Source organism: Pseudonocardia sp. P1 (genome assembly GCF_000178675.2).
GTDB lineage: Bacteria > Actinomycetota > Actinomycetes > Mycobacteriales > Pseudonocardiaceae > Pseudonocardia.
Genome location: NZ_ADUJ02000001.1, coordinates 6,009,388 through 6,363,865 on the forward strand (window position 1 = coordinate 6,009,388; position 354,478 = coordinate 6,363,865).

Below are 354,478 nucleotides of genomic sequence, written 5' to 3' on the forward strand. Positions count from 1 at the left end.
GCCACGACGCGGTGGCCGGCGCCCGGTTCACGCGCCGCCCACCAGCGCGGCGAACCGGTCGAGGTCCACGTTGCCCCCGGAGATCGTGACGCCCACCCGGGCCCCCGCGAACCGCTGCGGGTCCGCGGCGACGGCCGCCCGCAGCCCGGCGAGCGCCAGCGCCCCGGTCGGCTCGACCAGCACCTTGTACCGCGACGCGAACAGCGCCATCGTCTCGACCAGCGCCGCGTCCGGCACGGTCACGACGTCCTCGACGTGCTTGGCGATGATCGGGAAGGTGCGGTCGCCGAGGAACCGGGTCGCGGCGCCGTCGGCGATCGTGCGGGGCTGCTCGATCGTCACGATCCGCCCCGCCCGCAGGGACTGCCTGCCGTCGTCGCCGGCCTCGGGCTCGACACCGAACACCGCACAGCCCGGCGAGAGCGCCTGCGCCGCGAGCAGCGACCCGGACAGCAGCCCGCCGCCGCCGAGGCAGACGAACAGCGCGTCGAGCGGGCCGTGGTCCGCGAGCAGCTCCAGCACCGCGGTGCCCTGCCCGGCGATGACGTGCGGGTGGTCGTAGGGCGGCACCAGGGTGAGCCCCTGCCGCCCGGCGAGGTCGGCGGCGATCGCGGCGCGGTCCTCGGTGTAGCGGTCGTAGGCGACGATCTCGGCGCCGTAGCCGCGGGTCGCGGCCATCTTCGACGCCGGTGCGTCGGTGGGCATGACGATCGTCGCCGGGACGTCGAGCAGCTGCGCCGCCAGTGCGACCGCCTGGGCGTGGTTGCCCGAGGAGTACGCGACGACGCCCGCGCGCCGCTCGTCCGGCCCGAGCCGGGACAGCGTGTGGAACGCGCCGCGGAACTTGAAGCTCCCCGTGCGCTGCAGGTTCTCCGCCTTCACCAGCACCGTCGTGCCGAGCTCGGCGTCGGTCAGCCGCGACGTCAGCACGGGGGTGCGGTGCGCAGTCCCGCGGAGGACCTCCGCGGCGGCGTGCACGTCGTCCGGGGTGGGCAGGTCGGTCGGGTCCGGGGTCACCCGGACAGCTTCCGGCCCCCGATCCTGTCCGATCAAGCCCGTTACGGTCCGTCCCCGAACGGGTGTAACGAGTCACTTGTCCGGATCGCTGTAGGGGACAGGCTCCCCCCTTCCCCGAGAGGACCCCCGATGCGCCTGCGCACCCTCCCCGCCGCAGCACTGCTCGCCGTCGCCGCCACCGTGCCGATGGCCGGTGCCGCCTTCGCCCAGGACCGCGACTGCGCCGACTTCGCGAGCCAGGCCGACGCCCAGGCCGCGCTGCAGCCCGGCGACCCGGAGCGGCTGGACCAGAACGACAACGGAGTCGCCTGCGAGTCCCACGACTACGGCTCGGCGGCCACCGCCACGGCCGCCTCGACCGGCTCCGGCGACACGCCGTCGCAGGTCACCGCCACCCCGGTCGGCGGGGTGGAGGCCGGTGGCGGCCCGGCGGACCTGCTACCGCTCGCGTTCGGTGCGGTCGCCGCGGGCGGGATCGGGGCCGTCGCGGTGCGGCGGGTCGCGAGCCGGCGTGGCTGAACCGCGCCCCCGCGGACCGGGACGCGTCGGACCGGGATCCGCCGGAGCGCGACCCGCAGGACCGCGGACACCGTCGCGCGGCGCGGCGGCGTGAGCACCCGCCACCCGCCCGCCGCACGGCGACCGGCCGTGCCCGGCGCCGCCGCGGGCCGGGCCCGGGTGCCGATGCGCCCGGCCCGGGGGCGGCGCCGGCGGTCGGCCGTCCGCGTCGCGGGCGTGACCACGCTGCTCGGGCTCGCGATGCTCGTCGCGGATCCGGCCGGCGCGCCGGAACCGGCGGCGTCGGAGCAGGTCGGCGGTCCGGCCGCACCGCCGTCGGCGGGGGACCGGCCACCGGCCGGGCTGCTGCCGGCGGGCGCGGAGCCGCGGGCGGAGTCGGCGCCGGTGCGCCTGCGGGTCGACCGGCTCGGCCTGGACACCGGGCCGGTGCCGCTCGGCCTGCTCGGCGACGGATCGCTGGAGGTCCCGGCCGATGCCGGGACGGTCGGCTGGTACACCGGCGGGCCCACACCCGGCGAGCGCGGACCGGCCGTGCTCGCCGCGCACGTCGACTGGAAGGGACTCCCGGGCGCGTTCGCGGAGCTGCACACGCTGGTGCCCGGGGACCGGATCCGGGTCGACCGCGCCGACGGGAGCACGGTGACGTTCGCCGTCCGGCACACCGGGCAGTACCCCAAGGACGCGTTCCCGACCGGGGAGGTCTACGGCGACCTGGACCATGCCGCGCTCCGGTTGATCACCTGCGGCGGCGCGTTCGACCGGTCGGCCGACAGCTACACCGACAACGTCGTCGTGTTCGCCGACCTGGTGTCCTGACCCGGCCTCAGCGACGCCGCCCGGTGCCCCGGCCGGGCGGCGCCGTGAGCGGGTCCTCCGGCCAGGCGTGCTTCGGGTAGCGGCCGCGCAGCTCGGCCCTGACCTGCGGGTACCCGGTCGCCCAGAACGACGACAGGTCCGCCGTCACCGCCGCCGGGCGCCCGGCGGGGGAGAGCAGGTGCAGCACCACCGGCACCCGTCCGCCCGCGACGGCGGGGGAGCCGGTCCAGCCGAAGACCTCCTGCACCTTCACCGGCAGCGCAGGCGCCTCGCCCGAGTAGTCGAGCGCGATCCGGGACCCGGACGGCACGAGGAGGCGTTCCGGGGCGAGCTCGTCGATGCGTCCGGCGAGCGCACCCACCCGGCCGGCCGCGTACGCCCGCAACGCCTGCCCGGCGTCGACCCTGGCCAGGTCGGCGCGCCGCCGCGCGGTCGCGAGCGGGCCCGCGAGCCAGCCGGCGGGATCGGCGGCGGAGTCGAGCAGCGCGTCCTCGGCGACGTCCGGCCAGGGCTCGCCCAGGGTGCGGTGCAGGAAGCCGAGCCGTTCGGCCAGCGACCGCGCGGCCGCCCCCCAGCGCAGCAGTCCGGTGCCCTCGGCGCGCAGGCCCGCGACCAGCGCCGCGCGCACCGCGCCGGCGTCCGGCCGCGGGTCCGGGCGCTCCTCCAGCACGATCGCGCCGAGCCGACGGACCGTCCTGGCCCGGACGTCGCCCGACTCCCACACCACCTCCGCCCCGTCGACGAGCAGCGCGGTCCCGGCCCGTTCGGCGGTCTCGCGGTCGGTCGCCGCGGCCAGCCGGACGCGACCGTGCACCTGCCCCGGGCGCCGGTCCGCGACGGCGACGGCGAGCCACTCCGCGTCGCGCAGCGGACCGGACGGCACCTCGGCCGCGGTGCCACCGGCCATCAGGTACACCCCGGACCCGGCCTCCCGGCGGCGGGCGAGACGCTCGGGATGGGCGAACCCGGTCACCAGCGCGACCGGGTCCCCGTGGTCCGCAGCGGGCCGCCGGCGGTTCCCGCCGGTGCCCGCGTCATCGTCACCGGAGCCGTTGCGCCCCGTGCGGCGCAGGGACCGGGCCAGCCGGTCCCGCTCGCCGCGCCAGCGCCGTGCACCCGGCGCGTCCGCGGAGCGCAACCGGGACAGCGCGGTGACGAGGTCGGGCTCGCGGCCGGCCAGGGTGTCGTCGTCGAGCACCGCGACGATGCCCGCCACCTCGCGCGGGTCGATCCCGGCGGCCGCACCGTCGAGCAGCGCGCGGGCCAGCCGCGGGTGCAGGCCCTGTGCCGCGATCCGGCGGCCCCGGGCGGTGACCGACCCGGCGGCGTCGAGAGCCCCGAGCGCGGTCAGCACGTCCCGGCCGGCGGCGAGCGGGCCGGACGGCGGCGCGTCCCACCACCGCAGGCCGGCCCCGTCCGGGGTGCCCCAGACGGCGAGGTCCAGCGCGAGCGCGGTGAGGTCCGCGATCCGGATCTCCGGATCGGGGGCGTCGGCGAGCACCTCGCCCTCGGGCCAGCAGCGGTAGGCGTGCCCGGGAGCCTCCCGCCCGGCGCGCCCCGCCCGCTGGACCGCGACCGCCCGTGACACCCGCCGGGTGACCAGCCCGGACAGCCCGCGCCGGTGGTCGGTGTGCGGCACCCGCGCCAAACCCGAGTCGACGACGGCGCGCACCCCCGGCACGGTCAGGCTCGACTCGGCGACGGCGGTGGCCAGGACGACCCGGGCCCGCGGGCCCTCCCGCAGCGCCGCGTCCTGCTCGGCCGCGGGCAGCCGCCCGTGCAGCGGGAGGACGTCGGCGTCGAGGTCGTCCAGCCCGCGCAGTGCCGAGGCGACCCGGTCGATCTCGGCGACCCCGGGCAGGAACGCGAGCACCGACCCGTGCACGCGCGCCCGCCGCACCGCACGGACGACGGTGGCCTCGGTCCGCTCGTCGCGGACCGGTGGGACATGGGTGACGTCGACGTCGAACGTGCGCGCCGCGACCTCCAGCACCGGGGCCGGCCGGTCGCCGTCGCCGAGCAGTGCGGCGGGGCGGGCTGCGGCGAGGGTGGCCGAGGTGGCGAGCAGCCGCAGGTCCGGGCGCAGCCCGTCGCGGGCGTCGAGCAGCAGGGTGAGCAGGAGGTCGGCGTCGAGGTGCCGCTCGTGCACCTCGTCCAGCACCACCGCCGACACCCCCGCCAGCTCCGGGTCGGCGGCGAGGCGGCGCAGCAGCAGCCCCGAGGTCACGACCTCGACCCTCGTGTCGGGCCCGGACCGGGCGTCGCCGCGGACGCGGTAGCCGACCGGCCCGCCGACCTCGGTCCCGAGCAGCGACGACATGCGGGCGGCCGCGGCGCGGGCCGCCACCCGGCGCGGTTCGGCGACCACGACCCGGCCCGGCGGTGCCGGGCCGGAGCCGGTCAGACCGGCCAGCGCGAGCGGGACCAGCGTCGTCTTGCCGGTACCGGGCGGCGCGACCAGCACACCCGCCCCGCGGTCGTCGAGGGTGCGGACCAGCTCGTCGAGGACGGCGGTGACGGGCAGGTCGGGCAGCGGGGAGGCCATCACCGGCCAGTATCCCCGGACCGCGTGATCAGCCCGCGAAGAGCGGCACGGTGCGGCCGGTCGAGCGCCCGTCCGGGTGCAGCAGCCGGCCCATCCGCTTGCGGGTCCGCAGGATCACCGAGGTGTCGACGATCTCCGCCGCCGGGACCGCGTGCTCGATCGCCGACTGCATCCCGACCAGCTCCGGCAGCGTGTGCGTCCAGGCGGTGACCAGGAAGTTGGCCGGGCCGGTCAGCGACAGGCACAGCCGGACGCGGGGATCGCCGCGGATCCGGCGGACCGCGTCGGCGACGTCGTCGGTGGGCAGCCGGATCCACCAGGTCACGCAGATCGGCCAGCGGGTCAGCAGCTGCGCGACCTCGCAGCGGAACACCAGTGACCCGGACCGGACCAGTGCGGCGAGCTGGCGGCGCACCGTGGACGCCGGGCGCCCGATACGGGCGGCGATCTCGGCGGCACCGGCGCGGCCGTCGGCCCCCAGCTCCCGCACGATCGGCCGGTGCACCGGGCCGAGCAGGTCGACCGGTTCGCCGGCATCCCGCCCGTCGGCCTGCCGCAGCTCCCGCACGGCGTCGATCTGGGCCGCGTCCAGAGCGTCGAGCCGCCAGCGGCTGCCCTCGAGATGGACGCCGGCGGCCAGGTGCGTCCGTGTCGACGCGACCCCCGGGACCCGGGCGAGCCGGTCCAGCACCAGCCCGGACAGCTCCGCGAACGACGGCGCGTTCACGGTCAGCAGCAGGTCCCGGCCGCGGGCCGCGTGCTCGATCGTCATCACCGGCGGCTCCTCCTGGAGGGCCGCCACCACCTCGTCGAGCCGTCCCGGCGCGCAGTCGATCTCGACGAGCGCGACCTGCATGACGTCCTCGCGCACGACCGGGTAGCCGGTCACCCAGGCCAGACCCGCCTCCCGCAGGCGCTCCCAGCGCCGGGCCAGCGTGACCGGTGCGGCGTCGAGGACCGGGGCGAGCCCGCTCCAGCTCGCGCGCGGATGGAGCTGGAGGGCGTGCACGAGCGCGAAGTCGTCCTCGGACAGCTGGTGGTGCACGGATCCCTCGCAGTCGCCGGCTTCGAGATCGGATCCGTCGATGGTACGAGGCCGGACGAGCGCGCCCGCAGACTTCGCGGACCGGCGGCCGGGCGACGGGGCCAGGCCGCGAGGACACGAGGGGATCGCATGGATCTGTCCGACGACGCCCGATCGCTGCACCCGGACCTGGTGGCGCTGCGCCGCGCGCTGCACCGCGAGCCCGAGATCGGCCTGGAGCTGCCGCGCACCCGTGACCGGGTGCTCACCGCACTGCAGGGACTCCCGCTGGAGATCACCGAGGGGACGGCGACGACGTCGGTGACCGCCGTCCTGCGCGGCACCGCGACCCGTGACGGCGCCGGCCCGGTCGTGCTCCTGCGCGGCGACATGGACGGTCTGCCGGTCGCCGAGAACAGCGGCGAGGACTTCGCGGCCGGCACCGGCACCATGCACGCCTGCGGCCACGACCTGCACACCAGCGCCCTCGTGGGGGCCGCGCAGCTGCTCTGCGCGCACCGCGACCGGCTGGCGGGCGACGTCGTGTTCATGTTCCAGCCCGGCGAGGAGGGCTGGGACGGCGCCGGCCGGATGATCGACGAGGGCGTGCTCACCGCCGCAGGCCGCCGGGCCGACCACGCGTACGGGCTGCACGTCTTCGCGAACCGGCTGCCCGCGGGCGTCGTCACGACCCGGCCGGGGGTGTTCCTGTCCGCCTCGCACGGTCTCGACGTCACCGTGCACGGCGCCGGCGGGCACGGGTCCAACCCGCACACCGCGCGCGACCCGATCGCCGCCGCCGCGGAGATGATCACCTCGCTGCAGACGATGGTGACCCGGCGCTTCGACATGTTCGACCCGGTGGTGCTGACCGTCGGCGTCGTGCGGGCCGGGACCCGGCGCAACGTCATCCCGGAGACCGCGCGGTTCGAGGCGACCGTGCGCAGCTTCTCCGACGCGCACGCCCGGCTGCTCCCGCAGCTGGTCCGCGAGGTGTGCGACGGCGTCGCCGCCGCACACGGCGTCCGCGCCGAGGTCGGGTGGACCGACGAGTACCCGCGCACCGTCAACGACGCCGGCGAGGTCGGTTTCGCCGCGGAGGTCTGCGCCGGGCTGCTCGGCGAGGAGCGCTTCGCCATCGCCACCGACCCGGTGAGCGGGTCGGAGGACTTCTCCCGGGTCCTCGACGCGATCCCCGGTGCGTTCCTCGGGATGGGCGCCTGCCCGACCGGGACGGACCCGGCGGGCGCGCCGATGAACCACTCGCCGCTGGCCCGGTTCGACGACGCCGTGCTCGGCGACGCCGCCGCCCTGCACGCCTCGCTCGCCGCGGCCCGGCTGGGGGTGCCCGCATGAGCACCCGGGACTCCGAGCGCACCGACCGGCGTCGCACCATCCTCGGGATCGGTACCGGCAACGCCATGGAGTGGTTCGACTGGAACGTCTACGCGACGTTCTCGGCGTTCTTCGCCCCGCAGTTCTTCGCCGGTGACGATCCCGGCGCGGCGCTGCTCAAGACGCTCGCCGTGTTCGCCGTCGGCTTCGTCGCGCGGCCGTTCGGCGGGTGGGTGTTCGGCGCGATCGCCGACCGCCGCGGCCGGAAGCTGTCGATGGCGCTGTGCGTCGCGACCGCCGCCGTCGGCAGCCTGGTGATCGGCCTGACCCCGACCTACGCGACGATCGGGCTCGCCGCGCCGCTCGTGCTGCTGGTCGCCCGGCTGGCCCAGGGCCTCGCCCACGGCGGCGAGCTGCCCGCCGCGCAGACCTATCTGGCCGAGATGGCACCCCGGCAGCGGCGCGGCCTGTGGTCGAGCCTGATCTACGTCTCCGGCACGGTCGGGATCCTCGCCGGCACCGTCCTCGGGGCGGTGCTGGCCGGCACGCTGACGGCCGGGCAGATGGCCGCCTGGGGATGGCGGGTGCCGTTCGTCCTCGGTGGCGTGTTCGGGTTGTACGCCCTGGTCATGCGCCTGCGGATGCGCGAGTCCGACACCTACGTGGAGGAGAGCTCCCGGGAGGCAGGCACCACCGGGGGACCGTCGTTGCTGCGCCGGGTGTTCTCCCGGCCGAAGGCGCTGGCCCGGGTGGTGTTCCTGACCAGCGGGATCACCGTCGTCTACTACGTCTGGTCGGTGGCCGCCCCGGCGTACGCGATCACCGCCCGTGGGGTGGCCCCGGCCGCGTCGTTGTGGGCGGGTGCCGCCGCGCTGACGATCTTCATGCTGCTGCTGCCCGCGTGGGGTGCGGCGTCGGACCGGTTCGGCCGCCGCCGCACCCTGCTCGTCCCCGGGGCGTTGCTGGTCGTCCTGCTGTTCCCGCTGGACGCGATGATCTCCGACGGCCCGACGCTGTTCGTCGCGATGACGGTCGCGCTCGTCCTGATCGGCGCGCCCTGCGCGATCGCCCCCGCGCTCTACGCCGAGCTCTTCCCGACCGGGATCCGGGCGGCCGGGCTCGGTGTGCCGTACTCGGTGTCGGTCGCGCTGTTCGGCGGGACGGCGCCGTACCTGCAGACGCTGTTCGCGGAGATCGGCAGGCCGGGCCTCTTCCTCGCCTACTCGGCCGGGTTGCTGGTGGTCTCCGGGGTGGCCGTGTACCTGCTGCCGGAGACGCGCGGCATCGACCTCGCCTCGGCCGGTGCGGAGGAACCGGCCGAGGCGACGCGCTGATCCCGTTCCGGTCAGTTCCCGGCGGTGCCGGTGGCCGACGACGGGGCCGGTGTGACCGCGTCCGAGGACTCCGTGACCGGGTACTCCGCGGACGGGTCGCCCGTCGCGTCCGGGACGACGGTGCCGGGAACGTCCGTGAGGCCGATGGGCGTCTCGACCGGCTGGACCGTGGACCCGTCGAGCACGAAGCCGCCGCCCGACCACGTCCAGGTCCAGGTCTGGCTCCCGGTCGGGCCGCCGGTCGCGGTGTCGGTCGCCTCGAAGACCCGGACGCCGGTCGTCAGCGACCCGGTGCCCAGGGCGAACGACGACGCGTCGAACTCCGGGGTGCCGGTGCTGCCGGTCGGCGGGGCCGGGACGGGCAGCTCGGCGAGGACGGAGCCGGTGTCGTCGAGCAGCTGGACCGACTGCTGCGTGGCGTCGCCGGAACCGCACTCGAGGAGGACGGCGGTCTCGGCCCGGCCGTCGCCGTCGACGTCGCCGGTGGTGACGGCGGCCAGCTCGGCCGGGCTGCCGTCGGACGCGCTGCCGCGTCCGCCGGAGAGAGTCACGGTCCCGCACGGGACGGTGTGGGTGCCGTCGGCCGGGTCGAACGGGGTGGTGCTCCCGGTACCGGCCTCGGTCCCGGTGTCGGTGCCGGCCTCGGTCGCGGTGTCGGTGCCCGGGGTGCCCGGGGTGCCCGGGGCGGGAGAGGTGCCGTTCCCGGCGGGCGGGGTGGAGCCGGAGCCACCCGGGGCGGGGACGGCGGCGTCGCCGTCACGGTCGCCGTGCGAGGTCGCGGGCCGCGAGAACGGACGGTGCCGCCACGGGTCGACCAGCGTGTAGTTCCGGATCTCGACGCTGCTGGTCAGCACGACCGACACGTTCGTCTCCGAGAACGACACCCAGGTCGGTCCGGTGTAGACGGCGCCGTAGAACGTCGGTGCGGCTGACAGCGGGTTGCCGCACGAGCAGCGCACCACCGGCACGCCCCACCGGTCGACGAACACGGCGGTGCCGGCCTGCAGCACCGACGGGAACGGGGTCGCGACGCCGTTCACGTAGCCGTGGTTGGTGACCAGGGTGTCGGCCCGCAGCACGACCGGGGTGAGGCCTGCGACGTAGCCGTCGATCTGCGAGGTGCCCAGGCCGAGCGCCCCCGCCCAGGCGGTGGCCTTGCCCGGGTCGTCCCGCAGGTACCCGGTGAGCGACGCGGCGTCGCAGGTCCCGTCGCTGCGTGTCCCGCCGTAGAGGCCCGCGGTGTCACCGGCGACGCTCCCGCCGGAACCGGCCGGGGCGACCACCCCGGTGGCGTCGGCACCGACGGCGGGCATGAACGGGTTGGCGCCCGCGGTGCCCACCGGCTCCCGCACGACCTGGGCGTAGGCCGGACCGGCCAGGGAGACGAACAGGGCGCCGGCGACGGTCAGCGCCAGCGCGGCGGCGACGACCAGGACGGCCCAGGTCGGGACGCCGCGGCGGCGCGGCCCGGCGGCGGGGTACGGGTGGTGGAACAGGGCGGGTCCCGGGTGGGGACGGTGCTGCGGCGGCATCGGTCGGGTCATGTCCGGCTCTCTCTGCGGCGAGGGTGGGTCGGGCGGTCGGGCGGTCGTCACCGCGGCCGGACCAGGCGGGTGCACCGGTCGGGCGCCCGGGGTGTCGCAGGCGGAGTAACGGCCGTTAGCCCCGTTAGTCGAAATTGGGGACCGGGGCCGATGACCTAGATTCGTGAGCGACCGCAACGACGCCGTCCAGCCAGTCCTCGGAGGTGCGATGAGTTCCCCGCCCACGACCGACACCGACACCGACACCGAACGGGTCGCCGACGCCACCCGTGCCGTCGTCGCCGCACACGATCCGCGCACCGCACCCCGAGCGGAGCTGTTCGGGGCCCTCTACGACGCCGGCCTGGCCTGGGTGCACCACCCGGAGGGGCTCGGTGGTCTCGGCCTGTCCCGCGGACTGCAGGCGGTGGTCGACGGGATCGTCACCGACGCGGGCGGCCCGCGGATGTTCGCCGTCAACCCGATCGGCTACGGGATGGGCGCGCCCACCGTCGTCGAGTACGCACCGGACCGCGAGCAGGCCGCCGCGTGGCTCCGGCCGATGGCCACCTGCGAGGAGATCTGGTGCCAGCTGTTCAGCGAGCCGGGCGCCGGGTCCGACGTCGCCGGGCTCGCGACCTCCGCCGTCCGTGACGGCGACGAGTGGGTGCTCAACGGGCAGAAGGTGTGGACCACGCTCGCGCACGTGGCGCGGTGGGGGATGGTCGTCGCCCGTACCGACCCGGACCGCCCGAAGCACCGCGGCCTGACCTACTTCGTGATCGACATGGAGCAGCCGGGCGTGGAGGTGCGCCCGCTGCGGCAGATGACCGGGCAGGCCGAGTTCAACGAGGTCTACCTGCACGACGCCCGGGTCCCGGACGCGCACCGGCTCGGCGAGGTCGGCGCCGGCTGGCGGGTCGCGATCACGACCCTGATGAACGAGCGCACCGCGATCGGCGGGGTCACCGGCAGGCGGGGCAGCGGCGTGATCGCCGAGGCGCTCGGGCTCTGGGCCGAGCACCCCGACCGGCACACCCCGGTGCTGCGCGACCGGCTGGCCCGGCTCTGGACCCGCGCCGAGGCGCACCGGCTGACGCTGGCCCGGGCCCGGCGCACCGCCACCGCGGGGCAGCCCGGCCCCGAGGGGTCGGTGTCCAAGCTGGTCGGGGCCGAGCTGAACCAGGAGGTCTACGAGTTCTGCATGGACCTGCTCGGCCCGGACGCCCTGCTCTACGACGACTGGACGATGCACCGCGCGGACGGCGGCGGCCGGGTGCACGCCGATCCCGGCTCCACCCTGCAGCAGCGGTTCCTGCGCTCGCGCGCGAACACCATCGAGGGCGGGACCTCGGAGGTCATGCGCAACATCCTCGGCGAGCGGGTCCTCGGCCTGCCCGGCGAGCCGCGGTCGGACTCCGACCGCCCGTGGAAGGAGGTCCCCCGTGGCTGAGCCGCAGGAGTTCGACGTCACCGACGAGCAGCAGGAGCTGCGGGCCGGCCTGCGCCGGTTCGCCGAGCGGGCACACGACGAGACGGTGCTGCGCGCGCTGATCGACACCGGCGAGGGCTACGACCGTGCCCTGTGGGCCCGGCTCGGCGGGGAGCTGGGGGCACTCGCCCTCGCCGTCCCCGAGGAGCTCGGCGGGGCCGGCGGCACCTGCGTCGACCAGGCGGTCGCGGCCGAGGAGCTCGGCGCGGCGCTGGTCACCGGACCGCTGCTGGGCACCGTCGGGCTGGCCGTCCCGGCCCTGGTCGCCGCGCCGGCGTCGGCGGCACGGGACGCGCTGCTGCCCGAGCTGGCCGAGGGCACCCGGACCGCCGCCCTGGTCGCGCCCCTGACGGTGCCCTACGACGCCGCGACCGCGGCCGCCGTCTCCGCCGACGACGGGCGGCTCACCGGCACCGTCGACCACGTGCCGGACGCGGCTGCCGCCGACGTCCTGCTCGTCGCCGCGGCCGGGCCCGACGGCCCGGTGCTGGCCGCCGTCGACCAGGGCACCGCCGGGGTGACGGTCACGCCGCGCGGCTCGCTCGACCTCACCCGCCGGATCGCCCGGGTCGACCTCGACGGGGCGCCGGCCACGGTGCTCGCCACCGGCGACGACGCCGACCGCGCCCTGCGGCACGCGTTCCGCACCGCCGGGGCACTGCTCGCCGCCGAACAGACCGGCATCGCGCAGCGGCTGCTCGACCTCACCGTCGGCTACGCGAAGGAACGGCTCCAGTTCGGCCGTCCGATCGGGTCCTTCCAGGCGGTGAAGCACCGGTGCGCGGACATGCTCGTCGGCGTCGAGCACGCCCGCACCACCGCACTGCACGCGGCCTGGTCCGTCGCGTCCGGTGTGGACGACCCCGATCTCGCGGTGTCGATCGCCCAGGCCACCTGCTCGGAGGTCTGCTACCGGGTCGCCGCGGACACCGTGCAGCTGCACGGCGGGATCGGGTTCACCTGGGAGCACCCGGCGCACCTGTACTACAAGCGCGCCGTCGCCGACGCGGCCCTGCTCGGGTCCGCCGAGGCGCACCGGGAGCGGATCGCCGCCGCGGTGCTCGACGCCCTGGACGCCGACGCGGTGCCCGCACCGAAGGTCGCCACCGGCTGAGGGCCGCCGGGGCCCGGGCTCACAGCGCGTGCAGCCCGGGTTCCCGGTCCGGCACCACGAACGACGCCGCCGTGCCGACCGGGGCGTCCCGCTCCGACACCCTCTCCACGGTCCGGAAGTCGGCGCGCAGCTGCTGCGGCTCGAACCGGGCGAGGACGTAGCCGCGCCGGTCGGCGCGGAAACGCAGGTGCGGGTCGTCCCCGCCGTCGCCGTCGTCCTCGCCGCCACCGTCCCCGTCGTCCCCGCCGTCACTGCCGTCGCCGCCGGAGGTCACCGAGGTGGTGACCAGCTCGGTCCCGACGACGGGGCCGTCCGGCTCGTCGGGGTCGGCGGGCAGCTCGTTGGCGTGGTGCACGTGCTCGTCCCCGGTGAGGACGACGGCGTTGCGCACCCCGGCGTCCACCCACCCCTGCTGGATGCGCCCCCGGGACTCCGGGTGCTCGTCCCACGTCTGGCGCTTGCCGCCGCCGGAGCGGGGCGCGAAGAAGACCTGCTGGCCCAGCACGTCCCAGCCCGCGGTGGAGGCGCGGAAGCCGTCGAGCAGCCAGCGCTCCTGTTCCGCGCCGGTGATGGAACCGCCCTTCATCCGGTACTGCCGGGTGTCGAGCATGTGGAAGGTCGCGAGCGAGCCCCACCCGATGCGGCGGTACAGCTGCAGGTCCGGCCCGCGCGGCACCGACGCCCGGCGCAGCGGCATGTGCTCCCAGTACGCGCGGAACGCCGCGGCCCTGCGGTCGGGGGAGACGCTCCCGTCGCCACCCGCCCAGTTGTTGACGACCTCGTGGTCGTCCCACACGACGACCCAGGGCGCGACGGCGTGCGCGGCCAGCAGGTCGGGATCGGACTTCTGGTGGGCGTGGGTCCGCCGGTAGCCGGCGAGGTCGGTCGGTTCCGGGCCACCGGTGTCGCGGACGTCGCCGTCGTCGGCCTCGTAGAAGTAGTCGCCGAGGTGCAGGACGAGGTCGGGCTCGTCGGCGGCGAGCGCCCGGTAGGCGGTGAAGTACCCGGCCCCGAACTTCGCGCAGGACGCCGTCGCGACCGTGAGGGCCGGTACGGCCGCGTCCGGCGCCGGCGCGGTCCGGGTGCGCGCGGCGGGGGACAGGTGCGTCCCGGTGCGGAACCGGTAGAAGTACTCCCGCCCCGGGGCGAGGCCGCCCGGCTCGGCGTGGACGGTGTGCGCCTCCTGCGCCGTCGCGGTCTCGGTGCCGCGCCGGACGACCCGGGTGAAGCCCTCGTCCTCGGCCAGCTCCCACTCGACGTCGACCGCCCGGTCCGGCATCCCGCCGCGGCCGTCCTCGGCGTCGGGCCGGGGCGCGAGCCGGGTCCAGAGGACCACCCCGTCCGGCGCCGGGTCGCCGGACGCGACGCCGAGGGTGAACGGGTCGGGGAGCGCGGGTGCGCGCGGCACGACACCGGGGAGTGCGCCGGACAGCGCACCGCCGAGCGCGCCGAGCAGCACCGTTCGGCGTGGTAGCCGGGGCACGGGATCTCCTTCCGTCGCGTCGACCCATGATCCGTGCCCGGGTGCCGGGGGCCCGCGCGCACGCGCCGCACGGGGCGACCTCGGTCGGATGAACAAGTGTGAACCAGATCACATTACGGGCGAAGCCGAACCGTCTGCGTGGCCGGCGGCGAACGGTAGGGCACGGATCGCGCGACGGGGTGTCGCGACAGGGTGTCGCGGCATCCGGCACCACCCTCGCGCCCGGCCGGCGTCCGTCTCCGATGGTCGTCGATGTCGGGTAAATGCGATGAGGGGTAACACAGAGGAAACCTGCGACGAATTCGACCGGCAGAGACGGGTTCCGCTCGGGGGGAGGTACCGGGGATGCCGATTCGGCAGGCCGCGGAACGGATCATCGTTTCCCGTCCGGGGACGGATCCGGAACTGGACGTCGAGAACGAGATCTGCGCCCTCATCGGTGAAATGACCGGTTTCCCGGTGGCGCCGACCGATCATTTCTTCGCCGACGCCGGAGCGGACTCCATGCTGCTCGCCCGCTTCTGTGCGCGGGTCCGCGGACGGCCGGGGATGCCGCACGTGTCGATGACCGACGTCTACACGCACCCGACGGCCCGGGGGCTCGCGACGGCCCTGGCCGGGGCGGGGCGGGCAGGCGGGCCGGACGCGGCGGGCGTCGTGCAGGAGGGCTACCGGGCGATCCTCGCCGACCTGCTGAAGGCGGAGGTGCGGGTGGACGCGGACGTGTTCACCGACCTCGGCGCGGACTCGATGACGATGACCCGGTTCTGCGCCCGGGTGCGGCACCGCGACGACCTGCCCGACGTGTCGATGACCGACGTCTACGCGCACCCGACCCCGGCCGGTCTGGCCGCTGCGCTCGCCCGGGAGGGCGCCGGCCCCGAACCGCCCACGACGGCGGTGCGGCCCGATCCGGCGCCGCCCGTCTCGTCCGTGGCCTACGTGCTGTGCGGCGCCGCCCAGCTCTTGACCTTCGTGCTCTTCACCGTGGCCTACGGGACGGTGCTCGGCACGGCCTACCTGTGGATCGCGCAGGGGGCCGGGCTCGTGGACTTCTACCTCCGCTCGCTGGTCGCCGTCTCGCTCGCCTTCGCGGTGTTCGCGGTGCTGCCGATCGTCGCCAAGTGGCTGCTCGTCGGCCGGTGGACCGAGCGGGAGATCCGGCTGTGGAGCGCAGGCTACTTCCGGTTCTGGCTGGCCAGGTCGCTGGTCCGCACCAACCCGCTGCTCCTGGTCGCCGCGGGTTCGCCCCTGCTGCCGCTCTACCTGCGGCTGCTGGGTGCCCGGATCGGCCCGGGGGTCGTGATGCTGTCCCGGTTCGTGCCGGCCTGTCCCGACCTGCTGACCATCGGTGCGGGCACCGTGCTCCGCAAGGACTCGGTGCTCACCTGCTACCGCGCCGAACCGGGGATCATCCGGACGGGCCGCGTCGTGCTCGGTGCCGACGTGGTCGTCGGCGAGGCCGCCGTCGTCGACATCGGCAGCGAGATCGGCGACGGCGGCAGGCTCGCCCACTCGTCGTCGCTCCACACCGGCCAGCGGATCCCGGCGGGCGAGACCTGGTGGGGCACTCCGGGACGGCAGGGTGGTGGCGACCCGGGCGGTCCGGCGACGACGCCGAGCGGGTCGCTGCGCCGCGGCGCCTACGCGGCCGGTCAGCTGCTGACGCTGGTACTGGTCTGGCTGCCGCTGAGCACCGGGGTCGTCGACGCGGCGCTGCTGCGCATCCCGACGTTCGACACGGTCCTCGGGGTGGCGACGGTCCCGCACGACACGCTGCTGTTCTACCTGGAGGTGCTCGCGCTGTCGGGGGTCCTGATGCTCGTCGGCATCGTCGCCGGCCTCGTCAGCGCGACGGTGCTCGCCCGGCTGCTCACGGCCGGCACCGTCGAGGGGCGGATCCACCGGCTCTACGGGTTCCGCTACACCCTGCACCGGATGGTGATCCGGACGACCAACATCAGGTTCTTCACGTACCTGCTGGGCGACAGTTCCTACATCGTCGGGTATCTGCGGCTGATCGGTCACGACCTCCGGCTGCGACCCCAGACGGGAACCAATTTCGGAACGGCGGTCAAGCACGAGACCCCGTTCGCGAGTTCGATCGGGACCGGGACGATGGTCGCCGACGGCCTGTCCATCGTCAATGCGGACTATTCGTCGACCGCATTCGTGGTCTCGCGCACCCGGCTGGGCGCGAACAGCTTCCTCGGCAACAGGATCGTCTATCCGGCCGGCGCCCGGGTGGGCGACGACTGCCTCATCGCGACCAAGACCCTCGTCCCGACGGACGGGCCGGTCCGCAGCGGCGTCGGCCTGCTCGGCTCACCGCCCTTCGAGATCCCGCGCACCGTGCGCCGGGACTCCGCGTTCGGTCACCTGGAGAGCGGGCTCGACCTGCACGAGCGGCTGCGCCGCAAGAACCGCTACAACCGGCGCACCATCGGCGTCGCCCTGCTGTTCCGCTGGGGCGGCCTGTTCGGGATCACCTTGCTGACGTTGCTGCTCGCCGACGTCCTCGTGCCGCTCGGGCCGGTCGCGGTCGGCATCCTGATGGTCGTCTCGCTGCTGTTCACGATGGTCTACACCGTCGCGGTCGAGCGGCTGGCGACCGTGTTCCACCCGCTGCGTCCCCGTTTCTGCTCGGTCTACGACCCGTACTTCTGGTGGCACGAGCGCTACTGGAAGCTCGTGGTCCAGGGCTGGGACCGGATGCTCGCCGGTACCCCGTTCAAGAACGTCGTGTCCCGCGCCCTCGGCGTCCGCATCGGCCGGCGGGTGTTCGACGACGGGTGCGCCCTGACGGAGCGGACCCTGGTCACGATCGGCGACGAGGCGGTGCTCAACGCCGGATCCGTCATCCAGTGCCACTCCCAGGAGGACGGCACGTTCAAGTCGGAGCGCATCACCGTCGGCAACGGCGCCTGCCTCGACGTCGGCGCCTTCCTGCACTACGGCTCCGTCGTCGGCGACGGCGCCCGGATCGGCTGCGACGCCTTCCTCATGAAGGGCGAGGAGGTGCCGGCCGGGGACGTCTGGGAGGGCAACCCGGCCCGCGCCGTCCGTCCCACCCGCCACGCACCCGCTCCCGGACCCGCACCGCTCCCCGCAGGACCGAACCACCACCACATGGGGGGAGAACGATGACCGGATCACTGCTGGGGGTGCGACTGCACCCCGGACACCCGCCCGTCCTGGCCTCCGGCTCCGCGGGCGACGCGAGCGACTGGTGCGAACGGAACGGCGACGCCCTGGGCGACCTCGTCGACGAACACGGCGCCGTCGTGGTCCGGGGCCTCGGCCTGCGGACGGTCGCCGACGTCGCCGGCGTCGCCGCCCGGCTCGGCGGCGCCGCCTACACCGAGCGCGAGGCGGTCGCCGCCCGCACCCTGCTCGCCGACGGTGTCCACTCGTCCACGCCGTGGCCCGCGCGGCAGCCCATGTGCCCGCACCACGAGCTGTCCTACGTGCTCGAGACGCCGGCCACGCTGATGTTCGCCTGCCTGCGGGCACCGGCGTCGGGTGGCGCGACCCCGCTGGTCGACACCGCACGGGTCGTCGACGAGCTGCCGGGCGCGCTGGTCGACCGGATCCAGCGCGACGGCTGGCTGCTCGTCCGCAACTACGGCGACCAGATCGGGGCGTCCTGGACGCAGGCGTTCGGCACCACCGACCGGGACGAGGTCGAGCGCTACTGCCGGGCGAACGCGATCGCGACCGAGTGGACGACGGGCGGCGGTCTGCGCACCCGGCAGCGCCGGCACGGCGTGCTGGTCCACCCGGCCACCGGGGAACGCGTCTTCTTCAACCAGATCGCGTTCCTGTCGGAGTACGCCATGGACCCGGAGGTGCGCGAGTTCCTCGTCGAGCTGCACGGTCCGGACGGGCTGCCGTTCACGACCCGGTTCGGCGACGGCTCACCCGTCCCGCCCGACGTCGTCGACGTGATCAACGACGCCCACGAGCGGCACACTGTGCGCGAGCCCTGGCAGGACGGCGACCTGCTCGTCGTCGACAACCTGCGGGTCGCGCACGGCCGCGATCCCTACACCGGCGTGCGGGACGTCGTGGTCGCGATGGCCGACGGCGTCACCGTCCCCGCCCGGGACGACCGGTGACGCGTGTCGTGGCCGCGACGTCGCCCACGACCCGAGCCGGCACCGCCGAGCGGCACACCCCCTGAGAGAGGTCGACGATGACCGTCATCTCCGCCCCCGAACAGTTCAACACCGACGACCTGTACGTCGACCTGGCCGGATCGCTGGGCCGCTCCCTCTACCTGAAGTGCGAGGGATTCAACTTCGCGGGCTCGGTCAAGCTCAAGGCCGCGCTCGGCATGGTGACCGCGGCCGAGCGCTCCGGGCGGCTGACCCCGTGGTCGGTGCTGGTCGAGTCGTCGTCGGGGAACCTCGGCGTCGCCCTCGCCATGATCGCGGCCAGCCGCGGCTACCGCTTCGTGTGCGTCACCGACCCGCGGTGCAACCCGGCGACCCACCGGATCATGGAGGCGCTGGGTGCCGAGGTCCGTGTGGTCGACCTCCCGGACGCCGCCGGTGGCTACCTCGCCACGAGGCTCTCGCTCGTCCGGTCCATGGTGGAGTCCGACGACCGGTACGTCTGGCTGGACCAGTACGCGAACCCGGAGAACTGGGGCTCGCACCTCACCAGCACCGGCCCCCAGATCGAGTCGGCGTTCCCCGGGATCGACGTGCTGTTCGTCGGCGCCGGCACGACGGGGACGCTCATGGGCTGCGCCCGGTACTTCCGTTCCCGGCCCGGCCGCGTGCGGGTGGTCGCGGTCGACGCCGTCGGGTCGATCACCTTCGGGGACCGGCCCGCGCCGCGGATGATCCCCGGCCTGGGCACGAGCGTCCGGCCCCCGCTGCTCGACGAGGCCTACGTGGACGACGTGGTCCACGTGGCGGAACCGGACACCCTGGAGATCTGCCACCGGCTGGCGCGGCGCGGGTTCCTGTTCGGCGGGTCGACCGGGACCGTCGTGGCCGGGGCGCTGGCCTGGCTGTCGCGGCACGGTGACGAGAGCGTGACCGCCGTCGCGCTGGCCCCTGACCTGGGGGAGCGCTACCTCGACACCGTCTACCGGACGTCCTGGCTGCGGGAACACTTCGGTGAGCGGATCTCCGCCGGTGCCGGGAACGCGCAGCCGCAGCCGGCCTGGGCGGGCACCGGTGCCGGGCCGGGCGCGCTCGACGGGGCGATGCCGATGGGGACGTTCTGATGGCACGCACCGTGCGTGCGCCCGGGGTGCCGGTGGGACCGACGCCCGGGGCGACGCCGGATCCTCCCCGGGACCCCGCGCAGCGTCCGTCGCCGGAGCGGTCGCCGGACCCGTCGGCCGGTGCTGCCGGAGCCGGGCCCGACCGGTCCGAGGCGCCGGTCGCGGGCGCGGGGAGCCTGCCGCGGCCCGGCCCCGTCCCGCGACCGTCCCCGGCCCGCCGGCCGTCCCCGGTCCCGCGGGGGGCCACCGGTCCGGCGGACGGGGGGACGGGTCGAGCGCCCGCGGTGCCGGCGCAGGCCGGGCCCCCGGGCCCGGAGCCCGGTGACCTCCCCCGTCCGCCGGTTCCGCGTCGTGGGCTGCGGTCCCCGATGCAGGTCCCGAGACCACCGGACAGTGCCGGTCCGGACGGCTCGGTACCGGACGGCCCAGGTCTGCACGGCGTGCAGGCCCCCGCGGACGTCGCCGCGACCCCGGGGAGCGTTCCGCGGAACGCCACGGCGAACGGCACGGCGAACGGCACGGCGAACGGCACCGCGAACGGCACCGCGAACGGCACCGCGAAGGGCACCGCGAAGGGCACCGCGAACGTTCCGCGGAACGCGCCGGCGGCGGGCGGTGCGGTGGACGTTCCGCGGAACGCGACGGTGGCGGACGACGCGGTGGACGTTCCGCGGAACGCGCCGGCGGCGGACGACGCGGTGGACGTTCCGCGGAACGCGCTGGTGAAGGACCCGGGGAGCGGCCCCGGGGACCGCGCCGTCGACGGGGTCGCGAACGGCGCGGTGAACGGTTCCGCCCCACTCCTCGCCGTCGCGCCCGGCCGGGTCGCGGCCGGTCCGGGGGTCCGCGTCCCGGTGGGGCGCGGGAACGGCCCGCTGCGTGAGGCCGGAGCCGTCCTGGCCCGCCGGCGTGGACGGGTCGTCCTGCTCGGAGTGCTCGCCGCGGGCACCGCCGCCGTGCTGGCCGTGCTCGTCCCGCCCCCCACCGTGGCGACGGCGACGCTCCAGGTCGCGACGGTGGGGTCGGCCGATCCTGCCGCGGCCACCGCCCGCGCGCTCGGCGCCGCGGCGACGACCGCGTTCACCGACCGCGTCGCCGAGCCCGCGGGGGCCGTGCCGGAGGTCACCTCGCCGGCGCCCGGGACGATCGAGGTCCGCGCCACCGGTCCCGACGCGGCGGCCGCCACCGCCGCCGTCGACGGGGCCGTCACCGCACTGACGGAGCAGGTCGCCGCCGTCGACGCGGCCGTCGACGCGGCGGGCACCGGCCCGGTCCGCGCCGAGCTCGACCGGCGCGCCGCGGCGGCGGCGTCCGACAGCGGCGGCACCGCGCCCGATCCCGTCGCGGACCAGCTCGGCCGGGTGCTGGCGGACCGCACGGGGCAGGCGACCGTCGTCGTCCCCGGGGCGGCCGCGGTCGCCGGGCCCGCGGTCCCGCTCGGCTGGTGGGTCACCGGGGCCGTGCTGCTCGGCGGGCTGGCCGTGCCGGTCCTGGTCGGCGTGGGCGTCCCCGCGGTCCGGCGGGGCAGGCGTCTGCTGCCGGAGGCAGACCCGGCCGCGGCACTGCGCGACCGGATCGACCCGCCGGTGCTCGCGCCGGGCCGGGCACCCGGGGCGGTGCCGGTGCTGGCCGACGCCTACCGCCGGTGGCTGAGCGGGTTCCCACAGGTCACCGTCGTGCAGCTCACCGCGGAGCCGGCCTGCGACATCGCCGGCGAGCTGGTGAAGGCCGCGACGCTGGTGGGGGACCGGCGGGTGTACGCCGATCTCACGCCGGGGGCGCCGGCCGGTGATCCCGGGGCGGGGGTGCCGGTCGTCCGGGCGCTGCGGTCCCCGCGGCTCCGCCAGGAGGACCTGCGTGCGCTGCGCGACGGCGGGCCGACGGTGCTCGCGGTGCAGACCGCCGGGACGCGGGCGTCCGACGTGGAGCTCGCGGTCGCCGCCCTGCGTGCGGTCGGTGCCCCACCGGTGCTCTGTCTGGTGTGGCCCGGCCGGTTGCCGCGGGACCCGGCGCGGGTACCGCTGCCGCGCGACGCCAGGACCCGATCGGTCCCCGTCTGACCGTCACGCGCGTGACGGGGGGTACACCGTGCCCGGGAAGGAAGCGGGCACACCGGGCGTTGTGGGACCACGTGCGGGGACGTGGACTGGTGATGGTGCGCAGACGGGTGATCGACCTGTGCCGGCGCATGGTGTCGGGCTGTCCGGCGTGACCCGGCCCCGGCAACCGTCACCACCGCACCCCGAAGGATCCCCATCGTGTCACTCGTCGTCCGTGCGGCCCGCGCCTGGCGCAGGCCCCGCGTGTTCGCCGTCCTCACCCTCGCCGGTCTCGTACTCGGCGCCCTGCTCGGGCTGACCGCCCGGCTCACCGGGGCCGACTGGCTGGCCTCCACACTGGACACCGTCGGTAGCCTGTTCACCGGGCTGCTGCAGTTCACCGTCGTGCCGCTGGTCTTCCTCGCGGTCGTCGTCGGCATCGTCAGCCTGCGCGACCTCGGCGGTGGCCGGACGGCCGCCCGGCTCGGCGGCCGCACCGTCGCCTGGTTCGCCGGCACCTCGTTGATCGCCGTCCTGATCGGTCTGGCCATCGGCATCGTCGGCCGCCCGGGCGCGGGGATCTCGGTCGCCGCGGACCCCGAGGCCGTCCAGGAGGTCGGGGAGAAGACGGTCGGGTCGTGGCAGGCCCTGCTCACGGGGATCATCCCGGCGAACCCGGTCGCCGCGTTCGCCGAGGACAACGTCCTGCAGGTGGTCCTCGCCGCGCTGCTGGTCGGCGCAGCGGCCTACGCGCTGGGTGAGAAGGCCGAGCCGTTCGTCGCGTTCTCCCGGTCGGCGTTCGAGATCGTCCTGACGATCATCGGATGGATCATCGTGCTCGCACCGGTCGGCGTGCTCGGCCTGATCGGCAACGCGTTCGCCACCTACGGCAGCGGCTTCGTCGGCTCGCTGCTCGGCCTGATCGTCACGGTCTACCTGGGCTGCGCGATCGTGCTGTTCGGGGTGTACCCGCTGCTGCTGCGCGTCGTCGCCGGCATCGGCCCGCGCCGCTTCTTCTCGGTGACCTGGCCGGTGCTGCAGTTCGCGTTCGTGTCGCGCTCCTCGGGCGCGTCGCTGCCCCAGTCCCGGCAGGCCGCGATCGACCTGGGCGTCGACCGGAACTACGCCGGCTTCGCCGTGCCGCTCGCCACGACGACCAAGATGGACGGGTGCGCCGCCGTCTACCCGGCCCTCGCGACGATCTTCATCGCGCACATCTCCGGGATCGAGCTGGCCGTGTGGCAGTACCTGGTGATCGTGGCCGTCGCGGTGTTCGGTGCGCTGGCCACCGCCGGGACGACCGGCTGGTTCACCATGCTGACCCTGACCCTCGCCGCCGTCGGCCTCCCGCCCGAGGTCATCGCCGCCGGGATCGCGGTCGTCATCGGCATCGACCCGATCCTCGACATGATGCGGACGGCGACCAACGTGGCCGGTCAGATCACCGTCCCGACGGTCGTCGCGGCCCAGGAGGGCATCCTCGGCCGGGACGACGCGGCGGCCGACGCCGGTGGCGGGGTCCCGGACGCCGGTGACGAGGCGTCGGAGTCCCGGGACGGGACCCCGGCGACCGGCGACGGGCAGCAGGCGACCGGGGACGACGACCGGACCGGCGCCCCCGCTCGCGCCGGGAGCGCCGGGGCCTGAACCCCGGCCCCGAGCCGCCTCAGCGCTCCGCGTCGACGATCGCGGCGTGGGTGACCATGCCCGCGGCCGGTCCGGACGGCACCCGGCCCAGCTCGGCGCCGAGGTCGCCGATCCCGCGGCCGCGGGCCCGCCAGCCGTGCCCGCGCAGGACGTCCACGGCGGCCGGTCGCCGGCGGGTGTCCCAGAGCTCGGCCAGGTCGCACCCGGTCGCGGCCCCGAGCTCGCGCACCGCCGACGAGTGGATCCACCCGTCGGCGGCGGCCTGGTCGAGGGTCTCGACGGCGATCCGGCTGCCCGGGGCCGACAGCTCGGTGATGCGGGCGAACAGGTCTGCCTCGGCGTCCGGCGGCAGGTAGGGCAGCAGGCCCTCCACCAGCCACGCCGTCGGTGCCGCCGGGTCGAACCCGGAGTCGCGCAGCGCGGTGGGCCAGTCCTCCCGCAGGTCGCACGCGACCGGGCGGTACCGGCCGTGCGGCACGGCCCCGGCCGCGTCGAGGACGTGCTGCTTGAACGACAGCACCTCCGCCTGGTCGATCTCGTGCACGGTGACGCCCGACGGCCAGGGCAGCCGGTACGCCCGGGCGTCCAGCCCGGCCGCCGGGACGACGACCTGGCGGATCCCGGCGCCTGCGGCGGCGAGCATCAGGTCGTCGAGCACCCGGGTGCGGATCGCCATCATGTCGACGAGCGCGTCCCAGGCGAGCCCGCCCGCGGACGTCAGGGGCGCCGCGGGCTCGGCGGCCCGCACGAATCCCGCGGCGAACCGGTCGGTGGCCAGTGCGTCGGGACGCTCGGCCTCCGCGGCGCGGGCCGCGGCGACGGCGAGCGCGGTGAGCCCGACGCTGCGGGTCACGCCCCAGCCGCCGGCGACCGTGTTGCCCCCGGCGGGGACGTTGCCGTGCTCGGTGGTGGACATCGGACCTCCTCCTCGTGAGGGATGCTCACCATCCACGTTGCACGACGGAACGATCAGGTGCGAGCGGCGGGCGGCACCGGATGGCGTGGATCACCCGCGGATCGTGCCGCCCGGCCCGCGGGGCGCTCGCCCGCACCGGGACCCGGGAACGGCGGCCCGTCCCGTGGAGTTGAGCGGGGGTGACCCCGGAACCCGCCCCCGGCCGTCGTGACGCACTCGTCGTGCCGGTGCGCGCCGCGATCGTGCTCTGCGTGCTCGCCGCGCTCGTACTGGTCGAGCTGACCTCGCGCAGCGGCGTGACGTGGCGGCTGACGACCTTCACCTACCAGGTCAACGTCCTCGCGGCGGCGTTCTACGCCTGGATGCTGGTCGCGCCCCGGGCACGGCGTGCCACCGGACTGCGGGCCGCGGTCGTGGTGTACCTGCTGGTCGCGGGCGTCGTCTGGCTGCTGTTCCTCACCGGCCGCAGCATGGGCTGGACGCCGGCCAACGTGCTGCTGCACGTCGTCGTCCCGCTCCTCGCGCTGATGGACTGGACGCTGGTCCGGCGGGCCGGGCCGCCGGTCCCGTGGTGGCGCCCGCTGGTCTGGCTCCTGTTCCCCGCCGCCTACCTCGCGCTCGCCCTCCTCGTGCTGAACGGGACGGGCCGGCGGGCGCCGTACTACTTCCTGGATCCCGACGCCGTCGGTGCGGGTGGGCTGGCCTGGAACATCGTCCGGCTCGCCGCCGGGTTCCTCCTGCTCGGCTGGGCCGTGCTCGGACTGGGCCGGCTGGCGGACCGGATCCGGGCGTGACGCGGCTCGCACGACCGCCAGGCAGTCAGTCCTGACTGTTTCCTGCTACCGTCGCCGTCGAGAACGGCGCCCGGTGGCGCCGGAACCCGTCGCGAAGGAGCGTGGGACGTGCGAGACGCAGTCATCGTCGAAGCGGTGCGCAGCCCGGTCGGCAAGCGCAAGGGCGGTCTGGCCGGGGTGCACCCGACCGATCTGTCGGCCCACGTGCTGCGGAGCGTGGCGGAACGGTCGGGTGTCGACCCGGCCGAGATCGAGGACGTGATCTGGGGCTGCGTGTCCCAGGCCGGTGAGCAGACCCTGGACATCGCCCGCAACGCGGCGCTGGCGGCCGGGTTCCCGGAGTCGGTGACGGGTGTGACGGTCGACCGGCAGTGCGGGTCGAGCCAGCAGTCGGTGCACTTCGCCGCGGCCGGGCTGATCGCAGGCCAGTACGACGTCGTCGTCGCCGGTGGCGTCGAGTCGATGACCCGGGTGCCCATGGGCTCCTCCAGCCAGGGCCAGGACCCGCTCGGTGCCGACTTCGCCGCCCGCTACGGGGTGTCGCCGAACCAGGGCGTCGGCGCGGAGATGATCGCCGAGAAGTGGGGCTTCTCCCGCACGCAGCTCGACGAGTTCGCCCTCCTGTCCCACGAGCGTGCCGCGGCCGCGCAGGACGCCGGCCGGTTCGACGCGCAGATCGCCCCGTTGGCCGGGGTGGAGGCCGACGAGGGTGTGCGGCGTGGGGGCACGCTGGAGGGTCTGGCGCAGCTGAAGACGGTGTTCAAGGAGGCCGACCAGGGCGGGGTGATCCATGCGGGGAACTCGTCGCAGATCTCCGACGGGTCGGCGGCGTTGCTGATGACGACCTCGGAGAAGGCTGCGGAGCTGGGGTTGCGTCCGGTGGCGCGGGTGCACACCGCGGTGCTGGCGGGTGCGGATCCGGTGATCATGTTGACGGCGCCGATCCCGGCGACGGAGAAGGCGCTGGCGAAGTCGGGGCTGGGTCTGTCGGACATCGGGGCGTTCGAGGTGAACGAGGCGTTCGCGCCGGTGCCGCTGGCGTGGCTGGCCGACATCGGCGGGGACGACGCGGGTGTGGCGCAGCGGTTGAACCCGAACGGTGGGGCGATCGCGCTGGGGCACCCGCTGGGTGGTTCGGGTGCGCGGATCATGACGACGCTGGTGCACCACATGCGGGACAACGGCATCCGTTACGGCCTGCAGACCATGTGCGAGGGCGGCGGGCAGGCGAACGCCACCATCCTCGAACTCCTCTGACACCTACCTCCACACGTTCCCCACGGAAAGGACCGCTACAGACATGGACATCAACGGTTCCGTCGCCGTCGTCACCGGTGGGGCCTCCGGCCTCGGCCTGGCCACCACCGAGAAGCTCGTCGAGCAGGGCGGCAAGGTCGTGATCATCGATCTGCCGTCGTCGCAGGGCGAGGCGGTCGCCGACAAGCTCGGTGACGCGGTGCGCTTCGTGCCGGCCGACGTCACCGACGAGGCCCAGGTCGGCGCCGCGCTCGACGCCGCCGAGGAGCTCGGCACGGTGCGCATCGCCGTGAACTGCGCGGGCATCGGCAACGCCGCCAAGACCTACGGCAAGAAGGGCGCCTTCCCGCTGGACGGGTTCACGAAGGTGATCAACGTGAACCTGATCGGCACGTTCAACGTGATCCGGCTGGCTGCGGAGCGGATCGCGACGGCCGAGCCGGTCGACGGGGACCGCGGCGTGGTGATCAACACGGCGTCGGTGGCGGCGTTCGAGGGTCAGATCGGGCAGGCGGCATACTCGGCGTCGAAGGGTGGCATCGTCGGGATGACGCTGCCGATCGCGCGTGACCTGGCCGACCTGGGGATCCGGGTGTGCACGATCGCGCCGGGGCTGTTCGAGACCCCGCTGCTCGGGGCGCTGCCCGAGGACGTGAAGGCGTCGCTGGGCAAGCAGGTGCCGCACCCGTCGCGGCTGGGACAGCCCGCGGAGTACGCGAAGCTGGCCGCGCACATCGTCGAGAACCCGATGCTCAACGGCGAGACGATCCGCCTCGACGGCGCGATCCGGATGCAGCCGCGCTAGTCCGCACACCCACCGAGGGGAGGCGCCCGCGATGAGGCGCACGCTCTACGAGTCCGACCACGAGGACTTCCGGTCCGCCTTCCGGGCCTTCGTGGAGAAGGAGATCGTGCCGCACGAGGAGCAGTGGGAGCGCGACGGCATCGTCGCGCGCGAGCTGTTCACCACGGCCGGCGCGAACGGTTTCCTGGGCATCGACGTGCCCGAGTCCTACGGCGGGGGAGGCGTGCCGGACTTCCGGTTCAACGCCGTCATCGCCGAGGAGCTCATGCGGTCCGGGGCCGCGGCGTCCGGGCTGGGCCTGACCCTGCACAACGACATCGTGCTGCCCTACCTGCTCGCCTACTGCACCGAGGAGCAGAAGCAGCGCTGGCTCCCCGGCGTCGTGGACGGGACCCTGATCCTCGGTATCGCGATGACCGAGCCGGGCATCGGCTCGGACCTCGCCTCGATGTCGACGACCGCGGTCCGCGAGGGTGACCAGTACGTCGTCAACGGGTCCAAGACGTTCATCACGAACGGCATCAACGCCGACCTGATGGTCGTGGCGGTGAAGACCGACCCGTCGCAGAAGCACAAGGGCATGAGCCTGCTGGTGCTCGAGCGCGGGATGGAGGGGTTCGAGCGCGGCCGGAACCTGGACAAGCTGGGCCAGCACGCGCAGGACACCGCCGAGCTGTCGTTCACCGACGTCCGGGTCCCGGTGGAGAACCTGCTCGGGCCCGACGAGGGCCAGGGCTTCACCCAGCTCGTCACCAACCTGCCCCAGGAACGGCTGTCGATCGCGGTCGCGGGCGTCGCCGCGGCCCGCACCGCCCTGACGCAGACCCTGGAGTACGTGAAGGAGCGCAAGGCGTTCGGCTCGCCGATCGGCTCGTTCCAGAACTCGAAGTTCGTGCTGGCCGAGCTGGACACCGAGATCGACATCGCCGAGCACTACGTCGACGACTGCGTGCGCGCCCTCAACGCGGGCGAGCTGACCGCGGTCGACGCGTCGAAGGCGAAGTACTGGTGCACCGAGCTGCAGGGCCGGGTCGTCGACAAGTGCCTGCAGCTGCACGGCGGCTACGGCTACATGAGCGAGTACCCGATCTCCAAGGCCTACGCCGACGCACGGATCACCCGGATCTACGGCGGCACGACCGAGATCATGAAGGAGGTCATCGGCCGGGGTCTGGGACTCTAGTCCGATCATGACCACCGAGCGGACACACGGCACGAGGACCCGGGCGCAGCGGTCGGAGGACAGCCGCGCCCGGATCCTCGACGCCGCCGTCGCCTGCCTGATCGACGGCGGCTACTCCGGCGCGACGACGCTGACCATCCAGTCCGCGGCCGACGTGTCCCGCGGCCGGCTGCTGCACCACTTCCCCTCACGGGACCGGCTGCTCGTCGCCGCGGCCCAGCACCTCGCCGTCAAGCGGGTCGCCGACACCGAGGATCGGGTGCGGCGGGTCGTCGAGGAGAACCCGCCCGCCGACGCCTTCGACCGGGCCGACCGGGTCATCGAGCTGCTCTGGGAGAGCTTCTCCGAGCCGCACTTCTGGGCCTCGATCGAGCTCTGGACGGCGGCCCGGGCGAACGGCGAGATCGCCGACGCGCTGCGGCCGGAGGAGCGGCGCCTCGGCGCGGCCATCCGGGCGTCGATGGCCCGCATGTTCGGTGACGAGCTGGCGTCGCGCCCGCGCTTCAAGCAGGTGCGGGACCTGCTGCTGACCTCCATGCGGGGTGCGGCCATGACCTACACCTTCGATCCGCGCGACCCGCGGGACGACTCGATGCTCGCGCAGTGGAAGGACCTGGTCCGGGCCCTGCTGGCCGGGTGAGCTCAGGTCCCGAAGCTCAGTCCGAACGGCGGGGCCGCGGGCTCGCCCTGCGGCGCGGGTTCGGAGTGCCGGACCCGGACCTGGTTCCGGCCGGCGCGCTTGGCCTCGTACAGCGCCGCGTCGGCGGCCGCGAGCAGGGTGTCGAGATCGTCGCCGTGGTCGGGGGACGCCGCGACACCGACCGACACCGACAGACCGCTGATGCGGCCGGCCGTCGAGGTCGGCACGTCGAGCGCGGCGACGCTGCGCCGGATCCGCTCGGCGACCTCGCGGGCCCGGCCGAACACCACGTCGTCCGGGCGCAGGCCGCCCAGCGCGACGACGAACTCCTCGCCGCCGAACCGGCCGGCCAGGTCGTGGTCGCGGATCTCGGCGGTGAGGACCCCGGCGACGGCCTGCAGCACGTCGTCGCCCGCGAGGTGCCCGTACCGGTCGTTGACGCCCTTGAAGTGGTCGAGATCGAGGATCAGCACGGCTGCGGCGCGGTCCGTGCGACGACATCGCTCCAGCAGCCGCCGGCCGCGCCAGCGCCAGGCGGCCGGGTTGAGCAGACCGGTCTTCGCGTCGGTGTCCACCTGCGTCTCGAGCTGGCGGACGAGCGTCGTCTGCTCCAGCACGGCCAGCGGGAGGACGGCGAGCAGGACCAGCCACGGCGAGGTGTGGGCGATGATGACCGCCACCAGACCGCCCAGCGAGAGCGTGGCCAGCTCCAGCAGGATCTCCCCGCCGAGCAGCAGCGGCAGGAAGCGCGAGCCCGGCCGGGTCAGCCGCAGCACCGACACGACCAGCAGGGTGTTCACGCACGCGTAGACCGGCAGGGCGACGAGGACGACGACCGCCTCCCGCACGCCGGTGGCGGGTCCGGCGGGGACGAGCAGGCTCACCACCGCCACGGCGTGGACGGCGAGGACCACGGTGGTGGTGCTGAACAGGTGCCGGTGCACCGGTGTCCCCGCGGGGTGCGAGACGCGCAGGAAGAGATGGGTGTAGACGGCGAGGACCACGGCCGTCGCGACCGGCGCCGGTAGCAGCAGGGCGGCCGAGAACGTCCAGACCGAGGTCATGTTGACGAACCGCGTCTCGGCGATCCGCCGGCGCAGGCGCTCGGCGTTGCGCGACAGCTCGGTGTGCGCGCCGGCGACGACGGTGAGCAGCGCGGCGAGCAGCAGGTCGGCACCGTCCGGCACGGGCGCGGCGAGCACCCCCGCGACGACCGTACCGACCGCCACCGCCTCGGCGGCGAGCACGAACACCACGGCCCCGGCCGGCAGCTCGAGCAGCGTCCACCGCCCGGACGGCCACCAGCGGCGCCGCGCGCGCGGTACCGCCTGGTGCGAGGTCACGTCGGGGATCCGTCCGTCAGTTGCCGGGACAAGTAAGCCTCACATTACCCACGGGTACGGCCCGGTTCCCGGCATGGACGGCACCGTCACCGGGGTCCGCGGTGAACGGCACACCACGCACGGTGAACGCCTCAGAGGAACCTCAAATCGGTGACGCTGCGTCGTCGAATCGTTACACTGGTGGATCGTGTCACTCGACAGAGATCACCCATGAGGGTGTGACGGTGGCCCGGAGACCGCCGCCGGTGAGCGGCGGCGACTCGAACGAGGGGGGTTTCGTCGTGCGCAACTGGGAGTGGTGAGCACCGCGCGTCGCGCGCGGCGCCACGGCATGCGTCCAGGGTCCGTTCCCGCCGTCGGCGGGGCGGGCCCTTCCGTGTTCGCGGCTCCATCGTCCAGGGTGCGTGGGCCAGGTCATGTCCGCGCGCCCGCCCCTCTCCGGCGGTCCCGGAAGGCATGACCCTCTCGTCAATGACGACGATCCGCGAATGCGATTCAGGACACGCCCGTACGGCCCTGAGTGGACGGTCTGTCATTACGGCCATTCGGGTGACATGCGGGTCACGTCATGATGCTGACCTGCGATGACGATCGTGTTACGCGGCCCCCGGAGGATCACCCCCTAGGCGGGACGTACGACTCCGTGTTGCAGTTAGCCTCGCCTTATCTGAGGCGTGCCGATGCAACGAAAGGACAGTGATGGCCACTCCTTCGAACGCGGATCCCCACTCCGATCAGGAGATTCTCGATGTCGTGGGGGTCGGGTTCGGACCGTCGAACCTCGGCGTGGCCATCGCGCTCCTCGAGCACAATGCTTCGGTACCCGCCTCACGCAGGATGACCGCGCGGTTCGTCGAGCGCCAGGAGCGCTTCGGCTGGCACCGCGGGATGCTGCTGGAGGACGCCACGATGCAGGTGTCCTACCTCAAGGACCTCGTGACGCTCCGCAACCCGACCAGCAGCTTCTCCTTCCTCTCGTACCTGCACGACCGGGACCGGCTGGCCGACTTCATCAACTACGGGTCCAGCTTCCCGACCCGGCGCGAGTTCCACGACTACCTGGAGTGGGCCGCCGCGCGGGTGGGGGAGATCGGCGCCGGTGCCGGCGGGAACGTCGGGGTCGGTTACGGCCGCGAGGTCGTCGAGGTCGTCCCGGTGCGCGGCGAGGGCTCCACCGTGGACGCCGTCGACGTCGTCGTCCGGACGGCGGGCGGGACGGTCGAGCGCCTCCGCGCGCGCAACGTCATCCTCGCCTGTGGTCTCACCCCGGCCATGCCGGACGGCGTCCGCACCGGCGGCCGCATCTGGCACAACCGTGACCTGCTGTTCCGCACCGGCGAGCTCGACGGCACCGAGCCCACCCGGTTCGCGGTCGTCGGCGCGGGCCAGAGCGCCGCGGAGACCGTCGCGCACCTGCACCGGACCTTCCCCCGCGCCGAGGTGCACGCGGTGTTCGCGCGCTACGGCTACAGCCCTGCCGACGACACGTCGTTCGCCAACCGGATCTTCGACCCGGCCGCGGTGGACGACTTCTACTCCGCCCCCGACGAGGTCAAGGAGCGGATCCTCGGCTACCACGCGAACACGAACTACTCCGTGGTCGACCCGGAGCTGATCGAGGAGCTCTACCGCACCCACTACCACGAGCGGGTCGCCGGGACCGAGCGTCTGCGGTTCCGCAACGTGTCCCGGGTGGCCGACGTGGTCGAGGTCGCGGACCGGGTGGAGCTGGCGGTCGAGTCCCTCATCGACGGCTCCCGCGAGGTCATCGCGGCCGACGCCGTCGTCTACGCGACCGGATACCAGGCCACCGACCCGCTGTGGCTGCTCGGCGGCGGGCTCCCCGGGGCCTGCGGCCGGGATGGCTCCGGCCGGCTCGACGTCCGCCGCGACTACAAGGTCGGCACCACCGAGCTGGCCGACGGCACCGCCGTCCGTGCCGGGATCTACCTGCAGGGGCCGACCGAGCACACGCACGGCATCACCTCGACGCTGCTGTCCAACATCGCCGTCCGCTCCGGCGAGGTCGTCGCCTCGCTGGCCGGGCTCGGCGCCCCCGGCGGGACCGAGGTCCCGGCCGGCGCAGGCGCCCCCGCCGCGGTCTGAGCCGCACCTCCACGACCACCGCCGACCTGGGAGAACCGTGTCCACCAACCCCTTCGACGACCCCGACGGCACCTTCTACGCCCTGGTGAACGACGAGGGCCAGTACTCGCTCTGGCCGGCGTTCGCCGAGGTCCCGGCCGGCTGGACGGTCAGCCACGGGCCGGCCGCCAAGCCGGACTGCCTGGAGCACGTCGAGCAGCACTGGACCGACCTGCGCCCGCGCAGCCTGCGCGAGCGCACCGGCTGACCGCACCGGACGGGCGTGGCCGGACCGGGGGAGACCCCGCGCACCGGCCGCGCCCGTTCGCCGTGCCCGCCCCCGACACCGCCGCCCGAGACACCGCGCCGAGCAGGAGCCCGACCGTGACCCGCACGCTGCCGTCCCCGTCCGAGAGCCCGTCGGACGATCTCGCCACCTGGCCGGAGCTGTTCGCGGAACGGGTGGCCGCGGACCCGGACGCCGTCGCCGTCGTCTGCCGCGACTCCTCCCTCACCTACGCCGAGCTGGACGAGCGGACCGCGCGCCTGGCGTCGGTGCTGGTCGCGCGGGGGGCCGGCCCGGAGACCCTGGTCGCGCTGGCGGTGCCGCGCGGGATCGAGCTGGTCGTCGCGCAGGTGGCGATCCTCCGGTCCGGTGCCGCCTACCTGCCGGTGGACCCGGACCAGCCGTCCGCGCGCACCGGGCTGGTGCTCGACGACGCCCGGCCCGCCCTGCTGCTCAGCACCCGCGAGGTCGCCGCCGACCTGCCCGGCGACCTGCCCGCGGTGCTGCTCGACGACGACGCCCACCGGGCCGAGATCGCCGCCGCCCCTCCCGTGGCGCCGCCGGTGACCGACGTCCGGTCCGCCGCCTACGTGATCCACACGTCCGGCTCGACCGGCCGGCCCAAGGGCGTGGTGCTGACCCACGCCGGCGTCGCGCAGCTCGTCGCCACCCAGACCGAGCGGCTCGGCGTCGGCGCGTCCGACCGGGTCCTCGGGTTCGCCTCGACCGGATTCGACGTCGCGTTCTGGGAGCTGTGCATGGCGCTGCTCTCCGGCGGGCGGCTGGTGCTGGTGCCCTCGGAGCTGCGGCTCCCCGGGGCGGAGCTGGCGGACTACGCCCGTGACCACGGCGTCACGGTGATGGCGCTGCCGCCGGCACTGCTGGCCGCGCTGCCGCCGGACGTCGACCTGCCGCGCGCCACCCTGCTCGCCGGCACCGAGCGGGTCTCGCCCGAGCTGGTGGCGCGCTGGGGCCGGGGACGCCGGATGGTCAACGCCTACGGCCCGACCGAGGCGACCGTGAACTCCACCCTCGGCGAGTGCGACCCGGCCCGGACCGGGACCACCGTGCCGATCGGCGTGCCGGACCCGATGACCACCGTGCACGTGCTCGGCCCTGACCTGCGCCCGGTCGGCGACGGCGAGCCCGGCGAGCTCTACCTCGGCGGCCCCGGCCTGGCCCGCGGCTACCTGAACCGGCCGGGGCAGACCGCCGACCGGTTCGTCGCCGACCCGTTCGGTGGGCCGGGGGAACGGCTCTACCGCACCGGTGACCTGGTCCGCCGGGACGCGCTCGGCGAGCTGGAGTTCCTCGGCCGCGCCGACGACCAGCTGAAGGTCCGCGGCTACCGGATCGAGCCGGGCGAGATCGAGTCGGTGCTGCGGGCGCACCCGCACGTCGCCGACGCCGTCGTCGGGGTGCACGAGCCCGCCCCCGGTGACCGGCGGCTCGCCGCGTGGGCGGTGCCCGCGCTGGACGCCGGCGACGGCACCGACCAGGTCACCGCCTGGAAGGACGTCCACGAGCTGCTCTACGCGGCCACCTCGGCCCCGGACGGCGACCCGACCGGCTACGAGGGCGGGTTCGCCGGCTGGAACTCCACCTACGACGGCACCGCCATCCCGCGCGACGACATGCGGGCCTGGCGGGACGCCACCGTCGACCGGATCCGCGCGCTCGGCCCCGGCCGGGTGCTGGAGCTGGGCGTCGGCAACGGGCTGCTGCTCGCCGAGCTCGCCGGCGGCGCGGGCTGCCCCCGCTACGTCGGCACCGACCTGTCCGCCGAGGCGGTCGCCGCGCTCGACCGCTGGGTGCAGGGTCGGCCGGAGCTGCGCGACGTCGTCGAGCTGCACGCCGCGGCGGCGCACGAGCTGGACGACCTCACCGGGCCGTTCGACACCATCGTGATCAACTCGGTGGCCCAGTACTTCCCGGGGCCGGAGTACCTGACCGACGTGCTGCACCGCGCCGCCGCGCTGCTCGCCCCCGGCGGGGCGCTGTTCGTCGGCGACGTCCGGCACGCCGGGCTGCTGCGGACGTTCCGGGCCGGGGTGCTGGGCGCCCGGAACCCGGACGCCGACCCGGCCGGCCTGCGCCGCGACCTCGACGCGGCGGTGGCGTGGGAGGGCGAGCTGCTCTGCCACCCGGACTTCTTCACCGGACTCGACGGGTTCGCCGGGACCGAGGTCAGGATCAAGCGCGCCGACGCGCACGACGAGCTGTCCCGCTACCGCTACGACGTCGTCCTGCGCGTGCCCGGTGGCCCCGCGCCGGCGGGCGAGGGGCCCCGTCCCGTGGAAATCGGCTGGGCGGAGGCCGGCGGGAGCGCGTCCGCGCTCGCCGACGCCGTCCGGTCCGCACTCGGTGCGGGGCCGGACGCACTGCGCGTCACCGGCGTCCCGGACCTGCGCTCGGCGGCGGACCGGGCGACCCGGGCCCGGATCGACGGCGAGCCCGGCGTGGCGGACGGCGCCGACCCGGAGGAGCTGCTGCGGCTCGGCGAGTCCCTCGGCTACACCGCCGAGGGCACCTGGGGCCCGGAGCCGACGGTGGAGCTGGTCTTCACCCGGCCCGGGGTGGCCGCCGGGCCGCTGTACCGGCCGGTGGGGACCGACGTGCCGGTGCACCGCCCGGCCCCGTTCCGCGACGTCGACGTGCTGGTCGGCGTGCTGCGCGAGCACCTGCGCGAGCGGCTGCCGGAGTGGATGGTCCCGGCCGCCGTCGTGCCGGTGCCGGCGATCCCGGTGCTGGCCAACGGCAAGACCGACCGGGCCGCGCTGCCCGCCCCGGACCTGTCCGCGCAGGTGCGTGGCACGCGGCCGGGGACCCCGCGCGAGGAGCTGCTCTGCACGCTGGCGTCCGAGGTGCTCGGGGTGCCCGGGATCGGCGTCGACGACGACTTCTTCGCCCTCGGCGGCGACTCGGTGCTGTCGATCCGGCTGGTCGTCCGGGCCCGCGAGGCCGGGCTGGCGATCACCCCGCGGCAGGTGTTCACGCACCGCACGCCGGGCGAGCTGGCACCGGTCTGCTCCGCGTACCTCGGTGCGGCGGAGGCCGCCCCGGCCGTCGAGCTGGACGACGCCGCGCGCGCGACGCTCGGCGCCCTGGACGGGATCACCGCCGTCGGGCCGGTGTCCCCGCTGCAGGAGGGCTTCTTCTTCCACGCGGCGCTGGACCCGGCCGACACGTCCTACGTCGTGCAGGAGGTCCTCGACCTCGGCGGGCCCGGGCTCGACCCGGCCGCCCTCCGGGACGCCGTGCAGGACCTCCTCGACCGGCACCCGCAGCTGCGCGCCGGGTTCGCCCAGCGCGCCGACGGGCGCGTCGTGCAGGCCGTCGCCGGCCGGGCCACGCTGCCCTGGACCGAGCACGACCTCGTCGACGAGCGCGGCGACGGTGCCGCCGCCACCGCGGTCCTGGACGCCGAGCGGGCCCGCCCGTTCGACCTCGCGCGCCCCCCGCTGCTGCGCGCCGCCCTGCTGCACACCGGCCCCGGCCGGGCCCGGCTCGCACTGACCTTCCAGCACGCCGTGCTCGACGGCTGGTCGGTCGCGCTGCTGGTCGGTGAGCTGCGGGAGGCCTACGCGGTCCGCCGCGCGGGCGTCGCCCCGGAGCCGGACCCGGCCCCGGACGCCCGGCTGCGCGCGTGGTTCGACCACCTCGCGGGCCTCGACACACCCGGGGCGAGGACCGCCGCCCGCGAGGTGTGGGACGCCGAGCTGGCGGGCGCCGAGCCGGTCCGCCTGCTCGACGCCCTGCCCGCCCCGGCCGGCCCCGCGGCACCGTCCGGCGGCCCGCACCACACGCGGACCGCCACGCTCGACCGCACCGCGACCGCCGCACTGGACCGGGCCGCGCGGGCACTCGACGTCACGCCGTCGACGCTGCTGCACACCGCGTGGGCGCTGGTCGTCGGCGACCTCACCGGCTCGCCGGACGTGCTCATCGGGAGCACCGTCTCCGGCCGCGACGCCGCCGTCGACGGGATCGGCGAGGCCGTCGGCCTGTTCGTGAACACCGTCCCGGTGCGGCTGCGGCGCAGCCCCGGCGAGCCGCTGTCGGCGGCGCTGCGCCGGATGCAGACCGGCCGGACGGCGGTGCTCGATCACCCGCAGGTGCGGCTGGCCGACCTGCAACGCGGCCGTGGGGAGCTGTTCGACTCGATCGTCGTCGTGGAGAACTTCCCGGCCCCGGACGCCGGTCCCGGCGACCTGGAGATCGGCGACGTCGAGGTGCGGGACGCCGTGCACTACCCGGTCGCGCTCGTCGTCGGGGTGGGGCGGGAGACCACGATCGTGCTCAAGCACGATCCGCGGCGGGTCGACCCCGCCACCGCGGACCTGCTGGTCGGGCTGCTGCGTGACCGCATCGACGCGCTGGTCGGCACGCCGGGGCGGGCGCTCGGCTCGCTCCCGCTGCGCACCGGCGACGAACCGGCGGCGGGGGAGACCCGCCCGCCCGACACCCGCACGCTGGCCGAGCGGGTCGCCGACGGCCTGGCCCGGGACCCGGGGGCGACCGCCGTCGTCGCCCCGGAAGGGCGGCTGACCGCCGCCGAGCTGGACCGCCGCTCGGCGGCGCTGGCCGGGGCGCTGCGCGAGCGTGGCGCCGGTGGCCCGGGCGCCGTCGTCGGTGTTGCCGTGCCGCGGTCGGCCGAGCTGCTCGTCGCGCTGCTGGGCATCGTCCGGGCGGGGGCGGCGTACCTGCCGCTGGACCCGGAGCACCCGGCGGAGCGGCTCGCGCACGTCGCCGGGGACGCCGGCGTCGGCACCGTCCTCGTCGGGGCGGGGGACGACCCGCTGCCGGAGCTGCCCGGCGTCACCCGGCTCGCGGTCGCGGACCTCGCCGACGGCCCGGTGCCTGCCGACCTGCCGTTCCCGCACCCGGAGGACGCCGCCTACCTGATCTACACCTCCGGCTCGACCGGGCGGCCGAAGGGCGTGGTCGTCAGCCACCGCGCGATCGGCAACCGGCTCGACTGGATGCAGGAGGCCTATCCGCTGGGCCCCGACGACCGGGTGCTGCAGAAGACCCCCGCCGGGTTCGACGTGTCGGTGTGGGAGTTCTTCTGGGGCCCCGCACAGGGCGCGACGACCGTGCTCGCCCGGCCCGGCGGGCACCGCGACCCGGAGTACCTCGCCGATCTCGTCCGCGACGAGCGGGTCACCACGATGCACTTCGTGCCCTCGATGCTGGAGGGCTTCCTGGCCGCCGAGCGGGTCACCGCCGACCCGGGGTGGGCGGCACCGCTGCGCCGCGTGTTCTGCTCCGGCGAGGCGCTGCCCGCCGCCGCGGCCCGGCGCTGGCACGAGCTGACCGGCGTCGCGCTGCACAACCTGTACGGCCCGACCGAGGCCGCCGTCGACGTCACCGCGTACGCCGTCCCCGCCGACCCGGGCGCGACCGTCCCGATCGGACGGCCGGTGGCCAACACCCGCACCCACGTGCTCGACCCCGCGCTGCGCCCGGTCCCGGACGGCGTCCCCGGCGAGCTCTACCTGGCGGGAGTGCAGCTGGCCCGCGGCTACCACGCCCGCCCCGGGCTGACCGCCGACCGGTTCGTCGCCGACCCGTTCGGCAACCCGGGCGAGCGGCTCTACCGCACCGGCGACGTCGTGCGCCGCACCGGCGGCGAGCTGGAGTACCTGGGCCGCGAGGACGGCCAGGTCAAGATCCGCGGGCAGCGGATCGAGCTGGGCGAGATCGAGGCCGAGCTGGACGCCCTGGACGGCGTCGAGCGCGCCACCGTCGTCGTCCGCCGGGACGGCCCGGCGCCGGCACTCGTCGGGTACGCCGTCGGCCCGGCCGACGGGACCGCGCTGCGGGACGAGCTGGCCCGCCGGCTGCCGGAGGCGATGGTGCCGGTCGCCGTCGTCGTTCTCGACGACCTGCCGCTCACCCCGAACGGCAAGCTCGACCGCGCGGCGCTGCCCGCCCCCGGCGCGTCCGCGGCCGGTCCCGCCCGCGAGCCCGCCACGGACGCCGAGCGCACCCTGTGCGCCGCGTTCGCCGAGGTCCTCGGCCGGGAGACGGTCGGCCCGGACGACGACTTCCTCGCACTCGGCGGGGACTCGATCACCTCCATCGCCGTCTCGTCCCGGGCCCGCCGGGCCGGGCTGGACGTCGGCCCGGCCGACGTCCTCACCGGCCGCACCCCTGCCGCCGTCGCGGCCGGGGCGGGGGAGACCGCGGACGCGCTCCCGCCGCTGCCGGCGCCGGAGCCCGGCGTGGCCGAGCGGGTCCGCGCGGTCGCGGGTGGCGAGGTCGCCGAGGTGTGGCCGCTGTCCCCGCTGCAGGAAGGCCTGTACTTCCACGCCACGCTCGACGGCTCCGAGCACGACGTCTACACCGTCCAGGAGACCGTCGAGCTCGACCACGAGCTGGACCTCGACCGGTTCCGGGCGGCCGTCGCGACGATGCTGGAGCAGCACGCCGCGCTGCGCGCCGGGTTCACCGACGACGGCCTCGACGAGCCCGTCCAGTTCGTCGCGGAGTCCCTGGCACCGCCGGTCGAGCTGGTGGAGGTCGGCTCGGCCGCGGAGCTCGACCGGCGCACCGCGGCCGACCGGGCCGCCCCGATCGACCTCGCCGTGCCGCCGCTGTTCCGGATCACCGTCCTGCGTCACGACGGCCGGGACCGGGTGCTGGTCCACCGCCACCTGCTGATCTGGGACGGCTGGTCGGCCTGGCTGTTCCTGGAGAACCTGTTCGCCGCCTACGACGGCGAGATCCGCCCGGAACCGGGCGGCAGCTACCGCGACCTGCTGGCCTGGCTCGCCGCCCGCGACCCGGAGCCGGGCCGCGAGGCCTGGCGGACCGCGCTCGCCGGGCTGGACGAGCCCACCCTGGCCGGGCCGCCGCCGGGCACCGCGCCCGGGCCGGTCACCGAGACCCACCTCGACCTCGACGCCGCCACCTCGGACCGGCTGCGCGCTCTGGCCCGGGAGCGCGGCGTCACCCCGAACACCGTGCTGTCCACCGTCTGGGCGCTCGCGCTGGCCGCCGGGACCGGGCGGACCGACGTCGTGTTCGGCACCTCGGTGGCGGGCCGTCCTGCGGCGGTGCCGGACGTGGAGAACGTGATCGGGCTGTTCCTCAACACCGTTCCCGCCCGGGTGGTGCTGCAGCCCGGGGAGACCGCGGGCGCGCTGCTGTCCCGGGTGCAGGACGAGCGGCTCGCGCTGCTGCCGCACGAGACCGTCGGGCTGGGGGAGATCCAGCGCCTGGCCGGGCACCGGACCCTGTTCGACACGCTCTACGTCTACCGGCCGGAGGGCGGCGAGCAGCGCATCGCCGAGCTCGGCGAGCGGCACGGGATCACCGGCCTGCACAACGCCGACGCCACCCACTACCCGCTCACGCTGATCGTCACTCCCGGCGAGCGGTTCCGGATCACGCTGTCGCACACCGTCGGCGACGAGGCGGCCGCGGCGTGGACGGGCCGCGTCGAGCGGCTGCTGTCCGGGCTGCTGGACGCCCCGGACGAGCCGGTCGCGACGCTCGACCCGCTGTCCGGCGACGAGCGCGCGGCCGTCACCCGGACCCGGGACGGCGGCACCGTCGACCTCGGCGACGACACGATCGCCGACCTGCTCGCCGGCCGGGCCGCGGTCGCCGCGGACGACCTCGCGCTGGTCTCGGGAACCGACCGGCTCACCTACGCCGAGCTGGACGCCGCGGTGAACCGCACCGCGCGGCTGCTGCTGGCGCGCGGCGCCGGACCGGAGACCGTCGTCGCGCTGGGTCTGCCGCGCTCGCACGAGACCGTGATCGCGCTGTTCGCGATCCTGCGGACCGGGGCGGCGTACCTGCCGCTGGAGCTGGACCACCCGGCCGCCCGGCTGGTCGAGACGATGCGCGACGCCCGCCCGGTCGCGCTGCTCAGCACCACCGCCGTCGCGCCGACCCTGTCCGGCGCCGGGGTGCCCGCTGTCCTGCTCGACGACCCCGCCACCGCCGCCGAGCGGGCGGCGCTGGACGGCGGCCCGCTGTCCGGCGGCGAGCTGGGCGCGTTCGCCCCCGGCACCCCGGGCCGGCTCGACGTGCCCGCCTACGTCATCTACACCTCCGGCTCCACCGGGAAGCCGAAGGGCGTCGTCACCCCGTACCGGGGCCTGACGAACATGCAGCTCAACCACCGCGCGGAGATCTTCGACCCGGTCGTCGCCGACGTCCGGTCCCGGCGCGGCCCGGACGCCCGGCTGCGCGTGGCGCACACCGTGTCGTTCGCCTTCGACATGAGCTGGGAGGAGCTGCTCTGGCTGGTCGAGGGGCACGAGGTGCACGTCGCGGACGAGGAGCTGCGCCGCGACGCCGAACGCCTGGTCGCCTACTGCGACGCGAACGAGGTCGACGTCGTCAACGTGACCCCGACCTACGCCGCGGCGCTGCTCGACACCGGGCTGCTCGCGCAGCGGCCGATGCCGCTGGTGCTGCTCGGCGGCGAGGCGGTGTCCGACGCCGTCTGGACCGCACTGCGCGACGCCGACGGGGTGCTCGGCTACAACCTCTACGGCCCCACCGAGTACACGATCAACACCCTCGGGGCGGGGACCGCCGACTCGGACACCCCCGCGGTCGGACGGCCGATCACCAACACCACCGCGCACGTCCTGGACGCCTGGCTGCGGCCGGTCCCGGACGGGGTGCCCGGCGAGCTCTACATCGCCGGTGACGGTCTGGCCCGCGGCTACCTGGGCCGCTACGGCCTGACCGCGGACCGGTTCGTCGCGGACCCGTGGTCGCCGGGCGGCCGGATGTACCGCACCGGTGACCTGGTGCGGCGCCGGCCCGGGCCGGACGGGGACGGGATCCTCGACTTCCTCGGCCGCACCGACGACCAGGTCAAGATCCGCGGGCACCGGGTCGAGCCCGGTGAGGTCGCCGCGCTGCTCGACGCCGACCCGGCCGTCGCGCGGGCCGCGGTCGTCGCCGACCGTTCGGGCCCGGGTGGGATCGCCCGGCTCGTCGGCTACGTCGTGGCCGGCGGAGACGGCGGAGACGGCAGAGACGGCGGAGACGGCGGAGGAACCGACACCGCCGCCGAGCTGCCGCGCCGGCTGCGCGACGACCTGCGGGACCGGCTGCCGGACCACCTCGTGCCGGCCGCGGTCGTCGTGGTGGAGGACCTTCCGCTGACGGTCAACGGCAAGCTCGACACCGGCGCGCTCCCGGCCCCCGACCTGGCCCCGGCCGGGCAGGGCCGCCCGCCCGCGACGCCGGCCGAGGAGACGCTGTGCGCTCTGTTCGCGCAGGTCCTCGAACTGGACCGGGTCGGGCCGACCGACGACTTCTTCGACCTCGGCGGGCACTCGCTGCTCGCCACCCGGCTGCTGTCCCGGGCACGGACCGCGCTCGGCGCCGACCTCGTGCTGCGCGACCTGTTCGCCGCACCCACCCCGGAGCTGCTCGCGGACCGGTCGGGTGCCGCGGGCCCGCAGCAGGCCCGGCCGGAGCTGGTCGCCCGGGACCACGGCGACACGCTGCCGCTGTCCGCGGCGCAGTCCCGGCTCTGGCTGGTCGCCCAGCACGGCGGTGGGGCGGCGTACAACTTCCCGCTGACCCTGCGCCTGCGGGGCGAGCTCGACACCGGGGCGCTGTCCGCCGCGCTGGACGACGTCGTCGCCCGGCACGAGGCGCTGCGCACCGTCGTCGAGGAGGCGGGACCGCGGCAGCGGATCCTCCCCGCGCCGCACGTGCCCGTCACCGTGACCGACGTGGACGAGGACGAGATCGCCGGCCTGGTCGCGGCGGAGATCGACCGGCCCTTCGACCTCGCCCGGGACATCCCGATCCGGGCCACGGTCCTGCGGACCGGGCCGCGCGAGCAGGTGCTGGCACTGATGCTCCACCACATCGCCACCGACGAGTGGTCGGACCGCCCCCTGCTCGACGACATCGCCACCGCCTACACCGCCCGCGCCGGGGGCGCGGCACCGTCGTGGGAGCCGCTGCCGGTGCAGTACGGCGACCACACGCTCTGGCAGGCCGAGCTGCTCGGCGACCCGGACGACCCGGCGTCGCTCGCGCACGACCGGCTCGCCTGGTGGGACGACACCCTGGCCGGTGCGCCCGAGGAGATCGAGCTGCCCGCCGACCGGCCCCGCCCGGCCCGGCCGACGTTCGCCGGCGGGCTCGTCGAGCAGCCGCTCCCGGCCGCGGTCCGGGACGGCGTGCACGCTCTGGCCCGCACCCACGGCGCCAGCCCGTTCCTGGTGCTGCACGCCGCCGTCGCGGCGCTGCTGACCCGGCTCGGGGCCGGCACCGACCTGCCGCTCGGTGCGCCCGTCACGGGCCGCACCGACGAGCGGCTGGAGGACCTCGTCGGGTTCTTCGTCGACACCGTCGTGCTCCGCACCGACACCGCGGGCGACCCGACCCCGGCCGAGCTCGTCGCCCGGGTGCGGGACGCCGACCTGGCCGCGTTCGCCCACGCGGAGGTGCCGTTCGACGCCGTCGTCGAGCGGGTCAACCCGCCCCGGGAGCCGGGCCGCAACCCGCTGTTCCAGGTGATGGTGGCGCACCACGCCCGGCCCGGCGGCGAGATCATCGACCTCCCCGGGATCACCGCGTCTGAGGAGCCCGTCGAGGCGACGACCGCGAAGTTCGACCTCGTCTTCTCCTTCGTCGAGACGGCCGGCTCCCTCGACCTGCACCTGGAGTACTCGGCCGAGCGGTTCGACCGCGCCACCGCGGAGGCACTGGCCGCCCGGTTCGCGGCGGTGGCCGCCGCCTTCACCACCGCGCCGGACGCCCCGGTCGGCAGGATCGACCTGCTCACCGCCGACGAGCACCGCGCGCTGACCGACCGTTCCGGTGACCGGACCGGCGGCGGGATCTTCCCGGGTGCGCTGTCCACGGTGACCGCGGGCTGGGCCGACGCGACCCCGGACGCCGTCGCGGTGACCGACGCGTCCGGCGACCTGTCCTACGCCGGGCTGGAGGACCGTGCCGCCGGGGCCGCCGCGCACCTGGCCGCGGCCGGGATCGGGCGGGGCGACGTCGTCGCCGTCGCGGTCGGGCGGGACGCCGGGCTGGTCGCGACCGTGCTGGGACTGTGGCGGCTCGGTGCCGTGTGGCTGCCGCTGGACCCGGCGCACCCGGACGAGCGGCTCACCTTCCAGCTCACCGACTCCGGCGCGGGCGCGCTGGTCGTGACCGGCGAGCTGGACGACCGGATCCCGCACGTCGAGGGGATCGACCGGCTGCGGCCGGGCACCGCGCCCGACGCGCCCCCGCCGCTCGACCTCGGCCCGGACGACCCCGCGTACCTGATCTACACCTCCGGCTCCACCGGCCGTCCGAAGGCGGTGCTCGTGCCGCACGACGGCGTCGGGGTGCTGGCGGAGCTGGCCGCGGAGCGGTTCGGCGCCGACACCGGCTCGCGGGTGCTGCAGTTCGCCTCCGCCGGGTTCGACGTCGTCGTGTTCGAGCTGGCGATGGCGCTCGGCGCCGGCGGCCGGCTGGTCGTCGCCCCCGACGACGTCCGCACCGCCGGGCCGGAGCTGCCGGAGTTCCTGACCCGGCACGGCGTCACGCACGCCGCGATCCCGCCCGCGCTGCTCGGCGCGTTCGGCCCCGCTACGGAGCTGCCCGCGGGCATGCACGTGCTGGTCGGCACCGAGGCGGTCCCGCCGGACCTGGTCGCCCGCTGGGCCGGCCGGGTCTCGCTGGTGGTCTGCTACGGCCTCACCGAGGCGACCGTGAACTCCACCCTCTGGACGGCGCACGCCGGCACCGACGGCCCCGTCCCGATCGGCGTCCCGGACCCGGGCACCGTCGTCCGGCTGCTCGACGAGCGCCTCCGGCCCGTCCCGGACGGCGTCGCGGGCGAGCTGTACGTCGGCGGTCGCGGCCTCGCGCTCGGCTACCGCGGCCGGGCCGGGCTCACCGCGGACCGGTTCGTCGCCGACCCGTGGGGCCCGCCGGGGGCGCGGCTCTACCGGACCGGCGATCGGGCCCGGTGGCACCACGGCGACCTGCACTTCCTCGGCCGCACCGACGAGCAGGTCAAGGTCCGCGGGCACCGGGTGGAGCCCGGCGAGATCGCTGCCGTGCTCACCGACCACGACGACGTGCGGCAGGCCGTCGTGCTGCCGCGCGGCGACGGCCTGGCCGCCTACGTGGTGCCCGAACCGGGCGCCACCGCGGAACAGGCGGAGCTGCGCGCGCACGCCGCGGACCGGCTGCCGGACGCGCTGGTGCCGGGCGCCGTCGTCGTGCTGGACGGGCCGCTGCCGCTCACGCCGAACGGCAAGCTCGACCGGCGCGCCCTGGACCGGCTCCCGCTGCCGGGGGCCGCGGGATCCGGGGGCGGCGGCACGCCGGAGCAGCGCCGCCTCGCGGACCTGGTCGGCGAGGTGCTCGGCCTCGACCCCGACACGGTCGGGCCGGAGGACGACTTCTTCGCACTCGGCGGGCACTCGATGGCCGCGATGCGGCTGATCGGCCGGGTGCGGGCCCGTACCGGCGCGGACCTGTCCGTGCGCGACGTGTTCGACGCCCCGACCGTCGCCGCGCTGGCCGGGCTGCTGGCGCGGCGGCCGTCGGACCGGCCGGAGCTCGTCGCGGGCCCGCCCGCGTCGCCGGACGGGGAGCCGCTGGCGCCCGCGCAGGAGTGGCGCTGGGCCCGGCACCGGATCGACCCGCGGCCGGACCACGCGCTGGTGCTGCGCCCGGACACCCCCTACGAGGTCGCGGCGCTCGCGGCGGCGGTGGACGACGTCGTCGCCCGGCACGAGCCGTTGCGCTCGGTGGTCGTGCCGCACGACGACGGCGCGCGACGCCTGGTACACGACGCGGGCACCGGACTGGTGGAGAGCGGCCGGCCGGCGTCGGAGCTGGCCCGCGAGCCGTTCGACCTGACCGGCGAGCCGCCGTTCCGCGCGGTGCTCACCACCGGGCCGGACGGCGGGCACGAGCTGGTCCTCGTGCTGCACTACCTCGGCGTCGACGAGTGGTCGGTGGTGCCGCTGCTGCGTGACCTCGCCACCGCCTACGACGCCCGCCGGTCCGGCCGGGCACCGGAGTTCACCCCACTGCCGGTCACCGCGACCGACCACGCCCGCTGGGCCCGCGCCCTCGCGGAGGGCGACCGGTACGCCCGGTCGATCGCGCACTGGCGGGCCGCGCTGGCCGGGGTGCCTGCGCCGGTCGACGCGGACACCCCCGACGGCTGCGCGCGGCGCACCGCCGACGCGTCCGTGCCCGCCGGCGACCCGGCCGACCCGGCCGCCCCGGCCGCGGCCGGGACCGTCGTCACCGAGCTCGACCCGGAGCTGCGGGCCGACGTCGAGGGGCTGGCCCGCCGGGAGCGGGCCGGGCTGTTCACCGTCGTGCAGTCGGCGCTGGCCGTGGTCCTGGCCCGGCGCGGCGTGCCGGCACCCGTACCGACGGCGTCGTTCGTGGCCGGGCGCACCGAGGCCGCGCTGACCGACCTCGTCGGCGGCGTCGCGGACGTGGCCGTGCTGCCGGTGCACCCCGGGTACCGTGGCCTGGACGCCGGCCTGCTGCGCGCCACCCGTGCCGACGACCTCGCGGGCTACGACCACACCGCGGTCGGGTTCGCCGCCGTCGTCCGGGAGGTGTGGGGCGCCGATCCCGCGCTGGCGCGGCCGTCGGTGCTGCTCGTGCCGCACGAGGACACCGGGCTGTCCGGCGAGCAGCGGGTCCTCGGCACACTGGACGCGCTCGACGTCGGCGGCGCGACCGCCGACCTGACCGTGAGCATCGCGGAACCGCAGGGGGAGGGCCCGATCGTGCTGGAGCTGACCCACCGGCTCACCGCCTGGGAGACCGGCGCCGTCCGGGAGCTGGCCGGTGAGCTCGTCGACGAGCTGCGTGCGGCGGTACGCCGGTGACCCGGGTGGTGCGGGCCGGCAGGACCGGGCCGCCCGTGCTCACACCACCGTCGGCCGGGGAGGCGCAGCAGGCGCTGCTGCGGGACCTCCTGCGCGACACGCACGCCGAGCCGGTGCCGGGGCCGATGCTGGTCCCGCTGCCGTCGGTCGGGATGAGCGTGGTCGCCGACGTCGCGGAGGTGTCCCCGGTCGGGACGCACCGGTTCGCCCGGATCGCCCTCGGCACGTCCGACGGCGGCCTGGAGCCCGACCCCGACCCGGACGAGCTGGCCGCGGCGCTGACCACGGAGCTGGCGGCCCGCTCCGGACCGACCGGCGCCACCCGTGCGGCGCCGCCCGGTGCCGGACTCCCCGGGGACGCCCCGCGGGACCCGGTCGCCGCGGTCGGACCCGCGCTGGCAGCGCTCCGGCAGCACCTGTCGCACGCCACGAACGGCGCCGCTGCCAGGGCCCGGGACGCCTGCGCCGCGGTCCTGCTCGACGGCCTGCTCCCGCGGGTCGCCGCCGGTGCCCCCGGCGCGGAGACCGAGCGGGCCCGGCTGGATGCGCTGACCGGACGGCTCGTGGGCGCCCGGGACGACGAGGCCCCCGGCCCGGTCCGGGACGCGCTCGGCTCCTGGCTGTCCGAGCCGTACCTGCCGCGCCGCCCGGTGCTGCACCCGTCGGCGTGGCAGCGGGTCCGGAACCCGCTGGTCCCGGTGGGGCCGGTGGCGGTGGCCGACCCGCCGGTGCCGGAACGGGCCGGCCGGTTCCGGCTGCGCCGCGCCACCCCCGGCGGCGCCGACCTGGACACCCTGGCCGGCTGGATGCGCCGGCCCGAGGTGATCCGGTTCTTCGGCCAGCCGTGGCCGGACCGGCGCTGGGCCCGTGAGCTCGCCGGGCACGGCCCGGGCAGCGGCACGGCCGCCGTCCTGGTCGACGACACCACCGATCCCGGTGCGGGTCCGGTCGCCTACCTGGAGCTCTACCGCCCGGTCCGGCACGCGCTGGCCCGCGGGTTCCCGGCCGGCCCGGACGATCTCGGGGTGCACGTCTGCGTCGGTGCGGCGCACCGGCGGGGGACCGGTGGTGCGCTGCTGGGCGCGGTCGCCGACGCCCTGCTGGCGGCGGAGCCGGGCTGCCCGCGGGTGCTCGCCGAACCGGACGCCCGCAACGACGCCGCGCTCGGCGCGTTCCGCCGGGGCGGGTTCACCCACGCCGAGACGGTCGCGCTCCCGCACAAGGACGCGGCGATCGTCGTGCGGGAGCGCCGGGCGGGCGCCTAGCTCGACGCCTCCCGCTCCAGCCGGAGCAGCTCGAGGTGCTGCTCGTACTGGTCGAGGAGGTCGTCGACGAGCTGGCCGTAGCTGTACCCCATGACGGTGTAGCCCTGGCCGCCGCCCTGCAGGTGCACCTCGACGCGGTGGTGGTCCGTCCAGGACGCCGCCTCGGCCGTCTCGATCCCGGCCGGGGCGGGGAGCGCGCTCCCGGCGGCACCGGTGAAGCGGGGCAGGCCGGTCACCCGGGGCACCAGCCGGTAGACGAACGGCAGCGTCTCGTGCACGTCGGCCACCAGCTCCAGGGGCTGCATCCCCTCCGGACGGTCCTCGCCGGGCTCGACCTCCGGGGCGTCGGTGTCGTCGCAGCGCTGCACCCGTGTCGGGACGCCCTGCGCGCGCAGCTCGGCCGCGACGTCGTCGAGCACGGTGGTCGCGGTCCCGGCCAGGAACTCGTCGGCACCGTGCGAGTCGGCGTGGTCCATCGTGCGGCGCAGCCGCTGCCGCCAGTCCTTGCCCGCGTCCGGGTCGGGCCCGCCCGGCCGGCTCCGCCCGGACAGCAGGGCGGGCAGGCTGGACCGCCTGCTCTCCGACCGGTAACGCTCCAGCCGGAGCGCCTTGTAGAGCCCGAGCATCACCAGGACCATCACGAACGCGAACGGCAGCCCCATGATCACGGTCGCGTTCTGCAGCGTGGTGATCCCGCCGACGAACAGCATGCCGAGGGTGAGCAGGCCGGTCGCGGCGGCCCAGAAGATCCGGTTGGCGGCCGTGGCGTCGTCGCGGGGGGTCTTCCGGTAGGAGGTCAGGTTGGCCATGACCAGCGCGCCGGAGTCCGCGGACGTCACGTAGAAGAGCAGGCCGGTCAGGGTGGCGAGACCGGCCAGGAAGCCGGCCCACGGGTAGTCGGCGAGCAACGCGTAGAAACCCTGCTCCGGCTGGTTGACCGCCAGGTCGGCGAGCTCGGAGTCACCGGAGCGGACGGCGTCCAGCGCGGCGTTCCCGAAGATCGAGATCCAGAACAGGATGTAGAGGAACGGGATCACCAGGGTGCCGACGACGAACTGCCGGATCGTGCGGCCACGCGAGATCCGGGCCAGGAACAGCCCGACGAACGACGCCCAGGCGATCCACCAGGCCCAGAAGAACAGCGTCCACAGGTTGAGCCACTCGCCGACGGCGGGGTCCGCCTGGTCGAACGCGAAGGTCTCCATGGTCAGCGCGGGGAAGCTCGACAGGTAGTCGCCCAGGTTGGTGACCAGGGCGTTGAGCAGGAACGACGTGTTCCCGGTGACCAGGATGAACAGGGCCAGCGCCAGCGCCGCGATCACGTTCAGCTCGGAGAGCCGCTTGATGCCCTTGTCCACCCCGGACACCGCCGACACGGTCGCGATGACCACCGCGACGACGACGAGCGCGGTCTGCGCGCCGAGTCCCTGCGGGACGCCGAACATCACGTTCAGCCCGACGTTGAGCAGCACCACGGCGATGCCGAGCGACGTCGCGATCCCGAAGATCGTGCCGAGGACGGCGGCGAGGTCGATCGCGTGCCCGACCCGGCCGAACACCCGCTTGCCGATCAGCGGGTAGAGCGCGGAGCGGATCGACAGCGGCAGCTCGCGGCGGTACGCGAAGTAGGCCAGCGCGATGCCCATCAGCGCGTACATGCCCCAGCCGGTGAGGCCGTAGTGGAACAGCGTCCACACGGTCGCCTCGCGGGCCGCCTCGACCGTGCCGCCCTCACCGACCGGGGGTGCGGTGAACTGGGTGACCGGCTCGGCGACCGAGAAGAACATCAGGTCGGTGCCGATCCCGGCGGCGAACAGCATCGCCGCCCAGGACAGGTTCGAGTAGTCCGGCTGCGAGTGGTCGGGCCCGAGCTTGATCGAGCCGTACCGGGACAGCGCCAGGAACAGCACGAACGCCAGGACGACGGTCGCGACCACGACGTAGAACCAGCCGAAGCCGCCGGCGATGAACTCGACGAGGAGTCTGATGACGGTGTCGGCGTTCTCCGGCAGGAGGATCGCCCAGGCCGCGACGAGCAGCACGCCGATCGCGGAGCCGTAGAAGACCGGCTTGTTGAGCCGGACCGCCGGCTCGTCGGGGACGCCGTCGTCCACCGGTCCGGACTGTGTCGTGCGGGACGGGCCGTCGCTCATCCGCTCGGACCTCCTCGGGATCGCGGTCGGGGTCGTACGCGACCGGGACCACCCGGCCAAACGGGACGACCCTATGCAGACCGCAACGCCCGCGCCAGCACCGCCGCGGAGGTCGTGATCACCTGTTCACGACGGGTGTGACGGTCGGCGGTCGGCCGGTAGCAGTGCGTGCAGCGCGTGGTAACCGACGAGCACGACGATCGTGCCGAGCGAGATACCGGAGAGCTCGAACCCGCCGACCGACAGGCTCGCGTCGCCGATCCCGATGATGAGCCCCGCGGCCAGCGGGACCAGGTTCGCCGGGTGCCCGAGATCCACCCCGGCCCGGACCCAGATCGTGGCGCCGAGCAGGCCGACCATGCCGTAGAGCACCACGGTCAGGCCGCCGAGCACTCCGCCCGGGACGGCCACGATCAACGCGCCGAACTTCGGGCAGAACCCGAGCAGCACCGCGACGGCCGCGGCGACCCAGTAGGCGGCGGTCGAGTAGACGCGGGTCGCGGCCATGACGCCGATGTTCTCGGCGTAGGTCGTGGTGGGGGAGCCGCCGACGGTGCCGGCGAGCGTGGTGCCCAGGCCGTCGGCGGCGAGCGCCCGGCCGAGGTAGGGGTCGAGGTCGGCGCCGGTCATGCCCTGCACCGCCTTGACGTGGCCGGTGTTCTCCGCGACCAGCGCGATGACCGAGGGCAGGACGAGCAGGGCGAACGTCAGCGAGAACGTCGGCAGGTGCCAGCCGGCGATCTCCATGCCGTCCGGGCCGGGCATCGTCGCGGGCGGCAGCCCGACCCAGCCGGCCTCCCCGACACCGGACAGGTCCACCCGCATCCGGGTCACGACGTCGCCGTTCGCGTCCGGTGAGGTGACGGGCCCGGTGGTGAGATCGAGCAGCCAGGAGAACGCGAACCCGGCGACCAGGCCGATCAGCACGCCGATCCGGCCCCAGAAGCCGGGCAGCAGCACCGCCGCGGCCATCACCACGACCATCGTGACCAGGGCGGCCCACTGGTCCTGCGGCCAGTAGACGGTGCCGGCCACCCCGGCCAGGTTGAACCCGATCAGCATGACGACGGCGCCGGTCACCGCGGGCGGGAGCACCCGGGTCACCCAGCCCGCGCCGAGCCGGTGCACGACCAGCCCGATCACGAGCAGCGCCACCCCGGCGACGACGATCGCGCCGGTCACCGCGGCCGAGTCGCCGCCCTGCGCGCGGATCGCCGCGACCCCGCCGACGAACGACGCCGACGAGCCCAGGTAGCTGGGGATCCGACCCTTCGTGATCAGCAGGAACAGCGCCGTGGCGACACCGCTCATCAGGATCGCGATGTTCGGGTTCAGGCCCATGAGGACCGGGAAGACGAACGTCGCCCCGAACATCGCGACGACGTGCTGCCCGCCCAGCCCGATCGTGCGGGGCCAGGACAGCCGCTCGTCCGGTGCGACGACCTCGCCGGGCGGCGGGGTCCGCCCGCCGTGCACCACGGTCCAGCCGCGCCACCGCTCGCGTGTTCCCGTCACCTGATCCCCCCACGTCCGTCCGGGCCGCGATCACCCTCGTCCCGGGTCGCCTCGCGGGCAAGGGGATCCGGCCCGGCCGTGACGTGACGTTCACTCCACCGCCGGACCCGGGGTGTCAGGCGGGCAGGGCCCGCAGCACGGCGTCGCGCAGCCGGACGCCGCGCCGGGCCTGCGCCACCCGGTGCACGACGCGTGCGGTACCGGCCAGCCGCTGGGTCCGGCGCCGCCGCTCCCGGTCGTAGCGCCGCAGGGCGGCGGGCAGCGGCTCCCCGGACGTGACCGCGGAGGCCAGGGCGACGCCGTCGAGCAGGGCCTGGCAGGCGCCCTGCCCGAGATCCGGGGTCATCGCGTGGGCGGCGTCCCCGAGCACGGCCACCCGGTGACCGTCGGTGTAGCTGCGCAGCCGGGGGTGCAGGTCGGCGAGATGGTGGCGCAGGTGGCCGTCGGCGGCGATCCGGTCGAGCACCCGGGGCACCGGGTCGTGCCAGTCCCCGAACCGCTCGCGGAGCAGGGCGAGATCGACCTCCGGGTCGTGCCCGGCGGGGACGTCCGCCGCGGGCAGCACGGCGTACCAGTTGACCCGGTCCCCGGCCGGGCCGTGCGGGAGCACCCCGAACCGGGCCGCGCGTCCCCAGGTCTCGCTGCCGGCGTCGACCCGCAGGGTGGCGACGCCCCGGTAGGCGACGGTCCCGGTGCGCCGCGGCCGGACGCCCGCACCACCGGGCAGGAGCGCGCGGACCACCGATCCCACACCGTCCGCGCCGACGACGAGGTCGGCACCGGCGTGGAGCCCCGCCGGGCCGGTCACCGGGTCGTCGTACCGGACCGTCCCGCCCGGGATCCGCGCGGCCAGCAGCGCCATGAGGTCCGGGCGGGCGACCAGCAGCACCTCCCCGGTCCGCGACGCGTCGATCGTGGCGAGCCGGGTGCCGTCCGGGCGGCGCAGCGTCCCGGACGACTGCGGCCGGGACACCGCCCGCAGGTCGTCGCCCGCGCCGAGCCCGTCCAGCGCGCGGACCGCGGCCGGCCAGATCCCGAGGGCGGTACCGTCGGTGACGGGCCCGGCCGCCCGCTCCCGCACGACGACCTCCCAGCCCGCCGCGTGCAGCCCCGCCGCGACGGTCAGCCCGCCGATCCCCGCCCCCACCACCGTCGCCCGCATGACGGTGAAAGTACTACGGATGTAGTGCCGAGTCACTACGGTTGTAGTGTGGGCTCGTGTCGGAACGGCGGGAACGGGTGCTGGACGCGGCGATCACCGTCCTGGGGGCGGGTGGGTCGCGGGCGTTGACGCACCGCGCGGTGGACGCGGCGGCGGGCCTGCCGCCGGGGTCGGCGTCGAACGTGGCGCGCACCCGGTCGGAGCTGGTCGCCGGCGTGCTGGACCGGCTGCTGGAACGGGAGGTCGCCGCCTGGGAGCTGCTCGCCGGCGGCCGGCCGGTCGCCGCCGGTGGGACGGCCGAGGAGCGGACCGTGCGGGCGCTGGCCGGGACGGTCCGCGAGCTCGCGGGTCCCGGCCGGGAGCTGACCCTGGCCCGGCACGCGATCTTCGTCGAGGCGGCTCTGGACCCGGCGCTGCAGGAGCGGATAGCGGCGGCACGGACCCGGATCGAACGGTGGGGCGCGGACTGGCTGGACCGGCTGGGCACCCCGCGCGACGCCGACGGCGTCCGGGCGGTGCTCGCCGTCGTCGAGGGGTGGCTGGTGCTCGCGGTCTCCGCACCCACCGCCGCACCGGACCCGGAGCCGCTGCTGCGCCGGGCGCTCGGCGGGTCCTGAACGACCGGCGGCCCCGCGACGCTGCTGCGTCACGGGGCCGCCGGTGCTGCGGGGAGCCGGACCGGATCAGGTGCCCGGCGCCTCGCCCTTCAGCGCGCCGTCGAGCAGCGGGTTGACGGTGTCGATCGCGTACGGCAGCGACAGCGGGCTGGAGTAGCCCAGCGCCCCGCCGAACTCCGAGCCGAAGGCCGGGAGGAAGGCCACCCGGCCCTCACGGACCGCCGGGATCGCGGCGAACACCGGGTCGGCCATGGCCTCCGCCTTGGTCCGCCCGATGACGACGATGACGTCGTTGTCCAGCTGGCCCTGCTGCTCCAGCGACAGCGTGGGCGAGTCGGCCCGCACCTGGAACCCGAGGCCCGCGAACAGCTGGGCGCGCAGGTCGTCGGTGCCGAGGTTGTACGGCTCCCCCTCGACGTAGAACGCCATGCTCAGCTTCTTGCCTGCGAAGTCGGGGTGCTGCTGCTTCGCCTCGTCGAACTTCTGCTGCGTCGCGGCGATGACCTCGTCGGCCTGCTCGGTGCGGCCGAGCGCCTGGCCGGTCACCCGGGTCTGCACGTCCCAGGTCGAGGCGTTGGTGCCGTCCTCGGTCGGCTGGGCGACCGTCGGCGCGATCTTGGAGAGCGCGTCGTAGGTGCCGCGGTCGATGAACGAGTACACGCCGAGGATGAGGTCCGGCTGCAGCGCGGCGATCTGCTCGATCGGCAGGTTGCTGGCGTCGAGGACCTCGGGGGTCGGCCCGAGCGGCGGCTGCGGCAGCCACGGCCGCTGCTGGAACGGGAAGTCGCCGATGACCTGGCGCTCGGCGACCGGCTGCACGCCGAGCGCCATCACGAAGTCGGCCTCGTTGTAGCCGATCGCGACGACGCGCTGCGGCTGCTGCGGGATCGTCGTCGAGCCGAAGGCGTGCTGGAGCGTGACGGGGAACGCCCCGGCCGGGGCCTCCGCACCGGACGGCGCGGCCTGCTCGCCACCACCGCCGGACGAGCAACCTGCCAGCGCGAGGAGCAGGACCGCGCAGGCGGCGATCGTGCGCAGGAGAGGACGGGGCATTTCTGATCCTTTCCGGTGGACCCGCAGGTCGCGGATCACGTGTGTGTCCCGGCCCGCGAGGGCCCGGTCTCGGTGGGTTCCGGGGCTCCGCCGCCGCGGGCGCCGGACCAGGCGGCCCACAGCCGGGCGTAGCGCCCGCCCGCGGCGACGAGCTCGTCGTGCGGGCCCTGCTCGACCACCCGGCCGGCCTCCAGCACCACGACGCGGTCGGCCGCCGCGGCCTGGGTGAGCCGGTGCGCGACGACGAGGCCGGTGCGCCCGGCCAGCGCGGCCTCGGCGGACTCCTCCAGCGCGCGGGCACCGGCGCTGCCGGCCTCCGCGGTCGCCTCGTCGAGCACCAGCACCGCCGGGTCGGTGAGCACGACCCGGGCCAGCGCCAGCTGCTGGGCGGCGACGACCGGGAGCCGGTGCCCGCCGTCGCCGACGACGGTGTCCAGGCCGCCGGGGAGGGCACGGGCCCAGTCCCCGGCCCCGACCCGGTCGAGCGCGGCGAGCAGCGCGTCGTCGCCGGCGTCCGGGCGGGCCAGCCGCAGGTCCTCGGCCAGGGTGCCGGCGAACACGTGCGACTCCTGGGTCACCAGGGCCACCGCGTCCCGACGGGCGTCCGCGCCCAGGTCCGCCAGCGCCGCGCCGCCGATCTCCACGGTCCCGGCGCCGGGGGAGTGCACCCCCGCCACGATCCCGGCCAGCGTCGACTTCCCGGCACCGCTGGCGCCGACCAGCGCGACCCGCTCACCGGCGGCCACGTCGAGATCGACGCCGGCGAGCACCGGGTGGCCGTCGACGTAGCTGTGTCCGAGGCCGCGCACCCGCAGCCCGGCTCCGGCGGCCGCGGCGCCGGCGCCGGCGGCGTCGTCGCCGTGCTCGAGGTCGGCGACCCCGACGATCCGGCGCAGCCCGGCCAGCGCGGTCTGCGCCGCGTCCAGCTGGAACAGCACGATGTTGATCGGGGTGAAGAGGTTGACGAAGTACAGCGCGGCCGCGCTCGCGGTGCCGATGCTCGTCGCGCCGGACCCGACCAGCCAGAACCCGGTGACCAGCACCGCGCCGAGCCCGATGAACTCGGCCAGGTTGAGCCGGCCGAACAGCCGGGTGTGCATCCGGACGACGGCGACGACGAGCCGGGCGACCTCGGCCGCGCGCCCGGCGATCGTCGTCGCGTGGCTCTCGTGCAGCCGGAACGCGCGCACCGTGGACAGCCCGGACGCCGTGTCGAGGAGCTGCTGCTGCTGGGCGCCGCCGGCGATCCGCTGCGCCGTGTAGAGCGGCGTGGACCGGCCGAGGAACGACCGTGCCGTCCAGACCTGCACCGGGACGGCCAGGAGCGCCGCGAGCAGGAAGCGCCAGTCCAGCACCGCCAGCCCGACGCCGGTCAGCGCGACCAGCAGGGCGGCCCGGGCCAGCTCCGGCACGGCCTCGCGCACGGCCTCGCCGACGACCGCGACGTCGTCGGTGACCCGGGAGGTGAGGTCGCCCGCACCGGCCGCCTCCACCCGGGCCTGCGGCAGGTGCAGCGCGCGGTCCACGAACCGCTCGCGCAACCCGGCCAGCAGGGTCTCGCAGAACCGGGCCGCGAGGGCGACGCCGAGCGCGCCCAGCAGGCCCTGCACCACGGCGATCCCGGCCAGACCGAGCACCGGCGGCCAGACGGCGTCCGCGCCCCGGCCCTGGGCGACCCGGTCGACGATGTCGCCGAGCAGCGGTGCGGCCAGCAGGCTCACCGCGGCCCCGCCGACGAGCACCAGCAGTGCGACGACGGCGGTCCCGCGGGCCGGGCGGCCCAGCTCGCCGAGCAGGGCGCGGATCCGCGCCGTGGACGCGATCGGCAGCAGCACGGTCGGGGCGGTCATGCGGTCACCACCGCGCGGTAGTCGGGGTCGTCCATCAGCTCGGCGTGCCGGCCGCGGGACCGGACCCGGCCCCCGACGACGAACAGCACCTCGCCCGCCCGGTCCAGCAGCACCGGGCTCGTGGTCACCAGCAGGGTGCTGCGACCGGCCCGGAAGCGGGCCAGGCCCTCGGCGACCCGGACCTCGGTGACGGCGTCGACCGCCGTCGTCGGGTCGTGCAGGACGAGCACCGGGGCGTCCGCGGCCAGCGCACGGGCCAGCGCGATCCGTTGCCGTTGCCCGCCGGACAGCGACCGGCCCCGTGCGGAGACGTCGGTGTCGGCGCCCGCCGGCAGGGTCGTCGCGACCTGGTCGGCGGCCGCGGCGGCCATCGCCGGTTCCGGGTCCGTGTCGTCCGGGGCGCCGGCCAGCACGTTCTCGCGCAGCGTGCCGGTGAACAGGTGGGCGTCGTGCGCGGCGACCAGCACGGCGCCGCGGGCGACGTCGGCCGGCCACGCGTCGAGCGCGACGCCGTCGAGCGCGATCCGGCCGCCGTCCGGTTCGGTCTCCCGGGCCAGGCAGGCCAGCAGCACGGCCGCGTCCTCCGGGTCGGCGGTCACGACGGCGGCGGGCGGGCCCGGCGTCACGGTCAGGTCGAGGCCCTCGTCGCCGCCGAGGCGGCCGTGGCGCAGCCCGCGCACCGCCAGCTCGGCCGGCCCGGCGCCCGGGGTGCCGGCGAGCTCGTCCGGGCCGGAGCCGACGGCCGGTCCGGCCGAGAGCACGGTCGCGATCCGGGCCGCCGACGCCCGTCCCTGGGCGAGCCGGGCACTGACGAAGCCGAACATCTGCAGGGGACCGACCAGGAACTGGGCCAGGCCGACCGCGGACACCAGCCCGCCGACGGTGATCGAGCCGTTCGCGGCCAGCATGCCGCCGACCAGCGCGATCACCGCGAGGAACAGGCCGTTGGCCAGCTGGACCGAGCCCAGGAACCCGGCCTCGGCGCGGGTGGCGCGCAGGGTCGCGCCGAGCGCGTCCCGGCTGCGGACCCGGTACCGGCGGACGGCGGCCGGGCGTGCGCCGATGCCGTTGAGCACCCGCAGCCCGGCGACCAGGTCGGCCGCGGTCCCGGCGGCCTGGGCGGCGTGCTCCTGCTCCGGCCCCGACCGCTTCTGCAGCGGCTTGACCACCAGCTGCACCAGCCAGAGCAGCGGCGGGGTGCCGAGCAGGATCAGCAGGCCCAGCGTCGGCGAGATGGTCAGCAGCGAGACCGCGGCGACCGCGACGGCCGCGACCGCGGCGAACCCGAACGGGACGGCGACGTTGAGCTCGGCGACCCGCTTGGCGTCGGACACCGCGATCCCGGAGAGCTCGCCGGGCAGCCGGCCGGCCTCCCCGCCGCCCCGCGGGTGCAGCAGCCGGGCGGCGACCAGGCGGCGCAGCCGGGCGTCCGCCCATGCCTCCGCCGACCAGGCCCGCCGGGCACCGAACCGGTAGGAGTACGACAGCACCAGGAAGTCCAGTGCGAGGACCGCGAGCCACCCGGCCAGCGCGACGGGGTCCCCGGTCGCGACGGCGCGGTCGATGATCACACCGACCAGCACGGGCACCAGCGCCTCGCCGGCCTGGTGGCTGCAGAACAACGCCGCCGCGGCGGCGATCCGGCCGCGGAACGCGCCGAGCGAGCCACGCAGGACGTCCCGCCCGGACACCTCCCCGAGCGGTGCCGGCTCAGCGGACCCTGTCATGCAGCGAGGGTAACCTTACCTACCCGGGAAGATCACTACCGGCCTGCGAGAATCGTCCAGAGATCGTCGAGCTGCCCGGTTCCGGTCGCCGGGTTGCCGAACGCCACCCGGATCACCGGCCGCCCGTCGACGTCGGTGCCGGAGAGCAGGACCCGGCCGGTCGCGTTCGCCGCGTCCAGCAGCGACCGGGTGGCCTCGTCGTCGCCCTCGTCCGATCCGGTGCCGGTCACGCGCAGGCAGACCAGGGCGAGCACGGGCTCGGCGGCCAGGTCGAGGCCGTCGTGACCGCGGACGCGTTCGGCCAGCTCGGCGGCCAGCGCGACGTGCCCCCGCAGGTGCGCGCGCAGCCCGGACAGCCCCTGGCCGTGCAGCACCGCCCACAGCTTCAGCGCGCGGAACCGGCGCCCGAGCGGCACCTGCCAGTCCCGGTAGTCGACGACCGCGCCGGAGTCCGACGCCGCGTCCCGCAGGTACGGCGCCGCGATCGAGAGGGCCGCGGGCAGCGCGGACGCGTCCCGGACCCAGAGCAGCGACGCGTCGAACGCGGTGAGCAGCCACTTGTGTGCGTCGGTGCAGAACGAGTCCGCCCGGTCGACGCCGTCGACCACCCAGCGGTGCTCCTCGCACAGCGCCGCGACGCCCGCCCAGGCGGCGTCGACGTGCACCCACGCCCGGTGCTCGGCCGCGACGGCGGCGACCGGGCCGACGGGGTCCGACGCGCCGGTCGAGGTGGTGCCGACGGTCGCGCACACCATGACGGGGAGCAGGCCCGCGGCCGCGTCCTCGGCCATCGCCACGCGCAGCGCCTCGGGATCCATCGACGCCGTGCCGGTCGTGCAGGGCACGGTGCGCAGGCCACGCGCACCCAGTCCGGCCGTGCGGACCGCCTTGGCCAGCGAGGAGTGCGTCTCGGCGGTCACGTACACGCGCTCGCGGCCGGTGACGCCGCGTGCCCGCCAGCCGTCGTCCGGGCCGGGTGCGGCGCGGTGCAGCGCCGCCAGCAGCGCGACCAGCGACGCCGACGACGCCGAGTCCTGGATGACGCCGCCACCGCCGCCGTCGTGGGTGAACTCCTCGGCGAGGCCGAGTGCGCGGGCCAGCTGGTCGGTGATCGCCTGCTCGACCTCGGTGCACGCCGGCGAGGTCGACCAGAGCATCCCCTGCGCCCCCGCGGAGCCGGACAGGAGCTCGCCGAGCAGCGAGGTCAGCGACGCGTTGGCCGGGAAGAACGCGTGGAAGCCGGGATGCTGCCAGCGGGTCTCGGCGTCGCCGGTGACGGTCTCGACCAGCGAGGGGAACGCGGCCAGCGGGGACGGGGCCTCGGCCGCGTGGTCGTCGAACCGGGCGCGCACGGTGCCCGGCTCGACGACGTCGCGGACCGGCCGCCGGTGCAGCCCGGCCCGGGAGTCGGCGACCGCGTCGACGAACAGGTGGCCGAGGGCGCGGAACTCGTCCGGAGTCAGGTCGGGCACGGAGCGTGACGCTACTCGGGGGCCGTTGCCCCGTGCACCGGGTGCGGATCGGTGAGGTCCCACCCGGGCAGCGGATCGGGCAGCGTCCGCCACGAGTCCGGGCCGGCGAGCAGCTCGCCGTCGGTGAGCAGCGCCGGGTCCAGCCGGGCCGCGACACCGGCCGCCGTCACCCCGAGCCCGATGAACACGATCTCCTGGCCGCGCGGACCGCCGGTCTCCGTCCAGTGCGCGGCCGGGTCCAGTGCCACGTTGGGCCCGGCCTGCGACCAGAGCCCGGCGAGGTCGGGGCGGGAGGCGATCCAGCAGAAGCCCTTGCTGCGGAGCAGCCCGGGCCACTCGGCGAGCGCGTCGAGGAGCCGGGCGGGGTGGAACGGGCGGGACGCCCGCCACGTCACCGACGCGATCCCGTACTCCTCGGTCTCCGGGGTGTGCGTGCCCTCCAGCTCCTGCGCCCAGCCGGGGGTGCGGGCCGCGCCCACCGGGTCGTACCGGTGGGTGTCGAGCAGCTCCGCGACCGGCACGTCCCCGCGGACCGCCCGCCGGATCGGGGCGCCGGGGTTCATCCGGCGCAGCAGCGCCTCGATCCGGCCGAGCCGGTGCGGCGGGACGAGGTCGGTCTTGTTGAGTACCAGGAGGTCGGCGAACTCGACCTGGTCGGCGACCAGGTCCGCCAGGGTGCGCTCGTCGCCGTCGGCGGCCTGCAGCCCGCGGTCGGCCAGCGCCTCCCCGGTGGTCAGGAGCGTCTCGAACGCGGACGCGTCGACCACCGTGATCATGGTGTCGAGCCGGGCCCGGTCGGAGAGGGCGGTGCCGTCGTCGAAGGTCCACTCGAAGGTCGCCGCCACCGGCATCGGCTCGGAGATCCCGGTCGACTCGACGACGACGTGGTCGTAGCGGCCTTCGGCGGCGAGCTCGCCGACGGTGGTCAGCAGGTCCTCGCGCAGCGTGCAGCAGATGCAGCCGTTGGTCAGCTCGACGAGCCGTTCCTCGGTGCGGTGCAGCGTGCCCTGCCCGGCGACCAGCGCGGCGTCGATGTTGACCTCGCTCATGTCGTTCACGACGACCGCGATCCGGCGGCCCTCCCGGTTCGCCAGCAGGTGGTCGAGCAGGGTCGTCTTCCCGGCCCCCAGGAAGCCGGACAGGATCGTGACGGGCACGCGCGGATCGGCCATACCGATAACGGTAACAGTTGTCTATAAAGCTCTTCGGGTCAGCTGCGGGTGCGGCGCTCGACCTGCGCGCGGACGCCGGGGAGCAGGTCGTCACCGGCCGCGAGCAGGCCGGGGAGCAGCTCGGGTTCGGTGAGCAGCGCCCGGAACGCGGTGCCGATCGTGACGCCGTGCCCCGGCCGGTGCTCGACGGTCACCGGGTCCCCGGCGTGGACCTCGCCGGGCTCGACGACGCTCAGGTAGGCGCCGGGGCGGGCGGCCCGGGTGAAGGTCCGCACCCAGCCCCCGCGCTCCAGCCACGCCGCGAACGTCCGGCACGGGATCCGCGGCACCGTGACCTGCAACAGCACCGCACCGACCCGCCACCGCTCGCCGAGCTCGGCGCCCGTCACGTCGACCCCGCGGGTGGTGAGGTTCTCGCCGAACGTCCCGGCCCGCAGCGGGCCCAGCTCGGGCTCCCAGCCGTCGAGGTCCTCGCGGGCGTAGGCGTAGACGGCCTGGTCCGGGCCGCCGTGGTGGTCGGTGTCGCAGATCGGGTCGCCGTCGAGACCGCTCTCCCCGGGCCCGGGGACCTGCACGGTGACCGGCCCGGTGGCCGGGAGCTTGTCGATGCCGGACGCACCGGTCTTGGCGAGCACCGCGCGCACGATGCCGACGTTCACCGACTCCACGACTCCCACGGGGCCGACGGTAGGCCCTTCGCGGGTCAGGCGGGCTGTGCGGCGCCGTACGCCGAGCGCAGGGTCGTCTTCAGCACCTTGCCGGACGGGTTGCGGGGCAGCTCCGCCACGACCTCGACGCGGGTCGGGCGCTTGTAGCGGGCCAGCCGGTCGGCGCAGTACTCCGTGATCTCGTCGAGCGTCGGGGGATCGCCGGGGTCGGCCGGGACGACGACCGCCAGCGGCGTCTCGCCCCACCGTTCGTCGGGCACCCCGATCAGCGCCACGTCGGCGACCTTCGGGTGCCCGGCCAGCACGTTCTCGACCTCGGCGCAGTAGACGTTCTCGCCGCCGCTGATCACCATGTCCTTCTTGCGGTCGACGACGTAGAGGAAGCCGTCCGGGTCCTCGCGCACCAGGTCGCCGGAGTGGAACCAGCCGCCGCGGAACGCCTCGGCCGTCTCCTCGGGCCGGTTCCAGTACCCGCGCATCACGGTGGGGCCGCGGTAGACGATCTCGCCGACGTCGCCGGGCCGGACGTCGGCCATGTCCTCGTCGACCACCCGGACCTCGACGTTGACCATCGGGGTCCCGATCGAGCCGATCTTGCGGATCGCGTCCTCACCGCGCAGCGTGCAGGTCACCGGGCTGCACTCGGTCTGGCCGAAGGCGGTCACCACGCTCGCCTGCGGGAACGTGTCGATCATCGTGCGGATCAGCGTCGTCGACGCCGGTGCCGCGCCCCAGGAGATCCGTCGCAGCGCCGACAGGTCGCGCGACGCGAGGTCCGGCACCGCGCAGATCGCCTGCCACTGCGCGGGCACGAAGAAGCACGACGACACCCGTTCGCGCTCCAGCAGCGCCACCGTCTCCACCGGGTCGAACCCGCCGGACGGCGGTACGATCGTCCGCCCGCCGGAGATCAGCGACGGCACCATCCCGGCGAGCCCGGCGATGTGGAACAGCGGCGCCCCGGACAGCCAGACCCGGTCCTCGCTGGTGATCCCGAGGTGTGTGATCTGGGAGAACGCGTGCAGCAGCAGGTTGCGGTGGGTGAGCACCGCGCCCTTCGGCCGTCCGGTGGTCCCCGAGGTGTACATGATGTAGGCGGCCTCGTCGTCGGAGGCGTCGTCGTCCCACCGGTCCTCCACCGGTGGGAGGCCCTCGGTGTCCGCGCCGATCACGAGCACCGCCCGCACCGCGGGGGTGTCGGCGCGCGCGTCCGCCACCGTCGCGGCGAACGCCTCGTCGCACACCACGGCCGTCGCGCCGCAGTCGGCGAGCTGGTAGCCGATCTCGCCCGCGGTGAGCCGGAAGTTCAGCGGGACGCAGATCGCGCCGCGACGCAGCACCGCGAGGTACGCCTCGACCAGCTCGACCGAGTTCAGCCCGAGGACGGCGACCCGGTCACCGCGGGCGACCCCGCGGTCGGCGAGCCCGCCCGCGAGCCGGGACACCCGGTCGTCGACCTCGGCGTAGCTGCGTGCGGTCCGTGGATCGGCCAGTGCCGGCTCGTCCGGCCGGGTGCGGGCGTGCCGCGCCAGCAGGTCCGCCATCGTCATCCCGCGCCCGGTCACCGTCACCGCTGCCTCCCACCGTCGGGCCCCGCCGGGCCACTGTGGTCCAGGACACCCGGGTGAGGCAAGATCGCCGCCCACGGGGCAGGGTGCACAGGTGTCCACCACCCCCGGCGACGACGGCGTCCCCGACGGTCCGCGCAGGCTCCGGCTGCTGCAACTGGCCTCGCTGATCAGCACCTGCGACCGGTTCGCGATCGCGCCGTTGCTGGTGCCGATCGCGGTCTCCTTCGGTGCCCCGCTCTCCGCCGCGGCGGGTGCGGCCGGCGGCTACTTCCTGGCCTACGGGCTCATGCAGGTCGTGTGGGGTGTCCTGTCGGACCGGGTCGGCCGGGTCCGGGTGATGCGGCTGGCGCTGGTCGGGTCGGTGCTCGGCGGCATCGCGTCGGTGCTCGCGCCGAGCCTCCCGCTGCTGATCGGCGCCCGGGTCGTCACGGGTGCGTGCACCGCGGCACTGATCCCGGCCGCGCTGGTCTACGTCGGCGACACCTGGCCCACCGCGGTGCGGCAGCGGCCGCTGTCGGACCTCCTCGCCGCCACCGCGCTCGGCACGGCGGTCGCGACGGCCGGCGCCGGCCTGCTGGCCGACCTCGCGGGCTGGCGGCTCGTCTTCGGGGTGTCCGCGGCGGCGTGCGCGGTGCTGTTCGTGGCGCTGCGGGCGCTGCCCGAGCCGGACGTCGCCGGTGCCGCGCCCGCCGCCGACCGGGCCGGGGTGCGGGGCTCGGTCGTCCGCCCGCTCGCGGCGGTGTGCGGGAACGGCTGGGCGCTGGTCGTCCTGCTGCTGGCGTTCGTCGAGGGCGCGGTGGTGCTGGGCGTGCTCACCTACCTCGCGCCCGCGCTGCAGGCCGGGGGCAGCTCGGCGGCCCTGGCCGGGCTCGCCGCCGGCGGCTACGGCGTCGGCGCGGTGGTGTTCTCCCGCGTCGTACGACGGCTGGTGGGCCGGTGGAGCCCGGCCGGGCTCGCCACGGCCGGGGGCGTGTTCCTCGTCGTGGCGTGGGTGTTCCCGCTGGTCACGGTGCATCCGGTGACGATCGCGGCGGCCGGGCTGTGCCTGGGCGGGGCGTGGGCGTTCCTGCACTCGACCCTGCAGACGTGGGCGACCGAGGTCGTCCCGCAGGCCAGGGCGACGGCCGTCGCGCTGTTCGCGACGCTGCTGTTCCTGGGCAGCTCGGCCGGCACCGCGCTGGGCGCCCCGCTCGCCGACGCGGGCGCGTTCGGCACGCTGTTCCTCGCCGCGCTGCTGGTGTCGGTCCCGCTCGGTGCGGGCGCGGCGCTCGCCCGCCGGCGGTACTCCGCCGGCTGAGCGGGACGCCGGCCGGGATCACACGTACCGGTCGCGCAGCTCCCGCTTCACGAGCTTGCCGGTGGGGGTGCGCGGCAGGAAGTCGGTGAAGTCCACCGACGACGGCGCCTTGTAGTGCGCGATCCGCTCCCGCACGAAGTCGATCAGCTCCCGCTCCAGCTCCGGCCCGGTCTCCACACCCTCCGGGGTCTGGACGACGGCCTTGACCGCCTCGCCCATCTCCTCGTCCGGCACGCCGATCACCGCGACGTCGAGCACCTTCGGGTGCAGGGCGAGTGCGTCCTCGACCTCCTGCGGGTAGATGTTCACCCCACCGGAGATGATCATGAACGCCTTGCGGTCGGTGAGGAACAGGAAGCCGTCGGAGTCGACGTAGCCGAGGTCGCCGGTGGTCGTCCAGCTCTCGTGCACCGGGTGCTGCGCGGACAGCGTCTTGCCCGGGTCGTTGTGGTACTCGAAGGGCCGCTCGTCACGCTCGAAGTAGACGGTGCCGATCTCGCCCGGGCCGAGCTCCGTGCCCTCGTCGTCACAGACCCGGATCGTGCCCAGGCCCGCCCGGCCGACCGAGCCGGGGCGCTCGGCCCACTGAGCCGAGTCGATGAACGTGATGCCGTTGGCCTCGGTCGCGGCGTAGTACTCGTGGAGCACCGGGCCCCACCAGTCGATCATCGCCTGCTTGACCTCGACCGGGCACGGGGCGGCGGCGTGGATCGCGACCTCCAGCGACGACACGTCGTAGCGCGTCCGCACCGCCTCGGGCAGCTTCAGCATCCGCACGAACATCGTCGGCACCCACTGCGAGTGGGTGACGCGGTGCTGCTCGATCAGCGCGAGCGCCTTCTCCGGGTCGAACCGCTCCATGACGACGACGGTGCCGCCGAGCGCCTGCACCGTGGCGGTGAACCGCAGCGGCGCGGCGTGGTAGAGCGGCGCGGGGGAGAGGTAGACGGTGCCGGGGCCGAACCCGTACATCGGCCCGAACAGCGCCTGGTAGGTGTCGCCGGGCTCGTCGACCTGACGGTCGGGCAGGGTCGGCTTGATCCCCTTGGGCCGCCCGGTGGTGCCCGAGCTGTAGAGCATGTCGGCGCCGCGCGGCTGGTCGGCCGGCGGCTCGGCGGACACCGTGGCCAGCGCGGCGTCGTAGTCCTCGTACGACGACGCACCCGGGATCTCCCCGCCGAAGGCCAGCCGGACCGGCACGTCGACGTGGTCCTCGACGGCGGCGGCCAGCCCGGCGACCCCGGCCGAGACGACGAGCGCCTTCGCACCGCAGTCCCGGACGATGTACGCGGCCTCGGGCGCCGACAGGTGGTGGTTCACCGCGGTGACGTAGAGGCCGGACCGCTGCGCGGCCCAGTAGACCTCGTAGACGCGGGCGGCGTTGTCCGAGACCAGCGCGACGACGTCGCCGCGGCGCAGACCGGCGGCGTGGAAGTGGTTCGCCAGCCGCGCCGAGCCCTCCTCGAGCTCACGGAACGTGAGGGTGTCGCCCGAACCGCCCATGATCACGGCCGGCTTGTCGGGCGTGGTGGCGGCGTGCGTGCCTGGGTACATCTCGGCCTCTCGTCGACGGCGGCGCGGCGCGGACGCGACCTCGGGGCCGGGTGCCGCACGGAATCTCCGCCGCAGATCCTGCCATCCGCGCGCCGCGCGCCGGTACGCGCCGGACTAGGAGTGCGCGTTCTGATAGGCCTCGAGAACGGACGAGGGGATACGCCCGCGCTCCGAGATCTTCATGCCCTGCGCGATCGCCCATTCCCGGACGGCCCGGTTCGCGGCCCGTTCCGAGGCGCTCGATCCGTTCGACGAGGTCGACGCGGGCCCGCTGCCGCGGCGGCCCCCGCCCGACCGGCGGGCCGCCGAGACGTACGGCGCCAGGGATTCCCGCAGCCGCTCGGCATTCGCGGAGGACAGGTCGATCTCGTACGACCGGCCGTCGACGGCGAACTCCACCTGCTCGTCGGCCTCCGAACCGTCCAGGTCGTCGACCAGCGTGATCGTCGTCTGCTGTGCCACGTCGTCATTCCTTCCGGGGGAATCTCGGGCGTCCGAGCGGAGGAATCGGCACCGCTGCGGGAAGCCGATATCCCCTCGGGAACGACCTGGAAGCGAACGGTGAACCTATTCCGGAGAGGACGATAAGGTATGCCGATGTTCCGTGTCGAACCCCTCCGGAAAAAGCGTCGGAGTCGTGATGCGGCACGATGTCGGCCCCGGCCGCGGGGCCGGGCCAGAACTGCGGATGCGGCGTACGGGTGACGGGGAATCGGCGGAAAGGCGCAGTTCGGGGCCGGATTCAGCGGGGCGCGGGCCACCACGGTTCGGCCGGGACGGCCGCGCGGGCCCCGTCGGTCGTCGAGATCCCGGTCAGGTCGATCCGCCGGCCGGGCCGCGGCAGGGCGAGGACGACGTCCTGGGCGGCCGCCGCCTTGCGGGCCCGCTCCACCGGCTCGTCCCACGGGTGGAAGCCGAGGTTGAAGGTCGCCCAGTGGATCGGCAGCATCACCCGGCCGCCGAGCTCGCGGTGCGCCGTGACGGCCTGCTCGGGATCGAGGTGGATGTCCGGCCACAGCTCGGCGTAGGCCCCGACGGGCAGCAGCGTGAGGTCGAACGGGCCGTGCTCGGCCCCGGTCCGGGCGTGCACCCGGCTCGGTCCGGAGTCCCCGCCGACGTAGACCGAGTGGTCCGGGCCCGCGACCTTCCAGGCCGCCCACTGGGTGGTGTTGCGGCGGAGCCCGCGCCCGGAGAAGTGCCGGGTCTCCAGACAGGTCAGGGTGAGACCGGCGACGTGCACGACGCCGTCCCAGTCCCGCTCCACGACCCGGTGCCCCGGCACGCCCCACGACCGCAGGTGCGCGCCCACCCCGACCGGGCAGACGAACACCGCGGAGGTGTCGCGGGCCAGCCGCAGCACGGTCGGCCGGTCCAGGTGGTCGTAGTGGTCGTGGCTGAGAAGCACGACGTCGGAGTCGGAGAACGTCGCGAGCGGCGCGACCGGCGGGTGCAGCCGTCGCGGACCGGTGAAGGGGACGGGCGAGGCGTACTCGGACCACACCGGGTCGACCAGCACCCGGCGGCCGTCGACCTCGAGCAGCGCACCCGCGTGCCCCAGCCACGTGACGGCGAGCCCGGCGGGCACCCGCGGGACGTCCGGCCGGGCCAGCGGCACCGGACCGGGCGGCACGCCGCGGCCCGCCCGGCTGCGCAGCATGTTGAGCAGCATCCGCAGCGAGGCCCGGACCCGTGGCAGGCCGGGCTCGGTGTTGGCGAACGTGCCGCCGACCGCGTTCTCCGACGCCGCGGCCACCCGGCGCAGCTCGGCGTCGCGCGCGCCCATGTTGCGGCGGACGTGCAGGCCGAGACCGGCCAGCGCGAGCAGGGGGGAGGCGAGCGCGGCGCGGGAGGAGCAGCGGGTCAGGCGGGGCACGATCTCCACAGTACGAACGCCGGGCCCGGCGCTCCCACCTACGCTCTCGATCGTGACGGACGTTATGCGGGCACGGGTCGAGACCGAGAAGCACGGGCACGTGCTGCTGGTGCGGATGACGCGCCCGGACAAGCGCAACGCGGTGGACGCCGCGATGACCGCGGCCCTCGACGAGGCGCTGAACCGGCTCGACGACGATCCCGACCTCTGGTGCGGGGTGCTCGCCGGCGACGTGTCCGCGTTCAGCGCCGGGACCGACCTGGCGGGCGGGTCCGGCGGGCCGACGCCGCGGGGCGGGAACTACGGCGTCGTCCGGCGGGACCGGCGGCGCCCGCTGATCGCGGCGGTGGAGGGCGCGGCCCTCGGCGGAGGCTTCGAGATCGTGCTGGCCTGCGACCTGGTCGTCGCCTCCCGCACGGCCCGGTTCGGGTTGCCGGAGGTCGCCCGCGGGCTCGTCGCGAACTGCGGTGCGCTGTTCCGGGCGCCGCGGCCGCTCCCGCTGAACGTGGCCAAGCAGATGCTGGTGACGGGCCGCCCGCTCGACGCGGAACGCGCGCACGCCCTGGGCCTGGTGAACGAGCTCGTCGAGCCGGGGGAGGCGGAGGCCGCCGCGCTGGAGCTGGCCGGGCAGGTCTGCGCGAACTCGCCGCTCGCCGTCTCGCTGTCGTTGCGCGCGCTCGAGCGGGTCGTCGCCGAGCCCGACGAGCGGGGCTGGGCGGCGACCGAGATCGCGTCGGCCGAGGTGAAGCGCTCCGCGGACGCGGAGGAGGGCGTCGCGGCGTTCCTGGAGAAGCGGGAACCGCGCTGGACCGGGCGCTGAGCCCGACCGGATAGGCTCACGCCATGGGAGGCGGGACGGCGCGCGAGGACCTGGTCGCGCTGCTTCAGGACTACGCGGGCGAGGCCGAGCTGCTCGGGCAGGCCTTCGCCGGCCGGCACGGCCTGCACCCGACGGACCTGCACGCGCTGCTGGCCGTCATGCGGGCCGACGCCGCGGGGGAGCCGCTGACCCCGGGCCTGCTGGGTTCCCGGCTGGGCCTGTCGACCGGGGCGACGACCGCGCTCGTCGACCGGCTGGAGCGGGCCGGGCACGTGCGCCGCACCCGGGAGTCGGCCGACCGGCGGCGGGTGACGCTGCACCAGGCGGAGAACGCGGCCCGGGTCGGTGGGGCGTTCTTCGGCCCGCTCGGCCACCGGATGGACGCCGCCCTCGCCGACTTCGACGAGGCCGAGCTCACCGCCGCCGCCCGCTTCCTCACCCGGATGAACGCGCTCGTCGCGGACTACCGCGCCGACCTGGCGGCCGAGAACCCCGCGTCGTGAGGTCCCGGCCGCCCGGGCCGGTTCAGGCGTCGGCGGTGGCGGTCTCCAGGTACTCGGCGAACTTGGCCCGGGCCGCCCCGGTCCGGGTCGGGACGTGCTCGGTCGGCACCTCGACCGGCGTGTAGCCGCGCAGGATCCGCCGGGCGACGGACTCCTTGTGCACCTCGTCCGGCCCGTCGTAGATCCTGGCCGCCCGCGCCGCGCGGTACATCTGCTCCAGCGGCAGGTCCCCGGAGAAGCCGAGCGAGCCGTGCACCTGGATCGCGCGGTCGATCACGTCGTGCAGCACCCGGGCACCCCAGTACTTGATCATCCCGATCTCGACCCTGGCGTTGGAGGCGCCGACCCGGTCCATCGTCCAGGCCGCCTGCAGGGTGAGCAGCCGGGCGGCCTGCATCTCGGCCGCCGACGTGGCGATCATGTCCTGCACCATCTGCTTGTCGGCCAGCCGGGAGCCGCTCGCGGTGCGGCTCACCGCCCGCTCGCACAACATGTCGAACGCCCGTTGGGACTGGCCGAGCCAGCGCATCGCGTGGTGGATCCGGCCCGGCCCCAGCCGCTGCTGGGCGAGCCGGAAGCCGTCGCCCTCGTTCCCGACGAGGTTCTCCGCCGGCACCCGGACGCCGCGGTAGAACACCTCCGCGTGCCCGCCGTAGAGCTCGCCGCCGACCTCGGGGTGGTCCATCACCGGGATGTCCCGCGCGACGTCGACGCCCGGGGTGTCCGTCGGCACGACGATCATCGACGCCCGCTGGTAGGGCGGCGCGTCCGGATCGGTCACGACCATCACGATCAGGAAGTCCGAGGCCGTGGCGTTCGACGAGAACCACTTGTGGCCGTCGATCACGTACTCGTCGCCGTCGCGGACGGCGCGGGTCGTCAGCATCGTCGGGTCGGCGCCGGCGCCCGGCTCGGTCATGGAGAAGCAGGACCGCAGCTCCCCGCGCAGCAGCGGGTGCATCCAGCGCTCCTTCTGCTCGGCGGTGCCGCCGAGGGCGAGGAGCTCCGCGTTGCCCGAGTCCGGGGCCTGGTTGCCGAAGATCCCCGGCGCGTACCGGCAGCGGCCGAGGATCTCGTGCATCAGCCCGAGCGAGACCTGGCCGAACCCGCCGCCGCCGAGCTCGGGCGGCAGGTGCGCGGCCCAGAGCCCCTGTTCACGGACCTGCTCCTTGAGCGGCGCGGTGATCCGGTCGAACGTCGGCCGGTCCAGGTCGAGGGTCTCCAGCGGGATGATCTCGTCGCGGACGAACTCCCGCATCCACTTCAGCTTCTCCTCGAACTCCGGGTCGGTGCTGAAGTCCCAGGCCATGTCGAGCCGCCCTCCGTCGCGCGTTCGTTGCCACTGCGAACCTAACCGCTCGGTCCGCCGACGGGAACGCGTGCGGGCGGACCGGCCCGTTGCGGTGATCGCGGCCGGGCGGGAGGCTGCGGGGATGAGCCACGTGGACCTGACGGGCCTGTCGTACGAACCGCTGACGCCGACGTCGTACCTCGACCGGGCCGCGGCGGCGCACGGCGACCGGGTGGCCGTCGTCGACGGTGACCTGCGGTTCACCTACGCCGAGCTGCACGAGCGGTGCCGCAAGCTCGCCGGCGGGCTCGCCGCGATCCACTCCGGACGGCCGGTGGCGGTGCTCGTCCCGAACACGCACGTCGGCCTGGAGGCGGCCTACGGGGTGCCGTGGTCGGGCGTGCCGCTGGTCGCGGTCAACACCCGGCTCTCCGCGGGCGAGGTGGCCTACATCTTGGAGCACTGCCGGGCGTCGGTGCTGGTCCACGACCCGGTGTTCGACGAGCTCGTCGCCGACGTGCTGGGCCGTCTCGACGACCCGCCCCGGGCCGTCCGGGTCGGGGACGACTACGAGCGGCTGATCACCTGGGGCGAGCCGACCGCCGTCACCCCCGACGACGAGCGCGCGCTGCTCTCGATCAACTACACGTCCGGGACGACCGGGCGTCCCAAGGGCGTGATGTACCACCACCGCGGCGCCTACCTGCAGGCACTGGCCATGGTGGGGCACACCGGGCTGACGCCCTCGTCGGTGCACCTCTGGACGCTCCCGATGTTCCACTGCAACGGCTGGTGCTTCCCGTGGGCGGTCACCGCCGCCGCGGCGACGCACGTCTGCCTGCCCCGGGTCGAGCCCGCCCGGATCTGGGAGCTGGTCCGCGACCAGGGCGTCACCCACCTCAACGGCGCGCCCACCGTGCTGTCGATGATCGCCCACGCCCCGGAGGCCGGGCCGGTGGCGACGACGGTGCGGGTCGCGACCGGTGGCGCTCCGCCCAGCCCCGCGATCCTGCGCCGGATGGCGGAGCTCGGCTTCGAGGTCACCCACCTCTACGGCCTCACCGAGACGTTCGGGCCCGCGATGATCTGCGACTGGCGACCCGAGTGGAACGCGCTCGACGGCGAGGCGCAGGCCCGGATGAAGGCCCGCCAGGGCGTCGGGAACATGATCGCCTGCGCGGTCCGGGTGATCACCGACGACGGCGGCGACGCCCCGGCCGACGGCACCACGACCGGGCAGATCGCGCTGCGCGGCAACAACGTCATGCTCGGGTACCTCGACGACGAGCAGGCCACCCGGGAGGCCGCACCGGACGGCTGGTTCCGGACCGGGGACATCGGCGTCATGCACCCGGACGGCTACGTCGAGCTCCGCGACCGCTCGAAGGACGTGATCGTCTCCGGCGGGGAGAACATTGCGAGCGTCGAGGTGGAGCAGGCGATCGCCGACCACCCGGACGTCCTGGAGGTCGCGGTGATCGCCGTCCCCGACGAGCGCTGGGGCGAGGTCCCCGCCGCCTACGTGACCCTGCGCGACGGCGCGACGGTCACCGAGGAGGAGATCGTCGAGCACGTGCGGACCCGGCTGGCCCGGTTCAAGGCGCCGAAGCGCGTGGTGTTCACCGAGCTCCCGAAGACCTCCACCGGCAAGATCCAGAAGTTCGTGCTGCGCGACGAGGCGTGGGCCGGCCAGGACCGCCGGATCAGGTGAGGGCGCTCATCGACGTCCACTCGTCCCACGGGACGGTCCAGTCGTAGAAGTCGCCGTCCTGCTGCGTCAGCGGCTCCGAGCTGCCCGTGACCTCGACCGGGTCGCCGAAGGTCGCCATCGCGAAGAACGCCTTGCCGTCCTTCGTGGACAGGTTGACGCAGCCGTGGCTGACGTTGCGGTTGCCCTGCGCGTACGACGACGACGGGTTGGCGTGGATGAACTCGCCGTTGTTGGAGATCCGGACCGCCCAGTACTGCGGCTCGTCGACGTAGCCGTACGCCTCGTTGGTCATGAGGACCTTCTCCGACTTGCCCATCACCACGTGCGTGCCGGAGCGGGTGACCCGGTTCGGGTCGGACTCCATGCCGTAGGACGCGTCGTAGCGGGCGATCTCCTTCCCGTCCCGGACGACGACGATCTGGTGGCTCCGGGTGTCGGCCTTCACGATCTGGCTCCGGCCGACGGTGAAGGTGCGGTCGACGTCCTCGGTGGCCCAGGTGCCGTCACCGAGGTCGGTCCCGCGCAGCGCGCCGTGCACCCGCACCGTCGTGTGCGCGGGCCAGTAGGTCCTCGGCCGGTAGTGCACCCGCGAGCCCTCGGCGGTGTCGGGCAGCCACGCCCACGCGCCCTCGACCGGCTTCGACGTCTCCACCCGCAGCGTCCGTTCGACGGCCGCCTTCGCCGCGTCGGACAGCTCGCCGGGGAAGCGCAGCACGATCGGGGCGCCGACGCCGACCTCGCCGCCGTCCCGGACGTTCATCGTCGCGTCGAGGGTGTCGGCGGGATCGACGGTGGTGAAGGGGTCCGCGGCCAGCGGCCGCCGGTCGTCGCCGGTCACGACCCACGAACCGGACCAGCGGTAGGTCGTGCCGAACTCCAGCGGATCGGTGCTGGTCCAGCGGCGACCGTCGGGCGAGAGCCGGCCGGCGACGGGGCCGTCGTCGCCGGTCAGGGCGACGTTCTCCAGGCGGCCGGTGCTGACCTCGGCCGTCGCCGGGTCGCGGGGTGCGACCGGCGGGCCCGGGCGCGGGGAGGTGGAGAGGACGACCGGGACCGGTGGTGCCTCCGGCTCCGGGGCCAGGCCGAACCGGTCGAACACCCCGGCCAGGTCGCGTGCCACGGTGCCGCCGATCCGGCCCTCGGCGACGGCGGCCGTCCCGCCCGCGACGAGCGCGACGAGTGCCACCAGCCCGACGGTGAACAGCGCGAGGCTGCGGCGGTGCAGCGAGCGACGACGACCGCGCGGCGTGTGCCGCCCGCGCGACCGCTCCCAGGACCTGGACATGGTGAGATCTTGACGCTTGTGTCACCCACACGGGGGGAACGACACGTCACCATCGGGTCACGGGTGTGCGGACGGATGACACGCTGACCCCATGAGCTACGACGTCGCCGCCGTCCGCAGCCGCTTCCCCGCGTTGCGGGCCGGGATGGCGCACTTCGACGGCCCCGGCGGCTCGCAGGTGCCCGACGCCGTCGCCGGAGCGGTCGCCGGAGCGCTCACCTCGCCGCTGGCCAACCGCGGGACGATCACCAGCGGGGAGCGGGCGTCGGACGGGATCGTGCACGGCGCGCGGGCCGCCGTGGCCGACCTCCTCGGCGCCGACCCGCGGGGGATCGTGTTCGGGCGCAGCATGACCGCGCTGACCTTCGACCTGGCCCGCACGCTGGCCGCGACGTGGTCGCCGGGTGACGAGATCGTCGTGACCCGGCTCGACCACGACGCCAACATCCGGCCCTGGGTGATCGCGGCGGAGGCCGCCGGCGTGACCGTGCGGTGGCTCGACTTCGACCCGGGGACCGGCGAGCTCGACGACGTCGCACCGCTGCTGTCCGGCCGCACCCGCCTGGTCGCGGTGACGGGTGCGTCGAACCTGATCGGGACCCGGCCCGACGTCCCCGCGATCGCCGCGGCGGTGCACGCCGCCGGTGCGCTGCTCATGGTCGACGGGGTGCACCTGACCGCGCACGCCGCCGTCGACGTCCGGGAGCTGGGCGCCGACTTCTACGCCTGCTCGCCGTACAAGTTCCTGGGCCCGCACTGCGGGGTGCTCGCCGCCGACCCGGCGCTGCTGGAGACGCTGCGCCCGGCCAAGCTGCTGCCGTCGACCGACGCGGTGCCCGAGCGGTTCGAGCTCGGCACCCTGCCCTACGAGCTGCTGGCCGGCACCACCGCCGCGGTCGACTTCCTCGCGGCGCTCGACGGCGGGACGGGCGATCGGCGGACGCGGCTGCGGGCCTCGCTCGCCGCGGTGCACGCCCACGAGGAGCCGCTGCGGGAGCGGATCGAGGCCCACCTCGCCACGCTGCCCGGGGTGACGGTCCGGTCCCGGGCGGCGTCGCGCACGCCGACGCTGCTCGTGACCTTCGACGACCGCGACCCGGCCGACGCCTACCGCTGGCTCGCGGAGCGTCGGATCGCGGCGCCGTCGTCGTCGTTCTACGCGCTGGAGTGCTCGCGGCGGCTCGGCCTGGGGGACACCGGATCCCTGCGGATCGGCCTGGCCTGCTACAACGACGACGGCGACGTCGACCGCCTCCTGGAGGCGCTGTCCGGCTTCGTCGGGGCGTGATCCGTCGTATGTGAGACTGTTCAGGTGATTCGCCTTCGGTGGCTCGCCGCCGTGCTCGTCCCGCTCGCGCTGCTCGCCGGGTGCTCGGCGCCCGTCGCCGACCCGCCACCGGCCGGGTGCGTCCCGGGGGCACCGGCCCCGACCGGCGACGTGCCGTTCGCGCACGCGTCCAACGTGGAGATCACGGGGGAGGACGGCTACCGCCTGCTGACGGTCCGGCAGCCGTACCCGGGCGGGCCGCTGCAGTCGGTCGTGCTGGTCGGGTGCGGGGAGCCGGACCCGGTGCTGCCGGCGGACCTGGCCGGGGCCCCGGTCGTGCGGACGCCGGTGCAGGGGATCTTCGCCGCCTCCACGACCCAGCTGCCGATGATCACCGAGCTGGGCCTGCTCGACCGGCTGACCGGCGTCGGGAGTCTGGCCGCCGTCAGCGACCCGCAGGTGCGGGCGCACGTCGAGTCGGGCGCGGCGGTGGAGTTCGCGCCGGGCTCGACCGTCGACGGGGAGCGGGTGGTCGCCGACGCCCCGCCGGTGGTGCTGTCCGGCGGCACCGATGATCCCGCGTTCCCGGCGCTGCGCGCAGCCGGCGTCCCGGTCGTCGGGTGGGCCGACTACCTGGAGTCCGGCCCGCTCGGCCAGGCCGAGTGGATCAAGGTCATGGGCGCGCTGACCGGGACCGACGCGCAGGCCGCAGCCGCCTTCGACGGGATCGCGCAGCGCTACACCGAGCTCGCCGGGCGGGTGCGCGGCGCCCCGCCGGTGCCGATCGTCGCGGGCCAGCCGTACCAGGGCAGCTGGAGCGTCCCGGGCGCCGACTCGACCGCGGGCATGCTGTTCCGTGACGCGGGCGCGAGCTGGTCGGGTCTCGGCATCCGCTCCACCGGAACCAGCCCGCAGACCCTGGAGAGCGTGCTCGCCGCGGACGGCGGCGCCGGGATCTGGCTGGCCGACGGGCCGTGGGCCACCACCGCGGACATCGCGGGCACCGACCCGCGGCTCACCGCGGTCGCGGCCGCCGGGCCCGGCGGGCAGGTCTGGACCCGCGACGCGTTCCTCGGCCCGGACGGCGGCAACCAGATCTACGAGCGCGGGGTGCTGCACCCCGACGAGATCCTCGGCGACCTCGTCGCGATCCTGCACCCCGGCCTGCTGCCCGGCCACGAGTTCGTCTACTACCGGCAGGTGCCCTCCGGATGACGGGCACGGAGCCGGGCGTGGCCCTGCGGGACCGGCCCGGCCGGTCGGCGGAGCGTTCCGGCGGGCGGGCACCGCTCGTCCTCGCCGCGCTCGGGGCGGGTGTGCTGGTGCTGTTCGCCCTCGCCGTCTCGACCGGTTCGGTGGTGATCCCACTCGGCCGGACGGTCACCGCGCTGCTCGGTGTGGGTGCCCCGGACGCCCGGCTGGACCTGCTGGTCACCGACCTGCGGGTGCCGCGGGCGGTGACCGCGCTGCTGGCCGGGGCCGGGCTCGGCGCGGCCGGACTGCTCACCCAGACCCTGTTCCGCAACCCGCTCGCCGAGCCCTACGTGCTGGGCGTCAGCGCCGGGGCGGGCCTCGGCGTCGCCCTGGTGACGACGGCCGGTGCCGCGGGGACCGCCACGGTCTTCGCGACCGGCGGGCTGGGCGCGGTGCCCGTCGCGGGCGGGCGCCTGGCGACCGTGGCGGCTGCCGCCGCCGGGGCCGGTGTGGTGCTCGGCCTGGTGCTGCTGCTGTCCCGGTTCGCCCGCTCGGTCACGGCGCTGCTGGTGATCGGCGTGATGCTCGGATCGGTGGTCACCTCGGTGGTCGGCCTGCTGCTGGTCTGGACCGACCCGCGGACCGCGCAGCAGTTCCTGATGTGGGGCCTGGGGAGCGTCGACGGCGTCGCCCGGGGTGAGCTGCCGGTGCTCGCGGTGGTCGTCGCCGCCGGTCTCGTCGTGGTCGTCCTGCTCGCCAAACCGCTGGACGGCCTGCTGCTCGGCGACGACTACGCCCACACCGCCGGCGTCGACGTCGCCCGGGTGCGGGTCGTCGTCCTGCTCGTCGCGGCGGTGCTGGCGGGGGCGGTCACGGCGTTCTGCGGGCCGATCGGGTTCGTCGGGATCGCCGTGCCGCACCTGGCCCGGGCCGCCGTCGGGACCTCCCGGCACCGGGTCCTGGTCCCCGCCACCGCGCTCACCGGTGCGCTGGTCGGGCTGGCCTGCGCCGTCGTCGCGCACCCGCCGGGCGCCGGGACGGTGATCCCGCTGAACGTGGTGACCTCGCTGGTCGGGGCACCGGTGGTGATCGCGGTGCTGCTGCGGTCGCGGCGGCTCGGCGGTCGCGCGTGGTGACGGCGCCCGTCGCGGGGGAGGACGGGGCCGGGCTGCGGCTGTCCGGGCTGACCGCCGGGCACCGGGCGGACGGGGCCCTGCGCGGCCGCCGGGCCGTGCCGGTCCTGTCCGGGGTGTCGGCCGTCGCGGGGCGGGGGGAGCTCACGGTCCTCCTCGGCCCGAACGGTGCGGGAAAGTCCACGCTGCTGCGGACCCTCGCGGGGCTGCAGCCCGCGCTCGGCGGCACGGCGGCGCTCGACGGCGAGGACCTGGCGGGACTGCGGGCGCCCGCCCGGGCGCGCCGGATCGGGGTCGTGCTCACCGAACGGCCGGATCCCGGCCTGCTGACCGGGCGCGACGTCGTCGAGCTGGGGCGGCTGCCGCACACCGGCTCGGCGGGCGTCCTCGGCCCGGCCGACGACGCCGCCGTCGACGCCGCGATCGACGCCGTCCGGGCCGGGGCGCTGGCCGGACGCCCGCTGGCCCGGCTGTCCGACGGCGAGCGCCAGCGGCTGATGATCGCCCGCGCGCTGGCCCAGGAACCGTCGCTGCTGCTGCTCGACGAGCCGAGCGCGTTCCTCGACGTCGCCGCCCGGGTCGCGCTGCTCGGCCTGCTGCGGCGGCTGGCCCGGGAACAGGGGCTCTGCGTGCTGCTGTCGACCCACGACCTGGAGCTCGCGCTGCGGCTCGCCGACCGGGCCTGGCTGCTCGACGGCGCCGGGGGCGTCCGGACCGGGACGCCCGCCGAGCTCGCCGGCGCGGGTGCGATCGGCGCCGCGTTCGACACCGACGAGCTGGCCTTCGAACCGGCGACGGGCACCTTCCGGCTGCGCACCGGGACGGCGTGACCGTCTCCGCAGGTGCGGGCACCGCACGGGGCGTCCGTCCGGCGTCGCGGGGTCGCGGGCATCGGTGACCGACATCACCTGATCGGCGGTACGGCGGAGCGGATGCGGCGTACTCGCGCGGTTCCGGGCGCGGCCTCGGACCTGCGCTCCGATCATCTCCGCAGCACCGTCGCACCGGGCGGGTGCGGAGGGCGGCGCCGGCCCGCGGGAGTCACTAGGTTCGGCTCCGACGCGACCGCCGCCGGCCCCGTGCCCGCGCGGTCCCCTGAACCACCTCCGAGGAGACCCGATGTCCGATGCCGCGAGCGCGGCCGAGCTCGAGTCGCTGCTGCTGTCCCGGTCGCTCGACGACCCGGAACTCGCGGCGGCCACCGAGCGCACGCCCGACACCCCCGTCCTGCCCGACGTGTCGGTGGTCAAGGTCGGCGGCCAGAGCTTCGTCGACCGGGGCCGCGAGGCGGTGTTCCCGCTGGTCGAGGAGCTCCTGGAGGCGCGGTCCTCGCACCGGATGCTGATCGGCACCGGCGGCGGCACCCGGGCCCGGCACGCCTACGCGCTCGCCGCCGAGCTGGGCCTGCCCACCGGCGTGCTGAGCTCGTTCGGCAGCGCCGTCGCCGGGCAGAACGCCACGATGCTCGGCTACCTCATGGCCAAGCACGGGGTCCCGGTCGTCTCCGGCGGCGGGTTCGAGGCGCTGCCGCTGTACCTGTCGGAGTCGCGCGCGGCGATCTTCGCCGGGATGCCGCCGTACGCGATGTGGCAGCCGCTGCCCGACGAGGGCGTCATCCCGCCCTACCGCACCGACGCCGGCTGTTACCTCGTCGCCGAGACCTACGGCTGCAAGAACATGATCTTCGTCAAGGACGAGGACGGCCTCTACACCGCCAACCCGAAGACCGACCCGAGTGCCACGCTGATCCCCGAGATCACGGTCGAGGAGCTGATCGAGCGGGACCTGCCCGACCTCGTGATCGAGCGCCCGGTGCTGGAACTGATGACGCGGGCGAAGCGCGTCCGCAGCGTCCAGATCGTCAACGGGCTCAAGCCCGGCAACCTCACCCGCGCCCTCGCCGGCGAGCACGTCGGCACGATCATCACCGCCGGAGACGCCCGATGAGCACCACGTACACCAAGGACGTCGAGTCCGCACTGGCCCGCCAGACCCTGATGGACCGCGAGCAGGTCCGCCCGGTCGACCAGCAGCAGCCGGTCATCCGGATGCTGCCGACGCTGCGGGTCGTCGTGCTCGGCGGGCGGTCCGTCATCGACCGCGGCCGGGACGTGCTGCTGCCGCTGGTCGACGAGATCCGCGCCGCCCTCGACGGGGACCCGCTTCTGCTCGCCACGGGCGCCGGCATCCGCGCCCGGCACGCACTCGGCGTCGGCCTCGACCTCGGCCTGCCCACCGGCGCGCTCGCCGAGCTCGCCGGCCGCGAGGCCGAGCAGAACGGTCACCTGGTGGCGGCGCTGCTGGCCGACCGCGGCGTCGCCTACCTGGGCCACGACACCGTCGCGCACCAGCTGCCGGTGCACCTGGCCGCGTCGAACGCGGCCGTCACCAACGGCTTCCCGCCCTTCGGTGTGCACGAGTTCCCGGCCGCGACCGGGAAGATCCCGCCGCACCGCACCGACACCGGTGCGCTGCTGCTCGCCGACGCGTGGGGCGCGGCGTCGCTGACCTACGTCCGCGACGTCCCGGGCGTGCTCGACGGCGACGACGTCGTCGGGTCGGTGACGGCCGCCGAACTGCTCGCCGACCCCGCCCGCGGCCTGCCGGTCGACCGGGAGGCGCTGGTGACGCTGCAGCGGGCCAAGCACGTCCGGTCGTTCCAGGTGGTCGACGGGACCGTGCCGGGCACCCTGACCCGGGCGCTGGCCGGGGAGCACGTCGGGACCGTCGTCTCCGCCTGACGGAGCGGACGGGGGCGGACCGGAGCGGACCGCGGCGGACCGGGCCCTAGCCGGTGGGTGCCGCCGGGGCGGGCTCGTCCGCGGGGACCGCCACCGGGCCCTCCGCCGCGGGCCGCCGTCGCCGGGCGACGACCGCACCGATCGTCAGGACCACCAGCCCGGCGACGGCCAGCAGGAACGGCACGGAGCCGGGGTCGCCTCCGTAGGCCCCGATCGTCACGAACGCCACGGCCGACGGCAGCACCCCGACGACCGACCCCACCAGGTAGTCGCGCATCCGGATCGCGGTCAGGCCGCAGGCGTAGCTGAGGACCGGGAACGGGATGACGGGGAGCAGCCGCCCGCCCGCCACCGTCCAGAGCCCGCCGCGGCGCAGCCGCTCGTCGAGCCGGCGGATCCGGGCGTTGCCGAGTCCGGCGATCACCTCGCGCCCCAGCACCCGGGACACGACGAACCCGGCCAGCGACCCGGTGGCGACGGCGACCATCGTCGTGGCCAGCCCGACCGGCAGCCCGAACAGGACACCGGCCGCGATCCCCATCAGCGTCGCCGGGGCCGGGACCAGCGTGAACGCCGCGAACAGCAGGGTGAACAGCACCGGGGCCGCCCAGCCGGCGCCGAGCGTCACCGCACGGATGCCGTCCAGGGTCGGCAGGCCGGTCACGAGCAGCACGGCCGAGCCGGCCGCGACCAGCAGGACCAGCAGCGCCGGGCGCCACCATCGGGCCACCGTCGTCCACCTCCACACACGACTCACGGGGGATCTCACCCGGACCTACGACGCGCGTCGCGCCGCCGGTTCGGGCGTTCCCCCCGCGGTGGCGGTGAGCGGGTCACGGGCTGCGGTGTGCGGTGGCTCTGCCAGACTCGGCGCGCGATGATCCCGACTCAGCGCCGCGGCCGCCGGCGCACGCTGCTCAGCTGGTTCGCCGCCGTCTTCGTGGCGGTCTGGATCGGCGGCGTCGCCGTGCTGATCGCGTCGACCGGTGACCGGGGCGCCGACGACCCGGCGTCGCTGGTGGAGCGGGCCACCGCCGTGCTGCGGGCCGGCGACGGGGACGGCCTGCACGAGCTGCTGCTCGACGCCCCGGAGTCGTCGTTCTCCGAGGACTACGCCGCCCGGGTCCGGGCGGCCGGGACGGCCGAGCTGACGAGCAGCGGCCCGGACGGCGTCGAGATCCGGTCCGGGGCGGTGCACACCACGCTGTCGGTCACCGAGGAGGGCGGGCGCTGGTACCTCAGCCTGCTGCCGCCCGGGAGCCCGGCGGACTAGGCACGCAGGCCCAGCAGGTCGCTCGCGTCGGCGCGGAACTGCATCGACCGGTACGGCCAGTTCGTCGCGGTGTTCCACTGGCTGACGACGAGGTGCAGGTCGTCGAGCGTCGAGCCGGGGACGACGTAGCCGCCGTACAGCTGGGCGACGCGGCCGGTGCCGTGGTCCTCGTCGTCCCAGCCGCAGCCCTGCAGCAGCGTGGTGCGCGGCGCCCGGTGCAGGTCGGCGTTCGGCCGGTCGAGCAGCATCGCGTCGATCCGGTAGTTGCCGGCGTCGAAGAAGGTCAGCAGGAGGTGCTCGCGGCCGTCCGGGCCGGGGACCCGGCGCAGGTTCAGCTCACCGAGGGCACCCGGGATCGTCAGGGTCGGCGGGTTCCCCCAGTCCCAGCGCTCGCCGGCGAACCCCCAGGGCTCCCAGGCGTCGGCGTCGGTGATCCGGTCGGCGGGCACCCGGTGCAGCAGCAGGCCGTCCCGGCGCTGGAAGCCGGTGGTGTAGGCGTAGACGTACCCGTCGTCGTCGAGGTACCAGGTCAGCTGCTGGAACAGGCCGTCGTGGTGGTTCCCGGGCCACGAGCAGCCGGTGCGCTCCCACGTCACGCCGTTGTCGGTGGAGGCGAGGATCTCGGTGTAGAGCACGTTGCCGAGGCCTTTGTTGGCCATGACGTGCAGGTACATCGTGTCGCCGACGGTGATCACGTCGGCGGGCAGGATCGTGGTGACCCGGCGCTGCAGGCGGAACCAGTTCGTCGCGGGCTTGGCGACGAGCCGGCAGGCGTAGTCGGCGGTGTCGCCGCCGGAACCCGTCCAGGTCAGCCCGGACCGGAAGCCGGACGGTTCGGCGAACAGCACGACCGGCGAGCGCCAGCCGGGGCCGCCGACCCCGGCCCGGTCGAACGTGTCGCCGAAGACGGCGACGAGGCGCCCGTCCGGTGCGGTCTCGACGATTCCCAGGTCGGTGCCGCCGATCCCGTAGGCGTCGGTGAGCCCGGGACCGGTCAGGTCCGCGATCTTCGTGGTGACGGCCATGCCCCGAGCCTAGGGATTCCGGTAGGCCCGCAGCGCGTCGCGGGTCGCGGGCGCGGCGAACACCTCCGCGAACACGTCGACGCTGGCCGTCACCGAGTCGCCGATCCCGGTCTCGCGCCAGGTCTCGAACAGTCCCTTCTGCGCGGCGACCACCTCCCGGGTGGGGGCGGCGACCGTCGCGGCCAGCGCGGCGACGGCGTCGTCGAGCTCCGCGGGGGTGCCGACGAGCCGGTTGACGAGGCGGTCCGCGCCGAGCTCGTCGAGCCCGTAGAGGTCGCCGGTGAGGATCAGCTCCTGCGCGAGCGACGCGCCGAGATAGTGCGGCAGGAGCGCGGCGTCCACGACGGACGGGATGCCGAGCTTCACCTCGGGCAGCCCCACCCGGACGCCGGCGTGCGCGACCCGCAGGTCGCAGGCCAGCGCCAGCTCGAAGGCGGCGCCGATGCAGACGCCGTTGAGCCGCGCGATCGTCGGGACCGGGGCGGTGCGGACGGTCCGCAGACAGTCCGCGAGCCGGGAGATGATCGCCCGGCCGTCACCCGGTTCTGCGCCGGTGAAGACGTCGAGGTGCATCCCCGCGCCGAAGGCCCGCTCCCCGGCACCGGTCAGCACCACCACGCGGATGTCCGGCCCGATGTCCCGCACCGCGGCGCCGATCGCGTCGACGTCCTCCAGGTGCAGGGCGTTCGCGTGGTCCGGACGGTCCAGCGTGATCGTGCGGACCGGTCCGTCGTCGTGCACCCGAGGCAGTCCCATGGGGCGATCGTCGCACCGGGTCACCGGGCGGCGACCACGGCGGCGGCGAACGTCGCCGGTGCCTCCACCGGGACGAAGTGCCCGGTCCCGTCGACCGGGACGACGGTGACGTCGGTGAAGAACTCGCCGACCCGGTCCGACCACTCCCGCGGGAACAGCGGGTCGTGGTCGGGCCACAGGAACGTGGTGGGGACGGTGATCCGCTCCTCCGGTGTGGGGGCGGTCTCGGCGAGCGACCGGGCGACCGCGCCGCCACCGGAGCGGTACCAGCCGATCGACGCGACGAACGCGCCCGGCGGGGAGTACACGCCGGTCAGGTGGTCGAGCCGGTCGTCGTCGGGTGTGTGGTCCGGCCCGGACCAGTGCGACCAGAAGTGCCGCAGGTACGCGCGGGTGGCGCGGGCGTCGCCGTCGACGAGCTCCTGCGCGAGATCCAGCTGGTGGAACGCCTGGTACCAGAACTCGCGCACCGCGTCCGGGTCCAGGATCCGCCGGCCGACGCCCGGCGCCGGCGGTGTGACGACGAGCGCGCGCAGCAGGTCGGGCCGGTCCGTCGCGAGCTGCTGGCCGACCCGGCTGCCGACGTCGTACCCGCCGGCGACGACGCCGGACAGCCCGAGCTCGTCGAGCAGGGCGGCGACGCTCGCCGCCTGGCCCGCGGCACCGTAGGCGGCGACGGGGTCGCGGTCGTGCTTGTCCGACTCCCCGAACCCGCGCAGGTCGGGGACGACGACGTCGTGGGTCCCGGCGAGCTCCGCCGCCACCGCCGCGTGGTCCGTGCGGTCGCCGGGCCAGCCGTGCAGCAGCAGGACGGGCGGCGCGCCGGGTGTGCCGTGGCGGTCGTAGGCGAGCCGGAAGCCGTCGACGGGGGTGGACAGTGGCATGCGGATCTCCTCCGGGGCGTACGTCGCTGCGGCTCCCGACCCCATCACGACCGGTGCGTCACGGCGACCCGGTCGGGCTTTCGGAACGGAACGGACGTGGTTACGCTTCGTCGACTTGCCGGTCATTCGCTTGGGGGTACCGTGACCAGCTCTCCGACCGCAGGGTCCACGGAACGTCACCGGCTCCCGGTGCGCACGCTGGTCGCGGCGTCGATCGGCAACGCCGTCGAGTGGTACGACTGGACGATCTACGCGACGTTCTCGATCTACTTCGCGACCCAGATCTTCCCGCCGGACAATGCGGCGCTCGCCCTCATCTCGACGCTGGCCACCTATGCGCTGGCGTTCTTCTTCCGGCCGCTCGGCGGGCTGCTCCTCGGCCGCTTCGCCGATCTCCGGGGCCGCCGCACGGCGATGCTCGTGACCATCCTGCTGATGGCGGGCGGTTCCGTCGTGATCGGCCTGCTGCCGACGTACGAGATGGTCGGCTGGCTCGCCCCGGTCCTGCTGCTGCTGGCCAGGATCGCGCAGGGGATGTCGCTCGGCGGGGAGGTGTCGAACGCGTCGGCGTACCTGGCGGAGATCGCGCCGGCGGACCGACGGGGGCGCTACTCGTCGTTCTTCTACATCTCCACCGGCACCGCGGTGCTCATCGCCTCGCTGATGGGCTTCGGGCTGTCGGCCGCGCTCACCGAGGACCAGCTGGCGTCGTGGGGCTGGCGGATCCCGTTCATCATCGGCGGCGTGCTCGGCCTGATCGGCATGTGGATGCGGCGTCAGATGGCCGAGACCGAGCAGTTCGAGCAGAACAAGGAGACCGCGGCCCGGATCCGGAACCCGCTCATGCTGACGCTGCGCGAGCACCCGAGGGCGGTCGCACAGCTCGTCGGCTTCACCGTGCTGAACACGCTCTGCTACTACACGTTCTTCTCCGCGCTCACGCCGTTCGCGACGAAGTCCCGCGGCGCGGACGCGACGGAGGTCTTCCTCGCCCTGTCGATCGCGACGGCGATCTTCGTACTGCTGCAGTACCCCATGGGTGCCGCCGCCGACCGGTACGGGCGCAGACCGCAGCTGCTGATCTGGTCCGCGGCGACGGCGATCCTCGTCGTGCCGCTGTCGTTCCTCATCGGACCCGGCTTCTGGAACATGCTCGTGGTCTTCGTCGTGGGCCTCGGGCTCTACACGATGATGACCTCGATCGCCCCGGCGATCATGAGCGAGCTGTTCCCGACGTCGGTCCGCGGTCTGGGCATCGGTGCCTGGTACAACCTGACCGTCGCCGTGTTCGGCGGGACCGCGCCGCTCGTCGTGCAGTCGTTGCAGGCGGCCGGCCTGGCGATCCTGTTCTTCGTCTACGTCGCCGTCGGTGCGGTCATCGCGTTCGTCGCGGTCCTGACGCTGCCGGAGACCAAGGGGTCGGTGCTGCGCTGAGCGGGGCCTTCCCCGTGCCCGGGCTGCCACTCGCCCGGGCCGCAGGGGGAGGGGGTGCGTGGAATCGCTTCCCCAGGCAGCGATTCCACGCAGAGGCTCCTTCAGCCGAAGCTCATGCACATCACGGTCGCGTGTGCGGTCTCCTGGCGCTGGTTCGCGACGATCCGGCCGCTCGCGTCGGTGATCGTGCACTCGAGGTAGGTGTCACCTCGTGAGGACATCGTGTATGCGGTGAGCGACGGACGGGCATCGGCTCCCCAATTCGAGATGTCGAAGCTCGTGGTCCACGGAGCCTGCGTCTCGCCGGCCGTGACCTGGTCGCCGTTCGCGTCCGTGTAGATCAGGTTGACGGGGTAGTTGCTGTCCACCGCATAGGTGTAACCGTCCGCGCCGGACGCCGGTAGCGCCGACGCCCCGGGGGACTCCGCCGACGGGACCGCCGGAGCTGCCTGTGCGGAACCGGCCGGCGCGGGGGTGGCCGCTGCGGCCGCAGCGGGCTCGGCCGGCGACGAGGGGGCACTCAGGCGACCGATGCCCACTCCCGCGACGACCGCGACGACCAGCGCCGCGATTCCTGCACCGACGAGGAGCGCAGTCCGGTTCCGGCGCGGGCGAACCGGAACGGCGTGCAGCGGGCCCGGCGTCGGGACCGCCGCGGGCCAGGACCGGGTCGCCGGCGGGCCGGTAGCCGCAGTAACAGCGGCAGCTGCGAACTCGCGGGCCGAGCCGAACCGTTGAGCCGGATCCTTCGCCATCCCGCGCGCGATCACGTCGTCCAGCGCGGGCGGGACGTCCGAACGCTCCCGCGACGGGCGGGGAGGTGGTTCGACGAGGTGGGCCTTCATCAGGGACGCCGGGCCGGTGCCGTCGAACGGCCGGCGTCCGAGCAGGCACTCGGCCAGGACACACGCCAGCGAGTACACGTCGGAGCGCTGGTCGACCGGGCCCTGGTCGAACCGTTCCGGCGCCATGTAGGCCCAGGTACCGATCGTCATGCCGGTGGCGGTGAGACCCGGCTCGGGACCGTCCGGGCGGTAGGCGATCCCGAAATCGACCACGTATGTGAAGTCCGACTGCGTGATCAGGATGTTCGACGGTTTGACGTCCCGGTGGAGTACTCCGTGCTCGTGTGCGTGCCCGAGCCCCTCGGCGACCTGCCCCACGATCGCGACGGCACGGCCCACCGGCAGCGGGCCCTGCGCGAGGACGGAGTCGAGCCCCGCGCCCCGGACGAGCCGCATGTCGATGAAGAGGCGACCGTCGATCTCTCCGAAGTCGTGGATCGGCACGATGTGCGGGTTCTCGAGCCCGGCCGTCGTCGCGGCCTCCCGGCGGAACCGCTCACGGAACTCGACATCGGTGGGGAGATCCTCCCGGAGGATCTTCAGCGCGACGGGACGTGACCGCCGGGTGTCCGTGGCGCGGTGGACCTCGCCCATGCCTCCTCGCCCGAGGAGCCCGTCCAGCCGGTAGTCACCGAGTCGTTCGCCGATCGTCATTGCTGCCTCGCGTCCCAGGCGCCGGTCGCCCGTCCGAAGATCGCCCGACGGCGGTGAGCCGTTACCGCATTCGTCCCGTCGGTCCGGATTTCGCGGCAGGCGGTGCGGACGCGGTCCGATCTCATGGATCCGCTGGTCGACGCGCTATTGACAGCGGACTCCCGCGCCCTGCACGGTGTTGCGGTAAGCACCTCGACGTTGCGCATCATGCAACACACGCGGTCGGATCGATGGTGGCCGCCGGCTCATCCCGTGTGTAGGCACCCCACTCCCGTGGGGCGTCGACCCCTGCGCAACGACGGATTCGTCGCTCCGCCCCCGGGCGGACGGGTTCGCCGCTGGAGTCCCGCATGGTGTCCACCTCCCCACGCATCGTCATCATCGGAGCCGGCGTCGTCGGCTGCGCCCTCGCCGATCAGCTGACCCGGCGCGGGCATCGCGCCGTGACCGTCCTCGACCGGGGGGCGCTGTACGGCGCGGCCGGTGCCACCGCGCACGATCCGGGGCTCGTCCTGCAGGTCTCGTCGAGCCGGGCGACGAGCCGGCTCGCGTCCGCGACACTGCGGGCGTACGCGGGGCTGCGCGAGAACGGCCTGCCGCTCCTGATCCGGTCCGGGAGCCTGGAGGTCGCGACCACCCCCGACCGTCTCGACGAGCTCCGCCGGCGGCACGGCTGGGCCGCGGCCGCCGGGATCGACAGCCGCATCCTCGAACCGGGGGAGTCCGCGACCGTGCACCCCCTGCTGGACGCCGACCGCGTCGTCGGCGGGCTGCACGTCCGCGGCGACGGCACGGTCGATCCCGTCGCCGTCGCCCGGGTGCAGGCCCGCGCTGCCGCCGCGCGGGGCGCCGTCCTCCTGGAGCACCGGACCGTCACCCGGGTCGAACGCGCGGGAGGCCGGGTCACCGCCGTCCACTGCGGCGACGAGCGTCATCCGGCCGACGTCGTGGTGTGCTGCGCCGGCGCGTGGAGCCCGGCGGTCGGCGCGCTCGCGGGCGTCGGGATCCCGCTGACCCCGGTCGTGCGGCAGTACGCCACGACCGACGCCCTCGGTCCGCTGGAGACGATCCACGCGCTGGAGGCGGCGTCGGGCCGGGCCGATCCCGCCCTGCCCGTGCTGGGGAGCGCCGGGGTGCGCGTCCGTGCCCACGGGCACCGCATCGGGATCGGTGCCGCGCCCGCGCGGCAACGGGGCGTCGAGCCCGGTCCGACCTCCCCGGCCGGGCTGCGGTTCACCCCGGACGACTTCGACGACGCCTGGGACGCGGCCGCGGACCTGCTGCCGCTCCTCGGCGACTCCAAGGTCGCGGAGGGGACCGACCTCGTCGTCGCCGGTACCCCGGACGGCCGGCCGCTGGTCGGCGAGCACCCCGACCTGGCCGGATTCTGGACGGCCGCCGCCGTGCGCACCGCACACTCGGCGGGGATCGCCGAGGCGCTCGCCGAGTGGATCACCACCGGCCGTCCCTCGCTCGGCGGTCAGCCGATCGACCTCTCCGGCCTGCACGTCGGCCGGTTCGACCCCGACGCGACCGGGACCGGGCCGTTCCGGTCCCGGCACGTCGAGCTGCGTGCGGTGTCCGGCGCGGACGGCACCGACCGGCGTCCACTGTGGTTCGACGCCAACGGGGCGCTGCCCGAGGTCTGCGAGATCTCGCGGCGGGAGGGCCGGGCGGCGCGGGACTGGTCGCCGGTCGCGGGGGCGGAGGCGCTCGTCGTCCGCCGTGCCGCGGGCATGGTCGACCTCTCCGCCGAGCGCCGGGTCGAGGTGACCGGCCCGCACGCGGCGGAGTTCCTGCAGCGGCTGGTCTGCAGCGACGTCGACGGGCCGGCCGGGCACGTCGTCGAGACCCTGATGCTGGACGCCGACGGCGGGGTGCTCGCCGCCCCGACCGTCGCGCGGCTCGGGCCGCAGCGGTTCCTCGTCGTCCTCGCCGAGCGCCGCGACGTCGCGGCACTGCGCCGTTACGCCCGGACCGGCGTCGAGATCACCGACGTCAGCACGACGACCGCCTGCCTGGGGCTCTGGGGCCCGGCGGTCGGCGAGGTCCTGCGCGGGCTGTCCCCGGACGACGTCGTGCGCTCGGAGCCGCTCCGGGTCGTCCGGTTCGTCGTCGGGGGCGTCCCGGTGACGGGGCTGCGGATCTCCCGGATCGGCGAGGACGGCTGGGAGTTCGTCTGCGCCACCGCCGACGCCGAGCGGCTGTGGGACACGGTGCACGCCGCGGGGGCGCGGTACGGACTGGTCCCCGTCGGGCGGCTCGCGTTCGACGCGCTGCGCATCGAGGCGGGCGACCCGACGCGGGGCTCCGAGCTCTCCGCCGAGCACGGCCCGGACGCCGTCGGTCTCGGGGCGCTCGTCGATCCGGGCAAGGGGCCGTTCGTCGGACGCGCCGCCGTGCACGCGCTGCGCGCCGCCGGCGGGCCGGCCGAGACGCTCGTGACGCTCGTCGTGGACCGGCCCGGGGTCGTGCTGCGCGGGCAGGAGCCGGTGTACGACCTCCCCGAATCCCGCCGGTACTCCCGCGACCCGGTGCCGATGGACCCGCCGCCCGACCTGCGCCGGGGCCCGGTGATCGGTCGGGTGACGGTCGCCGCCACCGGTCACTCCACGGGGACCTCGATCGCCCGCGCCTGGGTCCCGGCGGAGCGCGCCGTCCCGGGGACGCGGGTGGAGATCGAGCTGTCCGGGCAGCGGCTCACCGCCGCCGTGGCAGTGGGGCCGCCGCACCACGTGTCGTCCCCGGTGCCGGGCTGACGTCGTGCGGCGGCAGCGGTAACGTCCATCGAAACGTCCCCGTTTCGATGGAGAGGCCATGACCACGACCGCCCCCGCCGACACCCTCCGCTACCTCGAGCACGGCGCCACGATCGACGAGGCGCTGGCCTTCTTCGACGGGCTGCCCGCGGTCACCGTCGGCGACCTGCTGGGGGAGTGGGCGGGTGGCGAGGTCCCCACCGGCAACCCGATGGACGGCCTGCTGGAGCGCTTCGGCTGGCACGGGAAGCGGTTCGACGGCCCCGACGACGTCCACCCGCTGGTCATGGACCACCCCCGCGGCGGCCGGTTCAGCCTGAACCCCGCCCTGGTGCCGCTGCCGACACTCCTGCGGTACCCCGCCGCGCTGCGCAACGCGGCCGTCGCCCGGATCGCCGCGCAGGCGGGTCCCGCGCTGGCCACCCGGGCGCCGAAGGCGCGGCTGCGGATGACCGAGTACCGCGGGGTCCTCAGCGCCACCATGTGTTACGACGACCTGCCGATCCACGACGTCTTCCGCCGCGTCGACGACGACACCGTCCTCGGTCTCATGGACATGCGCGGCCTGGACCGGCCGTTCGTGTTCTACCTGCGCCGGGAGTGACCAGCCGGTTCCCCGCGGACCGGCGGCGGGAGGTGCTCGCCGCGGCCCGGCGGCTCGTCGCCGAGCGGGGGTTCGAGGAGACGACCGTCGAGGCGATCGCCGCCGCGACCCGCACCAGCAAGGCGACGCTGTACCGGCAGTGGGGCGACAAGGCGTCGCTGGTGGTGGACGCGGTCTCGGCGGGCAGCGGGATCGCGATCGGCACGATCGACACCGGGACGCTCCCCGGTGACCTGCACGCGGTCGCGGACATGCTGGCCGAGCGGGCGTCGGTGAACGTGCCGCTCGTGCTCGGCATCGCCCGGGCCGGGCAGGACGACCCGGCCCTGCTCGGTGCGCTCTCGGCCCGGCTGCTGCCCGAGGTCGCGGCGCTGCGCGCGGTCGTCGCCCGTGCGGTCGGGCGTGGGGAGCTGGCCGCGGAGCCGCCGGCCGCGCGGTGGCTGCAGCACCTGTTCGCCGGGGCGGTGCTCACGCCGTCGCTGACGGGTGGGCCGGGCCGGGTGCCCGGCGCCACCGACCTGCGGGACTACGTCGACGCCGTCGTCCTGCCCGCGCTCGGGGTGCGCTGACCGCTCAGATCGCGTCGCCCGCCAGGATCCCGTCCATGCACCGCTCCACGACGGCCGCGATCGTCCACGACGGATTCGTGCTGCCGGTCGAGCCGGGGATCAGTGCACCGTCCACGACGTGCAGGCCGGGGTGACCCTCGACCCGCCCGCGGTCGTCGGTCACCTTCCCGAGCACCGCACCGCCGAGCGGGTGCCAGGTGATCGGGTCGAGGGTCCCCAGGTCGACCACCCCGCCGGGTGCGTCCGCAGCGCGCGCGGCGAGTCCGGACAGGCCGTCCGGCAGCCGTCCGGCCACGTCGGACACCAGCTGTCCCAGTCCGGCGCCCGCCGGGTTGTCCGGCGCGATCAGCTGCCGGGTGAGGTCGCGGACGGTGCGCTGGGCGTCGGCGTCGCCGTCGGGCGCCCAGTGCAGGGTCGCGTCGCCGGTCGCGGCGTCGAACCGGAACTCGCCGACCGGATCGCAGGCGCCGAACCCCGGCAGCGACATGACGCGGGCGTCGAACGGCAGCGGCGCCGGTCCGAACGTCAGCGTCACGGCCTCGGCGCGGTCGTCCGTGGCGGGCCGGATCCCGGCCGCCATCGGCCCGGCCTGCGGCCCGCCCGCCGGGTCGGGGACACCGGCGCGCAGCTGGATCCGGTCGCCGTTGTTGCCCCAGTACCGCCCGGCGTCGGGCGTGAGGTCGGGCAGGGTGCCCGTCTCGCGGGCCCGCACCAGCAGCCGGGACGTCCCGGTCGAACCGGCACCCAGGAACACCGCCCCGCTGGTGACGGCGATGCGTTCCCGGACGACGCCGTCGGTGTCGATCCGCTCGACGTCGATCCGGTACCGGCCGCCGGCCAGGGCGTGGATGTCGACGACCCGGTGCAGGGGTGCGACCTCGACCAGGCCGGATGCCTCGGCGTCGCGCAGGTAGTTCTTGTCCGCCGACAGCCGCGCCCCGGAGTTGACGCCGGAGAAGTACTCGCCGACCGACATGGACGGCGTGGCGCGTCCGGCGAGCTCGTCACGGACCACGTCCCAGTCGGTCGCGTTCGGCAGCAGCTCGGCCCGGTGACCCGCGCGCCGGGCCTGTTCGAGGAACAGCCGGGTCCCGACGTGCGCGGGATGCGCGAGGACGTCGTCGGGGATCGGGGAGACGCCGACCCGCCGGGCGGCGCGCGGGTAGTGGTCGGTGGCGAGCTCGTCGTGGTCGATGCCGGGGATCGCGGCGGAGAACACCGCGGCCTCCGGCTTGATCCAGACACCGGCGTAGACCAGCGTCGAGCCGCCCACGCCCGCTCCGCACAGGACACTCATCCCACGCCCGCCGACCTTCTCGAACAGGCCGGTGTAGGGCCGGTAGAGCGTCGGCGGCTGGCCGGGGAAGACCGGTGCGGGTGTGAGCCACGACGACCGCCGGTCCGGGCGGAGGAAGGTCGGGAAGGTGTCGGTGGCCGGGGTCGGCCAGCGGCGGCCGCGCTCGAGCACCAGCGTCGGGACGCCGGCCTCGGCGAGCCGGGCGGCCGCGATCGACCCGCCGAGCCCGCTGCCGATCACGACGGCCCGGGCCTCGATCTCGGTGACGTCGCGGCGGAGCAGCTGCGGGGCGGCCGCCGTCGCCGTGCCCGTGGCGCCGAGCGCGGCGGCGCCGAGCAGGGCGCCGGTGAGGAACCCGCGCCGGCTCGTCGGCCGCACGTCAGCCACCGATCCGGATGTCGGCGACGATCTCGCGGACGAGTCCGTCCTGGAAGCGGAACGTCTCGTGCACCCGCGCCGTCGTCAGTCCCACCGGCCCGGCGCCCACGTCCAGGGTGAACCCGGCCTCGACCACGCCGTCGTCGCGGACCCGGTAGGTCTCGTCGGAGATCCCGCGGATCACCCGGTACTGCGGGCCGTACCGCAGGTCGGCCCGCATCTGGTCGCCGGAGAACCCGGTCGGGAGCCCGGCCTCGACCCGGGTGGCGTCGGGATGGAACGGCACCCCGGACGGGTCGTGGCTCGCCAGGGCCGCGACGTAGGCGCGGGCGCCGTCCGTCCGGCACGCGTCGTCGCAGCCGGGTCCGGCCTGCGCGACACCCGCCACGGTCCCGAGCAGGAGCAGGGACAGGATCGCGAGAACCGCGGCACGGTGTCGTCGCACGGGGCCTCCGGTGCGTCGTCGGGGGAGCGGAGGGTGTCCGGTCGACCGGACCCGAGCGGAGGTTATCCGACAAGTGTCGGAGAGCGTCGATCAGGGCGTCGTCTCGGAGCGCGTTGCGGGCTCGGCGTGCTGTTCTCGCCGATCCGCCCGGAGGGCGACGACGGTGCCGACGAGCCGACGAGCCGACGAGCCGACGAGCCGACGAGCCGACGAGCCGACGAGCCGACGAGCCGACGAGCCGACGAGCCGACGAGCCGACGAGCCGACGAGCCGACGAGCCGACGAGCCGACGAGCCGACGAGCCGACGAGCCGACGAGCCGACGAGCCGACGAGCCGACGAGCCGACGAGCCGACGAGCCGACGAGCCGACGGACCGACGAGCCGACGGACCGACGAGCCGACGGACCGACGAGCCGACGGACCGACGAGCCGACGGACCGACGAGCCGACGGACCGACGCACCGGCAGAGAGGGATCCGGTCATCCGGGTGCGAGGTAGGTGTGTCCGGTCGGGGTGGTGGTGCGGACCTGTCCGTCCGGCCCGCGGGCCACCCGCCACCCGGCCTGTTCCCGGACGTGGTTGTGGAACTCGCACACCCCTCGACCGTTGTCGAGCTCGGTCGCCCCGCCCTCGGCATCCCGGCGGATGTGATCAATATGGCGGACCGGGGCATCGCAGTACGGCTCCGTGCACCGGTTCCCCGCCCGAGCCCGCACCAGGCGCGCCAGCAGCCCGGTGAAGGTGCGCTGCCGCGAGTCACCGCCGACCACGACACCGTCGGAGGTGATCAGGCGGCGCAGGGTCTTCCTCCCCTCGCCCGTGGCCAGGAGGTCGACCGGGACGGGGCCGTGGCCGGGGATCTCCGCCGGGAGTGGTGAGTTCGGGTCGAGCAGCGCCTCGATCGGCACCACGACCTGGACCTCGACGCCCACATCGGTCGCCATGGCTTGTCCGGTGAGGCGCTCGACGAGGGTGTCGGCCATGACCTGACCGCGGGTCCGGGTCAGGGGTGCCGGGTTCACCGACACCTCGGTGAAGGCCTTGTTCAGGGCGGCCAGACATGCCACACCCTGCTCCACCGGCAGATACGCGGTCAGATACGTCATCGCGTCCGGTGCCGGGCGCAGGGTCACGCGCCGCTCGGCACGGGCCGACTCGACCCGGGCGCGGAACTTCCCCGGCGCCACCTCGGCGGCGAACTTGCGTACGAGGTCCTGCAACCGCCGGATCCCGAGCCGGGTCAGATCGTGGGCGGCCAGACGCAGGTCCACCGCGGCGCGTTCGGCGCGGTCGAGATCCGAGCAGGCGCTCACCACCGCCGTCACCTTCAGCGCCGACAGCTCCCCGGCGGCGAACAGCCCACGGACGTGATCGAGACCGTCGTGCAGATCCCGGGCCGTACCCACCCGGCGGCGGGCCTCGGTCGGCGAGACCCGGCAGGCCAATCCGACCTGCGCGACCACCCCACGTTGCAGCCGATCCGGGTCGGTCCGTCCGGCCGCGATGCCGTTCTCCACGTGGAGCCGGGCGAACGCCCGCACCCGGGTGGCCTGCAGCGCCGCGAGGGAGTGCTGCACCGACTCCAGCTGCTGGATCTGATCGATCAACTCCGCCTCGGAGACACCGGACAGGTCGTCGAGCGCGGCCTGCTCCACCGCCAGCTGCACCAGCGCCAGATCGACCTGAGGGAACCCCGGATCCCCGGCAGGGAGGCCGGTGCGTGGAGGTTCCTGGACCGCGGTCATAGGGCCGAGTCTACTCGACCATATGTTCGAATCGCTAGTAACCGTTCACACCCGCACGGCCGCTGAGCAGCGAGGAGCCGACAGGGCAGCGAGGAGGTCGGCAGGACAGGCGGACACATCAGGTCGCGGTGCCGGCCGCGGCTGTGCCGCCGACGAACCGCCCCGAGCCCCCTGCCGGCGCCACGGACCCGAAGGCGTGGCCGGACGGGGTGGCCGGTCGGAGTGGCCGAACGGAGTGACCACAGTGGGCTGGGCCCGCCGGCCGAGGCCCGCGGATGACGCTGGGACCCCGCTGCTGGCCCCGCGTGGACCCCGGGGCCACATGCCACCCACGACGCCAGTCGCCCGCAAACTCCCCGATCTCCCCGATCTCCCCGATCTCCCCGAGGCCGGCGTCGACCCGCTCCTGCTCCTCCCCGTCGAGCACGACGCCGGCCAGCTCCTCCCGGTACTCCGCGACCGCCGCGCTCTCGCCGAGCGCCACCCCCAGTCCGACGAGGTGCGCGAGCAGGAGCGCCCGCTCCACGGCCGACGCCGACCCGCGGTGCCGGCGCAGGGCCGAGCGCAGGCTCCGGTAGGCGGCCCGGTCGTCGTTCTTGAAGTCGCGCAGGACCCGGGCGTTGTCGAGGGCCCTCGCGGGCCCGGCCGGCTCCGGGGAGCCGCCGTGGTCGAGGGTGTCCGGCTCCTCCCGCGCCACGACGATGATCGTGTTGCCGGACGGGTCGACGAGCGAGAACCGCGTGGCCCCGGGCCGGAGCCGGGTGATCCGCGGGCGCCCGCGCCCCAGCACCCGGCCGTGGGTCGCGCGCATCGCCGCGACGTAGCCGGAGTGGTAGGGCGCGACCTCGTCGACGGAGACCACCGCCCCGCCGCTCGACTCGTCGGCCGGGTCGAGGCCCGCCGGCGCCTTCCCGAAGTGCAGGGCGATCGCGCCCTGCTCCACGACGAGGTAGGCGTAGGGCCGCTTCTGGCAGTAGGTCGTGCGGAAGCCGATGCTCTCGTAGAACTCGCGGGTCTCGTCGACGTCGGTGCAGGGCAGGATCGGTGCGACGGTCTCGTTCGCCACGGTGTCCTCTCGTCCGGGGTGCGGAGCGGCGACGCCAGCCAGGGGCCGGATCCGGCCGCCTATGACTCCACCCGTCCGGAGCAACCGGGTGCGCCGGGGCCGCCGGTACCCACCCGGCGGTCGCGGCCGGGACACCGTTCGCGACGATGGGGAGGTGACAGGCACGGCACCCCCGGACACCCGGCAGCACCGCTCCATCAACCAGCGCATCGCCGACGAGCTCGGCGCCCGGCCGGACCAGGTCGGGTCCGCGGTGGCCCTGCTGGACGAGGGCTCGACGGTCCCGTTCGTCGCCCGGTACCGCAAGGAGGCCACCGGCGGCCTCGACGACGCCCAGCTGCGCACGCTGGAGGAGCGGCTCCGCTACCTCCGCGAGCTGGAGGAACGCCGGGCGACGGTGCTCGACTCCATCCGCTCGCAGGGCAAGCTCGACGAGGCCCTGGAGGCCACGATCTGGGCGGCGGAGTCGAAGGCCCGGCTCGAGGACATCTACCTCCCCTACAAGCCGAAGCGCCGCACCAAGGCGATGATCGCCCGCGAGCAGGGCCTGGAGCCGCTCGCCGACGCGCTGATCACCGACCCCTCCCTGGACCCGCACACCGAGGCGGCGGCCTTCGTCACCGACGAGGTCGCCGACGCCGGTGCCGCGCTCGAGGGCGCCCGCTCGATCCTCGTCGAGCGGATCGGGGAGAACGCCGACCTCGTCGGCGGGCTGCGCGAGCGCATGTGGGAGAACGGCCGGCTGGTCACGAAGGTCCGCGAGGGCAAGGAGAACGACCAGGCCGCGGCCAAGTTCTCGGACTACTTCGAGTTCTCCGAGAAGTTCACGACGCTGCCCTCGCACCGGATCCTCGCCGTGTTCCGCGGCGAGACCGAGGAGGCGCTCGACGTCACCCTCGACCCGGGTGCGTCCGACGAGGAGCCGACCCCCTACGAGCGCGCGATCGCCGCCGAGTACGGCGTCGCCGACCGGGGCCGCCCCGCGGACGGCTGGCTGCTCGGCGTCGTCCGCTGGGCCTGGCGCACCCGGCTGCAGACGGCGCTCGGCATCGACATCCGGGTCCGGCTGCGCAGCGCCGCCGAGGACGGCGCGATCGGCGTGTTCGCCGCCAACCTGCGCGACCTGCTGCTCGCCGCGCCGGCCGGTACCCGGAGCACCATCGGCCTCGACCCGGGCCTGCGCACCGGGGTGAAGGTGGCCGTCGTCGACGCCACCGGCAAGGTCGTCGACACCGCCGTGATCCACCCGCACGAGCCGCGCAACGACAAGGCCGGCGCGCTGAAGACCCTCTCCGCGCTCTGCGCGAAGCACGCGGTCGAGCTGGTCGCGATCGGCAACGGCACCGCGTCCCGGGAGACCGACGCGCTCGCCGGCGAGCTGATCGCGCAGAACCCCGGCCTGAAGCTGACCAAGGTGATGGTGTCGGAGGCGGGTGCGTCGGTGTACTCGGCGTCGGCCTACGCGACCACGGAGCTGCCCGACCTCGACGTGACGCTGCGCGGCGCGGTGTCCATCGCCCGCCGCCTGCAGGACCCGCTCGCCGAGCTCGTCAAGATCGACCCGAAGTCGATCGGGGTCGGGCAGTACCAGCACGACCTGCCCGAGTCGTCGCTGTCGCGGTCGCTGGACTCCGTCGTCGAGGACTGTGTGAACGCGGTCGGGGTGGACCTGAACTCGGCGTCCGCGCCGCTGCTGCGCCGGGTGTCGGGCATCTCCGAGTCGCTCGCGGGCGCGATCGTCGCGCACCGCGACGCCCACGGCCCCTTCCGGTCCCGCACCTCGCTCACCGACGTGCCGCGGCTCGGCCCGAAGGCGTTCGAGCAGTGCGCCGGCTTCCTGCGGATCCGCGGTGGCGACGAGCCGCTCGACGTGACCGGCGTGCACCCGGAGTCCTACCCGGTCGTCCGGCGGATGGTGGAGCGCACGAAGATCGACGTCGCCGCGCTCATGGGCAACGCGGCGCGACTGCACCAGATCAAGCCCAAGGAGTACGTCGACGCCGGCGTCGGGCTCCCGACGGTCACCGACATCCTCACCGAGCTGGAGAAGCCGGGCCGCGACCCGCGTCCCGCGTTCCGGACGGCGACGTTCGCCGAGGGCGTCCACAAGATCTCCGACCTGCGGCCGGGGATGCTGCTCGAGGGCGTGGTGACGAACGTGGCCGCGTTCGGCGCGTTCGTCGACGTCGGGGTGCACCAGGACGGCCTGGTCCACGTCTCCGCGATGAGCAAGGACTTCGTGTCCGACCCGCGCGAGGTCGCCAAGTCCGGGGACGTCGTGAAGGTGAAGGTCCTCGACGTCGACGAGGCCCGCAAGCGGATCTCGCTGACCCTGCGTCTCGACGACGAGCCGGGCGCCGGTGGATCGCGCGGCGGCGGCGACCGCGGCCGGCGGGGCGGCGACGAGAGCGGCGGCGAGCGCGGCGACCGTGGTGGTCGTGGCGGTGGCGCGCGCGGTGGCGGGCGCCCGCAGAACGACCGCGGTGGCAAGGGCGGCAAGGGCGGTGGCGGCCGCGGCGGTCAGGGTGGCGGCCGCGGTGGTCAGAGCGGTGGTCAGGGCGGCGGGGGTGGCGGCCGGTCCGGTCCCGCCAACGACGCGATGGCCGAGGCGATGCGCCGCGCCGGGTTCGGCAAGGGCTGAGCGACGCACGGCGGCGGCCGCCCCGGACCTCCGGGACGGCCGCCGCCGAACGTGGTCAGACCGGCAGGTCCGGCTCCAGCAGGCGTTCGGCCAGGCGGCGCAGGTCGCCGTCGGTCACCCCGGCCTCCCGCAGCCGGCCCAGGACGCCGTCGGTGTGGGCGTCCATGTCGTCCAGCACCGCCTCCAGTGCGGCCGCGTCGACGCCGAGCAGCGCGTCGTGCCCCGGCTCCGGCTGGCCCCACTGCCGCAGCCGCGCCCACAGGGTGCGCAGGTTCTCGTTCGTGCGCAGGTAGTCCTCGACGATCGTCGCGCGCGGCACGCCGAGCACGGCGAGCAGCACGCCGACGACCAGGCCCGTCCGGTCCTTCCCGGCGGCACAGTGCACCAGGACGGGTGCGGGGGCGTCGGCGACGATCCGCACGATCCGGGCCAGCTCGCCGCCCGCCTCGGCGGCGAGCAGCCGGTAGGCCCAGGCGAGCCCGTCCTGGCCGGCGGACGCGTCGGCGACCCGCTCCGGGGTGAGCGACACCCCGAGCGGGACCGGACGGACGTCCGCGACGTCGCCCAGCGGGTGCGGGGCCGCCGTCTCGGCGGCCGAGCGGAGGTCGATCACCGTCGCGGGCGGCCACGACGATCCCTCGGGGAGGTCGACGTGCCGGGCCGTGCGGGGGTCACCGGGCTGCGGGGCGTCCGACCGGTAGAGGACTCCGTGGCGGACCCGGTACCCGTCGTCGGTGCGGGTCCCTCCGAGGTCACGCAGGTTCGCCGGACGCCCGGTCGCGGCGTCGGTCAGGAAAGCGGTCACCCGATCAGGGTCCGCGATCACCTCCCCGCACGGCCAACGCGCGTGACCAGGGGCATCGGTGGCCTCGATCACGCGGGACCCGGCGGACGCATCCGGCCGGGGCGTGGAAGAATGGTCGTCCGGCGGCCGGCGACGACGCGCGGCCGCGAGCCCCGGAGGTCTGGGTTCACCGGCACCACGAACGAGTTGCCGCACGCGGGCCTGGCGGGCTGGGAGCGGGCGAGAGTCGCCCGACGACACCAGCGCAATCCCCCCTGCGCGAGCCTTGAGGACCGAGTGAACACCCTGCTGGATCAGCACCCCGACCTGGACTCCGCCGACATCGAGGCGGACCCGACCCCCGAGACCCCCGACACCCCCGAGACCCCCGCCGGCCCGACCTTCGCGGACCTGGGCCTCGCCCCGACGCTGCTGGCCGCACTGGACGGGCTGGGCTACGAGACCCCGAGCCCGATCCAGGCCGCCGCGATCGGCCCGCTCATCGCCGGCCGCGACCTGCTCGGGCAGGCCGCCACCGGCACCGGCAAGACCGCCGCGTTCGCGCTGCCGATGCTGCAGCGGCTCGCCGACGGCCGCGTCTCCCGCGACCGCGGCCCGAAGCCCTTCGGCATCGTGCTCGCCCCGACCCGTGAGCTGGCCATGCAGGTCGGCGAGGCCGTCACCAAGTACGGCGCCGAGCTCGGCGCGCGCGTCGCCTGTGTGTTCGGTGGTGCGCCGATCGGCCCGCAGCTGGGCCAGCTGCGCCGCGGCGTCGACGTCGTCGTCGCCACCCCCGGCCGCGCCATCGACCTGATCAACCGCGGTGCGCTGTCGCTGGACGCGATCGAGGTCGCCGTCCTGGACGAGGCCGACGAGATGCTCGACATGGGCTTCGTCGAGGACATCGAGACCATCCTCGGCTCGACCCCCGAGGGCCGGCAGACGGTGCTGTTCTCGGCGACCATGCCGGGCCGCATCCAGAGCCTGGCGCGCACGCACCTGAGCGACCCGGCCGACATCCGCATCAAGCGGGAGGCGACGCCGGAGGGTGAGGCCCCGAAGGTCCGCCAGACCGCGTACCACGTGCCGCGCAGCCACGTGACCGTCGCGCTGGGCCGGGTGCTCGAGATGGAGCAGCCGACCGCGGCGATCGTGTTCTGCCGCACCCGCGCCGACGTCGACGCCGTCACCGAGACCCTCACCGCGCGCGGCCTGCGCGCGGAGGCGCTGCACGGCGGCATGGACCAGGAGCACCGGACCCGCGTCGTCGAGCGACTGCGTGCCGGGCGGACCGAGCTGCTGGTCGCGACCGACGTCGCGGCCCGCGGTCTCGACATCGACTCGCTGACCCACGTGGTCAACCACGACGTCCCGTCGTCGCCGGAGTCCTACGTGCACCGGATCGGCCGGGTCGGCCGCGCCGGGCGCGAGGGCGTCGCGATCACCCTGGTGACCCCGGGGTCGGTGCGGCACCTGCGCAACATCGAGCGGCTGATCGGCGGCTCGGTGCCCAGCGCGCCGGTGCCGTCGCCCGCGGACCTGCGCACCGTGCGGCTGGCCCGCACCGCGCTGGCCCTGCGCGAGCAGATCGGCACCGACGGCGACGCACAGCCGTCCGACGGCGTCGACGAGCTGGTGCTCGACCTGGCCCGCGACAACGACCTCGCCTCGATCGCCGCCGCCGCGATCCGCATCGCCCGGGCCGGCACCTCGGTCCCGGACGACGAGATCGAGATCCCCGAGGTCCGCTCGCGCGGCGGCCGCGACCGCGGTCCGGCCGACCGTGGCCCGCGCCGCGACCGTGACGGCCGTCCGGGCGCCGGGCGCGGCCAGGGCGCCCGTCCGCCGAAGGCGGGCACCACCCGGCTGTTCGTCTCCGCCGGCCGGGCGTCGGGCATCCGTCCGCAGGACATCGTGGGCGCGCTGGCGAACGAGTCCCGGCTGTCCGGCCGCGACATCGGTGCCATCCAGATCCACGAGCGGCACGCGCTGGTCGAGGTCCCGGAGCACGCCGCCGACGACGTGCTGCGCTCGCTGCGTGGCGCGACCACGCTGAAGGGCCGCAAGGCCAACGTCCGTCGTGACCGGGACGGTGCGGCCGCCGGCTGACGACCACCCGTACGACACGAGGGCCCCGCGCGGACGATCGCGCGGGGCCCTCGGCGTGTGCGGGGTGGGGTGCGGGTCAGCGCACCTCGACCCGGTCACCCTGGTCGAGCTTGCCGAAGAACACCGTCGCGTCCTTGCCCTTGAGCTTCACGCAGCCGGCCGACGTCGAGTTCCGGTCGCCCTCGTGGAAGGCGACGCCACCGGGGGCGAAGAACACCGACCACGGCATCGGGGCGCCGTCGAACTCCGCGGAGTGGTGGTCCTGGTCCTTGTCGTAGACCTCGAAGTCGCCGGTGGGGGTCTCGGTGCCCTGCCCGCCGTGGTTGACGCGGACCGGGCCGTAGCTGACGGCGCCGTCGTCGAGGATCCAGGCCTGGTCGCTCGCGAGGTCCACGCACGCCCGCGCGGCCGCGGAGCAGGGCGTGCCGGCGACGCCCCCCGGCTCCGGGACGGCGAGCGCGGTACCCGCGGCACCCAGTCCGATCACCAGCCCGGCGGCCGTGACGGCGATGGCCCGCCGGCGGCGGGTGCGACGCGTACTGCGGGGAACGTTCGTGTGCGCCATGGGTGCGACGGTGTCCTCTCACGGGTGAACGGCAGGCCTGCCATGAAGATCAACGGTGACGGGGCGCAACAGTTACGGCCGATCGGGGTACCGATCTCGGTGAGTGCCCGGCCCGTGCCGTCGTTCTGCGAGAGGATCGGGCGACGCCGGACGACGCAGACGAGGAGCGCGTGATGACCACCACGGGACCCACCGCCACACGCAAGCCGCGCAGCCACCAGGTCACCGACGGGCTGGGGGCCACCGCCGCCCGCTCGATGCTGCGGGCCGTCGGCATGCGCGACGACGACTTCGCCAAACCCCAGATCGGGATCGCGTCGTCCTGGAACGAGATCACCCCGTGCAACCTGTCGCTGCAACGGCTGGCGATGGCGGCCAAGGAGGGCGTCCACGCCGCGGGCGGCTACCCGCTGGAGTTCGGCACGATCTCGGTGTCCGACGCCATCTCCATGGGCCACCGCGGCATGCACTACTCCCTGGTCAGCCGGGAGATCATCGCCGACTCCGTGGAGACGGTCGTGGAGGCGGAACGGCTCGACGGCACCGTCCTGCTGGCCGGCTGCGACAAGTCGCTGCCCGGGATGCTGATGGCCGCGGCCCGGCTCGACCTCGCCGGGGTGTTCGTCTACGCCGGATCGATCATGCCGGGCCGGGTGGGCGACCGGGAGGTCAACATCGGCGACGCGTTCGAGGCCATCGGCGCGTGCGCCCGCGGCCTGATCACCCCCGACGAGGTCGACGCCCTGGAGCGGTCGATGTGCCCGGGGGAGGGTGCCTGCGGCGGCTTCTACACGGCCAACACCATGGCGGCCGCGGCCGAGGCGCTCGGGATGGCACTGCCCGGCTCGGCGAGCCCGCCTGCCGTCGACCGGCGCCGGGACGGCGTCGCCCGCGCGTCCGGCGAGGCGTCGGTGGGCATGATCGACCGCGGACTCACGGCCCGGTCGATCCTGACCCAGCACGCGTTCGAGAACGCGATCGCCGTCGTCATGGCGTTCGGCGGGTCCACCAACGCGGTGCTGCACCTGCTCGCGATCGCCCGCGAGGCCGGCGTCGACCTGACCCTCGACGACTTCAACCGGGTCGGTGACCGGGTGCCGCACCTCGCGGACGTGAAGCCGTTCGGCAAGCACCTCATGTACGCCGTCGACCAGGTCGGCGGCGTCCCCGTCGTGATGAAGGCGCTGCTCGACGCCGGACTGATCCACGGCGACGCGCTCACCGTCACCGGGCGGACCGTCGCGGAGAACCTCGACGACCTCGCGCCCCCCGGGCTCGACGGCTCCGTCATCCACGACCTGGCGAACCCGATCCATCCCACCGGCGGGCTCACCATCCTGCGCGGCTCGCTCGCGCCGGAGGGCGCCGTGGTCAAGTCCGCCGGCTTCGACGCGGCGACCTTCACCGGCACCGCCCGGGTGTTCGACGGCGAGCAGGGCGCCCTCGACGCCGTCGACGCCGGCGAGATCGAGCCCGGCACGATCATGCTGATCCGCTACGAGGGGCCGCGGGGCGGCCCGGGGATGCGGGAGATGCTCGCCGTCACCGGCCGGATCAAGGGCGCCGGTCTCGGCAAGGACGTGCTCCTGGTGACCGACGGCCGGTTCTCCGGCGCGACGACCGGCCTGTGCGTCGGGCACGTGGCCCCGGAGGCCGCCGACGGCGGGCCGATCGCCCTGGTCCACGACGGCGACACGATCACCCTGGACATGAAGGGCCGCACGATCGAGATCGGGATCGACGACGCCGAGCTGGAGCGCCGGCGGGCGGCGTGGGTCCGGCCGGAACCCACCAACCGGCGCGGTGTGCTGGGCAAGTACGCCAAGCTGGTGTCGTCGGCCGCCGACGGCGCGGTCTGCGGCTGAGTCCCCTGCCCCCGGGTGCCGCGTTCGGCGCAACGCACCGACCGGCCGGCGCGACCCCCGGTGCGACGCCTCGGCCCGGGATGGCATCCTTCGCCCCGGGACGATCGAGAACGGGCACGCACCCCACGGCCTCCGGCGGGCGTCCTAACCCTTCTGAAACCGCCGTGACCTCCTCTGGAAACGGCGGGCGGTGATCGTGTGGGTGTGGAGGCCGGCATGGGTGATCAGCTGTTCCCGGAGACCGTCGTCGGATCGGGCGTCGGTGTCGTGGTGCCCTACGACTTCGCGCAGGACCGCGAGATGTGGCGCTGGGTCCCGGAGCCGACGTCGCTGCACGTCACCCGGACCCCGTACCTGACCGTCCCGGCCGACGCCGGCCAGGCCCGGATCATCTCCGCGCCGGAGATCGTGCGGCAGGCCGTGCAGAACGTGCTGCTGCCCGAGCCGGGTGTCGTCGCGTACTCCTGCACGTCGGGCAGCTTCGTCGACGGCGCCGACGGCGAGCGGGCGCTGCGCCGGGTCCTCCTCGATGCCGGTGCCCCGCAGGCCGTCACGACCGCCGGGTCGCTGGTCGACGCCTGCGCCGCGCTCGGGGTGGACCGGCTCGCGCTCGCGACCCCCTACGTCGACGACCTCACCGCGAAGCTCGAGGGCTTCCTCGCCGCGCACGGCGTCACCAGTGTCAACCGGCACGGCCTCGGACTCCTCGGCCGGATCTGGCACGTGACGCCCGACGAGGTGGTCCGGGCGGTCCGCGCCGCCGACCACCCGGACGCCGAGGCCGTCTTCGTCTCCTGCACCAACCTGCCGACCTACGACGTGATCGCCGTCCTGGAACGCGAGCTCGGCAAGCCCGTGCTGACGGCCAACCAGGTCACGATGTGGGCTGCCCTCGGCGCGATCGGGCTGGACGCCGTCGGCCCCGGGCAGGCGCTGATCGAGTGCCGCACGCCGGGTGACCGTCCGGTCCTGCGCGTGGTGCCGGAGGTCCCCGCCGAGGCGGCGGCCGGGAGTCCCCGGGAAGGGGACGGGACCGGGCTGCCGTCGCTGCACAAGGTCCGTGTCCGGCTGCCCGACGAGTCCGGGGCACTGGCCCGGCTCACCGCCGCCGTCGCGGAGGTCGGGGGCAACATCCTGTCGCTCTCGGTCCACGGTGGTGACTCCCGCTCGGTCGTCGACGAGATGATGGTCGGTGGCGTCGTGAGCGCCGCCCGGCTGACCCGGGTGATCCGCAGGCGGCTGCGCTCCGCGGCCCCGGACGCCGTCCAGGTCGTCGCCGCGGACCCGCACGAGCTCGTCGACGCCCCGACCCGGGCGCTCGACCTGGCCGGCCGGGTGCGGACCCCCGACGACGTGCTGCACGGGCTCCTGGAGCTGCTGCACGCGGACGAGATCGCCGTCGAGCCCACCGGGCCGGACCCCGCGGAGACCCACGCGCTCGGCCTGCCCTCGCCGTTCGGCGGGCACGTCGTCGCCCGCCGGGAGTGGGCGCCCTTCACCGTGACCGAACGCGCCCGCGCCGAGGCGTTCCTGCGGGTGACGGCCGCCCGCCCGGCCGGCGCCGTGCACGAGGTTCTGCTGCCCGGCGGCGGGCAGGTCGTCGCGAGCGCGGCGACCGGCGACGAGGTGACCGAGCTCGACGCGTTGCTGCGTGCCTGCCTGTCCGGTGCGGACGGCGCCGACGACGACTGGACGGCGGCCGACCTCCGTGCCGTGCTGCTGCCGTCGACGGGGCGGTGCCTGGTGGTGCGGTCCGCGGACGGCACGCTCGTCGCGCTCGCCTCCCGGATGGACGCCGACGAGCTCGACCCGGCCGCGGAGCCGGTCGTGCTGGTGCACCCGGACTACCGCGGGCAGCGGCTGGGCGGCTGGCTGCGGGACAAGCTCGCCGCCGTGTCCGCGGCCTAGGCTGGGGGCATGCAGCGCGACCTCCCTGACGACTGGACGGCCTGGAAGGACCGGGTCGATCTCGGCTCCTACGACGCCCGGTGGGCGGCGATGGCCGAGGCGGGGGAGAACCCGCACGGCGAGGCCGATCTCGTGCAGGCGCTGCTGGACCGCGGCCCGGTGCTCGACGGCGGCTGCGGTACCGGGCGGGTCGGGATCGAGCTGGACCGTCGGGGGATCGACGTCGTCGGGGTCGATCCGGACGCGGACATGATCGCCGCGGCCCGGGCCAAGGCCCCGGGTCTCCGGTGGCTGGTGTCCGGTCTGGAGTCGCTCGACCTGGCCGAGGAGTTCGGGCTGGTCGTGCTGGCGGGCAACGTGATCCCGTACGCGACCGACCGGCCGGGTGTGCTGGCCGGATGCGCCCGGCACCTGCGCCCGGGCGGGTTGCTGCTGGCCGGGTACACGCTGCGGCCGGACTGGCCGACGGTCGGCGACGTCGACGGCTGGTGCGCCGCCGCCGGGCTGGAGCCGGTCGAGCGGTGGTCGACCTGGGACCGCGCCCCGTGGGACGGCGGCGACTACGCCGTCACCCTGCACGCCCGCCGGTAGCGGCCGGGCGGGTCAGCACACGTCGTCGCCGGGGGTGCGCGGTGCCGCCCCGAGCGGCTGGATGTAGGAGTCACCGCCCGCCGCACGCAGCGCCGTGCAGGCACGGTCGCGGCTCGGGAACGGCCCGAGGTAGACGGCGTAGATGAGGTTCCCGTCCGGGGTGCGCGGCCGGAACGACGAGCAGCTCCGCAGCGACAGCAGGTAGTCCGACCCCGGGTGCCGGTCCAGGTGCATCGTGACGTCCTCGACGTAGCGGGCCGGATCGACCGCCGCCCCGACGACGACCACGTCCTGCCCGGAGCAGCCGAGCCGGCTCACCGGGCGGTCCAGGCCGAGGTCGCCGTCACCGGCCGGGACCACGGGTGCCGACGTCGTACCCGCGGGCTGCAGCGGACCCGGGTCGGCGGCGGGCTCCGGCGTCTCGAACGACGGGACGACGACCGGCGGCTCGGCGCCGCCGCGGGGCACGACCGCCCACACCGCGGCGACCAGCACGGCGGCCACCAGCGTGGCCGCACCGATGACGGTCGCGAGCACCCGGCGGCCGTGGCGCGGCGGGGTGTCCCGGCCCGGGGGACCGTCCGGCTCGCCGGGGACGATCCAGGGGTCCCGGTCGTCGTCGCGCAGGGTCGGTGGTGGGACCTCCGGCCGGGTCGGCGGGGGAGCCACGGGTGCGGCCTCCACCAGCGCCTGCACCTGCGCGGCGAGTGCCCCGGCGGTGGCGGGGCGGTCGCCGGGGTCCTTCGCCATCCCGCGGGCCACCACCTCGTCCCAGCCGGGGGCGAGGTCGGGGCGCAGCGCGGTGACCCGCGGCGGCGGCGTGACCAGGTGCGCGGACAGGACGGCGGCCGGGTCGGTGCCGGGGAACGGCTGCCGCCCGGTGAGCATCTCGAACAGCACGCAGGTCAGCGAGTAGACGTCGGCCCGGCCGTCGACCGCCGCGTCGGACGAGCGGAGCCGTTCCGGTGCGAGGTAGCCGAGCGTGCCGACGGTCGCGCCGGTGGCGGTGAGCGCGGTCGGCGCCGTCGGCTCGGGCCCGACGACCCGGGCGATCCCGAAGTCGACGAGGTAGGTGAAGTCGTCGCGTGCCTCGACGACCAGCAGGTTCGCCGGCTTGACGTCGCGGTGCACCAGCCCGGCGGCGTGCGCGGCGTCGAGCGCGTGCGCGGCCTGGCGGACGATCCCGGCGGCACGGGCGGCGGGCAGCGGCGCCCGCCGCGCCAGCAGCCGCGCCAGGTCCTCGCCGTCGATCAGGCGCATCGACAGGTACAGCCGCCCGTCGATCTCCCCGTAGCCGTGTACCGGGACGACGTGCGGGTCGCGCAGCTCGAACGCCGCACGGGCCTCCCGCCGGAACCGCTCGACGGTGACGCGGTCGCCCGCGAGGTGCGCGGACAGCACCTTCAGCGCGACCTCGCCGCCGTGCCGGTGGTCGAAGGCCCGGAAGACCTCGCCCATCCCACCCGCACCGAGCCGTCCGCGGATCTCGAAGTCGCCGAACACCGTCCCGGCCGTGAACGCGCCGTCCATGCCCACCCCCACCCCTCGCCGACGGTGATACCAGATCGAGGGCCCCGGGACGGGCGAACCGGTCAGATCCGGCAGAGCACCTCGCCGTGCGGGATCAGGAACCAGCCGTCGGGATGTGCCGCCCACTCGCGCCAGGCCTGCGAGATGCCGTCCAGCTCGGGCTCCTCGGCGAGCCCCCGCTCGACGGCCATCCGCCCCACGCCCGTGTGGATCCGGTCCGCCCACATGCCGCCCCAGGCGGCGCGCTCGTCCGGTGTCGCGTAGCACCAGACCGAGGCCGACGGCGTCACCTCGGCGAACCCGGCGGCGTGCGCCCAGCCGAGCAGCCGGCGTCCGGCGTCGGGCTCGGCGTCGTTGCCGTGGGCCACCGCCCGGTACAGCTCCAGCCAGCGGTCCAGCCGCGGGTCGTGCGGCCACCACTGGAACCCGGCGTAGTCGGCGTCGCGGGCGGCGACGAGGCCGCCGGGGCGGGCGACCCGGCGCATCTCGCGCAGCACCGCGACCGGGTCCGAGACGTGCTGCAGCACCTGGTGGGCGTGCACGACGTCCCAGGTGTCGTCGGGATCGGAGAGGGCGTAGCCGTCGTCGACGGCGAACTCGACGGTCACACCACGCTCGGCGGCACCGGCCCTGGCCTGGTCGAGCGTGTCCGCGACGACCTCGATCCCGCGGACCCGGCCGGGCGCGACCCGCGCGGCGAGGTCGGCGGTGATGCTGCCCGGCCCGCAGCCGACGTCGAGCAGGTCGGTGCCGGGTGCGAGGTGCGGCAGCAGGTAGCCGCAGGAGTTCTCCGCGGTGCGCGCCGCGTGCGAGCGGACGACGACCTCGGGGTGGCCGTGGGTGTAGGTGTCGCGGGGCATGCGTCCCAGCCTGCCCGAGGTCACCGCGCCCGGCGGATCCGGATCGCGCCGCGCGCCGTCGACGGGTCGACGACCGCACCCTTCTGGACGATCTCGACGGTGCCGGCGTCGACCAGCCGGCGGGCGGCCATCCGGGCCGGTTCCATGAGGTCCCGCCAGCCGTCGGGGGCGACGTCGCGGGCCGCCTCGGACGGGCAGATCGTCGCCCCGGCCCGCCCGCCGTCGAGCAGGCGGGTGATCGCGTCCTCCAGGTCGCGGTCGACCCGGGTCACCCCGCGGCGCCGGCAGCCCGCCGAGCAGTACCGCACCTGGTCCCAGTCGCGCGCCCACTTCCGGCGCCACTCGATCCGGCGCCCGCAGACGGCACAGGTCTTCTCCGCCACGCCTCCCATGGTCCGGGATCAGCCCCGGGCGAGCACCGCGGCGTCGAGGGCACCGCGCATCGCCGCCTCCGGCCCCGGACGCCCGGTCATGAGCTCGACCTGCGCGATCGCCTGCCGCAGCAGCATCTCCAGGCCGGAGACGATCGTCGCCCCGGCCGCGGCGGCACCACCCGCGACGACCGTCGGCCAGGGCGCGTAGACCGAGTCCAGCAGGACGGTGCCCGGCCGCCAGCGGGCCCCCGCCAGCGCGTCCGCCACACCGGCGGGCAGCGTCGAGACGACGACGTCGGCGCCGTCGAGCAGCCGGGCGGCGGCGGCCGCGTCGGTGAGGACGGCGTGCACCTCCGGCTCGACGTCGAGCCGGTCGGCGGTCTCGCGCAGCGCGCCGGCCCGCCCGGCGTCGCGGACCAGGACGTCGACGTGGTCGACCTCCAGGTCGTGCAGCGCGGCGACGGCGGCCTGCGCCGTCCCGCCCGCCCCGAGGACGACCGCCCGCCCGGTGCCCGCCCCGGCCGCGCGCAGCGACTCCGCGATGCCGGTGACGTCGGTGTTGTGCGCGACGGCGCCCTGCGGCCCGAACACGAGGGTGTTCCCCGCGCCGATCGCCGCCGCGCCCGGCGCGACCCGGTCGGCCACGTCGAGCAGCACCCGCTTGAGCGGCATCGTCAGCGACAGGCCCGCCCACTCCGGGCCGAGCCCCCCGACGAACCCGGCCAGCCCCGCCTCGTCGATCTCGAACCGGTCGTAGTGCCAGCCGTCCAGGCCGAGCGCGGCGTAGGCCGCGTTGTGCAGTGCGGGGGACAGCGAGTGCGCGATCGGGGAGCCGAGGACGGCGGCGCGGCGGACGGGGGTGCTCACCCCCGCAGTATGCGGGGGACCGCTCAGCCCGCCCGGGACGGCTCCCGTCCGGCGGTGTCCACGGTGCGCCGGGACCGCGCCCAGCTCCACCAGCCGTGCACCACCAGCCCGGCGAACACGACGTAGACGGCGGCCGAGAACCAGAGACCGGACGCCATCTGCAGCGGCACCCCGATCGCGTCCACCAGCAGCCAGATCGCCCAGAACTCGATCAGCCGCAGCCCCTGGGCGAGGAACGCGACGGCCGTCCCGACGAAGATCGCCGCGTCCGGCCAGGGGGCCCAGGAGGCGCCCAGCGCGTCGAGGACCAGCGCCATCGCGACGGTGCCGCCGACCAGCAGCCCGGCCAGCCCGAGCCGCTGCCGCCACGTCCCGTGCCGCACGGCGAGCCCGTAGACGGGGTCGCGCTGGCGCATCCACGCGACCAGCCCGAACACCGAGATCGCGAACACGATCACCTGGCGGAACGCCAATCCGCCCAGGTGCGCGGACGCGTAGACCGCGAACAGCAGCGCGCACGCCGCCATCTGCACCGGCCAGGTCGCGAGGCTGCGGCGCCGGGCGAGGAACACCACGGCGAGCGCGCCGATCTGGCCGATCATCTCGGCCCAGGACACGAACTGGCCGAACAGGGTCGGTCCGTGGTGCAGCAGCAGGTCCACGCGGGCGTCCTTCCTCCCGGGACGCCGGAGTGCACGTCCCCCGTGCCAGGGGACAACGGCGGGACCGCACCCGCCCATCCCGGGGGCCCCGTCTGTGAGCGGACGCACACGGGGGCACCGGGTGCCTCCGGTCAGCCGAGCGCGGAGCGGCGGACCTGGGTGACGGCCCGCCCGTCCACCAGGACGAGCAGCGGGTCACGCGACCGGACGCCGGCGGCGTCGAGCCGGGCGGCGGCCGCGTCGACGGTCTCCCCGTGCCCGACGGTCGCGGGCGGCGGCCCGGCGTGCGTGCCGACGTGGTCGTCGGCGGCGAGCCCGGCCAGGTCACCGGTCCGCACACAGCCGATGACGTCCGGGGCCGACCACGTCGTCCCGTCGGTCTCGCGCGGGTGCACGACGGGGACGGCGTCGGGAACGGGGCCGGCGTCCAGCACCTCGCGCAGCTCGGCGACGGTCGCGGTCGCCGGGACCACGCGCAGGCCGGGCTCGTACGGGCCGACCGCGTCGCGGACCCGTGGCCCGGCGTCCGCGTCGAGGAAGCCGAGGGTGGTCAGCCAGGTGTCGTCGAAGTACTTCGACAGGTAGATCCGGCCCGAGTCCGGCAGCACGGCGACGACCAGGCCGTCCGGGCCGGCCGTCGCGGAGACCCGCAGCGCCGCCGCGACGGCCAGCCCGGCGGAGCCGCCGGCCAGCATCCCCTCCTCGCGGGCCAGGCGGCGCACGGTGCGCAGCGACTCGCCGTCGCCGATCCGCTCGGTCCGGTGCGGGACGGCGGTGTCGTAGACGGCGGGCCAGCCGTCGGTGCCGGTCAGCGGGTGCAGGTAGTGCCCGACGGCCTCGACGTAGTAGGGGCTGCCGTCGCCGCCGCCGTAGCGGGAGGTCCACGGGTCGGCCGCGACGATCTCCACGCCGTGCCCGGCCAGGTACCGGCCGGCGCCGGTGACGGTCCCGCCGGTCCCGGCCCCGGCGACGAGGTGGGTGATCCGGCCACCGGTCTGCGCCCAGATCTCCGGCCCGGTGGTGCGCTCGTGGACGTCCGGGTTGGCCGGGTTGCCGTACTGGTCGGCGAGCCAGCCGCCGGGCGTCTCCCGCGCGATCCGGGCCGCCAGCTGCTGGACGTGCCGCGGGTCCTCGCGCGGCACCAGCCCGGGGGTCGTCACGACCTCGGCGCCGTAGGCCCGCAGCAGCGCGATCTTCTCCGTCGTCGTGCGGTCCGGGACGACGAGCACCGCCCGGTGCCCGCGGGCGGCCGCCACCATCGCCAGGCCGATGCCGGTGTTGCCGGAGGTGCCCTCGACGATCGTGCCGCCCGGCGGCAGCGCGCCGGTCGCCTCGGCGTCGAGCACCATCGCCAGCGCCGCGCGGTCCTTCACCGAGCCGCCGGGGTTCGCCCACTCGGTCTTCACCCACACCGGCGCGCCGCCCTCCGGTACGACCCGGTTGAGCCGCACCAGCGGGGTCGCGCCGATCCCGTCGAGCACCGAGTCGTGGACCGGTCCCGTTCCCATGGGGGCAGATCCTGCCCCGCCCGGCGGGTGGGAGGCTGCGCGGGTGAGCGGAACGGTGCTGGTGCTGGGCGGGCGGAGCGAGATCGGGGTGGCGGTCGCCGAGCGGCTGGCCGGGGACGACGCGGGGACGGTCGTGCTGGCCGCGCGCCGTCCCGCGGAGCTCGACGCGGAACGTGCCCGGGTGAGTGCGGCGGGCGCGGAGGTCGACACCGTCGCGTTCGACGCCGACGACCTCGCCGGGCACCGCCCGCTGCTCGACGACGTCCTCGCCCGGCACGGCCGGATCGACGTCGCCGTCGTCGCGTTCGGGATCCTCGGCGACCAGGACCGCGCGGAGACCGACGCCGCGCACGCCGCCGCGATCGTGCACACCGACTACCTCGCCCAGGTGCACCTGCTCACCGAGCTCGCCCGGGTGCTGCGTGCGCAGGGGAGCGGGACGCTCGTCGTCTACTCGTCGGTCGCGGGGGTGCGGGTGCGCCGCGCCAACTACGTCTACGGCAGCGCCAAGGCCGGTCTCGACGGGTTCGCGTCCGGCCTCGCCGACGCGCTCCACGGCTCGGGGGTCCGTCTCGTGCTGATCCGGCCGGGCTTCGTGGTCGGCCGGATGACCGAGGGCATGAACCCGGCCCCGCTGTCGTCCACACCGGAGCAGGTCGCCGACGCGACCGTGCGGGCCGTCCGACGTGGCCGCGGCAACGCCGACGTCTGGGTCCCCGGCACACTCCGGCTGCTCTTCCTCGGGCTGCGCCTGCTGCCGCGCGCCGTGTGGCGGCGGATGCCCCGCTAATCGTCTACAGATCTCCGGTCGGCGGCAATCGGCGTGTGGCACTTCCGCTCGGGTGAGCCGGGTCATATCGTCGCGTGCGCATCCCCAGAATCGACGACGACGTCCAGGAGGAGCAGTGGGACACACCCGCGGAGCCGTGGTCCGGAGCGTGCCGGGCAAGTTCGAGGTCGTGGATCTGGAGCTCGACGACCCCCGCGCGGGCGAGATCGAGGTGAAGATGGTGGCGTCGGGCCTGTGCCACTCCGACGACCACATCGCGACCGGTGACATCCCGGTCGGGGTCTACCCGTTCGCCGGCGGCCACGAGGGCTCCGGCATCGTCACCCGTGCCGGCGCGAACAAGAAGGGCCTCAAGGAGGGCGACCACGTCGTCTTCTCCTTCCTCCCGTCCTGTGGGCACTGTCGCTGGTGTGCCAGCGGCATGCAGAACCTGTGCGACCTCGGTGCGGGCCTGCTGGCCGGCACGCGCTGGGGCGAGGACTCCACCCGGATCAAGCTGGCCGACGACGGCACCCCCGTCGGCCAGATGTGCGGCATCTCGACGTTCTGCGAGACCACGGTGGTCTCGGAGGACTCCTGCGTGAAGATCCCCGACGACATCCCGCTCGAGGTCGCCTGCCTGGTCGGCTGCGGCGTCGGCACCGGCTGGGGCTCGGCGGTCAACGCCGGCGGTGTCCAGCCGGGCAACACCACGATCGTCATGGGCATCGGTGGCATCGGCATCAACGCCGTGCAGGGCGCCTCGCACGCCGGCGCCTCCAACATCATCGCCGTCGACCCGGTGGCGCTGAAGCGGGAGAAGGCCCAGCAGCTCGGCGCGACGCACGCGGTCGAGTCCATGGAGGAGGCCACCGAGCTCGCCCAGCAGTTCACCAACGGGCAGGGCGCCGACCAGACGATCATCACCGTCGGCGTGGTGAAGCCGGAGCACGTCGGACAGGCGATGGCGTCGATCCGCAAGGCGGGCACCGTCGTCGTCACCGCGCTCGGGGACATCAACTCCACCGAGCAGCTGCCGGTCTCGCTGGCCGACGTCACCCTGTTCCAGAAGCGGATCCAGGGCGCGATGTTCGGCATGTCCAACCCGAACTGGGACATCCTGCGGCAGCTGGACCTCTACCGCTCCGGCGCGCTGAAGCTCGACGAGCTGGTCACCAAGACCTACTCGCTCGACCAGGTCGCGAACGCCTACGAGGACATGCACGCCGGCGCGAACATCCGGGGCGTCATCCGCTTCTGATCCCCGCGACGACACGGAACCCGGGGCCCGGGGCGCGACGCAGCGCCCCGGGGCCCGGCGCATACTGCGGCCGTGGACGATCTCCTGCTGCTCGACGGGCACAACGACCTGCCGTGGGCGCTGCGGACGCTGGACGGGCCCGGACCCGATCTCGCCGCCGGTGACCCGCGGCTGCACACCGACCTGCCCCGGCTGCGTGCCGGCCGGGTGGGTGCCCAGTTCTGGTCGGTCTACGTGCCCGGCGAGTTCGCCGCCGACGACGCCGTCACCGCCGTCCTGCAGCAGGTCGACCAGGTGTACCGGCTGGTCGCGCAGCACGGCGACGCACTCGCGTTCGCGGGGTCCGCCGACGAGGTGGAGCAGGTCGTCGCCGGCGGCAGGCTCGCGTCGCTCATGGGTGCCGAGGGCGGGCACTGCATCGCGAACTCGCTCGCGGTGCTGCGGATGCTCCGCACGCTCGGGGTCCGCTACCTGACGCTCACCCACAACCTGAACAACGACTGGGCCGACTCCGCGACCGACACCCCGGTGCACGGCGGGCTGACGGCGTTCGGCCGCGAGGTCGTCGCCGAGATGAACCGGATCGGCATGATCGTCGACCTGTCGCACGTCGCCGACACGACGATGCGCGACGCGCTGGCCGTCACCGACCGGCCGGTGCTGTTCACCCACTCCGGCGCCCGCGCGGTCACCGACCACCCGCGCAACGTGCCCGCCGACGTCCTGGAGTCGCTGCGCGGCAACGGCGGCGTCTGCATGGCGACGTTCGTCCCGCGGTTCGTGTCGGCCGCCGTCACCGCGTGGGACGAGCGCCTCCTCGACGCGATGACCGCCGCCGGACTCGACCACCGCGACCTCGACGCGCGGGCGCGGTTCGCCGCGGCCTGGGACGGGCCGCCGGCGCCGCGGGCGACCCTGGACGACGTCGTCGCGCACGTCGAGCACCTGCGCGAGGCCGCGGGGATCGACCACGTCGGCATCGGTGGCGACTTCGACGGCACCGCCGACCTGCCCGACGGCCTGGCTGACGTCGCCGCCTACCCGCGCCTGTTCGACGCGCTCGCCGACCGCGGCTGGTCCCGGGAGGACCTGGACAAGCTGGCGGGGCGCAACGCGTTGCGGGTGCTGCGGGCCGCCGACGACGCGGGAGTGTCCTCCTAGCGGATGGACACGACGCTCACCCCGAGGTCCGGTCCGGACCACGCGGAGTCGGCGGTGACCGCGGGTCCGCCGAGGCGTGCGGCCGGCGCCAGGCAGCATCGGTCGCCGAGCGACAAGCCGGCCGGGCGGGTGGCAGGCCACAGCTTCGCCGCCGCGAGGTAGGTCTCGACGACGTCGCTGCCGGGCTCGGCGCGCAGCCAGGCCAGCACGGCTGGCGCATCGAGGACCGCGCGGCGGGGCGGGGATCCGTGGCCGGATCCGGTGGGGTCGTGCCCGGTCACGAGGAGGCGTCCTCGGCCGCGGCCTCGGCGCGGCGCTCGGCGATCAGCTCGTCGGCGGCCGAGGTCTGCGATCCGCCCTGCCAGGACTCGTCGATCTCCCTCCGCATCCGCGCGACCAGCTGGGCTCGGGACTCCATCACCACCCGGCCGTCCTCGACCGACAGCAACAGCGTCGACCCTGCAGCGAGGCCCAGGTCGCGACGGACCTGGGCGGGAATCAGTACCCGGCCGTCACGATTGACGACCACTTCCGACGAATCGGTGTCCCCGCCGTGACCTGACATATCGCAAGTCTGGTACACGACGGATCCACGATCTGTCAGATACCCGCTACATCTGACAGACAGTGAATGCTGGTTGCGCGGGTCAGTCGCCGTCACCCGGCTGCGTCTCGCGGGACACCGCGAGCGCCCCGGCGGCCGAGGCCGCCAGCCGCAGCGACCCGACCGCCGTCGGGTGGAAGGGATCGGGCCGGTCGAGGCCCTGCACGTCGGGACCCATCCCGTCGCTCGACGGCGCGCACAGCGGGGTCAGGTTCGGAGCCGCCGTGGTGAACCCGAAACGGGCCGCACCGTCGGCGAGGACGTCGTTGAGCCGCCGGTTCCGCTCGGCCAGCAGGTCGATCTTGGCCTGGTCGAGGCCGGGTGCCCCGGCCGGGCCGCGCATGTCCGGGCACGAGGCGTCGAACCGGCCCGGGAACGGGTCGTAGGACAGCGTGACGACGACCCGCGGTTGTCCGGGCAGCGAGTCGAGGTCGGTGAACAGGGCCCCGACGTCACGCGCGAACGTCGCCAGCCGGGACTCGAACTCGCCGTCGGAGAGGCGGTCGTCGCAGGTGGGGAGGCCGTAGCAGTACAGGAGGAAGTCCGACCAGGCCAGGTCGTTCGGGCCGATCTCGACGACCACCCACTGCAGCCCCTGGACCTGCTTGAGCCGTCCGACCTGCGGCGGCACGGTGACGCCCGCGCGCGCCTGCGGTCCGCGCAGCCCGGCCGCCACGCTGGCCCCGGCACAGGCCAGGTTGAGGACGTCCTCGCCGCGCAGCAGCGACAGCTGGGCGGCGGTGGAGTCGATGCTGCGGGCGCACGCGTCGTCGTCGGGGTCGACGGTCCCGTCGGGCCGCTGCCGGACGTCGCCGCCGACCCGGGCGGCCCGCGAGTCCCCGATGACGGCGCCGGTCACCCCGGTGACCGGCGGCCCGGCGGGGGAGGGGCTGACCTGCGTCGCCCCGACCAGGTCGGTGACCGAGGTGATCGAGCCGAGCCCGGTCGTCGTGCCGTGCAGGGCGGCGACCCCGGCACCGCCCCAGAGCAGCACCGACGCGGCGACCGCGATCGTCGTCATCCGGCCGATCGGGCCGGCGTGGTCGTCCCAGTGCACCGGCTGCCGGTCGGCGCCCCGGGCCTTGCGCAACGCGAGCACCAGGCGTGCCCAGGCCGTGAGCGCGCTGCCCAGCAGCGCGACCAGCACCATCCCGGCCGCGCCCCACAGGTACCAGGTGGTGAAGCCCTCGGTGAGGGTGCGGACGGCGTCCCCGGCGCCGTCGACCGTCTGCGGGCCGAGCACCGGTCCGTTGTCGGCCGGGCGCTTCAGCGGGCCGATCGACAGCCGCGGGCGGATCGGGCCGTAGACCTCGACGCGGGTCAGGTCGAACTCGGCGTTGCCGAGCTGGACGATCTGCGCGGGGCCGGACAACGACAGCGGGGGGACGCGGGCCCCGACGCCGACGTCCTGCCCGAACACCTCGACGTGCTTCTCCGGCGTCACCATGATCACCAGGGGGACGCCGACGACCGCGATCAGTGCCAGCAGCAGGATCGTGGGGAGCGACCGGGCCTCGCGCAGCAGCGCGCGGACCCGGACCGGGAGCGAGCGGCGCTCGGGCATGGCCGCCATCGTGCACGCACGCGGCACCGCGCGTCACGGCCGAACCGCCCGGATCCGGTGTGCCTCAGCCCACCGCCCGGTCGCGCAGGTGCGGCCGCAGCCGGGCCTCGTCGACGGCGGCCGCACCGTCCCGCTCGATGTCGTCGGCCAGCGCGTCGGCGTGCGCGGTGACGCCGTCCAGGTCCAGCGCGGCCGGCGCGGGCATCCCCATCACCCGCCACAGCCGGATGCCCTCGGCGCCGCGCCGTAGCAGCGAGACCGCACCGCGGGCGTTGCCCCGCTGGGCGTGGGTCAGACCGACGGCGAGCTGGGCCAGCGCCCGCCAGAGGTCGCGGGTCGCGTCGCCGGCGTCCTTCCAGGTGCCCTCCAGGATCTCGTGGGCCTGGAAGGGCAGTCCCTCGTCGAGCAGCCGCTGGGCCTCGGCGACGGCCTCGTCCGGCGGGAGCACCAGGTCCTCCGGGACCCGTTCGACGCCGGCCGTCCCGTGCGGGAGCGGGCGACCGGCGGCGTCGCGTGGGCGGGCGTTGCGGGCCCTGCCCTGGTCGTCGCGGTCACGGGAACGCGTCATGGGCCCGACGATGCCAGGTGACCGGCCGGTGCGCGCCACACGGACACGCGCTCAGCCCGACTCGAGCGGCCCGAGCTCGGCGCTGAAGCGGTCGAGGTAGGCGAACCAGTCGTCGATCGGGGCGGAGGGGCGCACGACGAACTTGGTCATCCCGCTGTCGACGTGCCTGCGGATCAGCTCGGCGGTGCCCTCCCAGCCGACGCCGACGAGCTCCCGGGGATCGGTGTCGGGGCGCTGGAACGCCGCCCGCTCCAGCGCGGCGTCGACGTCGGTGCCGGGCTCGGCGAGCCAGATGTTGGTGCCGTAGTGGTCGTCGTCGATCCTGCGGCCGGCGTCGCGGGCGGCGTTCTCCACGACGGACCGGCCGCGGGCCGTCTCGGCCGGGGTGAGGAAGCTGGCGAGCCAGCCGTCGGCGAACCGGCCGGCGCGGCGCAGGCCGGCGTCGGCACGGCCGCCGAGCCACAGGTCGAGCGGCTGCGGCGGGCGGGGGAGGACCGTCGCGTCGTCCAGGGTGAAGAAGTCGCCGTGATGGGTCACCGACTCCTCGGTGAGCAACCGGCGGAGCACGACGAGCGACTCCTCGAAGACCGCGGGCAGCCGGCCCGGGACGGGATGCAGCTGGCGGTCCTCCGGGGACGCCGCGCGGATCCCGAACACCGGCAGGATCCGCTTCGGTGCGAGCGTCGCGAGCGACGCCAGCTCGGCGGCGAGGAGCATCGGGTTGCGCCCCGGCAGCACCGTGACGCCGGTGCCGACCTTGAGCCGTCGCGTCCGCGCCGCGGCCCAGGTGCTCCCTACCAGCGGGTCGATCACCGACTTCGAGGCCAGGTCGGCCAGCCACAACGAGTCCACGGCGGACTTGTCGAGGGCGTCGACGAGCTCGTCGAACTCCGGGCCCAGCTCGGGGAGGCTGCGGGCCCCCACCAGGCCGACGCCGATCCGGACCTTGCCGTGCGGGGAGGTGACCACTCACAGCACGTTACGCGGCGGTCACTGCCCGGTCACGAGCTCCAGCGCGGATCACGTCCGCTGAACCCGAGTGCCCGCTCGAACGCCGGCGCGTCCGCCGGGACCGCGACGACCGGCCCGAACAGCCCCGCGCGCGACTCCTCCCCGCCCGGCGCGGACATCGACTCGGTGAAACCGAGTACGACGGCCACGGCGTCACCGTCCGGCGTGAAGTCCTGCCCGGTGGCGACGGCGAGGTCCCAGCCGTGCAGCACCAGCTCGTCGAGCGCGACGGTCCCGGCGATCTCGCCGGGCAGCTCCAGACCGCCGGCGGCGGTCGTGCCGGTCCAGGCGTCCGGGTCGCGCCAGGCGGCGGCGAGTGCGTCGAGCCGGGCCGGGATCGCCGTCCGCCAGTCGGTGGCGAGGTGCGCCGCGTCCGCGCTCGGGGCGGTGCCGGCTGCCTCGGGCGACTTCTCGGCGGCGACGCGGAACGCCCACGCCAGGCCGTGCAGGTGGTCGAGGAGCGCGGCGACGACCATGTCGTCGCACGGGGTGGGTCGTTGCAGCTGGTCGTCCCCGATCCCGGCGACGACGGCGGCCACGGCGCGGGCGGTGGGGGTGAGATCGGTCGGCACGGGGTCCTCCCGGGTCGGTGGGACGGGCGGGCTGAGAGGTCCGACCGCGCCCGCCGCCGGAACTCATCTGTGCGGCCCCGGCCGTGTCTTTCGACACCCGGTAGAAGTTCGGTGGGCGGATGCGGCAGAGTGGACGGTGGCACCGTCCCCCGCACCCGCTCCGAGGAGCCGCCCGTCATGAACGACCCCGCCATCGTCGCCCGCGCGTTCCGGGTGGTCGCGATCGCCGAGGCCCTGTCCTGGACCGGGCTGCTGATCGGGATGTTCGTGAAGTGGGTGCTGGGCACGAGCGAGATCGGGGTGCAGGTCTTCGGGCCGATCCACGGCGCGCTGTTCGTCGCCTACGTGGTCGTCACGCTCTGGACGGCGCGGCTGTTCCGGTGGGACCTGCGGACGACGATCGTCGGGCTGCTCGCCAGCATCCCGCCCCTGACGACGATCTGGTTCGAGCGGCACGCCGCGCGGACCGGACGTCTCGGTGCGGTCACCGGACGCGCGATCGCCGGTTGACACGCACTCCGAGCTGCAGCGACGCCCGCCGCTTGACGACTGAGGTAAGCCTAGGCTAATTTCTACCTCGTCGCTTCGTGGTGGGAGCGGCGCGTCAGTTCGGGAACGAAGGCCCGGCCGCCCTGATCACAGCGGCCGGGCCTTCCCGCGTTCCCGGGGTCACTCGACGGGATCCGCCCGCTCGCGCTCGCTGTCGCCGTCGCTGTCGCCGGAGTGCAGTCGGCGGCGCAGCAGCAGGGCTGCTCCCATCATCACGGCGAACATCGCACCCCAGGTCAGCGTGCCGACCAGATCGTTGCCGACGAACCAGTAGACGAGCATTCCGAGCGGGACCGTGACCGGCAGGAGCAGCAGCGTCCGGGTCGCGTCCGCCCGCTTGGCCTCCGGCGAGTCGGCCTCGCCGTGCCTGCCCCGCGCGACCATCATCGCGACTCCGCCGCTCACCAGGGCGCCGACGGCCACGGCCAGCACCGCTCCCACCGGTCGCGGCGCCGCGAACGAGGCGCCCTCGCCCGCGGCGCCCCATCCGATGATCAGTATCAGGCCGCCGTAGCCGGTCCAGAGCATCGTGCGCAGCACGATCCGCTCCTTGCGCAGCGCGATCAGCTCGGCCCGCTCGTCGCGTTCCCGACGCAGCTCGGCGTTGGCGTCCCGCAGGACCGTCCACGGTGCTCGCATCCGGTGCCTCCTCACTCGTCGTCCCGGCGGGCACGGAGATCGGCGACCTCTCCGTCGGCGAGCGCGAACAGCTCCCCGACGGGCGTCTCCAGCACGACCGCCATCCGCAGCGCGACCGCGGTGGACGGGTTGTACCCGCCCGCCTCGATCTCGACGACGGTCTGCCGGCTCACCCCGACCAGCTCGCCCAGTCGCTTCTGGGTCAGGCCCGCCCGTCGCCGTGCGGCGGCGACGTCCGAGTGCACATCGGCGGTCACGCGACCCATGGGTCAACTCTACCCGACACATGTCAGGTCTACCCGACCTCGTGCTGCGATCGAGTGATGCGCCGCACGTCGCTTGACGGTCGACCAAGGTAAGGCTTACCTTAATCATGTCGCTTCGTGGTGGGAGCGGCGCGTCAGTTCGGGAACGAGGGCCCGGCCGGTTCGATCGGAACGGCCGGGCCCTTCCCGTCGTCGCCCGCGCTCACGCCTCCGGGCGGGTCATGGCCCGGTAGACCGGTCGCAGCACGTCGGTCAGCCGCTCCCGGCCGGCCCGCAGCGGCGGCTCGGGCACCTGGTCGAGCACGGCGTCCGGTTCGGTCTCCGGCGGGCTCGGGGGAGCGGCGCCCCCGGCCGGGGCCGTCCAGAAGCCGTCGAGCAGGTCCGCGAGTGCCGCGGGCCCGGACGGCGCGGCCGCCCCCGCGGCCCGGTCACGCTCCTCGCGCAGCCGTTCCAGCAGCGCGGTGCGGTCGCGGCCGCGCAGCGTGAGCAGGGTGAAGGGATCGGTGTCGCACCGCTCGGCCAGTACGTAGAACACGGCGGCCAGGTGCTTGCAGGGCACCGTCGCGTCGGGGCAGGAGCAGTCCTGGGACAGGTCGGTGCCCGCCGCCGGGAACAGCGACAGGCCGAGCCCGTCGAGCAGCTCCTCGATCTCGGGCGGCACCGTCCCGGCGAGCAGTGCCGCCGCGTACCAGGCGTCGCCGGCGAGGGCCTCCTCCACCCGCCGCCACTCCGGCTTGTCCCAGACCCGCAGCCCGATCCGGACCCGGTACGGCTGCGGCCGGGTGCCCTGCACCAGTGCGACGACCGCGCCGGCGTCGACGTCGACCGACACGATCTGCCCGGACCGGGCGTAGGTCTTCCCGCGGCTCAACCGCCCGCCGACGCCGAGCTGCTCCAGCACCGCGATGAACCGGGCCGACCACCAGGTGCGGGCCACCGGGCCCTTCGCACCGTGGATCCGGATGCCGCCCTCGACCCGGATGGGGCGGCCGCCGGTGTACTCGTCGGACGCCCAGAACGGCCGGTCACTCATCGTTCTCCCCCGCGTCGTCGGCGACGGCGTCCGAGCCGAGCGCGAACACCTCACGCAGCTCGGTGACCGACAGCGACGTCAGCCAGTCCTCCCCGTCGGTCACGACGAGGTCCGACAGCGACCGCTTCGACGCCACCAGGGTGTCGATCCGCTCCTCCACGGTGCCCGGGCAGACGAACTTCCGGACCTGCACCGAGCGCTTCTGCCCGATCCGGAACGCGCGGTCCGTCGCCTGGTCCTCCACGGCGGGGTTCCACCAGCGGTCGAGGTGGATCACGTGGTTGGCCGCGGTCAGCGTGAGCCCGGTGCCGCCCGCCTTGAGCGACAGCAGGAACACCGACGGGCCGCCGTCGCCCTGGAACCGGGCCACCATCTCGTCGCGACGCTTCTTCGGCGTGCCGCCGTGCAGGTAGAGCACCTCGGTGTCGAACCGCGCCGACAGGTGCGGCCGCAGCATGGCGGCGAACTCGGTGTACTGGGTGAACAGCAGCACCTTGTCCCCGGCGGCGAGCACCGACTCGAGGATCTCCTCCAGCCGGGCGACCTTGCCGGAGCGGTGCGCGCCCCCGGCCCGGTGGATCGGGGAGCCGTCGTGCAGCAGCTGGGCGGGGTGGTTGCAGACCTGCTTGAGCTTGCTCATCGCGGCCAGGACGTTGCCGCGGCGCTCGATGCCGTCGCTGCCCTCGATCTTCTCCATCATGTCGTCGACGACGGTCCGGTACAGCGACGCCTGCTCACGGGTGAGCCGGTGGTCCTGCACGATCTCGATCTTCTCCGGCAGGTCGTCGATCACCAGTGGGTCGGTCTTGACCCGGCGGAGCAGGTACGGCCGGGTGATCCGGCGCAGCGTGCGGGCGGCCCCGGCGTCGCCGTGGCGCTCGACCGGGACGGCGAACCGCTGCCGGAACACCTCGGGGGAGCCGAGGATCCCGGGATTGAGGAAGTCCATCACCGACCAGAGCTCGGCCAGCCGGTTCTCCATCGGCGTGCCGGTGAGCGCGATCCGGTGCGCGGCGTCGAGCGACCGCGCGGTCCGCGAGGCCGCAGCGTGCGAGTTCTTGATCATCTGGGCCTCGTCGAGCACGAGCCGGTGGAACCGCCAGGACCGCAGGTCCTCGGCGTCGCGGGTCGCGGTCGCGTAGGTGGTGACGACCAGGTCCACCCCGTCGAGTACCTCGTGCAGGGCGTCGCCGCGCGGGCGGGACGGACCGTGGTGGGCGTGCACCCGCAGGTCCGGCGCGAACCGCCCGGCCTCCCGCTGCCACGTCCCGACCATCGACATCGGACAGACGATCAACGTCGGCGCCGTCGCCCCCGCCGCGCGGTCGTGCGCCTCCAGCGCGAGGAGCTGCACCGTCTTCCCGAGTCCCATGTCGTCGGCGAGGCAGGCGCCCAGGCCCAGCGTGGACAGGAACGCCAGCCACGCCACGCCCCGCTCCTGGTAGGGCCGCAGGGTCGCGGTGAACCCGGGTGGTGCGCCCAGCGGCTCCAGCTCGCGGTCCGCGGTGCCGTCGAGCAGGGCGCCCAGCCGCCCCCGGGCGGTGACGTCGGTGACGGGCAGCGGCGCGTCGACGTCGCCCCGGGCCGCGGCCAGCACGTCCGGCACGGTCGGGGTGCGGTCCCGCGAGCGGCGCAGGAAGTCGAGCCCGCGGGCCAGCGCGTCGGCGTCGACGGCGACCCAGCGCCCCCGCAGCCGCACCAGCGGCGCCTTCGCCGCGACGAGCGCGGCGATCTCGTCCTCGCCCAGCTCGTCGTCGCCGACGGCGAGCGACCAGCGGAAGTGCGCGAGCTCGTCGCGGCCGAGCCCCCCGCGGGTCACCGCGCCCGGGGCCGGCGCCGAGGACGCCGACAGCTTCAGCCCGAGCGCGCGCTGCCCGTCCCACCCGCGCGGCAGCGCCACCTCGAACCCGGCCGCGAGCAGGGCCGCCGCGTCGCGGGTCAGGAAGCGGTGCGCCCCGGCGACGTCGAGCGGCAGGGCGGTGGGGCGGGCGTCGCGGAGCGCCCGGACGAGGTCGGGCAGCACCTGCGCGGCCCGGCCCAGCTCGGCGAGCAGCACGTCCTGTGCGCCGTCGACCAGCTGGTCCGCCCCGCCGGACCAGACCTCACCGGCCTCCAGCTGCAGGCTCGGGTCCTCCGTGGACTGCAGGGCGAACCGCAGCTCCCACCGGGTCCCGTCGCCGGTCTGGTCCAGCGGGTCCGGTCCGGGATCGGCCGGGTCGTGCATCGACGAGACCTCGGTCAGCCGGAACAGCGCCGTGCCCGCGCCGGGTTGCTCGCGGCCGACGTCGTCCCACGCGGTGAGGGCCTCGCGCAGGGCCGACAGACCGTCGCCGGTCACCGGGATCTCCGGCGACGGCCCCGTCAGGGCGTGCAGCAGCCCCGCGGCCGCGTCGGGCCGGGCCGGGAGCGGCACCGGCATCCCCGCCGCGCGGCCCAGCCGCTCGCGGACCGCGGCGTCGGTGAACCGGGCGAGCGCGGCGTCGACCACCTCGTCCGGGTCCCGGCCTGCGACGTCGCCGGGGCGCCGCTGCTCGGCACGGGCCACCGGAGGCAGCCTGCGGACCAGCCCGGTGCGGGCGACGGCGTCGAGCCCCTGCACGACCGGCCGCCACCGGGCGGCGGGCCGCCCGGCCTCGCTGACCACGACGGGCAGCACGCGGCCGCGGGAGGCCAGCTCGTCGGCGAACCGGACCAGCTCGGCGAGGTGCGTGAAGCCCTCGCCGTACCGCACGTCGGGATACGGGTCGGTCAGCTCCGAGGGGTCGACCAGCACCGCGGGCACCGTCCACGGGGCGAGTGCCGGTGCGCTGCGGGCCGCCGCCCGCGGCCGCTCGCGCACCAGCCCTGGCGAGTCCTGCGGGCCCGAGCCGTGCGACGGCAGCAGCAGCGTCACCGACGCGGGCTTGCCCGGGTGGACGGCCGCCAGCTCGTCCGCGGGCACCGCGAACGGGTGCGGACGCGCCGTCCGCAGCGAGCGGCGGTCGGACCGGGCCGGGCGCTCCCCGTCCTCGGCCCAGAGCAGGACGCCCCGGCCGGGGGAGTGGAGAGCGTGGACGACCAGCACGCCCCCACGCTAGAGGGCACCCCCGACAGGATGCGGGGGCGCTCAGCCCTCGGCGAGGAGCTCGTCGAGCTGTTCGAAGCCCTCGTTGACGCCGACCTCCATCCCGGAGGCCAGCATCGCGTCCCGCGCCTCGATCGAGTCGACGACCGAGACGCCGACGATGCGGGTCCGGCCACCGGGCAGCGCGGTGAAGGTCATCGTCTCCAGGGAGACGCCCTCCGGGAAGCCCTCCCAGGTGAAGGTCTGCACGATCCGCTCGGCCGGCCGGACCTCGTGGAACGAGCCGTAGAAGCGGTACTCGCCGTCGTCGTCGGCGTGGGTGTAGCGGTAGCCGCCACCGGTCTCGGCGTCCCACCGGTCGATGGTCATCCGCAGCCGGCGCGGCCCGAGCCAGCGCCGGACCTTCTCCGGGTCGACGTGCGCGTCGAACACGCGCTCCGGCGGCGCGTCGAACTCCCGGGTGATCCGGACGATCGGCAGGTCCGGGACGGCCTCGATGGTGGTCTCGCGGGTGGTGGTGCTCATGACGCTGCTCCCTCGTTCGTGCCGGTGACATCGGTGCTGCCGGTGCTCTCCTCGGCGAGCAGGTCGTCGAGGCGCCGGTAGCGCTCCTCGACCTGTCGCCGGTACCGCTCGATCCAGGCCGTCATCAGGTCGAACACCTCCGCCTCGAGGTGCACCGGACGCCGCTGGGCCTCCCGGCTGCGCCGGACCAGCCCCGCGTCGGCCAGCACCTTGATGTGCTTGGACACGGCCTGGAGGGACACGTCGTAGGGCTCGGCGAGCTCGTTGACGGTCGCGTCGTCGGCGGCCAGCCGGGCCACCATGTCGCGCCGGATCGGGTCCGCCAGCGCGGCGAACACCTTCGAGAGCCGGTCCTCCACGTTCCCCTCCTCGTTCAACCTCTCGGTTGAACAAAAAGGTAGCGGAGGGACGGCTCGTAATCAACCCCGAAGTTGAACTAGCGGAACGATCCGGGCAGCGAGCCGTGCGGTGTCCAGTCCGCCGGGACGACGCCGAGGCGTCCCCGCTGGTAGTCCTCGAACGCGGTGTGCACCTCGTCCTTCGTGTTCATGACGAACGGGCCGGCCCAGGCGATCGGCTCGCGGATGGGGAGGCCGCCGAGCACGACGACGTCCAGTGCCGGGTGGCGCGACTCCTGGGAGACGTTGCCGCTCACCGTGATCGCGTCGCCCGGACCGAACAGCGCGAGCTGGCCGGTGCGGATCGGGCGTCCGTCGGCACCGACCGTGCCGGCCCCGTTCAGGACGTAGACGAGCGCGTTGTACGACCGCGGCCACGGCAGCCGCAGCTCCGCGCCGGGGGAGACCGTCGCGTGCACCATCGCCATCGGGGTGTGCGTCGCCCCCGGCCCGGAGACGCCCGCGACGTCACCGGCGATCACGCGCAGCAGCGTGCCGCCGTCCGGCGTCGTGGCCAGCGCGGACTCGCCGCCGCGCAGGTCCTGGTACTTCGGCGGGAGCCACTTGTCGGCCTTCGGCAGGTTCACCCACAGCTGCAGGCCGTGGAAGAGGCCCCCGCTGCGGACCAGGGCCTCCGGCGGGCGCTCGATGTGCAGCAGGCCGGATCCGGCGGTCATCCACTGGGTGTCGCCGTCGGTGATGGTGCCGCCGCCCCCGTGCGAGTCACCGTGCTCGAAGGTGCCGTCGATGATGTAGGTGACGGTCTCGAAGCCCCGGTGCGGGTGCCACGACGTGCCCTTCGGCTCCCCGGGCGCGTACTCGACCTCGCCCATCTGGTCCATGTGCAGGAACGGGTCGAGGTCGCGCAGGTCGACGCCCTGGAACGCGCGGCGGACCGGGAAGCCCTCGCCCTCGTACCCGGCCGGTGCGGTGGTGACCGAGCGGACGCCGCGGTCCAGTTCGGTCGGACCGGGGACGGGCACGCGCGGCAGGGTGGCGGTGTCGGAGACGGTGACGGCGGGCATCGGGTCCTCCTCGGATCCAGAGTTGTTGCACGCTCAACCACTACGGTAGCGGCTATGTTCCCGGGTGCCACCCCCGAGTCGACGAGGACGGAGCAGGGACATGGCGGAGACGCCGGGAGAACCGCAGCCGGTACTGACCGGGATGTCGTTCCTGGAGGGGCCGCGCTGGCGCGACGGCCGGATCTGGGTCAGCGACTTCTACACCCACCGGGTGCTCTCCGCCCGGGCCGACGGGTCGGACGTGCGCACCGAGGCGGAGGTGCCGCAACAGCCGTCCGGCCTGGGGTGGCTGCCCGACGGTCGGCTGCTGATCGTGTCCATGCGGGACCGGCGGATCCTGCGCCGCGAGAGCGACGGCGCGCTCGCCGTCCACGCCGACCTGTCCGGTCGTTCCGCGCACGTGCTCAACGACATGATCGTCGACGCCGGCGGGCGGGCCTGGGTCGGCAGTTTCGGCTTCGATCTCATGAACGGCGCGCCGCGGGCCGCCGCGCCGCTGCTGCGGGTGGACCCGGACGGCACGGTGACGACGGCGACCGAGCCGCTGCACTTCGCGAACGGGCCGGCGCTGACCGGCGGCGAGCTCGTCGTCGCCGAGACCTTCGGGAACCGGCTGTCCGCCTTCCCCGTCGGGCCGGACGGGACGCTGGGGGAGCGCCGGGACTGGGCCCGGTTCGGCGAGGTGCCGGTCGAGGAGGACCCGCTCGCGGCGATCGCCCGGCTGACCGTCGCACCGGACGGGATCTCCGCGCCCGACGCCGAGGGCGCGATCTGGGTGGCCGACGCCGCCGGGAACCGCGCGATCCGGGTCCGGCCGGGCGGGGAGATCGCGGACGAGGTCTCCACCGGCGAGGTCGGCACCTACGCCTGCCAGCTCGGCGGCGAGGACGGGCGCACCCTGTTCCTCTGCACCGCGCCCGGCTTCGCCGAGCACGAGCGCCGCGACACCCGGGTGGCCGAGCTGCTGGCCGTCCGGGTGCCGGTTCCGGCAGCCTGAGGAGCCGATGCCCTCCCTCGACGACACCGCGGCCCGCTCGCTGCTCGGCTCCGCGCGGGTCGCGCGGCTGGCCACGATCCGCGCCGCCGACGGCAGCCCGCGCCTGGTGCCGATCACGTTCGCCCTGGTCGACGGCCTCGTCGTGTCGGCCGTCGACCGGGTCAAGCCGAAGCGGCACACGAGGCTGGCCCGGCTGCGCGACATCGACGCCGACCCGCGGGTGGGCCTGCTCGCCGACCACTACGACGACGACTGGTCGCAGCTGTGGTGGGTCCGCCTCGACGGGACGGCGTCGGTGCACGAGACCGGCGACCTGCGCGCCCGGGCGATCGACGCGCTGGTGGCGAAGTACGAGCCGTACCGGGCCGAGCCGCCGGACGGCCCGGTCGTGGTCCTCACGCCGGACCGGTGGACGGGGTGGTCGGCGCGGTGATCGCCGAGCCGCTCGGATGCCGGGCATCCGGTCCGCCGGACCGCGCCGGTCGCGCCGGGCCGATGGGTCGCCAGGTCGCCCGGGTCGCCGGGCCGTTTGGCCGCCGGGCCGCTTGGTCGCTTGGTCACCGGGCCGCTTGGCCGCCGGGCCACCGGGGTCTCTGTTGCCGAATCGCTGCCTCAGGCAGCGATCTCGCGAGAAGGTCCACCCGGGGCCGCGGCGCCGCCGTGACGCTTCGGGGTCGGTGTCGCCCGTGGGAACCGGAGGCGGCGGTGCCGCTCGGTGGGCCCGGACGGCCGCGGCCCTCGGGAAGGCCCGGAGCCGCGCCGCCTCAGCGCAGGCCGGCGAGGAACCCGGTGATCGCCCCGGCGGTCTCGTCGGGCAGCTCCAGGTGCGGTGCGTGCCCGCAGTGCAGCTCCGTCACCGTCACCGGGCCCGCCGCCCGCTCGGCGACCGACCGGACGTGCACGATGCTGCCGTACGGGTCGTCGTCGCCCTGGATGCCCAGCACCGGGGCCGTGATCCCCGGCAGGCGGTCGCGGACGTCCCACCCGCGGAAGTCCGTGGCGAGCCACATGTCGTTCCAGCCGCGGAAGGCGGCGTCGGGGTCGTCGTGGTGGCGGGCCATCCGGGTGCGGAGGTCGCCCTCGTCGAACGCGGAGCGGGCCGACCGGATCGCAGCCAGTGCGAAGTCCTCGACCAGGACGTGCGGCGCCAGCACGACGACCCCGGTCACCTGCATCGACGCCGCGGCCAGCAGCGCGATCGTCCCGCCGTCCGAGTGCCCGACGAGCACCGGCCGGTCCAGGCCGAGTGCGGAGCACAGCGCGGGGACGACGGTCGCCGCCTCGGTCGCCATGAACGACGTCGTGGGCGCGGTGTCCGGCCGGTCCGACCGCCCGTGCCCGAGCCGGGAGTAGGCGACCGTCCGCCGTCCGGTCTCCGCGGCGATCCGGTGGTGGAACCCGCGCCAGAGCCCGACCGAGCCGAGTCCCTCGTGCAGGAACAGCAGGGGGGCGCGGTCGGCGGCGCCCGGGACGTCGTCGTACTCGTAGCGCGGGCCGTCCGGTTCCAGCCGGATCGTCACGGGAGCGGGCACAGCAGCGGGCACGGAGGAAGATCGTAGTCCGTCCGGTTGCACCGTCACCGCCCGTGATGGAAGCTTCGTCCGTGATCGTGGACCCCCGGCTGGTGACGCGCCTGCACGTCGACCTGTGCCGGATGTGCTCGTCCGCCTGTCGCTGAGACCGGGTCGGCAGACCCCTCCGCGCTCACCGCGACCGTCGTCGTGATCCGGCGCGCCGGCTCGGCGGCGCCGATCGCGCACCCACCCCGAGAGGACGTGCCCGCGTGGCCGATCCGCCACATCGCGTCGTACCCGCCGCCGGACGACGACGACCGCACCGGACCGCCCGGCTGGTCACCGCCCTGGTGGCCGTGCTGGTCACCGCGACGGGCTGTGCCGCGTCCGGTTCGGACGGCCCGACCGTGCGGCTCACGCAGTTCCCGTGGAGCGCGGCGAAGGTGACCAACGCGATCCTCGCCGAGGTCGTCGCGGGGCACCCGGAGCTCGGGGTCGGCGAGCTGAAGACCATCCAGGTCGGACCGGCCACCGCCTGGGCGGGGGCGCAGCGCGGCGACGTCGACGCCCTCACCGAGGTCGCGATGCCCAACCAGTCCGAACTCGCGGCGAAGGCCGAGGACCGGGTCGGCCTGGTCCACCCGACCTACGACGGCGCCGAGCAGGGCTGGTACGTCCCTAGCTACGCGCTCGAACCGGGCGGTCCGCTCGCCGGTCTGACGAGCGTCTCCCAGCTGAACGACTACGCGGACGCCCTCGGCAACCGGCTCGTCGACTCGGACCCGAGCTTCCTCACCACCGAGTACAACACCAAGCGGCTCGCCGGGTACGGGCTGAACCTGGAGCAGGTCACCTCCAGCGAGGCCGCGCAGATCGCCGAGCTGCGCCGGGCCTACGAGCGGCGGCAGCCGATCCTGGTCTACCTCTACCGGCCGCACTACGTCTTCGAGGAGATGGAGCTGACCCGGCTGAGCGAACCGAACCCGCCGCGCGACGACTGCTACACCACCGGCGACGGCGCCTGCGCCATGCCGGACTACTCCGCGTGGACCGCCGCGGCCGGTGACCTGGGCGCGACGGCACCGCGGTTCGACGCCCTGCTGCGCCGGTTCGAGCTCCCGCTCGACGACGTCGAGAAGATGCTCAAGCGGGTGGACGTGGACAACGCCGACGTCGAGACGGTCGCGCGCGACTACGTCGCCGCGAACCCCGACCGGGTACGGGAATGGGTGGGAACGCCGTGAGCGACACGATGATCGAGGTCAAGAACCTCACCAAGGTGTTCGGCGACGCCGTCGACGACGCGGTCGCGCTGGCCCGCGAGGGTGTGGGGCGCAGCGAGATCCAGAAGCGCACCGGCGCCACGCTGGCCGTGCACGACGTGTCGTTCGACATCGCCCAGGGCGAGCTGTTCGTGATCATGGGCCTGTCCGGGTCGGGCAAGTCGACGCTCGTGCGGCTGCTGAACCGGCTGATCGAGCCCACCTCCGGCAGCATCGGCGTCGACGGCCGCGATCTCGGGTCGCTCGGCGACGCCGAGCTGCGGACGCTGCGCAACGAGCGGATCGCGATGGTGTTCCAGCACTTCGCGCTGCTGCCGCACCGCACGATCCGGCAGAACGCCGAGTACGGCCTGCAGATCCGCGGCGTCGATGCCGGCGAGCGCCGCCGCAAGGCGGAGTGGGCGCTGGAGCAGGTCGGGCTGGCCGAGCGGGCCGAGGCCTACCCCAGCCAGCTCTCGGGCGGCATGCAGCAGCGGGTCGGGCTGGCCCGCGCGCTGGCCAGCGACACCGACGTCCTGCTGATGGACGAGCCGTACTCGGCGCTGGACCCGCTGATCCGCCGGGACATGCAGCAGCTGCTGGTCCGCCTGCAGAAGGACCTGCGCAAGACGATCGTGTTCATCACGCACGACCTCAACGAGGCGATGCTGCTGGGCGACCGGATCCTGCTGCTCAAGGACGGCCGGCTGGTCCAGGTCGGCACCGGGCCGGAGATCCTCGAGTCCCCGGCCGACGACTACGTCGCCGAGTTCGTCTCCGACGTCGACCGCAGCCGGGTGCTGACCGCCGCCGACGTGATCCGGGAGCCCCGGATCACCGTGCGGCTCGACGAGCGCCCGTCCGAGGTGCTCGTCCGGCTGGGCCGGGCCGAGGCCACCGGCGCCTACGTCGTCGACGACGAGCACCGCATCCTCGGCGTCGTCCGCGACGACTGGCTGGGCCACGCCGCGGGCCGCCAGGCCGCGCGCATCGACGAGTCGGCGCTGGTCGACGAGTACCGCACCACCGAGCCCGACCGTCCGCTGATCGACCTGCTGCACCAGGTCGGCCGGAACCCGGTGCCGCTCGCAGTCGTCGACGAGGGGCGGCTCACCGGCGTCGTGCCCCGCGGCGCGGTGCTGGCGGCACTCTCCTCGCACCCCGACTCCACCCACGACGACGCGAACGGGACCGTCTGATGCCCAGGATCGAGCTCGGTAGCTACGTCGAGGCGTTCATCCTCTGGCTGCTGCAGAACGCGGCCGGCCTGCTGGACGGCATCGGCGCCGTGATCACCGCCGTGGTCGAGGCGGTGACGGCGCTGTTCACGACGCCGCCGTGGTGGGTGTGGCTGGTGCTCCTGGTCGCGCTCGCGCTGCTCGTGCGGGGCTGGGGCTTCGCGGTGTTCACGCTGCTCGGCTTCGCACTGGTCTCGTCGTTCGACCTCTGGACCGAGACGATGGAGACGTTCGGCCTGGTGCTGGTCGCGGCGCTGATCGCGGTCGCGATCGGCGTCCCGCTGGGCATCTGGGCCGCGCGCAGCCGGGCGGCCAGCCGGGTACTGCGCCCGGTGCTCGACACCATGCAGACGATCCCGGCCTTCGTCTACCTGATCCCGGTGGTGCTGCTGTTCGGCATCGGGGTGGTCCCCGGCATCGTCGCGACGATCGTGTTCTCGATCGCTCCGGCGGTGCGGCTGACCGAGCTCGGCATCCGCGGTGTCGACTCCGAGGTGGTGGAGGCCGCCCACGCGTTCGGCGCGCACCCCCGTCAGATCCTGCGCGAGGTGCAGCTGCCGATGGCACTGCCCTCGATCATGGCCGGTGTCAACCAGGTGATCATGCTGGCGCTGTCGATGGTCGTCGTCGCCGGTCTGGCCGGTGCGGACGGGCTCGGGACCGTCGTGGTGTCGGCGGTGACCCAGCTCGACATCGCGTCGGGCATCGAGGGCGGGCTCGCCGTCGTCATCGTGGCGATCTTCCTCGACCGGTTCACCTCGGCGCTGGCCGAGCGGCCGGGGTCGAGCCTGCTGACGAAGCTCCGCGCCCGCCGGGCGGCGGCGCCCGCGTCGGCGCCGCAGCCGTCGGCCGGTGTCGCGGCGGGGGCCGGCGCGGGGGCCTGACCGGGTCTCAGACGCCGTCGAGCTCGGCGAGCCGCCGTTTCGGGGCGACGCAGCGGTAGGCGTCGGTGACGATGCCGGTGATCTCGTCGAGCTCGGCGGCGTCGTCACCGGTGCCGTCGAGCACGACGCCCAGCCAGCCCCGGTGCCCGACGTAGGCGGGCCGGAAGAACCGGGCCGGGTCGGTGTCGACCAGGTCCTCCTGCACGCCGGGCGGTGCCGCACACCAGAACGCGACGTGCGGGTGCCCGTGGTGGTGGTCGGCGTAGGTCACGAACATCCGCTGCACGAACCACGACGGCGACCCGTGGCTGACCTTCTCCGTCACCCCGGGCAGCGCCCGGCAGATCTCCCGCAGCCAGGGCAGCGGGTCGGCCGGGTCGGGGTGACGCGGGAGGCCGGTCACGTGCCCATCCGGTAGGTCCCCAGCGACCACACGTTGCCCTCCGCGTCGGTGACGGCGAACTCCCGGGAACCGTAGTCCTGGTCGGTGAGGCCCATGACGACCGTGGCGCCGGCCGCGACCGCCCTGTCGTGCAGTGCGTCGGGATCGTCGCAGGTCAGGTAGGTGACGGCGCGTCCGGTGTCGAACGGGTCGTCCACCCGGCGGGTGCCGAGTGCGAGTACGCCGGTGTCGCCGTGGTCGTCCCAGGCGAGCTCGGCGTGGGCGATCCGGCCGGCGTCGTCGGTGTGGCACCGCAGCTCGCGGAAGCCGAGCGCGCCGGTGAGGAAGTCGATGGCGGCCCGCGGGTCGTCGTAGCGCAGCGTGGTGTGGATGCTCATGGCGCACGATCCTGCACCGGTCCGGCCACGGTGTCGTGGACGAACGGGAACTCCCACTCCCTGCGGTACGCCGACGGCGTCGTCCCGGCCAGCGCCCGGAACTCCCGGCTCAGGTGGGGCTGGTCGGCGTAGCCGCAGGCCGCGGCGACCTCGGCCAGCGGCGTCGTGGACCCGCCGACGAGCCGGGCGGCGCCCGCGAACCGCAGCACCCGCCCCGCGGTGCGCGGGGTCAGCCCGATCTGGGTGCCGAACCGGTCCTGCAGGTGCCGGCGGCTCCAGCCGGTCTCCGCGGCGAGCGCGCGGACGGTGACCGCGCCGCGGGTGCGGTGCAGCCGGCCCCAGGCGTGCGCGACCTCGGGAGCCGGACGGCGGGCCCGCCCGTCGAGCAGCCGTCCCGCCAGCACCCCGGTCACCAGGGCGAACCGCGCCGACCAGGTGGGCAGCTCGGCGAGCCTGCCGGGGAGCGCGGCCAGCACCGGGTCGTCGAGCTCGTCGAGCGCGGGGACCGCGCCACCCGCGACCGGACGACCGCCGAGCACGGTGAACATCCCCAGCGGTGTGAGGTCGACCTGGACCCCGGCCTGGGGGCCGGTGAACTCGGTGAGCACCCAGGTGTCGCTGAGCCCTCCCACGAACGCCGCCGCACTCCCCGCACCGACCGCCGGGCCGGACAGGGCCAGCGGATGGAAGCCGAGGATCAGCGCGACCGCGTCGGCCGGGGCCTGCCTGCGGCGCAGCGGGCGGGACGCGTGCTCGCGGTAGCCGAGGTAGCGGGTGACGTACGGGCGCAGCGCGGCGGGCGGCCGCGCCGGCACGAACACGGCCGGTTCCCGACCGGCATCGTCCACGACGGCATCGTGCCAGGCCGGGCCCGGTCAGGTCAGGGCCAGACCGGCGGCGAGCCCCAGCATCACGGTGGCCACGACGCCGTCGAGCACCCGCCAGGCCACCGGTCGCGCGAACAGCCCGGCCAGCCGGGCGGCCCCGAACCCGAGCCCGGCGAACCAGGTCAGGCTGGCCGCCATCACCCCGGCGGCGAAGGCCCACCGTCCGTCGTCGCCGTGCGCGGCGGCCAGTGAGCCGAGGACCAGCAGGTCGAGCAGCATGTGCGGGTTGAGGAAGGTCAGGGCCGCCGCGCTGCCGAGCACCGGGGCGAGGCGCCGCGCCCCGCCGCGGGCGTCGGCCGTGAGCGTGCCCGGCCGCACCGCCCGCCGGGCGGCGAGCAGCCCGTACCCGACCAGGTAGACGACCCCGCCCCAGCGCACCACCTCGGCCAGCCCCGGCACACCCGACAGCGCCAGACCGACACCCGCCACCGCCGCCGTCACCAGCACCAGGTCGGCCAGGACGCAGAACACCACGACCGCCGGGACGTGCTCGCGGCGCAGGCCCTGGCGCAGCACGAACGCGTTCTGCGCGCCGATCGCCGCGATCAGGGACAACCCGGTACCGAACCCCACCACCACACTCACCGGGCGACCGTAGGCAGGGACCAGCCGGATCCACGATCTCGTTCAGGATCGGTCAGGAACTTAAGCTGTGCTCATGTACGACCGGGACCGGCTCGCGACGCTCAGCGCCGTCGTCGAGGAGGGCAGCTTCGAGGCGGCCGCCGAGCTGATGTCGATCACGCCGTCCGCGGTGTCGCAACGGATCAAGGCGCTGGAGCGCCAGACCCGCCAGGTCCTGGTGCGACGGTCGCGCCCGTGCGTCCCCACGGAGGCGGGCCGCACCCTCCTGCGGCTCGCCCGGCAGGTCGCGGTGCTGGAGGGCGAGGTGTCCCGGTCGTTCGGCGACGACGCAGGCGGGGGCGTGCACCTCCCGATCGCGGTGAACGCCGACTCGCTCACGCACTGGTTCCTGCACGCCGTGGTGCCCCTCGCGCAGCGCCACGGCATGCGGCTCGACCTGCACGTCGACGACGAGGAGCACACCGCGGAGCTCCTGCGGGAGGGCGCGGTCGTCGGGGCGGTGACGACGTCGGCGACCCCGGTCCAGGGCTGCGCGGTCCGTCCGATCGGTGCCACCCGGTACCGCCCGGTCGCCGCCCGCCCGGTCTACGACCGGTGGTTCGCCGGGCGCGACCCGGCCGAGGCGTTCCCGGTTGCGCCGCGTGTCGACTTCGGTCCGAAGGACCGGCTGCAGACCCGCTTCGTGCGCCGGCTGACCCATCGCCCGTGCACCGGGCCGGCGCACCGGGTGCCGGCCGCCGACGGCTACCACGACGCCGTGCGGGCCGGCCTGGGCTGGGGCATGTTCACCGACGCCCCGGCGCGGGCGGCCGCCGACGCCGGACGCCTCGTCCTGCTCGACCGGGAACGCCATCTCGACGTGCCGCTCTACTGGCAGCACTGGAAGCTGAGCACCGAGGTGCTCGACGCCCTGACGGCCGCGGTGCAGGAGGTGGCGGCGCGGACACTGGTACCGCCGTCGTGAGCCGGCCCGGTCAGATGCCGGAACGCCAGGGCCGCCCGAGCCGGATGTCGCAGGTGATCTCGCCCGGGTCGACGCCGGTCAGGTCGGCGATCAGGTCGCGGACCGCGTCCTCCGCCGCGCGGGGGTCGTCGACGGTGGTGGACGCCTCGATCCCGGGCACGTAGAGGGTGAGCCTGCGGTCCGCCCGCCAGGCCACCACCTCGAAGTGATGGTGTCCGGTCACGGATCCACGGTAGCCCGGTCACGGAGGTCCGGGCAGGCTCCGTCACGGTGCCGTGCGCCTCGCCCTGCCTGCCCCGCCTCGCCGCCGGTCAGCCGAAGGTGGGTTCGCCGTCCCGGCCGGCGTCCTCGCCGGGACGGCTGTCGCCGTCGGACCCGAACAGCGGGTCCACCGTCTGCTCCGGGGTGCTGGTCGGCTCCGGGGGCGGCGCCTCCTGGACCGGTGGCGGCGGCGCCTGCTCCTGCGGCTCCGGAGTCGGCGACGGCGGCGCGCTGCTGCTGGTCGGTGCGGGCGTCGGGGTGGCGGTCGGCTCGTTCGGGGCCAGCTCCGACGGCTCGTCGCCGAGAGCGCGGAAGGTCGGGAAGTCGACGACCTCGGTGCTGCGCACCGCGCTCGCCATGAACTCCTGCCACATCGAGCCGGGCAGGTCCTTGCCGCTGATCGGTGCGCCGGTGGCGTCCTGGATCGGGTCGTTGCGGTCCGTCCCGACCCAGACCGACGTGGCGAGCTCGGGGGTGAAGCCGGCGAACCAGGCGTCGTTGTTCTGGCCCTCGAAGCGGGACTGGACGGTCCCCGTCTTCGCGGCCGCCTGCTGGCCGCCCGGCAGCGTGAGGTCGTCGTTGGAGACGACGTCCATCATGGCCTCGGAGACGTTGCGGGCGACCTGCTCGGGGAAGCGCTGCTCGCCCTCGCCGGGGGAGTACTCGTAGAGGACGCGGCCGTCGGAGTCGACGACCCGCGACACCAGGTGCGGCGCGTGCCAGACCCCGCCGGCGGCGATCGTCGCGTACGCCGACGCCAGCTGGACCGGGGTCACCTCCTTGTTGCCGAGCGGCAGCCGGGCGTCCGGGTTCTCCAGGGGGGCGGTGATCCCGGCGAGCCGGGCCGCGTCGGCGACCTTCTGCGGGCCGACCTCACCGGCGAGCTTGGTGAAGACGACGTTGTTGGAGATCGTCATGGCCTGCTTGAGGTCGCAGCGCGGGCAGTTCGCCCCGTCGGCGTTGCGCAGGCCCGGTTGCTCGGAGCCGTCGAACTGGGTGCCGAGGCCGACCGGCGGGTCCTCCAGCAGCCCGGCGAGCACCGCGAACGGCTTGAACGTCGAGCCCGGCTGCTTCATGACCTGGGCGTAGTCGAGACCGGCGCCGTTGGCGCCACCGTAGTAGCCGACGATGCCGCCGGTGCGCGGGTCGATCGCGACCGCGCCGGACCGCAGCACCTCGGGCTGGCCCTCCATCCGGGCGCGGACCGCGTCGGTGAGCTGCTGCTGGCGTTGCGGGTCGATCGTCGTCGTGACCTGCAGGCCGCCCTGCGCGAACGCCTGCTCGGAGATGCCCAGCGAGCCCAGCTCGGAGCGGACGGCGTTGAGGACGTGCCCGCGCTCGTCGGTCAGCGACGACGAGCGCGACGTGTTCTCCGCCGGGATCGTCTCCGGGAAGACGGCCGCCTGCCGGTCGGCCCGGGAGATCCAGCCCTGCTGGGCCATGCCGTCGAGCACGAAGTTCCAGCGCGACTCCGCCTTCTCCCGGGAGTTCTCCGGGTCCCAATTCGACGGCGACTGGATGATCCCGGCGAGCAGCGCGCCCTCGCTGGGGGTCAGCTGGGCGGCGGGCTTGCCGTAGTAGGCGAGGCTGGCGGACTCGATGCCGTAGGCGCCGCGTCCGAAGTAGATCGCGTTCAGGTAGTCGTTGAGGATCTCGTCCTTCGACTTCTGCCCGGACACCTTCAGCGAGACGATCAGTTCCTTGTACTTCCGCCAGTACGTCGCGTCGTTGCCGACCAGCGTGTTCTTGACGTACTGCTGGGTGATCGTCGATCCGCCGCCCGCACCGCCGAGGACCTGGTTGAGCGCCGCCCGCAGGATGCCGGTGATGTCGAACCCGGGGTTCGAGTAGAAGCTCCGGTCCTCCGCGGCGAGCACGGCCTCCCGGACGTGCGGCGGGATCGCGTCCATCCCGACCTTGATCCGGTTGCCCTGCTCGGGGACCAGCCGGGCGAGCTGGCCGCCGTCGGCGTAGGACACGGTCGCGATCTGGTTCTGGACGGCCTCGTCGGTGGTGGGGATCGGGAAGACCAGCCAGCCGATCCCCAGCACCAGCAGCGGCAGCAGCACGACCGACGCGGCGGTGCCGATCAGCGACCAGCGGACCTGCGTGCGGCGGCGGGTGCGGCGCTCCTCCGGGGTGAGCGCGGCGCGCTGCTCGGAGTCGAGGATGCCGAGCCGGCGGCGCACGGTGTCGACCCGCGGCCCGACGACCGCGAGCGCCTTCTCCAGCGGTCCGGCCGGTTCGGCGCGGCGACGGCGGCGCGGCGCGCCGGGGAGGACGTCGGCGGCGACGAGCGCCGTCGCGTCGTCCCCGTCGCGCCGGTGGTCCGGCTCGTCCCGGTCGTGCGGAACCCGGTCGTGCGGAACCCGGTCGTGCGGAACCCGGTCGTGCGGAACCCGGTCGTGCGGAACCCGGTCGTGCGGAACCCGGTCGTCGCCGGGGGTGGCCTCGGGCTCGGGACGGCGGCGGCGTCCGGTGCGCGGGGCGGGGGGCTCGGCCGGGGCGCCCGCGCCGGGCACCACTGCTCCGGTGCCGGACGCACCGGGACCGGGCGTGCCCGGGCCGGGCGCACCGTGGCCGGGTCGGCCGGGGGCGGGCGCGGACGGTCCGCCGGGTCCGCCAGGTGTCTGCGGTGCCCCGGGAACGGGCGGTGCGGGGGCCGCCGCGCCACGGGTGACCGGGCCGGACGGTGCGGTACCGGGTGCCGGCGGACCGCCGCGGGGGACCGGGCCGCTGCCGTGGCGTCCGGTGTCCGGGGCGGCGGGGTCGCGGCGCTCGGGGGCACGGGGGCGCCGGGCGTGCGCGGGCCGCGCGCGGGTGCCGGACCGGCGCCCGCCGGACCGGTGGGTGCGGGACCGGTGGGTGCGGGACCGGTGGGTGCGGGTCCGGTGGGCGCGGGACCGGCCGGCGCAGCGGGGCCCGCTGCGGTCGGACCGGGCCGGCCGGGCGGCGGCGCGGCGGGACCGGGCGGCGCTGTCGCCGGGCGGCGGACCGGCCCCGATCCCTGGCCGGGCGCGGGCGGCGGCGGGGACGCGGTACCCGGGTCACGCGGCACCGTCCCGCCGCGCACCCGCAGGCCCACCTTGGTCGTACCGCTGGTGCCGGAGGTCGGAGCGGCTCCGTCGGCCGCGCCGGTCCGCGCCGGTGCGCCGTCGGGTCCGTCGCCGTCGGGACGGCGGCGGGACGTCCGCGCGGAGTCCGCCGCGCCCGCGCCGGCCGGGCCCTCGTCGGTACGGGGGGCGGGGCGGTCGCCCGCCGCGCGCCGCCCGGAGCCGTTCCCGTCGCCGCGCACGACGTCCTCGAAGGACTGCGGCCCCTCGGACGGACGCCCGTGCCGCCCGGCGCCACCGGACGTGGGCCCGCCGGACGGTGCAGGGGGACCGTGCCGGGGCGGGCGGCCCGAGTCCTCCCGGGCGACCTGGTCACTGCCGTGCCGTCCTCCCGGGCGTTCCTCGGTGCGGACGGATCGGGCGAAACCGTACGGATCGGACTCGTCGGCGGAGCGTCGGGACCGCGGGGGCGGGGGCGGGCCTGCGGTCAACCGCCTCTCCTCTCACGGTTCCGGCCGGTGGGGGCCGTCGGTCACGGGGTCCGGGCACGTGCGTGCTCGCCGGGTGAACGAGTTACCGGCGGGTTGCGATGTGCCCACCTGATCGACGTCACTCGAATGTCGGCACGTCATCAGGGTGGTGCGGCAGCGCGTGACCGAACGCCTCGGCCGGTGTCCGCCGCTCGCACCATCGTGCCTGCGCCGGGTGGACCAGGACGACGCCGCCGATCACTCCGTCGGGCAACGGACGTCTGACTGCGACGACGCGCCGGGCCCCGCGGGCCGGACGGCCGCGCACGCACGCGGCCACCGGACCACCGGGCGTCCGGACACGGTGAGCTGCACCCGGCGCCGGACTCGCACGGTCACCCGCCGAGGAGCGGGCCCATCCGGTCACGCAGCGCCTCGGCGGCGGACAGCGGCCGGACCAGGACGGTGAGCTCCCGGACGCGGCCGTCGTCGTCGAACCGGAGGAGATCGACGCCCTGCACCTCGCGGTCGCCCACGGTCGCGGCGAACTCGAGGACGTGCCCGTCCTCGCCGGCGAACTCCCCGACGTAGTGGAAGCCCTCGAACACCGTGACGACCGCGCCGAGGACGGCGCGCAGCGGCGCGCGACCCCGGTAGGGACGGTGGACGACGGGGGAGCGGAACTCGACGTCGTCGGTGCACAGGTCCACGGCGGCGTCCGGGTCACCGGCCTCGATCGCGGACCGGAACCGGGCGGCGGTGTCGGTCATGGGCCCGATGATGCCGTGCTCACGCCGCGGTCGTGGCCCCCGGCACGCCGACGGCGTCGGCCAGCAGTTCGTAGGACCGCAGCCGGTCCTCGCCGCGGTAGGTCGCCGTCGTCACCATCAGCTCGTCGACGCCGGTGCGCGACACCAGCTCCTCGACCCCGGCCCGCACCGTCGCCGGGTCCCCGATGATCTGGTCGGCCTGCCGCTGCTCGACGAACGCGCGCGCCGCGTCCGTCCACTCGAAGGCGGCGACCTCCTCGGGGCCGGGCAGCTCGCGCGGGTCACCGAGCCGCAGGTGCAGGAACTGCAGCGCGGAGGGCAGGGCGAGCTCGCGGGCGGCGTCGCCGGTCGGGGCGCAGAACACCGATGCGGCGATCATCGAGTACGGCTCGGACAGCATCGCCGAGGGCCGGAAGTGCTCCCGGTACAGCTCGAGTGCCGGCATCGTGTTGCGGGCCGAGAAGTGGTGCGCGAACGCGAACGGCAGCCCCAGCATGCCCGCGACCTTCGCCGAGTAGCCGGAGGAGCCGAGCAGCCACAGCGACGGCGCGTTGCCCTTCGCGGGCACCGCGAGCACGTCGGCGTCGCCCCGGAAGTACGAGGCCAGCTCGACGAGCTGGTCGGGGAAGTCGTCGGGGGCGTTCAGCTGCGCGGCGTCGATCCCGCGCAGCGCCGCGGCCGTCGCCGGGTCGGTGCCCGGCGCGCGCCCGAGACCGAGGTCGATGCGGTCCGGGTGCAGCGCCTCCAGCGTCCCGAACTGCTCGGCGACGACGAGGGGCCGGTGGTTGGGCAGCATCACCCCGCCCGAGCCGACCCGGATCCGCTCGGTCGCCCCGGCCAGGTGCGCGATCAGGACCGGTGGCGACGAGCTCGCGATCCCCGGCATCGCGTGGTGCTCGGCCACCCAGTAGCGCGTGAAGCCGAGCTCCTCGGCACGCTGCACCAGCCGGGTGCTGTGGGCCAGCGCGTCGGTGGCGGACGAGCCGTCGGACACGGGGACGAGATCGAGCACGGAGAGGGGGACCACGGTCGGCCCAACGCCACCCGCGCCGTGCGTCTTCCCGGGGGACCGCTCCCGCCGAACGTCACCGCCCGCGGAACCCGGTCGCAGCGCCCTACTAGCATCGACGCCACTCCACCGGGCTCCCCGGGGAGCCCACCGATCGTGACAGCCCTGGAGGCCGCACCGTGTCCGCACCGCCCGCCCCGCCCGCGTCCGCCCCGATCCGGGTGCCGGCCGGGACGACCGCCGGTGCGCGCATCCGGGAGGGCGGGCTGCCGACCAGCGGCCCGGAGGCGATCGTCGTCGTCCGCGACGCCGGCGGGACCCTGCGCGACCTGGCCTGGGCACCCGAGGCCGACACCGAGGTCGTCGCGGTCGCGGCGAACACCGACGAGGGCCGCAGCGTCATCCGGCACTCGGCGGCGCACGTGCTGGCCCAGGCCGTCCAGCAGCTGTTCCCGAAGGCCCGGCTGGGCATCGGCCCGCCGGTCACCGACGGCTTCTACTACGACTTCGACGTCGACACCCCCTTCACCCCCGAGGATCTGAAGAAGATCGAGTCGGCGATGAAGAAGATCGTGAAGGCGGGGCAGAAGTTCTCCCGGCGCCGGTTCGCCGACCGGGACGAGGCCCGTGCCGAGCTGGCGGACGAGCCCTACAAGCTGGAGCTGGTCGACCTCAAGGGCAGCGACGACTCCGAGGTCATGGAGGTCGACTCCTCGGGCGAGCTGACCGTCTACGACAACGTGCACGCCCACACCGGCGACGTCGTCTGGTCCGACCTGTGCCGCGGCCCGCACCTGCCGACCACGAAGTTCGTCCCGGCCTTCACCCTCACCCGGTCCGCGGCCGCGTACTGGCGCGGGGACCAGCGCAACGCGCAGCTGCAGCGCATCTACGGCACCGCGTGGGAGTCGCAGGAGGCGCAGGACGCCTACCTGGAGCGGGTCGCCGAGGCCGAGCGCCGCGACCACCGGCGCCTCGGCTCCGAGCTGGACCTGTTCAGCTTCCCGGACGAGATCGGCTCGGGCCTGCCGGTCTTCCACCCGAAGGGCGGCGTCGTCCGCAAGGAGCTGGAGGACCTCTCCCGGGAGCGGCACGCGGCGGCGGGCTACGAGTTCGTCTACACCCCGCACGCCACCAAGGGACAGCTGTTCGAGCTGTCCGGGCACCTCGACTGGTACGCCGACGGCATGTACCCGCCCATGCAGCTCGACGCCGAGTACGACGCCGAGGGGCAGCTCAAGCGGCCGGCGGTCGACTACTACCTCAAGCCGATGAACTGCCCGATGCACAACCTGATCTTCGCGTCGCGCGGGCGGTCGTACCGGGAGCTGCCGCTGCGGCTGTTCGAGTTCGGCACCGTCTACCGCTACGAGAAGTCCGGCGTCGTGCACGGCCTCACCCGGGCCCGCGGCTTCACCCAGGACGACGCGCACATCTACTGCACCCGCGACCAGATGCAGGACGAGATCCGCTCGCTGCTGCAGTTCGTGCTGGACCTGCTGCGCGACTACGGCCTCGACGACTTCTACCTCGAGCTCTCCACCCGCAACCCGGAGAAGTCGATCGGCTCCGACGAGCTCTGGGAGGAGGCCACCGACGCGCTGCGGGAGGCCGCCGGGAACTTCGGGCTGGAGCTCCGCGACGACCCGGGCGGCGCCGCGTTCTACGCGCCGAAGATCTCCGTGCAGGCCCGCGACGCGATCGGCCGCTACTGGCAGATGTCGACCATCCAGGTCGACCTGATGCTGCCGGACCGGTTCGAGCTGGAGTACACCGCAGGCGACGGATCCCGGCAGCGCCCGGTCATGATCCACCGTGCGCTGTTCGGCTCGATCGAGCGGTTCTTCGGCGTGCTCACCGAGCACTACGCCGGCGCGTTCCCGGCCTGGCTGGCCCCGGTGCAGGTCGTCGGCATCCCGGTGACCGACACCCAGGAGGACTACGTCCGCGAGATCGCGGCGCGGCTGCGTGCGGAGGGCATCCGGATCGACGTCGACGCCGGCGACGACCGCATGCAGAAGAAGATCCGCACCCACACCCTGCAGAAGGTGCCGTTCCTGCTCCTCGCGGGCGGCCGCGACGTGGAGGCGGGCGCGGTCAGCTTCCGGTTCCGCGACGGCTCGCAGACCAACGGCGTGCCGGTCGACGACGCCGTCCGGTCGATCGTCGCGTGGGTGCGGTCGCGGACCAACACCTCGCCCGGCGCGGAGTCCTTCCAGCCCGCCTGAACCCCCGCCCGAACCCCGGACCGCGTCCCGGCCACCGCCCCATAGGATCGGCCCATGGAGCAGGAGTGGGTCCCGCAGGAGGGGGTCGGGACGCCCGACGGGTTCGCCCGGCTCTGGACCCCGCACCGGCTGGCCTACATCAAGGGCGCCTCGGACACCGGCTGTCCGTTCTGCCGGATCGGCCGGGGCGAGACGATCGGTGAGCCCGGCGACGGCGCCGGGACCGGCACGGAGGCCGACGCGGACGCGGACAACCTCGTCGTCGCCCGCGGTGCCGAGGTGTTCGCGCTGCTCAACCTGCACCCGTACAACCCGGGGCACCTGATGGTGCTGCCGTACCGGCACGTCGCGGATCTGGAGGAGCTCACCGACTCCGAGACGGCGGAGCTGATGGACTTCACCCGCCAGGCCGTGGTGACGATGAAGAAGGTCGCGGCGCCGCACGCGTTCAACGTCGGGCTGAACCTCGGCCACGTGGCGGGCGGGTCGCTCGCCGAGCACATCCACCAGCACGTCGTGCCGCGGTGGGGCGGCGACGCGAACTTCATCGCGGTCGTCGGTCAGACGAAGGTGATCCCGCAGCTGCTCGCGGAGACCCGGTCGCAGCTCGCCGCGGCGTGGGAACCACCACGGCGCGCGACCCCCGGGGCCGACTAGGCTGGTCGCATCGGCCCGTCCGTGAGGGAGTACGTCGCCCACGATGCTCAATCTGTTCGCCCGCGGGCACGTCAACCGGCTCACCGACCCGGTGGGGCGCGCACTCGTCGCGCGTGGCGTCAGCCCGGACACGGTGACGGTGCTCGGCACCGTCGGCGCCGTCGCGTGCTCGGTGGGGTTCCTGCCCGCCGGATGGCTCGTCATCGGATCGGTGCTGGTCACGCTGTTCGTGCTGACCGACCTGATCGACGGGGCGATGGCCCGCGCACGCGGCCACGGCACCCCGTTCGGGGCCGTGCTCGACTCCACCTGTGACCGGATGGTCGACGGTGCCCTCTTCGCGGGACTCGCCTGGTGGGCGCTGACCGCGGGGGACGAGCCGATCGCGGCGGGTGCCGCGCTGGTCGCCCTCGTCGGCGGGCAGATCGTGTCGTACGTGAAGGCCCGCGCCGAGTCGGTCGGGCTCACCGCCGAGGGTGGGCTGGTCGAGCGGGCGGAGCGGCTGATCCTCGGACTGCTCGGCGCGTTCCTGGCCGGGCTGGGTGTGCCGTACGCGCTGACCGTCGCGCTGGTCGTGCTGGCGATCGGGACGGTGGTGACCCTGGGCCAGCGGATCCTGGCCGTGCGGCGGAGCTCCCGCGAGGTGCCGCGTGCCTGACGCCGCCGATCCCGGCGCGGTCGAGCGGGTCCGGGAGGCGCTGGCGGGGGCCGGGTACGCGGCGGGCTGGGCGGTGGCCGGGCGGCTGCCGGCCGGCGTCGTCGAGTGGGTGTCCGACGCCGCCGCCGACCTCGCGACCCGGCGCGACGGCCCGGGGGTGCGACGGCTGCGGCAGAACCTGGCCAGGGTCCGCCCCGGTGCGACCCCCGCCGAGCTCGACGACCTGGTCGCCAGGGGGATGCGGAGCTACGCCCGTTACTGGCGGGAGGCGTTCGCGCTGCCGTCGCTCGACCCGGACGCGGTGCACGACGCGATGCACCCCCACGTGCACGGCATCGGGCCCTCGCTGGAGACGCTGCGGGCCGGTCGCGGCGTGCTCTACGCGCTGCCGCACTCCGGCAACTGGGACGTCGCGGGCGTCTACATGGTGCGCGAGCTCGCCCGGCTCGGGCTGGAGCCCGCCATCACGACGGTCGTGCAGCGGCTGCGCCCCGAGTCGCTGTTCCGGCGGTTCCTCGACTACCGCCACTCGCTCGGCTTCGAGGTGGTGACGGCGGACGACCCGCGGACGGCGCACCGGGCGCTGACCGCGCGCCTGCGCTCGGGCGGCGTCGTGTGCCTGGTCGCCGACCGCGACCTGTCCGGGACCGGCGTCGAGGTCTCGTTCCTCGGCCGCCCCGCCCGCCTCCCCGCCGGGCCGGCCCGGCTGGCCCGCGCGACCGGCGCCGCCCTGCACCCGGCGTACGCGGTGTTCGCGGGTGACGCGTGGGGCGTGCACGTCGGCCCCGAGATCCCGGTCCCCGACCGGGCCGCCGAGGCGAAGGCGGTGCAGGCACTGGCGGACGCGTTCGGTGAGCTGATCGCCCGGCGCCCGGAGGACTGGCACATGCTCCAGCCGATCCGGGGCGTGCGGGCATGACGGCGCTGCGGATCGGAATGGTCTGCCCGTACTCCCTGGACGTGCCCGGGGGAGTGCAGCACCACGTCCTCGACCTCGCGGCCGCGCTGCGGACCAGGGGGCACCGGGTGCACGTGCTGGCGCCGTCGGCCGGCCCGGCGCCGGAGTTCGTGACCACGGTGGGCCGGGCGCTGGGCGTCCCCTACAACGGCTCGGTCGCCCGCGTCACGTTCGGCCCGCGCACCCACCTGCGCGCCCGGCGCTGGCTGGCCGAGCACGACTTCGACGTCCTGCACCTGCACGAACCCACGACGATCTCGGTGTCGGTGCTCGCCCTGCTCGCCGCCCGCGGCCCCATCGTCGCGACCTTCCACACCTCCACCGAGCGCTCCCGCGCGCTGGCCGCGTTCGGCGGGCTCCTGCGCCCCCTGATGGAGAAGGTGACGGCCCGGATCGCGGTGTCGGCCACCGCGCGGCGGGTGCAGGTCGAGCACCTCGGCGGCGACGCGACGGAGATCCCCAACGGCGTCGACGTCGCCCGGTTCGCCGACGGCCCCGCCCTCGACGACCTCGTCCCCGGCCTCCCGCCCGGCCGCCGGATCGGGTTCGTCGGGCGCTACGACGAGCCCCGCAAGGGCATGCCGGTGCTGCTCGACGCCCTGCGCCCGCTGGCCGCGGACCGGCCCGGTCTGCGGCTGCTCGTCGTCGGGCGCGGCGACGGCGACGCCCTGCTCCGCGCCGCCGGGCCCGGTCTGGCCGACCGCATCGACCTGCTCGGCCCCGTCGACGAGACCACCAAGGCGGCGGCGCTGCGCGCGTCGGAGGTGTTCTGCGCGCCGCACCGGGGCGGGGAGAGCTTCGGCATGGTGCTCACCGAGGCGATGGCCGCGGGCACCCCGGTCGTCGCCGGCGACATCGAGTCGTTCCGCCCGGTGCTCGGAGGCGCCGGCCGGCTCGTCCCGGCCGGGGACGCGGCCGCCCTCGGCCGTGCACTGGCCGGCCTCCTCGACGACGACGCGGCCCGCGCCGCGTCGGCCGCCGCCGGACGGTCCCGGGCCGCGCGGTACGACTGGGGCGTGGTCACGCAGGACGTGCTGCGGGTGTACCGGGCGGCGCTCGCCGCAGCGCCGCCCGCGCCGGACGGCGGCGGCCGGTCCGTCCCGGCCCGGTGGGGGAGCGCGCCGTCATGAGCCCGCTGCTGTGGACGCTGGTGGTCGCGACGGTGCTGGTCGTGGCGGCCCTCACCGTGTGGTGCCGGACACGCGTCGCCCGGCTGCACCGGCTGCACGTCCGCGTCGACGCCGCCCGGGCCGGGCTCGGCACGGCCCTCGACGGACGCGCGGCGGTCGCGCTGCGGGTCGCCGACGCACTCGGGCCGGCCGCGCCCCCCGGGTTGCGCCACGCCGCGACGGCCGCTGCGGCGGGCTCCGCCCCGGCCGCCGACGGCCGCGACCCCGCCGGGAGCCGGGTCGCCCGCGAGACGGCGGAGAACACGCTGACCAGGCAACTCGCCGTCGTCGGGGCGGGGCGGCTGGCGCCGGCGCTGGAGGCGGAGCTCGGCGACGCCCAGCAGCTGGTGATCCTGGCGCGCCGGGTGCACAACGACGCCGTCCGCGACACCCGGGCACTGCGGTCGCGCCGGATGGTGCGCCGGCTGCGCCTGTACGGGACCGCTCCGGAGCCGGTGTACTTCGAGATCGCCGACCCGGAACCGGCGGCCGGTCCGCACGTCTCTGACGTAGACTCGGCGCGTTACCCGACTGTCATGTGAGGAGCTCCGATCACCCGTGTCCGCAGCCGATAACACCTTGGACGACGCCGGTCCGCAGCACGGCACCGCGCGGGTCAAGCGCGGTATGGCCGAGATGCTCAAGGGCGGCGTGATCATGGACGTGGTCACCCCGGAGCAGGCGAAGATCGCCGAGGACGCCGGCGCGGTGGCCGTGATGGCCCTCGAGCGCGTTCCCGCCGACATCCGCGCGAACGGCGGCGTCGCCCGCATGTCCGACCCGGACATGATCTCCGGCATCGTCGAGGCGGTGTCCATCCCGGTCATGGCCAAGGCGCGGATCGGGCACTTCGTCGAGGCGCAGGTCATCCAGTCGCTGGGTGTCGACTACATCGACGAGTCCGAGGTCCTCACGCCCGCCGACGAGGCGCACCACATCGACAAGTGGGCCTACACGGTGCCGTTCGTCTGCGGCGCCACCAACCTCGGTGAGGCGCTGCGCCGGATCTCCGAGGGCGCGGCGATGATCCGCTCGAAGGGCGAGGCCGGCACCGGCAACGTCGTCGAGGCGACCCGGCACATGCGGTCCATCCGCGCCGAGATCGGCCGGCTCGCGTCGCTGGACGCCGCCGAGCTCTACATCGCGGCCAAGGAGCTGCGCGCCCCGGTCGAGCTGGTCGCCGAGGTCGCGCGTTCCGGCAAGCTGCCGGTCGTGCTGTTCACCGCGGGCGGCATCGCCACCCCGGCCGACGCGGCGATGATGATGCAGCTCGGCGCCGAGGGCGTGTTCGTGGGCTCGGGCATCTTCAAGTCCGGCAACCCGTCGCAGCGTGCGTCGGCGATCGTGAAGGCCACGACCTTCCACGACGACCCGGACATGATCGCCAAGGTCTCCCGCGGCCTGGGCGAGGCGATGGTCGGCATCAACATCCCGGACATCCCGGAGGACCAGCGCTACGCCTCCCGCGGCTGGTAGCCCTCCGCACCGTCTCGACGAGCCCCGTCCGGCACCACGCCGGGCGGGGCTCTCGTCGTTCCCGGGGCGTCTCTCCCGGCGGATCCGAGCCCGCTCCGACCTGACCGTTGCGGGGTGAACACCCGGCCGAGTGAACAACTCCGTCACTCGGTCGCGGGGTGTGTCCGATTCGGGCACGTTCTGCACTCACTCGCGGGCAGGGTTGCCTACTCGATGTGATGACCTCGGGGCGCGTGGTGACTGTGTGGCGATTACGTTCCTATGCGAATCACGAGACCACTGGGGCGGAGGAGCCTGATGGGACGCTCTGTGCGAGTCGCGGCGGTCGCCGCCGCGATGATGATCAGTATCCCGGCCGCGGCGTTCGCCGACACCGGGACGACCGATCGACCGGGCGCGACGCCGGCGGCCGTGGAGTGCCCCGCCCCGGGCGGTGCGCCCGGATCGGGCGGCTCGGGATCGGGGGACCCGGGGTCGGGCGGATCCGGATCGGGGAGCTCCGGTTCCGGTTCTGGTTCCGGGGACGACGGGGGCGCCGGGTCGGGGAAGCCCGGCGCCCCCGGGTCCGGGGACGACTCCGGTTCCGGCGGTTCCGGCGGTGACTCAGGCTCCGGGGGCTCCGGTGGGGACTCGGCTCAGGGGGGCTCCGGCGGTGACGGCGGCTCGGGTGGCGACGGCGGCTCGGGTGGTGACAGCGGCTCGGGTGGTAACAGCAGCTCGGGGGATGACGGCGGCTCGGGTGGTGGCTCCGGGTCCGGTGAGGGCGCCGCTGCCGGTGGTGCGTCGCCGGTCGCGCCGGGTGCGCCCGCCGGCGGTCCCGGAGCTCCCGCGGCGGGAGAGGGGCCCGGACGGGTCGCTCCCGGCGCCGCGGTTCCCGGCGCTGCTCCCGGTCCGGCCGGCTCGGCTGCTGCGCCCGAGGTGTCCGCGCCCGGTGCCTCCGCTCCCGGCGCGCCGGCCCGGCCCGAGGCGGACGGTCCGGACGGCGACGACTCCGGCGGCGACGGCGGCGGTTCGGGTGGCGACCAGGGCTCGGGCGGCGACAGCGGTGGCGACAGCGGTTCCGGTGGCGACAGTGGTTCCGGCGGGGACAGTGGTTCCGGCGGTGACAGCGGTTCGAGTGGCGACGGCGGCTCGGGCGGCGACCAGGGCTCGGGCGGCGACCAGGCTTCCGGTGGGGACAGTGGCTCCGGCGGGGACGGCGCTTCCGGTGACGACGGCGGCGCGGGCGGCGATCAGGGCTCGGGCGGCGGTGACCAGGCCTCCGGCGGCGACAGCGGTTCGGGCGGCGACCAGGGAGCCCCGGCCGACCAGAAGTCCGGTGACCAGGGCGGCGACGACCAGGCCGGCTCCGATCCCGCCGACTGCGGGACCGGTGGCGCCGCGGCCGCTCCGGCGGCTCCGCCCGCACCGGCGGCCCCGCCCGCCCCGGCCGACCCGAACGCCCCTCCGGCTGCGGCGTTCCCGGGTGCCGAGAGCAGCGCGGCCGTCGCACGGAACTGGGGACAGCCGAACAAGGTCGACGACTTCGACGGCGACACCATCCAGGGCTGGAACATGTACGACGGCGAGGGGCACGGCGGCGAGGGCCGTCGCTCCCCGGAGGCGGCGTCGGTGAAGGACGGCATCCTCACCATCAACGGCGACGCCGAGGGCACCACCGGCGGGATGGCCTGGTCCGAGGGCAGCCAGAAGTACGGCCGCTGGGAGGGCCGGGTGCGGGCTCCCGCGTCGGACCCGTCGTACAACGCGTTGCTCCTGCTCTGGCCGACCGCCGAGAACTTCCCGGTCGGTGGCGAGGTCGACTTCATGGAGATGACCGACCACACCCGGCAGAAGACCGAGCTGTTCCTGCACTACGGCGAGGACAACAGCCAGGTGCAGGGCTCGGTCGACATCGACGCGACGCAGTGGCACAACTGGGCGGTCGAGTGGCGGCCGGACGGGATCACCGCGTTCGTCGACGGCAAGGAGTGGTGGCACACCGACGACACGTCGATCCTGCCGCCCGGCCCGATGCACCTGACCATCCAGCTCGACTGGTTCCCGAAGGGCGGCGGCGGCGACGTCAAGCCGTCGCTGATGGAGGTCGACTGGGTCCGTCAGTACCCGCTGCCCGAGACCGAGCCCGGCGGGGGTGCCCCGGGCAACGACGAGGGGCTCGTCGACGGTCTGCTGAACCGGATCACCGAGGGGACCCCGGACCGGGCGCCCGGGGCGGCGACCCGCGGCCCGAGCGGGACCTGATCACCGGTACTCCATGACCAGGACGGCGGCCGCCCCCTCGGTCAGGGCGCGGTAGCCGTGGGGCCGGTCGGCGGGGAAGGTGACGTAGTCACCGGGGTCGAGCTCGACCTCCTCGCCGGCCGGCCCGACGTGCCACCGGCCCGCGGAGACGATCAGGTGCTCGACCGTCCCGGGGGAGTGGGCGTGCGCCTCGCGGGGCTCACCCGGCCCGGACGTGACCACGTGCAGGTCCCGCCGGGCGCCCGGTGGGCAGGGCGACAGCAGGGCCGCGGCGAACGGCGAGTCCTCAGAGCGGATCAGGCGCCGCTCGCCGGACCGGACCACCCGCACCGGCGACGACGGTGGCTCCACCAGCGTGCTGAACGGCACCCCGGCGACGACGGCGATCGCCCACAGCGTCTCCACGCTCGGGTTCCCCGTCCCCGCCTCGAGCTGCGACAACGTCGACTTCGCGATCCCGGCGCGGCGCGCGAGCTCGGCCGAGGAGATCCCCAGGCGCTCGCGTTCCCGGCGGATGGCGGCGGCGATCGCCGCCAGTGGTGGCGTTCGTTCCATCGGTCCTCACGTTCGGCTTGACGAACGACGTGCAGTGCGTTCACTGTAGCGGCCATGCGTTCGGTGCAGCGAACACGGCGCGCGGAGTCCCGGTCGGACCTCCGCGACGCCGTCACGATCTCGGTCGCGGTCGGCGTCGTCGGGGTGTCGTTCGGTGCGCTCGCCCCGGCGGCGGGCCTGTCGCCCGCCATGACGATGGCGATGTCGGCCCTGGTCTTCGCCGGTGGCGCGCAGCTGCTGGTCACCGGGGTGCTGGCGGCCGGGGGCGGGATCTGGGCGGCCGTCGCGGCCGGGCTCGTGCTGAACCTGCGGCACCTGCCGTTCGGGCTGGCGCTGGCCCGCCACGTCGGCGGCGGCTGGTCCCGCGTCCCGGCCGCGCACGTGATCACCGACGAGTCGACGGCGTTCGTCCTGGCCCGGACCACGGGATCCGAGGGGCGGGCACGCCGGGCGTTCTGGACGCTCGGTGTGATCAAGTACGGGTGCTGGCAGCTCGGCACCGCCGGTGGCCTGCTGCTGGGGGCCGTGGTGCCGGACCCGTCGGCGTTCGGCCTGGACGCGGCGTTCCCGGCGGCGCTGCTCGCGATGCTCGTCCCGATGCTGCGCCGGATCGACGCCGTACGGGTCGCGGGTGCCGCCGCGGCCGTCTCGCTGGCGTGCGCGCCGTTCCTGCCGGCGGGTGTCCCGGTGCTCGCCGGGCTGCTCGGGGCCGGGGCGGCCGGGCGTCCGGCCGAGGAGCCCGTCCCCGGTGGTGGGCGATGACCGCGCCCGCGCTGCTCGTCCTGGCCGGTGGCACCTTCGCGATGCGGCTGCTCCCGCTGCTGCTCCACGGCCGGGTCGGCTTCTCCGGCCGGACGGTCCGGCTCGTCGAGCTCGGCGCCGTGGCGCTGCTGGTCGCGCTCGTCGCGACCGGCACCTGGTTCGAGGGCGCGGAGTTCGCCGGCTGGGCCCGGCCCGCCGGCGCCGCGGTGGCCGCCGTCGCGATCTGGCGCCGGGTGCCGTTCGTGCTGGTCGTGGTGCTCGCCGCCGGGACGACGGCCGCCCTCCGCCTCGCCGGCCTGCCCTGAGCGGGCCACCGGTGCGGCCCCACCGCGCGCGGTGGGCCTGCTGCGGCGAGGATCGTCGGCATGCACGTCCTCGTCGTCGGCGCCACCGGCTACATCGGTTCGCGTCTCGTCCCGCGCCTGCTCGACGCCGGTCACGACGTCCGCGTCCTGGCCCGCACCCCGGGCCGGGTCGCGGCGCACCCGTGGGCCGGGCGGGTCGACGTCGTCCCGGGGGACGCCCAGGACCCCGCCGACGTGACCCGTGCCTGCACGGGGACCGACGCCGTCGTCCACCTGGTGCACGCCATGGACGGCCCCGGCTACGCCGACCGCGACCGGGCGGCGGCGCACGCGCTGGCCGACGGCGCCGCCGCCGCGGGCGTCCGCCGGATCGTGTACCTGGGCGGGCTGCAGCCCGATGACGACGCCCGCCGCGTCTCGACGCACCTGCGGTCCCGCCGCGAGGTCGGCGACATCCTGCTGGCCGGACCGGTGCCCGCGGCCGTCCTGCGGGCCGGGATCGTGGTCGGCACCGGGTCGGCGAGCTTCGAGATGATCCGCCACCTCACCGAGACCGCGATGGGCGGCCCGCCGGTGCTGCCGCTGCCGGACCGGGCGTGGAACCGGATCCAGCCGGTCGCCGTCGACGACGTGCTGCACGCCCTCGCCGGCTGCCTCGACCTGCCGGACGACGTGGACCGTGCCTTCGACATCGGTGGACCGGACGTCCTCACCTACCGCGGCCTCATGAGCGGCTACGCCGCCGAGGCCGGGCTGGTGCGGCCGTTCCCGCTGCCGGTGCCGCTGTCCGCGCCGCGGCTCACCGCCCGTGCCGTCGCCGCGCTCACCCCGGTCGCCCGCGGGCTCGCCGAGCCGCTCGTCGAGTCCATGCGGCACGAGCTCGTTGCCGACCCCGGCGACATCGCCGCCCTCGACGCCCTGATCGGCCCGCCGCCCGGTGGTCACACGCCGTACCGGACGGCGGTCCGCCGCGCGCTCGACGGCGTCGGCGACGCCGGTCCCGGCCCCGCCGACGCCCCCGGCAGCGGGCCGGTGTCCTGGGAGACGACCGACACCCAGGAGGTCGACGCCCCGGCCGCGGCGGTGTGGTCGGTCGTCGAGACCCTGGGCGGCGAGCACGGCTGGTACACCGTCCCCGGCACGGCGACCCTGACCGGGGTCCTCGACGTGCTCGCGGGCGGGCCGGGGAACCTGCCGCGCCGGCACTCCACCGGCCCGCCCCGCCTGGTCACCGGGGAACCGCTGGACCGCTGGGTGATCGAGACCGTCGAGCCCGGCACCCGGCTGGTGCTGCGCGCGGCGTCCCGGCTGCCGGGCACCGCACACCTGGAGCTGCGGGTCCGCCCGACCGGACGCCTGACCAGCCGCTACGAGCAGACCCTCCGGTTCCGCCCGCACGGGCTCGCCGGACGGCTGGCGTGGCTGGCGGCGTACCCGACCCAGCGGTTCGTGTTCGCGGTGATGGCGCAGACGCTGACCGGTGTCGCCGGAACCCGCTACCGCCGGACCGTCCGCGCCCTCTGACCCGTCAGGAGGCCTCGCCCCGGGCCTGGGCCACCTGCTCCGCGCGGTCCTCGGCCGCGATCCGGGTCAGCTCGGCACCGGCGTCGGAGTCGCGGGTGAGGTTCTCGCCGGACTCCGGGTCGAACACGTGGATCTTCCGCGCGTCCAGCCAGAACTCGGCCTCCCGGCCCTCCCGGATCCGGCTCGTCGAGTCGATCGACACGATCGCCTGGGTCCGCAGCTGGTCGGAGTCGAGCTCGCGGGACAGCTCCTTGAGCTTCGCGTCGACCTCGGCGGGCGCCTCGTACGGGATGTAGGCGAACTGCGAGTCGCCCAGCCACTCGGTGACGTCGACCTTCGCGGTGAAGGTCGAGCCGACGTGCTTCTTGGCGTCGTCGACCAGCGACGCGTCCTCGAAGTACTCCGGCCGGATCCCCACCAGCACCAGCTCCTTGCCCTGCACCTTCCCGGCGCGGGCGGCGTCGAGCTCGATCGGCCCGAACGGTGTCTCCAGGGTGTTCCCGGAGACCGTCGCGGGGAGGAAGTTCATCGGGGGCGACCCGATGAAGCCGGCGACGAACAGGTTGACCGGCTGCTCGTAGAGCTCGCGCGGCGAGGCGACCTGCTGGATGACGCCCTTGCGCAGCACGCAGACCCGGTCGCCGAGGGTCATCGCCTCGGTCTGGTCGTGCGTGACGTAGACCGTGGTGATGCCGAGGCGGCGCTGCAGCCGGGCGATCTCGGTCCGCATCTGGCCGCGCAGCTTGGCGTCCAGGTTGGACAGCGGCTCGTCGAAGAGGAACGCGTCCGCGTCCCGGACGATCGCGCGGCCCATCGCGACGCGCTGGCGCTGGCCGCCGGACAGGTTGGCCGGCTTGCGCTGCAGGTGCTCGTGCAGCTCCAGGACGCCCGCGGCGTCGTTCACCTTCTTCTGCACCTCGTCCTCGGGCGCCTTGGCCAGGCGCAGCGGGAACGCGATGTTCTCGAAGACCGACAGGTGCGGGTAGAGCGCGTAGTTCTGGAACACCATCGACAGGTTCCGGTCGCGCGGGGCCTTCTCGTTGACCCGGGTGCCGTTGATGACCATGTCCCCGGAGCTGATGTCCTCCAGGCCCACGATCATGCGGAGCAGGGTCGACTTCCCGCAGCCGGACGGGCCGACGAGGATCATGAACTCGCCGTCGGCGATGTCCATGCTCACGTCGTTCACGGCCGGGAAGCCGTCCCCGTACTTCTTGACGATGTTCTTCATCTCGATCGACGCCATGGCCGGTCGGTTCCTTTCTCCTGAGTACGGGGTTCTCAGCCCTTGACGGCGCCGTTGGTCAGACCGGCGACGATCCGCCGCTGGAAGATCAGGACGAGGACGACGACGGGGATGGTCACGATCACCGCCGCGGCCGCGATCGGGCCGTTCGGCGACTCGAACTGGGAGGCGCCGGAGAACAGCCCCAGTGCCGCGGGCACGGGGCGGGACGCGCTGGTGGAGGTCAGCGAGATCCCGTAGGCGAAGTCGTTCCAGGCGATGAAGAACGCGATGATCGCCGTCGTGAACACGCCGGGTGTCGCCAGCGGGACGATCACCTTCCGGAACGCCTGCCAGGTCGTCGCCCCGTCCACCTGCGCGGCCTGCTCCATCTCCCACGGGATCTCGCGGAAGAACGCCGACATCGTCCAGATCGACAGCGGCAGGGTCAGCGACAGGTAGGGGATGATCAGGCCGGGCCAGGTGTCGTAGAGCCCGATCTGGCGCCACAGGTTGAACAGCGGCGTGACGATCGAGATGACCGGGAAGATCGCCACCGCGAGTGCGGTGGAGAGGATCAGCTTCTTGCCGCTGAAGTCGAGCCGGGCGATCGCGTAGGCGGCGAACATCGACAGCACGCAGGCGATGAACGTCGCGATCAGCACGATGCCGAACGAGTTCCGCAGCGCGGGCAGGAACAGCTCGGCGGCGTCACCGACCAGGATCTGCTCGTAGTTCTCCCAGGACAGCGCCGTCGGGAGGAACTGGCCGTTCGCGATGTCGTCGGACGACTTCAGCGACAGCGACACGATCCAGCCCACCGGGAACAGCGCGTAGATCACGATCGCGACACCGGCGACGATCCACAGGACCTTCTCGCGGGTGGACATCACTTCTCCCCTCGGGCCTGGGACAGGTCGACCTTGAAGCCCTTGATGAATCCGACGCAGATGACGACCACCGACAGGAACAGCAGCACCGACACCGCGGAGCCGAGCCCGATCTCCACCCGGGCGATCGTCTGCCGGTACGCCAGGAACGAGACCGTCTCGGTGTCGTTGGCGCCGTTCGTCATCACGAAGACCGTGTCGAACACCCGGAACGCGTCCAGGGTGCGGAACAGCAGGGCCACCATGATGGCGGCCTTCATGTTCGGGATGGTCACCTTCCACATCCGCTGCCACCAGGTCGCGCCGTCGACGCGGGCGGCCTCCTGCAGGACGTCCGGCACCTGGGCGAGGCCGGCCAGCAGCAGCAGCGAGATGAAGGGCGTCGTCTTCCAGATCTCCGCCAGGCAGATCACGAACAGCGACGAGAACGTCCCGCCGAACCAGTCGGTGTCCGCGGCGACGCCGGGCACCCAGTCGAACCACGAGTTCACGAACCCGGAGTCCAGCGAGAACGCGTACTGCCAGGCGAACGCCGAGACGACCGTGATCACGGCGTACGGGATGAGGATCGCGGCCCGCAGCACCGGCCGGATGGCCTTGAGCGCGTTCATCATCACCAGGGCGAGGGCGAAGCCCAGCACCAGCTCGACCGCGACCGTGACCACGGTGATGAACACGGTGACGCCGAACGAGATCCACCAGATCTCGTCGGTCAGGATCACCGCGTAGTTGTTCAGCCCGACGAACGAGATGTTGTCCGGGTCGGTCAGCCGGTAGTCGAACAGCGAGTACCAGACCGCCTGCACGATCGGGTACGCGGTGACCAGCAGCATGACGGCGAACGCGGGGCCGGCCAGCATCCAGCCGAGCCGCTGCTCGGACCGGGCCCGGTCGCTCGGGTCGCGACCGGCCGGGGAGGCCGCGGTGTCCCCGGTGCCGGGCTTCACCGACGTCGTGGTCACAGCAGTTCCTCCTTCGCCAGGACCGCCTTGATCAGGGCGGCGGTCGCCGGGCCGACGCCGGGCGGGTCGATGCCCGCGGTCGGGTGGTAGTTGCGCTGGATCGACTCCGAGACCTCGCTGTAGTACGCGGTCTGCGGGCGGGGCTTCGCCTGCTGCAGCGACTGCGCGATCACCGGCGCCATCGGGAACTCCTCCACGACCTCGGGGTCGGTGAACACCGACGTCTTGGCCGCGGGGTTGCCGTTGGTGAGGAAGTACTGCTTCTGGTTCTCCTCGGACACGATGCACTCGGTGGCGTCGTAGGCCAGGTCGGCGTGCGGGCTGAACGCGCCGACGCCCAGGTTGATCCCGCCGTACGGCGGGGCGGCCGGGGTGCCGGCGGTGACCTGCGGGTAGATCGCCCACCCGAAGTCGTCCAGTGTGGCCTGGTCGACGGTGCCGTCCTCGACGGCGCTCTTCACCTTGCCCCAGACGAACGGCCAGTTCACCTGGAACATCGCGTCACCGGCCTGGAACGCGTTGGAGTTCTCGTCCTCCGACGCGGTCGAGAAGCCCGGCCCGCCGACGGCGGAGACGTTCTTCATGATCTCGGCGGCCTTCGTCGCGGCCGGCGAGTCCAGCCCCAGCTCGACCCCCTCGGGGTCCTCAGGGGACGGGTTGGTGACGATCTCCCCGCCGCCCGACTCCACCAGCGCGTTCAGCCACACGGTGAGCGACTCGGCGCGGATGCCCTGCGCGGCGATCGTCGAGTTCTGCCGCTGCGCCGCGGCGATCACCTGGTCCCAGGTGACGGGCTTCGACATGTCGAGACCGGTGGCCGCGACCTGCGACGTGCGGTACCAGAGCAGCTGGGTGTTGGCCCAGAACGGGACCGTCACGAGCTCGCCGTTCCAGCTCGCGCCCTCCTTCGCCGAGTTCACGACGCCTGCCGTGGTGCGCTGCGCGACGTCCTGCGGGACGGGGGCGAGGAAGCCGGCCTCGGCGAACTCGGGGATGTAGGGCGGGTCGATCGACATGATGTCGATCGAGCTGTCGTTGGCGGCGAGCCGCCGGATCAGCTGCTGCCGTTGCTCGGAGGACTGGCGCGGCAGGGTCGAGACCTCGATCCGGTACGCCCCGTTCGACGCCGCGGTGCAGGCGGCCGCGATCTCGGCCTGCCCGCCGTCGTCGGGGTTGATGTACCAGTTCAGGACGGGTGGGCCCGCGGGTGCACCCCCGCAGCCGGCCAGGCCGACGAGTGCGGCTGCGGCCACACCGGCGGCCAGCACCCTTCTCCACCGTGCGTGACGCATGGTCAACTCCGAACTCCTGTGTTCGTACCGCGATGCCGCCGACGGCGTTGGAAGCGTTTGCAAACAGACTGTGCGCCAGTGACACGATCGTGTCAAGGGTCACACCGTTGCCGCAGGTCGGTGCCCGATCCTGGCCGACGGGTCTGATTCGGTCCAGCTCGGACCGGTAACATCCGGGCTTGCAATCGCTTGCAGTATTCGTCATACATGTCCGGTGTCCGGACCGGTCAACCTGGCCGACGTGGCCCGGCTGGCAGGCGTGTCGCCGGCGACCGCGTCGCGCGCGCTCAGCGACCACCCGCACGTCGCCGAGGCCACTCGGGCCCGCGTGTGGGCGGCCGCCCGCGCCCTGGAGTACGTCGTGTCACCGGAGGCGTCCGGACTCGCGCGCGGCCGCACCGGGCGGATCGCGGTCGTCGTCCCGCACCTGGCGCGGTGGTGGTTCGGCGCCGCGCTGGAGGGACTGTCCGAGGTGGCCCGCGCCGCCGCGACCGACGTCCTGCTCTACCGGCTCGGGGACACGGAGTCGCGGCGCGCGTTCTTCGACGAGCTGCCGGCCCGCCGGCGGGCCGACGCCGTCGTCCTGCTCGGGTTCGGTGTGGACGAGCGCGAGCGCGGCCGGCTGGACCGGATCGGCGTCGGGATCGTCTCGGCGGGCACCCGGATCGGCAGCCATCCCTCGGTGTCGATCGACGAGTACGCGGCGGGCCGGCAGGCCGTGGACCACCTGCTGCACCTCGGGCACCGGCGGATCGGGATGATCGTGACGACCGATCCGGAGCTGGACCCGGTCCAGCCGGCGGGGCGCTCGTCGGCGTACCGGCGGGCGCTCGCCGACGCGGGTGTCCCGGCCGACCCGGGGCTGGTCGCGACGGTGCCCTGGAGCCCGGAGGGAGGTGCCCGCGCGATGGGGGAGCTGCTGGGCCTGCCCGAGCCGCCGACGGCCGTCTACGCCCACTCCGACGAGGTGGCCCTCGGCGCCGTCGGCACGCTGCGGCGGGCCGGCCTGCGCGTGCCCGAGGACGTCTCGGTGATCGGTATCGACGACCACCCGCTCGCCGCGCTCACGGACCTGTCCACGGTGGCCCAGCCGGCCGCCGAGCAGGGCGCCGTGGCCGCGCGGTCGGCGCTCGCCGGGATCGCGGGCGAGCCGGTCGAGCAGGCCGTCACGGTCCCGACCCGGCTGGTCATCCGGGGATCGACGGCGCCGCCCGCGGACCGGCGCCCGGCCCGGGGGGTGTCCTGAATGGCCCGCCCCGGCGCGGAGCGGCCGCCCGAGGTGGTGCTGCGCACCCCCGGTCCCGGGCTGATCGGGCTGCCCTGGGAGCTCCCGCTCGCGGAGTGGGACGAGACCGAGGTCCCGTTGCGCGACATCGAGGTCGGCACCAGCCGGCACCTGGTCCGCTTCGTCGAGGCCGACGGGGCGCTGTGGGCGCTGAAGGACCTCCCCGAGCGGATCGCGCGCCGGGAGTACGAGGTGCTGCGCCGCCTGGAGGACGAGTGCCTGCCCGCGGTGAAGCCGGCCGGGTTCGTGAACCAGCCCGCGCACGAGACCGCGATCCTCGTGACCCGCTACCTCACCGGTTCCTGGCAGTACCGGCGGCTGATCATGCGGCTGCCACCGAACCGGCCCCGGCACCGCGCCCGGCTGTTCGACGCGATGATCTCGCTGCTCGTCGACCTGCACCGGCACGGCGTGTTCTGGGGCGACTGCTCGCTGAACAACACGCTCTTCGTCCGGGACGGCCAGACCCTGCAGGCCTCCCTGGTCGACGCCGAGACCAGCGAGGTGCACCCGACCGGCCTGTCGGACGGGCAGCGCGAGCTCGACCTGTCGATCCTCGTCGAGAACGTCGCCGCCGGGATGATCGATCTCGCGGAGTCCCTGGACCGCCCGCCGGAGATCGTCCCGCAGCTGATCGACGAGGCCACCGCACTGCCGGACCGCTACCGGCAGCTGTGGGACGCGCTGCACACCACCCCGGTGTTCGCCTTCGGTGACCGCTACCGGATCGAAGGCGTGATCCGCGAGCTCAACGACCTCGGGTTCGCCGTCGACGAGGTCTCGCTGCGCCCGGTCGGCGACGGCCGGTCCCGGCTGCAGGTCTCCGTCGGCGACCGGACCTTCCACTGCACGCTGCTGCGCCGGCTCACCGGCGTCGAGGTGGGGGAGGGGCAGGCCCGGATCCTGCTCGGCGACCTCAACGCGCACCGGGAGTGGATGCGCGGGCGGACCGGGCAGGACGTCTCCGAGCGGGTCGCCGCGCGCAGCTGGGCCGACCACTGCCTGGAGCCGGGGATGCGGGCCGCGCACGAGGCGCTGGGCGGGGTCGGCTCCGAGGTGCAGGCCTACTGCGACCTGCTCGAGGTGCGCTGGCTCCTGTCCGAGAGGGCCGGGGCCGACGTCGGCAACGAGGCCGCGCTCGCGGCGCTCGGCGGGCGGGCGCCGACCGACTCCGCGGCGAAGATGGCGGTCGCCGACACGCGGGACGACCAGCTTCCGCGCAGCACCGACTGAACCGGCCGGTCAGGCCGGGCGCTCGGCCCAGCGTGCGAACGCCCGCGTCACCGTCGCGGCGCCGGAGGTGAGCGCGCGCAGGTCGACCGCGTGCCGCAGGAGCTCGGTGCGCGGGACCTCCGCACGGACGAGGGTGTGCCCGGCCCCGTCCGGATCGGTGCCGAGCACCTTGCCCCGGCGCGCCGCGAGGTCGCCGAGGACGGCACCCAGGCGCTCGTCGTTGATCCGGATCCGCACCTCGTCGATCGGTTCGAGCACGCGCAGCCCGCAGCTCTCCGCCGCGGCGCGCAGTGCCAGGGCCCCGGCGGTCTGGAACGCGGCGTCGGAGGAGTCCACGCTGTGCGCCTTGCCGTCGGCCAGCGTCGCCCGGAAGTCGACGACCGGGTGCGTCGCGCCGCCGTCGCCCACCGGCAGGCCGCGCTCCGCCTGGGCCCGGATGCCCTTCTCCACGCTCGACACGTACTGCGTGGGGACGGCGCCGCCGACGACCGCCGAGGTGAACCCGATCCCGGAGCCGGCGGGCAGCGGCGCGACGTCGACGTGGCACACCGCGTACTGGCCGTGCCCGCCGGACTGCTTGACGTGCCGGCCCGTCACCCGCGCGGCCCGGGCGAAGGTCACCCGGAACGCCACCCGGACCTCCTCGACGTCGACGTCGGCCCCGGCGTCGCGGAGCCGGCCGAGGGCCACGTCGGCGTGCGCCTCGCCGGTGCACCACAGCACGGTCTGGTGCGTCTCGGGATCGCGCTCCAGGCGCAGCCCCGGATCGGTCGCGACCAGCCGGGCGAGACCGCGGGCGACGGCGTCCTCGTCCGCGCGGGTGTGGGGGACCAGCCCCACCGGCAGCAGCGGCGCCGGCCGTTCCCAGGGCGTCAGGTGGATCGGGTCCGCGGGGTCCGACAGCGTGTCGCCGACCGCGGCCTCCAGCCGGGTCAGTGCGCACAGGTCGCCGGCGACGCAGGCGGAGGTCTCCTGCAGCGCGGCGCCCAGCGGGGAGTACACGTGACCGATCCGCTCGTCGGGCTCGTGGCCGGGCGCCGGGCCGGTGCCCGGGCCCGGCGCGGGGCTCCCGACGTGGACCGTCGACTCCGGACGGAGCGTCCCGGAGAACACCCGGACCAGGCAGACCCGCCCGACGTAGGGATCGGCCCCGGTGTGCACGACCTCCGCCGCGAGCGGGCCGGACGGGTCGGCGGTGAGGGTGGGCCCGCCCGGTTCGACGACCGCGGGCGGTGTCCGCTCCGGAGGTGCCGGGAAACCCCGGGTGAGGATCTCCAGCAGCGACCCGAGCCCGGTGCCGGCCGTCGCGCAGACCGGGACGACGGGGTGGAGCGTGCCGCGGGCGACCGCGGTCTCCAGGTCGTCGATCAGCGTCGCGACGTCGAGGTCCGCCCCGCCGACGTAGCGGTCCATCAGGTCCTCGTCCTCGGACTGTTCGATGATCGCCTCGATCAGGGTGGTCCTGGCGTCGTCCGCACCGGGCGGGGCCGCGCCACCCGGCTCGCCGGAGAGCACCCCGTACAGGCCCGTCATCGCCCCGCCGGCGTCACGCAGCGGGAGGTGGCACGGCAGCACACCCTCGCCGAACGAGCTCCGGCAGGCCGCCACGGTGGCCTCGACGTCGGAGCGGGCGGTGTCGCAGCGGGTGACCGCCACGGCGCGCGGGATGCCGATCGCGGCGCACTCCTCCCACAGCGCGACCGTGCCCGGTTCCAGTTCGCCGTCCCGCCCCTCGGTGGCCGGCACGACGAAGAGCGCGGCGTCGGCGGCGCGCAGGCCGGCGCGCAGGCCGCCGCGGAAGTCGTCGTCCCCGGGGGTGTCGATCAGGTTGACGGTCTCGCCGTCCCAGAGCAGCGGCGCGACCGCGATCCCGACCGACCGCCCCCGGCGCACGGCGGCCGGGTCGTGGTCGAGGGTGGTGCTGCCCTCGGCGACGCTGCCCGGCGCGTCGATGGTGCCGGCGTGGGCCAGCAGCGCCTCGGCGAGCGTCGTCTTCCCACCGCCCGACGGCCCGACGAGTGCCACGTTGCGCACCCGGGCCGGGGTCGTGACGGCGGCGAGCCGCGTCGTCCGGGCCCGGGCCCGGCCGGGTTTGACCGCCACGGCGACCACCTCCCGTTCCTGTGTCCTGGATCACACACCCGGTGCCGGGATCGCGCAAGGACGCGTGACGCGCGTCGTCACACGGTTGACGCGCCGGTAACCACACGGCCGGCGGTACTGTCCGGCCCCGTGTCCATTCCCGGTCCCGGTTACGCGATCACCGCACGCGTCGACGCCCCTGCCCACCCCACCTCCGCCGGTGACCTGACCGCCGCGGTCGGTCAGGTCGGCGGGGTCGTGACCGCCTTCGACGTCGTCGAGGCACGCACCGAGCATCTCGTCGTCGACATCTCGGTCAACGCGCGCAACACCGAGCACGTCGAGGAGATCAAGGCCTCGATCGACGCGCTCGACGGGTTCTCCGTGCGCAAGGTCTCGGACCGGACGTTCCTGCTGCACCTCGGCGGGAAGATCGAGGTGCGGTCGAAGGTCAACCTCCGCACCCGTGACGACCTGTCCCGCGCCTACACCCCTGGCGTCGCGCGGGTGTCGATGGCGATCGCGGACAACCCGTCCGACGCCCGCCGGCTGACGATCAAGCGGAACACCGTCGCCGTCGTCACCGACGGCTCCGCGGTGCTCGGGCTGGGCAACATCGGCGCCGCCGCGGCGATGCCGGTGATGGAGGGCAAGGCGGCGCTGTTCAAGCAGTTCGCCAACGTGGACGCCTGGCCGGTGTGTCTGGACACCCAGGACACCGAGGAGATCATCCGCACCGTCCAGCTGATCGCCCCCGGCTACGGCGGCATCAACCTGGAGGACATCGCCGCGCCCCGCTGCTTCGAGATCGAGAGCCGGCTGCGGGAGCTGCTCGACATCCCGGTGTTCCACGACGACCAGCACGGCACCGCCGTCGTCGTGCTCGGCGCGCTGCGCAACGCGCTGCGTGTGGTCGGCAAGAAGTTCTCCGACGTCCGCGTCGTCGTCTGCGGCGTCGGCGCGGCGGGGTCGGCGATCATCCGGCTGCTCGGCTCCGAGGAGACCGCCGACGTGGTCGCCGTCGACGTCGACGGCATCGTCCACCCCGACCGCGCCGGTCTCGACGACAACCTCCGCTCGATCGCCGCGCAGACCAACCGCGACGGCAAGCAGGGGTCGCTGGCCGACGCGCTCGTCGGCGCGGACGTGTTCATCGGGGTCAGCGCGCCGAACCTGTTCGGTGCCGAGGAGCTGGCGACGATGAACTCCGACTCGATCGTCTTCGCGCTCGCCAACCCCGACCCCGAGGTCGACCCGACGGTCGCGATGCAGCACGCCGCGGTCGTCGCCACCGGGCGGTCGGACTACCCGAACCAGATCAACAACGTGCTCGCGTTCCCCGGCGTGTTCCGCGGCCTGCTCGACGCCCAGGCGCACGACATCACCGACGGCATGATGCTGGCCGCGGCGGAGGCGATCGCCGACGTCGTCGCCGAGCCGAACCCGTCGTTCATCGTGCCGAGCGTGTTCGACCAGAGCGTGGCCCCGGCCGTCGCCGACGCGCTGCGGGCCGCCGCGGCGAAGCAGGCGCGCGAGGGCGAGGTCGACGCGGGCTGAGGCCGGCCGCTCAGGGCGTCCCCGTGCCGGGCACCGACGTGCCCGGGGCGGGGGCGGCCGGTCCGGCCGGGGGCGTCGCGGGCTCCGGCTGCGGGACCAGCAGGGCGGAGACGGCGACCGCGGCGGCCACCGCGGACCCGACCGCGAACCGCCTGCGGGGGCGCCGGAGCACCACCCCGGGACGCGGGACCGCGGCGACGAAGCCGCGCGACGCGTCGTGCAGCGCCGCCGGGTCGGGCGGGGTGCGTGCGGCCGCGGTGCGGACGCGCTCGGCCGCCTCGACGACCCCGGGCACCCCGACGGCCGGGGCGACGGGCAGCGGCAGGCGGTGCACCGGGATCCGGTAGACCGACGCGAGCACGGTCCGCTCCGCCTCCGGCAGGGCGGGTCCGCAGAACAGGACCACCGGCCGTCCGGTGCCGGCCCGCCACCCGCGCTCGCCCTCGACCACGGTGCCCCACAGCGCGACGCAGCCGAGCACCGTCGGGCCGCCGAACCCGAGCCCGCCGACGTCCGCGGGGCGCCGCGCGGCGTAGAGCCCGCAGGTGCACCCCGGGTCGGGCGCCCGGTGGCCGTCCAGCTCGCAGACGGCGTCCAGCGGCGCGTCCGGCGGCCACTCCGTGGCGATGTGCACCGGAGACCACAGCCGCACCGGTGCGGGGTCGCGGACCCGCCAGGTCCGCCATCCGGCGACGACGCCGGCGACGTCGGGCGCACTCACCCGGCCGGCGGCACGGCCCCGGCGGCCACCGGCACGGCCTCGATCCGCTCCGCCGGGCGCGGTTCCCGCTCGTCCGGGACCACGCCGGTCCGCGCGACCGGTTCCGGCCCCGGCGGACCGGTGCCGGGAGCGACCAGGGGTTCGGCCCGGAACACCCGGACCGTGCGACCGATGTCCATCGTCGTGCCCTCCCCGCGCCGTCCCCCGCCGGTCCAGGATCCGCCGTCGCACCGGGCGGGCGGCACCACCGGACGGAGTCGTGCCGGTGCCGCGACTCACGCCCGGACGGCCGGTTACCGCAGGTAAGGCCGGGTTATTCTCGGGGCATGTCCTCCCCGACCATCGGTGTGCTGGCCCTGCAGGGCAACGTCCGCGAGCACGTCGCCGCGCTCACCGCGGCCGGTGCGCGCGCGCTGCCGGTCCGTCGCGCGGCCGAGCTGGACGCCCTCGACGGGATCGTCCTGCCGGGCGGGGAGTCGACGACGATGTCGAAGCTCCTGGACGCGTTCGAGCTGCTCGACCCGCTGCGTGCCCGGCTCCGGGCCGGGCTTCCCGCCTACGGCTCCTGTGCCGGGATGATCCTGCTGGCCGACGAGATCCTCGACGGCCGCCCGGACCAGCACCAGCTGGGCGGGCTCGACGTCGTCGTCCGGCGCAACGCGTTCGGTCGTCAGGTCGACTCGTTCGAGACCGACCTGGAGTTCGACGGGCTCCCCGGCGGAGGGGTGCACGCGGTGTTCATCCGCGCCCCCTGGGTCGAGAAGACCGGCAGCGACGTCGAGGTCCTGGCCACCGTCCCGCACGTCTCGGAGGCGGGGGAGGCCGCGGGCCGCGCCGTCGCCGTGCGGCAGGGTCCGGTGCTGGCCACGTCGTTCCACCCGGAACTGACCGGCGACGGCCGGGTGCACGATCTGTTCGTCGGGATGGTGCGCGCCGCCTGACCCGGGGTGGGGCTGTCCCCCACCGCGGCCGGGGGAGCGCCGTGTGGGCCGCGGGGCCGGACGGGACGAGGCTGGACGGGCCGTCCCGAGGAGGTCCCATGAGCACGTTCGCCGTCGATGCACCCCGTGCGACGCGACCGGTGCCGCCGTCCGCCGTCACCCTGAGCGTCGCGCTCTGGCTGGGCGCCGTCCTCGCCGGTCTCGCGGAGACGCTCGTGCGGCTCGGCGGGGAGGTGCCGCCCACCGGCGGGGAGATCGCCGCGCGCGCCGGGATCTACCTGGTCCTCGCCGTGCTCGTGGTCCAGCTGCGCAGCGGCCGCGACGGGATCCGCTGGACCGTCGTCGCCGTGCTCGGTGTGCTGGGAACGCTGTCCCTGGTCGTCGAGCCGGCGGGAGCGCTGCTCGCCGGCGGGTCGGTGGGGGAGTTCCTGGTGACCGCGTCCGGGACCGAGCTCGCGGCGGCGGGGCTACGGCTGCTGCACGTCGCCGAGGTGCTGGCCGCACTGGCGCTGCTGTTCCATCCCGCTTCCCACGCGTTCTTCCGGCCCGGCGCGGTGGCTCCGGGCCGCGAGGCGGTGCGTCCCGCCGCCTGACCCGCCTGACCCCGCCGGGCACGGCCGGCGGGGTGGCGGGGTGGTCGTCACGCCGGTCCGCGCCGCACCGGCTCGGGCTCCCGGCGGCCGTGGGCCCGGCGCCCCGGCTGGGTCGACTCCAGCCTGCGGTGCCACTGCTCCCAGGTGTCGGGATCGAGGGTCCGCGCCGCGGGTGGGGTCGACGACGTCCGCTGCCGGGGTACGAACACGCCCGGCCCGGCGTCCTCCGCCGGTCGTGCCACCCGACGGTGTGGGCCCGATGCCTGCGGCGCGGGGGACCGGTGCGCCGGGGCGTCCGGGACCGCAGCGTCCGGCGCCGGGAGGTGGGGAACCGGGACACGCGGGAGCGGGACCCGGGGCGCCGGCGGCGGCGTGGCGTCCGCCCCGGGTGCACCTGTCGTCGTCCTCAGCCGGGCCGGGAGGGCAGGCGTGGGCCACGGCCAGTGCGACTGCACCGCCCGCGAGTGCCAGAACCCCAGCCCCAGCACCAGGCCGAAGATCAGGTGCCCGACCAGGGACAACGACACCGTGACCGGGGTCAGCGGGAACATCAGCTCCTCGCCGCGCGGGGCCAGCGCGACGGTGCCGACCAGCCCGGCCCAGACCGGCGCCACCGCGAAACCGACCGCGGCGAGCACCACCCGCGCCCGCGAGAGCCGGTGCAGCCCGCACGCCGACGCGACGACGAAGAAGGTCAGCCCGATGCCGCCGCCGTCGCCGATGTACCGCCACAGGTACCCCACGACGGCGCCGCCGGCCGTGTCACCGGGGCGCCCGGTGATCCACGTGCCCATGGTGGGGATGAAGTCGCCCCAGAGGCCGAGCATGTACACGGTGTCGAGCCGGAACACGTCGTAGACCGCGCAGGCGACCACGCCCCACGCCAGGCCGTGCGCGACGATCCGGTCGGCGGGATGCGGGTCGAACAGGGTCAGCACGGCCACGGCCGTCGCCAGGGGGACGACGAGCAGCGCCGCCGAGAGCTGCATCGGGACCAGGTCGAACACGTGCGCCGAGATCGCCAGCAGCGGCAGCGCCGCCAGCAGGACGTGCAGCGCCACCCGGCCCGTGCCCGCGGCGGGGGCCAGGGCCGGGACGGCCGCGCCGGCCGGCGCGGCGCGGGTGGGACGGGCGCGGGGAGCGCGCGGGGGCAGCGCGGGTCGAAGTCGCAGCATGGTTCGTTTCCGTGTCGGGGGCCCGGGGCGTCCGCCGCCCTCGGGGGGTGCGCCGCGGGATCGAGGGGGAGCGACCGCGGCGCGACCGGGTACGACGGTAGGGAGCGGGCCGGCGACCGGCCCCGTTCCTGGACGCCCGACCGGTCTCCGGCCCCGCCCCGGCGACGAGCGGGGGCCCGGTGCTCCCTCCGGCACAGCGCGTACCGCCGCCCGGACGGCCGTTTCTCAGGATCCACGGAGGGGCGCGTCCCGCGTCCGGCGGCGGGACGGAGGACCCTGCCGCGTGCCCGTCCCGTCGCGCACGGTCGGGCCATGACGACACGCACGGCGATGGGAGTGGTGGCCGGGCTCGCGCTCGGGCGCCTCGCGGCTCGCACCCTCGGGGTCACCCCCGCCGAGAGGGTGACACCGCTGCCCGGGGACGGGCTCGTGGCCGACGCGCCGGTGAGCGTCACCCGCGCGATCTCGATCGCGGCGCCGCCGGAGCGGGTGTGGCCCTGGCTGGTGCAGATCGGGCAGGACCGCGGCGGCTTCTACTCCTACGACGCGGTGGAGAACCTGTTCGGGCTGGACGTCCACAGCGCCGAGCGGATCGAGCAGTGCTGGCAGGACCTCGCCGTCGGCGACCCGGTCCGGCTCGCTCCGGGGACGCCGCTCCGGGTCGCCGCGCTGCGTCCCCGGGCGCACCTGGTCCTGGCCGAGGGCCCCGGAGCGGCGTCGCCGCGGTTCTCCTGGGCGTTCGTCCTCCGGACCGAGCCCGGCGGGACCCGGCTGGTGGTCCGCGAGCGCTACGCCGGGGGCGGCGCCGCCGCCCGGCTCGGCGCCGAGGCGCTCGTGCCGGTCAGCGCCGTGATGACGCGGCGGATGCTGCGCGGGATCCGGGAGCGGGCCGAGCGCGCCGGTCAGGCGGCCCGGCCGGGCTCCGGCCCGGGAGCCGCCACCGCACCGGGGGCGCCGGCCGGGATCCGGTAGCGGATGAGGCGGGAGCTGTTCCCGACGACGGCGACGCTCGACGCGTTGTGCAGGATCGCCGCCACCACCGGGGACAGCGCACCGCCCGCGGAGACCACGAGACCGGCCGCGTTCACCGCGATCGACATGCCGTAGTTCTGCCGGATCAGGGTGATCGAGCGACGGCCCAGGTCGCGCAGGTCGAGCAGCGCCTCCAGGTCGTCGGCGGCGAGCGCGACGTCGGCCGTCTCGACCGCCACGTCGGTCCCGGCGACGCCCATCGCGATCCCGATGTCGGCGAGCGCGAGCGCCGGGGCGTCGTTGGTGCCGTCGCCGATCATGGCGACGGTGTGCCCCTCCTCCTGGAGCGCGCGCACGACGTCCTGCTTCTGCTCGGGCATGACCTCGGCGCGGTACTCGTCGATGCCGAGCTCCTCGGCCACCGCCTGCGCGGTCCGCGGGTGGTCGCCGGTCAGCATCACGATCCGTGCCACGCCGTCGGCGCGCAGCCGCTCCAGCACCGCGCGGGCCTCCGGCCGGACCGTGTCCCGCAGCGAGACCAGCCCGACGAGGGCCCCGTCGACCGCGAGCAGCAGCGGTGTCTCGCTGGCCCGCTGCAGCCTGCGCACCCAGTCGGCCGGCTTGCGCCCGACGGCGACACCCTGGGCGCGCAGGAGCTCGCGGGACCCGATCAGCAGCACCCGGCCGTCGGCCTGCACCCGCATGCCCTGCCCGACGAGCACCTCGCACTCCTCGTGCGGCGGGATCTCGATCCGGCGCTCCTCGGTGGAGCGGATGACCGCCTGCGCCAGCGGGTGCCGGGAGTGGATCTCCGAGGACGCCGAGTAGGCCAGGACCTGCTCGGGGGTCCAGTCGTCGTGGAAGGAGATGACGTTGGTGACGACCGGACGGCCCTGGGTCAGGGTGCCGGTCTTGTCGAAGACGATCGCGTCGACCCGGCCCGCCGCCTCCAGGTGGGCGCCGCCCTTGATCAGGATGCCGCGGCGGGCGCCGTTGCCGATGGCGGCGCTGATCGCCGTCGGCGTCGACAGCCCCACCGCGCACGGGCAGGCGACCAGCAGCATCGTCATGGCGCGCCGCACGTCCCGGGTGACGAGCAGGGTGAGCCCGGCCAGCAGGAACGACGCCGGCACGAACCGGCGGGAGAAGTTCTCGCCGACCGTCTGGATCGGCGCCCGGTCGCCCTGGGCCTGCTCGACCCGGTCGATGATCCGGCCGATCGCGGTGTCCTGGCCGACCGCCGTCGCGCGGACGACGATCCGGCCGCGCAGCAGCACCGAGCCGGCGTGCAGGGCGGTGCCGGGTGCGACGGCGACCGGCAGCTGCTCGCCGGTGATGGCGGCCTGGTCGACGACCCCCTCGCCGTCGACGACCTCGCCGTCGACCGGCAGCACGATCCGCTCGTGGACCACGACCTCGTCGCCGAGTACGAGGTCGGCGATGTCGATCTCGACCTCGGTCCCGTCGGTGAGGCGGGTCCAGGTGGTCGTGGTGGCACCGGTGAGCAGCTCGGAGATCGCCCGCCGGGACCGGCGCAGGGTCAGGTCCTGCAGGTACTCGCCGATGTTGAGCAGCCACAGCACGGTGAGCGCGACGACGTTCTCCCGCAGCACGAGGCTGGCGACGGTGGCGGCGGACACCAGCGCGTCGGTCCCCGCGCCGCGGCCCCCGGTCAGCGAGCGCAGGGCGCCGCGCAGGAACGGGTAGCCGGTGAAGATCGTGACGCCGGTGGCCACGGTCCGGCCGGCGGTGCCGAGCACCGGTGGCCGGCGCAGGCCGTAGCGGCGGAACCCGAGCGCGGCCAGTGCGACCCCGCCGACGACGAGCCGGGCGAGCTCACCGTTGTGCGTGTCCGCCGAGCGCGGGGTGCGGGCCGCGGTCGCCCCCGGGTCGGCGCCGAGCCCCTTCCCGATCGCCTCGGTCAGCTCGGTCCGGTCGCACCCGGCCCGGTACCAGACGACCACGTTGCCGGTGCGGGGGTAGGCGTGCACCTGGCGGACGCCGGTGACGTGGTCGAGCTCGTCCTCGACGGCGACGGCCAGGGCGACCCGGCCCCGCAGCGCGGGCGCGGCGAAGCGCACGCGCCCGGCGGCGTCGCTGAGGACGGTGAGGTCCGGGCCGGTGGGGTCGGTGCTCAGGATGCTCGCCTCGCTCGACTCGGTGCTCGACTCGGTGCTCGACTCGGTGCTCGACTCGGTGCTCGACTCGGTGCTCGACTCGGTGCTCGACTCGGTGATCGGCTCAGTGCTCGTGGCCGTGCCCGTGCCCGTCGCCGGGTGCGGGGGCCTCCTCGCCGATCCGGCCGCGCGCCTCGCTGACGATGTCGGCCGTCGCCAGCCGGGCCTTCTCGGCGCCGGTCTCGGCGGCGCGGGCGCCGCGCAGGCCCCAGCCGGTCACCGTCACGGCGGCCTCGCGGACCGCGCCGGAGCGGGCGACCCGCTTCACGCCGTCGTACGCGACGGCTCCGGCCAGACCGCTCGCCACCAGGCCCGCGGCCTTTCCCACCACTGCTCCGAGCACGTGCCCGCTCCTCTCCGGTGCGACCACCCAGCCGGGTGACAACGGTGGTCGACAAGCCTCCACGGTAATCCCGCCGCGACGACGGCGCGGCCCGGGGACCCGCATGATCGCCGGACGAGCGCCGGTGCGGGCCCGGCGGTCCCGGCGGGCCGGACCGGGCGGTGCGGTGTGCCGCCGGTAGCATCGTGGGGTTCCCGCAGGTCCGGTGGTCCCAGCTCGCGCTGCCCGCCCGGGGCCTGCCCCGGCCACGCGCGGGCTGCGCGCGGCCCGAGCACGAGAGGTGGGCAGACGAGCCGATGAGCGGCCACTCCAAGTGGGCGACGACCAAGCACAAGAAGGCCGTGATCGACGCCCGCCGCGGCAAGATGTTCGCCAAGCTGATCAAGAACATCGAGGTCGCGGCCCGCACCGGTGGTGGTGACCCGGACGCCAACCCGACGCTCTACGACGCGATCCAGAAGGCGAAGAAGAGCTCGGTCCCGAACGACAACATCGACCGTGCGGTCAAGCGCGGCTCGGGTGCGGACGCGGGGGGCGCCGACTACCAGGCGATCACCTACGAGGGCTACGGCCCGAACGGCGTCGCGGTGCTGATCGAGTGCCTGACCGACAACAAGAACCGGGCCGCGACCGAGGTCCGGACGGCGATGACCCGCAACGGCGGGACGATGGCCGACCCCAACTCGGTGGCCTACCTCTTCACCCGGCGGGGCGTCGTCGTGCTCCCCAAGGGCGACCTGTCCGAGGACGACGTGCTGATGGCCGTCCTCGACGCCGGGGCCGAGGAGGTCAGCGACCTCGGCGACAGCTGGGAGGTCCTCTCCGAGGCCACCGACGTCGTCGCGGTGCGCACCGCGCTGCAGGAGAACGGGATCGACTACGACTCGGCGGACCAGGAGTTCCGGGCGTCGATGAACGTCGAGGTCGACGTCGACGGCGCGCGGAAGATCATCCGCCTGATCGAGGCGCTCGAGGACTCCGACGACGTGCAGAACGTCTGGTCGAACTTCGAGGCCTCCGACGAGGTCATGGCCGAGGTCGACTGAGCGTCACCGGTCACCGCACTACACGAGCCGCGGCCGTGCCCGTACCGGGCGCGGCCGCGTTCGTTGTCGGGGGTCGGTTCTACACTCGCCGCCGATGAGCACCGCGACGGAGAGCACCCCGAAGAAGGGGGCGCAGCAGAAGGCCCCGGGATCGTCCGGCAGGAAGGCCCCGGACCGGCCGCGCCTGCTGCTGCTCGACGGTCACTCCCTGGCCTACCGGGCGTTCTTCGCGCTGCCCGCGGAGAACTTCCGCACCGGCACCGGGCAGACCACGAACGCGGTCTACGGCTTCACCTCGATGCTGATCAACCTGCTGCGCGACGAGGAGCCGACGCACCTGGCGGTGGCGTTCGACGTCTCCCGGAAGACGTTCCGCTCCGAGCGGTTCGCCGACTACAAGGCGAACCGGACGACCACGCCGGACGACTTCCGCGGCCAGATCGACCTCATCAAGGAGGTCCTGGGTGCGCTGAACATCCCGGTGTTCGCGGTCGACGGCTTCGAGGCCGACGACCTCATCGCCACCCTCGCGACGCAGGCCGAGGGCCAGGGTTTCCAGGTGCTCATCACCACCGGCGACCGGGACGCGTTCCAGCTGGTCACCGAGGACGTCACGGTGCTCTACCCGAAGCGCGGCGTGTCCGACCTGGGCCGGATCGACCCGGCCGAGGTCGACAAGCGCTACGGGCTGACCCCGACCCAGTACCCCGACTTCGCGGCGTTGCGCGGCGACCCGTCGGACAACCTGCCCTCGATCCCGGGGGTCGGTGAGAAGACGGCGGCGAAGTGGGTCCGCGAGTTCGGCTCGCTCGCCGAGCTGACCGACCGGGTCGACGAGGTGAAGGGCAAGGCAGGCGACAACCTGCGGGCCAACCTGGCCAACGTGCTGCTGAACCGGCAGCTCACCGAGCTGGTCCGCGACGTCGACCTCGGTGCGGGCCCGGAGCAGCTCGAGGTGCGCGCCTGGGACCGCGACGCGGTGCACCGCCTGTTCGACGAGCTCGAGTTCCGGGTGCTGCGCGAGCGCCTGTTCTCCACGCTGTCGTCGGCCGAGCCGGAGGCCGAGGAGGGCTTCGAGATCTCCGCGGAGGTCGTCGAGCCGGGGTCGGTGCGGTCCTGGCTCGACGCCCACGCCCGCGACGGGCGGCGGATCGCGCTGAGCTTCGCCGGGGTCGCCGGGCCGGTCGCGGGCCGCGACGTCGCGGGGATCGCGCTGGCGGTCGGGGAGCCGACGGTCGAGCAGCGTGCGGCCGGGGCGACGGCGGGCGTCCCCCGGGCCGGCTACCTCGGCCTCGCCGGTCTCACCCCGGACGACGAGGCCGCACTCGGCGACTGGCTCGCCGACGCCGACGTGCCCAAGGCCGCGCACGACGTGAAGGCCGTCCTGCACGCGCTGCGGTCCCGCGGCTGGTCGCTGGCCGGGCTGACCAGCGACACCGCGCTCGCCGCGTACCTGGCGCGGCCGGGGCAGCGGACCTTCGACCTGGCCGACCTGGCACTGCGCTACCTGCGCCGCGAGCTGCGCACCGAGGAGCCGGCCGACGGGCAGCTGTCCCTGCTCGGCGGGGCCGACGAGGCGGACGCGCAGGCCGCGCAGCAGGAGATGCTGGCCGCGTCGGCGATCGCCGAGCTGGCCGACGCCCTCGACACCGAGCTCGCCGAGCGGGGCGGCACCGAGCTCCTCGCCGACCTGGAGCTCCCGCTGGCGTTCGTCCTCGCCGACTGCGAGGCGGCCGGGATCGCGGTCGACTCCGAGACGCTCTCGGACCTGGAGTCCGACTTCGGCGGCCAGGTCCGCGAGGCCGCGCAGAACGCGTACCGGGTGATCGGCAAGGAGATCAACCTCGGGTCGCCGAAGCAGCTCCAGGTGGTGCTGTTCGACGAGCTGGAGATGCCGAAGACCAAGCGCACCAAGACCGGCTACACCACCGACGCGGACGCGCTGCAGAGCCTCTACGAGCAGACCGGTCACGAGTTCCTGCAGTTCCTGCTGCAGCACCGGGACGCGACCCGGCTGAAGGTCACCGTCGACGGGCTGATCAAGTCCGTCGCCGACGACGGCCGCATCCACACCACCTACTCGCAGACGATCGCGGCGACCGGCCGGCTCTCGTCGACCGACCCGAACCTGCAGAACGTGCCGATCCGCACCGCGGCCGGCCGCCGCATCCGGGACGCGTTCGTCGTCGGGACCGGGCCGGAGGGCGGGGCCTACGCGGAGCTGATGACCGCGGACTACAGCCAGATCGAGATGCGGATCATGGCGCACCTGTCCGAGGACGAGGCGCTGATCGAGGCCTTCCGCTCGCAGCACGACTTCCACGCCGAGACCGCGGCCCGGGTGTTCGGCGTCGAGGCGGCCGGGGTGTCGGTCGAGCAGCGCGCCAAGATCAAGGCGATGAACTACGGCCTGGCCTACGGATTGTCGGCCTACGGCCTGTCCGGGCAGCTGCGGATCTCCACCGACGAGGCCAAGGGCCTGATGGACGACTACTTCGCCGGGTTCGGCGGGGTGCGCGACTACCTGGCGGGCGTCGTCGACCAGGCCCGCAAGGACGGCTACACCGCGACCATCCTCGGCCGTCGCCGCTACCTGCCCGACCTGACCAGCGACAACCGCCAGCGCCGGGAGATGGCCGAGCGGATGGCGCTCAACGCGCCGATCCAGGGCAGTGCCGCGGACATCATCAAGGTGGCGATGCTCGGGGTGCGCCGGGCACTGTCGGCCGAGGGACTGCGGAGCCGGATGCTGCTGCAGGTCCACGACGAGCTCGTGCTCGAGGTGGCCGACGGCGAGCGCGAGACCTGCGAGGCGCTGGTCCGGCGGGAGATGGCGGCCGCCGCCGACCTCTCGGTGCCGCTCGAGGTGTCGGTCGGCTACGGCCGCAGCTGGGACGCCGCCGCGCACTGACCGGTCACGACCCGGCGAACTCCGGGGCACGGGGCCGCAGGTGGGCGGGTGCGAGCAGGCGGGCCGCCCGCCCCAGCTCGGCGACGAGCTGCTCGGCCGCGACGTCCTGCCGCAGCGCCTCGCGGTGCAGCGCACCGGTGACGGGGTCGCCGGCGTGGTGGCCGCACCGCAGCATCGGCGCCCGCTCCCGGCGCAGCAGGTCGGCGAGTGCCCGCCCGGCGGCGGCGAGGACGTCGACGTCGTCGAGGTCGACGGCGAACACCGCCCGGGATCCGTGCTCCGGTGCGGCCGCGGCCAGCAGGGCCGGTTCCGCGGAGCGGGCCCAGGCCCGCAGCGCGTGCCGGTCGGCGAGCGGGACGGGCAGCGTCACGCCGTCGGCCTCGACCCCGGCGAGGGTGAGCAGCAGGCCGGTGATCCGCGCCGAGCGTGTGGTCCACGCCGGGCGGCCACCGGGCAGGCCGAGCAGCATCACGATCCGGATGCCGGGGGCGGCCCGCCGGTGGTCGGCGGGGCGGTGCGGGGCGAGGACCGGCGACATCGGGTACCTCCCGTCGGGGACGTCGGGTTCCGGCTCGCCGCGCCCCGGCCTGCCGTTACGCCCCGCCGACGGGCGGTGCCACGGCCCCGGTGGGCGGTCGCGCGACGGCGTCGGGTGGTGCCGGCCGTCGCGTCAGGCCGCAGCCGGTTCGAGGACGGTCAGGACGGCCCCGCCGACGCGGAGGACGCCGTCGTCGAGGGGCTCGCAGCGCACCCCGCCCCGCTCGCGCAACGCCGCCCACGCGCCGTCGCCGATCGCCGTGTCCATCCAGCGGCACGGGCGAGCCGGCCGGTGCACCCGGAACCGGACCGGGCCCGCACCGGAGTCGAGTGCGACCAGCGCGCCGTGGCCGTCCCGGCCCACGGCGGCGAGGGCGTCGACGTCGGCGCCGCGCAGCACGACGTTCCGCCGGGCCGCCTCCGGTGTCGCCTCGACGCCCAGGAGCGCACCGGTGTGGTCGAGGGCCTCGGCCGCGAACAGGGTCACGGCGGCCCGGCGGTGCGCGGGCCGGCCGCCGTAGCGGTCGCCGACGATGCCGTGCCCCGCGCGGACGGTCACCTCCGTGCGGCGCAGCGGCTCCGGGTCCGGGCGGGGCCCGTCGGACGGCCGTCCCTCGTACGCGTGCTGCGGCGAGACCAGCAGCGCGACGATCTCGATCCGGGTCCCGGCCATCGGCGGGTCAGCCCGGGTCCGTGAGGAACCGGAGCACGGCCTCCCGGGCGAGCTGGGCGCCCGGACTGCCGAAGGGCCGGTCGAAGACGTGGTCGGCGTAGGGGACGGTGACCAGGCGGCCGGGCACGCCGGCGGCGCGCAGCTCGGCGTCGTAGGCGACGACCCGGTCCGGGAACACGTAGTGGTCGGCGGAGCCCAGGAGGATCAGGGTCGGCGGCAGCTCGGGGCGCACCTGCTCGGCGGGGGAGAGCAGCCGCAGCAGGCCCGGGGCGTCGGCGGCGGCACCGCCGAGCAGGGTCTGCTGCAGGCCGGGGTCGATCAGGGTGAGGTCGACCGGCGGGTGGAACGCGACGACGCCCACCGGCGGCGGCCCCGGCGCCGGCGGCGGGGCGTCGGCCGGACCGGTCCCGCCGAACGCCGCAGGGGCCTCCGAGCAGGCGAGCGTGCCGTCGAGCAGGCCCGACGCGGCGCCGAGGGCCAGCGTGGCGCCCGCGGACTGCCCGCCGAGGACCAGCCTGCCCGGATCGAGCTCGCCCTCGGCGCCGGACCGGATCCGGTCGACGGCGCAGGCCACGTCGCGCTGCTGCTCCCGGCCGATCGGCTCGGGCGGCGGGAACCGGTAGTCGATCGCCGCGACCGCCCAGCCGCGGTCGGCCAGCCAGCGGTGCATCGCCGTCCGGTCGGTGCGGTCGCCGCTGGTCCAGCTGCCGCCGTGCGTCCACACCATCGTCGGGTGCGGGCCCGGCCCGGCGGGCAGGTAGAGGTCCATCGAGCGGCCCGGCGCGTACTCGACGGTGCGGTCCGGGTTCCCGGACGGCTGCCCGATCCCGGTGAGCGCGGACGTCCAGTCCAGCCGCACGCCCTCCCCGGCCGCGGCGCGGCCCTGCGCGGCGAGCACCGTCACCATCCCGACGGTGACGGCGAGGGCGACCGTCGCCGTCGCCCAGCCGACGACCGGGGCCCCGGCCTTGCGCGCCGCCAGCCCGATCAGGATGCCGAGGACGGCCGCGATCGCGGCGTGCAGCGGGTACTGCCCGGTGACGAACGACCCGGCGAACCCGATCACCGGCGTCTCCGGGCGGAACGCACCCACCAGGACCACCAGCAGGACCGCCGCCCAGACGAGCGCGGACCGGCGGAGGAAGGACGTCACCCGCGCACCCTGCCATCCGGGTCCTTCCCACCGGCGGGCCGGGCACGGACGGGCGAGTCGCGGCGCGCCCCGGCCGGGCTGCCGGCGGACGGCCGGTAGCGTGCGGGGTTCGAACGGACGTGCGGGAAGGGTGTGACGCGGTGCGGGTGCTCGGGGTCGACCCCGGCCTGACCCGGTGCGGGATCGGTGTCGTCGAGTCGGGGGAGGGGCGCTCGGTCTCGTTCGTCGACGTCGGGGTCGTGCGCAGCGGGACCGACCTCGCGCTGGAGCGCCGGCTGCTGACCGTGGCCGACGAGGTGGAGCGCTGGATCGCCCGCCACCGGCCGGACGTGATCGCCGTCGAGCGGGTGTTCAGCCAGCACAACGTCCGCACGGTGATGGGCACCGCGCAGGCCAGCGGCGTCGTCGCGCTGGTCGCGGCGCGCGCGGGGCTGCCGGTCGCGTTCCACACCCCGAGCGAGGTCAAGGCCGCGGTGACCGGCGAGGGCCGTGCCGGGAAGGCCCAGGTGACGACGATGGTGACCAAGGTGCTGGGCCTGGACACACCGCCGAAGCCCGCCGACGCGGCGGACGCCCTGGCGCTCGCGATCTGCCACTGCTGGCGCTCGCCGATGCTCGACCGGATGGCGCAGGCCCGGGCACGGGCCGACGAGCTGGCGGCGACCCACCGGGCCCGGCTGGCCCAGGCGCAGGCCGCCGACGACGGTGCCGCACCGACGGCGGCCGCCCAGTGGGCCGCGGCCCGGGCGGCGGCCGAGCGGTCCGGCGGTGCGTGGCAGGCGTCCACGGGGCGGCCCGGCGGCCCGGCGGCCCGCCCGGCCCGTGGGGGACCCGGCGGTGCGCGGCGCGGTACGGCCGCGCCGGGCGCCCCGGAGGCCCCCGGTAGCGTCCCGCGGCGGACGAACTCCTGGAAGGGGACCCCTCGGTGATCCACTCGGTGCGCGGCCCGGTCCTGGAGATCGGGCTCGACCACGTCGTCGTCGAGGTGGGCGGGGTCGGGCTCGCGGTGCACGCCACGCCGTCGACGCTCGGCGGGCTCCGCCGGGGCGAGGAGACCCGGCTCGCCACCACCCTGGTGGTGCGTGAGGAGTCGCTGACCCTGTTCGGGTTCGCCGACACCGAGGAGCGCGAGCTCTTCCTCCTCCTGCAGACGGTCTCGGGCATCGGGCCGCGGCTGGCGCTCGCCACCATCGCCGTGCTGGAGCCGGACACGCTGCGCCGCGCCCTCGCCGACGGGGACCTCGCCGTCCTCACCCGGATCCCGGGCGTCGGGCGGAAGAGCGCCGAGCGGCTGGTCGTGGAGCTGCGCGACAAGGTGACCGCACCCGCCGCCGCCCCGGCCGGGGCCACCTCCGCGGCGGCGCCGTCGCCGGTCCTCGGCGTGCGGGAGCAGGTCGTCGAGGCGCTGCTCGGGCTCGGGTTCCCGCAGCGACCGGCCGAGCAGGCCGTCGACGGGGTGCTGGCCGAGCAGCCCGACACCTCCGCGAGCGGGCTGCTGCGCACGGCGCTGTCGTCGCTGGGCCGGTCGCGGTGACACCGGAGCCGGAGCCCGCGGCGGACCCGTACGCCGACGCGTTCGACCGGATCCGCGAGATCGACGCCGTCGCGCAGCCGGGGGAGGCCGACGTCGAGGCGTCGCTGCGCCCGCGGTCGCTGGACGAGTTCGTCGGGCAGCCGCGGGTCCGCGAGCAGCTCGAGCTCGTGCTGGAGGGCGCACGCCGTCGCGGCGACCCACCGGACCACATCCTGCTCTCCGGTCCGCCCGGCCTCGGCAAGACCAGCCTCGCGATGATCGTCGCCCAGGAGCTGGGCGCCTCGATCCGGCTCACCTCCGGGCCCGCGCTGGAACGCGCGGGCGATCTCGCGGCGATGCTGTCCAACCTCGTGCCGGGCGACGTCCTGTTCATCGACGAGATCCACCGCACGGCCCGGCCCGCCGAGGAGATGCTGTACCTGGCGATGGAGGACTTCCGGGTCGACGTCGTCGTCGGCAAGGGACCGGGTGCGACGTCGATCCCGCTCGACGTCGCCCCCTTCACCCTGGTCGGGGCCACCACGCGGGCCGGGTCGCTGACCGGGCCGTTGCGCGACCGGTTCGGCTTCACCGGGCACATGGAGTTCTACGAGGTCCTCGAGCTCGAGCACGTCCTGCACCGCGCCGCGGGGATCCTCGGCATCGACCTGCGTGCCGACGGTGCGGAGGAGATCGCCGGGCGCTGCCGGGGCACCCCGCGGGTCGCGAACCGGCTGCTGCGCCGGGTGCGGGACTTCGCGGAGGTCCGGGCCGACGGCGTCATCCACCGCGAGGTCGCCCGCGCCGCCCTCGCCGTCTACGACGTCGACGAGCTCGGCCTCGACCGCCTCGACCGCGCCGTGCTGTCCGCGCTGGTCCGCTCGTTCCACGGTGGGCCGGTCGGCGTCTCCACGCTCGCCGTCGCGGTGGGGGAGGACGCGGGCACCGTCGAGGAGGTCTGCGAGCCGTACCTGGTGCGGGCCGGGATGCTCGCCCGCACCCCGCGCGGCCGGGTCGCGACCCCGCTCGCCTGGACGCACCTCGGCCTCACCCCGCCGGCCGACGCCCCGGCCGGGCACCGCATCGACCCGCTCTTCTGAGGGTCCCGCCGGTCCTCCCGGCACCGGCCGGGCCGGCTCTGGGCCGGCTCCGTGCCGGTCCGCTACGGCGTGTGGGTGAGAGCGGGCGTCCGGGCCCGGCGGTCGCATGGGAGGATCCGGACGGACCGAACGGATCGGGCACACGTCCGGGGCCGCCGGGGGCATGCTGGACCGTCCGCACACCGCGCGGGAGCACCCGGACGGCGCGCGGAGCCCCGGTGTCCGGCGAACACGCCGCCGGAACGATCCGGGCATCCGGCCCGTTACCTCGCGGGCCGGGCGCCCGGGGCGCCGCTCGGCCCCGGTGCACCGCGACGAGCGGTCCAGGCCCGGGAGGGCCCCGCCCGTCGGTGTCCGCCCCGGCTGGCACACTCACGATTACGAGACGAGACGGAGAACCCGCACGATGGATCTGAACCTTGCGCAGGAGGCCGGTGGTTCGGGCCTGCTGTCCCTGCTGCCCTTCCTCATCATCCTGCTGCTGTTCGTGCCGCTGTTCCTGAACGGCCGCAAGCAGCGCAGGCAGATGGCGGAGACGCAGGCGATGCAGCAGGCGCTGGAGGACGGCGACGTCGTCGTCACCACGTCCGGGCTGCGGGGCACGATCGTCGACGCCTCGTACGAGGACACGATCGACCTCGAGATCGCCGACGGTGTGGTCACCACGTGGCTGCGCGCCGCGATCCGGGAGAAGGTCGCCGCCGACGAGCCCGCCGACGAGCAGGCCGAGACGGCACCGTCCGAGAAGACCGAGCAGTCTGAGCAGTCGGAGAACAAGCCGACGATCCACTGAGCACGTCGGGAGCGGGCCCCGAGGCCCGCTCCGGCGGCCCCGGCGCCACGGCCGGGCCCGGCACCCGGGCCGGCCTGGCCGGGTGAGCAGGCCGTGAGGCAGGCCGGCCGAGGCCGCCTCGCGAGTCGGATTCGGGAGAACACCACGTGGCAACGTCGTCGGGGCAGCAGCGTGTGCGCCCCTGGCGCTACCTGACCGCCTTCCTGGGCATCGTCGTGATCCTCTACACCCTGGTGCTGTTCACCGGGGGCGGGAACCTCACGCCGAAGCTGGGCATCGACCTGCAGGGCGGAACCCGCGTCACGCTCACCGCCCGCGCCGTCGACGGGCAGCCGCCGCCGCGCGACCAGCTGGTCCAGGCCGAGTCGATCATCGAGCAGCGCGTCAACGGGCTCGGTGTCAGCGGCGCCGAGGTCCAGCTGGACGGCAGCAACATCGTCATCACGGTCCCCGGTGACCAGGGCGAGCAGGCCCGGTCGCTCGGCCAGACCGCCCAGCTGCGGTTCCGCGAGGTCGTCGAGGGACCGATCCCCGCGGACCCGGCCCCGCAGCAGCAGCCGGCGCCCGGCGGCCAGCCCGCACCCGGCGCGCAGCCCGGCCAGGAACCGGCCGGGGCGCCGGCGGGCCAGGCTCCCGCGGCACCGCAGCCGCAGGGGATGGGGGCGCCCGGCGAGCAGAGCCGCGCCGTCGCCCCGGTGGCGCAGAGCTCCCCGCTGCAGGACCCGCCGCCCGCGCCCGAACCCCCGGGCCCGACCGGCGCCGCGACCCCGACCGACCCGCGGGTCGCCGCCGAGGTCGAGCAGCTGCGCGCGACCCGGCAGAGCAGCGACCAGGCCACCCAGGTGCAGGCACTGCTCGCGCTGAACTGCGCGGGCCCGGATCCGCTGCAGGGCTACGACGACCCGGCCCAGCCACTGGTCACCTGCGGTGAGGACGGCACGACCAAGTACATCCTCGGCCCGTCCTTCCTCGAGGGCACCGAGATCGCGTCCGCGCAGCCCCAGCAGAGCCAGGGCGCCGCCGGCTGGGCGGTCGGCCTGACCTTCAAGCCGCAGGGCGCCGAGACGTGGGGCCAGTACACGACGGCCAACGTCGGGAAGAACGTCGCGTTCGTCCTCGACGGCGACGTGGTGTCCGCGCCCTCGATCAACCAGCCGATCTACGGCCAGACCCAGATCAGCGGGCAGTTCAACCAGGAACGCGCCCAGGACCTGGCGCAGACCCTGCGGTACGGCTCGCTGCCGCTGGCCTTCGACCCGGGCACCGCACAGACCGTGTCCGCGACGCTCGGCCTGGCCTCGCTGGAGGCCGGACTGATCGCCGGTGCGGTCGGCCTGGCCCTGGTCTTCGTCTACTGCCTGTTCTACTACCGGCTGCTCGGCCTGCTGACGATCCTGTCGCTGGTCCTGTCCGGCGTGGTCGTGTACGCCGTCCTGATCCTGCTCGGGCGGTGGATCGGGTTCACCCTCGATCTCGCGGGCGTCGCCGGCTTCATCATCGCGATCGGCATCACCGCGGACTCGTTCGTGATCTTCTTCGAACGCCTGAAGGACGAGATGCGGGAGGGCCGGACGTTCCGCTCGGCGGTACCGCGCTCGTGGGAACGGGCCAGACGGACGATCCTCACGGCCGACGCGGTCAGCTTCCTGGCCGCGGCCGTGCTCTACATCCTGGCCGTCGGTGAGGTCCGCGGGTTCGCCTTCACCCTCGGCATGTCCACCGTCCTCGACCTGGTCGTGGTCTTCCTGGTGACGTTCCCGCTGGTCGTGCTGATCTCCCGGTCGAAGTCGCTGGGCAGGCCCGGCCTGTCCGGGCTCGCGGCGGTCGACCGGATCGGTGCCCGGCACCGGCGGGACAAACCCGCCGTCGGGCAGCGTGCCACCAGCGGGAAGGGAGCGGGAGCATGACGGCCCCCGAGCGGACGTCGGGCTGGACCCGGCTCACCACCGGCACCGCGAGCGTCGACATCGTCGGCCGGAAGAAGCTCTGGTACATCGGGTTCGGCGTGCTGCTCGCGGTCTGCGTGCTGTCGCTGGTGTTCCGCGGGTTCAACCTCGGCATCGACTTCACCGGCGGATCGCAGATCCAGCTGCCGGCCACCGGTGCGAACGGGCCCATCAGCGTCGAGCAGGTCGACCGGATCTACACCGACGTCGTCGGCACCGCCCCCGAGGTCAGCCAGGCCGTCGGGACCGGGGACTTGGCGTCGATCGTGCTCCAGTCCGAGCCGCTGACCCCGGAGCAGCTCGTCCCGCTGCGGGAGGCGCTGTTCCAGCAGCTCCAGCCGATCGGCGGGGGCGGCGTCCCGAGCGAGGCCGCGATCAGCGACTCCCAGGTCTCGGGCACCTGGGGCGGTGAGGTCACCACCCAGGCACTGATCGCGCTGCTGGTCTTCATCGTGCTGGTCACGATCTTCCTGGCGGTCTACTTCGAGCGGGCGATGGCCGCGGCGGCGCTGGTGGCGCTGATCAACGACATCGTCGTCACCGCGGGTGTGTACTCGATCATCGGCCTCGAGGTCACACCGGCGACGGTGATCGGGCTCCTGACGATCCTCGGGTTCTCGCTCTACGACACCGTCGTCGTGTTCGACAAGGTGCGGGAGAACTCGCGCGGGCTGCTCAAGCTGACCCGCCGCAGCTACGCCGAGGCCGCGAACCAGGCGCTCAACCAGACGCTGATGCGGTCGATGAACACCTCGCTCATCGCGATCCTGCCGGTACTGGGCCTGCTGGTGATCGGCGTCGGGCTGCTCGGCGTCGGCACGCTCGCCGACCTGGCGCTCGTCCAGCTCGTCGGCATGATCTCCGGTGTCGTCTCCTCGCTCCTGCTGGCGACCCCGGTACTGGTCGACATCAAGATGCGCGACGGGCGCTTCCGCGACCAGGCCGAGCGGGTCGCCGCCCGCCGGGCCCGCGCCGCGGCCGTCCGGGACGGCGAGGACGTGCCGGACGCGGCCGAGCCCGCCACCGACACCTTCGCCGCGGTGAGCAGCACGTCGCGCTCGGCCCCGGCCGCGCCGCGGCCCGGGGTGCGCCCCACCGGCAAGACGGGCAGGAAGCGCCGGTGACCGCCGTCGACGGCATCCGGGTCGGCCCCGGCATCGACGGGGAGTCCGCCGAGGACCTGCTGCAGGTCGCCGGCCTCGTCCGCTCGGTGCCCGACTACCCGCAGCCGGGGGTGCTGTTCCGCGACATCACCCCGGTGCTCGCCCACGGCGGCTCGTTCGCGACGGTGACCACCGAGCTGGCCGCCCGCACCGGCGACGCCGACGTCGTCGTCGGGGTCGAGGCGCGCGGCTTCCTGCTCGGGGCGGCGGTCGCGCTCGTCGCCGGCGTCGGGACGGTGCCGGTCCGCAAGGCAGGCAAGCTGCCCGCCGTCGCCGCGTCGCGCAGCTACGAGCTGGAGTACGGCACCGCGACGCTGGAGCTCCCGGCCGGCGTGCTCGAACCGGGCACCCGGGTGTACGTCGTCGACGACGTGCTGGCCACCGGCGGCACCGCCGCCGCGGCGTGCGCGCTGCTCGCCGACGCGGGGGCCGACATCGTCGGCTTCGGCACGCTGATGGAGCTGACCGCGTTGAACGGCCGCACGAAGCTGGGTGACCTGCAGGTGGACGCCTTGTTGAGCGCGTAGGAGCACACGTTCCGCCCCGGGACGGTCCGCGGACTATCCTCGGGGCGGGACCACTCCCGCTACCGGCACGATCAGGAGGTGCGGTGACCGAGGTCGACCGGACGACGGCCCATCCCGCGACGCGGCCGCTGACCCCCGCCGACGACGAGCCTCCCCGCCCGTCCGCGACCCGGCGGGTCCGCGCCCGGATCGCCCGGCGGATGACGCCGCAGCGGGTCGCCATCGTCAAGCCGGTCCTGGAACCGCTGGCCGCGGTGCACCGCTCGCTGCACCCCAAGGCCGACCTGATGCTCCTGCAGCGGGCCTACGACGTCGCCGAGTCCAAGCACGAGGGCCAGACCCGCAAGTCCGGCGACCCGTACATCACCCACCCGCTCGCCGTCTCGACGATCCTCGCCGAGCTGGGCATGGACACGACGACGCTGGTCGCCGCCCTGCTGCACGACACCGTCGAGGACACCGACTACTCGCTCGAGCGGCTGCGGACCGACTTCGGCGACGAGGTCGCGCACCTCGTCGACGGCGTCACGAAGCTGGACAAGGTCGAGTTCGGCACCGCGGCCGAGGCCGAGACGATCCGCAAGATGGTCGTGGCGATGGCCCGGGACCCGCGGGTGCTGGTCATCAAGCTGTCCGACCGGCTGCACAACATGCGCACGATGCGCTTCCTGCGGCCGGAGAAGCAGGTCAAGAAGGCGAACGAGACCCTCGAGGTGTTCGCCCCGCTCGCCCACCGGCTCGGCATGGCCACGGTGAAGCTGGAGCTCGAGGACCTGTCGTTCGCGATCCTGCAGCCGAAGAAGTACCAGGAGATCGTCCGCCTGGTCGCCGACCGGGCGCCGTCCCGGGACACCTACCTGCGGCAGGTCATCGACGAGGTGACCTCCCAGCTCGACTCGGCACGGATCCCGGCGAAGGTCGAGGGACGGCCGAAGCACTACTACTCGATCTACCGCAAGATGATCGTCAAGGGCCGCGACTTCGACGACATCCACGACCTCGTCGGCGTGCGGGTGCTGGTCGAGGAGGTCCGCGACTGCTACGCCGCGATCGGCATGGTGCACGCGCTCTGGCAGCCGATGCCCGGCCGCTTCAAGGACTACATCGCCCAGCCGCGGTTCGGCGTCTACCAGTCGCTGCACACCACCGTCATCGGCCCGGACGGCAAGCCGCTCGAGGTGCAGATCCGGACGCACGCCATGCACCGCACCGCGGAGTACGGCATCGCCGCGCACTGGCGGTACAAGGAGATCAAGGGCGGCCAGAGCAAGGAGGTCGAGGTCGAGGAGATGGCGTGGATGCGCCAGCTGCTCGACTGGCAGCGGGAGGCCGCCGACCCGGGCGAGTTCCTCGACTCGCTCCGATTCGACCTCGCCGCCCGGGAGATCTTCGTCTTCACGCCGAAGGGCGACGTCGTCACCCTGCCCACCGGGTCCACCCCGATCGACCTGGCCTACGCCGTGCACACCGAGGTCGGGCACCGCTGCATCGGCTCGCGGGTCAACGGCAAGCTCGTCGCGCTCGAACGGCAGCTCTCCTCCGGCGACGTCGTCGAGATCTTCACCTCCAAGGCCGAGGACGCGGGGCCGTCCCGGGACTGGCTCGCCATCGCCAAGTCGCCGCGGGCCAAGGCGAAGATCAAGCAGTGGTTCGCGAAGGAGCGCCGCGAGGAGGCCGTCGAGGAGGGCAAGGAGGCCATCACCCGGGAGGCGCGCCGCACCGGGATGCCGCTCCAGCGGCTCATCTCCGGCGACGCCATGTCCGCGCTCGCCCGGGAGATGCACTACTCCGACGTCTCCGCGCTCTACGCCGCGGTCGGCGAGCACCAGGCCAGCGCCCAGCACGTGGTGCAGCGCCTGGTCGCCTGGTTCGGCGGCGAGGAGGAGGCCGAGGAGGAGCTCGCCGAGCGGGCGACGCCGTCGACGGTCCGGCACCGGCGGCCGTCCGGGAACGCCGGCGTCGTCGTGCAGGACGGCGACGGCCACGAGATGGGCGACCTGTACGTCAAGCTCGCCCGCTGCTGCACCCCGGTGCCGGGCGACGAGATCCTCGGCTTCGTGACCCGCGGCGGCGGGATCAGCGTGCACCGCACCGACTGCACCAACGCGGGTGACCTCACGGCCCGCGAGGAGCGGCTGGTCGACGTCGCCTGGTCGGTGTCGCCGGAGTCGGTGTTCCTGGTGGCGATCCAGGTCGAGGCGCTGGACCGGCACCGGCTGCTCTCCGACGTCACGAAGGTCCTGGCCGACGAGAAGGTCAACATCCTGTCGGCGTCGACGACGACGTCGCGGGACCGGGTGGCGGTCTCCCGTTTCTCGTTCGAGATGGGCGACCCGAAGCACCTCGGGCACCTGTTGCAGGCGGTGCGCAACATCGAGGGCGTGTACGACGTCTACCGGGTCACCAGCGCGGCCTGACCGGTCACGCGGCGGCGAGCAGCGAGCGGCCCGCGTCGGTGAGGTGCGGCCGCAGCGGGGCGGCGCCCGACGCCTCGACCAGCCCGTCGTCGGCCAGCCGCACCCCGGCGAACTGGTCGCAGAAGCACACGCCGTCGATCGTGAGCGAGTGGCACTCGCCGTCGGTGACGGTGCAGCGGTCCGCGGCGATCGCACGCAGCACGGCCCGGTCCCGGTGGCTGAGCAGGGGGCGGATGGTGGTGGACATGATCGCCGCCTTTCGGTGCGGGGCAGGTGGGCCGTGCGGTCGTTCCGGACGGTTCCCAGACTGTCGCGGCGGATCCCGCCCGGCCATCGAGCGGGCCCTACCACGCCCGGGGTGGACCCCCGGACGCAGGTAGGGACCACCCCCGCACCGCGATCTCATCGGTGCGGGGCGGGGGTGGGCGTTCAGCCGACGGTCGCGCCCTGGATCTCCACCGGGACGTTCGGCGTGCCGTCACCGGACCCGACCGACTCGCCGCCCTTCGCGACCGTGTCGAGGGTCGACAGCCCCTGCGGGCCGATGGACCCGAACACGGTGTAGTTCGGCGGGAGCTGGGCGTCGCCGTAGATCATGAAGAACTGGCTGCCGTTGGTGTCCGGGCCCGCGTTGGCCATCGCGAGCAGCCCGCGGCCGTAGGTGAGCTCGGGGAAGACCTCGTCGGCGAACGAGTAGCCGGGGCCGCCGCTGCCGCGCCCGGTCGGGTCGCCGCACTGCAGCACCTGCAGGCCCGGGCTGGTCGTCAGCCGGTGGCACGACGTGCCGTCGAAGTAGCCCTGCTGCGCCAGGTTCGCGAAGCTGTTCACGGTGCACGGCGCGAGTGCCCGGTCCAGGGTGAGGTCGATGGTCCCTGCGCTGGTCTGCAGCGTCGTGGGGACCTGCCCCTCCGCGGAGACCTGACCGCCCGGGGGCGGGGTGGCCGGCTTCGAGGCGGGCTCCGGCGACGCCGGGTAGGCGCAGTCGACCGACGCGGGCAGCGCGGTGGGCCGCTGCGGCAGCGGCACCGTGGGCAGGCCGGAGGTGTCCGGCCCGTCACCCTGCGCCTGGGCGGGCGGCGCGGCCTCCTCGGGTCCGCCCCACGCCGCGGTCAGCGCGTAGACGCCCCCGGCGGCCAGCGCGACGACCAGTACCGTCGCGACGGCGGCGATCGTCGTCGTCCGCTTCCGCTTCTCCGCCCGCTCGGCCCGGTGGGCCTGCTGGGCAGCGAGCTTCCGCTTCGCCGCCTCCCGGCGCTGCTCGTTCGTCGCCACGCTCCGCCACTCCCTGCTTGATCATTCGTTCCGACGGAGGGTAGCGGGGCGACCTGAGAAGGATTCTGAGAGACGGCGGTCCTAGGCTGGAGGGGCTTCCGGACGACAGCACGAGAGGACGTGGACCTGCAGTGACCGCCACCGAGCAGCGGGCGGACGGGCCCCGGGCACGCAAGCCCGAGCCGTTCGCCGCGCCGAAGGGCATCCCGGAGTACCTTCCGACGGATTCGGCGGGCTTCGTCCATGTCCGGGACACCCTCGCCGCGGCTGCCGCCCGGGCGGGGTACGGCTACATCGAGCTCCCGGTGTTCGAGGACACCGGGCTCTACGCCCGCGGGGTGGGGGAGTCCACTGACGTCGTCTCCAAGGAGATGTACACCTTCGCGGACCGCGGCGAGCGGTCGGTGACGCTGCGCCCGGAGGGCACCGCAGGCGTCGTCCGGTCGGTGATCGAGCACAACCTCGACAAGCAGGGGCTGCCGGTCAAGCTGCGTTACGCCGGGCCGTTCTTCCGCTACGAGCGCCCGCAGGCCGGCCGGTACCGGCAGCTGCAGCAGGTCGGCGTCGAGGCGATCGGCGTCGACGACCCCGCGCTCGACGCCGAGGTCATCGCGGTCGCCGACGAGGGCTTCAAGGCGCTCGGCCTGACCGGCTACCGGCTGGAGCTCACCTCGCTCGGCGACGCCGAGTGCCGTCCCGCCTACCGCGAGCGGCTGCAGGAGTTCCTGTCCGGCCTGGACCTCGACGAGGCGACCCGCGAGCGGGCCGCGATCAACCCGCTGCGGGTGCTCGACGACAAGCGACCCGAGGTGCGCGCGGCGATGGCGGGGGCCCCGCTGCTGATGGACCACCTGTCCGACGCGTCGGCCGAGCACCACGCGCAGGTCCTCGCGCACCTCGACGACCTCGGCGTCGCCTACACGGCGAACCCGCGGATGGTGCGCGGCCTGGACTACTACACGAAGACGACCTTCGAGTTCGTCCACGACGGTCTCGGGGCCCAGTCCGGGATCGGCGGCGGCGGCCGGTACGACGGCCTGATGGCCACCCTCGGCGGGCCGGAGCTGTCCGGCGTCGGGTTCGGCATCGGCGTCGACCGGACGCTGATGGCCTGCGCCGCCGAGGGCGTGCAGCCGTGGACGACCGCCCGGGCCGAGGTGTTCGGGGTGCCGCTGGGCGACGCCGCGAAGCGCAGGCTCGTCGTCGTCGCGGCCGAGCTGCGGGCCCGCGGGGTGCGGGTCGACCTCTCCTACGGCGGTCGCGGCCTCAAGGGCGCGATGAAGTCGGCGGACCGCTCCGGCGCCCGGTTCGCGCTGGTCCTGGGCGACCGCGACCTCGAGAACGGCACCGTCGGGCTCAAGGACCTCGCCTCCGGCGAGCAGCAGGACGTCCCGCTCGACGCCGTCACCGGAGCCGTCGTCACGGCCCTCGCGAGCTGACCGTGGCCGTCGACGACCAGGAGCGGTGGGACGCCCGGCACCGCGCGGCCGGCGTCGGCACCCCGCAGCCACCGGACGCGCTGCGGCCGCACACCGGGCTGCTGCCGGCCACCGGCCGGGCGCTCGACGTCGCCTGTGGCCGCGGGATCGTCGCTGCGTGGCTCGCCGCGCAGGGGCTCGACGTCGTCGCGGTGGACGTCTCGCCGGCGGGGCTCGCGGCCGGGGCGGCGCTCGTCGCGGCCGAGCAGCCGCCCGGGCGGGTCCGCTGGGTCCAGGCGGACCTCGACCACGGGTTCCCCGCCGACGACGACGTGTACGACGTCGTCGTCTGCCAGCGGTTCCGGGCCCCCGCGCTCTACCCGGCGCTCGCCGCGGCCGTCGCGCCCGGCGGGCTGCTGGTGGTCACCGTGCTCTCCGAGGTCGGCGACACCGGCGGGCAGTACCGGGCCGCCCCCGGCGAGCTGCCGGCGGCGTTCGGCGAGCTGGAGGTCGTCGCCCACCACGAGGGCGGCGGGGAGGCGCACCTGGTGGCGCGCCGGCCCGCCTGAGTCAGCGACGGGCGGCGACGAGCGCCGCGAGACCGGTCGTCACCGGCACCGCGGCGACCAGCCCGATGCTGCCGACCAGCGTCCGGACGATCTCGGTCGCGACGTCCTGGCTGGTCAGGACCTCCGTCACGCCGCCGGCCGCGACGGAGAACAGCAGCAGCAACGGCAGCGCGGCGCCGGCGTAGGCCAGCACGAGGGTGTTCACCGCCGACGCCACGTGGTCGCGGCCGATCCGCATCCCGGCGGCGAACAGCTCGCGGGGCCCGAGCCGCGGGTTCGCCGCACCGAGCTCCCAGACCGCCGACGCCTGGGTGACCGTCACGTCGTCGAGCGCACCGAGCGCGCCGATCACGAGCCCGGCCAGGACCAGGCCGCGCGGGTCGATCGGGACGCCGGGGCCGAGCGTCCCGATCAGGTTGGCCGTCGTGTCGTCCAGCCCGGTGAGCCGGGTGGCCGCGGTGAAGGCGTAGCCGAGCACGCCGATCAGGGCCAGCGACGCGAGCGTCCCCAGTACCGCGCACGACGTACGGGCGCTGAACCCGTGGGTCAGGTACAGCACCACGAACATGATCAGGCACGACCCGGTGACGGCCACCGCGAGCGGTGACCCGCCCGACAGGATCGCCGGCAGGACGAACCACAGCAGCACGGCGAAGCTGAGCAGCAGGCCCACCAGGGCGGCGAACCCGCGCAGCCGCCCCAGCAGCACGACGGCCACCGCGAACGCCGCCGCCAGCCAGCCCAGCGCGGGCCCGCGCTGGAAGTCGTTGAGCTGGTACGAGCCCGCCTCGTCCGGGTTCCCGCCGGACCAGGCCATCGTCACCGGGTCGCCGACGGCGAACCGCGGGCTGGACGGCTCGGTCGGGACGAGCTGCACGAGGTCCCGCCCGGCGCGGGGGCCGTCGGTCATCCGGACGGTGACGCCGGTGCAGGCCCCGTCGCCGGAGCCGGGGGAGCAGTCCGCGACCTGGACGGACTGCACGTCGCCGTGCACCTGCTCGGTCGGCGGCAGCTCGGGTGCCGGGACCGGCCCCGGCCACAGCAGGACGAGACCGGTGAGGGTCGCGAGGGCGCAGGGGACGAGCAGCGCGACGAGGAGGTTCCGCACCCGGCGGCCTGCGGGGGAGGGGGCGCCGTGTCCGTGTCCGTGGCCGTGCCCGGTGCCGGCGTGGTCCTCCTCGGCCCGGCGTCGCGCCGCACGGCGCCCGGTGCCGGTCGGGGCGCCGGCGGGCACCGGCCCGGTGGCGTACCCGCCGCCGTGCTCCTGCCCGGCGCCCTCCGCTCCCGGGGCCCACGGCGCGTCGGGACGACGACCGGCCCGCTCCGGCGGCGGGCCACCGGGACCGGGACGCCCCGGCACGGGCGGTGTCGCACGGGGCCGGGGGACACCGTGCCCGTGGCCGTCGCCGGGCTCGGGACGGCGCCGCCTGCCGGACGGCTGCCCGCCCCGCGGGTCCCCGGGGTACGGGTGCCGCGGGCCGGGATCGTCGGGATGCACGTCCGCATCCTCGCAAGCGATCACCGCACCGCCGACCGGTCCTCGCCCGGAGGCGGCCGCCGGGCGACGACCGGTTGCCCGGCGTTCGAACTTGTGTTCGAATGACTCTCGTGCGGTGGAACGGGCAGCAGGTGGGAATCGACGGGATCGGCGCGGACGCGGCGCTGCCGGGGATGCGCGGGTTGCTGCGCACGGTGCGTACGCCGGAGTTCGCGGGGACGGTGTTCCACGAGGTGGAGGCGCGGTCGGTGCTGAACCGGGTGGCGTCGTCCTCGCCGGTGCCGTTCGGGTGGACGGTGAACCCGTACCGCGGCTGCTCCCACGCGTGCACCTACTGCCTCGCGGGCGACACCCCGGTGCTGACGGCCGACGGCCGGTCCCGCCCGATCGGGGAGCTCCGCCCGGGCGACGAGGTGGTCGGCACCACGTCCGACGGGCGGGGCCGCCGCCGGTTCGTCCGCACCCCGGTGCTCGCGCACTGGTCCACCCGGCGCCGCGCCCAGCGGGTGTCCCTGACCGACGGCACGGTGCTGGTCACCTCGGCCGAGCACCGCTTCCTGACCGGCGAGGGCTGGGCCCACGTGCGGCCGGGGCGGTGCCGGGCCTCGGCGGACCGTCCGCACCTGCGCCCCGGCTCCGCGCTGGTGGGGCCCGGCGCGGCGGCGATGCCCCGCGGTGCCCGGCCGCCCGGCTACGACGAGGGCTACCTCTGCGGTCTGGTCCGGGCCGACGCGGTCCGGTCCCGGGTGACGGCCGAGGCGTTCCCGTCGGCGTGGGTGGAGCTGGAGGCGGTCGCCCGCGCCCACCACCTGATCGGCGAACCGGCACGGGCCGCCGCACCGTCGGCGGCCCCGGCCGTGGCGCAGCGGCCGTCGCCCACGGTGTGGCCGGAGCACCCCGGGCCGGGCTGGTCGGCGGGATTCGTCGGCGGTGTGCTCGACGCCTGCGGCCAGGTCTCGGCGGGGGTGCTGCGGATCGTCCCGGGCGACGAGCAGCTCACCCGGGCCACGGTCGGGGCGGTGCGCCGGCTCGGGTTCCGGGTGGCGTCCGAACCGTCCGGGCGGCCGGGTGCGCGCGCGTTGCGGGTGCTCGGCGGCGCGGCGGAGCAGCTGCGGCTGGTCGCGGTCGCGGACCCGGCCGTCGCGCGGGTCCGCGACGTCACCGGTGCACTCGTCGAGGAGCCGCCGGAGGGGGCCCCGCAGGTCACCGGTGTTCACGACACCGGCCGGGTGGTCCCGATGTACGACATCACCACCGGCACCGGTGACTTCGTCGCGGCCGGGGTCGTCAGCCACAACTGCTTCGCCCGCAACACCCACACCTACCTCGACCTCGACGCGGGCGCGGACTTCGACTCCCAGATCGTGGTGAAGATGAACGCCGCCCGGGTGCTGGAGCGTGAGCTGGCGCGGCCGTCGTGGCGGCGGGAGCACGTCGCGATGGGCACCAACACCGACCCGTACCAGCGGGCCGAGGGCCGCTACCGGCTGATGCCCGGGGTGATCGGTGCGCTCGCCCGGTCCGGCACACCGTTCTCGATCCTGACCAAGGGCACCGTGCTGACCCGGGACCTGCCGGACCTGGCCGCGGCGAACCGGGACGTCCGGGTCGGCACGGGCGTCTCGGTCGCGTTGCTCGACCGGGAGCTGCAGGCGCGCCTGGAACCGGGGACGCCGAGCCCGCGGGCCCGGCTCGACCTGGTCCGGCGGATCACGGAGGCGGGCCTGCCGTGCGGGGTGATGGTCGCGCCCGTCCTGCCGTGGCTCACGGACTCGGCCGAGGCGCTCGACGCGCTGCTCGGGGAGATCGCCGCGGCCGGTGCCTGCCGTGCCACCGTGCTCGCGCTGCACCTGCGGCCCGGGACCCGCGAGTGGTTCCTGCAGTGGCTGGGCCGCGAGTACCCGGCCCTGCTGCCCCGCTACGAGAAGCTCTACCGCCGGGGGGCGACGGCCGACCGCGAGTACCGCGCCGCACTCCGGAGCCGCGCCGCGCCCCTGCTGGCCCGGCACGGCCTGGACGGTCCGGAGGCCGATCCGGGCGACCCCGGCTGGACCCGTCAGGAACCGGCCGCACCCCCGCCACGGGAGCCTCGCGACGAGCAACTCAGCCTGCTGTGACCCGACGGCAAGCCTGGTGACGGGCCGGTCGGGGGCGGCGGATAGCCTTGTCCGCCGTGATGCGAACCCACCCTGTCGGCACGCTGCGTGCCGAGAACGCCGGCCAGACCGTGACCCTCGCCGGATGGGTGGCCCGCCGCCGCGATCACGGCGGCGTGATCTTCATCGACCTCCGGGACCGGTCCGGTTCCGCGCAGGTCGTGTTCCGCGAGGGCGAGATGGCCGAGCGGGCCCACCGGCTGCGGTCGGAGTTCTGCGTGCAGGTCGTCGGCGAGGTCGTCCGGCGCCCCGAGGGCAACGAGAACTCCGAGCTGCCCACCGGCGACATCGAGGTCACGGTCACCGGGCTGACCGTGCTGTCCGAGGCCGCGCCGCTGCCGTTCCCGATCGACGAGCACACCGGGGTCGGCGAGGAGATCCGGCTGACCCACCGCTACCTGGACCTGCGCCGCTCCGGCCCGGCGTCGGCGATGAAGCTGCGCAGCGACGTCAACAAGGCCGCCCGCGACGTGCTCGCCGCCGAGGACTTCATCGAGGTCGAGACGCCGACCCTGACCCGGTCCACCCCGGAGGGCGCCCGCGACTTCGTCGTCCCGGCCCGGCTGCGTCCCGGTTCCTGGTACGCGCTGCCGCAGAGCCCGCAGCTGTTCAAGCAGCTGCTCATGGTCGGTGGCCTGGAGCGCTACTACCAGATCGCGCGCTGCTACCGCGACGAGGACTTCCGCGCCGACCGCCAGCCCGAGTTCACCCAGCTCGACATCGAGATGAGCTTCGTCGAGCAGGACGACGTCATCGCGCTGGCCGAGAAGGTGCTCGTCGCGCTGTGGAAGCTGGTCGGCTACGACATCCCGGCGCCGATCCCGCGCATGAGCTACGCCGAGGCGATGTCCCGCTACGGCTCGGACAAGCCCGACCTGCGGTTCGGCTTCGAGCTGACCGAGCTGACGTCGTACTTCGCGGACACCGGGTTCCGGGTCTTCCAGAACCCCTACGTCGGCGCCGTCGTCATGCCGGGCGGCGCCTCGCAGCCGCGCAAGGTGCTCGACGGCTGGCAGGAGTGGGCCAAGCAGCGCGGTGCCCGCGGCCTGGCCTACGTGCTGATCGGCGAGGACGGGCAGGTCGACGAGCGCGGCCCGGTGGTCAAGAACCTGTCCGAGACCGAGCGGGCCGGCCTGGCCGCGGCCGTCGGCGCGAACCCCGGCGACTGCATCTTCTTCGCGGCGGGGACGCCGTCCGACGCCCGCGCCCTGCTCGGCGCCGCCCGCGGCGAGATCGCGCGGCGGGTCGGCGCGATCGACGAGTCCGCCTGGTCGTTCGTGTGGATCGTGGACGCCCCGCTGTTCGAGTCCACCGCGGACACCGACGACGTCGCCGTCGGCGGGGGTGCCTGGACCGCGCTGCACCACGCCTTCACCTCGCCGACCCCGGACTGGATCGACACCTTCGAGCAGAGCCCGGGCGAGGCGCTGGCCTACGCCTACGACATCGTCTGCAACGGCAACGAGATCGGCGGCGGCTCGATCCGTATCCACGACGCCGACGTGCAGAAGCGCGTCTTCGAGATCATGGGCCTGTCCGAGGCCGAGGCCAAGGAGAAGTTCGGCTTCCTGCTGGACGCCTTCTCCTACGGCCCGCCGCCGCACGGCGGGATCGCGTTCGGCTGGGACCGGATCACCGCGCTGCTCGCCGGGGTCGACTCCATCCGCGAGGTCATCGCGTTCCCGAAGACCGGCGGCGGCTTCGACCCGCTGACCCAGGCCCCGGCGCCGATCACCGCCGCCCAGCGCAAGGAGGCCGGGGTCGACGCGAAGCCGGCCCAGCCGGCGCCCGGCGGCTCCGCGCCCGGCAGGCCTGCCGAGACCGGCGGCGGCGCACCGGAGAAGCCCGGCCCGGCCGCGTAGGTGCTGCACCTGCGGGTGGTCTGCCCGTCCGGGCGGACCACCGAGGTCTGCGAGGTCCTCACCGCCGAACCCGGGGTGGCCCACCTGGTGGTCCACCCCGGGGCGGCGGTGCGCCCGCCCGGCGACCTGGTCGAGGCCGACGTCGCGCGCGAGTGCACCGACGACCTCCTCGGCCGGCTCGCCGATCTCGGCGTCGACCACGACGGCGGGATCACCCTCGAGCAGCTCGACACCGTGCTCTCCGACCGGGCCGACGCCGCCGAGGAGGCCGCACCCGGGGACGGGGCGGACGCCGTCGTCTGGGACGAGCTGATCCACCGGACCGGCGAGGAGTCCCGGCTCTCGCTCACCTTCCTGACGTTCCTCACGATCGCGTGCCTGCTCGCCGCGGTCGGCGCCGTCACCGACTCCCCGGTGACGGTCGTCGGCGCGATGGTCCTCGGCCCCGAGTTCGGGCCGATGGCGGCGATGGCCGTCGGGCTGGTGCTGCGCCGTGCCGACCTGATCCGGCGGGGCGCGGCCGCGCTGCTGGTCGGGTTCCCGTTCGCGATGGCCGTCACCGCACTGGCGACCGTCCTGTTCGACCTGTTCGGCTGGCTGTCGTCGGCGTCGCTGGACGGGCTCGAGCAGATGGACTTCATCTACGAGGTCGGGCCGTTCTCGCTGGTCGTGGCCGTCCTCGCGGGTGCCGCGGGGATGCTGTCGCTGACGTCGGCGCGGTCGTCGGCGCTGGTCGGCGTGTTCATCTCGGTGACGACCGTTCCCGCCGCCGCGTACGGCTCGGTCGCGGCCATCGAGGGCCGCTGGGTGGAGGCCGCGCTGTCGGTGCTGCAGCTCGGTCTCAACCTGGCCGGGGCGATCGGATCGGCGGCCGTGGTGCTGCTGCTCGCCCGGCACCGGTCCCGGCGTCGGGGCGCAGACCGCACGCTCTCCGAAGGGTAGGGTTTCCGGCGATGACCGATCCGCAGGCGACCCCCGGCGCGGTCGAGGCGGTGGCCGGTGCCGCACGGCTGCTGTCCCGCCGGGCGGGGTCCGAGGTCGAGCTCTCCGAGCCGGAGGATCTGGGTGGCAGCGGCCGCTCCGTGGTGGCCCGGGCACGCATGGGGCAGAACCCGTTCTCCGACCGCCGCAGCGTCGTGATCAAGCAGTACACGTCGCGGGCCGGCGACGGCGACGCGGAGGCCGCGTCCGACCCGTTCCGCTACGAGGTCGCCTCGTGCCAGCTGTTCACCGCGCTGCCGACCGAGATCCGGCCCAGCCCGGCGATCATCGCGCACGACCCGGAGCAGCGGCTGCTCGTCCTGGAGGACCTCGGCCGCAGCATGACCCTCGCCGACAAGTTGTTCGGGCCCGACAAGGAGGCCGCCCGCAACTGCCTGCTCGGCTGGGCCCGCGGCCTCGGGCGGATGCAGGCCGCCACCGCGGGCCGCGAGGGCGACTTCGGGGCGTTGCTGCGCCGGCTGGGGGAGAAGGCGCACCGCGACCCGATCGCCGACCAGGCCCGCGCCGCGCTGGCCCGGCTGCCGCAGCTGCTCGCCGACGCGCTCGGCGTCACCGCCGGGGATACGGCGGTGCTGGAGGCACGCGGTGGGGTGCGGCTGCTCGGCGGCACCGGGTTCCGGGCGTTCAGCCCGTCCGACACCTGCCCGGACAACAACCTGGTCACCTCGCGCGGCGTGCGGTTCGTCGACTTCGAGTGGGGCTGTTTCCGCGACGTCGTGCTCGACGCCGCGTACGTCCGCATCCCGTTCCCCGGGTGCGCCAGCAGCTACGCGCTGCCGGCCGCGGTGTCCGCGCAGATGCTGGAGGCCTGGCGCGCCGAGGTCGCGCCGGTCTGGCCCGAGCTCGACGACCCCGACGTGCTGGAGTCGCGCCTCACCGACGCGCACCTGCTGTGGGTGTGGTGGTCGACCTGGATGCTGCTGCCGCGGGTACTGGAGCACGACGGCCCCATCGGCGACGACGCCGGCCGCTCACCCCGGATCTCCACGGCCCTGCGCCACTACTGGCGGGGGCTGGGTGCCGCCGCGGCGGCGACCGACCGGCGCGGCAACGCGGAGCTGGCCGGCGCCGTCGTCGAGGCGCTGGACGAGCGGTTCCCGGACGCCCCGTCCGAGCTGGCGGTGTTCCCCGCGTTCCGGACGGGCGAGCGGTAAGAGTTCGCGTGCCGGTCCGGGGCGCGTCACCGCGTGCACACCGCGGCGGTGCGCACGCGGGTGATCGTGAGGGTCGTGCGCCCGACGATCGCGTCCTCGCCCGTCGCCGATCCCGCCTCCCGACACGTACCCGCCCGCCCCGCACCCGCCCGGACCGGCGCCACCCCGCCGGGGCCCGGGCGCCCCGTCCGGCATCTCGCCGTGCTGGGCGACTCCACCGCCGTCGGGCTGGGTGATCCCCGGCCCGGCGGCGGGTGGCGCGGTTTCGGACCGCTCCTGCGCGACGCCGTGACCGATCCTGGCCGTCCCGACCCGGTGCGCCTCGACAACCACGCCCGGACCGGTGCCCGGATGGCCGCCACCCGGCACGAGCAGGTGCCCGCGGCGGCCGCCGCCCGGCCGGACGTCGTCGTCCTCTGCGCCGGGATGAACGACACCCTGCGCTCCGACTTCGACCCCGAGGAGATCCGCCGCGACTGCGCGGAGGCCCTCGACCTGCTCGGCCGGGCCGGGGCGACCGTCCTGCTGGTCCGGTTCCACGACCACACCCGGGTGTTCCGGTTGCCCGCCGTGCTGCGCAGGGCACTCACCGCCCGGATCCTCGCCCTCAACGCGGCGCTCGACGACGCCGTCGCCGCGGCCGCGCCGTCCGTCACCGTCGGGGTGCTCGACCTGGAGACGACGTCGCCGTACGACCCGGCCGCATGGAGCGTGGACCGGCTGCACCCGTCCGAGCTCGGGCACCGGCTGCTCGCCCGCGGGCTCGCCGAGCTCCTCGCGGCGGAAGGCTGGACCGTCCCCGGCACGGTCTCGCTCGACGCCGCGGGCGGCCGGGTCGTGAGGTCGTGGGAGCGCGGGGCGTGGCTGGTCGGGAAGGGGGTGCCGTGGCTGTGCCGCCGTGGGCGCGACCTGGGGCCGGTGATGGTCCGCGGCCTGGCGGAGGGGATGCGGCGCGGGGCCCCCGCGCGTGCCCGGCCGTGCGCCCACCGGCGTCACAACCGGCCCAGGAAGCTCCCGATCCGCTCGACGGCCTGCTCCAGCTGCGGCAGCGCCGTCGCGTACGAGCAGCGGATGTGTCCCTCTCCGGAGGGACCGAACACGGTCCCCGGGACGACGGCGACCGACTCCTCGCGCAGCAGCCGCTCCGCGAACGTCTCGGCGTCCAGCCCGGACGCGCGGATCGACGGGAAGGCGTAGAACGCGCCGGCCGGTTCCGGGCACTCCAGCCCGGCCTCCCGCAGGCCCTTCACGAACACCCGGCGACGGCGGTCGTAGTCGGCCACCATCTCGGCGACGTCGCCCTCGGCATTGGTCAGCGCCTCGACGGCCGCCACCTGCGACACGTGCGGCGCGCACAGCATCGTGTACTGGTGCACCCGCAGGCACAGCTCGGCGATCGCGCGCGGCGCGGCCAGCCAGCCGACCCGCCACCCGGTCATCGCCTGGGCCTTCGAGAAACCGCCCAGCACCACCGTCCGCTCCCGGGCGCCCGGCACCGCACCGAGGCAGGTGTGCGCCCCGGTGTAGGTCAGCCGGTCGTAGATCTCGTCGGAGAGCAGGTAGAGGTCGTGCCGCTCGGCGAGCGCGACGAGCGCGCGCAGCACCTCGGGTGACTGCACCGCTCCGGTCGGGTTGGCCGGCGAGCCGATCAGGATCGCCTTCGTCCGCGGCGTGACGGCGGCCTCGACGGCGGCGACGTCGATCGCGAACCCGTCCTCGGCCCGCGTCGGCACCCCCACCGGCGTCCCACCGGCGAACGACACGCACGGCTGGTAGGCCACGTAGCAGGGCTCCGGGACGATGACCTCCTCGCCCGGGTTGAGGATCACCCGGAACGCCAGGTCGAGGCCCTCGGAGACGCCGGTGGTGACCAGGCACTCGGTGGCCGGGTCGTAGTGGGCGTCGTAGCGCGACGCCAGGTCGGCGCAGATCAGCTCGCGCAGCCGCGGGAGCCCGGCGTTGCCGGTGTAGGTGGTGTAGCCGTGCTCCAGGGCGTAGATGCCGGCCTCGCGGATCCGCCACGGCGTCACGAAGTCGGGTTCGCCGACGCCGAGCGAGATGACGTCGTCCATCTCCGCGGCGATGTCGAAGAACCGGCGGATCCCGGACGGCGGGATCGCGGTGATCGTCTCGTTCAGCGGCTTCACGGGGTCACCGGGAGCCGGTGGTCCGGCTCGGGCTCGGCGAACGTGTCGCCGTCGCGCTTGTGCGTGGCCAGGACGAAGTGGGTCGCGGTCGACCGGACGCGGTCGATCGTCGACAGCTTCTGGGAGACGAAGTCGCTCACCGCGCGGATGTCCGGGCCGACGACCGTGCACCGCAGGTCGTGCCCGCCGGAGACGAGGAAGCAGTCGCGGACCTCGTCGAACCGGGAGATCCGGGCGGCGACGTCGTCGAACCCGACACCGCGGGCGGGCGCCACGCCGACGTCGATGAACGCCGTGACCTGCGCGCCGGACCGGCCGGCTCCCTCGAGGGCGGCGGTGCCGTCCTCGTACCGGGCCCAGTCGACGACCGCCTTGTGCCGGCGGATCACGCCGGTGCGCTCCCACTCGGCGATCCGGGCGTCGACCTCGGAGACGGGCAGGCCGACCATGGTCGCGACGGTGTCGTGGCTCAGCGACGCGTCGCGTTCGAGCAACTCGAGGATCTCGCGCACGGCCGTGACCCTACGACGGCGGGGCCGCGGTCCGCCGGGCGGCGCCGCGGGGCCGTGGCGCGCCCCTGATCAGGCGACACCGGGGGTGCCGGCACGCACATGCGGCATAGCGTGCGGCCCCATGACGCAGACACCGCCACCCGGTGGACCTTCCGACCCGTACGCCGGCGGCGCCTACCCCGGTGGTTCCACGCCGCCGCCCGCCCCGCCCTCCAACCCGCTGGCGGCGCTGTTCGACTTCGGGTTCAACCAGTTCGTGACGCCGCACATCGTCAAGTTCGCCTACATCCTGCTGACCGTGGTGCTGGCCGTCGGCTACGTCGTCGTCGTGGTCGGCGCGTTCCTCCGGGGCGGCCTGTTCGGCGGCCTGCTCGCGCTGATCGGCGGAGCCGTCGCGGCGCTGGTCTACCTGATCCTGATCCGCGTGACGCTGGAGTTCTACTACGCCGTGGTGCGGATGTCGGAGGACATCCACCACCGGATGCCGAACCGGTCCTGAACCGGGCCTGCTCAGGCCGCCCGCTGGAGGCGCCCCGGTCCGGTCCGGTCCGTCCGGGCCGGGTCGAGCAGGCCCGTCTCCAGGTCGAACAGGTGGGTCCGGGTGCAGGGGCCGCAGACGAAGACGACGCCGTGCGGGCCGTGGTGGCTGCTCCACGCCAGGCCACGGGCCTCGGCCGTGGTGCGGGGGCGTGAGCAGAGCGGGCAACCGTGGATCGTGTCCATGCCCCATGAGGGTGCACCGGCACTGTTGCCGGGTGGTGACTCCGCGCGTCGCCGGCGTTGCGTTCCGGCGACGATCCGGGGTCGCGGCCGATCATGCGGCGCCGGTCACGAAATCGGGGGCGGCGGGGCGCAGGCGCACCCCGTCGTCGGCGGTCGGGACTAGTGTCCGCGCGCATGAGCGACGAACCGCCGGAGGGTGGTGCGGCCCGGTCGGGCCACGGGGGGCCGGAGAGCGACGCACCCGGGACGCAGCCGGGGCAGCAGCCGTACGGGACGCCGTACCCGCAGCAGCCCGCCGGCGGGTACGGGCAGGTCACCGGGCACCCGCCGTACGGCCACCAGGAGTACCCGGCCGGCCGGGAGTACGGCGGCGATCCCCGCCACGGGGCCGGTCCGCGGTACGGAGCCACGCCGCCGTACGGGGCGGGCCCGCAGTACGGGGGCGGGCCGCCGTACGGAGCCGCTCCGTCCGGCGCGGGGCAGTACGGCGCAGGGCAGTACGGCGCAGGGCAGTACGGCGCGGGGCAGTACGGCGCGGGGCAGTACGGCGCGGGGCAGTACGGCGCGCCGTACCCGCCGCCCCACGGCGCGTACCCCGGCCACCCCGGTCCGCCCGGCGGCACCTCGCCGGACCCGCTCGTCCCGTTCTCGCTGGGCGACTGGTTCGGGAAGGTGATCGCCACCGTGCAGCGGTCGTGGAAGCCCCTGCTGGTCGTCCAGGCGCTGATCCTGGTGCCGGCCCTGCTGCTGCAGGTCGTGCTGGTGGTCTCCGGGATCGGGGGCGGGTTCGTCCTGCCCGGGCGCGGGGCGCTGGCCGGGACGGCCGTGCTCGTCCTGCTGTTCGGGATCCTCTCGGTCGCGGTGAGCGCGCTCGGGGCGATGGCGGCCGTGTTCGTCACCGTCCGCGACGCGGCCCGGCGGCCCTACACCCGTGACCAGGTGATCGCGTTCGTGCGGAACCGCGCCGTGCCCGCGATCGGCTGGACCGCCGCGGTCGCCGCGGCGGCAGGGGCCGCCGTCGCGGTGCTCGTGCTCGCGTTCGGCCCGTTCCTCGCGGTCCTGCCGATCCTCGCCGGCGCGCTCTACGCGGGCACCGTGCTCACCGCGCTGCCCGGTGTCGTCGGCGTCGAGCGGGGCGGGATCGGGCGGGTCGTCACCCTGGTCCACCGCCGGTTCTTCCCGACGCTCGGCCGGTTCGCACTGTTCGGGCTCGCCGCCTGCGTCGCCGGCTTCGTGATCGGCCTGGTCGGAGCGGCCGTCGGCGTCGTGAGCCCGCTGGCCGGGGCGCTGGTGAACCTCGTGCTGGCGCTGCCGATCGGTGTCGTGGGCACGGCGGTCGTCGTGGTGCTCTACGCGGAGAACCGGTTCCACGAGGACCACGCCGTGCACACGCCGGTCCTGGCCGACGAGATCGACCGACCCTGACGCGGGTCCGGCCCGGCCGGATTTGGCAGGCTGGGCGGCGATGAGCACCGACGGCCTGTTCGACATCGACCCCTCCCCGGGGGACACCCCCGGGGAGGGGGACGGGTCCGTGCCCCGCCCGGACGCCCCGCTGGCCGCGCGGATGCGCCCGCGCAGCCTCGACGAGGTCGTCGGGCAGTCCGAGCTCCTCGAGCCGGGCGCGCCGCTGCGCCGGCTGCTCGAGGGTGGCGCGGCGGCGTCGGTGCTGCTCTACGGGCCACCCGGGACGGGGAAGACGACGCTCGCCCGGCTGATGGCCGGCGCGGGCGGCGCGGAGCGGCACTTCGTCGCCCTGTCCGCGCTGTCCGCCGGGGTGAAGGAGCTGCGCGCCGTCATCGAGGAGGCACGCCGCCGCCGTGACCGCAGCGGCACGTCGACGGTGCTGTTCATCGACGAGGTCCACCGGTTCTCCCGCACCCAGCAGGACGCGCTGCTCGGCGCCGTCGAGGACCGGCTCGTCCTCCTGGTCGCGGCCACCACCGAGAACCCGTCGTTCTCGGTCGTCTCGCCGCTGCTGTCCCGCTCGCTGGTCCTGCAGCTGCAGTCGCTGGGGGAGGACGACGTCCGCGCACTGCTGCGCCGTGCCGTCGCGTCCGAGCGCGGTCTCGCCGGGACGGTCACCCTCGCCGCCGACGGCGAGGACGCGCTGATCCGGCTCTCCGCCGGCGACGGCCGCCGGGCCCTGACGGCGCTGGAGGCGGCCGCCGACGGTGTCCTCGGCGCGGGTGCCGCAGCCGGGGACGGGCCGCCGGTCGTCGACCTCGACGCCGTCGAGCGGGCCGTCACCGAGGTCGCCGTCCGCTACGACCGGGCGGGCGACCAGCACTACGACGTCATCAGCGCCTTCATCAAGTCGATCCGCGGCTCCGACCCGGACGCCGCGCTGCACTACCTCGCCCGCATGATCGTCGCGGGGGAGGACGCCCGGTTCATCGCCCGGCGGCTGATGGTCCACGCGTCCGAGGACATCGGCCTCGCCGACCCGACCGCGCTGCCGGCCGCGACGGCCGCCGCCCAGGTCGTGCAGCTCGTCGGCATGCCGGAGGCGCGGATCGCGCTCGCCCAGGTCACGGTGCATCTCGCGACCGCGCCGAAGTCGAACGCGGTGATCACCGCGATCGACGCGGCGATGGCCGACGTGAGGTCCGGCAAGGTCGGCGGCGTGCCCCCGCACCTGCGCGACGGGCACTACGCGGGGGCGCAGAAGCTCGGCAACGCCGTCGGCTACCGGTACCCGCACGACGACCCGGACGGGGTGCTGCGCCAGCAGTACCCGCCGGACGACGTCGTCGGGACGGACTACTACGCGCCGTCCGGCCGCGGGTTCGAGCGCACGCTCGCCGAGCGGGTCCCGAAGCTGCGCCGGGTCGTGCGGGGCGAGCGGGGCTGAACGGCCCCGGCCCGCCTGCTCAGCCGGTCGTGAGCGTCAGGCCGAGCGCGCTCGTCGCGGTGCCGATCGGGGTGAAGTAGCTCGTGCAGTTGTCCGAGCCGCCCGCGCCGGTGTGCACGCCCTGGGCCTGCCCGCTCGACGTGATGTAGGGGGCGCCGGAGTCGCCCTCCTGCGCGCAGGCGCCGACGGCGGTGAGGCCGGACTGCTGCTGGCCGTCGAAGTTGACCGTCATGTCGGTGCGCTCGACGCTGCCGCAGGAGCGGCCGCTGGTCGAGCCGTAGAGGCACACCGTCGAGCCGACCGGGGCCGCGCTCGTGCCCGCCACCCGGGTGCCGGAGACGGTCGGCGAGGCGCTGCCCTCGGCGACCGGGATCGCGCCGACGTCGACGGCGCCGCCCGCCGACCGGGCGCCCGTCCCGATCGTGCTCTGCTCCGAGTCGTACCAGGTCGAGGAGCCGCGGGTGCAGTGCCCGGCGGTGAGCACCCAGTCGTCGCCGGACGAGTCCGACGCCGCGAAGCCCGCGGTGCAGCGCCGGCTGCCGTCGGTGATCGTGTCGCCGCCCGCCACGGCGGCCTGCTGCCGCGGGCCCGCCGGCACCCGCTCCACCCGCACCGCCGACGGGTCCAGTCCCGCGGTCAGGGCACCGGCGAGTGCGTCCGCCCCGGCGCCGTCGACGACCTCGAGCACGACCTGCTCGGTACGCGGGTCGATCCCGTACGACGCGAGCCCGGCCGGCATCGCCGTCGCGGTGCGGGCCGTGAGCTCGCCCAGCACGGCACCCGGGTCGCGCCGGGGCTCGTCCCGGACGACCGGGGTGGCGCCGAGGCGTGTCAGCACGGGCGCGAGTGCCGGGTCCCAGGTGCCGACCATCAGCCGGCCGTCCTCGAACCAGCTCCCCGCCAGCGACGTCCCCGCGGCCTCACCCACCGCCGGCAGCAGGCCGGCGGCGGCGTCCTCGGTCAGGATCGGGAGATCGACCGGCAGCGTCGGGGCGGCCGTGGCGGGGACGGCGACACCGAGCCCGATCGCGGCGGTCCCGGCGAGGGCGGCGAGGAGCAGTCGGTGCGGGCGGCGCAGGGGCACTGAGGGTCCTTCGGGCAGTGATCGGGCCGTGACACCCGGCTCAACGATGCTGCTCCACGCGGGTCACGCTTCGCTACGCCATCAGATCTGATGACGCCCGAACGGCGCTTCCCGCCCCGCTCGATTGCCTCGTAGGGACCAACGCCCGTACCGCGTGTCGTCGTATACCGCAAATTGAGCATGTTGATTGACCCCGAACGGGTGCCTGGCCAGGGTTGATCGCAGACCGGGGCGCGGCCGAGCGGAGTCGCCGGAGAGCCGACGACCCCGGTGACGACCACCGAGCGTGCCGAGGACCCGGGGGAGGGTCCCGCGGCGGCGCGGCGACGGGGTGCGGGGGCGCCGCACGGAAGGAGCGCTGGGCACGATGCACGAGGGAACCGCGGTGATCGATCCGCCCGTCGAGGACGACACCGTCGAGGAGCGGCCCACGGATCCGGTCGAGCGCACCACGGGCGCCGGGCCCGACCTCCTTCCACCCGAGCTCCTCCGGGCCGCGGTCGCCGGCGAGCCCGCGGCGGTGGCGCTGCTGCTGTCGAAGGTCCAGCCGCAGGTCGAGAGGTTCTGCCGGGCCCGGCTCGGCCGCCGGGAGACGACCCTGGGCTCGGCCGACGACGTCGCACAGGACGTGTGCATGGCCGTCCTCGCCGTCCTCCCGGAGTACCGGCTGTCCGGCATGTCGTTCCGCGCGTTCGTCTTCGGCATCGCCCGGCACAAGATCGCCGACGCGTTCCGGGCGATGGCCCGCAACCGCTGCGACGCCGTCGAGGAGATCCCCGAGCGGATCAGCCGCGACGACGACCCCGAGCAGGTCGTGCTCGACGCCGAGCGCAACGAGCGGCTCGGTGACCTGCTCGACATCCTCGGATCGCGCCAGGTCGAGATCCTCACGCTGCGGATCGCCGTCGGGATGACGGCGGAGGAGACCGCCCAGGCGCTCGGCTCGACCCCGGGCGCGGTCCGCGTGGCCCAGCACCGGGCGCTGCAGCGGCTGCGTCGTGAGCTCGAGGGCCGCGCCGCGCGCCGGGCCGCCGAGCGGGAGGGCGAGCGGGCGGCCGGCACGCCGGGGCAGCGCCCCGTGCGCCCGCCGGTGACCGTGCCGCACCCGGCCCCGGGTGCGATCCCCGCCCCGCGCCGTCCGGTCGTCGTGGCCGACGGCCCGGAGCTGCGCGTCGCCGTCTGAGCCCACCACGTGGGGCGGCGAGAGAACGGCGGACCGGCCGGACCGGTCACCGGTCACACCCCCGGACCGGTGACCACGGCACGGGCCGCAACCGGCCGGTGCCGGAGTGCTCGGGCGCACTCCGGCACCGGCCGACCCCGTTCCCGGCTCCCCGGCATCGCTCGCCGGCATCGCTCCCCGGCACCGTCGTCGACCGGCGGAAACCCTCTCGCACACGGGGAGTAGCCTGGCCGGTGACCGCGTGTCGAGGGGAGGGTGCCGCGTGAGCAGGACCGGCGTGCCCTTCCCCGTGCCGCGCGAACCGTTCCGGGACCGAGCGCCCGGCGCGGGTGCCTGAGGCCCCGCGTCACCCGAGCCTCCCCGGCGCGCCCGCGCCGGGCCGCCGTACGGTGTCCCCGCGCAGCGTCGCCGCTGCGCACCGCCGTCGCCGTACCCGTCACGAGAGACCTTCCGGTGCAGACCCACGAGATCGTCCGCCGTTTCACCGCCCACTTCGAGCGGAACGGGCACACGCCCGTGCCCAGCGCCTCGCTGATCCTCGAGGACCCGCAGCTGTTGTTCGTCAATGCGGGCATGGTGCAGTTCAAGCCGTACTTCCTCGGTGACGTACCGGCGCCGTACCCGCGCGCCACGTCGATCCAGAAGTGCGTCCGCACCCCGGACATCGACGAGGTCGGCAAGACGACCCGCCACACCACGTTCTTCCAGATGGCGGGCAACTTCTCGTTCGGCGACTACTTCAAGCGCGGCGCGATCGAGTTCGCCTGGTCGCTGATCACGAACAGCCAGGACGAGGGCGGCTACGGCTTCGACCCGGAGCGGATCTGGGTCACCGTCTACAACGACGACGACGAGGCCATCGCGCTCTGGAAGGACATCGCGGGGCTCCCGGAGCAGCGGATCCAGCGCCGCGGCGGGGACGACAACTACTGGGACATGGGCGTGCCCGGTCCCGGCGGCCCGTGCTCGGAGATCTACTACGACCGGGGCCCCGAGTTCGGTGCCGAGGGCGGCCCGGAGGCCGACGAGGACCGCTACCTGGAGATCTGGAACCTCGTCTTCATGCAGGACGAGCGCGGCGAGCTGTCCCCGAAGAAGGGCCACCCGCCGATCGGGACGCTGCCGCACAAGAACATCGACACCGGCATGGGCGTCGAGCGCGTGGCCTTCCTCCTGCAGGAGGTCAACAACGTCTACGAGACCGACCTCGTCCGGCCGGTGATCGCCAAGGCCGAGGAGCTGTCCGGCAGGCGGTACGGGCGGAACGAGGAGGACGACGTCCGGTTCCGGGTCATCGCCGACCACGCCCGGTCGTCCATGATGATCATCGGCGACGGCGTCACCCCCGGCAACGAGGGCCGCGGCTACGTGCTGCGCCGGCTGCTGCGCCGCATCGTGCGCTCGGCCCGGCTGCTCGGCGTGACCGGGCCGTGCCTGGGCGAGTTCGCCGCCGTCGTCCGGGACACCATGTCCCCGACCTACCCCGAGCTCGCCACCGACTTCGAGCGGATCTCCGCCGTGATCCGGGCGGAGGAGGACACCTTCCGGGCCACCCTCACCGCCGGCGAGAAGATCTTCGAGGGGGCCGTCGCCGAGGCCCGCTCCACCGGTCGCACCACGCTGCCCGGTGACCAGGCGTTCCAGCTGCACGACACCTACGGCTTCCCGATCGACCTCACCCTGGAGATGGCCGACGAGGCCGGGCTCGCGGTGGACCGGGAGCGGTTCACCGCGCTGATGGACGAGCAGCGGTCCCGCGCCAAGGCCGACGCCGCCGGCCGGAAGGTCGGCTTCGTCGACGCCTCGGTGTACCGGGCCGTCCTCGACACCCACGGTGCGACCGACTTCCTCGGCTACCAGTCGCTGAACTCCGAGTCCCGGATCGTCGGCCTGCTCCGCGACGGGCAGACCGTGCCCGCCGCCGAGCAGGGCGACCAGGTCGAGGTCCTGCTGGACCGCACCCCGTTCTACGCCGAGGCCGGCGGCCAGCAGGCCGACACCGGTGTGCTCCGGGGCGGCTCGTTCGAGATCCGGGTGGACGACGTCCAGTCCCCGGTGGCCGGGCTGCGGGTGCACCGCGGCGTCGTCACCGCCGGGACCGTCACCCTCGACGCCGAGATCGTCGCCGAGGTCGACCCGGCCCGCCGGTCCGCGATCTCCCGCGCGCACACCGCCACCCACCTCGTGCACGCCGGTGTCCGCGGTGCGCTGGGCAGCTCGGCCGCGCAGGCCGGTTCGCTCAACGCCCCGGGCCGCCTGCGGTTCGACTTCACCTCGCCGACCGGTGCCGTCGACCCGGCCGCGCTGGTGGAGATCGAGGAGGAGGTGAACTCGGTCCTGCAGCAGGACCGGGAGATCCAGACCTACGAGACGTCGATGGACTCCGCGCGCAAGCTCGGCGCCATGATGCTGTTCGGCGAGAAGTACGGCGACCGGGTCCGCGTGGTCGACATGGGCGACTACTCGCGCGAGCTGTGCGGGGGCACGCACGTGCGCCGCACCGGCGAGCTGGGCCTGGTCCGGGTGCTGTCCGAGGCCTCCATCGGGTCCGGCGTCCGCCGCGTCGAGGCGCTGGTCGGGCTCGACGCCTTCCAGCACGCGACCACCGAGCACCTGCTGGTCAACCAGCTCGCCGAACAGCTCAAGGCCCGCCCCGAGGAGCTCCCGGACCGGATCCAGGGCCTGGTGGAGCGCCTGCGCACCGCCGAGCGGGACCTGGAGAAGCACCGCGCCGACGCCGTCCTCGCCTCGGCGGGGAGCCTGGCCGACGCGGCCGAGGACCTCGACGGGACCGCGCTCGTCGCCGTCACCGCCCCGGACGGGGTGGCCGGCAACGACCTGCGGACCCTCGCCGCCGACGTCCGCGGCAAGCTCGGGGACCGGCCCGGCGTGGTCGCCCTGTTCGCCGTCGCCGACGGCAAGGTCTCGTTCGTCGTCGCCACCACGAAGGCCGCCCGGGACAACGGCGTGGCCGCCGGGAAGCTCATCCCGGAGTTCGCCGCGGCCGTCGGTGGGCGCGGGGGCGGCAAGCCCGACCTGGCCCAGGGCGGTGGCACCGACCCGGCCGGGATCGACGCCGCCATCCAGAAGCTGCGTTCCGCCCTGCGGGCGTGACCCGGACGCGGGGCCGGCGGCTCGGCGTCGACGTGGGCGCCGTCCGCGTCGGGGTCGCGATGTGCGATCCCGACGGGATCCTCGCCACACCGGTGGAGACCGTCCCGCGGGACGCCGAGCACGGGGCCGACGTCCGCCGGATCGCCGAGCTGGTGGCCGAGCACGACGTCGTCGGCGTCGTGCTCGGCCTGCCCCGCAACCTGCGGGGCGAGGACGGCCCGGCCGCGCGGGCGGCGCGGGAGTTCGCCGACGCGCTGCAGGCCGGGCTCGACGTGCCGGTGGAGCTGACCGACGAGCGGATGACGACCGTGGTCGCCGCCCGGCAGCTCTCCGGACGGGGGGTGAAGGGGCGCAAGCAGCGTTCCGTCGTCGACCAGGCCGCCGCGGTGCAGATCCTGCAGGGCTGGCTCGACCAGCACCGTTGACGGTTGCGCGGGCACATGATCGACACCGCTGGGCGGGTGCCCGTCCGGGCAGCGCGGCGGTTACCCTCGGGCACGTGACCGGCGCCGGCGAGAACGACGTGAACCGACGGTCCCGGGCACGGGACCGGGTGTGAGCGCACCGGTGACCACCCCGCCCGTCCGGCACCGGCCGACGCCGGCGGACTTCCGCAGGCGGCGGCTCGCCCTGCTCGCCTCGGCCCTCCTGGCGGGCGCCGTGCTCGTCGCCGGGTCCCTCTACCTGCTCGGGCCGGACGACTACGCCGGCGGTGGCAGCGGGTCGGTCGTCGTCCGGGTGGAGGCGGGCGACTCGACCAGCGCCATCGGCGAGTCCCTCGCCGAGCAGGACGTCGTCCGGTCGCGGGCGGCGTTCGTCTCCGCCGCCTCCGACGAACCGGCCGTCCAGCGGGTCCAGCCCGGCTACTACGAGCTGAGGTCCCAGATGTCGGGCGGCGCCGCGGCGGAGGCGCTCGTCGACCCGGACCGCCGGGTCGGCTTCATGGACGTCAAGGGCGGGGTGCAGCTCGACGACACCCGTGCCCCGAACGGCGCGGTGAGCCCGGGCGTCCTCTCCCAGATCTCGCAGGCGACCTGCCTCGGCGCGGCCGACGGCGAGGCCACCTGCACCGGGGTCGACGAGCTGCGCGCCGCCATGGCGTCGGCCGACCCGGAGGCGATCGGCGTCCCGGACTGGGCGCACGACGGTTTCCGCGCCGCCGCCCCGGAGCGCCGGATGGAGGGGCTCGTCGCACCGGGCCCCTACGACATCGACCCGCGGGGGAGCCCCGAGGACGTGCTGCGGGAGGTCCTCGCGATCTCCGGGCAGCGGCTCGACGAGGGCGGCCTGACCGGGGAGGGCGCCTACCGCACCCTGGTCCTCGCCTCGATCGTCGAGAAGGAGGCGCTCGCCCCGGACATGCCGAAGGTGGCCCGGGTGATCGAGAACCGGCTCGGGGTGAACCAGCGGCTGGAGATGGACTCCACGGTCAACTACCCGCTGGACGTGCAGGCGCTGCGGACCACGTCCGAGGCCCGCGGGACGCCGGGCCCCTACAACACCTACCTCAACACCGGGCTGCCGCCGACGCCCGTCGCGTCGGTGTCGACGACGGCCCTGCGCGCCGCGGAGGCCCCCGAGGCCGGGCAGTGGCTGTTCTTCGTCCGGTGCACCACCGAGGGCACGTCCTGCTTCGCCGTCACCTACGACGAGCACCGCGGCAACGTCGCGCGGGCCCAGGCGGCCGGGGCGTTCTGACCTGTCCTGAGCCCGGCGCGTCCCGACAGGTCGCGGGATGCGCATGCAACCCTCGCCCAACCCGTGACCGGGACCCTCGGGGGTTGGTAGACCCGTCGGCGACAGAGTCGTCGGCGAAGGGAACAGCCATGCGTGCGGTCGTCTACCGGGGCCCCGGACAGCTCGACATCACCGACGTGCCCGAGGCACCCGTCGGCGCCGGGGAGGTGCGGCTGAAGGTCGGGTTCAACGGCATCTGCGGTTCCGACCTGCACGAGTACTACGCCGGCCCCATCTTCATCCCGAACGGCGAGAAGCACCCGCTGACCGGCCGCGAGCTGCCGCTGACCCTGGGCCACGAGTTCTCCGGCACCGTCGTCGAGGTCGGGTCCGGGGTCGACGGTGTCGAGACCGGCGACCGGGTCGCGGTGATGCCGCTCTACACCTGCGGGACCTGCGCGCGGTGCAGCGAGGGCCGCTACAACGTCTGCGCGACGATCGGCTTCCACGGCCTGATGGCCGACGGCGGCATGGCCGAGTCGACCGTCGTCCCGGCGCACATGCTGCACAAGCTCCCCGACGACGTGTCACTGGAGATGGGCGCGCTCGTCGAGCCGATGGCGGTGGCCTACCACGCGGCGAAGCTCGGCGACGTGCAGCCGGGCGCGACGGCGCTCGTGTTCGGCGCGGGCCCGATCGGGATCGGGCTGTGGTTCGCGCTGCGCGGGACGGGCGTCGACAACGTCCGGGTGGTCGAGCCGTCGCCGACCCGCAGGCAGGCGATCGAGCGGCTCGGCGCCGACACCCTCGACCCGACCGCCGTGGACGTGCCTGCGGTCGTCGCCGACCTGACGAACGGGCGGGGCGCCGACGCCTGCTACGACGCCGCCGGCGTGGCCCCCGCCGTCGCGACCGCCCTCGACTCCCTGGGCGCGGGACGGCCGATGGTCAGCGTCGCGATCTACGAGACGCCGCTGGTGACGCCGCTGCTCAACCTCGTGCTGGGCGAGTCCCGGATCCAGGGCTCGCTCTGCTACACCCACGAGGACTACCGCGCCGTCATCGAGCTCATGGCGAACGGGCACTACGACACGACCGGCTGGATGGAGAAGATCGCCATGGCCGACGTCGTGGAGGAGGGGTTCGAGGCCCTCCACGCCGGCCGGAAGATGAAGGTCCTGGTCGACCCCTCCGTGGCCTGACCCCGCCGCTCCGTCACCCACCCCGCTCCGTCACCCACCCCGGCCGCCCCGGGACGCTCACGAATTCGGCGAACGCTCACCGGATCCGGTGAGCGGGCGCGGATCTCGTGAGCGACCTCGGGTTCCGTGAGCGCCTGGGCCGGGCCCCGGTCCAGCCGTGGGTGGTCGGCGGACTCGCTCACCCGGTGGCGCGGGCCGGGGAACGAGGACGCTCACCGATTGCGGTGGTGCTTGCCGGATCGGGTGAGCGGGCTCGGGTCTGGTGAGCGGGCTCGGGTTCCGTGAGCGCCTGGCCCGGGCGCCGGTCCGGCCCGGCCGTGGGTGGTCGGCGGATTCGTTCCCCCCGCTGGCACGGACCTCGGGGCGAGGACGCTCACCGATTGCGGTGGTGCTTGCCGGATCGGGTGAGCGGGCTCGGGTCTGGTGAGCGGGCTCGGATTCCGTGAGCGCTTGGCCTGGTGCCCGGGACCTGGCTCGGCCGTGAGAGTGGTCGGCGGACTCGCTCACCTGGCGGCGCGGGTCGGGGAACGAGGACGCTCACCGATTGCGGTGGTGCTCGCCGGATCGGGTGAGCGGACCCGGATCTGGTGAGCGTCTGCCGGGTGCCGGGTGCCGGGTGCCGGGTGCCGGGTGCGGGGGTGCGGGGCGGGTGCGGGGTCGGTGGGCGGTCGCGGTGTGTCTGTGGGGTCACTGGCCCCAGAGGCCGGCGGGGGGTTTCGGGGACGGGGTCGCCGTCGTGTCCGTGACGACGGCGACGCCCCGGGCCAGTGCGCGGGTGTCGTCGTCGTCGAGGACCCGGGCCGGGAAGGGGTCCGCCGCGGCGCGGCGCACCAGGCCGGGGACCGGCAGACCACGGTCCGAGCCGACCAGCACGAGGTTGCCGAACCGGCGACCCCGCAGCACGTCCGGGGCCGCGATCAGGCCCAGCTCGGCGAAGGCCGCACCGGCCGTGGCGACCTGCCCGGGCAGGAACGGCCACGGAGCACCGTCGCCCAGGTTGGCGACATGGATCCCGGTCGGTGCCAGGACCCGGCGCACCTCCCGCAGGAACTCCGCGGTCGTGACCTGGGCGGGTGTGCGGGCACCCGCGAAGACGTCGAGCACGACGAGGTCGAACCCGCCGGCGGGGAACAGGGCCAGGCTCGCCCGTGCCTCCGAGGTGACGACCTCCAGGCCGTCCGACCCGCCCGGGCCGGGAAGGCGGTGCGCGACCAGGTCGGCCAGCGCCGCGTCGAGCTCGACGACCGTCTGTGCCGACCCCGGACGCGTCGCCGCCACGTACCGGGCCAGGGTCCACGCGCCACCACCGAGGTGCAGCACGCGCAGCGGCACCGACGGGGGCGCCGCCAGGTCCATGACGTGGGCGATCCGCCGGACGTACTCGAACTCCAGGTGCTCCGGGTCGGCCAGGTCGACGTGCGACTGCGCCGTCCCGTCGAGCAGCAGCGTCCAGGACTGCGGGCGGTCGGGGTCCTGCACCAGCTCGGCGACGCCGTGGTCGACCTCGGCGCGGATCACCGCCGACGCGTCGCGCTCGTCCTGCGTCGCACCGGAACCCATGGTCCCCATCCTGCCTGCCCGGTCCCGGGCCGAGTTGTCCACAGGCCACGAGATCGTGGGTGCGATCCGGCCGGGAGCCCGCAGGCTGGACGCATGGACCTGCTCACCCTCCTCACCGTCCCGCTCCTCGCCGCCGGTGCCGGTGCGCTCGCCGGAGCGCTCACCCGCCTCGGGCTCTCGCGGATGCGCCGGGGCACACCGGTCGAGTCGCCGTGGTGCGAGGCAGGGACCGGCACGCTGTGGGCGGTCGTCGCGGCGCTCGTCGTCACCGGCCTGGTCGAGGCCCGGTGGGTGCCGCTGCTGGCGGCTCTGACCTGGCTCGGCGTCGCCGGCTCGGCGACCGACCTGCTGCGCAGGCGGCTGCCGAACGCGCTGACCCTGCCCGCGCTCCCGCTGGTGGTCGGCGCCCTCGTGCCGGCCGGTGCCGCCGCGGTGCTGCGCGGCATGGCCGGTGCGGTGCTGCTCGGGGCCGCGTACGCGGCGGTCCACCTGGTCTCACCGCCGGCGATGGGTGCCGGTGACGTGAAGCTCGCGCTGCCGGTCGGCGCCGCGGTGACCGGTCCGGCCTGGTCGGCGCTGCCGGCGGCGGCCCTGCTCGCCGCGGTCCTGTCGGCCGTCGTGGCGGGGTGCGCCCTGGCGGTCGGGCGGGCCCGCTGGGGGAGCAGGCTCCCGCACGGGCCGGTCCTCCTCGCGTCGGCACTCGCGGTGGTCGGGGCGGGTGCGGCGGCGTGAGTACCGACGGTCGGCCCGGAACCCCGGGTGAGAGGATGGACGCCGTGCTGCGATGGATCACCGCCGGGGAGTCCCACGGTCCGGCGCTGGTGGGCGTGCTCGAGGGCATGGTCGCCGGTGTCGGGGTCACCACCAAGGAGTTGCAGGCCGAGCTGGCCCGCCGGAAGCTCGGCTACGGCCGGAGCCCGCGGATGGCGTTCGAGGCCGACGAGCTCGAGGTCGTCGGCGGGATCCGGCACGGTCTCACCCAGGGCGGCCCGGTCGCCGTGCGGATCGCCAACACCGAGTGGCCCAAGTGGGAGACGGTGATGGCCGCCGACCCGGTCGACCCGGAGCTCATCGCGCACCGTGCCCGCAACGCGCCGCTCACCCGGCCGCGCCCCGGGCACGCCGACCTCGCCGGCATGACGAAGTACGGCTTCGACGAGGCCCGCCCGGTCCTGGAGCGCGCCAGCGCCCGGGAGACGGCCGCCCGCGTCGTGCTCGGCACCGTCGCCAAGGCGTTCCTCGAGCAGGCGCTCGGTGTGCGGATCGTGTCGCACGTCGTCGGGATCGGCGCCGTCGACGCCCCCGACGACGAGCCGCTCCCCGGACCCGACGACCTGGAGCGCATCGACGCCAACCCGGTCCGTGCCTTCACCGAGGAGACCGGCGCCCGCATGGCCGCCGAGATCGACGCCGCCCACGACGACGGCGACACCCTCGGCGGCGTCATCGAGGTCATCGCGTACGGGATGCCGGTCGGCGTCGGTACCTACGTGCAGGCGGACCGCAGGCTCGACGCCCGGCTCGCGTCCGCCCTGATGGGGATCCAGGCCATGAAGGGCGTCGAGATCGGTGACGGGTTCCGCACCGCCCACCGTCGCGGGTCCGTCGCGCACGACGAGATGGTCCCCTCCGGAGCGCGCGGCGAGGGGCCCGCGGGCACCGTCCCCGTCACCCGGCTCAGCAACCGCGCCGGGGGCATCGAGGGCGGCATGACGAACGGCGAGCCGGTCCGCGTCCGGGTCGCGATGAAGCCGATCTCGACCGTGCCGCGCGCGCTGCGCACCGTCGACACCGTGACCGGTGAGGAGGCCACCGCCATCCACCAGCGCTCCGACGCCTGCGCCGTCCCGCGGGCCGGTGTCGTCGTCGAGACGATGGTGGCGCTGGTGCTGGCCCAGGCGGCGCTGGAGAAGTTCGGCGGCGACTCGATCGCCGAGACCCGGCGCAACGTCGCCGCGTACCTGGCGGGTGACCGGTGAGCGCCCCCGGACCGGACGACGCGGGCCGCCCCTGGGTCGTCCTGGTCGGTCCGCCCGGCTCGGGCAAGACGACCGTCGGCACCCTCCTCGCGGAGCGGCTCGGCCTGGTGTTCGCCGACACCGACGCCGCCGTCGTCGAGCGCATCGGCAAGCCGATCGCCGAGATGTTCGTGCAGGAGGGCGAGGCCGCGTTCCGGACGCTGGAGCGCGAGGTCGTCGCCGAGCAGCTCCGCGCCGGGCACGGGGTGCTCGCCCTCGGCGGCGGATCGGTTCTCGCGGCCGAGACCCGTGAACTGCTGGGGGAGCACCGGGTCGTCGCGCTGGACGTCGATCTCGCCGACGGGATGCGCCGCACCGGGATGTCCACGGCGCGGCCGCTGCTCGCCGGGGTGAACCCGCGGGCGACGTTCCGGTCGCTGCTCGCCGACCGGGCACCGCTCTACGCCGAGGTCGCCACCGTCCGGGTGCAGACCGCGCGGCGCAGCCCGAACCAGGTCGTGGCCGAGGTGCTGACGGCGTTCGGGCTGCCCGGTGGCGAGGCCGCCGACGCCGACCCGGCCTCGGCCGACCCGCACGACCGCCCGACGCCGCGGCAGGACTCCGCCCTGCCCAGCCCCGGCTTCGGCGCTCCCGACGACGGGTCCGGCGACACGGCGGACGGCCCGCAGGACCGGCTGGAGGCCCGATGACCACCGAGCTCCCCGACGCCTCCGGCGTCCTCGAGAGCGACGGTGCCGTCCGCATCGACGTGAACGCCGAGCGGCCCTACCCCGTGCTCGTCGGTGCCGGCGTGGCGTCCCGCCTGGCGGGGACCGTCGCCGCGACCGGGGCGGGCCGCGCGCTGGTCGTCCACCCGCCGACGCTGGCCGACCGGGCCGGAGCCGCCCGCGACGAGCTGGCCGCGGCCGGGATCACCGCGACCACGATCGAGGTCGCCGACGCCGAGGCCGGCAAGTCGCTCGACTCGCTCGCCGCCTGCTGGCAGGCGTGCGCCGACGCTGCGCTGACCCGCGCCGATGTCGTCGTCGGGTTCGGCGGGGGAGCGGTCACCGACCTCGCCGGGTTCGTCGCGGCGAGCTGGATGCGCGGCATCGCGGTCGTGCACGTCCCGACCACGTTGCTCGCGATGGTCGACGCCGCGGTCGGGGGCAAGACCGGCATCAACACCGCGGCGGGGAAGAACCTCGTCGGGGCGTTCCACGAGCCGTCGGCGGTGCTCGTGGACACCGACACGCTGCGGACGCTGCCCCGCGCCGAGCTCGTCGCGGGGTCGGCCGAGGTGTGGAAGGCGGGTTTCATCGCCGATCCCGTGATCCTCGACCGGGTCCGCGCCGACCCGGCCGCCGCGCTCGACCCGGCCGGCCCGGTGCTCACCGAGCTGGTGCGCCGGGCGATCCGGGTGAAGGCCGACGTCGTCGGCGCCGACCTCCGCGAGTCCCACCTGCGGGAGATCCTCAACTACGGCCACACCCTCGGCCACGCGATCGAGCGGCGCGAGGAGTACCGGTGGCGGCACGGCAACGCGGTGTCCGTCGGCCTGGTCTTCGCCGCCGAGCTCGCCCGTGCGGCCGGGCGGCTCGACGACGCCACCGCCGACCTGCACCGGGAGGTGCTGGAGCTGGTGGGCCTGCCGACGGCGTACGAGCCGGGCGTGCTGCCCGAGCTCACCGCGTCGATGCGCGGGGACAAGAAGTCCCGGGCGGGCACGCTGCGGTTCGTCGTGCTCGACGGCCTGGCGAAGCCGGGCCGCCTGGAGGGCCCGGACCCGGCCCTGCTGGAGACCGCCTACGCGGCGATCACCGGCTGAGCCGGCCGAGCGCGGTCCGGCCGAGCGCGGGCCGACCGAGGGCGGGCCGGCCGAGCGCGGGCCGACCGAGGGCGGGCCGGCCGAGCAGCATCGGGTCGGCCGAGCATCGGGCCGGACCGCGTCAGCCGACCGCGGGGTGCGACTCCGACCGGAACGCCTGCACCACGAACACGATGCCGGTGACGACCGCGAACAGGCCGAACAGCCAGAGCAGCGCCATGATGCCGGTCGCCGGCCACACCAGCAGCAGGATGCCGATCAGCACGTTCAGCCCGGCCCGGACCGCGATCCAGCCCCACGGTCCGTCGTGCTTGCGGACCTCGTTCGCCGAGATCGCGGTGACGATGCCGGCGAGGATCGCCCAGAACGCGATCACGAACAGGATCGCCATCGCGGCGGCCGCGGGCAGCGCGAACGCGATCAGACCGGCGAGCACCGACACGACGCCCTGGGCCACCGTCCAGCCCCAGCCGGGGCGCTCCGCGCGGTGCCGGATCCCCAGGACGATCGCGGTGATGCCGTCGACCAGCGCGTAGGCGCCGAAGACGTAGATCAGGGCGAGCAGTGCGAATCCCGGGATCAGCAGCACCGCCAGGCCGAACGCGAGGAGCAGCACCCCGCGCAGCACGACCAGCGCGCGGACCCGCCGCGACGTCTCGGTCCCCGTACCGCGGGCGGTCGGGGCCGCCCCACCCGTGTTGTCGGCCGCGTCGACCATGTCCGGCTCCTCCGCTCGGGATCATCGGCTCGTCGTCGTCCTGCCACCCGGGCCGTCGGCGCGGGTGGCCGGACGCCGTCGGCGCCGATGATCCCGCTCGGGCGATCCGCCCGACCGGGTCGAAAGTCCTGGTCGTGGCAGGGCCAGGGGGAAGTGGGTGCGGCTCGGGGCGGGCCCTCAGAGACCGACGTCGTCCAGTGCCGCACCCAGCGGCTCCGGCAGCGCGGCGAGGTCCAGGGCCGCCGCGAGCACGGCCCCGTAGCGGGCCTTGCGCCCGGACCGCACCCCGAGGAACCGGTGCAGGTGCTGCGCCGGGGTCCGTCCGCGCTGGGCGGGCTGGCGCTCCAGGGTCCGCAGCCCGGGCAGCTCGCCCTGCTCACCGACGAGCCCACGCACCCGCTCCACCCCGAGGGCGCGGATCATCTCGTCCTCCAGGTCCTCGCGGCAGACCCGGCAGCGCGTCCCGGGGACGAGAGCACGCTGCACCCACGCCTCGGCACCGGCGTCGCACAGCACGGTGACCCGCTCCGGGGCCGCCGGGGCGAGCGCTCGCAGCGCCGCCGGGAGGTTCGTGTAACCGTGCAGCACGACGATCGCGACGCCGTCCGGCGGGCGGCCGCGCCGGCGGGCGAGGGTCTCGATCGCGGCGGCGTCGCTGGCCCCCTCGACCAGCAGGACCGCGCGGGGGCTCACTGCCCGAAGGCCGCCACGAACTGCTCGGCGGAACCGGCGCGGTAGACCATGTTCGTGCGCTGCACGTCGTCGAGCGGGGCACTCGGCGCGTCCGAGTAGCGGTGCCCCGGGTAGACGGTCGGGTTGCCCTTGAGCGACGCCAGCTGCTGCAGCGAGTGGTACATCTGCGCGGCGTCGCCGCCCGGGAAGTCGGTGCGCCCGCAGCCCTGCAGGAACAACGTGTCGCCGGCGACGAGCTTGTCGCCGCCCTCCGGGTCGGGAACCAGGAAGCACTGGCTGCCCGGGGTGTGCCCGGGGGTGTGCAGCAGCCGGATCGCGACGTCGCCGACCTCGATGACGTCGTCGTGGTCGTGCGCGGTCAGGTCGGTCGCCGACAGTCCGGTCACCCGGGTCACGTAGTCGGCCTCCGGGCGCTGCACGTGGATCGGCACCGGGTTCTTCCCCAGCAGGTCCGCGACGCCGACGAGGTCGAAGCCCATCATCGAGCCGCCGACGTGGTCGGGGTGGTGGTGGGTGGCCAGCACTCCGGTGAGCCGCATGCCGTCGGCGTCGAGGGTGGCCAGCAGCTCGTCGGGGGAGTAGGCGGGGTCGACGACGACGGCCTCCCGCGTCCCCGTGTCCCCGATGAGGTACGAGAAGTTGACCATCTGGGTGGCCACCGGGTCGCCCACGGCGTAGTCCTGCCCGGAGAGCAGCTGGCGGAAGTACAGGCCCATGCGCGTGACCCTAGGACATAGGGTCGGATGCATGGGCCACCCCGACCGCCGTGACTCGCTGCGCGGGCTCCTGCACACCGCCGGGCTGGACGCGCTGCTGGTCACCGACCTGCTCGACGTCCGCCACCTCACCGGGTTCACCGGGTCCAACGCGGCCGCCGTCGTGGCCGTCGACCCCGCGGGGGACCTGCTCTGCACCGACGGGCGCTACCGGATCCAGGCGGCCGAGCAGTGCCCGGGCCTCGCCGTCGTGATCGACCGGCCGAGCGCGCCCGCCGCGGCGGCGCAGGTCCCGGCCGGTCGGGTGCTCGGCTACGACTCGGCGACCGTGACCGTCGACGGGCTCGCCGCCGTCCGCGACGCCGCCCCCGGCCGCCTGCTGCGCCGTGCGCCCGGCCTGGCGGGGCGGCTGCGCGCGGTCAAGGACGACGGCGAGGTCGCCGCGATCCGCGCCGCCTGCGAGCTGGCCGACACCGCCCTGCGCGACCTGCTCGATGCCGGCGGGCTGGCAGCCGGCCGCACCGAGCGGGAGGTGGCGCTCGACCTGGAGGACCGGATGCGGCGGCTCGGTGCGGCCGGGCCGTCGTTCGAGACGATCCTGGCCGCGGGGGCGCACTCGGCCGTCCCGCACCACCGGCCCACCGGCACGCCGCTGCGGCGCGGGGATCTGGTGAAGATCGACTTCGGGGCGGCGCTGGACGGCTACCACTCCGACACGACCCGCACGTTCTGCCTCGGCCCGGCCGCGGAGTGGCAGCGCGAGCTGCACGCGCTCGTCGACACGGCCGCAGCGGCCGGGCGGGACGCGCTGGCCGACGGCGCGTCCGTCGCCGCCGTCGACGCCGCCGCCCGCGAGGTGATCGGGAAGGCCGGGTACGGCGAGCAGTTCCCGCACGGGCTCGGGCACGGCGTCGGCCTCGCCGTGCACGAGCCGCCCTGGCTGTCGAAGGCCGGGACCGGCCGGATCGCCGCCGGTCAGGTCGTCACCGTCGAGCCTGGGGTCTACCTGGACGGCCGGGGCGGGGTGCGGATCGAGGACACCCTGCACGTCGTCGCCGGCGGGCCGGCCGTGCCGCTGACGACGCTGCCCCGCGAGCTCGTCGAGGTCTGATCAGCGGCTCCTGCCCAGCGCCTCCCGCCACGGGACCGCCGCGCCGATCCGCAGCACCGACCGGTGGTAGATCCGCGCGCTCGCCCACGCCAGCGCGGCGACCGCCGCCAGCATGAGCAGCACGGTCGCGACGATCTGGACGACCGTCGCCGACCCGTCGGCGATCCGCAGCGGCATCAGTATCGCCGAGAACGGTGGGATCCAGGAGAGCACCGTGACCAGCGTGTCGTCCGGCGAGCTCACGTGGTAGAACGCCGCGCCGTAGAGGAGGAACAGGCTCAGCATCAGCGGGCCGGTGGTCGTGTTGATGTCCTCCTGGCGGGAGAACATCGACCCGGCGGCCGCGTAGAGGACCGAGTAGAACGCGAACCCGAGCACGAACCAGCCGAGCACGCTCGCGAACACCCCGACCGCGGTCGCCGTCAGCGTGAGCACACCGGTGGCGAGCCCGGCGGTCAGCCCGACGACGCCGTACAGCGCGAGCTGCAACAGCCCGACCGCGCCGATGCCGACGATCTTCCCCCACAGCAGGTGCAGCGGCTTGATCGTGGACAGCAGCAGCTCGACGACGCGGCTGGACTTCTCCTCGACCACGCCCATCGCCACGTACGTGCCGAACCCGAGGATCTGCCCGAACAGCAGGAACAGCGCCACGAAGCTCAGCGCGGTCCGCTGCCCGGCCTCCGGGTCGGGCGGGTCCGCGGCGTCGACGGTGAGCACCGCCGGTGCGGTGCTCCGGTCGAGCTCGGCCGGGTCGACGCCCAGCCCGGTCAGCGCGGTGTCGCGGGCCTGCTGCTGCAGGGCGGCGTCGAGCACGGCCCGGACCGGTCCGGGCACCTCCTCGGTGACGACCGCGACGGCGCCGTCGGCGGCGGGGACCACCGCGACGTCGAGGTCCCCGGCGAGCACGGCGTCGCGCCCGGCGTCGGCGGAGCCGACCGGCCGCACGTCGACCGGCAGCCCGAGCCGGTCACCGGCCGCGGCGACGGCCGCCGCGAGCGCCGGCGGGCCGGCCACACCGACGGCGGGGCGGTCGTCGCCGGAGCCGCCGAACACGGCGAACGCGACGATGCCACCGGCGATGACCAGCAGCACGATCACGTTGCTGATCACGAAGCTCTTCTTCACGACCTGGGCGCGGAACTCACGACGGGCGACCAGCGCGACGGCCCGGGACGCGGGCAGCGGGCCCCTCATGCGACGACCTCCCGGTAGAGATCGGTCAGGGACGGGGTGCGGACGGTGAACCCGTGCACCGGCCCGGTGGCGAGCGCGGCGGCGAGGACGTCCTGGTCGTTCGCACGGTCGTCGAGCAGCAGGGTGGTGCGGCCGTCGGCGAACCGGTCGACGACGACGCCGGGCAGGCCGTCCGCCCAGCCCGGCGGGGCGGCCGGGGCGTGTACCTCCAGCCGGGTCCCGCCGCCGCGGCGTACCGCCGCGACCGTCCCGACCGTCCGCATCCGGCCCGCCGCGATGATCCCGACCCGGTCGCACAGGCGCTGCACCAGGTCGAGCTGGTGGCTGGAGAACAGCACCGGCACCCCCGTCCGGGCCTTCTCCTGCAGCACCTCGCTCATCACGTCGACGGCCACCGGGTCCAGCCCGGAGAACGGCTCGTCCAGCACGAGGACGGCCGGATCGTGGACGAGCGCCGCCGCCAGCTGCACCCGCTGCTGGTTGCCGAGGCTGAGCGCGTCGACGGTGCTCTCCAGGCGGGACTCCACCCCGAGCCGTTCGGCCCAGCGGAGCACGGCCCGCCGCGCGCCGGCCCGGCCGACGCCGTGCAGCTCGGCCAGGTAGGCGAGCTGCTCGCCGACCTTCATCTTCGGGTACAGCCCGCGCTCCTCGGGCATGTAGCCGATGGTGCGGCGGACGTCGAGGTCCACCGGCCTGCCGCCGAGGCGGACCTCGCCGGCGTCGGCGGCGAGCACGCCGAGCGCGATCCGCATCGTGGTCGTCTTGCCGGCGCCGTTCGACCCGACGAAGCCCAGGATCTCGCCCGGGCGGACGTCGAGGGTCACGCCGTCGAGCGCGACGGTCGACCCGTACCGCTTGGTCAGGGAGTCGATCTCGAGGGTCATCGCGGTGTCCCTCACCGCAGCGGTGTCCCTCACAGGAGCAGCGTCGCGATCGCGAAGCCGGACGCGTTGAACACCGCGTGCGTCACGACGGCGGGCCAGATCGAGCGGCTCCGCTCGTAGAGCAGCGCGCAGACCACGCCGAGCAGGAACGCGATCACCAGGACGACGTTGACGCCGTGCGCGATCGCGAAGACCGCCGCGCTCGCCGGCGCTGCGACCCACACGCCGTAGCGGCGCAGCGCGCCGTAGCCGATCCCGCGGAACAGCACCTCCTCGGCGAACGGCACCAGCACCGCCCCGGCGAGCATCACGCCGGCGAGGACGAGCAGGTCGTCGCCCGCCAGTGCCTCGCCCAGGAACGCCTGCGGGTCCGACAGGTCGCCGGTGATCTCCTGGTACGCCCAGCCGACCCCGAAGGCGAGGCCGCGCGCCACCAGGCCGGCGGCGACGCCCACCAGCAGCCACCGCGCCGTCGTCGCGCGCAGGCCGATCGCGGGCATCCACCGCACCCGGATCGCGAGAACGGCGAACGCGGTCAGGAGCGTGGCGGCACCGGTGAGCGCGAGCAACGGCACGGCCGCGCCGAGCACGGCCATGCCACCCACCAGGAACAGGGTGAACCCGGCGAGCCCGCTGAGCACGAGGTACAGCGGGGCCGCGACCAGCAGCTCGGTCCAGCCGACCGACGGGCCGCCCGGCCGTCCGGTCCCCGGAGGCGGGGCGGCACCCCTCGTCGCCGCCCCGCCGTCGGTCCCGTCACGCAGGTCCGTCATCGCCCCTCCCGGCTGCTCCGTCGGTGGCACCGACGCTAGGTGGCGAGGGGATCGCTCCGGATCGGCGCGGAGGACGAGATCGGGGCGGGCGCGGCCTCGTCCCCGCGGACGAGCGGCGCCCGGGGGAGCACGGCGTGCACCGTCCAGCCGGCCCCGTCGCCGGGGCCCGCGTGCAGCGTGCCGCCGAGCAGCTCGACCCGTTCGCGCATGCCGACCAGACCCAGGCCGGAGCCCTGGCCGTCGGGCCGGTGGCCGGGGACCGGGCCGTCGTCGGAGATCTCGACCTCCAGCACCGGCTCCCGGTGCACGACCCGCACCCGGGTCCCGGACCGGCCCGCGTGCCGGAGCGCGTTGGTCAGCGACTCGGTGAGGATGCGCTGGGCGAACAGCTCCGCGTCGCCGGTGTCGGCGGGCGGCGTGCCCTCGACGGAGACGGTGACCGGCAGGCCGGCGACCCGCGACGGGCCGACGAGCTCCGCGACACCGGCCGCGTCCAGCGGGACACCGTGCGGGTCCGGCGTGAGGCCCTCGAGCTCGGGCAACGCCTCGGCGACCCGGCGCCCCGACTCGGCGACGTGCGCGACGGCCTCCGCGCGGACGGCGGGGTCCGCGGCCATCCGTGCCGCCCCGGCCTGCACCGCGATCGCGCTGACGTGGTGGGCGACGACGTCGTGCAGGTCGCGGGCGACCCGCAGCCGCTCCCCGGTGACGGCGTCGCGGTCACCGGCCTCCGCGCGGTCCCGGTGCCGCTGCTCGGTCTCCAGCCGGTGCCGCCGCACCAGCACGCCCGCGACCCACACCGGCACCGTGCCGAGGCAGGCGAAGAGCAGCCACGCCGTGCCGCCGACGGCGCTCGCGTAGCCGAACGTCATCGCACCGGCCAGCCAGGTCAGCGTCGACACCGTGACGGCGGGCCCGGACCACCGGGGCCGGGTGTACGCCGCGGCACCCCAGACGAGCAGCAGCCAGGACGTGTCGGCGAACAGGTTGGTGGCGCCGAGCCCGGCGGTGACGACCGTGCACACGCCGGCGATCAGCACCGCCGGGACGGGCGCGGTGCGCCACCAGGCGATCAGCGCGAACTGCAGCGCGACCACCAGCAGCCCGGGGAGCGACTCGAACGGCAGCCCGAAGGTCCCCAGCAACCGTGCGAGATCCGGATCGAGCGACGGCGGCACGGGCAGCGCCGCCGCCGGCAGCGCGACGACGAGGAACGCGGCCTGCGCGGCCAGCCCGGCCCGGTCCGGCAGCGGCCATCCGCGCCGCCGGTCCGGGGCACGCGGCTCCTGGCCGGCGGGGCCCGGTGAGCCGGTTCCGGGGCCCGGTGAGCCGGTCCCGGAGTCCGAGGAGCCGGGCGGGTCGGCAGGGTCGGTGGGATCGGGTGAGTCGGGGGAGCGCAGGATCCCCAGCACCCGCCGCATCGCGGCGAGCACCGACCGGGCCTGGTCGCGGAGCGCCCGCAGCTCCGCCTCGGACGCCACCGGGACGGCCGCACCGGCACCGGCCGGCTCCCACCGCCGGGTCAGCCCGACCAGCCGGTGCAGCCCGGACAGCACGCCGCTGCCGATCTCCTCGGCGATCCGGGCCCGTTCGGTGCGCAGCGCCGCCGAGCGCCGGGCCCGCTCGGTCTCCTCCCGGATCCGGTCCTCCCGCCGCGCCGCGGCCCGGGTGTAGCGCCCGGCCGCCCCGCCCGCCAGCACCAGCACGGCGATGACCAGGCCACCACCGACGGCGGCGCCCGCGGCGGTGCCGAGGTCGCCGAACATCGGCACACCGGCCGCGGTGAACCCGGCGACCGCGCCGGCCCAGCCGAGCACCAGCACGGCGGCGGCGCGCCCGGGGGCACGCGCGACCGCGAACGCGAGGACCGGCCACACGTACGTCGTCGGGGTGGCGATCATCGCGAACTGGACCACGGACACGATCGCCACCAGCGCGTACGCCCGGCGCGGCCGGTACCGGCGCACCAGGACGATCGCGGCCAGCGCCGTCGCGGTCAGCGTCCCCGCGACCGTGCCGGCCGCCCCGGGGAGCAGGCCGGGGAGTACGGGCGCCCCGGGCACCCGCGTCGACAGCACCTCCATCAGCGCGGTGAGCAGGACCGCCGAGGCCAGTGCCGCGTCGCCGGCCCGGGTGCCCGGCAGCGGGCCGGGCCGGTCGTCGCGCGGCTCAGCCGTCGTCACCGGCGGCCCCCACCAGCCCGTGCTCGTAGGCGAACACCACCAGCTGCACCCGGTCGCGCAGGTCCAGCTTGGTGAGCAGGTTCGACACGTGCGTCTTGACCGTCGTCCCGCCCAGGACGAGCCGGGCCGCGATCTCGGCGTTCGACAGCCCGGCGGCCACCAGGCCGAGCACCTGACGCTCGCGCTCGGTCAGCGCACCGGCGGGCCCGGCGCCGGGCTCCGGGTCGGCGGGCACGAACGACCCGACCAGCCGCCGGGTGACCGAGGGTGCGAACAGCTCGTGGCCCGCGTGGACCGTGCGGACCGCGACCTGCAGGTCCTCCGGCTCGACGTCCTTGAGCACGAAGCCGGACGCCCCGGCCCGCAGCGCGTCGTACACGTGCCGGTCCAGGTCGAACGTCGTCACGACCAGCACCCGGATGCCCGGGTCGCGCAGGGCCCGGATCCGCCGGGTGCCCTCGATGCCGTCGGTGCCGGGCATCCGGACGTCCATCAGCACCACGTCCGGGGTCAGCGACTCGGCCAGCTCGGCCGCCGCGCCGCCGTCGGACGCCTCGCCGACGACCTCGATGTCCGGCGCCGCCGCCAGCACCGTCCGCAGCCCCGCACGCACCACGGCCTGGTCGTCGGCCACCACCACCCGCACCGTCATGGGCACATCCTGGCAGGCGGCCCGGAACGGGCAGGTGAACAGCGTGCCGGTACCCTTGACAACACAGGTGCGCACCGCCCGCGCGGGAGGGTGCGCCCGAGGCACCCGGGACGTCCCCCGCGACGCGCCGCCCGCCCCGCCGGCCGGGCCGTGGGCGCGCCGGCGCGGGGCCGTCGGCGGTGCCCGACCGCAGGACCCGACACCCGATCAGGAGAACGCGCACGTGGCGACCACGAACGACCTGAAGAACGGCCTGGTGCTGAACCTCGAGGGCCAGCTGTGGACCGTGACGGCGTTCCAGCACGTCAAGCCCGGCAAGGGCGGTGCGTTCGTGCGCACCACCCTGAAGAACGTGATGTCCGGCAAGGTCGTCGACAAGACCTTCAACGCCGGGACCAAGGTCGACACCGCGACCGTCGACCGCCGCGACATGACCTACCTGTACCGCGACGGCTCCGACTTCGTCTTCATGGACGGCGACACCTTCGACCAGATCCCGATCTCGGCGAAGGCCGTCGGCGACGCCGCGAAGTACCTGCTGGAGAACGCGTCGGCCCAGGTGTCGCTGCACGAGGGCGAGCCGCTGTTCGTCGAGCTTCCGACCTCGGTCGAGCTGATCATCGAGCACACCGACCCCGGCCTGCAGGGCGACCGCTCCACCGGCGGCACCAAGCCGGCCACCCTGGAGACCGGCGCCGAGATCCAGGTCCCGCTGTTCCTCGAGACCGGCACCAAGGTGAAGGTCGACACCCGGGACGGCCGGTACCTCGGCCGCACGAGCTGAGATGCGGGCACGGACCAAGGCCCGTAAGCGGGCCCTGGACATCCTCTTCGAGGCCGAGGCGCGCGGTGAGGCACCCCTGGAGGTGCTCACCGCCCGCCGCGAGACCGACGACGCCCCGCCGGTCCAGGAGTACGCCGCCCGGCTCGTCGAGGGCGTCGCGACGCACCGCGAGCGGATCGACCAGCTGCTCGCCGAGCACGCCGAGGGCTGGACCGTCGACCGGATGCCGGCGGTCGACCGCGGCCTGCTGCGGATCGGCGTCTACGAGCTCCTGTGGGTGGACGACGTCGACGACCCGGTCGCCATCACCGAGGCGGTCGAGCTGGCGCGGACGCTGTCCACCGACGACTCACCGCGCTACGTCAACGGCGTCCTCGGGCAGATCTCCGACATCGCCGAGCACCTGCGCGCCACGCTGTAGCGACACCCCGACGACGAGAGCCCGCACCCCGGACCGGGATGCGGGCTCTCGCGTCGTACGGGCCGGTCGGCGGCGGCCGGGAGACTGTGCAGATCACCGGCCGCCACCGCCGGTGGAGGCGCCGGGCGCGTCACCCTTCCCCTGGGACGCGCCGGGCGCAGACCCATCATCCCACCGGGTTCCCGGGGCGTGCCTCGGGAGGCAGGACACCCCAGTCGATGAGCTGGTCGGTCAGCTCACCCGGGGACATGTCGTAGATGATCGCGAGCGAGCGCAGGTCCTCGGCACGGATGGAGAGCACCTTGCCGTTGTAGTCGCCGCGCTGGCTCTGGATGGCCGCGGCGTAGCGGGCCAGCGGGCCCACCTTGTCCGCGGGGAGCTGTTGCAGCCGCTCCAGGTTGATCACGATCTTGGTGGCGGGCTCGCTCCCGGACGGGATCCGGCCCTCCGGCAGCAGCTCGGCCACCGGCACGCCGTAGAAGTCGGCGAGCTCGGCGAGCTTCTGCACGGTCACGGCACGGTCGCCGCGCTCGTAGGAGCCCACGACCACGGCCTTCCAGCGGCCGCCCGACTTCTGCTCGACGCCGTGCAGCGACAGCCCCTGCTGCTGCCTGATCGCCCGGAGCTTTCCCCCGAGCGCCTTGGCGTAGTCGCCCATCGATCCCCTCGTTCCTACGGTCCGTGCGGCCCCACCGGTCGTCACCGCCGGTGCGCCGGCAGGTGGCCCTGCCGTCGCCCCTGTGGGTGGTTCCCGGTCGGGGCGGCTGCTCGCGCGTCCGGTTCCCCGTCCGTCGCGCTCGCCGCGGCGCCGTGCACGATGCCCGCTGCACGTTCCCTGATTGATACGGAGAGTAATCTTCCGGGTCCGGTCCGGCGCGGTCAAGTTCGACCCCCTGCTCGGGGGGTTGACGAGCGGTTTCCCACACGAACGGGGCAGTCCGCATCCCTCGTCAGCGGTAGCGCTGGGTGTGGGTGGGCGTGTGCACCACCCGCCCCTGTGGGTGCGCAAGGGCAGAACCGGGTATCGCAGTGACAGGAGCGACAGCGGGTGTGACCGATGCGGATCGTCACCGGACCGTGACCTCCGACGGGTGACGGACACCGCTGTGACGCCGATCGGCCGGAGCCGCGTCACACCGGTGCGGTTGCTAGGTTGGCCGTGCAACACCGTCCTTTAAGACCCGTCCGGTGAGGCGGGGAAGGAGAAGCTCTCGTGGCGCAGAACCGCCGCGGGGACATCGGCGCGCAGGACCCGGGCAGGGAACTGCTCTCGGCCGCCGACGTCACCCGCACCGTCGCGCGCATCGCGCACCAGATCATCGAGAAGACCGCGTTCGGCACCGACCGGCCGGACGACCTCGTCCTGCTCGGCGTCCCGACCCGCGGGGTCCATCTCGCCCACCGGCTGGCCGCCGCCATCACCGACTTCGCCGGCGTCGCCCCGGCCGTCGGCTCGGTCGACGCCACCCTCTACCGCGACGACCTGCGGCGCGGCCCGGCCCGCGCGCTGGAGTCCACCGCGATGCCCGAGGGCGGTGTGGACGACAAGCTGGTCGTGCTCGTCGACGACGTCCTGATGTCCGGGCGCACCACCCGCGCCGCGCTGGACGCCCTGCGCGACGAGGGCCGTCCGCGGATCGTCCAGCTGGCCGTGCTCGTCGACCGCGGGCACCGCGAGCTGCCGATCCGCGCCGACTACGTCGGCAAGAACGTCCCGACCTCGCGCTCGGAGCAGATCCTGCTGTCGCTCACCGAGATCGACGGCAGCGACGGTGTGTGGATCGGTCAGGGGGAGTCCGCGTGAGGCACCTGCTCTCGGCCGCCGACCTCGACGCGAGCGAGGCCACGGCGCTGCTCGACACCGCGGACCGGCTGCGGCAGGCCCTGCTGGGCCGCGAGGTCCGCAAGCTGCCGACGCTGCGCGGCCGCACGGTCATCACGATGTTCTACGAGAACTCCACCCGCACCCGGGTGTCGTTCGAGATCGCCGGCAAGTGGATGAGCGCGGACACCGTGAACGTGTCGGCGTCCGGCTCGTCGGTCTCGAAGGGCGAGTCGTTGCGCGACACCGCCCTCACGCTGTCGTCGATGGGCGCCGACTGCGTGGTGGCCCGGCACCCGGCGTCGGGCGCGGCGCACCGTCTCGCGCACTGGATCGACGCCGACCGCGAGGTCACCGGCACGCCCACCGCGATCGTCAACGCAGGCGACGGCACCCACGAGCACCCCACCCAGGCCCTGCTCGACGCCGCGACGCTGCGGGACCGGCTCGGCGGCATCGCCGGGCGCCGGGTCGCGATCGTCGGCGACGTCCTGCACTCCCGGGTCGCGCGGTCCAACGTGCTGCTGCTCGCCACCCTCGGCGCCGAGGTCGTGCTGGTGGCGCCACCGACGCTGCTGCCCGCCGGCGTCGAGTCCTGGCCGTGCCGGGTCTCGCACGAGCTGGACGCGGAGCTGCCCGCGCTGGACGCGGTGATGATGCTGCGCGTGCAGGCGGAGCGGATGCACGGCGGGTTCTTCCCGTCCTCGCGGGAGTACGCGGTGCGCTACGGGCTCTCCGAGGACCGCTCGAGGCTCCTGCGCGACGACGCCGTGGTCCTGCACCCCGGCCCGATGATCCGCGGCATGGAGATCGCCCCCGCGGTCGCCGACGCCCCGTCCTCCGCGGTGCTGCACCAGGTGCGCAACGGCGTGCACGTGCGGATGGCCGTCCTCTACCACCTTCTCGCCGGAGCTCCCGAATGACCGACCTGCTGATCACCAACGCCCGGCCCTACGGCGAGGACCCGGTCGACGTGCTCGTCGCCGACGGTGTCGTCTCGGCCGTCGGGACCGGCCTGACCGCCCCCGACGGCGTCGAGGTGCTCGACGCGAAGGGCGCCGTCCTGCTGCCGGGGCTCGTCGACCTGCACGTCCACCTGCGCGAGCCCGGTGGCGAGGAGTCCGAGACGATCGAGACCGGCAGCCGCGCCGCGGCACTGGGCGGGTTCACCGCGCTGTTCGCGATGCCGAACACCGACCCGGTCGCCGACTCCGACGTCGTCGTCGAGCACGTGTGGCGGCGCGGCGCCGAGATCGGGCTGGTCGACGTCCACCCGGTCGGCGCCGTCACCGTCGGGCTGGGCGGCGAGAAGCTCGCCGAGCTGGGCACGATGACCGACTCGCGGGCCGGCGTCCGGATGTTCTCCGACGACGGCCGCTGCGTGAACGACCCGCTGATCATGCGCCGGGCGCTGGAGTACGCCTCCGCGCTCGACGTCGTGATCGCCCAGCACGCCGAGGACCACCGGCTCACCGGCGGCGCGCAGGCGCACGAGGGCGCGGCCGCGGCCCGGCTCGGCCTGACCGGCTGGCCCGCCACCGCCGAGGAGACGATCGTCGCCCGGGACTGCGCGCTGGCCCGCGAGGCCGGCGCCCGGCTGCACGTCTGCCACATCTCGACCGCCCGCACCATCGAGGTGCTGCGCGCAGCGAAGGCGCAGGGCGTGCAGGTGTCCGCCGAGGTCACCCCGCACCACCTGCTGCTCACCGACAGCCGGCTGTCGAGCTACGACCCGGTCAACAAGGTGAACCCGCCGCTGCGCACCGCGGACGACACCCGCGCGATGCGGGAGGCGCTGGCCGAGGGCGTGATCGACGTCGTCGCCACCGACCACGCCCCGCACGCGCAGCAGTACAAGGACACCGAGTGGCAGGCCGCGAAGCCGGGCATGCTGGGCCTGCAGACGGCGCTGTCGGTGCTGATCGAGACCATGGTCGAGCCGGGTCTGCTGGACTGGCACGGCGTGGCGCGGGTGCTCTCCGAGCGCCCCGCGGAGATCGGGAGACTGCCCGACCAGGGCCGTCCGATCGCGGAGGGGGAGCCGGCGTCGTTCGCGCTCGTCGACCCGGACGCGGTGTGGACGGTCCGGGGGGCGAACCTGGCGAGCAAGGCGGCGAACACGCCGTACGAGGGAATGCGGCTGCCCGGAGCGGTGGTCGCGACGGTTCTGCGTGGCCGGATCACGGCGCAGGACGGGAAGGTTCGGGAATGACCGCGCTACTGGTGCTCGAGGACGGGCGGATCTTCCGCGGTGAGGCGTACGGCGCCACCGGGGAGACGCTCGGCGAGGCCGTCTTCACCACCGGGATGACCGGCTACCAGGAGACCCTGACCGATCCGTCGTACCACCGTCAGATCGTGCTGCAGACCGCACCGCAGATCGGCAACACCGGCTGGAACGACGACGACGACGAGTCGTCCGGCATCCAGGTCGCCGGCTACGTCGTGCGCGACCCCGCCCGGCGGGCGTCGAACTGGCGGTCCACCGGCTCGCTGGAGGACGCGCTGCGCGGGCAGGGGATCGTCGGGGTCGCGGGGATCGACACCCGCGCCGCGGTCCGGCACCTGCGCGAGCGGGGCGCGATGCGCGCCGGGATTTTCTCCGGTGACGCCCTGGCGCCCGACGACGAGCTCGTCGAGCGGGTGAAGGGGAGCCCGCAGATGGAGGGCGCCGACCTCTACGGCGCCGTCACCACCGCCGAGACCTACGTGGTCCCCGCGGTCGGGGAGAAGCGGTTCGTCGTGGCCGCGCTCGACGTCGGGATCAAGTTCAACACCCCGCGGATGATGGCGGCGCGCGGCATCGAGGTGCACGTGCTGCCCGCCTCCAGCACCATCGAGACCGTCGAGTCGCTGCGCCCGGACGGGTTCTTCCTGGCCAACGGCCCGGGTGACCCCGCCACCGCCGACGGCCCGGTCGAGCTGGCGAAGCAGGTGCTGGAGCGCCGGATCCCGCTGTTCGGGATCTGCTTCGGCAACCAGATCCTCGGCCGCGCGCTGGGCCGCTCCACCTACAAGCTGCGCTACGGCCACCGCGGCATCAACATCCCGGTCGTCGAGCACGCCACCGGGCGGGTCGCGATCACCTCGCAGAACCACGGCTTCGCCGTCGCCGGCGAGGCGGGCGAGGAGTTCGACACCCCGTACGGCCGCGCGCAGATCACCCACACCTGCCCGAACGACGGCTGCGTCGAGGGCATGGCCGGGCTGGACTTCCCGGCGTTCTCGGTGCAGTACCACCCGGAGGCCGCAGCCGGCCCGCACGACGCCGCGGACCTGTTCGACCGGTTCGTGCAGCTGATGGCGGAGCACCCGGTCGGCTACGCCGGCGTCGCCGGCCAGCGGCCCGAGGGCGTCGAGCCCGCGCCGTACCCGGAGGTCGAGGTGCTGCCCGAGGACGAGGCCGAGGCGGACGCCCGGGCCGGCGCCGGAGGCGCAGCGGCCCCCGCCCCCGGGCAGACCGCGCAGCCCTCGCCTGCCGCGCCGCCGTCGGCGACGGCGGGCCCGTCGGTGGAGCTGAACCCGGACCGTCCGGCCGCCACCGCGGTGCCGGCCGCGCCGATCGAGCCCGGCAGCCCCGAGGGCCCGCACACCGGGACCGCGGACGGGTCCGACCACACCACCCGGCTCCCGGTCACCCCGCCCGCCGGTGCGCGGGCCGTGCCGGACCGGGCCGGGGATCCCGAGCCGGAGACCGGCCGGATGCCCGCCGTGGGGCGGCCCGGCACCCCGGACCCCCTCACCGCACCGTTCTCCGACGTCGAGAACGCCCTGCGCCACGACGCCGACCCGCCCGCCGGCGGGTCGTCCGAGGACGCCGACCCGGTGACCGGCCGGTCCGGCCCCGTCGACGACCGACCCTGGCCACCACCCCCGGCCGACCCGACCACCTCGTCCGACCAGGACGACCAGCAGGCCCGGCAGGAGGACCGCTGATGCCCCGCCGCGACGACATCCAGCACGTGATGGTGATCGGCTCCGGTCCGATCGTCATCGGCCAGGCCTGCGAGTTCGACTACTCCGGCACCCAGGCGTGCCGGGTCCTGCAGGCCGAGGGCATCCGCGTCTCGCTGGTCAACTCCAACCCGGCGACGATCATGACCGACCCGGAGTTCGCCGACGCCACCTACGTCGAGCCGATCACCCCCGAGTTCGTCGAGAAGGTCATCGCCACCGAGCGCCCGGACGCGATCCTCGCGACCCTGGGCGGGCAGACCGCGCTGAACACCGCGATCGCCCTGCACGAGAACGGTGTCCTGGAGCGCTACGGCGTCGAGCTGATCGGCGCCGACGTCGAGGCCATCGAGCGCGGCGAGGACCGGCTGAAGTTCAAGGACATCGTCACCCAGGTCGGCGGCGACGTGCCGCGGTCCCGGGTCTGCCACTCGATGGACGAGGTCCGGGCCGCCGCGGGCGAGCTCGGGCTGCCGGTGGTCATCCGGCCGTCGTTCACCATGGGCGGGCTCGGCTCGGGCATGGCGCACTCGTCCGACGAGCTGGACCGCCTGGCCGGTGCCGGGCTCGACGCCTCCCCGGTCACCGAGGTCCTCATCGAGGAGTCGGTGCTCGGCTGGAAGGAGTACGAGCTCGAGCTCATGCGCGACCACCACGACAACGTGGTCGTCGTCTGCTCGATCGAGAACCTCGACCCGATGGGCGTGCACACCGGTGACTCGATCACCGTCGCGCCCGCGATGACGCTGACCGACCGCGAGTACCAGCACATGCGCGACGTCGGCATCGCCGTGCTGCGCGCGGTCGGGGTCGACACCGGCGGCTGCAACATCCAGTTCGCGATCCACCCTGAGACCGGGCGCCTGGTCGTGATCGAGATGAACCCGCGGGTGTCCCGGTCGTCGGCGCTGGCGTCGAAGGCCACCGGGTTCCCGATCGCGAAGATCGCCGCCCGGCTGGCCGTCGGCTACACGCTCGACGAGATCCGCAACGACATCACCGGCGAGACCCTCGCGGCGTTCGAGCCCGCGCTGGACTACGTCGCGGTGAAGATCCCGCGGTTCGCGTTCGAGAAGTTCCCCGGCGCCGACCCCGAGCTGACGACGACCATGAAGTCGGTCGGCGAGGCCATGTCGCTCGGCCGCTCGTTCCCCGAGGCGCTGGGCAAGGCGCTGCGCTCGATGGAGCGGGACCGCGCCGGGTTCTGGACGACGCCCGACCCGGAGGGGGAGCCCTCCTACACGACCCCGGTCGACGGCCGCATCTACGAGGTCGAGCGGGCGCTGCGCTCGGGCCAGTCGGTCGACGACGTCGCCAAGGCGTCCGGGATCGACCCGTGGTTCGTCGACCAGATCGCGCTGCTCGGCGAGATCCGCGCCGAGCTGGAGGCGGCCCCGGTGCTCGACGCCGGGCTGCTGCGCCGGGCGAAGCGGTACGGCCTGTCCGACCGGCAGCTCGCCGCCGTCCGGCCCGAGTTCGCCGGCGAGGACGGCGTGCGGAGCCTGCGGCACCGGCTCGGGATCCGGCCGGTCTACAAGACCGTGGACACCTGCGCCGCCGAGTTCGCCGCGAAGACCCCGTACCACTACTCGGCCTACGAGACCGATCCCGCGGCCGAGTCGGAGATCGCCCCGCAGACCGAGCGGCCGAAGGTGCTCATCCTCGGTTCCGGGCCGAACCGGATCGGGCAGGGCATCGAGTTCGACTACTCGTGCGTGCACGCGGTGATGGCGCTGCGCGAGGCCGGGTTCGAGACCGTGATGGTCAACTGCAACCCGGAGACGGTGTCGACCGACTACGACACCGCCGACCGTCTCTACTTCGAGCCGCTGACCTTCGAGGACGTCCTCGAGGTCGTGCACGCCGAGCAGGAGTCCGGCACGGTCGCGGGTGTGATCGTCCAGCTCGGCGGCCAGACGCCGCTCGGGCTGGCGCAGCGGCTCACCGAGGCCGGGGTGCCGGTCGTCGGGACGTCGGCCGCGGCGATCGACCTGGCCGAGGACCGCGGCGAGTTCGGCGAGGTGCTCCGGAAGGCGGGCCTGCCCGCGCCGGAGTTCGGGATGGCCACCAGCTTCGACGGTGCCCGGGAGATCGCGTCCCGGATCGGTTACCCGGTGCTGGTGCGGCCGTCCTACGTCCTCGGCGGGCGCGGCATGGAGATCGTCTACGACGAGTCGTCGCTTGCCGGCTACATCGCCCGCGCCACCACGATCTCGTCGAACCGCCCGGTGCTGGTCGACAAGTTCCTCGACGACGCCATCGAGATCGACGTCGACGCCCTGTGCGACGGCGAGGACGTCTACCTCGGCGGCGTCATGGAGCACATCGAGGAGGCCGGGGTGCACTCCGGCGACTCGTCGTGCACGCTCCCGCCGATCACCCTGGGCTCCTCGGTGATGGTGAAGGTGCGGGAGGCGACCGCGGCGATCGCGCACGGCGTCGGCGTCCGGGGCCTGCTCAACGTGCAGTACGCGCTGCACGGTGACGTGCTCTACGTGCTGGAGGCCAACCCGCGGGCGTCGCGGACCGTGCCGTTCGTGTCCAAGGCGACCTCGGTGCCGCTGGCCAAGGCCGCGGCCCGGATCATGCTCGGCGCGACGATCGCCGAGCTGCGCACCGAGGGGCTGCTCCCGGCGGACGGCGACGGCGGGGCCCTCCCGGCCGACTCGCCGGTGGCGGTCAAGGAGGCGGTGCTGCCCTTCAACCGGTTCCGCAACACCGCGGGCCAGGGTGTCGACCCGCTGCTCGGCCCGGAGATGAAGTCCACCGGTGAGGTCATGGGCTTCGACTCGGCGTTCGGCCGGGCGTTCGCGAAGTCGCAGGCCGCCGCCTACGGCTCGCTGCCCACGTCGGGCAAGGTGTTCGTCTCGATCGCCGACCGCGACAAGCGGGCCATGGTGTTCCCGGTGCGTCGCCTCGCCGACATCGGCTTCGAGGTGCTCGCCACCGAGGGTACGGCGGAGATGCTGCGCCGCAACGGGATCGAGGTCACCGTGGTGCGCAAGCACTCGGAGGGGTCGAGCAAGGAGAACCCGACGATCGTCGACACGATCCTCGCGGGCGACGTCGACCTGATCGTCAACACCCCGGTCGGGAACCCGGGCCCGCGCGTCGACGGCTACGAGATCCGGGCCGCCGCGGTGTCCCGCGGTGTCCCGTGCGTCACCACCGTGCAGGGGGCCGCTGCGGCGGTGCAGGGCATCGAGGCGCTCGCCTCCGGCGGGCTCGGCGTGCGGTCGCTGCAGCAGGCGCACGCCGCCCTGCGGACCGGCGAGTGACCGGGTTCGGGCAGCGGCTCGTCGACGCCGTCGCGTCGCACGGGCCGCTGTGCGCGGGGATCGACCCGCACCCGGCGCTGCTCGCGCAGTGGGGCCTGACCGACGACGCCGACGGGCTGGCGTCCTTCGCCGACGCCTGCCTGGCCGGGTTCGCCGGGACGGTCGCGGTCGTGAAGCCGCAGGCGGCGTTCTTCGAGCGGCACGGCGCGGCGGGTGTCGCGGTCCTGGAACGGCTGCTGGCGGGGTTCGCCGGGACACCGACGCTCACCCTGCTCGACGCCAAGCGCGGTGACATCGGGTCCACGATGGACGGCTACGCGGACGCCTACCTGCGGGTCGGCGCCCCGCTCGGCGCGGACGCGCTCACCCTGTCGCCCTACCTCGGGTTCGACTCGCTGGAGCCGGCGTTCGTCGCGGCGGCGGAGGCCGGGCGCGGCGTGTTCGTGCTGGCGCGCACCTCCAACCCGGAGGGGGCGCCGGTGCAGCTGGCGACCGCTCCCGGGGGCGGCACGGTCGCCCAGGCCGTGGTCGACGCGGCCGGTGTCCGCAACTCCGGGGCTGGGGCCGGGGGCTGCGGGGACGTCGGCGTCGTCGTCGGCGGGACCCGGGAGCACGGCCTGGACCTGTCCGGGGTGAACGGTCCGGTGCTGGTGCCCGGGCTCGGCGCGCAGGGCGCGAGCCCCGCCGACGTCGTCGCCCGGTTCGCCGGGACCGCCGGTCCGGTCCTGCCGGTCGCCGCACGGTCGGTCCTGCGGGCCGGTCCGGATCCGGTGGCGCTGCAGGACGCGGCACGGACGCTGGGGGAGGAGCTGGCCTCGGCGCGCGCCGGGTCGCACTGAGCGGGCCGGGGCGCGCCGGGATCGCGCTGAGCCGCCGGGGGCGCGCCGGATCGCGCTGAGCGGCCCACCGGCGCTCCCGGCACCGTGCAGGGCGTCCGGGGCCCGAGCACAGGCCGTCGCGGGCCCCACGGCCCGTACCGGCCCGGGACCCGGGCGCTCCCGAGCCGGACGACACCTCCGCGTCGGTGGGCGACCCGGCGCGGTGCCGACCGGCCGGGCGCCGCGGGCGTCCCGCGCCCGGCCGGCGTCCTGGGCGCACCCGGCGGGCGTTCGGGCGCAGCCCCGCGGGCCGGGTTCGGCCGACCGGGGGAGTGCGTTGCGCCGACCCGTCGTCCGGGGGAGCCGGACGGCACCGCGAGAAGCGTCACAGAGCGTGCCGATGATCACCCCGGGGACGGCGAAACCGGTGGTGGGACCCCCATTGACGGTGCTGTGGAGGGCGTGGGTACGTTCGATTCGGATCCGGGGGTGTCCCCCGGACGGGTCGGTGTCCCACCGCCCGGTCGCCGCCCCGCGGCGGCGACGAGAACGCAGCACGACACGGAAAACGTACGTACGGAGGAACACCGTGGCCCTTCCCCAGCTGACCGAGGAACAGCGCGCCGCAGCGCTGGAGAAGGCCGCGGCCGCCCGCCGGGCCCGGGCCGAGCTGAAGGATCGCCTGAAGCGCGGGGGCACCACCCTGGAGGAGGTGCTCAAGAAGGCCGAGACCGACGAGGTCCTCGGCAAGATGAAGGTCTCCGCGCTCCTCGAGGCCCTGCCGAACGTGGGCAAGGTCCGCGCGCAGCAGATCATGGAGGAGCTGGAGATCGCGAGCAGCCGTCGCCTGCGTGGCCTCGGCGACCGCCAGCGCAAGGCGCTCCTCGAGCGCTACCCGAGCTGATCCGGCGCATCCCGTGACCGGACCTTCCTCCGACGTGCCGACCGCGCCCCCCGGCGAGGACGACCGGCCGGCCCGTGGCCGCCTGCTCGTGCTGGCCGGGCCGTCCGGCGTGGGGAAGAGCAGCGTGGTCGCGGGCCTGCGCGAGGCGCTGCCGGAGCTGCTGTTCAGCGTGTCCGCGACGACCCGCCCGGCCCGGCCGGGTGAGGTCGACGGCCGTGACTACCACTTCGTCACCCGCGAGACGTTCGACGCGCTGATCGAGCGCGGTGACCTGCTCGAGTGGGCCGAGGTGCACGGCGGGCTGCAGCGCTCCGGCACGCCACGGGTGCCGGTCGAGCAGGCACTCGGCGGCGGGCGCCCGGTGCTGGTCGAGGTCGACCTGCAGGGCGCCCGCTCGGTGAAGCGGGTGTTGCCCGAGTGCGTCACCGTGTTCGTCGCGCCGCCGTCGATGGAGGAGCTGGCCCGCCGGCTCACCGACCGCGGCACCGACACCACCGAGCAACGGGAACGCCGGCTGCGGACCGCCATCGAGGAGATGGACGCGCAGGACGAGTTCGACGAGGTCGTCGTGAACGACGACCTGCAGGCCGTGATCCGCCGGTTGGTAGCATTGGCGGTCGACCGAGACGCGGCGTGAGCACGTCCCACGGCGTCACCGGACCACTCTCTTCTCCAGGAGCTTCTCTGTGAGCACGCCGACCGCCGGCATCACCGCCCCCGAGGGCATCACCAACCCGCCGATCGACGACCTGCTGGGCCAGGTCAGCTCGAAGTACGCGCTTGTCATCTACGCGGCCAAGCGCGCCCGGCAGATCAACGAGTACTACTCCCAGCTCGGCGAGGGCCTGCTGGAGTACGTCGGCCCGCTCGTCGAGCCGGGTGCCCGCGAGAAGCCGCTGTCCATCGCCATGCGCGAGATCCAGGCCGGCATGCTCGAGCACACCGAGGGCGAGTAAGACCCACCCATGCCCGAGACGGCACCGGACGTCCTGCTCGGCGTCTCGGGCGGCATCGCCGCCTACAAGAGCGCGGAGCTGCTGCGCCGGCTGACCGAGTCCGGTCACGCCGTGCGCGTGGTCCCCACCGAGTCGGCGCTGGAGTTCGTCGGCGCAGCCACGTTCGAGGCGCTGTCCGGGCGCCCGGTCGCGACCGGTGTGTTCACCGACGTGCACGAGGTCCCGCACGTCGCGCTGGGGCAACGGGCCGATCTCGTCGTCGTCGCGCCGGCCACCGCGGACCTGATGGCCCGCCTCGCGCACGGCCGGTCCGACGACCTGCTCACCGCGTCACTGCTCACCGCACGATGTCCGGTGCTGCTCGCCCCGGCCATGCACACGGAGATGTGGGAGCACCCCGCCACCCGGGACAACGTGGCCCTGCTGCGGTCCCGGGGCACCGTCGTCCTGGAGCCCGCGTCCGGCAGGCTGACCGGTGCCGACACCGGCAAGGGGCGGCTCCCCGACCCGGCGGAGATCTTCGATCTCGCCCGGCTGCTGCTCGAGCGCCCCGACGCGCTGCCCCGTGATCTCGAGGGCAGGCACGTCGTCGTGAGCGCCGGTGGCACCCGCGAGAACCTCGATCCGGTCCGCTACCTGGGCAACCGGTCGTCCGGGCGGCAGGGCTGGGCCCTGGCCCGGGTGGCGGCCCAGCGTGGCGCGCGGGTCACCCTCGTCGCCGGGCACACCGCCGATCTCGTCGCGCCGGCCGGCGTCGAGGTCGTGCCCGCCGGGTCCGCCGGGGCCATGGAGGCCGCCGTGCGGTCGGCCGCAGCCGACGCCGACGCGGTCGTGATGGCGGCCGCCGTCGCCGACTTCCGGCCGGTCGACACCGCCGCCGACAAGATCAAGCGCGGGAGCGCCGAGCCGCCGCCGCTGCGTCTGGTGCAGAACCCCGACATCCTCGCCGGCCTGGTGCACGACACCCCGCGGCCCGGCCAGGTGATCGTCGGGTTCGCCGCCGAGACCGGCGACGCCGACGGCGACGTCCTGCACCACGGCCGCGCGAAGCTCGCCCGCAAGGGCTGCGACCTGCTGGTGGTCAACGCGGTCGGTGAGGGCAAGGCCTTCGAGACCCCGGACAACGCGGGCTGGCTGCTCGCCCGCGACGGCGGCGAGGAGGAGCTCCCGATGGGCTCCAAGGCGTTGCTGGCCTCCCGCATCTGGGACGCGGTCACCCCGCGCCTGCTCTGAGCCACCGCACCGCACAGCCACCCGCGCCGCACAGCCACCGACGACGACGGCCCCGCACCCGGATCGCTCCGGGGCGGGGCCGTCGTCGGTGGTGGGACGACTCAGTCGTCGTCGTCCGAGAAGAACGACTCGGCCGGCGTCGCGCTGCGCTCCGAGGACGGCGACGCCGACCGCTCGGAGGTGCGCGAGGACCCGGTGGAGTCCGAGGACTCCGACGGCGAGCCGCTCCGGTCGGCCGACCCCTCGTCGTCGGAGGACGACGAGCGCGGGCTGCTGCTGGTCGTCGGCGAGGCCGACCGCTCCGAGCTGCTCGGCGTGAGCGAGTCCTCGGAGGTGCCGGTCCGCGGGGACGACGAGCCCGAGGTCGAGACGTAGTCCGCGACGGCCCACCCGCCGAACTCGGGGAGCTCGACGAAGCCGTCCTCGGTCTCACCGATCGAAGTGCTCTCGCCGCGCTCGCAGACACCGACGATCGGTGCGGTCTCCGAGGGCTCCGAGCGCACGTTGACGCTCGACGTGCAGGTGCCGGTGCCGGCCGCGGTCGCGGTGCCGGCGATCACACCGACCGCGGTGACGCCGGTCACCGCAAGGGCGCCGACGACGGCGGCGATCCGTCGCGAGTTCGGCTTCATCGTGGTTCAACCTCCGTGCCGACGGCGGACGGCGGACCCGCCGTTCCGTCTGGTCCCGTGCCGCTCCCGCCGGTGTGCGGGTGCGTCGACACGACCAACGAGCCGACGCCCGATCGATTCGTGACGGCGACGGTCAATCACCCCATCCGGCGACAGCGGGTAGTTGGCGACCCGCTGTCGAACACGCTCCGTATGTGAGGTCCCCCTCCGCTACCCCGTGGGGAGCCGAAATCTGGACTAGGGTTACCGCTCGGAGGGCGTTCCGATCATGGACGCGTCCCTGGCGTGCGCGGCGTCTTCGCCGCGCCGGAGTGAACGCAGTACCCCCAACGGGATGGAGATACAGCGCGTGTCGAACACGAGCCGCCGTCTGTTCACGAGTGAGTCGGTCACCGAGGGCCACCCCGACAAGATCTGTGACGCGATCAGCGACACAGTTCTCGACGCGATGCTCGCGCAGGACCCGAGCAGCCGCGTGGCCGTCGAGACCATGGTCACGACCGGACAGGTGCACGTCGCCGGTGAGGTCACGACCAACGCCTACGTCGAGATCCCGCAGCTGGTGCGGGACCGGATCCTCGAGATCGGCTACGACTCGTCGGCGAAGGGCTTCGACGGCGCGTCCTGTGGCGTGAACATCGCCATCGGTGCGCAGTCCCCGGACATCGCGCAGGGCGTGGACACCGCCTACGAGAAGCGCGTCGAGTCCGCCGAGGACGAGATCGCCAAGCAGGGCGCTGGCGACCAGGGCCTGATGTTCGGGTACGCCTGCGAGGACACCCCCGAGCTGATGCCGCTGCCGATCGCCCTGGCGCACCGGCTGTCCCGCCGGCTGACCGAGGTCCGCAAGAACGGCACGCTGCCCTACCTGCGCGCCGACGGGAAGACCCAGGTCACCATCGACTACGAGGGTGACAAGCCGGCCCGCCTCGACACGGTCGTGCTGTCCTCGCAGCACGCCGCGGACGTCGACCTCGACGGCATGCTGGCCCCCGACATCCGCAAGCACGTCGTGAACCCCGAGGTCGAGGCCCTGGGCTGGGACCCGGCCGAGCCGAAGCTGCTCGTCAACCCGACCGGCCGGTTCGTCCTGGGCGGCCCGATGGGTGACGCGGGCCTCACCGGCCGGAAGATCATCGTCGACACCTACGGCGGCATGGCCCGCCACGGTGGTGGCGCCTTCTCCGGCAAGGACCCGTCGAAGGTCGACCGCTCTGCCGCGTACGCGATGCGCTGGGTGGCGAAGAACGCCGTCGCCGCCGGTCTCGCCGGCCGCATCGAGGTGCAGGTCGCCTACGCGATCGGCAAGGCCGCCCCGGTCGGGCTGTTCGTCGAGACCTTCGGCACCGAGAACGTCGACCCGGCGAAGATCCAGAAGGCGATCGAGGAGGTCTTCGACCTCCGTCCGGCCGCGATCATCCGCGACCTCAAGCTGCTGCGGCCGATCTACACGCCGACCGCCGCGTACGGCCACTTCGGCCGGACCGACGTCGAGCTGCCGTGGGAGGACACCTCCCGCGCCGACGCGCTCAAGTCGGCCGTCGGGGCCTGAGCACCCCGCACCACCCCGTGGCCGGGTCCGCATCGCGCGGGCCCGGCCACGGGCGTGTCCGGGGCCGGTCGGTGCCGCGTGGTAGACCCACCGCGTGAGTTCTCCCGCGACGCCCCGCACCGCCCGCACGGGTGGGTCGCCGGCCCGGCGCCCCGCGAGGAACCGCGGCGAGTGGACGGCGGCTGCCGCGATGCCGGTCGCGCGGGTCGCCGTCGACGTCCCGCTGCCGCACCTGGACCGCCCCTTCGACTACCGGGTCCCGTCACACCTCGACGACGCCGCGGTACCCGGCGTGCGGGTGCGTGTGCGTTTCGCGGGCCGGATGCTCGACGGGTACCTGCTGGAACGGGTCGAGGACTCCGCGCACGGCGGGAAGCTCGCCTGGGTGGACAAGGTGGTGTCCGCCGAGCCGGTGCTGACACCGGAGGTGGCCGGCCTGGCCCGCGCCGTCGCCGACCGCTACGCGGGGGTGTTCGCCGACGTCCTGCGGCTCGCGATCCCCGCCCGGCACGCGCGCGTGGAGTCGGAGACGCCGCGGGAGCGGACCGTGCCCGAGCCCGCCGCGCCCGGCCGGGCCGGCTGGGAGACCTACCCCCGCGGCGGGGCCCTGCTCGACGCGCTGGCCGGCGGCCGGGCCGCGCACGCCGTCTGGCAGCCGGTGCCCGGTGAGGACTGGGCGGCCCGGCTCGCCGAGGCCGCCGCGGCGTGCCGCACGGCCGGCCGCTCGGCACTGCTGGTGGTGCCCGACCAGCGCGACGTCGACCGGCTGCACGCCGCCTGCGCGGCGCAGCTCGGTGACGACGCCGTCGTCGCGCTCTCGGCGGACCTCGGCCCGGCCGAGCGCTACCGCCGGTGGCTGGCGGTGCGCCGGGGGAGCGTCCGGGTGGTCGTCGGGACGCGGTCGGCGGCCTTCGCCCCGCTCGGTGAGCTCGGCCTGCTGGCGGTCTGGGACGACGGCGACGACTCCCACTCCGAGCCCCGCGCGCCGTACCCGCAGGTCCGGGACGTGCTCGTGCTGCGCGCCCACCGGGAGGGCGCGGCGGTGCTGGTCGCCGGGTTCGCCCGCACCGCGGAGGCCCAGCTGCTCGTCGAGTCCGGGTGGGCACAGGCCGTCGTCGCCGACCGGGCCACCGTCCGTGCCCGGGCGCCGCGGGTCACCGCGATCGGCGAGTCCGACACCCAGCTCGTGCGCGACCCGGCGGCCCGGGCGGCGCGGGTCCCGGGGGTGGCGTTCGAGGCCGCCCGGACCGCGCTGGCCGCCGGGCGCCCGGTGCTGGTCCAGGTGCCGCGCTCGGGCTACCTGCCGTTCCTGGCCTGCGCGTCCTGCCGGGAGGCGGCACGGTGCCGGCACTGCGCGGGGCCGCTGGGACTCCCACGGCCCGGCCCGGGCGGCGCCCGTGGCGACGACGGCTCGTCCGGGCTGCCGTCCTGTCGCTGGTGCGGGCGGGTCGAGACCTCCTTCCGGTGCGGCAACTGCGCGTCCCGGCGGCTGCGGGCCGGGGTGATCGGCGCGGGCCGGACCGCCGAGGAGCTGGGCCGTGCCTTCCCGGGTGTGCCCGTGCGGACGTCCGGTGGTGGCGTGGCGGTGCTCGACGACGTCGAGGCCGGCCCCGCGCTCGTCGTCGCCACGCCCGGCGCGGAGCCGGTCGCCGAGGGCGGCTACGGCGCCGCGCTGCTGCTGGACGGGTGGGCGATGCTCGCCCGCCCGGACCTGCGGGTCGCGGAGGAGACCCTGCGCCGCTGGTTCGCCGCGGCCGCCGGGGTCGTCCCGCACGGCGACGGCGGCCGGGTCGTGGTCGTCGCCGACTCGTCGATCCCGACCGTGCAGGCACTCGTCCGGTGGGACCCGGCCTGGCACGCCGAGGGCGAGCTGGCCGAGCGTGCCGAGGTCGGGTTCCCGCCCGCGGTGCGGATGGCGGCGGTCGAGGGACCGCCCGCCGCGGTCGCGGAGATCTGCGACGCCGTCCTCGACCCGGACCGGGACCCGCCGGAGGGGGTGGAGCTGCTCGGGCCGGTGGAGATCGACCCGGTCGAGCGGCCCGGTGGAACCGGCCCGGACCGCGACGACGTCCGGGAACGGGGGCTGCTTCGGGTCCCGCGGCGGTCGGGGCGCCGGCTCGCCGCCGCCCTGCACGACGCCCAGGCGTTGCGGACCGCGCGGAAGGCACCGGAGACCGTGCGGGTCCGCCTGGACCCGGACGAGATCGACTGAGCCCGGCCCGGCAGGCCCGGCCCGGCCCGGCACGCCCGGCCCGGGTCCTGCCGGTGCGCCGGTCCACCGGACGCCGCCGGCAGGCGCCATCGGGGTCCGCCGCGCCGCGGCCGCGGGGCCCGGCCCGGCGCGGACGTGCAGTGGCACAATGGAGCGCCGACCGCTCCCGGCCGCCGCTTGCCGCCGCGGCCCGCCCGCACGTCCGTCCGCACCGTCCGCGAGGAGAACCGTGTCCATCCAGCCCGTCCGGCTGTTCGGCGACCCCGTGCTCCGCACCCGCGCCACCGAGGTCACCGACTTCGACGCGGAGCTGCGCAAACTGGTCGCCGACCTCACCGACACGATGCACGCCGAGGGCGGGGCCGGCCTCGCCGCGCCGCAGATCGGCGTGAGCAGGCGGGTGTTCGTCTACGAGTGCGACGGGTTCGCCGGTCACCTGATCAACCCCACGTGGGAGGCGGTCGGCGAGGAGGAACAGGTCGGCCCGGAGGGCTGTCTCTCCATCCCCGGTCTGGGCTTCGACTGCCGGCGGAAGCTGACCGTCGTCGGCCGCGGCTGGGACATGCACGGCGAGCCGCAGGTCGTCGAGGGGTCGGAGCTCCTGGCGCGCTGCATCCAGCACGAGACCGACCACCTCGACGGTGTCCTGTTCGTCGACCGCCTCGACGCCGAGACCCGGAAGCGGGCGATGCGCGAGATCCGGGAGGCATCGTGGTTCGGTGAGCCCGAGCCCGTCGTGCGGACCAGCCCGCACCCGATGTTCGGCAGGGCGCGATGAGGCTGCTGTTCGCCGGCACCCCCGAGCCGGCCGTCCCCGCGTTGCGGGCGTTGCTCGACTCCCCGCGGCACGACGTCGTCGCCGTCCTCACCCGGCCGGACGCGCCGTCCGGGCGCGGACGCCGGCTGACCCGCTCGCCCGTGGGCGCGCTCGCCGACGAGGCCGGGATCCCGGTGCTCACGCCTGCGAAGCCCGCCGGACCGGAGTTCGTGGAGGTGCTGCGCGAGCTCGCGCCGGACTGCGCACCGGTCGTCGCCTACGGGGCACTGCTGCCCCGCGCGGTGCTGGACGTGCCGGCGCACGGCTGGGTCAACCTGCACTTCTCGCTCCTGCCCGCCTGGCGCGGCGCGGCGCCGGTACAGGCCGCGCTCCGGCAGGGCGACGACGTGACCGGCGCGACGACCTTCCGGCTGGAGGAGGGCATGGACACCGGCCCGACCTTCGGCGTCGTGACCGAGACGGTCGGCGGCGGCGACACCGCGGGAGCGCTGCTCGGCCGGCTCGCCGAGTCCGGTGCGAAGCTGCTCACCGCGACGCTGGACGGCATCGAGGACGGCACCGTCGAAGCGGTGCCGCAGCCGGCCGAAGGGGTGTCCCTCGCCCCGAAGGTCACCCCTGCCGATGCGCGCGTGGACCTCGCGTCGCCGGCCGCCGCGATCGACCGCCTGGTCCGTTCGGTGACCCCCGAGCCCGGGGCGTGGTGCGAGTTCCGTGACGACCGGCTGGGTCTCGGCCCGGTGCGGCCGCTGCGGACCGGTGAGGTCGAGCTCGCGCCGGGGGAGCTGCGCGTGGAGCGACGCCGGGTGCTGGCCGGGACGTCGACCGTCCCGGTGGAGCTCGGTGAGGTGAAGCCGAAGGGCAAACGCCTGATGCCCGCCCCGGACTGGGCCCGCGGGGCCCGGATCGAACCGGGCGAGTACCTGAGGTGATCCCGCGGGGCCGGGGAGACCGGGCCCGCGGAGGGACAGCGAGACGAGCGAGGACGGCCGGGAAACGCTCCCGGCCGCGGCGGACGACCGCCGAGGAGACGACGTGAGCGAGCAGGACCCCGGACCGCGTGGCGACGATCGCCGCCGCGACGACCGCGGCGCACCCCGTGGCGACCGGCGTGGGCCGGGTGGTGACCGGGGCGGGCGCCCCCGTGACGCCCGCGACCGGGACCGGCGCGACGACCGTCCCCGGGGTGGTGACCGGGACCGCCGCGACGACCGCCCGCGGCGCGACGACCGGGACCGGGGCGGCCGTACCGGCTCCGGCTGGGGCGGGGACCGGGGCCGCGACGAGCAGCGTGGCGACCGTGGCGACCGCCGCCCCCGTGACGACCGTGCCCGCGGCGACCGCCCCGACCGCGGTGGCCGGGACGACCGTCGCCCCAGCCACTCCCGGTCCGGCGGCGACGTCGCCCGGCGGCGCGACACCGGAGCCCCGCGCGACGGTGGCTTCCGCGGGCGGGACCAGCGGGACGGCGGGGACGGCCGTCCACGCCGGGACCGCGACACCGGCCGGTCGCCCCGCCGCGACGACGACCGGCGCGACGGTGGACGGCGCGAGCGCACCGCGGGCCCGCGGAACGCGGGGCCGCCCCGTGGCCGCGTCGGGCCCGGCCGCCCACCGGCCGTCGACCCGGCCCGGCAGGCCGCGTACGACCTGCTGACCGCCGTCCGGGAGCGGGAGGCCTACGCCAACCTCGCGCTGCCCGGGATCCTGCGCCGGTACCGGCTCCGGGACCGCGACGCCGCGCTCGCCACCGAGCTCGGCTACGGCACCCTGCGTGCCCAGGGACTGCTCGACACCGTCATCGACGCCTGCACCGACCGGCCGCTGTCGAAGATCGAGCACCCGTTGCTGGACGCGCTGCGGCTGGGCGCCTACCAGCTGCTCCGGACCCGGGTTCCCGCGCACGCCGCGGTCTCGACCTGCGTCGAGCTCGTCCGGGGCGACCACGGCTCGCAGTCGGCCGGGTTCGTCAACGCCGTGCTGCGCCGGATCGGGGAGCACGACGAGGCGGAGTGGCTCGACCGGCTCGCCCCGGACCCGGCGGAGGACCCGGTCGGCAACGCCGCGCTCCGGCACGCCCACCCGCGCTGGATCGCCCAGGCGTTCGCGGACTCCCTCGGCGACACCGGTGAGGAACTGACCGCCGCGCTGGCGGCCGACGACGCCCGGCCCCGCGTCCACCTGCTCGCCCGCCCCGGGGAGATCTCCGCCGAGGAGCTCGCCCTGGCGACCGGCGGGGAGGAGGCGCCCTGGTCGCCCTACGGGGTGCACCTCGAGCCGGGTAGCGGGGACATCGGCGAACTCGATGCCGTCGCCGAGGGGCTCGCGCTCGTCCAGGACGAGGGCAGCCAGCTCGTCGCCGCCGCGCTCGCCCGCGCCGAGCTGCTCGGCGAGGACACCGGTCGCTGGCTCGACCTCTGCGCCGGCCCCGGTGGCAAGGCGTCGCTGCTCGGCGGTCTGGTCGCGGCTCACGGCGGGACGCTCGACGCCGTCGAGAGCAGCGAGCGGCGCGCCGGGCTCGTCCGCGAGGCCACCGCCGACCTCCCGGTCACCGTGCACGTCGCCGACGGCCGTGAGGCGCCGCTGCCCGAGGGCGGCTTCGACCGCGTGCTCGTCGACGCCCCCTGCACCGGCCTCGGTGCGCTGCGCCGGCGGCCGGAGGCACGCTGGCGCCGCCGCCCCGAGGACACCGCCGCGCTCACCCGGTTGCAGCGCGAGCTGCTCGTCGCCGCGCTCGGGCACGTGCGGCCCGGCGGCGTCGTCGCGTACGTGACCTGCTCGCCGCACGTGTCGGAGACCGCCGGAGTGGTCGGGCGGATCGTCGGTCGCGAGGACCGTCCCGGCCCGGCGGGCCCGGTCGAGCAGCTCGACGCCCGCGCCTGCCTCCCCGCGGACCTGCCCGGTCTCGGCGACGGGCCTGCGGTGCAGCTCTGGCCGCACCGGCACGGGACCGACGCCATGTTCCTCGCCCTGATCCGCAAGCCGCTCGGCTGATGCCCGTCACCCTCGTGCGCGGTGTGATTCCTCCCTCGCACGGGGGTGCCGGAGGCCGTGGGTGGCAGGGATAGCCTGCCGTCGTGCACCCGATGATCGCGCCCAGCATCCTCTCGGCGGACTTCGCCCGGCTCGCGGACGAGGCCGCCGCCGTGGGGCCGTCGGCCGACGGCACCGCGGGCGACCCCGGTGCGGACTGGCTGCACGTCGACGTGATGGACGCCCACTTCGTCCCGAACCTGACCCTCGGGCTCCCGGTCGTGCAGAGCCTGCGCGCGGCCACCGACATCCCGCTCGACTGCCACCTCATGATCGAGGACCCGGACCGCTGGGCCCCCGGCTACGCCGAGGCCGGCGCGAAGAACGTCACCGTGCACGTCGAGGCCGCCCGCGACCCGGTGATGCTCGCCCGCGACCTGCGGGCCGCCGGTGCCCTCGCCGGCCTGTCGATCAAGCCGGGGACCCCGCTCGACCCGTACGTCGAGGTGCTCAAGCACTACGACACCCTGCTGGTGATGAGCGTCGAGCCCGGTTTCGGCGGCCAGAGCTTCATGTCCGAGGTGCTGGAGAAGGTCCGCGCGGCGCGCCGGCTCGTCGACACCGGGCACCTGAAGCTGATCGTCGAGATCGACGGCGGCATCAACGCCGAGACCATCGAGCAGGCCGCCGAGGCCGGGGTCGACTGCTTCGTCGCCGGGTCCGCGGTCTACAACGCCGAGGACCCCGGGCGCGCCGTCGCCGCCCTGCGCGACAGCGTGCGCCGCAGCAACCCGCACCGCTGGGCCGGCTGACCGGACCGGGCGGGTGACCCCACGCGACGACGCGGCGCCGGACTCCGTGCACACCGCAGGGCGGGACGCTGCGCGGACGACCGCGCGGGACGCCGTGCCGGCCGCGATGCGCCGCGCCCTCGCCGCGTCCGATCTCGTGCACGGCACGACCAGCCCGAACCCCGCCGTCGGCTGCGTCGTCCTCGACCGGGCCGGCGCCGTCGTCGGGACCGGGGCCACCACACCGCCCGGCGGGCCGCACGCGGAGCGGGTCGCGCTGGCCGAGGCGGGGGACCGCGCCGCCGGCGGGACCGCCGTGGTGACCCTGGAGCCCTGCAACCACAGCGGGCGGACGCCGCCGTGCGTCGACGGTCTCCTCGAGGCCGGGATCGCCCGGGTGTACGCCGCGCTCGCCGACCCGAACCCGGTCGCCGCGGGCGGCCTGGACCGGCTCCGCGCGGCCGGAATCGAGGTGACGCTCGGCACACTCGCCGGTGAGGTCGGGCGCGGGCCGCTGCGGGGCTGGCTGCACCGCCAGCACACCGGACGCCCGCACGTGACCTGGAAGGTGGCGACCACGCTCGACGGGCGGGTCGCCGCCGCCGACGGGACCAGCCGCTGGATCACCGGCCCCGAGGCCCGCGGCGAGGTGCATGACCTGCGCCGCAGGATGGACGCGATCGTCGCCGGCACGGGTACCGTCCTGGACGACGACCCGGCGCTGACCGCTCGCCGGCCCGACGGCACCCTGTTCGACCACCAGCCGCTGCGCGTGGTGGTCGGGCACCGCGACGTCCCGCCCGGCGCGCGGCTCTCGAACCGGGCCGCAGGGGAGGCCGAGGTGGTCCACCTCCGAACCCGCGATCCGGGTGAGGTGCTCGCCGAACTCGTCCGCCGCGACACGGTGGACGTGCTGCTCGAGGGCGGGCCGACCCTGGCCGGAGCGTTCGTCGCCGCAGGCGCCGTCGACCGGGTGCTGGTGCACCTGGCCCCGGCCCTGCTCGGGGCGGGCCCGCACGCCCTCGGTGACGCGGGGGTGGGAACGATCGCGGACATCGTGCGGTTGCAGGTGGACGAGGTCCGCCGCAGCGGCGGGGACGTGGTCATCGACGGACGACCGGCGCCCGCGCCGATCGGATAGCAGGAGGGAACACCGATGTTCACCGGCATCGTGGAGGAGGTCGGCGAGGTCGTCGACGTCCGGACCGACGGCGACGTCGTCGTCCTGACCGTGCGGGCGGCACTGGCCGCCGAGGTCGGGCACGGCGAGTCGGTGGCGGTGAACGGGTGCTGCCTCACCGCCGTCGTGGACGGGACGGGTGCGGAGGTGCTCACCCTCGAGCTCGTCCCGGAGACCCTGAAGCGCACCTCGATCGGCGTCGTCGGCGCCGGTTCCGGCGTCAACCTCGAGCGGGCGGTCCCCGCCGGCGGGCGCCTCGACGGGCACATCGTGCAGGGCCACGTCGACGGCGTCGGTACCGTCGTCTCGCGCACCCCCGGTGACCGCAGCGACGAGGTCCGCTTCTCGCTGCCCGCCGAGCTCGCGCGGTACGTCGTCGAGAAGGGCTCGGTCGCCGTCGACGGCGTGTCGCTGACCGTCGCCACGGTGTACCCGGACGGGTTCGGTGTGGCGTTGATCCCGACGACCCTGGCCGACACCACCCTGGGCTCGCGCGCCCCCGGTGACCCGGTCAACCTGGAGGTCGACGTGATCGCCAAGTACGTGGAACGCATGACCGCGGGGTACCTGCAGGGCAGCCCCGGGTCCGGACAGGAAGGGGCCGCGCGGTGAGCGAGCCGTCGACCACCCCGGGCAGCGCTCCGGAGGCGGACGCCTCCGGCAAGCTGCCGGAGCACCCGCACACCGTGATGGGCCCGAGCGAGCGGGCGGAGCGCTTCGCCCAGATCGAGAAGGCGATCGCCGACATCGCCGAGGGCAAGCCCGTCGTCGTGATGGACGACGAGGACCGCGAGAACGAGGGCGACCTCATCTTCGCCGCGGCCAAGGCGACCCCGGAGCTGCTGGCCTTCACCGTGCGCTACACCTCGGGCTACGTCTGCGTGGCGATCACCGAGGACACCTGCGAGCGGCTCGACCTGCCGCCCATGCACCACACGAACCGGGACTCCTTCCGGACCGCGTACACGGTCACCGTGGACGCGAAGGAGGGCGTCACCACCGGCATCTCGGCGCAGGACCGCTGCCGCACCATCCAGCTGCTCGCCGACCCGGCGACCGAGTCCGCGGACCTCGTCCGCCCGGGGCACGTGCTGCCGCTCCAGGCCCGCGAGGGCGGCGTGCTGCGCCGCCCCGGCCACACCGAGGCCGCCGTCGACCTGGCCCGGATGGCAGGCCTCCCGCCGGCCGGTGCGCTCTGCGAGATCGTGTCGGAGAAGAACGCGGGCGACATGGCCCGTGGTGAGGAGCTCGGCGTCTTCGCCGCCGACCACGACCTCACGCTGATCACGATCGCGGACCTCATCGCCTACCGGCGCCGGTTCGAGAAGCACATCGAGCGGATCGCCACCGCCCGGATCCCCACCGGGCACGGCGACTTCCTCGCCTACGGCTACGACTCGCTGCTCGACGGCGTCGAGCACATCGCGATGGTCATGGGCCCCGTGGGCACCCCCGCCGACGACGGCGAGGAGGTGCTCGTGCGGGTGCACTCCGAGTGCCTCACCGGTGACGTCCTCGGCTCGCTGCGCTGCGACTGCGGCCCCCAGCTCGACGCCGCCCTGGAGGCCGTGGCGAACGAGGGCCGCGGCGTGGTGCTCTACATGCGCGGGCACGAGGGCCGGGGGATCGGCCTGCTGCACAAGCTGCAGGCCTACCAGCTGCAGGAGGCCGGCGCCGACACCGTCGACGCCAACCTGGCGATGGGCCTGCCCGCCGACGCCCGCGACTACGGCATCGGCGCCCAGATCCTCGCCGACCTCGGCGTGCGGTCGATGCGGCTGCTCACCAACAACCCGGACAAGCGGGCGGGCCTGGAGGGCTACGGCCTGCGCGTGGTCGGCCGCGAGGCGATGCCGGTCCGGGCGACCCCGCAGAACCTGCGCTACCTGCGGACCAAGCGCGACCGGATGGGCCACGACCTGCCCGACCTGGGTGGCGTCGCGGACCCCGGCCGCTGACCGGAGCGGCACCGGTGGAGCGCACCGGGCCCGGGAACACCCCGGTGCCCCGGTGCGCCGCCGGACCGGCGAGAATCGAGCCATGAGCGGTGAGGGCAGGCCTGCCGGGGCCACGCAGCTGGACGCGACCGGGCTCCGGGTCGGTGTGGTCGCCGCCCGCTGGCACGCCGAGATCGTCGACGCCCTGCTGGAGCGGGCCGTCGCGACCGCGCGCGAATCCGGCACCGAGCCGACCGTCGTCCGGGTGCCCGGCACCGTGGAGCTCCCGGTCGTGGCCCAGGAGCTCGCCCGCACCCACGACGCGGTCGTCGCCCTCGGCGTCGTCGTGCGCGGGGGCACCCCGCACTTCGAGTACGTCTGCGACGCCGTGACGTCCGGCCTGACCCGGGTGGCCCTCGACGAGGCCACCCCGGTCGGGAACGGTGTCCTCACCACCGAGACCGTCCAGCAGGCGGTGGACCGGTCCGGTGCCCCGGGCTCGGCCGAGGACAAGGGCACCGAGGCCTGTCTGGCCGCCCTCGAGTCGGCGCTGGTGCTGCGCGACCTGCGCGCCGGCGTCGCGACCAGCACGTGAGCCGTGGCCCCGACCGGGCCCCGCAGGGAGGACACACCGTGACCGAGCAGCCGCAGCAGGACACCCCGCGGGCCGACGCGACCGAGCCCGGGCCGGACGCGGTGACGCTGCGCCCCCGCGCGCTGCTGGTCACCGCCTGGGTCTGTGCCGCCGCGATCATGGTCTTCTTCGTGGTCGTCGCGTACCTGATGCCCGCGGAGGACACCGGCGTGATCTTCCGCCCGGCCGACCAGGTCGCGATGGTGGTGATCGGGGCGTTCGTCGCCGGTGGGCTGTTGCTGATGGCCCGGCCGCGGGCCCGCGCCGACCGCAACGGCATCGAGGTCCGCAACGTGCTGAGCACCCGCTGGTTCCCCTGGACCGAGGTGCTCGGCGTCTCCTTCCCGGACGGTGCCTCCTCGGCCCGCCTGGAGCTGCCCGACGACGAGTACCACCCGGTCCTCGCCGTCCAGGCCGTCGACCGCGGTCTCGCCGTGCGCGGCGTGCGGAACCTGCGCGAGCTGCACCGCGCCGCCGTCCTGGGGGAGTGACCCGCCCCGGGCCGGACCGGCGCCCGGCCGGTCAGCGGTCCAGCGCGCGCACACGGCCCCGGCCCTGCACCGCGGGACCGCCGAGATCGGCCCGGTCGGCCGCGGCGGCGCCCCGCCGGTGGCCCGAGCCCGACACCTGCGGCCTGCGGGCCCGCGGCAACGTCCCGAACTCCGCGGCGTACGCCTCGTCGACGCGGTCGCCCCGGTCGGCCAGCACCAGCTCGACCGACGGGCCGGTGGACCCGCCGGGCCCGGCCCCGCCCGCCTCCGCGACCTCGGACACGATCTCCTGCTCGGCCTCGAGCAGCCGCTGGTGGATCCGCGCCGCGAACCCGTAGATCCAGGACCGGCGGTAGGCCACGACCGACTCGCCCGGGTGCGGCGGGCGCAGCGCGCTCACCTGGGCCGAGCTCTGCAGCAGCAGCGAGGTGTAGAGCAGCTCGACCCGCTCCCGGTCCGACGCGTGGCCGAACACGGTCACCGCGGCGACCCGGCCGTTGCGGTGGTCGTGCATCACCCACCGACAGCGCAGCGCCGCCGCTGTCCAGCCCAGCAACCGGGCCTTCGCCCCGCTGTACGGGTCGTCGATGTCGATCGTCGCCCGGCCGATCGGGTCCGTGCGCGGGGGACCGGTGGCCGCGAGCAGCGCCTCGTCGACCCCGTGCCGGGCCATCATCTCGACGGCCTTCCCGGTGTAGATCTCGGCCTCGTCCGGCGTGCCGGCGCGCTCGGCCTTGGCCAGCAGCTTCCGGATGGTGTCGAGCCGCGCCTCCGGGACGGGGACCTCGCCCGGCGCGGTGCCGAACTCGATGTCGTGCGCGGTGCTCATGGGCTCTCCTCGGGCCGGGCGGGTCGAACTCGTGTTCGAGGGCGGTTCTACCGGAGGGCCCCGACAGTCTCCGACGGCGGCCCCGCCGCGGCGGCCGCGGCGCGCCGGTGCGCGGGGATGCCGGCACCGGTCCGTCCCTACACCCCGCTCGGGGCGCCCGGCGGAGCCGGGGGCCGGACCGCGTGTCGGTCCCCGGAACTACCCTGGGAAGCACCATGGCCGACCCGAGCACGTACCGTCCGGCGACCGGGACGATCCCGGAGTCGCCGGGCGTCTACCGGTTCTCCGACCCGCGCGGCCGGGTGATCTACGTCGGCAAGGCGAAGAGCCTGCGGCAGCGGCTCAACTCCTACTTCGCGGACCTGTCCGGGCTGCACCCGCGCACCCGGCAGATGGTCACGACCGCGTCGAAGGTCGAGTGGACCGTCGTCGGGACCGAGGTCGAGGCGCTCCAGCTCGAGTACAACTGGATCAAGGAGTACGACCCCCGGTTCAACGTCCGCTACCGCGACGACAAGACCTACCCGGTCCTCGCGGTGACGATGAACGAGGAGTACCCGCGGCTGCACGTCTACCGCGGGCCGCGGCGCAAGGGGGTCCGCTACTTCGGGCCCTACGCGCACGCCTGGGCCATCCGGGAGACCCTCGACCTGCTGCTGCGGGTGTTCCCGGCCCGCACCTGCTCGGCCGGGGTGTTCAAGCGGCACGGCCAGATCGGCCGTCCCTGTCTGCTCGGCTACATCGACAAGTGCTCGGCGCCGTGCGTCGGCAAGGTCAGCGCCGACGAGCACCGCGACATCGTCGAGGGCTTCTCCGACTTCCTCTCCGGCCGGACCGACCGGATGGTCAGGCGGCTCGAGCAGGAGATGGCGGAGGCGTCGGAGAACCTGGAGTTCGAGCGGGCCGCCCGGATGCGCGACGACCTGGGCGCGCTGCGCCGCGCGATGGAGAAACAGGCCGTCGTCCTCGGCGACGGGACCGACGCGGACGTCGTCGCCTTCGCCGAGGACGAGCTGGAGGCGGCCGTCCAGATCTTCCACGTCCGCGGCGGCCGGGTCCGCGGCCAGCGCGGCTGGGTGATCGACAAGGTCGAGCCGACCGACACCGAGCAGCTCGTCGAGCGGTTCGTGTCGCAGTTCTACGGCGAGCAGCACGCGCTCGCCGGCGCCGCCGACGACGCGATGCAGCCCGTCCCGAAGGAGATCCTCGTCCCGGTGCTGCCCGCCGAGGGGGCCGCCCTGGAACGGTGGCTGAGCGGGCTGCGCGGCTCGAAGGTGTCGCTGCGGGTGGCGCAGCGCGGCGACAAGAAGGACCTCGCCGAGACCGTCGCCCGCAACGCCAAGGAGGCCTTCGCCCAGCACAAGCTGCGCCGGGCCGGCGACCTCACCGCCCGCTCGGCGGCGCTGCAGGAGATCCAGGAGAACCTGGAGCTGGACCAGGCCCCGCTGCGGATCGAGTGCATCGACGTCAGCCACGTGCAGGGCACGAACGTCGTCGCCTCGCTGGTCGTGTTCGAGGACGGGCTGGCCCGCAAGTCGGAGTACCGACGGTTCGAGATCAAGGACGCGAGCGACCAGGGCGACGTCGCGTCCATCGCCGAGGTCGTCCGGCGCCGGTTCAAGCGTTTCCTGGCCGAGACCGCCGACGAGCCCGAGCCCACCGCCGGGTCCGGCGAGGTGGCCCCGGGCGACACCGTCCGGACCGGCATCGACCCGGAGACCGGCCGGCCGAAGAAGTTCGCCTACCCGCCGAACCTGCTCGTCGTCGACGGGGCGAAACCACAGGTCGACGCGGCGGCCGCCGAGCTCGCCGAGCTGGGGATCACCGACGTCGCCGTGTGCGGTCTCGCCAAGCGCCTCGAGGAGGTCTGGCTCCCGGACGACGACGATCCCGTCATCCTCTCCCGGACGAGTGAAGGTCTGTACCTCCTCCAGCGGGTCCGCGACGAGGCGCACCGTTTCGCCATCACCTATCACCGCCAGCGTCGTTCCCAGGGCATGACGGCCTCCGCGCTGGACGGCGTCCCCGGGCTCGGCCCGGCCCGCCGGCAGGCGCTGCTGAAGCACTTCGGATCGGTGCGCAAGCTGCGCGCGGCCGGGGTGGAGGAGATCGCGGGGGTGCCCGGGTTCGGCCGGCGCACCGCGGAGACCGTCGTCGCCGCACTGCACGGCGGTAACGGGACCGGAGCGTCGACCGAGGGGGAACAGCGATGACGGGCACAGGGGAGCAGGTTCCGGACGGTGGCCCGGGTATCGAGGTCGCCGTCGTCAGCGGCCTGTCCGGGGCCGGGCGCAGCACCGCGGCGAAGGTGCTGGAGGACCTCGGCTGGTTCGTCGTCGACAACCTGCCCCCGGAGCTGATCGCGACGATGGTGGAGCTCGGCTCGCGGGCGCGCGGCGAGGTGGCGCGCATCGCCGTCGTGATGGACGTGCGGTCCCGTGCCTTCACCGACGACCTGGGCGCGGTCATCAAGGACCTGGACGGTCGGGGCTACCGGCCGCGGCTGCTGTTCCTGGAGGCGTCCGACGCCGTCCTGGTGCGGCGGTTCGAGCAGAACCGGCGCTCGCACCCGCTGCAGGGCGCCGGCCGGATCACCGACGGGCTGAACGCCGAGCGCGAGGTGCTGCGCCCGCTCCGCGAGGACGCCGATCTCGTCGTGGACACCTCGAACCTGTCCGTGCACGACCTGCGGTCGCGGATCGAGGGGTCGTTCGCGGGGGAGAGCGCGCACGCCGCCACGCGGATCACGGTGCTGTCGTTCGGGTACAAGTACGGGCTCCCGCTCGACTCCGACCTCGTCGTCGACGTGCGTTTCCTGCCCAACCCGCACTGGATCCCCGAGCTGCGCGAGCACACCGGGCGCGACCACGAGGTCAGCGACTACGTGCTGTCCCAGGAGGGCGCCGAGGAGTTCGTCGACCGCTACCTGGAGCTGCTCGACCTGGTCGGCGCCGGTTACCGCCGCGAGGGCAAGCGGTACCTGACCGTCGCCGTCGGCTGCACCGGCGGCAAGCACCGCTCGGTCGCGATCTCCGAGGAGATCGGCAGGCGGCTGTCCGCGCAGGACGGCGTCCAGGTCAACGTCGAGCACCGCGACATGGGGCGCGAGTGACCGGACCGGACGGGATGCGGGTGGTGGCGCTGGGGGGCGGCCACGGCCTGCACGCCACCCTGACCGCCCTGCGCCGCTGCCCGGCCGTCGCCGGGATCACCGCCGTCGTCACCGTCGCCGACGACGGCGGGTCCTCGGGCAGGCTGCGCCGCGAGCTCGGGCTGCTGCCGCCCGGCGACCTGCGGATGGCGCTGTCCGCGCTGGCCGCCGACGACGCCGACGGCCGGTTCTGGTCCGGTCTCGTGCAGCACCGTTTCGGCGGCAACGGTGCGCTGGCCGGGCACGCCGTCGGGAACCTGCTGCTCGCCGGCCTGCTGGAGCGCGACGGCGATCCCGTCCGGGCGCTGGAGACCCTCGGCGGGCTGCTCGGCTGCGCCGGCCGGGTGCTGCCGATGGCCCGGGTGCCGCTGGACATCGAGGCGGAGGTCGCACTGGACGGCCGGGACCGTGCGCACCGCATCCGCGGGCAGGTCGCGGTCGCCTCCACCCCCGGCCGCGTCCGGCGCGTGTGGCTCCGGCCGGAGGATCCGCCGGCCTGCGACGAGGCCGTACGCGCCGTCCTGGAGGCCGATGCCGTCCTGCTGGGGCCCGGCTCGTGGTTCACCAGCGTGCTGCCGCACCTGCTCGTGCCCGGCCTGCGCGACGCGCTGCTGGAGACCTCCGCGGCCCGCGTCGTGCTGCTCAACCTCACACCGGAGCCGGGGGAGACCGCCGGTTTCTCGCCGGAGCAGCACCTTGAAGTACTGTCCGGTCACGCGCCCGACCTGCGGGCGCACGCCGTCCTGGCCGACAGCGGGTCGGTACCACTGCCGGACAGGCTGCACGCGGCGGCGGCCGACCTGCTGGTCCCCGGCGGTCGGGTGTGGCTGGCCGACGTCGCCGACGCCGACGCAGCGACCCCACGGCACGATCCGGACGCCCTCGCGGGCGCCCTGCTCGAGGTGCTCGACGTCCTGGCCCCGGTGGGCCGGCGCGAGGCCGGAACGACAGGGAACGACGACCACGGCCCGCAGCGCGGAAGGAGCCCCGAATGGCCATGACCGCCACGGTGAAGGACGAGCTGAGCCGGCTCACCGTCACCAAGCAGTCGTCGCGGCGCGCCGAGGTGGCCTCGCTGTTGCGCTTCGCCGGCGGATTGCACATCGTGGGCGGCCGCGTCGTCATCGAGGCCGAGGTGGACACCGGATCGGTGGCCCGCAGGCTCCGCCGCGAGATCCACGAGCTGTACGGCCACACCGCCGACGCCCACGTGATCACGGCGGGCGGGCTGCGCCGCAGCGCCCGCTACGTGATCCGGGTGATCCGCGACGGCGAGGGGCTGGCCCGGCAGACCGGCCTGCTCGACAACCGGGGGCGTCCGGTCCGCGGGCTGCCGCCGCCCGTCGTGTCCGGGGACCTGTCCGACGCCGAGGCCGCCTGGCGGGGCGCGTTCCTGGCACACGGCTCGCTGACCGAGCCCGGCCGCAGCTCCGCGCTCGAGGTCACCTGTCCCGGCCCGGAGGCCGCGCTCGCGCTGGTCGGCGCGGCCCGCAGGCTCGGGGTGGCGGCCAAGGCCCGTGAGGTCCGCGGGGCGGACCGGGTGGTCGTCCGCGACGGCGACGCGATCGGTGCGCTCCTGACCCGGATGGGCGCGCACCAGAGCGTGCTGTCCTGGGAGGAGCGGCGGATGCGGCGCGAGGTCCGGGCGACCGCGAACCGCCTGGCGAACTTCGACGACGCCAACCTCCGCCGGTCCGCACGGGCCGCGGTCGCCGCGGCCGCCCGGGTCTCGCGCGCCCTGGACATCCTCGGCGACGAGGTGCCCGAGCACCTGCGTGCGGCCGGGACGCTGCGTGCCCAGCACACCCAGGCGTCGCTGGAGGAGCTCGGCCAGCTCGCCGACCCGCCGATGACCAAGGACGCGGTCGCCGGCCGGATCCGGCGGCTGCTGCAGACCGCCGACAAGAAGGCGGCCGAGCTGGGCATCCCGGACACCGAGTCGGCCGTCACGGCCGAGATGCTGGAGGAGGAGGGGCGCTGACGCACGGCGTCGGCGGACCCCTCCGGCCCGCCCTCCGCGGTGATCACACCCCGTCACCGGGCCGCTGCGGCGGGTCCGGCACGATGCCGCCGTGACGAACCCGGGCTCCACCCTTCTCGCCGTGCATCTCGATCGATCCAGCATGCTGCGACCGCTGCTCCCCGCCCTCCGCGCCGGCCTCGTCGACCTGCTCGACGCCCAGGCCGCGGAGCCGGGGTCGCTGCAGGTCGTGCTGTCCACCGGTGACGACCTGACGCGTTCGCTGGCCGACGGCTCGCACCCGCCCGCGACCCCGGTGGACGCCGGCGGCGCGCGCACCGCGCTCGCCACGAAGCTCCGTCCGGTCGACGGCCCCGACCTGAGGATCGGCGCCGCCCGCCTGCTCGACGCGGTCGGGGACGAGCTCGCCGCCCGTGCGGAGGACGACCGGCCGGAGCGCGTCGTCGTGCTGCTGGTCGGCGAGGCGGCGGTCGGCGACCCGTCCCACGTGCGGGAGCGGATCGCCCACCAGCGTTCGACCTACGCCTGGGAGGTCGCGCTGGTCGACGTCACCAGTGGTGGCATCCCGGCCGCGAAGCGCCCGGAGCCGGCGGGTCCGGCCGAGGCCGCCACGGAGCAGGCCGAGGGTGCCACGGACGACGGGCAGGGCACCGCCGCCGTCGCACTGGCCGAGCGGACGGACGGGCCGGCCGCCGCCGCGCGCTTCGGCGTCCCCGCCCCGGCGACGATCACCGCCGGGCCCGGCGCCGCCGGCGTCACCGCCGCGCTGTCCGCCGCGACGGCGTTCGTGTCCCGCGCCCGGGCGGTGCAGCCGCACGAGCCGGTCGACGGGTTCTCCGACGACGAGCGCGCCGCGGCCGCCGTCGCCGACACCCGTCCCGCCTGGCGGAAGTTCCTGCGCATCGCCTGAGCGGTCGCCGGTGGCCCGTGCCGGGCGTCCGGCACGGGCCACGGCCGGGTGCGAGGAGCGGATCGCGGCGCAGGTCACGGGGTACGCGGGATCCGCGCGCGCCGATGCGCCGATAGGGTGGCGGCCGAGCACGGCACGTGGCCTCCGCCCGACGGGGCGGAGTGCGGCGATCGACCTGCCACCCCCGCCGCCGGGACCCGGCGTGCCGGGGCGAAGACGACACGCACGACGAGCCCATGGAGGCACTGTGACGGTCCGCGTAGGAGTCAACGGCTTCGGCCGCATCGGCCGGAACTTCTGGCGGGCGGTGGACGCCCAGCGCGCCGCCGGGACGACGGACATCGAGATCGTCGCGGTGAACGACATCACCGACAACGCGACGCTCGCGCACCTGCTGAAGTACGACTCGATCCTCGGCCGCCTGCCCTACGAGGTCACCACCTCGGGCGACGAGATCGTGGTCGACGGCAAGGGCTTCAAGGGCCTCGCCGTCCGCGACCCCGCCGAGCTGCCCTGGAAGGACCTCGGCGTCGACGTCGTGGTCGAGTCCACCGGGCTGTTCACCAAGCGCGACGCCGCGTCGAAGCACCTCGACGCCGGCGCGAAGAAGGTCGTCATCTCGGCCCCCGCGTCCGACGAGGACATCACCATCGTCAAGGGCGTCAACGACGGTGACTACGACGGTTCGCAGAACATCGTCTCGAACGCGTCCTGCACCACGAACTGCCTGGCGCCGATGACCAAGGTGCTCGACGACCTGGTCGGGATCGAGAAGGGTCTGATGACCACGATCCACGCCTACACCGCCGACCAGAACCTGCAGGACGGCCCGCACAAGGACCTGCGCCGCGCCCGGGCCGCCGCGCTGAACATCGTCCCCACCTCGACCGGTGCCGCCAAGGCGATCTCGCTGGTCATGCCGCACCTCAAGGGCAAGCTCGACGGCTACGCGCTGCGGGTGCCGATCCCCACCGGCTCGGCCACCGATCTGACCGTCGAGGTCAAGGGCGAGACCACCGTCGAGGCCGTCAACGCCGCGATGAAGGCCGCCGCCGAGGGCCCGCTGAAGGGCGTCCTCAAGTACACCGAGGACCCGATCGTGTCCTCGGACATCGTGACCGACCCGCACTCCTGCATCCTCGACGCGGGCCTGACCAAGGTCATCGGCAACCAGGTCAAGATCGTCGGCTGGTACGACAACGAGTGGGGCTACTCGAACCGTCTGGTCGACATCGCCGGGCTGGTGGCGTCGAAGCTGTGAAGAACGTCGACGACCTCGTCGCCGAGGGCGTTCAGGGCCGGACCGTCCTGGTCCGTTCCGATCTCAACGTTCCCCTCGACGACGACCGGAACATCACCGACGACGGCCGCATCCGCGCCTCGGTGCCGACCATCCAGGCGCTGTCCGGTGCGGGCGCGCAGGTCGTCGTCACCGCGCACCTGGGCCGTCCGAAGAACGGCCCGGAGGCCCGGTTCTCGCTGGCCCCGGCAGCCGGGCGGCTCGGTGAGCTGCTCGGCGCCCCGGTCCGGCTGGTGGAGCACGGCAGGCCGCTCCCGAGCATGGCGGCGGGCGACGTCGTCATGCTGGAGAACATCCGGTTCGACGCCCGCGAGACCAGCAAGGACGACGCCGAGCGCGGCGCGTTCGCCGACGAGCTGGTCTCGCTCGTGGGCGACGACGCGGCGTTCGTGTCCGACGGCTTCGGGGTGGTGCACCGCAAGCAGGCGTCGGTCTACGACGTCGCGCAGCGGCTCGACCCCTACGCCGGCGGGCTCGTCCTCTCCGAGGTCGAGGTGCTGCGGACCCTGACCGGGGACCCGCAGCGGCCCTACGCCGTCGTGCTCGGCGGGTCGAAGGTCTCGGACAAGCTGGCCGTGATCGAGGCGCTGCTGCCGACCGTCGACACGCTGCTCGTCGGCGGCGGGATGTGCTTCACCTTCCTCGCCGCCCAGGGGCACGGCGTCGGCTCCTCGCTGCTGGAGTCCGACCAGGTCGGCACCTGCCGGACCCTGCTGGAGTCCGGCAAGATCGTCCTGCCGACCGACGTCGTGGTCGCCGACGCGTTCTCCGCGGACGCGAACACGAAGACGGTGCCGGTGGACGCGATCGAGGACGGCTGGCTGGGCCTGGACATCGGTCCGGACTCGGTGCGCGCGTTCGCCGCGCGGATCGCCGAGGCGAGGACGATCTTCTGGAACGGCCCGATGGGCGTGTTCGAGATGGCGCCGTTCGCCGACGGCACCCGCGGGGTCGCGCAGGCGATCGCCGACGGGGCCGCGTTCTCCGTCGTCGGCGGGGGTGACTCGGCGGCCGCGGTGCGGGCGCTGGGCATCGCCGAGGACGGCTTCTCGCACATCTCCACCGGCGGTGGCGCCTCGCTCGAGTTCCTCGAGGGCGCGACCCTGCCGGGCGTCGCGGTCCTGGAGGGTGAGGCCTGATGGCATCCCGTACCCCGCTCATCGCGGGCAACTGGAAGATGAACCTCAACCACCTCGAGGCCATCGCGGTCGTGCAGAAGCTCGCCTTCGCACTGCCCGACCGGTACTTCGACAAGGTCGAGGTCGCGGTCCTGCCGCCGTTCACCGACATCCGCAGCGTCCAGACGCTGATCGACGGTGACAAGCTGAGGGTCGTGCACGGGGCGCAGGACCTGTCCCCGCACGACTCGGGTGCCTACACCGGTGACGTGTCCGGGGTGATGCTCGCGAAGCTGGGCTGCCGATACGTCGTCGTCGGGCACTCGGAGCGCCGGGAGATCCACGCCGAGGACGACGCGGTCGTGAACTCCAAGGTGCTCGCCGCGCTCAAGCACGGGATCACCCCGATCCTGTGCGTCGGCGAGGGCCTGGAGGTCCGCGAGGCCGGCACGCACGTGCAGCACTGCACCGACCAGCTGCGCGGCGCCCTGAAGAAGGTGTCCGCCGAGCAGGCGGCCGGGATCGTGCTCGCCTACGAGCCGGTCTGGGCGATCGGCACCGGGAAGGTCGCGGGTCCCCCGGACGCCCAGGAGGTCTGTGCCGCGCTGCGCGAGACCCTGCAGGAGCTCTACGGCGACGACGTCGCCGCTGGCGCCCGGATCCTCTACGGCGGCTCGGTGAAGTCGTCGAACGTGGGGGAGATCGTCGCCCAGACCGACGTCGACGGCGCGCTGGTCGGCGGGGCGAGCCTGGACGCCGAGGAGTTCGCGAAGCTCTCGGCGATCGCCGCGGGCGGCCCCCTGCCGTAGCCCGGCGGTCCCGCCACGTGTCCACGACTCGGGGAGCTCCGGCCCAGGCCGGAGCTCCCCGAGCCGCATGTGGGGGAGGTGGGCGACCCGGCCGGACACGGTCCCGGGGTGTCGGAGTATCCTGGGCCACTCCACGAGCGACCGCAGATTGGGAAGTGCACGTGATCCTGACCCTGCAGATCATCCTCATCGTGACCAGCGTGATGCTGATCGCGCTGGTCCTGCTGCAGCGCAGCAAGGGCGGTGGTCTGACCAGCCTCTTCGGCGGTGGCGTCCAGTCGAGCCTGTCCGGCTCCGCGGCCGCCGACCGGAACGTCGCTCGTTACACGATCTTCGTCGGGCTGATCTGGTTCATCGCGGTGGTCGGCAACGGCCTCCTGCTGGCCGGCAACGCCTGACACCGTAATCGCGCCAGTGCGAGCGAGAGGGACGACACGATGGCTGGTGGCAACGCGATCCGCGGCACCCGGGTCGGGGCCGGTCCGATGGGCGAGTCCGAGCGCGGCGAGACCGCGGCACGCGAACGGATCCCGTTCTACTGCGTGAACGGACACGTCAACAACACCTGGTTCGCCGCCGAGGCCGAGGTCCCGGAGACGTGGGACTGTCCGCGCTGTGGCCTGCCCGGCGGGCGTGACTCCGAGAACCCGCCGGCCGCGCCGCGCACCGAGCCGTACAAGACGCACCTGGCCTACGTGAAGGAGCGGCGCAGCGACGCCGACGGCGAGGCCATCCTGGAGGAGGCCCTCGGCCGGCTCCGGGCGTCCCGGGAGCTGTAGATCCGCGGCCCCCGCACACTGCTGCACGGTGCCCGCCGCCGCGCCGGCCGGCTGGTCGACGCCGCGCTGGCCCGGCACACCGCCGCCCAGACGGCGACGCTGCGGGCCGAGCTGGCCGCGTTGCGCGAGGAGCTGGACGGGCGCGTCCGCGCCGAGGCCGACCGCGTGCTCTCCGAGCTGCGGGCCACCGAGATCCGGGACCGGCGCGACGTCTTCGCCGCCGGCGAGCGGGAGGCCGTCGCGAGCAGTGCCCGGTTCGCCCGCGACCACCTGGCCGGGGCGGTCGCGCTGCCGGACCCGGACGCGACGCTGGCGCACGCGCTCTCGCTGGCACCCTCCGGTGGCATGGCGTGCGAGTTCGGCGTCTACCGCGGAAGGACCCTCCGCATGATCGCCGCGCACCGCGCCGACGGCCGTGTCCACGGTTTCGACACCTTCACCGGCCTGCCCGAGACGTGGCGGGCGGGGTTCCCCGCCGGCGCGTTCGACGACGTCGGAGCGCTGCCCGAGATCCCGGGCGCCGAGCTGGTCCCCGGTCTGTTCGACGACACCCTCGACGGGTTCCTGGCCGAGCACCCCGGCCCGGTGGACTTCCTGCACGTCGACTCGGACCTGTACTCGTCGGCGGTGACCGTGCTGGCCGCCGTCGGCCCGCGGCTGCGTGTGGGCAGCATCGTGCTGTTCGACGAGTTCCTCAACTTCCCGGGCTGGGAGCGCGACGAGGCCCGCGCCTGGTGGGAGTACGCCGAGAAGCACGGCGTCCGCTACTCCTACGTCTGCTGGACCCACGACAACGAGCAGGTCGCGGTGCGGATCGACGATCCCGGAGACGCGCCCCTCTCGTGACCCACGGCACCTCCGGGATAGGTTCCGAGGTCATGACCCGCTGGACGCTGCCACCGGAACGGATCCCCGAGGCCTGGTTCAACGTCGTGCCGCACCTGCCGGCCCCGCTGCAGCCGCCGCTGCACCCGGGGACGCGGGAGCCGGTCGGCCCCGACGACCTGGCGCCGCTCTTCCCCGCGGCGCTGATCGAGCAGGAGGTGAGCGCCGCACCGTGGATCGACGTCCCCGGTGAGGTTCTCGACATCCTCCGGCTGTGGCGCCCGACCCCGCTGGTGCGGGCCGCCCGGCTCGAACGGGAGCTCGGGACACCGGCCCGGATCTACTACAAGGACGAGTCGGTCTCACCGTCCGGCAGCCACAAGACCAACACGGCGGTGGCGCAGGCGTTCTACAACGCCCAGGACGGCACCACCCGGCTCACCACCGAGACCGGCGCCGGGCAGTGGGGCACCGCGCTGGCGTTCGCGTCCGCGCAGTTCGGCCTGGACCTGAAGGTCTACATGGTGCGGGCCTCGTACGGGCAGAAGCCCTACCGGCGGATCGCGATCGAGACCTGGGGCGGCGAGGTCGTCGCGTCCCCGGTCGACGAGCCGGACCAGCCCGGATCGCTCGGCTCGGCGATCTCCGACGCGGTCCGCGACTGCGTCGGCCGCGACGACACCCACTACGCGCTCGGCTCCGTGCTGAACCACGTCGTGCTGCACCAGACCATGATCGGGCTGGAGGCGAAGGAACAGCTCGAGCTGGCCGGGGAGCGGCTGCCCGACGTCGTCGTGGGGTCCTGCGGGGGTGGCTCGAACCTGGGCGGCATCGCCTTCCCGTTCGTCCCCGACGCGGGTGTGCGGCTGCTCGCCGTCGAGCCGCTGTCCTGCCCGACGCTGACCCAGGGCCGCTACGACTACGACTTCGGCGACACCGCGGGGCTCACCCCGCTCATGCCGATGTACACCCTGGGGCACGACTTCGTGCCGCCGTCGATCCATGCGGGCGGCCTGCGGTACCACGGCGACTCGCCGCTGGTGTCGGCCCTGGTGCGGGACGAGCGCATGGAGGCGGCCGCCTACCCGCAGGGCAAGGTGTTCGAGGCGGCCAAGCAGTTCGCCCGGACCGAGGGGAGGATCCCCGCACCGGAGACCGGGCACGCGATCGCCGCGGCGATCGACGAGGCGCTGGCCGCGAAGGAGACCGGTCAGGAGAAGGTCGTCCTGTTCAACTACTCCGGGCACGGCTTCCTCGATCTCGCCGCCTACGACGACCACAACCACGGCCGGCTCACCGACGAGACCGTCTGACCCCGCGACGGCCCGCCGCCCCGGAGGTCGTCTCCGGGGCGGCGGGGCGTTCAGCGGCGCACCATTTGCAGCAGCGCCGCGGTGTCGTGCCGGCGGAACCAGGCGACGACACAGACCAGCACCAGCACCACCGCCGGGAAGGCGATCATCCCCGGCATCAGGATCGCGGTGACGACGGTCGCGCCGACCATGAGGGCGACCTGGCAGGTCGCCGCGAGCCCGCACAGCCGCGGGACCAGCAACGCAACCGCCCCGGCGAGCTCCAGCCAGCCGACGACGACCATGCCGGGCACGCCCAGCCCCAGCAGGTCGAACCCGGCGACGGCGACCGGATCGAAACTGATCTTCGGTAGTGCCGCCATCACGAAGACGCCGGCGAGCACGACCTGCAGCACCCAGAGGGCGATCGTCCCGGCGAGCGGGCGGGCCGAGCCGGTCGTGGCGGTGGTGGACCTGGTGGTCATGGCGGTGTCCCTTCCCCGGGCGGTCCGGTGTGGGCCGCTGTCCGCAGTACCGACCGGGGGTGTCGTGCGGACTCATCGGCCACGGCGGGAACCGCCCGGATCACGCCGATGGTCCGTTTTCGGAGTGCTGCGACACCGATGTCCGGTCCGGTGCGCCGGGTCCGGTCGGTCCCGATGCGTGCTCAACATGTCGAGCTCGTCGACAAGGTCGTCGACGGTATCGCCGCCGCGGCCCGGTCCGGCACGATCGGCGACGGCAAGATCTGGGTGCAGCCGGTCGAGGCGGTCGCCCGGGTCCGGACGGGCGAACGCGGCAGCGACGCCGTCCGACCCCGCCCGGTGCGGTGGCGGTGGCGGTCCCGGGTCACGCGCGGGCGCGCCGGGCCGGCTCCGGCCCGTCGGGAGCAGCCGCCGACGTCGCGTGCGCCGCCCCCAGCGCCGCCGCCGCGGACGCGAACGCCGGATCGAAGAACAGGAAGCTCAGCAGCTCCGCCCCGTGCGTCGGGTCGACGTCCGGCACCCCGCCGCCGACCAGTCGTTCCAGCACGAACAGCGACGGGTTGCGCAGCGCGCAGAGGCCGCCGTACTCGGTCCGGCGGACCTCGGCGGCGAGGTCGGCGAGCTCGGTCCCGCGGTCCGGTGGCGGCCCGGTGAACCAGCTCCCGATCCGGCGGTGCCGCCCGTCCACACCGCGCTCGACGAGCTCGTTCACCGCCCGCAGCGTCCGGAGGTCCTCGGTGACGCCCGCGCCGAGCACGATCCGCAGCGCGAGCGCGGCGACCGCGTAGACGTCGGGGACGTCCGCGGGCGGGTCGGCCGCCTCCGGCACCGGCACGGCCGGCGTCGTCGCGACGACGCCGATCCGGTCCGCGCCGAGCCGCAGCGCCGGCTTGAGCGGGGTGTTCAGGCGGACACCGCCGTCCAGGTACCAGCCGGGGTCGGGGCCCTCGATCCGGCGGGGTGCGAACAGCACCGGCACCGCGGCCGAGGCCAGCAGGTGGTCCGGGGTCAGCACGGCGTCGACGTAGCGGATGTCGCGGCCCGGGTCGTAGGGCGGGAGCCCGACATCGGGTCCGCGCTCGACGAACACGACCGTCCCACCGGTGCCCGCCGACGTGCACGCCACCCCGACCGCGTCGACCGGGCCGCGGGCGATCGCGTGATGCAGCCGGTCCCAGTCGACGACCCGCTCGACGACCGGGCGCAGGCGCTCGGCGTCGAGCAGCCGGGTCACGCGATCGGGCAGCCCCAGCAGCCGTCGCAGGGCGGACGGGACACCGGCGAGGTCGCCCAGGTAGGCCGCGCCCGCCTCGAACGCCGACGACGGGAGCGCGACGACCTCACTGGTCCGCACCGACTCCCAGCGGGTCACCAGCTCGGCAGCGGCCTCCTCGGGATCGGTGCCGGTCAGGCCCGCGAGCGCGGCCACGTTCAGGGCGCCGGCACTCGTCCCGACCAGCACCGACGGCGCCGACCAGGTACGGGTCAGCCGGGGGAGCAGCTCCGTGAGCGCCCCCGCCTCGTACGCGCCGCGGGCTCCGGCGCCCGCCACCACCAGTCCGGTGCGACCCGCCATCGCTCCACCTCCGACGTCGAGGTTACCCGCGGTAGGTCGCGTCCGGCCCGCCGTGGGCGGCGTGGCGGACCGGCCCACCGCAGGCGGGACTCAGCTCCGGGCGACCGGCCGGACGTGCCCGGCGGCCTGGCGGGCCCGCTCCCGCGCGGTGTCGACGTCGTCGGCGTACGCCACCGCGACCCCCATCCGCCTGCGCTCGCTCGCCGACGGCTTGCCGAACAGCCGCAGGTCGGCGCCCTCGACGGCGAGCGCCTCCGCGACGCCCTCGTAGTCGGGCGCGTCGAGGTCGTCACCGCCGTACACCACCGCGGACGCGCCGGGGGCGCGCAACGCGGTGTCGACCGGAAGGCCGAGGACGGCGCGGGCGTGCAGCTCGAACTCGTTCAGCCGCTGGGTGGCGAGCGTGACCAGCCCGGTGTCGTGCGGGCGGGGGCTGACCTCGGAGAACAGCACCTCGTCGCCGCGGACGAACAGCTCCACGCCGAAGATCCCGCGCCCGCCGAGGGCCTCGGTGATCCGGCCGGCGACGTCGCGGGACGCGGCGAGCGCCGCGTCCGACATCGGCTGCGGCTGCCAGGACTCGACGTAGTCGCCGTTCTCCTGGCGGTGGCCGATCGGGTCGCAGAAGGCGGTCCCGCCGGCGTGCCGCACGGTGAGCTGGGTGATCTCGTAGTCGAACTCGACGAAGCCCTCGACGATCACGCGCGGCGCGGACACCCGGCCCGAGGTGCGGGCGTACTCCCACGCGGCCTCGGCGTCGTCGGCCGACTTCAGGACCGACTGTCCCTTGCCCGACGACGACATGACCGGCTTGAGCACACACGGCAGCCCGACCCGGTCGACGGCCGCGCGGACCTCGTCGAGGGTGTCGGCGAAGGCGTAGGGCGACGTGGGCAGCCCCAGCTCCTCCGCGGCGAGCCGCCGGATGCCCTCACGGTCCATCGTCAGCTGCGCGGCGCGGGCGGTCGGCACGACGGTCGTGCCCGCGGCCTCGATCGCCGCCAGCGCGGTGGTCGCGATCGCCTCGATCTCCGGGATGATCAGGTCCGGGGACTCCTGCTCGATGAGCGTGGCGAGCGTGACGGGGTCGGTCATGTCGATCGCGTGCCAGCGGTGCGCCACCTGGTGCGCGGGTGCGTGCGGGTAGCGGTCGACCGCGACCACCTCGACGCCGAGGCGCTGGAAGGCGATCGCGACCTCCTTGCCCAGCTCACCCGAGCCGAGGAGCAGCACGCGGGTGGGGGCCGGGCCGAGCGGGGTGCCGATGCGCATGCGGCGGACCCTAACCGGAGCGCCGCGCCCGGCACCCGCCGGACGGGCGCGATCTCACAGTCCCGGTCGTGGGCTCAGGAGGGCCGCGGGTGCAGCGACCCGGGTAGCTCGGCGGCGGACGCGGTGTCGAGCAGCCAGCGGGTCCGTTCGGTCCCCCGCGCCCCGCCGACCGGCAGCTCGGTCTCCGGGACACCGGTCAGGGCACCCGCGACGGCCGGTGCCTTGCCGGCCCCGGCGGCGACGACCCACACCTCACGCGAGCGCCGGGCGGCGGCCAGCGTGAGCGAGATGCGGGTGGGCGGCGGCTTCGGGCAGTCGAACACCGCGACGACGGACGGCGCCTGCTCGTGCACGGCGGGGGAGTCCGGGAAGACCGAGAGCGTGTGCCCCTCCTCGCCCATGCCGACCAGCGTCACGTCGAAGGCGGGGATGCCGTCGCCGTCCGGCCCGGCCAGGTCGCGCAGCACCCGGGCGTAGTCCCGGGCGGCCTCCTCGGCCTCCTCCCGGGTGCCGCCGTCGGCGGGGGCGGCCGGCATCGGGTGCACCCGCGCCGGGTCGAGCGGCAGCCGGTCGAGCAGAGCCTCGCGGGCCTGCCTCTCGTTGCGCTCGGCGTCGTCGGCCGGGACGAAGCGCTCGTCGCCCCAGAACAGGTCCACCGACCCCCAGTCGACGACGTCGCGGGCCGGGGAGGCGGCCACGTCACGCAGCAGCTGGATCCCGACCCCGCCACCGGTGAGCACGACCCGGGGGACGGCACCGCCGGCCTGGATGTCGACCAGCGCGGTGATCAGCCGCGCCGCGGTGGCGGCGGCCAGGGCGTCGGCGTCGGGGTGGACGGCGACCTGCACGTTCTCGCTCATGCTCACACCTTCACCGGGGTACGGCCGCGGGTCACCCGGGACACTCCCTCGAGCGCCTCGGCGTAGACCTCGTCCGGGTCGAGCCGGCGCAGCTCCTCGGCGAGGCAGTCGGACACGTGCCGCCGTGCCAGCGCGATCAGCCGCTCCGGCTGCCCGGGCTGGGTGAGCCGGGCCGTCTTGCCGTCCGGACGAGCCAGCTCGACGTCGCCCGACGCGCGGACGAGCCGGACCATCGACAGCCCGTTGGCCTTCTCCGACGGCGACCGCTTCACCTTCACCCCGAGCGCGGACGCCAGCCAGCCGGCGACCAGCTCGGTGGAGGGCGACACGACCTCGCCCGCGACGACGGCCGAGGTCACCTCCTCGTGGGGCGGCACGTCCAGCGCGGCCGCCAGCTGGGCCCGCCAGTGCGTGAGCCGGGTCCAGGTGAGGTCGGTGTCGCCGGGGGCGTAGTCCTTGCGCCGCTGCTCGAACGCCTTCGTCGGGTTCTTCGACGACAGCGCGTCGGTGATCCGGCGCTGCGCGAGCCGCCCGACGGCGTCCTCCGACGGTGCGGCCGGGGCCTCGCCCGGCCACCAGGCGACGACCGGTGCGTCGGGCAGCAGGAGCGGCATGACCATGCCGGCACCGGCCTCCTCGGCGGCGAGCGGGCCGTAGCCGCGCAGCACGATGACCTCGCTGGCGCCGGCGTCACCGCCGACCCGGATCTGCGCGTCGAGCCGCGGCGAGGCCCGGCGCTGCCCGCGGGCCAGCACGATGACCCGGCACGGGTGCTCGCGGCTGGCGGCGTTGGCGGCGTCGATCGAGCGCTCCAGCTCCGGCCCGTCGTCGGTGACGACGACCAGGGTCAACACCCGGCCCAGCGCGAACACGCCGCCGGACTCGCGCAGCTCGACGAGCTTGCGGTTGACCGCCGAGGTGTTGCTCGACGGCAGATCGATGATCATGTGTGTCGGCTCCTCGGAGGTCAGGGCCGGCGCCAGTGGCGACCGGTGCGGGCGAGCATCTCGGCGGACGAGTCGGGACCCCAGGATCCGGCCGGGTAGCCGTCGGGCCCGTCGGGCAACCCCGACCAGTGCTCGATGACCGGGTCGAGGATCTCCCAGGACCGCTCGACCTCCTCGTTCACCGGGAACAGCGACGGCTCCCCGAGCAGGACGTCGAGGATGAGCCGCTCGTAGGCCTCGGGGGAGGACTCGGTGAAGGCGTTGCCGTAGCCGAAGTCCATCGTGACGTCGCGGACCTCCATCTGGTTGCCGGGCACCTTGGAGCCGAACCGCATCGTCACCCCCTCGTCCGGCTGGACCCGGATGACCAGGGCGTTCTGCCCCAGCTCCTCGGTCATCGTCTCGTCGAAGGGCAGGTGCGGGGCACGCTTGAAGACGACGGCGATCTCGGTGACCCGCCGGCCGAGCCGCTTGCCGGTGCGCAGGTAGAACGGCACCCCGGCCCAGCGGCGGTTCTCGACCTCGCAGGTGATCGCGGCGAAGGTCTCGGTCGTGGAGTCGGGGTTGAACCCCTCCTCCTCCTTGAGCCCGGGGACCTCCTCGCCGCCCTGCCAGCCGCCGTCGTACTGACCGCGGGCGGTGGTCTCGTCCAGCGGCAGCGGGAGCTTGACCGCCTTCAGCACCTTGATCTTCTCGGCGCGCAGCTCGTCCGACGAGAACGACGTCGGCTCCTCCATCGCGGTGAAGGCGAGGAGCTGCAGCAGGTGGTTCTGGATGACGTCCCGGGCGGCGCCGATGCCGTCGTAGTAGCCGGCACGCCCGCCCAGCCCGATGTCCTCGGCCATCGTGATCTGCACGTGGTCGACGTAGTTCGCGTTCCAGATCGGCTCGAACAGCTGGTTCGCGAACCGCAGGGCGAGGACGTTCTGGACGGTCTCCTTGCCGAGGTAGTGGTCGATGCGGAACACCGAGTCCTCGGGGAAGACCTCGTTGACGATCGCGTTCAGCTCCTTGGCCGAGGCCAGGTCGTGCCCGAACGGCTTCTCGATCACCACCCGGCGCCAGACGTCCGGGTCCTCCTGGGCGGACAGCCCCGACCGGGCGAGCTGCTTGCAGACGACCGGGAACGCGCTGGGCGGGATCGACAGGTAGAACGCGTGGTTCCCGCCGGTGCCGCGCTTCTCGTCCAGCTCGCGGACGGTGCGCTCGAGCTCGTCGAACGCGGCGTCGTCGTCGAAGGCACCCTGGACGAACCGCAGGCCCTCGGCCAGCCGGTCCCAGACCTCCTGGCGGAACGGGGTCCGCGCGTGCTCCCGGACGGCCTCGTACACGACCTGTCCGAAGTCCTCGGAGTCCCAGTCGCGGCGGGCGAACCCGGTGAGCGCGAAGCCCGGCGGGAGCAGGCCGCGGTTGGCGAGGTCGTAGATCGCCGGCATCAGCTTCTTGCGGGAGAGATCACCGGTGACCCCGAAGATCACCAGTCCGCACGGGCCGGCGATGCGGGGGAGCCGCTTGTCGCGGGGATCGCGCAGCGGGTTGGTCCGGCCGCCGTTCGCGGTGGGCATCGCTCCTCGGCCTTCCTGTGTGTGTGACCGTGTCAGTTCTGGACGGCTCGCGCCAGCGTGACCAGGCCGGTCAGCCGATCGGCCAGGTGCAGCCGCAGCACCGGCCGTCCCCGGCGCCGCTGGTCCTCGACGACCGCGCGGGCCTGCGCCGCATGAAGGCTAGCCAGTCCGGACGGTTCCGGCGCGGTTCCCGCGCCGAACGGATCATCACCACCCGGGCCGGGTGACCCCACGGTGCCGTCGGACACCGGGTCGCCTGCCGGGTCGCCGCCGTCGAGGCCGCCGCCGGTGAGGTGGCAGTGGACGGCGCGGTCGGGCACGCCGGTGTCGCCGGCCCGGCAGCCGGGAGCCCAGCCGAACGCGACCGGGAGCCCGGCGCGCTCGGCGAGCGGGCCCCGCAGCACACCGACCGAGGCGTCCGACTCGGGATCGAGCCAGGCGGAGACCGCCAGGTGACCGCCGTCGCCCGCGGCGGCGGCGAGGGCGTCGAGGGCACCGGCGACGGTGTCCACCCCGGACGGCAGCCAGTCCCCGGCGTGCACGGCGATCCCGCCGTCGGTGAAGGACGGCTCCGGGTCGGGCCCGCCGGGATCGGCGGTGGGGACCGCGGGGGCGAACGGGTCGGCGTCGAGCACCCGCGCGGCGAGTGCGGCCGCGACCTGCCAGAGCACGATCGCGGCGCCGGGCCCCGCGTCGGTGCGGACGGCGCCGCCACCCGGCCCGGGAACCGCCCCGGTGCCGTCGGCGTGCACCTCCACGGCGCCGGGTGGTCCGGCCTCCGCGCCGGCCCGGGCGGGCACCGGCTCGCCGGGGCCGGCGGGCACCGCGACCAGGCCGGCCGCGGTCAGCAGCGGTCCGAGCCAGGCCGTCACGGCCGGGGACCGGACCTCGTCGCGCAGTACGAGCACCGAACCGCGGGCGGCCGCCAGCGCCCCGGCGAGCAGCAGGGCCGGGTTGTCGGGGTCGTCGGCGGCGAGGGCCTGCTCGGTGGGGACGGCGTCGGCGAGCAGCCCGGCGACGTCGGCACCGGCCAGCCCGGCGGGCACCAGGCCCAGCGGGCCGAGCGCGCCGAACCGGCCGGGGACGTCGGCGTCGAGGGTGACGACGACGGTGCCGTCCGGGTCCGGTGTGTCCAGTGGGGAACCGGGCTCGGTGACGTGCACGGTGCGGGCGGCGAGCGCGGCCGGGCTGACCTCGTCGGCGAGGACGGCCGCGACGGTGTGCCGGACGGCGCCGACCACCGGGTCGTCACCGGCCGGGTCCGCGACGACCAGCACGGTCTCGTCGAGCGCGCCGGACAGCGCCTCGGCGACCTGCACCGGGTCCGCGCTGTCGAGCGCGGTGAGCCGGGTCGTGTCGGGGGAGTGGGCCGCGACCAGCCGCGCGGCGGAGACGGCGTCGGGGGTGCCGACCAGCAGCACCCGGTGCGCGCCGGCGACGGCGAACCGCTCGCGCAGCGCGGCGACCTGCCCGGCCAGCGGCCGGGACCTGCGGGCGAGGGCGGTCCAGCCGGTCCGGCCCGCCGCGGCGGACCCCCAGACGCTGGGGTCGCCGTCGGCGAGCCGGGACGCGACGGTCTCGCCGGCCAGCTCGGCCGCGATCCGCCGCGCCGCCCCCGCGAAGGGTTCTCCGGCGAGGAGCACCCGGACGGGAGCGGGGGAGTGCCCGGTGGGACCGCCGGCGGCGGCGGAGCCGAGATCGGCCCCGTCGCCGCCGGGAGTGTCGTCCGCCAACTACTTCGCAGCCTCGAGCTGCTGCCGGACGGTGTCCTGCAGCTCCGTCCAGGACTTCTCGAACTTCTCGACGCCCTCGTTCTCGAGGACCGTGTAGACGTCGTCGAGGTCGATGCCGACGCCCTCGAGGTCGGTGAAGACCTGCTGGGCCGCACCCGCGGTGTCGGTGACCTTGTCGCCCTCGACCTCGCCGTGGTCGGCGAACGCCTCGAGCGTCTTCTCCGGCATCGTGTTGACGGTGTTGCCGACGACGAGCTCGGTGACGTAGAGGGTGTCCGGGTAGTCCGGGTTCTTGACCCCGGTCGACGCCCACAGCGGCCGCTGGGCGTTCGCGCCCTCGGCGGCCAGTGCGTCCCAGCGGGCGCCGGAGAACGCGCTCCGGTAGGCCGCGAAGGCCAGCCGGGAGTTGGCCACCGCCGCCCGGCCCCGCAGGCCGAGCGCCTCGTCACCGCCGATCTTCTCCAGCCGGCCGTCGATCTCGCTGTCCACGCGGGACACGAAGAACGAGCCGACGGAGTGGATCCGGGCCAGGTCCTGGCCGTTCTCCAGGGCCCGCTCCAGGCCGGTGAGGTAGGCGTCCATGACGGCCTTGTACCGCTCCACCGAGAAGATCAGCGTGACGTTGACGCTGATGCCCTCCGCGGTGGCCCGGGTGATGGCGGGCAGGCCCGCCTCGGTCGCCGGGATCTTGACCAGCAGGTTCGGCCGGTCGACGGCCTTGAACAGGTCCTGGGCCTGGGCCACGGTCTGCTCGGTGTCGTGCGCCAGGCGCGGGTCGACCTCGAGCGAGACCCGCCCGTCGACGCCGCCGGTCTGCTCCCAGGTGCCGGAGAAGACGTCACAGGCCTGCTGGACGTCGGCGACGGTGATCTCGCGGATCGCGTCGTCGACGCCGGCGTCGCGGGCGGCGAGCTCACGGACCTGCTCGTCGTAGGCGGCGCCGTCGGACAGCGCCCCGGCGAAGATCGTCGGGTTGGTGGTGACCCCGACGACGTTCTTCTGCTCGATCAGCTGCGCGAGGTTGCCGCTGTTCAGGCGCTCGCGGGACAGGTCGTCGAGCCAGATGGACACCCCGGCCGCCGACAGTGCGGCCAGACGATCGTTGCTCATGGGTTGCTCTCCTTTGCGATCGGGTGCCGTCGGGTTCAGGAGCTCTTCTCGGCCGCGGCGAGGGTCTCCCGCGCGGCCTCGGCGACGGTGTCGGCGGTGAAGCCGAACTTCTCGAACAGGGTGGCCTGGTCGGCGCTGGCGCCGAAGTGCTCGATGGACACCGAGCGGCCGGCGTCGCCGACGTAGCCGCGCCACGGCATCGCGATGCCCGCCTCGACGGACACCCGGGCCCGCACCGCGGGCGGCAGCACCGAGTCGCGGTAGTCCTGGTCCTGCGCCTCGAACCACTCGACGCACGGCATCGACACCACCCGGGTACCGAAGCCCTCGGCCTCGAGGGTCTTGCGCGCCTGCACCGCGAGGTGCAGCTCCGAGCCGGTCGCGACGATCACGAGCTGCGGGACGCCGGACGAGGCCTCCTCCAGGACGTAGCCGCCACGGGCGACGCCCTCGGCGGTCGTACCGGTCAGCGTCGGGACGTTCTGCCGGGTGAGCGCGAACCCGACCGGGCCGCCGTCGACCGCCTCGAGGGCGGCCTTCCAGGCGTAGGTGGTCTCGTTGGCGTCGCCGGGGCGGACGACCGAGAGGCCCGGGATGGCGCGCAGCGCCGCGAGGTGTTCGATCGGCTGGTGGGTCGGGCCGTCCTCGCCGAGACCGATCGAGTCGTGCGTCCAGACGTAGATCGGGTTGGTCTTCATCAGCGCGGCCAGCCGGACGGCCGGGCGCATGTAGTCGGAGAAGACCAGGAACGTGCCGCCGTAGGCGCGGGTCGGGCCGTGCAGCGCGATGCCGTTGAGGACCGCGCCCATGGCGTGCTCGCGGACACCGAAGTGCAGCGTGCGGCCGTACGGGCTGGTGGTCCACATGCCGGTCGACGCCGACTTGGGGCCGAACGAGTCGACGCCCTTCATCGAGGTGTTGTTCGACTCCGCCAGGTCGGCCGAGCCGCCCCAGAGCTCCGGCAGGACGTCGGCGAGGGCGGCCAGCACGGCCCCGGACGCCTTCCGGGTGGCCAGGCCCTTCTCGTCGGTCTCGAAGGCGGGGAGCGCGTCGGCCCAGCCCTCGGGGAGCCGGCCCGCGAGCAGGCGGTCGAGCAGCTGCTTGCGCTGCGGCTCGCGCCCGGCCCACTCGTCGAAGGTGCCCTGCCACGCGTCGTGCGCGGCGCGGGAGCGCTCGCCGACCGCGCGGGTGTGCGCGAGCACGTCGTCGTCGACCTCGAACTCGCGGTCCGGGTCGAAGCCCAGGACCTCCTTGACGGCGCGCACCTCGTCGTCGCCCAGCGCGGCGCCGTGCGCGGCCCCGGTGTTCATCTTGTTGGGCGCCGGGTAGCCGATCACCGTGCGCAGCACGATCATCGACGGCCGCGCGGTCTCGGCGCGGGCCGCCTCGAGCGCGTCGAGGATGCCGGTGACGTTCTCGCCGCCCTCGACGATCTGGACGTGCCAGCCGTAGGCCTCGTAGCGCTTCGCGGTGTCCTCGTTGAGGGCGATCGCGGTGTCGTCCTCGATCGAGATCTCGTTGGCGTCGTAGATCACCGTGAGGTTGCCGAGCTCCTGGCGGCCGGCCAGCGACGACGCCTCGGAGGTGACGCCCTCCTCGATGTCGCCGTCCGAGGCGATCACGTAGATCTGGTGGTCGAACGGCGAGGCGCCCTCGGGGGCGTCCGGGTCGAACAGGCCGCGCTCACGGCGCGACGCGATCGCCATGCCGACCGCGGAGGAGAGGCCCTGGCCCAGCGGGCCGGTGGTCATCTCGACGCCGCGGGTGTGGCCGTACTCCGGGTGACCCGGGGTCAGCGAGCCCCACTTGCGGAGCTGCTCCAGGTCCTCCCGCTCCAGGCCGTAGCCGGCCAGGTACAGCTGGATGTAGAGGGTGAGGCTGGAGTGCCCGGCGGAGAGCACGAACCGGTCGCGGCCCATCCAGTCCGGGTCGGCCGGGTCGTGCCGCATGACGCGCTGGAACAGCGTGTACGCCAGCGGGGCCAGGCTCATCGCGGTGCCCGGGTGGCCGCTGCCGCACTTCTGCACCGCGTCCGCGGCGAGTACGCGGATCGTGTCCACGGCCCTGCGGTCCAGGTCGGTCCAGTCGGCGGGCACGTGCGCGCGGGTGAGCGCGGCGACGGCGGCGTCCCCGGCGTGGGGGGACGTGGCGGTCTCGGACAAGACGGTGGCTCCTGTACTCGCGTCGGCATGTGACGGTCGTGCCGCGGGCGGTCTGCGTGTACTCCGCAGGCTCCTCGGACACGCTGCGGCGCTCCGGAGGACCCGGCGGCACCGCTGCCGCCCCCGGCGGCGCCCACCCTACTGCGCGGGCCCGGGGCCTGCGGCTTTGCCGCCGGTCACGGCGCCCGTTCCGGACACCCGGGACGGGCGTACCCCGCGGGGCCCTCCGGCATGCGAAGGGTTAGCATCGACGCGCTGTAGAACTAGAGCGTCGGCGGGACTCCGGCGACCTCCGCTCTCAGCCCCGGACCGTGCGGTCGACCACCGCGCAGGGACGGAGTCGAAGAACTGCCGAGCCGAGCGAGGTACGAACAGGTGAGCGCACCCGCCTCCCGGCGGAACCGGGCCGTCGAGACCTCGACCGCCGGATTCGCGCCCGCCGAGGTCACGCCGGACTCCCCGGAGCCCGCACAGCCCCCGCCGGCCGGGTCCGGGGCGGCGACCGAGGCGCCCGCGCCGGTTGCACCGGCGGGCCGGTGGGCCCGGGTGCGCGCCACCGTGGCGGCCTACCTCGGCCTCACCAAGACCCGGATCATCGAGCAGCTGCTCGTGGTCACCGTGCCCGCGATGTTCCTCGCGCAGCGCGGCGTCCCGTCGCTGTGGCTGATCGTCGCCACGTTGTTCGGCGGGGCGATGGCCGCGGCCGCGGCGCACGCGCTGAACTGTGTCGCCGACGCCGACATCGACCAGAAGATGAAGCGCACTGCCCGGCGGCCGCTGGCGAAGGGCCAGGTCCCCACCCGGCACGCGCTGATCTTCGGTCTGGTGCTCGCGGCGCTCAGCTCGGTCTGGCTCGGGTTCACCACGAACTGGCTCGCCGCCGCGCTGTCGCTGGCCGCGATCGCCTTCTACGTGCTCGTCTACACGCTGCTGCTGAAGCGGCGGACCTCGCAGAACATCGTCTGGGGCGGTGCCGCGGGCTGCATGCCGGTGGTGATCGGCTGGGCCGCCGTCACCGGCTCGGTCGAGTGGCCGGCCCTGGTCATGTTCGGCGTGATCTTCTTCTGGACGCCGCCGCACTTCTGGGCGCTCGCGATGCGTTACCGCGAGGACTACGCCGCGGCCGGTGTGCCGATGCTCCCGGTGATCGCCCCCGCTCCCGCGGTCACGGTCCGGATCGTCGTCTACAGCTGGGTGATGGTGGCGTGGAGCCTGCTCCTGCTGCCGGCGACGTCGTGGGTGTACCTCGCCGTCGCGGCGCTCGGCGGTATCTACTTCGTCGTCCGGGCGCACAAGCTGCACGCCGAGGTGAAGGCGGGCGGCGAGGTGTCGCCGATGCCGCTGTTCCACCTCTCGAACATCTACCTGTGCGTGCTGTTCGCGGCGATCGCCGTCGACGCGGCGCTCGGGCTCCCGCTGCTGTTCTGATCCGCCGCCCCGTGCGGGGTCGTGCGTGCGGTCAGAACGGTGCCGCACGGGCCACCGGCACGTGTGCCGCGACCAGATCGAGCAGCGCCTCGTCGGCGCCGTGGCGGGCCACCAGCTGCAGGCCGACCGGACAGCCGTCCGGGCCGAACCCCGCCGGGACGCTCACCGCGGGATGCCCGGACAGGTTGAACGCCCAGGTCAGGGCCACGCTCATCCGCCCGCCTGGTCCGTCGTGACCGTGCGGCCCCGCAGGGGTGGTCGGGGTGAGGAGCAGGTCGGCCCGCGCGAAGAACGCCCGTAGCGCCCGGTCGTTCGCGGCGCGCAGCTCGTGGGCGGCCCGGACCGCGGCGGGACCGGCGTCCGGGTGGCGCAGGGCGGTCCAGGCCGGAGCGGGGTCGTGGAGCCGCAGCGGGACGTCGACGGCGGCCGCCCCCGCCGCGCGGAGCAGGTCGGCCGCCGCGGCCCGGGCGATCCCGACGACGTCCGGATCGAGCTCCCGGGCGGCGAACCCGAGATCGTCGGACCACGCGGCCGTGGCGAACCCCGCGTCGCTCCCGGCCCCGGCGCCGCCCCCTGCCCCGGCGTCGCTCCCGGGCCCGGCCGTGCGGATCCCGGCCCGGTGAGCGGCCCCGGAACCGGACCCGGCGTGCACGGGTCCCGTGGTGACCGCGTCCAGCCAGGGCCGCAGCAGCGCGGGATCCCGGACCAGCACACCAGGGGTCGCGAGCCCGGTCGGGTCCGTCGACGGCACCAGCCCGGACGTCGGCCGGTACCCGATGATCCCGCACCAGGCGGCCGGGATGCGGACGGAGCCGGCGCCGTCCGACCCGGTCGCGAGCGGCACGATGCCCGCTCCGACGGCCGCTGCCGACCCGGCCGACGACCCGCCGGGCGACCGGTCGCCGCGCCACGGGTTGCGGGTCGGGCCGCGGTCGGTCGCACCCCACGTCTGGTACCCGGGACCGCGGGGCACCGACGTCGTCCCGATCGGGACGGCCCCCGCCGCGAGCAGCCGCCGCACCGCCGGCGCCCCGCCCCCGAGCCGCCACCGCCCCTTCACACCGACCGGCATCCCGTCGAGCGCCCCCCGCGGACCCTCCCGCCCGTGTTCGCACGGGTTCGGTTCGCCCGCACGGGATCCGATCCCGTGCGAGCGACCTGATCCCGTGCGAACCGGGGCCGGGACGGGGCCCGTGAACGCCCGGAGCCAGGGGTCGGTCCTGGTGCGGCGGGTGTGGGCCTCCGTGACCGCCTCGGGGCCGGTGCTCACCGGAGCAGCTCGGGGGTCTCCCACTCCTCGCCGAGCACGTGCGCCGCCAGGAACGCGTGGACGGTCTCGTACCAGAGCTTGGCGTGGTTCGGCGCGAGCACCCAGTGGTTCTCGTCCGGGAAGTACAGGAACCGGTGCGGGTTCGCCTCCGGGTCCGCCTGCCGGGACACCAGGTCCCACCACAGCCGCAGGCCCTCGCCGATCGGGACCCGGTGGTCGCGGTCGCCGTGGATCACCAGCATCGGCGTGGTGATCGCGTCGGCGTGGAGGTGCGGGCTGTTCTCCCGCGCCATGTCCGGCGTCATCTCGGTCAGCCAGTACTCGGCGTGGTCGGTCGTCGGGCCGAACTGGTCGAGCGCCCAGAGGCTGGCGTGCGTGACGATCGCCGCGAACCGGTCGGTGTGCCCGGCGGTCCAGTTCGCCATGTAGCCGCCGAAGGAGCCGCCCATCGCGGCCGTACGGGTCGCGTCGACGTCCGGGCGGGCGACGGCGGCGTCGGTCACGGCCATGAGGTCGTCGAACGGTGGACCGCCCCAGTGACCCCAGCCGCGTTGCACGAAGTCCTGGCCGTAGCCGGTGGACAGTGCCGGGTCGGGGAGCAGCACGGCGTAGCCGCGGGCCGCCATCAGCCACGGGTTCCACCGCCACGACCAGGCGTTCCAGCTGTTCAGCGGCCCGCCGTGGATCCACAGCAGCAGCGGGGCCGGGGCGTCCGGGCCGGCACCGGTGGGCAGCACCAGCCAGCCGCGGACCCGGGTGCCGTCCCCGGTGACGGTCTCGACCTCGGTGAGCGTGCCGGGCAGCTCCGGGGCGTCGGCCGGGCCGGCCAGGGGGAGGGGTGTCGCGCCGGGGGTGCGGGCGTCCACCCGGACCGGGGCGGGCGGGGCGTCGTAGGCGGTGCGCAGCGCGTAGACCCAGCGGCCGTCCGGGCTCGGCACCGGATCGGTGTAGCAGCCGTGGTCACCGGTGAGCCGGGTGACGACGTCGTCGGACGGGCCGGCGCCGAGATCGATGCGGAACAGCGGGCCGCGGCCGTCCTCGTCGGCGGTGACGACCAGCGCGGACGCGTCGGGGACCCACCGCACGGCCGACGGCCAGCGGTCCCAGCCGGGCGCGACCGGGCGCGGCGTGCCCCCGGCGAGCGGGACCAGCACCAGATCGGTGCGCGGGGCGGTGTCCGGTGTGGACACCGACTCGCGGAGGACGGCGACGGTGCGGCCGTCCGGGGAGACCCGCGGCCCGGAGTACTCGTGGTCGTCGCCGCCGAGCAGGTCGCGGTGCCCGCCGCCGTCGGTGCCGATCGCGACGATCCGGCTGCGCCGCTGCCCGTTCCCGCGGGGCGTGTTCCAGGCGGTCACGACGGTCGTCCCGTCGGGGGAGACGTCGAAGCCGGCCTCGTCCAGCGCGCGGCCCGGGGCCGGTGTCAGGTCGGTCCAGTCCGCGCCGTCGTTGCGGAGCAGCCGGACCTCGGCTGGCCCGAGGTCGTGGTCCCAGTGCCGCACCGGGTGGCCGGTGTGCAGGATCGCCGAGACCTTCGCCTCGCTGCGGGCGGTACGCCGTCGCTCGTCGTCCGCGCCCGTCACCGCCCCGGGCAGGGTCGGCGACGACGCGACGACGGTCCCCGCCTCCCGCGCGACGACGACGTCGTCGATCCCGCCGGGACGCGTCCCGGCCGGGCGTGCCTCACCCCCGCCCGCGGGCAGCAGCCACAGCCCCGACGGCGTCTCGCCGTCGCCGGACGCGTCCGGATCGGACCGCGCCGACCGGAACAGCAGGTCCCCGCCGGGGGTGAAGACCGGGCCGGACTCGCCGGCCGCCCCACGGGTGAGGCGGCGCGGCGGGTCCTCCCCGGCCGGATCGATCTCCCACAGCGCGGTGCGGTACCGCGTGCCGTCCGACTCGAGCTCCGCGACGCCGGTCACCAGGCGGGTGCCGTCGGGCGACAGCGCCAGCCCGGCGAGGCGGGGGAGGGCGAGGTAGGCGTCGAGATCGTGGAAGGGCGTCTCCGCGGGCTGGGTCGGCACAGGACCGTTCATAGCATCCCGGGTCAGGACGGCAGGAGCAGCAGCTTCCCGGTCGTGCGTCGCGCCTGGAGGTCCTCGTGCGCGGTCCGTGCCTGCTCCAGCGGGTAGGTGTGCCCGATCCGGACGTCGAGCCGGCCGGCCGCGACCTCGCCGTAGACGGCGCCGGCCTTCGCCCGCAGCGACTCGGTGGTGTCGACGAAGTCGAACAGCTTGGGCCGGGTCAGGAAGACCGATCCCGCTGCGTTGAGCCGCTGCGGGTCGACCGGCGGGACCGGCCCGGACGCGGCACCGAACAGCACCAGCATCCCGCGCTTGCGCAGCGACGCGAGGCTCGCGTCGAAGGTGGTCCTCCCGACGCTGTCGAACGCGGCGTGCACCCCCTCGCCGCCGGTCAGCTCGCGCACGGCGGCCGCGAGGTCGTCCACCCGGGTGTAGTCGATCACCTCGGCCGCACCGGCGGCGCGGGCGAGCGCCGCCTTCTCCTCGCTGGAGGTCGTCGCGATCACCCGGGCGCCCCTGGCGGTCGCCAGCTGGGTGAGGAGGAGCCCGACCCCGCCGGCCGCAGCGTGCACCAGCACGGTCTCACCACCCGCGAGCGGGAAGGTGTCGTTCACCAGGAAGTGCGCCGTCATCCCCTGCAGCAGCGCGCCGACGGCCACGTCGTCGGCGACGCCGTCGGGCACGGGCACGGCCTGGTCCCACGGCACGACGACCTGCTCGGCGTAGCTGCCCAGCGTCGCGGCCCACGCGATCCGGTCCCCGACGGCGACGCCGTCGACGCCCTCGCCGAGCGCGACGACCCGTCCGGCGCCCTCCAGGCCCGGGACGTAGGGCGTCTCCATGGAGTAGATGCCCTCGCGCTGATAGGTGTCGATGTAGTTCACGCCGGCCGCGGCGACCCCGACGAGCACCTCACCGGCACCCGGGGCCGGGGTGTCGATCTCGGCGACCTCCAGCACATCGGGCCCGCCGGCCTTCGTCACCCGTACCGCACGCATGTGTCCTCCTCGATCGACTCCGGTGCCGTGGGCGATCATGCCCTCATGCGTCGCGGCGCAGCATCCGGACCACCAGTGTGGCCGCTCCGGCCGCGAGATATCCCACGGCCACCAGCGAGCTGCGGCCGAGCTGCGACCAGGGCAGCGGATCACGCAGGACGTCCGTGGCGGCGCCCCAGCCGGTCGTGATCAGCCACGGGCGGAGGGGCTCCAGCGCCGGGATCGCGCCCAGCACCCCGAACAGGATCAGGCCGCCCAGCACCGAGGACAGCACGACGAGCGGGTGCTCGGTGAACGACGAGACCGCCAGCGCGACGGCGCCGACCGCGGCCAGCTGCACCAGCGTCCATCCGGCGGCGACGCCGACCCGGAGCAGGGCGTCCGGCAGGGTCAGGACGGAGCCGGACAGGGTGAGCAGCGCGCCGCCGTCGCCGGTGCCGGCGAGCACCACCGGCGGGCCGATCATCGCCCACCCGGCGACCAGCCCGGTGACGGTCACCAGCGTGACCGCGACGGCGGCCACCACGAGCACCCCGAACGCCTTCATCGCGACCAGCCGCAGCCGCCCGACCGGGGCGAGCAGCAGCCCGCGCAGGGTGCCGTGCTGGCCCTCCCCGGCGATCGCGTCCGCGGCGGCCACGGCGACGACGAGCGGCAGGAGGAGCGCCAGGAGCAGCGAGAGCGCGGCGACCGGGAGGGTCAGGCCGTTGCCGACGACCTCGCCGACCAGGCCACGTCGGGGCCCGTCGGCGAGCACGATCCCCAGCCCCATCAGCACCGGAACGGCGGCCAGGAGCAGGAACATGATCCAGGTGCGCGGGCGGCGCAGCACCCAGCGGAGCTCGGCGCCGAGCAGGCGTCGCCAGGAGACCGGGCGGGCGTCGGCGGTGACGGTCACTCGGTGATCCTCGTGAACAGGGTCTCCAGGTCCGGGCGCTGCCGGCGGAGTCCGTGCACCGGCACCCCGGCGCGGACGAGCGCGGCGAACAGCACGGGGCCGTCCGGTCCGTCCTCGGCCAGCACCCCGGCGCCGTCGGCGTGGGCGGTGGCGCCGGCGTCGCGCAGCGCCCGCAGCGCGCCCGGGACGTCGGTGGTGGCGATCTCCCAGCCCCCGGCGACGGCGTCGAGCAGGCGGCCGAGCTCGCCGGACGCGAGCAGCGTGCCCTGCTTCAGCACGGCGACGTGCGTGCACACCGCCTCCACCTCCGAGAGCAGGTGCGACGACAGCAGCACCGTGGCGCCGGAGGCCCGCAGCTCCGCGACGACGGTGCGGATCTCCCGGGTGCCGGCCGGGTCCAGGCCGTTGGTGGGCTCGTCCAGCACGACGAGGCGCCGCGGCACGAGCAACGCCGCGGCGAGGCCCAGCCGCTGCTTCATCCCCAGCGAGTAGCCGCGGAACCGGCGGTCCGCCGCTCCCGCGAGCCCGACCCGCTCCAGCGCGGCGTCGGCGGCCGGCCGGACCTCACGGTCGGACAGCCGGGGCTCGGTGGCGGCGACCCGGCGCAGGTTCTCCCGGCCGGACAGGAACGGGTGGAAGCCGGGGCCCTCGACGAGCGCGCCGACGTCCGGGAGAGCGGCGGCCAGGCCGCCCGGGACGGGGTGGCCGAGCAGCTCCACGGTGCCCGAGGTCGGCCGGGTCAGCCCGAGCAGCATGCGGATCAGGGTCGTCTTCCCCGACCCGTTGGGGCCGAGCATGCCGAACACCGAACCGGCCGGGACGTCGAGATCGACGCCGTCGACCGCGGTGACGGAGCCGAAGACCTTCCGCAGCTCCCGTACCCGCGCGGCGGGTGGCGCGGGCCGGAGCCCGGTGTCCGTGCCCGTGGTGGTGCCGAGTCCGGATCCGCTCACCGGGCGAGAGCCGCGCCGAGCACGTCGGTGCCGACCGCACCGGCGGCGAACCGGCCGTCGTCGGTGAGGATCGCCGAGCCCGCGGTCGTGGTGATCTCGCGGCCGCTGCCCCAGGCACCGGAGACGGGTGTGCCGAGGGCGGACAGGTCGGGCCGGTCCGGCTGCCCGCCCGTGCCGTCCGGGCCACGTTGCGGGACGGTGCCGACGACGACCGTGTCCCAGCCCTCACCGACCACCCGGGGCCGCTCGGCCCCGGTGGGCGGGCCACCCCGGCCGCGCTCGTGGGCGGGCGCGTTCTCCACGGTGGCACCCGGTGGCGGGGTGAAGGTGAACAGCGACGGGTCCTGCGGGCCGACGGTGAGGTCGTCGAAACCGATCTGCAGGACGGGCTCCGCGCCGGCCCCGAGGACGGTCAGCTCGAGCGGCATCCGGGTCTCGGCGTCGACGGCTGCGCGGACCTCGCGCAGCACCGTGCGCTCGCCGGCCGCGGGGGTCAGCACGAGGGTGTACGCCGGACGTCCCGCGACCTCGGTGGTGCCGTCGACGGCGACCGTGCTCGTGCCGCGCAGCGCGCCGACGATCTCCGTCGCGGCGGCCTGCGGGTCGCGGTCGGGCCGGTCCGGGCCGTCGCCGGTCCGGGCGGGGATGCGGGTGGCGGTCCGGTCGGCGGAGTCGTAGGCCCAGGTGCCCTCACCGTCACGGACGTAGGTGCGCTCGCCGTCCGGACGGGGGAGTGCGAGGCGGCCGTGGCCCGCACCGTCGGACCAGACACGCGCGGTGGAGGTGCCGTCGGCGAGCGTGTCCTCGGCGACGCCCGGGACCGACGGCAGCCCCAGCCGGTTGTCGACGGCGACGGTGCCGGCCAGCGCGACGGGCTTCGCCGACAGCACCGAGGCCACCAGCTCCTCCGGGCTCACCGGCGGCAGCTCGGGGGCGGCCGACGCGGCCCGTGCGGTGACGAGGCCGGCGGTGAGGGCGGCGGCCAGCGCGGCCGCGAGCGCCGCGGCGACACCACCGCGCCGTAGCCGGGATCCGGAGGTCATGGCACCAGAGTGCCGTACTACAGGCGTCCCGTGCAGATCCGTCCGGCCGTTCCCGGCTCAGCGCTGGTCGGCGCCGCTGCCGGCTCAGGCGCGGTCGGCGCCGCTGCCTGCGAGCGGGCGGTCCGCGCCGGACCCGGGCAGGTTCGCGGCCGGTCCGGGGACCGCGGCGTCGGGCCGGGTGGCCGTACCCGCCCACGCCGCGGCGGCGGCGGCCGTGACGAGCCCCGCCCCGAGCACGTGCAGCGACACGAGCAGCTCCGGCACACCCAGCGCGTACTGCACGCCCCCGAGCGCGCCCTGGGCGAGCACGACGAGCACCAGCATCCGGAACCGCCGGACCAGGACCTGGGACGCCCCGGTGGCGTGCAACAGGAAGCCGAGGCCCACGAGCGTGCCGAGGTAGCCGAACAGCAGGTCGGCGTGCAGCTGTGCGAGGAACGGGATGTCGACGTCGAGGCGCGGGGTGTCCGGGTCGCCGCCGTGCGGGCCCGCCGCGGTGACCAGCGTCCCGGCGACCAGCAGCGCGCCGAGCACGGCCGTCGAGACCGCGACCAGGCCCCGCCCGGCCGCCGGGATCGTGCGGGTGACGGGACCGTCGGCCTCGGTCGCCGCCGACACCAGCAGCACCGCGAACCACACCAGCACCATCGACGCGAGGAAGTGCAGCATCACCGTCCACCAGGCCAGCCCGGCGAGCACCGTGATGCCGCCGATGACCGCCTGCGCCACGACGCCGAGCGGCATCGCCAGCGCGAGCCCCCGGAGCCGCCGGCGGCGGGGACGGGTGAAGTAGGCGCCGAGGAGCGCTGCCCCGGCGGTGAGGACGACGAGCACACCGAGCAGCCGGTTCCCGAACTCGATCCACATGTGCAGCGGCGCGATCTCGGCGTGCGAGACCGGGACCATGCTGCCGGGCTCGCACTGCGGCCAGGTCGAGCAGCCCAGGCCGGAACCGGTCACCCGCACCACCGACCCGGTCACGCCGATCCCGATCTGGGCGACCAGGTTCGCGATCGCCAGGCGGCGCATCAGCACCGGCGGGGTGGACGGCACGCGGGCGAGGAGGCGGGACACACTACGAATGGTAGAAGAACGGCCGCCCGGGCCCGGCCGGTGGTCACGGATCCGGAAGCGTCGCGGCCGTTTCCGGCCGGTTCCCTTCCCGATCCGTGATCAGCGGGGTTCGGGGAGGGGGCGGCGGTGCACCAGGCGGTGGAGGAGGGCGTCGGCCGGGCCGGGGCGGCCGGCCCGCTCCAGGCGGTCGGCCAGCAATACCGTCGCCGTCCAGACGAAGGCGGCGACCAGCAGCGCACCCGCCGCGCCGGCGGACGGGCCGAGCCCGACGAGATCGGGCTGCAGGAGCAGTGCGACCAGCGCCGAGTTCAGCAGGTAGCAGGTCAGCGAGCGGCGCCCGGCCGACGCGACCGCGCGCACGATCCGCCCCGGTGCCGCCTCGACACGCAGCCCCCACAGGGCGAACAGCGCCGCGTACCCCGCTCCGCCCGCGACCCCGGTGAGGACCTGCAGCGCGAGGAGCAGGCCACCCGTCACCGGCGGGACGGCGAGCACGCCGACGGCGGTCAGCGCCGCCGGTACGGCCCCGGCGACGGAGACGGCGACACCGCCGCCGGCGATCCGGCGCAGGAGTGGGCGGTGCGCTCCCGGGTCGTCGAGCAGACCGGCCCGTCCGGCGAGGTAGCCGAGTACGACCAGCAGGAACAGGGGGTAGCCGAGCGCGACGACCAGGGGTGACGCCGGGAGCGACCACAGCCGGACCACCCAGTCCTCCGGGGAGGCGTACCCCGGTACCGCCTGCATCTCCGATCCGCCGAGGCGCAGCCCGATCATGAAGATCGGGACGGTGACCAGGGACAGCGCGACGAACCAGCCCGCGGCGCGGGCGATCGAGCGGGTGGGCCGCAGCAGGAGCCATCCGGTCAGCAGGGTCGCCAGGCCGTAGGACGCGAGGATCTCACCGGGGAACACGAGGAACGCGTGCACGGCGCCGAACAGCAGCAGCCAGCCGCCGCGGCGGCGCAGGATCCGGCGGACGGAGACGTCGTCGGTGCCGCGGGCGCGGTGCCGGGCCACCGTCCAGGCCAGCCCGCCACCGAAGAGGATCGCGAACATCGGGAACGCGCGGTTGTCCAGGAACAGCGTCGTGAGGACGGCGGCGATCCGGTCCCGGAGCGGGTCGCCCGCGACGTCGGTGCCGAACGCGCTGCCGGCGTGGACCCCGGCGTACGCCATGGCGATGAGCAGGAGCATCGCCCCGCGGGCGAGGTCGGGGGCGAGCCGCCGGGTCGGCGGGGCGGGGTGCGCGACGGTCACGGGCGCTCCGTACAGGAGGTGGCGGGCTGGCCCCGTCGAGCGTGGCAGCGCCCGATTCGTCACGCCTGTGCCAGAAGTCAGGATCGCCCGAGCCCGGCCGGTGGTCACGGATCCGGAGGCGTCGCGGCCGTGTCCGGCCGGTTCCCTTCCCGATCCGTGATCAGCGGGGTGGTCGGGTCAGCGCCAGCGCACGGTGCGGGCCGCCACCAGCCCGGCCACGACGGCCCACCCGGCGAGGACGAGCAGCGGCCCGGCGGGCGGGAACTCACCCGCCCCGAGCGCGGCACGCAGCGCCTCGGCCAGTGCCCCGGACGGCAGCCAGGCGGCCACCACCGACAGCGGCCCTGGCAGGTCCGCCACCGGCACCACGATCCCGCCGGCCAGCAGCAGCACGAACCACACGACGTTGGCGACGGCGAGCACGATCTCGGCCCGCAGCGTGCCGCCCACCAGGATCCCGAGCGCCCCGAACGCGGCCGCACCGAGGAGCACGGCCAGCACGACGCCGTCGAGCCGGGCGCCGGCCGGGGACCAGCCGAGCGCGAGGGCCAGGACCCCGAGCAGCACCACCTGGACGACGACCACCGCGGCGACCGCCGCCAGCCGGCCGCAGACCAGCAGCCAGCGCGGCAGCGCGGTCGCGGCGAGCCGGCGCAGCGCGCCGTAGCGCCGGTCGAAACCGAGCGCGATCGCCTGGCTGGTGAACGCCGAGCTCATCACGGCCAGCGCCAGCATCGACGCGAGGACCCAGTCCACCCGCGGATCGGGCGCCGGGATCGCGGGCACCAGGGTCAGCGCGGCGAGCAGCGCGGCCGGGATGAGCAGGGTGAGCAGCACCTGCTCGGCGTTGCGCAGGGCGAGCCGGGTCTCCAGCCCGCCCTGGGCCCGCAGCATCGTCAGGGTGTTGCCGCGCCCCGGGTCGGGGGCGAAGGTGCCTGCGGGGAACCGTTCGGTCACGAGCGCAGCTCCCGTCCGGTCAGGTCGAGGAAGACGTCCTCGAGGCTGCGGCGCACCACCTGGACGTCGTCGGCCATCACGCCCTGGTCGGCGCACCACGAGGTGATCGCGGCGAGCGCGCGGGGGTCGATCCGGCCGCGGACCCGGTACCGGCCGGGCGCGGTCTCGGTGGTCGCGTACCCGGCGGGCAGCCGGGCGTCGAGCCCCCGGGTGTACATCCCGGGCCGGGCCCGGAAACGCAGCTCGGTCTGGTCGCCCGCGGTGAGCTGGGCGGGGGAGCCGTGTGCGACGACGGTGCCCCGGTCGAGGATCACCACGTCGTCGGCGAGCTGCTCGGCCTCGTCCATCAGGTGTGTCGTGAGCAGGACGCCGACCCCGTCGCGGCGCAGCGCCCGCACCAGGTCCCACACGAGGTGCCGGGCCTGCGGGTCCAGCCCCGCGGTCGGCTCGTCGAGGAACACGAGTTCCGGGCGCCCGACGACGGCGCAGGCCAGCGCGAGCCGCTGCTGCTCGCCACCGGAGAGCCGCTTGAACGGGGTCGCGGCCCGCGGTCGCAGGCCGAGGACGTCGAGCAGGTAGTTCGCGTCGATCGGGTGTGCCGCGCAGGCCTCGACCAGGTGCAGCATCTCGCCGGTGCGCACGGCCGGATAGGCGCCGCCCCCCTGGGGCATCGCGCCCACCCGGGGGCGGACCGCGTCGTCGTCGGGCGCGTGGCCGAACACCGTGACCTGCCCGGCGGAGGGGCGCCGGAAACCGGTGCACACCTCGACGGTGCTCGACTTCCCGGCACCGTTCGGGCCGAGCAGGGCGAGCACCTCCCCGCGGGCGAGATCGAGGTCGATCCCGGCCACCGCCGTCGTCGTGCCGTAGCGGACCACCAGCCCGCGGACCTCCAGCGCGGCGTTCACGGGACCGGCACCGGGGTCGGGTCCGGCTCCGCGGGCGCCCGCAGCCACCGCCGGACGACGAGGAGGGACAGCGCGAACATCACCAGCGACGCGACGATGGCCAGCGGCAGCTGGAACGCGCGGAAGATGAAGTCGGCACCGGTCGGCGGCACGACGAGCGCGAGGAACGCCGAGAGCACCAGCATCGCCCGCCGGTAGCGGGGCATCGCCCGGGTCGCGACCAGCGGCAGGAGCGCCCAGAACAGGTACCACGGGTGCACGACGGGCCCGAGGAGCACCACGGCGCCGAGCCCGGCACCGGTCCCGGTGACCGGGTCGAGGCGCCCGCGCAGGCAGGCGAGCAGCAGCACCACGACGACGATCACCATCGGCACCACGAACAGGCCGCGTGCGATGGCGAGGGTGGCGTCGGTGTGGTCGCCGAGCCCGAGCACCCGCCCGATCTGCCCGGAGAGCAGACCGACGTCGGTGCTGACCGACATCCAGCTGAGGATCTCGCTGGGCGCGGACAGGCCGCGCAGCCAGTTGAAGCCGAGCGTGGTGATCGCGCTGAAGAACGTGAAGACCACCGCGGCGACGGCGGTGAGCCAGCTGGTCATCACGGCCCAGTCGACCACCCGTCCGCCACGTTGCCGGACCAGGTACACACCGACGAAGCCGAGCGCGAGCAGCGCGGGCAGCTTCACCGACGCCGCGGCCACGATCAGCGCCGCTCCGAGTGTGATCCGCCATGGTGACCGGACGCCCTCGTCCTTGCCGAGCATCACGTGCAGGCCGACCAGCATCAGCGGAATCATGATCGACTCGTTGTGGATGCCGCTGACCATGTGGAACAGCACCAGCGGGTTCGCGGCGCCGAGCCAGAGCACGAGACCGGCGTCGAGGTCGAACCGCTTCGCCAGCCGCGGCAGCACCCAGACCAGCATCGCGACGCCGGCCAGCGCCAGGATCCGGTGCTGGAAGATCCCGAGGACGACGTCGTCGCCGCTGAACGCGGTGATCACCCGGCCGAGCCCGAGGAACAGCGGGCCGTAGGGCGCCGGGGTGTCCCGCCAGATCGTCGGGATGCCTCGGGTCAGCGGGTCGTCGACGCCGAGTGCCTGCGCCGGGCCGATCGTGTACGGGTCGATCCCGCGGGCGAGCGTCGCGCTCTGTGCCAGGTAGCTGTAGATGTCCTTCGAGAACATCGGCGGGGCGAGCGCGAGCGGGATCCCCCAGAGCAGCGCCGTGCGGGTGAGCTCACGCCGCTCGGGTGCCGGGTGCTTCGCGCCGCGGGCCGTCAGCATCCGGGCGATCCACAGCCATGCCGTGACGACCATCAGCAGCCCGGCGTAGGTCACGGCGATCGCCAGGGTCACGTTGCGGGCGGGCAGCCCGATCAGCCGCAGGCCGTTCATCGGGTGCGGTGCCGGGAAGGCGCCGGACCCCAGCGCGCTGATCCCCATCAGGATCGCGCCCGTCAGCCCCATGATCCGCGCGATGCGTGCCTGCTCGCGCAGCCCGCGCCGGGCGGTCCGCGGCGGGTCGGCGCCGGGTCCGGACGAGCCGGGCGCCGGCGCCGCTCGCGTGGAGGAGTCGTCGCGCCCGGGTGGGGCGACCTCGGGCGTCACCATGACCCAGCAGGTTAGTGGGGCGGCTTCCGGGCCCGGGGCCCCGGTCCTCACCGGCCGCGACCCTCCGGACGGGTGAGCCGCGTCACGACGAACGGGGGCCGGTTTTGCCCCCCGCCGGGATATCCGCAACACTGGTGTTGTGAAAACGAACCGGACGGCGCAGACGCGCACGGACCCCGCCTGCGGGCACGGGTCCGACGCGGTGCTGCCCGCGTCCGGTAGCGGGACCCGGGCCGCGGTGGCCCGGGTGCTCATGGAGCAGGGGCCGGTCACGGCCGCCGTCGTGGCGGCCGAGCTGGAGCTCACCGAGGCCGCCGTGCGGCGGCACCTGGACGCGCTCATCGCCGACGGCGAGGCCGAGGTCCGGGCACCGGCACGGTCCGCACGCCCCCGCGGGCGCGGCCGTCCGGCGAAGGAGTACCTGCTGACCGACGCGGGCCGGGTCCGGTTCGGGCACGGTTACGACGACCTGGCCACGTCGGCCCTGCGCTTCCTCGCCGAGGCGGCGGGGGACGACGCGGTGGACGCGTTCGCGCGCCGCCGCGTGCACGACCTGCTGGGCACCGAGATCACCGAGGTGGTCTCCGCCGGTGACCCGCAGGACCGCGCCGAGGTGCTGGCCCGGGTGCTGAGCGCCCGTGGCTACGCTGCGCAGACGCGCCGGGGCGGGTTCGGGGTGCAGCTGTGCCAGCACCACTGCCCGGTGGCGCACGTCGCCGCCGAGTTCCCGGAGCTCTGCGAGGCCGAGACGAAGGCCTTCGCCGAGCTGCTGGGCACCCACGTGCAGCGGCTGGCGACGATCGCACGCGGCGACGCCGCGTGCACCACACACGTCCCGCTCGAGGATCCCGAACTCCGCGCGCGGGCACGGCAGGGGGAACGGGAGAAGGTGCCGACCCCCCGCGCCGCAGCTCCGCAACCAGCAGGTTGGTCGCGGAGCGTGCAAGAGAACTCGGTGTCGGAGTCCCGCGCCGCAGCTCCGCAACCAGCAGGTTGGTCGCGGAACGTGCAAGAGAACTCGGTGTCGGAGTCCCGCGCCGTAGATCCGCCTCCAGCAGGTTGGTCGCGGAGCATGAAAGAGAACTCGGCGCCGCCGTCCCGCGCCGTAGATCCGCAACCAGCTGCTTGGCTGCGGAAGATGCAAGAAGAAGAAGGCCCCGCCGAAGGCGGGACCATCTCCCACCACGGTCCCCGAAAGGGAGGCAGTCCGTATGACGACCACTCCTGAAGTGCGCACCGAGCTCACCCAGGAGGAGACGATCGCGGCGCTCGGCCGGTACGACTTCGGCTGGGCCGACTCCGACGAGGCGGGTGCCATCGCGAAGCGTGGCCTCTCCTCGGAGGTCGTCGCCGACATCTCCCGCCTCAAGGACGAGCCCGAGTGGATGCTCGAGTTCCGGCAGAAGGCGCTCGACATCTTCGGCAAGAAGCCGATGCCGCGCTGGGGCTCGGACCTGTCCGGGATCGACTTCGACAACATCAAGTACTTCGTGCGGTCCACGGAGAAGCAGGCCACCTCCTGGGAGGACCTGCCCGAGGACATCAAGAACACCTACGACAAGCTGGGCATCCCCGAGGCGGAGAAGGCCCGCCTGGTCGCCGGTGTCGCCGCGCAGTACGAGTCCGAGGTCGTCTACCACCAGATCCGCGAGGACCTGGAGGAGCAGGGCGTGGTGTTCCTGGACACCGACACCGCCCTCAAGGAGCACCCGGAGCTGTTCAAGGAGTACTTCGGCTCGGTGATCCCGAGCGGGGACAACAAGTTCTCCGCGCTGAACTCGGCCGTCTGGTCGGGTGGCTCCTTCATCTACGTGCCGCCGGGCGTGCACGTCGACATCCCGCTGCAGGCCTACTTCCGGATCAACACCGAGAACATGGGTCAGTTCGAGCGGACGCTGATCATCGTCGACGAGGGCGCCTACGTGCACTACGTCGAGGGCTGCACCGCGCCGATCTACAAGACGGACTCGCTGCACTCGGCCGTGGTGGAGATCGTGGTGAAGAAGGGCGGCCGTTGCCGCTACACCACGATCCAGAACTGGTCGAACAACGTCTACAACCTGGTCACCAAGCGCGCCAAGGCCGAGGAGGGCGCGACCATGGAGTGGGTCGACGGCAACCTCGGTTCCAAGGTGACCATGAAGTACCCGGCCGTGTGGCTGATGGGCGAGCACGCCAAGGGTGAGGTCCTCTCGATCGCGTTCGCGGGCGAGGGCCAGCACCAGGACGCCGGCGCGAAGATGGTCCACCTGGCGCCGAACACGTCGTCGTCGATCATCTCGAAGTCGGTGGCGCGCGGCGGCGGCCGGACGTCCTACCGCGGCCTGATCCAGGTCAACCCGCGTGCGAAGAACTCCCGTTCGACGGTGAAGTGTGACGCGCTGCTGGTGGACACGATCTCGCGGTCGGACACGTACCCCTACGTCGACATCCGCAACGACGACGTGTCGATGGGGCACGAGGCCACCGTCTCGAAGGTCTCGGACGACCAGCTCTTCTACCTGATGAGCCGCGGTCTGACCGAGGACGAGGCGATGGCGATGGTGGTGCGCGGGTTCGTCGAGCCGATCGCCCGCGAGCTGCCCATGGAGTACGCGCTGGAGCTGAACCGGCTGATCGAGCTGCAGATGGAGGGTTCCGTCGGATGACGTCGGATGTTGCTGGCCTCGCCCCCGAGCTGAAGGGGGCCAAGGAGGGCCAGGGTGAGGTGCCGATCGCCTCGGCCGGCGAGCGGTTCCAGTCCTTCGACGTCGAGGCCTTCGAGGTTCCCGGCGGTCGCGAGGAGAACTGGCGGTTCACCCCGATGCGCAGGCTCAAGGGCCTGCACGACGGGTCCGCCGACCTGCAGGGCTCGGCGAAGGTCTCGGTGACCGAGACCGCCGGGGTCACCACGGAGACGGTCGGCCGCGGCGACGCACGGCTCGGCGAGGGCGGCGTGCCCTTCGACCGGGTCGCCGCCGCGGCGTGGTCCGGCTTCACCGAGGCCACGGTGGTGACGCTGGACGGCGAGAAGCTCGACCCGGTGACGATCACCGTCGAGGGCCCCGGTGCGGGCGCGACGGCGGCCGGCCACCTGCACATCCGCACCACCCCGCACACGCAGGCGACGGTCGTCGTCGAGCACCGGGGTTCGGGTGTGCTGGCCGACAACACCGAGGTCGTCCTCGGCGACGGCTCCCGGCTGACCCTGGTGGTCACCGAGGAGTGGGCCGACGACGCCGTGCACGTCGGCGCCGAGCACTACAACGTCGGCCGTGACGCCACGCTGCGCGCGACCGCCGTCCAGCTCGGCGGCGACCTGGTCCGGGTGTCGTCGACGATCCGGTACGCGGGTCCCGGCGGGGACGCCGAGCTGCTCGGTCTGGGCTTCACCGACGCCGGGCAGCACCTCGAGCAGCGGCTGCTCGTGGACCACGCGGTCCCGAACTGCAAGTCGAACGTGCTGTACAAGAACGCGCTGCAGAGCGACTCGAAGGACTCCGCGCACGTGGTGTGGATCGGCGACGTGCTGATCCGGGCCGCGGCGGAGAACACCGAGACGTTCGAGTTCAACCGGAACCTGGTGCTCACCGAGCACGCCCGTGCCGACTCGGTCCCGAACCTCGAGATCGAGACCGGCGAGATCGTGAGCGCCGGTCACGCGAGCGCGACCGGCCGGTTCGACGACGAGCAGCTGTTCTACCTGCGTAGCCGCGGCATCCCCGAGGACCAGGCCCGGCGACTCGTCGTCCGGGGCTTCTTCGGCGAGATCCTGAACAAGATCACCCTCCCCGAGCTGCGCGAGCGCCTCGAGGCGGCCGTCGAGGCCGAGCTGGCCATCACGGGCGCCTGAGCGCAACCGGCGAAGCGACCATCGGGCACTGCGACCACCACGGAAAGAGAAGATGTCCACTCTGGAGATCAAGGACCTGCACGCCTCGGTCGAGACCGAGGACGGTCCCAAGGAGATCCTTCGCGGGGTGAACCTCACCGTCCGCGCGGGAGAGACGCACGCGATCATGGGTCCGAACGGCTCGGGCAAGTCGACGCTGGCCTACGCCGTCGCCGGCCACCCGAAGTACACGATCACCTCCGGCGAGGTGCTCCTGGACGGCGAGAACGTCCTGGACATGGCGGTCGACGAGCGGGCCCGTGCCGGCCTGTTCCTCGCCATGCAGTACCCGGTCGAGGTCCCGGGCGTGTCGATGGCGAACTTCCTGCGCTCGGCCGCCACCGCGGTCCGCGGCGAGGCGCCGAAGCTGCGCACCTGGGTCAAGGAGGTCAAGGAGGCGATGTCCGACCTGGACATCTCCGCCGAGTTCGCCGACCGCTCGGTGAACGAGGGCTTCTCCGGCGGTGAGAAGAAGCGCCACGAGGTGCTGCAGCTCGGCCTGCTGAACCCGAAGATCGCCGTCCTGGACGAGACCGACTCCGGCCTCGACGTCGACGCCCTGCGCGTCGTCTCCGAGGGTGTGAACCGGTACCGCGAGGGTGGCGAGACCGGCGTGCTGCTGATCACGCACTACACGCGGATCCTGAACCACATCAAGCCCGACCGGGTGCACGTGTTCGCCGGTGGCCGCATCGTCGAGTCCGGCGGTCCGGAGCTGGCCGACGAGCTCGAGAAGAACGGCTACGTCCGGTTCACCCAGGCTGCCGCGGCGGTCTGACATGACCTTCACCCACGGAACCGGGACCACGGCCGGCCTCGACGCCGACGCCGTGGCCCGGATCCGGGCGGACTTCCCGATCCTCGGGCGCACCGTGCGCGAGGACAAGCCGCTGGTCTACCTCGACTCCGGCGCGACGTCGCAGCGTCCGCGCCAGGTGCTCGACGCCGAGCGCACGTTCCTGGAGCGGCACAACGCCGCCGTCCACCGGGGCGCGCACCAGCTGGCCGAGGAGGCCACCGACGCCTACGAGTCCGCCCGGGCACGTATCGCGGCGTTCGTCGGCGCGAGCGTCGACGAGGTCGTGTTCGTCAAGAACGCCACCGAGGGTGTCAACCTGGTCGCCTACGGGATCGGCAACGCGTCGGTCCGGGACGGCCTCGGCCCGGAGTCCGAGCGGTTCGCGCTCGGTCCCGGCGACGAGGTCGTGATCACCGAGCTGGAGCACCACGCGAACCTGGTGCCCTGGCAGGAGCTGTGCCGGCGGACCGGGGCGACCCTGCGCTGGTACTCCGTCACCGACGAGGGCCGGATCGACCTCGACTCGCTCGAGCTCTCGGACCGCACCAAGGTCGTCGCCTTCACCCACCAGTCCAACGTGACCGGCGCCGTCGCGCCGGTGGCGCAGCTGGTGGAGCGGGCGAAGGCGGTCGGCGCGCTGACGGTGCTCGACGCGTGCCAGTCCGTCCCGCACATGCCGGTGGACCTGCACGCGCTCGGCGTCGACTTCGCGGTGTTCTCCGGGCACAAGATGCTCGGTCCCTCCGGGGTCGGTGTCCTCTGGGGCCGCCGGGAGCTGCTGGAGGCGCTGCCGCCGTTCCTCACCGGCGGGTCGATGATCGAGCTGGTGCGGATGGAGGGCTCCACCTACGCCCCGCCGCCGCAGAAGTTCGAGGCGGGCGTGCCGATGACGTCGCAGGCCGTCGGCCTCGGTGCGGCCGTCGACTACCTCGAGGCGATCGGGATGGACGCGGTGGCGGCGCACGAGGCGTCGCTCACGGCGGCCGCCCTGGAGCAGCTGCCGGCGATCGACGGGCTGCGGATCATCGGTCCGCCCGGGGCGGAGCTGCGCGGGGGAGCGGTGTCGTTCCTGGTGGACGGCATCCACGCGCACGACCTGTCCCAGGTGCTCGACGACCGCGGCGTCGCGATCCGGGTCGGCCACCACTGCGCGTGGCCGCTGCACCGGCGGTTCGGGATCGTCGCGTCCGCGCGGGCGTCGTTCGCGGTGTACAACACGGTGGACGAGGTCGAGGCGCTGGCCGACGGCATCCGGGCCGCCCAGAAGTTCTTCGGGACGGTGTGATCGTGCAGCTCCAGCAGATGTACCAGGAGATCATCCTGGACCACTACCGCGACCCGCACGGGTCCGGCCTGCGCGAGCCGTACGACGCCGAGACCCACCACGTGAACCCCACCTGCGGGGACGAGGTCACGTTGCGGGTCAAGGTCGACGGCGGGACGGTCACCGACGTGTCCTACGAGACGCTCGGCTGCTCGATCAGCCAGGCGTCGGTGTCGGTGCTGCACGATCTCGTCGCCGGACGCCCGGTGGGCGAGGCGTGGAAGATGATGGCCGCGTTCCAGGAGATGGCGCAGGGGCGGGGCCAGGTCGAGCCCGACGAGGACGTGATCGGCGACGGTGTCGCCTTCGCCGGCGTCGCCAAGTACCCGGCACGGGTGAAGTGCGCTCTACTGGGGTGGATGGCGTTCAAGGACGCCGTGTCCCGCACCGACGCAGTGTTGCCCGATCCGACCAGCGAGACGGAGGGTTCTCCGGCATGAGCGAGACGACCGAACAGCAGAACACCGAGACCGAGGACGTCGTCCGCGGCGCGGCCGGGATGCCCGAGCCTCCGGCGAGCACCGAGGGTGCGTCCGTCGAGGAGCTCGAGGAGGCGATGAAGGACGTCGTCGACCCCGAGCTGGGCATCAACGTCGTCGACCTGGGTCTCGTCTACGGCATCGACCGGGACGGCGACACCGCGGTGGTCGACATGACGCTGACGTCGGCGGCGTGCCCGCTGACCGACGTCATCGAGGAGCAGACCCGCTCCGCGCTGACCGCCGGTCCGGACGGCGGCCTGGTGTCCGACATCCGCATCAACTGGGTCTGGATGCCGCCGTGGGGCCCGGAGAAGATCACCGAGGACGGCCGCGAGCAGCTGCGCGCCCTCGGGTTCCGGGTCTGACACCGGTACCGACCTGACACGACGATCGGGCCGGACCCCCGCGCGGGGGTCCGGCCCGGCGTGTGTCCGGGCACGGGCTCAGGAGAAGTGCACCTCGCGGATCCGGTCCTCCAGGCGGGGCACGCCGGAAGTGTCGATCCCGAAGCGGTCCTCCAGGACGTCGACGACCTCGGCCGGTGAGGTCAGCTCGCGGCGCTCGGTGGGTCCGCCGACGTACCGGACGGTGTGGTGGGTCCCGTCGAGGGTCGCGCGGTGGTCGTCCGCGGAGCGGGCGGCGGTGAGCCCGTTGCGGAACCCCGAGTCCGGGTGGTGGACGAGGTACCAGGAGCCCATCGCGTAGTCGACGTCCGGCGTCGGGACGAGGTCGAAGTCGTACTGGGTGACCCAGTCGCCGGACCCGCGCCGTTGCAGCCGCCACCCGCCGTCGTCGCCGCGGAGGTAGCGGTGGTCGGCGTGCGGGGTGGGCTGCACGGTGCCGCCGACGAGCCGCAGCGGCGTGGTCGGCACGGTCCCGCCGAAGCCGGCGTCGGCGACGAACGTGCCCTCGCCGGTCGCGACCAGCGTCAGCCGGTGCGTGCGTGAGGTGGCGGGGGCGTCGTCGCCGAGCCCGAGGCGGACCCGGCCGACCAGCGGGGTGACCTGGTACCCGAGGTCGCGCAGGACGTCGTGCAGGAGGCGGTTGTGCTCGAAGCACCAGCCCCCACGACGGCCGTGCACCAGTTTCGCGGCGACGCCGTCGCCGTCGACGGGCGGTTCGACCCCGGTGAAGGGGTCGAGGTTCTCGAACGGGATGGCCGCGACGTGGGCGCGCACGATCCGGGTGAGCAGCGCCAGGTCCGGCGGTCCCGGTACGACGCCGATGCGGTCGAGGTAGGCCGCCACGGTGGGTGGGGCGCCGGTCGCGCTGGTTGTCGCCATGGCCGTGAGCCTGCCGCCTGAACCGGGCTGCAGGTCAAGCCTCAGCGTTCCCGGGCACCGCGCAGGGCCCAGGCCCGCAGGTGGGTGTAGCCGCGGGTGTGGAGGGTCGCGATCCGCCGCAGGTCGAACCGCGGGTCGTCGCGCAGGGCCTCGTGCATCTCCCTGTCCACCAGCACGGTGTCCGGCCGGGCCTCGGAGGTGAGCCGGGCGGCGACGTTGACGACCTCGCCGTAGACGTCGCCGTAGCGGGACAGGACCATGCCGTGCGCGATCCCGATCCGCAGCTGCGGCAGCGACGGCTCGGTCCGCACCCGGTCCCGGAGACCGAGCGCGATCGCGGCGGCGTCGGCCGGGTGCTCGGTCACGTAGAGGACCTCGTCGCCGACGGTCTTCACGATGCGCCCGCGCCCGTTGGCGATCACCTCGTTGGTGGCCGCGCCGAACCGCTCCACCATCTCGCCGAGCTCGTCCATGGTGCGGCGCCGGGTGGTGCGGGTGAAGCCCACCATGTCGGCGAACCCCACCGACAACGGCCAGGTGTCCGCGACCATGGTCTCGGCGTCGGAGCGCTGCGCGCCGGCCGTCCACCGCGAGGCCGTCGCCGCCAGGTGCCGCCGCCACACGTACGCCTGCAGGTGCTCCAGCTCGGGCAGGACGTCCGCCGCGACCTGGGCGGCCGCGCGCGGGGTCAGCTCACCGGTGTAGGTGGCGGCGATCTGCGCGAGCATCCCGATCTGCCACTCGGCGAGCCGGGACAGCGACTGCGCGACCGCGCGGGCCACGGCCTCCCGGGCGCCGGGATCGGGCAGCCAGTCCCGGCTCAGCGCCCGGACCTTGCGTGCCGCGTCGAGATCGGCGCGGGTGAACATCCGCTCGTCCGGGTCGGAGTCCGGGAAGCCCATCGCGCGCCACAGGCGCCCGGACTCCTCCGGGTCGAGACCCGTCATCTCGACGAGCTCGTCCCGGGTGAACTCCCGGGGCGCACCGAGGATGAGCTCGTCGAGGACGGCGTCCGGGAGCTCGCTCCAGTCGATCGACGCAGGATCCGGCAGCTCCGTGCGTTCCCGGTCGTCGCCGGGCGAGGTGTCCGACACCGCTCAGGTGGTGTGCACGACCAGGACGTCGACACCGGCCCGGCGGGTCGCGTCGGCCGGGACCGAGCCGAGCAGGCGCCCGGAGAAGGTGTTCAGGCCACGGTTGCCGATGACGAGCAGGTCCGCGTGGTGGTCCTTGACCGCCTTGCGCAGCACGTCGACCGGAGCACCGTCCTCGGCGTGCGTACTGACGTTGGCAGCACCCACCTTCGCGGCCCGGTCGGCGGCCTCGCGGAGCGCCTCCTCGGCGGGTGTCCAGCCGGTGACGAGGTAGGCCTCGTCCTTCAGGGCGTCCTCCGCCGCGGCGGTGTCCTCGCGGCTCGCCGGGGTGTAGGCCGACACGATGACGAGGGTGGCGCCGCTGTCGGCGGCGACCCCGGCGGCACGCTCGACGGCGGCGAACGAGGTGGACGAGCCGTCGGTGCCGACGACGATGGTCTGGTAAGCGGGCATGGGCCACCTCCGGGTGGGGAGCGGACCACCCCGGTTCCGCGCCGCAGGCGGTCCTCTGCACTGAGTCGTTCGACGCTACTACTGGTACCCGTTCAACTGATCATGAGGGCGGCGGGTCACCGTCCTTTCGGGTGAAACGGTGCCGCGGAGCGGAGCATGTGCCACCTGACCGGTGCGGTGGCGGCCCCGAACACCCCCGCCATCCCGGCGAGGGTCCCGGGCAGGTCGTCGCGGCCGGTGAGGAACGCCCGCCCGCGGGGCCCGGTGAAGAAGGCGTCGAAGAACGACGGCACCAGACCGGCCGGCAGGTCGAGCACGGTCCGCAGCCCGTGCCGTCGCAGCCGGTGCACCAGGCGGGCCGACCGTGACCAGAGCAGCCGGTGCGCGGCCGTCGTGGCGCGGGCCGGGTCGTCCGGGAGGTGCCGGGCGAGGACGTCGGCGAGCGCCGGGGCGAGCCGCAGCGCGGGGGCGACGCTGAACCCGGTGGCCGGGTGCACCAGCGGTGTCGCGGCGCCGAACGGCAGCGGGTGGCGCGGCCCGCGCGGGGTGTCGACGGGGAAGCGCACCCGCTCGACCGGCGCGTCCCCGGGCACGACGACGCCGAGTGCGTCCAGCCGTGCGGCCAGCCGGTCCCGCAGTTCCGGCAGCGGCAGCCCGGGCCGCCGCGCCAGCGAGGTCTCCTCCAGGAGGACGGAGCCGTCGCCGTAGGGGACGGCGTAGAGGAACGTCGGCCAGTCGGTCCATCCCGCGGGGGGCTCGGTGGCGGGGGAGCGCCAGTCCATGAACACGGCCTCGCCCGGCGCGACGACCGGCGCGGCCGCCGCCTCCGGGACGACGACGCCGTAGGCGGTCTGCTCGGCCCGGGTCCCGGCCGCCGGGCGGAGCCGGGACGGCGCGCCCGTCGCGTCGGCGACGAGCGCGGAGGTGACCTGCCCGGTGCCGGTGCCTGCGCCGGTGCCCCGGAGCCGGACCCGGTACCCGTCCGGCCCGGGGCGGACGTCGCCGTCGTCGGCGCGGCCGGACAGCACGGTGACGCCGGTCAGTCCTGCGTCCAGGTGCGCGCGCAGCCCCCCGGTGTCCAGCACCAGGTACGGACCGAGATCGCGGGTGCCACCGTCCCCCGGGACGACGACGCGCGCCGGCGGCCGGGCGGCGACCGCGGACTCCGGGAGACCGGGGGGAAGCTCCTCCGGCCAGGCGCAGTAGGTCGCCGTCCAGGGCCGGTCCGGCGCGGGGTCGGCGAGCGCGGTGCGCAGGCCGCGGGCCGCGCAGGCGCCTGCCAGCGCCCGACCGGCCGGACCGCCGCCGAGCACGAGGACGTCGACCTCGCACCCGCTCGGCGGACGGTCGCCGGGTGAGGTCACGCGTGGCGGCCCGTGGCGAGGCTGCCGCCGTCGATCCGCAGGGTCTCCCCGGTGATCCAGGAGGCGGCGTCGGACACCAGGAACGCGACGGCCTCGGCGACGTCGGCGGGCACCCCGAGCCGCTTGAGCGGGTAGGTCGCGGCGACCCCCTCCTCGTCGTGCGCGTACAGCGCCTCGGCGAAGCGGGTCTTCACCACCGCGGGCGCGACGGCGTTGACCCGGATCCCGGGGCCGAGCTGCCCGGCGAGATCCTCGGTGATCTTGATCAGGGCGGCCTTCGACGCCCCGTACGCCGCGATCGCGCCGGCCGGCCGCAGCCCGCCGACGGAGGCGACGTTCACCACCGAGCCGCCGTGGGTGCCCAGCCAGGCCCGGTGTGCCTCCTGGACGAAGCCGAGCGCGGCGACGACGTTGACGTCGAAGACCTTCCGGACGGCGTCGAGGTCGGCCTCGACCAGCGGCCCGTAGTGCGGGTTGGTCCCGGCGTTGTTGACCAGGACGTCGAGGGAGCCGAACGCCGCGACCGTCCGGTCGACGGCGTCGGTGCGGTGCGCGGCGTCGCCCGCGTTGCCCGCCACCGCGAGGACCCGGTCCGGGCCGGCCCCGGTCTCCGCCGCGAGGGAGGCGGCCGCCGCCTCCAGCTCGGGGGCCTTGCGACCGGTGACCGTGACGGACGCGCCACGGGCGAGCAGGCCGGCCGCGATGCCGTAACCGATGCCGCGCGAGGCGCCGGTGACCAGCGCCGCACGGCCGGACAGGGAGGTGAGATCGGTCATGGCGACCGACCCTACGTGGGGAAACCGTTCGACCGGGCCGGTAGCCTTGGCGCGTGGTCCTGATCGAGTAGCCGGCGCACCGGGCACCGCCGTGCCCGCAGCCCGTCCTCTCAGCGCCGCCCTCCGCACTCCGTCTGGAGCTTCTTCACGTGATCACCGCGACCGACCTCGAACTGCGTGCCGGGTCCCGCATCCTGCTCTCCGGGGCGAACCTGCGCATCCAGCCCGGCGACCGGATCGGCCTCGTCGGCCGCAACGGCGCAGGCAAGACCACCTCGATGCGCGTCCTGGCGGGGGAGGGTGAGCCCTACTCGGGCGACATCGCGTCGAACTCGCCGGTCGGCTACCTCCCGCAGGACCCGCGCGAGGGTGACCTGTCGGTCACGGCGAAGGACCGGGTGCTGTCGGCCCGCGGCCTGGACACGCTGCTGGCCAAGATGGAGAAGGCCCAGACGGCGATGGCCGAGCTGGTCGACGGCCCGGAGAACGAGAAGGTCGTCCGCGAGTACGGCCGCCTCGAGGAGCGGTTCTCCGCACTCGGCGGCTACGCGGCGGAGTCCGAGGCCGCGCGGATCTGCACCCACCTCGGCCTGCCGGACCGGGTGCTCGCCCAGCCGATGCGCACCCTGTCCGGTGGCCAGCGCCGCCGGGTGGAGCTGGCCCGGATCCTGTTCGCGGCCTCCGACGGCGGCTCCCAGTCGGCGACGACGCTGCTGCTCGACGAGCCGACGAACCACCTCGACGCCGACTCGATCACCTGGCTGCGCGGGTTCCTGCAGAACCACGAGGGCGGGCTCGTCGTGATCAGCCACGACACCGACCTGCTGGCCGCGGTCGTCAACAAGGTCTGGTTCCTCGACGCCACCCGCGGCGAGGCCGACCAGTACAACATGGACTGGAAGCGGTACCTCGAGGCGCGCGCGACCGACGAGAAGCGCCGCCGCCGGGAGCGTGCGAACGCCGAGAAGAAGGCGTCCGCGCTACACACCCAGGCCGCGAAGATGGGTGCGAAGGCCACCAAGGCCGTCGCCGCGAAGAACATGGCCCGCCGGGCCGACCAGCTGCTCGCCGGGCTCGACGAGGAGCGCCAGGACGACCGGGTCGCGAAGATCCGGTTCCCCACCCCGGCGCCCTGCGGCCGGACCCCGATGACGGCCGAGGGGCTGTCCAAGGCGTACGGCTCGCTGGAGGTGTTCACCGGCGTCGACCTCGCGGTGGACCGCGGGTCGAAGGTCGTCGTGCTGGGCCTCAACGGCGCGGGCAAGACGACGCTGCTGCGCCTGCTCGCCGGCACCGAGACGCCGGACGCGGGTGACGTCGTCCCCGGGCACGGGCTGCGGACCGGCTACTTCGCCCAGGAGCACGACACGCTCGACATGGACGCCAGCGTCTGGGACAACATCCGGCACGCCTCGCCGCACGCCCACGAGCAGCAGCTGCGCACGCTGCTGGGGTCGTTCATGTTCTCCGGCGAGCAGCTCGACCAGCCTGCCGGGACGCTGTCCGGCGGCGAGCGCACCCGGCTCGCGCTGGCCGGGCTGGTGTCGTCCGCGGCGAACGTGCTGCTGCTCGACGAGCCGACGAACAACCTGGACCCGGCCAGCCGGGAGCAGGTGCTCGACGCACTGCGCCGGTTCGAGGGCTCCGTGGTGCTGGTGACGCACGACCCGGGCGCGGTCGAGGCGCTGGAGCCGGACCGGGTGATCGTGCTCCCGGACGGCACCGAGGACCACTGGTCGGCGGAGTACCTGGAGCTCGTCCAGCTCGCGTGACGGCCGGACCGGTGATCACCCGCCGGTCGTCGCACGGCGTCGTGATCACCCGACCGGAGCATCGCGATCATGGATGGTGACCGCTCCTGTGATGATCGGGTTCTACCCATTGTCCGCTACAGATTCCATCGGGTGACGTGGTTCTGCTGATCGATCTACCCGTGTTCGACCGGTCACTGATCGGTATGCGCCGTTTGGGGTAACCGCTCACCGATCTCGTTTTCCGCGTTCTGGCCAGAAATCCTCATCTGGATCATCATGGCCTGATCGTCGCGCCGGATGCGGCGGTCCGCGGGGGCATCCGCGGTGGGGATGAGGAGGGCCCATGGCCGAGTTGAAGAAGGGCGCCCGGATCACCGGGACGCAGCGGGGGAAACTCGCCGCGGATCTGAAGAAGAAGTACGAGAAGGGCGCCAGCATCCGCTCGCTCGCCGAGCAGACCGGTCGCTCGTACGGATTCGTGCACCGCGTTCTCTCCGAGACCGGAGTGACGCTGCGCGGGCGCGGAGGCGCCACGCGCACCAAGAAGAAGTAGCACCCGCGGCGGCGCGCGCCGGGCACGGCGCGCGCCCAGGAACGACCTCCGGCGACGCCGTCGACCGGGCCCGCGACACGGGCCCGGGGCGGCGTCGTCGTCCGTCCGGCACCGGTCGCCGCGCCGGGCGTCCCGCGTCGTCGTAACGTGGACCTTCGCCGTCCACCACCGGCGAAAGGGACACACCGTTGGATCGCCCGCTCACCCTGATGCGCGGAGTCGTCCGGGGAGCGGACTCGACGTCCATCCGCCGTGGCTCCATCGCCGAGGGCACCTGGCCCCGCATCTGGGCCTTCGTCCGCCCGTACAAGCGCTGGCTGCTGGCCTACCTGGCGCTGACCACCGTCACCGCGGTGATCGGTGTCGTCACGCCGCTGCTGGCCGGCCGGGTGGTCAACACCATCGTCGACGCGAACCGTCTCCCGGACGCCGCCCGGGTGATCATCGTGATCGCCGCGGGCATCGCCGGGATGGCGGTGCTGGAGGCGGTCGTCGGGCTCGCCGGCCGCTGGTTCTCCTCCCGGCTCGGCGAGGGACTGATCGAGGACCTGCGGGTCGCGGTGTTCTCGCACGTGCAGGCGATGCCGCTGGCGTTCTTCGCCCGCACCCGCACAGGCGCGCTGGTCAGCAGGCTGAACAACGACGTCATCGGCGCCCAGACCGCGATCACCGGCACGCTGTCGACGGTGCTGTCCAACAGCATCCAACTGGTCCTGGCCGTCGCCGTGATGATCGGGCTCGCCTGGCAGGTCACCGTGCTGGCGATGCTGTTGCTGCCGATCTTCGTGCTCCCCGCCCGCCGGATGGGCATCTGGCTCGCGGAGCTGCGGCGGGAGGCCGCGGAGCTGAACGCGACCATGGGCAACCAGATGACCGAGCGGTTCTCCGCACCCGGCGCCACCCTGGTGAAGCTCTTCGGCGACCCCGGCGAGGAGGCGGCGGTCTTCCGCGGGCAGGTCGCCCGGGTCCGCGAGATCGGGGTCCGGTCGGCCATGGTCTCCCGGCTGTTCGTCACGGCCCTGCAGCTGGTGTCCGCGCTCGCCCAGGCCCTGATCTACGGGCTCGGCGGCTACCTGGCGGTGACCGGCGCGATCCCGCCCGGGACCGTCGTCGCGCTTGGGCTGCTGCTGACCCGGCTCTACACGCCGATGACGGCGCTGGCGAACGCCCGCGTCGACGTCATGACCGCGCTCGTCGCGTTCGAGCGCGTCTTCGAGGTGCTGGACCTCCGGCCGGCGATCACCGAGCGACCGCGGACCTCGCCGCTGCCCGCCGGCCCGGTCGACGTCCGGCTGCGCGACGTGCGGTTCACCTACCCGAGCGCCGAGGACGTCTCGCTGGCCTCGCTGGAGGAGGTGGCGGTGCTCGACCAGCGGACCAACACCGAGGTGCTGCACGGGGTGGACCTGCACATCCGCGGTGGCGGGCTGCTCGCGCTGGTCGGCACGTCCGGCGCCGGCAAGTCCACGCTGGCCTCGCTGGTCCCGCGGCTCTACGACGTCGGCTCCGGCGCCGTCGAGCTGGCCGGCGTCGACGTCCGCGACCTGAGCTTCGCCACCCTGCGCGGCGCGGTCGGCATGGTCACCCAGGACGGGCACCTGTTCCACGACACGATCGCCGGGAACCTGCGCTACGCCGCCCCGGACGCCACCGACGACGAGATGGTCGACGCGCTGCACAGGGCACGGCTGGGGGAGCTGCTCGCCCTGCTCCCCGACGGTCTCGCCACCGTCGTGGGGGAGCGCGGCTACCGGCTCTCCGGCGGTGAGCGCCAGCGGCTCACCATCGCCCGGCTGCTGCTCGCCCGGCCGCGGGTGGTGATCCTCGACGAGGCGACCGCGCACCTGGACTCCGAGTCCGAGGTCGCCGTCCAGGAGGCACTGACCGAGGCGCTCGCCGGGCGGACGGCGATCGTCATCGCGCACCGGCTGTCCACGGTGCGGGCGGCGGACCGGATCGCCGTCCTGGAGGCCGGGCAGGTCGTGGAGACCGGTACGCACGACGAACTGCTGGCCGCCGGCGGCCGGTACGCCACCCTGCACCGGACCCAGTTCGCGCCGGAGGAGGCGCGGACGTAGCGCTCAGCCGAGGCCGGGCAGCGGCGGCGTGAGCGTGGCTTCCGGTTCGGCGACGCGCGCGATCGCCCAGAACAGCACGGCGACCCCGACCGCGCCCGGGTCGGGCTCGCCCTTGGCCCGCTCACCGACGTAGGACGCCCGGCCGTGCCGTGCGGTGAGGTCGGCGGTCCCCTCGGCACCCTCACGGGCGGCGGTGGCGGCCGCGGCGACCCCGTCCCGGCCCAAGGCCGTGACGGCCGGGGCGAGGGCGTCGACCAGCGTCCGGTCGCCGACCTCGGCCTCGCCGACCCGCTGGATCGCGGTCAGCCCGGCCCGGGCGCCGGCGGCCAGCGCGGCGACGTCGTGGGTGCCGGGGGCGTGCGACGACGTCAGGGACCGTGCGATCTCGGTGAACAGCAGCCCGAGCAGCGGGCCGCTCGTGCCCCCGACCTCGTCGAGGAACACCTCGCCGAGCGCGGAGAACCCGCGCCGCGGGCCCCGTTCGGCGAGCCGCACCGCGTGCCGGACCCCGGCCCGCAGGTTGTCGCCGAAGTCGCCGTCACCGGAGTGCTGGTCGAGGTCGGTGAGCGCCCCGTGGCCGTCCTCGACGGCGCGGGCGAACCGGTCCAGCACGGCGTCCTGGTCGATCACCGGGCCACCTCCTCGTGCTGCCGCGGGAACGCGGCGGTCTCGGCGGGTGCGGCCCAGTGGTCCTTCCACGCGGGCTGCATCCGGGTCAGGGTCAGCGAGAACCCGGCCATGTCGAGGGCCGGGACGAACGTGCCCACCAGGAGCCCGGCGAGGTTCAGCCCGCGCTCCGCGAGCCCGGTGGCGGCGAGCTCGGCGAGCACGTACAGCTCGAGCAGCGCGGTGCCGCCCATGCCGTTGACGACGAGGACGACGTCGCTGCTCGGCGGTCCGCCCACCTCGTCGGGCAGCCCGGCCACGATCTCGTCGAGCATCCGGGCGACGAGCTCCCCGGTGGGCGGGCGCGGGATCGAGCGCTGCGCCCGCTCGCCGTGGATGCCGACGCCGTAGTCGAGCTCGCCGTCGAGGGCGAACGCCGGTTCACCGGTCCGGGCGGAGGTCTGCGCCCGGGACGCGACGGCGAGGCTCCGCGAGGCGGCCGCGACGTCGGACCCGAGCGCGGCCAGCTCGGCCGCTCCGGCGCCGGCGTCGGCGGCCGCACCGAGGATCTTCTCCACGACGACGGTCGCACCGGTGCCGCGCCGCCCGGTGGCGGTGTCGAGGCCGTCGGTGGCGAGGTCGTCGTCGACGAGGACCCGGTGGACGTCGATCCCCTCCATGCGCAGCCGCTCGGCGGCGATGCCGAAGTTGATCCGGTCGCCGGTGTAGTTCTTGACGACGTGGATCACGCCCCCGGGGCCCGCGGCGGCGCGGGAGGCGTGCAGCACGGCCTTGTTGTGCGGTGAGGTGAACACCGGGCCGGGGGCGACGGCGTCGAGCATCCCGCGGCCGAGGAAGCCCGCGTGCAGCGGCTCGTGCCCGGAGCCGCCGCCGGAGACGAGGCCGACCCGCCTGCCGGGCGCGCGGTGCCGGGCGACCAGGTGGATCGGGTCCTCGCGCAGCTCGACGAGATCGGCGTGCGCCCGGGCGAACCCGCGGACGGCCACCGGTACCGGGTCGTCACCGGCCGGGTGGAAGGGGAACGGCATGCGCCCGATCATCCTGCCGCGCAGGCCCGGGCGCATCAGGGGGTGTGGGCGGCGGCCCGGACCCCGTTCTCCACGACGTCCAGCACGGCGTCGAGGTCGTCGGCGGGCAGGCCCATCGCCAGGTGCGACACCAGGCCCTCCAGGACGAGCTCCAGGTACTGGGCGAGCACCGGCACCGGGACGTCGTCGCGCAGCGCACCGGCCGCGGCCTGGCGTTCCAGCCGGGCCCGGGTCGCCGCGGTGAGCGCACCGGAGTGCTCCTGCCAGCGGGCCCGGAACTCCGGGTCGGTGCGCAGCCGCCGGGACACCTCCAGCCGGGTGCCCAGCCAGCTGCGGTCCGACCGGTCGTCGAGCAGTTCGCGCATCACCTGCACCAGGCCCTGCTCGGCGACGACACCGGCCATCCGGCCGGCGTCGTCCTCGGCGAGCGCGAGGAACAGCGCCTCCTTGTCCCGGAAGTAGTGGAAGATCGCGCCGCGGGACAGCCCGGTGTACTGCTCCAGCCGGCGGACGGTCGCGCCCTCGTAGCCGTGGTCGGCGAAACAGGTGCGCGCGCCGTCCAGGATCTGCCGCCGTCGGGCGGCGAGCTGGTCCGTGCTGACGCGGGGCATGGCACCAGTATTCCGTACGGTTGTCCGGCTTGCCGGGGGCCGTGACGGGCGCGTCCCGGGTGTGGCGATCCGGACCCGCCGACGACCTGCGATCGTCACACGGCAGGGGTAGCGTTTTCGTGGTGACCACGCACGAGGAGAGCACCGGCCGGGGCGACGGTGTGCTCCGGAGCCGGGCTGCGGCCGAGGCCTACGTCGCCTCGGTCTGCTTCAAGCACGGGCCCCCCGCCCTGGTGGGCGTCGAGATCGAGTGGATGCTCCACCACCCCGACCGTCCGGCCGACCCCGTCGACCCGGACCTCCTGCGCACCGCGCTCGGTGCACACACCCCACCCGCCCTGGATCCCGCCTCGCACGGGCTGCCGCTGCCCGCCGGGGGAGTCGTCACCGTCGAGCCCGGTGGCCAGATCGAGATCTCCAGTGCCCCGTCGGACGGCCTCACCCCGCTGATCGGTGACGTGACCGCCGACGCCGCACACCTCCACGAACTCCTCGCCCGGTACGGGCTGCACCCGCACGCGCGCGCCGCGGACCCGGTCCGCCCCGCGCAGCGTCTCCTCGACCTCCCGCGCTACGCCGCGATGGAGTGCGTGTTCGACCAGGTCGGACCGCACGGCCGGAGCGGCATGTGCTCCACCTCCGCCGTCCAGGTCAGCCTCGACGCCGGTCCCGCCGACACGGTCGCCGACCGCTGGGCGGTGCTGCACGAGCTGGGCCCGGTGCTCCTCGCCGCGTTCGCGAACTCGCCGGTGCAGCACGGCCGCCGGACCGGCTGGAAGTCGTCCCGGCAGGCGTGCTGGCTCAGCCTGGACCCGTCCCGCACCGCGCCGCCGGAGCTCCTGGCCGCGGGGGAGGACCCGGCCGCCGCCTGGGCGCGGCGGGTGGTCGACACCCCGCTGCTCTGCGTCCGCGGGACGGGGTCCTGGGCGGTGCCGTCCGGGGTGACGTTCGCCGACTGGGCCTCCGGCGCGGTCCGCGACGGCATCCTCGCCCGGCCGCCGACGCTCGCCGATCTCGACTACCACGTCTCGACCCTGTTCCCGCCGGTCCGTCCGCAGGGCCATCTCGAGGTCCGCTACGTCGACGGCCAGCCCGGCGACGACTGGGCGGTCCCGGCGGCGGTGCTGCTCGCGCTGACGTCGTCGGACGGGGTCGTCGACCGGGTCCGGGAGATCTGCGAGCCGGTGCGCGACGCGTGGGTGCCCGCGGCCCGCGACGCGCTCGCCGACCCGGCACTGGCCGCCGCCGCGGCCGCGCTGTTCCCGCTCGCCCACGAGGTCCTCGCCGCCGGCGGGCACCCCCTGACCACCGCGCCGGGGCCGCTGCTCGCCCGGTTGCGGGAGATCACCGAGCACCGGGTGCTGCGCGGCCGGTGCCCCGCCGACGACGTGTTCCCGCTGGAGGACGGCACCGCGGCGGCCGCCGCCGTCCCGTTCCCGGCCGGGCTCCACCTGGGCGACGTCCCGGGACCCCGCGAGACCGCCGAGCGCCACCGCATCGAGGAGGGTGTGCGATGACCGTCCAGCCGACCACCGGACCCGCCGTGCCCGGCGAGTCCCCGGAGGCGATGCGCGACCGCGTGGCCGCGCTGCTCGCCCGCTCCCGCGACCGCAGCACCGGCCTCACCGCACTCGACGACGCCGAGCTGCAGGCCCAGCACTCCCCGCTGATGTCCCCGCTGGTCTGGGACCTCGCCCACATCGGCTCCCAGGAGGAGCTGTGGCTGGTCCGCGACGTCGGCGGCCGTGAGCCGCTGCGCCCCGAGATCGACGGCCTGTACGACGCCTTCCAGCACACCCGCTCGTCCCGGGTGGAGCTGCCGCTGCTCACCCCGGCCGAGGCCCGGCAGTACGTCGGGGAGGTCCGGGACAAGGCGCTCGACGCGCTGCACCGCAGCCCGCTGCGCGGCCGTCCGCTGGAGACCGACGGCTTCGCCTTCGGCATGATCGTCCAGCACGAGCAGCAGCACGACGAGACGATGCTCGCCACCCACCAGCTGCGCGACGGCACCCCGGTGCTCGACGCGCCGCCCCCGCCCCGCCCGGCGACACCGGCGACCCCGGGCGCCGAGGTGCTCGTCCCGGCGGGACCGTTCGAGATGGGCACCTCCGCGGAGCCGTGGGCGCTGGACAACGAGCGTCCTGCGCACACCGTCGACGTGCCGGCGTTCCTCATCGACGCCTACCCCGTCACGAACGGGCAGTACCTCGCGTTCGTCGATGCCGGTGGCTACGACGACCAGCGGCTCTGGACGGACACCGGCTGGGCGCACCGGCTCGCGGAGGACCTGACCGCGCCGCGGTTCTGGTCCCGCGACGCCGACGGCACCTGGTGGCGGCGCCGGTTCGGCGTCGTCGAGCGGGTCCCGCACGACGAGCCCGTCGTCCACGTGACCTTCCACGAGGCCCAGGCCTACGCCCGGTGGGCGGGCAGGAGGCTGCCCACCGAGGCGGAGTGGGAGAAGGCCGCCCGGTTCGACCCGGCGACCGGCCGCTCCCGGCGCTTCCCCTGGGGCGACGACGAGCCGGCCGCGCGGCACGCCAACCTCGGGCAGCGGCACCTGCGGCCCGCGCCGGTCGGCGCCTACCCGGACGGCGCCTCCGCGCTGGGCGTGCACCAGCTGCTCGGCGACGTCTGGGAGTGGTGCGACTCCGGCTGGCACCCCTACCCGGGCTACCGGATGTACCCGTACCCCGAGTACTCCGAGGTGTTCTTCGGCAAGGACTACAAGGTCCTGCGCGGGGGATCGTTCGGCACCGACCCGGCCGCGGTGCGGGCCACGTTCCGCAACTGGGACCACCCGATCCGCCGGCAGATCTTCTCCGGGTTCCGGCTGGCGCGCGACGCCCGCCCGGCCGTCGACACCGCCCGCTGACGGTGTGCCGGCACCTGGCCCACCTCGGTCCGCCGCGCACGCTGGCCTCGATCCTGCTCGAACCGGAGCACGGGCTGCTCGCGCAGTCCTACGCCCCGGCCGACATGCGGGGCGGCGGCACGATCAACGCCGACGGCTACGGCGCCGGCTGGTACCCGGCGCCCGGCGCCGCGCCCGTCCGGGTCCGCTCGGCGAGCCCGCTGTGGGCCGACCCGTCGTTCGCGGCGCTGGCCGGGGCGACGTCGTCGGGCGCGGTGCTGGCGGCGATCCGGTCCGCGACGGTCGGGATGCCCGTCGTGGAGACGGCCGCCGCCCCCTTCACCGACGGCCGGTGGCTGTTCAGCCACAACGGCGTCGTCCGGGGGTGGCCGGGGTCGCTGGTGAAGGCCGCGTCCGGGCTCCCGGCCGAGGACCTCATGACCCTCGACGCCCCGACCGACTCCGCCGTGCTGTGGGCGCTCGTCCGACGCAGGCTCGCCGCCGGCGACGACCCCGGCACGGTGCTCGCGGAGACCTGCGAGCTCGTCGAGCGTGACGCCCCGGACTCCCGGCTGAACCTGCTGCTCACCGACGGCGGGACGGTCTGGGCGACGGCCTGGCGGCACGCGCTCGCCGTCCGTTCCACCCCGGACGCGACGACCGTCGCCTCCGAACCCACCCACGCGTTCCCCGACTGGACCCAGGTGCCCGACCGGCACCTGGTGGTGGCCCGCCCGGGTCACCACGAGCTGCACCCGGTGACACCCGACCGGTAACCCAAGGAGCACCGTGACCTCACCCGGCACGATCCAGCTGGACGTCCACCTGACCGGCGCCGACGCCGGCGCCGCGCTGCGCGCCGACGTCACGCGCGGCCTCACCGCGTGGCCCAAGGAGCTCCCGCCGAAGTGGTTCTACGACGCCCGCGGGTCCGAGCTCTTCGAGCGGATCACCGAGCTGCCCGAGTACTACCCGTTCCGCACCGAGCGGGCCCTGCTCACCGACTCCGTCGCCGACATCGCGCGCTCGTCGGGCGCGGACACCGTCGTCGAGCTGGGGTCGGGGTCGTCGACGAAGACCCGGCTGCTGCTCGACGCGTTCGCCGAGGCCGGGACGCTGCACCGCTACGTCCCGCAGGACGTCAGCGAGTCCGCCCTGCGCGGGGCGATCGACGAGCTGCACCGCGACTACCCGGCGCTCGCGCTGCACGGGGTCGTCGGGGACTTCACGAAGGACCTGGACCGGCTCCCGGGGGCCGAGCCGGGCGGGAAGCGGATGATCGCCTTCCTCGGCGGCACGATCGGCAACCTGCTGCCCGGGCCTCGGCACGAGTTCCTCGCGCACGTCCGCAGCGTGCTCGCGCCGGGGGAGCAGCTGCTGCTGGGGACCGGTCTGGCGACCGACCCGGGCGTCATGGTGCCCGCCTACGACGACGCGCAGGGCGTCACCGCCGACTTCAACCGCAACGTGCTGCGGGTGCTGAACCGGGAGCTCGGCGCGGACTTCGACGTCGAGGCGTTCTCGCACGTCGCGCTCTGGGACGCGGAGAACTCGTGGATCGAGATGCGGCTGCGGGCGGGCCGGGACATGCGGGTCCGGGTCGCCGCCCTGGATCTCGACGTGGCGTTCGCCGAGGGGGAGGAGCTGGTCACCGAGATCTCGGCCAAGTTCCGTCCCGAGGCGCTCGACGAGGTCGTCGCGTCGGCCGGGTTCGCGCCGACGCGCCGGTGGACCGACCCCGACGGGCGGTTCGCGCTGAGCCTGCTCACCGCCTCCTGAGTTGCTCTATGACGTAATTCCGGAATAACGTAGGCGCATGACCTCCGCCGAGCCCACGACCGGTCGACGCCTGCTGGGTGCCGCGCTGGCCGGTGCCCTGGTGTGCGGGGCGCTCGGTGCCCTGCTCGCGCCCGCCCCCGCCACGATCGGGCCGGAGTCCACCGGGGACCCGGTGCTCGCCGAGCGCCTGCGGGCACTCGCGGGCGACGACGGCGCCCACGGCCTGGTCGCCTCGGTGACCGGGGACGGGACGACCGTCACGGCCGGGGTCGGCGACGACGGCCGCGGCACCCCGCTGGACGCCTCGACGCCGTTCGAGATCGGGTCGGTCACCAAGACCGTGACCGGCGCGGTACTGGCCGACCTCGAGCTCGGCGGTGTCGTGCGCGGCACCGACCGGGTGCGTGACGTGCTCCCGCAGCGCCCGTGGGGCCCGGTCGGCGACGTGACCCTCGCCGAGCTGGCGTCGCACCGGTCGGGGCTGCCGGTCGACGCCGGCGGCGCCCCGCTGCTGCTGCACAACATGGCGAACGGGTTCCTCGGCACGCCACCGGTGGAGCGCACCCCGGAGGAGGTGTTCGCCGCCGCCGACGGCGCGACACTCGGCCCCCGCGGCGAGGACGTCTACTCCAACCTGGGCTTCGCGCTGCTCGGCCAGGTGCTCGCCGAGCGGACCGGGACCCCCTACCCGCAGCTGGTCGAGCAGGTGGTGACGGGACCGCTCGGCATGGCCTCCACGGGCCTCCCCGGCGCGCCGCCGACCGGCGCCGCGGTCGGGCACGACCTGCGCGACCGCCCGCTGCACCCCTGGATCAGCGCGGGCGACGCGCCGGCCGGGATCGGGGTCTGGTCCACGGTCGACGACCTCGTCCGGTACGTCGGTGCACTCGACGACCCCGGATCCGTGGTCTCGGCGGCCGCGCAGCCGCGCTTCTCGTCCGACCTGGGCCGGATCGGCTACGGCTGGGAGACCCTCGAGGAGGACGACCGCACGTTCCTCTGGAAGAACGGCGGCTCCGGCGGCATCCGGACGTCGGTGCTCGTCGAGCCCGCCGCGGACCGGGCCGTGGTGGTGTTCGGCAACGCCGACCGTGGCGTCGACCGGATCGCGGTCGGTCTGCTCGACGCCCCGGCGCTGTTCGGCGACGACTCGGACGGGCCGGGCCTCGTCGGCTGGATCCAGATCCTGCTGGCGACGGTGTTCCCCGTCTACGCGGGGATCTCGGTGCTCGTGGCGGCGCGCGGCGGATGGTGGGCGACGGGCCCGTTCCGGCGGCCGGAGCTCGTCGGCGCCGCGGGCTGGGCGCTGTTCTTCCTGGTCCTGTCCTGGGCACGGGGGGACGTGGCCTGGGCGCTCCTGCCGTTCTGGGTGCTGGGGTGCGCCCTGGCCGGTGCCGGCCTCGGCATCGCGACGGTCCGGTGGCGCGAGGCGGTCCTCGCGCCGCGGGCGTGGTGGAGCGCGGCGCTCGGGGTGCTGGTCGGGGCCGGGTCGCTGGTCGCCGTCGTCGTCTCGGCGGCGCTGGTCTGACGGTCCGGCCGGTGGCTACCGGCCGGAGCGGCCGAACACGCCGGCGGGCGTCGTGCCGGTCGCGCGCCGGAACGCCGCGACGAACGCGCTCGGTGTCGCGTAGCCGACCCGTCGCGCGACCGTGCCGACCGGCAGCCCCGAGCCCAGCAGCTCCAGCGCCGTCCGGACCCGCAGCAGGGTCCGCCACCGGCCGGGGCCGACACCGGTCTCGGCCAGGAAGATCCGCGACAGGGTCCGTTCCCCGGCCCCGGTGAGCCGTCCCCAGGCGGCGAGGTCGCGCGGGTCGGCGGGATCGGCGGCGAGTGCGTCGGCGACCCGGCGGGCGCGCGGGTCGCGGGGCCACACCAGCCGGACGGCGGTTCCGGGCCCGCCGGCGTCGCGGGCCGGGCCGAGGCGGTCGAACAGCACCATCTCGGCGCGGTGCCGCTCGCCGTCGTCGAGACCGAGGTCGGCGAGGTGGTCGATGAGCGCGGCGAGCAGCGGGTCGACCGCCAGCACCGCGGGTGCGTCCCAGGCGGCGGGGCAGCGGTCCGGCCACAGGTAGACCCCGCGCATCGCGGACGCCTCGGTCGCGGCCGTGGTGTGCGCCGCGCCGGCCGGGATCCAGAGCGCGCGGCCCGGCGTGAGCACCCAGCCGGTCGCACCGAGGGTCACCCGCAGCACACCCCGCCCGGCCCAGGCGAGCTGGTGCGCGGGGTGCGCGTGCTCACCGAACACGTGCCCGCGGTCCAGCGGGATCCGGGAGACCAGGACGGCGGCGCCCGGGACGTCCGGCACGTGCGCCGGGAGGCCGGAACGCGACACGATCCGGCAGCCTAGCGACTCCCGGCCGCCGGGCGGGCGCCCTAGCGTCGCCTGCATGGCGATGAACGTTCTCCATCAGCGGATCTGCCGCTCCGACTCGTGGGCGGACCGGATGCACGGCACGACGCTGCCGTGGGCGACCCGGGGCGTCGACCTCGCCGGTGAGGTGCTGGAGATCGGGCCCGGCTACGGCGTCACCACCCGGTGGCTCGCTCCGCGCAGCGGTGCGCTCACCGCGCTCGAGGTGGACCCGGTGATGGCCGCCGACCTGCGCGACGGGCTGGGGCGGGAGCTGGGCGTCGACGTCCGGCACGGCGACGGTGCGGCCCTGCCGTTCCCGGACGGGAGCTTCGACGCCGTCGTCTGCTTCACGATGCTGCACCACGTCCCGACGCCCGCCGAGCAGGACCGGCTCTTCGCCGAGGCCACCCGGGTGCTGCGCCCCGGCGGGACGTTCGCGGGCATCGACTCGCGGCTCAGCCTGCGGTTCCGGCTGATCCACGTCGGCGACACGATGACCGTCGTCGACCCGGACGGGCTGCCCGCCCGGCTGGCCGCGGCCGGGCTGGCGGAACCCGGCACCGAGCTGGGCGGGCGGTCGTTCCGCTTCCGGGCCACCCGCCCGTCCTGACGGTTACGGTGGCCCGCATGACCACCGACTGGCGCGACGACGGCGTCCGCGTGATCCCCGGGGACGCGCTCGACACGAACACCCCGCAGACGCCGGGGATGAACCGGGCCGCGGCGGTCACCCACGACCGCGTCGGGTCGGAGAAGCTGTGGGCCGGGACGGTCACGATCCACCCCGGTGCCCGTACCGGTGCGCACCACCACGGCGAGCTGGAGAGCGTGATCTACGTGGTCCGCGGGCGGGCCCGGATGAAGTGGGGCGAGAACCTGGAGTTCACCGCGGAGGCCGGGCCGGGCGGGTTCATCTTCGTGCCGCCGTACGTCCCGCACCAGGAGATCAACGCGCTCGACGACGAGCCCCTGGAGTGCGTGCTGACCCGCTCCGGGCAGGAGCCGGTCGTGGTGAACCTCGACATCGACGGCGTCGCCGATCCCGAGCACGTGCCGTGGGTCGACCCGGGACACCCGCACCCCTGACCCGACTCGTCCGCATCCGGACCGTCCCCGCCGAGATGCGGCTCAGCGCTCTCCGCCGGTCTTTCCGGCGACGCTGAGCTGCATCTCGGCGGGAGTCAGTCGGGGCGGCGGGCGAGCTCCTCCCAGACCTGTTCCGGGCCGGGCGTCCAGGGACGGTGCCACCCGCCGAACCGGAGCACGGCGTCGAGCACCTCGCCGGTGTAGCCCCACACGACGTCGTCGCCGACCCGGAAGCCCGGGCCCCGCCACCGCCCGCCACCGGCGCGCAGCGCGAACCGGTGCGCCGGGTCGGCGAGCGAGGCCAGCGGCACCCGCAGCACCGCCTCGGTCTCCCGGGGGTCGACGGCGGCCAGCGGCCCGGGGGTGTGCCAGTGCGCGAGCACCGCGGTCACATGGAAGCCGGTGAGCAGGACGAGCCGCGGGAACAGCGCGACCGCGTCCACCCCGGACGGACGCAGGCCCGTCTCCTCGACGGCCTCGCGGACCGCGGTCGCGACCGGGTCGGCGTCGCCCTCGTCGCGGCGCCCGCCCGGGAACGACATCTCCCCGGAGTGGTGACGCAACCGGCGGGCCCGGCGTTCCAGCACGACCTCCGGCCCGTCGTCGCCGAGGGCCAGCAGGACGAGCACCGCCGACTGCCGGGGCCCGACGTGGTCGGCCGGATGGTCGTTGCGGCTGATGTCGCCGGGCTGCGCGGTGCCGAGCCCGGCGAGCAGCGGATCCATCCAGGACGGAGCCCGGCCGGGGTGCACCCGTGCCGCGTCGAGCCAGCGGCGGGCCCGGGCGACGGTCGCGTCGTCGTCGATCACGACGACAGTCTGGCCGCCCGGGCCCGCGCCGTCCTACAGATAGGGCTGCGTGATCATCTCCAGGTGATGGCCGGCCGGGTCCCGGAAGTACACCCCGCGGCCGCCGTGCCCGTGGTTGATCTCCCCGGGCCGCGTCTGCTGCGGATCGGCCCAGTGCTCGACGCCGTCGGCGACGAGCCGGCCGTAGGCCCGGTCGAACAGCTCGTCGTCGACGAGGAACGCGTAGTGCTGCGGCTGGACCTCCGGGAACCGGTCCTCGGGCAGGTCGGCGAACTGGATCAGTACTCCGCCGTCGAGCAGCAGGTTGGTGAAGGGCCCCCAGGACGGGGCCTCGGCCGCCTCGAACACGTGGCGGAAGAACGCCGCCGAGACCGAGCGGTCCCGTGCGGCGACGATGGTGTGGTTGAACGTGCAGGTCATGGATCTCCTCCGGGTCGGTGCGGGACCGCGCGCGGAGACACGTGGAAGGAGAGCTGCGCCCGCGGGCCCGTGCGGGAACGCCGACGACGCACGGCGTCGGCGGGTGCGGGGACTCCTTCCGGCTGGGCCCATCGGGGGCGCACCGCCGACGCTAGCAGCGCGCCGGCCGCGCGTGCGAGCGTGAGTCAGCCGCGCTGCACCGCCACCAGCAGCGCCGTGCACCGGTCGACGAGATGCGCACGGTCCACGGGGAGGTCACCGGCGGTCCACGAGCCGAGCACTCGGGCGAGCCCGCCCACCGCGAACGCCCCGAGCAGGTCGTCGGGGTCCGGCCGGCGCTCGACGAACAGCCGCACGAACAGCCTCGCGGTCTCGGCGTGCCGGGCCGCCTGGGCGGGGCCGAACAGCACGCGTCCCTTGCGGGGGTCGTCCACCACCACCCCGACGATCGCCTCGACCCCGGCCCGCACCCGTGCCTCGTGCGGGCCCGGGGCGCCGTCGACGGCCCCGGCCGCGGCGCGGGCCACCTCGTCGACGACGGCGTCGTAGACCGCGGCGGCGAGTGCGTCCCGGTCGGTGAAGTTCTCGTAGAAGTAGCGGGTCGCGAGCCCGGCCCCGCGGCAGGCGGCGCGCACGGTCAGGTCGCCGCCGGGCGTGCCGAGCAGCTCCAGCCCGGCACCGACCAGCTGCGCCCGCCGGTCCGCGCGGCGCCGGTCGCCGTCGACGCCGCCGTAGGTCCGCAGGTCGCTCACCGTGCCGATGGTGCCCGCTTGCCGACCGCCCGGCAATCTGAGTACGGTCGTTCTCAGATCCCGCACCGCTGCAGGAGGTCCCGATGACGGTCGTCGCACCCACCCGGCTGCCGCGGACGGCCCGCGATCTCGTGCTCGGGCCCGTCCTGCTCTCGGCGACCGCCAACGTGATCATGGAGCTGTCCCTGCCGCCGGTCGGCCACGGCGTCCGGGAGAGCCGGGTGACCAGCGGCAACCTGTTCGAGCACCCGGTCCACCGGTTCCGGACGACGAACACCTACCTCGGCGTCGCGCTGCTCGGCACCGGCGACGACCGGCGCGCCTACCGCCGGGCCGTCGGCCGCTCGCACGCCCGGGTCGTCTCCACCGCGGAGAGCCCGGTGGCCTACCGGGCCACCGACCGGGACCTGCAGCTCTGGGTCGCGGCCTGCCTGTACCGGGCGTTCGAGGACACCTGGGGGCTGCTGGTGGGGGAGCCCGGCATGCGGCTGCCCGACGACGTCTACCGCGAGTGCGCCGCCCTCGGCACGACACTGCAGGTCCGGCCCGAGCAGTGGCCGGCCGACCGCGACGCGTTCGACGAGTACTGGGCGGCCGGTCTCGCCGACGTCGCGATCGACGACCGGATGCGTGCGTACTTCGGTCGCCTGCTCGACCGCGAGTACCTCGGCCCGGCCGGCCGGATCGGTGCCGCGCGCCACCGCTGGTACACCACCGGCTTCCTGCACGAGCCGTTCCGGAGCATGCTCGGCCTGCCCTGGTCCGACGACGACCGGCGCGCGTTCGAGCAGCGGATGCGGCGGACCGGCGCGATGCTGTTCCGGCTCCCGCCCGCCGTGCGCCGGCTGCCCTACAACGCCTGCCTGACCGACATGCGCGTGCGCCGCCGGCTCGGCCGGCCGCTCGTCTGAGACCGATCCCGAGAGGACGCCCGATGGACTTCGCGCTGCCCGAGACCGCCCTCGCCGTGCAGGAGGGCGTCCGCGCGATCGGCGCCCGGCACGACCACGCCTACTGGTCCCGGCTGGAGGACGAGCACCGGTTCCCGTGGGAGGTGTGGGAGGAGCTCGCCGCGGGCGGCTGGCTCGGGCTGACCGTCCCGGAGGAGTACGGCGGCGGTGGCCAGGGGATGCTGGAGCTCGCCGTCGCCTGCGAGACCCTCGCGGCGTCCGGCGGCACCGCGGGCACCTTCCTCTACATCCTCACCCCGGGCTTCGGCGCGACCACCCTCGCCCGGCACGGCACCGCCGAGCAGAAGGCCCGGCTGCTGCCCGGCCTGGCGTCCGGCGAGCTGCACTTCTGCATGGCGCTGACCGAGCCCGACGCGGGCAGCGACGCGCTGAGCATCCGCACCCGGGCGGTCCGCGACGGCTCCGACTTCGTGATCGACGGCCAGAAGATCTGGATCTCCGGCCTGGAGAACGCCGACTGGATGGTCGCGATCACCCGCACCACCCCCGCCGCCGACGCCCGTCCCCGGACCAGCGGGTTCACCCTGCTGCTGGTCGACGTGAAGGAGGCCGTCGCCGCCGGGACGCTGCGGTACACGCCGATCCCGAAGATGGGCTCGAACGTCGTGACCTCCAGCCAGGTCTTCCTCGACGGCGTCCGCGTCCCGGAGAGCCACGTGATCGGCGAGGTCGACGCCGGTTTCGCGGTGCTGTGGGACGTGCTCAACCCGGAGCGGATCCTCGCCGCCGCGGGCGGGGTCGGGTCCGCCGACGCCGCGCTCGACGTCGCCGTCCGCTACGCCCGCGACCGCGAGGTGTTCGGCCGCCCGATCGGCGCCAACCAGGCCGTGCAGTTCCCGCTGGCCCAGATCAAGGCGAAGACCGAGCTGGGCAGGCTGATGACCTACAAGGCCGCGTGGCTCTACGACCAGGGGCAGCCCTGCCACGCGGAGACCAGCATCGCGAAGCTGACCGGCGCCCAGGTCGGCTGGGAGGCGGCCGAGCGGGCGTTCCAGACGTTCGGCGGGATGGCCTACTCCAAGGAGTACCCGGTGGAGCGGCTGTTCCGGGACGCCCGCATCGCGCGGAACATCCCGGTGTCCGAGGAGCTGGTGCTCGCCCACATCGGGACCCAGGTCCTCGGACTCCCGCGGAGCTACTGACCGAGCAGCTTCTTCTGCACCTTGCCCATCGGGTTGCGGGGCAGCGCGTCGACGAACACGACCTCGCGCGGCCGCTTGTGCCAGGACAGCTGCGACGCGACGTGGTCGATGAGCGCCTCCGCCGTGCCCTCACCGACGACGAAGGCGACGATCCGCTGGCCCAGGTCCGGGTCCGGGGCCCCGACGACGGCGACCTCGGCGACCCCGGGGTGGTCCATCAGCACGGCCTCGATCTCGCCGGACCCGATCCGGTACCCGCCGGACTTGATCAGGTCGGTGGACTCGCGGCCGACGATGCGGTGGAACCCGCCCGGCTCGCGTACGGCGAGGTCGCCGGTGCGGAACCAGCCGTCGCCCGCCCAGCACTCGTCGTTCGCGTCGGGGCGGTTGAGGTAGCCGCCGAACAGCATCGGGCCGCGGACCTCGAGCCGCCCGACCGTCTCGCCGTCGTCGGGGACCTCGCCGGTCTCGCCGTCGGCCGCGGGCAGCAGCCGGGTCTCCGCGCCGGGGACCGGCATGCCGACCCAGCCCGCGCGCCGCTCGCCGGACGCCCGTGCGCTCAGCGTGATCATGGTCTCGGTCATGCCGTACCGCTCGACCGGCGCCTGCCCGGTCAGACCGGCGATCCGCTCGAACAGCGTCGCCGGCAGCGGCGCGCTGCCCGAGACCAGCAGCCGGGCCCGGCCGAGCGCCCGCGCCGACTCCGGGTCCTCCACGATCCGGTTCCAGACCGTCGGGACGCCGAAGTACATCGTCCCGCCGGCCGCGGCGTAGCGGGCCGGCTGCGGCTTCACCGTGTGCACCACCCGCGAGCCGCGGCGCAGCGCCCCGAGCACGCCGAGGATCAGGCCGTGCACGTGGAACAGGGGGAGACCGTGCACGACCGTGTCGTCCGGGGTCCAGTCCCAGACGTCGAACAGGCCGTCCAGGCCGGACGCGATGGCCCGGCCGGAGAGCTGAGCGCCCTTCGGGGCGCCGGTGGTCCCCGAGGTGTAGAGCAGCATCGCCGTGCGCTCGGGATCGATCTCGCGGAGGGAGACCGCGGCGCCGCCCGGGACGACCGCGGGCAGGTCGACGCCGTCGGGACGGTCCCCGGCCCACGCCGTCGCACCGGAGTCGCGCAGCACGTGGCCGCGCTCGGCCGGCCCGGAGTCCGGGGGGACCGGCACCACGGGGACGCCGGCCAGGATGCAGCCCGTGACCGCGACGACGGTGTCGAGCGACGCCGTCGCGTGCACCGCGACCGGGCCGTCACCGGGGATGCCCGCGGCGAACCGGCCGGCGCGGTCGACCAGCTCCGCGCGGGACACCGCCTCGTCGCCGACGACGACGGCACGGTCGAGGTCGTGACCCGAGGTGAGCGAGGTGAGGAACAACTGCGAACTCCTGACGTGACGGTTAGACGGCCATCGCGGGCAGCACGAGCGCACCGACCAGCGCGAGCGGGCCGATCACGACCATGGACAGGCCCCAGCGGGTCAGCAGCGCGGTCATCCGCGGCCGCTCGTCGGGGTCGACGGTGGTCGCGACCAGCGTCGCACCCACCGTGGAGAACGGCGACACGTCCACGATGGACGAGCAGACGCCGAGCGCGCAGATCAGGGCCCAGCCCGGGAGGCCGCCCTGCTGGACCAGCGGGATCGCGAGCGGGACGAGCGCGGCGAGGATGCCGGTCGTCGACGCGAACGCCGACACCAGCCCGCAGACCGCGCAGATCACGAACGCGGCGAGCAGCGGCACGGTGAGCTGCGCAGCGAGGTCGCCGAGCAGGTCGACCGCACCGATCTCCTGCAGCACGCCGACGTAGGTGATGATCCCGCCGACGAGCAGCACGGTCGACCAGTCGATCTCCTTCAGCGCGCCGCGACCGTGGTCGGGGTCGATGAGGGTGAGGGCCGCGCCGAAGGCGAAGGCGAGGACACCGACGTCGGGCTCGTTGCCGAGCACCGCGAGCACGACGACGGCCGCGACCAGGCCCAGCATCGCCGTCACCGTGATCAGGTGGATCGCCCGGAACGGCTCGCGAGCGACCGGCGGCTCGTCGTCCCCGAGCTCCGGACCGGCGCCCCCACCGGTGGTGACGGCCGTCCGGGACCGGCTGCGGGAGCCGAACATCAGGTACGACACGGCCAGCAGCACCAGGTTCGCGACGATCGCGACCGCGAACAGGGCCAGCGGGTTCAGCGGGATCCCCGCCGTGTTCGCGGTGCCCCAGGTGACGATGCCGAACAGCGACGTCGGCGCGAAACCGCCCGCGGAGAGCCCGGTGCCGATCGCGAGCGCCATCAGCATCGGGTCGATCCCGCGGCGGTGCGCGACCGACATGCCGATCGGGGCCATGACCAGACCGCCCAGCGGCGAGCCCATCGCCGAGACGACGCCGGTGAGCACGAAGAACGTCAGCGGCAGCGCGCCGCTGCGGTCGCCCACCACGACCAGTGCCCGGTCCACGAGACGGCCGATCGTGCCGTTGGCCTTGGCGATCCCGAAGAAGAACGTGACGCCGACCAGCAGGATCAGGATGTCGACCGGGAACCCCGAGACGATGTCGTCGAGGGCCAGGCCGGCGACGAGCAGGCCCATCCCGGCGGCGGCCGCGAACATCACGATGCCGATGTGCGAGCGCCGGACCTCGGCGATCACGAACACCGCCGCGAACACCGCCAGCGCGATGATCTGTACCGCCACGTGCCTACCCCCGTTGGTATGCGTCCTTGTCGTATCGGTCCATCAGGTGGCACAGTGGTTCGCTGAATGGACCGACGATGGGACCGTAATCACTCGTCCGTGAGGGGTCAAGCAGTGGCGGCGACGAACAGCGTGGTCTCGGCGGTGCGGGTGATCGAGGCCGTCGGCCAGCGGCAGCCGATCGGCCTGTCCGATCTCGCCCGGGCCGTCGGGCTGCCGAAGTCCACGGTGCAGCGGACGCTGCTGACGCTGGCCGAGGTCGGCTGGTGCACCACCGACGACGTGTCGCGCTGGCGGCTGACCTACCGCGCGTTCGCCGTCGGGAACCAGGCCCGCGACGCCGGCGGCCTGCGCGACCGCGCGCTGCCCGTACTGCACGAGCTGCAGCTCGTCACGGGGGAGACGATCCACCTGGCGGCACCGGACGGCCGGGACCTCGTCCTCATCGAGCGGCTCGACACAGCGCACCGGCTGCGTGCGTTCCTGCCGCTGGGCCACCGGATCCCGCTGCACGCCTCGGCGACCGGGCAGGCGTACCTCGCCGCGTGCCCCGACGCCGAGATCGACGCCTACCTGCAGGGGCCGCTGCCGCCCTCCACCCGGTTCACGGTCACCGACCCGGACACGCTGCGGAACCGGCTGGCCGGTGTCCGTGAGCGCGGGTGGTCGGTGAACCCGGAGGGGCTCTCCGACGGCATCGCGGCGGTGGGGGCGGCGATCGTCGGGACCGACGGCCGTCCGGTCGGCTCGCTGTCGGTGTCCGGCCCGACCGTCCGGATGACCGCCGACGTGTTCGACGACCACGGCCGCGCCGCCGTCGACGCGGCCCGGCGGATCTCCCGCGAGCTCGGTGCCCCGGGCTGACCCGCCCGACGCGACGGAGCCCGCCACCCCGGGACGGGGGGACGGGCTCCGCGTGTGGTGGTGTGCGCGTCAGCTCTTCAGCATGCCCCGGAGGACGTACTGCAGGATGCCGCCGTTGCGGTAGTAGTCCGCCTCACCGGGGGTGTCGATGCGGACCTTGGCGTCGAACTCGACGGTCTCGCCCGACGTCTTCGTGGCGGTCACGTGCACCGACTTCGGGGTCTTCCCGTCGTTCAGCTCGGTGATGCCCGCGACGTCGAAGGTCTCGGTGCCGTCCAGCCCGAGGCTCCGGGCCGACTCGCCCTCCGGGAACTGCAGCGGGATGACACCCATGCCGATCAGGTTCGACCGGTGGATCCGCTCGAAGGACTCGACGATCACGGCCTTGACGCCCAGGAGCGCGGTGCCCTTGGCCGCCCAGTCGCGCGACGACCCGGAGCCGTACTCCTTGCCGCCGAGCACGACCAGCGGGGTGTCCTGGGCGGCGTAGTTCTGCGCGGCGTCGTAGATGAACGCCTGCGGCGCGCCGTCCTGGGTGAAGTCCCGCGTGTAGCCACCGGAGACGTCGTCCAGGAGCAGGTTGCGCAGCCGGATGTTCGCGAACGTGCCGCGGATCATCACCTCGTGGTTGCCGCGCCGCGAGCCGAAGGAGTTGTAGTCCTTCTTCTCGATGCCGTTCTCGTCGAGGTACTGCGCGGCCGGGGTGCCCGGCTTGATCGCGCCGGCCGGCGAGATGTGGTCGGTGGTGACCGAGTCGCCGAGCAGGGCGAGCACCCGGGCACCGGCGATGTCGGAGACCGGCGACGGCTCGGAGGCCATGCCCTCGAAGTACGGGGGCTTCCGGACGTAGGTGGACTGCTGGTCCCACTCGAAGGTCTGTCCCTCCGGGGTGGGCAGCGCGCGCCAGCGCTCGTCGCCGCGGAAGACGTCGGAGTAGTTCTTGGTGAACATGTCCGAGTCGATCGCGGAGTCGACGACCGAGGTGATGTCCTCGCTCGACGGCCAGATGTCGCGCAGGAAGACGTCCGTGCCGTCCGAGCCCTGCCCGAGGGGCTGGGCCTCGAAGTCGAAGTCCATCGTCCCGGCCAGCGCGTAGGCGATGACCAGCGGCGGGGACGCCAGGTAGTTCATCTTGACGTCCGGGTTGATCCGGCCCTCGAAGTTCCGGTTGCCCGACAGCACCGACACGACGGTGAGGTCGTTGTCGTTGACCGCCTGCGAGATCTCCTCCGGCAGCGGGCCGGAGTTGCCGATGCAGGTGGTGCAGCCGTAGCCGACCAGGTTGTAGCCGAGCTTGTCGAGGTAGGGCCAGAGGCCGGCCTTCTCGTAGTAGTCGGTCACGACCTGCGAGCCCGGGGCCATCGAGGTCTTGACCCACGGCTTGGTGGTCAGGCCCTTGTCGACCGCGTTCTTGGCCAGCAGCGCGGCGCCGAGCATGACGCTCGGGTTCGAGGTGTTGGTGCAGGAGGTGATCGAGGCGATCACGACGGCGCCGTGGTCGAGCACGAACTCGCCGCGCGAGGAGGACGTCACCGTGACCGGCTTGGACGGGCGGCCCTCGCCACCGTTCGCGGCGGAGTGCACGACCGGCGCGGCGTCGTCGTCGGCGAAGCTCAGCGCCGGGGCGTCGCTGGCGGGGAAGGACTCGTCGCTCGACTCGTCGACCCCGCTGAGGGTGCCCTCGGCCGCCTCGTCGTCGGTGTAGTCGTGGACCGACTTCCGGAACGCGGGCTTCGCCTCGGACAGCTCGATGCGGTCCTGGGGGCGCTTCGGGCCGGCGATCGACGGCTTCACCGTCGACAGGTCCAGCTCCAGGGTCTGCGAGTAGACCGGCTCGTGCTCCGGGTCGTGCCAGAGGCCCTGCTCCTTGGCGTAGGCCTCGACGAGCGCGATCTGCTCGGCGGAGCGGCCGGTCAGCTTCAGGTAGCGGACGGTCTCGTCGTCGATCGGGAAGATCGCGGCCGTCGAGCCGAACTCCGGGCTCATGTTGCCGATGGTCGCGCGGTTGGCCAGCGGCACCGCGCCGACGCCCGCACCGTAGAACTCGACGAACTTGCCGACGACACCCTCGCGGCGGAGCATCTCGGTGATCGTCAGGACCACGTCGGTGGCGGTCACGCCGGTCGGGATCTCACCGGTCAGCTTGAAGCCGAGCACCTTCGGGATGAGCATCGAGACGGGCTGGCCGAGCATGGCGGCCTCGGCCTCGATGCCGCCGACGCCCCAGCCCAGTACGCCGATGCCGTTGACCATCGTGGTGTGCGAGTCGGTCCCGACCAGGGTGTCGGGGTACGCCTGCCCGTTGCGGGGCATGACCACGCGGGCCAGGTTCTCGATGTTGACCTGGTGCACGATGCCGGTGCCGGGCGGGACGACCTTGAACTCGTCGAAGGCGCCCTGGCCCCAGCGCAGGAACTGGTAGCGCTCCTTGTTGCGGCCGTACTCGAACTCGATGTTCTTCTCGAACGCGTCGGCGGTACCGAAGAAGTCGATCATCACCGAGTGGTCGATGACCAGCTCGGCCGGCGCGAGCGGGTTGACCTTGGCGGGGTCGCCGCCCATCTCGGTCACGGCCTCGCGCATGGTCGCGAGGTCGACCACGCAGGGGACACCGGTGAAGTCCTGCATGATCACGCGGGCGGGGGTGAACTGGATCTCGGTGTCCGGCTCGGCCTGCGGGTCCCAGTTCGCCAGGGCGTTGATGTGGTCCGCCGTGACGTTGGCCCCGTCCTCGGTGCGGAGCAGGTTCTCGAGCAGGACCTTCAGGCTGAACGGCAGGCGCTGCGAGCCCTCCACCGCGGAGAGCCGGAAGATCTCGTAACCGGTGCCCCCGACGTCGAGCTGTCCTCTGGCGCCGAAGCTGTCGGTGCTGGCCACTTGGTGGTCCCTCCCGTGGTGGTGGGCGTGCTGCGTCCGGTTTCGATGAGCGGCAGGCCGTTCGCGACCGGGCTGCTCACCGGCGTCGTGTCGGAGTCTCGCGCACCGCCTCTGACGCGGCAGCGCGGACCCTGGTGACCCAAATAGTACGCCTGTCCTATAAGCCGCGCGAGGCGGGTGTGGTGCCCGTCGCGTCGCCCGAGCGGCGGACGGGAGCGCTGCGCCCGGTGTGTCGCACGTGGTCGACGGGGCAGGAGTGGCACCCTTCGTCGCGATCAACGGGCCCTCGTACCCCGAGCGCGGCCCGTACCCGCTCCGAGGGGAGGACGACGCGTGACGCGCAAGCGTGTGCCGACGGCCGTCGGCGTGCTGGCGCTGCTCGGCGCCGTACTCCTCGCGACGCCGTCGGTCGGTGCGGCGGGTGTCGTCACCACCGCGGCGACGACCGTCCCCGGAGCGCCGGCACAGCCGCCGCCCCCGCCGCCCAACCCGGACGACGACGAGCTGGAGCAGAGCCGGCAGGGCGTGCAGGAGCGGACCGCGGAGGTCGGCAGGCTCACCGCCCGGCTCGCCGAGCTCGACGGGCAGCTCGAAGAGCTGCAGATCCAGGTCGCCGCCCGCAACGAGGAGGCGCTCGAGGCCCGCGACACCGCGGACACCGCGGGCCGGGAGGCCGAGTCGGCCGCGGCCCGCGCGCTCGACGCCCGCCGGGACACCGAGGAGGCCGGCCGCGCCGTCGACGACGCCCGGAGCCGGCTCGACTCGTTCGTCGGCGACGTCTACACCCACGGTCTCGACCTCGGCCCGCTCGGGCTGCTGTCCCGGGCGACCGACCCGCAGGACCTCGTGGACCGCGCGCGGCTGACCGACGCGCTCAGCGAGGACCAGGCCGCCGTGCTGGAACAGCTGCAGCAGGCCCGGATCGCCCAGGCCAACGCGGACTCGCTCGCGCGGGCCGCGCAGGAGGAGGCCGACCGGCGGCGCGCCGCCGCCGAGGAGGCGTCGGCCGCCGCCGACGACGCGCTGGCCTCCGCCGCCGCGTCCGCCGACGAGCAACAGGGCCGCCTCGACGGCGTGCGGGCCGAGCGGGCGGGCGTCCAGGCACGTCTGGACGCGGCCGAGAACGCCGACGCCGGGCTGCGTGCCCAGCGGCAGCGGTTCGACGCCTGGCAGGCCGAGCAGGCGCGGCTGCAGGCCGAGGCCGACCGGCGTGCCCGGCAGGAGGCCCGCAGCCGGGTCGCGCGGGAGGAGGCGCCGTCGGACTCCGGGCCGGCACCGCGCCGCACCGGGTCGTCCGCGGTCGAGATGGTGATCGACCGCGCGATGGCGCAGATCGGCACGATCTACGCCTGGGGCGGTGGCAACTCCCGCGGCCCGACCACCGGCATCCGCGACGGCGGCGTCGCCGACTCCTACGGCGACTACAACAAGGTCGGCTTCGACTGCTCCGGGCTGATGCTCTACGCGTTCGCCGGCGCCGGCATCGACCTGCCGCGCTACAGCGGGAACCAGGCGGACGCCGGCGAGCAGGTGTCGATCTCGGACATGCAGCGCGGCGACATGCTCTCCTGGGCGGAGAACGGCCGGACCCACCACATCGCGATGTACCTGGGCGACGGCAAGATGATCGAGGCGCCGTACTCCGGGGCGCGGGTGAAGATCTCGCCGGTGCGCTACGACGGGCTGAACAAGGTCACCCGGCTGCTCTGAGGGCCGCGGTCCCCGCGGAACATCGGGGACGCGGTCGTCGTTGGACCGGGCGGAACCGACACAGGGAGGTCAGATCGATGACCGAGACCGCGATCCTCGCCGGCGGCTGCTTCTGGGGCGTGCAGGAACTCCTCCGCGTGCGCCCGGGCATCGTCTCCACCAGGGTCGGGTACTCCGGCGACCCGAACACCCCGAACGCGACCTACCGCAACCACGGCGACCACGCCGAGGCCGTCGAGATCGTGTTCGACCCCGAGCAGATCGGCTACCGGGAGATCCTGGAGTTCTTCTTCCAGATCCACGACCCGTCGACGAAGGACCGGCAGGGCAACGACGTCGGGCGCAGCTACCGCTCCGCGATCTACTACACGACCGAGGAGCAGAAGGCGGTCGCGCTCGACACGATCGCCGACGTGGACGCCTCGAAGCTGTGGCCGGGGCCCGCGACCACCGACGTGGTCGCGGCCGGTGACTTCTGGGAGGCCGAGCCGGAGCACCAGGACTACCTGCAGAAGTACCCCTACGGCTACACCTGCCACTTCCCGCGCCCGGACTGGGTGCTGCCGAAGCGGGCGGCCAGCACGGGCTGATCCGGCGGGACGGGCACCCGCGTCAGGCCCGCCCGCGGGCCTTCGCGCGGTGCCCGTTCTCGACGGACCCCCGCACGACCTGGACCTTGTCGCCGATCTGCAGGGTGTCGAAGAACCGTTTCGCGTCGGCCCGCTGCAGCTTCACGCAGCCGGCCGACTCGCGGGACAGGTCACCGCCGTGGAAGGCGACGCCGCCGTCGGCGAAGAACACCGAGTACGGCATCCGCGCGGGCCGGCCGTCGGGGCCCGGGTACTCGCCGCTGCGGTGATCGGCCTCCTTGCGGTAGACGCGGAAGGAGTGCCCGACCGGGGTCTCCTTGCCGGCCTCTCCCGTCGTGACCCGGAACGGGCCCCGCTCGACCGTCCCGCCGGACACGAGCCACGCCTGCCGCGTCTCGAGATCGACGCACGCCCGCACCGACGCCGAGCAGGGCGTGCCCGGCGCCGCGGGCTCCGCGTGCGCGGCCGCCGCGACCCGGCTCTGCTCGGGATCGGCCGTCGCGACCGCCGTGCCGCCGAGCCCGACACCGGTCACCAGGACCAGGCCGGTCACCACCGCCGCCCGGCGTCGCCGCCGCTCACGGTCACCCATCGCGCACCGTCCCTCCGCCGTCGCGTCCACCCCTCACCCGGACGGGTGGTGTCGCGGACCGACCTCCGGTGGACGCCGCCGGTGCAGCGGCGGTTGCCGCGGAACCCGGTCCCGCGACGAGAGGGAGGCCAGGGGCGGCGAGCGGGCGGCCCGGAGCGACGACGGTGCGCCGACCTGCGTCCTGACCCGGTGTGACGTGCGCCGGTCGTGGACCGCGTCACGCGTGATCCTCGTCGCGAGACGATGTCTCGAAGCAATAACGGGGGTACTTCTCGGTGATCGGGTCCTCACCGGCGGTCGTGGGACCCGACGACCTGATCTCGAGGAGGAACGATGCGCACAGCCGACGGCCCGGGACGCACCGGCCCACGACCCGCCCCGGGCAGCGCCGACCGGATGCGCCGCTCGGCGGCCCGCTGGGAGGACGTGCTGGCGGTCGGGCTCGGCCTGCTCGTCGCCGTCGGCCTGCTCGTCGCCTGGATGGCGGGGACCTCCGCGCACGGCACCGTCGTCGAGCGTGGCGCCACCGAGTCCGCGGAACGCACCGCGGTGCCGGCGCAGGTCACCGACCGGACGACCGCGGTGAGCGACATGCAGACCGGTCAGCAGGCCGTCACCGTCGGCTGGACCGCTCCCGACGGAGCGGCGCGCAGCGGGGAGACCTCGGTCCCCGGGCTCTACCAGGTGGGGGACCGGATCACGGTCTGGGTGGGGCCCGACGGTGAGCTGACGCCGCCGCCGTCGACCCCCTCGGACGCCGTGACGGTCGGCGTGGCGGCCGCGTTCATGACGCTCGTCGCCTGGGGCGTGGTGCTGGCGGGTGCGGGCCATCTCGGCTTCCGCTGGACCGCGCGCCGGTTCGCGCACGCGTGGCAGGTCGACTGGGCCGACCACGAGCCGCACTGGTCGGGCCGCCGCCGCGCCTGACCCTCCCCGGCGCTCAGCCCCCGGTGGCCCGGCGTGCCCAGGACACCAGCTCCGGCACGGTCGTGCCGGGCTCGCGGGCCCAGTCGAAGTGCGGGCGCCTGCCGCCGGCCGGGAGCCGGCGGCGCGTGACGTCGGCGGAGCGGAACATCCCGATCAGCGCCTCCGCCGACGCGGGCGGGGCGAGCCGGTCGCCCTCGAAGGTCACTCCCAGGACGGGCAGGTGGACGGCCGCGATCGACGGTCCGTGGTCGACCCGCGGGGTCCCGAACGCCAGCCGCCCCGTCCGGGCCCACCGGCCCCAGTCGGCCATCTGGCCGCGCGCCTCACGCCCGGCGAAGCCGACCCGGTCGCCGGGGAAGTGCCCCAGCAACCGCGACGTGGCGACGGCCGCCTGGGTCCGCAGCAGGTGCACCGGCCCCCACGCCCGCCAGTGCACGCTGCCCGACGCGACGAGCGCGAGGCCCTCGACCCGGTCCGGGTGCCGGGCGGCGTACGCGGCCGCCAGGTGCCCGCCGAGGCTGTGCCCGACGAGCAGTACCGGCGCGCCGGGCAGCTGCTCCCGCACCGTGTCGACGGCGGCGGAGAGGTCGCCGACGAGGTCGTCGTAGCCGTGGTCGTTCCGGCGTGACGGCGGGGGAGCGGGCCGGGCCTGGTGCCCGCGCAGCTCGGTGACCGCGGCGGACGTCCCGGCCTCCCGCAGCGCGGTGAGCAGCGGCGTGTAGAACGACGCCCGCATCCCCATGGCCGGCACGACCAGCAGGACGGGCGCCGCCGGGTCGTCGGCGACGTGCACGGTCAGCTCGAGCGGCGCCGGTGTGGGCAGCGCCAGGGTCGTGACGGTCACGCCCGTGATGATCCCCGGCGGCCCGGCCGGATCAGGCCGGGGCCCCGGCGACGGCGCGCAGGCCACCGTCGAACACGGCCATCGCCTCGTCGACCAGCTCGGTGAGCTCGGGCCCGCGCGGATCGGGGCCGTGGTCGCCGAGCCAGTGCTGCACCGCCACCCGCAGCCCGGTGACGGCCGCGGCCGCGGCGAGCGTCGGGAACAGGTCCCGGGCCGGGTCGGTCCCGGTCCGGGTGACGACGGCGGCGGCGAGCGCCTGCTCCTGCGCCGCGAACGCCGCCATGTGGTGCGCCACGACGGTCGGGTACTCGCGCAGCGCCCGCATCTGCCGGACCCGGCCGAGATAGCCGGGATCGGTGACGACGGCGCGCAGCGCGTGCCGGAGCGCCACGACGACCGGCTCGTCGTCGGGCCGGGTGGTGAACGCGGCCACCAGGGTGTCGGCGGTCGCCGCGTTCCCCGCGACGATCGCCTCCTCCTTCGAGGTGAAGTAGTTGAAGAAGGTGCGCGGGGCGACGTCGGCGGCGTCGGCGATCTGCTCGACGGTCACCTGGTCGAGACCGCGTTCGCTGCACAGCTGCAACGCCGCGGCGGCCAGCGCCGCCCGGGTCGCGGCCTTCTTCCGTTCCCGGCGCCCGGGCGGCGCCTGCTGCTCAGACACGGTCGGCCCGCGCGTTCTCCCGTGCCGGCCGGTCGATCACCGAGACGACCTCGGGCCGGACCGGCCCTGCCGAGGGGGCCAGGTCGACGTCGAACCGCAGGCCGGTCGCGGGGACGGTCAGCCGGTGCGCGGCGGGCCGGCCGTCCCACCGGTAGACCGTGGAGACGGTGCCGGTCGCGACGCAGACGCGGTACCGGCCGTCGTCGTCGGCGCGGGTGCGGCCGACCTCGGTCCCGTTGCGGTCGAGGACGGTGAGGACCGCCCCCGGTGCGGGGACCCCGTCGGCGCGGACGACGCCGTGCAGCACCGGGCCGGGCGCCGCGCCGTGCGTGTCGTCGCGGCGGACCGCCGGTGCCGCGGCTGTGCCCTCGGCCGGGGTCTCCGGCTCCAGGTCGATGGTGTCGCGCAGCGGCTGCTCGCGCAGGAACAGGATCGCGATCAGCGCGAGCAGACCCAGCGGCGCGGCGACCAGGAAGATCTCCGCGATCGCGTGGCCGTAGGAGTCCATGACGATCGAGCGGACCGGCTCGGGCAGCTCCGCGATGTTCGGGACCTGACCGCCCTGCGTGGCCCCGCCGCCGTCGACACCGGCTGCGGCGAGCCCCGACGACGTCCGCGTCGCGACCACCGAGGCGAGCAGCGCGCCGAGACCGGCGACGCCCGCCGAGCCACCGAGGGACCGGAAGAAGGTCACCGTCGAGCTGGCGGCGCCCATGTTCCGCAGCGCCACGGTGTTCTGCACGGCCAGCACGAGGTTCTGCTGTGTCATGCCGACGCCGAGGCCGACCAGCAGCATGGCGAGCCCGACCTGCCAGTAGGGCACGGTCGAGGAGATGACCGTGGCGCCGAGGGTGAGGCCGGCGGTGAGGAACACGCCGCCCATCACGAGGTAACGCTTCCAGCGCCCGTAGCGGCTGATCAGCTGTCCCGCGACGTTCGAGGCCAGGAACATGCCGACGATCATCGGCAGGGTCAGCACACCGGCCTCGGTCGCCGTGGCGCCCCGGGCGAGCTGGAAGTACTGCGACAGGAAGATCGTCGACCCGAACATCGCGACGCCGACGAAGAGGCTGGCGACGGTGGCGAGCACGAACGTCCGGTCCCGGAACAGGAACGGCGGGACGACCGGGTCCTTGGCGCGGCGCTCGACGAGGACCGCCAGCGCCAGCAGCACCACACCGCCGCCGACCAGGCCGAACGACAGCGGCGACGACCACTCGAACTGCTTGCCGCCGAGCGAGGTCCACAGCAGCATCGCGGAGACGCCCGCCGCGATGAGCAGGGCGCCGACGTAGTCGATCGAGACGTCGTCGCGGCGCTCGGTCGGGACGTTCAGCGTGCGCTGCAGCACGACCAGCGAGATCGCGGCCAGCGGGACGCCCACGAAGAAGCACCAGCGCCAGCCGAGCGGGGAGTCGACGATGACGCCGCCGAGCAGCGGGCCGCCGACCACCGCGAGCGACATGATCGCCGACAGGTAGCCCATGTACCGGCCGCGCTCGCGCGGGGTGATGATCGCCGCGATGACGACCTGGGTCAGCGCCTGCAGCCCGCCCATGCCCAGGCCCTGGAGCACCCGGAAGCCGATGAGCTGCGAGGTCTCGGTGGCCAGGCCGCACAGCAGCGAGCCGATCAGGAAGATCCCGATCGCGGCCTGGACGAGCAGCTTCTTGGAGTAGAGGTCGGCGAGCTTGCCCCAGATCGGGGTGGACGCCGTCATCGCGAGGAGCGAGGCCGAGACGACCCAGGTGTACTCGGCCTGGGTACCACCCAGGTCGCCGAGGATCCGCGGCAGCGCGTTGGACACGATCGTGCTGGAGAGCACGCCCACGAACAGGGCCATGAGCAGACCGCTGAGCGGGAGCAGCACGGCGCGGCGGTGGGCGGCGGCCTCCTCCGGAGAGCGAGTAGTTGACGTCACGCAACTATCGTACGCGGCGAACGTGCACGATGCGCAAGTTTGCCGAGAGTGCGACGGCGCACATCACGCACACATCGGTCGCGCGCCCCGCCCGTGCGGGGTCAGCGGCCGTCCGGGAGGTCGACGGTCACCGTGGTCCCGCTGCCCGGGGCGCTGCGGACGGTGACCTCCCCACCGGCGTCGCGGGCGGCGTCGCGCACGAGCAGCAGGCCGATGTGCCCCGGCTCGGGGCCACGGCCCGGGTCGAACCCGGTGCCGTCGTCGGTGACGGTGAGCCGGGCCCGGCCACCCCCGACCGCGAGGTCCACCCCCACGGCCGACGCCGCGGCGTGCGCGCGGACGTTGCGCAGCAGCTCGCCGGCGATCCGGTGCAGCAGGACCGCGGTGGCGTCCGGGAGGCCCGCCGCGCCGGGGACGGCGACGCTCGCGCGCGGCTCCCCGCCGGCGGCCAGCCGGTGCAGCGCGTCCGGGAGACCCGCCGCGTCGACGTCGGCGGGGAGCAGGTCGTCGAGAACCGAGCGGATCCGGAGCACGCCGTCGCCGACGGTCTCCCGTGCCCGGCTCACCAGCTCCGGCCGGGCCGGGGCGAGATCCAGCATCAGCCCGGCCGAGGCCAGGCCGGGGAGGACGTCGTCGTGCAGGCGGCGGGCCAGGTCGCGGCGTGCGAGCTCCCCGGCGGCGAGCCCGTAGCGGGCCGCGTCCCGGCGTTCGATCCGTTCTCGCTCCCGGCGCCGCGCCAGCGCGACCGACAGCGGCAGCACCGCGAGTGCGACGGCCAGCAGCCCGCCCACCACGGGTGGCACCAGCAGGCCCACGGCGCGAGCCGTCGAGCCCTCGACGTCGACCGGGACGTAGACCTCCACCCGGGCCGGCCGACCCGCCGCGTCGGTGAACCCCAGGAACACCTCGCGCAGCCCGCCGCCCTGTTCGAAGCGGTGCTCGGGGTCGTCGGGCACCGCAAGGACGACGGCAGCGCCACCGTCGAGCCGGGCGGCCAGGTCGGGATCGAACCGCCGGGTGAACCCCTCCAGCCGCGGCTCGTCGGAGAACACCACCCGCGCCGACGGGCCCTCCACCAGCCAGATCTTCACCCGGCTCACCATGCCGACCGTCCGGAACGGGGCGAGGTCCGCCAGCAGCCGGTCCCGCGCCGCCGGGCCGGCGGCGGCCAGGTCGCGGTCCGCCAGCGGCACGACGACGGCCGCGGCGACCCGGCGTGAGACCTGCTCCGCCCGTCGCTCCGCCTCGTCGTGGGCCAGCCACCAGACCCCGGCGGTGACGAGCGCGCACACCAGGGCCGCCGCCGCGACGGTGCCCAGGACGTGCCCGAGCAACGCCCGCCGGACCGGGTGCGGGCCGGTGCGGCTCATCGGCCGCCGGCCAGGGGCTCGCCCTCCGGGTCGAGCGCGACCAGGCCGAGACGCTCGGCCGTGACGACCGCCTCCAGCTGCGAGCGGGCGTCGAGCTTGCCGAGCAGCGCCCGGACGTGGTCGCGCACGGTGTGCACGGACAGTGCGAGCTCGTGGGCGATGCGGGTCGCGTCGCGGCCGCGGGCCAGCGACCCGAGGACGTCACGCTCGCGCGGGGTCAGGTGCGGGAGCTCGAGGACGGCCGTGCCGTGCACGGTCCCGCCGGCCGCGACGGTGCGGATCGCGGCGACGATGCCGGCCAGTGGCGTCTCCTTGCCCAGGAAGCCCGCGGCCCCCGCCGCGCGCGCCCGGCGGGCGGGCTCGGGGCGCGGGTGCGCGGTGAGGACGAGTGTCCGGGCACCCGCCGCGTGCGCGGCCGGGAGCAGGCTGAGACCGCCACCGGGGAGGCGGACGTCGAGCACGACGACGTCGCAGCCGTCGAGCAGGGCGCGCGCCGCGTCGACCGTGTGCGCCACACCGGCGACGCCGATCCCGGGTTCGGCCCCCAGGCCGAGGACGAGCAGGTCGGTGAAGGACCGGTGGTCGTCGACCAGCAGCACCCGCAGCACGGCCACGCACCCCCTCAATTCTCGGGAGATCCCCCCGCCGTCGACCGAGGTTAGCCTGCCCTCGCCCGGAACGGGAGTGATCGGACACCCGACGCGTTCCGGACACCCCGTCATGAGAATCCGGAGGACTCCGACGTGATCCGATCCCCGAAGCGCGGCCTGGCGGCGGGCGCGCTGCTCGCCGTCTCGCTGCTGGTCACCGCGTGCGGTGGCGGCGCCCCCGCTCCGGCCGAGCCGGCGGCGAGCCCGGCCGCCGAGGGGCCACGCACCCTGACCCTCTACTCCGGACGGGACGAGGAGCTGGTCGCCCCGCTGATCCAGCAGTTCCAGCAGCAGAGCGGGATCACCGTCGACACCCGCTACGGCTCCACCACCGAGCTGGCCGCGCAGATCCAGGAGGAGGGCGACGGCACCCCGGCGCAGGTCTACCTGTCGCAGGACGCGGGCGCGCTCGGCGTCCTCGCCGGGGCCGGGCGGTTCGCGCCGCTGCCCGCCGACGTCGCCGGTGCCGTGCCCGCCGGGTTCACCTCCACCGACGGGACGTGGGTCGGGCTGACCGGCCGGGCCCGCGTCGTCGCCTACGACAGCCAGGACGTCCCCGAGGCGGAGGCGCCGGGTGACGTGCGGGAGCTGACCGACCCGAAGTGGCGTGGGCGGGTCGGGTACGCACCGACCAACGCGTCGTTCCAGGCGTTCGTCACGGCCATGCGGGTCACCGACGGCGAGGAGGCCACCCGGCAGTGGCTGACCGCGCTGGCGGCGAACGAGCCGCAGGTCTTCGAGCGCAACGGTGCCGTGCTGGAGGCGGTGGAGGCGGGCACCGTCGACGCCGGGCTGATCAACCACTACTACTGGACCAGCGCGGAGACCCCGATGCAGCGCGCGAAGCTCCGGTTCGGGGATCCGGGCACCGCGAGCGCGCTGGTCAACGTCACCGGTGCCGGCATCCTCACCGGGGCGGCGCAGTCGGCGGAGGCGCAGGAGCTCGTCCGGTTCCTGGTGTCCGAGCCCGCGCAGCGGTACTTCGCCGAGGAGACCACCGAGTACCCGCTGGTCGCCGGTGTGCCGGGACCCCAGGGCGTGCCGGCGCTCGCCGAGCTCGCGGGTCCCGAGCTCGACCTGTCCGATCTCGCCTCGCTGGACGAGACCACCCGGATGATGACCGAGGCCGGGCTGCTCTGAGCACACCCGTCACCGTCCGCCCGGCCGGGACCCCGGAGCACACCGCTCCGGGCGTCCCGGCCGCGCGGCGCTCCCGCACCCCGCGGACGCTGTCGGCCGCCGGGGCGTCCGTCGCCGCACTCGCCGCGCTGCCGCTCGTCTGGCTGGTGGTCCGCGTCGGGGAGGCCGCACCCGAGCGGGTCCGGTCGCTGCTCGTCCGCGAGCGCACCCTCCAGCTCGCGGTGAACTCCGGTGTCCTCGTGCTCGGCGTGTCCGCCGGCTGCCTCGTCCTCGGCCTCGGGACGGCGGCGCTGCTGGTCCGCCTCCGGCTGCCCTGGCCGCGGCTGTGGTGGGTGCTCGCCGCGTTGCCGCTGGCCGTGCCGTCCTACCTGCTCGCGTTCGCCGTGCTCGCCGTGCGGCCGGCGGCGAGCGGGCTGGTTCCGCTCACCCTGGTGCTGGTGGCCGCCTGCACCCCGTACGTGACGCTGCCCGCGGCCGCCGCGCTGCGGGCCGCCGACACCGGCCCCGAGGACGTCGCACGCACCCTCGGCCGGGGCCCGGTCGCCGCGTTCTGCGCGGTGACGCTGCCGCAGGCGCTGCCTGCGGCACTCGCCGGGACACTGCTCGCCGCGCTGTACACGCTGTCGGACTTCGGGGCGCCCGCACTGCTGCGCTACGAGTCCTTCACCTGGGCGGTCCGCGCCGCCTACGAGGGCGCGATCGACCGCACCGGCGCCGCGGTCACCGCCCTGGTGCTGGCGGTGCTGACGCTGCTGCTGGTCGTCGCGGAGCGCGCGGCCCGGCGCCGGTTCACCCGGGCCCCCGCGACGACGGCGACCCATCGGGTGCCCCCGCACCGGCCCGGTGCCACCGTGCGGGCGCTCTGCGTGGCCGGGCTCGGCACGGTCGCCGCACTCACCCTGCTCGTGCCACCCGCGGTGCTGGTGGGACGGATCGTGGCGGCCGGTGGTGTCGGTGTCGACCTGCCCCGGCTGCTGACGGCGGCGGGCTGGACGCTGCTGCTGTCCGGCGCCGCTGCGGTGCTCGCGGTGCTCCTGGCCCTGCCGGTCGGGGTGCTGGCCGCGCGCCACCGCTCGCGCGTCGTGGCCGCCGTCGAGTCGGTGGCCTACCTGGGGCAGGGGCTGCCGGGCGTCGTCGTCGGGCTGTCGCTGGTGTTCCTGTCGCTGGCCGTCGTGCCCGGGCTCTACCAGACGGCGCCGGTGCTGGTGTTCGGCTACGCCCTGCTGTTCCTGCCGAAGGCGCTGGGGGCGGTGCGGTCGTCGGTGGAGCGGGTGCCGGTGGAGGTCGAGGAGGTGGCCCGCACGCTGGGGCGCAGCGCGTCCGGCACGTGGTGGACGGTCACGGCGCGCCAGGCGTGGCCGGGGATCGCCGCGGGCGGGCTGCTGGTGACGGTGACGGCGATGAAGGAGCTGCCCGCGACGCTGATGCTGCGCCCGACCGGGGTGGACACGCTGGCGACCGAGCTGTGGGCGCAGACCGCCCGCGGTGCCTACGGGGCGGCCGCCCCCGCGGCGCTGGCCCTGCTGCTGCTGGCGTGCGTGCCCGCGGCACTGCTGGTCCGGGGGGACCGGGCATGACAGCGGGGACGACGCTGTCGGTGCGGGGGATCGTCGCGGGGCACGGCGGCACGCCCGTCCTGCACGGGGTCGACCTCGACGCCGGTCCCGGCGAGCTGGTGTCGGTGCTCGGGGCGAGCGGCAGCGGGAAGACCACCCTGCTGCGGGTGGTCGCGGGCCTGCACCGGCCGGACGCCGGGACCGTCGGCCTCCTCGGGACCGACGTCACGGGCACGCCCGCCGAGCGGCGCCGGGTCGGCCTCGTCCCGCAGGACGGCGCCCTGTTCGCCCACCTCGACGTGGCCGGCAACGTCGGGTTCGGGCTGCGGGCCGGTGGCCCCGGGCGATGGCGGCAGGTGGCCGCGGTGCGTGCGGTGCGGCGCCGCCGGGTCGGTGACCTGCTGGAACTGGTCGGACTGGCGGACAAGGGGGCCCGGATGCCGCACGAGCTCTCCGGCGGGGAGCGGCGGCGCGTCGCGCTGGCCCGCGCGCTCGCACCGGAGCCGGCGGTCGTCCTGCTCGACGAACCGTTCTCCGCGCTCGACGCCGGCCTCCGCGACCAGGTCAGGGCCGACGCCGTCGCGGCGCTGCGTGCGGCGGGGAGCACCGCCGTCCTGATCACCCACGACCACCGCGAGGCGCTCTCGGTGAGCGACCGGGTCGCCGTCCTCGACGGCGGCGTGCTGGTCCAGACCGCGAGCCCCCGCGAGCTCTACACCGCCCCGGTGACCGCGCGGGTCGCCGGGTTCGTCGGCGAGGCGTCCCTGCTCCCGGCCCACCGCACCGGCGGCGTGGCGACGACGGTCCTGGGTCGCGCGCCGATCCGTCCCGGAACGGCGCCGGGCCCGGACGGCGCGGTCGTCGTGGTGCTCCGCCCGGAGCAGGTGCTCATCGACGGGCCGTCCGCGCCGGGGACACCGGCCGTGGTGGAGCGCACCGAGTTCGGCGGGGAGGCACTGCTGGTCTCGGCACGTCCGGACGGACCGGCAGGACCGCCGGTGCGGGTACGGACGGTCCCGGGGGAGCGGTGGGCACCCGGCGACCGGTGCCGGCTGCGGATCGACGGCGCGGTGCACGCCGTCCCGCCGGCGGCGACCGAGGGGTGACCCCGGGTGCCGCCCGGAGCGGTCAGGCCGTGGCGTCCTCGGTCCGGTTCGCCGCGAGCCGCGCGAGCCGCTTCTCGGTCGGCCACCGGACGTCGTGCGCCCAGCCGAGCCGCTCGAACAGCCGGATCGTCCCGGCGGAGATGTCGATCTCGCCGCGGCCTGCGCCGTGCCGCGCCGACGTCGGGTCCGCGTGGTGCATGTTGTGCCACGACTCGCCCATGCTCGGGATGGCGAGCAGCCAGACGTTGGTCGACCTGTCCCGGGCCCGGTAGGGGCGCTCGCCGATCATGTGGCAGATCGAGTTCGTCGACCAGGCCACGTGGTGCGAGACCGCGACGCGCACCAGCCCGGCCCAGAAGAACGCGGTGAACGCGCCCCACCAGGACCAGGTCACCAGGCCGCCGACCACACCCGGGCCGAACACGGACAGGATCGTGAGCAGGGTGAAGCCGCGGTGCACGCGGTCGATGTCGGGGTCGGCCAGCAGGTCCGGGGTGAACCGGCGCTGGTCGGTCAGCGAGCGGTCGAAGATCCACCCCATGTGGGCGTGCCAGAACCCGCGGACCAGCGCGGAAGGGGAGGTGCCGTACCGCCACGGCGAGTGCGGGTCGCCCTCGGCGTCGGCGTAGGCGTGGTGCCTGCGGTGGTCGGCGACCCAGTGCCGGACCGGTCCCTGCACCGAGAGGCTGCCGGCGACCGCAAGCGCGATCCGCAGCGCCCGGGTCGCCTTGAACGAGCCGTGCGTGAAGTAGCGGTGGAAACCGACCGTCACGCCGAGCATCGACACGACGTACATGCCGATCGCGAGCCCGGCGTCCAGCCAGGTCAGGCCCCATCCCCAGGCGAGCGGGACGGCGGCGACGAGCGCGATCGCCGGGACGATCGCGAAGGCGTAGACGAACAGGTGGGGGACGGGATGGCGGAGACGGTCGGAGAGGTCGCGCGGGGCGACGGGCCGGGGGCGGTCACGACGTCCGATCATTCCGGGCCGCACCACCTCGGACAGTGGGGAGAACCCCCGTCCCCGGGACGTCGCGACGAGGGTGTCACCCGGCCGGATCCCTGCGTGCGTCCGTGCGGTGCACAGGGTTCACTCACCCCTACGACGACGGAAGGAGCCACCCGTGGCCGACCTGATCAGCCACCCCGCCCCGGCGACCGGCGTGCCCGGCTGCGCGCCCTGCTCGACGAGGGCGGGCCCGTGCTCGCCCCGGGCGCCTACGACGCGCTGTCCGCCCGGCTCGTCGAGCAGGCGGGTTTCGACGCGGTCTACATGACCGGCTTCGGGACGACGGCGGGCCTGCTCGGCCGTCCGGACGTCGGGCTGCTGGGCGGGGCCGAGATGGCCGCGCACGCGGCCCGGCTGGCCGACGCCGTCGACCTGCCGCTGATCGCCGACGCCGACACCGGCTACGGCAACGCGATCAACGTCATCCGGACGGTCCGTGACTACGAGCGGGCCGGGGTGGCCGCACTGCACCTCGAGGACCAGGTGATGCCGAAGCGGTGCGGGCACCTCGCCGGCAAGCAGGTGGTCCCGGCCGGGGAGATGGCGGCCAAGATCCGGGCCGCGGCCGACGCCCGCACCGATCCGGACCTGCTGATCATCGCCCGGACCGACGCCGCCGCCGTCGACGGACTCGACGCGGCGATCGACCGGGCGCGCCGGTTCGCCGACGCCGGTGCCGACCTGCTGTTCGTGGAGGCGCCGACGTCGGAGGCCGACATCGAGACGGTCGCCACAGCGCTGCAGGGGCACAGGCTGGTGTTCAACTGGGCCGAGGGCGGACGGACCCCGCCGCTCTCCCGCGACCGGCTCGCCGAGCTCGGTTTCGCCCTGGTGCTGTTCCCCGTCGGCACGCTGCTGGCGGCGACCGCGGGCATGACCGAGCTGCTCGCACGCCTGAAGGCGGACGGGACCCCGGCCGGGATGCTCGACCGGCTCGGCGGGCTGGACGCGTTCGCCGAGCTCGCCGGCATCGGCGAGATCCGCGATCTGGAGCAGACCTACCGGGCCGGCGACGGGGGCTGACCCGTACCCCGGCAGGCGGGAGTCCGAACACGGACCGTTCCGGAAATCGGGACCGGCTGCGTCCCGGCGGGTGGCGCCGGACGCCACGAGTGGCACCGGGGGTGTGTCATCACCCACACTCGGACGGTCCGGCACGCCGGTCCGCCGACCTTCCCGAGGCGGCCCTGCGGCAGGACGTGTCCAGTCCCGGCCCTGGCGGTGAACCCATGCCTCAGAACACTCCCCGACTACGAATATGCGAGCGGTGCTGGTCGACCGTGGCGGAAGGATCCGTGTGCCGGATCTTCCGCCACGCCGACCCCGCCGCACCCACCGAGATGCCGACCTTCAGCTACCGGCACCTCGACGGTGACCCCGAGTGCACCGGCGCCCAGCAGCTCGACCTCGGGACGGGGGAGGTCGCGTGAACGGGCCCGCCCGCCGGCGCCGGCTGCCGCTGCCGGCGCCGGCGCCGGTCCCGCCGCCCCGCTCCCGCCGCCGGCCCCGCCGCACGTCGAGCACCTGCGCGAGAACCTGCGACGTGTCCTGGCCGGCCTGCAGTGGCCCGCCTGTCGCTGGCAGGTCATCGCCGAGGCCGAGGCCTGGGGGGTCAGCGGAGTGCTGCGCAACCAGCTCGCACCGCTTCCCGACGGGCGCTACCCGTCGCTCGAGTCGATCCTCGAGATGCTGGCCGCGGTGGCGCGCGGCCGTCTCCGGACCGGGCCCCCGCCCGTGCCGGGTGCCGAGCACCGGCACCGCGGCGACCACGGCGTCGCGCACGTCGTCGCGCACCGGCGGATCGCACCGCGCCCGCCGTCGTGCCGCGCTCCGGCCGCACGCCCGCCTGACCCCTGTCCGGCCGACTGCCGCGCGGTGCGTCCCGGCCCGTGCGCGGTCTGCGGCCTCTCACGACGGTGGCCGGGGCCGGCGGTCCCGAGCGCGCCGACCCCGACCGGGGTACCACCGCCCGCTCCCCAGCGGCAGGTGGCGGGTCCGTCGTCGGCCGGTGCGACCGACCCGACGAGAGTGCGCCCCGTGCTCCGGTGCTCGTCAGGGCCGAAAGTCCTCCCGGCACCGGTTCCGAAGACCGGTGATGTGTATCACACTCGTTCCGGTGGGTCGCGGCCGGCCCGTCGCGCGGACGACCGGACCGGACCGGTCGTCCGCCCGCGGGTGTGGACGCCCCGGCGCCGGGTAGGTCCCCCGGCGGGCCGTCCGTGCCCGCGACGACGGCGAGGAGGACGACGTGCAGGTGGATCCGGGGATCGGGCTGGCGGTCGAGACGGCGGCACCCGGGGTGCGGCTGGTCCGGGTCAGCGGACGGCTGGACGGCCCGGGTGTCGCCGCGCTCGGGCGTCTCCTCGACGCCCAGCGCGCTTGCGGCCGGGTCCCGGCGCACCTGGTGGTGGACGTGACCGGGGTGACCGAGTTCGACGGCACCGCGGTCGAGACGCTCGGCTCGCTCGTCGGCCGCACCCGCGGCGGGCCGTGCACACCCACCTCGCCGGGTGCGGCGGCCGGGCCGAGCTGCTCCCGCTCCCGGCCCGCAGGGTCCTGCTGCGGTGCAGCGCGTACCCGTCCGCGGAGGTCGCGGTCCGCGAGCTCGCGGGGTCCCGCGACCCGGCGGGACCGCCGGCGTCCCGCGCCGCGGGGCGCGGACACGCCCCGGGTCGACGGGCCGGGCTCCGGCGCCCCGGCTGCCCGGGACCGGGTGGTGGCGACGGGCGGGTGACCCGCTCGCCCCTACGCGAGGCGGGCGATCGTGGCGCCGACCCGGCGCAGCAGCCGGGCGGCGTCGGTCATCGCCTCCGACCGGTCGGAGCGAGGTCGACGAGGGCGTGCGCGGCACGGAACCCGGCCGCGCGCACGGCCGCCGGATCGAGCGCGACCTCCCGGCGACGGCGACGGCGACGACCGGACCCGGCCGCCCGTGCCGCGGCGGCGACACCGGCCGGTGCCTTGCCGTGCAGGGTCTGGCCGTCGAGCCGGCCTTCGCCGGTGACGACGAGCCCGGCGCCGCGAGCGCGTCGTGGAAGCGGTCAGGTCCAGCACGGTGCCGAGGCGGGTCGCAGCGTGGCGCCGCACAGCGCGGTCAGACCGAGCCCGGCCCCGCCCGCGGCGCCCGCGCCGGTGCCGCCCGCGAGTGCCGCCGGGTCGCGGCCTGCCGCGAGCGCTGCTGGGTCGCGGCCTGCCGCGAGTGCTGCTGGGTCGCAGCCTGCCGCTCCGGCGACGACGCGCCGCCCACCGGGAGAGCGCCGCGTCGAGCGCGGTGACCTGCGCCGGGTCCGCGCCCTTCTGCGGCCGTAGACCGCGGCGGCGCCGTCCGGCCCGAGCAGCGGGTTGTCGACGTCCGCGGCGAGGACGATCCGGGTGCCGCGCAGCCGCGGGTGCAGCCCGGTGAGGTCGATCCGGTCGGCCCCGCGCGAGCGCGGCGCCGCCCGCGGGGAGGTCCCGGCCGTCGCCGTCCAGGACGCGCGCACCGAGCCCCCGCAGGATCCCGGCGCCACCGTCGGTCGTCGCGCTGCCGCCGAGCCCGACGACCAGCTCCGTCGCCCCCGCACCGAGGGCGTGCGCGAGCACCGTGCCGAGCCCCTCGGTCCCCGCCCCGAGCGGGTCCGGGACGCCGCCGGGCAGCACCGCGAGCCCCGAGGTGGCGGCCAGCTCGACGAGCGCCACCGCACCGCGACGCGCGTAGGTCGCGGTGAGCGGGGCCCCGGTGGGGGCCGGTCGAGGCCACCGTGACCGGTGTCCAGCCCGCGGCCAGCGCCGCGGCCACGGTGCCCTCGCCGCCGTCGGCGACCGGGCAGCGCCGGACCTCCCGGTCCGGCGCCACCCCGGCGATGCCGTCGGCGAGCGCGGCGGCGACCCCGGCCGCGTCGAGCGAGCCCTTGAACTTGTCCGGTGCCAGCAGGATCGCGCTCACCGGCGGTGGCCGACGGCGGTCGGTGCGTCCTCCGGCGTGTGCGCGAGGTCCTCGAACTCGGTCACCGCGTCGATCTCGGCGGCGCCCATCGCGATGTTCGTGACCCGCTCCAGGACGACCTCGACGACCACCGGCACCTTGTGCTCGCGGGCCAGCTGCGACGCCCGGTGCAGGGTGGGCTCCAGCAGCTCCGGGTCGGCGACCCGGAGCGCGACGCAGCCGAGCCCCTCGGCGACCCGGACGTGGTCGACGCCGTAGCCCTTCGGCAGCGCGCTCTCGGGATCGGCGTTGATGTTGTCGAAGCCGAGCTGCACCTCGAAGTCCATGTCGAACGCCCGCTGCGCCTGCCGGATCAGCCCCAGGTAGGAGTTGTTGACCACGACGTGGACGTAGGGGACGCCGAACTGGGCGCCGACCGCCAGCTCCTCGAGCATGAACTGGAAGTCGTAGTCGCCGGACAGCGCGACCACCGGCGTCGACGGGTCGGCGACGGCGGCACCGATCGCGGCCGGGATCGTCCAGCCCAGCGGGCCGGCCTGGCCGCAGTTGACCCAGTGCCGCGGGCGGTAGACGTGCAGGAACTGGGCGGCGGCGATCTGCGAGAGCCCGATCGTCGTGACGTAGCGGGTCTCCGGGCCGAACACCCGGTTCATCTCCTCGTACACCCGCTGCGGCTTGATCGGGATCTCGGTGAAGTGGGTGCGCCGCAGCAGGGTCGCCCGCCGCTCCCGGCACTGTGCCGCCCACTCCGAGCGGTCGGGCAGCGTGCCCGCGTCGCGCCGGCGGCGGGCCTCGTCGAGCAGCACCCGCAGCGCGGCGCCGGCGTCGGAGACGACGCCGTAGTCGGGGGCGAACACCCGTCCGATCTGGGTCGGCTCGATGTCGACGTGCACGAACCGGCGCCGCGCCGGTAGGTGTCGAGCCCGCCGGTGTGCCGGTTCGCCCACCGGTTGCCGATGCCGAGCACGACGTCGGACTCCAGGAAGGTGGCGTTGCCGTAGCGGTGCGCGGTCTGCAGCCCGACCATGCCGGCCGCCAACGGGTGGTCGTCGGGGATCGTGCCCCAGCCCATCAGCGTCGGCACCACCGGCACGCCGAGCACCTCGGCCAGCTCGACGAGCTCGGCGCTCGCGTCGGCGTTGACGATCCCGCCGCCCGCGACGATCACCGGCCGCTCCCCGGAGCAGAGCAGGTCCAGCATCCTCGACGCCTGCGCCGGGGTGGCAGCGGGCCGGTGCACCGGCAGCGGCGTGTAGGTGTCCGGGTCGAACTCGATCTCGGTCTGCTGCACGTCGACCGGCAGGTCGATCAGGACCGGGCCGGGCCGCCCGGACCGCATCAGGTGGAACGCCTGCGCGAACGCGCCCGGCACCTGCGCGGCCTCCAGCACCGTCATCGCCATCTTCGTGACCGGGGCGGCGATGGCCGTGATGTCGACGGCCTGGAAGTCCTCCTTGTGCAGCCGCGCGACCGGCGCCTGCCCGGTGATCGCCAGGATCGGGATCGAGTCGGCGGCCGCCGAGTACAGGCCGGTGATCATGTCGGTGCCCGCGGGGCCGGAGGTCCCGATGCAGACGCCGATGTTCCCCGGGCCCGACCGCGTGTAGCCCTCGGCCATGTGCGCGGCGCCCTCGACGTGCCGGGCCAGCACGTGGCCGATGCCGCCCGCGCGTCGCCGAGCTCGGCGCGGCGGCGGCGCATCGCCGCGTAGAACGGGTTGATCGCCGCCCCCGGGACGCCGAAGGCCTGCGTCGCACCCTCGATCTCCAGGATCCGCACGGCCGCGTCGACGGCCCGCATGCGCGTCACTTCTCCGCCCCGTTCAGGCGCGCGACCGTGCGGAACAGGGCCGAGTGGTCGAGGTCGCCGTCGCCCGCCGCGCGGGTCGCGGCGACGAGCTGGGCGACCAGCGCCGCCACCGGCGTGACGACCCCGGCGCTGCGCGACGCCTCGGACACGATGCCCATGTCCTTGTGGTGCAGGTCGATCCGGAAACCAGGACCGAAGTCGCGGTCCAGCATCTTCGGTGCCTTCTGGTTCAGCACCGCCGATCCGGCGAGCCCGCCGCCGAGCACCTCGACCGCGGCCGGGAGGTCGGCGCCGTGCGCCTCCAGGAACACCAGCGCCTCCGCGAGCAGCGCGATGTTGCCCGCGACGATCAGCTGGTTCGCGGCCTTCACGGTCTGCCCGGCGCCGCTCGGCCCGACGTGCACGACGGTCTTCCCGACGACGTCGAGCAGGGGCCGCGCGTCGGCGACGTCGGCCTCCGCGCCGCCGACCATGATCGAGAGAGCAGCGTTCTCGGCGCCGGCCTGCCCGCCGGACACCGGCGCGTCGATCATCCGCAGCCCCCGGTCCGACGCCTGCGCGGCCAGGTCGCGGGGCGACGTCCGGCCGGATCGTCGAGAAGTCCACGATCAGCGTGCCGGGCTTCGCGGCGTCGAACACCCCGTCGGTGAGGACGGAGGTGACGTCCGGCGAGTCCGGCAGCATCAGCGCGACGACGTCGGCACCGTCGACGGCCTCCGCGACCGACGCCGCCGCCCGCCCGCCTGCCTCGACCAGCGCGCGGGTCTTCTCCGGGCTGCGGTTGAACCCGACGACGTCGTGCCCGGCCGCGGCCAGGTGGCGGGCCATCGGACCGCCCATGATCCCGAGTCCGACGAACGCAACGGTCCTGCTCATGCGCGTGCTCCTTCCGGGCGGGCGAGCCAGGCGAACGGCTCGGAAGTGGTGGGCTTGTACTCCAGCGAGATCCGGCCGCGGTAGCCGGCGGCGTGCACCCGGTCGACGAGGCCGGCGATCGGCAGATCGCCGGTGCCGGGCTCGCCGCGTCCCGGGGCGTCGGCGATCTGGACGTGGCCGATCCGGCCGGCGTACCGGTCGATCGCGGCCGCGGGGTCGTCGCCGTTCACGGCCAGGTGGTAGACGTCGAGCAGCAGCCGGACGTCGTCGGACCCGACCCGGTCGAGTACCGCGACGGCGTCGGCCGCGGTCCGCACCGGGTAGGCGTCGACCCCGCTGACCGGCTCGAGCAGCGCGACCGCGCCGATCCGGGCGGCCGCGCGCCCGGCGAGGGCGAGGTGCTCGGCGGCGAGCTCGTCCTGCGCCTCCGGGGCGACGCCGGGGATCCGGTTGCCGTAGAGGGCGTTGAAGCCGGTGGTCCCGAGCCGGGACCCGATCCCGACCGCGACCTCGACGTTGTCGGCGAACGCGGTCGCGCGGTCCGGGTCGGACAGGATCCCGCGCTCGCCGGCGGGCATGTCACCGGCGGCGAAGTTGAGCCCGGTGAGGACGACACCGGCGTCGGACACCGCGGTCACGAACGCGTCGACCTCGTGGTCGGACGGGACGGGCCGGTCGAACGGCCACCAGAACTCGACGGCGTCGAACCCGGCCGCCGCGGCGGCCGTGGGCCGTTCGAGCAGCGGGACGTCGCCGAAGACGATGGAACAGTTGACGGTCAGGGGGAGGGGCGTGGACGGGAACGTGGACACAGTGCCTCCTCGTCGAGGGCGTCAGGCGGGGTCGGGCAGGCCCTTGTAGGCCCGCCACCCGCCGTGCGCGGTGATGTCGGTGAGCTCGTCGGCCTGCCGCTCCAGCACGCCGGGCCGCAGGCCGACGGCGAGGACGTCGCGGCCGTCGTCGAGCTCGACGACGGTCAGCTCCAGCTCCGGCGGCTCGTCCGGAAGGAAGTCGGTGCGGATCGCCGAGAGCGGGACGTCGTAGATCTCCCCGGCCAGCGGGACCCCGCCGGACGGGTCCTCGAGCAGTGCCGGGAACCCGTCGCGCACGGAGTACATCCGGTAGTGCGGCGCGGTGCGCACGGCCCCGAGGAAGGGGTGCGCGGACACGTTGTGGTGCAGCCGTCCGCCGCGCATCGCGTCGCCGGAACAGAAGAGAGCGGTCACCGAAGCCTCCGAGCAGATTTCACAATGCGGAAAGTTGTTTCCGTAGTGCGGTGAGAATCGCAACACGGCCGGTCAAGGCTGTCAAGCGCCGCCGGTCGGCGGCGACCCCTTGACGGCGTCGTGACCGCCGCCATAGCGTGATTCCGCCAGACAAGAGAACGGTTCCGTATCGCGGAACCGGCGGAGAGGTGGCCCGATGACGCGCCCCGGTACGACCGGCACCTCCGCCGAGCAGGACGCCGTCCCCGGTGATCTCAGCTCGCGGCTGTACAACCACGACCTCGCCCCGACCCGCGTCGAGGGCCGGTCGTGGAAGGCCTACAACATCTTCACGCTCTGGGCCGTCGACGTGCACAGCCTGGGCAACTACGGCTTCGCGCTCGGCCTGTTCGCGCTCGGTCTCGGCGCCTGGCAGATCATGGTGTCGCTGGGCATCGGGGCGCTGCTGCTGTTCGTCCTGCTGACGGTCGCCGGGTACATGGGCTGGCGGACCGGGCTGCCGTTCCCGGTGATGAGCCGGATCTCGTTCGGCGTCCGGGGCGCGCAGCTGCCGGCGATGGTCCGGGGCGTGGTCGCGATCGCCTGGTTCGGCATCCAGACCTACCTCGCCACCCAGGTGCTCACCGTGATGGTGCTGGCCGTCGCGCCCGGCGCCGGGGCGCTGGAGCAGGTCTCGTTCCTCGGCCTGTCCGCGCTCGGCTGGATCTGCTTCCTGGCGCTGTGGGTGATCCAGGTGGGGATCCTGCTGTACGGCATGGACGGCATCCGCCGCTACGAGGCGTTCGCCGGGCCGGTCGTGCTGGTCACCCTGGCCGCGCTGGCCGGCTGGATGCTCTGGCAGACCGGCGGCGACATCGCTGGTCGGTGCCGGAGCCGCTCACCGGGGGCACCATGTGGGTGCAGATCCTCGCCGGTGCGGCTCTGTGGACGGCGATCTACGGGACGTTCGTCCTCACTTCTGCGACTTCACCCGCAACTCCACCAGTACGTCGGCGATCCGCCGGGGCAGCTTCTGGGGGATCCTGCCGAACACGCTGTTCTTCGGGTTCGTGGTCGTCGTGCTGGCCGGTGGCCAGTTCCGGATCGACGGGCAGGTGATCTCCAGCCCGAGCGACGTCGTCGACACGATCCCGAACACGCCGCTGCTGCTGCTCGCCTCGGCCGCGCTGCTGGTCCTGACGGTCGCGGTGAACCTGATGGCCAACTTCGTCGCGCCCTGCTACGCGCTGTCCAACCTGATGCCGACGGTCCTGGACTTCCGCCGGGCCGGGATCGTCAGCGCCGTGCTCGGCCTGGTGATCCTGCCGTGGAACCTCTACGACAATCCGGTCGTGATCGTCTACTTCCTCGGCGTGCTGGGCGCGCTGCTCGGGCCGCTGTTCGGGATCGTGATGGCCGACTACTGGCTGGTGCGGCGCGGCCGGGTCGACGTGCCCGCGCTCTACTCGGAGGACCCGGACGGCGCCTACCACTACCGGAGCGGGGTCAACCTGCGCGCGGTCGCGGTCTTCGTCCCCTCGGCGGCCCTGGCCGTCGTGGCCGGGTTCGTCCCCGCGATGGAGGCCGTCGCACGTTCTCCTGGTTCCTCGGTGCCGCGGTCGCCGCGATCGGAACGGTCCTGGTCGCCCCGCGCGGCGCGGACTACCGTGCCGTGTCCGGCGAGCACATCGCGGTGCGGTCCTCCGAGCACTGACCACACTGACCCCTGCCCTCCCGAGCCGCAACGGAAGGACTGCGCGACATGCGGATCCTCGTCGTCAACGTCAACACCACCGAGTCGGTCACCGAGGCGATCGCGGCGTCGGCGCGTGCTGTCGCGGCGCCCGGGACGGAGATCGTCGGGCTGACGCCGCGGTTCGGCGCCGAGTCCGTCGAGGGCAATCTGGAGAGCTACCTCGCCGCCGTCGGTGTCGCCGACGCCGTCGCCCGCTACCGGGAGCCGTTCGACGCGGTGATCCAGGCCGGCTACGGCGAGCACGGCCGCGAGGGTCTGCAGGAGATGCTCGACGTACCGTCGTCGACATCACCGAGGCGGCTGCCGCCACCGCGATGTACCTGGGGCACCGCTACTCGGTGGTGACCACCCTGGACCGCACGGTCCCGCTCATCTCCGACCGCCTGCTGCTGGCCGGGCTGGACCGGCGGTGCGCGTCGGTCCGCGCGTCCGGGCTGGCGGTGCTCGAGCTGGAGGAGGACCCGGCCCGGGCGGTCGCGGCGATCGTCGCGCAGGCCCGCCGGGCGGTCGCGAGGACGGCGCCGAGGTGATCTGCCTCGGGTGCGGCGGGATGGCCGGCCTGGAGGAGAAGGTCCGTGCCGAGACCGGCGTGCCGGTCGTCGACGGTGTCCCCGCCGCCGTCACCGTGGCGGAGTCGCTGGTCCGGCTCGGTCTGTCCACCTCGAAGTCCGCACCTACGCGGCCCCGCGCACCAAGAAGATCACCGGATTCCCCCTGGAGGCATCGTGACGAGCTACGACCTGGTGGTCCGCGGGCGGCGGATCATGACGACGGCCGGGGAGCAGCCCGGGAGGTCGGCGTCACCGGGGGCGGATCGTCGCGATCGAGCCGCTGGGCAACGGCCTCGACGGCACCGGGTGATCGAGCTCGCCGACGACGAGGTGCTGCTGCCCGGGCTCGTCGACACCCACGTGCACGTCAACGAGCCCGGCCGCACCGAGTGGGAGGGCTTCGCCTCGGCGACCCGGGCCGCCGCGGCCGGCGGGGTCACCACGATCGTCGACATGCCGCTGAACTCCATCCCGCCGACGGTCGACGTGGCGGCGCTGGAGGTGAAGCGCAAGGTCGCCGCCGACCAGGCGTTCGTCGACGTCGGGTTCTGGGGCGGCGCGGTGCCGGGCAACGCCGGTGACCTGCGCGGCCTGCACGACGAGGGCGTCTTCGGCTTCAAGTGCTTCCTGCTGCACTCCGGCGTCGACGAGTTCCCGCCGCTCGACGCGGACGAGATGGAGCGGGACATGGCCGAGCTGGCCACGTTCGACGCCGTCATGATCGTCCACGCCGAGGACGCGGGCGATCGAGAAGGCGCCCACCCGCACGGTTCGGCGTA

Annotated in this window: 295 protein-coding genes and 16 pseudogenes; 168 read left to right on the plus strand and 143 right to left on the minus strand. The window is 74.8% G+C overall.

Going from position 1 to position 354,478, the window contains the following annotated elements:
* Nucleotides 1-27 precede the first annotated feature (27 nt).
* Nucleotides 28-1,017: a threo-3-hydroxy-L-aspartate ammonia-lyase gene (locus tag PP1_RS27985; RefSeq protein ID WP_010225010.1), complete on the minus strand. Its 990-nt coding sequence runs from the start codon at nucleotides 1,015-1,017 to the stop codon at nucleotides 28-30.
* Nucleotides 1,018-1,146: 129 nt separating this feature from the next.
* On the opposite strand from PP1_RS27985, the gene PP1_RS27990 reads away from it, so the two are divergent.
* Together PP1_RS27990 and PP1_RS27995 are read left to right on the plus strand one after the other, a co-directional pair.
* On the plus strand, nucleotides 1,147-1,536 hold the full coding sequence (locus tag PP1_RS27990) for an excalibur calcium-binding domain-containing protein (protein WP_060575599.1): 390 nt from the start codon (nucleotides 1,147-1,149) through the stop codon (nucleotides 1,534-1,536).
* A gap of 90 nt (nucleotides 1,537-1,626) precedes the next feature.
* On the plus strand, nucleotides 1,627-2,352 hold the full coding sequence (locus tag PP1_RS27995; protein ID WP_060575600.1) for a class F sortase: 726 nt from the start codon (nucleotides 1,627-1,629) through the stop codon (nucleotides 2,350-2,352).
* 7 nt (nucleotides 2,353-2,359) lie between these two features.
* On the opposite strand, the gene hrpB is transcribed toward PP1_RS27995, so the two are convergent.
* Both hrpB and PP1_RS28005 read right to left on the minus strand, forming a co-directional pair.
* On the minus strand, nucleotides 2,360-4,897 hold the full coding sequence (gene hrpB / locus PP1_RS28000; RefSeq protein WP_075314434.1) for an ATP-dependent helicase HrpB: 2,538 nt from the start codon (nucleotides 4,895-4,897) through the stop codon (nucleotides 2,360-2,362).
* 28 nt (nucleotides 4,898-4,925) lie between these two features.
* Nucleotides 4,926-5,942, minus strand: coding sequence for an Lrp/AsnC family transcriptional regulator (locus PP1_RS28005; protein WP_010240735.1), 1,017 nt, complete (start codon nucleotides 5,940-5,942; stop codon nucleotides 4,926-4,928).
* A 129-nt stretch (nucleotides 5,943-6,071) separates the two neighbouring features.
* Here PP1_RS28005 and PP1_RS28010 point away from each other — a divergent pair, with 129 nt between their 5' ends.
* On the plus strand, nucleotides 6,072-7,277 hold the full coding sequence (locus tag PP1_RS28010; protein WP_010240733.1) for a M20 metallopeptidase family protein: 1,206 nt from the start codon (nucleotides 6,072-6,074) through the stop codon (nucleotides 7,275-7,277).
* Complete coding sequence (locus PP1_RS28015; RefSeq protein WP_010240731.1) at nucleotides 7,274-8,590, plus strand: MFS transporter; 1,317 nt, start codon at nucleotides 7,274-7,276, stop codon at nucleotides 8,588-8,590. The genes PP1_RS28010 and PP1_RS28015 overlap by 4 nt, the downstream gene beginning before the upstream one ends.
* Before the next feature lie 11 nt (nucleotides 8,591-8,601).
* Here the strand turns inward: PP1_RS28015 and PP1_RS28020 are convergent, their stop codons facing one another.
* Entirely contained in the window at nucleotides 8,602-10,134 is a 1,533-nt protein-coding gene (locus PP1_RS28020) for a DUF6777 domain-containing protein (protein ID WP_050802519.1), read from the minus strand.
* Nucleotides 10,135-10,342: 208 nt separating this feature from the next.
* On the opposite strand from PP1_RS28020, the gene PP1_RS28025 reads away from it, so the two are divergent.
* Nucleotides 10,343-11,566, plus strand: a complete 1,224-nt coding sequence (locus PP1_RS28025) for an acyl-CoA dehydrogenase family protein (RefSeq protein WP_029239922.1) — start codon at nucleotides 10,343-10,345, stop codon at nucleotides 11,564-11,566.
* Nucleotides 11,559-12,719 carry an acyl-CoA dehydrogenase family protein gene (locus PP1_RS28030; RefSeq protein WP_075314432.1) on the plus strand — a complete coding sequence of 387 codons (1,161 nt, stop codon included), beginning with the start codon at nucleotides 11,559-11,561 and terminating at the stop codon, nucleotides 12,717-12,719. Before PP1_RS28025 ends, PP1_RS28030 begins: the two co-directional genes overlap by 8 nt.
* A gap of 19 nt (nucleotides 12,720-12,738) precedes the next feature.
* Here PP1_RS28030 and PP1_RS28035 read toward each other — a convergent pair whose 3' ends face one another.
* Nucleotides 12,739-14,202: an alkaline phosphatase D family protein gene (locus tag PP1_RS28035; protein ID WP_029239402.1), complete on the minus strand. Its 1,464-nt coding sequence runs from the start codon at nucleotides 14,200-14,202 to the stop codon at nucleotides 12,739-12,741.
* Between the two features lie 345 nt (nucleotides 14,203-14,547).
* Here PP1_RS28035 and PP1_RS28040 point away from each other — a divergent pair, with 345 nt between their 5' ends.
* The 5 genes from PP1_RS28040 to PP1_RS28060 all read left to right on the plus strand — a co-directional run bounded on the left by PP1_RS28040 (nucleotide 14,548) and on the right by PP1_RS28060 (nucleotide 23,127).
* Nucleotides 14,548-17,349 (plus strand): Pls/PosA family non-ribosomal peptide synthetase, encoded by a 2,802-nt coding sequence (locus PP1_RS28040; RefSeq protein WP_010227791.1) that lies wholly within the window; start codon nucleotides 14,548-14,550, stop codon nucleotides 17,347-17,349.
* Complete coding sequence (locus tag PP1_RS28045; RefSeq protein ID WP_010227789.1) at nucleotides 17,346-18,320, plus strand: TauD/TfdA family dioxygenase; 975 nt, start codon at nucleotides 17,346-17,348, stop codon at nucleotides 18,318-18,320. Before PP1_RS28040 ends, PP1_RS28045 begins: the two co-directional genes overlap by 4 nt.
* A 77-nt stretch (nucleotides 18,321-18,397) precedes the next feature.
* Nucleotides 18,398-19,441, plus strand: a complete 1,044-nt coding sequence (sbnA, locus tag PP1_RS28050) for a 2,3-diaminopropionate biosynthesis protein SbnA (protein ID WP_010227787.1) — start codon at nucleotides 18,398-18,400, stop codon at nucleotides 19,439-19,441.
* A gap of 440 nt (nucleotides 19,442-19,881) precedes the next feature.
* Complete coding sequence (locus tag PP1_RS28055) at nucleotides 19,882-21,501, plus strand: hypothetical protein (RefSeq protein WP_075314430.1); 1,620 nt, start codon at nucleotides 19,882-19,884, stop codon at nucleotides 21,499-21,501.
* 198 nt (nucleotides 21,502-21,699) lie between these two features.
* On the plus strand, nucleotides 21,700-23,127 hold the full coding sequence (locus tag PP1_RS28060; protein ID WP_010224635.1) for a dicarboxylate/amino acid:cation symporter: 1,428 nt from the start codon (nucleotides 21,700-21,702) through the stop codon (nucleotides 23,125-23,127).
* A gap of 19 nt (nucleotides 23,128-23,146) precedes the next feature.
* Here PP1_RS28060 and PP1_RS28065 read toward each other — a convergent pair whose 3' ends face one another.
* The gene (locus PP1_RS28065; protein ID WP_010224637.1) at nucleotides 23,147-24,043 is read right to left on the minus strand and encodes an SAM-dependent methyltransferase; all 897 of its coding nucleotides are present in this window, start codon (nucleotides 24,041-24,043) and stop codon (nucleotides 23,147-23,149) included.
* A gap of 179 nt (nucleotides 24,044-24,222) precedes the next feature.
* Here PP1_RS28065 and PP1_RS28070 point away from each other — a divergent pair, with 179 nt between their 5' ends.
* From PP1_RS28070 to PP1_RS28090, 5 genes are all read left to right on the plus strand, one after another.
* A complete protein-coding gene (locus tag PP1_RS28070) occupies nucleotides 24,223-24,837 on the plus strand; it encodes a Pr6Pr family membrane protein (RefSeq protein WP_060575610.1) in 615 nt (204 codons plus the stop codon).
* Nucleotides 24,838-24,945: 108 nt separating this feature from the next.
* The gene (locus PP1_RS28075) at nucleotides 24,946-26,094 is read left to right on the plus strand and encodes a thiolase family protein (protein WP_010224642.1); all 1,149 of its coding nucleotides are present in this window, start codon (nucleotides 24,946-24,948) and stop codon (nucleotides 26,092-26,094) included.
* 43 nt (nucleotides 26,095-26,137) lie between these two features.
* Entirely contained in the window at nucleotides 26,138-26,899 is a 762-nt protein-coding gene (locus PP1_RS28080; RefSeq protein ID WP_010224644.1) for a 3-hydroxyacyl-CoA dehydrogenase, read from the plus strand.
* A gap of 31 nt (nucleotides 26,900-26,930) precedes the next feature.
* On the plus strand, nucleotides 26,931-28,082 hold the full coding sequence (locus PP1_RS28085) for an acyl-CoA dehydrogenase family protein (protein ID WP_010224646.1): 1,152 nt from the start codon (nucleotides 26,931-26,933) through the stop codon (nucleotides 28,080-28,082).
* 7 nt (nucleotides 28,083-28,089) lie between these two features.
* The gene (locus tag PP1_RS28090) at nucleotides 28,090-28,722 is read left to right on the plus strand and encodes a TetR/AcrR family transcriptional regulator (protein ID WP_010224648.1); all 633 of its coding nucleotides are present in this window, start codon (nucleotides 28,090-28,092) and stop codon (nucleotides 28,720-28,722) included.
* Nucleotides 28,723-28,724: 2 nt separating this feature from the next.
* Here the strand turns inward: PP1_RS28090 and PP1_RS28095 are convergent, their stop codons facing one another.
* Nucleotides 28,725-30,065, minus strand: coding sequence for a GGDEF domain-containing protein (locus tag PP1_RS28095; protein ID WP_010224650.1), 1,341 nt, complete (start codon nucleotides 30,063-30,065; stop codon nucleotides 28,725-28,727).
* A gap of 699 nt (nucleotides 30,066-30,764) precedes the next feature.
* Here PP1_RS28095 and PP1_RS28100 point away from each other — a divergent pair.
* The 4 genes and pseudogenes from PP1_RS28100 to PP1_RS28115 all read left to right on the plus strand — a co-directional run bounded on the left by PP1_RS28100 (nucleotide 30,765) and on the right by PP1_RS28115 (nucleotide 47,560).
* Complete coding sequence (locus PP1_RS28100; RefSeq protein ID WP_082398898.1) at nucleotides 30,765-32,171, plus strand: lysine N(6)-hydroxylase/L-ornithine N(5)-oxygenase family protein; 1,407 nt, start codon at nucleotides 30,765-30,767, stop codon at nucleotides 32,169-32,171.
* A 37-nt stretch (nucleotides 32,172-32,208) separates the two neighbouring features.
* Nucleotides 32,209-32,418 carry an MbtH family protein gene (locus PP1_RS28105; protein ID WP_010224654.1) on the plus strand — a complete coding sequence of 70 codons (210 nt, stop codon included), beginning with the start codon at nucleotides 32,209-32,211 and terminating at the stop codon, nucleotides 32,416-32,418.
* Nucleotides 32,419-32,534: 116 nt separating this feature from the next.
* Nucleotides 32,535-46,295 (plus strand): annotated as a pseudogene (locus PP1_RS28110) (amino acid adenylation domain-containing protein); the annotation flags it as partial.
* A gap of 35 nt (nucleotides 46,296-46,330) precedes the next feature.
* Nucleotides 46,331-47,560: a GNAT family N-acetyltransferase gene (locus tag PP1_RS28115; RefSeq protein ID WP_139323901.1), complete on the plus strand. Its 1,230-nt coding sequence runs from the start codon at nucleotides 46,331-46,333 to the stop codon at nucleotides 47,558-47,560.
* Here the strand turns inward: PP1_RS28115 and betT are convergent.
* From betT to PP1_RS28130, 3 genes are all read right to left on the minus strand, one after another.
* Complete coding sequence (gene betT / locus PP1_RS28120; protein WP_010230319.1) at nucleotides 47,557-49,713, minus strand: choline BCCT transporter BetT; 2,157 nt, start codon at nucleotides 49,711-49,713, stop codon at nucleotides 47,557-47,559. The genes PP1_RS28115 and betT overlap by 4 nt on opposite strands.
* 126 nt (nucleotides 49,714-49,839) lie before the next feature.
* Complete coding sequence (locus tag PP1_RS28125) at nucleotides 49,840-51,228, minus strand: uracil-xanthine permease family protein (RefSeq protein WP_010230318.1); 1,389 nt, start codon at nucleotides 51,226-51,228, stop codon at nucleotides 49,840-49,842.
* 115 nt (nucleotides 51,229-51,343) lie between these two features.
* Nucleotides 51,344-52,390: an FAD-dependent monooxygenase gene (locus PP1_RS28130; RefSeq protein WP_010230317.1), complete on the minus strand. Its 1,047-nt coding sequence runs from the start codon at nucleotides 52,388-52,390 to the stop codon at nucleotides 51,344-51,346.
* Nucleotides 52,391-52,446: 56 nt separating this feature from the next.
* Here PP1_RS28130 and PP1_RS28135 point away from each other — a divergent pair, with 56 nt between their 5' ends.
* Entirely contained in the window at nucleotides 52,447-53,007 is a 561-nt protein-coding gene (locus PP1_RS28135; protein WP_075314426.1) for a TetR/AcrR family transcriptional regulator, read from the plus strand.
* Between the two features lie 66 nt (nucleotides 53,008-53,073).
* On the opposite strand, the gene PP1_RS28140 is transcribed toward PP1_RS28135, so the two are convergent.
* From PP1_RS28140 to PP1_RS28170, 7 genes are read right to left on the minus strand one after another with little or no spacing between them, the layout of a single operon-like run.
* Nucleotides 53,074-54,060, minus strand: coding sequence for an iron-siderophore ABC transporter substrate-binding protein (locus PP1_RS28140; RefSeq protein ID WP_010232720.1), 987 nt, complete (start codon nucleotides 54,058-54,060; stop codon nucleotides 53,074-53,076).
* A gap of 35 nt (nucleotides 54,061-54,095) precedes the next feature.
* Nucleotides 54,096-55,910 (minus strand): ABC transporter ATP-binding protein, encoded by a 1,815-nt coding sequence (locus PP1_RS28145; RefSeq protein WP_075314424.1) that lies wholly within the window; start codon nucleotides 55,908-55,910, stop codon nucleotides 54,096-54,098.
* Nucleotides 55,907-57,637 (minus strand): ABC transporter transmembrane domain-containing protein, encoded by a 1,731-nt coding sequence (locus tag PP1_RS28150; protein ID WP_075314422.1) that lies wholly within the window; start codon nucleotides 57,635-57,637, stop codon nucleotides 55,907-55,909. The genes PP1_RS28145 and PP1_RS28150 overlap by 4 nt, the downstream gene beginning before the upstream one ends.
* 35 nt (nucleotides 57,638-57,672) lie before the next feature.
* Nucleotides 57,673-59,109 (minus strand): pyridoxal phosphate-dependent decarboxylase family protein, encoded by a 1,437-nt coding sequence (locus tag PP1_RS28155; protein WP_010225935.1) that lies wholly within the window; start codon nucleotides 59,107-59,109, stop codon nucleotides 57,673-57,675.
* Nucleotides 59,110-59,120: 11 nt separating this feature from the next.
* Nucleotides 59,121-60,281, minus strand: a complete 1,161-nt coding sequence (locus tag PP1_RS28160) for a GTP-binding protein (protein ID WP_010225934.1) — start codon at nucleotides 60,279-60,281, stop codon at nucleotides 59,121-59,123.
* A gap of 38 nt (nucleotides 60,282-60,319) precedes the next feature.
* Nucleotides 60,320-60,958, minus strand: coding sequence for an MOSC domain-containing protein (locus PP1_RS28165; protein WP_029239273.1), 639 nt, complete (start codon nucleotides 60,956-60,958; stop codon nucleotides 60,320-60,322).
* A gap of 26 nt (nucleotides 60,959-60,984) precedes the next feature.
* Nucleotides 60,985-62,499, minus strand: coding sequence for a long-chain-fatty-acid--CoA ligase (locus tag PP1_RS28170; RefSeq protein WP_050802237.1), 1,515 nt, complete (start codon nucleotides 62,497-62,499; stop codon nucleotides 60,985-60,987).
* A 112-nt stretch (nucleotides 62,500-62,611) separates the two neighbouring features.
* Between PP1_RS28170 and PP1_RS28175 the strand changes: the two genes are divergently transcribed.
* Nucleotides 62,612-63,817, plus strand: coding sequence for an MFS transporter (locus PP1_RS28175; RefSeq protein WP_075314420.1), 1,206 nt, complete (start codon nucleotides 62,612-62,614; stop codon nucleotides 63,815-63,817).
* A gap of 18 nt (nucleotides 63,818-63,835) precedes the next feature.
* Here PP1_RS28175 and PP1_RS28180 read toward each other — a convergent pair whose 3' ends face one another.
* The 3 genes from PP1_RS28180 to PP1_RS28190 all read right to left on the minus strand — a co-directional run bounded on the left by PP1_RS28180 (nucleotide 63,836) and on the right by PP1_RS28190 (nucleotide 67,244).
* Nucleotides 63,836-65,371: an acyl-CoA synthetase gene (locus tag PP1_RS28180; protein WP_010232692.1), complete on the minus strand. Its 1,536-nt coding sequence runs from the start codon at nucleotides 65,369-65,371 to the stop codon at nucleotides 63,836-63,838.
* A gap of 114 nt (nucleotides 65,372-65,485) precedes the next feature.
* A complete protein-coding gene (locus tag PP1_RS28185) occupies nucleotides 65,486-65,833 on the minus strand; it encodes a histone-like nucleoid-structuring protein Lsr2 (RefSeq protein ID WP_010232694.1) in 348 nt (115 codons plus the stop codon).
* 280 nt (nucleotides 65,834-66,113) lie between these two features.
* Nucleotides 66,114-67,244, minus strand: coding sequence for an MBL fold metallo-hydrolase (locus PP1_RS28190; protein ID WP_139323900.1), 1,131 nt, complete (start codon nucleotides 67,242-67,244; stop codon nucleotides 66,114-66,116).
* Nucleotides 67,245-67,296: 52 nt separating this feature from the next.
* Here PP1_RS28190 and PP1_RS28195 point away from each other — a divergent pair, with 52 nt between their 5' ends.
* Both PP1_RS28195 and PP1_RS28200 read left to right on the plus strand, forming a co-directional pair.
* Nucleotides 67,297-68,064: an enoyl-CoA hydratase-related protein gene (locus tag PP1_RS28195; RefSeq protein ID WP_227012565.1), complete on the plus strand. Its 768-nt coding sequence runs from the start codon at nucleotides 67,297-67,299 to the stop codon at nucleotides 68,062-68,064.
* Between the two features lie 23 nt (nucleotides 68,065-68,087).
* On the plus strand, nucleotides 68,088-68,567 hold the full coding sequence (locus PP1_RS28200; RefSeq protein WP_010232700.1) for a MarR family winged helix-turn-helix transcriptional regulator: 480 nt from the start codon (nucleotides 68,088-68,090) through the stop codon (nucleotides 68,565-68,567).
* A 22-nt stretch (nucleotides 68,568-68,589) separates the two neighbouring features.
* Here PP1_RS28200 and PP1_RS28205 read toward each other — a convergent pair whose 3' ends face one another.
* A complete protein-coding gene (locus PP1_RS28205; RefSeq protein WP_010232702.1) occupies nucleotides 68,590-69,876 on the minus strand; it encodes an acyl-CoA dehydrogenase family protein in 1,287 nt (428 codons plus the stop codon).
* A 124-nt stretch (nucleotides 69,877-70,000) separates the two neighbouring features.
* Between PP1_RS28205 and PP1_RS28210 the strand changes: the two genes are divergently transcribed.
* Complete coding sequence (locus PP1_RS28210; protein WP_249266009.1) at nucleotides 70,001-71,569, plus strand: AMP-binding protein; 1,569 nt, start codon at nucleotides 70,001-70,003, stop codon at nucleotides 71,567-71,569.
* On the opposite strand, the gene PP1_RS28215 is transcribed toward PP1_RS28210, so the two are convergent.
* The gene (locus PP1_RS28215; RefSeq protein WP_010232706.1) at nucleotides 71,562-72,854 is read right to left on the minus strand and encodes a L,D-transpeptidase; all 1,293 of its coding nucleotides are present in this window, start codon (nucleotides 72,852-72,854) and stop codon (nucleotides 71,562-71,564) included. The two genes, PP1_RS28210 and PP1_RS28215, sit on opposite strands and share 8 nt — an antisense overlap.
* Before the next feature lie 91 nt (nucleotides 72,855-72,945).
* Between PP1_RS28215 and PP1_RS28220 the strand changes: the two genes are divergently transcribed.
* From PP1_RS28220 to PP1_RS28245, 6 genes are all read left to right on the plus strand, one after another.
* Nucleotides 72,946-74,142: a cysteine desulfurase-like protein gene (locus tag PP1_RS28220; RefSeq protein ID WP_010232708.1), complete on the plus strand. Its 1,197-nt coding sequence runs from the start codon at nucleotides 72,946-72,948 to the stop codon at nucleotides 74,140-74,142.
* A gap of 24 nt (nucleotides 74,143-74,166) precedes the next feature.
* Complete coding sequence (locus tag PP1_RS28225; protein WP_029239667.1) at nucleotides 74,167-75,336, plus strand: ABC transporter substrate-binding protein; 1,170 nt, start codon at nucleotides 74,167-74,169, stop codon at nucleotides 75,334-75,336.
* The gene (locus PP1_RS28230; protein WP_010232713.1) at nucleotides 75,333-76,451 is read left to right on the plus strand and encodes an iron ABC transporter permease; all 1,119 of its coding nucleotides are present in this window, start codon (nucleotides 75,333-75,335) and stop codon (nucleotides 76,449-76,451) included. The genes PP1_RS28225 and PP1_RS28230 overlap by 4 nt, the downstream gene beginning before the upstream one ends.
* Nucleotides 76,448-77,278 (plus strand): ABC transporter ATP-binding protein, encoded by an 831-nt coding sequence (locus PP1_RS28235; protein WP_060576580.1) that lies wholly within the window; start codon nucleotides 76,448-76,450, stop codon nucleotides 77,276-77,278. The genes PP1_RS28230 and PP1_RS28235 overlap by 4 nt, the downstream gene beginning before the upstream one ends.
* 289 nt (nucleotides 77,279-77,567) lie before the next feature.
* Nucleotides 77,568-78,395 carry an amino acid kinase family protein gene (locus tag PP1_RS28240; protein ID WP_010225151.1) on the plus strand — a complete coding sequence of 276 codons (828 nt, stop codon included), beginning with the start codon at nucleotides 77,568-77,570 and terminating at the stop codon, nucleotides 78,393-78,395.
* Nucleotides 78,392-79,189: an amino acid kinase family protein gene (locus PP1_RS28245; protein WP_010225150.1), complete on the plus strand. Its 798-nt coding sequence runs from the start codon at nucleotides 78,392-78,394 to the stop codon at nucleotides 79,187-79,189. Before PP1_RS28240 ends, PP1_RS28245 begins: the two co-directional genes overlap by 4 nt.
* 46 nt (nucleotides 79,190-79,235) lie before the next feature.
* Here PP1_RS28245 and PP1_RS28250 read toward each other — a convergent pair whose 3' ends face one another.
* On the minus strand, nucleotides 79,236-79,919 hold the full coding sequence (locus tag PP1_RS28250; protein WP_010225149.1) for a TVP38/TMEM64 family protein: 684 nt from the start codon (nucleotides 79,917-79,919) through the stop codon (nucleotides 79,236-79,238).
* A 147-nt stretch (nucleotides 79,920-80,066) separates the two neighbouring features.
* Here PP1_RS28250 and PP1_RS28255 point away from each other — a divergent pair, with 147 nt between their 5' ends.
* The gene (locus PP1_RS28255) at nucleotides 80,067-80,462 is read left to right on the plus strand and encodes a hypothetical protein (RefSeq protein WP_010225148.1); all 396 of its coding nucleotides are present in this window, start codon (nucleotides 80,067-80,069) and stop codon (nucleotides 80,460-80,462) included.
* On the opposite strand, the gene PP1_RS28260 is transcribed toward PP1_RS28255, so the two are convergent.
* From PP1_RS28260 to PP1_RS28270, 3 genes are read right to left on the minus strand one after another with little or no spacing between them, the layout of a single operon-like run.
* Nucleotides 80,459-81,487: a DUF4185 domain-containing protein gene (locus PP1_RS28260; RefSeq protein WP_010225147.1), complete on the minus strand. Its 1,029-nt coding sequence runs from the start codon at nucleotides 81,485-81,487 to the stop codon at nucleotides 80,459-80,461. The two genes, PP1_RS28255 and PP1_RS28260, sit on opposite strands and share 4 nt — an antisense overlap.
* Nucleotides 81,488-81,496: 9 nt before the next feature.
* The gene (locus PP1_RS28265) at nucleotides 81,497-82,243 is read right to left on the minus strand and encodes an enoyl-CoA hydratase/isomerase family protein (protein ID WP_050802210.1); all 747 of its coding nucleotides are present in this window, start codon (nucleotides 82,241-82,243) and stop codon (nucleotides 81,497-81,499) included.
* Between the two features lie 20 nt (nucleotides 82,244-82,263).
* Nucleotides 82,264-83,127, minus strand: coding sequence for an alpha/beta fold hydrolase (locus PP1_RS28270; RefSeq protein WP_029239227.1), 864 nt, complete (start codon nucleotides 83,125-83,127; stop codon nucleotides 82,264-82,266).
* 189 nt (nucleotides 83,128-83,316) lie between these two features.
* Here PP1_RS28270 and PP1_RS28275 point away from each other — a divergent pair, with 189 nt between their 5' ends.
* Entirely contained in the window at nucleotides 83,317-84,561 is a 1,245-nt protein-coding gene (locus tag PP1_RS28275) for an MFS transporter (RefSeq protein WP_010225142.1), read from the plus strand.
* A 101-nt stretch (nucleotides 84,562-84,662) separates the two neighbouring features.
* Here the strand turns inward: PP1_RS28275 and PP1_RS28280 are convergent, their stop codons facing one another.
* Nucleotides 84,663-86,060, minus strand: a complete 1,398-nt coding sequence (locus PP1_RS28280; protein WP_010225140.1) for a serine/threonine-protein kinase — start codon at nucleotides 86,058-86,060, stop codon at nucleotides 84,663-84,665.
* 350 nt (nucleotides 86,061-86,410) lie between these two features.
* Here PP1_RS28280 and PP1_RS28285 point away from each other — a divergent pair, with 350 nt between their 5' ends.
* Genes PP1_RS28285 through PP1_RS28295 form a run of 3 tightly spaced genes read left to right on the plus strand, consistent with a single transcriptional unit; the run spans nucleotide 86,411 to nucleotide 89,992 of the window.
* Entirely contained in the window at nucleotides 86,411-88,819 is a 2,409-nt protein-coding gene (locus PP1_RS28285; RefSeq protein WP_010225139.1) for an FAD-dependent oxidoreductase, read from the plus strand.
* A 58-nt stretch (nucleotides 88,820-88,877) separates the two neighbouring features.
* Entirely contained in the window at nucleotides 88,878-89,423 is a 546-nt protein-coding gene (locus PP1_RS28290) for a DUF4334 domain-containing protein (RefSeq protein WP_010225138.1), read from the plus strand.
* Nucleotides 89,420-89,992, plus strand: a complete 573-nt coding sequence (locus PP1_RS28295; protein WP_010225137.1) for a TetR/AcrR family transcriptional regulator — start codon at nucleotides 89,420-89,422, stop codon at nucleotides 89,990-89,992. Before PP1_RS28290 ends, PP1_RS28295 begins: the two co-directional genes overlap by 4 nt.
* A 4-nt stretch (nucleotides 89,993-89,996) precedes the next feature.
* Here the strand turns inward: PP1_RS28295 and PP1_RS28300 are convergent, their stop codons facing one another.
* The 4 genes from PP1_RS28300 to PP1_RS28315 form a co-directional block, all read right to left on the minus strand.
* Nucleotides 89,997-91,667 (minus strand): GMC oxidoreductase, encoded by a 1,671-nt coding sequence (locus tag PP1_RS28300; RefSeq protein WP_050802209.1) that lies wholly within the window; start codon nucleotides 91,665-91,667, stop codon nucleotides 89,997-89,999.
* A gap of 1 nt (nucleotide 91,668) precedes the next feature.
* On the minus strand, nucleotides 91,669-92,112 hold the full coding sequence (locus PP1_RS28305; protein ID WP_010225135.1) for a hypothetical protein: 444 nt from the start codon (nucleotides 92,110-92,112) through the stop codon (nucleotides 91,669-91,671).
* Nucleotides 92,113-92,593: 481 nt separating this feature from the next.
* On the minus strand, nucleotides 92,594-93,859 hold the full coding sequence (locus PP1_RS28310) for an HNH endonuclease (protein WP_010241964.1): 1,266 nt from the start codon (nucleotides 93,857-93,859) through the stop codon (nucleotides 92,594-92,596).
* Between the two features lie 118 nt (nucleotides 93,860-93,977).
* Nucleotides 93,978-94,925, minus strand: coding sequence for a hypothetical protein (locus PP1_RS28315; RefSeq protein ID WP_010241965.1), 948 nt, complete (start codon nucleotides 94,923-94,925; stop codon nucleotides 93,978-93,980).
* A gap of 154 nt (nucleotides 94,926-95,079) precedes the next feature.
* Here PP1_RS28315 and PP1_RS28320 point away from each other — a divergent pair, with 154 nt between their 5' ends.
* Entirely contained in the window at nucleotides 95,080-97,566 is a 2,487-nt protein-coding gene (locus tag PP1_RS28320; RefSeq protein WP_075314416.1) for a Tex family protein, read from the plus strand.
* Nucleotides 97,567-97,621: 55 nt separating this feature from the next.
* Here the strand turns inward: PP1_RS28320 and PP1_RS28325 are convergent, their stop codons facing one another.
* Complete coding sequence (locus tag PP1_RS28325; RefSeq protein WP_010242717.1) at nucleotides 97,622-98,371, minus strand: tyrosine-protein phosphatase; 750 nt, start codon at nucleotides 98,369-98,371, stop codon at nucleotides 97,622-97,624.
* 285 nt (nucleotides 98,372-98,656) lie between these two features.
* Between PP1_RS28325 and PP1_RS28330 the strand changes: the two genes are divergently transcribed.
* Nucleotides 98,657-100,459: a DEAD/DEAH box helicase gene (locus PP1_RS28330; RefSeq protein WP_369821699.1), complete on the plus strand. Its 1,803-nt coding sequence runs from the start codon at nucleotides 98,657-98,659 to the stop codon at nucleotides 100,457-100,459.
* Nucleotides 100,460-100,535: 76 nt separating this feature from the next.
* Here the strand turns inward: PP1_RS28330 and PP1_RS28335 are convergent, their stop codons facing one another.
* A complete protein-coding gene (locus PP1_RS28335) occupies nucleotides 100,536-101,024 on the minus strand; it encodes a L,D-transpeptidase (protein ID WP_010230309.1) in 489 nt (162 codons plus the stop codon).
* 173 nt (nucleotides 101,025-101,197) lie between these two features.
* Here PP1_RS28335 and ilvD point away from each other — a divergent pair, with 173 nt between their 5' ends.
* The 3 genes from ilvD (at nucleotide 101,198) to PP1_RS28350 (ending at nucleotide 105,388) form a co-directional block, all read left to right on the plus strand.
* Nucleotides 101,198-102,889, plus strand: a complete 1,692-nt coding sequence (gene ilvD, locus PP1_RS28340; RefSeq protein WP_010230310.1) for a dihydroxy-acid dehydratase — start codon at nucleotides 101,198-101,200, stop codon at nucleotides 102,887-102,889.
* A 216-nt stretch (nucleotides 102,890-103,105) separates the two neighbouring features.
* Nucleotides 103,106-104,797, plus strand: coding sequence for a hypothetical protein (locus PP1_RS28345; RefSeq protein WP_202796374.1), 1,692 nt, complete (start codon nucleotides 103,106-103,108; stop codon nucleotides 104,795-104,797).
* Nucleotides 104,798-104,806: 9 nt separating this feature from the next.
* Nucleotides 104,807-105,388: a class I SAM-dependent methyltransferase gene (locus tag PP1_RS28350; protein ID WP_010230314.1), complete on the plus strand. Its 582-nt coding sequence runs from the start codon at nucleotides 104,807-104,809 to the stop codon at nucleotides 105,386-105,388.
* A 12-nt stretch (nucleotides 105,389-105,400) separates the two neighbouring features.
* Here the strand turns inward: PP1_RS28350 and PP1_RS28355 are convergent, their stop codons facing one another.
* The 6 genes from PP1_RS28355 to PP1_RS28380 all read right to left on the minus strand — a co-directional run bounded on the left by PP1_RS28355 (nucleotide 105,401) and on the right by PP1_RS28380 (nucleotide 111,189).
* Nucleotides 105,401-106,918 carry a serine/threonine-protein kinase gene (locus PP1_RS28355; RefSeq protein WP_075314414.1) on the minus strand — a complete coding sequence of 506 codons (1,518 nt, stop codon included), beginning with the start codon at nucleotides 106,916-106,918 and terminating at the stop codon, nucleotides 105,401-105,403.
* A 62-nt stretch (nucleotides 106,919-106,980) separates the two neighbouring features.
* A complete protein-coding gene (locus tag PP1_RS28360; RefSeq protein ID WP_010235617.1) occupies nucleotides 106,981-107,778 on the minus strand; it encodes a methyltransferase domain-containing protein in 798 nt (265 codons plus the stop codon).
* Between the two features lie 20 nt (nucleotides 107,779-107,798).
* On the minus strand, nucleotides 107,799-108,161 hold the full coding sequence (locus PP1_RS28365) for a DUF2256 and DUF3253 domain-containing protein (RefSeq protein ID WP_010235619.1): 363 nt from the start codon (nucleotides 108,159-108,161) through the stop codon (nucleotides 107,799-107,801).
* Between the two features lie 18 nt (nucleotides 108,162-108,179).
* On the minus strand, nucleotides 108,180-109,019 hold the full coding sequence (locus PP1_RS28370; protein WP_060575644.1) for a shikimate dehydrogenase: 840 nt from the start codon (nucleotides 109,017-109,019) through the stop codon (nucleotides 108,180-108,182).
* Between the two features lie 23 nt (nucleotides 109,020-109,042).
* The gene (locus PP1_RS28375; RefSeq protein ID WP_010238418.1) at nucleotides 109,043-109,681 is read right to left on the minus strand and encodes a nicotinamide mononucleotide transporter family protein; all 639 of its coding nucleotides are present in this window, start codon (nucleotides 109,679-109,681) and stop codon (nucleotides 109,043-109,045) included.
* Nucleotides 109,682-109,812: 131 nt separating this feature from the next.
* Complete coding sequence (locus tag PP1_RS28380; protein WP_075314412.1) at nucleotides 109,813-111,189, minus strand: PLP-dependent cysteine synthase family protein; 1,377 nt, start codon at nucleotides 111,187-111,189, stop codon at nucleotides 109,813-109,815.
* Nucleotides 111,190-111,232: 43 nt separating this feature from the next.
* Between PP1_RS28380 and PP1_RS28385 the strand changes: the two genes are divergently transcribed.
* From PP1_RS28385 to PP1_RS28395, 3 genes are all read left to right on the plus strand, one after another.
* Nucleotides 111,233-111,979 carry an SDR family NAD(P)-dependent oxidoreductase gene (locus PP1_RS28385; RefSeq protein ID WP_029239673.1) on the plus strand — a complete coding sequence of 249 codons (747 nt, stop codon included), beginning with the start codon at nucleotides 111,233-111,235 and terminating at the stop codon, nucleotides 111,977-111,979.
* A 115-nt stretch (nucleotides 111,980-112,094) separates the two neighbouring features.
* Entirely contained in the window at nucleotides 112,095-113,219 is a 1,125-nt protein-coding gene (locus PP1_RS28390; protein ID WP_010232794.1) for an NDMA-dependent alcohol dehydrogenase, read from the plus strand.
* Between the two features lie 72 nt (nucleotides 113,220-113,291).
* Nucleotides 113,292-114,380: a dipeptidase gene (locus PP1_RS28395; protein ID WP_010232795.1), complete on the plus strand. Its 1,089-nt coding sequence runs from the start codon at nucleotides 113,292-113,294 to the stop codon at nucleotides 114,378-114,380.
* On the opposite strand, the gene PP1_RS28400 is transcribed toward PP1_RS28395, so the two are convergent.
* The 6 genes from PP1_RS28400 to PP1_RS28425 form a co-directional block, all read right to left on the minus strand.
* On the minus strand, nucleotides 114,377-114,661 hold the full coding sequence (locus PP1_RS28400) for a putative PIN domain-containing protein (RefSeq protein ID WP_010232797.1): 285 nt from the start codon (nucleotides 114,659-114,661) through the stop codon (nucleotides 114,377-114,379). The two genes, PP1_RS28395 and PP1_RS28400, sit on opposite strands and share 4 nt — an antisense overlap.
* On the minus strand, nucleotides 114,658-114,909 hold the full coding sequence (locus tag PP1_RS28405; RefSeq protein ID WP_010232798.1) for an AbrB/MazE/SpoVT family DNA-binding domain-containing protein: 252 nt from the start codon (nucleotides 114,907-114,909) through the stop codon (nucleotides 114,658-114,660). Before PP1_RS28405 ends, PP1_RS28400 begins: the two co-directional genes overlap by 4 nt.
* A gap of 118 nt (nucleotides 114,910-115,027) precedes the next feature.
* Nucleotides 115,028-116,548 carry a GDSL-type esterase/lipase family protein gene (locus PP1_RS28410; protein ID WP_010232799.1) on the minus strand — a complete coding sequence of 507 codons (1,521 nt, stop codon included), beginning with the start codon at nucleotides 116,546-116,548 and terminating at the stop codon, nucleotides 115,028-115,030.
* A 64-nt stretch (nucleotides 116,549-116,612) separates the two neighbouring features.
* Entirely contained in the window at nucleotides 116,613-117,116 is a 504-nt protein-coding gene (locus PP1_RS28415; protein WP_010232800.1) for a DUF309 domain-containing protein, read from the minus strand.
* Between the two features lie 51 nt (nucleotides 117,117-117,167).
* On the minus strand, nucleotides 117,168-118,085 hold the full coding sequence (locus PP1_RS28420; RefSeq protein WP_010232801.1) for a TIGR03854 family LLM class F420-dependent oxidoreductase: 918 nt from the start codon (nucleotides 118,083-118,085) through the stop codon (nucleotides 117,168-117,170).
* Between the two features lie 32 nt (nucleotides 118,086-118,117).
* Complete coding sequence (locus tag PP1_RS28425) at nucleotides 118,118-118,699, minus strand: TIGR03086 family metal-binding protein (protein ID WP_010232803.1); 582 nt, start codon at nucleotides 118,697-118,699, stop codon at nucleotides 118,118-118,120.
* Between the two features lie 177 nt (nucleotides 118,700-118,876).
* Between PP1_RS28425 and PP1_RS28430 the strand changes: the two genes are divergently transcribed.
* On the plus strand, nucleotides 118,877-119,209 hold the full coding sequence (locus tag PP1_RS28430) for a DUF3817 domain-containing protein (RefSeq protein WP_029239675.1): 333 nt from the start codon (nucleotides 118,877-118,879) through the stop codon (nucleotides 119,207-119,209).
* Between the two features lie 159 nt (nucleotides 119,210-119,368).
* On the opposite strand, the gene PP1_RS28435 is transcribed toward PP1_RS28430, so the two are convergent.
* The 7 genes from PP1_RS28435 to PP1_RS28465 form a co-directional block, all read right to left on the minus strand.
* Nucleotides 119,369-119,887, minus strand: a complete 519-nt coding sequence (locus PP1_RS28435) for a hypothetical protein (protein WP_010232805.1) — start codon at nucleotides 119,885-119,887, stop codon at nucleotides 119,369-119,371.
* Nucleotides 119,888-119,898: 11 nt separating this feature from the next.
* Entirely contained in the window at nucleotides 119,899-120,153 is a 255-nt protein-coding gene (locus PP1_RS28440) for a helix-turn-helix transcriptional regulator (RefSeq protein WP_010232807.1), read from the minus strand.
* Between the two features lie 202 nt (nucleotides 120,154-120,355).
* Entirely contained in the window at nucleotides 120,356-121,186 is an 831-nt protein-coding gene (locus PP1_RS28445; protein WP_010232808.1) for an SWIM zinc finger family protein, read from the minus strand.
* A complete protein-coding gene (locus PP1_RS28450; RefSeq protein ID WP_075314410.1) occupies nucleotides 121,179-124,250 on the minus strand; it encodes a DEAD/DEAH box helicase in 3,072 nt (1,023 codons plus the stop codon). The genes PP1_RS28445 and PP1_RS28450 overlap by 8 nt, the downstream gene beginning before the upstream one ends.
* Nucleotides 124,251-124,292: 42 nt before the next feature.
* Nucleotides 124,293-124,775, minus strand: coding sequence for an SRPBCC family protein (locus PP1_RS28455; protein WP_010232440.1), 483 nt, complete (start codon nucleotides 124,773-124,775; stop codon nucleotides 124,293-124,295).
* Nucleotides 124,772-125,134, minus strand: coding sequence for an ArsR/SmtB family transcription factor (locus tag PP1_RS28460; protein ID WP_010232442.1), 363 nt, complete (start codon nucleotides 125,132-125,134; stop codon nucleotides 124,772-124,774). Before PP1_RS28460 ends, PP1_RS28455 begins: the two co-directional genes overlap by 4 nt.
* A 77-nt stretch (nucleotides 125,135-125,211) precedes the next feature.
* On the minus strand, nucleotides 125,212-126,198 hold the full coding sequence (locus tag PP1_RS28465) for a pirin family protein (protein ID WP_010232443.1): 987 nt from the start codon (nucleotides 126,196-126,198) through the stop codon (nucleotides 125,212-125,214).
* A 100-nt stretch (nucleotides 126,199-126,298) separates the two neighbouring features.
* Here PP1_RS28465 and PP1_RS28470 point away from each other — a divergent pair, with 100 nt between their 5' ends.
* Entirely contained in the window at nucleotides 126,299-127,195 is an 897-nt protein-coding gene (locus tag PP1_RS28470) for an SMP-30/gluconolactonase/LRE family protein (protein WP_010232444.1), read from the plus strand.
* Nucleotides 127,196-127,202: 7 nt separating this feature from the next.
* The gene (locus PP1_RS28475) at nucleotides 127,203-127,628 is read left to right on the plus strand and encodes a TIGR03668 family PPOX class F420-dependent oxidoreductase (protein WP_010232445.1); all 426 of its coding nucleotides are present in this window, start codon (nucleotides 127,203-127,205) and stop codon (nucleotides 127,626-127,628) included.
* Nucleotides 127,629-127,959: 331 nt separating this feature from the next.
* On the opposite strand, the gene PP1_RS28480 is transcribed toward PP1_RS28475, so the two are convergent.
* Nucleotides 127,960-128,739 carry an alpha/beta fold hydrolase gene (locus PP1_RS28480; protein WP_249266007.1) on the minus strand — a complete coding sequence of 260 codons (780 nt, stop codon included), beginning with the start codon at nucleotides 128,737-128,739 and terminating at the stop codon, nucleotides 127,960-127,962.
* A 239-nt stretch (nucleotides 128,740-128,978) separates the two neighbouring features.
* Here PP1_RS28480 and PP1_RS28485 point away from each other — a divergent pair, with 239 nt between their 5' ends.
* From PP1_RS28485 to PP1_RS28495, 3 genes are read left to right on the plus strand one after another with little or no spacing between them, the layout of a single operon-like run.
* Nucleotides 128,979-129,953 carry a glycine betaine ABC transporter substrate-binding protein gene (locus PP1_RS28485; protein ID WP_010232447.1) on the plus strand — a complete coding sequence of 325 codons (975 nt, stop codon included), beginning with the start codon at nucleotides 128,979-128,981 and terminating at the stop codon, nucleotides 129,951-129,953.
* Entirely contained in the window at nucleotides 129,950-131,170 is a 1,221-nt protein-coding gene (locus PP1_RS28490) for a quaternary amine ABC transporter ATP-binding protein (RefSeq protein ID WP_283161932.1), read from the plus strand. Before PP1_RS28485 ends, PP1_RS28490 begins: the two co-directional genes overlap by 4 nt.
* On the plus strand, nucleotides 131,170-132,093 hold the full coding sequence (locus PP1_RS28495) for an ABC transporter permease (protein ID WP_060575659.1): 924 nt from the start codon (nucleotides 131,170-131,172) through the stop codon (nucleotides 132,091-132,093). Before PP1_RS28490 ends, PP1_RS28495 begins: the two co-directional genes overlap by 1 nt.
* Before the next feature lie 7 nt (nucleotides 132,094-132,100).
* Here the strand turns inward: PP1_RS28495 and PP1_RS28500 are convergent, their stop codons facing one another.
* The 4 genes from PP1_RS28500 to PP1_RS28515 are packed head-to-tail and all read right to left on the minus strand — an operon-like array spanning nucleotide 132,101 to nucleotide 134,345.
* On the minus strand, nucleotides 132,101-132,496 hold the full coding sequence (locus PP1_RS28500; RefSeq protein ID WP_060633709.1) for an MmcQ/YjbR family DNA-binding protein: 396 nt from the start codon (nucleotides 132,494-132,496) through the stop codon (nucleotides 132,101-132,103).
* Entirely contained in the window at nucleotides 132,493-132,873 is a 381-nt protein-coding gene (locus tag PP1_RS28505) for a VOC family protein (RefSeq protein ID WP_010235373.1), read from the minus strand. Before PP1_RS28505 ends, PP1_RS28500 begins: the two co-directional genes overlap by 4 nt.
* Nucleotides 132,870-133,721 (minus strand): helix-turn-helix domain-containing protein, encoded by an 852-nt coding sequence (locus PP1_RS28510; protein WP_010235370.1) that lies wholly within the window; start codon nucleotides 133,719-133,721, stop codon nucleotides 132,870-132,872. The genes PP1_RS28505 and PP1_RS28510 overlap by 4 nt, the downstream gene beginning before the upstream one ends.
* 27 nt (nucleotides 133,722-133,748) lie before the next feature.
* Nucleotides 133,749-134,345, minus strand: coding sequence for a LysE/ArgO family amino acid transporter (locus PP1_RS28515; protein ID WP_075314408.1), 597 nt, complete (start codon nucleotides 134,343-134,345; stop codon nucleotides 133,749-133,751).
* Between the two features lie 73 nt (nucleotides 134,346-134,418).
* Between PP1_RS28515 and PP1_RS28520 the strand changes: the two genes are divergently transcribed.
* Nucleotides 134,419-135,309, plus strand: coding sequence for a LysR family transcriptional regulator ArgP (locus tag PP1_RS28520; RefSeq protein WP_029239586.1), 891 nt, complete (start codon nucleotides 134,419-134,421; stop codon nucleotides 135,307-135,309).
* 10 nt (nucleotides 135,310-135,319) lie between these two features.
* Here PP1_RS28520 and PP1_RS28525 read toward each other — a convergent pair whose 3' ends face one another.
* The 4 genes from PP1_RS28525 to PP1_RS28540 all read right to left on the minus strand — a co-directional run bounded on the left by PP1_RS28525 (nucleotide 135,320) and on the right by PP1_RS28540 (nucleotide 140,890).
* Entirely contained in the window at nucleotides 135,320-135,532 is a 213-nt protein-coding gene (locus tag PP1_RS28525; protein ID WP_010231085.1) for a hypothetical protein, read from the minus strand.
* Between the two features lie 88 nt (nucleotides 135,533-135,620).
* Nucleotides 135,621-138,092, minus strand: a complete 2,472-nt coding sequence (locus PP1_RS28530) for a transglycosylase domain-containing protein (RefSeq protein ID WP_249266006.1) — start codon at nucleotides 138,090-138,092, stop codon at nucleotides 135,621-135,623.
* Between the two features lie 1,396 nt (nucleotides 138,093-139,488).
* Nucleotides 139,489-139,863, minus strand: a complete 375-nt coding sequence (locus PP1_RS28535) for a nuclear transport factor 2 family protein (protein ID WP_010232727.1) — start codon at nucleotides 139,861-139,863, stop codon at nucleotides 139,489-139,491.
* Nucleotides 139,864-139,882: 19 nt separating this feature from the next.
* On the minus strand, nucleotides 139,883-140,890 hold the full coding sequence (locus PP1_RS28540) for an LLM class flavin-dependent oxidoreductase (RefSeq protein WP_033199891.1): 1,008 nt from the start codon (nucleotides 140,888-140,890) through the stop codon (nucleotides 139,883-139,885).
* A 161-nt stretch (nucleotides 140,891-141,051) separates the two neighbouring features.
* Between PP1_RS28540 and thrS the strand changes: the two genes are divergently transcribed.
* The 8 genes from thrS (at nucleotide 141,052) to PP1_RS28580 (ending at nucleotide 150,262) form a co-directional block, all read left to right on the plus strand.
* Nucleotides 141,052-143,100, plus strand: coding sequence for a threonine--tRNA ligase (thrS, locus tag PP1_RS28545; protein ID WP_010232724.1), 2,049 nt, complete (start codon nucleotides 141,052-141,054; stop codon nucleotides 143,098-143,100).
* A gap of 54 nt (nucleotides 143,101-143,154) precedes the next feature.
* Nucleotides 143,155-143,757 carry an HIT family protein gene (locus PP1_RS28550; protein ID WP_010232723.1) on the plus strand — a complete coding sequence of 201 codons (603 nt, stop codon included), beginning with the start codon at nucleotides 143,155-143,157 and terminating at the stop codon, nucleotides 143,755-143,757.
* 43 nt (nucleotides 143,758-143,800) lie between these two features.
* Nucleotides 143,801-144,415 carry a phosphatidylinositol phosphate synthase gene (gene pgsA, locus PP1_RS28555; protein ID WP_075314404.1) on the plus strand — a complete coding sequence of 205 codons (615 nt, stop codon included), beginning with the start codon at nucleotides 143,801-143,803 and terminating at the stop codon, nucleotides 144,413-144,415.
* The gene (locus PP1_RS28560; protein ID WP_075314402.1) at nucleotides 144,408-145,334 is read left to right on the plus strand and encodes a phosphatidylinositol mannoside acyltransferase; all 927 of its coding nucleotides are present in this window, start codon (nucleotides 144,408-144,410) and stop codon (nucleotides 145,332-145,334) included. The genes pgsA and PP1_RS28560 overlap by 8 nt, the downstream gene beginning before the upstream one ends.
* A gap of 5 nt (nucleotides 145,335-145,339) precedes the next feature.
* On the plus strand, nucleotides 145,340-146,503 hold the full coding sequence (locus PP1_RS28565) for a glycosyltransferase family 4 protein (protein ID WP_075315133.1): 1,164 nt from the start codon (nucleotides 145,340-145,342) through the stop codon (nucleotides 146,501-146,503).
* Nucleotides 146,500-147,084, plus strand: a complete 585-nt coding sequence (locus PP1_RS28570; RefSeq protein ID WP_212592110.1) for an NUDIX hydrolase — start codon at nucleotides 146,500-146,502, stop codon at nucleotides 147,082-147,084. Before PP1_RS28565 ends, PP1_RS28570 begins: the two co-directional genes overlap by 4 nt.
* Before the next feature lie 16 nt (nucleotides 147,085-147,100).
* Nucleotides 147,101-148,018: a pyridoxal 5'-phosphate synthase lyase subunit PdxS gene (gene pdxS, locus PP1_RS28575; RefSeq protein ID WP_033199523.1), complete on the plus strand. Its 918-nt coding sequence runs from the start codon at nucleotides 147,101-147,103 to the stop codon at nucleotides 148,016-148,018.
* Between the two features lie 918 nt (nucleotides 148,019-148,936).
* Nucleotides 148,937-150,262 (plus strand): glycoside hydrolase family 16 protein, encoded by a 1,326-nt coding sequence (locus tag PP1_RS28580; protein WP_075314400.1) that lies wholly within the window; start codon nucleotides 148,937-148,939, stop codon nucleotides 150,260-150,262.
* Here the strand turns inward: PP1_RS28580 and PP1_RS28585 are convergent, their stop codons facing one another.
* A complete protein-coding gene (locus PP1_RS28585; protein WP_010240436.1) occupies nucleotides 150,263-150,817 on the minus strand; it encodes a helix-turn-helix domain-containing protein in 555 nt (184 codons plus the stop codon). It abuts the gene before it with no gap.
* A gap of 54 nt (nucleotides 150,818-150,871) precedes the next feature.
* Between PP1_RS28585 and PP1_RS28590 the strand changes: the two genes are divergently transcribed.
* From PP1_RS28590 to PP1_RS28600, 3 genes are read left to right on the plus strand one after another with little or no spacing between them, the layout of a single operon-like run.
* Nucleotides 150,872-151,579, plus strand: a complete 708-nt coding sequence (locus PP1_RS28590) for an AzlC family ABC transporter permease (protein WP_010240435.1) — start codon at nucleotides 150,872-150,874, stop codon at nucleotides 151,577-151,579.
* Nucleotides 151,576-151,884 carry an AzlD domain-containing protein gene (locus PP1_RS28595; protein WP_075314398.1) on the plus strand — a complete coding sequence of 103 codons (309 nt, stop codon included), beginning with the start codon at nucleotides 151,576-151,578 and terminating at the stop codon, nucleotides 151,882-151,884. Before PP1_RS28590 ends, PP1_RS28595 begins: the two co-directional genes overlap by 4 nt.
* A gap of 60 nt (nucleotides 151,885-151,944) precedes the next feature.
* Nucleotides 151,945-153,408 (plus strand): DUF2867 domain-containing protein, encoded by a 1,464-nt coding sequence (locus tag PP1_RS28600; RefSeq protein WP_010224893.1) that lies wholly within the window; start codon nucleotides 151,945-151,947, stop codon nucleotides 153,406-153,408.
* Nucleotides 153,409-153,412: 4 nt separating this feature from the next.
* Here PP1_RS28600 and PP1_RS28605 read toward each other — a convergent pair whose 3' ends face one another.
* The 4 genes from PP1_RS28605 to PP1_RS28620 are packed head-to-tail and all read right to left on the minus strand — an operon-like array spanning nucleotide 153,413 to nucleotide 157,753.
* Nucleotides 153,413-154,654, minus strand: a complete 1,242-nt coding sequence (locus tag PP1_RS28605) for an ABC transporter ATP-binding protein (RefSeq protein WP_010224895.1) — start codon at nucleotides 154,652-154,654, stop codon at nucleotides 153,413-153,415.
* A gap of 35 nt (nucleotides 154,655-154,689) precedes the next feature.
* On the minus strand, nucleotides 154,690-155,523 hold the full coding sequence (locus PP1_RS28610) for a carbohydrate ABC transporter permease (RefSeq protein ID WP_029239211.1): 834 nt from the start codon (nucleotides 155,521-155,523) through the stop codon (nucleotides 154,690-154,692).
* Complete coding sequence (locus tag PP1_RS28615; protein ID WP_010224899.1) at nucleotides 155,523-156,485, minus strand: carbohydrate ABC transporter permease; 963 nt, start codon at nucleotides 156,483-156,485, stop codon at nucleotides 155,523-155,525. Before PP1_RS28615 ends, PP1_RS28610 begins: the two co-directional genes overlap by 1 nt.
* Nucleotides 156,482-157,753: an extracellular solute-binding protein gene (locus PP1_RS28620; RefSeq protein WP_010224901.1), complete on the minus strand. Its 1,272-nt coding sequence runs from the start codon at nucleotides 157,751-157,753 to the stop codon at nucleotides 156,482-156,484. The genes PP1_RS28615 and PP1_RS28620 overlap by 4 nt, the downstream gene beginning before the upstream one ends.
* A 238-nt stretch (nucleotides 157,754-157,991) precedes the next feature.
* Between PP1_RS28620 and PP1_RS28625 the strand changes: the two genes are divergently transcribed.
* Complete coding sequence (locus tag PP1_RS28625; RefSeq protein ID WP_010224903.1) at nucleotides 157,992-159,023, plus strand: LacI family DNA-binding transcriptional regulator; 1,032 nt, start codon at nucleotides 157,992-157,994, stop codon at nucleotides 159,021-159,023.
* Entirely contained in the window at nucleotides 159,024-160,295 is a 1,272-nt protein-coding gene (locus tag PP1_RS28630) for a DUF4032 domain-containing protein (protein ID WP_010224905.1), read from the plus strand.
* 9 nt (nucleotides 160,296-160,304) lie between these two features.
* Here the strand turns inward: PP1_RS28630 and PP1_RS28635 are convergent, their stop codons facing one another.
* The gene (locus PP1_RS28635) at nucleotides 160,305-162,407 is read right to left on the minus strand and encodes an elongation factor G-like protein EF-G2 (RefSeq protein ID WP_010224907.1); all 2,103 of its coding nucleotides are present in this window, start codon (nucleotides 162,405-162,407) and stop codon (nucleotides 160,305-160,307) included.
* Between the two features lie 120 nt (nucleotides 162,408-162,527).
* Here PP1_RS28635 and PP1_RS28640 point away from each other — a divergent pair, with 120 nt between their 5' ends.
* Nucleotides 162,528-163,934 (plus strand): NAD-dependent malic enzyme, encoded by a 1,407-nt coding sequence (locus tag PP1_RS28640; RefSeq protein ID WP_060575676.1) that lies wholly within the window; start codon nucleotides 162,528-162,530, stop codon nucleotides 163,932-163,934.
* Between the two features lie 10 nt (nucleotides 163,935-163,944).
* On the opposite strand, the gene PP1_RS28645 is transcribed toward PP1_RS28640, so the two are convergent.
* The gene (locus tag PP1_RS28645) at nucleotides 163,945-164,655 is read right to left on the minus strand and encodes a hypothetical protein (RefSeq protein WP_075314396.1); all 711 of its coding nucleotides are present in this window, start codon (nucleotides 164,653-164,655) and stop codon (nucleotides 163,945-163,947) included.
* A complete protein-coding gene (locus PP1_RS28650; RefSeq protein ID WP_139323898.1) occupies nucleotides 164,652-164,834 on the minus strand; it encodes a hypothetical protein in 183 nt (60 codons plus the stop codon). Before PP1_RS28650 ends, PP1_RS28645 begins: the two co-directional genes overlap by 4 nt.
* A 147-nt stretch (nucleotides 164,835-164,981) precedes the next feature.
* On the opposite strand from PP1_RS28650, the gene pdxT reads away from it, so the two are divergent.
* Nucleotides 164,982-165,596, plus strand: coding sequence for a pyridoxal 5'-phosphate synthase glutaminase subunit PdxT (gene pdxT, locus PP1_RS28655; RefSeq protein WP_010238012.1), 615 nt, complete (start codon nucleotides 164,982-164,984; stop codon nucleotides 165,594-165,596).
* Nucleotides 165,597-165,694: 98 nt separating this feature from the next.
* Entirely contained in the window at nucleotides 165,695-166,189 is a 495-nt protein-coding gene (locus tag PP1_RS28660; RefSeq protein ID WP_010238009.1) for a hypothetical protein, read from the plus strand.
* A gap of 47 nt (nucleotides 166,190-166,236) precedes the next feature.
* Here the strand turns inward: PP1_RS28660 and PP1_RS28665 are convergent, their stop codons facing one another.
* A complete protein-coding gene (locus PP1_RS28665; RefSeq protein WP_060575680.1) occupies nucleotides 166,237-167,364 on the minus strand; it encodes a hypothetical protein in 1,128 nt (375 codons plus the stop codon).
* A 312-nt stretch (nucleotides 167,365-167,676) separates the two neighbouring features.
* Here PP1_RS28665 and PP1_RS28670 point away from each other — a divergent pair, with 312 nt between their 5' ends.
* A complete protein-coding gene (locus PP1_RS28670) occupies nucleotides 167,677-168,336 on the plus strand; it encodes a hypothetical protein (RefSeq protein WP_075314394.1) in 660 nt (219 codons plus the stop codon).
* On the opposite strand, the gene PP1_RS28675 is transcribed toward PP1_RS28670, so the two are convergent.
* Nucleotides 168,267-170,417: a heavy metal translocating P-type ATPase gene (locus tag PP1_RS28675; RefSeq protein WP_010232551.1), complete on the minus strand. Its 2,151-nt coding sequence runs from the start codon at nucleotides 170,415-170,417 to the stop codon at nucleotides 168,267-168,269. The two genes, PP1_RS28670 and PP1_RS28675, sit on opposite strands and share 70 nt — an antisense overlap.
* Nucleotides 170,418-170,577: 160 nt before the next feature.
* Nucleotides 170,578-170,856, minus strand: coding sequence for a DUF1490 family protein (locus PP1_RS28680; protein ID WP_249266005.1), 279 nt, complete (start codon nucleotides 170,854-170,856; stop codon nucleotides 170,578-170,580).
* Between the two features lie 296 nt (nucleotides 170,857-171,152).
* Here PP1_RS28680 and PP1_RS28685 point away from each other — a divergent pair, with 296 nt between their 5' ends.
* A complete protein-coding gene (locus tag PP1_RS28685; RefSeq protein ID WP_010232547.1) occupies nucleotides 171,153-171,902 on the plus strand; it encodes a YebC/PmpR family DNA-binding transcriptional regulator in 750 nt (249 codons plus the stop codon).
* A gap of 94 nt (nucleotides 171,903-171,996) precedes the next feature.
* Nucleotides 171,997-174,813, plus strand: coding sequence for a DNA polymerase I (gene polA, locus PP1_RS28690; protein WP_082398908.1), 2,817 nt, complete (start codon nucleotides 171,997-171,999; stop codon nucleotides 174,811-174,813).
* A gap of 4 nt (nucleotides 174,814-174,817) precedes the next feature.
* Here polA and PP1_RS28695 read toward each other — a convergent pair whose 3' ends face one another.
* From PP1_RS28695 to PP1_RS28705, 3 genes are all read right to left on the minus strand, one after another.
* Nucleotides 174,818-175,351: a hypothetical protein gene (locus tag PP1_RS28695; protein ID WP_075314392.1), complete on the minus strand. Its 534-nt coding sequence runs from the start codon at nucleotides 175,349-175,351 to the stop codon at nucleotides 174,818-174,820.
* A gap of 132 nt (nucleotides 175,352-175,483) precedes the next feature.
* Entirely contained in the window at nucleotides 175,484-176,023 is a 540-nt protein-coding gene (locus tag PP1_RS28700; protein ID WP_075314390.1) for an MOSC domain-containing protein, read from the minus strand.
* Between the two features lie 7 nt (nucleotides 176,024-176,030).
* Nucleotides 176,031-177,176: an alpha/beta hydrolase gene (locus PP1_RS28705; protein WP_075296043.1), complete on the minus strand. Its 1,146-nt coding sequence runs from the start codon at nucleotides 177,174-177,176 to the stop codon at nucleotides 176,031-176,033.
* Between the two features lie 140 nt (nucleotides 177,177-177,316).
* Between PP1_RS28705 and ruvC the strand changes: the two are divergent.
* From ruvC to PP1_RS28745, 8 genes and pseudogenes are all read left to right on the plus strand, one after another.
* Nucleotides 177,317-177,907 (plus strand): annotated as a pseudogene (gene ruvC, locus PP1_RS28710) (crossover junction endodeoxyribonuclease RuvC); the annotation flags it as partial.
* A 194-nt stretch (nucleotides 177,908-178,101) separates the two neighbouring features.
* Entirely contained in the window at nucleotides 178,102-178,710 is a 609-nt protein-coding gene (gene ruvA, locus PP1_RS28715) for a Holliday junction branch migration protein RuvA (protein ID WP_060575686.1), read from the plus strand.
* A 50-nt stretch (nucleotides 178,711-178,760) separates the two neighbouring features.
* A complete protein-coding gene (gene ruvB / locus PP1_RS28720) occupies nucleotides 178,761-179,789 on the plus strand; it encodes a Holliday junction branch migration DNA helicase RuvB (protein ID WP_033200220.1) in 1,029 nt (342 codons plus the stop codon).
* 406 nt (nucleotides 179,790-180,195) lie between these two features.
* Nucleotides 180,196-180,582, plus strand: a complete 387-nt coding sequence (gene yajC, locus PP1_RS28725; protein WP_010236957.1) for a preprotein translocase subunit YajC — start codon at nucleotides 180,196-180,198, stop codon at nucleotides 180,580-180,582.
* Nucleotides 180,583-180,728: 146 nt separating this feature from the next.
* Complete coding sequence (gene secD, locus PP1_RS28730; RefSeq protein ID WP_075314377.1) at nucleotides 180,729-182,489, plus strand: protein translocase subunit SecD; 1,761 nt, start codon at nucleotides 180,729-180,731, stop codon at nucleotides 182,487-182,489.
* On the plus strand, nucleotides 182,486-183,652 hold the full coding sequence (gene secF / locus PP1_RS28735; protein WP_075314375.1) for a protein translocase subunit SecF: 1,167 nt from the start codon (nucleotides 182,486-182,488) through the stop codon (nucleotides 183,650-183,652). The genes secD and secF overlap by 4 nt, the downstream gene beginning before the upstream one ends.
* Nucleotides 183,649-184,218, plus strand: coding sequence for an adenine phosphoribosyltransferase (locus PP1_RS28740; protein WP_010228317.1), 570 nt, complete (start codon nucleotides 183,649-183,651; stop codon nucleotides 184,216-184,218). The genes secF and PP1_RS28740 overlap by 4 nt, the downstream gene beginning before the upstream one ends.
* A 128-nt stretch (nucleotides 184,219-184,346) precedes the next feature.
* Nucleotides 184,347-186,635 (plus strand): RelA/SpoT family protein, encoded by a 2,289-nt coding sequence (locus PP1_RS28745; RefSeq protein ID WP_029239437.1) that lies wholly within the window; start codon nucleotides 184,347-184,349, stop codon nucleotides 186,633-186,635.
* A gap of 4 nt (nucleotides 186,636-186,639) precedes the next feature.
* Here the strand turns inward: PP1_RS28745 and PP1_RS28750 are convergent, their stop codons facing one another.
* Both PP1_RS28750 and PP1_RS28755 read right to left on the minus strand, forming a co-directional pair.
* The gene (locus PP1_RS28750; protein WP_010228314.1) at nucleotides 186,640-186,882 is read right to left on the minus strand and encodes a hypothetical protein; all 243 of its coding nucleotides are present in this window, start codon (nucleotides 186,880-186,882) and stop codon (nucleotides 186,640-186,642) included.
* A gap of 182 nt (nucleotides 186,883-187,064) precedes the next feature.
* On the minus strand, nucleotides 187,065-187,907 hold the full coding sequence (locus PP1_RS28755; protein WP_010228312.1) for a peptidylprolyl isomerase: 843 nt from the start codon (nucleotides 187,905-187,907) through the stop codon (nucleotides 187,065-187,067).
* A gap of 131 nt (nucleotides 187,908-188,038) precedes the next feature.
* On the opposite strand from PP1_RS28755, the gene hisS reads away from it, so the two are divergent.
* Both hisS and PP1_RS28765 read left to right on the plus strand, forming a co-directional pair.
* Nucleotides 188,039-189,346: a histidine--tRNA ligase gene (gene hisS, locus PP1_RS28760; protein WP_010228310.1), complete on the plus strand. Its 1,308-nt coding sequence runs from the start codon at nucleotides 188,039-188,041 to the stop codon at nucleotides 189,344-189,346.
* Between the two features lie 2 nt (nucleotides 189,347-189,348).
* On the plus strand, nucleotides 189,349-189,894 hold the full coding sequence (locus PP1_RS28765; RefSeq protein ID WP_075296028.1) for a class I SAM-dependent methyltransferase: 546 nt from the start codon (nucleotides 189,349-189,351) through the stop codon (nucleotides 189,892-189,894).
* 1 nt (nucleotide 189,895) lies between these two features.
* Here PP1_RS28765 and PP1_RS28770 read toward each other — a convergent pair whose 3' ends face one another.
* Nucleotides 189,896-191,392, minus strand: coding sequence for a YibE/F family protein (locus PP1_RS28770; protein WP_249266004.1), 1,497 nt, complete (start codon nucleotides 191,390-191,392; stop codon nucleotides 189,896-189,898).
* Between the two features lie 101 nt (nucleotides 191,393-191,493).
* Here PP1_RS28770 and PP1_RS28775 point away from each other — a divergent pair, with 101 nt between their 5' ends.
* The 5 genes and pseudogenes from PP1_RS28775 to PP1_RS28795 all read left to right on the plus strand — a co-directional run.
* A complete protein-coding gene (locus PP1_RS28775; protein ID WP_075314371.1) occupies nucleotides 191,494-193,509 on the plus strand; it encodes an intein-containing Rv2578c family radical SAM protein in 2,016 nt (671 codons plus the stop codon).
* 56 nt (nucleotides 193,510-193,565) lie between these two features.
* A complete protein-coding gene (gene aspS / locus PP1_RS28780) occupies nucleotides 193,566-195,410 on the plus strand; it encodes an aspartate--tRNA ligase (RefSeq protein WP_010235433.1) in 1,845 nt (614 codons plus the stop codon).
* A complete protein-coding gene (locus PP1_RS28785) occupies nucleotides 195,411-196,352 on the plus strand; it encodes a DUF389 domain-containing protein (RefSeq protein WP_010235436.1) in 942 nt (313 codons plus the stop codon).
* A gap of 11 nt (nucleotides 196,353-196,363) precedes the next feature.
* Nucleotides 196,364-197,566, plus strand: a complete 1,203-nt coding sequence (locus PP1_RS28790; RefSeq protein WP_010235439.1) for a hypothetical protein — start codon at nucleotides 196,364-196,366, stop codon at nucleotides 197,564-197,566.
* A 201-nt stretch (nucleotides 197,567-197,767) separates the two neighbouring features.
* Nucleotides 197,768-198,265: pseudogene (locus PP1_RS28795) on the plus strand (GDSL-type esterase/lipase family protein); the annotation flags it as partial.
* 293 nt (nucleotides 198,266-198,558) lie between these two features.
* Here PP1_RS28795 and PP1_RS28800 read toward each other — a convergent pair.
* Complete coding sequence (locus PP1_RS28800; protein ID WP_010235448.1) at nucleotides 198,559-199,713, minus strand: aminotransferase class I/II-fold pyridoxal phosphate-dependent enzyme; 1,155 nt, start codon at nucleotides 199,711-199,713, stop codon at nucleotides 198,559-198,561.
* Nucleotides 199,710-200,225 (minus strand): Lrp/AsnC family transcriptional regulator, encoded by a 516-nt coding sequence (locus PP1_RS28805; RefSeq protein ID WP_010235450.1) that lies wholly within the window; start codon nucleotides 200,223-200,225, stop codon nucleotides 199,710-199,712. Before PP1_RS28805 ends, PP1_RS28800 begins: the two co-directional genes overlap by 4 nt.
* A 121-nt stretch (nucleotides 200,226-200,346) precedes the next feature.
* On the opposite strand from PP1_RS28805, the gene PP1_RS28810 reads away from it, so the two are divergent.
* Nucleotides 200,347-200,724, plus strand: a complete 378-nt coding sequence (locus PP1_RS28810) for a DUF4282 domain-containing protein (protein WP_010235453.1) — start codon at nucleotides 200,347-200,349, stop codon at nucleotides 200,722-200,724.
* An 11-nt stretch (nucleotides 200,725-200,735) separates the two neighbouring features.
* Here PP1_RS28810 and PP1_RS28815 read toward each other — a convergent pair whose 3' ends face one another.
* Nucleotides 200,736-200,948: a hypothetical protein gene (locus PP1_RS28815; protein ID WP_010235455.1), complete on the minus strand. Its 213-nt coding sequence runs from the start codon at nucleotides 200,946-200,948 to the stop codon at nucleotides 200,736-200,738.
* A gap of 174 nt (nucleotides 200,949-201,122) precedes the next feature.
* Between PP1_RS28815 and PP1_RS28820 the strand changes: the two genes are divergently transcribed.
* A complete protein-coding gene (locus PP1_RS28820; RefSeq protein ID WP_033200106.1) occupies nucleotides 201,123-202,373 on the plus strand; it encodes a hypothetical protein in 1,251 nt (416 codons plus the stop codon).
* Nucleotides 202,374-202,413: 40 nt separating this feature from the next.
* On the plus strand, nucleotides 202,414-203,802 hold the full coding sequence (locus PP1_RS28825) for a replication-associated recombination protein A (RefSeq protein ID WP_010235461.1): 1,389 nt from the start codon (nucleotides 202,414-202,416) through the stop codon (nucleotides 203,800-203,802).
* A 19-nt stretch (nucleotides 203,803-203,821) separates the two neighbouring features.
* Here the strand turns inward: PP1_RS28825 and PP1_RS28830 are convergent, their stop codons facing one another.
* The gene (locus tag PP1_RS28830; protein WP_010235465.1) at nucleotides 203,822-204,886 is read right to left on the minus strand and encodes a S1 family peptidase; all 1,065 of its coding nucleotides are present in this window, start codon (nucleotides 204,884-204,886) and stop codon (nucleotides 203,822-203,824) included.
* Between the two features lie 367 nt (nucleotides 204,887-205,253).
* Here PP1_RS28830 and shbA point away from each other — a divergent pair.
* From shbA to PP1_RS28855, 5 genes and pseudogenes are all read left to right on the plus strand, one after another.
* A pseudogene (gene shbA / locus PP1_RS28835) lies at nucleotides 205,254-205,892 on the plus strand (RNA polymerase sigma factor ShbA); the annotation flags it as partial.
* Nucleotides 205,893-206,522: 630 nt separating this feature from the next.
* Nucleotides 206,523-209,183, plus strand: a complete 2,661-nt coding sequence (alaS, locus tag PP1_RS28840) for an alanine--tRNA ligase (protein ID WP_010228639.1) — start codon at nucleotides 206,523-206,525, stop codon at nucleotides 209,181-209,183.
* Nucleotides 209,180-209,608: a Holliday junction resolvase RuvX gene (gene ruvX, locus PP1_RS28845; protein ID WP_010228637.1), complete on the plus strand. Its 429-nt coding sequence runs from the start codon at nucleotides 209,180-209,182 to the stop codon at nucleotides 209,606-209,608. Before alaS ends, ruvX begins: the two co-directional genes overlap by 4 nt.
* A gap of 130 nt (nucleotides 209,609-209,738) precedes the next feature.
* The gene (locus tag PP1_RS28850) at nucleotides 209,739-210,881 is read left to right on the plus strand and encodes an endolytic transglycosylase MltG (RefSeq protein ID WP_010228635.1); all 1,143 of its coding nucleotides are present in this window, start codon (nucleotides 209,739-209,741) and stop codon (nucleotides 210,879-210,881) included.
* A gap of 128 nt (nucleotides 210,882-211,009) precedes the next feature.
* Nucleotides 211,010-212,062, plus strand: coding sequence for a 2,3-butanediol dehydrogenase (locus PP1_RS28855; RefSeq protein WP_010228633.1), 1,053 nt, complete (start codon nucleotides 211,010-211,012; stop codon nucleotides 212,060-212,062).
* A 687-nt stretch (nucleotides 212,063-212,749) separates the two neighbouring features.
* Here the strand turns inward: PP1_RS28855 and PP1_RS28860 are convergent.
* The gene (locus PP1_RS28860) at nucleotides 212,750-213,622 is read right to left on the minus strand and encodes a spermidine synthase (protein ID WP_010228631.1); all 873 of its coding nucleotides are present in this window, start codon (nucleotides 213,620-213,622) and stop codon (nucleotides 212,750-212,752) included.
* Nucleotides 213,623-213,715: 93 nt separating this feature from the next.
* Here PP1_RS28860 and PP1_RS28865 point away from each other — a divergent pair, with 93 nt between their 5' ends.
* Genes PP1_RS28865 through aroB form a run of 4 tightly spaced genes read left to right on the plus strand, consistent with a single transcriptional unit; the run spans nucleotide 213,716 to nucleotide 217,408 of the window.
* A complete protein-coding gene (locus tag PP1_RS28865; RefSeq protein WP_010228629.1) occupies nucleotides 213,716-214,354 on the plus strand; it encodes a prepilin peptidase in 639 nt (212 codons plus the stop codon).
* 44 nt (nucleotides 214,355-214,398) lie between these two features.
* Entirely contained in the window at nucleotides 214,399-215,601 is a 1,203-nt protein-coding gene (gene aroC / locus PP1_RS28870) for a chorismate synthase (protein ID WP_029239459.1), read from the plus strand.
* Nucleotides 215,598-216,290, plus strand: a complete 693-nt coding sequence (locus PP1_RS28875; protein WP_010228625.1) for a shikimate kinase — start codon at nucleotides 215,598-215,600, stop codon at nucleotides 216,288-216,290. Before aroC ends, PP1_RS28875 begins: the two co-directional genes overlap by 4 nt.
* Nucleotides 216,287-217,408 carry a 3-dehydroquinate synthase gene (gene aroB / locus PP1_RS28880; protein WP_010228623.1) on the plus strand — a complete coding sequence of 374 codons (1,122 nt, stop codon included), beginning with the start codon at nucleotides 216,287-216,289 and terminating at the stop codon, nucleotides 217,406-217,408. The genes PP1_RS28875 and aroB overlap by 4 nt, the downstream gene beginning before the upstream one ends.
* A 121-nt stretch (nucleotides 217,409-217,529) precedes the next feature.
* On the opposite strand, the gene PP1_RS28885 is transcribed toward aroB, so the two are convergent.
* The 3 genes from PP1_RS28885 to PP1_RS28895 all read right to left on the minus strand — a co-directional run bounded on the left by PP1_RS28885 (nucleotide 217,530) and on the right by PP1_RS28895 (nucleotide 219,535).
* On the minus strand, nucleotides 217,530-218,126 hold the full coding sequence (locus PP1_RS28885) for an HdeD family acid-resistance protein (RefSeq protein WP_010228621.1): 597 nt from the start codon (nucleotides 218,124-218,126) through the stop codon (nucleotides 217,530-217,532).
* A 177-nt stretch (nucleotides 218,127-218,303) separates the two neighbouring features.
* The gene (locus PP1_RS28890) at nucleotides 218,304-218,819 is read right to left on the minus strand and encodes a hypothetical protein (RefSeq protein ID WP_010228620.1); all 516 of its coding nucleotides are present in this window, start codon (nucleotides 218,817-218,819) and stop codon (nucleotides 218,304-218,306) included.
* A complete protein-coding gene (locus PP1_RS28895; protein WP_010228619.1) occupies nucleotides 218,816-219,535 on the minus strand; it encodes an MBL fold metallo-hydrolase in 720 nt (239 codons plus the stop codon). The genes PP1_RS28890 and PP1_RS28895 overlap by 4 nt, the downstream gene beginning before the upstream one ends.
* A gap of 31 nt (nucleotides 219,536-219,566) precedes the next feature.
* Here PP1_RS28895 and PP1_RS28900 point away from each other — a divergent pair, with 31 nt between their 5' ends.
* Nucleotides 219,567-220,646: a M24 family metallopeptidase gene (locus PP1_RS28900; RefSeq protein WP_075314367.1), complete on the plus strand. Its 1,080-nt coding sequence runs from the start codon at nucleotides 219,567-219,569 to the stop codon at nucleotides 220,644-220,646.
* Here PP1_RS28900 and PP1_RS28905 read toward each other — a convergent pair whose 3' ends face one another.
* The 5 genes from PP1_RS28905 to PP1_RS28925 are packed head-to-tail and all read right to left on the minus strand — an operon-like array spanning nucleotide 220,647 to nucleotide 226,335.
* Nucleotides 220,647-221,843, minus strand: a complete 1,197-nt coding sequence (locus tag PP1_RS28905; protein ID WP_075314365.1) for an ABC transporter permease — start codon at nucleotides 221,841-221,843, stop codon at nucleotides 220,647-220,649. It lies immediately after the preceding gene.
* Entirely contained in the window at nucleotides 221,840-222,727 is an 888-nt protein-coding gene (locus tag PP1_RS28910; protein WP_010229231.1) for an ABC transporter ATP-binding protein, read from the minus strand. The genes PP1_RS28905 and PP1_RS28910 overlap by 4 nt, the downstream gene beginning before the upstream one ends.
* Nucleotides 222,728-222,756: 29 nt before the next feature.
* On the minus strand, nucleotides 222,757-223,500 hold the full coding sequence (locus tag PP1_RS28915; RefSeq protein WP_010229233.1) for a CPBP family intramembrane glutamic endopeptidase: 744 nt from the start codon (nucleotides 223,498-223,500) through the stop codon (nucleotides 222,757-222,759).
* A gap of 35 nt (nucleotides 223,501-223,535) precedes the next feature.
* Nucleotides 223,536-225,683, minus strand: a complete 2,148-nt coding sequence (locus PP1_RS28920; RefSeq protein WP_075314363.1) for a sensor histidine kinase — start codon at nucleotides 225,681-225,683, stop codon at nucleotides 223,536-223,538.
* The gene (locus PP1_RS28925; protein ID WP_029239141.1) at nucleotides 225,670-226,335 is read right to left on the minus strand and encodes a response regulator; all 666 of its coding nucleotides are present in this window, start codon (nucleotides 226,333-226,335) and stop codon (nucleotides 225,670-225,672) included. The genes PP1_RS28920 and PP1_RS28925 overlap by 14 nt, the downstream gene beginning before the upstream one ends.
* 223 nt (nucleotides 226,336-226,558) lie before the next feature.
* Here PP1_RS28925 and efp point away from each other — a divergent pair, with 223 nt between their 5' ends.
* Complete coding sequence (gene efp / locus PP1_RS28930) at nucleotides 226,559-227,119, plus strand: elongation factor P (RefSeq protein ID WP_060576593.1); 561 nt, start codon at nucleotides 226,559-226,561, stop codon at nucleotides 227,117-227,119.
* 1 nt (nucleotide 227,120) lies between these two features.
* A complete protein-coding gene (gene nusB, locus PP1_RS28935) occupies nucleotides 227,121-227,540 on the plus strand; it encodes a transcription antitermination factor NusB (RefSeq protein WP_010227096.1) in 420 nt (139 codons plus the stop codon).
* 166 nt (nucleotides 227,541-227,706) lie between these two features.
* On the opposite strand, the gene bldD is transcribed toward nusB, so the two are convergent.
* A complete protein-coding gene (bldD, locus tag PP1_RS28940) occupies nucleotides 227,707-228,198 on the minus strand; it encodes a transcriptional regulator BldD (RefSeq protein ID WP_010227097.1) in 492 nt (163 codons plus the stop codon).
* A 555-nt stretch (nucleotides 228,199-228,753) separates the two neighbouring features.
* Here bldD and pyrR point away from each other — a divergent pair.
* The 10 genes and pseudogenes from pyrR (at nucleotide 228,754) to coaBC (ending at nucleotide 240,505) form a co-directional block, all read left to right on the plus strand.
* Nucleotides 228,754-229,344, plus strand: coding sequence for a bifunctional pyr operon transcriptional regulator/uracil phosphoribosyltransferase PyrR (gene pyrR, locus PP1_RS28945; protein WP_010227098.1), 591 nt, complete (start codon nucleotides 228,754-228,756; stop codon nucleotides 229,342-229,344).
* Nucleotides 229,341-230,285 carry an aspartate carbamoyltransferase catalytic subunit gene (locus PP1_RS28950; protein ID WP_010227099.1) on the plus strand — a complete coding sequence of 315 codons (945 nt, stop codon included), beginning with the start codon at nucleotides 229,341-229,343 and terminating at the stop codon, nucleotides 230,283-230,285. Before pyrR ends, PP1_RS28950 begins: the two co-directional genes overlap by 4 nt.
* A complete protein-coding gene (locus PP1_RS28955; RefSeq protein WP_010227100.1) occupies nucleotides 230,282-231,574 on the plus strand; it encodes a dihydroorotase in 1,293 nt (430 codons plus the stop codon). The genes PP1_RS28950 and PP1_RS28955 overlap by 4 nt, the downstream gene beginning before the upstream one ends.
* A pseudogene (carA, locus tag PP1_RS28960) lies at nucleotides 231,571-232,665 on the plus strand (glutamine-hydrolyzing carbamoyl-phosphate synthase small subunit); the annotation flags it as partial. The gene PP1_RS28955 and the pseudogene carA, both read left to right, overlap by 4 nt.
* Nucleotides 232,666-233,297: 632 nt before the next feature.
* The gene (gene carB, locus PP1_RS28965; protein ID WP_010234028.1) at nucleotides 233,298-236,594 is read left to right on the plus strand and encodes a carbamoyl-phosphate synthase large subunit; all 3,297 of its coding nucleotides are present in this window, start codon (nucleotides 233,298-233,300) and stop codon (nucleotides 236,592-236,594) included.
* Nucleotides 236,591-237,433 carry an orotidine-5'-phosphate decarboxylase gene (pyrF, locus tag PP1_RS28970; protein WP_075314361.1) on the plus strand — a complete coding sequence of 281 codons (843 nt, stop codon included), beginning with the start codon at nucleotides 236,591-236,593 and terminating at the stop codon, nucleotides 237,431-237,433. Before carB ends, pyrF begins: the two co-directional genes overlap by 4 nt.
* Nucleotides 237,434-238,001: 568 nt before the next feature.
* Nucleotides 238,002-238,316, plus strand: a complete 315-nt coding sequence (gene mihF / locus PP1_RS28975; RefSeq protein WP_010234602.1) for an integration host factor, actinobacterial type — start codon at nucleotides 238,002-238,004, stop codon at nucleotides 238,314-238,316.
* A gap of 34 nt (nucleotides 238,317-238,350) precedes the next feature.
* Nucleotides 238,351-238,953: a guanylate kinase gene (gene gmk, locus PP1_RS28980; RefSeq protein WP_010234606.1), complete on the plus strand. Its 603-nt coding sequence runs from the start codon at nucleotides 238,351-238,353 to the stop codon at nucleotides 238,951-238,953.
* 49 nt (nucleotides 238,954-239,002) lie between these two features.
* Nucleotides 239,003-239,272 (plus strand): DNA-directed RNA polymerase subunit omega, encoded by a 270-nt coding sequence (gene rpoZ, locus PP1_RS28985; protein WP_010234608.1) that lies wholly within the window; start codon nucleotides 239,003-239,005, stop codon nucleotides 239,270-239,272.
* Between the two features lie 9 nt (nucleotides 239,273-239,281).
* Nucleotides 239,282-240,505, plus strand: a complete 1,224-nt coding sequence (gene coaBC, locus PP1_RS28990) for a bifunctional phosphopantothenoylcysteine decarboxylase/phosphopantothenate--cysteine ligase CoaBC (RefSeq protein WP_075314359.1) — start codon at nucleotides 239,282-239,284, stop codon at nucleotides 240,503-240,505.
* A 101-nt stretch (nucleotides 240,506-240,606) separates the two neighbouring features.
* Here coaBC and PP1_RS28995 read toward each other — a convergent pair whose 3' ends face one another.
* On the minus strand, nucleotides 240,607-241,137 hold the full coding sequence (locus tag PP1_RS28995) for an SH3 domain-containing protein (RefSeq protein WP_029239726.1): 531 nt from the start codon (nucleotides 241,135-241,137) through the stop codon (nucleotides 240,607-240,609).
* A gap of 334 nt (nucleotides 241,138-241,471) precedes the next feature.
* Here PP1_RS28995 and metK point away from each other — a divergent pair, with 334 nt between their 5' ends.
* The 11 genes and pseudogenes from metK (at nucleotide 241,472) to PP1_RS29050 (ending at nucleotide 253,682) form a co-directional block, all read left to right on the plus strand.
* Nucleotides 241,472-242,689 carry a methionine adenosyltransferase gene (metK, locus tag PP1_RS29000; RefSeq protein ID WP_033200026.1) on the plus strand — a complete coding sequence of 406 codons (1,218 nt, stop codon included), beginning with the start codon at nucleotides 241,472-241,474 and terminating at the stop codon, nucleotides 242,687-242,689.
* Between the two features lie 94 nt (nucleotides 242,690-242,783).
* Nucleotides 242,784-244,901 carry a primosomal protein N' gene (locus PP1_RS29005; RefSeq protein ID WP_075314357.1) on the plus strand — a complete coding sequence of 706 codons (2,118 nt, stop codon included), beginning with the start codon at nucleotides 242,784-242,786 and terminating at the stop codon, nucleotides 244,899-244,901.
* 229 nt (nucleotides 244,902-245,130) lie between these two features.
* On the plus strand, nucleotides 245,131-245,679 hold the full coding sequence (def, locus tag PP1_RS29010; protein ID WP_010230905.1) for a peptide deformylase: 549 nt from the start codon (nucleotides 245,131-245,133) through the stop codon (nucleotides 245,677-245,679).
* Nucleotides 245,676-246,608 carry a methionyl-tRNA formyltransferase gene (locus PP1_RS29015; RefSeq protein ID WP_010230908.1) on the plus strand — a complete coding sequence of 311 codons (933 nt, stop codon included), beginning with the start codon at nucleotides 245,676-245,678 and terminating at the stop codon, nucleotides 246,606-246,608. The genes def and PP1_RS29015 overlap by 4 nt, the downstream gene beginning before the upstream one ends.
* 613 nt (nucleotides 246,609-247,221) lie before the next feature.
* Nucleotides 247,222-248,670, plus strand: a pseudogene (locus PP1_RS29020) (RsmB/NOP family class I SAM-dependent RNA methyltransferase); the annotation flags it as partial.
* Between the two features lie 92 nt (nucleotides 248,671-248,762).
* Nucleotides 248,763-249,461: a ribulose-phosphate 3-epimerase gene (gene rpe / locus PP1_RS29025; RefSeq protein ID WP_029239462.1), complete on the plus strand. Its 699-nt coding sequence runs from the start codon at nucleotides 248,763-248,765 to the stop codon at nucleotides 249,459-249,461.
* A gap of 13 nt (nucleotides 249,462-249,474) precedes the next feature.
* The gene (gene ribD, locus PP1_RS29030) at nucleotides 249,475-250,581 is read left to right on the plus strand and encodes a bifunctional diaminohydroxyphosphoribosylaminopyrimidine deaminase/5-amino-6-(5-phosphoribosylamino)uracil reductase RibD (protein WP_010228674.1); all 1,107 of its coding nucleotides are present in this window, start codon (nucleotides 249,475-249,477) and stop codon (nucleotides 250,579-250,581) included.
* A 15-nt stretch (nucleotides 250,582-250,596) separates the two neighbouring features.
* Complete coding sequence (locus tag PP1_RS29035) at nucleotides 250,597-251,232, plus strand: riboflavin synthase (protein WP_010228672.1); 636 nt, start codon at nucleotides 250,597-250,599, stop codon at nucleotides 251,230-251,232.
* Nucleotides 251,233-251,309: 77 nt separating this feature from the next.
* Nucleotides 251,310-252,578, plus strand: coding sequence for a bifunctional 3,4-dihydroxy-2-butanone-4-phosphate synthase/GTP cyclohydrolase II (locus PP1_RS29040; RefSeq protein WP_033199365.1), 1,269 nt, complete (start codon nucleotides 251,310-251,312; stop codon nucleotides 252,576-252,578).
* Nucleotides 252,579-252,660: 82 nt separating this feature from the next.
* Nucleotides 252,661-253,152: a 6,7-dimethyl-8-ribityllumazine synthase gene (gene ribH / locus PP1_RS29045; protein WP_029239460.1), complete on the plus strand. Its 492-nt coding sequence runs from the start codon at nucleotides 252,661-252,663 to the stop codon at nucleotides 253,150-253,152.
* A gap of 38 nt (nucleotides 253,153-253,190) precedes the next feature.
* On the plus strand, nucleotides 253,191-253,682 hold the full coding sequence (locus PP1_RS29050; protein ID WP_443217603.1) for a PH domain-containing protein: 492 nt from the start codon (nucleotides 253,191-253,193) through the stop codon (nucleotides 253,680-253,682).
* A gap of 31 nt (nucleotides 253,683-253,713) precedes the next feature.
* Here PP1_RS29050 and PP1_RS29055 read toward each other — a convergent pair whose 3' ends face one another.
* Nucleotides 253,714-254,511, minus strand: a complete 798-nt coding sequence (locus PP1_RS29055) for a DUF2786 domain-containing protein (protein ID WP_060575720.1) — start codon at nucleotides 254,509-254,511, stop codon at nucleotides 253,714-253,716.
* Nucleotides 254,512-254,726: 215 nt separating this feature from the next.
* Between PP1_RS29055 and uvrC the strand changes: the two genes are divergently transcribed.
* The 12 genes from uvrC to PP1_RS29115 all read left to right on the plus strand — a co-directional run bounded on the left by uvrC (nucleotide 254,727) and on the right by PP1_RS29115 (nucleotide 266,697).
* Nucleotides 254,727-256,724 (plus strand): excinuclease ABC subunit UvrC, encoded by a 1,998-nt coding sequence (uvrC, locus tag PP1_RS29060; protein WP_010228351.1) that lies wholly within the window; start codon nucleotides 254,727-254,729, stop codon nucleotides 256,722-256,724.
* Nucleotides 256,721-257,623 (plus strand): RNase adapter RapZ, encoded by a 903-nt coding sequence (rapZ, locus tag PP1_RS29065; RefSeq protein ID WP_010228350.1) that lies wholly within the window; start codon nucleotides 256,721-256,723, stop codon nucleotides 257,621-257,623. The genes uvrC and rapZ overlap by 4 nt, the downstream gene beginning before the upstream one ends.
* A gap of 14 nt (nucleotides 257,624-257,637) precedes the next feature.
* Entirely contained in the window at nucleotides 257,638-258,663 is a 1,026-nt protein-coding gene (locus PP1_RS29070) for a gluconeogenesis factor YvcK family protein (RefSeq protein ID WP_082399377.1), read from the plus strand.
* Entirely contained in the window at nucleotides 258,654-259,643 is a 990-nt protein-coding gene (gene whiA, locus PP1_RS29075; protein WP_010228348.1) for a DNA-binding protein WhiA, read from the plus strand. The genes PP1_RS29070 and whiA overlap by 10 nt, the downstream gene beginning before the upstream one ends.
* Before the next feature lie 91 nt (nucleotides 259,644-259,734).
* Nucleotides 259,735-260,553 (plus strand): hypothetical protein, encoded by an 819-nt coding sequence (locus tag PP1_RS29080; protein WP_139323897.1) that lies wholly within the window; start codon nucleotides 259,735-259,737, stop codon nucleotides 260,551-260,553.
* Nucleotides 260,554-260,800: 247 nt separating this feature from the next.
* Nucleotides 260,801-261,814 (plus strand): type I glyceraldehyde-3-phosphate dehydrogenase, encoded by a 1,014-nt coding sequence (gene gap, locus PP1_RS29085; RefSeq protein ID WP_010232091.1) that lies wholly within the window; start codon nucleotides 260,801-260,803, stop codon nucleotides 261,812-261,814.
* Complete coding sequence (locus PP1_RS29090; protein WP_010232089.1) at nucleotides 261,811-262,992, plus strand: phosphoglycerate kinase; 1,182 nt, start codon at nucleotides 261,811-261,813, stop codon at nucleotides 262,990-262,992. The genes gap and PP1_RS29090 overlap by 4 nt, the downstream gene beginning before the upstream one ends.
* Nucleotides 262,992-263,780, plus strand: coding sequence for a triose-phosphate isomerase (tpiA, locus tag PP1_RS29095; protein ID WP_010232086.1), 789 nt, complete (start codon nucleotides 262,992-262,994; stop codon nucleotides 263,778-263,780). The genes PP1_RS29090 and tpiA overlap by 1 nt, the downstream gene beginning before the upstream one ends.
* 161 nt (nucleotides 263,781-263,941) lie before the next feature.
* A complete protein-coding gene (gene secG / locus PP1_RS29100; RefSeq protein ID WP_029239623.1) occupies nucleotides 263,942-264,178 on the plus strand; it encodes a preprotein translocase subunit SecG in 237 nt (78 codons plus the stop codon).
* Nucleotides 264,179-264,217: 39 nt separating this feature from the next.
* Nucleotides 264,218-264,559, plus strand: coding sequence for an RNA polymerase-binding protein RbpA (locus PP1_RS29105; RefSeq protein ID WP_010232080.1), 342 nt, complete (start codon nucleotides 264,218-264,220; stop codon nucleotides 264,557-264,559).
* A gap of 120 nt (nucleotides 264,560-264,679) precedes the next feature.
* Nucleotides 264,680-265,405: a class I SAM-dependent methyltransferase gene (locus PP1_RS29110; RefSeq protein WP_010232079.1), complete on the plus strand. Its 726-nt coding sequence runs from the start codon at nucleotides 264,680-264,682 to the stop codon at nucleotides 265,403-265,405.
* A gap of 32 nt (nucleotides 265,406-265,437) precedes the next feature.
* Nucleotides 265,438-266,697, plus strand: coding sequence for a TrpB-like pyridoxal phosphate-dependent enzyme (locus PP1_RS29115; RefSeq protein ID WP_010232078.1), 1,260 nt, complete (start codon nucleotides 265,438-265,440; stop codon nucleotides 266,695-266,697).
* 50 nt (nucleotides 266,698-266,747) lie between these two features.
* On the opposite strand, the gene PP1_RS29120 is transcribed toward PP1_RS29115, so the two are convergent.
* Entirely contained in the window at nucleotides 266,748-267,161 is a 414-nt protein-coding gene (locus PP1_RS29120; protein ID WP_010232076.1) for a DoxX family protein, read from the minus strand.
* Between the two features lie 198 nt (nucleotides 267,162-267,359).
* Between PP1_RS29120 and PP1_RS29125 the strand changes: the two are divergent.
* Nucleotides 267,360-267,488: pseudogene (locus PP1_RS29125) on the plus strand (P-II family nitrogen regulator); the annotation flags it as partial.
* 37 nt (nucleotides 267,489-267,525) lie between these two features.
* Here PP1_RS29125 and PP1_RS29130 read toward each other — a convergent pair.
* From PP1_RS29130 to tkt, 8 genes are all read right to left on the minus strand, one after another.
* Entirely contained in the window at nucleotides 267,526-268,737 is a 1,212-nt protein-coding gene (locus tag PP1_RS29130) for a patatin-like phospholipase family protein (RefSeq protein ID WP_060575725.1), read from the minus strand.
* 90 nt (nucleotides 268,738-268,827) lie between these two features.
* On the minus strand, nucleotides 268,828-270,009 hold the full coding sequence (gene purT / locus PP1_RS29135) for a formate-dependent phosphoribosylglycinamide formyltransferase (protein ID WP_010224756.1): 1,182 nt from the start codon (nucleotides 270,007-270,009) through the stop codon (nucleotides 268,828-268,830).
* A gap of 74 nt (nucleotides 270,010-270,083) precedes the next feature.
* Nucleotides 270,084-270,869 (minus strand): 6-phosphogluconolactonase, encoded by a 786-nt coding sequence (pgl, locus tag PP1_RS29140; protein ID WP_010224758.1) that lies wholly within the window; start codon nucleotides 270,867-270,869, stop codon nucleotides 270,084-270,086.
* Between the two features lie 2 nt (nucleotides 270,870-270,871).
* Nucleotides 270,872-271,816, minus strand: a complete 945-nt coding sequence (gene opcA, locus PP1_RS29145; protein ID WP_010224759.1) for a glucose-6-phosphate dehydrogenase assembly protein OpcA — start codon at nucleotides 271,814-271,816, stop codon at nucleotides 270,872-270,874.
* A 20-nt stretch (nucleotides 271,817-271,836) separates the two neighbouring features.
* Nucleotides 271,837-273,381 carry a glucose-6-phosphate dehydrogenase gene (zwf, locus tag PP1_RS29150; RefSeq protein WP_010224760.1) on the minus strand — a complete coding sequence of 515 codons (1,545 nt, stop codon included), beginning with the start codon at nucleotides 273,379-273,381 and terminating at the stop codon, nucleotides 271,837-271,839.
* A gap of 32 nt (nucleotides 273,382-273,413) precedes the next feature.
* On the minus strand, nucleotides 273,414-275,114 hold the full coding sequence (locus tag PP1_RS29155; protein WP_075314355.1) for a hypothetical protein: 1,701 nt from the start codon (nucleotides 275,112-275,114) through the stop codon (nucleotides 273,414-273,416).
* Nucleotides 275,115-276,224, minus strand: coding sequence for a transaldolase (gene tal / locus PP1_RS29160; RefSeq protein ID WP_010241757.1), 1,110 nt, complete (start codon nucleotides 276,222-276,224; stop codon nucleotides 275,115-275,117).
* Nucleotides 276,225-276,259: 35 nt separating this feature from the next.
* Nucleotides 276,260-278,386 (minus strand): transketolase, encoded by a 2,127-nt coding sequence (gene tkt / locus PP1_RS29165; RefSeq protein WP_010241759.1) that lies wholly within the window; start codon nucleotides 278,384-278,386, stop codon nucleotides 276,260-276,262.
* Between the two features lie 375 nt (nucleotides 278,387-278,761).
* Here tkt and PP1_RS29170 point away from each other — a divergent pair, with 375 nt between their 5' ends.
* Entirely contained in the window at nucleotides 278,762-279,814 is a 1,053-nt protein-coding gene (locus PP1_RS29170; protein ID WP_010241760.1) for a heme o synthase, read from the plus strand.
* A gap of 31 nt (nucleotides 279,815-279,845) precedes the next feature.
* Here the strand turns inward: PP1_RS29170 and PP1_RS29175 are convergent, their stop codons facing one another.
* The 11 genes from PP1_RS29175 to mptB all read right to left on the minus strand — a co-directional run bounded on the left by PP1_RS29175 (nucleotide 279,846) and on the right by mptB (nucleotide 292,809).
* Nucleotides 279,846-280,886, minus strand: coding sequence for an amidase family protein (locus PP1_RS29175; RefSeq protein WP_083697358.1), 1,041 nt, complete (start codon nucleotides 280,884-280,886; stop codon nucleotides 279,846-279,848).
* 194 nt (nucleotides 280,887-281,080) lie between these two features.
* Nucleotides 281,081-283,108, minus strand: coding sequence for a S9 family peptidase (locus PP1_RS29180; protein WP_010231034.1), 2,028 nt, complete (start codon nucleotides 283,106-283,108; stop codon nucleotides 281,081-281,083).
* A gap of 23 nt (nucleotides 283,109-283,131) precedes the next feature.
* The gene (locus PP1_RS29185; RefSeq protein ID WP_010231036.1) at nucleotides 283,132-284,106 is read right to left on the minus strand and encodes a quinone oxidoreductase family protein; all 975 of its coding nucleotides are present in this window, start codon (nucleotides 284,104-284,106) and stop codon (nucleotides 283,132-283,134) included.
* 43 nt (nucleotides 284,107-284,149) lie between these two features.
* Entirely contained in the window at nucleotides 284,150-285,004 is an 855-nt protein-coding gene (locus tag PP1_RS29190) for an ABC transporter permease subunit (RefSeq protein WP_010231038.1), read from the minus strand.
* On the minus strand, nucleotides 285,001-285,957 hold the full coding sequence (locus PP1_RS29195) for an ABC transporter ATP-binding protein (protein WP_010231040.1): 957 nt from the start codon (nucleotides 285,955-285,957) through the stop codon (nucleotides 285,001-285,003). The genes PP1_RS29190 and PP1_RS29195 overlap by 4 nt, the downstream gene beginning before the upstream one ends.
* Nucleotides 285,954-287,000, minus strand: a complete 1,047-nt coding sequence (locus tag PP1_RS29200; protein ID WP_010231042.1) for a LolA family protein — start codon at nucleotides 286,998-287,000, stop codon at nucleotides 285,954-285,956. Before PP1_RS29200 ends, PP1_RS29195 begins: the two co-directional genes overlap by 4 nt.
* 84 nt (nucleotides 287,001-287,084) lie before the next feature.
* A complete protein-coding gene (locus PP1_RS29205) occupies nucleotides 287,085-288,029 on the minus strand; it encodes a COX15/CtaA family protein (RefSeq protein ID WP_075315125.1) in 945 nt (314 codons plus the stop codon).
* Nucleotides 288,030-288,173: 144 nt separating this feature from the next.
* Complete coding sequence (locus PP1_RS29210) at nucleotides 288,174-289,331, minus strand: DUF418 domain-containing protein (RefSeq protein WP_010242173.1); 1,158 nt, start codon at nucleotides 289,329-289,331, stop codon at nucleotides 288,174-288,176.
* A 177-nt stretch (nucleotides 289,332-289,508) separates the two neighbouring features.
* Nucleotides 289,509-290,288: an ABC transporter permease gene (locus PP1_RS29215; protein ID WP_010242175.1), complete on the minus strand. Its 780-nt coding sequence runs from the start codon at nucleotides 290,286-290,288 to the stop codon at nucleotides 289,509-289,511.
* Complete coding sequence (locus PP1_RS29220; protein ID WP_029240031.1) at nucleotides 290,285-291,196, minus strand: ABC transporter ATP-binding protein; 912 nt, start codon at nucleotides 291,194-291,196, stop codon at nucleotides 290,285-290,287. The genes PP1_RS29215 and PP1_RS29220 overlap by 4 nt, the downstream gene beginning before the upstream one ends.
* A complete protein-coding gene (gene mptB, locus PP1_RS29225; RefSeq protein ID WP_010242180.1) occupies nucleotides 291,193-292,809 on the minus strand; it encodes a polyprenol phosphomannose-dependent alpha 1,6 mannosyltransferase MptB in 1,617 nt (538 codons plus the stop codon). The genes PP1_RS29220 and mptB overlap by 4 nt, the downstream gene beginning before the upstream one ends.
* A 253-nt stretch (nucleotides 292,810-293,062) precedes the next feature.
* Here mptB and PP1_RS29230 point away from each other — a divergent pair.
* From PP1_RS29230 to PP1_RS29260, 7 genes and pseudogenes are all read left to right on the plus strand, one after another.
* Nucleotides 293,063-293,737, plus strand: a pseudogene (locus PP1_RS29230) (helix-turn-helix transcriptional regulator); the annotation flags it as partial.
* A 283-nt stretch (nucleotides 293,738-294,020) separates the two neighbouring features.
* The gene (gene sufB / locus PP1_RS29235; protein WP_029240032.1) at nucleotides 294,021-295,457 is read left to right on the plus strand and encodes a Fe-S cluster assembly protein SufB; all 1,437 of its coding nucleotides are present in this window, start codon (nucleotides 294,021-294,023) and stop codon (nucleotides 295,455-295,457) included.
* Complete coding sequence (gene sufD / locus PP1_RS29240; protein WP_029240033.1) at nucleotides 295,454-296,641, plus strand: Fe-S cluster assembly protein SufD; 1,188 nt, start codon at nucleotides 295,454-295,456, stop codon at nucleotides 296,639-296,641. The genes sufB and sufD overlap by 4 nt, the downstream gene beginning before the upstream one ends.
* Nucleotides 296,642-296,693: 52 nt before the next feature.
* Nucleotides 296,694-297,458 (plus strand): Fe-S cluster assembly ATPase SufC, encoded by a 765-nt coding sequence (gene sufC, locus PP1_RS29245; RefSeq protein ID WP_010242190.1) that lies wholly within the window; start codon nucleotides 296,694-296,696, stop codon nucleotides 297,456-297,458.
* A gap of 1 nt (nucleotide 297,459) precedes the next feature.
* On the plus strand, nucleotides 297,460-298,764 hold the full coding sequence (locus tag PP1_RS29250; protein ID WP_010242194.1) for a cysteine desulfurase: 1,305 nt from the start codon (nucleotides 297,460-297,462) through the stop codon (nucleotides 298,762-298,764).
* A gap of 2 nt (nucleotides 298,765-298,766) precedes the next feature.
* Complete coding sequence (gene sufU, locus PP1_RS29255; RefSeq protein ID WP_050802560.1) at nucleotides 298,767-299,243, plus strand: Fe-S cluster assembly sulfur transfer protein SufU; 477 nt, start codon at nucleotides 298,767-298,769, stop codon at nucleotides 299,241-299,243.
* Nucleotides 299,240-299,650, plus strand: coding sequence for a metal-sulfur cluster assembly factor (locus PP1_RS29260; RefSeq protein WP_010242198.1), 411 nt, complete (start codon nucleotides 299,240-299,242; stop codon nucleotides 299,648-299,650). The genes sufU and PP1_RS29260 overlap by 4 nt, the downstream gene beginning before the upstream one ends.
* 78 nt (nucleotides 299,651-299,728) lie before the next feature.
* On the opposite strand, the gene PP1_RS29265 is transcribed toward PP1_RS29260, so the two are convergent.
* The 5 genes from PP1_RS29265 to PP1_RS29285 all read right to left on the minus strand — a co-directional run bounded on the left by PP1_RS29265 (nucleotide 299,729) and on the right by PP1_RS29285 (nucleotide 304,255).
* Nucleotides 299,729-300,568, minus strand: coding sequence for an arylamine N-acetyltransferase family protein (locus tag PP1_RS29265; RefSeq protein WP_075314351.1), 840 nt, complete (start codon nucleotides 300,566-300,568; stop codon nucleotides 299,729-299,731).
* A 41-nt stretch (nucleotides 300,569-300,609) separates the two neighbouring features.
* Nucleotides 300,610-301,662 carry an adenylate/guanylate cyclase domain-containing protein gene (locus tag PP1_RS29270; protein ID WP_010242205.1) on the minus strand — a complete coding sequence of 351 codons (1,053 nt, stop codon included), beginning with the start codon at nucleotides 301,660-301,662 and terminating at the stop codon, nucleotides 300,610-300,612.
* 3 nt (nucleotides 301,663-301,665) lie between these two features.
* Nucleotides 301,666-302,115 carry a universal stress protein gene (locus PP1_RS29275; protein WP_010242208.1) on the minus strand — a complete coding sequence of 150 codons (450 nt, stop codon included), beginning with the start codon at nucleotides 302,113-302,115 and terminating at the stop codon, nucleotides 301,666-301,668.
* Nucleotides 302,116-302,231: 116 nt separating this feature from the next.
* Nucleotides 302,232-303,479 (minus strand): lycopene cyclase family protein, encoded by a 1,248-nt coding sequence (locus PP1_RS29280; RefSeq protein WP_075314349.1) that lies wholly within the window; start codon nucleotides 303,477-303,479, stop codon nucleotides 302,232-302,234.
* Nucleotides 303,476-304,255 (minus strand): SDR family oxidoreductase, encoded by a 780-nt coding sequence (locus PP1_RS29285; protein ID WP_075314347.1) that lies wholly within the window; start codon nucleotides 304,253-304,255, stop codon nucleotides 303,476-303,478. Before PP1_RS29285 ends, PP1_RS29280 begins: the two co-directional genes overlap by 4 nt.
* Nucleotides 304,256-304,404: 149 nt before the next feature.
* On the opposite strand from PP1_RS29285, the gene PP1_RS29290 reads away from it, so the two are divergent.
* The 3 genes from PP1_RS29290 to PP1_RS29300 all read left to right on the plus strand — a co-directional run bounded on the left by PP1_RS29290 (nucleotide 304,405) and on the right by PP1_RS29300 (nucleotide 308,640).
* Nucleotides 304,405-306,027 carry an ABC-F family ATP-binding cassette domain-containing protein gene (locus tag PP1_RS29290; RefSeq protein ID WP_010240449.1) on the plus strand — a complete coding sequence of 541 codons (1,623 nt, stop codon included), beginning with the start codon at nucleotides 304,405-304,407 and terminating at the stop codon, nucleotides 306,025-306,027.
* 325 nt (nucleotides 306,028-306,352) lie between these two features.
* A complete protein-coding gene (locus tag PP1_RS29295) occupies nucleotides 306,353-306,562 on the plus strand; it encodes a helix-turn-helix domain-containing protein (RefSeq protein WP_010240451.1) in 210 nt (69 codons plus the stop codon).
* Nucleotides 306,563-306,771: 209 nt separating this feature from the next.
* Nucleotides 306,772-308,640: an ABC transporter ATP-binding protein gene (locus tag PP1_RS29300; protein ID WP_010240453.1), complete on the plus strand. Its 1,869-nt coding sequence runs from the start codon at nucleotides 306,772-306,774 to the stop codon at nucleotides 308,638-308,640.
* A 3-nt stretch (nucleotides 308,641-308,643) separates the two neighbouring features.
* Here the strand turns inward: PP1_RS29300 and PP1_RS29305 are convergent, their stop codons facing one another.
* Genes PP1_RS29305 through PP1_RS29315 form a run of 3 tightly spaced genes read right to left on the minus strand, consistent with a single transcriptional unit; the run spans nucleotide 308,644 to nucleotide 310,906 of the window.
* Complete coding sequence (locus tag PP1_RS29305) at nucleotides 308,644-309,270, minus strand: DAK2 domain-containing protein (protein ID WP_010240454.1); 627 nt, start codon at nucleotides 309,268-309,270, stop codon at nucleotides 308,644-308,646.
* The gene (locus tag PP1_RS29310) at nucleotides 309,267-310,295 is read right to left on the minus strand and encodes a dihydroxyacetone kinase subunit DhaK (RefSeq protein WP_010240456.1); all 1,029 of its coding nucleotides are present in this window, start codon (nucleotides 310,293-310,295) and stop codon (nucleotides 309,267-309,269) included. The genes PP1_RS29305 and PP1_RS29310 overlap by 4 nt, the downstream gene beginning before the upstream one ends.
* Nucleotides 310,296-310,330: 35 nt before the next feature.
* Nucleotides 310,331-310,906, minus strand: a complete 576-nt coding sequence (locus PP1_RS29315; protein WP_010240459.1) for a TetR/AcrR family transcriptional regulator — start codon at nucleotides 310,904-310,906, stop codon at nucleotides 310,331-310,333.
* Between the two features lie 122 nt (nucleotides 310,907-311,028).
* Between PP1_RS29315 and egtA the strand changes: the two genes are divergently transcribed.
* Genes egtA through PP1_RS29340 form a run of 5 tightly spaced genes read left to right on the plus strand, consistent with a single transcriptional unit; the run spans nucleotide 311,029 to nucleotide 317,067 of the window.
* On the plus strand, nucleotides 311,029-312,423 hold the full coding sequence (gene egtA / locus PP1_RS29320) for an ergothioneine biosynthesis glutamate--cysteine ligase EgtA (protein WP_249266002.1): 1,395 nt from the start codon (nucleotides 311,029-311,031) through the stop codon (nucleotides 312,421-312,423).
* Nucleotides 312,420-313,781 (plus strand): ergothioneine biosynthesis protein EgtB, encoded by a 1,362-nt coding sequence (egtB, locus tag PP1_RS29325; protein WP_010226959.1) that lies wholly within the window; start codon nucleotides 312,420-312,422, stop codon nucleotides 313,779-313,781. The genes egtA and egtB overlap by 4 nt, the downstream gene beginning before the upstream one ends.
* Before the next feature lie 2 nt (nucleotides 313,782-313,783).
* Nucleotides 313,784-314,536 (plus strand): ergothioneine biosynthesis protein EgtC, encoded by a 753-nt coding sequence (gene egtC / locus PP1_RS29330; protein WP_010226957.1) that lies wholly within the window; start codon nucleotides 313,784-313,786, stop codon nucleotides 314,534-314,536.
* Between the two features lie 13 nt (nucleotides 314,537-314,549).
* Nucleotides 314,550-315,539, plus strand: coding sequence for an L-histidine N(alpha)-methyltransferase (egtD, locus tag PP1_RS29335; RefSeq protein ID WP_010226955.1), 990 nt, complete (start codon nucleotides 314,550-314,552; stop codon nucleotides 315,537-315,539).
* Nucleotides 315,540-315,576: 37 nt separating this feature from the next.
* Nucleotides 315,577-317,067 carry a serine hydrolase domain-containing protein gene (locus PP1_RS29340; protein ID WP_010226954.1) on the plus strand — a complete coding sequence of 497 codons (1,491 nt, stop codon included), beginning with the start codon at nucleotides 315,577-315,579 and terminating at the stop codon, nucleotides 317,065-317,067.
* Nucleotides 317,068-317,082: 15 nt separating this feature from the next.
* On the opposite strand, the gene PP1_RS29345 is transcribed toward PP1_RS29340, so the two are convergent.
* On the minus strand, nucleotides 317,083-317,871 hold the full coding sequence (locus PP1_RS29345) for an AraC family transcriptional regulator (RefSeq protein WP_060575745.1): 789 nt from the start codon (nucleotides 317,869-317,871) through the stop codon (nucleotides 317,083-317,085).
* A 55-nt stretch (nucleotides 317,872-317,926) separates the two neighbouring features.
* On the opposite strand from PP1_RS29345, the gene PP1_RS29350 reads away from it, so the two are divergent.
* On the plus strand, nucleotides 317,927-318,502 hold the full coding sequence (locus PP1_RS29350; RefSeq protein WP_010226950.1) for a class I SAM-dependent methyltransferase: 576 nt from the start codon (nucleotides 317,927-317,929) through the stop codon (nucleotides 318,500-318,502).
* A gap of 17 nt (nucleotides 318,503-318,519) precedes the next feature.
* Complete coding sequence (locus PP1_RS29355; protein WP_033199062.1) at nucleotides 318,520-318,978, plus strand: cupin domain-containing protein; 459 nt, start codon at nucleotides 318,520-318,522, stop codon at nucleotides 318,976-318,978.
* 95 nt (nucleotides 318,979-319,073) lie between these two features.
* On the opposite strand, the gene PP1_RS29360 is transcribed toward PP1_RS29355, so the two are convergent.
* From PP1_RS29360 to PP1_RS29370, 3 genes are all read right to left on the minus strand, one after another.
* Nucleotides 319,074-319,787 (minus strand): NUDIX hydrolase, encoded by a 714-nt coding sequence (locus tag PP1_RS29360; RefSeq protein ID WP_010226947.1) that lies wholly within the window; start codon nucleotides 319,785-319,787, stop codon nucleotides 319,074-319,076.
* 33 nt (nucleotides 319,788-319,820) lie between these two features.
* On the minus strand, nucleotides 319,821-320,207 hold the full coding sequence (locus PP1_RS29365; RefSeq protein WP_010226945.1) for a VOC family protein: 387 nt from the start codon (nucleotides 320,205-320,207) through the stop codon (nucleotides 319,821-319,823).
* 185 nt (nucleotides 320,208-320,392) lie between these two features.
* Nucleotides 320,393-320,959 (minus strand): TetR/AcrR family transcriptional regulator, encoded by a 567-nt coding sequence (locus tag PP1_RS29370; RefSeq protein ID WP_010226943.1) that lies wholly within the window; start codon nucleotides 320,957-320,959, stop codon nucleotides 320,393-320,395.
* Between the two features lie 83 nt (nucleotides 320,960-321,042).
* On the opposite strand from PP1_RS29370, the gene PP1_RS29375 reads away from it, so the two are divergent.
* On the plus strand, nucleotides 321,043-321,870 hold the full coding sequence (locus PP1_RS29375) for an oxygenase MpaB family protein (RefSeq protein WP_010226941.1): 828 nt from the start codon (nucleotides 321,043-321,045) through the stop codon (nucleotides 321,868-321,870).
* Between the two features lie 23 nt (nucleotides 321,871-321,893).
* On the plus strand, nucleotides 321,894-323,072 hold the full coding sequence (locus tag PP1_RS29380) for an acyl-CoA dehydrogenase family protein (protein WP_010226939.1): 1,179 nt from the start codon (nucleotides 321,894-321,896) through the stop codon (nucleotides 323,070-323,072).
* Here the strand turns inward: PP1_RS29380 and PP1_RS29385 are convergent.
* Nucleotides 323,066-324,448 carry an acyl-CoA synthetase gene (locus PP1_RS29385; RefSeq protein WP_060633713.1) on the minus strand — a complete coding sequence of 461 codons (1,383 nt, stop codon included), beginning with the start codon at nucleotides 324,446-324,448 and terminating at the stop codon, nucleotides 323,066-323,068. The two genes, PP1_RS29380 and PP1_RS29385, sit on opposite strands and share 7 nt — an antisense overlap.
* A gap of 22 nt (nucleotides 324,449-324,470) precedes the next feature.
* Entirely contained in the window at nucleotides 324,471-325,760 is a 1,290-nt protein-coding gene (locus PP1_RS29390) for an SLC13 family permease (protein WP_010226935.1), read from the minus strand.
* A 114-nt stretch (nucleotides 325,761-325,874) separates the two neighbouring features.
* Between PP1_RS29390 and PP1_RS29395 the strand changes: the two genes are divergently transcribed.
* The gene (locus PP1_RS29395; protein WP_010226934.1) at nucleotides 325,875-326,624 is read left to right on the plus strand and encodes an IclR family transcriptional regulator; all 750 of its coding nucleotides are present in this window, start codon (nucleotides 325,875-325,877) and stop codon (nucleotides 326,622-326,624) included.
* Nucleotides 326,625-326,693: 69 nt separating this feature from the next.
* On the opposite strand, the gene PP1_RS29400 is transcribed toward PP1_RS29395, so the two are convergent.
* Complete coding sequence (locus PP1_RS29400) at nucleotides 326,694-329,501, minus strand: aconitate hydratase (RefSeq protein ID WP_010226931.1); 2,808 nt, start codon at nucleotides 329,499-329,501, stop codon at nucleotides 326,694-326,696.
* 333 nt (nucleotides 329,502-329,834) lie between these two features.
* On the opposite strand from PP1_RS29400, the gene PP1_RS29405 reads away from it, so the two are divergent.
* Nucleotides 329,835-331,211, plus strand: a complete 1,377-nt coding sequence (locus PP1_RS29405; protein ID WP_170918901.1) for an NlpC/P60 family protein — start codon at nucleotides 329,835-329,837, stop codon at nucleotides 331,209-331,211.
* A 77-nt stretch (nucleotides 331,212-331,288) separates the two neighbouring features.
* A complete protein-coding gene (gene msrA, locus PP1_RS29410) occupies nucleotides 331,289-331,801 on the plus strand; it encodes a peptide-methionine (S)-S-oxide reductase MsrA (RefSeq protein WP_010241366.1) in 513 nt (170 codons plus the stop codon).
* 22 nt (nucleotides 331,802-331,823) lie between these two features.
* On the opposite strand, the gene PP1_RS29415 is transcribed toward msrA, so the two are convergent.
* Nucleotides 331,824-332,393, minus strand: coding sequence for a L,D-transpeptidase (locus PP1_RS29415; RefSeq protein ID WP_010241365.1), 570 nt, complete (start codon nucleotides 332,391-332,393; stop codon nucleotides 331,824-331,826).
* A gap of 333 nt (nucleotides 332,394-332,726) precedes the next feature.
* On the opposite strand from PP1_RS29415, the gene PP1_RS29420 reads away from it, so the two are divergent.
* Entirely contained in the window at nucleotides 332,727-333,320 is a 594-nt protein-coding gene (locus PP1_RS29420) for an Rv1733c family protein (protein WP_010241364.1), read from the plus strand.
* Nucleotides 333,321-333,333: 13 nt separating this feature from the next.
* Here the strand turns inward: PP1_RS29420 and PP1_RS29425 are convergent, their stop codons facing one another.
* The 5 genes from PP1_RS29425 to PP1_RS29445 all read right to left on the minus strand — a co-directional run bounded on the left by PP1_RS29425 (nucleotide 333,334) and on the right by PP1_RS29445 (nucleotide 338,730).
* Nucleotides 333,334-334,164, minus strand: coding sequence for an alpha/beta hydrolase family protein (locus PP1_RS29425; RefSeq protein WP_139323895.1), 831 nt, complete (start codon nucleotides 334,162-334,164; stop codon nucleotides 333,334-333,336).
* A gap of 31 nt (nucleotides 334,165-334,195) precedes the next feature.
* Nucleotides 334,196-334,825, minus strand: coding sequence for a TetR/AcrR family transcriptional regulator (locus tag PP1_RS29430; RefSeq protein WP_010234245.1), 630 nt, complete (start codon nucleotides 334,823-334,825; stop codon nucleotides 334,196-334,198).
* Nucleotides 334,818-336,746 carry an MFS transporter gene (locus PP1_RS29435; RefSeq protein ID WP_139323894.1) on the minus strand — a complete coding sequence of 643 codons (1,929 nt, stop codon included), beginning with the start codon at nucleotides 336,744-336,746 and terminating at the stop codon, nucleotides 334,818-334,820. Before PP1_RS29435 ends, PP1_RS29430 begins: the two co-directional genes overlap by 8 nt.
* A gap of 101 nt (nucleotides 336,747-336,847) precedes the next feature.
* Nucleotides 336,848-338,116: a sensor histidine kinase gene (locus PP1_RS29440; RefSeq protein ID WP_060575755.1), complete on the minus strand. Its 1,269-nt coding sequence runs from the start codon at nucleotides 338,114-338,116 to the stop codon at nucleotides 336,848-336,850.
* Entirely contained in the window at nucleotides 338,113-338,730 is a 618-nt protein-coding gene (locus PP1_RS29445) for a response regulator transcription factor (protein ID WP_075314343.1), read from the minus strand. The genes PP1_RS29440 and PP1_RS29445 overlap by 4 nt, the downstream gene beginning before the upstream one ends.
* 129 nt (nucleotides 338,731-338,859) lie before the next feature.
* Here PP1_RS29445 and PP1_RS29450 point away from each other — a divergent pair, with 129 nt between their 5' ends.
* The 3 genes from PP1_RS29450 (at nucleotide 338,860) to PP1_RS29460 (ending at nucleotide 342,568) form a co-directional block, all read left to right on the plus strand.
* Nucleotides 338,860-339,906 (plus strand): iron ABC transporter substrate-binding protein, encoded by a 1,047-nt coding sequence (locus PP1_RS29450; RefSeq protein ID WP_075314341.1) that lies wholly within the window; start codon nucleotides 338,860-338,862, stop codon nucleotides 339,904-339,906.
* A gap of 146 nt (nucleotides 339,907-340,052) precedes the next feature.
* Complete coding sequence (locus tag PP1_RS29455) at nucleotides 340,053-341,483, plus strand: ABC transporter permease (RefSeq protein ID WP_249266001.1); 1,431 nt, start codon at nucleotides 340,053-340,055, stop codon at nucleotides 341,481-341,483.
* The gene (locus PP1_RS29460; RefSeq protein ID WP_033198660.1) at nucleotides 341,480-342,568 is read left to right on the plus strand and encodes an ABC transporter ATP-binding protein; all 1,089 of its coding nucleotides are present in this window, start codon (nucleotides 341,480-341,482) and stop codon (nucleotides 342,566-342,568) included. Before PP1_RS29455 ends, PP1_RS29460 begins: the two co-directional genes overlap by 4 nt.
* A 22-nt stretch (nucleotides 342,569-342,590) precedes the next feature.
* Here the strand turns inward: PP1_RS29460 and PP1_RS29465 are convergent, their stop codons facing one another.
* Nucleotides 342,591-343,550: an acyl-CoA desaturase gene (locus PP1_RS29465; protein WP_337819684.1), complete on the minus strand. Its 960-nt coding sequence runs from the start codon at nucleotides 343,548-343,550 to the stop codon at nucleotides 342,591-342,593.
* Between the two features lie 219 nt (nucleotides 343,551-343,769).
* Between PP1_RS29465 and PP1_RS29470 the strand changes: the two genes are divergently transcribed.
* From PP1_RS29470 to PP1_RS29480, 3 genes are all read left to right on the plus strand, one after another.
* Nucleotides 343,770-344,600 (plus strand): isocitrate lyase/PEP mutase family protein, encoded by an 831-nt coding sequence (locus PP1_RS29470; protein ID WP_337819685.1) that lies wholly within the window; start codon nucleotides 343,770-343,772, stop codon nucleotides 344,598-344,600.
* Nucleotides 344,601-344,857: 257 nt separating this feature from the next.
* Nucleotides 344,858-345,007 (plus strand): hypothetical protein, encoded by a 150-nt coding sequence (locus PP1_RS29475; protein WP_170918900.1) that lies wholly within the window; start codon nucleotides 344,858-344,860, stop codon nucleotides 345,005-345,007.
* An 818-nt stretch (nucleotides 345,008-345,825) separates the two neighbouring features.
* Nucleotides 345,826-346,311 carry an STAS domain-containing protein gene (locus PP1_RS29480; RefSeq protein WP_337819686.1) on the plus strand — a complete coding sequence of 162 codons (486 nt, stop codon included), beginning with the start codon at nucleotides 345,826-345,828 and terminating at the stop codon, nucleotides 346,309-346,311.
* A 67-nt stretch (nucleotides 346,312-346,378) separates the two neighbouring features.
* Here PP1_RS29480 and PP1_RS29485 read toward each other — a convergent pair.
* The 7 genes and pseudogenes from PP1_RS29485 to PP1_RS29515 all read right to left on the minus strand — a co-directional run bounded on the left by PP1_RS29485 (nucleotide 346,379) and on the right by PP1_RS29515 (nucleotide 351,413).
* Nucleotides 346,379-347,140 (minus strand): annotated as a pseudogene (locus tag PP1_RS29485) (glycerate kinase).
* Nucleotides 347,058-347,255, minus strand: a pseudogene (locus tag PP1_RS29490) (glycerate kinase); the annotation flags it as partial. The pseudogenes PP1_RS29490 and PP1_RS29485, both read right to left, overlap by 83 nt.
* Nucleotides 347,256-347,346: 91 nt before the next feature.
* Nucleotides 347,347-347,502, minus strand: a pseudogene (locus PP1_RS29495) (glycerate kinase); the annotation flags it as partial.
* A pseudogene (gene gcl, locus PP1_RS29500) lies at nucleotides 347,499-349,311 on the minus strand (glyoxylate carboligase). The pseudogenes gcl and PP1_RS29495, both read right to left, overlap by 4 nt.
* Nucleotides 349,308-350,187: pseudogene (locus tag PP1_RS29505) on the minus strand (2-hydroxy-3-oxopropionate reductase). The pseudogenes gcl and PP1_RS29505 overlap by 4 nt, the downstream one beginning before the upstream one ends.
* A complete protein-coding gene (locus PP1_RS29510) occupies nucleotides 350,184-350,999 on the minus strand; it encodes a hydroxypyruvate isomerase family protein (RefSeq protein ID WP_010228199.1) in 816 nt (271 codons plus the stop codon). The pseudogene PP1_RS29505 and the gene PP1_RS29510 overlap by 4 nt, the downstream one beginning before the upstream one ends.
* 21 nt (nucleotides 351,000-351,020) lie before the next feature.
* Nucleotides 351,021-351,413, minus strand: coding sequence for an allophanate hydrolase-related protein (locus PP1_RS29515; protein ID WP_010228201.1), 393 nt, complete (start codon nucleotides 351,411-351,413; stop codon nucleotides 351,021-351,023).
* Between the two features lie 196 nt (nucleotides 351,414-351,609).
* Between PP1_RS29515 and PP1_RS29520 the strand changes: the two are divergent.
* From PP1_RS29520 to PP1_RS29535, 4 genes and pseudogenes are all read left to right on the plus strand, one after another.
* Nucleotides 351,610-352,215 (plus strand): annotated as a pseudogene (locus PP1_RS29520) (cytosine permease); the annotation flags it as partial.
* Nucleotides 352,216-352,336: 121 nt separating this feature from the next.
* Nucleotides 352,337-353,260 carry a cytosine permease gene (locus PP1_RS29525; protein WP_337819691.1) on the plus strand — a complete coding sequence of 308 codons (924 nt, stop codon included), beginning with the start codon at nucleotides 352,337-352,339 and terminating at the stop codon, nucleotides 353,258-353,260.
* Nucleotides 353,155-353,678, plus strand: a pseudogene (locus PP1_RS29530) (aspartate/glutamate racemase family protein). Before PP1_RS29525 ends, PP1_RS29530 begins: the two are co-directional and overlap by 106 nt.
* 234 nt (nucleotides 353,679-353,912) lie before the next feature.
* Nucleotides 353,913-354,478 (plus strand): annotated as a pseudogene (locus PP1_RS29535) (amidohydrolase family protein); the annotation flags it as partial.

What these genes read in the sequence shown, in the direction of transcription:
- PP1_RS28180 (WP_010232692.1), bottom strand. Translation starts at nt 65,371, where the DNA reads ATGTACCCAGGCACGCACGCCGCCACCACGCCCGACAAGCCGGCCGTG.
- PP1_RS28140 (WP_010232720.1), bottom strand. Translation starts at nt 54,060, where the DNA reads ATGCCCCGTCCTCTCCTGCGCACGATCGCCGCCTGCGCGGTCCTGCTC.
- polA (WP_082398908.1), top strand. Translation starts at nt 171,997, where the DNA reads ATGAGCACCGCGACGGAGAGCACCCCGAAGAAGGGGGCGCAGCAGAAG.
- PP1_RS28610 (WP_029239211.1), bottom strand. Translation starts at nt 155,523, where the DNA reads ATGTCCACCCGCGAGAAGGTCCTGTGGATCGTCGCCGGTGTCGCGATC.
- PP1_RS29355 (WP_033199062.1), top strand. Translation starts at nt 318,520, where the DNA reads ATGACCACCGACTGGCGCGACGACGGCGTCCGCGTGATCCCCGGGGAC.
- PP1_RS28925 (WP_029239141.1), bottom strand. Translation starts at nt 226,335, where the DNA reads ATGACGGTGCGGGTGGTGGTGGCCGACGACCAGGCCGTGGTGCGTGCG.
- PP1_RS28280 (WP_010225140.1), bottom strand. Translation starts at nt 86,060, where the DNA reads ATGACGATCGGCGAACGACTCGGTGACTACCGGCTGGACGGGCTCCTC.
- betT (WP_010230319.1), bottom strand. Translation starts at nt 49,713, where the DNA reads ATGAGCGACGGCCCGTCCCGCACGACACAGTCCGGACCGGTGGACGAC.
- PP1_RS28215 (WP_010232706.1), bottom strand. Translation starts at nt 72,854, where the DNA reads ATGTCCAGGTCCTGGGAGCGGTCGCGCGGGCGGCACACGCCGCGCGGT.
- PP1_RS28100 (WP_082398898.1), top strand. Translation starts at nt 30,765, where the DNA reads ATGGCCACTCCTTCGAACGCGGATCCCCACTCCGATCAGGAGATTCTC.
- PP1_RS28860 (WP_010228631.1), bottom strand. Translation starts at nt 213,622, where the DNA reads ATGGGTTCCGGTGCGACGCAGGACGAGCGCGACGCGTCGGCGGTGATC.
- PP1_RS28230 (WP_010232713.1), top strand. Translation starts at nt 75,333, where the DNA reads ATGACGGGCACGGAGCCGGGCGTGGCCCTGCGGGACCGGCCCGGCCGG.
- yajC (WP_010236957.1), top strand. Translation starts at nt 180,196, where the DNA reads ATGGATCTGAACCTTGCGCAGGAGGCCGGTGGTTCGGGCCTGCTGTCC.
- PP1_RS28290 (WP_010225138.1), top strand. Translation starts at nt 88,878, where the DNA reads ATGACCACGACCGCCCCCGCCGACACCCTCCGCTACCTCGAGCACGGC.
- sufD (WP_029240033.1), top strand. Translation starts at nt 295,454, where the DNA reads ATGACGTCGGATGTTGCTGGCCTCGCCCCCGAGCTGAAGGGGGCCAAG.
- coaBC (WP_075314359.1), top strand. Translation starts at nt 239,282, where the DNA reads ATGCCCGAGACGGCACCGGACGTCCTGCTCGGCGTCTCGGGCGGCATC.
- sbnA (WP_010227787.1), top strand. Translation starts at nt 18,398, where the DNA reads ATGACCGTCATCTCCGCCCCCGAACAGTTCAACACCGACGACCTGTAC.
- PP1_RS29310 (WP_010240456.1), bottom strand. Translation starts at nt 310,295, where the DNA reads ATGCCGTTCCCCTTCCACCCGGCCGGTGACGACCCGGTACCGGTGGCC.
- PP1_RS28220 (WP_010232708.1), top strand. Translation starts at nt 72,946, where the DNA reads ATGAGCTACGACGTCGCCGCCGTCCGCAGCCGCTTCCCCGCGTTGCGG.
- PP1_RS28045 (WP_010227789.1), top strand. Translation starts at nt 17,346, where the DNA reads ATGACCGGATCACTGCTGGGGGTGCGACTGCACCCCGGACACCCGCCC.
- aroB (WP_010228623.1), top strand. Translation starts at nt 216,287, where the DNA reads ATGACCACCGAGCTCCCCGACGCCTCCGGCGTCCTCGAGAGCGACGGT.
- PP1_RS28955 (WP_010227100.1), top strand. Translation starts at nt 230,282, where the DNA reads ATGACCGACCTGCTGATCACCAACGCCCGGCCCTACGGCGAGGACCCG.
- rapZ (WP_010228350.1), top strand. Translation starts at nt 256,721, where the DNA reads ATGACGGGCACAGGGGAGCAGGTTCCGGACGGTGGCCCGGGTATCGAG.
- PP1_RS27990 (WP_060575599.1), top strand. Translation starts at nt 1,147, where the DNA reads ATGCGCCTGCGCACCCTCCCCGCCGCAGCACTGCTCGCCGTCGCCGCC.
- PP1_RS28145 (WP_075314424.1), bottom strand. Translation starts at nt 55,910, where the DNA reads ATGACCGCCCCGACCGTGCTGCTGCCGATCGCGTCCACGGCGCGGATC.
- msrA (WP_010241366.1), top strand. Translation starts at nt 331,289, where the DNA reads ATGACCGAGACCGCGATCCTCGCCGGCGGCTGCTTCTGGGGCGTGCAG.
- sufC (WP_010242190.1), top strand. Translation starts at nt 296,694, where the DNA reads ATGTCCACTCTGGAGATCAAGGACCTGCACGCCTCGGTCGAGACCGAG.
- PP1_RS28700 (WP_075314390.1), bottom strand. Translation starts at nt 176,023, where the DNA reads ATGGCCGGGACCCGGATCGAGATCGTCGCGCTGCTGGTCTCGCCGCAG.
- PP1_RS28685 (WP_010232547.1), top strand. Translation starts at nt 171,153, where the DNA reads ATGAGCGGCCACTCCAAGTGGGCGACGACCAAGCACAAGAAGGCCGTG.
- PP1_RS28445 (WP_010232808.1), bottom strand. Translation starts at nt 121,186, where the DNA reads ATGAGTGACCGGCCGTTCTGGGCGTCCGACGAGTACACCGGCGGCCGC.
- PP1_RS29375 (WP_010226941.1), top strand. Translation starts at nt 321,043, where the DNA reads ATGACGGTCGTCGCACCCACCCGGCTGCCGCGGACGGCCCGCGATCTC.
- PP1_RS28810 (WP_010235453.1), top strand. Translation starts at nt 200,347, where the DNA reads ATGACGCAGACACCGCCACCCGGTGGACCTTCCGACCCGTACGCCGGC.
- PP1_RS28595 (WP_075314398.1), top strand. Translation starts at nt 151,576, where the DNA reads ATGACCGCGCCCGCGCTGCTCGTCCTGGCCGGTGGCACCTTCGCGATG.
- metK (WP_033200026.1), top strand. Translation starts at nt 241,472, where the DNA reads ATGGAGATACAGCGCGTGTCGAACACGAGCCGCCGTCTGTTCACGAGT.
- PP1_RS28910 (WP_010229231.1), bottom strand. Translation starts at nt 222,727, where the DNA reads ATGACCCTCGAGATCGACTCCCTGACCAAGCGGTACGGGTCGACCGTC.
- PP1_RS28255 (WP_010225148.1), top strand. Translation starts at nt 80,067, where the DNA reads ATGATCCCGACTCAGCGCCGCGGCCGCCGGCGCACGCTGCTCAGCTGG.
- PP1_RS28470 (WP_010232444.1), top strand. Translation starts at nt 126,299, where the DNA reads ATGGCGGAGACGCCGGGAGAACCGCAGCCGGTACTGACCGGGATGTCG.
- PP1_RS28905 (WP_075314365.1), bottom strand. Translation starts at nt 221,843, where the DNA reads ATGAGGGGCCCGCTGCCCGCGTCCCGGGCCGTCGCGCTGGTCGCCCGT.
- PP1_RS28520 (WP_029239586.1), top strand. Translation starts at nt 134,419, where the DNA reads ATGTACGACCGGGACCGGCTCGCGACGCTCAGCGCCGTCGTCGAGGAG.
- PP1_RS29105 (WP_010232080.1), top strand. Translation starts at nt 264,218, where the DNA reads ATGGCTGGTGGCAACGCGATCCGCGGCACCCGGGTCGGGGCCGGTCCG.
- whiA (WP_010228348.1), top strand. Translation starts at nt 258,654, where the DNA reads ATGGCCATGACCGCCACGGTGAAGGACGAGCTGAGCCGGCTCACCGTC.
- PP1_RS29265 (WP_075314351.1), bottom strand. Translation starts at nt 300,568, where the DNA reads ATGGCGACAACCAGCGCGACCGGCGCCCCACCCACCGTGGCGGCCTAC.
- PP1_RS29300 (WP_010240453.1), top strand. Translation starts at nt 306,772, where the DNA reads ATGCGCGGAGTCGTCCGGGGAGCGGACTCGACGTCCATCCGCCGTGGC.
- PP1_RS28790 (WP_010235439.1), top strand. Translation starts at nt 196,364, where the DNA reads ATGACCGATCCGCAGGCGACCCCCGGCGCGGTCGAGGCGGTGGCCGGT.
- PP1_RS28660 (WP_010238009.1), top strand. Translation starts at nt 165,695, where the DNA reads ATGAGCACGTTCGCCGTCGATGCACCCCGTGCGACGCGACCGGTGCCG.
- opcA (WP_010224759.1), bottom strand. Translation starts at nt 271,816, where the DNA reads ATGATCATCGATCTGCCGTCGAGCAACACCTCGGCGGTCAACCGCAAG.
- ribH (WP_029239460.1), top strand. Translation starts at nt 252,661, where the DNA reads ATGAGCGGTGAGGGCAGGCCTGCCGGGGCCACGCAGCTGGACGCGACC.
- PP1_RS28465 (WP_010232443.1), bottom strand. Translation starts at nt 126,198, where the DNA reads ATGCCCGCCGTCACCGTCTCCGACACCGCCACCCTGCCGCGCGTGCCC.
- ilvD (WP_010230310.1), top strand. Translation starts at nt 101,198, where the DNA reads ATGACCACCACGGGACCCACCGCCACACGCAAGCCGCGCAGCCACCAG.
- pdxT (WP_010238012.1), top strand. Translation starts at nt 164,982, where the DNA reads ATGTCCTCCCCGACCATCGGTGTGCTGGCCCTGCAGGGCAACGTCCGC.
- PP1_RS28605 (WP_010224895.1), bottom strand. Translation starts at nt 154,654, where the DNA reads ATGGCGTCGATCGAGATGAAGAACATCGTCAAGAAGTACGGGGACGGC.
- PP1_RS29350 (WP_010226950.1), top strand. Translation starts at nt 317,927, where the DNA reads ATGGCGATGAACGTTCTCCATCAGCGGATCTGCCGCTCCGACTCGTGG.
- PP1_RS28245 (WP_010225150.1), top strand. Translation starts at nt 78,392, where the DNA reads ATGAGCACCACGTACACCAAGGACGTCGAGTCCGCACTGGCCCGCCAG.
- PP1_RS29340 (WP_010226954.1), top strand. Translation starts at nt 315,577, where the DNA reads ATGACCTCCGCCGAGCCCACGACCGGTCGACGCCTGCTGGGTGCCGCG.
- PP1_RS28150 (WP_075314422.1), bottom strand. Translation starts at nt 57,637, where the DNA reads ATGACAGGGTCCGCTGAGCCGGCACCGCTCGGGGAGGTGTCCGGGCGG.
- PP1_RS28475 (WP_010232445.1), top strand. Translation starts at nt 127,203, where the DNA reads ATGCCCTCCCTCGACGACACCGCGGCCCGCTCGCTGCTCGGCTCCGCG.
- PP1_RS28630 (WP_010224905.1), top strand. Translation starts at nt 159,024, where the DNA reads ATGGCCCGCCCCGGCGCGGAGCGGCCGCCCGAGGTGGTGCTGCGCACC.
- mptB (WP_010242180.1), bottom strand. Translation starts at nt 292,809, where the DNA reads ATGGTGACGCCCGAGGTCGCCCCACCCGGGCGCGACGACTCCTCCACG.
- PP1_RS28065 (WP_010224637.1), bottom strand. Translation starts at nt 24,043, where the DNA reads ATGTCCACCACCGAGCACGGCAACGTCCCCGCCGGGGGCAACACGGTC.
- PP1_RS28090 (WP_010224648.1), top strand. Translation starts at nt 28,090, where the DNA reads ATGACCACCGAGCGGACACACGGCACGAGGACCCGGGCGCAGCGGTCG.
- PP1_RS29115 (WP_010232078.1), top strand. Translation starts at nt 265,438, where the DNA reads ATGACCCGCTGGACGCTGCCACCGGAACGGATCCCCGAGGCCTGGTTC.
- PP1_RS28750 (WP_010228314.1), bottom strand. Translation starts at nt 186,882, where the DNA reads ATGTCCACCACCATCCGCCCCCTGCTCAGCCACCGGGACCGGGCCGTG.
- PP1_RS28650 (WP_139323898.1), bottom strand. Translation starts at nt 164,834, where the DNA reads ATGGACATCGGTCGCACGGTCCGGGTGTTCCGGGCCGAACCCCTGGTC.
- PP1_RS28410 (WP_010232799.1), bottom strand. Translation starts at nt 116,548, where the DNA reads ATGCCCGAGCGCCGCTCGCTCCCGGTCCGGGTCCGCGCGCTGCTGCGC.
- sufB (WP_029240032.1), top strand. Translation starts at nt 294,021, where the DNA reads ATGACGACCACTCCTGAAGTGCGCACCGAGCTCACCCAGGAGGAGACG.
- PP1_RS28900 (WP_075314367.1), top strand. Translation starts at nt 219,567, where the DNA reads ATGGGCCACCCCGACCGCCGTGACTCGCTGCGCGGGCTCCTGCACACC.
- PP1_RS28895 (WP_010228619.1), bottom strand. Translation starts at nt 219,535, where the DNA reads ATGGGCCTGTACTTCCGCCAGCTGCTCTCCGGGCAGGACTACGCCGTG.
- PP1_RS29200 (WP_010231042.1), bottom strand. Translation starts at nt 287,000, where the DNA reads ATGACCTCCGGATCCCGGCTACGGCGCGGTGGTGTCGCCGCGGCGCTC.
- PP1_RS28495 (WP_060575659.1), top strand. Translation starts at nt 131,170, where the DNA reads ATGCCCAGGATCGAGCTCGGTAGCTACGTCGAGGCGTTCATCCTCTGG.
- PP1_RS28915 (WP_010229233.1), bottom strand. Translation starts at nt 223,500, where the DNA reads ATGACGGACCTGCGTGACGGGACCGACGGCGGGGCGGCGACGAGGGGT.
- PP1_RS28020 (WP_050802519.1), bottom strand. Translation starts at nt 10,134, where the DNA reads ATGACCCGACCGATGCCGCCGCAGCACCGTCCCCACCCGGGACCCGCC.
- PP1_RS28775 (WP_075314371.1), top strand. Translation starts at nt 191,494, where the DNA reads ATGACTCTCGTGCGGTGGAACGGGCAGCAGGTGGGAATCGACGGGATC.
- PP1_RS28040 (WP_010227791.1), top strand. Translation starts at nt 14,548, where the DNA reads ATGCCGATTCGGCAGGCCGCGGAACGGATCATCGTTTCCCGTCCGGGG.
- PP1_RS28360 (WP_010235617.1), bottom strand. Translation starts at nt 107,778, where the DNA reads ATGCCCCGCGACACCTACACCCACGGCCACCCCGAGGTCGTCGTCCGC.
- PP1_RS29295 (WP_010240451.1), top strand. Translation starts at nt 306,353, where the DNA reads ATGGCCGAGTTGAAGAAGGGCGCCCGGATCACCGGGACGCAGCGGGGG.
- PP1_RS28285 (WP_010225139.1), top strand. Translation starts at nt 86,411, where the DNA reads ATGGTGTCCACCTCCCCACGCATCGTCATCATCGGAGCCGGCGTCGTC.
- PP1_RS28455 (WP_010232440.1), bottom strand. Translation starts at nt 124,775, where the DNA reads ATGAGCACCACCACCCGCGAGACCACCATCGAGGCCGTCCCGGACCTG.
- purT (WP_010224756.1), bottom strand. Translation starts at nt 270,009, where the DNA reads ATGCGCATCGGCACCCCGCTCGGCCCGGCCCCCACCCGCGTGCTGCTC.
- carB (WP_010234028.1), top strand. Translation starts at nt 233,298, where the DNA reads ATGCCCCGCCGCGACGACATCCAGCACGTGATGGTGATCGGCTCCGGT.
- PP1_RS29070 (WP_082399377.1), top strand. Translation starts at nt 257,638, where the DNA reads ATGCGGGTGGTGGCGCTGGGGGGCGGCCACGGCCTGCACGCCACCCTG.
- PP1_RS29205 (WP_075315125.1), bottom strand. Translation starts at nt 288,029, where the DNA reads ATGCGCCGCCTGGCGATCGCGAACCTGGTCGCCCAGATCGGGATCGGC.
- PP1_RS28270 (WP_029239227.1), bottom strand. Translation starts at nt 83,127, where the DNA reads ATGCCACTGTCCACCCCCGTCGACGGCTTCCGGCTCGCCTACGACCGC.
- PP1_RS28345 (WP_202796374.1), top strand. Translation starts at nt 103,106, where the DNA reads ATGGGTGATCAGCTGTTCCCGGAGACCGTCGTCGGATCGGGCGTCGGT.
- PP1_RS28820 (WP_033200106.1), top strand. Translation starts at nt 201,123, where the DNA reads ATGAGCGACGAACCGCCGGAGGGTGGTGCGGCCCGGTCGGGCCACGGG.
- PP1_RS29015 (WP_010230908.1), top strand. Translation starts at nt 245,676, where the DNA reads ATGAGGCTGCTGTTCGCCGGCACCCCCGAGCCGGCCGTCCCCGCGTTG.
- PP1_RS29250 (WP_010242194.1), top strand. Translation starts at nt 297,460, where the DNA reads ATGACCTTCACCCACGGAACCGGGACCACGGCCGGCCTCGACGCCGAC.
- PP1_RS28265 (WP_050802210.1), bottom strand. Translation starts at nt 82,243, where the DNA reads ATGGGACTGCCTCGGGTGCACGACGACGGACCGGTCCGCACGATCACG.
- PP1_RS29285 (WP_075314347.1), bottom strand. Translation starts at nt 304,255, where the DNA reads ATGACCGATCTCACCTCCCTGTCCGGCCGTGCGGCGCTGGTCACCGGC.
- PP1_RS28505 (WP_010235373.1), bottom strand. Translation starts at nt 132,873, where the DNA reads ATGAGCATCCACACCACGCTGCGCTACGACGACCCGCGGGCCGCCATC.
- PP1_RS28440 (WP_010232807.1), bottom strand. Translation starts at nt 120,153, where the DNA reads ATGGGTCGCGTGACCGCCGATGTGCACTCGGACGTCGCCGCCGCACGG.
- PP1_RS29315 (WP_010240459.1), bottom strand. Translation starts at nt 310,906, where the DNA reads ATGCCCCGCGTCAGCACGGACCAGCTCGCCGCCCGACGGCGGCAGATC.
- PP1_RS29040 (WP_033199365.1), top strand. Translation starts at nt 251,310, where the DNA reads ATGGGCCCGAGCGAGCGGGCGGAGCGCTTCGCCCAGATCGAGAAGGCG.
- PP1_RS28335 (WP_010230309.1), bottom strand. Translation starts at nt 101,024, where the DNA reads ATGGCGCACACGAACGTTCCCCGCAGTACGCGTCGCACCCGCCGCCGG.
- PP1_RS28015 (WP_010240731.1), top strand. Translation starts at nt 7,274, where the DNA reads ATGAGCACCCGGGACTCCGAGCGCACCGACCGGCGTCGCACCATCCTC.
- PP1_RS29185 (WP_010231036.1), bottom strand. Translation starts at nt 284,106, where the DNA reads ATGCGTGCGGTACGGGTGACGAAGGCCGGCGGGCCCGATGTGCTGGAG.
- PP1_RS29035 (WP_010228672.1), top strand. Translation starts at nt 250,597, where the DNA reads ATGTTCACCGGCATCGTGGAGGAGGTCGGCGAGGTCGTCGACGTCCGG.
- secF (WP_075314375.1), top strand. Translation starts at nt 182,486, where the DNA reads ATGACGGCCCCCGAGCGGACGTCGGGCTGGACCCGGCTCACCACCGGC.
- PP1_RS29365 (WP_010226945.1), bottom strand. Translation starts at nt 320,207, where the DNA reads ATGACCTGCACGTTCAACCACACCATCGTCGCCGCACGGGACCGCTCG.
- PP1_RS28210 (WP_249266009.1), top strand. Translation starts at nt 70,001, where the DNA reads ATGAGCCACGTGGACCTGACGGGCCTGTCGTACGAACCGCTGACGCCG.
- PP1_RS29420 (WP_010241364.1), top strand. Translation starts at nt 332,727, where the DNA reads ATGCGCACAGCCGACGGCCCGGGACGCACCGGCCCACGACCCGCCCCG.
- PP1_RS28430 (WP_029239675.1), top strand. Translation starts at nt 118,877, where the DNA reads ATGAACGACCCCGCCATCGTCGCCCGCGCGTTCCGGGTGGTCGCGATC.
- PP1_RS28260 (WP_010225147.1), bottom strand. Translation starts at nt 81,487, where the DNA reads ATGGCCGTCACCACGAAGATCGCGGACCTGACCGGTCCCGGGCTCACC.
- PP1_RS29415 (WP_010241365.1), bottom strand. Translation starts at nt 332,393, where the DNA reads ATGGGTGACCGTGAGCGGCGGCGACGCCGGGCGGCGGTGGTGACCGGC.
- pgsA (WP_075314404.1), top strand. Translation starts at nt 143,801, where the DNA reads ATGCTCAATCTGTTCGCCCGCGGGCACGTCAACCGGCTCACCGACCCG.
- PP1_RS28310 (WP_010241964.1), bottom strand. Translation starts at nt 93,859, where the DNA reads ATGACCGCGGTCCAGGAACCTCCACGCACCGGCCTCCCTGCCGGGGAT.
- PP1_RS29055 (WP_060575720.1), bottom strand. Translation starts at nt 254,511, where the DNA reads ATGAGCACCGCGCACGACATCGAGTTCGGCACCGCGCCGGGCGAGGTC.
- tpiA (WP_010232086.1), top strand. Translation starts at nt 262,992, where the DNA reads ATGGCATCCCGTACCCCGCTCATCGCGGGCAACTGGAAGATGAACCTC.
- PP1_RS28130 (WP_010230317.1), bottom strand. Translation starts at nt 52,390, where the DNA reads ATGCGGGCGACGGTGGTGGGGGCGGGGATCGGCGGGCTGACCGTCGCG.
- uvrC (WP_010228351.1), top strand. Translation starts at nt 254,727, where the DNA reads ATGGCCGACCCGAGCACGTACCGTCCGGCGACCGGGACGATCCCGGAG.
- PP1_RS28200 (WP_010232700.1), top strand. Translation starts at nt 68,088, where the DNA reads ATGGGAGGCGGGACGGCGCGCGAGGACCTGGTCGCGCTGCTTCAGGAC.
- PP1_RS28435 (WP_010232805.1), bottom strand. Translation starts at nt 119,887, where the DNA reads ATGCGAGCACCGTGGACGGTCCTGCGGGACGCCAACGCCGAGCTGCGT.
- PP1_RS28535 (WP_010232727.1), bottom strand. Translation starts at nt 139,863, where the DNA reads ATGACCGACACCGCCGCCCGGTTCCGGTCCGCGATCGAGGCCGGTGAC.
- PP1_RS28570 (WP_212592110.1), top strand. Translation starts at nt 146,500, where the DNA reads ATGAGCCCGCTGCTGTGGACGCTGGTGGTCGCGACGGTGCTGGTCGTG.
- pgl (WP_010224758.1), bottom strand. Translation starts at nt 270,869, where the DNA reads ATGAGCGAGAACGTGCAGGTCGCCGTCCACCCCGACGCCGACGCCCTG.
- PP1_RS28085 (WP_010224646.1), top strand. Translation starts at nt 26,931, where the DNA reads ATGAGGCGCACGCTCTACGAGTCCGACCACGAGGACTTCCGGTCCGCC.
- PP1_RS29465 (WP_337819684.1), bottom strand. Translation starts at nt 343,550, where the DNA reads ATGATCGGACGTCGTGACCGCCCCCGGCCCGTCGCCCCGCGCGACCTC.
- PP1_RS28380 (WP_075314412.1), bottom strand. Translation starts at nt 111,189, where the DNA reads ATGGGAACGGGACCGGTCCACGACTCGGTGCTCGACGGGATCGGCGCG.
- PP1_RS29130 (WP_060575725.1), bottom strand. Translation starts at nt 268,737, where the DNA reads ATGGCGGGTCGCACCGGACTGGTGGTGGCGGGCGCCGGAGCCCGCGGC.
- PP1_RS29275 (WP_010242208.1), bottom strand. Translation starts at nt 302,115, where the DNA reads ATGCCCGCTTACCAGACCATCGTCGTCGGCACCGACGGCTCGTCCACC.
- PP1_RS28160 (WP_010225934.1), bottom strand. Translation starts at nt 60,281, where the DNA reads ATGGCCGATCCGCGCGTGCCCGTCACGATCCTGTCCGGCTTCCTGGGG.
- bldD (WP_010227097.1), bottom strand. Translation starts at nt 228,198, where the DNA reads ATGGGCGACTACGCCAAGGCGCTCGGGGGAAAGCTCCGGGCGATCAGG.
- PP1_RS28885 (WP_010228621.1), bottom strand. Translation starts at nt 218,126, where the DNA reads ATGGTCGACGCGGCCGACAACACGGGTGGGGCGGCCCCGACCGCCCGC.
- PP1_RS29460 (WP_033198660.1), top strand. Translation starts at nt 341,480, where the DNA reads ATGACAGCGGGGACGACGCTGTCGGTGCGGGGGATCGTCGCGGGGCAC.
- PP1_RS29175 (WP_083697358.1), bottom strand. Translation starts at nt 280,886, where the DNA reads ATGCCGGTCGGTGTGAAGGGGCGGTGGCGGCTCGGGGGCGGGGCGCCG.
- zwf (WP_010224760.1), bottom strand. Translation starts at nt 273,381, where the DNA reads ATGCCCACCGCGAACGGCGGCCGGACCAACCCGCTGCGCGATCCCCGC.
- PP1_RS28355 (WP_075314414.1), bottom strand. Translation starts at nt 106,918, where the DNA reads ATGGACGGCGCGTTCACGGCCGGGACGGTGTTCGGCGACTTCGAGATC.
- PP1_RS28550 (WP_010232723.1), top strand. Translation starts at nt 143,155, where the DNA reads ATGGAGCAGGAGTGGGTCCCGCAGGAGGGGGTCGGGACGCCCGACGGG.
- PP1_RS28010 (WP_010240733.1), top strand. Translation starts at nt 6,072, where the DNA reads ATGGATCTGTCCGACGACGCCCGATCGCTGCACCCGGACCTGGTGGCG.
- PP1_RS28240 (WP_010225151.1), top strand. Translation starts at nt 77,568, where the DNA reads ATGTCCGATGCCGCGAGCGCGGCCGAGCTCGAGTCGCTGCTGCTGTCC.
- PP1_RS29440 (WP_060575755.1), bottom strand. Translation starts at nt 338,116, where the DNA reads ATGAGCCGCACCGGCCCGCACCCGGTCCGGCGGGCGTTGCTCGGGCAC.
- PP1_RS28350 (WP_010230314.1), top strand. Translation starts at nt 104,807, where the DNA reads ATGCAGCGCGACCTCCCTGACGACTGGACGGCCTGGAAGGACCGGGTC.
- PP1_RS28995 (WP_029239726.1), bottom strand. Translation starts at nt 241,137, where the DNA reads ATGAAGCCGAACTCGCGACGGATCGCCGCCGTCGTCGGCGCCCTTGCG.
- PP1_RS28855 (WP_010228633.1), top strand. Translation starts at nt 211,010, where the DNA reads ATGCGTGCGGTCGTCTACCGGGGCCCCGGACAGCTCGACATCACCGAC.
- PP1_RS29260 (WP_010242198.1), top strand. Translation starts at nt 299,240, where the DNA reads ATGAGCGAGACGACCGAACAGCAGAACACCGAGACCGAGGACGTCGTC.
- PP1_RS28590 (WP_010240435.1), top strand. Translation starts at nt 150,872, where the DNA reads ATGCGTTCGGTGCAGCGAACACGGCGCGCGGAGTCCCGGTCGGACCTC.
- PP1_RS29380 (WP_010226939.1), top strand. Translation starts at nt 321,894, where the DNA reads ATGGACTTCGCGCTGCCCGAGACCGCCCTCGCCGTGCAGGAGGGCGTC.
- PP1_RS28815 (WP_010235455.1), bottom strand. Translation starts at nt 200,948, where the DNA reads ATGGACACGATCCACGGTTGCCCGCTCTGCTCACGCCCCCGCACCACG.
- tal (WP_010241757.1), bottom strand. Translation starts at nt 276,224, where the DNA reads ATGAGCAACGATCGTCTGGCCGCACTGTCGGCGGCCGGGGTGTCCATC.
- PP1_RS29120 (WP_010232076.1), bottom strand. Translation starts at nt 267,161, where the DNA reads ATGACCACCAGGTCCACCACCGCCACGACCGGCTCGGCCCGCCCGCTC.
- nusB (WP_010227096.1), top strand. Translation starts at nt 227,121, where the DNA reads ATGCGGGCACGGACCAAGGCCCGTAAGCGGGCCCTGGACATCCTCTTC.
- PP1_RS28080 (WP_010224644.1), top strand. Translation starts at nt 26,138, where the DNA reads ATGGACATCAACGGTTCCGTCGCCGTCGTCACCGGTGGGGCCTCCGGC.
- PP1_RS28600 (WP_010224893.1), top strand. Translation starts at nt 151,945, where the DNA reads ATGCACGTCCTCGTCGTCGGCGCCACCGGCTACATCGGTTCGCGTCTC.
- PP1_RS28025 (WP_029239922.1), top strand. Translation starts at nt 10,343, where the DNA reads ATGAGTTCCCCGCCCACGACCGACACCGACACCGACACCGAACGGGTC.
- PP1_RS28415 (WP_010232800.1), bottom strand. Translation starts at nt 117,116, where the DNA reads ATGACGCGTTCCCGTGACCGCGACGACCAGGGCAGGGCCCGCAACGCC.
- rpe (WP_029239462.1), top strand. Translation starts at nt 248,763, where the DNA reads ATGATCGCGCCCAGCATCCTCTCGGCGGACTTCGCCCGGCTCGCGGAC.
- PP1_RS28825 (WP_010235461.1), top strand. Translation starts at nt 202,414, where the DNA reads ATGAGCACCGACGGCCTGTTCGACATCGACCCCTCCCCGGGGGACACC.
- PP1_RS28585 (WP_010240436.1), bottom strand. Translation starts at nt 150,817, where the DNA reads ATGGAACGAACGCCACCACTGGCGGCGATCGCCGCCGCCATCCGCCGG.
- hrpB (WP_075314434.1), bottom strand. Translation starts at nt 4,897, where the DNA reads ATGGCCTCCCCGCTGCCCGACCTGCCCGTCACCGCCGTCCTCGACGAG.
- PP1_RS28170 (WP_050802237.1), bottom strand. Translation starts at nt 62,499, where the DNA reads ATGACGATGGCGGACCTGCTGGCGCGGCACGCCCGCACCCGGCCGGAC.
- PP1_RS28670 (WP_075314394.1), top strand. Translation starts at nt 167,677, where the DNA reads ATGACGACACGCACGGCGATGGGAGTGGTGGCCGGGCTCGCGCTCGGG.
- PP1_RS28205 (WP_010232702.1), bottom strand. Translation starts at nt 69,876, where the DNA reads ATGGCCTGGGACTTCAGCACCGACCCGGAGTTCGAGGAGAAGCTGAAG.
- PP1_RS28695 (WP_075314392.1), bottom strand. Translation starts at nt 175,351, where the DNA reads ATGTCGCCGGTCCTCGCCCCGCACCGCCCCGCCGACCACCGGCGGGCC.
- PP1_RS28865 (WP_010228629.1), top strand. Translation starts at nt 213,716, where the DNA reads ATGGACCTGCTCACCCTCCTCACCGTCCCGCTCCTCGCCGCCGGTGCC.
- PP1_RS28665 (WP_060575680.1), bottom strand. Translation starts at nt 167,364, where the DNA reads ATGCTGCGACTTCGACCCGCGCTGCCCCCGCGCGCTCCCCGCGCCCGT.
- egtB (WP_010226959.1), top strand. Translation starts at nt 312,420, where the DNA reads ATGACCGTCCAGCCGACCACCGGACCCGCCGTGCCCGGCGAGTCCCCG.